The 461,373-nt window shown below is 43.1% G+C and carries 399 protein-coding genes, 8 pseudogenes, 2 riboswitches and 1 other annotated feature (2 of these 410 cut by a window edge); of the genes and pseudogenes, 62 read left to right on the top strand and 345 right to left on the bottom strand.

Annotated features, from left to right (window positions below; translation table 11 throughout):
* The 8 genes from NSU05_RS09455 to NSU05_RS09420 all read right to left on the bottom strand — a co-directional run.
* On the bottom strand, positions 1–1,599 hold the 5' portion of the coding sequence (locus NSU05_RS09455; protein ID WP_038429036.1) for a YndJ family protein. The gene continues 42 nt to the left of window position 1, outside the view; 1,599 of the gene's 1,641 nt are visible here — the first part of the coding sequence; the start codon lies at positions 1,597–1,599; its stop codon lies off the left edge, out of view.
* Positions 1,596–2,213 (bottom strand): DUF4166 domain-containing protein, encoded by a 618-nt coding sequence (locus tag NSU05_RS09450; protein WP_038429035.1) that lies wholly within the window; start codon positions 2,211–2,213, stop codon positions 1,596–1,598. Before NSU05_RS09450 ends, NSU05_RS09455 begins: the two co-directional genes overlap by 4 nt.
* Before the next feature lie 4 nt (positions 2,214–2,217).
* Positions 2,218–3,024, bottom strand: coding sequence for a hypothetical protein (locus NSU05_RS09445; protein WP_038429034.1), 807 nt, complete (start codon positions 3,022–3,024; stop codon positions 2,218–2,220).
* Between the two features lie 152 nt (positions 3,025–3,176).
* Positions 3,177–4,391 carry a Ger(x)C family spore germination protein gene (locus NSU05_RS09440; RefSeq protein ID WP_038429033.1) on the bottom strand — a complete coding sequence of 405 codons (1,215 nt, stop codon included), beginning with the start codon at positions 4,389–4,391 and terminating at the stop codon, positions 3,177–3,179.
* Positions 4,381–5,472, bottom strand: coding sequence for a spore germination protein (locus NSU05_RS09435; protein ID WP_038429032.1), 1,092 nt, complete (start codon positions 5,470–5,472; stop codon positions 4,381–4,383). The genes NSU05_RS09440 and NSU05_RS09435 overlap by 11 nt, the downstream gene beginning before the upstream one ends.
* Before the next feature lie 29 nt (positions 5,473–5,501).
* Complete coding sequence (locus NSU05_RS09430) at positions 5,502–7,061, bottom strand: spore germination protein (RefSeq protein ID WP_082200950.1); 1,560 nt, start codon at positions 7,059–7,061, stop codon at positions 5,502–5,504.
* Between the two features lie 295 nt (positions 7,062–7,356).
* The gene (locus tag NSU05_RS09425; protein ID WP_003231626.1) at positions 7,357–7,545 is read right to left on the bottom strand and encodes a hypothetical protein; all 189 of its coding nucleotides are present in this window, start codon (positions 7,543–7,545) and stop codon (positions 7,357–7,359) included.
* A gap of 37 nt (positions 7,546–7,582) precedes the next feature.
* Entirely contained in the window at positions 7,583–7,768 is a 186-nt protein-coding gene (locus NSU05_RS09420) for a hypothetical protein (RefSeq protein ID WP_082200949.1), read from the bottom strand.
* A gap of 84 nt (positions 7,769–7,852) precedes the next feature.
* Here NSU05_RS09420 and NSU05_RS09415 point away from each other — a divergent pair, with 84 nt between their 5' ends.
* Positions 7,853–8,287, top strand: a complete 435-nt coding sequence (locus tag NSU05_RS09415; RefSeq protein WP_038429030.1) for an SRPBCC domain-containing protein — start codon at positions 7,853–7,855, stop codon at positions 8,285–8,287.
* Between the two features lie 64 nt (positions 8,288–8,351).
* On the opposite strand, the gene NSU05_RS09410 is transcribed toward NSU05_RS09415, so the two are convergent.
* Entirely contained in the window at positions 8,352–8,750 is a 399-nt protein-coding gene (locus NSU05_RS09410) for a hypothetical protein (RefSeq protein WP_009967329.1), read from the bottom strand.
* A 16-nt stretch (positions 8,751–8,766) separates the two neighbouring features.
* Positions 8,767–8,932, bottom strand: a pseudogene (locus NSU05_RS09405) (hypothetical protein).
* Between the two features lie 71 nt (positions 8,933–9,003).
* On the opposite strand from NSU05_RS09405, the gene tatAC reads away from it, so the two are divergent.
* From tatAC to NSU05_RS09380, 5 genes and pseudogenes are all read left to right on the top strand, one after another.
* Positions 9,004–9,192 carry a twin-arginine translocase TatAC gene (tatAC, locus tag NSU05_RS09400; RefSeq protein WP_003231634.1) on the top strand — a complete coding sequence of 63 codons (189 nt, stop codon included), beginning with the start codon at positions 9,004–9,006 and terminating at the stop codon, positions 9,190–9,192.
* Between the two features lie 174 nt (positions 9,193–9,366).
* The gene (locus NSU05_RS09395) at positions 9,367–9,591 is read left to right on the top strand and encodes a hypothetical protein (protein WP_038429029.1); all 225 of its coding nucleotides are present in this window, start codon (positions 9,367–9,369) and stop codon (positions 9,589–9,591) included.
* A gap of 245 nt (positions 9,592–9,836) precedes the next feature.
* Complete coding sequence (locus NSU05_RS09390) at positions 9,837–10,193, top strand: YoqO family protein (RefSeq protein WP_038429028.1); 357 nt, start codon at positions 9,837–9,839, stop codon at positions 10,191–10,193.
* A 159-nt stretch (positions 10,194–10,352) separates the two neighbouring features.
* Positions 10,353–11,075: a YrpD family protein gene (locus NSU05_RS09385; protein WP_128474266.1), complete on the top strand. Its 723-nt coding sequence runs from the start codon at positions 10,353–10,355 to the stop codon at positions 11,073–11,075.
* Between the two features lie 463 nt (positions 11,076–11,538).
* Positions 11,539–11,730: pseudogene (locus NSU05_RS09380) on the top strand (hypothetical protein); the annotation flags it as partial.
* Between the two features lie 29 nt (positions 11,731–11,759).
* Here NSU05_RS09380 and NSU05_RS09375 read toward each other — a convergent pair.
* From NSU05_RS09375 to NSU05_RS09365, 3 genes are all read right to left on the bottom strand, one after another.
* Positions 11,760–12,344: a hypothetical protein gene (locus tag NSU05_RS09375; RefSeq protein ID WP_038429025.1), complete on the bottom strand. Its 585-nt coding sequence runs from the start codon at positions 12,342–12,344 to the stop codon at positions 11,760–11,762.
* Positions 12,345–13,173: 829 nt separating this feature from the next.
* Positions 13,174–14,013, bottom strand: coding sequence for a thymidylate synthase (locus NSU05_RS09370; RefSeq protein WP_038429023.1), 840 nt, complete (start codon positions 14,011–14,013; stop codon positions 13,174–13,176).
* A gap of 274 nt (positions 14,014–14,287) precedes the next feature.
* Positions 14,288–14,452: a hypothetical protein gene (locus NSU05_RS09365; RefSeq protein WP_003231643.1), complete on the bottom strand. Its 165-nt coding sequence runs from the start codon at positions 14,450–14,452 to the stop codon at positions 14,288–14,290.
* 401 nt (positions 14,453–14,853) lie between these two features.
* Between NSU05_RS09365 and cotU the strand changes: the two genes are divergently transcribed.
* Positions 14,854–15,117, top strand: coding sequence for a spore coat protein CotU (gene cotU, locus NSU05_RS09360; protein WP_038429022.1), 264 nt, complete (start codon positions 14,854–14,856; stop codon positions 15,115–15,117).
* A gap of 641 nt (positions 15,118–15,758) precedes the next feature.
* On the opposite strand, the gene dutA is transcribed toward cotU, so the two are convergent.
* Both dutA and NSU05_RS09350 read right to left on the bottom strand, forming a co-directional pair.
* Positions 15,759–16,193, bottom strand: coding sequence for a dUTP diphosphatase DutA (gene dutA / locus NSU05_RS09355; protein ID WP_003245820.1), 435 nt, complete (start codon positions 16,191–16,193; stop codon positions 15,759–15,761).
* A gap of 29 nt (positions 16,194–16,222) precedes the next feature.
* Entirely contained in the window at positions 16,223–16,684 is a 462-nt protein-coding gene (locus NSU05_RS09350) for a DUF2691 family protein (RefSeq protein ID WP_038429021.1), read from the bottom strand.
* A gap of 461 nt (positions 16,685–17,145) precedes the next feature.
* Between NSU05_RS09350 and alr the strand changes: the two genes are divergently transcribed.
* Entirely contained in the window at positions 17,146–18,330 is a 1,185-nt protein-coding gene (gene alr / locus NSU05_RS09345) for an alanine racemase (RefSeq protein WP_021479223.1), read from the top strand.
* Between the two features lie 101 nt (positions 18,331–18,431).
* Here the strand turns inward: alr and NSU05_RS09340 are convergent, their stop codons facing one another.
* Positions 18,432–19,847 (bottom strand): sugar porter family MFS transporter, encoded by a 1,416-nt coding sequence (locus NSU05_RS09340; RefSeq protein ID WP_038429020.1) that lies wholly within the window; start codon positions 19,845–19,847, stop codon positions 18,432–18,434.
* A 413-nt stretch (positions 19,848–20,260) separates the two neighbouring features.
* Between NSU05_RS09340 and yncB the strand changes: the two genes are divergently transcribed.
* Entirely contained in the window at positions 20,261–20,896 is a 636-nt protein-coding gene (yncB, locus tag NSU05_RS09335; RefSeq protein ID WP_015252020.1) for an endonuclease YncB, read from the top strand.
* 213 nt (positions 20,897–21,109) lie between these two features.
* Here yncB and NSU05_RS09330 read toward each other — a convergent pair.
* The 3 genes and pseudogenes from NSU05_RS09330 to xylA all read right to left on the bottom strand — a co-directional run.
* Positions 21,110–21,275, bottom strand: a pseudogene (locus tag NSU05_RS09330) (glycoside hydrolase family 11 protein); the annotation flags it as partial.
* 101 nt (positions 21,276–21,376) lie between these two features.
* Complete coding sequence (xylB, locus tag NSU05_RS09325) at positions 21,377–22,876, bottom strand: xylulokinase (protein ID WP_038429019.1); 1,500 nt, start codon at positions 22,874–22,876, stop codon at positions 21,377–21,379.
* A gap of 150 nt (positions 22,877–23,026) precedes the next feature.
* The gene (gene xylA, locus NSU05_RS09320) at positions 23,027–24,364 is read right to left on the bottom strand and encodes a xylose isomerase (RefSeq protein WP_038429018.1); all 1,338 of its coding nucleotides are present in this window, start codon (positions 24,362–24,364) and stop codon (positions 23,027–23,029) included.
* 248 nt (positions 24,365–24,612) lie between these two features.
* Between xylA and NSU05_RS09315 the strand changes: the two genes are divergently transcribed.
* Positions 24,613–25,767 carry a xylose repressor gene (locus NSU05_RS09315; RefSeq protein ID WP_038429017.1) on the top strand — a complete coding sequence of 385 codons (1,155 nt, stop codon included), beginning with the start codon at positions 24,613–24,615 and terminating at the stop codon, positions 25,765–25,767.
* Between the two features lie 136 nt (positions 25,768–25,903).
* On the opposite strand, the gene xynB is transcribed toward NSU05_RS09315, so the two are convergent.
* A complete protein-coding gene (xynB, locus tag NSU05_RS09310; protein ID WP_106074189.1) occupies positions 25,904–27,505 on the bottom strand; it encodes a xylan 1,4-beta-xylosidase in 1,602 nt (533 codons plus the stop codon).
* A 30-nt stretch (positions 27,506–27,535) separates the two neighbouring features.
* Positions 27,536–28,927, bottom strand: coding sequence for an MFS transporter (locus NSU05_RS09305; RefSeq protein WP_038429015.1), 1,392 nt, complete (start codon positions 28,925–28,927; stop codon positions 27,536–27,538).
* 501 nt (positions 28,928–29,428) lie between these two features.
* Between NSU05_RS09305 and NSU05_RS09300 the strand changes: the two are divergent.
* Positions 29,429–29,799, top strand: a pseudogene (locus tag NSU05_RS09300) (thermonuclease family protein); the annotation flags it as partial.
* Between the two features lie 130 nt (positions 29,800–29,929).
* Here NSU05_RS09300 and NSU05_RS09295 read toward each other — a convergent pair.
* The 10 genes and pseudogenes from NSU05_RS09295 to NSU05_RS09250 all read right to left on the bottom strand — a co-directional run.
* Positions 29,930–30,460, bottom strand: a complete 531-nt coding sequence (locus NSU05_RS09295; protein ID WP_029726898.1) for an N-acetyltransferase — start codon at positions 30,458–30,460, stop codon at positions 29,930–29,932.
* A gap of 527 nt (positions 30,461–30,987) precedes the next feature.
* Positions 30,988–31,458: a hypothetical protein gene (locus NSU05_RS09290; protein ID WP_038429014.1), complete on the bottom strand. Its 471-nt coding sequence runs from the start codon at positions 31,456–31,458 to the stop codon at positions 30,988–30,990.
* A 129-nt stretch (positions 31,459–31,587) separates the two neighbouring features.
* Positions 31,588–31,752 (bottom strand): hypothetical protein, encoded by a 165-nt coding sequence (locus tag NSU05_RS09285; protein ID WP_003231681.1) that lies wholly within the window; start codon positions 31,750–31,752, stop codon positions 31,588–31,590.
* A 268-nt stretch (positions 31,753–32,020) separates the two neighbouring features.
* Positions 32,021–32,659, bottom strand: coding sequence for a DUF3885 domain-containing protein (locus NSU05_RS09280; RefSeq protein ID WP_038429013.1), 639 nt, complete (start codon positions 32,657–32,659; stop codon positions 32,021–32,023).
* Entirely contained in the window at positions 32,656–32,886 is a 231-nt protein-coding gene (locus NSU05_RS09275) for a helix-turn-helix transcriptional regulator (protein WP_339204661.1), read from the bottom strand. The genes NSU05_RS09280 and NSU05_RS09275 overlap by 4 nt, the downstream gene beginning before the upstream one ends.
* 75 nt (positions 32,887–32,961) lie before the next feature.
* Positions 32,962–33,126, bottom strand: coding sequence for a hypothetical protein (locus tag NSU05_RS09270; protein ID WP_017697686.1), 165 nt, complete (start codon positions 33,124–33,126; stop codon positions 32,962–32,964).
* A 337-nt stretch (positions 33,127–33,463) separates the two neighbouring features.
* The gene (locus tag NSU05_RS09265) at positions 33,464–33,844 is read right to left on the bottom strand and encodes a UPF0715 family protein (protein ID WP_029726895.1); all 381 of its coding nucleotides are present in this window, start codon (positions 33,842–33,844) and stop codon (positions 33,464–33,466) included.
* A gap of 77 nt (positions 33,845–33,921) precedes the next feature.
* Entirely contained in the window at positions 33,922–34,824 is a 903-nt protein-coding gene (locus tag NSU05_RS09260) for a CPBP family intramembrane glutamic endopeptidase (protein WP_038429011.1), read from the bottom strand.
* 78 nt (positions 34,825–34,902) lie between these two features.
* Positions 34,903–35,439, bottom strand: a complete 537-nt coding sequence (locus NSU05_RS09255) for a GNAT family protein (protein ID WP_038429010.1) — start codon at positions 35,437–35,439, stop codon at positions 34,903–34,905.
* A 327-nt stretch (positions 35,440–35,766) separates the two neighbouring features.
* Positions 35,767–35,883: pseudogene (locus NSU05_RS09250) on the bottom strand (YolD-like family protein); the annotation flags it as partial.
* Positions 35,884–36,429: 546 nt separating this feature from the next.
* On the opposite strand from NSU05_RS09250, the gene NSU05_RS09245 reads away from it, so the two are divergent.
* Genes NSU05_RS09245 through NSU05_RS09230 form a run of 4 tightly spaced genes read left to right on the top strand, consistent with a single transcriptional unit; the run spans position 36,430 to position 40,271 of the window.
* Positions 36,430–37,806 (top strand): glycosyltransferase, encoded by a 1,377-nt coding sequence (locus NSU05_RS09245; RefSeq protein ID WP_052124613.1) that lies wholly within the window; start codon positions 36,430–36,432, stop codon positions 37,804–37,806.
* On the top strand, positions 37,803–38,909 hold the full coding sequence (locus NSU05_RS09240; RefSeq protein ID WP_038429008.1) for a glycosyltransferase: 1,107 nt from the start codon (positions 37,803–37,805) through the stop codon (positions 38,907–38,909). The genes NSU05_RS09245 and NSU05_RS09240 overlap by 4 nt, the downstream gene beginning before the upstream one ends.
* On the top strand, positions 38,896–39,603 hold the full coding sequence (locus NSU05_RS09235; protein WP_029726888.1) for a class I SAM-dependent methyltransferase: 708 nt from the start codon (positions 38,896–38,898) through the stop codon (positions 39,601–39,603). The genes NSU05_RS09240 and NSU05_RS09235 overlap by 14 nt, the downstream gene beginning before the upstream one ends.
* A complete protein-coding gene (locus NSU05_RS09230) occupies positions 39,600–40,271 on the top strand; it encodes a glycosyltransferase family protein (protein WP_038429007.1) in 672 nt (223 codons plus the stop codon). The genes NSU05_RS09235 and NSU05_RS09230 overlap by 4 nt, the downstream gene beginning before the upstream one ends.
* A 103-nt stretch (positions 40,272–40,374) precedes the next feature.
* On the opposite strand, the gene NSU05_RS09225 is transcribed toward NSU05_RS09230, so the two are convergent.
* The 9 genes and pseudogenes from NSU05_RS09225 to spoVK form a co-directional block, all read right to left on the bottom strand.
* Positions 40,375–44,748 carry an NTTRR-F1 domain gene (locus NSU05_RS09225; protein ID WP_339204657.1) on the bottom strand — a complete coding sequence of 1,458 codons (4,374 nt, stop codon included), beginning with the start codon at positions 44,746–44,748 and terminating at the stop codon, positions 40,375–40,377.
* Positions 44,749–45,459: 711 nt separating this feature from the next.
* Positions 45,460–45,763: pseudogene (locus NSU05_RS09220) on the bottom strand (T7SS effector LXG polymorphic toxin); the annotation flags it as partial.
* Positions 45,764–46,203: 440 nt separating this feature from the next.
* Positions 46,204–46,290 (bottom strand): annotated as a pseudogene (locus NSU05_RS09215) (hypothetical protein); the annotation flags it as partial.
* Positions 46,291–46,519: 229 nt separating this feature from the next.
* A pseudogene (locus NSU05_RS09210) lies at positions 46,520–46,818 on the bottom strand (hypothetical protein).
* 327 nt (positions 46,819–47,145) lie between these two features.
* Positions 47,146–48,480, bottom strand: coding sequence for a type I glutamate--ammonia ligase (glnA, locus tag NSU05_RS09205; protein WP_003231737.1), 1,335 nt, complete (start codon positions 48,478–48,480; stop codon positions 47,146–47,148).
* Between the two features lie 58 nt (positions 48,481–48,538).
* A complete protein-coding gene (gene glnR / locus NSU05_RS09200; RefSeq protein WP_038429005.1) occupies positions 48,539–48,946 on the bottom strand; it encodes a transcriptional repressor GlnR in 408 nt (135 codons plus the stop codon).
* Positions 48,947–49,055: 109 nt separating this feature from the next.
* A complete protein-coding gene (locus tag NSU05_RS09195; RefSeq protein WP_029317829.1) occupies positions 49,056–50,321 on the bottom strand; it encodes an aminotransferase class I/II-fold pyridoxal phosphate-dependent enzyme in 1,266 nt (421 codons plus the stop codon).
* Between the two features lie 17 nt (positions 50,322–50,338).
* A complete protein-coding gene (gene hflX / locus NSU05_RS09190) occupies positions 50,339–51,601 on the bottom strand; it encodes a GTPase HflX (RefSeq protein ID WP_029317828.1) in 1,263 nt (420 codons plus the stop codon).
* Between the two features lie 132 nt (positions 51,602–51,733).
* Positions 51,734–52,702, bottom strand: coding sequence for a stage V sporulation protein K (gene spoVK, locus NSU05_RS09185; protein ID WP_003231746.1), 969 nt, complete (start codon positions 52,700–52,702; stop codon positions 51,734–51,736).
* 640 nt (positions 52,703–53,342) lie between these two features.
* On the opposite strand from spoVK, the gene cwlC reads away from it, so the two are divergent.
* Positions 53,343–54,110 (top strand): sporulation-specific N-acetylmuramoyl-L-alanine amidase, encoded by a 768-nt coding sequence (gene cwlC, locus NSU05_RS09180; protein WP_038429004.1) that lies wholly within the window; start codon positions 53,343–53,345, stop codon positions 54,108–54,110.
* Positions 54,111–54,173: 63 nt separating this feature from the next.
* Here the strand turns inward: cwlC and NSU05_RS09175 are convergent, their stop codons facing one another.
* The 9 genes from NSU05_RS09175 to NSU05_RS09135 all read right to left on the bottom strand — a co-directional run bounded on the left by NSU05_RS09175 (position 54,174) and on the right by NSU05_RS09135 (position 61,046).
* Complete coding sequence (locus tag NSU05_RS09175; RefSeq protein WP_003245105.1) at positions 54,174–54,794, bottom strand: hypothetical protein; 621 nt, start codon at positions 54,792–54,794, stop codon at positions 54,174–54,176.
* A gap of 49 nt (positions 54,795–54,843) precedes the next feature.
* A complete protein-coding gene (gene nrdF / locus NSU05_RS09170) occupies positions 54,844–55,833 on the bottom strand; it encodes a class 1b ribonucleoside-diphosphate reductase subunit beta (protein WP_003231754.1) in 990 nt (329 codons plus the stop codon).
* Positions 55,834–55,850: 17 nt separating this feature from the next.
* The gene (gene nrdE / locus NSU05_RS09165; protein ID WP_014479842.1) at positions 55,851–57,953 is read right to left on the bottom strand and encodes a class 1b ribonucleoside-diphosphate reductase subunit alpha; all 2,103 of its coding nucleotides are present in this window, start codon (positions 57,951–57,953) and stop codon (positions 55,851–55,853) included.
* Positions 57,913–58,305 (bottom strand): class Ib ribonucleoside-diphosphate reductase assembly flavoprotein NrdI, encoded by a 393-nt coding sequence (nrdI, locus tag NSU05_RS09160; protein ID WP_003231758.1) that lies wholly within the window; start codon positions 58,303–58,305, stop codon positions 57,913–57,915. Before nrdI ends, nrdE begins: the two co-directional genes overlap by 41 nt.
* A gap of 242 nt (positions 58,306–58,547) precedes the next feature.
* A complete protein-coding gene (locus tag NSU05_RS09155; RefSeq protein WP_003245262.1) occupies positions 58,548–58,778 on the bottom strand; it encodes a hypothetical protein in 231 nt (76 codons plus the stop codon).
* A gap of 81 nt (positions 58,779–58,859) precedes the next feature.
* Positions 58,860–59,132, bottom strand: a complete 273-nt coding sequence (locus NSU05_RS09150) for a YmzC family protein (RefSeq protein WP_014479841.1) — start codon at positions 59,130–59,132, stop codon at positions 58,860–58,862.
* A gap of 195 nt (positions 59,133–59,327) precedes the next feature.
* Positions 59,328–59,549: an RNA chaperone Hfq gene (gene hfq, locus NSU05_RS09145; protein ID WP_003221097.1), complete on the bottom strand. Its 222-nt coding sequence runs from the start codon at positions 59,547–59,549 to the stop codon at positions 59,328–59,330.
* Positions 59,550–59,588: 39 nt separating this feature from the next.
* Positions 59,589–60,533, bottom strand: a complete 945-nt coding sequence (miaA, locus tag NSU05_RS09140) for a tRNA (adenosine(37)-N6)-dimethylallyltransferase MiaA (protein ID WP_038429003.1) — start codon at positions 60,531–60,533, stop codon at positions 59,589–59,591.
* A 99-nt stretch (positions 60,534–60,632) separates the two neighbouring features.
* On the bottom strand, positions 60,633–61,046 hold the full coding sequence (locus tag NSU05_RS09135; RefSeq protein WP_003231769.1) for a YmaF family protein: 414 nt from the start codon (positions 61,044–61,046) through the stop codon (positions 60,633–60,635).
* Between the two features lie 88 nt (positions 61,047–61,134).
* Here NSU05_RS09135 and NSU05_RS09130 point away from each other — a divergent pair, with 88 nt between their 5' ends.
* The 3 genes from NSU05_RS09130 (at position 61,135) to ebrB (ending at position 62,230) form a co-directional block, all read left to right on the top strand.
* On the top strand, positions 61,135–61,410 hold the full coding sequence (locus NSU05_RS09130; protein ID WP_029317825.1) for a hypothetical protein: 276 nt from the start codon (positions 61,135–61,137) through the stop codon (positions 61,408–61,410).
* 135 nt (positions 61,411–61,545) lie between these two features.
* Positions 61,546–61,863, top strand: coding sequence for a multidrug efflux SMR transporter subunit EbrA (ebrA, locus tag NSU05_RS09125; RefSeq protein WP_009967307.1), 318 nt, complete (start codon positions 61,546–61,548; stop codon positions 61,861–61,863).
* 13 nt (positions 61,864–61,876) lie between these two features.
* A complete protein-coding gene (ebrB, locus tag NSU05_RS09120) occupies positions 61,877–62,230 on the top strand; it encodes a multidrug efflux SMR transporter subunit EbrB (protein ID WP_003245163.1) in 354 nt (117 codons plus the stop codon).
* Positions 62,231–62,243: 13 nt separating this feature from the next.
* On the opposite strand, the gene NSU05_RS09115 is transcribed toward ebrB, so the two are convergent.
* The 3 genes from NSU05_RS09115 to NSU05_RS09105 form a co-directional block, all read right to left on the bottom strand.
* Positions 62,244–62,696: an OsmC family protein gene (locus NSU05_RS09115; RefSeq protein WP_003245175.1), complete on the bottom strand. Its 453-nt coding sequence runs from the start codon at positions 62,694–62,696 to the stop codon at positions 62,244–62,246.
* 69 nt (positions 62,697–62,765) lie between these two features.
* A complete protein-coding gene (locus NSU05_RS09110; protein ID WP_003245758.1) occupies positions 62,766–63,473 on the bottom strand; it encodes a poly-gamma-glutamate hydrolase family protein in 708 nt (235 codons plus the stop codon).
* A gap of 279 nt (positions 63,474–63,752) precedes the next feature.
* Positions 63,753–63,986 carry a hypothetical protein gene (locus tag NSU05_RS09105; RefSeq protein WP_014476869.1) on the bottom strand — a complete coding sequence of 78 codons (234 nt, stop codon included), beginning with the start codon at positions 63,984–63,986 and terminating at the stop codon, positions 63,753–63,755.
* 224 nt (positions 63,987–64,210) lie between these two features.
* On the opposite strand from NSU05_RS09105, the gene aprX reads away from it, so the two are divergent.
* From aprX to NSU05_RS09085, 4 genes are all read left to right on the top strand, one after another.
* Positions 64,211–65,539, top strand: coding sequence for a serine protease AprX (aprX, locus tag NSU05_RS09100; protein WP_029726462.1), 1,329 nt, complete (start codon positions 64,211–64,213; stop codon positions 65,537–65,539).
* A 110-nt stretch (positions 65,540–65,649) separates the two neighbouring features.
* On the top strand, positions 65,650–66,474 hold the full coding sequence (locus NSU05_RS09095; protein WP_029726463.1) for an MBL fold metallo-hydrolase: 825 nt from the start codon (positions 65,650–65,652) through the stop codon (positions 66,472–66,474).
* A 78-nt stretch (positions 66,475–66,552) separates the two neighbouring features.
* Positions 66,553–66,909 (top strand): hypothetical protein, encoded by a 357-nt coding sequence (locus tag NSU05_RS09090; RefSeq protein WP_029726464.1) that lies wholly within the window; start codon positions 66,553–66,555, stop codon positions 66,907–66,909.
* Positions 66,910–67,139: 230 nt separating this feature from the next.
* Positions 67,140–68,357 carry a cytochrome P450 gene (locus tag NSU05_RS09085; RefSeq protein ID WP_029726465.1) on the top strand — a complete coding sequence of 406 codons (1,218 nt, stop codon included), beginning with the start codon at positions 67,140–67,142 and terminating at the stop codon, positions 68,355–68,357.
* A gap of 44 nt (positions 68,358–68,401) precedes the next feature.
* Here NSU05_RS09085 and NSU05_RS09080 read toward each other — a convergent pair whose 3' ends face one another.
* The 16 genes from NSU05_RS09080 to NSU05_RS09005 all read right to left on the bottom strand — a co-directional run bounded on the left by NSU05_RS09080 (position 68,402) and on the right by NSU05_RS09005 (position 145,022).
* Positions 68,402–76,036: a beta-ketoacyl synthase N-terminal-like domain-containing protein gene (locus tag NSU05_RS09080; protein WP_038429001.1), complete on the bottom strand. Its 7,635-nt coding sequence runs from the start codon at positions 76,034–76,036 to the stop codon at positions 68,402–68,404.
* Positions 76,037–76,050: 14 nt separating this feature from the next.
* Positions 76,051–92,517 carry a non-ribosomal peptide synthetase gene (locus tag NSU05_RS09075; protein WP_082201007.1) on the bottom strand — a complete coding sequence of 5,489 codons (16,467 nt, stop codon included), beginning with the start codon at positions 92,515–92,517 and terminating at the stop codon, positions 76,051–76,053.
* A 67-nt stretch (positions 92,518–92,584) separates the two neighbouring features.
* Positions 92,585–105,379 carry a polyketide synthase PksM gene (gene pksM, locus NSU05_RS09070; protein WP_038428999.1) on the bottom strand — a complete coding sequence of 4,265 codons (12,795 nt, stop codon included), beginning with the start codon at positions 105,377–105,379 and terminating at the stop codon, positions 92,585–92,587.
* A 15-nt stretch (positions 105,380–105,394) separates the two neighbouring features.
* Positions 105,395–119,011: a polyketide synthase PksL gene (gene pksL / locus NSU05_RS09065; RefSeq protein ID WP_339204651.1), complete on the bottom strand. Its 13,617-nt coding sequence runs from the start codon at positions 119,009–119,011 to the stop codon at positions 105,395–105,397.
* A complete protein-coding gene (gene pksJ / locus NSU05_RS09060; RefSeq protein ID WP_339204649.1) occupies positions 118,995–134,123 on the bottom strand; it encodes a polyketide synthase PksJ in 15,129 nt (5,042 codons plus the stop codon). The genes pksL and pksJ overlap by 17 nt, the downstream gene beginning before the upstream one ends.
* 43 nt (positions 134,124–134,166) lie before the next feature.
* Positions 134,167–134,916 carry a polyketide synthase gene (locus tag NSU05_RS09055; protein ID WP_015383709.1) on the bottom strand — a complete coding sequence of 250 codons (750 nt, stop codon included), beginning with the start codon at positions 134,914–134,916 and terminating at the stop codon, positions 134,167–134,169.
* Positions 134,917–134,955: 39 nt separating this feature from the next.
* Entirely contained in the window at positions 134,956–135,735 is a 780-nt protein-coding gene (locus tag NSU05_RS09050) for an enoyl-CoA hydratase/isomerase (RefSeq protein WP_082200946.1), read from the bottom strand.
* The gene (pksG, locus tag NSU05_RS09045; RefSeq protein WP_015383707.1) at positions 135,723–136,985 is read right to left on the bottom strand and encodes a polyketide biosynthesis 3-hydroxy-3-methylglutaryl-ACP synthase PksG; all 1,263 of its coding nucleotides are present in this window, start codon (positions 136,983–136,985) and stop codon (positions 135,723–135,725) included. The genes NSU05_RS09050 and pksG overlap by 13 nt, the downstream gene beginning before the upstream one ends.
* On the bottom strand, positions 136,986–138,233 hold the full coding sequence (gene pksF / locus NSU05_RS09040; protein WP_029726473.1) for a polyketide biosynthesis malonyl-ACP decarboxylase PksF: 1,248 nt from the start codon (positions 138,231–138,233) through the stop codon (positions 136,986–136,988).
* Positions 138,211–138,459 (bottom strand): acyl carrier protein, encoded by a 249-nt coding sequence (locus NSU05_RS09035; RefSeq protein WP_038428993.1) that lies wholly within the window; start codon positions 138,457–138,459, stop codon positions 138,211–138,213. The genes pksF and NSU05_RS09035 overlap by 23 nt, the downstream gene beginning before the upstream one ends.
* 61 nt (positions 138,460–138,520) lie before the next feature.
* On the bottom strand, positions 138,521–140,824 hold the full coding sequence (fabD, locus tag NSU05_RS09030; RefSeq protein WP_038428991.1) for an ACP S-malonyltransferase: 2,304 nt from the start codon (positions 140,822–140,824) through the stop codon (positions 138,521–138,523).
* Positions 140,821–141,795, bottom strand: a complete 975-nt coding sequence (locus NSU05_RS09025) for an acyltransferase domain-containing protein (protein WP_038428989.1) — start codon at positions 141,793–141,795, stop codon at positions 140,821–140,823. Before NSU05_RS09025 ends, fabD (NSU05_RS09030) begins: the two co-directional genes overlap by 4 nt.
* Positions 141,796–142,298: 503 nt before the next feature.
* Positions 142,299–143,165, bottom strand: a complete 867-nt coding sequence (fabD, locus tag NSU05_RS09020; protein ID WP_038428987.1) for an ACP S-malonyltransferase — start codon at positions 143,163–143,165, stop codon at positions 142,299–142,301.
* Positions 143,162–143,428, bottom strand: a complete 267-nt coding sequence (locus tag NSU05_RS09015; protein ID WP_120028100.1) for a hypothetical protein — start codon at positions 143,426–143,428, stop codon at positions 143,162–143,164. The genes fabD (NSU05_RS09020) and NSU05_RS09015 overlap by 4 nt, the downstream gene beginning before the upstream one ends.
* Before the next feature lie 109 nt (positions 143,429–143,537).
* Positions 143,538–144,215: an MBL fold metallo-hydrolase gene (locus NSU05_RS09010; protein ID WP_003231824.1), complete on the bottom strand. Its 678-nt coding sequence runs from the start codon at positions 144,213–144,215 to the stop codon at positions 143,538–143,540.
* Between the two features lie 189 nt (positions 144,216–144,404).
* Positions 144,405–145,022 carry a TetR/AcrR family transcriptional regulator gene (locus NSU05_RS09005; protein WP_029317807.1) on the bottom strand — a complete coding sequence of 206 codons (618 nt, stop codon included), beginning with the start codon at positions 145,020–145,022 and terminating at the stop codon, positions 144,405–144,407.
* A gap of 120 nt (positions 145,023–145,142) precedes the next feature.
* On the opposite strand from NSU05_RS09005, the gene NSU05_RS09000 reads away from it, so the two are divergent.
* Complete coding sequence (locus tag NSU05_RS09000; protein WP_038428985.1) at positions 145,143–145,700, top strand: hypothetical protein; 558 nt, start codon at positions 145,143–145,145, stop codon at positions 145,698–145,700.
* Between the two features lie 127 nt (positions 145,701–145,827).
* Positions 145,828–146,283: a regulatory YrvL family protein gene (locus NSU05_RS08995; protein WP_015252068.1), complete on the top strand. Its 456-nt coding sequence runs from the start codon at positions 145,828–145,830 to the stop codon at positions 146,281–146,283.
* Between the two features lie 399 nt (positions 146,284–146,682).
* Here the strand turns inward: NSU05_RS08995 and mutL are convergent, their stop codons facing one another.
* The 108 genes from mutL to NSU05_RS08455 form a co-directional block, all read right to left on the bottom strand.
* On the bottom strand, positions 146,683–148,566 hold the full coding sequence (mutL, locus tag NSU05_RS08990) for a DNA mismatch repair endonuclease MutL (protein WP_038428984.1): 1,884 nt from the start codon (positions 148,564–148,566) through the stop codon (positions 146,683–146,685).
* A gap of 15 nt (positions 148,567–148,581) precedes the next feature.
* The gene (gene mutS / locus NSU05_RS08985; protein WP_003231832.1) at positions 148,582–151,158 is read right to left on the bottom strand and encodes a DNA mismatch repair protein MutS; all 2,577 of its coding nucleotides are present in this window, start codon (positions 151,156–151,158) and stop codon (positions 148,582–148,584) included.
* 132 nt (positions 151,159–151,290) lie between these two features.
* Entirely contained in the window at positions 151,291–151,836 is a 546-nt protein-coding gene (gene cotE, locus NSU05_RS08980; RefSeq protein WP_003231833.1) for an outer spore coat protein CotE, read from the bottom strand.
* A 261-nt stretch (positions 151,837–152,097) separates the two neighbouring features.
* Positions 152,098–152,529, bottom strand: a complete 432-nt coding sequence (ricA, locus tag NSU05_RS08975; protein ID WP_003231834.1) for a regulatory iron-sulfur-containing complex subunit RicA — start codon at positions 152,527–152,529, stop codon at positions 152,098–152,100.
* A gap of 1 nt (position 152,530) precedes the next feature.
* A complete protein-coding gene (miaB, locus tag NSU05_RS08970) occupies positions 152,531–154,060 on the bottom strand; it encodes a tRNA (N6-isopentenyl adenosine(37)-C2)-methylthiotransferase MiaB (protein WP_003244831.1) in 1,530 nt (509 codons plus the stop codon).
* Between the two features lie 147 nt (positions 154,061–154,207).
* Positions 154,208–155,386, bottom strand: a complete 1,179-nt coding sequence (locus NSU05_RS08965; RefSeq protein ID WP_014664025.1) for a glycine C-acetyltransferase — start codon at positions 155,384–155,386, stop codon at positions 154,208–154,210.
* Between the two features lie 12 nt (positions 155,387–155,398).
* Entirely contained in the window at positions 155,399–156,442 is a 1,044-nt protein-coding gene (tdh, locus tag NSU05_RS08960) for an L-threonine 3-dehydrogenase (RefSeq protein WP_038428982.1), read from the bottom strand.
* Between the two features lie 265 nt (positions 156,443–156,707).
* A complete protein-coding gene (spoVS, locus tag NSU05_RS08955; protein WP_003154135.1) occupies positions 156,708–156,968 on the bottom strand; it encodes a stage V sporulation protein SpoVS in 261 nt (86 codons plus the stop codon).
* A 199-nt stretch (positions 156,969–157,167) separates the two neighbouring features.
* Entirely contained in the window at positions 157,168–157,962 is a 795-nt protein-coding gene (ymdB, locus tag NSU05_RS08950) for a 2',3'-cyclic-nucleotide 2'-phosphodiesterase (protein ID WP_003245138.1), read from the bottom strand.
* Between the two features lie 68 nt (positions 157,963–158,030).
* On the bottom strand, positions 158,031–159,593 hold the full coding sequence (gene rny / locus NSU05_RS08945) for a ribonuclease Y (RefSeq protein ID WP_003221010.1): 1,563 nt from the start codon (positions 159,591–159,593) through the stop codon (positions 158,031–158,033).
* A gap of 275 nt (positions 159,594–159,868) precedes the next feature.
* A complete protein-coding gene (locus NSU05_RS08940) occupies positions 159,869–161,044 on the bottom strand; it encodes a serine hydrolase domain-containing protein (protein ID WP_038428981.1) in 1,176 nt (391 codons plus the stop codon).
* Between the two features lie 167 nt (positions 161,045–161,211).
* Positions 161,212–162,258 carry a recombinase RecA gene (recA, locus tag NSU05_RS08935; protein ID WP_003245789.1) on the bottom strand — a complete coding sequence of 349 codons (1,047 nt, stop codon included), beginning with the start codon at positions 162,256–162,258 and terminating at the stop codon, positions 161,212–161,214.
* A 172-nt stretch (positions 162,259–162,430) separates the two neighbouring features.
* Positions 162,431–163,681: a competence/damage-inducible protein A gene (locus NSU05_RS08930; protein ID WP_038428978.1), complete on the bottom strand. Its 1,251-nt coding sequence runs from the start codon at positions 163,679–163,681 to the stop codon at positions 162,431–162,433.
* A gap of 17 nt (positions 163,682–163,698) precedes the next feature.
* Positions 163,699–164,280 carry a CDP-diacylglycerol--glycerol-3-phosphate 3-phosphatidyltransferase gene (pgsA, locus tag NSU05_RS08925; RefSeq protein WP_003244753.1) on the bottom strand — a complete coding sequence of 194 codons (582 nt, stop codon included), beginning with the start codon at positions 164,278–164,280 and terminating at the stop codon, positions 163,699–163,701.
* Between the two features lie 49 nt (positions 164,281–164,329).
* Positions 164,330–165,196, bottom strand: a complete 867-nt coding sequence (rodZ, locus tag NSU05_RS08920) for a cell shape determination protein RodZ (RefSeq protein ID WP_010886511.1) — start codon at positions 165,194–165,196, stop codon at positions 164,330–164,332.
* A gap of 66 nt (positions 165,197–165,262) precedes the next feature.
* Positions 165,263–166,054 (bottom strand): YmfK family protein, encoded by a 792-nt coding sequence (locus tag NSU05_RS08915; RefSeq protein WP_003220998.1) that lies wholly within the window; start codon positions 166,052–166,054, stop codon positions 165,263–165,265.
* Positions 166,055–166,183: 129 nt separating this feature from the next.
* Complete coding sequence (locus NSU05_RS08910) at positions 166,184–166,441, bottom strand: DUF3243 domain-containing protein (RefSeq protein WP_003245199.1); 258 nt, start codon at positions 166,439–166,441, stop codon at positions 166,184–166,186.
* Between the two features lie 80 nt (positions 166,442–166,521).
* A complete protein-coding gene (gene efpI, locus NSU05_RS08905; protein WP_038428977.1) occupies positions 166,522–167,250 on the bottom strand; it encodes an EF-P-5 aminopentanone reductase in 729 nt (242 codons plus the stop codon).
* Between the two features lie 54 nt (positions 167,251–167,304).
* Entirely contained in the window at positions 167,305–168,591 is a 1,287-nt protein-coding gene (locus NSU05_RS08900) for a pitrilysin family protein (protein WP_003244823.1), read from the bottom strand.
* Positions 168,588–169,868, bottom strand: coding sequence for a pitrilysin family protein (locus tag NSU05_RS08895; protein WP_038428976.1), 1,281 nt, complete (start codon positions 169,866–169,868; stop codon positions 168,588–168,590). The genes NSU05_RS08900 and NSU05_RS08895 overlap by 4 nt, the downstream gene beginning before the upstream one ends.
* A 179-nt stretch (positions 169,869–170,047) precedes the next feature.
* Entirely contained in the window at positions 170,048–171,259 is a 1,212-nt protein-coding gene (bcbE, locus tag NSU05_RS08890) for a bacillibactin exporter BcbE (protein ID WP_031600514.1), read from the bottom strand.
* Positions 171,260–171,397: 138 nt separating this feature from the next.
* Positions 171,398–172,123 (bottom strand): GntR family transcriptional regulator, encoded by a 726-nt coding sequence (locus NSU05_RS08885; protein ID WP_003245732.1) that lies wholly within the window; start codon positions 172,121–172,123, stop codon positions 171,398–171,400.
* 143 nt (positions 172,124–172,266) lie between these two features.
* Positions 172,267–174,630: a DNA translocase SpoIIIE gene (spoIIIE, locus tag NSU05_RS08880; RefSeq protein ID WP_038428974.1), complete on the bottom strand. Its 2,364-nt coding sequence runs from the start codon at positions 174,628–174,630 to the stop codon at positions 172,267–172,269.
* A gap of 130 nt (positions 174,631–174,760) precedes the next feature.
* A complete protein-coding gene (gene tepJ, locus NSU05_RS08875; RefSeq protein ID WP_003231871.1) occupies positions 174,761–174,973 on the bottom strand; it encodes a TepA modulator TepJ in 213 nt (70 codons plus the stop codon).
* Entirely contained in the window at positions 174,970–175,707 is a 738-nt protein-coding gene (gene tepA / locus NSU05_RS08870) for a translocation-enhancing protein TepA (protein ID WP_003245712.1), read from the bottom strand. The genes tepJ and tepA overlap by 4 nt, the downstream gene beginning before the upstream one ends.
* A gap of 115 nt (positions 175,708–175,822) precedes the next feature.
* A complete protein-coding gene (gene rnjB / locus NSU05_RS08865; protein WP_038428971.1) occupies positions 175,823–177,490 on the bottom strand; it encodes a ribonuclease J2 in 1,668 nt (555 codons plus the stop codon).
* Positions 177,491–177,667: 177 nt separating this feature from the next.
* Positions 177,668–178,540 carry a 4-hydroxy-tetrahydrodipicolinate synthase gene (dapA, locus tag NSU05_RS08860; RefSeq protein WP_003245816.1) on the bottom strand — a complete coding sequence of 291 codons (873 nt, stop codon included), beginning with the start codon at positions 178,538–178,540 and terminating at the stop codon, positions 177,668–177,670.
* Between the two features lie 30 nt (positions 178,541–178,570).
* Positions 178,571–179,785 carry an aspartate kinase gene (dapG, locus tag NSU05_RS08855; protein ID WP_014479808.1) on the bottom strand — a complete coding sequence of 405 codons (1,215 nt, stop codon included), beginning with the start codon at positions 179,783–179,785 and terminating at the stop codon, positions 178,571–178,573.
* Between the two features lie 91 nt (positions 179,786–179,876).
* Positions 179,877–180,917 (bottom strand): aspartate-semialdehyde dehydrogenase, encoded by a 1,041-nt coding sequence (gene asd / locus NSU05_RS08850; RefSeq protein WP_003244674.1) that lies wholly within the window; start codon positions 180,915–180,917, stop codon positions 179,877–179,879.
* Positions 180,918–181,042: 125 nt separating this feature from the next.
* The gene (dpaB, locus tag NSU05_RS08845; RefSeq protein ID WP_003231884.1) at positions 181,043–181,645 is read right to left on the bottom strand and encodes a dipicolinate synthase subunit B; all 603 of its coding nucleotides are present in this window, start codon (positions 181,643–181,645) and stop codon (positions 181,043–181,045) included.
* 2 nt (positions 181,646–181,647) lie between these two features.
* Positions 181,648–182,541, bottom strand: a complete 894-nt coding sequence (dpaA, locus tag NSU05_RS08840) for a dipicolinic acid synthetase subunit A (RefSeq protein WP_003231888.1) — start codon at positions 182,539–182,541, stop codon at positions 181,648–181,650.
* Positions 182,542–182,726: 185 nt separating this feature from the next.
* Entirely contained in the window at positions 182,727–182,984 is a 258-nt protein-coding gene (locus tag NSU05_RS08835) for a YlmC/YmxH family sporulation protein (RefSeq protein ID WP_003231890.1), read from the bottom strand.
* Positions 182,985–183,061: 77 nt separating this feature from the next.
* Positions 183,062–184,291 (bottom strand): pitrilysin family protein, encoded by a 1,230-nt coding sequence (locus NSU05_RS08830; protein ID WP_038428970.1) that lies wholly within the window; start codon positions 184,289–184,291, stop codon positions 183,062–183,064.
* 39 nt (positions 184,292–184,330) lie between these two features.
* Positions 184,331–185,290 carry a polysaccharide deacetylase family protein gene (locus tag NSU05_RS08825; RefSeq protein WP_038428968.1) on the bottom strand — a complete coding sequence of 320 codons (960 nt, stop codon included), beginning with the start codon at positions 185,288–185,290 and terminating at the stop codon, positions 184,331–184,333.
* A 116-nt stretch (positions 185,291–185,406) separates the two neighbouring features.
* Positions 185,407–187,524, bottom strand: a complete 2,118-nt coding sequence (gene pnp, locus NSU05_RS08820; protein WP_003231897.1) for a polyribonucleotide nucleotidyltransferase — start codon at positions 187,522–187,524, stop codon at positions 185,407–185,409.
* A 172-nt stretch (positions 187,525–187,696) separates the two neighbouring features.
* Positions 187,697–187,966, bottom strand: a complete 270-nt coding sequence (rpsO, locus tag NSU05_RS08815; protein ID WP_003220957.1) for a 30S ribosomal protein S15 — start codon at positions 187,964–187,966, stop codon at positions 187,697–187,699.
* A 156-nt stretch (positions 187,967–188,122) separates the two neighbouring features.
* On the bottom strand, positions 188,123–189,073 hold the full coding sequence (gene ribF / locus NSU05_RS08810) for a bifunctional riboflavin kinase/FAD synthetase (RefSeq protein WP_015252082.1): 951 nt from the start codon (positions 189,071–189,073) through the stop codon (positions 188,123–188,125).
* Between the two features lie 18 nt (positions 189,074–189,091).
* Positions 189,092–190,021 (bottom strand): tRNA pseudouridine(55) synthase TruB, encoded by a 930-nt coding sequence (truB, locus tag NSU05_RS08805; protein ID WP_015252083.1) that lies wholly within the window; start codon positions 190,019–190,021, stop codon positions 189,092–189,094.
* An 82-nt stretch (positions 190,022–190,103) separates the two neighbouring features.
* The gene (rbfA, locus tag NSU05_RS08800; protein ID WP_009967251.1) at positions 190,104–190,457 is read right to left on the bottom strand and encodes a 30S ribosome-binding factor RbfA; all 354 of its coding nucleotides are present in this window, start codon (positions 190,455–190,457) and stop codon (positions 190,104–190,106) included.
* Between the two features lie 16 nt (positions 190,458–190,473).
* Entirely contained in the window at positions 190,474–190,752 is a 279-nt protein-coding gene (locus NSU05_RS08795) for a DUF503 domain-containing protein (RefSeq protein ID WP_003220950.1), read from the bottom strand.
* Complete coding sequence (gene infB / locus NSU05_RS08790) at positions 190,749–192,899, bottom strand: translation initiation factor IF-2 (RefSeq protein ID WP_014479801.1); 2,151 nt, start codon at positions 192,897–192,899, stop codon at positions 190,749–190,751. Before infB ends, NSU05_RS08795 begins: the two co-directional genes overlap by 4 nt.
* Before the next feature lie 19 nt (positions 192,900–192,918).
* Complete coding sequence (locus NSU05_RS08785; protein WP_003220946.1) at positions 192,919–193,221, bottom strand: YlxQ family RNA-binding protein; 303 nt, start codon at positions 193,219–193,221, stop codon at positions 192,919–192,921.
* Position 193,222: 1 nt separating this feature from the next.
* A complete protein-coding gene (gene rulR, locus NSU05_RS08780) occupies positions 193,223–193,498 on the bottom strand; it encodes a glucose-induced regulator RulR (protein WP_009967250.1) in 276 nt (91 codons plus the stop codon).
* Between the two features lie 13 nt (positions 193,499–193,511).
* On the bottom strand, positions 193,512–194,627 hold the full coding sequence (gene nusA / locus NSU05_RS08775; protein WP_003231912.1) for a transcription termination factor NusA: 1,116 nt from the start codon (positions 194,625–194,627) through the stop codon (positions 193,512–193,514).
* A gap of 34 nt (positions 194,628–194,661) precedes the next feature.
* Positions 194,662–195,132, bottom strand: a complete 471-nt coding sequence (gene rimP / locus NSU05_RS08770; RefSeq protein WP_003231915.1) for a ribosome maturation factor RimP — start codon at positions 195,130–195,132, stop codon at positions 194,662–194,664.
* A 329-nt stretch (positions 195,133–195,461) separates the two neighbouring features.
* Positions 195,462–199,775, bottom strand: a complete 4,314-nt coding sequence (locus NSU05_RS08765) for a PolC-type DNA polymerase III (protein ID WP_038428967.1) — start codon at positions 199,773–199,775, stop codon at positions 195,462–195,464.
* 108 nt (positions 199,776–199,883) lie between these two features.
* Positions 199,884–201,578: a proline--tRNA ligase gene (gene proS / locus NSU05_RS08760; RefSeq protein ID WP_003231918.1), complete on the bottom strand. Its 1,695-nt coding sequence runs from the start codon at positions 201,576–201,578 to the stop codon at positions 199,884–199,886.
* A gap of 32 nt (positions 201,579–201,610) precedes the next feature.
* Positions 201,611–202,879 (bottom strand): RIP metalloprotease RseP, encoded by a 1,269-nt coding sequence (gene rseP, locus NSU05_RS08755; protein ID WP_010886508.1) that lies wholly within the window; start codon positions 202,877–202,879, stop codon positions 201,611–201,613.
* A 6-nt stretch (positions 202,880–202,885) separates the two neighbouring features.
* On the bottom strand, positions 202,886–204,037 hold the full coding sequence (dxr, locus tag NSU05_RS08750) for a 1-deoxy-D-xylulose-5-phosphate reductoisomerase (RefSeq protein WP_038428965.1): 1,152 nt from the start codon (positions 204,035–204,037) through the stop codon (positions 202,886–202,888).
* Between the two features lie 61 nt (positions 204,038–204,098).
* On the bottom strand, positions 204,099–204,908 hold the full coding sequence (cdsA, locus tag NSU05_RS08745; RefSeq protein WP_015252087.1) for a phosphatidate cytidylyltransferase: 810 nt from the start codon (positions 204,906–204,908) through the stop codon (positions 204,099–204,101).
* A gap of 3 nt (positions 204,909–204,911) precedes the next feature.
* Positions 204,912–205,694, bottom strand: coding sequence for an isoprenyl transferase (locus NSU05_RS08740; RefSeq protein ID WP_003231925.1), 783 nt, complete (start codon positions 205,692–205,694; stop codon positions 204,912–204,914).
* Between the two features lie 130 nt (positions 205,695–205,824).
* Entirely contained in the window at positions 205,825–206,382 is a 558-nt protein-coding gene (gene frr / locus NSU05_RS08735) for a ribosome recycling factor (protein WP_003231927.1), read from the bottom strand.
* A gap of 1 nt (position 206,383) precedes the next feature.
* Positions 206,384–207,106, bottom strand: a complete 723-nt coding sequence (gene pyrH / locus NSU05_RS08730) for a UMP kinase (RefSeq protein WP_003220923.1) — start codon at positions 207,104–207,106, stop codon at positions 206,384–206,386.
* 145 nt (positions 207,107–207,251) lie between these two features.
* Positions 207,252–208,133 (bottom strand): translation elongation factor Ts, encoded by an 882-nt coding sequence (gene tsf, locus NSU05_RS08725; RefSeq protein WP_003231929.1) that lies wholly within the window; start codon positions 208,131–208,133, stop codon positions 207,252–207,254.
* Positions 208,134–208,234: 101 nt separating this feature from the next.
* Entirely contained in the window at positions 208,235–208,975 is a 741-nt protein-coding gene (gene rpsB, locus NSU05_RS08720; protein ID WP_003220918.1) for a 30S ribosomal protein S2, read from the bottom strand.
* A gap of 143 nt (positions 208,976–209,118) precedes the next feature.
* Positions 209,119–209,622, bottom strand: coding sequence for a swarming motility protein SwrB (swrB, locus tag NSU05_RS08715; RefSeq protein ID WP_015252089.1), 504 nt, complete (start codon positions 209,620–209,622; stop codon positions 209,119–209,121).
* 28 nt (positions 209,623–209,650) lie between these two features.
* On the bottom strand, positions 209,651–210,415 hold the full coding sequence (gene sigD, locus NSU05_RS08710) for an RNA polymerase sigma-28 factor SigD (RefSeq protein ID WP_003220911.1): 765 nt from the start codon (positions 210,413–210,415) through the stop codon (positions 209,651–209,653).
* Between the two features lie 22 nt (positions 210,416–210,437).
* On the bottom strand, positions 210,438–210,938 hold the full coding sequence (gene cheD / locus NSU05_RS08705) for a chemoreceptor glutamine deamidase CheD (protein ID WP_003244852.1): 501 nt from the start codon (positions 210,936–210,938) through the stop codon (positions 210,438–210,440).
* Positions 210,935–211,564 carry a CheY-P phosphatase CheC gene (gene cheC, locus NSU05_RS08700; RefSeq protein ID WP_003231935.1) on the bottom strand — a complete coding sequence of 210 codons (630 nt, stop codon included), beginning with the start codon at positions 211,562–211,564 and terminating at the stop codon, positions 210,935–210,937. The genes cheD and cheC overlap by 4 nt, the downstream gene beginning before the upstream one ends.
* 18 nt (positions 211,565–211,582) lie before the next feature.
* Positions 211,583–212,053, bottom strand: coding sequence for a chemotaxis protein CheW (gene cheW, locus NSU05_RS08695; RefSeq protein WP_003231938.1), 471 nt, complete (start codon positions 212,051–212,053; stop codon positions 211,583–211,585).
* A gap of 21 nt (positions 212,054–212,074) precedes the next feature.
* Positions 212,075–214,093: a chemotaxis protein CheA gene (cheA, locus tag NSU05_RS08690; RefSeq protein WP_015483230.1), complete on the bottom strand. Its 2,019-nt coding sequence runs from the start codon at positions 214,091–214,093 to the stop codon at positions 212,075–212,077.
* A 5-nt stretch (positions 214,094–214,098) separates the two neighbouring features.
* Positions 214,099–215,172 carry a protein-glutamate O-methylesterase CheB gene (gene cheB / locus NSU05_RS08685; RefSeq protein WP_038428963.1) on the bottom strand — a complete coding sequence of 358 codons (1,074 nt, stop codon included), beginning with the start codon at positions 215,170–215,172 and terminating at the stop codon, positions 214,099–214,101.
* A 1-nt stretch (position 215,173) separates the two neighbouring features.
* On the bottom strand, positions 215,174–216,070 hold the full coding sequence (gene flhG / locus NSU05_RS08680) for a flagellum location/number ATPase FlhG (RefSeq protein WP_082098077.1): 897 nt from the start codon (positions 216,068–216,070) through the stop codon (positions 215,174–215,176).
* Positions 216,061–217,161, bottom strand: coding sequence for a flagellar biosynthesis protein FlhF (gene flhF, locus NSU05_RS08675; protein WP_038428960.1), 1,101 nt, complete (start codon positions 217,159–217,161; stop codon positions 216,061–216,063). The genes flhG and flhF overlap by 10 nt, the downstream gene beginning before the upstream one ends.
* Positions 217,161–219,194, bottom strand: coding sequence for a flagellar biosynthesis protein FlhA (gene flhA, locus NSU05_RS08670; protein ID WP_003231947.1), 2,034 nt, complete (start codon positions 219,192–219,194; stop codon positions 217,161–217,163). The genes flhF and flhA overlap by 1 nt, the downstream gene beginning before the upstream one ends.
* A gap of 32 nt (positions 219,195–219,226) precedes the next feature.
* Complete coding sequence (gene flhB, locus NSU05_RS08665) at positions 219,227–220,309, bottom strand: flagellar biosynthesis protein FlhB (protein ID WP_003231949.1); 1,083 nt, start codon at positions 220,307–220,309, stop codon at positions 219,227–219,229.
* Positions 220,309–221,088, bottom strand: coding sequence for a flagellar biosynthetic protein FliR (fliR, locus tag NSU05_RS08660; RefSeq protein WP_038428958.1), 780 nt, complete (start codon positions 221,086–221,088; stop codon positions 220,309–220,311). The genes flhB and fliR overlap by 1 nt, the downstream gene beginning before the upstream one ends.
* A gap of 7 nt (positions 221,089–221,095) precedes the next feature.
* Entirely contained in the window at positions 221,096–221,365 is a 270-nt protein-coding gene (fliQ, locus tag NSU05_RS08655; protein ID WP_003220888.1) for a flagellar biosynthesis protein FliQ, read from the bottom strand.
* A gap of 14 nt (positions 221,366–221,379) precedes the next feature.
* A complete protein-coding gene (gene fliP, locus NSU05_RS08650) occupies positions 221,380–222,045 on the bottom strand; it encodes a flagellar type III secretion system pore protein FliP (RefSeq protein ID WP_003245692.1) in 666 nt (221 codons plus the stop codon).
* Entirely contained in the window at positions 222,038–222,697 is a 660-nt protein-coding gene (fliZ, locus tag NSU05_RS08645; protein WP_003231958.1) for a flagella biosynthesis regulatory protein FliZ, read from the bottom strand. Before fliZ ends, fliP begins: the two co-directional genes overlap by 8 nt.
* A 14-nt stretch (positions 222,698–222,711) precedes the next feature.
* Positions 222,712–223,074 (bottom strand): chemotaxis protein CheY, encoded by a 363-nt coding sequence (gene cheY / locus NSU05_RS08640; RefSeq protein WP_014476812.1) that lies wholly within the window; start codon positions 223,072–223,074, stop codon positions 222,712–222,714.
* Between the two features lie 25 nt (positions 223,075–223,099).
* On the bottom strand, positions 223,100–224,236 hold the full coding sequence (gene fliY, locus NSU05_RS08635; RefSeq protein ID WP_014479788.1) for a flagellar motor switch phosphatase FliY: 1,137 nt from the start codon (positions 224,234–224,236) through the stop codon (positions 223,100–223,102).
* Positions 224,226–225,224 (bottom strand): flagellar motor switch protein FliM, encoded by a 999-nt coding sequence (gene fliM / locus NSU05_RS08630; RefSeq protein WP_003220879.1) that lies wholly within the window; start codon positions 225,222–225,224, stop codon positions 224,226–224,228. The genes fliY and fliM overlap by 11 nt, the downstream gene beginning before the upstream one ends.
* 33 nt (positions 225,225–225,257) lie before the next feature.
* Positions 225,258–225,680: a flagellar basal body-associated protein FliL gene (gene fliL, locus NSU05_RS08625; RefSeq protein WP_003231964.1), complete on the bottom strand. Its 423-nt coding sequence runs from the start codon at positions 225,678–225,680 to the stop codon at positions 225,258–225,260.
* Entirely contained in the window at positions 225,677–225,892 is a 216-nt protein-coding gene (swrD, locus tag NSU05_RS08620) for a swarming motility protein SwrD (RefSeq protein WP_038428957.1), read from the bottom strand. The genes fliL and swrD overlap by 4 nt, the downstream gene beginning before the upstream one ends.
* Before the next feature lie 39 nt (positions 225,893–225,931).
* Positions 225,932–226,726 carry a flagellar basal body rod protein FlgG gene (gene flgG / locus NSU05_RS08615; RefSeq protein ID WP_014476809.1) on the bottom strand — a complete coding sequence of 265 codons (795 nt, stop codon included), beginning with the start codon at positions 226,724–226,726 and terminating at the stop codon, positions 225,932–225,934.
* A gap of 21 nt (positions 226,727–226,747) precedes the next feature.
* On the bottom strand, positions 226,748–227,170 hold the full coding sequence (flgD, locus tag NSU05_RS08610) for a flagellar hook assembly protein FlgD (RefSeq protein ID WP_014479786.1): 423 nt from the start codon (positions 227,168–227,170) through the stop codon (positions 226,748–226,750).
* Entirely contained in the window at positions 227,167–228,630 is a 1,464-nt protein-coding gene (locus NSU05_RS08605; protein ID WP_038428955.1) for a flagellar hook-length control protein FliK, read from the bottom strand. The genes flgD and NSU05_RS08605 overlap by 4 nt, the downstream gene beginning before the upstream one ends.
* A gap of 12 nt (positions 228,631–228,642) precedes the next feature.
* Positions 228,643–229,257 (bottom strand): MotE family protein, encoded by a 615-nt coding sequence (locus tag NSU05_RS08600; RefSeq protein ID WP_003231975.1) that lies wholly within the window; start codon positions 229,255–229,257, stop codon positions 228,643–228,645.
* An 11-nt stretch (positions 229,258–229,268) separates the two neighbouring features.
* Positions 229,269–229,712, bottom strand: coding sequence for a flagellar export protein FliJ (gene fliJ / locus NSU05_RS08595; protein WP_003231977.1), 444 nt, complete (start codon positions 229,710–229,712; stop codon positions 229,269–229,271).
* 2 nt (positions 229,713–229,714) lie between these two features.
* Positions 229,715–231,031, bottom strand: coding sequence for a flagellar protein export ATPase FliI (fliI, locus tag NSU05_RS08590; RefSeq protein WP_015715886.1), 1,317 nt, complete (start codon positions 231,029–231,031; stop codon positions 229,715–229,717).
* A complete protein-coding gene (gene fliH / locus NSU05_RS08585) occupies positions 231,028–231,780 on the bottom strand; it encodes a flagellar assembly protein FliH (RefSeq protein ID WP_038430009.1) in 753 nt (250 codons plus the stop codon). Before fliH ends, fliI begins: the two co-directional genes overlap by 4 nt.
* Positions 231,773–232,789 (bottom strand): flagellar motor switch protein FliG, encoded by a 1,017-nt coding sequence (fliG, locus tag NSU05_RS08580; protein ID WP_003231981.1) that lies wholly within the window; start codon positions 232,787–232,789, stop codon positions 231,773–231,775. The genes fliH and fliG overlap by 8 nt, the downstream gene beginning before the upstream one ends.
* 12 nt (positions 232,790–232,801) lie before the next feature.
* Positions 232,802–234,412 (bottom strand): flagellar basal-body MS-ring/collar protein FliF, encoded by a 1,611-nt coding sequence (gene fliF / locus NSU05_RS08575; protein ID WP_052124600.1) that lies wholly within the window; start codon positions 234,410–234,412, stop codon positions 232,802–232,804.
* A gap of 45 nt (positions 234,413–234,457) precedes the next feature.
* The gene (gene fliE / locus NSU05_RS08570) at positions 234,458–234,778 is read right to left on the bottom strand and encodes a flagellar hook-basal body complex protein FliE (protein ID WP_003238544.1); all 321 of its coding nucleotides are present in this window, start codon (positions 234,776–234,778) and stop codon (positions 234,458–234,460) included.
* A gap of 10 nt (positions 234,779–234,788) precedes the next feature.
* Positions 234,789–235,241, bottom strand: a complete 453-nt coding sequence (flgC, locus tag NSU05_RS08565) for a flagellar basal body rod protein FlgC (RefSeq protein ID WP_003245521.1) — start codon at positions 235,239–235,241, stop codon at positions 234,789–234,791.
* A complete protein-coding gene (gene flgB / locus NSU05_RS08560; protein ID WP_003245656.1) occupies positions 235,241–235,630 on the bottom strand; it encodes a flagellar basal body rod protein FlgB in 390 nt (129 codons plus the stop codon). The genes flgC and flgB overlap by 1 nt, the downstream gene beginning before the upstream one ends.
* Positions 235,631–236,009: 379 nt before the next feature.
* A complete protein-coding gene (gene codY, locus NSU05_RS08555; protein WP_003220850.1) occupies positions 236,010–236,789 on the bottom strand; it encodes a GTP-sensing pleiotropic transcriptional regulator CodY in 780 nt (259 codons plus the stop codon).
* 39 nt (positions 236,790–236,828) lie between these two features.
* Positions 236,829–238,232 carry an HslU--HslV peptidase ATPase subunit gene (gene hslU / locus NSU05_RS08550; protein ID WP_038428952.1) on the bottom strand — a complete coding sequence of 468 codons (1,404 nt, stop codon included), beginning with the start codon at positions 238,230–238,232 and terminating at the stop codon, positions 236,829–236,831.
* Between the two features lie 16 nt (positions 238,233–238,248).
* Positions 238,249–238,794 (bottom strand): ATP-dependent protease subunit ClpQ, encoded by a 546-nt coding sequence (clpQ, locus tag NSU05_RS08545; RefSeq protein ID WP_003238555.1) that lies wholly within the window; start codon positions 238,792–238,794, stop codon positions 238,249–238,251.
* Positions 238,795–238,806: 12 nt separating this feature from the next.
* Positions 238,807–239,721 carry a tyrosine recombinase XerC gene (gene xerC, locus NSU05_RS08540; RefSeq protein WP_003231988.1) on the bottom strand — a complete coding sequence of 305 codons (915 nt, stop codon included), beginning with the start codon at positions 239,719–239,721 and terminating at the stop codon, positions 238,807–238,809.
* Positions 239,722–239,788: 67 nt separating this feature from the next.
* Entirely contained in the window at positions 239,789–241,096 is a 1,308-nt protein-coding gene (gene trmFO / locus NSU05_RS08535) for an FADH(2)-oxidizing methylenetetrahydrofolate--tRNA-(uracil(54)-C(5))-methyltransferase TrmFO (RefSeq protein WP_038428951.1), read from the bottom strand.
* Positions 241,097–241,171: 75 nt separating this feature from the next.
* Entirely contained in the window at positions 241,172–243,247 is a 2,076-nt protein-coding gene (topA, locus tag NSU05_RS08530; RefSeq protein WP_038428950.1) for a type I DNA topoisomerase, read from the bottom strand.
* Between the two features lie 187 nt (positions 243,248–243,434).
* A complete protein-coding gene (dprA, locus tag NSU05_RS08525) occupies positions 243,435–244,328 on the bottom strand; it encodes a DNA-processing protein DprA (RefSeq protein ID WP_038428949.1) in 894 nt (297 codons plus the stop codon).
* 60 nt (positions 244,329–244,388) lie between these two features.
* Positions 244,389–245,291 (bottom strand): succinate--CoA ligase subunit alpha, encoded by a 903-nt coding sequence (sucD, locus tag NSU05_RS08520; RefSeq protein WP_003238566.1) that lies wholly within the window; start codon positions 245,289–245,291, stop codon positions 244,389–244,391.
* Between the two features lie 28 nt (positions 245,292–245,319).
* Positions 245,320–246,477 (bottom strand): ADP-forming succinate--CoA ligase subunit beta, encoded by a 1,158-nt coding sequence (gene sucC, locus NSU05_RS08515; RefSeq protein ID WP_003244732.1) that lies wholly within the window; start codon positions 246,475–246,477, stop codon positions 245,320–245,322.
* Between the two features lie 172 nt (positions 246,478–246,649).
* Entirely contained in the window at positions 246,650–246,931 is a 282-nt protein-coding gene (locus NSU05_RS08510; protein ID WP_003232001.1) for a FlhB-like flagellar biosynthesis protein, read from the bottom strand.
* The gene (locus NSU05_RS08505; RefSeq protein ID WP_038428947.1) at positions 246,928–248,658 is read right to left on the bottom strand and encodes a hypothetical protein; all 1,731 of its coding nucleotides are present in this window, start codon (positions 248,656–248,658) and stop codon (positions 246,928–246,930) included. The genes NSU05_RS08510 and NSU05_RS08505 overlap by 4 nt, the downstream gene beginning before the upstream one ends.
* Positions 248,659–248,689: 31 nt before the next feature.
* Positions 248,690–249,457 carry a ribonuclease HII gene (gene rnhB / locus NSU05_RS08500; protein WP_038428946.1) on the bottom strand — a complete coding sequence of 256 codons (768 nt, stop codon included), beginning with the start codon at positions 249,455–249,457 and terminating at the stop codon, positions 248,690–248,692.
* A gap of 70 nt (positions 249,458–249,527) precedes the next feature.
* Positions 249,528–250,376, bottom strand: a complete 849-nt coding sequence (gene ylqF / locus NSU05_RS08495; protein ID WP_021479300.1) for a ribosome biogenesis GTPase YlqF — start codon at positions 250,374–250,376, stop codon at positions 249,528–249,530.
* A 142-nt stretch (positions 250,377–250,518) separates the two neighbouring features.
* Positions 250,519–250,866: a 50S ribosomal protein L19 gene (rplS, locus tag NSU05_RS08490; RefSeq protein ID WP_003220825.1), complete on the bottom strand. Its 348-nt coding sequence runs from the start codon at positions 250,864–250,866 to the stop codon at positions 250,519–250,521.
* 139 nt (positions 250,867–251,005) lie between these two features.
* Positions 251,006–251,737, bottom strand: a complete 732-nt coding sequence (gene trmD, locus NSU05_RS08485) for a tRNA (guanosine(37)-N1)-methyltransferase TrmD (RefSeq protein ID WP_003232011.1) — start codon at positions 251,735–251,737, stop codon at positions 251,006–251,008.
* A complete protein-coding gene (rimM, locus tag NSU05_RS08480) occupies positions 251,734–252,258 on the bottom strand; it encodes a ribosome maturation factor RimM (protein WP_024572420.1) in 525 nt (174 codons plus the stop codon). Before rimM ends, trmD begins: the two co-directional genes overlap by 4 nt.
* A gap of 4 nt (positions 252,259–252,262) precedes the next feature.
* Positions 252,263–252,649 carry a YlqD family protein gene (locus NSU05_RS08475; protein ID WP_015715875.1) on the bottom strand — a complete coding sequence of 129 codons (387 nt, stop codon included), beginning with the start codon at positions 252,647–252,649 and terminating at the stop codon, positions 252,263–252,265.
* Between the two features lie 121 nt (positions 252,650–252,770).
* A complete protein-coding gene (locus tag NSU05_RS08470) occupies positions 252,771–253,016 on the bottom strand; it encodes a KH domain-containing protein (protein WP_014476792.1) in 246 nt (81 codons plus the stop codon).
* Positions 253,016–253,288, bottom strand: a complete 273-nt coding sequence (gene rpsP, locus NSU05_RS08465) for a 30S ribosomal protein S16 (RefSeq protein ID WP_003220815.1) — start codon at positions 253,286–253,288, stop codon at positions 253,016–253,018. The genes NSU05_RS08470 and rpsP overlap by 1 nt, the downstream gene beginning before the upstream one ends.
* A 105-nt stretch (positions 253,289–253,393) precedes the next feature.
* Positions 253,394–254,734, bottom strand: a complete 1,341-nt coding sequence (gene ffh, locus NSU05_RS08460; RefSeq protein ID WP_038428945.1) for a signal recognition particle protein — start codon at positions 254,732–254,734, stop codon at positions 253,394–253,396.
* Between the two features lie 13 nt (positions 254,735–254,747).
* Positions 254,748–255,080, bottom strand: coding sequence for a putative DNA-binding protein (locus NSU05_RS08455; protein ID WP_003238590.1), 333 nt, complete (start codon positions 255,078–255,080; stop codon positions 254,748–254,750).
* 177 nt (positions 255,081–255,257) lie between these two features.
* On the opposite strand from NSU05_RS08455, the gene NSU05_RS08450 reads away from it, so the two are divergent.
* Entirely contained in the window at positions 255,258–255,743 is a 486-nt protein-coding gene (locus NSU05_RS08450; protein WP_003245834.1) for an Ig-like domain-containing protein, read from the top strand.
* 35 nt (positions 255,744–255,778) lie between these two features.
* On the opposite strand, the gene ftsY is transcribed toward NSU05_RS08450, so the two are convergent.
* The 13 genes from ftsY to NSU05_RS08385 all read right to left on the bottom strand — a co-directional run bounded on the left by ftsY (position 255,779) and on the right by NSU05_RS08385 (position 270,844).
* Positions 255,779–256,768 (bottom strand): signal recognition particle-docking protein FtsY, encoded by a 990-nt coding sequence (gene ftsY, locus NSU05_RS08445; protein WP_003232026.1) that lies wholly within the window; start codon positions 256,766–256,768, stop codon positions 255,779–255,781.
* Between the two features lie 19 nt (positions 256,769–256,787).
* Positions 256,788–260,348, bottom strand: coding sequence for a chromosome segregation protein SMC (smc, locus tag NSU05_RS08440; RefSeq protein ID WP_038428944.1), 3,561 nt, complete (start codon positions 260,346–260,348; stop codon positions 256,788–256,790).
* 100 nt (positions 260,349–260,448) lie between these two features.
* Positions 260,449–261,198 carry a ribonuclease III gene (gene rncS, locus NSU05_RS08435; protein ID WP_003232030.1) on the bottom strand — a complete coding sequence of 250 codons (750 nt, stop codon included), beginning with the start codon at positions 261,196–261,198 and terminating at the stop codon, positions 260,449–260,451.
* A gap of 139 nt (positions 261,199–261,337) precedes the next feature.
* The gene (gene acpP / locus NSU05_RS08430; RefSeq protein ID WP_003154310.1) at positions 261,338–261,571 is read right to left on the bottom strand and encodes an acyl carrier protein; all 234 of its coding nucleotides are present in this window, start codon (positions 261,569–261,571) and stop codon (positions 261,338–261,340) included.
* Between the two features lie 83 nt (positions 261,572–261,654).
* Positions 261,655–262,395 (bottom strand): 3-oxoacyl-[acyl-carrier-protein] reductase, encoded by a 741-nt coding sequence (fabG, locus tag NSU05_RS08425; RefSeq protein WP_014476789.1) that lies wholly within the window; start codon positions 262,393–262,395, stop codon positions 261,655–261,657.
* Positions 262,388–263,341, bottom strand: a complete 954-nt coding sequence (gene fabD / locus NSU05_RS08420; RefSeq protein ID WP_003245314.1) for an ACP S-malonyltransferase — start codon at positions 263,339–263,341, stop codon at positions 262,388–262,390. The genes fabG and fabD (NSU05_RS08420) overlap by 8 nt, the downstream gene beginning before the upstream one ends.
* Positions 263,342–263,359: 18 nt before the next feature.
* Positions 263,360–264,361, bottom strand: coding sequence for a phosphate acyltransferase PlsX (plsX, locus tag NSU05_RS08415; protein ID WP_003232041.1), 1,002 nt, complete (start codon positions 264,359–264,361; stop codon positions 263,360–263,362).
* 13 nt (positions 264,362–264,374) lie between these two features.
* Entirely contained in the window at positions 264,375–264,941 is a 567-nt protein-coding gene (gene fapR, locus NSU05_RS08410; RefSeq protein WP_003232044.1) for a transcription factor FapR, read from the bottom strand.
* A gap of 108 nt (positions 264,942–265,049) precedes the next feature.
* Positions 265,050–267,098, bottom strand: a complete 2,049-nt coding sequence (recG, locus tag NSU05_RS08405) for an ATP-dependent DNA helicase RecG (protein WP_038428943.1) — start codon at positions 267,096–267,098, stop codon at positions 265,050–265,052.
* Positions 267,076–267,978, bottom strand: a complete 903-nt coding sequence (sdaAA, locus tag NSU05_RS08400; RefSeq protein WP_003232049.1) for an L-serine ammonia-lyase, iron-sulfur-dependent, subunit alpha — start codon at positions 267,976–267,978, stop codon at positions 267,076–267,078. Before sdaAA ends, recG begins: the two co-directional genes overlap by 23 nt.
* Positions 267,979–268,003: 25 nt before the next feature.
* Positions 268,004–268,666: an L-serine ammonia-lyase, iron-sulfur-dependent subunit beta gene (sdaAB, locus tag NSU05_RS08395; protein ID WP_003232050.1), complete on the bottom strand. Its 663-nt coding sequence runs from the start codon at positions 268,664–268,666 to the stop codon at positions 268,004–268,006.
* Positions 268,667–268,804: 138 nt separating this feature from the next.
* Positions 268,805–270,466: a DAK2 domain-containing protein gene (locus tag NSU05_RS08390; RefSeq protein WP_015715872.1), complete on the bottom strand. Its 1,662-nt coding sequence runs from the start codon at positions 270,464–270,466 to the stop codon at positions 268,805–268,807.
* 15 nt (positions 270,467–270,481) lie between these two features.
* On the bottom strand, positions 270,482–270,844 hold the full coding sequence (locus NSU05_RS08385; RefSeq protein ID WP_003232054.1) for an Asp23/Gls24 family envelope stress response protein: 363 nt from the start codon (positions 270,842–270,844) through the stop codon (positions 270,482–270,484).
* A 276-nt stretch (positions 270,845–271,120) separates the two neighbouring features.
* On the opposite strand from NSU05_RS08385, the gene rpmB reads away from it, so the two are divergent.
* Positions 271,121–271,309, top strand: a complete 189-nt coding sequence (gene rpmB / locus NSU05_RS08380; RefSeq protein ID WP_003221548.1) for a 50S ribosomal protein L28 — start codon at positions 271,121–271,123, stop codon at positions 271,307–271,309.
* A 72-nt stretch (positions 271,310–271,381) separates the two neighbouring features.
* On the opposite strand, the gene spoVM is transcribed toward rpmB, so the two are convergent.
* The 17 genes from spoVM to NSU05_RS08295 all read right to left on the bottom strand — a co-directional run bounded on the left by spoVM (position 271,382) and on the right by NSU05_RS08295 (position 288,945).
* Positions 271,382–271,462, bottom strand: coding sequence for a stage V sporulation protein SpoVM (gene spoVM, locus NSU05_RS08375; protein ID WP_003221545.1), 81 nt, complete (start codon positions 271,460–271,462; stop codon positions 271,382–271,384).
* Between the two features lie 71 nt (positions 271,463–271,533).
* Positions 271,534–272,178 (bottom strand): thiamine diphosphokinase, encoded by a 645-nt coding sequence (locus NSU05_RS08370; protein WP_003245470.1) that lies wholly within the window; start codon positions 272,176–272,178, stop codon positions 271,534–271,536.
* Between the two features lie 72 nt (positions 272,179–272,250).
* The gene (gene rpe / locus NSU05_RS08365) at positions 272,251–272,904 is read right to left on the bottom strand and encodes a ribulose-phosphate 3-epimerase (RefSeq protein ID WP_029726492.1); all 654 of its coding nucleotides are present in this window, start codon (positions 272,902–272,904) and stop codon (positions 272,251–272,253) included.
* A gap of 4 nt (positions 272,905–272,908) precedes the next feature.
* Positions 272,909–273,805, bottom strand: a complete 897-nt coding sequence (gene rsgA / locus NSU05_RS08360; RefSeq protein ID WP_014476783.1) for a ribosome small subunit-dependent GTPase A — start codon at positions 273,803–273,805, stop codon at positions 272,909–272,911.
* A gap of 14 nt (positions 273,806–273,819) precedes the next feature.
* Complete coding sequence (prkC, locus tag NSU05_RS08355) at positions 273,820–275,766, bottom strand: serine/threonine protein kinase PrkC (RefSeq protein WP_015252109.1); 1,947 nt, start codon at positions 275,764–275,766, stop codon at positions 273,820–273,822.
* Positions 275,760–276,524 (bottom strand): protein-serine/threonine phosphatase PrpC, encoded by a 765-nt coding sequence (gene prpC / locus NSU05_RS08350; protein WP_014479762.1) that lies wholly within the window; start codon positions 276,522–276,524, stop codon positions 275,760–275,762. The genes prkC and prpC overlap by 7 nt, the downstream gene beginning before the upstream one ends.
* 6 nt (positions 276,525–276,530) lie before the next feature.
* Positions 276,531–277,622 (bottom strand): 23S rRNA (adenine(2503)-C(2))-methyltransferase RlmN, encoded by a 1,092-nt coding sequence (gene rlmN / locus NSU05_RS08345; RefSeq protein ID WP_021479310.1) that lies wholly within the window; start codon positions 277,620–277,622, stop codon positions 276,531–276,533.
* A gap of 3 nt (positions 277,623–277,625) precedes the next feature.
* Positions 277,626–278,969 carry a 16S rRNA (cytosine(967)-C(5))-methyltransferase RsmB gene (gene rsmB, locus NSU05_RS08340; RefSeq protein WP_021479311.1) on the bottom strand — a complete coding sequence of 448 codons (1,344 nt, stop codon included), beginning with the start codon at positions 278,967–278,969 and terminating at the stop codon, positions 277,626–277,628.
* A complete protein-coding gene (gene fmt, locus NSU05_RS08335) occupies positions 278,956–279,909 on the bottom strand; it encodes a methionyl-tRNA formyltransferase (RefSeq protein ID WP_038428942.1) in 954 nt (317 codons plus the stop codon). Before fmt ends, rsmB begins: the two co-directional genes overlap by 14 nt.
* 4 nt (positions 279,910–279,913) lie before the next feature.
* A complete protein-coding gene (gene def, locus NSU05_RS08330; protein ID WP_038428941.1) occupies positions 279,914–280,396 on the bottom strand; it encodes a peptide deformylase in 483 nt (160 codons plus the stop codon).
* A 26-nt stretch (positions 280,397–280,422) separates the two neighbouring features.
* Positions 280,423–282,840 (bottom strand): primosomal protein N', encoded by a 2,418-nt coding sequence (gene priA / locus NSU05_RS08325; protein ID WP_046381013.1) that lies wholly within the window; start codon positions 282,838–282,840, stop codon positions 280,423–280,425.
* Positions 282,837–284,057, bottom strand: coding sequence for a bifunctional phosphopantothenoylcysteine decarboxylase/phosphopantothenate--cysteine ligase CoaBC (gene coaBC / locus NSU05_RS08320; protein ID WP_017694849.1), 1,221 nt, complete (start codon positions 284,055–284,057; stop codon positions 282,837–282,839). Before coaBC ends, priA begins: the two co-directional genes overlap by 4 nt.
* 82 nt (positions 284,058–284,139) lie before the next feature.
* On the bottom strand, positions 284,140–284,343 hold the full coding sequence (gene rpoZ, locus NSU05_RS08315) for a DNA-directed RNA polymerase subunit omega (RefSeq protein WP_003221520.1): 204 nt from the start codon (positions 284,341–284,343) through the stop codon (positions 284,140–284,142).
* 3 nt (positions 284,344–284,346) lie between these two features.
* Complete coding sequence (gene gmk, locus NSU05_RS08310; RefSeq protein ID WP_003232083.1) at positions 284,347–284,961, bottom strand: guanylate kinase; 615 nt, start codon at positions 284,959–284,961, stop codon at positions 284,347–284,349.
* Between the two features lie 7 nt (positions 284,962–284,968).
* Positions 284,969–285,238, bottom strand: a complete 270-nt coding sequence (gene remA, locus NSU05_RS08305; protein ID WP_003154355.1) for an extracellular matrix/biofilm regulator RemA — start codon at positions 285,236–285,238, stop codon at positions 284,969–284,971.
* A 76-nt stretch (positions 285,239–285,314) separates the two neighbouring features.
* The gene (locus NSU05_RS08300; protein ID WP_015252115.1) at positions 285,315–286,190 is read right to left on the bottom strand and encodes a YicC/YloC family endoribonuclease; all 876 of its coding nucleotides are present in this window, start codon (positions 286,188–286,190) and stop codon (positions 285,315–285,317) included.
* A gap of 82 nt (positions 286,191–286,272) precedes the next feature.
* Positions 286,273–288,945 (bottom strand): calcium-translocating P-type ATPase, SERCA-type, encoded by a 2,673-nt coding sequence (locus NSU05_RS08295; protein WP_046381012.1) that lies wholly within the window; start codon positions 288,943–288,945, stop codon positions 286,273–286,275.
* Between the two features lie 121 nt (positions 288,946–289,066).
* Between NSU05_RS08295 and rqcH the strand changes: the two genes are divergently transcribed.
* Positions 289,067–290,779, top strand: a complete 1,713-nt coding sequence (gene rqcH / locus NSU05_RS08290) for a tRNA modification protein RqcH (protein WP_046381011.1) — start codon at positions 289,067–289,069, stop codon at positions 290,777–290,779.
* A gap of 39 nt (positions 290,780–290,818) precedes the next feature.
* Here the strand turns inward: rqcH and sirC are convergent, their stop codons facing one another.
* The 53 genes from sirC to NSU05_RS08025 form a co-directional block, all read right to left on the bottom strand.
* Complete coding sequence (sirC, locus tag NSU05_RS08285) at positions 290,819–291,307, bottom strand: precorrin-2 dehydrogenase (RefSeq protein WP_046381010.1); 489 nt, start codon at positions 291,305–291,307, stop codon at positions 290,819–290,821.
* Positions 291,288–292,073 (bottom strand): sirohydrochlorin chelatase, encoded by a 786-nt coding sequence (gene sirB / locus NSU05_RS08280; protein WP_015252119.1) that lies wholly within the window; start codon positions 292,071–292,073, stop codon positions 291,288–291,290. The genes sirC and sirB overlap by 20 nt, the downstream gene beginning before the upstream one ends.
* A gap of 2 nt (positions 292,074–292,075) precedes the next feature.
* Complete coding sequence (gene cobA, locus NSU05_RS08275; RefSeq protein ID WP_128471777.1) at positions 292,076–292,849, bottom strand: uroporphyrinogen-III C-methyltransferase; 774 nt, start codon at positions 292,847–292,849, stop codon at positions 292,076–292,078.
* 98 nt (positions 292,850–292,947) lie between these two features.
* On the bottom strand, positions 292,948–293,541 hold the full coding sequence (cysC, locus tag NSU05_RS08270) for an adenylyl-sulfate kinase (protein WP_015252120.1): 594 nt from the start codon (positions 293,539–293,541) through the stop codon (positions 292,948–292,950).
* Between the two features lie 12 nt (positions 293,542–293,553).
* Positions 293,554–294,702 carry a sulfate adenylyltransferase gene (sat, locus tag NSU05_RS08265; RefSeq protein WP_038428937.1) on the bottom strand — a complete coding sequence of 383 codons (1,149 nt, stop codon included), beginning with the start codon at positions 294,700–294,702 and terminating at the stop codon, positions 293,554–293,556.
* 48 nt (positions 294,703–294,750) lie between these two features.
* Positions 294,751–295,815, bottom strand: coding sequence for a sulfate permease (gene cysP, locus NSU05_RS08260; protein WP_029317784.1), 1,065 nt, complete (start codon positions 295,813–295,815; stop codon positions 294,751–294,753).
* Positions 295,816–295,826: 11 nt separating this feature from the next.
* Complete coding sequence (locus tag NSU05_RS08255; RefSeq protein ID WP_003238646.1) at positions 295,827–296,528, bottom strand: phosphoadenylyl-sulfate reductase; 702 nt, start codon at positions 296,526–296,528, stop codon at positions 295,827–295,829.
* Between the two features lie 161 nt (positions 296,529–296,689).
* Positions 296,690–296,795: riboswitch (SAM riboswitch) on the bottom strand.
* A gap of 144 nt (positions 296,796–296,939) precedes the next feature.
* Positions 296,940–297,572: an orotate phosphoribosyltransferase gene (gene pyrE / locus NSU05_RS08250; RefSeq protein ID WP_038428935.1), complete on the bottom strand. Its 633-nt coding sequence runs from the start codon at positions 297,570–297,572 to the stop codon at positions 296,940–296,942.
* Positions 297,569–298,288 carry an orotidine-5'-phosphate decarboxylase gene (gene pyrF / locus NSU05_RS08245; RefSeq protein ID WP_038428934.1) on the bottom strand — a complete coding sequence of 240 codons (720 nt, stop codon included), beginning with the start codon at positions 298,286–298,288 and terminating at the stop codon, positions 297,569–297,571. Before pyrF ends, pyrE begins: the two co-directional genes overlap by 4 nt.
* On the bottom strand, positions 298,257–299,192 hold the full coding sequence (locus NSU05_RS08240; RefSeq protein WP_038428933.1) for a dihydroorotate dehydrogenase: 936 nt from the start codon (positions 299,190–299,192) through the stop codon (positions 298,257–298,259). Before NSU05_RS08240 ends, pyrF begins: the two co-directional genes overlap by 32 nt.
* Complete coding sequence (gene pyrK / locus NSU05_RS08235; RefSeq protein WP_038428932.1) at positions 299,192–299,962, bottom strand: dihydroorotate oxidase B electron transfer subunit; 771 nt, start codon at positions 299,960–299,962, stop codon at positions 299,192–299,194. Before pyrK ends, NSU05_RS08240 begins: the two co-directional genes overlap by 1 nt.
* Positions 299,959–303,174 (bottom strand): carbamoyl-phosphate synthase (glutamine-hydrolyzing) large subunit, encoded by a 3,216-nt coding sequence (gene carB, locus NSU05_RS08230; protein ID WP_038428931.1) that lies wholly within the window; start codon positions 303,172–303,174, stop codon positions 299,959–299,961. The genes pyrK and carB overlap by 4 nt, the downstream gene beginning before the upstream one ends.
* On the bottom strand, positions 303,159–304,253 hold the full coding sequence (locus NSU05_RS08225; protein WP_003232115.1) for a carbamoyl phosphate synthase small subunit: 1,095 nt from the start codon (positions 304,251–304,253) through the stop codon (positions 303,159–303,161). The genes carB and NSU05_RS08225 overlap by 16 nt, the downstream gene beginning before the upstream one ends.
* Positions 304,250–305,536 carry a dihydroorotase gene (locus tag NSU05_RS08220; protein WP_038428930.1) on the bottom strand — a complete coding sequence of 429 codons (1,287 nt, stop codon included), beginning with the start codon at positions 305,534–305,536 and terminating at the stop codon, positions 304,250–304,252. The genes NSU05_RS08225 and NSU05_RS08220 overlap by 4 nt, the downstream gene beginning before the upstream one ends.
* On the bottom strand, positions 305,520–306,434 hold the full coding sequence (locus NSU05_RS08215; protein WP_038428929.1) for an aspartate carbamoyltransferase catalytic subunit: 915 nt from the start codon (positions 306,432–306,434) through the stop codon (positions 305,520–305,522). Before NSU05_RS08215 ends, NSU05_RS08220 begins: the two co-directional genes overlap by 17 nt.
* A gap of 144 nt (positions 306,435–306,578) precedes the next feature.
* Positions 306,579–307,886, bottom strand: coding sequence for a uracil permease PyrP (pyrP, locus tag NSU05_RS08210; protein ID WP_038428928.1), 1,308 nt, complete (start codon positions 307,884–307,886; stop codon positions 306,579–306,581).
* Between the two features lie 172 nt (positions 307,887–308,058).
* Positions 308,059–308,604: a bifunctional pyrimidine operon transcriptional regulator/uracil phosphoribosyltransferase gene (gene pyrR, locus NSU05_RS08205; RefSeq protein WP_003232127.1), complete on the bottom strand. Its 546-nt coding sequence runs from the start codon at positions 308,602–308,604 to the stop codon at positions 308,059–308,061.
* Between the two features lie 180 nt (positions 308,605–308,784).
* Positions 308,785–309,696: an RluA family pseudouridine synthase gene (locus NSU05_RS08200; protein ID WP_038428927.1), complete on the bottom strand. Its 912-nt coding sequence runs from the start codon at positions 309,694–309,696 to the stop codon at positions 308,785–308,787.
* A gap of 1 nt (position 309,697) precedes the next feature.
* Positions 309,698–310,162 carry a signal peptidase II gene (gene lspA / locus NSU05_RS08195; RefSeq protein ID WP_003245047.1) on the bottom strand — a complete coding sequence of 155 codons (465 nt, stop codon included), beginning with the start codon at positions 310,160–310,162 and terminating at the stop codon, positions 309,698–309,700.
* A 102-nt stretch (positions 310,163–310,264) separates the two neighbouring features.
* Entirely contained in the window at positions 310,265–310,639 is a 375-nt protein-coding gene (gene ylyA, locus NSU05_RS08190; RefSeq protein ID WP_014476755.1) for a sporulation-related RNA polymerase-binding protein YlyA, read from the bottom strand.
* A 144-nt stretch (positions 310,640–310,783) separates the two neighbouring features.
* Positions 310,784–313,549, bottom strand: coding sequence for an isoleucine--tRNA ligase (gene ileS, locus NSU05_RS08185; protein WP_038428926.1), 2,766 nt, complete (start codon positions 313,547–313,549; stop codon positions 310,784–310,786).
* A gap of 52 nt (positions 313,550–313,601) precedes the next feature.
* Positions 313,602–313,828, bottom strand: a binding site (T-box leader).
* A 62-nt stretch (positions 313,829–313,890) separates the two neighbouring features.
* Positions 313,891–314,385: a septum site-determining protein DivIVA gene (divIVA, locus tag NSU05_RS08180; RefSeq protein ID WP_003221468.1), complete on the bottom strand. Its 495-nt coding sequence runs from the start codon at positions 314,383–314,385 to the stop codon at positions 313,891–313,893.
* A 93-nt stretch (positions 314,386–314,478) separates the two neighbouring features.
* On the bottom strand, positions 314,479–315,252 hold the full coding sequence (locus NSU05_RS08175; protein ID WP_038428925.1) for an RNA-binding protein: 774 nt from the start codon (positions 315,250–315,252) through the stop codon (positions 314,479–314,481).
* A gap of 60 nt (positions 315,253–315,312) precedes the next feature.
* Positions 315,313–315,585, bottom strand: a complete 273-nt coding sequence (locus NSU05_RS08170) for a YggT family protein (protein ID WP_003221463.1) — start codon at positions 315,583–315,585, stop codon at positions 315,313–315,315.
* Positions 315,586–315,591: 6 nt separating this feature from the next.
* Positions 315,592–316,047: a cell division protein SepF gene (gene sepF / locus NSU05_RS08165; RefSeq protein WP_014479735.1), complete on the bottom strand. Its 456-nt coding sequence runs from the start codon at positions 316,045–316,047 to the stop codon at positions 315,592–315,594.
* On the bottom strand, positions 316,044–316,736 hold the full coding sequence (locus NSU05_RS08160) for a YggS family pyridoxal phosphate-dependent enzyme (RefSeq protein ID WP_014479734.1): 693 nt from the start codon (positions 316,734–316,736) through the stop codon (positions 316,044–316,046). The genes sepF and NSU05_RS08160 overlap by 4 nt, the downstream gene beginning before the upstream one ends.
* 6 nt (positions 316,737–316,742) lie before the next feature.
* On the bottom strand, positions 316,743–317,579 hold the full coding sequence (gene pgeF, locus NSU05_RS08155; protein ID WP_038428924.1) for a peptidoglycan editing factor PgeF: 837 nt from the start codon (positions 317,577–317,579) through the stop codon (positions 316,743–316,745).
* A 162-nt stretch (positions 317,580–317,741) separates the two neighbouring features.
* Complete coding sequence (locus NSU05_RS08150) at positions 317,742–317,987, bottom strand: YlmC/YmxH family sporulation protein (protein ID WP_003232153.1); 246 nt, start codon at positions 317,985–317,987, stop codon at positions 317,742–317,744.
* 82 nt (positions 317,988–318,069) lie between these two features.
* Positions 318,070–319,350, bottom strand: coding sequence for an N-formyl-4-amino-5-aminomethyl-2-methylpyrimidine deformylase (gene ylmB / locus NSU05_RS08145; protein WP_038430008.1), 1,281 nt, complete (start codon positions 319,348–319,350; stop codon positions 318,070–318,072).
* Between the two features lie 87 nt (positions 319,351–319,437).
* A riboswitch (TPP riboswitch) is annotated at positions 319,438–319,539 on the bottom strand.
* 12 nt (positions 319,540–319,551) lie between these two features.
* Positions 319,552–320,346, bottom strand: coding sequence for an ABC transporter ATP-binding protein (locus NSU05_RS08140; RefSeq protein WP_038428923.1), 795 nt, complete (start codon positions 320,344–320,346; stop codon positions 319,552–319,554).
* A gap of 147 nt (positions 320,347–320,493) precedes the next feature.
* Complete coding sequence (sigG, locus tag NSU05_RS08135; protein WP_009967190.1) at positions 320,494–321,276, bottom strand: RNA polymerase sporulation sigma factor SigG; 783 nt, start codon at positions 321,274–321,276, stop codon at positions 320,494–320,496.
* A gap of 139 nt (positions 321,277–321,415) precedes the next feature.
* Complete coding sequence (gene sigE, locus NSU05_RS08130; protein WP_003221446.1) at positions 321,416–322,135, bottom strand: RNA polymerase sporulation sigma factor SigE; 720 nt, start codon at positions 322,133–322,135, stop codon at positions 321,416–321,418.
* A gap of 62 nt (positions 322,136–322,197) precedes the next feature.
* Positions 322,198–323,127 carry a sigma-E processing peptidase SpoIIGA gene (spoIIGA, locus tag NSU05_RS08125; protein WP_038430007.1) on the bottom strand — a complete coding sequence of 310 codons (930 nt, stop codon included), beginning with the start codon at positions 323,125–323,127 and terminating at the stop codon, positions 322,198–322,200.
* A 193-nt stretch (positions 323,128–323,320) separates the two neighbouring features.
* The gene (locus NSU05_RS08120) at positions 323,321–327,622 is read right to left on the bottom strand and encodes a bacillopeptidase F (RefSeq protein WP_038428922.1); all 4,302 of its coding nucleotides are present in this window, start codon (positions 327,620–327,622) and stop codon (positions 323,321–323,323) included.
* Between the two features lie 302 nt (positions 327,623–327,924).
* Positions 327,925–329,073, bottom strand: a complete 1,149-nt coding sequence (gene ftsZ, locus NSU05_RS08115; RefSeq protein ID WP_003232167.1) for a cell division protein FtsZ — start codon at positions 329,071–329,073, stop codon at positions 327,925–327,927.
* Between the two features lie 35 nt (positions 329,074–329,108).
* On the bottom strand, positions 329,109–330,431 hold the full coding sequence (gene ftsA, locus NSU05_RS08110) for a cell division protein FtsA (RefSeq protein WP_038428921.1): 1,323 nt from the start codon (positions 330,429–330,431) through the stop codon (positions 329,109–329,111).
* 173 nt (positions 330,432–330,604) lie between these two features.
* Positions 330,605–330,970: a small basic family protein gene (locus tag NSU05_RS08105; RefSeq protein ID WP_003238683.1), complete on the bottom strand. Its 366-nt coding sequence runs from the start codon at positions 330,968–330,970 to the stop codon at positions 330,605–330,607.
* Positions 330,971–330,987: 17 nt separating this feature from the next.
* Entirely contained in the window at positions 330,988–331,695 is a 708-nt protein-coding gene (locus NSU05_RS08100; protein WP_015252136.1) for a DUF881 domain-containing protein, read from the bottom strand.
* Between the two features lie 22 nt (positions 331,696–331,717).
* On the bottom strand, positions 331,718–332,413 hold the full coding sequence (locus NSU05_RS08095) for a DUF881 domain-containing protein (RefSeq protein WP_038428920.1): 696 nt from the start codon (positions 332,411–332,413) through the stop codon (positions 331,718–331,720).
* Positions 332,410–333,201 (bottom strand): cell division protein DivIB, encoded by a 792-nt coding sequence (gene divIB / locus NSU05_RS08090; RefSeq protein WP_003232178.1) that lies wholly within the window; start codon positions 333,199–333,201, stop codon positions 332,410–332,412. Before divIB ends, NSU05_RS08095 begins: the two co-directional genes overlap by 4 nt.
* A gap of 129 nt (positions 333,202–333,330) precedes the next feature.
* On the bottom strand, positions 333,331–334,242 hold the full coding sequence (murB, locus tag NSU05_RS08085; RefSeq protein WP_003232182.1) for a UDP-N-acetylmuramate dehydrogenase: 912 nt from the start codon (positions 334,240–334,242) through the stop codon (positions 333,331–333,333).
* Positions 334,243–334,273: 31 nt separating this feature from the next.
* Positions 334,274–335,365: an undecaprenyldiphospho-muramoylpentapeptide beta-N-acetylglucosaminyltransferase gene (gene murG, locus NSU05_RS08080; protein ID WP_038428919.1), complete on the bottom strand. Its 1,092-nt coding sequence runs from the start codon at positions 335,363–335,365 to the stop codon at positions 334,274–334,276.
* A gap of 120 nt (positions 335,366–335,485) precedes the next feature.
* Positions 335,486–336,586, bottom strand: coding sequence for a stage V sporulation protein E (gene spoVE / locus NSU05_RS08075; protein ID WP_003244810.1), 1,101 nt, complete (start codon positions 336,584–336,586; stop codon positions 335,486–335,488).
* A gap of 60 nt (positions 336,587–336,646) precedes the next feature.
* On the bottom strand, positions 336,647–338,002 hold the full coding sequence (gene murD, locus NSU05_RS08070) for a UDP-N-acetylmuramoyl-L-alanine--D-glutamate ligase (RefSeq protein ID WP_015715846.1): 1,356 nt from the start codon (positions 338,000–338,002) through the stop codon (positions 336,647–336,649).
* Positions 338,003–338,977, bottom strand: coding sequence for a phospho-N-acetylmuramoyl-pentapeptide-transferase (gene mraY / locus NSU05_RS08065; RefSeq protein ID WP_038428918.1), 975 nt, complete (start codon positions 338,975–338,977; stop codon positions 338,003–338,005).
* Positions 338,978–339,088: 111 nt separating this feature from the next.
* Complete coding sequence (locus NSU05_RS08060; protein ID WP_003245326.1) at positions 339,089–340,573, bottom strand: UDP-N-acetylmuramoyl-L-alanyl-D-glutamate--2,6-diaminopimelate ligase; 1,485 nt, start codon at positions 340,571–340,573, stop codon at positions 339,089–339,091.
* A 175-nt stretch (positions 340,574–340,748) separates the two neighbouring features.
* A complete protein-coding gene (locus tag NSU05_RS08055; protein ID WP_003245048.1) occupies positions 340,749–342,689 on the bottom strand; it encodes a stage V sporulation protein D in 1,941 nt (646 codons plus the stop codon).
* A gap of 116 nt (positions 342,690–342,805) precedes the next feature.
* Complete coding sequence (gene pbpB, locus NSU05_RS08050; RefSeq protein ID WP_080265349.1) at positions 342,806–344,956, bottom strand: penicillin-binding protein 2B; 2,151 nt, start codon at positions 344,954–344,956, stop codon at positions 342,806–342,808.
* Positions 344,953–345,306, bottom strand: a complete 354-nt coding sequence (ftsL, locus tag NSU05_RS08045; RefSeq protein ID WP_003232200.1) for a cell division protein FtsL — start codon at positions 345,304–345,306, stop codon at positions 344,953–344,955. Before ftsL ends, pbpB begins: the two co-directional genes overlap by 4 nt.
* A gap of 39 nt (positions 345,307–345,345) precedes the next feature.
* Positions 345,346–346,281, bottom strand: coding sequence for a 16S rRNA (cytosine(1402)-N(4))-methyltransferase RsmH (gene rsmH / locus NSU05_RS08040; RefSeq protein WP_014479723.1), 936 nt, complete (start codon positions 346,279–346,281; stop codon positions 345,346–345,348).
* Positions 346,282–346,350: 69 nt separating this feature from the next.
* A complete protein-coding gene (gene mraZ, locus NSU05_RS08035) occupies positions 346,351–346,782 on the bottom strand; it encodes a division/cell wall cluster transcriptional repressor MraZ (protein ID WP_003221402.1) in 432 nt (143 codons plus the stop codon).
* Positions 346,783–346,907: 125 nt separating this feature from the next.
* A complete protein-coding gene (bshC, locus tag NSU05_RS08030) occupies positions 346,908–348,527 on the bottom strand; it encodes a bacillithiol biosynthesis cysteine-adding enzyme BshC (protein ID WP_038428917.1) in 1,620 nt (539 codons plus the stop codon).
* Between the two features lie 70 nt (positions 348,528–348,597).
* A complete protein-coding gene (locus NSU05_RS08025) occupies positions 348,598–349,494 on the bottom strand; it encodes a 2-dehydropantoate 2-reductase (protein ID WP_015252144.1) in 897 nt (298 codons plus the stop codon).
* Between the two features lie 159 nt (positions 349,495–349,653).
* Between NSU05_RS08025 and NSU05_RS08020 the strand changes: the two genes are divergently transcribed.
* Positions 349,654–350,136, top strand: coding sequence for an N-acetyltransferase (locus NSU05_RS08020; RefSeq protein WP_339204617.1), 483 nt, complete (start codon positions 349,654–349,656; stop codon positions 350,134–350,136).
* Between the two features lie 56 nt (positions 350,137–350,192).
* Here NSU05_RS08020 and gerR read toward each other — a convergent pair whose 3' ends face one another.
* The 3 genes from gerR to NSU05_RS08005 form a co-directional block, all read right to left on the bottom strand.
* Positions 350,193–350,774, bottom strand: a complete 582-nt coding sequence (gerR, locus tag NSU05_RS08015; RefSeq protein ID WP_015383592.1) for a sporulation specific transcriptional regulator GerR — start codon at positions 350,772–350,774, stop codon at positions 350,193–350,195.
* Positions 350,775–350,919: 145 nt separating this feature from the next.
* On the bottom strand, positions 350,920–351,099 hold the full coding sequence (gene rpmF, locus NSU05_RS08010; RefSeq protein ID WP_003154457.1) for a 50S ribosomal protein L32: 180 nt from the start codon (positions 351,097–351,099) through the stop codon (positions 350,920–350,922).
* Positions 351,100–351,120: 21 nt separating this feature from the next.
* Complete coding sequence (locus NSU05_RS08005) at positions 351,121–351,639, bottom strand: DUF177 domain-containing protein (protein WP_014479718.1); 519 nt, start codon at positions 351,637–351,639, stop codon at positions 351,121–351,123.
* A gap of 27 nt (positions 351,640–351,666) precedes the next feature.
* Here NSU05_RS08005 and NSU05_RS08000 point away from each other — a divergent pair, with 27 nt between their 5' ends.
* Complete coding sequence (locus NSU05_RS08000; RefSeq protein WP_003232215.1) at positions 351,667–351,852, top strand: hypothetical protein; 186 nt, start codon at positions 351,667–351,669, stop codon at positions 351,850–351,852.
* On the top strand, positions 351,849–353,096 hold the full coding sequence (locus NSU05_RS07995; RefSeq protein WP_038428916.1) for a nucleotidyltransferase: 1,248 nt from the start codon (positions 351,849–351,851) through the stop codon (positions 353,094–353,096). The genes NSU05_RS08000 and NSU05_RS07995 overlap by 4 nt, the downstream gene beginning before the upstream one ends.
* 16 nt (positions 353,097–353,112) lie before the next feature.
* Here NSU05_RS07995 and ddcP read toward each other — a convergent pair whose 3' ends face one another.
* Both ddcP and NSU05_RS07985 read right to left on the bottom strand, forming a co-directional pair.
* Positions 353,113–354,138: a protease DdcP gene (gene ddcP, locus NSU05_RS07990; RefSeq protein ID WP_003245451.1), complete on the bottom strand. Its 1,026-nt coding sequence runs from the start codon at positions 354,136–354,138 to the stop codon at positions 353,113–353,115.
* Position 354,139: 1 nt separating this feature from the next.
* Complete coding sequence (locus tag NSU05_RS07985; RefSeq protein WP_003232221.1) at positions 354,140–354,922, bottom strand: patatin family protein; 783 nt, start codon at positions 354,920–354,922, stop codon at positions 354,140–354,142.
* A 180-nt stretch (positions 354,923–355,102) separates the two neighbouring features.
* Between NSU05_RS07985 and spoVV the strand changes: the two genes are divergently transcribed.
* The gene (gene spoVV, locus NSU05_RS07980; RefSeq protein ID WP_015252149.1) at positions 355,103–356,329 is read left to right on the top strand and encodes a dipicolinic acid transporter SpoVV; all 1,227 of its coding nucleotides are present in this window, start codon (positions 355,103–355,105) and stop codon (positions 356,327–356,329) included.
* 10 nt (positions 356,330–356,339) lie between these two features.
* Here the strand turns inward: spoVV and coaD are convergent, their stop codons facing one another.
* The 8 genes from coaD to NSU05_RS07940 all read right to left on the bottom strand — a co-directional run bounded on the left by coaD (position 356,340) and on the right by NSU05_RS07940 (position 361,054).
* On the bottom strand, positions 356,340–356,825 hold the full coding sequence (coaD, locus tag NSU05_RS07975; protein ID WP_003245283.1) for a pantetheine-phosphate adenylyltransferase: 486 nt from the start codon (positions 356,823–356,825) through the stop codon (positions 356,340–356,342).
* Between the two features lie 4 nt (positions 356,826–356,829).
* Positions 356,830–357,384 (bottom strand): 16S rRNA (guanine(966)-N(2))-methyltransferase RsmD, encoded by a 555-nt coding sequence (gene rsmD, locus NSU05_RS07970; RefSeq protein WP_015252150.1) that lies wholly within the window; start codon positions 357,382–357,384, stop codon positions 356,830–356,832.
* A 322-nt stretch (positions 357,385–357,706) separates the two neighbouring features.
* Entirely contained in the window at positions 357,707–357,979 is a 273-nt protein-coding gene (locus NSU05_RS07965) for a YlbG family protein (protein WP_015715839.1), read from the bottom strand.
* A gap of 54 nt (positions 357,980–358,033) precedes the next feature.
* Entirely contained in the window at positions 358,034–358,483 is a 450-nt protein-coding gene (ricF, locus tag NSU05_RS07960; RefSeq protein WP_003221370.1) for a regulatory iron-sulfur-containing complex subunit RicF, read from the bottom strand.
* A gap of 115 nt (positions 358,484–358,598) precedes the next feature.
* Positions 358,599–358,838, bottom strand: a complete 240-nt coding sequence (locus NSU05_RS07955; protein ID WP_003232231.1) for a YlbE-like family protein — start codon at positions 358,836–358,838, stop codon at positions 358,599–358,601.
* Positions 358,839–358,853: 15 nt separating this feature from the next.
* Positions 358,854–359,252 (bottom strand): YlbD family protein, encoded by a 399-nt coding sequence (locus NSU05_RS07950; protein WP_003232233.1) that lies wholly within the window; start codon positions 359,250–359,252, stop codon positions 358,854–358,856.
* Positions 359,253–359,483: 231 nt separating this feature from the next.
* Entirely contained in the window at positions 359,484–360,524 is a 1,041-nt protein-coding gene (locus NSU05_RS07945) for a CAP domain-containing protein (protein WP_003245434.1), read from the bottom strand.
* Between the two features lie 83 nt (positions 360,525–360,607).
* On the bottom strand, positions 360,608–361,054 hold the full coding sequence (locus NSU05_RS07940) for a CBS domain-containing protein (RefSeq protein ID WP_003221362.1): 447 nt from the start codon (positions 361,052–361,054) through the stop codon (positions 360,608–360,610).
* A gap of 139 nt (positions 361,055–361,193) precedes the next feature.
* Here NSU05_RS07940 and NSU05_RS07935 point away from each other — a divergent pair, with 139 nt between their 5' ends.
* Positions 361,194–361,556, top strand: a complete 363-nt coding sequence (locus tag NSU05_RS07935) for a YugN family protein (protein WP_003232238.1) — start codon at positions 361,194–361,196, stop codon at positions 361,554–361,556.
* A 31-nt stretch (positions 361,557–361,587) separates the two neighbouring features.
* On the opposite strand, the gene ctaG is transcribed toward NSU05_RS07935, so the two are convergent.
* From ctaG to cyoE, 6 genes are all read right to left on the bottom strand, one after another.
* Positions 361,588–362,481 carry a cytochrome c oxidase assembly factor CtaG gene (gene ctaG, locus NSU05_RS07930; protein WP_038428915.1) on the bottom strand — a complete coding sequence of 298 codons (894 nt, stop codon included), beginning with the start codon at positions 362,479–362,481 and terminating at the stop codon, positions 361,588–361,590.
* Positions 362,482–362,508: 27 nt separating this feature from the next.
* Entirely contained in the window at positions 362,509–362,841 is a 333-nt protein-coding gene (gene ctaF, locus NSU05_RS07925; protein ID WP_003232242.1) for a cytochrome c oxidase subunit IVB, read from the bottom strand.
* 2 nt (positions 362,842–362,843) lie between these two features.
* Positions 362,844–363,467 (bottom strand): cytochrome c oxidase subunit III, encoded by a 624-nt coding sequence (gene ctaE / locus NSU05_RS07920; protein WP_003232244.1) that lies wholly within the window; start codon positions 363,465–363,467, stop codon positions 362,844–362,846.
* Positions 363,467–365,335 (bottom strand): cytochrome c oxidase subunit I, encoded by a 1,869-nt coding sequence (gene ctaD, locus NSU05_RS07915; protein WP_003232245.1) that lies wholly within the window; start codon positions 365,333–365,335, stop codon positions 363,467–363,469. Before ctaD ends, ctaE begins: the two co-directional genes overlap by 1 nt.
* Positions 365,336–365,367: 32 nt before the next feature.
* On the bottom strand, positions 365,368–366,438 hold the full coding sequence (coxB, locus tag NSU05_RS07910) for a cytochrome c oxidase subunit II (RefSeq protein ID WP_014663859.1): 1,071 nt from the start codon (positions 366,436–366,438) through the stop codon (positions 365,368–365,370).
* 239 nt (positions 366,439–366,677) lie between these two features.
* Positions 366,678–367,595 (bottom strand): heme o synthase, encoded by a 918-nt coding sequence (cyoE, locus tag NSU05_RS07905; protein WP_003232250.1) that lies wholly within the window; start codon positions 367,593–367,595, stop codon positions 366,678–366,680.
* 354 nt (positions 367,596–367,949) lie between these two features.
* Here cyoE and ctaA point away from each other — a divergent pair, with 354 nt between their 5' ends.
* The gene (gene ctaA, locus NSU05_RS07900; RefSeq protein WP_038428914.1) at positions 367,950–368,870 is read left to right on the top strand and encodes a heme A synthase CtaA; all 921 of its coding nucleotides are present in this window, start codon (positions 367,950–367,952) and stop codon (positions 368,868–368,870) included.
* A gap of 406 nt (positions 368,871–369,276) precedes the next feature.
* Here ctaA and pyc read toward each other — a convergent pair whose 3' ends face one another.
* From pyc to glsA, 4 genes are all read right to left on the bottom strand, one after another.
* A complete protein-coding gene (gene pyc / locus NSU05_RS07895; protein WP_038428913.1) occupies positions 369,277–372,723 on the bottom strand; it encodes a pyruvate carboxylase in 3,447 nt (1,148 codons plus the stop codon).
* Positions 372,724–372,797: 74 nt separating this feature from the next.
* A complete protein-coding gene (gene ftsW / locus NSU05_RS07890; protein ID WP_029317758.1) occupies positions 372,798–374,009 on the bottom strand; it encodes a cell division protein FtsW in 1,212 nt (403 codons plus the stop codon).
* Positions 374,010–374,214: 205 nt separating this feature from the next.
* Positions 374,215–374,496, bottom strand: coding sequence for a YlaN family protein (locus tag NSU05_RS07885; protein WP_003245286.1), 282 nt, complete (start codon positions 374,494–374,496; stop codon positions 374,215–374,217).
* A 97-nt stretch (positions 374,497–374,593) separates the two neighbouring features.
* On the bottom strand, positions 374,594–375,523 hold the full coding sequence (gene glsA, locus NSU05_RS07880; RefSeq protein WP_003232263.1) for a glutaminase A: 930 nt from the start codon (positions 375,521–375,523) through the stop codon (positions 374,594–374,596).
* A 102-nt stretch (positions 375,524–375,625) separates the two neighbouring features.
* Between glsA and NSU05_RS07875 the strand changes: the two genes are divergently transcribed.
* The gene (locus NSU05_RS07875; protein ID WP_033883818.1) at positions 375,626–376,111 is read left to right on the top strand and encodes a hypothetical protein; all 486 of its coding nucleotides are present in this window, start codon (positions 375,626–375,628) and stop codon (positions 376,109–376,111) included.
* A 3-nt stretch (positions 376,112–376,114) separates the two neighbouring features.
* On the opposite strand, the gene NSU05_RS07870 is transcribed toward NSU05_RS07875, so the two are convergent.
* Complete coding sequence (locus tag NSU05_RS07870) at positions 376,115–377,443, bottom strand: PhoH family protein (RefSeq protein ID WP_003245272.1); 1,329 nt, start codon at positions 377,441–377,443, stop codon at positions 376,115–376,117.
* Positions 377,444–377,597: 154 nt separating this feature from the next.
* Between NSU05_RS07870 and NSU05_RS07865 the strand changes: the two genes are divergently transcribed.
* Together NSU05_RS07865 and NSU05_RS07860 are read left to right on the top strand one after the other, a co-directional pair.
* Complete coding sequence (locus NSU05_RS07865) at positions 377,598–378,227, top strand: YhcN/YlaJ family sporulation lipoprotein (RefSeq protein ID WP_038428912.1); 630 nt, start codon at positions 377,598–377,600, stop codon at positions 378,225–378,227.
* An 82-nt stretch (positions 378,228–378,309) separates the two neighbouring features.
* A complete protein-coding gene (locus NSU05_RS07860; protein ID WP_003232271.1) occupies positions 378,310–378,519 on the top strand; it encodes a YlaI family protein in 210 nt (69 codons plus the stop codon).
* A 55-nt stretch (positions 378,520–378,574) separates the two neighbouring features.
* Here NSU05_RS07860 and NSU05_RS07855 read toward each other — a convergent pair whose 3' ends face one another.
* Both NSU05_RS07855 and typA read right to left on the bottom strand, forming a co-directional pair.
* Positions 378,575–378,892 carry a YlaH-like family protein gene (locus NSU05_RS07855; RefSeq protein ID WP_038428911.1) on the bottom strand — a complete coding sequence of 106 codons (318 nt, stop codon included), beginning with the start codon at positions 378,890–378,892 and terminating at the stop codon, positions 378,575–378,577.
* A 56-nt stretch (positions 378,893–378,948) separates the two neighbouring features.
* Positions 378,949–380,787: a translational GTPase TypA gene (typA, locus tag NSU05_RS07850; protein ID WP_003232278.1), complete on the bottom strand. Its 1,839-nt coding sequence runs from the start codon at positions 380,785–380,787 to the stop codon at positions 378,949–378,951.
* Between the two features lie 112 nt (positions 380,788–380,899).
* On the opposite strand from typA, the gene NSU05_RS07845 reads away from it, so the two are divergent.
* Together NSU05_RS07845 and NSU05_RS07840 are read left to right on the top strand one after the other, a co-directional pair.
* Positions 380,900–381,088, top strand: coding sequence for a YlaF family protein (locus tag NSU05_RS07845; RefSeq protein WP_014476712.1), 189 nt, complete (start codon positions 380,900–380,902; stop codon positions 381,086–381,088).
* A gap of 272 nt (positions 381,089–381,360) precedes the next feature.
* On the top strand, positions 381,361–381,972 hold the full coding sequence (locus NSU05_RS07840; protein ID WP_015383573.1) for a hypothetical protein: 612 nt from the start codon (positions 381,361–381,363) through the stop codon (positions 381,970–381,972).
* A 39-nt stretch (positions 381,973–382,011) separates the two neighbouring features.
* On the opposite strand, the gene sigQ is transcribed toward NSU05_RS07840, so the two are convergent.
* The 4 genes from sigQ to NSU05_RS07820 are packed head-to-tail and all read right to left on the bottom strand — an operon-like array spanning position 382,012 to position 385,022.
* Positions 382,012–382,305, bottom strand: a complete 294-nt coding sequence (gene sigQ, locus NSU05_RS07835) for an anti-SigP sigma factor SigQ (protein ID WP_003232283.1) — start codon at positions 382,303–382,305, stop codon at positions 382,012–382,014.
* Entirely contained in the window at positions 382,302–382,823 is a 522-nt protein-coding gene (gene ylaC, locus NSU05_RS07830; protein WP_038430006.1) for an RNA polymerase sigma factor YlaC, read from the bottom strand. The genes sigQ and ylaC overlap by 4 nt, the downstream gene beginning before the upstream one ends.
* Positions 382,823–383,092 carry a hypothetical protein gene (locus NSU05_RS07825; RefSeq protein ID WP_003232287.1) on the bottom strand — a complete coding sequence of 90 codons (270 nt, stop codon included), beginning with the start codon at positions 383,090–383,092 and terminating at the stop codon, positions 382,823–382,825. The genes ylaC and NSU05_RS07825 overlap by 1 nt, the downstream gene beginning before the upstream one ends.
* Positions 383,082–385,022 carry a hypothetical protein gene (locus NSU05_RS07820; RefSeq protein ID WP_082200942.1) on the bottom strand — a complete coding sequence of 647 codons (1,941 nt, stop codon included), beginning with the start codon at positions 385,020–385,022 and terminating at the stop codon, positions 383,082–383,084. The genes NSU05_RS07825 and NSU05_RS07820 overlap by 11 nt, the downstream gene beginning before the upstream one ends.
* A 285-nt stretch (positions 385,023–385,307) precedes the next feature.
* Between NSU05_RS07820 and nprE the strand changes: the two genes are divergently transcribed.
* Positions 385,308–386,873 carry a neutral metalloprotease NprE gene (gene nprE / locus NSU05_RS07815; RefSeq protein ID WP_003245026.1) on the top strand — a complete coding sequence of 522 codons (1,566 nt, stop codon included), beginning with the start codon at positions 385,308–385,310 and terminating at the stop codon, positions 386,871–386,873.
* A gap of 351 nt (positions 386,874–387,224) precedes the next feature.
* The gene (locus NSU05_RS07810; RefSeq protein ID WP_015715830.1) at positions 387,225–388,139 is read left to right on the top strand and encodes a class I SAM-dependent methyltransferase; all 915 of its coding nucleotides are present in this window, start codon (positions 387,225–387,227) and stop codon (positions 388,137–388,139) included.
* A gap of 77 nt (positions 388,140–388,216) precedes the next feature.
* Here NSU05_RS07810 and NSU05_RS07805 read toward each other — a convergent pair whose 3' ends face one another.
* The 3 genes from NSU05_RS07805 to NSU05_RS07795 form a co-directional block, all read right to left on the bottom strand.
* Positions 388,217–388,645, bottom strand: coding sequence for a GNAT family N-acetyltransferase (locus NSU05_RS07805; protein WP_080031034.1), 429 nt, complete (start codon positions 388,643–388,645; stop codon positions 388,217–388,219).
* A gap of 25 nt (positions 388,646–388,670) precedes the next feature.
* Complete coding sequence (gene suhB, locus NSU05_RS07800) at positions 388,671–389,468, bottom strand: inositol-1-monophosphatase (protein WP_014476703.1); 798 nt, start codon at positions 389,466–389,468, stop codon at positions 388,671–388,673.
* Between the two features lie 139 nt (positions 389,469–389,607).
* On the bottom strand, positions 389,608–389,796 hold the full coding sequence (locus NSU05_RS07795) for a hypothetical protein (RefSeq protein ID WP_009967148.1): 189 nt from the start codon (positions 389,794–389,796) through the stop codon (positions 389,608–389,610).
* A gap of 239 nt (positions 389,797–390,035) precedes the next feature.
* Here NSU05_RS07795 and NSU05_RS07790 point away from each other — a divergent pair, with 239 nt between their 5' ends.
* Entirely contained in the window at positions 390,036–390,674 is a 639-nt protein-coding gene (locus NSU05_RS07790; protein WP_015252167.1) for a YktB family protein, read from the top strand.
* Between the two features lie 32 nt (positions 390,675–390,706).
* On the opposite strand, the gene NSU05_RS07785 is transcribed toward NSU05_RS07790, so the two are convergent.
* Positions 390,707–390,973 (bottom strand): UPF0223 family protein, encoded by a 267-nt coding sequence (locus NSU05_RS07785; protein WP_014476700.1) that lies wholly within the window; start codon positions 390,971–390,973, stop codon positions 390,707–390,709.
* A 184-nt stretch (positions 390,974–391,157) separates the two neighbouring features.
* Here NSU05_RS07785 and speA point away from each other — a divergent pair, with 184 nt between their 5' ends.
* Positions 391,158–392,630, top strand: a complete 1,473-nt coding sequence (speA, locus tag NSU05_RS07780) for an arginine decarboxylase (RefSeq protein WP_017694801.1) — start codon at positions 391,158–391,160, stop codon at positions 392,628–392,630.
* Between the two features lie 38 nt (positions 392,631–392,668).
* Here the strand turns inward: speA and NSU05_RS07775 are convergent, their stop codons facing one another.
* On the bottom strand, positions 392,669–392,788 hold the full coding sequence (locus tag NSU05_RS07775) for a GapA-binding peptide SR1P (protein ID WP_003232305.1): 120 nt from the start codon (positions 392,786–392,788) through the stop codon (positions 392,669–392,671).
* Positions 392,789–393,206: 418 nt separating this feature from the next.
* On the opposite strand from NSU05_RS07775, the gene slp reads away from it, so the two are divergent.
* Positions 393,207–393,581, top strand: coding sequence for a peptidoglycan-associated lipoprotein Slp (slp, locus tag NSU05_RS07770; RefSeq protein WP_003245672.1), 375 nt, complete (start codon positions 393,207–393,209; stop codon positions 393,579–393,581).
* A 44-nt stretch (positions 393,582–393,625) separates the two neighbouring features.
* Here slp and lpdA read toward each other — a convergent pair whose 3' ends face one another.
* From lpdA to NSU05_RS07745, 5 genes are all read right to left on the bottom strand, one after another.
* Complete coding sequence (lpdA, locus tag NSU05_RS07765) at positions 393,626–395,038, bottom strand: dihydrolipoyl dehydrogenase (RefSeq protein WP_003232309.1); 1,413 nt, start codon at positions 395,036–395,038, stop codon at positions 393,626–393,628.
* Positions 395,039–395,042: 4 nt separating this feature from the next.
* A complete protein-coding gene (pdhC, locus tag NSU05_RS07760) occupies positions 395,043–396,371 on the bottom strand; it encodes a pyruvate dehydrogenase complex dihydrolipoyllysine-residue acetyltransferase (RefSeq protein ID WP_003232311.1) in 1,329 nt (442 codons plus the stop codon).
* Between the two features lie 114 nt (positions 396,372–396,485).
* Positions 396,486–397,463 carry a pyruvate dehydrogenase complex E1 component subunit beta gene (pdhB, locus tag NSU05_RS07755; RefSeq protein ID WP_003232313.1) on the bottom strand — a complete coding sequence of 326 codons (978 nt, stop codon included), beginning with the start codon at positions 397,461–397,463 and terminating at the stop codon, positions 396,486–396,488.
* A 3-nt stretch (positions 397,464–397,466) separates the two neighbouring features.
* Positions 397,467–398,582, bottom strand: a complete 1,116-nt coding sequence (gene pdhA, locus NSU05_RS07750; RefSeq protein WP_003222294.1) for a pyruvate dehydrogenase (acetyl-transferring) E1 component subunit alpha — start codon at positions 398,580–398,582, stop codon at positions 397,467–397,469.
* Between the two features lie 422 nt (positions 398,583–399,004).
* Entirely contained in the window at positions 399,005–399,676 is a 672-nt protein-coding gene (locus tag NSU05_RS07745) for a YkyA family protein (RefSeq protein ID WP_038428909.1), read from the bottom strand.
* A 213-nt stretch (positions 399,677–399,889) separates the two neighbouring features.
* Between NSU05_RS07745 and NSU05_RS07740 the strand changes: the two genes are divergently transcribed.
* Both NSU05_RS07740 and def (NSU05_RS07735) read left to right on the top strand, forming a co-directional pair.
* The gene (locus NSU05_RS07740; protein WP_003232317.1) at positions 399,890–400,048 is read left to right on the top strand and encodes a YjcZ family sporulation protein; all 159 of its coding nucleotides are present in this window, start codon (positions 399,890–399,892) and stop codon (positions 400,046–400,048) included.
* Positions 400,049–400,157: 109 nt separating this feature from the next.
* Entirely contained in the window at positions 400,158–400,712 is a 555-nt protein-coding gene (def, locus tag NSU05_RS07735) for a peptide deformylase (protein WP_029726528.1), read from the top strand.
* A 35-nt stretch (positions 400,713–400,747) separates the two neighbouring features.
* Here the strand turns inward: def (NSU05_RS07735) and NSU05_RS07730 are convergent, their stop codons facing one another.
* Entirely contained in the window at positions 400,748–401,521 is a 774-nt protein-coding gene (locus tag NSU05_RS07730) for a Cof-type HAD-IIB family hydrolase (RefSeq protein WP_015715823.1), read from the bottom strand.
* A 385-nt stretch (positions 401,522–401,906) separates the two neighbouring features.
* On the opposite strand from NSU05_RS07730, the gene rnpZA reads away from it, so the two are divergent.
* Positions 401,907–402,116 carry an RNA polymerase subunit omega 1 gene (rnpZA, locus tag NSU05_RS07725; protein WP_003222303.1) on the top strand — a complete coding sequence of 70 codons (210 nt, stop codon included), beginning with the start codon at positions 401,907–401,909 and terminating at the stop codon, positions 402,114–402,116.
* A 5-nt stretch (positions 402,117–402,121) separates the two neighbouring features.
* Positions 402,122–403,789: a ribonuclease J1 gene (rnjA, locus tag NSU05_RS07720; protein ID WP_003245660.1), complete on the top strand. Its 1,668-nt coding sequence runs from the start codon at positions 402,122–402,124 to the stop codon at positions 403,787–403,789.
* A 33-nt stretch (positions 403,790–403,822) separates the two neighbouring features.
* Here rnjA and ade read toward each other — a convergent pair whose 3' ends face one another.
* The 5 genes from ade to abhA all read right to left on the bottom strand — a co-directional run bounded on the left by ade (position 403,823) and on the right by abhA (position 409,037).
* A complete protein-coding gene (gene ade, locus NSU05_RS07715) occupies positions 403,823–405,556 on the bottom strand; it encodes an adenine deaminase (protein ID WP_032721495.1) in 1,734 nt (577 codons plus the stop codon).
* Between the two features lie 155 nt (positions 405,557–405,711).
* On the bottom strand, positions 405,712–406,377 hold the full coding sequence (gene ktrC, locus NSU05_RS07710; protein ID WP_003222311.1) for a Ktr system potassium transporter KtrC: 666 nt from the start codon (positions 406,375–406,377) through the stop codon (positions 405,712–405,714).
* Between the two features lie 62 nt (positions 406,378–406,439).
* Positions 406,440–407,267, bottom strand: coding sequence for a gamma-glutamylcyclotransferase (locus tag NSU05_RS07705; protein ID WP_003232330.1), 828 nt, complete (start codon positions 407,265–407,267; stop codon positions 406,440–406,442).
* Between the two features lie 15 nt (positions 407,268–407,282).
* The gene (kinC, locus tag NSU05_RS07700; RefSeq protein WP_003232333.1) at positions 407,283–408,569 is read right to left on the bottom strand and encodes a two-component sensor histidine kinase KinC; all 1,287 of its coding nucleotides are present in this window, start codon (positions 408,567–408,569) and stop codon (positions 407,283–407,285) included.
* A 189-nt stretch (positions 408,570–408,758) separates the two neighbouring features.
* The gene (abhA, locus tag NSU05_RS07695) at positions 408,759–409,037 is read right to left on the bottom strand and encodes a transcriptional regulator AbhA (protein WP_003244728.1); all 279 of its coding nucleotides are present in this window, start codon (positions 409,035–409,037) and stop codon (positions 408,759–408,761) included.
* Positions 409,038–409,320: 283 nt separating this feature from the next.
* Here abhA and mreBH point away from each other — a divergent pair, with 283 nt between their 5' ends.
* From mreBH to NSU05_RS07680, 3 genes are all read left to right on the top strand, one after another.
* Positions 409,321–410,328 carry a cell shape-determining protein MreBH gene (mreBH, locus tag NSU05_RS07690; protein ID WP_029727190.1) on the top strand — a complete coding sequence of 336 codons (1,008 nt, stop codon included), beginning with the start codon at positions 409,321–409,323 and terminating at the stop codon, positions 410,326–410,328.
* A gap of 100 nt (positions 410,329–410,428) precedes the next feature.
* Complete coding sequence (locus tag NSU05_RS07685) at positions 410,429–410,563, top strand: protein YkpC (protein WP_003238865.1); 135 nt, start codon at positions 410,429–410,431, stop codon at positions 410,561–410,563.
* A gap of 108 nt (positions 410,564–410,671) precedes the next feature.
* Positions 410,672–411,904 (top strand): aminopeptidase, encoded by a 1,233-nt coding sequence (locus NSU05_RS07680; RefSeq protein ID WP_003232341.1) that lies wholly within the window; start codon positions 410,672–410,674, stop codon positions 411,902–411,904.
* Between the two features lie 33 nt (positions 411,905–411,937).
* Here the strand turns inward: NSU05_RS07680 and NSU05_RS07675 are convergent, their stop codons facing one another.
* Both NSU05_RS07675 and NSU05_RS07670 read right to left on the bottom strand, forming a co-directional pair.
* Positions 411,938–412,849 (bottom strand): ketopantoate reductase family protein, encoded by a 912-nt coding sequence (locus NSU05_RS07675; RefSeq protein ID WP_038427635.1) that lies wholly within the window; start codon positions 412,847–412,849, stop codon positions 411,938–411,940.
* 56 nt (positions 412,850–412,905) lie between these two features.
* Positions 412,906–414,528 (bottom strand): ATP-binding cassette domain-containing protein, encoded by a 1,623-nt coding sequence (locus tag NSU05_RS07670; RefSeq protein ID WP_029725931.1) that lies wholly within the window; start codon positions 414,526–414,528, stop codon positions 412,906–412,908.
* A 180-nt stretch (positions 414,529–414,708) separates the two neighbouring features.
* Between NSU05_RS07670 and NSU05_RS07665 the strand changes: the two genes are divergently transcribed.
* The gene (locus NSU05_RS07665; RefSeq protein ID WP_003232345.1) at positions 414,709–414,978 is read left to right on the top strand and encodes a hypothetical protein; all 270 of its coding nucleotides are present in this window, start codon (positions 414,709–414,711) and stop codon (positions 414,976–414,978) included.
* A gap of 33 nt (positions 414,979–415,011) precedes the next feature.
* On the opposite strand, the gene lepB is transcribed toward NSU05_RS07665, so the two are convergent.
* The 16 genes from lepB to NSU05_RS07585 all read right to left on the bottom strand — a co-directional run bounded on the left by lepB (position 415,012) and on the right by NSU05_RS07585 (position 431,399).
* Positions 415,012–415,593, bottom strand: a complete 582-nt coding sequence (gene lepB / locus NSU05_RS07660) for a signal peptidase I (RefSeq protein WP_003232348.1) — start codon at positions 415,591–415,593, stop codon at positions 415,012–415,014.
* Positions 415,594–415,737: 144 nt separating this feature from the next.
* A complete protein-coding gene (locus NSU05_RS07655; protein WP_038427634.1) occupies positions 415,738–417,648 on the bottom strand; it encodes a PTS fructose transporter subunit IIABC in 1,911 nt (636 codons plus the stop codon).
* Between the two features lie 14 nt (positions 417,649–417,662).
* A complete protein-coding gene (gene pfkB / locus NSU05_RS07650; protein WP_003244923.1) occupies positions 417,663–418,574 on the bottom strand; it encodes a 1-phosphofructokinase in 912 nt (303 codons plus the stop codon).
* Complete coding sequence (locus tag NSU05_RS07645) at positions 418,571–419,326, bottom strand: DeoR/GlpR family DNA-binding transcription regulator (protein WP_014476685.1); 756 nt, start codon at positions 419,324–419,326, stop codon at positions 418,571–418,573. Before NSU05_RS07645 ends, pfkB begins: the two co-directional genes overlap by 4 nt.
* A gap of 279 nt (positions 419,327–419,605) precedes the next feature.
* Positions 419,606–420,799 (bottom strand): sporulation-delaying-protein transporter subunit SkiZ, encoded by a 1,194-nt coding sequence (gene skiZ, locus NSU05_RS07640; RefSeq protein ID WP_015252177.1) that lies wholly within the window; start codon positions 420,797–420,799, stop codon positions 419,606–419,608.
* Positions 420,796–421,488, bottom strand: coding sequence for an ABC transporter ATP-binding protein YknY (yknY, locus tag NSU05_RS07635; RefSeq protein ID WP_029725930.1), 693 nt, complete (start codon positions 421,486–421,488; stop codon positions 420,796–420,798). Before yknY ends, skiZ begins: the two co-directional genes overlap by 4 nt.
* Positions 421,489–422,622, bottom strand: coding sequence for an efflux RND transporter periplasmic adaptor subunit (locus NSU05_RS07630; protein ID WP_015715815.1), 1,134 nt, complete (start codon positions 422,620–422,622; stop codon positions 421,489–421,491).
* A 4-nt stretch (positions 422,623–422,626) separates the two neighbouring features.
* Positions 422,627–423,322 (bottom strand): toxin SDP protection protein YknW, encoded by a 696-nt coding sequence (gene yknW / locus NSU05_RS07625; protein WP_015715814.1) that lies wholly within the window; start codon positions 423,320–423,322, stop codon positions 422,627–422,629.
* A gap of 109 nt (positions 423,323–423,431) precedes the next feature.
* Positions 423,432–425,246 carry an ABC transporter ATP-binding protein gene (locus tag NSU05_RS07620; RefSeq protein WP_015715813.1) on the bottom strand — a complete coding sequence of 605 codons (1,815 nt, stop codon included), beginning with the start codon at positions 425,244–425,246 and terminating at the stop codon, positions 423,432–423,434.
* 11 nt (positions 425,247–425,257) lie between these two features.
* Complete coding sequence (locus NSU05_RS07615; protein WP_038428906.1) at positions 425,258–427,015, bottom strand: ABC transporter ATP-binding protein; 1,758 nt, start codon at positions 427,013–427,015, stop codon at positions 425,258–425,260.
* Positions 427,016–427,238: 223 nt separating this feature from the next.
* The gene (gene moaD / locus NSU05_RS07610; RefSeq protein ID WP_014476678.1) at positions 427,239–427,472 is read right to left on the bottom strand and encodes a molybdopterin converting factor subunit 1; all 234 of its coding nucleotides are present in this window, start codon (positions 427,470–427,472) and stop codon (positions 427,239–427,241) included.
* Complete coding sequence (locus NSU05_RS07605; RefSeq protein WP_038428905.1) at positions 427,465–427,938, bottom strand: molybdenum cofactor biosynthesis protein MoaE; 474 nt, start codon at positions 427,936–427,938, stop codon at positions 427,465–427,467. The genes moaD and NSU05_RS07605 overlap by 8 nt, the downstream gene beginning before the upstream one ends.
* Positions 427,938–428,459 (bottom strand): molybdopterin-guanine dinucleotide biosynthesis protein B, encoded by a 522-nt coding sequence (gene mobB, locus NSU05_RS07600; RefSeq protein ID WP_046160345.1) that lies wholly within the window; start codon positions 428,457–428,459, stop codon positions 427,938–427,940. Before mobB ends, NSU05_RS07605 begins: the two co-directional genes overlap by 1 nt.
* Positions 428,420–429,712, bottom strand: coding sequence for a gephyrin-like molybdotransferase Glp (glp, locus tag NSU05_RS07595; RefSeq protein WP_038428903.1), 1,293 nt, complete (start codon positions 429,710–429,712; stop codon positions 428,420–428,422). Before glp ends, mobB begins: the two co-directional genes overlap by 40 nt.
* Before the next feature lie 17 nt (positions 429,713–429,729).
* Positions 429,730–430,749, bottom strand: coding sequence for a molybdopterin-synthase adenylyltransferase MoeB (locus NSU05_RS07590; RefSeq protein ID WP_017696813.1), 1,020 nt, complete (start codon positions 430,747–430,749; stop codon positions 429,730–429,732).
* A 50-nt stretch (positions 430,750–430,799) separates the two neighbouring features.
* On the bottom strand, positions 430,800–431,399 hold the full coding sequence (locus tag NSU05_RS07585) for a molybdenum cofactor guanylyltransferase (protein WP_038428902.1): 600 nt from the start codon (positions 431,397–431,399) through the stop codon (positions 430,800–430,802).
* Between the two features lie 136 nt (positions 431,400–431,535).
* Here NSU05_RS07585 and cse15 point away from each other — a divergent pair, with 136 nt between their 5' ends.
* Positions 431,536–432,501, top strand: a complete 966-nt coding sequence (cse15, locus tag NSU05_RS07580) for a spore protein Cse15 (protein ID WP_029317734.1) — start codon at positions 431,536–431,538, stop codon at positions 432,499–432,501.
* A 40-nt stretch (positions 432,502–432,541) separates the two neighbouring features.
* On the opposite strand, the gene rok is transcribed toward cse15, so the two are convergent.
* The 3 genes from rok to ahpA form a co-directional block, all read right to left on the bottom strand.
* On the bottom strand, positions 432,542–433,117 hold the full coding sequence (gene rok, locus NSU05_RS07575; protein ID WP_003232378.1) for a transcriptional regulator Rok: 576 nt from the start codon (positions 433,115–433,117) through the stop codon (positions 432,542–432,544).
* Positions 433,118–433,582: 465 nt separating this feature from the next.
* Positions 433,583–434,029, bottom strand: a complete 447-nt coding sequence (gene ykuV / locus NSU05_RS07570; RefSeq protein WP_038428900.1) for a thiol-disulfide oxidoreductase YkuV — start codon at positions 434,027–434,029, stop codon at positions 433,583–433,585.
* Between the two features lie 70 nt (positions 434,030–434,099).
* A complete protein-coding gene (ahpA, locus tag NSU05_RS07565) occupies positions 434,100–434,642 on the bottom strand; it encodes a biofilm-specific peroxidase AhpA (RefSeq protein WP_003245371.1) in 543 nt (180 codons plus the stop codon).
* 236 nt (positions 434,643–434,878) lie between these two features.
* Between ahpA and mscT the strand changes: the two genes are divergently transcribed.
* Positions 434,879–435,682, top strand: coding sequence for a small-conductance mechanosensitive channel protein MscT (gene mscT / locus NSU05_RS07560; RefSeq protein WP_003244994.1), 804 nt, complete (start codon positions 434,879–434,881; stop codon positions 435,680–435,682).
* A 36-nt stretch (positions 435,683–435,718) separates the two neighbouring features.
* Here the strand turns inward: mscT and NSU05_RS07555 are convergent, their stop codons facing one another.
* From NSU05_RS07555 to fadH, 13 genes are all read right to left on the bottom strand, one after another.
* Positions 435,719–435,964, bottom strand: a complete 246-nt coding sequence (locus tag NSU05_RS07555) for a YkuS family protein (RefSeq protein ID WP_003232382.1) — start codon at positions 435,962–435,964, stop codon at positions 435,719–435,721.
* Positions 435,965–436,025: 61 nt separating this feature from the next.
* A complete protein-coding gene (locus NSU05_RS07550; protein ID WP_038428899.1) occupies positions 436,026–437,150 on the bottom strand; it encodes an N-acetyldiaminopimelate deacetylase in 1,125 nt (374 codons plus the stop codon).
* A 69-nt stretch (positions 437,151–437,219) separates the two neighbouring features.
* Positions 437,220–437,930 carry a 2,3,4,5-tetrahydropyridine-2,6-dicarboxylate N-acetyltransferase gene (gene dapD, locus NSU05_RS07545; protein WP_003218680.1) on the bottom strand — a complete coding sequence of 237 codons (711 nt, stop codon included), beginning with the start codon at positions 437,928–437,930 and terminating at the stop codon, positions 437,220–437,222.
* A gap of 104 nt (positions 437,931–438,034) precedes the next feature.
* Complete coding sequence (locus NSU05_RS07540) at positions 438,035–438,490, bottom strand: flavodoxin (protein ID WP_038428898.1); 456 nt, start codon at positions 438,488–438,490, stop codon at positions 438,035–438,037.
* Between the two features lie 15 nt (positions 438,491–438,505).
* Complete coding sequence (locus tag NSU05_RS07535; protein WP_038428897.1) at positions 438,506–439,399, bottom strand: hypothetical protein; 894 nt, start codon at positions 439,397–439,399, stop codon at positions 438,506–438,508.
* Positions 439,389–439,865 (bottom strand): flavodoxin, encoded by a 477-nt coding sequence (locus NSU05_RS07530; protein ID WP_038428896.1) that lies wholly within the window; start codon positions 439,863–439,865, stop codon positions 439,389–439,391. The genes NSU05_RS07535 and NSU05_RS07530 overlap by 11 nt, the downstream gene beginning before the upstream one ends.
* A gap of 111 nt (positions 439,866–439,976) precedes the next feature.
* Positions 439,977–440,858 (bottom strand): transcriptional regulator CcpC, encoded by an 882-nt coding sequence (gene ccpC / locus NSU05_RS07525; protein WP_003232387.1) that lies wholly within the window; start codon positions 440,856–440,858, stop codon positions 439,977–439,979.
* A 147-nt stretch (positions 440,859–441,005) separates the two neighbouring features.
* Positions 441,006–441,449 (bottom strand): cyclic-di-AMP-binding protein CbpB, encoded by a 444-nt coding sequence (gene cbpB / locus NSU05_RS07520; RefSeq protein ID WP_003218674.1) that lies wholly within the window; start codon positions 441,447–441,449, stop codon positions 441,006–441,008.
* Between the two features lie 137 nt (positions 441,450–441,586).
* Positions 441,587–441,784 carry an AbrB antirepressor AbbA gene (gene abbA, locus NSU05_RS07515; protein ID WP_010886502.1) on the bottom strand — a complete coding sequence of 66 codons (198 nt, stop codon included), beginning with the start codon at positions 441,782–441,784 and terminating at the stop codon, positions 441,587–441,589.
* Positions 441,785–441,917: 133 nt separating this feature from the next.
* On the bottom strand, positions 441,918–442,436 hold the full coding sequence (locus tag NSU05_RS07510) for a ribonuclease H-like YkuK family protein (RefSeq protein WP_038428894.1): 519 nt from the start codon (positions 442,434–442,436) through the stop codon (positions 441,918–441,920).
* Between the two features lie 110 nt (positions 442,437–442,546).
* Positions 442,547–442,786 (bottom strand): DUF1797 family protein, encoded by a 240-nt coding sequence (locus NSU05_RS07505; RefSeq protein ID WP_003218671.1) that lies wholly within the window; start codon positions 442,784–442,786, stop codon positions 442,547–442,549.
* Between the two features lie 646 nt (positions 442,787–443,432).
* A complete protein-coding gene (locus NSU05_RS07500; protein WP_003232391.1) occupies positions 443,433–444,656 on the bottom strand; it encodes an EAL-associated domain-containing protein in 1,224 nt (407 codons plus the stop codon).
* Between the two features lie 63 nt (positions 444,657–444,719).
* The gene (fadH, locus tag NSU05_RS07495) at positions 444,720–445,484 is read right to left on the bottom strand and encodes a 2,4-dienoyl-CoA reductase (protein ID WP_003232398.1); all 765 of its coding nucleotides are present in this window, start codon (positions 445,482–445,484) and stop codon (positions 444,720–444,722) included.
* A gap of 142 nt (positions 445,485–445,626) precedes the next feature.
* Here fadH and NSU05_RS07490 point away from each other — a divergent pair, with 142 nt between their 5' ends.
* From NSU05_RS07490 to NSU05_RS07475, 4 genes are all read left to right on the top strand, one after another.
* Complete coding sequence (locus NSU05_RS07490; RefSeq protein ID WP_003232400.1) at positions 445,627–446,487, top strand: metallophosphoesterase; 861 nt, start codon at positions 445,627–445,629, stop codon at positions 446,485–446,487.
* Between the two features lie 56 nt (positions 446,488–446,543).
* Entirely contained in the window at positions 446,544–447,038 is a 495-nt protein-coding gene (locus NSU05_RS07485) for a L,D-transpeptidase family protein (protein WP_072174092.1), read from the top strand.
* A gap of 75 nt (positions 447,039–447,113) precedes the next feature.
* Positions 447,114–448,406 carry an MFS transporter gene (locus tag NSU05_RS07480; RefSeq protein ID WP_015252195.1) on the top strand — a complete coding sequence of 431 codons (1,293 nt, stop codon included), beginning with the start codon at positions 447,114–447,116 and terminating at the stop codon, positions 448,404–448,406.
* Positions 448,407–448,531: 125 nt separating this feature from the next.
* On the top strand, positions 448,532–448,996 hold the full coding sequence (locus tag NSU05_RS07475; protein ID WP_003232406.1) for a YkyB family protein: 465 nt from the start codon (positions 448,532–448,534) through the stop codon (positions 448,994–448,996).
* Between the two features lie 43 nt (positions 448,997–449,039).
* On the opposite strand, the gene cheV is transcribed toward NSU05_RS07475, so the two are convergent.
* Complete coding sequence (gene cheV, locus NSU05_RS07470) at positions 449,040–449,951, bottom strand: chemotaxis protein CheV (RefSeq protein WP_014476655.1); 912 nt, start codon at positions 449,949–449,951, stop codon at positions 449,040–449,042.
* A 203-nt stretch (positions 449,952–450,154) separates the two neighbouring features.
* On the opposite strand from cheV, the gene NSU05_RS07465 reads away from it, so the two are divergent.
* Together NSU05_RS07465 and NSU05_RS07460 are read left to right on the top strand one after the other, a co-directional pair.
* Entirely contained in the window at positions 450,155–450,316 is a 162-nt protein-coding gene (locus NSU05_RS07465; RefSeq protein ID WP_003245246.1) for a hypothetical protein, read from the top strand.
* Positions 450,317–450,517: 201 nt separating this feature from the next.
* On the top strand, positions 450,518–451,699 hold the full coding sequence (locus NSU05_RS07460) for an aminotransferase A (RefSeq protein WP_038428893.1): 1,182 nt from the start codon (positions 450,518–450,520) through the stop codon (positions 451,697–451,699).
* A 9-nt stretch (positions 451,700–451,708) separates the two neighbouring features.
* On the opposite strand, the gene kinA is transcribed toward NSU05_RS07460, so the two are convergent.
* Both kinA and NSU05_RS07450 read right to left on the bottom strand, forming a co-directional pair.
* Positions 451,709–453,529, bottom strand: a complete 1,821-nt coding sequence (gene kinA, locus NSU05_RS07455) for a sporulation histidine kinase KinA (protein WP_015252197.1) — start codon at positions 453,527–453,529, stop codon at positions 451,709–451,711.
* A gap of 163 nt (positions 453,530–453,692) precedes the next feature.
* Positions 453,693–455,816 (bottom strand): penicillin-binding protein 2, encoded by a 2,124-nt coding sequence (locus tag NSU05_RS07450; protein ID WP_038428892.1) that lies wholly within the window; start codon positions 455,814–455,816, stop codon positions 453,693–453,695.
* 336 nt (positions 455,817–456,152) lie between these two features.
* On the opposite strand from NSU05_RS07450, the gene NSU05_RS07445 reads away from it, so the two are divergent.
* The gene (locus NSU05_RS07445) at positions 456,153–456,926 is read left to right on the top strand and encodes a CAP domain-containing protein (RefSeq protein WP_003244693.1); all 774 of its coding nucleotides are present in this window, start codon (positions 456,153–456,155) and stop codon (positions 456,924–456,926) included.
* A gap of 38 nt (positions 456,927–456,964) precedes the next feature.
* Here NSU05_RS07445 and NSU05_RS07440 read toward each other — a convergent pair whose 3' ends face one another.
* Positions 456,965–457,831: an NAD(P)-dependent oxidoreductase gene (locus NSU05_RS07440; protein ID WP_038428891.1), complete on the bottom strand. Its 867-nt coding sequence runs from the start codon at positions 457,829–457,831 to the stop codon at positions 456,965–456,967.
* Positions 457,832–457,979: 148 nt separating this feature from the next.
* The gene (gene mcpC, locus NSU05_RS07435) at positions 457,980–459,947 is read right to left on the bottom strand and encodes a methyl-accepting chemotaxis protein McpC (protein ID WP_038428890.1); all 1,968 of its coding nucleotides are present in this window, start codon (positions 459,945–459,947) and stop codon (positions 457,980–457,982) included.
* Between the two features lie 134 nt (positions 459,948–460,081).
* On the opposite strand from mcpC, the gene NSU05_RS07430 reads away from it, so the two are divergent.
* Positions 460,082–460,783: a GNAT family N-acetyltransferase gene (locus tag NSU05_RS07430; RefSeq protein ID WP_038428889.1), complete on the top strand. Its 702-nt coding sequence runs from the start codon at positions 460,082–460,084 to the stop codon at positions 460,781–460,783.
* On the opposite strand, the gene splB is transcribed toward NSU05_RS07430, so the two are convergent.
* Positions 460,776–461,373, bottom strand: partial view of a spore photoproduct lyase gene (splB, locus tag NSU05_RS07425; protein ID WP_021479398.1) — the 3' portion only. 431 nt of this gene lie beyond the right edge of the window; 598 of the gene's 1,029 nt are visible here — the last part of the coding sequence; its start codon lies off the right edge, out of view — the gene reads right to left on this strand; the stop codon is at positions 460,776–460,778. The two genes, NSU05_RS07430 and splB, sit on opposite strands and share 8 nt — an antisense overlap.

Below are 461,373 nucleotides of genomic sequence, written 5' to 3'. Positions count from 1 at the left end.
ATGAACAGTTAGAAATTTTAATCCAAACAGCCACATATGATGAACAGCGGTTAATTTGTTGTCATGTGCAGCTTCTATCAGAAAGGTTTCAGATAAAGGAAGCGGACAAGTTCCCGCTCTTGTTTGCAGATAAATCCCCTCATCCCCCGCTCTGCTTTTTCTCCGGCTGCTTGTTAAAACCAGCTTCTCCTGATGATGATATGGTTTTAAAACACCTGTCATGCTGCTGAATGGAAGCGGTAAAGAAATATTCATATACCCCTCTCCATTTGAACGATACACTGAATAAAGAGCGGTAAAAATGGTTTCGTTTTTTTCATTTGTTCTAATCCAGGCACGTACTCTTTCCCTTCCGTCTTTTTTAGAATGAACACCTCTTATCTTGCTGTACATCCTATACCAGTCAGGGTTCGTCGAAAGATGTATTTGACCGATTCTTCTGCTGAACCATTCGTAAATAATTGCAAGCGGCCGAAACCACGTGCTCCATGTTACTTTTGCTTTAATATTGTATTCGATGGTTTGTTCATAAAACGAAAGAATGAGCGGCGCCAGTTTTTCTGGTGAAAAATCTTTTGAACGCAGGCTGCCCATATCATCCACAAGTCCGCTGTACCGAGCGTTATTTTCAGCTTGAATACTAGCTAAAAATTCTTCTCCAATCTTTCTTTTTCCGTAGATACGGCTGAATGTCTTTACACTGTCTGCATCAAAAGGTTTCGCATCCTCTATTCTCCACCCTATGAGAGCGGGCAAGATAACACCAAACGCATTGACAAAACCGTGAATCCAAATCATCTGATTGATGGTCAATGTAACTTCTTGCCGAAATACACCAAATGAATAAATCATCGAGAAAGCAATCGTTATCATTAAAACAGCGGAAGAAAGCCGAATAAGAAATGTCCCCGTCTTGGTGCGAAAAGCTGCCGTGAACACCAAAAATGCATGAAGATAAATCGCCGCCATATAAATGCTAACCGCAATGACATCAAGTGTTTTTGAATATGTGATGCCCAGTGCGATAAGAAGGGGCGAAAGCAAAATCACCCATGTTATCCAACTGTACAACATCCGATGTTTTCTAATGGTTCTGCCGAGTAAACCGTTGAAGATCGGGATCAGAAAAGCAGAATAGTGAAAGTGGACAGCAGTCAGCAAAATGATGAGAGGGCCAAATTGCATGATCTGCAAATGGGCAGCATAAGCAAAAAACCAAAATCCTCCTCCCGCCAAATAAATAAGGCCGAACAAAACTGATGTCTCTTCGATTCTATGTATCTTTGTTTCCCAAAGGCGGAGGATCGCATACAATGCAATAAAAACTGTGTACATCCACCAGATAAGTGCGAAACCCCCAACCTCCGTCACTAGAGCCAGCACCGCAAAGAATGCGGCTGCCGGATACCACTGGATTAGCCCATATTCCATAAACTGAGCAGCACGAACCGGAGATTGACGAAAAACAAAAGGAAAAATTCCCGGCACGAAAAATAGAATGGATAACAAAACGAGTGCCTCTGCCACTGAAATATCCGGTGCTTCTGCTGCAAGAAATCCAATAAAACAAAGCGCACTGACTATGCCATTTCGTTTCATGATTCTCTCTCTTCCTCCTGAAACGTTCCTTTATAAAAGAAAAGAGTGCCAAGAATTGTATTTTGCACATGCACTTCAATGGTGAAACAATTCTTTTTTTCATCAAACGTTTCGCAAACTACGGATGTACCGGTCAGCCATTTCGGCAGCGGGATTCTTTTTCCGCATATTAATAGCCATTGCTTTCCCGATGTGATCGTAAGAGAGCCGTCATGAGATGCCTCGAACGTCAAAACAGACAGCAGCAGATGAGGTTTGCCGAAGAAATCAAGTATTCTATTTTCTTTCTCGTCATATATCATTAACGCATCAAAGAAACGTTTTTTGCCTTTAAAGAAAAATGTACGATTCCATTCTATTCCTGTATGTTGCGATTTCAAAAGACAAGTTCTATTTTGTATTGTAAATGGAATGTCTTTGCCTCTTTCTGAAAAGAAGCATCTGAAAAAAACACCCAGCTTTAACAGCATTCTAACCAGAAAAGAGCCTCCGCTTATTTCTGACATCGTTCCCGTCCCGCTGAATGTATGAGACCCGTCTAATTGGTACCGTTTCTGCAGCTTGGGATGCAGCAAATGATAGTTAATAATTGATTTTTCATAAATCGAACTCACAATGTCACTTCTTTCTCTTTCGTTTTGTGCGCCTGGCACTGGGGAGCTGCAGGCTAAGAGCGCCGCTTGCAGCGGAAAACACACTCAATAGAACCCACATGAATATTTCGGAACCTAGACAAGCAAACCCAGCAAAAATACAAGCCTGGACACCATGAATGATCCATTTTCTTTTTAAAGGAATCAGCCACAAAATAGCTAAGCCTATCTCCGCTGTTCCTGCCAATATGCTTGTCTCAACACCTGCAAAGCCTTGATAGAACCAAAACAGGCTGAAAAACAGACACATGAACACATAGATGATAGCGGATCGAATAAAGCGCTTCGGATGTTTATTTTGCTCTACCCAAAGCCTTAATGCATCAAAGCTCCAGGCAGTCGCCCAGCCAAGCAGCGGTCGAAATAATAAACGATCGATCCATCTTCCCGGCAGTCCGTAGGCTGTTTTGTATTGGTACTTTGTTAAAAACGTCATTTTCCCATTTTCTCTCTGTATATACTTCCAGTAGCCGCTTCCATGCCGAATCAGAGATAACGGATGATTAGAGCCAAAAGCCAGTGAAGAAGACCTTTCAGATGAACATTTGTTGAAAACACCGACGGTTTCTCCTGTACCTGACACCTTTAATCCAAAGCCTACCCTTGTTTCGTAAAGAAACTTCTGTTTTTCGCATGGCTGACTATTCAAATACGTAATATTTGAAAACCGGAGATCCCATTCCTTATGCAGTGATGGGTTTTGTGTATATTCCCAGAGTGTATCCAGATCAGATTTCATTTCGATTTCTACATAAATCGGTTTCTGCCTCACAGCCCCTTCTCCCTTCTATTTCAAGCAATTCCTATATTAGCATATTGGTCGATTCGAAAAGGAAAAGTGTATATCTCTCCAAAAAAAGTATCTTTATCCTAAAAAATGCATAAAAAAGAGAAGAGAGGTTTCCTTCTCTTCCTTGGGATTCATTACTGAGTTTTAACCGTGCCGAAATGAGTAATTGTGACGTTCACACTGTATGTGATGTCGGCTTTACTGAAGGTGTCATCCCAGTTATTTTTCACCCTTTTCCATAAGTGAGGATATGTAAGTCTAAAAGATTCATCAAAACCCGCAACATCTGCTTTATAATCATGCTGAATTTTTTTTAATACCTGACCAACTATTTTCTTTACCTCGTTTTCAATAGTCGTTTCGAGACGATCTATAAACTGGGTGTCCAACGCCTCTTTTGTGTTCCAGTTTTCAACCAAATCGCCTTCTGATTCAATATCGACATGGAATGAAATATCTTTCCCTTTTACGATTGGCTGAATTTTGCTTTTGATTTTATTGATATCGTACGCTAACGTCTGTTGGCTCTTTTTATCATGACTTTTGACAACTCCGCCTTTCCCTTCTCCTCTAATCCATGTAATCCCCTCAGTTTCATATTCATTTAAAGTGCCGATCATTTTTTTCGATTTTCCGTTGATTACAGCTGCTCCGGAATACTTGACCGCTCCATTGGCCGCAACCACATTTTGCAGTAAAAAACTGCTGCCAGAATGCAGTTTTCCAATTAGTTTCGCGAGTGTCATAGGGGGAAGTATTCTGGAAACTTTATGTTCATTTTCACCTAATCCAATCAGCCGAAAAGCCGGGATTTCTCCGTTCTCTTTCAGCTGGAGAGCGTCTCTTGCTTCCCTTTTAGCAGATAAAACAAGACAGCTCAGCCTGATTTCATTATCACGAAAAAATTGATCCAGCATTTCGTCGATAGGAAATGTGTGCAGCACATCTTCACTCATGACAACAACTTTTAAATGCGGGCTAAACACTTCTCGGTCCCGTCTTAATGCAACCTCACTTCCGATCTGCTGTAATGAATCCCCTGTTTCACTTATATTAATGTACGCTTTTTGCGCTCCTTGTCCGCTACCGCCTCCCCCGCTTGTGCCCGCGCCTGCCGCTTTTTCATTAACAAATTGATAGGTCAGCGTAATGTTGTCTTTTTTCGGATAGCTCCCGCCCTCTTCTTTTAACTCTTTTTCAGTGTTCGTTTCTTTTCCTTTATCAATTGCGATAGCGAATGTGAGACCCAGATCTTCTATTTCCCGACTGCTCCAGCATCCTGTTACGCAAATCATCAGCAGACATACTATGACCATAGCAGGCAATTGACGTTTTAGTTTACTTTTCACCTCTTTTCCTCCATTTCGAAATGACTAACAGCAAAATCGGCAAAGCGCCAAATATATACAAAGCGATATGACTGACCGTATCGCCTAATATAAAGACGTCATTTTCATTTTTCGGCATGCAAGAGAGGATATATATAACAGGAAGCAGCCCAAACATACATGAAAGGGGTTTCTTTTTAAAAACTTGTGAGACTCCCAGGGAAGCTGCATAAAAAGTGATAATAAACGTGGCAAAAAGCTGCATAATCCAAATCACAAGCAGAAATGATTCAAACCGTTCAAATATTAAACCAGGTATTTCAAAACTTCTCATCAGGTCAAGCCCCGGCCATGTTCTCGTCACAACTCCCTCAACTGATAGTGCACCGATGACCATAATCATCGTAATCATATAAAAACTGGTCACAACGCTTGTCCCGATCACAACTGCTTTCACCGCATTTTTCGGCTTTTTCATAAATGCTACTAAAATGAACATAATTTCTGAACATGTAAATGAAAGGTTCGTTGTCTTTACACCTCTAAGAACCGGCATGATTCCATCACCTAATACAGGGCGCAAATTGTTGATCTCAAATATGCCTAAACTCATGAGGGCTATCGTTAAAAAGATGATGACCGTAATCGGAAAAATCATTTCAAAAAGCCGTGCAATCGGATCTAGGCCTTGTGTAATTGAATAAAGCCCAATCCAAAGAACTGTCATAATGATGGCCCAAGACGGTGTCCCTTCGAGGAGAAAAAAATCCACGATTTCGGACATGACTCTGACTTCAAATGCACCGAGTGCCAGAAAATAAGTAATAAAAACAATACTGATCAGATGCCCGAGCCATTTTCCTACAATATGTCGGGAGTATTCATAAAAGGTCTCCTTAGGATACTGCTGGCTTAATTTAACTATCATCATCCCGGCTATTACCGCTAGGACCCCGCCTAATAAAACTGAAATCCATCCATCAGGAGATTGTGTTTGTTCTGTTACTGTCCGAGGGAGCGTAAGAACTCCGGCAGCAAGCATATAATTAATGATGATAATCGTTGCCTGAGCGGTTGTGATTTTACTGGTTGGGCTGAACATGAGACTTTATCACCATCCTGTCGAGTTCATCACTTCACCCGTTTTGTATTATCTGTATTCATCATTTTAGGCCGGCGCTTCATGACTAAAAGAGGCATTCTGATAACAAAGTCTTTCCAATCTTTTAAGTGATAGGGCACTGCCGGACTTGCGTATGGCACACCAAAGCTCTTTAGCTTTACGACATGGCTGCTTAGCAGCAGATAATACATAATGACTCCAAACAATCCAAACACCGCCGCACAAAACATCGCGCCAAACCGAAGCATCCGAAGTGCTATACCTGTGCTATAATGCGGGATGGCAAATGAAGAAATTGCTGTGAGCGCAACAACAATGACCATGATTGGACTGACAATCCCCGCCTGCACAGCTGCTTCCCCGATGATTAATCCGCCCACTATGCCTATTGCGGGTCCAATCGGTTTTGGCAAACGAAGCCCCGCCTCTCTTAAAATTTCAATCGCGACTTCCATAAATAAGGCTTCAATCAGAGATGGGAACGGAACACCTTGGCGCGTCCCGGAAATTGAAATCGCCAGCTTGGTCGGAATTAACCCAGGATGAAAAGAAATAAATGATATATATAAAGCGGGTGCGAATAACGTTATCATTGCTGCGATGAACCTCAGCAATCTGATGAGCGAGCTCGGGAACCACCGTTCATAATAATCTTCAGGCGATTGAAGCATCATGCTGAAAGTGACTGGAACAATCAAAGCAAACGGAGTGCCGTCAAGCAGAATGGCTACTCTTCCTTCCATTAATCCGCTTATGACGCGATCAGGACGTTCTGTACTCTGTACTTGCGGGAACGGGCTCAAATAATTATCCTCAATTAACTGTTCAACGTAGCCTGACTCCGGCAAATGATCGATCTCAATCCCTCTCACTCTTTTTCTTACTTCCTCGACTACTTTTGGATCTGCAATGTCATTCATATAAGCGATAATTAAATCCTTTTTTAATCGTGTTCCTACTTCAAATCTCTGCAATGTTAATTGATCATTTTTTCCTTGCTGTCTCAAAAGAGCTGTATTCGTACTCAACTCTTCTGTAAAGCCTGTGCGCGGCCCTCTGACAAGCGCTTCTGAAAGCGGCTCCTCGATACTTCGATTTTGTTTTTTTACAGTTCCCAGAAGAAACGCCTGCGGTATTCCATCAATGAGAAGCGCTGTCGAACCCATGAAAACATTCAACACGATATCACTGATTTTCTCTGATTCTATGACATCACCGATTGATACGATTTGATTTTTTATCTGTTTCGAAGTTAAAATACCTTTGCCGGATTGAGAAATTTCATCGTTTACCTGATTAGGTTGATTCATGACTAACACTGATAATCCTTTATTAATCAAATCCTGATCAGACAGTCCTTCAACAAAGATCAATGCCGCTTTCACATGTAAATGAGTGATTTCAAGCTCACGGAAATGAACGTCCCCGTTATGTCCTATTTTTCTTTTTACATGTTCTAAATCGTATCCGATGTTACCGGTTAACACATCCTGATCCTTTTCAGCTGTTGAATGATCTGATTTATGCTGCTTCTGTGTTTTGTACTGATTGCTCCGCCACCTCATCATTGCACCTTCTTATACATGAATCCAAGTAAACACTTTATAGATTACATATGGAACGAGAAATACTACTAACGCTTGAAACCACACATTCCAATCAGTAAGTGTTGATATCATGTTATCCATCTGTCATTTCCCCTCTCTCTAATAGGATTATTTTTCCCGTATACCTATTTTTTATGTTCGTCTTTTTTCTCAATAAAAAAAGCATGATGAACAGTTCATCATGCTTTTAAAGAAATCAACCTGACCATTTTGCATTATTAAACACAAAATGAGCCTTTTAGCAGTCTGGGATAAACTAAAATTCCAGCTTGAAGCTTTCTGCCTGATCTGAAACTTCCACAGGAATCCCCATTATCGTTTTCGGTTTGGAAACGTAAACAAAGCGCATTTCTTCCTCTAATTGCTGAAACGCTTTTTCACTAACTAAAATTCTGGCCGGCTTCCCTGGACTGTTATCAATGGCTGCTTTGATTTTTCCAAGCATAAAAAACCTCCTGTTTTAGAAAATGGCTCATTTACTATTAAATCAAAAATCGCAAAATAAATTGGCTGAACAGGAATCCCAGTTTAAACATAACAGTTGCGGCTGAGCAAACAAGCATGAACGAAATGACAACATACACATCTCTCTTTCTCGTGCATGCAGAATTCTCCCATTCACAGATCAGATTGGCAACTGACACGCTGTTCAACAGCAGCTCTAGCATAAATAATGCACGCTATGGACATGATCTTATTAGTTATTATATGATTGAATTGAAAAAAACATCATATGTCAAGAGGTAAACGAAATGGCTCAAAACAACGAAAATGCATTACCGGATATTACAAAAAGCATTACCCTGGAGGCTCCCATTCAGAAAGTCTGGGAGACAGTCTCTACTTCAGAAGGCATTGCCAAGTGGTTTATGCCCAATGACTTTCAGCTCAAAGAAGGACAAGAATTTCACTTACAATCGCCGTTTGGGCCGTCCCCGTGTAAAGTTTTGGCTGTTCAAGCTCCAACTGAACTTTCTTTTGAATGGGATACAGAAGGATGGGTCGTTACCTTTCAATTAGAAGACTTGGGGAAAAAGACAGGGTTTACCCTTATTCACAGCGGCTGGAAAGAGCCGAATGAAGTGATCGGCAAAGCAAACGAGAAAAGCTCCGTCGTTCGCGGTAAGATGGATGGCGGCTGGACTGGCATTGTAAATGAACGGCTTCGTAAGGCTGTCGAAGAATAAAAAAGAGAGAGGTATCTCTCTTTTTTGTTCTTTCCCAAGGGTTATACTTCACAATTTGAGTCCATCAATCATAAAACGTAACAGTTTTAGATTTACCAGAGTAATCGGTAACAAAGAACTCGGCCTTGTTATTGCTCCCATCTACAAATTTTCCAATACTGCCAAAGGTATGGCATTCTCCGGGTGAAAAATAGTTTGCCCCTACATAATCATCAGGATTGTCACCGGGATCATCCTCATATAAGTGCAGTGAAACAGAAAAAGGAGTGCTTCCTGAAAGGCACACTCTAAAATCTCCTCCGGTCGAGTATACCGTCGGACTTGAGTAAGTATATGTGTAAGTCCCCAACTTATCCCACTCTCCAGCCCCCGCAGTTCCGGCTTTTTCTGCTTGTGCCGTTAATGGAAAAACCGCAGCCAACCCTAAAACAGACAAAAATCCAACTACCTTAGTGAATCTCATCAGCTACACCACTCCTCTATTTCAATGATAGCCGCAGATACGTTTGTATCATTTCCGGCAGAGCTACATAATTGATCCAGCCTGCCTCCCTGCTTCTTAGGCAGGTGGCATTGGACATTATATTCAGCAGCAGCCGTTTTATGAATCCGTCTTTGTCTGGTTTTAAAATGTTCAAAATAAATGCATTCCCATTTGTACTGCTATCTCTTATAATTTGTTTAAAAGGTTGTACTTCAATCAGGGGGAAAAGGATATGGAATTAAGCTTCACAAAAATACTCGTTATTTTGTTTGTGGGTTTTTTAGTATTTGGGCCTGATAAACTGCCGGCGCTTGGCCGTGCAGCAGGAAAAGCCTTATCAGAATTTAAACAAGCAACAAGCGGACTGACTCAGGATATCAGAAAAAATGACTCAGAAAACAAAGAAGATAAACAAATGTAGGATAAATCGTTTGAGCCGATGAAAAATCGGCTCTTTATTTTGATTTGTTTCTGTGTCATCTGTCTTTTTTTATCATTTGGACAGCCCTTTTTTCCTTCTATGATTTTAACTGTCCAAGCCGCAAAATCTACTCGCCGTATAATAAAGCGTAGTAAAAATAAAGGAGGAGTATATATGGGTTATTACAAAAAATACAAAGAAGAGTATTATACGGTCAAAAAAACGTATTATAAGAAGTATTACGAATATGATAAAAAAGACTATGACCATTATGATAAAAAATATTATGACTGTGATTACGACAAAAAATATGATGACTATGATAAAAAATATTATGATCACGATAAAAAAGACTATGATTATGTTGTAGAGTATAAAAAGCATAAAAAACACTACTAAACGCCATTAACATCTCCTCGTTTTTACTTTCCCCCGGCTATTGCCGGGTCTTTTTTGTTTATGCACTATATGTATATTTTTGAAGCTTCCCTTTCTATGAAAACCTTGGTAACTGAGTCTAAAAAAGAATAATGAATATTTAGTACATAGTTTAGTTAGTTCATAAGTGAGCGCATTCAGTTTATTGCAGTTACAAAGAAACTTTTATAAACTCTTTGAGGATCATACATAAAAGGAGAGGTTTTTTGTATAGAAACATCGTATTTTATCTCATTTTACTTTGTCTATTTATATCAATTGTCATGAAAAGCTTTGAGGTGATAAGAACAATAGCCAATGTTATCTGCTTTGTTTTCGTATTGCTGTATTTTAAAGATGAAATGAAAACATACTCACGTAAAGCGTTAGCAATCCTAAGTATTTGTTTTCTTTTCTTAGTCGGTATCTGTGCTTTTGTCATTTTACAAGGACAGACATTGATGAAACGTCACCTCTTTTTTACAGGCTGGGAAACGATAGCGGGCATTCTTTTAATAATCGTTTCTTTAAGCATTTGTACTTTTATTTTGAGGAAAATTTCAAATCGGTTAAAACAAATGTGATCTCATTCTTTCCTCTGATAAAGGTATATAGCTTTCAGATTGGCGAAGCGTTTCGACCTTACATCATTCAAAATGAAATATTTTGTCGATTTATATACGTAAATCCAGTTCCAAAATAAGGTATAATAAATGGCGAAACCACTATCAAAAGGGGGAATTTTGGTGAAAAAAGTATTGATTGCAGGTGCAGTAGGAACAGCAGTTCTTTTCGGAACCCTTTCATCAGGTATACCAGGTTTACCCGCGGCAGACGCTCAAGTCGCAAAAGCAGCATCCCAGCTGCCTAACGGAATCGGCGGCCGTGTCTACCTGAACAGTACGGGCGCCATTTTTACAGCTAAAATCACGCTTCCTGAAACTGTCAAAAACAACGACTCGGTCTCTACTCCCTATATTTATTCTGGCTTTAGGGCAACAAGCGGAACTGAAGCCGATATCGGGCTTCAGTACAGCAAACAATACAACGTCTGGAAGCCCCTCATGAAGGTTGGGTCCAAAAATGAAGAAACGTACATCGAAGGAAAAGACAAATTCACATACAATAAAGGCTTCCGCCCTGGAAGCACAGTCCAAATGACAATCTATAAAAATTTAAGCGGCAATACGCGCATGACCCTTTGGGGAACGAACAATGACGGCTACACCGGACGGATTATCACAGAAATTCAAGGAACCAACATCGGCACGATTTCAAAATGGAAAACCCTTGCTACCGCGGCTGTTTCGTATGAAAGCCAGCGTGATGCGATCAAAGCAACCTTTTCGACATCTTTTAACAACATCACAATCGACAATAAAGCCGTCACTCCTGTGGTAGATACACAGGATTTCGCAAAGGTTTCAGTTGCAGGAAATAACGTTACGATCTCTGTTAATAAATAAACGAAGCAGCAAAAAGCCGCCAGCATTGTCTGGCGGTTTTATAATTAATTTTCCATCTCCATAAAAAACCGTGTCGGAATCCACTCCCTATATAGATTTACGAATAGTAGTACTTCCTTTTTATATGAAACTTTATTTGAACAGCGTTAGAATTAAGACATTTTTGTTTCGATGATAAAAACATCATAAGCAAAAGTTGAAATTTTGAAATAACTTTGGTATGATTAATTCAATTACTATAGAACTACATAAATTAAAAGCCCCTTATTTATGGGGCTTTCAATTATTTTTTAATTACAAAAATAACTAACTTGAAGCTTAAGTTGACAATTACACCAACAGAGGTTCAATGTTGGTCATTGCTTGATGATTGTAAAGTGAATTATCGAAATCTTCAGCTCCTTTGGTTATTTATCATATTTTAATATAGGGTGGAATTTGTATGAAATACGGAAAAATAGGTCTTTTTGGAATTATTTTAGTTATTATTGCTCTTCTGGTATCAATGTATTTTATGTTTAATACAAAAGCTTTGATACCTGCTGGATATGATTTGGCTATTCATGGAATTGTTATATCGAGAACATTAATGATTGCTTTCACTTTGTATCTCGTTTCAAAATTAGGATATTTTCTTCTTAATAAAAAAGATTAGCTTTTATAGCTAATCTTTTTTATATAAAATTAATAGTTTTTCAGTGCATATTCTCCATACATAGGTTTTTTAACTACGTATTTTTTCTTTGATACACATTTACCAGTAACTATATCCTTACGACAATTGTACCCTTCTTCTACATTATACCTAACTCTATATGCCATATAGACTCTTTTATTCGCTCCAACATTTAGAGTGTATCCTTTAGAACTAGCTACAGAGCCTGCAGTGGATATTCCTAAACCACTTATAGATCCGCTGACAGTTGTTGTAAAAGTAACTGTTTTGTTTGCAGTAATAGATCCTCCTTTACTCCCCGTTGCTATATTATCAGAAACTCTTTTAAAGCTAGACCAGCTTTTATATGTTTTTACATTCATCTTAACATTACGAAAATCATTCACAAATTGCGCAGTAAACTCCCCTCCTCCTAAGTTGCTTTTTACCCCAGTTGTCTCGTTTGCAAATACAGTATGCACTTGTGACTCAACGCCTTTAATTGAGACAGGTTTTTCTTCCCCTTTTTCAGCAGCTAATACATTGCCATTAGGAAGAGATAGGGTAAATAGAGCTATAGAACTAATGGCTAACTTACAAAAAACTTTTTTCATCGACAACAGTCCTTTCTATGTATTCATTTAGTACCATATAAGTATACAATTTCTAGAAATATATTTAAATGGTTATTTTAAAATATTATGAATTTTTCTAATAGAAATTCATTGGTATAGTATTATTTAATATAGTGCTTGTTCATCCCTACCAAATTTTAAGGCAATCCATCGCAGAAACACAATCATGGATAATTTCAATCTTTTCATTTTTAAGTTGAATTTTAGCCAGGGACCAAAAAGTTTCATAATAAAAACAAATAACCTAGAACTGCACAAAGTAATTGTATTCATTGCACGATGCTGGTCTTTTAAGGTGAAATATGTATATGTTAGTATTAGGTTTACAATTAAGCTATTCAAGTGTTTAAAAAACCTAGAAAGGTTGATGAAAATGAACCTTTATTTAATTATAGCTCTTGTTATTTCAGTTTTTTTTAATGTGATCTTATGTATCCAGTTAATAAAATACAAAACCAATCGATCCACTAATATAAATTGGAAAGAAAGGATGGGACTCAACAATCCTTTTACAGCTATAGTATGGGCTTTTCTTTTCATTACAATTTTCTTGAGCCTTATGATATTAATAGGAGGAATTAACACCTTATAAAACCAATGGCCTTTTCATATCGTTCGTTTAATTTTTCAGACCACGCAATCGTTGTTCACTTGTACTAAGAGAACCCAACGCTTCTAACAATCCTTTTGTTTCGCGTTGGGCTCCAATTTTGTTTACTATTTGTTTATAGAAATATGAAGAAGAAATTTCTTCATTTTTAGCCTAATGCCAGCTTATATTCTGAAAAATAACAATAAAAAGGCAGCATTAAACCGCTACCTCAAATAAAAGCTTGTCCCCATGTTTATAGTTGATTAACTTGAAATCATCGATGGTAAAGTCATAAAAATCTTTCACTTCAGGATTGATCCATAGTTCAGGTGCTTCAAACTGTTCTCTTTCCATTTGGATTTTCAAATTGTCTATATGACGTGTGTACACATGGCAATCCCCAATGTTAAAGATATATTCACCAAGCTCATAACCAGTCACTTGAGCAATCATGCGCTGCAACACATTATACTGGAATACATTGAATGGATTTCCCAATGCCATATCATTGCTCCGTGCTCTTACCTCAAGGTGGAGTTTCCCATGTTTAACGTACCATTGTGTCTCGTATACACATGGCGTTAAGGCCATTGCGTCTAATTCATCAGGATTCCACAGCATTGTAATGTGTCTGCGTGAAGATGGATTGTTCTTCAATTGATGAAGAAGATAGTCTACCTGATCCACTTTTTCTCCATTTAGACTTCTGTTTTTCTTCCCCAACTGAAATCCATATGCATGTCCGATGGTGCCGTCTTCTTGTTTCCATTGATCCCAAATATGTACGCTCATCTTGTTTAAATCATTAACATCATTAGATTTCAGCTGCCAAATCCAGAGCAACTCTTTAATGGCTGTTTTCCAGGCAAGCTTTTTTGTCGTTAAAATCGGAACCTCTGAGTTGTCGAATCTCATTTGCTTACTGATTACACTTAGAGTATGTGCCGGTGTTCCATCTGAGTCCCACTTGGTTCTTACATCAAACTCTTCGTCTGAGATTCCATTATTGATAATATCCTTTATAATTGAATTGTATTGTTTATCGAATTGCGTCATGACTATTCATATCCTTCTTTCATTTTCAGTTGCTAAGCATAATTTATTACGAATGCAATATTATCGCAAATACTAAGCACTTGCAGATAAAGTGAGGATCTTATTCCACTCACTGTGTGTTTAAAGAGGAGTTAATCCCCCCTCTTTTACACCTGTATTTCTCCATAACATAGTCTGTCACATAGCTCATAGTTACCGCCAGTTTGGTACATACACCGTTGATAACATTGTTGAGGATTATACGAAATGGTTTGATATTGCGGTACATAAAAATTCAAATAGTCAGGTGTTTGTGTATACCAAATTGGAAATTGTCTAAACACATTAAATCCTCCAATAGCTTTTTCTGATTTAATGCATTGTATTTTACCTCAATATCAATTGTCATTTGTCCATGTGCAATTGGGCTTTCTTTAAAATAAATTCTCTCTAATTTCATTCATTTGATCATTAACAACTTTTTTATGATATTTGGCAGCGTTTCATTCCTTATATGATCTGTTTCTGACCGATTTTGCTGCTTTTTGACGTCTAACTTTAAATCCTTCAGAAGCAGTGTGAAAAATCACATTATAGAGCTCTTGAATCTTAACCATAACGTTCAAATATTCTTCAATGAGAAAGTCCCTTTTTACGTTTACTAATCTTCTCTATACACTTTACTATTATTTTACAGTGATTGAGTGCTCTCTCTCGCTCTTATTTTCATAAACAGCTATCCGTTTTGTTTTTCAGAAAGTGTTTTAAACAGCCTCTTTTTACTATTCTTATTTCATTTGACCATACCATATCATTTAAACTTCATAAATTAAATTCGAATAACATAAAGGAGGAATTTAATTGGGTTATTATAAAAAATATAAAGAAGAGTATTACACTTGGAAAAAAACATATTACAAAAAGTATTACGACAATGATAAGAAGCATTATGATTGCGACAAGTATTATGATCATGATAAACAACATTATGATTACGACAAAAAGTATGATGACCATGATAAAAAGTATTACGATGATCACGATTATCATTACGAAAAAAAGTATTATGATGACGATGATCATTATTATTATGATTTTGTCGAATCATATAAAAAACATCACTAAATCTCTTAAACGTCTATTTATTCCCTGGCGACATACCGGGGGCTTTTTTATGATATTTATCGACGATACTCAGATTTTTTTGTGAAGTCTTATGTCTCATTTCATATTATATTTTGAACTTGTCTCATAGCTGCTGTAAATTCAATTATTAATGAACACATGTCATTTAACTTGGCTTATTATTAGTGGCATTACTAGTTTTTAGTTGCCTTCCCATACTTATAAAAATTTAGATAAAAGTATTTATTTATAGAGATGCTTGTTTCATCGACATCTCAATCCAAAATGTGGTAAAATCGATAAAAATGTAAAAACTGTAAATATAATAAAAGGAGCATCTTTATGTATATAAGTATTATAATTTTAGCATCCATGCTTTTATGGGGGGCAGTTATCCACGAGCTAAGTAAACCTTCAAAAAAGCAAAGCACCAGAAAAATTGTTTCTTTGACATCTTTAGGTTCTTTATCGACTTTAGTTATTACTATTTCACTTTTTCAAAACTTCCCTTTTTAAACTTTGTTTTTAATTAAATCCTTCGTATTAAAATATTCATTTTATACATAATATTTATATGTACCTTGGCTGAAACCTCCATTGATCAATCACACAGCATGAAGACAGCCAAGGATTTATTTTGTTTACTTCGTACCTGTTGAACCGAGTCCTCCTCTATCCTCGTTTCCCAAATGCTCGACTTCAACCAATTCAACCGCCGGCATTTTCTTCATGATTCTAAACTGGCAGATACGATCACCCTTCTTAATTTCAGTATCACGCAATGCATAAGCAGGAAAGAACCAGAAATCGTTGTCTCCCTTATATGACTCATCGATAACACCCATTGAATTTGTTTGAATAACGCCAAAGTTCTTATATGTACTTGAACGAGGGACGACATGTGCTTCGTAACCTTCAGGCAGCTCCATTGCAACACCTAATGGGACAAGCTTAAATTCATCTTTTTTGATTGTTACATCTTCAGCTGCCCGAAGATCAATCCAGTCTCCCTGCTCAATTTTGCTGATTCTTGTTTGTGTTTCATCTAGATACTTGATTTTAATTTGCATTGTCATGTACTAGCTCCTTTAATTTTTATTGAGTATCATACAGTAAGGCTTGTTCTTGTGTCATTTTCATCAGTTATAAATTGAACGTCTTCAAAATCATTCTGTAAAGCATTGAAGTAAAGTTTTTCAATGATATTTTTGTTTATACAGTAAATCGAAACGTAGCTATTATCTGCTATCAAAAGGACAAGTTCGCAATTACTGTCAGCAAACTCTTCATATGTATTGACTTGATTAACCATTTTTCCATATGGAAATGCTTTCAGTTCAACGAAAATGGTATAGTACTGATTCGTTTTTAATTGTTGCTCAAAAACTGCCCCTTCAACAATTGCGTAGTCATGAAAAAGCTCCTCATCATCGAGCTCTCCTTCTACAACAAAATAAGATTCCCCACTCGTTTGCCACCTATAATTAGCTATTTCTACCGGCTGCAGTATTCTCCATAGAAAATTTCCATATTCATTCGGTATTTGAAAACTAACTCCCCTATTCATGTATTCCCCTTACTTAAACGATTTTTGTGCATACGAGTTTAATTATATACTCTGATGTTAGGTTTATGGAACAAGGAATCGACTGCCTTTTCAACCGATTATCTTTTACAGAATTTCCTCAGCCCTTCTCATTTAAAAGGTTCTTCCAATGTTCATAACAACGGTAAGTATTTCCTGATTAGATTTCTCGTTATCATCCACCCTTAGAAAAAAATGTCCCAAAACAAATAATCATTTTTGTAATCCTCAGTTGCCGTACCCATTAACACCCCACTTACAAGCCTCATGTATCCCGTACTTGCTATTCGAACATTGATAAGCACCTTCTCGTATCACATGGATTTGCTGTTGAATGATTTCAAATAAAGTTGAATAAAATAAGATCGAATCATCCAACAATTAACATTTATTCTTGCGGCAATAGGTGGTATTTATAATCCATAAGAAGGAAGGAAGCGTTGATGATAAAGCTTTGCCGAGAAGTTTGGATCGAAGTCAATCTTGATGCCGTTAAAAAGAATTTGCGAGCGATCCGCCGTCATATTCCACATAAGAGCAAAATTATGGCTGTTGTAAAAGCGAACGGTTATGGCCACGGGTCTATAGAAGTGGCACGCCATGCACTGGAACACGGGGCGAGTGAGCTTGCTGTTGCCAGTGTGGAGGAAGGAATCGTTTTACGTAAAGCTGGGATTACAGCACCTATCCTTGTGCTTGGTTTTACATCCCTTAGTTGTGTAAAGAAGTCAGCAGCTTGGAATATAACATTATCAGCATTTCAGGTTGATTGGATGAAAGAAGCAAACGAGATATTGGAAAAAGAAGCGAGTGCTAACCGGCTGGCCATTCATATTAACGTGGATACCGGCATGGGACGATTAGGTGTACGCACAAAGGAAGAACTTTTAGAAGTAGTGAAAGCCTTAAAGGCAAGTAAATTCCTCAGATGGACAGGGATTTTCACACATTTTTCGACAGCTGATGAACCGGACACCACACTCACAAAGCTGCAGCATGAAAAATTCATCAGTTTTCTCAGCTTTTTAAAAAAACAGGGGATTGAGCTGCCCACCGTGCATATGTGCAACACGGCTGCAGCTATCGCATTTCCGGAATTTAGCGCTGATATGATCCGTTTAGGTATCGGCTTATATGGTTTATATCCTTCAGCCTATATTAAACAACTAAATCTCGTTAAGCTTGAACCTGCGTTAAGTTTAAAGGCGCGCATCGCTTATGTGAAAACCATGCGTACAGAACCCCGAACCGTTAGCTATGGTGCTACATACGTCGCAGAACCTAATGAAGTAATTGCTACACTCCCGATTGGCTATGCTGACGGCTATTCTCGGGCCCTTTCCAATCGCGGGTTTGTTCTTCATCGCGGAAAACGAGTGCCAGTGGCGGGAAGAGTAACAATGGATATGATCATGGTCAGTTTAGGAGAAAACGGTGAAGGTAAACAAGGAGAAGAAGTCGTGATTTACGGTAAGCAAAAAGGAGCCGAGATTTCCGTTGATGAAGTGGCTGAAATGCTCAATACGATTAACTATGAAGTCGTGTCTACATTAAGCCGCCGCATCCCTCGTTTTTATATAAGAGATGGCGAGATTTTTAAAGTATCAACTCCAGTATTATACGTGTAGAACATCTTAAAATGCTGAATCAAAATCCCTCTACCAGAGGGATTTTGTTTTTTCTGAAACTAAAAAAATCCTTCCTATAAGAAGAGAGATTTTCAACATATTTATAACTCAATAACTGATTGTTCAGGAGTATTATGATCGTGTCGAGAACGAAAATGCTCTTCTAATTCTTCAAGTGTACGCCCTTTTGTTTCCGGCATGAATTTGTACACAAAACCGATTGCCAATACACCTAAAGCCACAAATATAAAGAATGTAAAAGACAAACCTACAGAGCTAAGCAAGATCGGGAAAGCAAAACCGATCACAAAGTTTAATATCCAAAGGAAAAAAACACTTATCCCAGAACCAAGTCCTCTTAACCTTTGAGGGAATATTTCCGCTATGACAAGCCAAGTCACAGGTCCTACACACCCTTGCATAAAGGCAAGAAATAAAACGGTCAAAGAAAGCACTACATAAGGAAGTGCCATAGATCCATCAAGCACAATTGAGAAAATCGCAATCAATAGGAGAGCTGTAGTCGTCCCCGCCAAACCAATCAATAATATTGGACGCCGTCTCACTTTTCCGACCAGCCAAATCCCAAATATAACTGCAATAACTGATATCAGCCCATTTCCAATATTAGCGATTAAAGCCGCTTTTGTACCAAAACCAGATTCTTTAAGGATTTGTGTGCCATAATACATAATCGAATTCACACCTGTAATTTGATTCACGATGGCAACACCAATTCCAATCCATAAAAGACGGCGCAGCCATGGTGTAGAAAAGTCCTTGAGTGATGCCTTTTCTAGTGCTGTATCTTTTTCTACCGCTTCTTGAATTTTTCTACATTCAGCTTCTGCACGTTTATCTTCTCGAATTTGTTTAAGAACTCGCAGCGCCTCACTGTTTTTGCCTTTGGTGATTAGCCATCGGGGGCTTTCTGGGACCTTAAGCATACTGGCAAATAACATGATAGCCGGAACAGCACAAATGACTAGCATGTATCTCCAAACATGTCCCGTATTTGCCATTGTTACACCGAGGATCGCATTAAAAACATATGCTAAAAATTGCCCGCCAACAATCATTAGTTCATTTTGGGTTACCATACGCCCTCTCTTTTCATGCGGTGCCATTTCTGCTAAAAAGGCCGGCACCATCGCCGAGGCTCCTCCAACAGCCAGCCCCAGTAAAAAACGAAAGGCCGCCATGATGAAAACATTAGGTGCTAACGCTGTTCCCAGTGATGCCAGGAAAAATAAAAAGGAAAGATTAAGGATCATTTTACGTCGGCCATATCGATCAGCCAATCTTCCGCATAACAACGCTCCAAATGCGGCACCTAATAAAAGAATACTCGTAACAAGCCCTTCTGTAACCGGTGTTAAATCAAGCTGATCTGGCCTTGCCATAAAAGGTAAAGCTCCATTTATAACTCCGGTGTCATATCCAAAGAGAAGCCCTCCAAAAGTTGCTGAAATCATTATTAATTTCAACCTTCGATTTCGATGTTCATTCATATCCATTTCCCCTGCCTTTATTAAGAATACTTAATAAGCTCTTTCAGTGTGGATATTGAGTCAAAACTAAAGTCATCTCTATCTTAGATTTTCGCCTCTGGATTTGTAACCGTTTACATTTTTAGCCAATAGAATAAACCTAAGCTATCAGTTGTTATGTTGTAGTAATGTTTTTGTTACATTATTGTCATTTCTCATATTATCATAATTCCAAAAGCATTTTCAGTCAATATTATTTTCAGGATTATTTATTTCCGCTATGTGATGGTGATGTTTTGATCATCTCGTTGTAAAGTTAACTATTGGCAATTTGGAGTGTTATAAGTTCCCTTGAAGTTTTCCATTCACAAAAAATGTCCATATCGTTATAATGATGATGTTTAAACGCAAAAAGAGAAAATGATAAAGAGGGAATCAATATGAAGAAGATTTTGATCAGTATGATCGCAATCGTTTTAAGTATTACTTTGGCAGCTTGCGGATCAAATCACGCAGCCAAAAACCATTCAGATTCTAATGGGACGGAGCAAGTCTCTCAAGATACTCAATCTAATAAATATAATCAGACAGAACAAAAGGCCGGCACGCCTCATTCAAAAAATCAGAAGAAATTGGTCGATGTTACATTAGATAGAGCAATAGATGGAGATACGATTAAGGTTATTTACAACGGAAAGGAAGACACAGTGCGCTACTTGCTCGTTGATACACCTGAGACGAAGAAACCAAATTCTTGTGTTCAACCATACGGTGAGGATGCGTCGAAACGAAATAAAGAATTGGTCAACAGCGGTAAGCTACAGCTGGAATTTGATAAAGGCGATCGCAGAGATAAGTATGGAAGACTGTTAGCATACGTTTATGTTGACGGCAAATCTGTTCAAGAGACATTATTGAAAGAGGGATTGGCCAGAGTAGCATATGTATATGAGCCTAACACAAAATACATAGACCAATTCAGACTAGATGAGCAAGAAGCAAAATCAGATAAACTGTCAATTTGGAGTAAGAGCGGTTATGTGACGAACAGAGGATTTAATGGCTGTGTGAAATAGAAAAACACTGTTTGTTAAAAAAAGCAGCAAACCTAGCAGAATGCAGTTTCCAAAGAATGAGAAAGAGATGATGGAGAGTCTAGTTCCATTCTGCTTATCAAGCTAAAATCATGCAACTAGCCTGTAAAATTTCCGCTGTATAGTAACAATAAAAAACACCCCTTCACGTCAATGTGAGGGGGTTATTTGTGTGTAAACATCCTTCCTATTTCATCATAAATCAAGAGATCCCTCTACCGTCGTTAGCGCGGTTTCATACATCTTACCCATTGGCATTCCTAAGCTTTCTCACTTCTTGAAGTGTTCGCTGACAGAATACGGTTCCGCTCGTTCGTTTTGTCTGCTGGACACTCCAATACTGTTTAAAGGTTGCGATACCTTATTCTCACCATCTTTTCAAAAGAAGGCAGCCATGTCATCAAAGGCCTTTGATGATTAATCGTTAATTGTTCTTTCGTTGATCTCCGGACAATAACATCATTAGTTTTTTCGAAAGCTCTTCAAAGCTTGATTGAGATCCTTTGTGTGAGTATAAATGTTCTTATACAAATCAAATAGTGTTTTATATTTTTGAACATTTTGTGCCTTTGGATAAAATGCAGCAGCCTCACGAATGAACTGCTCTGCACATTCTTCAAGGGATTCAAACCATCCGCTTCCAAAGGCAGCCAGCATTGCAGCCCCCATAGCTGGCCCTTGTTCATTTTCTAACTTAATTACCCTCGTATTGAAAATATCAGCTTGCATTTGCAGCCACGTATCATTTTTAGCTCCCCCACCAATAGAAACAACAGTATGAACTGATTTTCCCGCTTTGCGGAATAGCTCAATTGATTCATGTAAAGAGAATGTGATACCTTCCATTATTGCCCTCAAAAAATGCTTTCTATTATGGGCTCCATCCATTCCGATCAAGCTTCCCCGAATAGAAGAATCAGCATGCGGCGTTCTTTCACCAACCAAATAAGGAGTGTATAGCAGTCCATTGGCTCCTATCGGAATAGCTTCCACCCCCTGCAATAATTGCTCAAACGATTCGTTTGGTGCAAACGTTCTTTTAAACCAGTCCAAGCTGTATCCTGCAGCGAGCGTGACGCCCATCGTATAAAAAGAATCCTTTTTTCCATGATTAAAAAAGTGGACTTTCCCTTTAAAGTCTCTTTCTTTTTCTTCTTCGTAGGAAAGTATGACCCCTGACGTCCCAATACTGCATAATGTTTTTCCGGAAGAAAGGATACCTGCTCCAATAGCGCCGCAAGCATTATCTGCTCCCCCAGCGTACACTTTTGTTTTTTCTAATAGCCCGGTCTTGGCGGCAACGTGCGGAAGCAGCGACCCTACACAATCATGAGATTCAACAAGCGGAGGACAAATATCTGCAGAAATACCAATTTGATTGCAAATATCATTGCTCCACTTCTTGCGAGTAATATGTAAAAGTAAAGTTCCTGCTGCATCGGAGTATTCGGTGTGAATGGCACCGGTCATACGGAATCGCACGTAGTCTTTCGGAAGCAAAAACACAGCAGTTTTTTTAAAAAGTTCAGGTTCATGTTCCTTTACCCATAACATTTTAGGTAATGTAAACCCTTCTAAAACACGGTTTTTTGTGATGTCAAGAAGATGATCGCCAAATTTCTCGGTCATCCTTATACATTGAGGCGTTGTTCTGGTATCATTCCAAAGAATTGCATTACGTAACACCTGACGATCTTGGTCAAGCAGTACTAATCCATGCATTTGTCCCGAATAGCTTATCCCGTCAATATCCTTGGCTTGAACATTGGATATAGAAACCAATTCAGCCAATGCTTCAATTGTTTGCTGTACCCAGTCTTCAGGATTTTGCTCACTATATCCCGCCCTCTCTTGGATGAGCGGGTACCTTTTGGACGTTTCTGCACAAACCTTGCCGTTTTGATTAACTAAAATGGTTTTAACAGCACTCGTTCCAAGATCTATTCCAATGACATACTTCATTTTTTCACTCCTTGCCCTTTTAAAAAACCATTCACTCTAAATAAATCCTAATTATAGAAGTTACCCGTCATAACAACAAGCAATAGGAAAGGAATCATGACGGGTAATTCAGTGACTTGGTATTGATAGCAGGATCTGGAGCTTATCCTGTTATACTTCTAAAATGTATTGGTTCAATATCGCTTTTAATTTCTCCTGTCTTCCAGATTCGTTTTTAATTGATTTATGATTTAGCGCATATTGCTCAAGTGTGTGGAAATTAGCTCTTCCTTCTATAATTTCAAGACCAATCCCTTCAGTAAAGCTGCGGTAACGATGTTGAATCACATCTTCAAACACACGATCTTCGATTAATTTGTGGGCAACTTTCAATCCTCTTGCAAATGCATCCATCCCTGCAATATGGGCATATATTAGATCATCAGGCTCAAAAGAAGATCTTCTGACCTTCGCGTCAAAGTTTAATCCGCCGCTTCCTAAGCCGCCATTTTGCAGGATTTCGTACATTGCTAATGTCGTAGAATATAAATCCGTCGGAAATTCATCCGTATCCCAGCCTAAAAGAGGATGACCCTGGTTTGCGTCAACAGAGCCAAGCAGACCATGTACTCTTGTCATGCGCAATTCATGTTCGAATGTATGCCCGGCTAATGTGGCATGATTGGCTTCAAGATTTAATTTAAAATGATTGTCTAAGCCATATTGCTTCAAAAAGGCAATGGTTGTTGCTGCATCTGTATCGTATTGATGGGTGGTCGGCTCTTTTGGTTTTGGCTCAATCAAAAACTGCCCTGTGTACCCGATTTCCTTCGCATAATCCACTGCCATATGCATAAATCTAGCCAAATTATCAAGCTCAAATTTTAAATCGGTATTTAACAATGTTTCATATCCTTCACGGCCGCCCCAAAATACATAGTTCTCAGCGCCAAGCTCTTTTGCTGTTTCTAACCCTTTTTTCACTTGTGCTGCAGCATACGCAAACACATCTGCATTGCAAGAAGTCGCGGCACCATGGACGAAACGGGGATTCGTAAACATGTTTGCGGTATTCCATAATAGCTTAACGCCGCTATTTCTCATGTAATCTTTAATCATGCCCACGATCATATCTAAATTTTGGTTTGTCTCTTTTAGCGTACTGCCTTCTGGTGCAATATCCCGGTCATGAAAAGCAAAGAATGGTGCATCTAGTTTTTCAAACATCTCAAATGCTGCTTCTACTCTCATCTTCGCTAGATCCATGCCTTTATAGTGATCCCATGGTCTTTGCATCGTAGCTGCTCCAAAAACGTCTGTACCATCAGCAGTAAATGTATGCCAATAGGCAATAGAAAATCGCAAATGCTCTTTCATCGTTTTTCCGCCGATTACTTCTTGAGGATTATAATATTTAAATGCTAAAGGATTAGTCGAATCTTTCCCTTCGTAAACCACTTTGTTTGCGCTTCCAAAATAGTTGGTTGAACTGGAATGAGATTGAGCCATGTAATTTCCCCCTTAAAAATAAATTCAAAACATGATCATTCAAATACAAATGCATTTTATTTAATCTTGTAAGTTACCTATTAGTTTGTTGTTTAAACAAACTAACTTATTTTCATCTTATATAACCTCATCAGTATTTTCAATATTTTTTTTAGTTTTTTATGAACACATTAGATATAATAAAGGAAAGATTCGCTATGTACTATGTTTATACTTAATTTAAAGATTAAACAAATGGAGTGGATGAAGTGGATATCGCTGATCAAACCTTTGTCAAAAAAGTAAATCAAAAGTTATTATTAAAAGAAATCCTTAAAAATTCACCTATTTCAAGAGCAAAATTATCTGAAATGACTGGATTAAATAAATCAACTGTTTCATCACAGGTAAACACGTTAATGAAAGAAAATCTGGTATTTGAAATAGGTCAAGGACAATCAAGTGGCGGAAGAAGACCTGTCATGCTTGTTTTTAATAAAAAGGCAGGATACTCCGTAGGAATAGATGTTGGTGTGGATTATATCAATGGCATTTTAACAGACCTTGAAGGAACGATCGTTCTTGATCAATACTGCCATTTGGAATCCAATTCTCCAGAAATAACGAAAGACATTTTGATTGATATGATTCATCACTTTATTACTGATATGCCCCAATCTCCGTACGGGCTTATTGGTATAGGTATTTGCGTGCCTGGACTCATTGATAAAGATCAAAAAATTGTTTTCACTCCGAACTCCAACTGGAGAGATATTGACTTAAAATCTTCGATACAAGAGAAGTACAATGTGCCTGTTTTTATTGAAAATGAGGCAAATGCTGGCGCATATGGAGAGAAAGTATTTGGAGCTGCAAAAAATCACGATAACATTATTTACGTAAGTATCAGCACAGGGATAGGGATCGGTGTTATTATCAACAATCATTTATATAGAGGAGTAAGCGGCTTCTCTGGAGAAATGGGACATATGACAATAGACTTTAATGGTCCTAAATGCAGTTGCGGAAACCGAGGCTGCTGGGAATTGTATGCTTCAGAGAAGGCTTTATTAAAATCTCTTCAGACTAAAGCGAAAAAACTGTCCTATCAAGATATCATAGACCTCGCCCATCTGAATGATATCGGAACCTTAAACGCATTACAGAATTTTGGATTCTATTTAGGAATAGGCCTTACCAATATTTTGAATACTTTCAACCCACAGGCCGTAATTTTAAGAAATAGCATAATTGAATCGCATCCTATGGTTTTAAATTCAATGAGAAGTGAAGTATCGTCAAGGGTTTATTCCCAATTAGGCAATAGCTATGAATTATTGCCATCTTCCTTAGGACAGAATGCGTCGGCATTAGGAATGTCCTCCATTGTGATTGATCATTTTCTGGACATGGTTACAATGTAATTTTTATGGAATGTACAGCTCATCTTTAAAGATGAGCTTTTTTATTCTAGGGGTATTTCTGAAGCAATATTGACATAGGCACCTTCTCATATGAAAAAAGAGTTCTAAAATAGAAATCTCCTTTTTCATGTGCAAATTATTTTTCTTTATAACGAAAATATCTAAAGTCGGCCGGAATATGATTACCACTGGTATCTTGGCATTGCATCCCTACAAAGGCCCCTGTGAAGAATCCTCCCCCACGGATGTAATCATCTGATAATTTTTTCGATTCCAGTGCAATGTCAATTTTGTGCCAATCTTCTTTGTTAAAAGAATAAAAATAATAATATTTGTCTTTTTCAATATTTACTCTTAAATATACATACTTTACTTCACGAGGAATAACAATTTTATTATTTAATGGCTGTGAAAAAGAAAAGTTGTCACATATTGTTAATTCAAGAATGCGGCCAAGTTCTTCATCATGCGTGACTTGAAGAGCCGTCCAGTTCTCTGTATTGTAGTAATTCACCAATCCAGCGGCTTGTTGAAAATTTTCCGGATAAAACTCAACAGCAGTTTCGGCTTCAAAATGGAGACTTTGCCAGCGTCTGGCTACAAATGCCTGAGTAAATGTCGAGGTCAATGATTCATGACCGAATAATCGTAAATGATTTGGCGCTTGAGTCAATGAACCTAATTCATTCGTAAATGGAATCCTTAAAGTTTGAAAATTTATATTTAATGTTGAATCCTCAAATTCATCAACTTCCGGGTACGTTGCTTCAAATATTGTTTCAGGTATAGAAGGTGCATCTACCTCCAAGCTTCCTTCTTTTCCACCTACTACATAGGGCCATTCATCTTTCCAGTAAAGTTTTTGAATAGCTGTTTCTCTGCCCAAAGGACAGTATCCTCTCTGCTGAAAAATTGAATCATCGTCAGGATGAATAGGACGTCCCGTTAAATGAGCTAAATACCACTCATCTGTATGTGTTTGAACAATGGATGCATGACCACATTTTTGCAATGGATTTCCTGGGTCATGCCATGACGTTAAGATTGGATTATCGGGATGAACTTCATATGGCCCCTCAATATTTGCAGAACGGGCAATTGTAGCAGCATGTTCGTACCGTGTTCCTCCTTCTGCAGTTAATAAATAATAATAGTTCCCGATATGATAAAGGTGCGGAGCTTCTGTCAGTTTTCTATCCGTTCCTTCAAATATAACTTTTGGTTTACCGATTAATTTTTGCTCTTTATCAGAATATTCCTGTATAACAATTCCTCCAAATGAGTGCCGATCAATACGGTGATCCCATAACATATTTAATAAATACTTTTTTCCATCCTTATCATGGAACAAAGAAGCATCAAATCCCGAGCTATTTAATGTAATCGGCTCACTCCAATCACCATTAATCGTTTCACAAGTAACTAAATAATTGTGACAATCTTTCCATGCACCATCTACTACCTTAACATCCGTATAGATAAGCCAAAACTTCCCATCACTATAGCTTAAACATGGTGCCCAAACCCCACCTGAATTTGGATTTCCTTTCATGTCTAATTGTGAAACTCTCTGTAATGGATGTGCAACTAAGTGCCAATTTACTAAATCTTTTGAGTGGTGTATCTGGACTCCCGGAAACCACTCAAATGTAGATACAGCGATATAATAATCCTCTCCTACCCTACAAATACTTGGATCGGGATTGAATCCTTTAAGTACTGGATTGGTAATCTTCATTTGGGACTCCTCCTCAGTTTATTTTCTTTTTTAAGCTTTGAAATCATCAATATGATCCAAATAAACTTTGTCTCTATTCTCTAATTCTCGAACCATGTTTTTATATTTTTTCTCATCTAAGTTATAGAAATTAATATCAATTAAAGCTAGAACCAGCAAGAACACGGGAATAATGGTTGTTGTAATTAGAATCCCCATTAATGCCGTTGGGGTTTGTGCCTGATTTGCTACATATCCAAACTTATCAAGAACCAGACCCGGAACAACTCCTCCTAAGGCCATACCAAACTTAAAGAAAAATCCGATTATAGCGTAAATGAGCCCACCCATTCTTTTCCCAGTCCTGTACTCTCCATATTCTATTGTTTCAGGAATAAGCGCCCACATATATCCCCCGGCAGTGAGACTTCCAGCAGCAGCGATTAATCGACAGAAAAGTATGAGGTAAACATTACTTGGCGGAACAAACAGTAAAGCTAAAAGGCCGATAATATTCAGTAATAATGCATAGTTTAGTAATTTCTTTTTCCCCAAAAATTGATGAAGCCTTGGAATAAACGGTAAAATGACCAAAGCGGGCAAACTTCCTATCAAACCGTACCACTTCACCAAATCCTCTCTTTCTACGTTATACGTTACGTAATAAATGCCAACCGAATTACTGATGGAATTCACTCCAAAAATAATAATAAAGAAAATACTTAATACAACAAGTGGACGATTAACACGAAACTGCTCAAATATATCCGTAAATTTAATTTTTTCTTCGGATTTTTGAAGAGTGACCCGCTCTTTTGTGCTTTTAAAACAAAAGATTAAAAGGCACCCGCCTATCATGCCCAAAATACCCATGGTTAGTTGCCAGCCAAGAGACTCGTTGCCGGAAGTATCGCTTAAATAAGCAGCCAGTAAGGGAACAAAAAATGCAACGACAAGTCCCCCAAGATTCGCAAATAACATGCGAACAGAAGTTATACTAACCACTTCTTGATTATTTCTAGTCATTGCAGAAGTTAACGCGCCATATGGAACGTTTATCGTTGTGTATGTAAGCGACAAGCCAACATAGGTTATATAGGCATATATTAATTTCCCCATATCCGTAAAGTCTGGTGTTGTAAAACAGAGTATTGCCAGTATGACAAATGGAAAAGCTCCGAATAAAAGATACGGTCTAAAGCGTCCAAATCTGCTGTTCGTTCTGTCAACTATTGTTCCGATAAAAGGATCAGCGAGAGCGTCGATTATTCTAACCACTAAAAACATAGTACCGGCTGCTGCTGCCGATAAACCAAAAACATCTGTATAGAAGAACAAAAGATACGTAGACACTGTTGCATAAATTAAATTACAAGCAAAATCTCCAGACGCATATCCAACTTTTTCAACCATGCTAATCTTCTTTACATTTTCACTGAGCATGATTTCTCCCCTTTTCGATCCTTTAATATGGAACAGTGTGAAATGATATAATGATTTCTCGATTTATGGGCAGCAAACGTTTGTAAAGCGCTTTCAAAAGAGCGTAAAAAAATTATAGTGATCTACTTTCCCAAAGCATTTTCATCATCTAAATGGTGATCAGTAAACAGGAAATTCATCTTTTTTCTATACCCGCAAAGGATAAAAACCTCATTCTTTATATTGTTTAGTAGCTCCATTAAATCGATCCTCTTATCCCCCTTCCATCCATATATAGCAAGAACCATATCTTATGGACAATTAAAGTTCAGCTGATTAGTTTGTTGATCAAACAAACTAACTTGAGTTAATATTATAAAATACTGTCGGCTTTTTCAACATTTTTTTCAGAAAATTCAACCTGATCTGAGATAAATATTGGTTTTATCTTCTTTTTGTATATTCAGTTTTTAACTATTTAAGTAATGTCGCGTATCAATTAATGACGCTGGGTCCTTTTTTGATACAGTTCGCTACTTACTGTAAACACTCCAAAAGCTAAAAAACAGATCTCCTATGTAACCATGTGACGAAAATGCATCTAATCGAAATAAAGAATGGGTTAAAAGCGGTAAGCTTCAATTAGAGTTTGATACAGGTGATTGCAGAGATCAGTATGGAAGGCGCTGTTAGCTTAGGTTTATGTTGATGGCAAGTCTGTTCATGAAACACTTTTGAAAGACGGATTGGCCAGAGTAGCTTATATGTCCGCAACTTTAAAAATTGAGTAATACTTCTACCGCGCGTTAACTGGAAAAACAGAACCGTTTGCAAATTGCTTTGAGTGAAACCCGAATGGAGTACCTAGTTCCCACCCTGCTTACCAACCTTAAATGGACAGAGATCATGACAACTTTGCCTGTGAAAGATAATTGAAAGCTTGCGGCTTTCTTTTATTCTTTAAACCAAAGAGACGCTCAGTAAGAATTTCGGGGATAGCCTCTTTAAACAACCATCTAGATTTTACACTGAAAAAGCTTTTGAATAATGAACGACACCTTTTACATTTTCGAGAGAATCCTTTGATAACTCTATAGCCATAAACACTTCGTAAGGCACCTCAAATGGGGCTTTGATATTCCATAAACTAGCTGGCTTAAAACCAAACTTTGGATAATAATCTTTATGCCCTAACACAATGGCTGAACGATAACCAAGCTCTTTTGCTTTTTTTAAAGCAACATGAATTAATTGACTCCCGATTCCTTTTCTCTGATACTCAGGTGCAACAGAAACCGGAGCAAGCGCTAAAGAATCGACTGCGTTATCACCATCCACGATTTTTATTCTAGATAAAAGAATATGCCCGACGATCTCTTTTCCGTTTAAAGCGACTAATGAAAGCTCAGGAATAAATGCATCTGATTTTCTAATCTTATTTACAAGGAAATGCTCCTTCTTGTCGCTATATTTTTCATTTAAAAAAGCTTTTTTAACAATGTCTTCAGTCGTATTATATTCATGCGTGAGTTCTTGTCTAATGAAAAATTCCATTTTTTAGTCTCCTGTTCTTTTTGTTAGTTTACTTTATTCTATAATAGGCACTTCCCTAACGAATAGTTATCCTACTTTAATTAACCTTCAGATTATTAACTTAAGCCCCTGTCAAATTATCCTGCTGTTTCATAGACATTACCATTCATTTTAATATATTAGTAACATACTCAGAAGCAAGCTTACTCATATAAACCCTTTCGATCAACCCATATGAGATAAGGGATCCCGCGCGCATCAAAATCCGGTTAAAATCATTTCATTTCACCTTATAAAGATTACAAAGAAACCTTTTTACAACGCTAATAAGTTCTAAACAAAATTCTTCAGTAATAATTGTTATTTGGGAACGGTATTCTTTTTCCAAACATCTCTCAGCTGTTAAATCACTTAACACATCTCCATCTATGTCTCTACGTATTTTAATATTAAGGTATTGTACTTTGATCAAATGTCTCTTCACTACTGCCACATTGGTATAAACTTATATTTGTTATTAAAATTGAAACAAAAGAGAATAATAGAAATTAATTCTGTATCAGCTTATTTAATATGTTAATTTTCTTTTGGTCTTTATTATTCTTCTTTGTTCTTCTATAGCTATCTAATAAAGACCTATTATAAACCTTGAGGTAATCATCAATAGTTAGCAAATAATATTTTGCCCCGTCATCTTCAAATATCTCTAAATTATTATAGTCTACATCTGCAAATGGTTTTAAATCCTCAATGTAAGCAATGCCTATTTTTGTATTAGTTTTCTTAAATTCATGCTCATGTAAATCAACCATTTTGTATCCATGCAGTTCCATCACTTTTTTTAGTTTTTCCCACTTTTCCTCTAAAAAAATTAAAGGAATAAGGAGATCAATATCTTCTGGAGAAAAGTCTAACCCAGTTACCTTTTCAAGATCTAAAGAGCCATATAATAATGGAATGATGTCTAGCTCTTTATTAAAAACTTTAGCTATATTGATAAATTCATTATACAATTTCATTTTCCATCCCCGATATTTGGTAATTAATTATTTAAGATTCAACTGCCTCTTGAATTTTCATAAGTCCTTCAATACTAATACCTCAAAGGGTTATTTTTTCAATAATCCTGAAAGTCATCTGTACAATATCTAAAAAGCCTTAAATACTGAATTAAAGAAAAACATCAATATGATAATGGCTAGCACAACAACAATTTCAAAAGTATGTGAACTGCCATCTTCTTTTTCTCGTTCTTTCTTCTCCCTCATTTGCTCCCTATACTTTCTTTGTATTTCATCCTTTTTTTTATCCATCTTACTCGACCCCTTTCATCATAAAGTAAAGTCAAGCAATTCTGAAATTTCCCATCCCTTTCTGTTGACACTTAATTTAATCCAATCCTCATCATCAGCATATGGTTTTTTGAAATGGACAACTAATTGAATCATTCATTTCTCAGCCCGACCTTTAGAATCCTTCCCTAATTACGTAAAACCATTTTAGCTGTTGTCCCATGGCTTGTCGAACTGAACTAGAGCCATATAAAACTTAGATTTTTTCAGTTTCTATTAAAAAAGAGTATTACATGCACTTATACTCTTCTACCCAGTCGTGATATTTTTCATAAAGTGGACGTATTCGTTTGAAATCAAGAGCTATGACTTCACATCCACGATCATCATAGATAAAGAAAATAATGTCTTTTGTAATGTTCACAAAGAAAACATCAGGGTAATCAATAGAGTAACCTCCGAATTTCGGTTTTAATGGAAAATCCTCGTTACTGGCTGCTTTAAGTAATTCAGTTACACGTAAGTCTCGAGGTTTGCATAACAAGGAAAATTGTTGCATCTCGTATTCTTCAGCTTTATTGATTTCGAAAGGGTAGGGATATGTCTTCACCAGAATTTGATTCAAATGATTTTTACACTTTAGAAACGGTTGATAGACCTTTAATTTTCTTATACATTTCTCTTTCTTGTGCTTATACATATTCGTCACGAGGAATATGTCATCGTTTTGTTCAAATAATTCATTAAAAAGGATTGTTATTTGCTCATATACAACTTGGAACCTCTTAAGATTCAATTCTTCATTTTCTTTGAGTTGATAGATATTTTTCCCAAGACAAAAATGGATTCCTATGCCCCATTGATTATAGATGCTAGGAATGAATTCGAGGTTTTGAAACCTTTCCTCCATATACTCCATTATCTTCATTTAGACATTCGCACTTTAGGAATATGATCTTTTTGGAATATCAACAACTCATGCAGTTCGATGTTTTGATAGGGACAGACTTTATCAAACAGCTCTCTCGGATACCGCTCCATTTCGTCATTATATAGCTTTCTGACAGTTGGATACTCATGAGCAATATCTCTGGAAAGTTTCCGGATACTGATCTTTCTTTGGTCTATAATCGTTTTTAACTTTGATTTAATCATATTCTCACCTTTTAGTTATTTTTGATCACTTAAAATGATCATTAAGTTTATAATGGATCTTTGACCTCGCTGAATTTAATAATCCCGCTCTTCATGTTCAAATCCATAAATACCTTTTATCCACACATCGCCGCAGCCTGAACTTTTTGTTATTTCCAACTGATCACCTTCTACTCGATCTGCTGCACTGTAGTCCAAATAACTTCCTGGAATTCTTTCTCGCTCCTTGAAAATATCCATCAGTTAGAGCTATTCTGCTAAGTTTCATATTTAGAGTACAGTCTTTATTATTGTGTATTGTGAATTTATAACCAAGTGCGGTCAAAATTCCGGTCGAAATTATCTGCCATGAAGACAATTGTTGATTCCTCGCTCAAAACAAAGTCTACATTTGTTTAATCCACCGTTAGCTTTGCTTCAGCATTCGGAAGAGTAAAACTTGAGACTAAGCCTAAGCAAACCAAAGTTAAACGATTAACCCTTTTCATCCCTCTCTCCCTTACCCATTTATGGAATAATTCGGTAAATAAAAGGGTTTTTTGACCGTGCATAAGGAAAAGGATTGTGATGATTTAAGCTACGCTGCTACCCTCCCAATGTTTTGCAGAAAAACCGAGTCCCAGATCCAAAATATTACAGCAAATGAGACACTAAACAAGTATATTTCATATCCCATCAGAAAGTTTAAGGTGTTTTTTGGATCAGTAATGAAAGCGAAGAATAACCATACTAAGAAGGAAAAGAATATGTATATGAGTAAATATTTCGCGTTAAACCTTTTTGGATTGCGATTTAAGAAATATTGAACAGGTGCAGCAAAGATTAAATAAAAGATAAAGAGAAGAACACTTATTAGGAAGTATGGTATGTAGCCGTCATAACCAATGCCAAAAACATAAACAACAGCAGCTGATAACGCGGACAAGACATGAACAAATATGATCCTTAAAACTTGCATGTTTATAACCTCTTTCTTAATGAATGCTTCTTCAACAATGTCTAGATCCTCCTTAAAACTACTGTTCTACTTAGAAATTAAACATCTTGGTCGCATTTCTCATTCTTCCGCCATTGAATAGTATTTCGGCGAGTTATCGCAACAGGTATTAAGAGTAGAGTACCGACAATAAGCAACATAAAAAAGATCACAAACAGCGCACCTGTTCCCGGAACAATTTCTTCATAGGTAATAAAGCGCTCCTCCCCCTGCAGGACGAAGAACCGAGAATTTTCAAGAAAGGCTAGATGAAAAGCGATAGACGTCCATAAGCTTCCTGTTACAATACGCAGGAGTTGAAGGATGAATCCAAAACCCAACAATAAAACAATGTAATCTAATGTGATAGCAGATGATTCAATTCCAACTATATATTGCAAGCCACTTACAGTTATTGGTGCAAGCACAAACAGGATCGGCTGTAGGAGTAAGGCCATAAAACAGTTCCAACGCTTATTTAGAGCATAGTACACCGTCCCCCGAAAAGTTAATTCCTCTGGAAAAGCTTCATAAAAGAAAGCGATAATCATATTTAAGAGCAATGCTGTCACTAAATGGACAGAGAAGTGAAATTGTGTAACTTTGATCCAGCCTAATAAATGGGCGATAGCGAAACCAGACCCGGATAGTACAATCACATATATTGCTCCTATTATGGCTTTCGGAATGGCTTGCCGCCACCCAGACAGTCCTATAGAATAAAAGGGTCTACTAGACATCCGTTTAAGAAGAATGTAGAGCAACGGGACAGTTATTAATGTGACTAAACCTGCTTGGATGCCTTGCTTCAAAAGCTTGGAAGCTCCTGCTTGGCTAGCCATTGAACCGACTAAAGTAGCAAAAAACAAAGCAAATACGAATGTTCCCCAACTGAGCAAGACAGTTCCTAACCATTTATGATGATTGTCTTGTTTTCCGCTTTTGGTGAGATGAATTTGCATTTGGATACCCCTCTCACATCATTCATATTAAGCACTATAAGCCCTACTATCACTATACGTTCTATAGCTGTTATGGTTTCAAATTCCTGCATTCCCCCTCTTACAATTCCACTCTTCCTCTAAAATAGCGTAATAATATTCATCCCACCATTCATTGCCTTTCGGAATACATTTTTTAAAAAATCCTTCTCTTCTCATTCCGATCTTCTCCATAACTCGGTATGAAGGAATATTCTCAGGTTGACACGTAGCTATAATCCTATGTAAGTTCATTTCTTTAAATCCATATTCCAAGATAGCTTGGGCTGCCTCAGAAGCATACCCTTTATTTTGATAATTGGGATTAAACACCCACCCAATTTCGTATGTATGTTCACCAAAATACTTATAAAAAACAATATGGCCTATAAGAAAGTCTTCATCTATTAGTATGACAGGGAATTTTTCAGCGTTATCACCTTTGTTTTTATTTACAAATGCCTTTGCATCTTCTTCAGTAAAAACCCCTTCAGGTATATACTTCATTACATTACTATCAGATGTATACTCATATACAGCCTGCCAATCTGTGAATTCAAATTCACGTATCAATAACCTTTTTGTTGTGATATGCATTAAAGTAACTCCCCTCTAATATACTTAGTCTTTATTTCAATATGAAGACAACAATAACCTCTTTAAAACTATCCTTATTCAACAATATTGCCTCTTACTAGAACAACTCAAGGATTTCTGACTGTGAACAAGCAATGGAATATGATTCTCAAAAATAATTCCCTTACCCTTCTCTTAATTTAACAGGAGGCTTTTTTGTTTTTTAAGATAACATTAATCTTCCTTATTCATTTAAATATGATAAAATATCACATATTTAATATAGGAGGGCTTGTGTTGGAGCAAATGATCTCTTCTTCTAAAGTTTGTGGATTTACGGCGCATCTCAAATAGTCTCGATAGCAATTCTTTGTTAAATTCAAGTGCCTCATAGACTAGAAGATCCATCTCTTCAATATGTTGCTCATCTAAGGACGTTTTTTCAATTTCTGATACTTCAATCAAATCTTATTTAAACTACGTTAAATGTTCTGGAAACACCATTGATGTCCATTTCATTAAATTATCATTGTTTATATTTACACGATGATTCTTTCTAAAGTAGTACTCAACTAGTTTGAGTTACAAAAAACATTCTATAAATCATAATTGATCCCTTTAAAGTCACGAAACCTATATAAAAATTTCTATCTGACCGATATTTCGTCCTTCTCCCCTGCTATAAACGTATTAAATAAAATAATGCCCTCATCGGTATTCTCCTTTAAATATATAACTCCTAATTCACCATTTAATACAGAAAGAATTAAATATAACTTTCATACAAACTGGTTAAGGCAACTTATCATCCCTATTTCCCTGAATTCCCCAACCTTGTTGATCCCCTTAAGGGAAAACTAAATGTAAAACAAATTCATCGACTTTTTCTTTAAAAAACCATTCACATTTTTACGTTTAAGCAGCATTCTCCTTTTTACAGGAAAGAATCATTCCGTCTGAACATTACGATATACATATAGTATCCGAATGATATGGCGAAGGGCGGAGGTTATAGTGAAAACGAGTATTATTGTTCTGACTTATAATCAATTAGCTTTAACAAAACAATGCTTGGAGAGCATATGGAAGCATACGAATAATGACTGTATAGAAGTAATTGTTATAGATAACGGCTCTCATGACGGTACACGTGACTACCTCAAACAGATAACTTCAATTAAGGCGATTTTTAATAAGACGAACGAAGGCTTCGCAAAAGCCTGTAATCAGGGTCTTGAAGTTGCCTCAGGGGACAATATTCTTTTTTTAAACAATGATACTGTTGTAACAAATCAATGGCTGGAGCCAATGATCAAGCTGCTTTATCAGGATGATAAAATCGGCATGGTCGGGCCTGTAAGCAATTATGTCAGCGGTCCGCAGCAAGTTCCCGTTAACTATACAAACGTTGAAGAAATTGAAGATTTTTCTCGTCTTTACTGTTTGCAGCAGCGAGGCAGGTCAAAAGCTGTATTGAGACTGGTCGGATTTTGCCTGCTTGTCAAAAAGAAGGTGTTGGATCAAGTTGGCGGTTTTGATGAACGTTTTGTAGGCGGTTCATTTGAAGATGATGATTTAAGCCTCCGCGTACTGCAAGCGGGGTATCAGCTAAAAATCGCTCTTGATTCGTTTGTCCACCATCACGGTCATGCCACGTTTACAGGCAATCCAGATTTAAGCATCAGTCAATCATATGAAGAAAACCGGCAACGCTTCATCGATAAATGGAAGGTGGATGTAACAACATTCTTTGACTCCCAGCCCCAGCTGACAGCACTTGTGCCAGCGGAAGCCGACTCTATCTTACATATCGGTTGCGGCACGGGAGCTGCGGGGACAGAACTTTTGAACCGGCAATCCTGTTTATTGTATGGGATTGAAAAGGATGAGTTATTACAGACCATTGCAAGCCCCTATTACGAACAAGTCATTTCGGCAGATGTGGAAACATGCGACCTCCCTTACCCTGAGTCCTTTTTCGATGTAATTTTGATCGGTGACCTTTTAAACTGCTCAAAAAATCCCAGACATACAATTGAGACTCTTGCCGTTTATCTAAAGCCTTCTGGCTCGCTGATTTGCAGCATCCCAAATACTGCCTATGCAGATACATTTTTCTCTTTATTATGTGGTGCATCGACGTACACACATTTCATCACACCTCGCAACGTAAATACCCTATTTCCTGAATATCTTTATGACATAAAATCCATCACCTCCCATTCCTCCGATACTGGATCAAACATACAGCTCTTTTTACAAGAACTTCAATTCCTTGCCGGGCAATTTGGTTTGTCTTTGGATCACTTGTCAAAACATGCCCATATTGATTACATGTTTGTCCATGCCATAAAGAAAAAACAGAATAAAACGGAGGTGGCGATGTGATTTCAATCAGTTTATGCATGATTGTAAAAAATGAAGAGGCTGTTATTGGCCGATGCTTAGATTCTGTGCAGGAGATAGCTGATGAGATCAATATTGTGGATACCGGGTCAGTTGACAAGACGAAAGACATTGCTGCTCGCTATACAGACCGAATCTTTGATTTTAAATGGATTGACGATTTTGCGGCAGCCCGAAATTTTTCGTTTCAGCAGGCGACATCCGACTATATCTTATGGCTTGACGCCGACGACGTGTTTACCAAGAAAGATCAAGAGCTGTTATTGGATTTAAAAAGAACGCTTGACCCGGATATAGACGCGGTCTCAATGAAATACCATTTGGCTTTTGATGAAGAAAATAACGTCACATCCAGCTTAAGGAGATACCGGCTCGTAAAACGAGAAAAGAGCTTTAAATGGATCGGCGCGGTTCATGAATACCTAGAAGTATATGGGAAACTCCACCACAGTGATGCAGCGGTTTCTCACCTGCCACTTAGTCATGACGCAGATCGCAACCTCCGAATTTATGAAAAAATGGCCTCGTCAGGAAAGGATTTTTCTCCAAGAGATTTATTTTACTATGCGAACGAGTTGTGTGATCACGGAAAAATGGAGCAAGCGATTATGTACTATTTACGTTTTTTACAAACGAAGCAGGGATGGGTCGAGGATAATATCAGAGCGTGCAATAAATTAGCAGACTGCTACCATTCACTGGGGCTGAAGGAAAAAGAATTAAGCTGGGTGCTCCACACGCTCGTCTATGGACCGCCTAGAGCAGAAACCTGCTGCAGGCTGGGATACTCTTTTTTAGAAAAAAACGATTTTCAGAGTGCGGTCTATTGGTATGAAAAAGCAATAGAAAACAAAGGAGCAGAAAACCTGGCTTTTCAAAACCGCGCCTGCGCGACCTGGCTTCCCCACCTGCAATTAGCCGTCTGCTACGATAAACTCGGCCAGCATCAGCTTGCCTATCAGCATAATGAATCGGCATTGCAATACCGTCCCCATGATTCAAGAATGCTAGCCAACAAAAAATATTTTGAAGATATTCTAAAGATGCAGACCGGCTCCGGGGGTGAACATCATGGAAATCAATAAAAATTCACTTGCTGATTCTATGAAAGAGTATGAGCTAAAAGATAAAGAGTATTACAAAGGCATCAACTGGCAGCTATTTGATCTGATAGAACCGCATGCGAAAACCATTCTTGAAGTCGGATGTGCTGAAGGCTTGTTTGGCGCAGCTGTGAAGGAAAAAACGAATTGCTCCTATTATGGGATCGAGTCTTATCCACCAGCTGCCGAAAAAGCAACACATTATATTGACGAAGTAATAACGGGAGACATTGAAACACTGAAGCTGCCTTTTCAAAAAAACACATTTGATCACATTATCTTCGGTGATGTTCTGGAGCACTTAATAGACCCGTGGGCAGTTTTAGGTAACATCAAGCCTTATGTAAAAGAAACAGGGAGTATCTTGGCAAGCATCCCGAATATCGGACATATCTCGATTTTCGAAAGTCTGCTGTCCGGCAAATGGACGTATATACAGGCAGGGCTGCTCGATAAAACACACTTCCGTTTTTTCACCTTGGAGGAAATGAAAAAGATGTTTCATGAAACAGGCTACAAGATCATCCAAATCGAGCCTATTGTTTTTACGACTCATTATTATGAAAAAATGATCAGCAAACTTGCTTATGTCAGATCATGCATGGGAATTCACCATGCAGATCTTGAGGAGGAGGCCAGAGCCTATCAATATGTCATAAAGGCAGAGAAAAGATGAATCAGCATACAAACGAAAATTCAATTAGCTTTATTACATGTGTGAATGACGATACCCTTTATGATCTCTGTCTAAGACATCTTCAGTCTCTTTCTGTACCGCCGCATATGAAGGTAGAATTAATCAATATCCGAGACGCAGACAGTATGGCGTCCGGCTACCAGGCGGCAATGGAGGACTCTGACTCAAAATATAAAGTGTATTTACATCAGGACACATTTATCATCAATCGTTCCTTTATTTATGATATTCTCCATGTCTTTCAGCAGAATGATCAGCTTGGCATGATAGGCGTTATAGGAGCTGAAGAAGTGCCGCAAAGCGGGATTTGGTGGGAGGCTTCTAAAAAAGCCGGAAAAGTCATTGAATACCGCAGCACGTACAACTATTTATTATTTGATGAAATTGATGAAACTGTGAAAGCAGTTCAAGCATTAGACGGTTTATTACTGGCGACTCAGTACGATGTTCCATGGCGAAAAGATATTTTTAACGGATGGCATTTATATGATACTTCTCAATGTTTTGAGTTCAGAAAAAAAGGATATATAGTGGGCATCCCTCATCAGAAAGAGCCTTGGGTCTTACATGCATGCGGCAACGAGTTTGATACAGACCAGTATTCTTATTACCTTAAAAAATTTTTGGAGGGATATTCCGAGACATGATAAGGTTTCAATACCACGACAAAGAAACCTACTGTTTAAAAGTAGGTTTCTTGTTTCATATGCTTGAATTTTTTTAAAAAAGTGATTTTTTAATTCTCTATTATTAAGGGAACCTAATAGCATTTATATCTAGGTTTAGTGCGTTGCTGCCACTCACATTACTTACTGTTGTGAAGATTATCCTAATCTCATAAGAAGTCGTGCCTGTGACCGTGGTAGCATCTACATACGTTGTAGCAATTGGAAATCTTGACGTAATTGCAGCGCTGATATTTCTTTGGACGGAGCGTGTATCTACTAATACTCCGTTTCTATAAATTCTGGTTTGAAAAGTAAAGTTTGAGTTAGCTGTCGTTGTAACATCTACAGAAATGGCAAGGTCTAATTTTATTAATTGTCCTGCGACTGTTGGCACACTTAAAGTACCAATCGACGTTTCAGTACCGTTAATAGCAAGCGGAACGGGGCCTGCTATTTCACTGTAAAACAGCTGTGGATTTGCCCCGGTTGAACCGGTTGGTCCTGTTGGTCCTGTTGGTCCTGTTGCACCTGTTACTCCGGTTACTCCGGTTGATCCGGTTGGACCGGTTGCTCCGGTTGATCCTGTTGCACCAGTGGCTCCAGTTACTCCCGTTGCTCCCGTTGCACCAGTTGCTCCGGTTGATCCGGTTGATCCGGTTGATCCGGTTGGACCGGTTACTCCTGTTGCGCCAGTTTCTCCTGTTACTCCTGTAGCTCCGGTTGCACCTGTTACTCCAGTAGCTCCCGTTGATCCGGTTTCTCCTGTTACTCCTGTAGCTCCGGTTGCACCTGTTACTCCAGTTGCTCCTGTTTCTCCTGTTGCTCCAGTAGCTCCCGTTGATCCTGTTGATCCAGTGGCTCCTGTTGATCCAGTTAATCCGGTTACTCCAGTGGCTCCGGTTACTCCCGTTGATCCGGTTGGTCCGGTTGCTCCAGTTTCACCGGTTGGTCCGGTTGCTCCAGTTTCACCGGTTGGTCCTGTTGGACCTGTTGATCCTGTTACTCCTGTTGGACCGGTTGGTCCTGTATCTCCAGTTGCTCCTGTTGATCCTGTTGGACCGGTTACTCCTGTTGCGCCAGTTTCTCCAGTTGGACCGGTTACTCCTGTTGCGCCAGTTTCTCCTGTTACTCCGGTTACTCCTGTTGATCCGGTTGGACCGGTTACTCCGGTTACTCCTGTTGCGCCAGTTTCTCCTGTTGCACCAGTTTCTCCGGTTACTCCGGTTGCTCCGGTTTCTCCTGTTACTCCTGTAGCTCCGGTTGCACCTGTTACTCCAGTAGCTCCCGTTGATCCGGTTGCTCCGGTTACTCCCGTTGCACCAGTTGCTCCTGTTGATCCTGTTGATCCTGTTGGACCGGTTACTCCTGTTGCGCCAGTTTCTCCTGTTACACCAGTTGCTCCGGTTACTCCTGTTGCTCCGGTTGCACCTGTTACTCCAGTTGATCCGGTTTCTCCTGTTGCTCCAGTAGCTCCCGTTGATCCGGTTGCTCCAGTAGCTCCCGTTGATCCGGTTGCTCCAGGGGCTCCTGTTGATCCGGTTGGACCGGTTACTCCTGTTGATCCTGTTTCTCCAGTTGGACCGGTTACTCCTGTTGCGCCAGTTTCTCCTGTTACTCCGGTTACTCCTGTTGATCCGGTTGCACCTGTTACTCCCGTTGCTCCTGTTGATCCGGTTGATCCTGTTACTCCTGTGGCTCCTGTGGCTCCGGTTACTCCCGTTGCTCCGGTTTCTCCTGTTACTCCTGTAGCTCCGGTTGCACCTGTTACTCCAGTAGCTCCCGTTGATCCGGTTGCTCCAGGGGCTCCGGTTACTCCCGTTGATCCGGTTACTCCTGTTACTCCTGTTGATCCCGTTGATCCGGTTGCACCTGTTACTCCTGTTGCTCCTGTTACTCCTGTTGCTCCCGTTGATCCTGTTGATCCTGTTACTCCTGTTACTCCTGTTGCGCCTGTTGATCCTGTTGGACCGGTTACTCCTGTTGATCCTGTTTCTCCAGTTGGACCGGTTACTCCTGTTGCGCCAGTTTCTCCGGTTGCACCAGTTTCTCCGGTTACTCCGGTTGCTCCTGTTGCTCCTGTTGCTCCTGTTGTGCCAGTTGTGCCAGTGGCTCCGGTTACTCCCGTTGATCCTGTTGGTCCGGTTGATCCTGTTGGTCCGGTTGATCCTGTTGCACCAGTTGCTCCGGTTGATCCAGTTGCTCCGGTTGATCCGGTTGATCCGGTTGATCCGGTTGATCCGGTTGATCCTGTTTCTCCAGTTGGACCGGTTACTCCTGTTGCGCCAGTTTCTCCGGTTGCACCAGTTTCTCCGGTTGCACCTGTTGCTCCTGTTGCTCCTGTTGTGCCAGTTGTGCCAGTGGCTCCGGTTACTCCCGTTGATCCTGTTGGTCCGGTTGATCCTGTTACTCCGGTTGATCCTGTTGATCCTGTTACTCCTGTTGATCCCGTTGATCCGGTTGCACCTGTTACTCCCGTTGCTCCTGTTGGACCGGTTGGTCCTGTATCTCCAGTTGCACCTGTTACTCCAGTTTCTCCAGTTGATCCGGTTGATCCAGTTAATCCTGTTACTCCAGTGGCTCCGGTTACTCCCGTTGCACCAGTTGCTCCGGTTGCACCAGTGGCTCCAGTTACTCCCGTTGCACCAGTTGCTCCGGTTGATCCTGTTGATCCAGTTGATCCTGTTGATCCTGTTGTGCCAGTTGCTCCTGTATCTCCAGTTGCTCCTGTTGATCCTGTTGGACCGGTTACTCCTGTTGCGCCAGTTTCTCCAGTTGGACCGGTTACTCCTGTTGCGCCAGTTTCTCCTGTTACTCCGGTTACTCCTGTTGATCCTGTTGGACCGGTTACTCCGGTTACTCCTGTTGCGCCAGTTTCTCCAGTTGCACCAGTTTCTCCGGTTACTCCGGTTGCTCCGGTTTCTCCTGTTACTCCTGTAGCTCCGGTTGCACCTGTTACTCCAGTAGCTCCCGTTGATCCGGTTGCTCCGGTTACTCCCGTTGCACCAGTTGCTCCTGTTGATCCTGTTGATCCTGTTGGACCGGTTACTCCGGTTGCGCCAGTTTCTCCTGTTACACCAGTTGCTCCGGTTACTCCGGTTGCTCCGGTTGATCCTGTTACTCCAGTTGATCCGGTTTCTCCTGTTGCTCCAGTTGCCCCTGTTACTCCCGTTACTCCGGTTGCGCCAGTTGCTCCGGTTGATCCTGTTACTCCCGTTGCTCCCGTTGCACCAGTTGCCCCTGTTACTCCTGTGGCTCCTGTTGATCCTGTTGCTCCGGTTGGCCCAGTTACGCCAGTTTCTCCCGTTACTCCTGTTGGACCGGTTACTCCCGTTACTCCTGTTACTCCTGTTTCTCCCGTTACTCCGGTTGCGCCAGTTGCTCCGGTTGATCCTGTTACTCCCGTTGCTCCCGTTGCACCAGTTGCCCCTGTTACTCCTGTGGCTCCTGTTGATCCTGTTGCTCCGGTTGGCCCAGTTACGCCAGTTTCTCCCGTTACTCCTGTTGGACCGGTTACTCCCGTTACTCCTGTTACTCCTGTTTCTCCCGTTGCACCAGTTTCTCCTGTTGTTCCTGTGGCTCCTGTTGATCCGGTTGATCCAGTTTCTCCTGTTGGACCGGTTGGTCCTGTTTCTCCAGTTACTCCGGTTGGCCCAGTTGCTCCGGTTGCTCCGGTTGATCCTGTTGCACCAGTTACTCCAGTTTCTCCTGTTGATCCTGTTGATCCTGTTTCTCCGGTCGCGCCAGTGGCTCCAGTGGATCCTGTTGCACCTGTTGCTCCCGTTGCACCTGTTGCTCCTGTTGATCCCGTTGCACCTGTTGCTCCGGTTGCTCCTGTTGATCCCGTTGCACCTGTTGCTCCCGTTGCTCCCGTTGCACCTGTTGCTCCCGTTGCTCCCGTTGCACCTGTTGCTCCCGTTGCTCCCGTTGCTCCTGTTGCTCCCGTTGCTCCCGTTGCACCTGTTGCTCCCGTTGCTCCTGTTGGTCCAGTCGGTCCAATTCCCCCAGCAGACTCTATTAAAGAAACATCATCAATTAGAACAGACCCAAAAGTAGTTTTGCTTATTACCACTACTGCGTTTACTGCTTCAGCGGGGGTTTCAATTGTTCTATATATTTCATTCCATGTATTAAATGAGACATTTGGCAAATTTCCGGAAGCAATGATAATTTCCTGTCCGCCTTCAATCTCTTCGCCTTCACTGTTAACAAATAAAATTTGTATAGTTACTTGGGGACTTGAATTGTTTCCAATTCTCCCAAGCGAAACGATGAATATCAGAGATTGTCCAGAAACGACAGGCACGATCTGCCCTAAAAAAGCATACGGCTGGCTACTGATAAACTGTGTGGAATATCTTCCAGAATGGGCAAAAGTATTAATAACGGATGTATTTGCAGAAGCCCAGCCCGTCAGATTGCCTGTTTCAAAACCTCCATTTACAATCACATCATTCACTCAACTTCATTCCCTGCCTTTTTGAATAGTTCCAGCTATTATATGCAGGAAAAATGCCATCGGTCTTTCACTTCGCTAGCTGAAATAAAAAAAGATGAATGCCCCGAATCACTTTTTCTCCCAGACACTGTAAAGACCGGTACATGGAACCTGAAAAGAAGAAGCAGTAAATTAGCTTCTTAGACGGCCGAGAGAATGAAGTTTGGACTTGATTTAAAGACAGAAAAAGCTTTTCGGGAATTTGCAATGCGATTGAGGATTTCACATATCCTAGATTGAGAAGCGGACGCTAATGAAGAAGTTTTATCAGACTAAGAAAGAGCAACTCGAAGTCAAAAAAACGTTTTATAAAAGCTGCTGGCAAGGGTACCAACAGCTTAGCTACTATTATCACAAGATTGCTATTTTATTTATTTAATTAAAGTTGCGCCTAACAAATCTTTGCTTGTCCCATTTCTTATATATTGGTGACTAGGAGATATCATAGTTCTTTCCCCTATTAAACGGGACATTAAGGTTTTCTCTCTGGATTATCAAATGGATATAATTTTAAGTATAGACATAGTTATCACTAAACCTGAAAACAAATACTTAAACATTCATTTGGATTTTTAAATCTTTTGCAAGCGTTTTGGAGCCTAATAGCCCTTTTAAATATTTCAATTCCTTTGACCAATTCACTTTTTTATCCTCTTAAGATATTTATTCAATGATGTTATTCAGAATGTCTTTCATCGTTTTCTTTTGTTCAGACATAATGAATTTTGATTTTGTGTAATCGTTAGCCAGCTCATGTTTTAAAAAGGACTCTTCTATGTAAGCATCTTCACATCTTTGCACTTACAAGTTTTGCAGAAATGATGCTTAAGAAAGCAATTTCCATGTCAATCCGATCGATACATTGATCTGTAATGCCGGCATGATCAAGATCAAATGCTTTAATGTTGTCTGCACCCTTCCCGGAAAACTCGCTGTCACCCAAGTCAGCTAATTCTTAAAAGCTTTTCTTAGCTTCATCAGTTGATTGAAAGCGCTTTGCGGCTTTCTTTTTTATTTCTCGAATTGTTTGTCATTGAGTAAAAATATTAGCGCCTCTTCAATTTCTTTTTCTAAGTCATTATTATTTAAATCGAATAAAGTTCCACAACCCGTCCCTTTATATCCACCGTAGTAATACCACAAATCCATTGTGAAACAGTCTAATTCTTCATCATCACAGACTATTGCAGGTTGATAGTAATTAATTGCTATTTGTGAACGGTATTCTTTTTCAAAACATCTCTCAGCTGTAAAATCATTTAGCACATCTCCATCTATATCTCTACAAACTTTGATGCTGAGATTTGGTTTATCCTGAGCTTCAAAAACACCTGCATACTTATTCTGCAGCTTTTTCGATACTACTTCCCCCAGGCTCTCCAACTCAAATATCACTTGCTTTAATTCTTGATTTATATCCTTTTCTGGAATCTGTATATAACCCTCATCGAGTGGACTTTGATTTTTCTGTTTCTTGAGTAATTGACTTAAAGCTTTCCACACAGTATTGTCCTCCTATGATAGCTTCTTTAGACGTGCCTCTATGAAAATGGTCATTTGGTGATCAGCTTCACGAAATGTCTCAGCAAATGTTTCAATTCCGGTATCCTAGAAACATGGCGTTCGATAATCATGCCCACGGAAGCCCCAGCTGTGTGGACCAGTTGCAAGCATAAACATTCTGCGATTCATCACCGACCTTGTCAAAGGGATGTTAAATAAAAAAAGAACCTTAATTTTTCCATTGGCTTACTTTTGAAAATTTATAAATTATTATTATATTGAACAGTGTTGGTATGATGTATACAAGACCCGTTCCAAGTAGACCTATTACTGAACTAGCAATTAATAATATGCTGAAGACTGGTTTATTATTTGTCTGGATTGAAGCAAGCATGGTTATAATTCCCGCCAAAGCACCTAAAAACATAAATTCCCCAAAGTGTAAGAATCATCTATAACAGCAAACAGTTGAGCCAGTACAGAAAAAACCGCTCCTAATCCCCCGGAGAAGATAGTCAATTTTTTTATAGAAATCTCCTTTTTGAAAATTGATTTAGATTTCAACGTAATTATGGATTTATTTGGTGATTGTGTCAATGATAAACATCCACCTCACTCATCTTATTATTGCTGGTAGAAGTATTGAACAATGGAATTATCACAGAATTTGTCGAATTATTTATGCGTATTGCTTCCTTAAGCGTGGAATTATTTCCCTAATTGAAAATTTAGTACATAGAATTATTAGTGACATAGACTAAAAGTGACCCTGCTTTTTAGCAGTGCCGCTCCATAATTTATTACCTATTAACATAAAAAATCCCCTGACACCTTTAGTGCCAAGGGATTGAGAGATTAATACTGAGACATATACTGTTCGCGTTCCCAAGGATGTACTTGCGTGCGGAACATATCCCATTCGATTTCTTTTGCTTCGATGAAGTGTTCGAATAGGTGCTCGCCCAGCGCTTTTACCATGACTTCGTTTGATTTGAATTCTTCTAGCGCTTCCGCAAGTGTTGCTGGAAGGTCAACGATTCCGTTTTCCATGCGCTCTTCTTTGCTCATCACATAGATGTTGCGGTCGATTGGAGCCGGCGCTTCCAGTTTGTTTTTGATTCCGTCTAATCCTGCAGCAAGCAATACGCTAAGTGCAAGGTACGGGTTAGCAGCTGGGTCTACGCTGCGTACTTCAACACGTGTGCTGATGCCGCGGGAAGCCGGGATACGGATAAGCGGGCTTCTGTTTTGCGCGCTCCATGCTACATAGCAAGGTGCTTCATAGCCAGGAACAAGGCGTTTGTAAGAGTTTACTGTCGGGTTTGTTACTGCTGTAAAGCTTGTTGCGTGCTTCACGATACCTGCAATGAAGTGTTTCGCTGTTTCACTTAACTGAAGATCTGCGTTTTCGTCAAAGAATGCGTTAACACCATTTTTGAAGAGTGATAGATTGCAGTGCATACCTGAACCGTTCACACCGAACAATGGTTTTGGCATAAATGTCGCATGCAGACCGTGTTTGCGGGCAATTGTTTTGACAACTAGTTTAAATGTTTGGATGTCATCACAAGAGCGGACTGCTCCAGCATATTTAAAGTCGATTTCGTGCTGACCAGGTGCTACTTCGTGGTGAGACGCTTCGATTTCAAAGCCCATCTCTTCAAGCTCAAGTACGATATCGCGGCGGCAGTTTTCTCCTAAATCAGTTGGAGCTAAGTCGAAATATCCGCCTTTGTCGTTTAGTTCAAGCGTCGGCTCGCCTTTTTCGTCCAATTTGAATAAGAAGAATTCAGGCTCAGGCCCAAGGTTAAAATCACTGAAGCCGAGGTCTTCCATTTCTTTCAGAATCCGTTTTAAGTTGTTTCGCGGGTCACCTTCAAAAGGTGTGCCATCCGGATTATAAATATCACAGATGAAACGTGCTACTTTACCTTTTTCAGCTGTCCATGGGAAGATAACAAATGTATTTAGATCTGGATACAGGTACATGTCTGACTCTTCGATACGAACGAATCCCTCAATAGAAGAACCGTCAAACATGACTTTATTATCAAGCGCTTTTCCAAGCTGGCTTACAGGAATCTCAACATTCTTGATTGTTCCAAGAATGTCAGTAAATTGAAGGCGGATATACTTCACGTTTTCTTCTTTTACTAATTTTTCGATATCTTCTCTAGTGTACTTTGCCATTTGGTAAAATTCCTCCTCTTAAAAGGTAAATGTATATAGCAAAACAGTTGCTAACGGATTAATGAAAGAAGCGGGACATGTCGCCTTGACGGAATGTATTCCCTCTTTGAAAACGGCCGGCTTGCATGAGCTCGTTTTTCAGGAGCTGTCTCAGTTCGTCATCGGACAGATCATGTTTCATTGATTTTTTCGTCTTCTCGCTTTGTTTTTGCTCTGGCTCGGCTTCGGCTTTCGCCAGAATCTGTTTAATTCCTGCCATGTTTACACCTTGTTCTATCAGGTGCTTGATTTCTAACAGTTTATCTACATCATGAAATGAAAATAATCGTCTATTCCCTTCACTTCTGGCTGGAAATATCAGTCCATTTTCCTCATAATATCGAATTTGTCTTGCTGATAACTCAGTTAACTGCATGACAATTCCTATTGGAAATAAAGGCATTGAGCGGCGAATATTATCACTCATCTCAATTTCCTCCTTTTCTTAACTTAGTTTCATTATAGGTGATGTTATATTATGTGTCAATACGATGTAAGGATTCTTAACATCAAATCCAGAGAAATTTTTAAAAAATTTAAATTAATTGCTTTTCCATCAATGAATCCACTGCACTGCATATGGCATTCTTCACATGCGAATAGGTTAATCCTCCCTGAACATACGCTACATACGGCGGGCGGATAGGGCCATCAGCTGATAATTCGATGCTTGCTCCTTGAATAAACGTGCCTGCTGCCATAATGACATCATCTTCGTATCCCGGCATGTAGGCTGGATAAGGCGTCACATGAGCATTGATTGGCGATGCAAATTGAATAGCCTGGCAAAAAGCAATCATCTTTTCTCTGTCAGAAAACTCAACGGATTGTATCAAATCCGTTCTTTTCGCATCCCATTTCGGGTTTGAAGTGAAGCCCAGTTTTTCAAGGAATCTCGCTGTAAACACCGCTCCCTTTAAACTTTGAGACACAACGTGAGGCGCCAAAAAGAAGCCTTGGTACATTTCTTGGAGCGAGTAAAGAGATGCCCCCGCTTCTCTGCCGATGCCGGGTGACGTCATACGGTATGAGCAAGCTTCAATCCATTTCGCTTTTCCGACGAGGTAGCCGCCTGTTTTCGCAAGGCCGCCGCCGGGATTTTTAATGAGAGATCCCGCCATCAGATCGGCTCCGACATGGCAAGGCTCAAGCTCTTCCACAAATTCTCCGTAACAGTTGTCCACAAAGACGATCAGGTTTTCATTGATTTCTTTTACAAAACGGATCATTTCTTTTATTTCACTAATTAAGAAAGAAGGGCGATTCGCATATCCTTTTGAGCGCTGAATGCCGATTACTTTTGTCTTCGGATTGATCGCAGCGGCGACTGCATCATAGTCTATCTTTCCGTCTTTCGTCAGATCAACCGCATTATAGCCGATTTGAAAATCCTTTAACGAACCAGCGTTTTCTCCACCCCTGACGCCCACAATTTCCTCGAGTGTATCATACGGCTTGCCCGTGATATAAAGGAGCTCGTCCCCCGGTCTGAGGACACCAAACAAAGCAATCGAGATGGCATGTGTGCCTGAAATGATTTGCGGCCTTACAAGCCCCGCTTCTCCGCCAAACACATCCGCATATATGCTTTCAAGCGTGTCTCTTCCGATATCATCATAGCCGTATCCAGTAGACGGCGTGAAATGAGTGTCGCTTACTTTGTGTTTTCTATAGCTTTGAAGCACTCTCCACTCATTTCGCTCGCTGATTTCTTCTATTTGTTTATGAATGCCGGCAATGTCCGCTTCCACTTCCATTGCCGTTTTCTTCAATAATTCTCCGTGTGTTAATGTGTCAAACATGTCTTTATATTTCCTTCCTACATATACTTCTTTAATTCACCGATGATACTTTGCTCTTCTTGGACATAGCCGGATATGTCATACTGTTCATTTTCTTCATTAAAATAGAAGCGGTCTACCATCGTTTCCGATTTGATTCTGGAAAGGAGCTTCCCTTCACTTGCCGGCACATGTGCTTCAAAAGACGTTAACAGTTCTTGGCGCAAATAGCGCTGAATCGCTTCTTTAAAGGCTGCAGCGTCGTCCTCAAATTTCGCACTGACCATAATGTGATCCCTTCCGGCGGACGGTATAAAATCAGGCAGTTTTTGATCACGTTTATTGTAAGCCGTCAGCATCGGGATATCATCTGCTTCAAGCTCCTCGAGAAGCCCAAGCACTGTTTTTTCATGTCCCGCATAATCCTCATTTGAAGAATCAATTAAATGCAGGATCAAATCCGCTTCTTTTACTTCCTCAAGCGTTGAGCGGAATGCAGCAATCAATGTCGTCGGAAGATCCTGAATAAATCCTACTGTATCTGAAAGAAGAACACTGTAGCCGCTTGGCAGGACCATTTTTCTGGTCATTGGATCGAGCGTGGCAAACAGGAGGTCTTCTTCATAGCTGTCAGCACTCGTCAGGCGGTTGAACCATGTTGATTTCCCTGCGTTTGTATAGCCGACAAGCGCAATTTGAAGCACACCGTTTTTCTTTCTTCTTTCACGGTATCGGCTTCTATGGCGAATGACAGTGGAAAGCTGTGTGTTGATTTCATGAATGCGATTTCTGATATGGCGGCGGTCGGTTTCCAGTTTCGTTTCCCCGGGACCTCTTGCCCCAATTCCTCCGCCTTGCCGGGAAAGGTTGATCCCTTGTCCCGTCAGACGCGGCAGTGCATATTGCAGCTGAGCCAGCTCAATTTGAAGTTTGCCTTCTCTCGTTCTCGCCCGCTTTGCAAAAATATCTAATATCAATTGCGTGCGGTCAATCATCTTCACTTCAATTGCTGTTGCCAATGACTTCAGCTGACTTGGCGACAGTTCATCATTAAAGATGAGGAGATCAGCTTCAAGCTCTTCCACCAGTGCCTTCAGCTCTTCTACCTTCCCTTTTCCTATATATGTAGCGGCGTCAGCCCTGTTCCGTTTTTGTGTGACGCTGGTCAGTACTTTTCCGTCTGCTGTTTTCGTCAGAGATGCTAGCTCTTCCATAGAATTTTCAAAATGCTCATCCGTGATATGCGGCAGCTGACATCCGACTAAAATGGCTTTCTCCTGAATCGTTTCTTGTTCGTTCAAATGGATGTTCCTTTCTTTTGCATATTGGGCAGTAGTATTATCATACCAAACCCTGCATGTGTATACCACAAATCGATTGCTTTGAAAAGCGGAAATACGAGCAAAAAACAGACCTCTCAAAAACTGAGAGGTCTATGCAGATCCAGATGCTTCTTCTTTAATGGAAAGATCTTGGCTTTTGATGGTCATCAAGTCGCTTTTTAAGTATTGGTCTCCCATTAAAAGCCTCATGGCTTGTGCTCTGATCGATTTTTCGATCACATTTCTGACAAAACGTCCATTGCTGAATTTAATGGGGCTTGTCGTGCTTTTCACTGTCATTAAGTAATCTTTCAATTTCCATTCCGCTTCTTGACTGAGCTGGTATTCCCTTTCATCGATCATTCGTTTCGCAATCTCCATGAGCTGGGTCACAGAGTAATCCGGAAAATCAATGGAGATGGGAAATCTTGATTGGAGACCGGGATTTAACGAGAGAAAATGATCCATTTCCCGTGAATATCCAGCGAGTATCAAAATAAACTCATGCTGTTTGTCTTCCATATGCTTTACAAGTGTGTCGATCGCTTCTTTCCCAAAGTCCTTTTCGCCGCCTCTTGCCAGCGAGTAGGCTTCGTCTATAAACAAAATGCCACCTAATGACTTTTTGATTAAATCTCTCGTCTTTTGGGCGGTGTGTCCGATATACTCCCCGACCAGGTCAGCCCGCTCCGCTTCTATTAAGTGGCCTTTTGACAGGACATTCATTTCAAAGAACAGCTTGCCGATGAGCCGTGCAACCGTCGTTTTTCCCGTTCCCGGATTTCCTTTAAACATCATGTGCAGCGCTTGCTTTCCAACCTTCAAGCCTTGCTCCGCGCGTTTTTGGTTCACAAAAATCCAGGCGTATATTTCCTTGATGTTGCGTTTCATTTCCTCCATCCCAACTAATGCGCTCATCTCTTTTTCGATTTCCTTCAAAATGCCGTGCTTTGCTTCGTTTTTTTGCAATGCAGCCTGATATTCCGCCTCTGCCTCAGCATTCGTCAGCACCTGCTTTTGCCCGTTCAGAATAATGTTGATCTGTCCGTTGTTTTTATAAGTCACAGCGCGCTCCAACATCTTCACCTCTCTGTTCTCTCTATATGATATTCAAGCGGATGCCGATTGTGACAAACGCCTATCATGTGTCGAAACAATTGCTTTTTTCGGGAACAATAAGGAATCCTGCGCTTTCCCGAGAAATACTTTATTTCTTATTGTATTCACGGACATGGGGTGGACAAACCATGAGATTTTGTTTTTAATCATTTTGTCAAAGTATTATAGTGAGCTTCTTTCTCATTATTTTCTCCATTCGCCAATCCTTTTTTCATGCAACGGGCTGTTTTTTGCACGAAGCGTATTACCCGCCGTAAGATACCTGAAGTGTTTTTCTTTTTTTCGATTTATAAAGTGGTGTCTTTAATGAAAGGAGCTTTTCTCATCAATTTACGTTTCAAATGCTTGATTTAATATGAACGCAAAGCTTAAAACCAACAGGAATCAGTGCAGGTTAACCGAACTCAAAGTACATACAAACATATGGCGTATGCACAGATTTCATGTCGGACCGTATCTGTTGTCGCTTCATGTTGAATTGTGCGCTTTCCCGAGAAATAATTTCTGGATGTGAAAGGGTTATTTCCTCATTTTTCAGTTGAATGATAATCGTACAAGCAGAAGCCGTGTTTTTTCATATCCTGTAATGAGGTGATGAAAAATGGTTAAAATTTTTATTGATCCTGGCCATGGCGGGTCTGATCCAGGCGCAACAGGTAATGGCCTTCAGGAAAAAACGTTAACCCTGCAAATCGCTTTAGCCTTACGTACGATATTAACTAATGAATATGAAGGCGTTTCTCTGCTGCTGAGCCGGACAAGCGACCAATATGTCAGCTTAAACGACCGGACAAATGCCGCAAATAACTGGGGAGCAGATTTCTTTTTGTCCATTCACGTTAATTCCGGGGGAGGCACAGGTTTTGAAAGCTATATTTATCCAGATGTAGGAGCCCCGACGACGACTTATCAATCGGCAATTCACTCTGAAGTGATACAAGCTGTCGACTTTGCCGATCGCGGCAAAAAAACAGCGAACTTCCACGTCCTAAGGGAGTCGGCAATGCCTGCCCTCTTGACCGAGAACGGCTTCATTGATACCGTTTCCGATGCAAATAAGCTGAAAACGAGCAGTTTTATTCAAAGCTTAGCGAGAGGACATGCAAACGGGCTGGAGCAAGCCTTTAACCTTAAAAAGACTTCCAGCTCAGGGTTATATAAGGTTCAAATCGGCGCATTTAAAGTCAAAGCGAATGCCGACTCGCTCGCAAGTAATGCCGAAGCCAAAGGTTTTGACTCGATTGTCCTTTTAAAGGACGGATTTTACAAAGTGCAGATTGGCGCATTTTCATCCAATGACAATGCAGACACTCTCGCTGCCAGAGCGAAAAATGCCGGCTTTGACGCTATTGTGATCCTAGAATCATAGCCGAGACGGGGACGAGCGTCTCATAAAAAAACCCGGCTCCTCATCGCGAGAAACCGGGTTTTTTTATTCAAGAATATCAACAACAAACTGTGACCATGTTTCCAGACGGTTGTAGATGTCATCCTGTTTTAATTCAGAAACTTTCATCCATTTACCCGCAATTTGTTCTTTCTCCTTCACTTCCACTTGTGCGCCAGGCTTTAATTGAAGCGCAGAAAGAATACCGATATGCACTTTGCCAACACTGTTTTCATCATCATTGATCAATCCCAGTGTGACAATCGCCTGTTTATCTTCTTCATTTATTTGCAGTTCTTCCTCAAGCTCACGGTCTGTGTTCAGCTTTAAGACTTCAGCAAATGAAGCTGCCCCTTCGATGGCGTTCATATGGCCGCCAAAACCGAGAGAAAGCTTGTTGTGCAGACGTGATTCACCGCCGCCAGCCAGCCGCTCGTAAAGAAAAACTTCATCTTCACGCTTAATGACGACATAAGGTATCGGCTGCTTGAAACGCGGATCTTCTTCTGCGTCCCCTCTTCTCATTTCACGATAGGCCGCTTCAATCTGAGCCATGATTTCTGCTACTCTGCTATCTTCACTGTACACGCCCTGGAAGGTTAAGCTTTCTTTTTTAAACACATCATCGCGCGGGGCAACTAAAATCATTTCGTCCATTTTTCCCATGGGTACTGCGTCCTCCTCATTTGAACCTTCAAGCCGAAAAGAGCAGATATTATATCTGCTCTTTTTCATCTTCAAAATAAAAGTCATCATCTTTGAGCGGCTCAACTGTCGCTTTTTTATAGCCATTCCCCTTCATAGAGAAGAAGTCATGCGATTTTGTTTTTGTGTTTAATCCGTTTAAAACGATCGGATTAATGTCTTCCTCTTCGAAGTATGGATCAAATCCAAGGTTCATCAGCGCTTTATTCGCATTATAGCGGATGAATTTCTTTACATCATGTGAGAGCCCGACTTGATCGTACAAGTCCTCTGTATACTCAAGCTCATTTTCATATAACTGATTCAGAAGGTCAATCGCAAATTCACGAAGCTCTGCTTTTTTCTCTTCTGTCTGTTTATTATAAATTTCCTGAGCAAGGAGACCGACATACACGCCGTGAATCGCTTCGTCACGAAGGATCAGGTTAATGATCTCACCGCTTTGCATCAGTTTTCCTTGTCCGTAGAAATATAACGGATAATAGAAACCGCTGTAGAAAAGGAAGCTTTCCAGATAGACGGAAGCAACCATCGCTTTGAACAGTGAAATTTCATCATCTTTTTGAATGGCTTTGTAAAGCCCGACAATCATTTGCGCTTTTTTCTGCAAATATTTATTTTGTTTAACCCATTCAAATACTTCATTGATCGTTTCAGTCGGTGCAAGGGTCATGAAAATATTAGAGTACGACTTCGCATGGACAGCGTTCTCCATCATCGCCATAAAGTTCAGCACCGCTTTCCGCTGGTGGCCGTCTACGTGTTCAGCCACGATCGGCATCCCCGTATTCCCCTGCTCTGTATCAAGAAGCGTAAGTCCGGCCAGTACCTTCATATAAGTATCCTGCTCATTTTTTCCGAGGTACTTCCATGTGAGGAGATCGCCGTTTAAAGCAATCTCTTCCGGAAGCCAGAACTGTTTCACGTTTTGGTTATAGAACATTTGGGTAAAATCATCTTCATGCTTTGACCAGTTTGCTGCGTCATAAATTTTTGTCACTATAAACTCTCCTTTAATCAAACAACACAAGAAAGGCAGCTGTCTTGCCCAGTATCTTTCGTTCTTGCATAGTAAATGGTTTTAATTCCTCTATGATGTGCATACAGATCGATTCGGTTTAAATCACGGGTCGTCATTGTGTCTTTTAAGAACAATGTAAAGCTGATTCCCTGATCAATGTGCTGCTGGATAGTGGCGATCATATCCACAACCTTGAACATGTCCATATCGTAGGCTTCTTTATAGAAGAACCAGTTATTAGATGCAAGCCCAGGCATTGGGTAGTACGTTTTTGAGTTGCCGTATGTTCGTTCTTCAATGCGTTCCATAATCGGCATAACAGACGCCGTACTTGATTGAACGTATGAGATAGAGCCTGTCGGCGCAATGCATAATCTGTAGCTGTGATACATACCGTGTTCAGCCACAAATGCTTTTAGCTTTTTCCAGTCCTCTGTCGTCGGGATATGCATACCCTCAAACAGGTTGGCGATTTTTTCATATTTCGGTGAGAAATCAGTAGAAACGTATTTGTCAAAGTATTCACCTGTCGCATAGGTTGAGCCTTCATATTGATCAAACGTTTCGCCCTTCTCTTTTGCGATTTCCGCAGAACGCTGGATGGAGTAGAAGTTCACCATCATAAAGAACGTGTTTGCAAAATCACGCGCTTCCGGACTTTCATACGCAATGCCGTTTTGCGCAAGGTAGCCGTGAAGGTTCATAGCACCGAGGCCGATTGATTTCATCGCTTTGTTTGCCCGTCTCACAGCAGGCGCATTACGGATGTCAGTTGTTTCAGACACGTGTGTTAAAGAGTCTGTCGCAAGCTTGACTGTCTTTTCGATTGATTTATGCTCCATGACATTGAGAATGTTAAGCGAGCCCAGATTGCAGGAAATATCCAGACCGATTTCATCTTCTTCATCATAGTCTGTGTATGAAGAAACTTGAGATGCCTGCAGCACTTCAGAGCAAAGATTAGAAAATTTGACCTTGGAAATATGGTTATTCGCATGCACTTTATTGACGTTATCTTGGAACATGATGTATGGATAGCCTGATTCAGAACGAAGCATCGCTAATTTTTCAAGCAGTTTCCGCGGGTTGATTTTTTCCTTTTTCACCCGAGGGTTGTCGACAAACTTGTCGTACATTTCGTTCATGTCCATCTCATCCATGTGCTGGCCGTACTCTTTATAAATCGTGTGCGGGTAGAATACATAAGCCGCTTTGTCCTCGCGTGCAAGCTCAACGAACTTATCCGGGATGACAACACCGATCGAAAGCGTTTTGACACGTACATCTTCATCCGCAGAAATCTTTTTCGTATCAAGAAAATCATTGATATCGCGGTGGAAAATGTTTAAATACGCCGCGCCGGACCCTTGTCTTTGTCCCATTTGGTCAGCGTAACGGAACGCGTTATCAAGAAGCTTCATGACGCCTACAACGCCTTTTGTCGCATTCTCAACATCTTTAATGGCTTCACCTTTCGCGCGAAGCTTGGACAGGTTAAGAGAAACCCCGCCGCCAAGCTTAGAAAGCTGCATGGAGATATCGATCGCTCTTGAAATGTCATTTAAGGAATCATTGACTTCCAGCAAGAAGCAGCTCACAAGTTCACCGCGGCGTTTTCTGCCGGCGTTCAGAAATGTCGGTGTGCTCGGCTGATATTCTTGATTGATCATCAGGTTTACATATTCTTTTGCTTTCTCAGTGTCGCCGTTAGCGAAGAACAGCGCAACAATTGAGATCCGGTCCTCATAACGCTCGAGGATTTTTTTCTTGTCATTCGTTTTCAAAGCATAGTCATTATAGAATTTAAACGCACTCATGAAGGAAGGAAAACGAAACTTCTTAGCGTAAGCTGTCTTAAACACTTCTTTAATGTCTTCAAAAGAATAAAGGCTTAAGAATTCCTCTTCGTAGTATTGGTTTTCAACCAAATAATCCAGCTTCTCTTTTAAATCGTGAAAGAAGACTGTGTTTTGATTGATATAATCTACAAAATAGCTATGTACAGCCTCTTTATCCTTATCAAACTGGAATTTTCCATCTTTTTGGATCATGATTTCGTTATTTAACTGGATCCATTTTGGCACTTGATTTTGTGACAACTCTTTCTACCTCCTGAGTAAACAATTCAACGTCTTTAGATGTGCCGCTGAGTTCAAATTTGTGCAAGATCGGCACCTGATATTGTCTTGAAATGGTATCGGCGCTTTTTGCAAAGTTATCGCCCCATACTTTGTTGCCGCTCGCAGCGACTCCTAATAAGAGATGGGCGTATTTTTCGAGAAATGATTGTGTTGATGCCGGTACCTGGCCGAAGTTTGTCGTGTAGGTGACCAAAACAAACGGAGTGTCCACGTGGTCCATTTCGTCCACCTTGCGTATCTGCTGAAAGCCTGTTTTATTCACAAACCGCTGAACATTCCCTGTTTTCGAATCAAATATGATTTGTACCACGTTTTATCACGACCTATCAAAAAATATGAATCTCTCATCACTAACACTATATATAGTATACTACCCTCTAGCAAAAACACAATATATAGATTCGTTTTTATGAAAAATTCATATTTTGATCAAATCAGGCAAATGGACAGACTCATTAGGGCCCAAAAAAGAGAGCAGAACGAGAATCATCTCTCGTCCTACTCGGGGTGTCGTTTTTAGCCGATGTATATCATAACATGAAAAAAAACTGCTTAGTAGTCTAGATTTTTTTTTCTTAAGCTATCACAGCATTTTTCGCTCTCTACTGTTTCTTCTATTTCAACATCCGCGCCGATCTCTTCTAAAACCGCCTTCAAAGCAGTGATAATTGACGCTTCTCTGATTAATTCTTTTCCGTTCACAATGATACTTGTTCCGTATTCATAGCAAGAATCATCTTCGCAAATTTCTTCCCAATGATTCACGATCACTTTATGCTTCATGTTTTCACCCTCTGTTTGATCTGTGTCTGTATTTAGTTTAGCGGCTGGCATCCGCTTTGTAAATTCGAATGCTTGTGAATTTTATTCAAGCTCATCATCCGCGTATTCTTTCTTCAGCTTTACCTCATTGCGGGACTCATTATACTCATAAATTTTGATATAGCCGTCCTCCATCACGCCAAAATGGTTATGTTCAAGTGGAAACGAGGTGGGCTGAGGCGTTTCATAGTCTGAATTGCCGCTGTCTGTTTCAATAATGGTATCTTGATTCCCGCACGCCCCGAACAGTAAAAAGACAGCTATCCATACAAGTGCAATCCTGATTCGTCTCAGTTCTGCTTCACTTTCAAACAAGGTCGATCACCCCCAAATTCATTTTATACATAATATACCATTTTTACTTCCGTATGTTGTTCTCATAAAAAAAGACCGTGCCTTGGCATGGTCAGCTTACACAAAAAGCTTGGAGCAAAAGTGGATTCATGTTAAAAATGGCCGCCGGGAACCCCCGGCAGCCTTTCCTCATGTCTTGACATGGCATTTTTTGATCTATTCGAGTTCAAGCTGGACGTTTTTTTGCGGCGCAAACGTTGAGATCGCATGTTTATATATAAGCTGCTGCTTACCTTCCGATTCCAACAATACGGTAAAGTTATCAAAGCCTTTCACCTGGCCCCGCAACTGAAAGCCGTTCAGCAAAAAAACAGTGACATACGTATTTTCTTTCCGGATTTGATTCAAAAACTGATCCTGAATATTAATCGGTTTCATGTTTCGTCCTCCTTGATTCTCTATATCATACAGTTTCGATTAAAGTTCGAGTTTTCCTGCTATATGTGTGAAAATTTCCTTTTTTTTCAGCTCCATATCAACAGGCGGTGTCATATCGAACCATGTGACCTGCATTTTGTTGCGAAACCACGTCAGCTGGCGTTTCGCATACCGCCTCGAGTTCTGCTTTAGCTGTTCGACAGCATCGGAAAGTGTCACAAAACCGTCAAAATATGCATACAGCTCTTTATAGCCTATCGCCTGTATTGATTGACAGTCTCTCACGTTCTTGTCGTATAAACGTTTCACTTCCGGAAGAAGGCCTGACTCCATCATCAAATCGACCCGCTGATTAATTCTTTCGTAAAGCGTGTCTCTATCCATTGTCAGGCCAATTAACACTGCATTGTACAGAAGTTCTCGTTTTTGTTCCTTCAAATGCTGGGACATCGTTTTTCCGGACGTATGTAAAATTTCCAGTGCGCGAATGACTCTTCTTGTATTATTCGGATGAATCGCAGCTGCTGCCTCGGGATCTGCTGCAGCAAGTTTGGCATGAAGAAAGTCAGCGCCTTCCCGCTCAGCGGCCATTTGCATGCTCTCTCGAAACACGGGATCATTTGCCTCTTCCGTAAATGTATAATCGTAAAGCACAGATTGTATATAAAGCCCTGTACCGCCGACAATCATCGGAAGCTTTCCTCTATTTGCAATCTCGCTGATTTTATTTCTTACTAAGCTTTGATAATCGGCAGTAGAGAAAGAGTCTTGGGGATCTAAAATGTCAATCAGATGATGGGGCACTCCCTCCATCTCCTGTTCGGTAATTTTAGCTGTTCCAATATCCATCCCTTTATAAATCTGCATCGAATCTCCGCTGATAATTTCCGCGTTTAAGGATTTGGCTAGCTGAATACTTAAATTGGTTTTCCCCACTGCCGTCGGTCCGACTAAAATGACAACGGGCTGCTTCGTATTATTCAATATGTATCACTCTCTTTTATAAATCTCCCCCCATTATAGCATTCAACATGGACAACCACCTATCCATTTTGCCCTTTTTTTGCATCGGTAAACATCCTTCTACCAGCCGAGCGGCTCATTGCCGACAATTTCCCTTGTCTTTCCTTTCAGGGTATGACGATGCGTTTTTCTTCTATCATCTCCGGGATCGTACACAACCCCTCCGTACTGGATCTCAATCGGCTCGTTATAGGCCAGATATGTCGTTTCTTCGATTTCATGATAATGTGTGCCATCTGCTAAGGGAATCGCCGGCCCTGAGATTCCGTAATACCGATGAAAATGGCCGTTTTCAAATGAAGTGATCCCTGTATAGTAATGTGTATGCTGATCGGTATTTGATCCGTTTGCCGGCTGAGTAAACCCTTCAATGAGATGATAATGGCCCTGTTCTCTCGTTGTTTTGACATGATAGGCATGTGCGTGGGGCGGTGCTTTTGACCAGTCAGACTGATACAGGCCCAATGTGTTCACATCCTCCTTTTTCTCGATTCGCCCAATCAAATCCGGGCAGGGTGAATACACTGCATCATCTACACTTTATTACAGGAGGAAAGAAAACATGAACGAGTTAGAGCATTTCAGCCCTGAAGATACAAGAATATTTGGAAGACCGTTCGGATTCGGGAGACCATTTGGGTTTGGAAGACCGTTCGGGTTCGGTTACGGGTTTGGAAGACCCGGATTTGGTTATGGGTTTGGCCGGCCATTCGGATTTTTTGGAGGACCGTTTATCGGCGGCCTTGCAGGCGGGCTTATAGGAAGCGCTTTATTTAATCCTTATTTTTATGGCGGATACCCCTATTATCCGTATGCCCCGTTCCCTTATTATTATTAAACGCAAAAGGCCCCTTAAAAAGGGGTCTTTTTAAGTGTGTGAAAATGAATCTCTTGACTCATACATAGGCATACACTAATATTTTTCTAGCTGAAGTTTTTTTCTAATCTAAAAATATAGTGAGGAGAATTCATGATGTTGATAGGATATATATTCCTCACGATTGCCATATGTTCGGAATCGATAGGAGCAGCCATGCTGAAAGTATCTGATGGCTTCAAAAAGTGGAAGCCAAGTGCTTTGGTCGTTATTGGCTATTCCCTCGCCTTTTATATGCTGTCCCTGACTTTAAACCATATTCCCCTGAGCCTCTCCTATGCGACTTGGAGCGGGGCAGGCACGGTGCTGACGACAGTGATCGGAGTAAAATGGTTCAAGGAAGATCTGAATGCCAAAGGGCTTATCGGGATTCTTTTATTACTATCAGGGGTCGTGTTACTTAATTGGCCGTAAAGGAGTGATGAAGATGAGAGGATTGCTTTATTTGGCTCTCGCCATTGTATCTGAAGTGTTTGGGAGCACGATGTTGAAGCTTTCAGAAGGATTTACACAAGCCTGGCCCATTGCCGGAGTCATAGTCGGATTTCTTTCTGCTTTTACGTTTCTAAGCTTTTCTTTAAAAACAATTGACTTATCAAGCGCGTATGCAACATGGTCGGGCGTTGGTACCGCGCTTACAGCAATTGTCGGGTTTTTGCTTTTTGGCGAAACCATCAGTTTAAAAGGTGTATTCGGTCTCACGCTTGTCATTGCAGGCGTGGTCGTGCTAAATCAATCGAAAGCCCACGCTGAAGATAAAAAACAGACGGCCTGTGAGTGACCGTCTGTTTTCTTTATTCTCCACCCAGTTTCACAGAGGCTTCAAGCTGCAGCTCGACATTTCCTTGAATTGCACGCGAAATCATGCATGACGACTCCGCTTTTTTACAAAGTTTGTGCGCCAATGCGACGTCGTCTTGTGAAGCATCATGTTTAAGCACGACAGAGGGACGGTGAATGATCTTTTTGTATGTAAAGACTCCTTTTGTAACGTTGACAATGCCTTCTGACTCCATCTGTAAGTCTTCTTTTTCCAGCCCGCTTCTCTCCATCATCGCTGCAAGTGTAATAATGTAACAGGTCGCTGCCGCCCCGAGAAGCATTTCATCTGGGTTGGTCCCTTCTCCCGGACCATCCATTTCTTTAGGAATGGAAATCGATGTGATCAGGTTTCCGCTTTCGATCGTACCGACATCATTACGGTTACCCGGCCAGTTCGCTTTTAAATAAAAATGATGATCTGCCATTGTTTTGCCTCCTTTTTTATCCTATTTCAGTCTACTGATCTTCTCTTATTTTGTCTTCTGATCTGCTTGTTACGAATACTCTTTTTCCAGGACACCTTTGATCGCACTGACATAAGCATAAAATTCACTGTTCTTTGTGTATTTTCTATTTTTATAATAAAAATCATCAAAAAATGCTTCTCTCTGCTCACGGCTGATTTCCAGCTGGATACTTAGCCCCGTTTCCCCTTGGTTATTAATGTTTTCGGCATTCAATCCAGCAAGACCGCTTTTAGACGACGCTAACTCAGCGGAAAACCCTCTCCGCTCAAGGGCTCTCACAATCATTTTCGCCCGCTTTCGGTCTGTTCCCCCTACAAGGGTATTCTTGTTCTCTCCTTTATATCCGTGAAAAGCCACCACATATTGATGCTCCTTGATTTTCTTTTTTGCCAATGGCTCATCAAAGTTGGTGCTTGTAATGTGCAGTGTTTGGTTATCATGGGACTTCAACCCTTCAAATAGGTATGTAGAGTATTCATTATTGAAATAACGCACAAGCTCACTTACTCCGCCTTCAATTCTTCCGCCATGCGGAGACATAATTAAGACTTTGCTTCCTTTTTTCTCATTATATGAAATATCGTAATCGGCTGGGCTCTCATTCTCTGCCAAGCTGCTGAAATTTGAATATGTATCTGGCTGATTTGATGGTTCTGGTTCCAATGAGTAATGAACATATCTCAAGAACAAGACAATGGCTAAGACTAATATGACATTTAGTAAAAATCTTCTCATGTTTAACTCCTTTCATAAGAATGGCGCGGTTCATTATATGAGGTTTAGCCAATAGGTTTTATCTTACCATTGTATACACAATATCATCAGTGAAAAAGTTCCCGGTTTCAAAAAATCAATTGATTGTCACGGTTATTAGCGGTTCATTTCAAATAAGAGTGAAAAAAGGTTGAGAGGAAAGACAAAAAAGGTAGGAACAACCTCACTTGGCAAATAAATGTATATAGGTTTAAGGAGGGTTTTAGTAACAGGCTGCCCGGTTGCTGAGACGGACAGCTGTTACCGGCCTGCAGAATAGAGATTTTGCTTATTTGTTCTCACAAAATCACAGGAGAGGATAGAGTCCAATAAAAATGTTCTGATCTGTTGTTTCGAAAAACAAAATGCTTTGATTTTCGTTTTGCTTTTCTGTCTCACAATAATCGTTCTTTTACTAATCGTTCCGTCTTTCTTCATATATATAATGCTGATTGGCATTTGGCTTTCCAAAGATCGGTGCAAGTAGAAATTCATACGGTTGCTCTCCCCTTCCCAGTTTGATATGACCACATTATAGTACGAACAAACGTTCTTTTTCAATCCCCAATGATTTCCTCAACTTCTGAATCTATCGTATCTAATGCGAAAGATTCAGAAAAACAAACTCTTGTCTGTCTCTTACAGAGGACAAACAAACTTACCAAACCTATCATCTGTTCATAGAGTATACAGAGAACCTTATAATAGGAGGAAAATACATGTTTGGGTACTCTATGGTACAAATGGTGAGAGCAAATGCTCACAAGCTAGATTGGCCGTTACGGGAAACCGTATTGCAGCTTTACAAGCCCTTCAAATGGACTCCTTGCTTCTTGCATAAATTTTTCGAAACCAAATTGCAAAACAGAAAAAAAATGTCAGTCATTATCGAATTTGAGGAAGGCTGTCACGAGACCGGCCTTCAAATGGCTGGAGAGGTGCTGCAAAAAGAAAAACGCAGCAAGCTAAAAAGCCGCTTCAACAAAATCAACTGCTGCAGCGCCGAGGTTACTCCTTCAGCATTACATTCCCTTCTCTCTGAATGCAGCAATATCCGTAAAGTGTATTTAAACCGCGAAGTCAAAGCGCTTTTAGACACGGCAACCGAAGCAAGCCATGCGAAGGAAGTCGTCAGAAACGGGCAAACCCTGACAGGAAAAGGTGTTACTGTCGCTGTTGTCGATACAGGAATCTACCCGCATCCTGATCTAGAAGGAAGAATTATCGGATTCGCGGACATGGTCAATCAAAAAACAGAGCCGTACGATGATAATGGTCATGGCACACACTGTGCAGGTGATGTCGCAAGCAGCGGTGCATCCTCTTCCGGTCAATACCGCGGACCTGCACCGGAAGTCAATCTCATCGGCGTAAAGGTATTAAACAAGCAGGGTTCAGGAACGTTAGCAGATATTATAGAGGGTGTTGAGTGGTGTATTCAATACAATGAGGACAACCCCGATGAACCGATTGATATTATTAGTATGTCGCTCGGGGGCGATGCCCTTAGATATGATCATGAACAGGAAGATCCGTTAGTCAGAGCGGTTGAAGAAGCGTGGAGCGCAGGGATTGTCGTCTGTGTCGCTGCCGGAAACTCAGGCCCTGATTCGCAGACCATTGCAAGCCCGGGCGTGAGCGAAAAGGTGATTACAGTAGGTGCGCTTGACGATAACAATACTGCAAGCAGCGATGATGATACTGTCGCTTCCTTCTCAAGCCGCGGCCCGACAGTATATGGGAAAGAAAAGCCCGATATTTTAGCGCCGGGTGTTAATATTATTTCCCTTCGCTCTCCGAATTCTTATATTGATAAGCTCCAAAAGTCAAGCCGTGTAGGGTCTCAGTACTTTACAATGTCAGGAACCTCGATGGCAACACCGATTTGCGCAGGAATCGCAGCTTTAATTCTTCAGCAAAACCCGGATCTTACCCCTGATGAAGTAAAAGAGCTTTTGAAAAACGGCACGGACAAATGGAAAGATGAAGATCCGAATATCTACGGAGCGGGCGCTGTCAACGCAGAAAATTCCGTCCCCGGCCAATAGAAAGCACCAAAAAGCCGGCAATTCTCTCTCAGCAGAACTGCCGGTTTTGTGTTTGAATATTCATAATCATAAGGTAAAATAATGGAAAATAGATGAGGGAAGTGAAGAAAGTGCCATATTATATCTGCAATACATGCGGTGTGCAACATGCACATACTGTAGATCCGCCCAACTCGTGTCTGATTTGCGAGGATGAAAGACAGTATATTCATCCCGATGGACAAACTTGGACAACCCTTGAAGACATGCGTGAGAAAGGAAACCTTCAAAACATCCTCCAAAAGGAAGAAGAGCATCTTTACAGCATCAAAACTGAACCAGAGTTTGCGATCGGACAAACAGCCCATCTTATCCAGCATAAAGGCTTCAATGTGCTGTGGGATTGCATGACATATCTTGACCAAAAGACAATTGACCAAATCAACGAATTAGGCGGTATTCAAGCCATCGCCTTGTCTCATCCACATTATTACTCTACTCAGGTTGAGTGGGCTGAAGCGTTTCAGGCGCCGATCTATATCCATGAGGATGATAAAGAATGGGTGACAAGGCCAAGCAATCACATTCACTTCTGGTCAGGGGAAACGCTCAACGTGAAGCCGGGACTGGACCTTTACCGACTGGGCGGACATTTTAAAGGCGGTGCTGTTTTGCATTGGAGCAAGGGAAATGAAGGGAAAGGCTGTCTATTGACCGGAGATATCATTACGGTTGCGGCGGACCGAAACTGGGTCAGCTTTATGTACAGCTACCCAAACCTCATTCCCCTTCCCGCCTTCAAAGTAGAAGAAATAGCAGCCAAAGTAAAACCGCTTCAATTCAACCGGCTTTACAATGCTTTTTCTAAAGTTGTCAAAGAAAATGCCGGCGAAGCGGTCCAGCGTTCTGCCGTACGCTATATCAAGGCTCTCAACAGGGAATTGTTTCATACATAAAGAGTGAGGCGGCTCTTTTCCGTGTAAAAGATGCAGCAATTGGGAATAGTATCGTGTAGATCAAAAGGAGGAATATTGATGGCACACACGAATACACAGCTTTCTCAATGGCTGGAATCAAAAGTCGGCCAGACGCTTGATATTAGAAAAGGTGAATTGACCCATGATGAAGAGATATCAGACTTGGATCAGATTGTTCTCCACCTTCAAAAAGTGGCTATACGCAGTACGAATCATCCTGATGATTATGTTGCGAAAGAAGAGCTTGTTTTAGAAGGCGAAGGAACAACATTCACTGAGGACGGAAACGTACCGCTTCCGCAAAATGCCTATGAGATTCCTTTATTAGGTGAAATTCATATTCACCAAGAAAACGAAGGATTGAAGGTCGTAACAGATCGTGCAGTATATACAATTGATATCCAGCACAGCTGACAGCCACTTTCATCAAAATAATACAGCGTAGCGCCTTTGAGCTTTCGTTCAAAGGCGCTGCTTTATATCGAGCCGTTTTTTCACTTTTTTCGTTCTTCTCCCTATTGAATGACGCCTAAGATAGATATATAGTTTTAGAGACAGGATTACATTTCAAATCATTCTGTTTTTTGTAAACTAATTCAGCAATTTGATTCATCTATTTACCCTATTAGGCGAGGAGAATGCAAATGGAAAAATTGATGTTTCATCCGCATGGTAAAGAGTTTCATCACAATCCTTTTTCAGTTTTAGGACGATTTAGAGAGGAAGAGCCCATTCACCGATTTGAATTAAAACGGTTCGGAGCCACATATCCGGCCTGGTTAATTACCCGATACGATGATTGTATGGCCTTTTTAAAAGACAATCGAATTACAAGAGACGTAAAAAATGTGATGAACCAAGAACAAATCAAAATGCTCAACGTTAGTGAAGATATCGATTTTGTATCCGATCATATGCTGGCAAAAGACACACCTGACCATACCCGCCTGAGATCACTTGTTCATCAAGCATTTACTCCCCGAACCATTGAAAATCTGCGCGGCAGCATTGAACAAATTGCTGAACAGCTTTTAGATGAAATGGAAAAAGAAAATAAAGCGGATATCATGAAATCCTTCGCTTCCCCTTTGCCTTTTATTGTTATATCTGAATTGATGGGAATCCCAAAAGAAGATCGGTCACAGTTTCAAATCTGGACCAATGCGATGGTTGATACCTCTGAAGGTAATAGAGAGCTGACAAATCAGGCCCTTCGTGAATTTAAAGATTATATCGCTAAGCTGATCCATGACAGAAGAATAAAGCCAAAAGACGATTTAATCAGCAAACTTGTGCATGCTGAGGAAAACGGCAGCAAGTTAAGCGAAAAAGAGCTCTATTCGATGCTGTTCTTGCTCGTTGTAGCCGGCCTTGAGACGACTGTTAACTTACTCGGCTCAGGCACACTCGCATTGCTGCAGCACAAGAAGGAATGTGAGAAGCTCAAGCAGTATCCTGAAATGATCGCTACAGCGGTTGAAGAATTGCTGCGATACACCTCACCTGTCGTTATGATGGCAAATCGGTGGGCCATCGAAGACTTTACATATAAGGGGCATTCGATCAAAAGAGGAGACATGATTTTTATAGGCATCGTATCTGCCAATCGCGACCCGAATTTTTTCGAGAACCCCGAAATATTAAATATAAACCGGTCGCCTAACAGACATATTTCTTTCGGTTTTGGCATTCATTTCTGCTTAGGAGCGCCTCTTGCCAGGCTGGAAGGCCACATTGCATTTAACGCACTTTTGAAGAGATTTCCTGATATTCAACTTGCGGTTGCACCTGATGACATTCAATGGAGAAAAAATGTCTTTTTAAGAGGATTAGAAAGTCTCCCTGTTTCACTTTCAAAATAACATTCAAAACGCCCCCTTTTAAAAGAGGGGGCGTTTGTGTTTTCTCAGCGCTTCACCAATTCATCTGTTTCTTTTTCTTCCCTCGCTTCATGTTTCTTCCGGAAAGCCTTAAGGAAATTCGCATTCACTACTCCCCTGTTTGAATAGAGCTTTTCGCAAAATTCTAACATGGCTGTTGACGCTTTCGGTTCGGTTAATATCATGAAGTGGTTGCTTGAATCGACATCCACCAGGTGGAAATGAGGAATTTGCCGCTCCCATTCCTCCCAATAGGCAGCTTGATCAAACGGTTCTTTTTCATTTGATAAAGTGAAATAAGTGTCTAAATCACCAAAGAAAGACCTGCTTTTGTTGCGGAAATAATAACATTTTACCGTCTCAGGATCAGGGAGAGGCTTAACAGTGTACGACTCCAAATCATAGGCGCGCTGTGTTTTCATCATTTGCTGAGCCTGCGCACGTATTTGCTTATCTGGTTTGTTTAGCCCTCGTTCTTTTGCCAAGTCAATCAACTCAGACAGGAATTCTTCATCCTCTAAGCTTATGTCCACCTCTTCACGGCTGATGAGAACATCCGTAAGCTTTTCCCGTTTCGCAATCGATGCCAGCATCGTATTAATTGTTTGCAGCATTGACGTTTTCATAGATGCCTCATTCTCTTTTGTCTCAGAACGATATGGGGAGTCAATCATCACCATGCTTTTGACAGCAAGGCCTTGGCTTTGCAGCTGGCGTGTGACTTCATATGCAATCATCCCGCCTAAGGAATATCCGCCTACATCATAAGGACCTTCAGGCTGTATGGATCGAATGATCTCTATATAATAGGAAGCCATTTGTTCAATTCCGTGCAAAGGAGCATAATCAGTCATGAATCCTCTGGCTTGAATGCCGTAAAAAGGGCGCTGGCTCTTTTGTGCAAATTGCTGATAGATTTCAACTCCTCCTACTCCGCCATGGAACCAAAAGACAGGGCGCCCCCGCTTGCCGTCATTTAACGGTATTAATTCCGGAAACGTGCGAGCTTGATCATTTTGTAAGGATGTATCCTCCTTTTTCTTTGCGATCAAGTCCATCATGTCCTGAACAGTATGGCATGCTTGAAGCTCCGTTAAGGCAATGAGAGGGTCCACCTTTGATTGCAATTGCTGTAATAACTGTATGCAAGAAATTGAATCAAATCCATACTGCTGCAATGGCTTATGAGGCTGCAGTTCACCCGGAACCATCCCTAGTACATTTGCTAATATGTGATGATCGCTGCTGTTGTTGATACGCTCATCCTGTGAAACAGAAGGCGTATTCTCTACTGCTTGAAAGCCGTTCCAGCAGCTTCTCTTTTCAAATGGATAGGTTGGCAACGGTATTCTGCGGGCACCTTTTCCTTGATAAAGCTTCTCCCATGGGATTTGCACCCCTTTTGTCCAGCAAAACGCGATCTTTTCAAGGTTGTTTTCAGACAACAAAGTCTCGATCACCATTTCTCTTAATGGACCATCCAGCAAGGCTTCGAGATCTGACGAGCCATTTTCTGCATTTCCGCTAAAGACAGGTACAGAACTCTTCGGCTTATCGCCTTTTTCCGCAGCTAAGCAGGCTTGCAAGCCGATTACCAGTTCTTCTTTACTGCGGACGACGAGCGCCAGGCGGTCTTCCATTTCCTCTCGGCCGGTTTGGAGTGTATAAGCATAATCTTGTAATGACAGTTCTTGTTGTTTATTCAGATAGTCAAGCTGCTGTTGAACAATTGCTTTTAGCCTGTCTTGATTCTTTGCAGAAAGAACTACAATGTGGGCACCATTCTCACTCATACTAACCGGTGGTTTTGGTAAAGGAATATATTCTTCTAAAATGACGTGCGCATTTACGCCTCCAAAGCTATAGCTGTTGATACTCGCTCTGCGCGGAATTTTTTTGCCTGCATCGTCACTTAAATCCCTCCATTGCTGATTCTCGGCAGTCACTCGGAAACGGGTGCCCTTTAATGACACCTGGTCATTCAAAGACGAAAATCCGGATATGCCTGGTATTGTTTGATGCTTCATCGCCATGCTGACCTTCATAAGAGCAGCCATGCCTGAGACGAGTTCACCGTGTCCGATGCTCGGCTTTAAGCTGCTGATATAACATGGCGCTTCCTCCCGTACTTCCTGTGGAAGTTCCAATTCGAGCTGACTGCAGCCTGACTTTAACGCCTCTATTTCTATCGCGTCTGCCAATGGAGAGGCGATCCCATGCGCTTCTATATAGGTCACCGTTTTGGGATCAATTTGCGCTCCTTGATAAGCCTTCAGCATTGCATCCTTCATGCCGGCCGGATTTGGCGCGTGAAGTGACATTCCCCTGCCGCCATGCGATACACCTGAACCTTTAATAACCGAATAAATATAATCAGAATCTTCAATGGCTTTTTGCAATGGTTTAATGATGAGAACTCCTGCTCCTTCACTTCTGACAAAGCCATTTGCATCTGCTTGAAAGGATTTGGCCTGTCCTTTCTCACTCAAATAGCCCATTGAATCGAAGCCAATAAAGCCTTTTGGTGAAAGCAGCAAATTCACAGCCCCGACAATGGCTTGCTCACATTCGCCGTTTCGAATGGATTGTATAGCTCTGTGCAAAGCCACTAGAGCTGAGGAACAGGCAGCTTCATAATATTCACTTGGCCCTTTTACATCAAGTGCATAGGATATACGGTTTGGAATTAGGGAAGGAACCACAGCTGTATCCGTATTGCCGGCTGCGACAAATACTCCTGTCGGGCGGCTGGATAAAACCTGCCCTGTTAAGCCTGCATCTTCCATCGCCTTCCATGCATGTATCAAGAGCAGAAACTCCTGTGGGTCCATATTCGCCGCTTCTTTAGGCGATATGCCAAAAAACAGGGGATCAAACTCACCTATTCCTTCTATAAAACCGCCCCATTGAAGGCTTGATTGCCCTTCCTTATCGGCTGCGGCATATTTGCGCCAGTCCCAGCGTTCTTTCGGCACTTCAGAGACACAGTTCTTTCCTTGGATAAGGTTATCCCAAAATTCCGTTACGCTGTTTGCTTTCGGAAACTGTCCCGACATGCCGATAATGGCTATGCCGTCTGCCGCGTGTTCGATTGTTTTATCCGTGTTCGTCTCGTATGCCGGAATCTGTTTCATTTGGTTTTCGATTTGAGCTGGGCGTTCTTCCTGCTGATGAGCTTCACCAAACAGCTGAGCAAATGATGCTTCATGTTTGTCCGCAAAAAAGTCGATTAGCTCTTGAATAGTCGGATACTCAAAAAACAGAGTCGGATTTAATTCGATCTTTGTCTCTGCTTCCATCTCCCTTGTCAGTGCAACCAATTGAGAAGAATCGATTCCAAAATCCATGATATGCGCTTTTGCAAGAGACAATTTTGACGGATCGGCCATGTTTACTGCCAGTTTATCTGTTACATAGCTTCTGATACGATCTTTCAGATTGCTGGCTTTGATGGCCTTATTTTGATTTCCTCTTTGATTCGAAATACGAAGCTGTTTAAGCGAGTAGCCCGAGTAGTGCAGCACTGTTTCTGACGACTCATTGATCACATCTACATCAAACAGCAGCATGTCACCTGTATTCTTAACCAATGTAATCAAAAGCCAGCAATCCCCTTTTATCGTTTGCTTTGTAAACTGGATATCATTGATTCCAAACGGCAGGAAGCCGCCTGTCATGTCAAACTGCTCTAAGAAACTGAGGATAGCCAAGTACGCGCTGTTTGTCATCAATGGGCTTACAGTGTAATGGTGCCCGTTTGCCAGCCCGCTTTGGGGCAGGCGAATTTTTGCCAGTATAGACTTGTGATCTCTGTAGAGATGAGTAATTGTCTTAAATAACTCTCCCCATTCAGGACCGTTTCCGGTTTTATACATCTGATCGATGTGATGAAGCTTAGTTAATGAATGCTTAACGTTCTCGATATTGACTTTTTTCGGCTCAAAAGAACCGATTCCGCATTGTCCGATTGCGGCAGGCTTCCACAAACCAGAGGACGGCTCGCGATACATGATTTGCAGTTCTATGACTTGATCTTTTTGCAGCGGCTTTGCCTGAAGTTCAATGGTCTCGCCTTGTTTGATGACAATTGGACTGATATAACTTAATTTGCTGATACGGCCGCTGTTTTCCTCAGGGAACAGGTTAAAAAATGCTTCAATGGCCAGACTGCCATATGTGGCACCGACAAGCACCCGTTCATTGTTGAAGACGTGTCCTTGAACGTAAGGCTCATCATAAGTGAATTGATCTTGAATGACCGGCTGATTGATATTGTCTTCAACATCTGACGATTTCTCATTGATAGACGATACATCGAAATGAAATGATGTATTATGGTCAAATGCATAGTGAGGCAGATGAATCCAGCCTGATCGGTTCCCTATATCAGCTTCTTTAAAAGTAATCGATGCCCCTCGTGCCCATTGCTCTGCTGCGTTTATTTCTCTATCCTTAGATGCTGATTCCGGACATGGCTGTAAATCGAATGATGTATAGATGCCTTGCTGGAGTGAGCTTTCTCTTGATGTGTTGAATATCTTTAGTTTTTCGATCAGCTCTTGAGTTGATGTCACTGTAAATGCAGCCCTATGCTCTAAATTATGGTTTCTCCTGTGTAAAGCCTGTACAACGGGTTCAATATCTAGAGAAGCTTCCTTCTCTAAAAACAATTGCATATTTTCTAGATAGCTAAGCAGGCTCCATTTTGTTTTGGCTGAAAAAACGGCAGTGAATTCCTGCTGGCGGAGAGCGATATGTTCTTTCTCAGGGGCCGTCTCCATATATTCTTCTATAATAAGATTGGCATAGGCTCCCCCCGCTCCGAAGGAATTGATCATGCTTCTGCGAGGCAATTGTTTTCCAGTTTCAGGATCATTCAAGCGATGCCATGGCTCTGTTTGTTCCTGAAGATAGAAAGCCGTGTGCTCCAGCTTAATATTTGGATTGACAGGCAGCGCGTTAATTGTCGGCACCAGCGTCCCTTTCTTCATCTGCAGCAGCACTTTTGTCAGCTGAGAAATACCGGAAGCCGCCTCTAAATGCCCCAGATTGGATTTGACAGAGCCTATCGCACAAAACTGTTTCTTGTTTGTATATTGTTGAAACGCGTTTGTTAAGGCAATTACTTCAATAGGATCGCCCAGCGCCGAACCATTTGCCGCCGATTCAATATAGCCGATAGTCTCTGGATCAATGCCCGACCGCTGAATCGACTTGACAATTAACTTTGCTTGCTGCTTCGGGTCCGGAGCTGTATACATCTGTCTTCCGCCGCTATGGTTGGCAAAACTGCTTTTGATCACAGCGTAAATATGATCCTGATCTTCCATCGCCTTCGAAAGTGGTTTTAACAGGACAGCTCCGATGCCTTCCCCGGGAATAAGCCCGTTTCCTGTGCCAAAACTTTTGCTTTGATTGCCGCTTCCCAGCAGATTGGCACGCTCCAAAGAATCATATTTAGAGAGATCGAGTGTTAAATTGACACCCCCAGCAATCGCCATTGAGCAGTTTTTCAATTTCAGGCTTTCACACGCAAGATGTATGGCGTTTAATGAACTAGAGCATGCTGAGCTGACAGCGATACTCGGTCCGGTCAGGTTAAAAAAGTGGGAAACGCGATTTGCAATGTGCCAGTCTCCCCCATTTGAGCTGAGGACTGCCTGCTCTAAAGATGGGATATTCCAAAAATACTGGTTATACATATTCCCTATAAAAACACCTACTCCGTCATCATCCCGCAATTTATCCAGCCGGGTTCGCGTATAGCCGCCGTCCTCAAACGTTTCCCAGACGGTTTCTAAACATAAACGGAGTTCAGGTGTCATTTCCATCACCCGGTTTTGCTCCACCTCAAAAAGCTGATGGTCAAATGCCTCTATATCTTGTAAAAATCCGCCATAGCGTTTCTTATTTGCCGGCTTTTTTGGATCTTTTGATAATGTTTTCAATAAAGATGTGCGCCATCTGGATTCCGGTGCCTCTGTAATACAATTGTCTCCGGCGATTAAATGCCCCCAAAGCTCTTCTAAACTGTTAGACATCGGATAGCGCCCGCTCACCCCGATTATTGCGATATCTTCTGTACTAGAATCATTAAAATGTGTTCCTTGCAAATTACTTGTCTTTTCTTTTTTTGATGGTTCGGTATTTGCTAGCTGAGTTTCAGTGACTTCCTGCTCTGTAACAAAGCGGCGTGTATGAAAAGTAAATGGCTTATTAGGATCTGTACGCTCTGTTTGAAGAGGAGCTTCATTTTTTGCAGGCTTCTTTTTTTCCTTTAACAATGCTGTCCGGAGCTTATTTTCATGCCCCTTTACTAAATATTCGACGAGTTCTTTTGTGTTGTTATGTTCAAATAAAATGGTTTTTGGAAGCTCTCCCGTCACTTTTTCTAATTCACGAATGAAATTCACCTGCAAAATCGAATCAATTCCATACTTCTCAAATGTCGTATCTTCGTGAATACGTTCTGGTGATAGTTTGATTGATTTTGCCAGCGTATGCTTCACAAATTGTGCCGTTTGTTCGATGAGAGAATCGCTTTCCTGTGAATGATCGATTTCAACATTCATTTGTATATGGCTTGGATCTTCTTCTGCCCCCGTTCTCTTCTTTTGACGGACGACTCCGTTACTTTCAGCGGCAATGATCTGCTGGCCGAGCTGATGCGATTGTTCAGCCATAAAGGAAACATAGCGAAATCCTTCACTCTCAAGCACCGTTTTCCAAGTATCCGGATACAGGCCCGGACAGCCCGGTATGCGAAGATCAGGGTCCCCATACAGCCACCAGCCTTCCAAAAGGCCGAATGTCAAATGCGAGTATATATTATGATCACTTATTTCATTTAAAAGGAGCAGCCCGTTTTTTTTCAAAACTGCTTTTGCATTTCGCAATGTCTGCCGGATATTTTTTGTGGCATGAAGCACATTTGCCGCGATGACCGCGTCGTAGCCTCCCGCATCAATATGCTGTTCAGACGCCGGCTCCTCGACATTAAATCGTTTATATGTCAAATATGGATTGTCAGGACCATACTTATTTTCTGCATGCATTAAAAAAGCTTTAGACAGATCTGTATAACAATATTCTTTTATATGTGTCTGCCATGCTTTCAATTTTTGAAAAACAGCCGCGCTTGTCCCGCCGGTCCCAGCTCCGATTTCTAATATTCGAATCTTCGCCTCAGGCTCTTGCTTCAGACGTTCTTGCAGATAGGCTGTTAACGTATCTGCAAGCACATCATTAAAATAGTCTGCGACTTGATTGTTTTTATAGACCCCTTCTACTAAATCCATAGATGAATTCGGAAACAGGATATCGGTGGCTGACGCCTTGCCGGTCAGAATCTCCGGCAAGGCTTTAAGTGCTGTCTCCACCAATGTCACCATGGCTTTCATATTATTGTCTTGAAGCAGGTCAGATTTTTGTTCATTCCATTCTTTCCACAGCTCGCTCATGGTGCCTATTGAGCGTGTTGGAACATATCCGTTCTCCGTTCGCTTGAGAAATTGATGCCGTTCTAAAATTGATTGGCTTTCTTCGAACCATCTGCCATAGAAATTCTCCAATACCGGCTGGGATTTACTTTCTGTGAAAAACCCTATGGACTGTAATTGTGCGAAAAGCATTTTACAGAGAATGTCTTCTGTGTTCAGCATTGGCGCTTCCCCTCCTATAACAGTTGTTGAATCTTTGTGCTGTCACCCGGGTGATAGCTTCGCAGCTTTTGAATGGCGGAGCCGTGAGTTTCCGGGTACACTTCAATCGTTTCGTCTGCCTGTTCCGTTTCATCATTCGTTTCGTTTGCCATTTTCATCATTACTAGCTGCTTCAGCGGTCCCCCGAGCAGCAATTCCAAAGCTTCCATTGCTTCAGGGGATTCAATTGAGCCTATGCCTGCCTGAGCCATTCTCTTCTGGTAATCCGGTGATGAAACAACACCAATGCTTCCCCAATAACTCCAATTCATCACGGCTACTGTACAAGGCCATACTTGAGAAAGCCGCTGTGCAAAAGCATCCTTAAAACTGCAGCCCGCAGCGTAATTGCTTTGTCCGGAAGCTCTTGCAAACGATTGTACGGAAGAGAAAAACAAAACAAAATCCAGTGGTTCATGCCGGAAAACTTGGGCCATTCGCACGCTTACATCAACCTTTGCAGCAAGAACGTTTCTGAAACATTCCTCACTCATATTCATCAGGCTTCGATCTTGTAAGACAATCGCAGAATGGATGATGCCGTTGATTTCACGATGCGTTTGTTTCATTGTTTCATACGCGCGTTCAAATTCCTCTCGGTTAGCCGCATCTGCTTGAATGTAATACGGGGCTGGCCCTAGACGTGCAAGTCTGTCCAGCTTGCTTTGAATGGCTGCATCCTTTTTCCTTCTGCCAATCCAAACGATCTGCGCCTGATATGTTCTGATCATATATTCACTCCACGCCTCACCAATACCGCCAGCTCCGCCTATGACAACATAAACACCTCCGTGCTTATACTTCGTGTGCACCGGTTGATTGTTGTGTACTGGAATTAGACGAAGCTTATGCCAAATCTTGTTTCGATAGGCCCACGTATTCCCTTCTTGATCGGCAGGCAAGGAAAGGAGTTGAGATAACGGCAGGTCTTCGTATTTTTTAACATCGATCAGCTTTGTCTGCCAATTTGGATATTCTTTTGTCATTGAACCAATCAGGCCGTGCACCCCGGCATCGACCGGGTCGACAATATCATGCTGATCAACATATTGTGTGTTCACCGTCACGACCGTCCAGCTTATCTCCTTCTGTCCATAGCCTAAAGAAAGCATTGCCTTAATGAGCCTATACATTTGAATGACGCCTTGATCTTGGGCTTCAATCATTTCATCGCCGACTTCGCACTCTGTCACACGAGAAGGAGACATCCACACGATGTGGTCAAACGATCCAAGTGCTTCAAGCTGGCCTGTAATTCTATGAATTGATGCGTTCGGCTCAATGTACAGCTCCTTGGCAAACGGAAACTCCCTTTGAACAGCTTTTCTGCTGATGTCATCCCCTCCGAGGATGACAACACGCTCATCAGCAGGCGAAATGATCCTCTTCTCCAGCTGCACTCGATCCCATATCGGCGCCATAAGAAGCGCTCCGTTAAGAGTTGCTTTGGAGTTTCCTAGTGATGTCGGCCCGTCTGGCGGTTGTATGCCTTCTTCCAGCAGCCTTGAGGTAATCCCCTTGATTCTTACACACACTCGGCCTTGTTCATCACACAAATCAATATCCAGTCTCTGTATTTTGTCCTCATTAGGACGAGATGTCACAGACACCCACATTTTATTTGTACACGGGCTGAATATTTCTAGCTCTTGCAGCGCAAAAGGCAGAGAAAGCTGCTCGTCACCGGAATTCAGCTTTAGCCCGATCGACGCTTGTAAAGCAGAATCGGCCATACTTGGATGAAGAACGAATTCATTCAGTGTGTGAGTTACACCAGCAGGCAGAGAAAGCTCTGCCAAGGCTTGATTGCGGCCGATGTAAAGCCGATCTATCCCTTGAAAACCAGGTCCGTAGTCAATGCCGATCGCCTTAAACAGTTCATAACATTGGTCGTGTGAGAGTGTGCTTAAACTGCATTGGTCTTGAAGCACGCTGATATCCTGGACCGGAATGTCTCCTGCCCCGCGGATTGAAGCACTGCCTTGACAATGTATCTTTCGATCATTGTGTGCAGCCTCTGTATAGACGTTAAAAGCAATCTCGCCGTCCTGCTGGGGATTTAGACTGATATCCACTTGAACAGGCTGGCCGTCCGCCACAATCGGCTGCACCCACACAACATTTTTGATGTGAATAACAGATTGTTGATCTTCGGTTCTTCTCACTGCTCTTATAACGGCAGCATGAACCATCTCAAGATATGCCACGCCCGGCATAACCGGTTTTCCCTTCACCTTATGATCGGCGAAAAAGAACTCAGCACCTGTAAAGGCCGAGCTGAAACGCTGCTCTGACAAATCAGATGTGTTGACATGTATCAATGGATGCAAAGCTGCTGATTCGACTGTTTTTAAAGCTGTTTGATGGGCGGCTGCCTCCTCTTTCGTATCCGTTATCCAGTAGCGTTCTTTCGCAAATGGATAGGTAGGGAGGCTGATGCGTTTCGGCTGTTTGCCGTCATACAGTTTGCTCCAGCCTATTTCCATGCCTTTTACCCATAAATCAAGAAGTCTTTCATATATGTGAGGCTCCCAGCTATTGTTGAGCGTTTTCTGTACTTCGTCATCTGATCTCAATGTTTGTGCGATACCTTTTTCTGCTCTGCCTCTGTACATGTACTTCGCATTGGTGCCCCCTTCTATAAAGAGGTTCAGTTTTTCCAGCAAGTCCCCAGTCGAGACAGCGATAATCCCTAATCTCTCCTCCATAGCATCACGCCCCTCTTGGAGTGTATAAGCAATATCAGTGAGGTCACGAGCAGTGATAGATCGCTTGCTGATAAAGTCTGCTAATTGCCGGGCTTGGTCTTTCAGACGATCTTCATCCTTTGCCGACAAAATAAAGATGCCCGGGTGCTGTGCTGTCACAGCTGGTGCTGTTGCAGGATGGGTTGTTTCTTTCGGAATATATTCCTCAATGACCACGTGGGCATTGACGCCGCCTATCCCGAACGAACTGATGCCTGCGCGGCGCGGCAGCTCTCGGCCAGCTTCATCCCGAAGCGCCTGCCACTCTCTCGATTCCTGCACAATATAAAACGGGCTGTCATCCAGTTTGATATATGGATTAACAGTTTCACTGTACAGACTTTTGACAAGCGTTTTATGCTTAAGCTGCAATAACACTTTAATGACACCCGCCACACCGGCCGCCAGTGATAAGTGACCGATGTTTGTTTTCGCTGACCCAAGTCCGCAATGGCTGCCATGAACAGCCGGGTCCCCCGTTTTTTCATACAGCTCTTTAAATGCCGCTTTTAAGCCGTTGATTTCTACTGGATCGCCCAGCTCGGTTCCAGTCCCATGCGCTTCAATATAAGTTACGGTTCTTGGATCAATTCCCGCTTTTTCATATGCTGTTTTTACGACATCCGCCTGAGCTTTCGGATTAGGAGTCGTTAGAGAATTTGCGCGGCCACCGTGGTTTACCGCACTTCCTTTAATGACACCGTAAATATGATCACCGTCTCGTTCAGCCGCTGTCAGCTTTTTCAGAAAGAGAATGCCGGCACCTTCACTGACTGCGAATCCATCGGCTTTGTCAGAAAATGTTTTGCATCTTCCTTCTTTGCTCAGCGCCCCGGCTTTATCATAGGCGATATGGCCTTGCGGAGTTACGACCGTGTTGACCCCTCCCGCAATCGCCATTTCACAGTTTCCATTTTCAATGGCGCAAACCGCATGATGAATGGCGACCAAAGAGCTTGAGCACGCAGTGTCGATCGGTTCACTCGGTCCATGAATGTTCAGGAAATAACTGACTCTATTCGGTCCTGCAGAAGGACTCATATTCGCAGCCGCTGAGCCTTCGATGTCTACATTTGACAGAAGTGAACTGTACCCTGTGTTTCCTGTCCCGATGAAGATGCCCGTTTTGGTTCCTGCCAGGCTTCTCGCTGAGTGTCCCGCTTCTTCTACCGCCTTCCACGCATAGGTCATTAACAGGCGCTGCTGAGGCTCCATCTGCTCAGCCTCCAGCGGAGATATACCGAAGAACAATGGATCAAAGTCAGCTACTTCATCAATAAAACCGCCCCATTTGACGTTTGTTTTATTCGCTTCTTTCAGAGGGTCTCCGTAATACTCCTGCCAATCCCAGCGGTCTTTTGGAACCTCTGTAATACAATCTGCGCCCGATGACAGGTTCTTCCAATATTCCTCAACGTCTTTTGCCTTTGGGAAAACGCCGCTCATCCCAACAATCGCAATAGGCTCAGGCTTGTGATCAGCTTCCTTTTGCATTGGTGTTACCGAAGGTTTTACAAAGCGGTTTTCAGTCGAAAACGTCATATTTTTTATATTCTGTTCGACAGGCTGCATCAGCACCCCAGCTTTGGCAGGCGTTTGAGCTGTAAAAGCATTTGGATATTCTTCTGACAGATACCCTGCAAATGCATAAACAGTTGCGTGCTCAAAGAAGATCGTAGGCGTAAGATCCAGCTTGTACTTCTCATTCAGTGTATTTGCGAATTCAGTTAACGTAATCGAATCAAATCCATATTGATTAAACTCCATGTCCGGGTCAATCTCTTCAGGTTTGATTTTGAGCAATTGAGAGATTGTTTGCTTTAAAACTTCTTGAATGTGATCGAACATATTCCCTTGATCCATTCTTGCTTCAGATGTCACCGGTACTTGCACTGTTTTCATTGGTACATCATCAGAAGACGGCTTTTGAGTCAGCTTTTCCCTCATCATGTCTTTGAATCCTTCCATGACGATGACTTGATCTTTGCCAAATGCCAAACCTTTATACAGCGCTTGAATGCCGGTCTCGGTCCGCATTGGAGTCACACCTGTGTTTTTCAACGTCATGTTTTCAATTTCTTTATTCGCGCGCATGCCGCCTTCTTTCCAGAGCGGCCAATTGATTGACAACGTTTGTCCGTGCCTGTACATGGCGGTTACAAGCGCATTTCGATAAGCAGCATAACTGTCCATAAATGCATTAGCCATTGCATAATCGGCCTGTCCCGCGCTGCCGGCAACACTTGATATTGAAGAAAAGAGGATAAAGAAATCTAACGCAAGATGCTCGGTTGCCTCATCCACATTCACAAGCCCTTTCACCTTAGGAGCGAGAACTTGTGTCAGCTCTTCATTGGTTTTGCTCATAAGATAGTTATCTTTAATCAGCCCAGCGCTGTGAATGACACCATTCAAGTCTTCGTAATCAGACGTAATGCTTGTGATAAGCTCGGAGGCTGCTTCCGTTTGTGTCACGTCAACCTGCCTGTATTCTGCGCGAGCCCCTAATTGCTGAAGTTCGTTAAGCTCCGCCTGCTGATCCGCATTCAACTCGGATCTGCCTGTCAGAATGAGCACAGGCTGTTCGGCTTGACGAGCAATTTCTTTTGCAAAAATAAACCCAAGTCCTCCTGCGCCACCCGTGATGAGGTAAACACCTTTATCTCTCCACGGCATGCTTATTTCCCGATCATCTATTTGCATTTCATCCAGATCATTGATGTACCGTTTGCCTTTTTCATATTTGATGTGCTGATCTTCTGTGTGCCTTTTATTCTCTTTCAGTTTTTCTATTACACTTTCAATATTTTCATGTGAATCGATTTCAATCGTCTGGCCGATTAGTTTTTTATTCTCCAGGCCGGCGGTTTTAAGGAGCGCCGATAGCCCTGAGAATGAGTACTGCTTTCTTTGTGCAGAGGTAAGTAGCTGGATCAGAACATTGCCCTGAGGTCTGCTTTTGAGAAGACCCTGGACCGTCTCAAGCGCTTGTTCGGCATAATCTTGGAACCTCTCTGCAAGTCCTTCGCGGAATGACTCCAAAACGATGCATTCCGCTCCTGTCATTCTTGATTCAATGCGATCTTTTGAGAGGCCATTCATGTCGCAAAGCATGACAATGTGCCGTTCGTAATGAGGCTCAGGACTATCTTTTTTAAAATCCTTAGGCACCCATTTTTCTTCAAACATCAGGGTTGCCAGCGTTTGATCAGATTCCGCCGATCCAGAGCCGCCTTCTGCTGCTCTGAAAGATAATCCTTTCATCCGTACGCAAACATTGCCGCTCTCATCTAAAATATCAATATCGCGCTTTTGCACCTTATCAGTTGCCTTGCTGCCTTGGCTGTATCTTGCGTATACCCACATTTCTGACGAACATGCTCCGAAGACTTCAAGCTCCTGGACCGCAAAAGGCAGTGTCAGCTGGTTATCCCCGGCGCCTGTCAAAATGCTTGACGCCTGCAAAGCAGAATCCATCAGCCCAGGGTGCATTTTGTATTGGCTGAGCGTATCTGCAGCTGACGGATGCAATGACAATTTTGCCAAAACAAATTGTTCAGCTGTATAGATTTTTTTCACTCCGCGATAAGCAGGACCATATTCAAATCCAATCATTCGATAGGTGTCGTATACTTCGTTTACGCTGAAATGGCTTTCCTGACACTTCTCCCGCAGAGATTGCAAATCAACCGCCGGCAGATTTTCAGCAGGATTCAATACCGCGCTGCCTTGACTGTAGACGATTGACTGTTCGCCAGTAACGTCTGAATGACCATAGATTTCATAAGATATCTCACCATTTTCTCCCGGTAAAAGCCTAATGTGTACTTGCTGCGGCTGATCCTCTACAACAATAGGCCGCACCCACACCGCATTCTTTAGCTTCATGATGCGTGGTACACCTTGTACCTCTGCGGCCTGCTCAACAGCTGCCCGCGCCAATTCAAGATGAGCCACTCCCGGCAAAATCCGTTGGCCTTTCACAACATGATCAGCGAGGAAAAACTCTTCTCCCGTATAAATAGAGCTAAACCTTTGTTCCGAGAGATTCGATGTGTTTTGATGCATTAATGGATGCAGCACGGCTCCGCCAAGGCGGGAGGCTGCTTGATTTGCATCAATGCTGCTGCTTTTTTCAATATGATCAGAAATCCAATAACGGTCTTTTGCGAAAGGATACGTCGGCAAGCTGATGCGCTTTGGCAGATTCTCGCCATACAATTTCCTCCAGTCTACATCAAGCCCCTTTACCCATAATTCAAGCAATTTTGCATACTTTCCCCGTTCCATCCATTTCTCGACGGCTTCTTGAATCTCTTCGTCCTCTGTCAGCATTTGGAGTGTGCCTTTATCAATCCTGCCTTTAAATACATCCTCCACACCGCTTTTCTCCGCTGCAAAGTCTTTTAACTTTTTCTGTAAATCCTCAATGGAACCGGAAATAATCCCGAGACGTTCTTCCATCGCATCCCGTCCGGCTTGCAGTGTATAAGCGATTCGGGCGAGATTTACGTCACTATATGTTTGCTTATCAAGCGCATCTGCCAGCTGCTGTGCATGTTCTTTTAGCCTCGCTTCATTTTTAGCCGATAAAACGAAGATACCCGGATGTTCCGGCGCGATGGATGGTATATTCTCATCGGATGCTTCCGGAATATATTCCTCGATAATCACGTGGGCGTTTACTCCGCCGATTCCAAATGAACTGACACCTGCCCGTCGAGGAAGCTCTTCTCCCCGTTCATTTTTCAGCGCTTTCCATTCTTCCGTTTCCCGTACGATATAGAACGGACTGTTTTTCAGCTGAATGTATGGATTCACGGTTTCGCAATGCAGACTTTTCACTAAGGTTTTATGCTTAAGCTGCAATAATATTTTAATAACTCCTGCTGCACCGGCTGCCAGCGATAAGTGGCCGATGTTTGTCTTTACAGACCCTAATCCGCAGTAAGGATTGGCTGATGTGTCTCCTTCATTTACACCCAATGCTTTAAAAGCTGATTTCAAACCGTTAATTTCAACCGGGTCTCCAAGCTCCGTTCCGGTTCCGTGGGCTTCAATGTAGGTCACGGTTTTCGGGTCGATTCCCGCTTTTTGATATGCCGACTGAATAACATCTGCCTGCGCCTTCGGATTGGGAGTCGTTAAAGAGGCTGCACGGCCGCCGTGATTGATTGCACTGCCTTTTATGACTCCGTAAATGTGGTCTCCCGCTTCTTCAGCCGCTTTTAATTTTTTCAGGAACAGTATGCCGGCACCTTCCCCATGTGCAAAACCATCGGCTTGATTTGAAAACGTCTTGCATTTTCCTTCTTTGCTCAGTGCTCCCGCCTTATCAAAGCTGATATACACCTCAGGAAGGATAATCGTATTTACACCGCCGGCTAATGCCATGTCACAAGTGCCTTCCTCAATTGAAGAGATGGCATGGTGGATCGCCACTAGTGAACTAGAGCACGCTGTATCAATCGGTTCGCTCGGCCCGTGCAGATTAAGGAAATAACTGACACGGTTCGGACCGACCGATGGGCTCGTATTGGCTGCCGCTGATCCTTCTATTGCCGAGTTCGCTTTAGATAGAAGAGAGCTGTATCCTGTATTTCCCGTTCCGATGAAGACGCCGGTTTTTGTGCCTGACAACCTTTTCGCCGAATATCCTGCATCTTCGATCGCTTTCCAGGCGTAAGTCAGCAGTAAGCGCTGCTGAGGTTCCATTTGTTCAGCTTCACGCGGGGAAATGCCAAAGAATAATGGATCAAAATCTGCAATACCGTCAATAAAACCGCCCCATTTCACGTTCGTTTTATTGACGTCCTTCGCCGGATCACCTTCATATTCACGCCAATCCCAGCGATCTTTCGGGATTTCCGTCATGCAGTCTTTGCCCTCTTTTAAGATGTTCCAGTACGCCTCAACGTCTTTCGCCATAGGGAAAATCCCGCTTATGCCCACAATGGCAATTGGCTCAGGCCCAGCATCACTCTGTATGGCGTTTGGCAGCATGACTTGCTGCTTTCTGCGTCTTTTAGCTTTGGCACGCACGGCTTGTTCCTGTTTCGCGGCAGGCTGAATCTGAGCCGATACAGCGCGCACAGCAAATGTCTTCGCAAATACCGATTGATATTCTTCTGACAAATGCTTGCCAAACGCATGAATCGTCGGGTGGTCAAAAAATACGGTTGGCGTCAGCTCTAACTGATAGGCGCGATTGATATGGTTGGTGAATTCAGTCATGGAGATAGAATCAAAACCATACACCGTCATCTCGGCATGATCATCAATCGTTTCAAGCTTGACCTTTAACAGCTTGGCGATCTCTCGCTTTAACATCGCCTTTACTTTATCCAGCAAACTGTCTGCATCAATGCTATTTATTTGTTCAGTCATGTGTTCTGCTTCCTTCTTTTCCATAGGTGCTGAGGCGTTTTTGGCCAGCATGTTTTGTTTTAATTTCTGCACATCGCCTTCGATCACCATTACTTGGTTTGCCTCTGAATGAAGTGCTTGATATAATGCCTGAATTCCTTTTTCCGCCCTCATAGGAACAATACCGGCAAGTTGCACAAGCCTTTTCTCAGTTTCTTGATCGACCTGCATGCCTCCATCTCTCCATAAAGGCCAGTTTACAGAAAGCGTCTGCCCATGCCGCTGGCTGAGGTCGGCAAGCCTATTTCGATAGCCTGCATACATATCCATAAATACATTGGCTGCCGCATAGTCAGACTGACCAATGCTCCCTAAACTTCCTGAAAGAGATGAAAAGAGAATAAAGAAGTCTAAAGGCAAATCCTTACTCGCTTCGTCTAGATAAACAAGCCCTTTTACTTTAGGCGCCAGTACATCGTGCAGATCTTTTGCCTGTTTATTAACCAGGTAGCTGTCCTTGATGATTCCGGCACTATGAAGAATACCGTTCAGACGGCCATATCTTTTTTGAATGTCGTCAATGAGCTGATAGACTTCAATTTTATTGGTAACATCTGTTTGCCGGTAGGTGATGTCAGCCCCCTTGCTATGAAGCTCTTTCAGCTTTTTGCTTTTGCTTTCGCTAAGAGGTGAGCGGCCCGCCAGAATGACTGTCGCATTTTTCGTTTGTTCCGCAATTTCCTTTGCAAAAATATGACCTAGTCCGCCGGCACCTCCTGTAATGAGATAAACGCCATTGTCTTTCCACGGTTTGCTGCCGTCTCCTTTTGCCTGTTTGATTTCACGCCAATCAGCAATATACCGTGTCCCGTTTTGATATTTGACATATGAATCGCTGCTCATTTGATTTTCTAACAGTTTGCCAGCAATGCTTTCTCCACTTTCTTCACTGCTGACTTCAATCATTTGGCCGGTTAGTTTGGCATTTTCCTGACAAGCTGTTTTCAGCAGTCCTGTCAACCCTGAAAACAATTGCTGTTCTCCCTCGGCAGAGGTCACGATCTGAACGAGAATGCCGTCTTTCGGTTTCGTACGAATGATCTCTTGTACCTTTTTAAACACTTGTTCTGTATAAGAATGGAAACGCCCATCTACTGAAGAAGGCCTTGCTTCCAGGCTGTATACATGGACATCCTCGATGGCTGCTTCAATTTGTTTTCTCGTCTCATGATCATATTCACATAGGAATACGAGATGCTCTGCATATTTTTTTGCAGCTAAGCTGTTAGCAGCCTTTTGTTCTTGCCAAACGGGCTGAAGCAATAAAGTTTCAGCGTTGATTTTTGATGGTTCGGTTTGTATATCTGCCTCCATCACTCTCGTCGAAAATCCTTTCAGCCGCACACAGATCATGCCATGCTCATCACATAGGTGAATATCGACTTTCTGTATCAAATCTCCTGGTTTGTTTTTCGAGTTGAATTGAACATAAACCCACATGTCAGAAACGCACTGACGAAAAACCTCAAGTTCCTCCAGTGCAAATGGCAGTGCTGCCTTAAAGTCTTCAGTGTCTGAAAGTTCCGCTCTGACGACATTTTGCAAATATTCAGCCGCCTGTAACGCCCCGTCCATTACACTTGGATGAAGAACATAATCGCCCAACGTATGTGCAACAGATTCTGGCAGTGATAATTTGGCAAGCAGCTGGCCGTCGCCTTTATATACGGCCTCTACACTCTTGTATCCTGGACCGTAATCGGCGCCGATCATCCCTTCATAAAACGAGGCAGCATCCATTTTGCTTTGATCACATTGTTTCTTGATCTTAGAAAGATCCAGTGCTTTTTCTCGCTTTAACTGAATCAATTCCGCTTTACCTTGGTTATATACAACTGGTTCTGCATCAGCGGATTCCGGATCACCATACATCCGATAAGCAATATGTCCGCCATCTTCATCGTAAAGTCCGATATTTACCTGAACCGGCTCACTTCCTGCTACAACCGGGCGAACCCACACGACATTTTTCAGCCTGATTCCAGTTTCATGATCCTCCAATCCGCCAATTCCTTGTTCTATAGCGGCTCTTGCCATTTCAAGCGTGACCGCCGCCGGCAAAATCGCCATGCCTTTAATGATATGCTCGGCAATAAAATACTCTTGTCCTGTGAAAATGGAGCTGAAACGCTGCTCTGACAGAACCGATGTATTATGGTGCACCAAAGGATGCAAACGAGATGGTTCAATTGTTGTGATAGCGCCGGTGCTGCTTTCAGGCCAGTATCGTTCTTCGGCAAAAGGGTATGTCGGCAAGCTGATGCGGCGTGGCTTTATATTTGGATAGAGCCTGCGCCATTCAACGTGAAAGCCATTTGCCCACATCTCGGCAAGCTTTCTCAATTCTTCTTTTGATATCCGCGATGAAGCCATATCATCTGCTTCAGCATTTCCAAGCAGCTGTTCAGCGGATGTCATTCTCGTTTTTTCTCCTTGAATACAGCCTTCTGCGAGCGGCTTTCCAGTCACAAAAGCTTCCAGCTGATGTTTCCACTCTTCCAGATCGTTCACTATAAAAACGATCCTGTTATCCATTGCTTCACGGCCGACTTGGAAGGTATATGCAATATCTCTTAAAGAGAAATGCCTTTGCTCGTCTTGACTGATATAGGACAGCATTTCCTTCGCGTATACTTGGAGCCGTTCACTATTTTTTGCTGATATAGGAATGATGTAAGGCTGATTGCCTTCGTTTTCGGTACCTGCATCAGAAATGTTTTCATATTGCTCAAATATTGCATGGGCGTTAGTTCCGCCAAGGCCGAATGAGCTCAGAGCCGCCCGATGGACACCTGCGTGTTTCTCTAACGATTTTCGTTCACGGACAACATAAAAAGGAGAGCTTTCAAACTTTATATCCGGATTCGGCTCCGTACAGTTGATGGTCGGTGCAAGTTCATTATGGTATAAACTCATCGCAACTTTAATACATCCGGCTAACCCCGCAGCTGTATCCAAATGGCCAATATTCGTTTTCACTGAACCAATTCCGCAAAATTGTGTTTTGTCTGTGTATTGCTTGTACACTTTATTTAGCGCAGACATTTCAATAGGATCGCCTAATTTCGTTCCCGTCCCGTGCGCTTCAATATAACTGACCGTTTCAGGATGGATCTTGGTTGTATCCAATACATGCTGTATCACTTCTGTTTGGCCTTTTACACTAGGCGCATAGAAGCCTGCCTTCTCTGCCCCATCATTATTGATGCCTATTCCGCGCATAATGGCATAAATATGGTCTCCGTCTTTTACGGCATCCACAGCTTTTTTCAGCAGGATGACTGCTACGCCTTCACCTCCGGCCATTCCGTCCGCCGAAGCATCGAACGCCTTCACATGCCCGTCGCTTGAAAAATTCAACCCGTTTTGGTGCACGTAGCCGATCGCTGATTGTGCGTGCAATGTTGCGCCTCCGACAAGCGCATATTGTGATTCGCCCGATGTCAGGCTTTTGTATGCTTGATATAAACCGACTAGTGATGAAGAACAGTTAGAATGAACAAAATAGCTTGGCCCTTTTAATCCGAGCTTATGTGAGATCATTGTGGGAATGGTTCCGCTTTGGGCTAAAACCCATGAGACATAGCCATCCGGTGATTCATGTCCTTCTGTTGTCTCCTTCGGCAATAACGTTCTATATGAATTGCTGCTTGCAGACATATATACACTTGTTGCCGGAATCTCCTTAGCCACATATCCTGCATCTTCAATCGCTTTCCAGGAGTGCAGCAATAAGAGGCGGAGCTGAGGGTCCATATACTCAGCATCTTTTGGCGAGATTTGAAAGAAACCGGGATCGAATAAGTCTTTCCCTTCGATCACAGATTGCACAGGCACATAGTCAGGATGCTGTATCAATTCTTCGGGAACTCCATTTGCGCGAAGCTCTTCTTCAGAAAAGAATCGTATGCTTTCTTTGCCTTCTTTGATGTGGTTCCAGAAGTCATGATGATTTTTCGCACCCGGGAACTGGCAAGATATCCCTACAATCGCAACACTGTCATCAAAATAAGGGGGAATCTTCTGTTCTAGGTGTTTTCTATCTTTTTTGATATCATAATGATCTTCATTTTGTGTCCCGGCTAGATCTGAGTTTTTCATCTCCAAAATATATTCACTGATTGCACGGATCGTGGAAAACTCAAACAGCTCAGTAACATGAAACTCACAATCGAATTCTTTTTTGATTCGTTCAGCCACAGCTACAGCCAGAAGCGAATCGCCGCCCGCATCGAAAAATCCGTCTTCCGGCCCAAATCCGCTGACCTTGAGCGTTTCCTCCCAAATACGCAGCACCTGATCCTCTATTTCCGTTAATTGCAAGTGATTTGGTTTCCTTCTGTTGAACACGATCTCGCGTTTTTCTAATTCTTTACGGTTCACTTTTCCGCTGGGCGATAATGGAAGCTCATCTAAGCGGATAAAGTGTGAAGGTATCATATATTCGGGCAGACTCGATTTTAGATGAAGGCGCAAATCTTTTGGATTGGCAGAGGCATGTCCGCTTTCCTCTGTATAATAAGCAGCGAGCTGTTGATGGCCCTCAAGCTGCTTCACCACTACCGCCTGATCTAAAATGCCCGGAAATTCACCCAGCTTTGTTTCTATTGCGCCCAGCTCGACGCGAAAACCGCGTATTTTGACTTGGCTGTCAATCCGTCCCAAGTATTCTATGTTGCCGTCAGGAAGCCACCTTGCTGAATCACCCGATTTATATAGCTTCGTCCCTGATTCAAAGGGATTATCAATAAATTTTTCAGCCGTAAGCCCCGGCTTTTTAAAGTAGCCTCTTGCTAAGCCGGCTCCAGCGATGCAAAGCTCACCTGGCTTTCCGATCGGGACAGGCTTCAAATGCTGGTCCACAATATAAATTTTCGTGTTGGAAACAGGCTTTCCAATCGGTGTATGGTGACTTGCGATATCTCCTTTTCCGCATCCGAAATACGCAGCGTAAATGGAGGCTTCCGTCGGTCCGTATATATTTTCAACACGGCAGTTTGTAAAGAGCGATACCGCCTTTTTCACTAATTCTTTAGGGAAGGCTTCACCTGCAACCATCATATACTTCAGCGGACCGTCCTCTGTGAATCGCTTGTTGTCTTTCGCCATTTCTAAAAAAACATGCAGCATGGCCGGCACAAAATTAATGTGAGTCACTTTATATGTTTCAATATAATCCATGCAAAGCTGCGGTGATTTCTCCCCATTAGGCGGAAGAATCACTAGACGGCCGTCTCCAATAAACCATCCGAATAATTCTGAGATCGATACATCAAACACATAGTTCGTCTTCAATAAATATGCATCCTCAGCCGTTACAGGATAGTGAGATTCAAGAAAATTCAGGGTATTCATAATGCTCCGATGCTCTACCATAACCCCTTTAGGCTCTCCGGTGCTTCCCGATGTATAAATAATATAAGCGAGGTGTTCCGGTTTTACTTCCCGCTTTAAACCGCTGCTTTGCTGGTCTGTATAACCGTTTCGGCAAGCTAACTCGATATTGATCGCTTTTACATGACTGCCAGTTAATCCGCTGATCCTATCATGAACGTTAGGTTGGGTGAGGACAATGGATGCCTGACTGTCTTTGAGCATGTACTCTAATCGTTCTTGCGGAAAACTTGGATCTAACGGCACATACGCTCCGCCAGCTTTCAGTATTCCTAAAATTCCGATGATCATATCAAACGAACGCTCTGCACAAATGCCAACGGGCTGTTCAGGTCTAACACCCTGATGTTGAAGGTAGACTGCCACAGATGTGCTTTTTTCATCTACTTCTTTATATGTAAGTGATCTGTCTTCAAACATCACAGCAACCGCATCGGGGGTTTGTTTCGCTTTTTCCTCAAACACCTCATGTATACACTTGTCATTTGCGATGTTTGTCCCTGTCGCATTCCATTGTTCCAGCAAACTAGTTTGTTCTTGATTTAATTGCAAAGAGTAGGCTTCAAGCGGCAAAGACGGGTCCTCCATCATGTGCTGCGCGAGCTTCATATAGTTCTCCATCATGCTTTCAATGGAGGACAGTTCGTACAAATCAGGGTTGTACAGAAGATGAAGCACTGTTTCATTTTCTTGCTCATATATTTCGAGCGCCAGCTCAAATTCACCCTCTTGCCGAATGTCTTCAATATATTCGATGCCAAGCGTTTGATACGGTTCAAGCACTTTTTGCAAGCCTGTTGCCTGAAAAAAGTTTTGGTACAGAAAAGCTGTTTGAAAAACCGGAGAATCCGCGGCCGAGCGGTCTACATTCAGCTCTCTTACCAATGCAGGGAACGGAAACGCCGCATGATCCAGGCCGTCAGCCACTGTCAGCTGCAGTTCCCGAATAAATGCTGTTAATGGCTGAGATCCGATATTCTTGCTCCGAACAGCCATCATATTGATAAAATAACCGATTAGGGTTTCAAATCTGTCTTCTTGCCGACCCATTGTCGGAACGCCAACAATGATATCCTTTTGTTTTGTATAATGATGCAGCAGCACTTTGTAAATGGAGAGAAACACAACCGATTCATTCACATGATTGGTGCGGGCAAACGATTTAATTTGATTTCTCAGGTGATGAGGGAGCAAGCTTTTATAAGCTTGCCCCTTAAATTTTCGTGCTGAAGACCGCGGACGGTCAGCAGGCAAATCAAGAACTGGCAGACTCCCAGACAACTGTTCTTTCCAGTAAGCGAGATGCTCTTCCCCTTCTCTGCCAGTCAGCATTCGATTTTCCCAATCGACAAAATCGTAATAATCAGCTGTTGATGGCTGCTGCAAGGGTTCAATCCCATTCAGCAATTGTTGATACGCTTCGAATAGCGCCGATATCAATGTCAGCATCGACACACCATCAAATATGATATGGTGAATTGTTATAAGAACAATGCATTCTTCTAACCGATGAAAAAGGTGTGTGCGCCATAACGGACCAGCTTCCAACTGGAAAGGTTCTTTTGCTTTTTCTTTTAGAAAAGGCAAAATATCTGCTGATTTCATTGCTGATATATCCTCTTCCACAAAATAAAGATCCTTTGATAACTGAACCGATTGAAATGGAATGCCATTTTCTTCTTGAATCACACTGGCTAAGACCGGATATTGTCTCTGTACAAACAGAAGGGCTTTCCTGAACGTCTCTGCATGTATTGGTTTGCTGAAGCGAAAGCATAAAGGAATGTTATATGCACTCATCCCAGGAGACATTTTTTGAAGCATCCACAGCCCTTTTTGCCCTTCTGAAAGCGGGCTTTTCAACTGCTGCTTCATGCCTTTAAGATGTTCTTCCACCTCAGAAATGGTTAATTCTCCTGATCTGAAGGCATCGAGAATTTCTTTATGATTCATACGATTTACTCCCTTCTATGATGTTTTGCACACTCTTAAAATCCAATTTCCCTAGCGCCACCTCTTGCATCAATCCGATGATTTGCTCGTCTGTATACGTGCCCTTTATGTGATGTGCTGCTGCGCTATAATTTTGTTTTTCCGCTTTTAAGGCCAAATGGTCAGATAGAGTTTGGACTGTCTGACATTCAAGGATTTCCCGGCCGGCCATCTTCAGCTGCGTGGTTTTTTCGATATGCCGCATCAATTTTCGGCCAAGAATTGAATCCATCCCATAATCCAGGAAGTTTCTTTTGAAATTGATTCGATCCTCAGATATGCCCAATTCTCGTGCTAAAAATTGAACAATGATCTTTTGAATATGGGTTTTGCCATTCGGCTCGTCAATCTCTGTTTTCATATCTTGTGAATGCTGTTTAACGGCCTCTGATTGCTGAGTGCCTGACGAAATCCAATACCGTTCCCTTGCAAATGGATAACCAGGTAAAGAAACCATCCGAACGTGATCGCCATCATGAAGGAGTTCCCAAGGAATCTGATATCCTTTCACCCAGCATTCCGCGATGTTTTCCAAATTTCTTTCTTTTGCGAGAGCTTGCAGAACTGCTTCATCTTGTTCTTCTAATATCCCTTCTGTATATCCTGTATAAAGGGATCTCTGTTGGCCCGATATCCCACCATTCTTCATTGCTTCCACATATTCCTTCAATTTTCGCACCAATTGCTCCTGATTGTTTGCAACGATCGCGAGCCTTGCCTCCATGGCTTTTCTCCCAACCTGAAGCGTATATGCCACATCAGGTAAAGAAAGGTTATGATTCTGCTCCAGATACGCAATCATGTGGCAGGCAGCATCCTGAAGCCGATCGTCATTTTGGGCTGAAAGCACGATGACCTGCGGTGACCCTTGATGCCGCTGTGTGGACAGCTGATCATCCGGAATGTATTCTTCAATGACTGCATGTGCATTGGTGCCGCTGATTCCAGTCGTGCTGATCGTTCCCATCCTCGGCTTCTGATTTTTCCTGATCCACGAACGGTTTTCTTTGCAAAGCACAAATGGGCTTTCTTTAAACGGAATATACGGGTTTTCCGATTCACAGTGATGAGTGGCCGGAATGATCTGGTTTTTCATAGCCATCAGCATACTGATTAAAGCAACCGTTCCTGACGCTGCAAATGTATGTCCGATTAAAGGTTTAATTGAGCTGATCATACAGAATTGCTTCTGCTTCGTATATTTGCTGAACACGCTCGTTAACGCTTGGACCTCAAGCGGATCACCAAGATTCGAGCCGGTACTGTGCGCCATCACATATTGAATATCGAGCGGATTGATTTCATTTTTTTCATAAATGTTTTCGATCAATTCTGCCTGGCTAAAAGGATTTGGCGCAGTAATGCCGTTGGTTTTGCCATCGTAATTCACGCCGCTGGCCTTGATGCAGCCATAAATATGATCTTTATCTTCAATTGCCTTTGATAATGGTTTCAAGAGAACAGCAGCCACCGCTTCACCTGGCACAAGACCATTGGCATCCTGGTCAAACACTTTGCATTGTCCGTTCGGAGACAGCATTTCGGCCCTTGTCAGCGCCTCAAAAGACATGTGAGAAATATTTAAGCTGACGCCGCCGGCTAAAGCCATTTCACAATCCCCCTGACGCAGAGCTGAACATGCCTGGTGAATCGCCACCAGTCCAGATGAACACGCTGCTGTCAAAGCCATATTAGGCCCTTTTAAATCCAATGCGTATGCGATTCTCGCAGACAATGTGGCGTTTTGTGTTCCGTTAATGTAATCCGTATCTCCGGTTAGATGCGCATATTCCCCTTCTTCCACACCTACATAAACACCGCAGGATTTTCCTTTTATCCGATCTCCCATATAGCCGGCGTCTTCAAACGTGTGCCATGCTTCCTCTAGAAAAATGCGCTGGCGCGGGTCCATGCTTTCGGCTTCTTTAGGCGATATTTGAAAAAACAGCGGATCAAACCGGTCTATGTCCTTCAAAAATGCACCCCACCTTGGCACTGCTTTTTCTGGATCTCTGTTAGCTCTCCCCCAGTCCCGGCGTTCGCCCGGAATGTCAGAGATACACGATTTACCGTTTTTCAGATTATCCCACAGCTCATGGACCGAATCAGCTTGAGGGAACCTGCCGCTCATGCCGATAATGGCAATAGGCTCATCGTGAACCTGCCGAATGCTTTGTTTACTGGTTTCCGGTTCTGGAGCTACAGGAATTACTGCATAAGCTTCAGGGGGCTTTTGCGCCTCTGATGCATCATCCCGGTAAAATGCTTCAATCAGCTCTTTATGATCGGTTAAGAAAAAGCTGATCAATTCTTGTAAAGTTGAATAGCCGAAAAATAAAGCCGGTGTCACTTCGATGTTGAAATGCTTTGATAACACGTTCGAGAATTTAGCCAAATAGATCGAATCAAATCCGAAGTCGGCCCAATTTTTGTTCAAATTCAGCTTGTCCTTTGAAATCTTAAGCAATGTGTGAATATGCTCTTTCAAGTCGTGTTCTAAACGCTTTTCAATGCTTAGTGTTTTTACCTCATCCTTGTTTTCTTGTGCTAGAGGGGCTTGAGTGGCCGGTTCTGGAATAGCTGGTTCAGTCATTCCTAAAAATCTGCTGACACGGCTGGGCTGACCGGCTATCACGAGATGCTGAGCATCCTGCTGAGCTAGAATGTGCTCAAACATACGGATACCTTCCTCGGCTTCTAGGAAGCGTTGGCCGCTTGATTTCAGGTACATATCCGTTGTTTCCTCATCACCGATCTTCATTCCGCCATCCTTCCACACAGGCCAGTTGATGACAAACGTTTTACCGTTATGCAGCTCATTTCTGTATTGTGCGTAAGCCATCTGAAACCTATTGCCAATCGCATAATCACAACATCCAAAATCCCCTAAAACCGCAGAAGAAGAAGAAAAATAACACATAAAATCAAGGTCTTCATTTTTAAGCCATTCATCAAGCGCTATCGTGCCGTTGATTTTCGGTTCAATGATGCGCTGGAAGCTTTCGATCTTTTTGTCAAAAATAGCAGAGTCGCTCTCGATTCCGGCTGCATGAATAACACCGTTGATGGCACCGAATCGGTCTTTCCCTCTTTTTACGCAGTCTCCCATTGCGATAGGATCAGACACATCTGCTTCTGCATACATCGCTTCGCCGCCTAGATCCTTTAATTCTTTTATTTGCTTTTGCTTCTCATCATTAAAAGGCGACCTCCCTGTCAAAATCAGGTTTGCGGCATAGTTTTTGGCCAAATGCTTGGCAAATAAATAACCAAGCCCTCCTACACCGCCTGTAATCAGGTAAGTACCGCCAGACTTCAATTTGCTGTTGTCCGGTTGTATCGTTGTCTGTTCAATGTGATTTACATATCGTTTCAGATTCTGATACAAAACCGTTTGTTCAGTTGAAGCCTGTAATTCTGCCCAGACTTTACGTGTCCAATCATCCATCGATCCTTGTTCCGCGGGCTGAAAGATTCCAGTCACTTTTGTGTGCGGAAGGACAAGCCCGAGTGAACGTTCGAAGCCAATCCATGATTCCAGATAACTTCGGTCAAGACTATCTTCAAAACATCCTGCCAGCAGCAGCCGTGAAGGATGAAGCTTTGCTGCGGACATACCTTGTAATAGGTAAACAATACAGGAATGGTCCTTTATACAGCGCTTGTCTTCCATAGGCCACATATAGAGGATTGCATCTGGCTCTCCAAGTTCTTCTTTAATGCTCTGGAAGGCCTTTTCAAAAGTAACGGGTTCTTGCCGCACAATCTGGTAGCTATATTCAGACTGTTTGCTGTACACTTCGCCCTGTGATATAAAAATGACCTTGGTGTCTTGATCAACGTTTTTCAGGGCTGAAGCAAATGCGTTTTGCTTTTCTCTTTCAGTCAGAAAACAGATGAGCGTTTTGATACGTTTCGATGTGAGAGTCGCCGGCTCTTCTTTCCACACTTCTTGAAACGTCATAACCTTGAAAGGTTCTTCTGTTTGCTGATCATGATCCTGTTCTATAGACACCGGGGCCTTTGCCGCGCCTGGTGCCCAGTAACGTTCTTTTGCAAATGGATATGCCGGAAGACTGATCCGGACAGGCGTTTGGGTGCCGTACAGCATGCCCCAGTCGAAAGACAAGCCTTTCACCCAAAGATCCAGCAGTTTCGTGTATTTCCCTTTGCTCATCCATGCTTCTATGATTTTTTCCGTATCCTCATCCGCTGATAAGACTGCTAACGCTTTTTTGTTATCATCGATGCGATCCAGATACAGGCTGTCTGCTTTGTTTTCGATAAAATCGTTCAGCTTTCTCTCAAGATCCTCTAGTGATTCCGCTATAAAGGCCAGCCGTTCCTCCATTGCTTCACGGCCTGTTTGCAAGGTATAGGCGATCCTGATCAGGTCTGTTTCGCAGTACCTTTTTTGTTTGATGGCTGTAAGCAGCTGTTCCGCTTTTTCTTGCAAACGTTCCATGTTTTTGGCCGACAGCACAATCAGCGCTGGAGGATGGTCTTTCGGCGTTTGCGCCCCCGTTCTTGGAATATATTCTTCCAGGATGATATGGGCATTGGACCCTCCGGCGCCAAAACTGCTCAAGCCAGCGCGCCTAGGCACCTCTTGCCCGCCAATCACCGGGCGTTTCCATTCACCAAGTTGCTGCTGAACGACAAATGGCGTATGGCTGAACTCGATGTTCGGATTCAACCGCTGAGCATGCAATGATGGTGCAATTTGGCCATATTTAAACTGAAAAAGTATTTTTGTCAGCCCTGCAATTCCGGCTGCACTTTCACAATGACCGATATTTGATTTGCTGGAGCCGATCGCACAAAACTGTTTCTCCTGCGTATCTTTCTCGAATGCTTTTGTTAACCCCGCTATCTCAATCGGATCTCCTAATGCAGTGCCTGTTCCATGCGCCTCTAAATAACTGATGGTTCGGGCAGGAATGTCGGCGCGCTCCATTGCTTCTTTAATTACCTGTGCCTGTGCATGAGGATTTGGAACCGTGTATCCATTTGTTTTTCCTCCGCTATTAATGGCACTTGCCTTTATCACACCGTAAATATGGTCACCGTCCGCTATTGCTTGCTGCAGCGGCTTTAACACAATGGCGCCTACGCCTTCACCGTCGACAAATCCATCTGCATCATCGCCGAATGATTTACATGTATCACTAGCAGAGAGCATATTCATGACAGATAAATTCTGATAGTGAACCGGGTCGACAACTAAATTGACACCGCCGGCAATGGCACAATCACTCGATCCGCTATAAATGCTTTCCAGCGCTAAATGAATCGCTGTCAGGGAGGATGAGCAGGCTGTATCGACTGCAAGACTCGGGCCTTGGAAATTCAGTAAATAGGATATTCTGTTGGCGATAGACCAATAGCCGTATCCGGTCGGATAATTTTTGTTCATGACTCCGGCAAAGACGCCGATTTTTCTGCTTGAACAGAGCGAGTCAGGCGTGTATCCCGCATCTTCAATACTTGCATAAGCGGTTTGCAGAAATAATCGCTCCTGAGGGTCCATTCTTTCTGCCTCAAGCGGAGAAATCTGAAAGAATAATGGGTCAAACTTGTCCATATCCTTGATAAATCCGCCCCATTTCGTATAAATTGATCCTTCTTTTCCTTTTTCTTTATCGTAATAAACTTTCCAATCCCAGCGTTCTTTCGGAATTTCCTCAATACAATTTCTTCCTTCTTTTAGGTTGTTCCAAAAGTCTTCTGCGGTTTCCGCCTGAGGATAGCGTCCAGAAATGCCGATAATGGCAACGTCACGACTTGCAAGAGTGTTAGTCGGTGTTTCTTTCTCCCCGCTGAAGCCAAGCTTGCGATAGCGCCGTGTTCTTTTAGCGGCCTGATCAGGTTTCTGTGAGGATTGGGTTCTGCTTTCGGCCGGTGTCTGTTGTTGAACTTGACGGTCAAGACCTGTTAATTTCATCAGCGCTTCTGTTTTTGTTTTGATGAAATGCTCCACTAATGCGTCAATGGTCTGGTACTCGAAAAATAAAGTGCTGCTTACATGGTCAAATTCTTTACGCAATGTATTTGTCAGCTGGACAACGACGATAGAATCAATCCCGTACTTTTCAAGCGGTTCAGATGACTCAATTTTGCTTGCAGGAATTTTCAACGTTTCCCCGATTAGTTTTTTCATATATTCTGTGCTTTTTTCTCTTAGGAGAGCATGTTTTGATTGTCCAGCTTCCTCTGAATCTATGGTATGAATGTAGGCTGGCTCCTGATTAGACGCTTGTGAAACAACCTTCTCCGGCAAGATCACATTTTTCATCATACGGCGAACCAGCCCGTTGCTTGAGGCTGCGACGATTTGGTGACTCAGATCATGTGCCGCCTCGGCCGGGAAAAAGACAGATTCAAAGCCTTCGCTTTCAAGTGCCGCTTTCCAGCTGTCAGGATGTAAGCCTGGACAGCCGGGAATCCGCACTGCAGGATCTTCATACAGCCACCAGCCTTCCAAAAGACCAAAGGTGATGTGAGGGAACAGGCTGTTTCCCGCCATTTCATTCAGCAGCAGCATTCCGTTGTTTTTCATTACCGCTTTTGTATGCCGCAGTGTTTGACGGATATTTTTTGTTGCGTGAAGGACATTAGCGGCAATGACGACATCATAGCCTCCCGCTTCAAATTCCTGCTGATCAATCGGTTTTTCCACATCAAAAAGCTGATATGTCAGGTACGGATTTTCCGCCCCATATTCCTTTTCTGCATGCAGCAAAAATGCTTTAGACAGATCTGTATAGCAATATTCTTTGATATGCTTTTGATATGGTTTCAGTTTTTCAAAGATTCCGGCACTCGTGCCGCCTGTGCCTGCGCCTATTTCCATAATGCGAATCGATGCCTCAGGGTCGTGCTTCAGACGTTCATCCAGATAAGCTAATAATGTATCGGCAAGCACTTTATTAAAATAATCTGCCACTTTGTTATGCTTATAAATGCCTTCCACCAGTTCCATCGAGGAATGCGGGAACATGATATCTGTTGCAGGGACTTTCCCTGTCAAAATATCCGGTAATGCTTTCAGCATGGCCTCTGCTAATACAACCATCGCCTTTGTCTCGCTGTCTTTAAGCCACTTTTCTTTTTTCGCATTCCATTCTTGCCAAAGCAGCTCGATATCCTCTGCTTGGTCCTTCCTCACCAATGAATCTCCAACTTTCTTAAGATAGCCATGCTGCAAGAGAAATTCGCTGCTTTGCCGAATCCATTTTCCATAAAATTCACGAGTCTTATATTGTTGAAGACGTTCAACCGATAATGTATAACCATCAAACAGCCCGGCTGTTTGAAGCTGTCCTAACAACAGCCTGTAAAGAAGATCATCAAGCTCTTCATGTGTCACTCTTTGAAATCGTGCCGTAGTCGGCAGACGCTCCATCAGGCTCTCTGCATCTGCTGAAGGTTGCTCTGGATAAAGAGCGATGAATTCATTCTGATTCACGCCTTCGACTGCTACAGGCTTTGTCGTATGAATGAAAGCTGTTTGGCTGACTGGCCCAGAAAGCAGGGCTTCCAGCGCCTTCATAGCCTCCGCAGGCTCAATTAAACCTAAGCCGATTTGATTCATGAGCTGTACATAATGTTCATCCTCAGCCGCTTCACTATTCCCCCAATATCCCCAGTTCATGACTTTTACAGGGCATGCCCAGCTCTGAGAAAGCCGGTGAGCAAAAGCATCTGCAAATGTACAGCCAGAGGCATAATGGCTTTGCTTCACATTTTTGATATGGGCTACAAGCGAAGAGAAGAATAAAACAAAATCTACATTCTCCTGGCGGAACACTTGGGCCATCCGAATACTGACATCGATCTTCGCCGCCAGTCCAGCGGTGAATTCTTCCGGCTTCATTTTTTCCAGGCTTTGCTCAAATAAAACCATCGCAGAGTGAACAATCCCGTGAATATGAGGATGGCGTTTTTTCACTTGATCATAAGCCTGCTGCAATGAATGCTTATCGGCTGCATCGGCTGCAATGTAGAAAGGCTCAGGGCCAAGCGCCGAAAGTCGGTCTATTTTTGACTGGATGGCAGCATTAAGTTGACTTCGCCCAATCCAAACGATTTGCGCTTGGTAGCGGCGGATCATGTACTCACTCCACGCCTCTCCGATATACCCGGCTCCTCCGATGACCACATAGACTCCGCCTTTCCGATAGAGCGTGTCGCCTGACAGTGAGTGCCGATATGGGATCAATTGCTGCTGATGCCATTGCTGATTACGATAGGCCCAAGCATGGCCAAGGCGGTCAGCTGGGAGTGCAAACATGTGATTTACCGGCCATGTGCAGCCTTTTTCAAGATCGAGAAGACGGATTTTCCAGTGTGGATATTCCTTTGCCATTGTGCCGGCAAGTCCATGAATGCTTGCATGAGCGGGTTGTACTGCCTCATGTTGCGTAACCGGCTGCGCTTGGATTGTCACAAGAGACCATTCAAGTTGTTTCTCGCCATAGCCTAATTGCAGGCAAGCTTTCACGAACTTAAATAAGTTAAGAACAGCTTCTCCTTGTCTATCACTATTCTCCAGGTCTGACGGGGCAATCCACAAGACATGGTCAATGCTTCCGTACGCTTGCAGTTTGTCCGCTATTGCCTCAATGTCATCTGCAGGCCGGATATCGATAAAGGATACTTGCGGATAATGATGCTTTATTAATGCCCGATCAGCTTCAGCAGCACCGCATAAAACAACTCGTGTACCAGCAAACGAAGCATTATCCTCCGTATCTGAAGAGACTGGTTCCCAGACAGGGATCATCATCGTATGCCCGGTCAGCTGAGAATCAGTTAATAGTTGCGGCTTTGAATGCTGCTCTCCATCAAGTGCCCGCATCGAAGCACCCTTCATTCGCACACAAACATGTCCGTTCTCATCACATAAATCAATATCATACTTTCTGACTTTGTCCTCCGCTTTACTGTCTGAACTGTATCGAATATAAGACCATATCTTCTCTGGACATGGGCTGAAAATATCAACCTCCTGTAACGCAAATGGAAGAGACAGCGTCTGAGCTTGTCCAGCGGCATTGACTGAGCTAACGATAAAACCGACTGTGGCATGGAACGCGGAATCCATCAAACTCGGGTGGAGCGCAAAATGCTGCTTGTCGTTTTTTAGAAAAGCGGGTAACGAGATTTTTGCAAGCAATTGATCTTTGCCGACATAGACTTTTTCAATCCCTTGATAGCCCTCTCCATAGTCAAGCCCAATCTTTCGAAACGCTGCATAGCATTGTTCTGACGTCACTGTGTCCAGGCTGCATTCTGTCTGTATTGATGAAAGGTTTAAAATGGAAGTGTCCGCTTCATCTGAAATGACAGCGCGGCCTTGGCAGTGTATCGTCAGGGCTTCTTCTTTATGTTCAGAGCTGCTATAAATGTCAAAGGAAATGTCCCCGTTATCCTCAGGAAAAAGGCCAATATGTATTTCTTTTGGTTCACTTTCTATCGTGATAGGACGCACCCACACAATGTCTTTAAGCGACACCACTCTTTGTTCGCCGTCCAGATCGCCTGCAGCTTTTTCCGCTGCTTCCCTTGCCATTTCTAAATAGGCAACGCCCGGCAAAATCTTCTGTCCCTGTACAACATGATCTGACAGGAAAAATTCCGTGCCTGTAAATACAGAGCTAAAGCGCTGCTCAGTAAAGTCTGATGTATTGCGGTGCACCAGCGGATGTAAGATATGATTCACAGTGCTGGTTTTCATTTCAGGAACCGGGATCCAGTAGCGCTCCCTTGCAAACGGATAGGTCGGAACACTGATCTTAAGCGGCTTGCGATCGCCGTATAGGTCGTCCCAGGTGACCCGCTTTCCTTGAACCCATGCTTTCGCCATTTCCATCATTTCACTGTCTGTTATCAAATTGTTATTCAGCGCATTTACCGATGCTAGCCCAGCCGCCTCCTGATTCTCCTTGGCTCGTCCGGTCCAGCAGCCCTCGATCTCTTCTTCTCCATTGGCAAACGCCCGAAGTTTAGCCGTTAAATCTTTTATGTCTTTTACAATGAAGGCCGCACGCTCCTCCATTTCAACCCGTCCTGCCTGCATGGTATAAGCTAACGCTAAAAGATTGACGTCCTCGCTAAGAAAATCAAGAAGTTTAAGAGCGTAAGCCTGCAGACGATCTTTGTTTCTCGCAGACAAAGGTATCACTATTTCTTCATTTTTCGTTAAAATCGTCTCTGAATGGCTCTCTGCTGGAATATATTCTTCCAAAATAAGATGCGCATTTGATCCTGAAGCGCCAAACGAACTTAAACCGGCACGGCGGGGATATGTGACGTCCACCCCGTTTTCTGTAAAAGATGGCTGCTCCCATTCCTTTGTTTCATGCTGGACAAAAAATGGGGTTTGATCAAGCTTCAAATAAGGATTCAGCTCTTCTGAATGTAATGACGGCACCAAGGTTTTATGATGCAGCTGCAGGACAGTCTTCGTTAAGCCGCTAATGCCGGCTGCAGCTTCAGCATGGCCAATATTTGATTTCACAGAACCGATTGAACAGAATTGCTTGTCCTGCGTATTGCGGCTGAAAGCTTTTACTAACCCCTGTACTTCAATCGGATCTCCCAATGAGGTGCCAGTGCCATGGGCTTCAACATAGCTGATGGTGCGCGGATCAATTCCTGTTTTTTCTAGACATGCTTCGATTACATCAGCTTGAGCTACCGGGCTCGGTACTGTAATTCCGCTTACTTTTCCTACATGATTTATCGCACTGCCTTTGATGACAGCATAGATTCGGTCACCGTCCTGTTCAGCTTTTCGCAGCGGTTTTAGCAATACTGTGCCGACACCTTCTCCAGATACGTAGCCATCCCCGCCTTTGCCGAAAGTATGGCAATAGCCGTCACTTGAGTGCATCCCTACACTGCCATAGCTGATATATTTAGCCGGATGCAGTGACAAATTGACGCCTCCGGCAAGCGCGGCCTCGCATTCTCCATTCCGGATGCTCTCTATTGCCAGATGAACCGCAGTTAATGAGGAAGAGCAGACCGTGTCCACCGCCATGCTTGGGCCGTGGAAATTACAATAGTAAGAGACCCTGTTGGCGATTTGCGCATAATTCAGCGATAAAGGAAATGGATTGTGTTCTGATAGAGCTTCAGCCCCTATAAGGGAATAGTCCTTATGCATTACGCCGGCAAACACACCGACATGCTGTCTTTTATTTTCTCCCTGCGGTGCAGCAATTGTCTCTGGTGTATAACCCGCATCTTCAATAGCTTCCCAGCATGTCTCTAAAAATAACCGTTCCTGAGGGTCCATCATTTCCGCTTCACGCGGAGAGATTCTGAAAAATTGAGGATCAAAGCAATCAGCCTCCTCGATAAACCCGCCCCATTTCGAGAGTGGCTTGCCTGCAGGTGAATCCAGTCCATTGTTTTCTTTCCATTCCCAGCGTGAGTTTGGAATCTCTGTGATGCAGTCGGTACCCGCTTTAAGATGTTCCCAAAATTCCTGTATGTTTTTTGCCTTAGGATAGCGTCCCGCCATTCCGATAATGGCAATGTCCTCACCGATCTCTGGTGAAGAGGTAACACCATCAGGAGAATCCTTCATTGGTGAAGGAGATTGGCGGACAGCATCGTCCGCCTCTCCAATTGAATATTGATCAGCAAGATGAGCAGCTAGTTCTGCAATTGTTGTAAATTCAAACAGCAGTGTCGGAGCAAGATCCGCTCCAACCTTATCTCCAATTTCCTGAACCACGGTAAGCAATGACGGAGAATCCAAGCCTAGCTCATAGTACCCAGCGTGGATATCCATTTGTTCTGCCGGCCTTTCAAGCTGCTTAGCAAGCAGCTGACGCAAATACATTTCAAATGCGGGATAGTCCCGACTGATGTTCTGAGAGACAGCAGCTCTTTTTTCTTGAATTTCTTTTGGAGAATGAAAGGCTGACATATTCCGTACAGACTTGCCTGCAAATTGTTTCAGCTCGGCCACTTTTTGTCCTGATGAATTAAAATATTCAATCGTCATATAAGTGAGTTCTTTCTTTTGGCGCACAGATGAGGAGAGGATCCGTGCTGTACATCCTTTTTGCAATCGTTCTGAAGCAGAAAACGATTCATAATACAATGGCAGGTACATCGTTTGATCTGAGATCAGGCAGCTTGAACCTATGCCGCTGCCGTCAATAAGCGTCGGATGAAACAGAAAAGCATCAGAATGACGCAACGCTTCCTGTCCGACTGCTAAATCAATTAAAGCCCCCTCTTTGGCTTCATAAATCTGTCCTTCCGCCTTCATCATGCCGGTATGCACTAACTCTTGAGATCGGCATTGTTCATAGATTTCATCTAAATTCAGAATCCTGTCAGCTGTATTTTTCCACTGATTAAGGTCTATTGATTCGGCAAAAGCGGTTTGCTCTTTACGATGCATGTCAGCAGTCACATATTGTCTCTTGTCAGATAGTGATTCTCCATGCTGTTTTTGTCCGTCGATGATGATGGACCATGTCCCTTCCTTTCTTTCAGACACGTGAATGGTCAGGGCAATGTCATATGACTCATCTGCGATCAAAGGGTAAAAAATGGTCAGGTTTTTTAATTCAAGCTCTTGGTATGCATAACCATGTTCCTGGAATACTTGGTAGATTAAATCTATATAAGCAAGGCCGGGTAATAACGCTTGTCCATATACCTTGTGGTTGGACATGATTGGATTATTTAATGAAATGTGCAGTTGTTCAGTTATCATTTTCCCACTCCTCTCTTATTTGAAAGTTTTCCAAAACATATCTTTAGAAGCCCCTGTGTCTGAATGCACTTTTTCCTGCACGTTTTGAGCTGATGGTTTGATTAAAACGGGCTGCCTATTTAATTCCGGCAAAGGCAGAGGTTTTCTTCTAATTGGACGAGCAACCGATTCATTCCAGGCTTCTATAATGAGATGGGCGTTCGTTCCGCCATCTGCAAAACAATTAATTGCCGCAGCCGGCGTTGTCTCCTTCCACTCGGCTTGCGATCTGCTGAAATACAAATCTGTTTTTTCTATATCAAAATACGGCATATTTTCATTACCTGACAGGAACGGAACCAATTGTCTATGCTTCAGCATTAAAGCTACTTTAATCAGGCTCGCAATCCCCTCTGCACATAATGGATGGCCGATGTTAGGTTTCACCGATCCCAGCCCTAACGGAGCCTTTGATTCAGAACGGTAAATGGACTGGATTGCCTTTAATTCAAGTAAATCTGTTACTGCCGACCCCGATCCGTTCGCTTCGAGATAGCTGATCTCTTCAGTCTTTTTGCCGCTTTTTTCAAGCGCTGACAGCATGACGTCCTTTTGTGCCTCGAGATTCGGAGATGATGGGCCTGCCGTTCTTCCGTCATTATTAATCGCAGCGGCTTTAATGACTGCATATATGGAATCTCCGTCTTCAACCGCTTGGCTGACGGTTTTGACGAGAACCATGCCCACGCCTTCTCCTAAAATGACACCGTCTGCCCGCTTATCAAAAATATGGAATGACGGTTTGTCACATAAAAGTCCGCGCTCATGAAACATTCGATGCGCATCAGCATCAAGCAAACTGACGCCGCCTACAACCGCTGCCTCAATATCTCCGCTTCGCAGAGCCTGAATGGCCATATTCAGCCCCACCAGTGCAGAGGAACAAGCGGTATCCAGGACAATACTCGGTCCCTTCAAGTCAAAAAATTGTGAGATGTTAGCCGCTAAATAGTTTTGTCCACCAGCGACTATCGGATTTTTTGCTTTTGAAAGACTGGCCGGATCAGGCTTGTGCTGGCTGCGGCCTCCTATATAAACACCAGCCCTCATGCCTTTCACTTCTTTCTCTGTATAACCCGCGTGATACCATAGCTTCAGGCTTTCCTCCAATACAGCCAAAGCTTGAGGGTCCATCGCTCTGACATCGCTTTCGGACATCATGAAGAAATCATGATCAAATCGGTTCATTTCATCAATGAGGCCCGCGTAATTCGAGCTGGAGTTCCCGAATCGTTCAGGCGGAACAGGCGCAATCGCAGACCGTCCATCACGTATTAAATCCCAGTATTCCTCTGGGGTTTCTGCTCCCGGGAACCTGCAACTAAGACCGATGATAGCGATGTCCTCAGCAAGAAGTGCCGTTTTTTCATGGCTTATCTGTTGCGGCCGCTGTTCTGGCACCAGCTTCTGTTTCATTGCTGATTGCGGCTTGAGAGGTGTCTGTTTCTCAGGAACAGATGGCTGTAAAACAGCTGATATGTCATATTTCGAAATGAGCCAGTGTGCAAAGGATTCTATTGTCGGGTATTCAAACAAGATTGACGGATCAATATCTCCATTTAATTGTTGGTTCATCTGCTGTACCAGCTGGGCCAATATAATCGAGTCGATTCCGTATTCTTGGAAAGGTTCATCCGTTTCAAAGTCTTCTGCAGCTATTTTCAGTTCATCTGAAAAAAGAGTTACGAGCCAGTCGACTGTTTCAGGGAACAGGTTGCGAGTGCTGGTTTGCTCTTTCGTCTCAGGATGCGAGAGAGCTTCGACAGGCAATGACGGCTGCATCAGCTTATCCGGCTTCCAAACGTTTGTATCTGGTACTGCCGGCAGCACGACAGCATACTGTCTGTCTGATAGAATCTGGTCAAGCAGCTGTAATCCCTCGTCGTTTGTCAAACTGATCAATCCAGTTTGTTCTAAAGCTTTGCTTCGAACCTCGCCTAAACCGGTCTCCTTCCAGTTAGGCCACTGAATGCTTACAATGGGACATTTATCTTGATGAGCCTCCGCAAAATAATCCATAAAAGCATTTGCCATCGCGTAATCAGCTTGTCCTGCTGCTAGTGCAGGGATGGCCGCTGATACTGATGAAAACAAGGTGAAAAACGCCAATGGTTCATCTTGAAGCAGGTCAAACAACGTTTGCAGACCTTCGACTTTCGGTTCAAAAACCTGTCCGATCTCTTCTAGTGATTTTCTGATAAAAGCCGGGTTTTGTTTGTTCACCATCCCGGCACAATGGATGACTCCGCCAATCGCCCCCATTGTTTCGTGTATTGTCTTCAGGCTCTGTTCGACAGCAACCCTGTCTGTGAGATCCAGAGACAGCACCTGAACTTGCGCACCCATGTCTTCTAGCTCTTGAACGGCTTTTATTTTCTCGGCAAGCGAGGAAATTTTTACCAAATTCCACTGGTCACGCGGTGGAAGCTCTTCACGGCCGATAAGGACCAGCCGCTTAACGCCGTATGTTTTCACAAAATGCCGCGCACACAGCAAGCCGAGACCTCTTGTCCCGCCTGTAATGAGCAGGACTTTGTCTGTTGAAAACGATACTTGCTTATGACTTAGAGCGGCTTCTGCTGGCTGCTCTGTCAAATATGCGCGATATCGCTGTCCGTTTCGATAACAGACTTCTGATTCTGTGCTCTTGGCATAATATTCAACTGCAATCAGTCTGGCCAGCTCCTCATGAGAGGCTTCGCATTCCATATCTGCATGTCTTGAAGTAAGATGGCTGTACTCACTTTGAAGCATGCGGTATAAACCGGCCCGTGAAGCACCAGACAAAATAACACCCTCATTTGCGTAGGCCTCCAGCCCCTTTGTTACACCCAAGACCGTCAAATGATGCTTGCTTGCACGTCCTTGCTCGATCAGCTTTTGGAGCCAGTTTATCCAGTCCATAGAATGCTCATGGCTCGTTCCGCACCCGATCAGATCGATTGCTCCAGCAACGTGTTCATAGTCAGCAGCAGATACCCGATCCAGCTCTTGGCTGTCAAATATACGGTATGTCGAGAAATACGTCGAAAGCTCTTCCGCTAATGCCATTGTCTCCTCATTTGCCAAAATGGCGACGGTTTGATTCGTCATTTCTGCCGGTTCAATCGGACAAGGCTGCCACTGTTTACGCAGAAAGCAGCGCTTTGGCATCAGTTCGAATTGAGGCATTGCTGTAGCAATGGTTTCGGGTTCGCCTTCTTGAGTTGGCAGCCAGTAATACTCTTCCGCGAACGGATAAGCAGGCAGGCTGATTCGGCGAGGCGTGTATTCCCCATAAAGCTTGTTCCAATCTATCTGCAGCCCTTTCACCCATAGCTCTGCTACTTTCTCCAGCCTTTTTTTCTCTATCCATGTTTGCAGCAATGCTTTGGCATCATGATCCGTTTCAAACAGCTTGATTTCGCTCTTCTTCGTTTTCACGTGAGCAGCAAATATGCTGCCGTTCGGCATTTCAGCCAAATAATCATCTAAAGCTTTGATCAGCATTTCTCTCGAATCCGCCAAAAACGCCATGCGATAATCCATTGCTTCCCGGCCCGTCTGAAGTGTGTATGCCATATCCTCCAGATCGATATCTTCATTGGAAGTTACGAAATCTTTCATTGCTTCCGCATAGGCCTTCAATTGCTTCTCTTTTTTCGCTGAAAGTACAAATAATGCTGAGCGGTGCTGCTTTGTTAATGGATCGCTCCTCTTTTCAGGCTGATATTCCTCTATCACGATATGGGCATTCGTTCCGCTATATCCGAAAGAGCTCACACATGCTCTCCGCGGTTTTCCATCACCCGTTTCCCAAGGCTTAAGCTCCGTATTTACGTATAAAGGAGAATGCTCAAATTCAAAATGCTCATTCGGTGTCGTGAAGTTCAATGTCGGCACAAGTGTTTTATGATTCATGCACAATAACACTTTTTGAACCCCGGCTACTCCTGCCGCCGCGGATGTATGACCAATATTGCTTTTGACGGAACCGATTGCGCAAAACTGCTTTTTGTCTGTTTTTTCTTGAAATACGGTGGACAGAGCTTCTAATTCAATTGGATCGCCTTGTTTTGTTCCTGTGCCGTGCATCTCGACATAACTGATACTCTCAGGATGTATGCCGTATGTTTCATATATGTCTCTTTCCAGATCCATTTGGCTTTTTGCACTCGGTGCCGTGATTCCGTTTGTTTTCCCGTCCTGATTAATACCCGAGCCAATGATAATGCCATAAATATGGTCACGGTCCGCTTCCGCATCTTTCAGCCTTTTCAGAACCAGCGCACCCGCACCCTCGCCGGGCACAAAACCATTCGCGCTATTGTCAAATGCTTTACATTGTCCATCAGGTGAAAGCATGCCGGCCTCACACATACTCATGTAAGATTCCGGCGTCAGGTATAAGCTGACCCCGCCGACCAGCGCCATATCAATTTCTTTGTTTATAAGTGCCTGGCGCGCTAAATGTGTGCCGACCAATGAAGATGAACATGCGGTATCAATAGGAATCGCTGGCCCTTTTAAATTAAGAAAATACGGAATACGCGCCGCAGCGATCGCAAAGCTGTTCCCGGTGGCATTTGCTCTTGCCTGCCGGTTCAGCATGACCCCGTATTCATTGCTCATAATGCCGAGATATACACCGCATTTTTTCTCATTTAAAGTTCGGGCGTTGTACCCAGCGTCCTCAAAGGCTTTATAGCCTTCCTGCAAAAAGATTCGATGCTGCGGGTCCATCAGTTCCGCTTCTGATGGCGGAATATTAAAAAACAATGGATCAAAATGTTCAATATCATCCAGCATCCCCATTGATTTGCAGTAGACTTTCCCTTTTTTGTTGAGGACAGGATCATAGTATTTGTCTACATCCCACCGTGATGTTGGAATGTCCCGAATGGCATTTCTCGCATGAACCAGGTTATCCCAGTACTCTCTTACATTACGAGCGCCAGGGTATCTTCCCGACATCCCGACAATCGCTATCGCATCCTCCGGGCGGTCTTGAAGAACAGGAACCGTTTTCGTCACATGTTCTTTCTTTATTGGATGTTGAACAGGCTGTAGGGGCCGTTCTGCCGGCTTTGGATGAGATGGTGCTGCTGGCTTTTGCTGGGCTACTTCGAAAGAGTCAGTATGCTCTATCTTTCTATCAAGATGAGTTCCAAGCTCGGACTTTAGCATTTCGGCAAAAGCACGTATCGTTGGATAATCATATACTCTGGTTACCGTAAAAGACGTTCCGTATTGCTTGTTCACCGCTTTTATCCATTCGAGTCCGGTAATCGAGTCCATTCCGATATCTATGAACGCTTCGTCAATATCCACCTCGTATGGCTCCATGTATAACACGTCTGCTATGCTTTCCCTCAAGTTTTCATGCAGCGTTTCAATTGCTACAGTATATTGTCTTGATGCAGATATTTCTGCCGCTGCATATTGAATCGTTTCTTCAGCTTCCTCTTGCACTGGCTGATGATGTTCTAACGGCTGCAGAGATATATTAGCCGGTTTAGCAGCAGGTACCGCTGTTTTTTGTCTGATCGGCGTGTACGTCTCCGTTTGTTTTTTCTCCCCAGCTTGTGTGCTTAACTCGTGTGCTAAGTAAACAGCGAAATCACGTGTTGTCGGATAATCATATACCTTTGTGACATTTAGTGATGTGCCATACTGTTTATTTATTGCTTTTATCCATTCGAGCCCGGTAATCGAGTCCATACCGATATCTATGAATGCTTCGTCTGGATCAATCTCGTTTTGGTCCATGTACAGCACTTCCGCTAAGCCCGCTGTCAGTTCATCGCACAAGGCTTCCGCCGTGATCGTCTCTGTTTCTGTATCTGATGGAACACGCTCTAAACGATCCTGATTGGTCATTAAAGGCTGTAACGTAATATTGGCAGGCTTGCCACTGGCTTCTCTGTCTACAGACGGCTTCGGAATAACGGGCTGTACTGGAGCGAATGGCTCCTCCGTTCTTTTTTCCTCAGCCTTTGCATTTACGTCTATCCAATAGCGATCTCTTGAGAAAGGATAGGCAGGTAAACTGATGCGCCGCGGTTTTTGATCCTGATATAGCGTGCTCCAGTCGATTCGCAAACCTCTTACCCACAGGTCTAAAACCTTCGCATATTTTCCTTTTTGCAGCCATGCCTCAATTGTTTTTGACATATCCTCATCAGCAGCAAAAGCAGCAATGGCTTCTTTGTTGCTCTTTACTTGTCCGCGATAGACATATTCACGATTTTCTGTTCCGGAGATACATTCATACAGCTTTTCTTCAAGCTCTTGCATCGTTTCCGCAACGAACGCCAGCCGTTCGTTCATCGCTTCCCGGCCGACTTGCAGCGTATAGGCAATTCGGTGTAAATCTGCTTCAACATATGTTTGTTCACGAATGGCATGCAGCAATCGCTCCGCGCGTTTCTGAAGTCTTTCCTCATTTTTTGCTGAGAGCACAATGACAGCCGGCTGTTTCCTCGTTGGTAAACGTTCCTCCACAGGTTCCGAAGCATACTCTTCTATTAAAATATGGGCGTTCACACCCCCGGCACCAAATGAAGAGACTCCTGCGATTCTCGGTAATTCGATGTCTTTGCCATTAACACTGATGATCGGCCTCTTCCACTCTTCTAGCTCTTGCTGTACTTTAAACGGCGAGTTAAGGAAATCAATATTCGGGTTCAGCACGTTTGAATGCAGGGAAGGCGCAAGCTGCCTGTATTTCATTTGGAGCAATACCTTCGTTACTCCTGCGATACCTGCCGCACTCTCACAGTGCCCGATATTTGATTTGGCTGACCCTATTGCACAAAATTGTTTGTCATCGGTTTCTTGCGTAAACACTTTGGACAGCCCTGTGATTTCAATAGGATCACCGAGAGAGGTTCCCGTGCCGTGGGCTTCGATGTAACTGACTGTCCGCGGATCAACCTTCGCTTCCACAAACGCCTTTTTGATGACATCTGCTTGGGCATTCGGATTGGGCACTGAGTACCCGTTTGTTTTTCCCCCGTGGTTGATGGCTGTCCCCTTAATGATTCCATAAATGTGATCACCATCTTCAACTGCTTTAGACAATGGCTTCAAAAGCACTGCTCCAACGCCTTCCCCCGGCACATAGCCGTCTCCGCCCTGTCCGAAGCTTTCACATCGGCCTTTGCTGGACATAAATTTGTTCTGCCCGAGCATCAAATATTTATTTGGATGGATTGACACATTCACGCCGCCCGCGAATGCCGCCTCACACTCTCCGCGCTGCAGGCTTTGGCAGGCCAAGTGGATAGCCGTTAATGAAGAAGAACACATGGTGTCTAATGCAATACTCGGTCCGTGAAAATCAAAATAATAAGATACCCGGTTCGCGATGGATGATGGATTTCCCGTTAAAGCCAGAGACCTTCCCCGCACCTGCTCTTGTGCCCCGTACAGCTGATATTCTTCGTACATGACACCGACGTAAACACCGACGCTTCCGCCAAGCTCCGAATCACGCTTACGGCCGAGATGCTCCCTTGTATAGCCTGCGTCTTCCATCGTTTCATACACACACTGCAAAAATAAACGCTCTTGAGGGTCCATTAATTTTGCCTCACGCGGCGAAATATGGAAAAACTGAGGATCAAACTTGTCTACATCCTTCAAGAAGCCTCCCCACTTGCTGTAGGTTTTTCCAGGCTTGTCCTTATCTTCATCATAATAGAGACTATGATCCCAGCGGTCTTCAGGAATTTCCGTAATACAGTCTCGCCCGTCTCTCAGGTTCTCCCACAATTCATTAATGTTGTCTGCCAGTGGATAGCGACCTGAGATACCGATGATTGCGATTTCTTCCGTTTCCTTCTCTCTTAACTGCTTCTGCTCTTTATCTTGCAAAGGAAGAAACCCAGACTTTCTTGGGGTAACTGGGATTTCTTGTTTTTCAGCTTCTGATTTTCTTCCAACAGAAGGTTTTCCTGTTTCAATTCCCAAGATGTCCAGCAATTTTTCTCTGTGGGAATCAATAAAATACCGTGTTAATGAGCGAATATCCTGATATTCAAAGAACAACGTCTTGGACAAAGAACCGAATCCTTTTTCTAATTGACCCGTTACATGCATGATCATGATAGAATCGATCCCGTAATCCTCGAGAGGAGCTTCAGCATCAATCTGGCCAGCTGGCAGCTTAATCACCGAAGAAAGCACCTGTTTAAAATAGTTCTCCGCTTTTTCTCTTAGTATCTCTTCATCAATTTCCCCGATCATGTCTGCTTTTTCTGCCTCCTGATTGAGACTGCTTTTTTTGATATTGTGAGATTGGCCTTTGCCATGTCCCGTTTCATGTAAAAATGCACGAATCCGATCAGTAACACCGGAAGCAACTAACACTTGCGGCTTTCCTGACGTCCAGCCATGATATAGCGCCTGAATCCCACGATCTGTTTCCATGGCCACCATGCCTGTTTCTCTTTTCAGCATCCTTGCAGTTTCCGCATCAATTTGCATGCCCCCGTCTTTCCACAGCGGCCAGCACACTGAAAGAGTTTTTCCGTAACGCTTGTGCAGCTCTGCTTGGCCATTTCGATATTCGCTGAATGCATTCATAAATGCATTGGCCATTGCGTAATCAGCCTGTCCCGCGCTTCCTACTGCACCGGCACCTGAGGAAAAAAGGATAAAGAAATCGAGCGGAATATCTTTCGTTGCTTCGTCAAGGTGAATCAGTCCTGCTACCTTTGGAGCAAGAACGGTTTGAACCTCTTCTTTCTTTTTCTTCATAATGAAATTATCTTTTATTAAACCGGCGCTGTGAATGATGCCATCTAAGTTTCCATAAACGTTTTGGGTTTCTTTTAATAAGGCATCAACCGTTTGTTTGTCAGCCAGATCAGCTTGTCTGTAAATCGCTTGGATGCCAAGTTTCTGTAAGGCTTTAAGCTTCTTCTTCTTCCTTTCATCAAGCGGAGAGCGTCCTGTCAGGATCACAACCGCGTCAGTCGTTTGGTTTGCGATTTCAGTTGCAAAGATGAATCCCAGACCGCCTGCACCGCCTGTGATCAGATACACGCCTTTATCCTTCCATGGCATGTCAGCTCTTCGGTGCTCACCAGACACTTCTTTCCACTTGCTTACAAATCGCTTCCCTTGCCAGTGGCGGATATGCGTGTCACGCGGATAGCGTCTGTTTTCCTCCAATATTTCGAATAGGTCACCAGCTGACATCCCGGTTTCTATTTCGATCAACTGTCCTGTCAGGTTTGGATTTTCCAGTTCAGCCGTTTTGAGCAATCCAGTTAAGCCGCTTAATAGCTGAGGCTCGTCCAACGCAGGCACCGCCACTTGAATGAATGTTTGTCCCCCTGTTTTTGAGTGCATTAGCTGTTTGATTTCTTCAAATAACTGTATGGCATAACCTTCAAACCGTTCATCAATTGTCTCTGGCTGCAGAACTGTACAGTCAAGATGATTTTGGAGGCTTTCCATTTGTTCTCCAACATCACAGACAACGACTTTATGTGTGTCGTACTCTATGAGCTCTTGCCTCTCTGCAGCACGTTCTTCCCAAATATGTTCGAACAGTAGCGTGTCAGTCGCTTCAGAAGGACCTTCTTGATCTGTTTCTAACACTCTTGCAGAATAGCCCGTCAATCGCACGCAAACCTGCCCCTCTTCATTGCATAAATCGATATCAAGCTTCTGCATACGATCCCCAGCTGTACTGCCCTCGCTATATGTGATCCGCGCCCACATAGATGCCTCGCAGCCTTTGAAGATTTGGACATCCTGTATGGCAAAAGGCAGCATTGCCTTTCTGTCTTCTAAACTCGCAGCTCCTCCCAGCCTCAAACCGATAGATGCTTGAAATGCCGAATCTATCATGCTCGGATGCAGAATATAACAGTCTTTTGTATCAGAGATTACAGGAGGCATCGTCAATTTCACTAGAACTCCGTTTTCGCCGGCATATAGGCTGTCGATCGCTCTGTGGCTGTCACCATAATGAATACCCATTTCTGTATAAGCCTCGTAGCAATCAAAAGGTGACAGCGTCCGGCCATTATAGCTTGCCTTCAGTTCTTCAATGTTGATGACCGGATTCTCACCAGCCTCACAAAGCACTGCACTCCCTTGTCCATATACAATCGGCGACTCCTCTGCGCTTTCAGGGTCCCGACAGATTTCAAATGTAATCTCACCATTCTCCTCAGGATATAGACGTACATCTATATCTTTCTGCTGTTCCGTGACGGCGAACGGCCGGACCCAGACGATATTCCGGAGCCGGAATCCTGTCGGGAACTGATCCGCAGCTGCCCTTTCCACAGCTGCCCGAACCATCTCCAATAAAGCTGCGCCAGGTAAAACGTGTTTGCCCTTTATGACATGATCCTTCAAGAAAAATTCACGTCCTGTAAACGCTGAACGGAAGCGGACACCCGATATGTCGGACACATTTTGATGCAGAAGAGGATGCAGGATGTGTCGCTCCTCCTTTAAACGATCAGTCTTTTTCTCCGCTTTCGGCACCCAATAACGCACCCTCTCAAATGGGTAAGTCGGCAGGCTGATCCGCTTTGGTTTGTTTCCGTCGTAAAGCAGCTTCCAGTCAACACCAGATCCGTTCGCCCACTGCTCCGCAATTTGATCGAGTTTTCTTTGCTCCAGCAATTTATGTACCGATTCGGCGGGACGCGATGGTTCGCTTCCTCTTGACACGCGGCCCTTCCAGCAATGCTGAATGGTTTTTTGTCCTTCTATAAAAGCCTTCAATTGGTCGCTTAATTCTTGAATTCCGGATGCTAAGAAAGAAACCCGTTCTTCCATTGGTTCACGGCCTACCTGCAATGTATACGCCAAATCTTTAATCTGAATCCCATCATGAAGAAAATCCAAGAGACGTTTTGCATATACACGGAGACGTTCTTGATTACGGGCAGAAAGCGGAATAACTGCGGATATGTCAGAATCTGAGGACAAAGAAACGTCCTGCTCCGCTGCTTGAGGAATATATTCCTCAAGGATAATATGTGCGTTTGAACCAGTTGCTCCGAAGGAACTGATACCAGCCCGCCGCGGATAAGGGACCTCTTCCCCATTCTCCTTGATAACAGGCTGCTTCCACGTTTCTGTTTTATGCTGTACATAAAATGGAGACTTTTCAAAATCAACGTACGGATTCAGTTCTTCCGAATGCAAAGAAGGCACAAGTTTTTGATGGTGAAGCTGAAGGACAACCTTGCTTAAACCGCTGATCCCCGCGGCGGATTCGGCGTGCCCAATGTTTGACTTTACAGAACCGATTGAACAGAACTGCCGATCCTGCGTATATTGGCGGAACGCTTTGACTAATCCCTGTATTTCGATAGGGTCTCCTAAGGACGTGCCGGTACCATGGGCTTCCACATAACTGATCGTCCGCGGGTCGATTCCCGTTTTCTCCAAGCATGTCTCAATCAGATCAGCTTGAGAAACAGGGCTCGGCACTGAAATGCCGCTTACAGTGCCCACATGATTCACAGCACTTCCTTTAATAACCGCATAAATGCGATCTCCGTCTTCCTCCGCCTGGCGCAAAGGCTTTAATAAAACCGCGCCTATACCCTCGGCAGGCACATAACCGTCCCCATCCTTTCCAAACGTACGGCAGTGCCCGTCAGTGGAAAACATATCCCAGACCCCGTATGTCAAATATTTATTCGGGTGCAAAGACAGGTTCACTCCGCCTGCTAACGCAACATCGCACTCACCGTGACGTATGCTTTCCAACGCCAAGTGCACTGCGGTCAAAGAGGATGAACATACCGTATCGACAGCCATACTCGGACCGTGGAAATTACAAAAGTAAGAAACACGGTTGGCGATTTGCGCATAGTTGAGCGAGAGAGGAAACACGTTTTCTGCTGATGCTTCTTCAGCTCCGACTAATGTATAATCCTTGTGCATGACACCGGCAAAAACTCCTACATGCTGCCTTTTATTTCGTCCTTTAGGCTTCGCCAACGTCTTTGGCGTATAGCCCGCATCCTCAATCGTTTCCCAGCATGTTTCTAAAAACAGCCGCTCTTGAGGGTCCATTGTCTCCGCTTCTCTTGGCGTGATTCTGAAAAATTGAGGATCGAAGCAGTCGGGGTCATCAATAAATCCTCCCCATTTGGAAATGTCCTTACCCGAAGGAGATGTGATTCCTTCAAGTCGCTGCCAATCCCAGCGCGACTCAGGAATCTCGCTAACACAGTCCTTTCCCTCTTTCAGATTGTTCCAAAATTCATGAATATTGGCTGCCTTCGGATACCTGCCCGCCAAGCCGATAATCGCAATATCGCCTGCTGCCTCAATAGGTGCAGGACGAGAAGCTTCAACAGTCTTACGATCGTTTATTGTGTCGGAAACGCGTGCTCTTTCATTCTGGCCAAGGCCAAGGGAACCAGCGGCACTAAAATGCTCAGCATATTCCTCGGCAAGAAACGCTGACAGCTCCGCTATGGTGGTATGCTCAAACAGAAGAGTCGGCGAAAGGCTCTCACCGATCTTATCACTGATCGTTTCTACCACCTCAAGCAAGCCCGATGAATTCAGTCCCATTTGGTAATAACCGACCTGTTTTTCAACTTGTTCTACCGGCTTATTGATTTTCTCTGCGATTAATTGACTTACGAACTGTTCAGCCCCGCTATAGGAATTAACGGGAGAAGATACCATGTCAGCAGGTTTCTCACGCTCAGCAGTGTCCGCTCTTGTCATCTGTGTCTCCTGTGCATCTTGATGTTTTCCGCTAATCAGCTCCGCTTCTCGCACCAATTTGCTTGTAAAGTTTTTCAACTCAGCCACTTTTTCTCCCGACGCATTAAAAAATTCAAGTGTTACATAAATCAGCTCTTTTTCCCGCCGGACGGAGGAGCGCTTAATTCTCGTCATGCAATCCGACTGCAAAAGTCCAGAAGCTGAAAAGGATTCATAGAACAGAGGCAAATACAGCCTCTGTTCTCCTTTAAGCAAAGATGTGAGCAAATGATTGGCACCCACCCCGCTCCCGTCTATGAGAGTCGGGTGAAACATAAAGCCTTCTGCGTGAAGCATGGCCTCCGAACCGAGAGAAAGCTCAAGAAGGACGCCGTCTTCCTCTTCATAGATGCAGCCTTTTGCTTTCATATATTCGCTGTGCACCAATTCCTGACGTCTGCATTGTTCATATACATCATCAAGCTGAACAACGTTCTGTGCAGATGCTTTGATTTGACTGAAATCCAGTGTTTCTTCAAATATGGCTGGGGAGTCTGCGTGCATGTCAGCCTTCATATAGAGCTTTTCTTCTGAAGCTTCTTTCCCGGCACGTTTTTCAATTCCCTTGGCTGTGATTTGCCACTGTCCTTCTTTTTTCTCCGCGCATTGGATATTCAGAACAATTACTGCATCCTGTTCCGCCGTCAATGGCTGATAGATAGATAAATTCCGCAGCTGAAGCTCTGAGCAGGAGAAGCCGTGTTCTCTGAATATCTGGTAGATTATATCGATATAAGCCAATCCCGGCAGGACATTTTGTCCGTAAACCACATGGTGATAAATAAACGGATTTTTTAACGATAATGTGAGTTGTTTCGTTATCTTTTTCACGTTAGACCTCCACCTCATAAGTATCCCATATGTTTGCCGCAGTCATTTTCGAAGTCTCCGCTTCCAGCTTTGTCTCGCCTGGCGAAAGCATTCGTTTCTTTAATTGAGGAGGCGATATTGGACTGCGCTTGATGGCGTGTTTTTCATCTTTTTCCCACGCCTCTACGATGACATGGGCATTCGTCCCCCCATCGGCAAAGCAGTTAATAGCCGCAGTAGGCTGCGAATCTGTCCATTTTTCCAGGGCTCGGCTGAACGTGATGTTCGCTTTCTGTTGATCGAAATGCGTCATCTCTTTTTCACCTGATAAAAATGGGACAAAGCGGCGCTCTTTCAGCATCAGCACAACCTTAATGAAGCTGGCGATCCCTTCAGCACATAGCGGATGCCCGATGTTTGGCTTGATTGAGCCAAGAGAAAGAGGCGATGAGTGCCCAGAACGGTACACTGATTGGATCGCTTTTAGCTCAAGGAGATCGGTTACGATTGAACCTGACCCGTTTGCCTCAAGGTAGCTGATGTCCTCTGGTTTTTTTCCGCTTTTGAAAAGCGCATCTTTCATGACTTCCTTTTGCGCCTCAAGATTAGGTGTTGCAGGCCCCGCCGTTCTTCCGTCGTTATTGACCGAGGCCGCTTTGACGACAGCATATATGGTATCTCCGTCTTCCAGTGCCTGTTTTACGGTTTTTAGCATGACCATTCCGACGCCTTCACCTAACACAACTCCGTCAGCACGCTCATCAAACACATGGAAGGATGAATGCTTGCTTAAAATGCCGCGCCGGTCAAACAGCCTGTGAGAGGCATCTGAGCTCAGCAAGCTGACACCGCCGACTATGGCGGATTGAATATCTCCGCCACGCAGCGCCTGAATGGCCATATTCATGCCGACCAAAGCTGACGAGCATGCAGTGTCAACTACAACACTTGGGCCGCGGACATCAAAAAATTGTGAAAGATTAGCGGCTAAATAATTTTGGCCGACTGTCACGATCGGATTCTTGGCATGATCAAGGCTGTGTTCATCAGGTTTGTGCTGGCTTCTGCCTCCGATATAAACACCGACGGGCTTGCCCTTTATTTCCTCAGGCGTATAACCGGCGTGATACAAGAGTTTCAGACACTCTTCCAACACGAGCAGTGCTTGCGGATCCATCGCCCTTACGTCTTCTTCGTGAAGCAAAAAGAAATCAGGATCAAAATAGCTGACGCCATCAATCACGCCGGCATAATATGGCGTCTTACAGCCCCAACGCTCTGCCGGAATCGGGCCGATTGACGAACGCCCCTCGGATAGTAACGACCAATATGACTCCAATGTATCTGCCCCAGGGAATCGGCAAGAGAGTCCGACAACGGCAATACCTTCTGCATGAGAGTCCGGTGACAAAATCGCTGGCGCCTGAATCTGAGGTGTAAGAGCTCGATCCTCCGCAGGAACAGATGCCTCCGCCTCTATTTTGTTCTCCAAAGGTGCTGATGCATCAGATATCCTGCCTCCGAATAAAGCGGACAGCCTTTCGGAATAAGAACCGATCAGCCAATCTGCGAACCTTTGAATTGTCGGGTATTCATATAGAATCGATGGATCGAGCGCTGCCTCTAATTTGCGGTTTATACGCTGGAGCACCTGTGCCAAAATGATCGAATCCACGCCATAATCCTGAAACAACCCGTCAATCTCGAAGTCTTCACGATCTATTCTCAGCTCTTCGGTAAACAGATCAACAAGCCAGGACTGTGTTTCAGATAATAATCCATCACTTTTGGAAACTTCATCGGCCTCTTCAGTGTCTCTGGCTGGCGGGCTCTGTAAAGCAGCTTCCTGCAAACCGCCCTCATGCGGTTTCCTCCTCTTCATCAGCAGTTCCGGCTCCCAGTTTGTTTGATTCGCCATTGCAGGGAGAACAACCGCTCCGAACATTTTCGATAAAATTTGATCTAGAAAACGTAAGCCTTCTGAATTCGTAATGCTCAACAAGCCGCTGTCCCGATACGCTTGATTTGTCACTTCACCCATACCGGTTTCTTTCCAGTTCGGCCACTGAACACTGATGATCGGCACATGTTTCTGATGTGCTTCTGCAAAATAATCCATATAGCTATTGGCCATCGCATAGTCAGCTTGTCCCGCCGAAAGCTCCGGAATAATGGCTGAAACAGAAGAAAATAAGACAAAAAACTGTAAAGGCTCGTTACACACATGGCGATATAACGTTGTAAGACCTGACACCTTAGGTTCCAGCACCCGCTGAATATCATCTGAAGTTTTTCGGATAAATGCCAGCGTATCCATATCCGTCAGACCTGCACAATGAATGACACCGCCAATCGGTCCTAATGTTCGCTTGATATGTTGCAGCGTTTGCTCAACCTGAGCATCATCAGATAACGTCAGTGACAGCATCTCCACCTGTACACCCTTCGCTTCCAGCTCCCGCACTGCCTGGATTTTCTGGGCAACTGATGTGTTCGAGGTGTCAAAACGAGTCCATTCCTCTCGCGGAGGAAGCTGTTCTCGTCCGGTCAGCACCAGTTTTTTCACTCCATAGCACTCTGCAAAATGACGGGCGCATAATAGTCCGATGCCTCGTGTGCCGCCTGTAATGAGAAGCACATGATCTTTCGGGAAGACCGTGCTTTGTTCCGTGGCCTTACCTGTTTCCGGATGAGCTTTTAGAAAAGCTTGGTACCGTAAACCATCTCTGTAGCAAACCTCGGCATCATGAGAATCGGAATAAAACTCATCAGCGATCAACTTCGCGAGACGGCGATGATCAGTAACCTCCTCAGCATCCATATGCCTTGATATAAGATGGCTGTACTCGCATTGGAGCATTCGATACAACCCAGCCCGTGAGGCGCCAGCCATCCGGACAGATGTGTTTTGAAACGATTCGAGCCCCTTCGTCACACAAAGCAGCCTGAGCCCCTCTTTATGCCCGAATTCAACCAGTCTTTGCACCCATTCAATCCAATCCAGCCGGCCCTCATCATCCCTACCGCATCCGATGACATCCACTAGGCCGTCAAACTCTTTCCAATCAATGTCTGACTGATCATTTTCTATCCGGCTCACATCTAATAAGAGATGATTCGGAAAATACGAAGACAATTCTGCTGCTAAATCTGCTGTCTCTTGATTGCACAGGATGGCAACGGTTCTTGTCCCCGGCACTGCTGAGCCAATTGGACTCAAACTCCATTGTTTCGTCAAAAAGCATGCAGCCCGATCTTCAATTGCATTAACCAGTTCTTTTTTGTCTCTTTCTGAATGTTCCTTTGCCGGCACCCAATAGTGATCCTTCGCAAACGGATATGAAGGGAGGCTGATCAGGCGCGGTTTGGTCTCTCCGTATAATGTGTTCCACTGGATTGAGACCCCTTTGACCCATAAATCAGCAAGTTTGGCGTATTTTCTTTTTCTGATCCAAGCATCAAGTGCCAACGCCATATCTTCATCCGCTGTAAAAATAGTCTGGGTCTCTTTATTTCGATGAGACTGTCCCCGGAAAAATTCGTCTGTTTCTTCCTTACCGTCAACAAACGCCTGCAGTTTCTCTTCAAGTTCCTGCATCGTCCCCGCAACACACGCCAGACGCTCATCCATTTCCTCGCGCCCGACCTGCAGGGTGTAAGCGATGCGGTGCAACTCCTGATCTGTATATTTTTTATTGCGAATCGCCTGAAGCAATTGCGAAGCACGATCCATCAGCCTGCTTTTATTTTTAGCCGACAGCACAATCACGTTTGGCTGTTCTGTAGCCGTGTGTTCTGAATTGGCTTTTGGCATATATTCTTCAATCACAATATGCGCGTTTACTCCGCCAATCCCAAACGAACTGATTCCGGCACGGCGCGGAAGCTCGTTTCCGTCACGATCTGTGACAGACTTCCATTCCTGTTTTTCCTGAACGATGTAAAACGGACTGTCAGTCAGCTGAAGATAAGGATTAAGCGTCTCGCAATGCAGGCTTTTCACTAACGTTTTATGCTTCATTTGCAAAAGCACTTTGATCAAACCGGAAATACCGGCTGCTAGCTCTAAATGACCGATATTGCTTTTAACTGAGCCGATGCCGCAACGGTGATCCGGAACATCCGGCTGGCTCTCGCCTCTCATATTGGATAGTTCCTTAAACGCAGCTTTCAGCCCATTTATTTCAATCGGATCGCCCAATTCCGTCCCTGTTCCATGTGCTTCGATATATGTGACAGTGCTTGGATCTATGCCTGCTTGGCGATATGCACGCACCAACAAATCAGCTTGTGCTTTCGGATTAGGCGATGTCAGGGTATTGGCTCTTCCGCCGTGATTTTCCGCCGTCCCCCGAATAACGCCGTAAATATGATTTCCGTCGCGCTCGGCATCTTCCAGCTTTTTCAACATGACCATTCCGACCCCTTCGCCTCTGACATAGCCATTCGCATCGGCAGAGAAGGTTTTACACCTGCCGTCTTTGCTGAGCATCCCCGCCTTGCTGTAGCTAATATGCGCCTCCTCGGTTAAGATCGTATTCACGCCTCCAGCGATCGCCATCTCACAATCACCGTTTTGCATCGCAGTCACAGCACGGTGAATGGCTACAAGAGAACTGGAACAAGCCGTCTCTACTGGCTCGCTCGGACCATGAATATTTAAAAAATAACTCATTCTATTCGGGCCTACCGAAGGAATCATATGACCTGTAGCAGCATGGCCTTCAATTGGAAGATTCGCTCTATGGAATAGATCTTTATAACCGGTGTTTCCCGTACCGATAAAGATACCAGTCCCTGTACCCGAAAGGCTTTGCGGCAAGCAACCCGCATCTTCCAATGCCTTCCACACGTATGTCATTAACAAGCGCTGCTGAGGGTCTACATAATCAGCTTCTCGCGGCGAAATACCAAAAAACAACGGATCAAACTCTGCGACACCATCAATAAACCCACCCCATTTGATGTTGGTTTTATTGACGTCAGTGTCTGGGTTTCCATAATGCTCCCGCCAATCCCATCGATCTTTTGGAACTTCTGTGATGCTGTCTTTTCCTTCTTCTAGGTTTTTCCAAAATTCGTCTATATCCATAGCGCCAGGGAACCGGCCGCTGATGCCGACAATTGCAACCGGCTCAAAATCGGCAGCCTGCTTTTTGTTTCTTTCTGCTTTTGCAATAATAGGCTGTGTAAAGCGGCGCTTTCTACGTGATGTGATTTTCGGCGCTTCAGATGATTTTGTCTGTAACTCTTCCTGCCCCTCTGGTTTTTCTCGCTCCTGAACCAGGGTGTCACCATGTTCAACGGTCAAATACTCAGCCAGGCTGTGGATGCTTCCATATTCAAAGAAAATGGTCGGCGTTAGCTCCAACTGAAATTCTTCGTTAATCTTGTTTGTAAAGACCGTAAATGTAACGGAATCAAATCCGTATTCACTCAGCTCTGTATTGACATCAATATCTTCACTATTTACTTTTAAAATTGCACTGACCATGTTGCTTAATGATGCCTCCAGGCTGCTTAAACTGTGCACTAAGTTTGTTCTTTCATCTTTGCCTTTAGCAGTAGCATCTTGATTCCATTCGCCCTGATACGCAGCAACTACATATTCAGCCAGGCTTTGGACGCTACCATATTCAAAGAAAATGGTCGGTGTTAGCTCCAACTGAAATTTTTCGTTGATCTTGTTTGTAAAGACAGTGAATGTAACTGAGTCGAATCCGTACTCACTCAGCTCTGTGTTGACATCGATATCGTCAGTGTTTACTTTCAAAATTGCGCCAATCATTTGGATTAAGGCTGCTTCCAATTTTCTAGTTTGTCCTTGATCCTGATCCGCCTTTCTCTGATCGTTCCGCTTGGCTTTCGATCCTGCGGAAAGCAGTTTTTGCTTCATTTTCTGAAGCTGTCCTTCCATCACAAAAACTTGCGGCTTATCAGATACTATCCCTTGATAAAATGCTTTCAAGCCACTATCTGTCGGCATCGGGACCATTCCCGTCGTTTTCAGCATTCTCTTTTCATCTTCAGCGCCGACTTGCATACCGCCTTCTTCCCATAACGGCCAATTGAAGGAAATGGTGGAGCCGAATCTCTTTTTTGATGCCGCAAGAGAACGGCGGTATTCAGCAAATGCATCCATAAACGAATTGGCTGCCGCATAATCGGCTTGTCCAGCGTTTCCTAAACATCCCGAAAGAGAAGAGAAGAAAATGAAAAAGTCCAATGGGAAATCCTTGCTGCATTCGTCTACATGTAACAACCCGCTCACTTTTGGCTGCAACACTTCTTGAAACTCTTCATTCGTTTTATGAATGATGAAGCGATCTTTAATGCTGCCTGCACCGTGAATAATTCCATTGAGAGTGCCATATCTTTCTTTGATTTCCTCCAAAAGATGACGAACCGCATGCTGATCACTTACATCAGCCTCCCGATAGACAACCTCCGCTCCGATGCTTCGAAGAGCCTCCAGCTCGTTTTCCTTATCCTCACTTAAAACAGATCGTCCCGTCAGCACAATAGTAGACCGGCCAGTTCGATTGGCAATTTCCTTTGCAAACAGAAGGCCTAAGCTTCCTGCTCCGCCTGTGATTAGATAAACGCCTTCGTCTCTCCACGGCATGTGAAGCATATCAGCTGAAGGAAGCACCATTTCCCTCCAGCCTTTCACAAAACGGTGTCCAGCCTCATATCGAATCTGTTTGTCAAATGGTCTCTGGCTGTCGTCTTTCAGCTTGAGGTGAAGGTCTATCATCTCTTCAGGTTTCTCAATTTCGATGACCTGAGCAGTCAGTTTGCTGAACTCTATTTCTGCTGTTTTAAACAGACCGGAAACGCCGGCAAACAATTGCTTCTCTTTTTCCAGCGGAACAATCGCTTGAATGATGATACGGCCTGCAGAAAGTTCACGGACCTTGCTTTGCAGGAGTTCAAAAATGTTCTGCATGTAACATTGATAACGTTCAGCAATATGTCCTTCAGCTTCGTTTAGAGTAATCACACGGACATCTTTCATGTGGGAGGCAATGCTGTCTGTGACACTTCGTTCAGTTTCGAAGAGAACAATGATATGCTCCGTGTACGAAGGATCTTCGTCCTCTCGTTCTTCATTCTGTTTTTCCCACACCGGTTCAAGCATTAAGCGTTCGTACCGTGTTGAAGGCTTTGAAGTATGAACCTCCCCTTCTAATACTCTCGTTGAGAATCCTTTGATCCTGACACATACGCTTCCACTCTCGTCAATGACATCGATATCCGCTTTCTGAACAACCCCTCCGGAGTGATCGCTGTCACTTAAGCGAGCATAAGCCCACATAGAAGAAGAACACCCTTTGATCACCTCAAGCTCCTCAAGCGCAAATGGCAAAATCAGCTTTTGATCCGTCAATTCCTGCATGATGCATATTGTTGCTGTCTGCAAGGCGGAGTCCATGATACTTGGGTGCAGCACAAACTGTTCATTCGTTCCAGAAACGATTTCCGGAAGCTGCAGCTGCGCCAAAACCTCTCTGTTTCCTATATTCACATTCTTAATTCCTTGAAAGGCCGGACCATGGAACATTCCTCTGCTTCTGCCTTCTTCGTAAAATTGATCAGGCGACATCTTTCCTTTGCCGCAGCGGCGTGACATTTCAGTGAGGTCTGCGACTGGCGTTTCGGCGGCAGATGCCAGCTCCGCACTGCCTTGACTATGAATAACAGGGTCGTCCCCGTCTTCCTGTGTACTGTAAATGTCAAAGGTGATTTTTCCATCTTCTTCAGGGAAGAGACTGATATCCACTTGAGCTGAATGTCTGTCAACCACAACAGGCTGAACCCAGACTGTATGATTCAATCTGATTCTGACATCTTGGCCAATTTCACTTCCTGCCGCCTGGTTTATAGCCGCGTACGCCATTTCAAGGTACGCAACACCAGGAAGCACAGGCTTTCCTCTTACCACATGGTCTCTCAGGAAAAATTCGTCACCAGTGAAAACCGAACTGAATTTCTGTTCAGAAAAATCAGATGTATTCTGATGAAGCAATGGATGAATAGAGCCGATCCCTGTCTGATTTCCGGATATCTGCGCCACCGGTTTGCGGTCATCCTGCGACGGCCAGTATCGTTCCTTTGCAAATGGATAAGTCGGCAGACTCATTCTGTTTGGGCGCTCACCCTTGTAAAGCTGCATCCAATCTATATTCGCTCCCTTGCTCCACATTTCTGCAAGCTTGTTTACTTTTCCTTTGGCCATCCACTTACGTATGAGTTCAGCGCTGTCCTCATCCTCCGTCAGCCATGAAACCTCTCTTGCATTGTGCTTACTTCCTTGAAAACAGCCTTCAATCGCTGTTTTACCATTGATAAAATCTGTGAGCCTCTGTTTTAACTCATTTACATGATCGGCAATAAAGACAACGCGATGCTCCATCGCTTCGCGCCCCACCTGAAGGGTATACGCAAAATCAGGCAGCTGGCTGTTCTCAAGCCCTCTTCTTTCTAAATAGGCCAGAATGTCTTCTGCATACTCTTGCAGCCTCTCTTTATTTTTCGCCGAGATCGGGACGATGCAGGTTCCGTCTATCTTTCCCTTATCTGAATCCCTTTTGAATTGTTCAAAAATGGCATGGGTATTTGTCCCGCCAAGCCCGAACGAGCTAAGTGCAGCCCTGTGCGTTTTGATCTCACGGCTTAACGTTTTCTTTTGATCGACGACGTAAAAAGGAGAGCTGGCTAAGTCTGTATTTGGATTCGGCTCCTTATAATTGATACTCGGTGCAAGCTCTTGATGATAAAGACTCATCACAACCTTAATGCAGCCCGCAAGACCGGCGGCTGTATCTAAATGTCCGATATTGGTTTTCACCGACCCAATGCCGCAAAATTGCGTTTTATTTGTATATTGCCTGTAAACGTTTGTTAAAGCCGCCAGCTCGATCGGGTCCCCCAGCTTCGTTCCGGTCCCGTGTGCTTCTACATAGCAGATGGATTCAGGCTGTATCTTCGTTTGATTCATGACCTGTTGGACCACGTCAGCCTGGCCTTTAACGCTTGGAGCATAAAAGCCGACTTTGTCAGCGCCGTCGTTATTTACACCAATGCCTCTCAGCAAGGCATAGATATGATCCCCGTCCTTTACAGCATCAGCTGCTTTTTTCAGCAATACAACAGCAACGCCCTCACCGCCTATCATTCCGTCAGCTGAAGCGTCAAAAGCTTTAATATGTCCATCACTCGAAAAGTTCAGCCCAGGCTGATGCACATATCCGATATTTGACTCGGTATGCAGCGTTGCACCGCCAACTAAAGCATAATCAGATTCACCCGACAGGAGGCTTTTATAGGCAGAATGCAATCCAATCAGAGATGATGAGCAGTTGGCATGAACGAAATAGCTTGGCCCTCTCAGCCCGAGCTTATGAGAAATCATTGTCGGGATCGTCCCACTCTGTGCAAGCACCCACGAAACATAGCCGTCCGGCGTCTCTAGGCTCTCTGTTGTATCTGACGGCAGCAGCGCGCGATAAGAATTATTGCTTGCCGACATAAAAACACTGGTTTGCGGAATCTGTCTCGCAGCATAACCGGCATCTTCTATTGCTTTCCATGAATGAGTCAGCAGCATCCGAAGCTGAGGGTCCATAAATTCAGCGTCTTTAGGAGAGATTTGAAAGAAGCTTGGATCAAATCTGTCTTTCCCCTCAATTGAAGCTTTAGCCGGGACATAGTCGGCATTCTCCGCTATCTCCTTTGAAATGCCAAAGCGCTGAAGCTCTTCTTTATTGAAAAACGCTATGCTTTCCTTGCCGTCTCTGAGGTTCTCCCAAAATTCATCATGATTTTTTGCCCCTGGAAATTCACACGATATGCCAATAATCGCTACACTATCGTCATAATAGTCTGGGAGATCACTCATCTCGGTAGACTGATCTTCTATATGAGCTGCCGGGTCTGTCGGCATATGGTCACTTGCATCGCCCATTCGCTGTTCAGTGATGTACTGGCTGATATTTTTAATGGTTGAATACTCAAACAGGTCTGTGACAGAAAACTCACAGGATAGTTCATGTTTGATGCGATCAGCCACAGTGACCGCGAGAAGCGAATCCCCGCCCACATCGAAAAATCCGTCATCCCATTCAATGTCACTCGTTTTCAGCACTTCCTGCCAAATGGTAAAAACAGTATCCTGAATGTTCTTAGGAGAGGTCTGCCTTTGCTTTAGCTGCTCCCCTGATAAATCGATATTCTTAAGGCTGTTTCTATCTATCTTTCCGTTCGGAGTTAACGGCATATGATCAAGCTGAATAAAATAAGAAGGCACCATATAGGCAGGCAAAGCGTTTTTCACAAAATGACGCAGCTCTCTCGCTGTGAGAGAAGCATTTGCATGTTTAGCTGTATAATAGGCAGCTAGGTTATCCATATCTGCGACCACAACGCATTCCAGAATGCCGGGATGCTCACTAAGCCTGCTTTCAATATCACCAAGTTCAATACGGAATCCGCGGATTTTTACTTGATTATCGATGCGGCCTATATATTCAATTCGCCCTCCCGGAAGCCAGCGGGCCATGTCTCCCGTTCTATAAAGCTTAGACCCAGGCTCAAAAGGGTTGTCAATGAATCTCGAATCCGTTAATTCTTCCTTTTTGTAGTAGCCCTTCGCCACACCGTCTCCTGCAATGCACAGCTCACCCGGGACACCTGCCGGCACTGGCGCGAGCTGAGAATCCGTAATATAGATTTGTGTATTGGCGATTGGCCTTCCTATCGTGGCATGAGAGCATTCATCGCTAATGCGCTGAACCGCTGACCAGATAGTTGTTTCGGTTGGCCCGAACATATTCCAGGCTTCACTGCCCGTATCTAAGAAATATCGTTTTAATGTCTCAGGAAATGCTTCGCCACCGCATAAAATTTTCACGCTCTCTTCATTTTCCCAGCCTGAATAAAAGAGCATCTTCCACGTAGCGGGGGTTGCCTGCATCACTGTCGGTTTGATCGCGCGGATGTCCCGTTTCAGTTTTTCAACGTCTTTTGTATGCTCCGTTTGACAAATATAGCAGTGTGCGCCCTTTATTAAAGGCAAAAATAATTCCAGAGCTGCGATATCAAAACAGTAGGTTGTGACAGCAAGCATTTTATCCTCTGCCGTAAGACCTGGTGTTTCCCCCATCGAAACGAGAAAGTTTGTCAAAGCTTTATGCGGTATCATGACACCTTTTGGCTTTCCTGTGCTGCCGGATGTATAAATGACATATGCCAAGTTCTCCGGCGTGACAGTGCGTGTAAGCACTTTTCGATCAGAGGCTGTTTGAGCAATTTCATCCCAATCTTGATCTAAAAGAGCTGTTGTGACACCGTTCCAACTCAACGTATTTACTAATTCTGATGTCGTCAGTGTAATGAAAACTTCACTGTCCTCAAGCATGTATTCTAATCGTTCAGCCGGATAGGACGGGTCTAGTGGCACATACGCTCCCCCAGCCTTGAGGATCGCTAATAAACCCACTAGCATGTCCAGCGATCGATCCACATAGATCCCCGCCAGACGGTCAGGACCCACTCCATGCGCCTGCAAATAAATGGCCAGCTGTGTGCTTCTTTCATCAAGCTCCCGATACGTCAATGTTTGACCTTCATAGCTGACAGCCCCTCTATCAGGCGTCTTTTTCGCCTGCTGCTCAAACAACTCATGAAAAGTTATATATGGATACGTTTTTCCTGTGGCGTTCCATGTTTTGAGAATCATCTGCTTCTCTGCCTCAGGTAATAAAGAATACTCTTTTAAAGGCTGAAAAGGATTCAACATCGCCTGCTCTGTTACATAAACAAAATGGTCGAACATGGCGGATATAGAAGCCGCATCAAACAGCCCAGTATTGTACTTGATGTTCAGCTCCATTTTTTCTTCTGTTTCCCACAGTTCAAATACTAATTCGTATTCGCCCTCTTGGTGAATACACTCAACGAAATCGACAGAAAAGAAGTCAGCATAGCGGCTCAGCAAGCTTTGATAGCTTCCGGATTGAAGAAAATTCTGATAGAAAAAAGCGGTTTGAAATACCGGTGAACCTGCTTGACTGCGAGGAATATTCAGATCCCTCACCATTTTTAGAAAAGGATATGCTGCATGATCAAGTCCATCCAATATCGTTAATTGCAATTTTGAAATAAAGCTAGAAAAAGTGTCTGCCGGGTTCAGCTCACTCCGAATCGGGAGCATATTGAGAAAATGTCCAATGGCATCATCAAATCTTTCTTCCGGCCTCACCATGGCCGGCATGCCGACGATCTGTTCTTTTTGGCCTGTGTAACGGCCAAGCAGCATCATATAGCAGCTTAAGAATACCGTCGTGACATTTACAGAATGCACTTTCGCAAACGTTCTGATCTGATTCATGAAGCCGCTGGACAGCCGCCTGGTGTATGTATCCTCTCTAAACTCAGAGACTGAACTTGCGCTGACCTTAGGCAGCTGAAGATTCGGCAAAGTTCCCGATAGCTGTTTCTGCCAATATGTACGATGCTTCACACCGTCTTTGCCGGCAAGCATGTTTTTCTCCCATGCCGCAAAATCATGATAAATGGCAGGAGAAACAGCTATTTCCGGCTGCTGTCCTTTTAAAAGAAGCTGATAGGTATCAAACAGACTGCGTATAAATGTGACAGACGAAACTCCGTCAAAAATCAAATGGTGAATGACAACTAATAAAAAATGCTCTTGTTCAGATCTGAAAAAGCTCATGACACGCACTAACGGGCTGTTTTCCTTTACATACGGTTCCTTTACTTTCTTTCTAAGAAAAGCAGGAATATCAGACTCTTTCAAACTTGAGATATTTTCTGTCTTGATTTCAATTGAAAGTGCTGGCTCATTTTTAAGAAATGGCACTCCATCTTTCTCTTGGATGACGTGCTTTAAGATTGGGTACTGATTCAATACAAGGCCAAAAGCCTGCTGGAATGTTTCATGGTGAAGCCCTGACGAAAATTTAAAACAGAGAGGTACGTGATATGCACTTTTTTCGGGTGACATTTTTTGCAATGTCCATAATCCTTTTTGAACCTCAGAGAGAGGCTGAAAAGTTGCCTGACTCCTTTCCGGTTCGGTTTTATATGTGTCCGTGCCCTTTTTGTCAGCAGACAAACTGCTGAGGTCATCATGTTCTGATAGATAGCTGGCTAAGCGTTCAATTGTAGGATATTGATGTATCTCTCTGGCTGTTAGTTTGATATGGTAGTTTTTCTCGATCGATCGAATGAGCTTCATCATCTTGATAGAATTCACACCAAGACTTTGGATATTTGCATTTGGCTCCACCCAATCGCGGGAAACATGCAGCTCCTCAGTCAAACAGGTGAGCAGATGCTTCTGTATTTCTTCCCTTACTCTTTTCACATGGTCTGCTTGCTGTATCTCCTCATCCTGGACCGCATCGTTCATCCGATTGGGTTTATGTAGCAAGTGGTCGAACTCTCCATTTTCAAATGAAGTTTTTAGCTGGGTGCGCTGGATCTTTCCGATAGCCGTTTTTGGAATCTCTTCTTTTTGTACAGGCAGCAAATATTCCGGGGTGACTCCGATCACCTGTGAGACATGGGATTGTATGTTTCTAAGAAGCTGAGACATCTGCTCATCATTTAATTTTGCGGAAGTAACAAAGAAGATAGCCAGCTGATCTGTTGAATTCTGGCCCAGACGGACAGCGCAAGCAGCAGTATAAGAAGTTTCAATTTCAGATAATTCTTCAACTGCAGACTCAATTGCATGACTGTAATAATTAATGCCGTTAATGATAATTGCATCTTTCGTACGGCCTGTTATGGTTAAGCGCCCGTTTCGCAAAAAGCCAAGATCTCCGGTTTCAAACCAGCCGTCTTCTGTAAACACACTCTCATTCAAATCAGGCCGCTGGTAATAACCGCTAGTAACAGAAAGACCCGAGACTTGAAAACGGCCGATCTCACCCTCTTCAACCAATTCATTATGGTCATTCACAATTCTCATAGAGAAGCCGGGGATTGGAGAGCCTATTTCAACAAAATGATCATCATCACTTGTTCCAGCCCGGGTAAATTCATGAGAAAAAATAACGCCCGATGAAGTTTCGGACATTCCCCAGGCAGGTCGGATGGCGTCAGCAGGCAGTCCATGTGGTTCTAAAAGCTCAAGTATTCTGCGCCCTACCTTGGCTACCATTGCTTCACCGCCATTGAGCATGTATCGCATTGAAGACAGATCCCATTTCCTATCTTTTATTTCTTCTGCAAAATCAGTAACCAGACCAAACGCAAAATTCGGCGCCCACGTAACAGAAGCTCGGTAATGATCAATCCAATCCAGCCATTTCAACGGCTCCATTAAGATCGTTTCGCTTGAGACGTTAATTTCCTGACAGCCAAGATAAACATCCCGCAAATGCAGCATTCCGATCCCTCCGACATGGTCAAACGGCATCCAGTTAAACGTAATATCCTCTCTGGTGAAGCCTTGCATTTGAATAATCCCTTTCACCATGCTCATAATGTTACGATGATTAAGCATAACTGCTTTGGGCGTTCCCGTACTGCCTGAAGTCAGCAATAAAAGCGCTAAGTCTTCAGGACTGGATTGATGCCAATCTGTGTCCGCTTCAGCGCTGAGCAGATCCTCTACAATAATTGCCCTGAACCCTTCAAGCCCTTGTTCTTTTGCCCAATCGAGCATTTCCTGATGCATCCCCCGGTCCGTAATCACCGCTGGCTTATCAAGAAGCGTCCATGCGTCTTTCAGCTTTTGAGTGCCGCTGCTCGATTCAGCATACGTTGGCGGAACGGCTAATGGAGCCGGAACAACCCCTGTTAACACACACCCCCAGAACGCAGGGAGAAGCTGTGAATTGTCACCAAGCTGCAAAATCACGTTTTGTTTTGCTTTCAGGCCTGATTGGCGAAGCCCTTTTGCAATGCGCAGTCCATCATCCCATAATCGTCTGTATGATTGGTAAACTTCAGTTCCATCCGGCTGCAAATAAATGATTCCCTTTGTATCCCCAAGCTCCGCCGCCGTTCTGTATAAAACTTCAGGTATTGTTGCCGGCTGCTTTTCAGATATATGTAAAGGCTCACCATGACTGACAGAAGGATTAGCTAAAATGCGGATATTATCATTATTTCTCATCACGCTGCCTCCATTTCACCTGCAAAATTTTATATATTTTCAGTTAATTACCATATAAACCTTTGATTCTACTTTTGACTTCTTCATGATGAAATGTTTTCTCATGCATCATCAATTCCTGTTCAATGACGCGCGGCAGCTGATCGCGAAGCGGGGCAACCAAATGATCTTTCAGTGTAACCAGTGAGTTTCTCGGCTTTTCCGCCAGTTCTTGCGCCAGCTCCACTGCATAATCTAACACTTCTGCACGGGGCAGCACCTTAAAAGGAACCCCTCTTTTTTCAAGATCAGCTCCGCGGTAGCTGCCCGCATTCAATAATATTTCCTGGGACAGGCTGAAACCCAGTTTTTTAGGAACGATAAAGGTAGCGCCCATTCCAGGCGTAAATCCGTATTTCATAAAATTAGCCGTATACACGCTTTCTCTGCTCAGAATGACTATGTCAGCAAAGAGCCCCATGACAAAGCCGCCTCCAATTCCATGGCCCTGCATTGCCGCAATAACTGGAATCTCACAATCCAGCGCCAGAGAATAAAGATTGTCATCAGTGAACTTGGTCAATCCCTGTTGAATTCGAAGCAGTCCTTCTTGCGTTCCTCCTGAAGCAAAATAATTATCATATCCTGTCAAAATGACCGCTTTGTATTTGGGGTTCTGCCGTATGTATTCAAACGCTTGAATTAAACCGTCTGTAAGTTCTTGTGAAAACGCGTTTTTATGAGTGCGATCTTGCATCTTTACCTGAATAATGGCGGATTCAATTTCGATAAGCTCTACAACAGAATGCGTCATGATGTCCTCCTAACGGTTCTGATTGTCATTTTTAAACGGTTACTGATCCTCCCATGGGAATTGTCCTGTTTCAACATACCTGATGATTCCCATTTGGTTTTGAGGATCAGAAAACATGTCTTGATTTGCAGTTAAAGCGGTGGCTTTCGCTCGACTGACTTGATGATCAAGTGAGCTCACAAACTGTTTATAATGTGCGATTCCTTTTTTATTCAGCCTCCGCAAACGCAATAAATGCTTTCTCAGCAGCACGTCACTTTCAGCATCAAAAGCATCTATTAACCCCCATTCACTGGCTTCCTGAACGGAAATCGGCTTTGTCATAAGCGTCATATAATGCGCTTTCTGCCGGCCGATACGGCGGATCAGAAACGGTAAAACACAAGCAGGGTACAGGCCGAATAGCAGCTCAGAGAGACTGAATGACGCCGTCTGATCAGCAATGGCAATATCTGTGGCAGATACAAATCCAAGACCGCCGGCATTCACTTTTCCCCTGACATGCGAAATCGTGACATAAGGGCCGGTCTGCAATTTCATCCACAAATCATAGAGAGGCTCTTGGGAGCTTGCCTGTTTTCTGCCCCTTTTCATTTCCTGATAGATTTCTTGAAAATCCGCTCCGAAACAAAACACCTCGGGAAGCCCCTCTAAAACGACAACCGTCACCGTTGATGTTTCACATTGGTTTAACACTTGCAAGCATTCTTCTATCAGCGTGTCATTAATCGTATTATTCGCTTCAGGACGGTGAAAGGTAATATAGCAAACCGACGCTTGAAAGCGGACCTTTATCGTTTGATAGGTCACGAGATCCACCTGTACTTCCGATGAAACTCAGAAATTTCTTCTAAAAACAAGCGCGGCTTCTCTTGAGTGGACTGCATGATGCCCGGTATCATCTCAAAGTCCAGCTTTACATTGCGCGTCCCAAACCGCACCATCCCGCTCCCCTTAAACAATAGCTCATACTCTTCCATGGAGAGCTGATACCGGCGATCCAAATGCTTCTCAATACCAAATGTTCGCTGACGCTCCTGGCCTTGCGGAGTTGTAATTCCGCTGTAAAATTCAGAACAGCAGCCGGATCCGTAGGAAAAACAGCCAATTCGTTTAGGCGTATCAAATCTCCCTTGGTCTATCGTGCTGGCCAATGCCAGAAACAAGGCTGCCCCCATAATATTTCCAACCCGTTGACAGTAGTTTAAACCTGGTTTTACCCGAGTTAAAAAATCCGGCTCAATCCCGGATGTTTTCACCTTCGCCACCTTACGCATCATTGTCCGGTGCGCACCTTTCACCATCCCGCCAAAGGGCGTATGGTAAGCAAGATATTGAAACGTGTCCTGATAATTGGCACCCGGTACACGCTTTTGATATTCCAGAAAGGTCTGTTCGCAGCAATCCAAATATGACATTAAAGACAGATCAGAATCTCCCGCTTCACTGTCGGGAATGGGGCGGCACGTGTCCATCACTTCATAGCCGTAATAACCATTTGCTCCGGGATCTATTTGAAACACCTCGGGATTTTCGCCAACTAAAACGGCCACCGCTCCCGCTCCGGCGCTCGGTTCCGCATAAGACCAATCTTCGCTTAAAGCGTCTCCGCCCTCAGCGATTAAAAAACGTGAAATATCACTGGCGATAACCAGTGCTTTGGCACCCGGAGAAGTCTGGGATAATATAAAATTCACCGCCATCTGAAATCCCGCTGTCCCTGAATAACACGCCTGTTTAACCTCAAACAAACGGCAGTTGCGGTTGAGACCTAAATATTCATGGATATATGTACTTAACGATTTCCCAAAGTCGATCCCGGATTCAGAGCAAGTGATCAGCAATTCAATCCGGTCCTTCTCTGCTTCAGATAAAGCATCAATAATCGGCTTAGCTGCATTGACTCCGAAGGTCACGGGATCTTCATAAGGCAGTGCTACCGCTTTTTCTTTCATTAATAAGTTTTCAAATCTCGCAGTATCTAAGTGTCTGTATTTGGCCAGCTCCATGACATCAAGGTATGCCGTTCCGCCAAAGACATTCATCGCTTCTATTCCGGCTGAAACCATTTATGATTCGCCTCCACATTTCTCAATGTTTTGTATACAAACCGCGGTGTTCATTCCGCCAAACCCCATGCTTAAACTCAGCGCATTTTTGATGCGGTATGAAATCGATTTCTCATTTACCCAATGAAAGGAATCATCGATTGGATGATCCAAATTCCTGCTCGGATGCAGGGCAGATTTTTTCATTTGCAGCAAAACAGAAATAATCTCTACGATGCCCGCCGCACTAAGCCCGTGTCCGGTTATCGATTTTGTTGCATTGATATAAGCATGGGAAAGCCGGCATGCACGGAGCGCCTTTAATTCTATTTCATCTCCAATAAAAGAGCCTGTTCCATGAGGATTAATATAATCAATATCTTCTGGTAAAAGCCTGGCACGCTCCAGTGCCTTCTGGATGACATGAATCTCTCCTTCTAATGAAGGATCAGGATTCCGGTTTCCGTCCAGTTTGATTGACCAGCCAGACAATGCTGCATAAGGTTTGAGACCTCTTCGTAAAGCCGTCTCCTTTCGTTCTATTACCAATGCACCGCACGATTCTCCATAGATAAACCCGTCTCTGTTTTGATCGAAGGGACGGCACGCTTTTTCAGGTTCATCAGCATATTTGTCCGTCCCCATAGCGCCTAAAGCCCTTAGCGCCTCGCATTCCATATAAGAAAGATCCATTAAAGCACCAAGTGCTATGCAAGTATCAACTTCGCCTGACAGGACTTGCTGAATCGCATGAATGACTGCTAACTGGCCGCTGGCCGAGGCTCCTCCCACCGTATATGCTAATCCCGTGATGCCAAACTGATCTGTACATATCCCGCAAAGATCGCTGTCCATGAAAGACAGGCCATACGCCGGAGAAATAAAACCGGAGCGGTCTTGATACCTTTCATAAACTTCAAAGTTTTCTCTCTGCTGAAAATTTGACCCGCCAACAACCAGTCCGATACGTGAGGAATCTGCATCGTCCAATTCAGCCTCCTCCCAAGCCTCTGTGAGAGTTACCAATGCAGCGCGGCTGGAGAATGATGCTTTTCGCAACATTTTTTTAGAGAGTCGGTCAGGATAAGACAATGACGCAATTTCGGCTCCGATAAACCGGCTGTCTTTTTGTCTGCCTGAACGCTTCATGACATCAAAGGCATGTCTGCCGGACAGCAGCGAGGAAGCAAAGTCCTCTTTCCCTTGACCGATAGAGGCCGTGACGCCTACACCGGTCACCACTACCTCAGGCAGATTGCACTTTGTCATAAAGCACCTCAGCTAATTCACCGATGTTTTTCACCCCGGATAGCTCAATGCGAGGGATTTTTAGCGATAAATCCTCTAGCACCAACGTGATAATTTCAGCTCTGTCTACAGAGTCAGCTCCTAGCTCAACTAGCTGATCTTCAGGCTCAAATCTGTGTCCGTCTAATTCAGGAAGCACCTCGCAAATATTGGTGATTAGTACTTCAAAGATTCTCTGTTTATCCATAATACGCTCTCTCCTTCGAGGGATTATTTTAATGATTTTTATAGGTATTTTTTCATAATATTCAAACTTTCATTTTTATGTTGTCTGTTTCATGCGACGGCTGATACATCGATTGCATCCGTTCATGAAGCAATACTGCCGTTTCTGTCATTATTTTTTTCCCAATTTCATCCACATGGCGGTTTCGCCAATTTTCTAATTGCGATCCTTTAACCCATTGATTAAAGGCTCCCAGCGCGGGACCGCAGTGAATTTGATAATCGACCTTCGAATGTTCGCTTCCGCTGATTGCCAATTTTGAGCTGTATCTGAAGTACCATCGGAAAATCAAAGCCATTTTATGCTTCGGGTTTTGTTCAGCCTTCTCAATGTCTGCCGCGGGATAATGCAATGCAATATCTTTATATATGTCTTCTATACTGCGTTTAAAGTATTTCTCCTCAAGCTGGGCCAGCATCTTTGCATCCAGCTCACGTATAGACCCATACCGCTGGTACAGTTCATATAACTTGTTTGCCCGTGCGGGAAAGAACACGCCTTTCTTTAGCACCTGCACTTTACTGCCCGATTCAAACATATCACCTGCAGGCGCATAGGCTGTATCTTGTACATTCATCTGCTGAAGCAAATCCTTTACTTTATCACTTGTTGCCGCCTCAACCGTACATTGATTGATTGAGCCTGTTAGAATAAAATCAGCCCCTAGCATAAAAGCCGCCATCGCTGCCTCAGGTGTTCCAATTCCTCCAGCTGCACCAACTCTTATTTTTTTCCGGTATTGATATTTTTTCATCATTTCATCTCTTAAAGATGTCATCGCCGGCATCAGGCTGTATGCTACACCGCCATCTGTATGACCGCCTGAATCAGCTTCTACACAAATATCGTCAGCCATCGGAATGCACCGCAACAACTCAGCTTCGTTCATAGTGATTTTATTTTCTCCTAAAAGCTTTTGCAGCATATTCTCAGGCGCAGGACTCAGAAATGATTCTGCAACTTCCGGCCGTGATATTTTTGCTATGAGACGATTTGAGCATATAACGTCACCATTTTGATTTCGTTTCACTCCTTTTGCGCGGTACCTTACTAATGCAGGAGTGACACTTAAAAATGCTGAAGCCTCCACAATGCTCACTTGATTCCTCAATAAAAGATCGATCATTTTTTCTTCTGATTCAGTATGTTTCATATTGTGGACCAGATTGATGCCATAGGCTTGTCCTTTCCCTAATTCACCTTGTATAGCATGGATCGCATCTTCAACCTCTTTCAGGCTCAGACCTCCTGTGCCAAAGAACCCCATCATTCCCGCTCTTGACAGCTTTACTACCATTTCTTTCGAAGCAATGCCGCGGTACATTCCTCCTGCAAGATAAGCATATGTAAGATGATAATCTTGTTTAAATTCAGCACTTCCTAAAGATTCTGCCGTAATCCCGGCTTGAACATTGCGTTGCTCCTTTAGATGCGCACTGATCGCGGGGTTCTTTTTCGGTATATATGTCAATGGTTCAGCTTCATTTTTAATCCGATGAATGAGACCGGTTAAAACAGTTCCAGGCCCAATCTCTGCAAACTCCATTTCTCCTCTTCCCATCAGGAAACGAATGCTGTCCGTCCATTTCACTGTGTTGTCCATTTGTTCAGATAATGTATCTTTTAATCTGTCTTGATGGTATGGCTCTGCGTAGACATTGGAGATAACCGGGATGGCCAAAGATGCAAACTGGAATGAGTCAATATATTGCTTAAATACCTGTTTGGCTTCATTCATATATCTGGAATGAAAAGCTCCGCTCACATTTAATGGATGAAACAGCTTTACATCCTTGGTGTTTTCAAAAACAGCCCGAGCTTTTTCAATCTCTTTTTTCGGGCCAGAAATCACAATTTGCCGGGGCGTATTTTCATTTGCCACATCAATGTCATAAAGACGGTGCTCTTCTAAAACGGCTGTAACTTGTTCCTTACTCAGGCCGATCACAGCAGCCATTCCGCCCCCTGTAATTCGTCCCATCAATTCTCCTCTTTTTTTGACGAGCCTTAATCCGGTTTCAAAATCAAAGGCACCGGCTGCCATCAGCGCATTGTATTCTCCTAAGCTGTGTCCTGCCGCAAAATCAGGTTTTCTGCCGGTCTCCTCCACTCTCTTCAAGTAACTGAGTGCATTAACAACGTACAAAGCCGGCTGCGTGTATTCAGTATGATTTACATCCAGATATGATTTTTCGGTACATAGCTTCTCTATTGAATAGCCCAATATTTGATCTGCTTGATCAGTCAAATGCTGATATTGTTCAAATAGGCCTTGTCCCATCCCCTTTTGCTGGGAGCCTTGCCCTGGAAAGACATATGTAATCATCTTGTAAACTTCCTTTCTGGTGTACGGAAATACTCAACCGTATTCAGATTTTTCAGCTCCTGATGAAATGGTGTTATGATTGAGCAGCAACGGTCAGCTGAATCACCCGGAATCAGCTGTTTCACAAAAGCAGCTAAGGTGCCGGATGGCCCTAAATCGATAAACTTGCATGTATGCTGGCTTTCCAAATATCGAATCGCTTCACGAAACATCATTGGCTTTCTGACCGCATTCCAAAAGAAATTCTCGTCCATTACGTGAAGGCAGCTTCCCGTTAAGCTCGATACAATCGGTATTGACGGTTTTTGAAAAGATTTTGATCTTAAAAATTCTGCATAGGCACTCTCTGCCGGATCAATAAGCGAAGAATGAAAGGCATAGGACACAGGAAGCAGCTGGCAAAGAATCTGCTTCTCCTTTAAATCCTCCATAATCTTCCTTATATGATCTTCTTCACCAGAAATGACGAAGTGCGAATCATAATTGATAGAAATGAGTTCACTATTTCCAAACAGTTGCGGATAATCATTCAGCAATTGCGGTTTGTCCAGAATGGCCATCATTTTTCCTTTATCGCAGGAATTTTGGATGATAATAGCCTGTTCAAGTATGCAATCCAGTATATCCTCTGCGTCTGACACACCAGAAACTGCCGCTGCTGCGAATTCTCCCAGACTTGATCCCAATACGTAATCAGGATAAATTCCCCTGTCTTCCAAAACCTTATATAAGGAATACTCAATCATAAAAATGGCGGGGTGGGAAAAAAGAATACTGTCAAACGGATCTGACACACGTTTACCTGGATGGTAGATTTCTTCAACAATGGATGTGCCGATTCGCCGTGCTGCAATGGCATCCATTTCAAGCATTGATTGACGAAACACGGTATTTTCCTTAAATAGTTCTTTCCCCATGTGATAGTATTGGGAACCTTGCCCGGAAAACATAAAAACAAGCGGTTCATTCATGTGTATAACCTTCTTTTTTTATATTTATGACGGCTATTGGATTTCTCATTTCCATGCATGTTGTTAAAGCACATAGCAGCGATTGAAATGAAATTAATAAACGGAAAAGACATATGTGAAAAAGTAAAGGAGATTCAACTTGGAAGGATTGCTATTGGTGCTCTGGATGCGGTTCATTTATGACGTGATCGTAGATGTATGTTGATATCTCAAAATTGATGTAACATGATAACAGGATCAGCAAAGAACATCGACTCTATGATTGGTGGGTGCGGTTAAAAAATGGACCATCTAGATGTGGGAGCGATGGTTTGACAGACCGGCTGACATAGTTCAAATGTCTAACTTAATTTATCAGCCTCTTTATGTAACAGTATATAAAGTTATTCAATTAGAAACAGTGTCAATCGAACGATTGAATCTTTAAAACTTTATACCTTAAATGAAAGGAAATCTGTGTTTAGACCTGATTGATGAGGTGCACGGCCATAGGGGCAAATGCTTTAGCTGGGCATTGCTTCCGCATCTTTCTTTATGCGATGAATTAACCCAGTTAAAACATTTCCAGGCCCTACCTCCTCAAACTCCATATGGCCTTTTTTCATTAAGTAGCTTATACTGTCAGTCCATTTCACTGAATGATTAATTTGATCAGCCAGCGTCTGTTTCATGAATTCGTATGTATACGGTTTGGCATACACATTAGAAATAACTGGGATAGACGGAGGCGAAAAATAAAAGGCATGAAGGAACTCCTCAAATTCTTCTTTTGCCTTATTCATGTATCTGGAATGAAACGCGCCGCTTACGTTTAAGGGGAGTACCATTGTAACTTCAGTCATCGTTTCAAAAAGAGATGCGGCTTTTTCAATCTCATCTTTTTTTCCTGAAATTACAATTTGATATGGGGCATTCACATTAGCGATATCAACATCATGTAAATGATATTCTTTCAGAGCCTTTGCAACCTGCTCTTCATTTAGTCCCATAACAGCTGCCATACCGCCGTTGCTTATCAGACTCATCAGCTCGCCTCTTTTTCTGACAAGCTGTAAACCTGTCTCAAAATCAAAGGCTTCAGCTGCAAATAACGCATTGTATTCACCCAAGCTGTGCCCGGCGACAAAGTCAGGTTTAACTTCTTCATCCTTGATTTTTTTCAGATAGCTTAGTGCGTTTACCACATATAATGCCGGCTGAGTAAATTGCGTTTTGTTTAAATTGGAATAAGGATTTTCCAGGCAAAGACGTTTGATAGAATATCCTAAGATCTCATCTGCCTGATCCGTCAGTTCTTTAAATTCATCGAATAGGCCGCTGCCCATTCCCTGTTTTTGTGAACCCTGACCTGGAAAAACATATGTGATCATTCTCTCAAAGCCACCCTTCCGATTAGTAGATGTATTTCACTTCTGTATGATTTTATAATAGTGATGACCGGATAAATAGTAGCATGTTCATGTTGATGGTAACCTCTGTAAATATTATCCGTCAAGTTAATTTTTCCTACAGTTTGCTCGATTGTTTTTCTGCTTTTTTCCATTGAGGAATAAAGGATCAGGAGATATAACAGAACATAAGAAAAAAGACCCAGATCACGTATAGGGCGCCATATCATGATAATGCGCTTCATTTTCTTTCAAATGAGTTTTCAAAATAAATAACACCTTCTATGTAATCATTTTTGAAAATAAAAATCATTTAGATATTCGAAGAAAAATAGGATAATAGATTCAGAAGGATTATTTAAAATCAAAAATACCTTTTTGGTTTTTACGAGTGCGAAATTTCACAAAATATTCTTTTTTATCAATTTGAAAGTAAATATTATGCTGATAAAGATCCTTTATCGAATGACCGGGCGATTTGCCAAATGAGTGACCAGGATACACCCGTACATGAGGTGAAACCTCCGACTTTATTCTTTGAATACTATCAAACATCTCTTCCGCAGAGCTGCCATCATCCTCACATATGCCGCACCCTTCTGTAAACACCGTATCTCCGGTAAAAATACTCTCAGAAAACAAATAACACATTCCGCCGGCTGTATGCCCCGGTGTGAGAAGACATTGTGCTCTTGTGTTTCCTATGCTGATTGTCTGATGATCATCTAGGCTAATTAAATTTCTGCATCGGAATTGATAATAATCAATTTCTTTTTTTGACATATAAACTTGAGCGTTAAACATCTTCGTCAGCGGGTCTACCAGATTTACATGATCATAATGAGAGTGTGTCAATGCGACTGCCTTTAATTCCGCTTCGAGTTCAGAAAGTGTAGTGGTTATCTTACTCAATTCCCATGAGGGATCAACAACAATTGCAGATCTGCTTACAATATCTTCAATGATATAGCAATAATTCGTCCAGCCCTGATACCTTGTTTTAATTGGATGCACTTTGTAAGTAAGATTCATTTATACCATCCCTATCATGTAAAGTTCTTAAACGATGGACCAGTGTTCACTCCTCAGTCCGTCTTTCATTCCACTTTACCAAACAGCATGATCGTTTTCCATTTTTTTCAGAGATCCTTGTTCTTTGAATATAAAAAAGCGACTCTTTTGGACGCATGCCCAACAAGAATCGCTTTTCGCACTAGTGCCTTAAGGATGACGTTTTTGTGTCTCACGTGTATCTTCCACGCAAATTGACTCTACATGCTGCATAATGACCCGCTTGATTCGGTCTTTATTCACTCGCACAGGGTCAAGCATGGCATGTAAAGCCAAGCCGTCAACAAGCGCGTAAAGTCTCTCAGCTTCAATGTCTTTATCAGCATTCGGCTTCAGTAAATCGGATTCATCTAAATAGGCAATCAGATTCCGCATGCCGCTGAAAATCCCGTCATGATTCGCATCAAACATATCCTTTTTATGTCTGGCGTAAGCAGTAAAAGCAAACCAAACCTCCATCTCTCTAATCGTTTCTTCATTCGTCGGGACCATTTCAAGCAAAATTTGCAACACTTTTTCCTTAGGGAGCAAATCCCTCACTGCAATGTCCTTAATTCGGTCCGTCACCTTTTCTTGGACAAGTTTCATTGCAAAAGCAAGCAATTCATCCTGTGTAGAGAAATAATGGCGCAGCGCACCTAATGACAATCCTGCTTCCTTTGCAATATTTCTGGCTGATGCTCCCTCCATCCCTCGTTCTAAAATGACGCGCCACGTTGCTTCTGCAATTTGTTTTCTTCTTTTCTCATGGTCAATTTGTTTTGGCATAGCTTTATTGTAACAAGAAAAAAATGAGAGGGCAATTTTTATAATACAGTTGTGTTACAAAAACAAAGATGGTAACATATTATTTAAATAATACAACTGTATTGAAAAGAGGGGAATGGATTGAACGGTATCGCATGGATGATTGTTTTCTGTGAAATTGCGTTTTGGGTTGTCATTGTTTTGGGGCTTGCTGTACGCTACGTATTCAAACGACATACATTAGGACTGCTATTCCTTGCCTTAACTCCAGTTATCGATTTGATCTTGTTAGCGGCAACTGGTGTGGACCTTTACCGCGGAGCCTCAGCGACCGCAGCCCATGGGATTGCAGCTGTTTACATCGGTATATCGATCGCTTATGGGAAACAAATGATTCAATGGGCAGATGAAAAATTTCAATATTATGTGACAAAAAAAGGCGCAAAACCGCTGAAACGTTTTGGAATGGATCATGCCAAACACGGTGCGAAAGGCTGGCTAAGACATGTGCTGGCCTACTTAATTGGTGCGGGACTATTGGCAGGGATGATCTATTTTATCAATGACTCTGCCCGAACCGAAGCATTGAGCGGCATTCTTAAACTGTGGACTGTCATTATAGGCATTGACTTTCTCATTACAGCCAGCTATTTTATTTGGCCAAAAAAAGAGAAAGCTTCGGCGAATCTCAGGAGTTAACATGATGAAAAAGGCCTTTCCCTAGTGGAAAGGCCTTTTTTGGTTTTGTTAAAATAGACTTATAGATATTTTGGGCTGATTCAAGGGTGCTGTTTGTATGAGTAAGCAGGTGAAGGGAGTGTCATACTTGAACCAAAAAGAACAGAACGAGCACTCTAAAGATTTTAACCTGAGATCAAAATTAATCGGAATTGTATCTATCACTTTTATCGCGGCCATTGCGCTTGCAGTCATCTTCGGCGGCTTTTTCTTCGGGATGAAAGGCTTATTCTCCATACTTGGCATCACATACGCTTCCAATCAAACATTAGCTTTATTTATTTTAGCCTGCTTTGCTGTAGGATTAATCATAGACCCACTCACAAAGATTATCTCTATCATTTTGGCAAAATCACTTTCATTGAAAAAGACTGCACTTTTTGCTTTTATACTGTATTTTATCAGCAATCTTATAACGATCTGTTTTGCAGATTACTTTATGCAGTCTATTTATATTCCAGATGTCTTGCTTGTTGTGATATCAGCTTTCATGGCTTTCATTGAACTTGCTTTTGATAACCAGCCTAATAGAGAAGCAGCTTAAAATGCCGATGGCAGATATGGAGAATTCATAACACCTTATATTTGGACACCACCAGTTATATAAACGAAAAAAACTCCCTGTTCACACGAACAGGGAGCAAAACACAATGTTGTAATTTAAATTCTGCATTCTAAAATGATTCTCACATTTGGATCATCAAGTTCATCCAAAAAGATAATGATCTTCGGACCACATGCCATGTGCTTCCACCCCCTCACCCAAAATATACATTAATCCTAATTTCCTGTAAATGTAAATTTCGTTATACAGAGGAACCATGAAGTATAATGCGTTAACACTGCTCACACGTTTACAACCGTTTCTTATAATCTGACACTCGAAGGAGTACAAAAAAAGCATTGATCCATTCAGAGAATGGATCAATGCCTACCACCCCCGCTACATCACGCGTTTGAACATCTTTTCCATCTCATAAGTGGAATGGTGTATGATGATCGGGCGGCCGTGCGGGCATGTAAATGGGTCTGATGTGCTTCGGAGGTCGTCCAGAAGCGCTTTGATTTCGTCGTTTCTGAGGTGGCGATTTGCTTTGATGGAGCCTTTGCAGCTCATCATAATCGCCGCTTCCTCGCGAAGTTTTTTAATATCTATATTTTTGGAGTCGATCACCTGCTGAATGATTTCTTCTATGAGCTCTGCTTCTTCTCCCTTTGGAAACCAGGCCGGGTGGCAGCGGACGATGTAACTGTTAGAGCCGAATGACTCTAAAAAGACACCGACGCTTTCGAGCTCTTGTTTGTGCTGTTCAATAATCAAAGCCTCATTTGTGGAGTAGTGGAACGTCAGCGGTACAATCATATCCTGCACCTCAGGCTCAACCTCCCCCACCTTTTCACGAAAGTACTCATATTTAATACGTTCTTGGGCGGCGTGCTGGTCGATAATATACAGGCCGTTTTCGTTTTGTGCCAATATATAAGTCCCGTGCATCTGGCCGATCGGGTACATAATCGGAACCCGCTCAGACGCTGGCTGCTGCTGTTCCTCATGGCATTCCTGCTCAAATGTTTCAGGCAGTTCTTCTGAAACATCGGACACCTCAAGGGTTTGTTCCTGATCAACGATAGGAGGAGCATCAAATTGGAGAGGAGGCAATTCTTCCTCCGCATCAATCGGCTCTTTCACGACTGAGCTGAGCTTCATTGGTGAATAAGATGGCGCATGCGCTTTTTCCGGTACTTTTCTTTCCGGAGGCTTTTCATCAAAGGTTATGAACTGCTGCTCATTTTTGATAACAGGTGCCGATTTTTTCGGAAGCTGGGCACTCGGAATCAGCTGCTGCTGTTTAAATACATCTTTAATTCCGTCACGAATTAAGTCATGAAGCTCTGTTTCCTTGCTGAGCCGGACCTCAAGCTTCGATGGATGCACGTTGACATCGACTAAAATCGGGTCCATCGTAATTTCTATAAAAGTAATCGGATGGCGTCCGATCGGCAGAAGCGTATGATAGCCTTCATGAACCGCTTTGACGAGCGGGAAATTTTTAATGTAACGGCCATTGACCACAGACGACATATAGTTCCTCGACGCCCGTGTAATCTCTGGGAGGGCGATATATCCCTTTACTTCAAAATCCAAGGAGCTCACATGCAGCGGAAGCATTTTTTTGGCGACAGCCGTGCCGTAAATCGCTGCCAGTACATGGCGCACATCTCCGTTTCCGTTCGTTTGAAGCAGGTTTTTCCCATGATGGCGCAGGCGGATCGATACCTCTGGATGCGCCAGAGCAATACGGTTAACCACATCCGTAATGTTTCCAAGCTCTGTATGAACGGTTTTCATATATTTCAAACGGGCCGGTGTGTTAAAAAACAGGTTGGAAACGACAATTTCAGTTCCCTTCCTGCTTGAGGAACGCGATTCGGAAATGATGTTTCCTCCTTGGAGGACGAGCTTCGTCCCAGCTCCTTCACCAGTGCTTGTTTTAATCTCCAGATGAGAGACTGACGCGATACTCGGCAGGGCTTCTCCCCTGAAACCGAGCGTTCTCACCCTGAATAAATCATTTTCATCTTTTATTTTACTCGTTGCGTGGCGGCGGAAAGCTCGCTTGCAATCTTCATTCTCCATTCCTTCGCCGTTATCCAAGACCCGAATGGATGCAAGGCCTGCTTCCTCAATATCGATTTCAATGACTGTGCTGTCAGCGTCGATCGCATTTTCCACCAATTCTTTGACGACTGAGGCGGGCCGTTCCACAACCTCGCCCGCCGCTATTTTATTTGAAAGCTCATCTGACAGCTGGATGACTTTTGCCACATTCATCACCCCGTTTTAATGTAATTTCTTTTGCAGCTTGTACATTTCATTCATCGCTTCAAGCGGTGTCATATCAAGTATATTAAGTGATTTGAAAGCATCGATCACTTGCTTTTCTTTTTTTGAAAGCTTTGGTGTTTCAGCCGGCTTTTCCGCTTCGTCAAAAAAGGACAGCTGTGCCGGCTCTTCTTTCACCTGAGGTTTCTGCACCGGCACTTCCGGTTTGTTTCCTGAATGTTCAAGCTCTTTTAAAATATCTTGAGCGCGCGCAATCAGATCTCCCGGCAGTTCGGCAAGCTGAGCTACATGGATACCATAGCTTTTATCAGCGGCACCTTCTTTAATTTGATGAAGAAAGACAACCGTTCCGTTATATTCTTCAGCGCGAACATGAACGTTTTTCAGCTGGGGCAGCTTGTCCTCAAGAACGGTCAGCTCGTGATAGTGTGTGCTGAACAGCGTCTTGGCGCCGATATGATCGTGAACATATTCAATAATCGCCTGTGCCAGCGCCATGCCGTCATAAGTGGACGTTCCCCGCCCGATTTCATCAAACAGAATGAGGCTGTTTTTCGTCGCATTGACAATCGCATTTTTCGCTTCAAGCATTTCTACCATAAATGTACTTTGTCCGGAAATCAAATCATCTGCAGCGCCGATTCGCGTAAAAATTTGATCGAAAATCGGAAGCACCGCTTTTTTCGCGGGTACAAAGCAGCCGATTTGCGCCATAATGGAAATGAGCGCGATTTGTCTCATATACGTGCTTTTCCCTGACATGTTTGGACCTGTAATGAGAAGCATTTGTCTGTTATCGCCCATCATACAGTTGTTCGGGACATATTCCTGGCTGTCCATGACTTTTTCAACAACCGGGTGTCTGCCTTCAATCACTTCGACTTCATCTTTAGAGAACTCCGGTTTCGTGTAGTGGCGATTTTCACTGATTGTCGCAAAGCATTGCAGTGCGTCCAGCTCGCTCATCTGTTTTGCAAGCTGCTGTAGCCGTGGAATATACTGCTTCACTTTCTCGCGCAGCTCGGTAAACAGCTCGTACTCCAGCTCGCAGATGTTATTTTCCGCCTCTAAAATGAGCGCTTCTTTTTCTTTTAATTCAGGGGTAATGTAGCGCTCTGCATTGGTTAACGTCTGCTTCCGCTCATAACGCCCTTCCTCAAGCAAGTGCAAATTTGCTTTTGTCACTTCAATGTAATAACCGAAAACTTTATTAAAGCCAACCTTTAAAGAACGAATGCCTGTGTATTCCCGCTCCTGCTGTTCCAGGCGGGCAATCCAGTCTTTTCCGTTTCTGCTTGCATCACGATATTCATCAAGCTTTTGATTATAACCATCTTTAATCAGGTTCCCTTCTTTTACCGATAAAGGAGGGTTTTCGTACAGCGCTTCTTCCAGCAGTTCAAGTACATCCCCGCAAGGGTCAATGCGCTCTGCACGTTCCTTGGCCTTGTCATGAGCCAGTGAAGCAACCAGCTGTTTGATGCCAGGAACTTGCTTTAACGATTCCTTCAGCTGAATCAAATCCCGGGCATTGACATTTCCGAATGCAACGCGTCCGGCAAGGCGTTCTAAGTCATATACTTCTTTTAAACGTTCACGCAGATCTTCCCGTTCAAAGAAATGGGACATCAATGTTTCCACCATTTCTTGGCGCTCTTCGATTTGATTGACTCTGATAAGCGGCCGGTCAATCCACTGTTTAAGCAGCCGGCCTCCCATTGCCGTTTTTGTTTCATCCAGCAGCCACAAAAGGGAGCCTTTTTTATTTTTCGAACGAATCGTTTCGGTCAGCTCCAGATTACGCTTTGAGTACAAGTCAATTTTCATCGCTTCCTCAAGCTCATACACCTGCACGGGCTGAAGATGATCAAGGCTGCGCTTTTGGGTTCTTTTCAAATACGTATATAAGCGCAGAAATGTTTTTGTTATATCTTCATTATTTAAGTGCTCAATGATCGTTACGTGTTCGTCTGTTTCTCCGTCTTCAATTGAAATTGTTGCACCGCACCGCTCTCTCAGCTGTGCCACTGTATCGGCATCCAAGCTTCCTGAAACCACGATTTCCCGTGCGCCGACTGAATAAATTTCTGATATGACGTCTTCAAGCCGTTCAATCAAAACAGCCAAATTTTCTCCCGTTGTTAAATCAGACAGCGCAAGTCCGTATCCGTTCGAGCAGGCTGAAACAGATGCGATAAAATTATTTTCCGATTCATGGATGCCTTTGCCGTCCATTACAGTTCCGGGCGTAATCAGCTGAACCACTTCTCTTTTCACAACGCCCTTTGCGGCTTTCGGATCTTCCGTCTGTTCACAGATCGCCACTTTGTATCCTTTTTTAATAAGCTGTTCGATATACGCGGAAGCAGAATGATACGGCACACCGCACATCGGTATTTTTTCAGCCGCACCGCCGTCTCTGCTCGTTAACGTAATTTCCAGCTCCTGTGACGCTTTTTTGGCGTCCTCAAAAAACATTTCGTAAAAATCACCCAGGCGAAAAAATAAAAAGGCATCCTGGTGCTCTGCCTTTATTTTTAAATATTGCTGTATCATAGGCGTATAACCGGCCATTGTTTAATCCCTCACTATGTATCAACGTTTCTATTTTCCAACCTTCATTATAACATAAACAAAAAGTGATAAAAGAATGATATATCAATATAAAAAAGAGACTTGGGGGTACTGTCTCCCCTAGTCCCTTTTTTATTCTTCAGGATCTCCCACTAAAAACTCCGGGTTGATGTCTTCAAGCTCTTCATCAAGCTCATCTTCCCAATCTTCCTCGTCATCCTCTTCCCAGTCAGGATTGACCTCAACAACTACCTTTGTTTCCCCTACCACTTCCGCCAAAAATTCTCTTTCTGCCTGCACAACGATTTTATTTCCATTCGGCGAAATGGTCACTTCAAGGCAGTTTGGCTGCTGAAGCACTTTGGCAATCACTTCATGCTCATCATCTAAGTAATTATTGTCTCTGTATCTGAGTTTAATGACATCTACATATTTTACCCGTTCTGTGACAACCTCTGTCTTTGTGTTGTCCGCGTAAGAGTACCATACGTTTATATCATAATACCCTTCAATTTCTACCGTTTTTCCAATTTTTTCAGCGTCATACTTGTGGTTAATAATCCAACCACCCAAAATGCTGCTCGGTTTTTTCTCAGGCGAGATGGTGTTGGTGCATTGGGTGAATTTTCGGCCTTTCGCTACTACTGCCTTCGTAATAATTTCCCTGTATTCAGACATTCCGGCATGCCTCCTTGTTCTTCTTCGTGTTATCTTATGCTGGGCATTTGTCTAGTGTGCATTTTTATAAATAAAATATAAAAATACAAAGTTTCTGTTCCATTGTATGCAGGGGTGCCTAGAAACTTTACTTATAAGTGCGATAAAGTTTATACGCGGCTGAGCACAGAAAAACCAATTGAACATTTGGTACATAGATTATTTAGTTCATTTTTAACCGCACAAATGATAAAAAAACACGGGCCTGTAAAGGCACCGTGTTTAGAGAGAACAGCTGTTATTTGAATGCTTCACCTTTGAACCGGTTTCCCCTTTCAGCAGGTCGCCTCCGGTTGATGTGATGATTTCATTTGTGACTTGGTTGGAAATGGTGTGTGCAACGAGCTGCAATAGGTCATTTACTTCCATCTGCGAGTCTCTGAATTCCTGGATAACAGGAATCTCTTCAAGCTCTTCTTGCAGCGCGTCAATTTTTGCTTCTACTTGTTTGAGCGCTTCATGCTTTTCATAATGCTTCAGATTGACAGCCTGCTTTTGCAGGGCTTTAATCTGATTAACGATTGTGGACACTTTGTCATTCTCATTGATTTGCGCTTCAGCCCGTTTGAAAAAATCAACCTCTTCTGTTTCAGAAATCATTTTTGCAAGGTTTCGAGCCTGCTGCACAATGTCTTTTTTTGAGTAGAGCGTCATCTCATTTCACCTCGATTGCTTCTCCTACCATTTCTCCGTCAAGCGACCATGTTTTCGCTTGCTGGATTTTCACGCGGACAATTTTGCCGATGGCTTCCTTCGGCCCTTTGAAATTGACGAGCTTGCTTTTTTCAGTATAGCCGGCAAGAATATCAGGGTTATTTTTGCTTTCACCTTCAACTAATACTTCGACAACCTTGCCTTCGTATTCCTTCATTTTTTTAGCAGAAATTTCATTCACCAGTGCGTTTAGACGCTGCAGGCGTTCTTTTTTCACACGCATCGGTACATTATCTTTCATCTTAGCAGCCGGAGTGCCTTCACGAGGAGAGTAAATGAACGTATAGGCGCTGTCAAACTCCACTTCACGGTATAGAGAAAGCGTTTCTTCAAACTGTTCGTCCGTTTCATTTGGAAATCCGACGATAATGTCCGTTGTCAAAGAAGCGTTTGGCATTGCTTCTTTAATTTTTCGCACCAGCTCCATGTAACGCTCTCTGTCATATTTGCGGGCCATCAGCTTCAGAACTTCTGAGCTTCCTGATTGAACCGGAAGATGAATGTGATCAAGCAGATTTCCGCCTTTTGCCAGCACTTCAATGAGGCGATCGTCAAAGTCGCGCGGATGACTCGTTGTAAAACGGATTCTCGGGATATCGATTTTTCTCAGTTCATCCATCAAATCACCAAGTCCGTACGTCATATCCTCAAAGTCTTTTCCATACGCGTTTACGTTTTGGCCTAACAGTGTAATTTCCTTATAGCCTTCACTTGCGAGCCTTCTCACTTCCTGAATGATATCCTCAGGGCGGCGGCTTCTTTCTTTCCCGCGTGTGTAAGGCACAATGCAATACGTACAGAATTTGTCACAGCCGTACATGATATTGACCCAGCCCTTAATTTTTCCATTTCGGACTTTCGGAAGGTTTTCAATAACGTCCCCTTCCTTAGACCAAACTTCTACAACCATTTCTTTTGAAAGGTATGCTTCTGACAAAAGCTCCGGCAGGCGATGAATGTTATGCGTTCCGAAAATCATATCGACAAACGGATGTTTTTTCAAAATACGGTTCACGACTGATTCCTCTTGGGACATACAGCCGCACACGCCTAAAATCAGATCGGGATTGTTTTTTTTCAGTGCTTTTAAGTGCCCGAGCTCACCAAACACCTTGTTTTCAGCATTTTCACGGATTGCACATGTATTTAACAAAATGACATTGGCGTCGTCAACAGAGTTTGTCGCTTCGTAACCGAGCGCCATAAAGATCCCTGCCATAACCTCTGTATCGTGTTCATTCATTTGGCAGCCGTACGTACGGATATAGAACTTTCTTCCGTCTCCCAATCCTTTAAATTGTTCAGAAATTTTAAAGTCATTATGATAAGTAACGGCTTCCTTGCCTCGTTTTTTCGCGTCTTTTAAAGAAGGCGGAATGTAAACAGCTTCAAAGTACTTGCTGTAATCCTTCTCGGATTTTTTGTCCGATGGATGAACTTGTCCGCTCTCTAATTTTTGTTTTTCATTCATGTCATATTTTCTCCTTTCAAACCAAACTTCCACCCTTCAGTATAAAGGTTATTGAAGCTCTGCACAACTGGCAACCTATCATTGTACACTCATTGAGAATAATAATCAATAAGGAATCAAAAGAGGAAGAGTAAACTCTTCCTCTTGTTACAATAGCTGGAGCTCCTTTGCCGTCTTTTCGATGACATCAAGCGCCTGATCCAGTTCATCTTTAGTGTGCTCTGCTGTTATAATCGTGCGAATTCTGGCTTTTCCCTTTGCTACAGTCGGGAAAACGATACTTTGGGCAAAAACACCGTGAGAAAGGAGCTGATCTGAAAATTGCTTTGCCACACCTTCATCACCTATTAAAATAGGAAGAATCGGCGTTTCACTCTTCGTGAGAGTCAGGCCCATTTTCACAAGCATTGCTTTAAAATAGGCAGTATTCTCCCACAAGCGCTCCATATGCTCCGGCTCTTCAAGCAAGACATCAATCGCTTCCATACAAGCTGCAGTGACAGCCGGCGGATGAGATGTGCTGAATAAAAATGGACGGCCTTTATGGCGCAAATAATCGATCAGCACCTTTGAACCTGCAGCGTAGCCGCCGAGCACTCCGATTGCCTTGCTTAATGTTCCGACCTGAATATGCACTCTGCCGTCAAGACCGAAGTGATTCACCGTTCCCCTGCCGTTTTCGCCAAGTACTCCGGATGCATGGGCGTCATCCACCATCACAAATGCGTCATATTTCTCAGCGAGCTCTACAATATCAGGCAGAGGAGCTATGTTGCCATCCATGGAAAATACGCCGTCTGTCACAATCAGACGCATCCGATAATTCATTGACTTTCTCAGCACCCGCTCTAAATCACTCATATTGACGTGCTGATACACCTTTTTATCCGCCTTTGTCAGTCGAATTCCGTCAATAATAGAGGCATGGTTCAATTCATCTGAGATGACAATGTCCTCTTTTGATAGAATACTTGAAAGTACGCCTTGGTTTGTTGTGAAGCCTGATTGGAATACAAGTGCCGCCTCCGTTTTTTTAAAGGCTGCCAGCTTTTTCTCAAGCTCTTGATGCATTGTAAATGTACCCGCAATCGTTCTCACTGATCCGGTGCCGGCTCCATACTGCTGAACGGCCTCCTGTGCGGCGTTGATGAGTCTAGGATGTGAAGTGAATCCGAGGTAATTATTAGAAGATAGCTGAATGACTTTTTGGTGATTCACTGTGACAGATGGGCCCTGCATAGATTCAAGCTGTTTTATGTCTTGCCATGTATGGTTTTCTTTCATACTATCAAGCTCTGCTTTTAAAAACTCAAATTCCTTCGTCATGTTTATCCCCCTTTATGGAATTAAAATTACTTTTCCGCACTGCCCGCTTCTCATCAGTTCGAAACCTTTTTCAAACTCCTCTAACGGAAACTGATGGGTAATAACAGGTTCAAGATCGATCACTTTTGAACTGATCAACTGAGACACCTGGCGCCATGTTGAAAACATTTTTCTTCCTGTGATTCCTTGGATGGTAAGCCCTTTAAATACCACTTTATTCGTCAAATCAATTGTCACCGGATGTTCCGGCAAGCTGAGAATATGAAATCTTCCGCCATTCGCAGCCATCGCAAGACCTTGGGCAATCGCTGAGGGATGGCCCGACATCTCACAAACAAGATCTGCTCCTTCCCCACTCGTTAAAGCGCTTACAATTTTGAGCGGGTCTTCTTTTTCAATAGAAACAGTACCAGTCGCTCCCATTTGTTTTGCAAGCCTCAGCCTGTATTCATTCTTATCAATCGCTATCACCTGAGAAGCTCCTGCTGCTTTTGCAACCGCAACAGCCATAAGACCAATCGGCCCGCATCCAATGACTGCAGTCGTTCCTCCTGCAGGCTGGCTCTCGAGTACGGTATGAACTGCATTTCCTAAAGGCTCTTGAATGGAAGCAATTGACGGGTCCATATCAGCGGGATTTCTCCAAATGTTATCAGCTGGAACTTTTACATACTCCGCAAAACAGCCTGCCGTGTCCACTCCGATTATAGCAGTATTGGTACACACATGAGATTTTCCTGTTAGGCAAGGGACACATTCACCACAAACAATGTGTGTTTCCGCAGACACATACTCTCCCACTTTTACACTGCTGACATTCTCTCCCACGTCCTCTACGATGCCGCTGAACTCATGGCCGAAAACATAGGGTGTTTTGATTCTCTGACGTGCCCATTGATCCCAATTATAAATGTGGACATCCGTGCCGCATATGGAAGCGGCTTTCACTTTTATGAGGACTTCATGTTTATCAATCTCAGGAATGGGAACTTCAGTCAGCACAGCACCGAACGCCCCGTCCTTTTTCATTAGAGCTTTCATCTTTCCACTCTGCATGTACAATCCTCCTTGAAAAATTCTTGTTATATTCGGATTGTACCATGATATGGAATAAGCGTAAACAGCACTGTCTTTTCCAGAAGGACAAAAGTATCTGTCTTGAAAAATGGGCGGAAATTTTTTTAAAAACGTTTTAGCTCATTTCTGATTTTGTATATTCGCTCATTTATGTGCTAAAAATACTATCGGGAGAAAATATCACAATAAATGAAAAACAACCTGTTTGCATTACGCAAACAGGTTGAGAATGCTTTATTTGTTTTTAGCGAGGCTCCACGATTAATTTAATCGCTGTTCTTTCTTCCCCATCGATTTGAATATCTGTAAAAGCCGGAATACAAATCAAATCAACGCCGCTTGGCGCCACAAATCCCCTGGCAATCGCCACAGCTTTTACAGCCTGGTTTAATGCACCCGCTCCGATCGCTTGAATCTCGGCGGCTCCTCGCTCTCTCAACACGCCTGCAAGCGCACCTGCCACTGAATTTGGACTCGATTTTGCTGAAACTTTTAAGATTTCCATTTCTGCTCCCCCTTAGTTTTACAATGGATAAGTGAGTGTTCATTAGAACAATCATTATTAGATGTTGCTATCCAAAAAGCCATCCCCACAATGCTTTTCAAAAATAGCGGGCTACCTTCCATTTTTACTATATTCACTAAGGAGTTGCTATATTCCTGCTTTTCTTTTTAATATTTTTATAAAATAACCATATGTTCAACTATTCAAAGAACATGTGATCATCGTTGATTAAAATACGCTCAATTTTCACGGCTTTTTTCGTTTGATCGTCAATGTCAATGACAACTCCGCTGAGCGTTGTTTTTCCTTCAGCGACAGTAAACCGGACTGGAAGGTTCGTTTTGAATCGCTTAATAATCGTCTCTCTGTCCATCCCCAGTATACCGTCATACGGGCCAGTCATTCCCACATCAGTAATATATGCCGTTCCCTTCGGCAAAATGCGGTTATCCGCTGTTTGCACGTGTGTATGAGTTCCTACTACAGCCGATGCCCGTCCATCCGTGTACCAGCCAAGTGCGAGCTTTTCACTTGTCGCTTCGGCATGAAAGTCAATAAAAATGTACGGTGTTCTTTTCGCAGCTTCTGCGATCAATTCATCCGCTTTTAAAAACGGGTCATCAAGCGGCGGCAAAAACGTACGTCCCTGCAAATTAATGACTGCTAGTTCTTTGCCGTTTGCTTTCACATATGTGATCCCTTTCCCCGGTGTTCCTTCAGGAAAGTTTGCCGGGCGAACCAAGTTCGGAACGTCATCTATAAAATCAAATATTTCTTTTTTGTCCCATGTGTGGTTCCCCATTGTGATTGCATCTGCGCCGGACTGGATTAAGCTGTGATAAATTTTTTCCGTCAGGCCTTTTCCATGTGCGGCGTTTTCACCATTAATAATGGTAAAGTGAGGCTTATATTTTGTTTTTAGCTTTGGTACATATTCTTTGACCATGTCACGGCCCGGTGAACCGACAACATCTCCGATAAATAAAATTCTCATTTTGTAAATCCTTTCTTCTTGAAAATTCCTTGCCGTCAAAAAAATAAAGTGATGCTTAGCGCATCACTTTATTTTGCATACTCTACGGCTCGAGTCTCTCTGATTACTGTCACCTTAATATGACCTGGATAATCGAGCTCGTCCTCAATTCGCTTGCGGATATCTCGCGCCAGTCGATGAGCCTCAAGATCATTAATTGAATCCGGCTTCACCATAATTCGCACTTCGCGTCCAGCCTGAATGGCAAATGATTTTTCAACACCTTCGTAGGACTCAGAAATTTCTTCGAGTTTTTCAAGTCTTCGAATATAATTCTCGAGCGTCTCACTTCTTGCGCCAGGTCTTGCAGCGGAAAGCGCATCTGCTGCAGCTACCAGTACAGCAATAATGGAAGTCGGCTCCTCGTCCCCGTGGTGTGATGCAATACTGTTAATCACGACTGGGTGCTCTTTATATTTGGTCGCAAGCTCTACCCCGATCTCAACGTGGCTTCCTTCTACTTCATGGTCAATTGCTTTCCCGATGTCGTGAAGAAGACCCGCACGTTTAGCAAGCTTTGCGTCTTCACCAAGCTCCGATGCCATTAGACCGGCCAAGAATGCGACTTCCATGGAATGCTTAAGCACATTTTGACCGTAGCTTGTACGGAACTTTAAGCGGCCGAGAATCTTGATGAGATCTGGGTGGAGGCCGTGAACGCCAACCTCAAATGTCGTTTGCTCACCCATCTCACGAATATAGTCATCGACCTCGCGGCGAGATTTTTCAACCATTTCTTCAATCCGTGCCGGATGAATACGGCCATCCTGAACGAGTTTATCAAGAGCAATTCTGGCTGTCTCACGTCTGATCGGATCAAATCCGGAAAGAATGACAGCTTCAGGCGTATCATCAATAATCAGGTCAATTCCTGTCAGCGTTTCAAGCGTACGAATGTTACGCCCTTCCCGTCCGATGATACGTCCTTTCATCTCATCATTTGGAAGATTGACAACTGATACCGTTGTTTCGGCAACGTGGTCCGCTGCGCAGCGCTGTAAGGCGAGTGAAAGAATGTTTTTCGCTTTCTTATCCGCCTCTTCTTTCGCACGGTTTTCAGTTTCTTTTGTCATGATGGCGATGTCATGTGAAAGCTCGTTTTCAACCCGCTCAAGAATGATTTGTTTCGCTTCATCACGAGTCAGACTCGAAATTCGTTCCAACTCAGACTGCTGCATACGAATCATCTCATCCACTTTGCTTTCCATCTCTTCAATATGTTGTTGTCGTTCATTCAGAGAATGATCTTTCTTCTCCAACATCGCTTCCCGTTTATCAATTCCCTCATGTTTGCGATCAAGGTTTTCCTCCTTTTGGAGTAAACGGTTTTCTTGTTTTTGAAGCTCATTTCGTCTTTCACGAACTTCCTGTTCAGCATCTATTCGAAGTTTGTGGATTTCATCCTTTGCTTCAAGCAGAGCTTCTTTTTTCAGTGCTTCAGCATCACGCTTCGCATCTTCAAGAATTTGCTCGGCTGCACCGCGTGCGCCCGCAATTTTCGCTTCGGCAATGGTTTTACGAACAAAGTAGCCAACAACTAAACCGAGTAGAATCAGCAAAATGGAGATGAGAACCATCATAATTGGGGTCATACTTTCACCTCCTCTTGCTATGAACTTGGTTGTTGCTTAAAAAGTGTCGGCATGTACATTGTCTAGTTTTCTCAACATACAGAACCTTCACAGGGAATGAGAGTGTTCATCGCCCTTGTCAAGTTTAAATGGTTTAACAATCATGTTAAAAAAACAAATGTTACAACTTCATTGTAAATGTGTCGGAAATACTTGTCAAGCTTGCCATCTTAACGTTTGCAGGCCATTCGTCTTTTCACGTGCCGAATGCAATTCATCCAAAAGAAGATCGCCAATCATTCTTGATTTAGAAGCTGGTATATTTTATTGTTCACTTGGCCCAATTTAGCATTATTTTGAATGTTTGAGAACAAAATAACAATGGTTTGCCCAGATTTGCTAAAGCTGTTCAAGATATTGAAGCCCGGCATAACACCATGGTTTGAATAGCTTCCGGGAGCAACATAAAATCCCATGCCGTATGTGGAGCTGCTCCCTGGCGTAAACATCTTTTCATAGCTTTTTTGCGAATACAGTTTTCCGTCTATCAGCGCTTGGTCAAATTTGTACATATCTATAGCGCTCATATAAATATCACCGGCTCCATACAGCTGGGATAGATCAGGTATATACGGTGTAACTGTTTTGCTGCCCTCCATCTTATACCCGACAGCAGGATAAGGTTCTTTTTCATATGTTTTGTAAAAGCCTGCATGCTTCATTCCCGCAGGTTTAAAAATATGATTCTTTATGTACTGTTCATAGGGCTCACCGCTTACTTCAGCAATAATATAAGCGAGAACAGAATAGTTGGAATCCTTGTAGTCCCATACGCCCGGCTGACGTTTGATTCCCTGAAGTTCTATGTCTTTTATTAAATCGTCCGGAGTAATGGCGCCGTTTCCTTCAATATGTCCGTTTATCCCCGATGTATGTGTAAGCAGATTCTTCAAAGTAATCGTTTGTCCGTTAGGAAAATGAGGTAAATACGTGCTTACCGGATCACTTGTCTGAAGTTTCCCCTTTTCCTCAAGCTGCAAAATAGCAGTTGCAATCAGCGCTTTTTGTGATGAACCGACATAAAAAGATGTCAATGGATTATTTTGAATGTAGTGTTTACGGTCAGCATAGCCAAAACCTTTATTTGTTACGATTTCTCCATTTCTGACAATCATGGCTGTTCCGCTGAAACCGATCTCTTCTAAATAATTGCTGATTTTTTGATTTCGATCCACTGTTTTGATTTGTTCCTCTGATTTTTTGGCAGTTTTCTTTTTGACCTCTTTTTTCTGATCGGTATTTGAAACCGCTGCAGTTTCTTGAGATGGCTCGTTTTCTTCACTATTTCGATGAAGAGCATTCCAAATCGTAATGCAAACCATCACTGCTAAAAGACCAAGCAACAGTTTTCCTCTTTTATTTAGTTTTCTCCGTCTGCGTTTCGCAGTTCTTCTGCGGGTTGGGCTTGTCATTCATTTTTTCCTCCCAAAATAAATTCCATTTTGCACACGTTTTGTTAGACGAATAAAGCCCTAAAAAAGTTGTCAAAAAAAGCAATATTTTTATCATTTTTTTGCAAAATACAAAAAAGCTGAGTTTTTCACTCAGCCTTTTGTATCATTTGAAACTTATTTTATTTTTATTCTTCAAATTCGAGTTCTTCTTGTGTCTCTTCAGCTTGCTGCTGCACTACTCCGTTATTATCCAAGCCATAATGTTCGCGAATTTGCTCCTGGATCATCAGCATGATATCTTTATTTTCTTTCAGGAATTGTTTTGCATTTTCACGGCCTTGGCCAAGACGCTCTTCTTCATAAGAGTACCATGAACCGCTTTTTTGCACGATATCAAGTTCAGTTCCTAGATCAATGATTTCGCCTTCTTTTGAAATGCCTTCTCCGTACATAATGTCAACCTCGGCTGTACGGAACGGCGGAGCCACCTTGTTTTTCACGACTTTGATTTTCGTTTTGTTCCCCATTACGTCGTTGCCTTGTTTCAGCTGTTCAGCACGGCGCACTTCAAGACGCACGGAAGAGTAGAATTTCAACGCACGGCCGCCAGGAGTTGTTTCCGGGTTCCCGAACATAACACCGACTTTTTCACGAATTTGGTTAATGAAAATCGCGATTGTCTTCGATTTGTTAATGGCTCCTGAAAGCTTACGAAGCGCTTGAGACATTAAGCGTGCTTGTAAACCGACATGAGAATCTCCCATGTCACCTTCAATTTCCGCTTTCGGAACGAGAGCGGCTACAGAGTCGACAACGACAATGTCAACTGCCCCGCTTCGAACCAATGCTTCCGCAATTTCAAGTGCCTGCTCGCCTGTGTCAGGCTGAGACAGTAAAAGCTCTTCGATGTTAACACCGAGCTTTTGCGCGTATACCGGATCTAACGCATGCTCCGCATCGATAAACGCGGCTTGTCCGCCCTGCTGCTGAACTTCAGCAATCGCATGAAGCGCCACAGTTGTTTTACCTGAGCTTTCAGGACCGTATACTTCAATAATCCGTCCGCGAGGATATCCGCCAATTCCCAGTGCTGTATCAAGAGCTAGGGAGCCGCTTGGGACAGTAGAAATTCTTGTATCTGTCTTTTCTCCCAGTTTCATAATGGAACCTTTGCCGAACTGTTTTTCTATTTGTTTAAGAGCCATATCTAAGGCTGCCTGACGATCACTCATTCTATTTTTTCCTCCTTTATGTTACCACTACATATACTATACCCTGTTTGAAGGGATTTGCCAAGAAAAAAGCGAACGCATATTCGGATTTTTTCTTGGCGTGATTCCTATCAAAATATCATAATGTATCAGAGAAATCATGTTTTCTTAGGAGGATAATGTGCTGAAAATATTATTTTTGCTCTAAAAGCTTTAAGATTAAATGGCAGCCGTATTTAGCGCCGCGTTTTCTGATCCCCGTTCTGGAGCCCGCAAAGTGAAACTCGTGAACCTCTTCTTTACCGTTTGCGGAAATGCCGATAAACACATGCCCAGGCTCATGCCCTTCTTGAGCATCAGGTCCTGCTACACCAGTAAAGCTAATGCCGATATCGCTGCCAGTGAGTTTTTGAACACCCTTAGCCAGTTCGGATGCGCACTCCTTGCTGACCGCCCCAAAACGATCTACTGTTTCCTTCTTGACACCAAGCACATTCTGCTTCACGTCGTTTGTATAGCAAACAACGCCCCCGGCAAATAATTTTGAGGCACCGCTATGATCCGTCAGCCATTCAGAAAACAGCCCTCCGGTAAAGCTTTCTGCCGCAGAAATTGTAATGCCTTTTTCCTTGCACGCTATAGATAGCTCTTTTACAAGAGAAGTATCATCGTAACCATAGAAAAATTCACCGACACGCTCTAAGATAACGGCCTCTGTTTCTTTTAACAGACGCTCTGTTTCCTTTTCATCGGCGTGTTTGGCTGTCAGACGCAGCGTCACCTCTCCATCAGCCGCCAAAGGCGCAATTGTCGGATTGGTTTGCGCATCAATAATATCTTCCAAATCGGCTTCAAGCTGAGATTCACCGATACCGAAAAAGCGAAGAACGGTTGACACAATTTTTTCATTTGAACCCATCTTTTTCAGCAGAAGAGGCTTTGCCTCGTTTTCAAACATTGGACGCAATTCGCTCGGCGGTCCAGGAAGAAGCATATAATAGCGCGATTCATGCTCTGTGAGCATTCCCGGGGCCATTCCAAAGTGATTCGCCAGCACGTCAGAGCCTTCGATCACAAGCGCCTGTTTTCGGTTATTAGGTGACATCGTGCGTTTTGTTCGTTTGAAATAGTCCTCAATGGATTGGAATGCCTCATCATTTAACACAAGCGGACGTCCCAGCGTATTTGCAATCGTTTCTTTCGTCAGATCATCTTTTGTGGGTCCAAGCCCTCCTGAAAAAATAATGAAGTCAGAGCGTTCTTCAGCAATGCGGATGACCTGCTTCAGCCGCTCCGGGTTATCTCCGACCGCTGTATGATAAAATACGTTGACCCCGATTTCAGCGAGCTGTTTGCTGATAAATTGAGCATTTGTATTGGCGATTTGGCCAAGCAGCAGCTCTGAACCGACTGCAATTATTTCTGCTTTTTTTGGAAATTCCATGACGAAGTCCTTCTTTCTTAGTTAGATGTTTTTAACGCTTCCCAGTTTTTAGAGAAATATTCCCAGCCTGAAACGACAGTAAAGAAGACGGCTACCCACAGCGCCAAGTCCGCAAACGGGAATGACACAAGTTCAAATGGAAGATTATGAAGAAGCAATGCGGATACCGCAATAATCTGTGCCCAGGTTTTGATTTTACCAAGCATGTTAGCAGCTACGACTTCTCCTGTTCCGGCCAAAACAAGCCTTAAACCTGTCACGGCAAACTCCCTGCTGATAATCACAATGACCATCCAAGCTGGAGCGAGATCAAATTGAACAAGGATAATTAACGCTGCGGATACGAGCAGTTTGTCCGCAAGCGGATCAAGAAATTTCCCGAAGTTTGTTACGAGATTCAATTTTCGGGCATAATACCCGTCCACCCAGTCTGTTGTAGATGCAATAATAAATAGAATGGCCCCCGCCAAATGTGCGACCGGGATTGATTCGTCTCCAACTTCGAGCCTGCCCCAGTCAAACGGCGCCAGCATGATAATCATGAAGATTGGGATTAATGCGATTCTAGCTAGTGTGATTTTATTTGGTAAGTTAAACATAAAGCCCCTCCAATTTCATACTCGGACGTGAAGAAAAGTCATCTGATAATTAAGATGACTTTTCTTCCTTTTTATTTACAATCTTTATGGTTTGTGCCATCACTTTTTTCGGATCAAGTTCATATGAAAGAACCTTACCGTTGATTTTTATTTTCAGATTAGGTGCATATCCGGTGCGGATATCAACTTGTTTCTGATCAGTTATGTCTTTTTTATAGGTTTCGTCTTTTTTCAGCGTTCCTTCTTTTAAAGAGCTGCTGTTTTCATCGCGCACTCGAATCCACGAGCTGTCTGATGCCTTCAGTTCCAGCTCGATTTTATCAGCGCCGGACACTTCATAAGTCGTTAACGATCCTTCAGTGCCAGCAGCTTTAATCTCCAGCTTCTCACTGTCATTTTCTTTTTTCTTATCTTCGTTTTCTTTCGTTTCTTTTTTAGTGTCTGTCTCTTTTTCAGAGCTGTTATTTTGATTCTCTTTCAGCGTTGAATCTTTAGGGATTTCGTATTTGCTCTCACTTTGCGTAATTGCTTTTTCTGATGCCGCATTGTGATCATCACTGTTTTTGTGATTGGCAAATTGAATGATCGCGTACACAATGGCAATCACAACAATCACGCCGAGAATAACAAGTATCGTTGGCAGCAGCTCCAGCGCCTTAGATGCTGGCTTTGGCATTTCCTTTTGAAGATTCATGCCGGAGATCTTTTCAGACACATCGTCATGATACGTATTAGGGATATCTTTTTTATGCTCCTCAAACAGCTGATCCGCATCAAGCCCAACGGCTTCTGCATATTGCTTGATGAATGCCCGAACATAAAACTTCCCCGGAATAATGTCATAGTTTCCTTCCTCCAAGGCGGTTAAATACCTTTTTTGAATCTTTGTTGCCGCTTGGAGATCATCCAATGACATTGCTTTTTCCTCTCTGGCTTCTTTGAGCCGGATTCCTAGTTCAGTCACAACAAACACCTTCCAATTTTAAAAATCAAAGCTTGAAAACCCGGATTGATCAAACATTTGGGGTTCCTCGGCATGTTCATATGTAATAACCTCATCAGGGTCATTTCTCAGTTCAATAATATAATCAAAGTCATCTAGTGTATACTCTGTATTTTGAACGAATATGTCCGGATGCTCCACCACTTTTGTTGCCGGAAGCCGCATGATTTCTCTGACCAGCTGGAGATGGCGTTCCGATCCTCTTCGTGTTGACACAATTCCGTCAACGATAAAGACATTTTCAGTGCTGTATTCATCGGCAATCAGCTGGCTTCTTATCGTCTGCTTCAGCAAGGTTGATGACACAAACAGCCACCTTTTGCTTGCACACACACTAGAGGCTACAATCGATTCCGTTTTCCCGACACGCGGCATACCTCTGATTCCGATTAATTTATGGCCTTCTTTTTTGAACAATTCGGCCATAAAATCGACTAATAAGCCAAGCTCGTCCCGTTCAAAGCGGAACGTTTTCTTGTCATCGGCATCCCGTTGAATATAACGGCCGTGGCGTACGGCAAGTCGGTCGCGAAGCCTCGGTTCTCTAAGCTTCGTTACTTTAATTGTTTCCATCGTTTTTAAGATTGATTCTAATCGTTTAATTTGATCTATATGGCGGCACCTGAGGAGCATTCCCCTTCTGGAAAGATCGACGCCGTTTATCGTTACGATGTTGATAGAAAGCATCCCAAGAAGAGATGAAATATCCCCGAGCAGTCCGGGGCGGTTCACTTGAATTTCATATTCAAAATACCATTCGAGCTTTGCCAAATGATATACCCCCTTCATTGTGGCAAAATTTTACCTTCCTTTATCATAAAGCATTTTTCTCTAATTAGAAAGAAGAATGTTGCTGTGATGAGGAAAACATAAAAAAGAGAGGAAAAATCCCCTCTCTTCCTAGTGAGTGCTGTTATTTTCAACAAGCTTAACCATCATATTGGCAATGGCGTGCTGTTCATCTTTTGATGCTACACTCCAAAGATCTGCCAGCACTTTTTCCTGCTCGTTCTTAGATTCCACTTCATTAGCCAAGTAGCTGCCGATTTCTGTCGCAAGATCTGTAATCGTATCCTGGCTCATACCTTTATCTTGCGCATAGTTTAGACGGTCGCCAAGGAAGTTTTTCCAGCTATCCCAGTTTTCTAATACTGACATGCTTGTTTCCTCCATTTCATGTGAAGTTACAAGATTATTGTGTCCTTCACAAAAGAAACTATACACCGAATATTTTCGGATCAGCAGTGCCAGCCGCCATTCACCGACAGAATTTGGCCGGTGATATATGACGCTTTTTTAGACAGGAGAAAAGCTGTTGCATCCGCAATTTCTTGCGGCCGGGCCAGCCGGCCGATCGGAATCTCATCAGCGATCTCTTCTTTTTCAGCCGGGGTAAATTGATTCATCATATTTGTATCAACTGCGCCCGGCGCTACGGCGTTTACTCTGATTCCGCTTGGCGCCAGCTCCTTAGCCAATCCTTTTACAAACGAATGCTGAGCTCCTTTTGCCATGCTGTACAGCACTTCACAGGATGCTCCAGTCTCTCCCCAAATCGAGCTGACAGCCACAATCGCTCCCGATTTATTCCGAATCATGCCTGGCAGAAGGTTTCTCGTCAGCATATACGGACTCGCCACATGAAGCTGAACCATTTCCTGGACTGTTGCGTTATCTACATCCGTAATCAGCCCAAAATGGCTTCTTCCACTGTTTAAAACAATCGCATCAATAGGCTGAACAATTGAACTTGTCAGCTTATCTGCTCCATCTTGCGCGGACAGATCAGCTTGTAATATCTCCGCATTTACGCCAAACATCTGACTTAGTTTTTCAGCAAGCTCCGCTGCCGCATTTTGATTTGTATTGTAATGCAGCAGCAGATTGTATCCTCTAGCTGCAAGGGTTTCGCTGATGCTTTTGCCAATGCCGCCGCTTGCTCCGGTGATTAGTGCTGTTTTGTTCATCCTCTTTCCTTCTTTCCGCAGAAAAACACCCCTCACACTGGAGGGATGTTTTGTTTATGATTTAGGAACAACCTTGCAGACAGTCAGTCTGTCTGCAGCAATTTCCTCTTGTATTACGTTCTGGACATCCTCGAGGGTAATCTGCTCGAGTACCGTTACAACGTCAAACAGACTCATATCCAAGAACGCATAACGGGTAAATTGATTGGCGATGTATTCAGGGGAATTCAGCGCTTTTAAGAATGTGCCAATCTTTTTCTTTCTGGCAAGTTCAATCTTTTCAGCAGTAATCAGTTCACCGGCGCGCAAAAGCATGCTTGAAATGTCTTCAGCCAATTGATCAGGCTCAGGCGTATCTCCGCCGATCGCCGCAAAACCGAACCCATATTCAGCAGTAAAATCAAAGCTAAACGTTTCGTCAATATATCCTTTTTCATAAAGTGATTCATACTGGGCAGAGCTTTTGCCAAAAAGAGCTTCAAGCAATAAGTTCATTGAAAGTTCATGCTTTAAGAGCTCTTTGCCTAATTTAAACGGATTTTTGGATTTCAGCCCAACAAGGCATTTCGGTCCCTGCACGTTCATTTTGATCTCTTTTTCTTTTCGGAAAACCGCTTCTTGCTCTTTCACTTCTTCCCGTTTGATCTCCGGCTGATCAGTATACGGCTTTTTCCCCTGGTTTTCTCTTACCTGAGAAATAATCGCTTCAGGATCTACAGGGCCGACAATGAAAAGGAGCATGTTACTCGGGTGATAAAACGTTTCATAGCATTCATAAAGAAGGTCTTTTGTAATATGTGAAATGCTTTCCACTGTTCCCGCTATGTCAATTCTGACAGGATGCTCTTTGTACATGTTTTCAATGACCCCGAAGTAAAGCCTCCAATCAGGGTTATCGTCGTACATATTAATCTCCTGCCCGATAATCCCTTTTTCCTTTTCAACCGTTTTTTCAGTAAAATATGGGTCCTGTACAAAATCGATAAGCGTCTCTAAATTGCGTTCAACATTTGATGTGCTTGAGAAAAGGTAAGCCGTTCTTGTAAATGACGTAAACGCATTGGCAGAAGCCCCCTGTTTGCTGAAATCTTGAAAAACGTCTCCGTCCGCTTTCTCAAACAGCTTGTGCTCAAGAAAGTGCGCAATCCCGTCCGGCACGTGAACCATCTCGTTTTTACCTAAAGGGACAAACCGGTTATCTATCGAGCCGTACTTTGTTGTAAAGACCGCATATGTCTTGTTGAAGCCTTTTTTCGGCAAAACGTAAACATCGAGGCCGTTGGACATTTTTTCATGATACAGCGTCTCCTGAAGCTGTTCATATTCGATTGGTTTGATCAAGATGCACCCTCCGTCCCTTTTAAGAAATAAGTCGTATCAAGCTGAATCTTTTCGCCGGCTTTAATGACATCCTCTTTTGTGACATTCTCAATATTGGCAAGAAAGTCTTCGATAGGAATCTCGACTTGAGCAGCGGCCTGCTGATATAAAAACTCAGATAAACCGTATGCTGTATCAATCGTTTCCAGCACTTGATTTCGAATGACGGCCTTTGTCTGTGCTATATCCTGCTCACTGAAATCGCCATTTTTCATTGCCTGGAATTGCTCAGCAATAATCGAAACCGCCTGTTCATAATTTTTCACTTCAATGCCTGACATCACCATTAACAAGCCTTTAAAACTTTCTATACGCGAAGCCGCGTAGTAAGCAAGACTGGCTTTTTCCCGAACATTAATGAAAAGTTTAGAATGAGAGAATCCGCCGAACAATCCGTTAAACACTTGTAAAGCAGGATAATCCTGATCTGTATAAGTGATGCTGGTGCGGTAGCCGATATTCAGTTTTCCTTGCTTGACATCCTCTTCATCAATTACTTCTTTTGGCTGAACTTTTTCATCAGCGTGATTGTTTTCAATCGTGCCAAGAGTTCGCTCTTCTATTTTGAAATACTTATCAATTGCCGAATGTACCTGGTTACTGTCCACATCGCCAACTACATATAAATCAAGCTGGTCTTTTTGGATAGCGCTTTGGTATGTTTCGTATAATTGCTCTGCCGTAATGTCATCGACATCGTCGATTTCACCATTGACATGAAGCGCGTAAGGCTCATTTTTGCACATTTCCTGTATCAGCCTTAAATTCGAATAGCGCATTTTATCATTATAGACGGCTTGGATTCTTTGCTTAAGCGTCCGTTTTTCTTGAGCCACATATTGTGACTGAAAAGCGTCTCCCTCCAAAGCAGGTGAAAAGACGATTTCTGCAAGAAGCTGGAGCCCTTTCTCAAGTAGCGGCGTTTGGTCTTTTAAATATTTTTCATTCGGGATTTCAAGCCTGAACGTAATGACGTGCCGCTCTCCTTTTTTCGTAAGATCAGCCGATACTGACGTGCCGTACAGCTCATCCAGGTATGAACGCAATTCTGCGGTTTTCGGATGGCTTTTCGTTCCGCGAAGAAGCACATGCGGAAGCAGCGCTCTTTTGGTGACTTGATCCTTTGTCAGCGGCGCAAGCATCTTAAAAATAAGCGAGACGGTTTTGAATTTTTCTGTTTTTACAATATGTGCGGTTAAACCGCCGTGCTTTGATTTGAGTTCATTAACATATGACATATGGAACCTCCTTCGTTCATTTCTTAATTAGTATGTATTATGACCAATTTTCAGCATTCGCAGAAACACTCTTTCATGTAATTATAGCAACTGTAGGATTTATAAGGAAACAATAACCTCCGCATGCTGTATAGGTACAGTTGTAAACTGTGCAAGGAAGCGCAAAAAAAGACGGCTGGCTAGACCGTCCCTAAGTTTTTTTCTTCTTCTTCACTTTTTTTAGCATCTACAGTAAAGAGCACTAAAAATAAAGAAACGATGCTGCAAAACGCCGAGAGTATGAAAATAATCCAGTTTGCATTAGACATTAATGCAGCAAAAACAGGTGGACCGAGAGCTACTCCTATAAAGCGCATGCTATTGTAGAAGGAGGAAATGGTTCCGCATTGTTCACTTTCAATCCCTTCGGTTATCAATGCATCTAAAGCAGGAAGAGCCATTCCAATCCCAATCCCGCCAAAGCTTAAAAAGACAAATAAAAAATAAAAACTGTGGTTCCACCACAAGGCAATAAACGAAAGGGTTAACAGAATCATTCCTGTAACAACGCAAAATTTCATTCGGCCTTTATCTTTACCGATCTTTTTGCCAGCTATAAAAGAACTGGTTGACAAAAACAAAAGTGGGATTGCCAGTAATCCGCCTTTAGCTACTCCGTCAATAGCATACTTGTTCTCCAGCGTATCTGATAAATAAAATAATACGCCAAATAACAAAAACATAATGACACACCCGATAATGAAGACCGTATAAAGCCAGCGACCATCCTGTTTAAAAATTTTCTTCACACTCTTAATAAACTCAGAAACAGCAGGCGCATCTTCATCTTCTTCAGGCTTGGCCACCAAAAACAATACGAGCAAAAAGCTGATCAAACAGAAAAACGGAATAAACCAAAACGGTACAAACCAATACCAAGAAGCCAGTAAGGCTCCAAGTATGGGACTCAGTACCTTCCCTGACGTGTTGGCGGTTTCAATATCGCCAAGACCCGCGCTGACCTTTTCATCGTCTCCTTTAAACAGGTCGCCGATAAACGGCATGACAATCGGAGCGGCACCTGCAGAACCAATGCCTTGAAGAACCCGCCCCGCCAAGATCATAGCATAAGGATTTTTCATATAGGTCGAGGCAAAAGCAGCTACGGCTCCCCCCAATCCTGCAATGAGGAGGCATGGAAGCAATATTTTTTTTCTCCCGAAACGATCCGACAAATATCCGGCAATCGGAATGCAAATAATTGCTACTACTGAATATACAGTAATGATTAAAGATACTTGAAATGAAGTCACAGACAGCTTTTTCTCCATCATCGGAAGAACAGGAATCAGCATGGAGTTCCCGAGTGTCATCACAAGCGGGACAGAAGACAATGCAATAATATTTTTCATTCCATTTTTCTCTCTCAACATTTTCACCCATTCACTTTCTTGTCATCCCTTATATATTGCGTTAACCGGAATGAAAGTATGTACAAAGAAACATGAATCAGTGCAAATAAAAAAACAGACACATACAGGCGTCCGTTTTTAGAATCGTTTACGCAAAACATGAAATCTGAATTTATCCGCTCTAAAATAATTTAAAGAATAAAGCACCGGTTTATCGTGCTGATCGTAATGGGTTTGTTTTAACAGCAAAAGGGCTGTTTCAGGATCGCATTCAAGCACTGGAGAAATGGTATCGTGATAGCCGATCGGTTCTATATCAGTTACTGCATAGCTGATTACGGAGCCTGAATTTTTCTCAAGAAGGTCAAACATAGATTCTTGCTGATGAGAAAAAGAATTCGGCAAAATATTCATCGGAATTTTGTCTATACAATACACAATCGGCTGTCCGTCAGCTGTCCTGACTCGTTCAAGGTAAAAAAGTTCTTGCCCTTCTGCCAAATGAAATCTCTTCGTATCATCTTCAGACGGCATAAGCACTTGTGATGATAGAAAAATCGTGCCAGGGGTCATATTCGCCTGTTCTATCATCTTGGTTACACTGTTCAGCTGTTCAATGCCCGAAAGAAATAACGGCTTAGAATGGACAAAAGTGCCTACACCATGCCTTCTGATAATCACATGCTCTTCTTCCAGTATCCGCAAGGCTTCTCTTAGCGTCGCTCTGCTGACACCAAGCTTTTTGGAAAGCTCAAATTCAGAAGGCAGCTTTTCCTTCTCAGTGTAGATCCCATTTTTTATATCCTCTTTAATTCGTTCAATTACTTTCAAATACAAGTGCCGATTATCAGCTTTTGTAGACATGTTTCCCCTCCGTAAACCACTTTCGATAAAAATTATTGAACAATTGGGACAACTATATCATGTTTTGTCGAAAAAATAAATAGAAAGGTGATCAGTTTACATAATGTTATTATTGACAACTATAGAGAGCGGAACTCCCTTCATTAAGAAGAGAGCTCATCATATTTCTCTTTTGATAATAATACTTCCCTAGGTTTGCTGCCTTCATACGGTCCGACAACACCGCGTTCCTCCATTGCGTCAATCAGGCGCGCCGCTCTCGTATAGCCGATTCTGAATCTTCTTTGCAGCATTGAAACAGATGCCGTCTGCATGCCGACGATTAATTCAACAGCTTCATCATAAAGTTCATCAGTAACCTCGGAATGAGTTTCTGTTGTCTCCTCAGGAATCATTTCTTCTTGATATTGCGCTTTCTGCTGCGTAATCACATGGTCGACGACCTTCTCCACTTCGTCATCCGACAAAAATGCTCCCTGCACACGGACAGGTTTGTTAGCCCCTACAGGTAAAAACAGCATATCGCCGCGGCCAAGAAGCTTCTCAGCGCCACCCATGTCAAGAATGGTCCTTGAATCCGTCTGTGAAGATACGCTGAACGCGATTCGTGACGGAATGTTCGCTTTGATCACCCCTGTGATAACATCCACCGATGGCCGCTGTGTCGCAATAATAAGATGGATGCCGGCAGCCCGCGCCATTTGGGACAATCTCGTAATCGAATCTTCCACATCAGATGAAGCGACCATCATGAGATCGGCTAGCTCGTCCACAATGACAACAATATAAGGCAGCTCTGGCTGTTTCGCTCCTTCTTCATTGTTGGCGCGTTTTATATAATCATTGTATCCTTCAATATTTCTTGTACCCGTATGAGAAAATAATTCGTACCGCCGCTCCATTTCATTGACAACCTTTTTCAAAGCCTGCGACGCTTTTTTCGGATCGGTTACAACAGGAGCAAGCAAATGCGGAATCCCGTTGTAGACATTTAGCTCTACCATTTTAGGATCGATCATCATCATTTTCACTTCATGCGGTTTCGCCCGCATTAAAATACTTGTAATAATGCCGTTGACACAGACACTTTTCCCGCTACCGGTTGCGCCTGCGACCAAAAGGTGGGGCATCTTGTTTAACTCAGCCAATACAGCTTCACCTGAAATATTGCGGCCGAGTCCAATTAACAGCTTCGCATCCGGTCTGTCATTCAATTTAGACTCCAGCACTTCTTTCAGCGAAACCATTGCCACTTCTGCGTTTGGAACTTCAATTCCGATTGCTGATTTGCCTGGTATAGGCGCTTCGATCCTGATATCCTTCGCAGCAAGCGCAAGCGCTAAATCATCGCTTAAATTGACAATTTTGCTAACCTTCACTCCGACATCAGGATATACTTCATATTTTGTTACGGCCGGTCCGAGATGAACCTGTGTGACTTTCGCCTTTACGCCAAAGCTTTGGAATGTGCGTTCAAGCTTTCTGGCATTTTCATAAATATTCTTTTTATCAGCCTGCTGGCCGGTATGCTTCGGATCTGCCAGCAAATCCAGTGACGGCATCTCGTAATCCTTATTTTCGAGCTCTGTAAAGGTCATAGGAGGAGCAGAAACAGTTTCCTGATCACCTGTCTCCGGTTGGATGTCCTGAAGCGGCTTCGACACAGGTACGGGGCGCTTTTCTATAACTGGAGACTCTTCCTCTTCATTACGATCAGAAAAGCTTGAGATAATCGGCTCTGAATGAATAAGAGGCGATACTGTTTCATAATCCCCCTCTTCATCAGGAGGCTCCGGTTCCATTTGCTGTTTTTTGCGGGCCGGTTTTTGTTTTTTGCTCGGCGCTTTCGTTTTTTTCGATGACTGCATATTTGATTTGAAGGATTTCATATCATCAATAAATGCTAACCATTGTTCTTTTATAAAACGTCCAATCGGGCTCATCCACTTTTTTAGCGTTTCTTGTAGCGAGCGTCCTGTTACTAAAATCATTCCGATCAAAATCATGACAATCGCCATGATCTGAGAACCAGTCGACGCAAACAAAAAGTGTGAAGCCGCAAACAGCAGCGCACCGATCATCCCTCCGCCTAAATCAGGTGAAGCAGAGCTGCCATTCATGTCCATTAAAAACAATTCCCACGTATTGCGCACCACGCTTGCAGACTCAATAGACCCTTTGTGCGTCAAATTTTTAAATAGCTGCACGTGAGAAAGCAGCAATATGCTTGCGATGATACAGTACAACCCGGCCTTTCGTCTCGTTAAAAGGCTTGGGGTTTTTTTCTTCCAAAACAGTGAGACTCCTAACACCAATAAACCTAACAAGCATAAAATAAACCACTCTCCAGCAAAAAAGCGGAACAAATAGATAAACGTTTGCCCGACTACCCCCAGCTGCAAGATTGCGATAATTGAAATGGCTATACACAGCAATCCGTTGAGCTCGTATTTTATATTTAGCTGTTTCGCCTGTTTTTTTCTTGATTTTCGTTTTTTCTTTGCCACACTCATCACCTTACTGCGTTAAAAAATGTAAGTTCATACATAATGAAGAAAGCAGCCGTTTACAGGCTGCGTTTTTTCTGTAGGATTCCCCTATTATAGCATATTTTGCCCTTAAAAAAGGGTTGGATTCTTATACGTTTAATTTCAGCTTTTGTCCGGGTGAAATGTCCGGATGCAGAAAATGCATTGGATTGGTGCTCATGATTTGAATGACTTCCGCTTCATTCCCTTTCATTTCGACTAGAAGCGGTACACCTTTATATTCAATTTGCTCATGTGCGCTTGTCTCTTGGTTCTGTTCTGCAAACACAATTTCCTGCGGCATCACGGTATAAAGAATCATTGAATCATCCGTCCTTCTTCTTTCCTTGCTTCGTCGATGAGCTCATTCAGTTTATTGATTGCCTGTCCGACACCGCCTGCGTGATCGATCAATCCGTATTTAACTGCATCCTTACCGACTACATTTGTTCCGATATCGCGTGTTAAGTTTCCTTTTGAAAACATTAGCTCTTTAAATTTCTCTTCGGTTATATTGGAATGGCTTGTCACAAATTTAACAACTCTTTCTTGCATCTTATCCAGGTATTCAAACGTTTGCGGCACCCCGATGACCAGCCCGGTGAGCCTAACTGGATGAATCGTCATCGTTGCTGTTTCGGCGATATAGCTGTAATCACAGGATACAGCAATCGGAACGCCGATGGAATGCCCCCCGCCAAGCACGATAGAAACGGTCGGTTTCGATAAAGATGCAAGCATTTCCGCTATGGCAAGACCAGCTTCAACATCTCCTCCGACAGTATTTAATATGATCAGCAAGCCTTCAATTTTGGGATTTTGTTCAATTGCCACAATCTGCGGGATGACATGTTCATATTTTGTTGTTTTGTTTTGCGGAGGAAGCTGAACATGGCCTTCAATTTGTCCGATAATGGTCAGACAATGAATATTTGTATCTTGGGGCAGCTGCGGAAGCGTCGTTTCACCAAGCTGCTGTATTTTATTCATAATGCTGTCCTTCGCATCATTTTTTTCAGGACGCTCTTCTTCTGTGTTTTCCATACGATGATCCATCTCGCTTTCATCCTTTCCGAGTTTCTCTTTGTATTATGAACAAAGATACTTCATTCAATCCCGGCTTGAAGGACAAAAAATAAAGACCGGAGCAACTCCGGTCTTTAGTCAGTCATTATACTTCCATAATAATTGGGATGATCATCGGTTTACGTTTCGTTTTTTCATAAAGGAATTGGTTCAAAGCATCCCGCATTGCCTGCTTCAGCGTTGACCATTCGACATTTGATGTTTCAGTCGCTTCTGTCACGATGGACCGGACGAGCTCAGTAGCCTGTACGATTAGACCTTCAGACTCTCTTACATAAACAAAGCCGCGAGTGATAATTTCTGGTCCTGATACAAGATTTTTCTTTTGTTTATCAAGTGTAATGACAACGATTAAAATTCCGTCCTGTGAAAGCAAGCGGCGGTCTCTCAATACGATATTGCCGATATCACCGACACCTAAACCATCAATTAAAATATTGCCGTAAGGAACTTTATCCCCAATTTTTACGTTTTGGCCGCGGAATTCAACGACGTCGCCTTTTTCAATTAAGAAGATGTCGCTGCGCTTCATGCCGGTTTCTTCAGCGATTTTTGAATGAGCTTTTTGCATTCTGTATTCGCCGTTTACAGGAATCAAATATTTTGGTTTAAGCAGGTTGATCATTAGCTTTAACTCTTCTTGTGAGCCGTGGCCTGATACATGAACACGCTTTTGGGCAAAGATGACTTGTGCACCGGCTCTCGCAAGAAGATCTACTGTTTTAGAGTAAATGAGTTCCTGCCCGGGAATCGGAGTTGACGCAATGACCACCGTATCCCCTTCTTCAATGTTCAGCTGTTTGTGAGCTTTGTTTGCCATTCTTGTCAAAGCAGCTAATGGTTCACCTTGGCTTCCGGCTGTAATAATGGCCACTTCGCGCTTCGGATATTTTTTGACATCCTGTACAGAAATAAACAATTCATCATCTGCTTCAATGTATCCTAACTTTCTCGCCAGCTGCAGGACAGATTGAAGATTTTTTCCGGCTACGGCAATCTTTCTGCCATTTTGAGCCGCTGCATGAATGACTTGCTGAATCCGGTTAATATTGGATGCGAAAACAGCAATAATCACCCGGTTCTGTGAATTATACAGCGCATCCGAAATTTCTCCGCTGACAGCCGCTTCCGAAGGGGTGTAACCCGGCCGTTCCGCATTTGCACTGTCAGAAAGCAGAGCGAGCACGCCGCTATTGCCGATCTTGGCGATCTCGCCAATGTCGCACGTCTGATTAAGTGCAGGTGTTTGGTCAAATTTGAAGTCTCCCGTGCATACAATAGATCCAAGTGATGTTTTAAAGCTCACACCTACAGAATCAGGAATGCTGTGAATCGTTCTAAAGAACGATACTTTTGTTGATTCAAATGTAATGACAGATTTTGAGTGAATTTCTCTTAAATCAGTTTTTCGGTTATGTCCGTATTGTTTTAATTTCTCTCTTAACAGTGCAAGCGTCAGTTTTGTTCCGTACACTGGAACGGACAGCTTGTTTAATAAGTAAAAAACGCCGCCGATATTTTCATCGTGCCCGTGCGTTAAAAAGATTGCCTTGACGCGGTCAGCCCGTTCAATCAAATATGATATGTCAGGAATCACTACATCAATACCGAGCATTTCGTTTTCTGGATGCATAAGGCCGGCATCAACGACAAATATGTCTGAGTCAATTTCAATGACATAAAGGTTCTTCCCAATCTCTCCGACACCGCCAAGGGCGATAATTCTAACGTTTTCTGTATTTTTCTTTTTCAAAATCTATATCCTCCTAGTCTCATACCCGTCCATCATCACTTGTTCCTATTATAACTGAAAGTAAATTTAGAAAACAAGATAAAGCAGAAGGTTTAGGGAAAACCAATATGTAAAAGAAACGGTCAAACTCAGCTGAATGTGAGAATGACCGCGTTTGTTTCACTGTATGAAATTTTCTTACAGTTCGCTGATCGTGCTGCTTAAGCTCAGACGTTCATCCTCAGTTAACGGGACTAGAGGCAGACGCACAGAACCGACATCAAGACCTCTCAGCTGAAGCGCTGTTTTGACTGGAGCAGGATTAGGCGCTTTAAACAGTTCCTTCATAATCGGCAGCAGTTTCTGATGAATCAGTGCCGCATTAGCTGTTTGCCCATTCGTATAATTTTTGATCATTTGCTGCATATCAGTGCCTGCAATATGGCTCGCCACTGACACAACTCCTCTTCCTCCAACTGAAAGAATTGGAAGCGTCAGAGCATCATCCCCTGAATAGACATAGAAGTCTTCAGGTGTTTCAGCAATAATTTTTGTAATCGCTTCGAGGTCTCCGCTCGCTTCTTTAATCGCAACCACATTCGGAATGTCTGCCGCCAAACGGATCGTCGTTTCAGGAGCAAGAGAAGCAACCGTACGGCCAGGAACATTATAGAGCATAACCGGAAGAGATGTCTCTGCCGCAATTGCTTTAAAATGCTGGTACATTCCTTCTTGAGAAGGTTTATTGTAATACGGGGTAACAAGCATAACAGCGTCCACGCCCGCTTCCTCAGCTTTTTTTGTCAGCTTAATGGAATCTTTCGTGTTGTTGCTTCCAGTACCAGCGATAACGGGCACCCGTCCGTTTACTTCTTTTACTGTATATTCAAAAAGCGCAATTTTTTCTTCAGTTGAAAGGGTCGGAGATTCTCCAGTTGTTCCCGCTACTACTAAAGAATCCGTTCCGTTTTTCAACAAGTAATCAATCAGTGTAGACAGTTTTTGAAAGTCTACGTTCCCTTTATTGTCAAAGGGTGTAATCATCGCTGTAGACACATTTCCGAAATTCATTTTATTCACCTCATCATGATTCAATCACATTTACTTCGAAAGTTCAAACACTTCATGCAAAGCGTTTACAGCAGGAACCATATCCGCTTCATGGACGAGCACCCATATCGTCGTATGGCTGTCAGCCGACTGAAGGATCGGAATTTCTTTTTCTGAAAGAGCCGATACAATTTTGGACGTAACACCGGGAACACCCATAATGCCCGCGCCGACCGCCGATACCTTCGCGCAGTTTCTCGTCACCATTGGATCATAGCCCATATCCATTAAAATACGCTGAGCTGTTTCTGTTTTATTTCCGGCTACCGTATAGACGATTTCACTAGGTGTAATGTTAAAGAAATCGACACTGATTCCAGCGTTTGCCATAGCCTTGAACACTTCAGTCTGAACGTTATACTGGCCGATTTTCGCAGGCACTTTGAACTGCGTGACATCTTTGACATGGGCGATTCCCGTAATCAGCCTTTCAAAAACATCACTGCCGACCTTGGAAGAGTGATGTGATGTCACCAATGTACCTTTATCATTCGAATAAGTCGAACGGACGCGGATCGGAACCTTGGCCTGCATTGCGATTTCCACAGCACGCGGATGAATGACCTTGGCCCCCTGATACGCCAGGTTGCAGATTTCCGTATACGTCACAACAGGAAGCGGTTTTGCATTTTCCACCACTCTTGGGTCAGCAGTCATCACGCCTTCTACATCGGTGAAAATATCGATGTATTCCGCATCAACAGCTGCTCCGAGTGCGGCTGCAGACGTATCGCTGCCCCCTCTGCCGATTGTTGTTGTATCACCCTTTTCAGTTGCGCCCTGGAAGCCTGCGACGACTACCGCATCATGATTGGCGAGCACACTGAATAAACGCTCCGGTTTCATTTCAATGATTTTTGCATTGGTATGCTGATCATTCGTTAAAAAGCCAGCCTGAGCCCCTGTCAGCGCAGCTGCTTTCACACCGTTATCAAGCAGCATACTTGTAAAGACGACAGAGGAAATAGTCTCTCCGCAAGATAAAAGCAAATCCTGCTCCCTAGGAGAAATCGCTGACTGATTGCCGTAAAGCAGCCCAAGCAAAGAATCTGTTGCATACGGGTCTCCTTTTCGGCCCATCGCTGAAACGACAACGACAACCTTATATCCTTCACTGATTGCTTCTTTAATATGCCCTAAAGCCAGTTTGCGGCCTTTATCATCTTTTACTGATGTTCCGCCGAACTTTTGAACAATTATCTTCACTGTTTTCACTCCAAATTATTCGGACGTAACAGAAGAGAGCAGGCTGATAGCGCCTTACTCTCTTCTATTCGTCTTTAGAAAATTCTCTCTTTTATACGAGGTTTAGTTTTTTCAGGCTTTCTGCAATTTGAACAGAGTTCCATGCCGCGCCTTTTAATAGGTTATCAGAAACAACCCATAAATGAAAACCGTTTGCTCTGTCCAAGTCTTTGCGGATGCGGCCCACAAACACATCGTTTTTGCCGACAGCATCAGCAGGCATCGGATAAAGCTGCTGGCTTGGATCATCCTGAAGTGTCACGCCCGGAGCTTCTTTCAATAGATTTTTAATATCTTCAACTGTAGCGTCATCACGGTCTATTTCGATGTAGACGGACTCTGAGTGCCCAGTTTGGATTGGCAGTCTCACACATGTAGCCGCTACTTGAAGGTCAGGCATGTGCATGATTTTTTTCGTTTCATTTATCATTTTCATTTCCTCAAACGTATAGCCGTTATCTTGGAATTTATCGATTTGCGGAATCGCGTTGAAGGCGATTTGATAGTGTTTTTTGTCACCTTTTACAGGCATGATCTCAGGCTCTATTTCTTCTTTATTTAAAATCGCCTGTGTTTGGCTGTAAAGCTCTTTTACAGCTTCATTACCCGCTCCTGATACTGCCTGGTAAGTTGATACGATGACCTTGTTTAAGCCATATGCTTTGCGGATCGGTTCAAGTGCCGCAACCATTTGGATTGTAGAGCAGTTTGGATTGGCAATAATGCCGTTGTGTTCATGCAAGTCTGCCTCATTCACTTCTGGCACAACAAGCGGTGTATTTTCATCCATGCGGAACGCGCTCGTATTATCTATAACAATAGCGCCGCGTTTTACAGCTTCTGGTGCCAATGCTTGTGATACGCTTCCGCCGGCGCTGAACAAAGCAATATTTACCCCTTCAAAGCTCTCAGGAGAAGCTTCCTGAACAGTCAGCTCTTGGCCTTTAAACGTGACTTTTGTCCCCGCAGAGCGTTTTGAAGATAGCAATGTAAGTGTGTCCATTTCAAAGTTTCTGTCTTCAAGTGTTTTAAGCATTTGTTGTCCCACAGCCCCTGTCGCTCCGACAACAGCTACGTGTAAACCTCTTCCCATCTGTAAAACTCCTTCCGCCAATCAGCTTCATTGAATTGATTTGACTATGATTTTACGTTTTATTTTACCATAGAATATGCGGGTGATGACCGAATTTTTTAGTTTGGGAAAGATTTTCTGTAAATTTAGTCATTTCCCTGATAATTCTCAACTAGAATCGGCTGAAGCTGCTGGTGCATGAGTGCCTTTTCAATCGTTTGCGGTAGCAGATCCATTTTGGCTACCATTGAATTCGGTTTTTTAAAGGGATCGTCTTGCCCGAATGGAATAAAAAAGATATTTTTTGTTGACATGAGCCTCATTAAATTTGTTCCGTTTAAACCAAGAGCATCATTTGTCGAGATACCCAGAACGACAGGCCGATTGTTTCGGATTGTCGCTTTTGCCGCCATCAGCACCGGGCTGTCCGTCATGGCATTTGCCAGCTTGCTCATTGAATTGCCTGTTAAAGGCGCAATGACCATGCAGTCAAGGGGCAGCTTCGGCCCAAGAGGTTCTGCCTTTACAATCGAATCAATGGCCTCATATCCAGTCAGGTCTTCAATTTTTTTAACCCATTCTGCGCCCTCTCCAAATCGGGTATTTGTGGATTTCACATTAAATGTGACAACCGGACGGACTTCAGCTCCTTCGTTGACCAACGCCTCAATTTGCGGGAAAACCGCTTCATATGTGCAATGCGACCCGGTCAGCCCAAACCCGATTCTTTTTCCTTTTAATGACGACATCTTTATTTCCCCTCCTCAGCTTGTATTTCAGCCAAAAGCTTGCTCAAGACGTTTGCAAGGATTTGCCCAGCTGTTTTAGGAGCGACAATCCCTGGAAGCCCGGGAGCAAGAAGTGCTTTAATCCCTTGTTTCTCGGCATATTTAAAATCCGTTCCCCCGGGACGTGAGGCCAGATCCAATATTAAGGTTTTTGGTGTCATGCTAGAAAGTACCGTTTGATTTAAAATCATACTCGGTATGGTATTAATGCAAATATCTATATCTTTTACATGCTCTTTCAGCTCATCGGTATGAAAAGGAACGAGCCCCATTTCAGTGATACGTGCCAGATGCGCTGAACTTCTTGCCCCCACTTTTACATTCGCTCCGAGCGCGGCAAATGTACGGGCAATCGTCATCCCGGTGCGCCCCAGACCGAGAACGGCCACCTGTGATCCGTGTATCGTATAATCCGTGTGCTGAATAGCCAGCATGATCGTTCCTTCTACTGTCGGAATAGAGTTGTATATCGCAATGTCATCCCGCTCAAACAGTTTTACAAGTTTTCTTTTTGCCTGAGCTGCAATGTTTTCTAAATAGGCGTTAGAAATTCCTGAGAAAATGACACAATGTGCAGGCGTTCTGTCGAGATGGTCCTGTTTTAACACAACTTCTTCATTAGAAAATACAGTTGATACGACACCTTCTCCTGTTGTCGCGGATACTGGAAGAATGATGCTGTCTATTTGCTGAAAAGGAATTTCATCAATATTGCATTTTACTGCCCCGGTAAAACCGTGATCCAATTGGTCAAAACCGACAAGATAGATGTCAGCCTGCTGTTCAGTGAGCTTTCTTATAATTTCGAGCTGTCTTGCGTCACCGCCGATAACTGCAATTTTCAATCCGGTTAACATTCTAAACGTTCACCTTCTTTGTATATACTGGATCTCTAGTTGTTAAGCTCCCCTTCATCTTATGATCAAAAGGAAATACCGGTGAATATAAAAGATGCGCTTTTTCCATATAAAAAAACATCGGCTCCGGCAGCCGATGTTTCAGATGTTTTCTTTAGAGCCCGCTTCACAGTCAATTGGGCTATTTACTCTTGTCGAGGAGGCATTTCCTCAGGTACATCTAATATAATCATATCTGAACCGATCTTTTGAATATGGTGCCATGGGACACGAATGTCATGACCTTGCTTTCTCAAACCAAACCACTTAACTGTGGGAATGAGGAGTGCTGTAATCTGTCCATCCTGTTCATTGATTTCCAAATCGGTTTGGCCGAGCACTCCGAGCCGTTCAGCTCTTTTGATGTCTACAATTTCCTTTCCTGATAATTCACTGAGCCGCATGTCTGTCACCCCCTTGTACTATGTATGATGAAAGGGATTAAAAAATGCCTGCTCCATTATGGAGCAGGCTTTCCTTTTTAAGACGGCATATTGCCGGAAGGGCTGATAAGTGCTAATGCATAGTCTTCAGTAAACAATTGTCTGGCAAGGCCGTTAACACGCTCTAAGTTCACGGCGTTTAATTCATTGATGATTTCATCTAATGTTTTATGTTTGCCGAGCAGCAGTTCATTTTTTCCGTTTCGGCTCATTTTGCTGTTTGTGCTTTCTAAGCTCAGCATTAAGCTTCCCTTCATTTGCTCTTTGCTGTTTTCCAGTTCTCTCGAGGTAATGCCGTCACGTTTTAATGTGGCAAGGGTTTCTTGAATTGTTTCCGACAGCTGCTGAAGCTGATTTGCACCCGTTCCGCCGTAAATAGTGAGCATTCCGCTGTCCTCATATGAGCTGTGATAGCTGTAAACAGAATAAGCAAGTCCTTTATCTTCACGCACATCTTGGAACAGCCGGCTGCTCATGCTGCCTCCGAGCACATTGTTGAGGACGATTAAATCATAAATACGTTCATGGCCAACCTCTAAGCCTTTAAATCCAAGGCACAAATGAGCCTGCTCTGTTTCTTTTTTTCTCGTCAGTTTTTCCGTGTGGAACTCAGGCTTCTCAAGGCCTGTCGCTTTACTTTTCGCCTCGTATGACCCGAACCATTTTTCTACATCTTTGATAAAACTGTCAGATATATTGCCCGCTACCGAAATCACCACTCGGTCCGGCGTATAATAATCATGCATGTATTGTCTGAGAGAGTCACCGTTAAAGGAAGCAAGCGTTTCTTCCGTGCCTAGAATTGGGTAGCCTAAAGAATGATTGCCGTAAGTGGCTTTGCTCAGTAAATCATGTACAATGTCGTCCGGCGCATCTTCGTACATTTTAATTTCTTCATATACTACATTCTTCTCTTTTTTCAGCTCGTTTTCATCAAACGTTGAATGAAAGAACATATCTGCTAATACGTCCAGCGCGTAATTCGCATGCTCGTCAAGCACCTTTGCATAGTAGCAGGTATATTCCTTTGAAGTAAACGCATTGACCTGGCCGCCAATACGATCAAAAGATTCTGCTATCTCGCGTGCAGATTTTGTGCTCGTCCCTTTAAAGAACATGTGCTCTAAAAAGTGAGAAATTCCGTTTATCTCCGGCGTTTCATGTCTCGAACCTGTGCCGATCCATACGCCGATCGCAACAGAACGGACTGTCGGGTTATTTTCCAGCACAATTCTTACACCATTTTGACACGTATATCGTTTAATCAAATTTGTTCCTCCTATTCAAAGACAAGCTGCCTTCATCTGTTACTTCAATAGTCTTGTTTCATCCATTAGTTCAGTGACTGTTCCAAGCACATATCCTTTGTCTTTTATCTGTGTAATCAGCGCTTCAAGACTTTCCGCCGTAGGGTCAGTCGGATGCATTAAAATCATGGCACCATTATGTATCTTGCTTAACACTCTCCTCTGAAGTACAGACGGAGCCGGCTTTTGCCAATCGATTGTATCAACTGTCCACATGACTGTTCCCATCTGTTTCTCTGCTGCAATGTCGATAACCGCTTTTCTGAAACTTCCGCTTGGCGGAGCGAACCACTTTGGCTTAACACCGATCGTTTGTTCTATTTGTTCATTAGTCTTGTCGAGCTGCTCGGAAATTCTTCCTGTAGTCAGTTTGCTCATATCCGGATGATTGTATGAATGATTTCCGATTTCATGTCCGTCTTTTGCAATCTTCTTAGCGAGCTGTACATTGTTTCTCACCCAATTGCCTTCTAAAAAGAACGTAGCTTTAACCTGGTGCTTTTGCAGAATAGGGAGCATTTTTTCCAAATACTCATTTCCCCATGCCACATTGATTAAAAAAGCCACCATCGGTTTGTCAGGATTTCCTTTATAAATAGGCTCAGGCTGAAGTGACTCAAGATGAACACTTGGTTTTACTTGACTGTACACCAAATCTTTTTCCCGAAACTCACCATGCTTTTTCATTTTTTTATATGATTGTTCAATATTGACCTTTAATCCATTATAGCCTGGAATGCTTTTCCACACTTTATCAATTCTTGCATTCTGGGGCTTAACATCGTACTCCGGCGCTTTTTGAAGCAATTCTTCATATAATGGGTCTTTTGACGCCGTGACAGTCACCGTATCTTTTTTCATTGCTCCTATATAATCAAGTGCATGCGGATTTTCCATCATCTCAAATGAGACAAAAAAAAGAAATAAAAAAACGGCAAACGGTACAAATTTTTTGTGCATGTTCTGTCCCCCCTCACCTCACATTATGAAGGGGAAGGACAAGGTAGAACCCGCCTGCTTTTGAAAAGCTTCAAAATAAAGAAGCCGGGTCTCCCAGGCTCCTTTTATGTTTTCATTTAAGATTGTTGTTCTTCTTTTTCTTTCTCTTCACGGAGCACCGCTTTGCGGGATAAATTCACTCGTCCTTGTTTATCAATTTCAGTGACTTTGACAAGAATCTCGTCTCCGATTTTCACAACATCTTCAACTTTCCCTACGCGTTCAAGCGCAAGCTCTGAAATGTGCACCAAACCGTCTTTTCCGCTGAAAATTTCAACGAAAGCCCCGAATTTTTCAATCCGTTTCACTTTACCTAGGTAAAGTTGGCCGACTTCAACCTCTCTAACAAGGTCTTCGATGATTTTTTTCGCTTTTTGGTTGCCGCTTTCATCTGTAGAGGAAATAAAGATTGTGCCGTCCTGCTCAATATCAATTTTAACACCGGTTTCTTCGATGATCTTATTGATTTGTTTTCCGCTTGGTCCGATGACATCGCGGATTTTATCAGGATTAATGGTCATTGTTAAGATCTTAGGCGCATATCGAGAAAGCTCTTTTCTTGATTCGCTTAATGTTGCAAGCATGCTGTTGAGGATTTCCATTCTGCCCTTTTTCGCCTGCTGAAGCGCTTCTTCAAGAATCTCTCTGGAAAGGCCTTCAATTTTAATGTCCATTTGCAGGGCCGTTACGCCTTTTTCAGTTCCCGCTACTTTAAAGTCCATATCTCCGAGCGCGTCTTCCATGCCTTGGATGTCAGTCAAGACAGTGTAATGTTCGCCTGATTTGACAAGACCCATCGCAATACCAGCAACTGGCGCTTTAATCGGTACACCGGCATCCATCATTGCAAGTGTGCTTGCGCAAATGCTTGCTTGAGATGTAGAACCGTTTGATTCAAGCACTTCTGAAACAAGACGGACAGTATAAGGGAAGTCTTTTTCAGACGGAATAACTGGCTCAAGCGCACGCTCACCCAGTGCTCCGTGTCCGATTTCACGACGTCCCGGTCCGCGCATCGGTCCTGTTTCCCCAACGCTGAATTGCGGGAAGTTGTAATGATGCATAAACCGTTTCGACTCTTCGACACCTAAGCCGTCAAGGATTTGCACATCTCCCAGAGCACCTAGCGTACATACGCTGAGGGCCTGAGTTTGTCCCCTTGTAAATAGACCTGAACCGTGCGTTCTTGGCAAGAGGCCAACCTCTGAAGAGAGCGGGCGGATTTGATCGACACCGCGGCCATCCGGTCTTACTTTCTCTTCAGTAATCAGGCGGCGAACTTCATTTTTCACCAGCTTGGATAAAATCTGCTTCACTTGCTTGATTGTGTCTTCATCATGTTCTTCATCCTCGAATTTTGCCACAACTGCGTTCTTCACTTCGTTAATGGCATCTTCACGGGCATGCTTTTCATGAACTTGGATGGCTTTCAGCAGATCCTCTTCTGCCAAAGCTTTTACTTTTTCATTAAGCTCTTCATCAATTTCAAAGAGCTTAATTTCAGATTTCTCTTTGCCGACTGCTGCAACAATTTCTTCTTGGAATGCAATCAGGCGTTTAATCTCTTCATGGCCGAACATAATGGCCTCAAGCATGATTTCCTCAGGAACTTCGTCCGCTCCCGCTTCTACCATGTTAATCGCATCTTTCGTGCCGGCAACGACAAGATTGATATCGCTTTTTTCAAGCTGATCGACTGTCGGGTTAATGATAAATTGATCATCAATGCGTCCGACAGTAACCCCTGCAATCGGTCCTTCAAACGGAATATCCGATACAGAAAGTGCAAGAGATGAACCGAACATGGCAGCCATTTCTGAAGAGCAGTTTTGGTCAACACTCATGACAATGCTGATGACTTGAACTTCATTACGGAATCCATCGGCAAACAAAGGACGGATCGGACGGTCAATTAAACGGCTGGCAAGAACCGCTTTTTCACTTGGACGTCCTTCTCTTTTAATAAATCCGCCCGGAATTTTCCCTACCGCATATAATCTTTCTTCATAGTTTACAGTAAGAGGGAAGAAATCAAGCGGTTTAGGTTCTTTTGAAGCGGTTGCTGTACTAAGTACTGCTGTATCACCGTAGCGGATCATCACAGCACCATTTGCCTGTTTGGCAAGCTGGCCGGTTTCAACAGTTAGCGTTCTTCCGGCCCAATCTATGGTAAAGACATGTTTTTCTTGTCCCATACAATTACGAACTCCTCTCTTCGTTGTGTGAAATAATCAATTACTCCTATTATGAACGAAATGAATTGAACATATCAATGTCAAAGTAGTATGTAAAAGGATTTCAATGATTTGTTATAAGAAATTTCGCTTTAATACGATAAAAAAGCGGGAATCCTCCCGCTTTTTACGATTATCGACGTAAGCCTAGTTTGTTAATTAACTCACGGTAACGAGTTACGTCTTTATTACGCAGATACGTAAGAAGATTACGACGCTTACCTACCATTTTAAGAAGACCGCGACGTGAGTGGTGGTCTTTCTTGTGAGTACGTAAATGCTCGTTCAAGTTGTTAATTGAGTCAGTTAGGATAGCGATCTGAACTTCTGGAGATCCAGTATCAGATTCGTGTGTTTTGAACTCATTGATGAGTTGGTTTTTACGCTCTTGAGTAATTGCCATCCTGTTTCACCTCCAAATCATATTTAGCCCCAGTTACCTAGCAACCGTCGGTGACTTCGGATTGCCAAGCAATGGTTTTAAGACTACGAAAACTATCATACTAAAAATCGCGCCTATATGCAAATATTTTAGAATAAAATTTGTGTGCGTTGCAAGTTATTTCCGCAAATTGCTGAAATAACGGATGGCTTCCTGCTTATCTTTCTCAATTTGCTCTGTTAATTCTTTGATGCCATTGAATTTCCGCTCGCTCCGAATCCGTTTGTACCATTCGATTTTTATAGCGGCTCCATATACCTCTTGATCGAAATCAAACAGATTGACCTCGATGGAAGGCTGTTCAGGGCGCTTTTCATAAAACGTTGGCTTATAGCCAATATTGCAAACGCCATTGTAAACTTCGCCGTTCACTTCCGCTTTTACGGCATATACACCTGTGGGCGGAACGATATAGCTGTTATTTAAACCGACATTCGCTGTCGGAAACCCGATGGTCCGCCCTCTTTTATCACCATGAATGACAATTCCTTTAATAAAATAAGGTTGTCCAAGCAAGACATTCGCCAATTCAACATCTCCGTTTTGAAGCGCGGTACGGATATACGAAGAACTGATTTTTTTATCCTGCTCCGTTAATTTTTCTACCATTGTGCACCCAGCTTTTCCGTCTAAATCATCCGGCATGGTCTTCATTGTTCCCTTGCCGTATTTGCCGTACGTAAAGTCAAAGCCTGCCACTGCGTGCTGCACATTAAGGCCGATAATATACTGGTCTATAAACTGCTTAGGAGAAAGAGAAGCAAACACTTCATTAAATTTAACGACATACAGAACTTCTGTGCCTAATTGTTCAATTTGGTTTATTTTGTCTTCAAGAGGCGTAATCAGATCCTTTGGTTCCTTATCTCTGCCCAACACGTGAGAAGGATGGGGATGAAAGGTCATCACAGCTAATGTCAGACCTTTTTCTTCGGCTATTTGCTTCGCTGTGCCGATTACCTTTTGATGCCCGAGATGAACGCCGTCAAAATAACCTAACGCCATCACTGATTTTGCCTGCTCCTCTTTTATTAAATGATGAGGATGTGTAATATGTATCGTCTTCACAGAACGGTCACCTTTTTTCTATTGTTCGCTTTTTTGCATCAATACTTTTGCCGGCTTTAACAACCCTTTTTTTGCAGGATGAGGGAAATAGATCGCCAAGCAGGTTCCGGATTCAGTAAAGACGGCAATACGGTCTTCACTTGTCATTTCAGAAAACTGCTCGGGCGTCTCAAGCAAAGCCCCATTTTCTACTTTCTTAGCTAATGTATCACTTATGATCCATTTCGGCAAATGATTGAGCGCACGTTCAATAGGAACTGTATGCTCTTCCACGGTTCCGGATTGGGCCTGTGCTTCGAGTTCATCAAAAGTAAAGCATTCGTCGAGAGAAAAATCTCCGGATGCCGTACGGATTAAATGAGACATATGGGCCGGATATCCGAGCTTTTCTCCGATCATGACCGCCAGCGTCCTTACATAGGTCCCTTTGGAGCAAGTCACTGTAAACCGGAAGCTTGCGGTTTCTCCATGATGTTTAATCTCTGTTGTCAGGGCAATGTCTTCAATGGTTATCATACGTTTCGGACGTTCTACTTCAATCCCTGCTCTTGCGTATTCGTATAATTTTTTGCCGTTTACTTTTACAGCGGAATACATGGGCGGAATTTGTTCTTGTTTCCCCTTTAAACTGTTTAAAACCTTTTCTACATCCGCTTTATCAATGTCGTGATTGACAGGCTTTGTTTCCACCGTTTCTCCGGTTTGATCCTCTGTTGTGGTTGAAAAGCCAAGCGTTATTTCTGCATCATACGTTTTAGATTTTTCAGTTAAGTATTCGACTATTTTTGTCGCTCTTCCTACACAAATCGGAAGCACGCCTGACACTTCCGGATCGAGCGTTCCTGTATGTCCTACTTTTTTTGTTTTTAACAGCTTTCGGATCTTCATGACACAGTCGTGCGATGTCATGCCAACAGGTTTATGTAAAAGGAGAACTCCGTTAACCATTTGCCTTTCACTCCTTCTTTTTTAACTTTTTTCTTTTAAACGAAGAAAGAGGACAGACGATATACGCCTATCCTCTCATTTTTTATTCAGATGGTTTCTCTGAATGTAATTCGTGAATCAGTGTTTCGATCCGATTCCCGTAATCGATTGATTCATCGAACTCAAATTCAATTTCAGGCGTTTTTCGAAGTCTGATGCGGCTGCCGATTTCGGATCGGATAAATCCTTTCGCTTTTGCCAGTCCTTTCAGCGCTTCTTCCCGTTTTTTCTCGTCACCGAGAACCGAGATATACACCTTTGCAATTTGCAAATCACCTGATACACGTACATCCGTTACTGTCAGAAAACCAATTCTCGGGTCTTTCAGCTTGCGGCTGATAATATCACCGAGTTCTTTTTTCATCTGCTCGCCGACACGGTTTGCTCTCATACTCAATTCAATCACCTCTAAGTTAAAACCACTCTGTCCTAGTGATCGTCCGTTCAATTTCAGGAAAAGAATCGATAAACGCTAGGACGCGCTGCAGTTCTTTTTCTGTTTGAACGCGAGAGGAAGAAACAGCGGCGATTCCGAAGCTGGTTCTTTGCCAGGTGTCCTGATAGCCAATCTCCGAAATCGAAACATTGAACTTGTTTTGAACCCTGGTTAAAATCCGCTTCAGAACGGCACGCTTTTCTTTTAGCGATCCTGCATCATAAATGATGCATTCACACTCCGCAAATCCGATCACGTTCTTTCAATTTCTTGCATGACAAACGCTTCTAGGATGTCACCTTCACGAATGTCATTGTATTTCTTAATTGTAATACCACATTCATAGCCTTGTGAAACTTCTTTCACATCGTCTTTAAAGCGTTTCAGAACATCTACTTCGCCTTCAAAGATGACGACGCCATCACGAATTAAACGGAGGCCGCTGTCGCGCGTAATGGTTCCTTCAGTAACATATCCGCCGGCAATTGTACCGATTTTAGATACTTTGAATGTTTGGCGTACTTCTACTTGACCAATTACTTTTTCTTCATATTCAGGATCAAGCATACCTTTCATGGCAGCTTCAATCTCGTCGATTACTTTGTAAATGATACGGTGAAGTCGAATATCTACATTTTCAGCTTCAGCCGTACTCTTAGCATTTCCGTCCGGTCTCACATTAAACCCGATAACAATTGCATTGGAAGCAGATGCCAAGATAATGTCAGATTCAGTAATCGCACCAACGCCTGTATGGATGATTTTCACTTTAACGCCTTCTACTTCAATTTTTTGAAGCGCAGCCGTTAAAGCTTCAGCAGATCCTTGAACGTCAGCTTTTACGATGAGGTTGATGTCTTTTACATCACCTTGCTTAATTTGCTCGAATAAATCATCAAGACTGAGCTTCGCTTTATCGCTGCGCTGCTCTTCAAGCTGTTTCGAAGCACGGGCTTCACCGACAGAACGAGCTGTTTTTTCATCCTTAAAGACAAGGAATTGGTCTCCCGCTTGAGGGACATCATTCAAACCGGTAATTTCAACCGGAGTTGACGGGCCGGCAGTTTTCACACGGCGGCCAATGTCGTTGACCATTGCACGGACACGGCCAAATGTATTGCCGACTACGATCGGATCACCGACATGCAGTGTTCCAGTCTGTACGAGCAACGTCGCAACTGACCCTCTGCCTTTATCGAGTTCAGCTTCAATAACCGTTCCTTTTGCCTGACGGTTCGGATTCGCTTTCAGTTCCTCTACCTCACTGACAAGCAAAATCATTTCAACGAGCTCATCAATGCCTTTTCCAGTTAAAGCGGAAAGCGGCACAAAAATGGTTTCTCCGCCCCAAGCTTCAGGGACAAGTCCGTATTCCGTCAGTTCTTGCATTACACGGTCAGGGTTTGCAGATTCTTTATCTATTTTATTCACAGCAACGATGATTGGAACCTCTGCTGCTTTTGCATGGTTAATCGCTTCAACTGTTTGCGGCATGACACCGTCATCGGCAGCTACGACAAGAATCGTAATATCAGTTACTTCTGCACCGCGTGCACGCATTGTTGTAAATGCGGCGTGGCCCGGTGTATCCAAGAACGTGATTTTCTTGCCGTTCTCTTCAATTTGATAAGCGCCGATATGCTGAGTGATTCCGCCTGCTTCTCCTTCAACAACCTTTGTTTTACGGATGCTGTCAAGAAGCGTTGTTTTCCCATGGTCAACGTGGCCCATGATTGTCACGACAGGAGGACGAATTTCAAGATCCTCTTCATTATCAGGCTCTTCGTATTTTTCCAGCTCTGTTTCTTCAAGCACAATGACCTCTTCTGTTTCAACACCATATTCTGATGCAATGAGTTCGATTGTGTCTTTATCAAGCTCTTGGTTAATGGTTGCCATTACGCCAAGAAGCATCAGCTTTTTAATGATTTCTGAAGGCTCTTTGCCAAGCTCTTCAGCAAGTGCGCCAACTGTTAAAGTGCCAGAGAATGTAATTTTCTCAGGAAGCTCTTTTTTCGGCTTTACAGGCTTTTGCTGATGTTGGTTTTTATTATTGTTGTTGTTGCGTTTATTTTTTTTGTTGTTGTTATTCTTCTTGTTTTTGTTAAATTGATTATTCTGCACGTCATTCTTCTTTCCGTCTCGAATTTTATTTGGTTGATTTCCAGCTGATTGCTGATTAACCCCTTGTGGCTGTTTGTTTTTGTTCGTTTCTGCTGGCTTTTGAGATTTAGCAGCTGCGCCGCCTTTTTTATATTTGGCATCTAGCTTTTTAATGGCCTTTTCTTCAAGCATGGCCATGTGATTATTCACTTCTAAATCCATGTTCTTCAGTGCGGTCAAAATTTCCTTACTTGAAACATTTAACGCTTTTGCATATTCGTATACTCTCATTTTAGCCATTCGTTCACCCCCAAAAATATTAATCGAGCAAGCTGATCAGCTTATTCGCAAAACCTTGGTCAGTGACGGCGACAACGACACGGGCTTCTTTACCGATAGAGCGTCCAAGAACCGCGCGACTCTCGACTTTTTTATAAGGGACTTTATAATAATTGCACTTGTCAGTTACTTTTTTTGCTGTGTTAGATGATGCATCCTCTGTAAGCAGGACAAGCTTTGCACGCGCATTCCTGATTTCTTTTATTACCAAGTCTTCGCCTGACACGACCTTACGAGCTCGATTGGCCAGACCCAGCAAGGGAAACCATTCCATTCCAGACATTTTATTTTTTCACCTTTTCCGCCAGTTCCAGCAATTCATCGAAAATCTGGTCATCGATTTGTGATTGAAATTGATTTTGCAAAGTGTTTTTCTTTTTTGCTGCTAAGATGCACTCTTTATCCAGCGTTAAATAAGCACCCCGCCCATTCTTTTTTCCGGTCGGGTCTACTGAGATTTCGCCTTCTTTCGACCGTACAACTCGGATCAGTTCCTTTTTAGGCTTCATTTCACCAGTCACTACACATTTGCGTAATGGGATCTTTTTGTGTTTATTCACCTAAAGTCACCTCTTATTCATCCGATTCAGCAGTTTCAGGCTCCGTAAAGAGCGGCTCATCATCTTCTTCAAGTTCTCTCGGATAGATTCCAAGTTCTCTTGCGTCCGTTTCGCTCTTAATATCAATCTTCCAGCCTGTCAGTTTAGCAGCTAAGCGTGCGTTTTGTCCTCTTTTGCCAATTGCCAGAGACAGCTGGTAATCAGGAACAATAACAGTTGTCGCTTTTTCTTCTTCATTAACGATGACATCAAGCACTTTGGAAGGGCTGAGCGCATTCGCGACAAATTCTACAGGATCACTGGACCAGTTGACAATATCAATTTTTTCACCTTTTAATTCATTGACGATTGCTTGCACACGCTGGCCTTTAGGCCCTACGCATGAACCGACAGGATCAACGTCAGGATCATCTGTGCGAACAGAAATTTTTGAACGGTCGCCGGCTTCTCTGGCAACAGATTTTAGCTCGACAGTTCCATCATAAATTTCAGGCACTTCAATTTCAAACAAACGCTTTAACAGGCCTGGATGTGTTCTTGACACATAAATCTGCGGGCCCTTCGTTGTTTTTTCTACTTTTGTGATATATACCTTAATGCGGTCATGGGGCTTGTAGCTTTCATTCGGCATTTGCTCATTAACCGGCAGCAAGGCTTCTATTTTGCCTAAAGACACGTAGATAAATTTATTGTCCAGACGCTGGACGATCCCTGTCATGATGTCTTCTTCACGGTCGATAAATTCAGAATAAATCACACCGCGCTCAGCTTCGCGCACACGCTGTGTGACGACCTGCTTCGCTGTTTGAGCAGCTATGCGCCCGAAATCCTTAGGTGTAACTTCGATTTCGACGACATCGCCGACCATATATTCCGGATGGATGCCCTGTGCCTCTTCAATTGAGATTTCTAATCTCTGGTCGTATACTTCGTCAACGACATCTTTTCTTGCAAATACACGGATGGAGCCAGTTTCACGGTTTAGATCCACCCGTACATTTTGCGCTTGATTAAAATTCCGCTTATAAGCAGAAATTAACGCAGCTTCGATTGCTTCGATGATAATTTCTTTACTGATGCCTTTTTCTTTTTCAAGAATCGTGAGAGCATCTAATAATTCACTGCTCATTTAACGGTCTCCCCCCTTAAAACATTTGTATTCATTAGAATGTAACAGCTAATCTTGCATTAGCTATCTTTTCATACGGAATATTGATCCGTTTCTTTCTTGTTTTGATCGTGATCTCAACTGTCACTGTTTGTCCATCAAATTCAGCCAGTTCACCTTCAAACACTTTTACGCCGTCAATAGGCTCATACGTCTTAATGTATACGTTTTTTCCTAGTGATTTTTCGAAATCGGCTTTTTTCTTTAGCGGACGCTCAGCTCCTGGAGATGAGACTTCAAGAAAGTAATTTTGGCTGATTGGGTCTGCTTCATCAAGCTTTTCGCTTAAAGCTTCGCTTACTTTGGCACATTCCTCAATATCCACACCGTCATCGGAATCAATAAACACGCGAAGGAACCAGCTTTGGCCCTCTTTGACAAATTCAATGTCAACGAGTTCCAGCTGAAGGCTGTCTACGATTGGCTGAGCCATTTCTTGAACGGTGTCAGTCACTTTTTTGCTCATGTTCTTCCTCCTTGTGCTGTCGATCTCATATTCGTCTCGTCACTCTGCATAAAAACCCTGCTTCAAAAGAGCAGGGGCTAAAAAGTAAACGATGAACATGTCGAGACAAAATTCTCCTGTTCAATACAAAAGAGCGGGTTTCCCCACTCTTTGCCTCGGTAATCGTTAGCATTTCCAATAAAACTATACCATAACCATATTTTTATTGCAAATGGATATACGCTTACCTTCATACCTAAGCAAGTGACAGAAACTCTAATATTACGATGGCACTTTTTGCGCTTATGTATGCATAGAAGCAGAATTTCTGAGAAATTCTGCTTTCTATATTAGAACAGTGACAATTGGTTTTGATCAGGCAGTGACTCCAGACAGCCATGGCGATCTAAGTACTCTAAAATCGTTTTTGATACTTTCCCTCTCTTTTGCAAATCTTCTTTTGAGAGGAATTCGCCTTCTTCGCGAGCTTTTACAATGTTCAAAGCAGCGTTCGTCCCTAACCCTGGAATAGAGTTAAACGGCGGAATAAGACTGTTGCCGTCAATAATAAACTCTGTGGCGCTGGAGCGATATAAATCGACTTTTTGGAATGAATAGCCTCTCTCACACATCTCAAGCGCTAATTCTAAAACAGTCAGAAGGTTCTTTTCCTTCGGTGAAGCATCAAGTCCTTTAGAGTTTATATCCTCCATTACCGCTCTGATTGCTGTAGAGCCCTTGATCATTGTATCAATATCAAAGTCATCTGCACGAACGGTAAAATAAGCCGCATAATACAAAAGAGCATGATGCACTTTAAAGTAAGCAATGCGGACTGCCATTAAGACATATGCCGCGGCGTGGGCTTTCGGGAACATGTATTTAATCTTTTTACAGGAATCAATATACCAGTCTGGGACATTGTTATTTTTCATTTCTTCTTCCCATTCAGGCGTTAATCCTTTTCCTTTACGCACGAATTCCATGATTTTAAAGGCAAGGGACGGCTCAAGGCCTTGATAGATTAAATAAACCATAATGTCATCACGGCAGCCGATAACCTCACTCAGCTCACAAATATTATTGTGGATGAGCTCCTGTGCATTGCCAAGCCATACATCAGTTCCGTGAGACAAGCCTGAAATCTGAACGAGCTCAGAAAAAGTGGTCGGCTTTGTATCTTCAAGCATCTGCCGGACAAATCGGGTTCCGAATTCAGGAATTCCAAGAGTGCCCGTTTTACAGCCAATCTGTTCTTCAGTCACACCGAGTGATTCGGTTCCCTGGAAGATCTTCATCACTTCAGGATCATCCGTCGGAATTGTTTTCGGATCTATTCCGCTTAAGTCTTGAAGCATCCGAATAACAGTCGGGTCATCGTGTCCGAGAATATCAAGTTTTAACAGGTTGTCATGGATGGAGTGGAAATCAAAATGAGTCGTTTTCCACTCTGAACCTGTGGCATCTGCCGGAAACTGAATCGGTGAAAAATCATAAATATCCATATAATCCGGAACTACGATAATACCGCCAGGGTGCTGTCCAGTTGTACGTTTTACACCCGTGCATCCCTGCACGAGCCGATCTATTTCGGCACCGCGCATATGAAGATTGTTGTCTCCGGCATAGCCTTTTACATAACCGTAGGCTGTTTTTTCTGCCACCGTGCCTATTGTTCCCGCACGATATACATTGTCTTCTCCGAACAATACTTTTGTGTAATTATGTGCTTGCGGCTGATATTCCCCTGAGAAGTTCAAATCGATATCAGGTACTTTGTCCCCTTTAAATCCTAAGAACGTTTCAAATGGAATATCATGGCCGTCTTTTTTCAAAGGCGTTCCGCAATGAGGACATGTCTTGTCAGGCAGGTCAAAACCAGAACCGACAGAACCGTCATTAAAGAACTCAGAATACTGACACTCAGGACAAACATAGTGCGGCGGCAGCGGGTTTACCTCAGTAATCTCAGTAAGTGTCGCAACTAATGAAGATCCTACGGAACCACGGGAACCAACGAGATACCCGTCATCTAGTGAACGTTTTACAAGTTTGTGAGAGATCAAGTAAATAACAGCAAATCCGTGGCCAATAATACTCTTTAACTCTTTTTCAATCCGCGCTTCGACAATTTCAGGCAGCTCTTCCCCGTAAATGCTTCTTGCACGCTGATAGCTCATTTCTCTGATCTCTTCATCAGCGCCTTCGATTTTCGGCGTATATAAATCATCTTTAATCGGCTTGATGTCATCAACTAAAGAAGCAACCTTTTGGGTATTGGTGACTACGATCTCCTTCGCTTTTTCTTCACCTAAGAAAGAAAAAGCTTCAAGCATTTCGTCTGTCGTTCTGAAATGCACTTTCGGCAGTTCATGCCTGTTCAGCGGATTTGCCCCGCCTTGTGAGGATATTAAAATCTTTCTGTAGATTTTATCCTCATCATTCAAGTAATGGACATTTCCCGTCGCAACAACCGGTTTATTAAGCTTTTCCCCCAGCTTCGTGATATTCGCAATAATTTCTTTCAGCGCTTTTTCATCACGGACCAGTTCAAGCTCCAGCAAGTGACGATACACTTCAGGCGGCTGAACCTCAAGGTAATCATAAAATGACGCGATATCTTCCACCTCTTCAGGCGATTTTTGCATCATTCCCTCAAAAACCTCTCCCCTGTCACAGGCAGAACCGATCAGCAACCCTTCCCTGTATTTCTCAAGCTGAGATCTCGGAATACGCGGCACTCTGTAAAAATAATGAATATGAGAAAGTGACACAAGCTTAAATAAATTTTTAAGTCCCGTGCTGTTCACGGCAAGTAATGTTGCATGATACGGTCTTGATCTTTGATAAGCATTGGACTGACCCATATTTTCATTCAACTCATCATGGTACTGAATGCCTTTTTCAGCTGCGTCTTTCAGCATTTTCAGAAGCAAATAAGCGGTTGCCTCAGTATCATAGATCGCACGGTGATGCTGTGTGAGTTCGATATCAAACTTTTTACAAAGTGTGTTCAACCGGTGGTTCTTAAATTCCGGATAGAGAAAACGTCCAAGTTCAAGCGTATCAATGACTGGGTTTTTAGCTTTATCGACTTCAAGAAGCTTTTTATAGGCTACATTTAAGAATCCCATATCAAAGCTTGCATTATGAGCGACAAGGATATCATCGCCAATCCATTCTCTGAAATCTCTTATTACATCTACGACATCCGGAGCGTCTTGTAGCATATCATCAGTGATCCCTGTCAGCTCTATGATTGTGGCGGAAAGCGGACGATGCGGGTTCGCAAACGCCTCAAATTTATCAATAATTTCTCCGCCTTTTACTTTTACTGCAGCCAGTTCAATAATGGTATCGTATACAGCAGACAATCCTGTCGTCTCAACGTCAAAAACAACATATGTTTCTTCTTCGAGCAGACGATGTGCGGCATTATAAGCAATTGGCACGCCATCATCCACGAGATTCGCTTCCATCCCGTAAATCATTTTAATTCCATGCTTTTTTGCCGCAGAATACGCATCAGGGAAGGATTGAACGACAGCATGGTCAGTCAAAGCGATGGCCTCATGCCCCCATTTTTTCGCCTGTTCGACAAGCTTTCCGATACCCGTAACAGCATCCATTTGGCTCATTGGGGAATGAAGATGCAATTCCACTCTTTTTTCTCCTTCAGGTGCTGAATCTTCACGGGTTTTTGCTTTTATTTCGTTTACGTCATTTGCGATCATGACAAGGTCTCTGACAAATGTATCATTTTGAATGCTTCCGCGTGCTTTTACCCACATTCCTTTTTTCAGAGACTTCATCAGTGCCGCATCTTCTTTTTCACGTGCAAACATTTTGATCAAAATACTATTTGTATAGTCTGTAATTTTGAAGATACACAGCGTGCGCCCGCTCTTCAGCTCGCGCGTCTCCACATCAAACACATAACCTTGGACCGTAATTCTCCGTTCTTCGTCCATGATGCTGTCAAGTGTCCGGATTTCCTCGTTATCTTTAATTTGATAACCGATAACAAGAGGACCAGATGGTGCTTGGTCTTCATCACTTTCTTTATCTTTCTTCTCCATTTCAATCAAGGCCTGCATCGCCCGCTCTTGGTCTTCCGCAAGCTTTTGTTCCCGAAACTTTTGAACTTCCTGCTCGGATACAAATATTTCAGCATCAAGCTGAAGATCCGGAAAGCCAAATTGACGGTAGCCTGCTTGAATCATGGAACTGTATTTGTTTTTTAGCGCAGCCGCTTCTGTATCCGTTTTGGTTTTGACAATCAGTTTATTGCCCTTCAGCTTCGGTTTTTGCTGGTTTAAAAGACTGATAATCGGCGGCGAAATGCCCTGCAGTTCTTCAATGCAGCGTGACCAGTAGTCTTGAACGATACTTTCACTGACCTCGGCATCCTGAACTTCAATTGAAGATGTCACTTTTGCTATGTGGGCAAACGATTGCGTCAGCCTCGTTGTTAATGTGTCATATATTTGAAAAGGCAGCAAAGATTTAAATTGAAAATGAAAATGCCAAGACTTAGAAGCTTTGTGAATTGTCAGCTTTTTAATCTCGCCATGTTCAAAGTATGTCATGAAGGTATCATCTGTCATATTAATCTGCTGCAGAAGAATTTGAAACTGCCTTCTGTTTACTGATAACTGTTCCATTAAGACAGTATCCCTCCCTAAAAACATCATAAGTGAAGGTACCTCAGGCAATGAGGTACCTTCTATTATTTCTATTTTAACATGTTTTTTGATAAATCGTTATGGTGATTACTGCTTGCTGATAAACGCAGATAATTCGTCTACTGAAATCTCAGTTGACTCACCAGTTTGACGAATTTTCACTTCGACGATTCCTTCGTCAGCTCGTTTTCCGACAGTGATGCGGATTGGAAGGCCGATTAAATCTGAATCAGCGAATTTTACGCCGGCACGCTCAGCACGGTCATCATAGAGCACTTCATAGCCTTCCGCTTTTAAATCGGCATACAGCTTTTCAGCAAGCTCTCTTTGCCCATCGTTTTTCATGTTCAAAGCAAGAATATGAAGATCGTACGGCGCAACGCTTTTTGGCCATATTAAGCCTTTTTCGTCGTGATGCTGTTCAGCAATAGCAGAAAGCGTTCTTGACACACCGATTCCGTAACAGCCCATCAGCATTGGCTGCGCGCGTCCGTTTTCATCTAAATATGTCGCATTCATCGCTTCTGAATAGCGTGTTCCGAGCTTAAAGACTTGTCCGACTTCGATTCCCTCAGCAAAACGGATCGTTCCCTTGCCGTCTGGTGAAGGATCACCTTCTTTAATAAAACGAAGATCAGCAAATTCTTTAATTTGCGCGTCACGATTCACATTGACATTTTTATAATGATGATCTCCTTCATTTGCCCCGGCAACAGCATTAACCATTGCTTTCACAGCTTGATCGGCATATACTTCCACATCCTGATGAATACCGACAGGGCCTACAAAGCCTGGCTCTGTTCCGAGCTGCTGAATGACCTCTTCATGTGTAGCAAGCTCTACAACTTCTGCATGAAGCAAGTTTTTCACTTTAATATCGTTAACTTCATGATCCCCTCTTACAAGCACTAAGACAAAACGGTCATCAGCTTTAAACAATACTGACTTAATGCACGCTTCAGCCGAAACCTGTAAGAACGCAGTCAGTTCTTCGATTGTTTTCACGTTAGGCGTATGAACCTTCTCTAGAGCTTTAGGCTCTTCATCTGAAGGAACTTCCTGGTGAAGAACTTCAGCCATCTCGATATTAGCCGCGTACTGTGATTCATCAGAATACGCAATCGTATCCTCTCCGATCGCAGAAAGTGCCATAAATTCGTGCGTATCCTTTCCTCCCATTGCGCCTGAATCAGCGATAACAGGTCTTACATTAATGCCGCAGCGGGCAAAAATATTAGAATAGGCCTCGTACATTTTTTGATACGTTTCATCCAGGCTCTCTGCAGATGCATGGAAAGAGTACGCATCCTTCATAATAAATTCGCGGCCTCTTAACAAACCGAAGCGAGGACGTTTTTCATCTCTGAACTTAGACTGAATTTGATAAAGAGTCAGAGGGAGACGCTTATAAGATTTAACCTCATCGCGAACAAGCGAAGTGATAACCTCTTCATGCGTTGCCCCTAAAGCAAATTCACGGCCATGACGGTCTTTTAGTCTCATCAGTTCGGGACCATACGTATACCATCTGCCTGATTCCTGCCATGTCTCTGCCTGCTGCAATGCGGGCATGAGCATTTCTACGGCATCAATTTTCTCCATTTCCTCTCGAACAATCTGCTGAATGTTTTGAATCACCTTATACGCAAGAGGCATATAGCTGTATACCCCGCTCGTATTCTGTCTGATAAATCCTGCTCTCAGAAGAAGCTGATGACTTTTTGCTTCGGCATCAGCTGGAACTTCACGGAGCGTAGGAATAAGCGTCAAGCTTTGTCTCATTTCTTCGCACCTCTGATTGATTTACTTTTCGTTTACAAAAACAGCCGCTGGATATCGTTCCATGTGACAACCAGCATAAGAAGCATTAAGAAAGCTACGCCGATAAACACAACAAATGCTTCTTTTTCCCTGTTAATCGGTTTGCCCCGAATCGCTTCAATAAATAGAAACAACAGTCTTCCTCCGTCAAGTGCCGGAATCGGAAGCAGGTTGACAATCCCAAGGTTAATGCTTAAAAACGCCGCAAACTGAAATAAGTTCACTATCCCTGTTTTCGCCACTTGGTCTGTCATGTCATATATGCCGACAGGACCTGACAGCATATCGAGTTTAAATTGGCCTGTTACTAATTTGCTCAGATTGGTTAAAATGGCTTTGGTGACATCAACTGTTGATGTCGCGCCGTAAGCAACCGCTGAGAGTACGCCTTTTTCAGTCGGCGCATAGGAACCGAAACGTCCGATTGTTTTTTTGTTCTCATCTTTAACAGCTTCCGGAGTCACCGAAATATGAAGCGTTTTGTTATCTCTTTTTACTGCAACGTCCATTTCTTTCTCCGGGTTTTCTTTTACAGCGGAGACAATGTCAGTCCAAGACCTCATTTTCTCTCCGTTAATGCTTTGGATATAATCCCCTTCTTTTAGCCCTGCTTCAGCCGCCCGTCCATTGTCTGTCAGCTGCCCGAGCATAGGTTCATTTGACGGTACGCCTTGAATCAGCCCAAGCATCACTAAAATGACGTAAGCTAAAATAAAGTTCATAATCGGCCCTGCAGCAATTGCTTTAATCCGCTGCCATACAGGTTTGGAACCAAATTGGCGATTATACGGCGCAATCTGCACTTCTTCTCCGTCTACAATAAAAAAGGATGTTTCGCTGACAGTAAAGCTGGAAAGTTCGTCCTCTTTCCCCTGTTCATAACCGGTGATCTTCATGTCATGCTCTAGATCCGCTGTTTCCACTTCAATGACTAATGCATCCGGATATTTTTCCTTTTGATTGATGATGACTTTCTCAACTTGATCTTCCTTATTAAACAGAAGCCCGACCGTGTATCCGGGTTTCACCTCAATCATTTCCGGATCTTCGCCGGCCATACGAACAAATCCGCCGACCGGAAGCAGCCTGATCGTATAAACTGTTTCATTTTTTTTGAAAGAAAAAATCTTTGGACCGAAGCCGATCGCAAATTCACGGCAGAGAATTCCCGCTCTTTGGGCTAGCAATAAATGGCCCAGTTCATGGAAGAAAACGAGCGTTCCGAAAATAATGATAAACGCTATAACTGTATTCACGAACATACCACCTTATGTGAGTATTGAATTGACGTATCCCCGGGTATCTTTGTCCACTTCTTGAATGTCCGCCAGGCTCGGTTTTTTCAGTAATTGATGGCGGGTTAGTGCCTTTTCGATACAGCCTTCAATAGCCAAAAACGGTATCTTGCCAGCTAAAAAGGCAGCGACAGCTACTTCGTTTGCCGCATTTAGCACTGTCGGCATTGTTCCTCCTATTTTACCTGATTCAAAAGCAAATTGTAAGCATCGGAACCTGTCAAAATCAGCTTTCTCAAAATGAAGGCTGCCGATTTCCCATAATTCAAGCCTTTTCGCATCTGGTAATGGCAATCGGTCAGGATAAGTGAGCGCATATTGAATGGGGACTCTCATATCCGGAGTTCCGAGCTGTGCGATCACACTTTTATCATGGAACTCAACCATTGAATGGATGATGCTCTCCTTATGTAAAACCACATCAATTTGTTCATAAGGTATATCGAAAAGCCAGTGTGCCTCGATCACCTCTAATCCCTTATTCATCATTGTAGCCGAATCAATTGTAATTTTTGCACCCATTGACCAGTTTGGATGTTTTAATGCATCTTCAACTGTTACTGATTCGAGCTCCTCCCGCGTCTTGTCCCGAAAACTTCCGCCGGATGCCGTAATGATGAGGCGTTCAATGTTTTTAGCCTGTTCGCCTTGAAGAGCTTGAAAAATGGCTGAATGCTCACTGTCAACAGGCAGCAGCGGAACATCATATTTCTTAGCATGTTCTTTTACTATATGCCCTGCAGTGACAAGAGTTTCCTTATTTGCAAGCGCAATTGTTTTTTTCTGTTCAATTGCCTTTAATGTCGGGATAAGACCGACGCTTCCAAGCAAAGCGTTGACAACAATGTCAACCTCCTCCATCACTACTGCTTCTATCAGTCCTTCTTCTCCCAGCCCGATTTGGCATTCAAAAGAAAAAGACATTTGTTTTAATTTATGATATGTATCCAGATCACCGACAGAGACAAACTTCGGCTGAAAGACCTCAATCATTGGAACGGCCTTATCAATATTTCTGCCAAACGACATAGATACCAGCTGAAATTGGTCTTGATGTGCACGCAGTACATCAAGAGTCTGTTCGCCGATTGATCCTGTTGCTCCTAAAAGACAAATATTTTTCAAAGTTGCCACTACTCCTATTCTTATTGCTGCATGATCAGTCTCATATTCATATTAGACTTTTTTATGAAAAAAGGGCAAGCAGAAAGTACAAGAAAGGCATGACAAACAAGAAACTGTCAAAACGGTCTAATATACCGCCATGCCCGGGAAGAATATTCCCAGAATCCTTTACATCGTAATGTCTTTTCAAGGCGGATTCCACTAAATCTCCCAGTTGTCCAAAAACAGACAAAAACAGCGTGATCAACAGCAGATAGATATACGGGATCGGAAGTTGTGCAACAAGCTGAAAAATCGTCGCCAATACAAGTGCGATGACAATTCCGCCTGCAAACCCTTCCACTGTTTTATTCGGACTGATTTCAGGCCACAGTTTCCGCTTCCCAAGCGATTTACCGACAAAATAGGCACCGGAATCGGTGGACCAAATGACAACACACGCATAAAAAATGTATGTTAATCCGTATTGGTCAAGATTTCTGATTTCGATAAAATAATGAAAACACATTCCGATGTAAATTGCTGCAAGCGTAATAAACCCGACTTCATCAAAAGTAAAGGTGTTCTTGACCAACACTGTGTAAGTCAGCAATAGCAGTACCGCAAATAAAGCTATTTCCATTTTGGAAATCCCGTCCGCTTCAAAAAACGAATACTGGCTTGGCAATAAGAACATCCACAATAATAAAAGACCGATCAAACCAGGCAGTGAAACCAGCTTCAGCTTTTTCATCCGTAAAAGTTCAAAAAGCGCCACACTGCTCATAGCATAAATTAATATGGTGAACGGCAATTTCCCGACAATAACCAAAAATAAAAATACAATTGCTGCCAGAACACCTGTCAAAATTCTTTGTTTCATGTCCACCATCCTCTAAATTCCGCCAAACCTCCGGCCTCTCTGCTGAAACTCTCCTAACGCCTGCAAGAAGTGATCTTCTTTAAAGTCAGGCCACAAGACGTCAGTAAAGACAAATTCACTGTAGGCAACCTGCCATAGCATAAAATTACTCAGCCTTATCTCGCCGCTCGTTCGAATTAAAAGTTCAGGATCCTGCAAAGATTCAGTCATCAAATAAGTAGAAAAAAGCGATTCATCAATGTCTTCAATATTCAAAGAGCCTTCCTTCACTTTTTCCGCGAGTGATTTTGCAGCACTGACAATTTCAGTACGGCCTCCATAGTTAAGAGCAAAATTAAGGATCATTCCGTCGTTTTGCGCCGTGTCCTGTACAGCTTTTTCAATCGCACGTAATGTGTGCGCCGGCAAAGCCGTTTCATCCCCAATGATCCGAACCTGTACATTTTCCTCAACAAGCTCTGGAAGATACGTATTCAAAAATTCTTCCGGAAGCTTCATTAAAAAATCGACCTCCATTTTCGGTCTTTTCCAGTTTTCTGTTGAAAATGCATACAATGTCAGTACTTTGACACCTAATTCGTTTGCGAGCTTCGTGGTCCTTTTTACCACCTTCATCCCTTCATGGTGGCCTGCAATTCTGGGAAGAGAGCGTTTTTTAGCCCAACGGCCATTTCCATCCATGATAATGGCGATGTGTTCGGGAATTTCTCCCTTAAGTATGTCTTCTTTTGTATAACGTTCTAAGTTGGAAGCCGCAGTTTGCTGATTCTTCCAATTTTTGAGTATGTTGAGCATGAGATTCCTCCGTCACCCAAAAAGGTTACATTCCCTGCTGATAATCAATGTAATCAACAGTATTAACAAAAAAACCCCCTGTAAACATGAGAGGGTCTTTTCACTATTATCTATTGTACATAGTTTTTCATTAAACTTCCATGATTTCTTTTTCTTTGTCTTTTGTGACACTGTCAATTTTTGACACATATTCATCTGTCAGTTTTTGAACGTCTTCAGTGGAAGCACGCAGTTCATCCTCAGTAATGTCTCCGTTTTTCTCAAGTTTTTTGAGATCATCGTTAGCATCACGGCGAACGTTACGAACAGCTACTTTTGCTTCTTCAGCATATTTTTTTACAACTTTCACTAATTCTTTCCGTCTCTCTTCTGTTAGTGCCGGAATTGCAATTCGAATCATATTGCCGTCACTTGTTGGTGTAAGACCTAAATCAGCTTTTAAAATCGCTTTTTCGATATCGCCGATTGCTGTTTTATCGTATGGTGTGATAACGAGCATACGAGCTTCAGGCACGTTAATAGAAGACAACTGATTTAAAGGTGTCTGCGCTCCGTAATATTCAACCGTTACTTTATCTAATAATGATGGATTTGCACGGCCTGCGCGTACAGTAGCCAATTCGCGCTGATAAGCAGCAATTGCTTTTTCCATTTTTTCTTTTGTTTGAGTTAATACTTCTTTTGACACGTTATTTCCCCCTCACGATCGTTCCGATTGATTCACCGATAACGGCACGTTTGATATTTCCTTCTTCCATAATAGAAAAGACGATAAGCGGAATGTCATTGTCCATGCATAAAGAGGAAGCTGTTGAATCCATGACTTCCAGGCCGTCTTTAAGAACGTCAAGATAAGAAAGTGATTCATACTTAACAGCTGATTCATCTTTTCTAGGATCAGCATTATACACACCGTCAACGTTATTTTTAGCCATTAAAATAACGTCTGCCTCAATTTCAGCAGCCCGCAGTGCAGCTGTCGTATCAGTTGAGAAATATGGGTTTCCTGTGCCCGCAGCGAAAATAACGACACGTTTTTTCTCTAAGTGGCGTATCGCTTTTCTTCTTATGTACGGTTCAGCAACTTGTCTCATTTCAATGGATGTTTGCACTCTGGACTGGATTCCGAGTGTTTCCAAGCTGTCTTGAAGAGCAAGCGAATTCATTACTGTCGCCAGCATTCCCATATAGTCAGCAGTCGCGCGGTCCATGCCCAGGTCACTTCCTGTTTTTCCGCGCCATAAGTTGCCGCCGCCTACAACAACAGCCACTTCGACTTCAAGCTCAGCGATTTCCTTCACTTGCTTTGCAATGGATTGAATGACAGTCGGGTTAATTCCATTTCCCTGTTCTCCTGCCAATGCTTCCCCGCTAAGCTTTAATACGATACGTTTGTATTTTGGTTTTTCCATGATAACCTCCAAGTGTAAACATTGCCGTTTTCTATTATGCAAGAGAAAAAAAGGTTTGTAAATATAGTTTTAAAAATAGGGAACACAAAATGTGTCCCCTATACTGCCTGAAAAGACGCGACTTAGCCGCGAAATCTTTTCACCATTATTTTTTCACTTGGTTCATTACTTCTTCAGCAAAGTTTTCTTGACGTTTTTCGATGCCTTCTCCAACTTCATAGCGGACAAAAGTTTGAACAGTAGCGTTTTTCGCTGCAATAACTTGTTTCACTTTTTCATCTGGGTTTTTAACGAACGCTTGGTCTAATAGACAAATTTCTTCGAAGAATTTGTTCAGACGGCCTTCAACCATTTTCGCTACGATGTTTTCAGGTTTGCCTTCTTGGAGGGCTTGCTGAGTTAAGATTTGACGCTCATGATTTGTTTCTTCTTCAGATACTTGATCACGAGAAATGTAACGAGGGTTAACTGCAGCAACGTGCATTGCGATATCTTTCGCAGTTTCTTCATCAGTTGTACCGTTGAGAACAGTTAATACACCGATGCGGCCGCCCATGTGAAGGTACGCACCGAATGCAGAGCTGTCGTCTTTTGTAAGAACTGTAAAGCGGCGAAGAGTGATTTTCTCACCGATTTTAGCAACTGCGCTTGTGATGTACTCTTCAACAGTTGAGCCATTTTCCATTTTTTGGCCCATTGCTTCTTCAACATCAGCTGGCGTGTTTGCAAGAAGGTGGTCAGCTAAAGTGTTAAGAAGCTCTTTAAAACCTTCGTTTTTCGCAACGAAATCAGTTTCAGAGTTTACTTCTAGGATAACGCCTTTGTTGCCGTCAGTTTTAATAAGAGTAGAACCTTCTGCTGCGATACGGTCAGCTTTTTTCGCTGCTTTTGCAATTCCTTTTTCTCTTAAAAGGTCAATTGCTTTGTCCATATCTCCGTCAGTTTCAGTTAACGCTTTTTTACAATCCATCATGCCCGCGCCAGTTTTTTCACGCAGTTCTTTTACTTGCTGTGCAGTAATTGCCATTTGTATTCCTCCTTATATGTTTAAACAAGAGTATGTATATTACACATTTTTCTTGAAAAAAGGTGATAAAAGGCAGTCCCTCTTATCACCTTTTGAATAGGTTACGCAGTTGTTGTTTCTGTTTCTGGTGCAGTTTCTTCAGCAACTTCCGCTTCTTCTTCGCCTTGCTTCGCTTCTAAGATTGCATCTGCCATTTTAGAAGTTAGAAGTTTAACAGCACGGATAGCGTCATCGTTCGCTGGGATAACAACATCGATTTCATCTGGATCACAGTTAGTATCTACGATACCGATGATAGGGATGTTTAATTTGCGAGCTTCCGCAACAGCGATGCGCTCTTTGCGAGGATCGATGATGAATAATGCATCAGGAAGATCCTTCATATCTTTAATTCCGCCTAGGAATTTTTCAAGACGCTCTAATTCTTTTTTCAATTGAACGACTTCTTTTTTAGGAAGTACATCAAACGTACCGTTTTCTTGCATTTTTTCAATGTCTTTAAGACGTTTAATACGTTTTTGGATTGTTTCAAAGTTTGTTAATGTACCGCCCAACCAGCGTTGGTTGACATAGTACATGCCAGAGCGTTGAGCTTCTTCTTTAACAGAATCTTGAGCTTGTTTTTTTGTTCCGACGAAAAGGATTTTTCCGCCTTCAGCAGCAAGATTTTTAGTGAAGTTGTAAGCTTCCTCTACTTTTTTGACTGTTTTTTGAAGGTCAATGATGTAGATTCCGTTACGCTCCGTGAAAATGTAACGCTTCATTTTGGGGTTCCAACGGCGTGTTTGGTGACCGAAGTGAACACCAGCTTCAAGCAATTGCTTCATAGAAATGACTGACATGTTATTTCCTCCTAATATAATGGTTTTTTTCCTCCGCTTAGGTCATTTTTGTGCAGAACTGCCGCCTGCAGCACCCTCTGCATAAATCGTTAAGCGTGTGTATTTAACACCAAGACATAATATAACACAGCTTTATCCGACAATCAAGAATCCTTTACACCTTTGGAGCGAAATTTTAAAAATAGCTCGATTTCTGTCTTTCCGCTCTTCATTTTCTGGGCAATTTGACTTGCCGAATATCCCTGTTCATATAATTCTATGACCTGGTCTTCAAATGATTGGACCTCACTGTTTACGATCTCTTCCCGACGGTCAACCTCTGTAATCAGACCTTCAATATGTTCAGGAAGATTCTCTGCCTCTTGAACTGGATCCCGCTCTTGATATGTTTCAGAGTGCTGAAGGCCTGGCTTTTGGGATTCTTCATCTGATTGACTTGCAGATGAAGCTTTATTTTCTATCAGTTTCTCATTTTCTTCTTTTAATTCAAGCAGAAATGCCGCCAAGGTGTTTTCCGTCTCTTCAAGTATCTGTTTTTGCTGTTTTTCTGTTTCTTTCACTGCAGCGAGCCTCGTATACAGGATAATGACAGCGTACAGAAGAACGCCGTGGAGCGTAAAGCTTAAAAGCCATAATAGTGTTGACATGTTTTTCACTCGCTAACCATGAAATTCATTATTGTATCACTTTTTCCAGCAGATTCTTTAATTTAAATAATGCCTTTGAATGGATCTGAGATATGCGGGACGTAGAAAGATTTAATACTTGTCCGATTTCTGTCAGTGTCAACTCCTCTTTGTAGAACAAACTCACAACCAGCTGTTCTTTTTCAGAGAGTTCGTGAATTTTTTCCGCAAGCTGTGCAATCAGTTCATCCTTCATAATCTTTTCTTCAGGCGGAACATTTTTGTCATCTCTGATCATGACTTGAATGTTTTCCCCATCATCTTGATCATGGAGCTTTTCATCAATTGACAGCAGATTTGCAAAAAAACCTTCATTCATTGTTGACACGACATCCTGTACCGTCATTCCGAGTTCCTCTGCAATTTCCGCGGGCGATACATTCCGAAGATACCGCTGTTCAAGCTTTTCAATTGCTGCTTCAACCTTTTTTGTTTTTTCGCGCGAGGTTCTGGGCAGCCAATCTTCTTTACGAAGCCCGTCTATGATTGCGCCGCGAATTCTAAACGAGGCGTAGGTATCAAATTTTAAGTCCCGGCTGGGGTCAAATTTTTCAAGGGCATCATATAAACCAAGCATACCAAGGCTCATAAGATCGTCTTTATGCACTGATTTCGGCAGTCCGACAGAAATTCTGCCTACATGATATGTGACAAGCGGCATGTAACGGCGCATTAAGTCGTCACCGGCTTTAGGATCTTTCCACTCTTTCCAGCGCGTCCAAAGCACCTGATCTTCATAATTCAAGGATTGCATTGTTATCCCCCTAATACCTTAATTAAATCGTTTTTTCACCTTGTTTAACAGTTCGAATATGCAGCATGCAGGACTTCGGTTCAAATTCTATCGTCCGGCCGCTTGAGCCGCCCGTATCTTCACTAATAATAGGAATATTAAATAAAGACAGCTGTTCTTTTATCGCTAATACATTTCTCGGTCCGATCTTCATCAAATCATTTGTCGATTTAAATTTAAACATCTCTGATCCGCCGGCCAGCTTTGCTTTTAATGCAAATTTCCGGCATCCCGCTTCTATCAGCATATCAATCGTGGTCTGTACGGCGGTGTCAGCGTACTTAGCCCGGTTGAGCTCGGCAGTTTTCGATAACGTCGAATCCGGAAGCATGACATGAACAAGACCCGCCGTTTGCTTTTCTTTATCATAAAGCACCAGCCCCACACATGAGCCCAAACCAGAGGTCCGGATGGTATCCGGGAAGCGGGCGATCTTCACGTCAGCAATCCCAACCTTTATAACAACAGCCTCAGTTGTACTCATAATGATGCACCTAAGGCGACAAAGAGCTTTTCAAATGAATCATAGTCCGGCAGCATAAACATATGCGCTTTCAGCTCCTGCTGATGGCTTTGGTCAAAAATTGACGTGTCGACAACAATGGCGTGTTCTCCAACCTGACTGAGCTCCATCAGCCCTTCGCTGATCACTGCTCCGAACATGTCCAAAGAGACTTCAGGAACACTTGGATAGAGCTGGAGTTTCGTCAAATCCGCCAAAGCTGTTAAATATGACCCCGCTAAAATATTGCCCAGTTCATGCAAAGCGGATGAGCTCATGTGGTCTTCACCTAAGTCCTCTATGTCAAAATCGGGGTTTCCAATCAGCTCTCTGATAAACTGCTCCGCCTGAAAAAAAGGCATTATAAAGAACATTGAACCCGTTAAATCGCCTTCCATTCTTAAAAAGATGCTGGCAACCGGGACATCGGCGCCGCCGAAAAAATCAACAAGCTCATCAAAAGACAGCAGCTTTGCAAATGGGACTTCCATATCTATCTTTCTATTTAACAGCTGGGCCATTGCAGAGGCGGAGTGGCCGGCGCCTATATTGCCGACTTCCCGCAAAATGTCCATCTGCTCTTCTTTGATTCCATTAAAAATACTCATGTCATAACCCCTTTAAGATTAAGCTTGATCGGGCACAGCGGACTGAGATGATTCTTTATCCAAAACCGCGTTCGCATCAATAATATTTAAGAGTCTGTTCTCTTGTTTCACAATCTGTTCGATCGACACATCCGTATCTTTCTGAACGCCTTCTGGAGCAGATTCTATTTCACTTTCGTGTACGGTAATCACATCATTCGCTTCATCCACAATCCAGCCGACTTCAATATCACGATAAGCAATAATGATAATTCGTGTTTCATCTGTAATTTCATACTCTGGCAAATTCAGGCGTTTTCTTAAATCAATAACCGGAGTCACCACCCCGCGTAAATTGATTACCCCGCAAATATATGGTTCGACGCCAGGTACCCTCGTTGGCTTTTGCCATTTTTCAATTGATTTCACCTGAGTGACGGAAATGGCATATTCTTTGCCATTTACCATAAAGACTATCATTTTTTCGCCTGTTTTAATTTCTGCAGTCATGTGAGACACCTCCTCGAATGGTTAAATAATCAGTGCATTACAATCAATAATGAGCGCTACTTCTCCGTCTCCTAAAATAGTAGCTCCGGAAATTGCAAAGACGTTTGTTAAATAATCTCCGAGTGATTTCAGCACAACTTCCTGCTGGCCAATAAAGGAGTCCACCACAAATGCAGTAGGTTTGTCGCCTTTTTTCACGACAATGATATGGAGCTGTTCCGCATCTTTTCTTGTATCTTCTATTTTAAACTCTTCTTTTAAATAAACGACAGGGACAATATGCCCTCTAAAGTCAATCACTTCACGGTCATGCGTTTGCAAAATGTCTTTTCTGTCAATAACTGCTGTCTCAATGATTGAAGAAATCGGAATGGCAAATGTCTCTTCTTCCAACTTAATCAGCAGAACTGAAATAATAGACAAGGTAAGCGGCAGCTGGATGCTGAATAGAGAGCCTTGACCCTCGGCTGATTTCACACTGACTGAACCGCCAAGAGACTCCAGTTTGTTTTTTACAACGTCAAGTCCTACACCGCGGCCGGAAATATCAGAAATTTGGTCAGCAGTTGAGAACCCCGGAGCAAAAATCAATTCGTAAATTTGGTTGTCTTCTAAGGTTTCAGCTTCTTTTTCCGTTATGACCCCGCGCTCAAGCGCTTTTTCCAGAATTTTTTTTCGATTAAGGCCTGCGCCGTCATCCTCTACTTCGATAAAGACATGGTTGCCGCTGTGATAAGCTTTAAGCACAACTTTTCCTGATTCCGGTTTTCCCTTTTGCAAACGTGTTTCCGGCGCCTCGATACCATGGTCAATACTGTTTCTGATCAAGTGAACGAGTGGATCTCCGATTTCATCAATTACTGTACGATCCAGTTCAGTTTCCGCACCGATGATCGAGAGTTCAATTTTTTTATTCAGCTCTTTCTGAAGCTGGCGAATCATTCTCGGGAATCTGTTAAAAACAGTTTCAACCGGGACCATTCTCATATTCAGAATAATCGATTGCAAATCTCCGGAAATTCTCGTCATTCGTTCAACCGTTTCAGTCAGTTCATTATGCTCAAGCTCTTTCGCAATCTGCTCGAGACGCCCGCGGTCAATGACAAGCTCTTCAAATAAGTTCATTAAAGAATCAAGCCTGTCAATGTTGACACGAATTGTTTTAGATCCGCCGGCTGAATGCTTCGCCTGTTCATCGTTTTTAGCAGGCTGTTTTTGTTTCTCCTGCTTCGCAGGTACAGCTGCTGCTGGTGAATCTTCTTGCTTAGATTCTTCAGGCTTTTCAGCTGATGTTAAAGGAGCCCCTTGAATGACTTCAACATGCTCAATTTCCGACACGCCATTGATTAATTGTTCAATGTCTTCCGCTGATTGATGTGTTAAGAAACAAACTTGAAAGTCAGTTCCAAAATCTTCTGTTTCAAGCACTTCAGCACTTGGAATTGTTTTGGCTACTTCTCCGACTTCATTTAGTTTTTCAAACACCATATAGACACGAACTGCTTTTAACATACAGTTTTCGTTCAGAGAAATCTTGATTTCATATCGTTTGAAGCCTTGCTCCTCCGCTTCTTGTATAACTGTACGTTCAAATTCATCATATTCCCAATCAGATGCTGAACTCTGGGCTTCTGCAGGTTCCGCGGAGGCAGCGGATTCAGCGTGCGCACCATTCACATCAAGCTTGGCACTCACTTCTGAGATATCTCTTTTACCATCCCCGCCATCAATAATAGACTGAACCATTGCTTCCAGGTGATCCAGAGCTTCAAACAAAATATCCAGCCAGTCTGAGGTGACTGCCATGTCTCCGTTTCGGATTGCATCCAGCACGTTTTCAAGCAGATGGGTAAGATGTGCTAAATCCGTGTAGCCCATCGTTGCGCTCATTCCTTTTAATGTATGGGCAGCCCTGAATATATCATGTACGAGCTGAAGATCAGTCGGGTCTTTCTCTAAAAGAAGAAGCTTTTCATTACATGTTTGTAAATGTTCTTTACTCTCATCAATAAAGACATCTAAATACTGATTCATATCCATTTGAATCACACCCTCTCTTTTTTCACACAGCTTGTGATGGATGCTGCGATATCTTCCACATGTTTAATCTCATGAATGAGACCCGCTTTAACAGCAGCTTTTGGCATCCCGTATACGACACAAGATTCTTCAGACTCCGCAATGGCTTTCACATTGCCGGCTGTTAGCATGTCCTTTAGCCCAGCAGTGCCGTCACTGCCCATTCCGGTCATGATAACCGCTACTTTTTCATAATCTGTCAGTTTCCCGACAGAACGGAATAAATAATCAGCAGATGGTTTATGACGGCTTGGTGTGTCATGGTTATCAAGCACAATCTGAAGTCCTTCGCTGTTTTTAATAACGGATATGTTTTTTCCGCCCGGTGCTATGTAAACACAGCCGTTAAGAGCTGCTTCACCATCTTTTGCTTCTTTTACCTGAATGTCAGATAAATGATTCAGCCGATCAGCCAAAGAAGCAGTAAACCCTTCAGGCATGTGCTGAACGACAACCACTGGTGCGTTCAAATCCTTAGGGAGCTTCGGTATCACCTTTTGTAACGCCCGTGGACCGCCTGTTGATGTGCCGATACACACAATTTGTCTGCCCGTGCCAGGTTTCGGTTTGCTTAATTCAGGCTTAACGACAGCACGCACAATAGGTTCGGGCCGAACTGTCTGGGAAACAGGACGTATCCGCTTGCCGGAAAGTCCTGCCGCGACGACACGCTCAACTAATTGTTCTTTAATTTTGTATAAATCCAGAGATATTGAGCCTGATGGCTTTGTGATAAAATCAAAGGCACCGATCTCCAAACAATTAATTGTGCATTCTTTACCTTTCTCGGTCTGGCTCGACACCATAATGACCGGCAAGTTATAAATCTCAATAATTTTGCGGAGCGTATCTGTCCCATTCATGACCGGCATTTCAACATCAAGAGTAATAACATCCGGTTTTAATAATTCAATCTTCTTAAGCGCTTCTTCTCCGTTTCTCGCAGTTCCGATTACTTCTATCTGCTTTTCCTCGGTCAGAAAATCACTTATCATTTTTCTCATAAAAGCTGAATCATCAACTACAAGCACACGAATCAAATTAAGCCCTCCTCATTAAAAAAGAAGATAATTTCTCAATAAATGTCTGTTTGTCTTCTTTGTGTCTCGTTTCTTCTCTTTCAAACAAGGCGTCCGCTAAAATACGGACTGACCGGCTGGCTTTTGCCTGAGGGCTTTTTATGAAAAAAGGAACCTGCTCGACAACCGCTTTGCTCACGATCACATCGTCAGAAACGGAGCCGGCAAACTGAACCTGAACATCTAAAAACATATGAATTGTACGGGAGAGGCGGGCAAAAGCGTCAAGCCCTTCCTTTTGGTCACGGCACCGATTGACAGCCACCTTCATTGAAAGCTTATTTTCTGTCAAAACCAAGTGCTTGACAGCGCTGTATGCGTCCATAATGGCCGTCGGCTCGGGAGTTGTTATAATCAAAATATCTTCTGCTGATAAAATAAAAGGCAGTTGATCTTTTGATAAGCCCGCTCCCATATCAAACAGCACATAATCGAACTGGCTTAATGCATGAGAAAGTTCATTGGCAAAAAACGTCCATTTTCTCTGATCGAGCTGAAACATCACATCAAGACCGGTTCCCCCTGATATATACCGCAAACCCTTTGGGCCAATGGATAATGACTGGAGCAAAGGCTTACGATCGGTTAAAACATCAATTATCGTGGCAGACGATGAATTTCCCATTAATATATCAATGTTTCCCATCCCGATATCAAGGTCGATGAGCAGCACCTTCTTACCTTTATCCTGCAGCGCAAGTGCCATATTTAAGGTAATATTGGATTTTCCGACACCGCCCTTGCCGCTAATGACAGCAAGTGTCTTCGCTTTTTGTGAATAAACCATTGGCAGAACGCGCTCACGTTTTTCCATTTTCGCCCGTAAAGTTGCTGCTTGGTCATATCTGTTCATCTGCACAGCATCCTCACAAAACCAAGTGGAGATACAGTCTGTATATCCTCAGGCACATTCTGTCCGTTTGTCATAAACCCGACACCTATTTTTGATTCTGCCAGTATATTAAATACAGAACCTAAGGAAGTCGTTTCATCTATTTTCGTAAAAATATACTGATTGACAGGGACGGATGAAAACCGTTTGACAATATGCTTCATATCTTCATATTTTGCAGTCGCGGATAAAACAAGAAATGACTGAATGCTACTCTCAAAAGGAATCGTTTCTTTCAGTTCATCAATGTATTGCGGGTCCTTGAAGTTTCTTCCAGCTGTATCAACAAACACATGATCATACTCAGAAAATAGCTCCTTCGCCTGCTGAAATTCTTCTTTTGTATAGCAAACTTCCAGAGGAGCCTGCAGCAGTTCAGCGTATGTTTTCAACTGTTCAACAGCTGCAATACGATACGTATCTGTTGTAATAAAAGCGATTTTTTTATGTTTTTCAAGCATAGATATGGCTGCGAGTTTAGCCAGTGTAGTTGTTTTACCAGCCCCTGTTGAACCAAAGAGAACGATATATTTTGAATGAATTGGCTCCTGCCACTTGTCTGCTGAGGGCAGCATATCGCATAGTATTTCCTGAAGTTTGCCGACAACATTTTCTTCAGTCAAGCCGCCTGCTTCAACAGAGAAGCGAAGCAATTTTTTCAGAGTGTTCGTTTTCGTAGACTCTTTGATCCCTGTTTCGTGCAAAAGCTTTTCTGCTTTTCGCAGCGGCTCAGGAAGTACAGATTGATATGCTGAAAAATCACCTAGCTCCTGTTGCGCCGGAATTTGAGGGGGATATGTTCTCTCCTCTATTTTCGGACTGCTGACCGGAGTTTTTAATGTTTGTTTCGGTTCAGCTGCCTTCTGAGGCGTTTTTTTCTCAAGAAAGTCCTGATCCAATACGGCGATTACTTCAACAGCAGGCTTGTTGACGAGGCCAAACCATTTTCGCTTTTTAATTTTTTTCGAATTTAATATGACCGCTTCATTACCTAACTCTTTTCTGATGAGAAGTGCCGCTTCTTGCATTGAAGCAGCAGTAAATTTTTTTATTTTCATTAAATATCCACCACTCCAATGCTTTGTACCTCAACATTCGCCTCAAGTTCGTTATAAGAGAGTACCGGAAGATCAGGGAAGTACCGTTCCAGAAGCTGCTTCACATACATTCTGACAGGCGGCGAACAAAGAAGAATCGCGGTTTCCTGACGTAATGAGAGCTGTTCAGCTTCTTTAGCGACAGAGCGCACTATACTTTCTGAAATATCTGGTTCAAGTGATAAATAGTTCCCGTGTTCCGTCTGCTGCACACCGTCTGCTATTGCTTTTTCTACACGGCCGGAACAAGTAACAACCTTCAACACTTCATTTTCTTTGGCAAACTGGGCTGTAATTTGTTTAGCAAGCGCTTGTCTTGTATACTCTGTCAAGAGATCAGAATCTGTTGTTAATTTCCCATAGTCAGCAAGTGTTTCAAAAATCGTTACTAAGTTTCGAATTGAAACTTTTTCTTTTAAAAGCTTAGCAAGCACTTTCTGAATATCACCGACAGACAATGGATTCGGCGTAACCTCTTCAACCAGGACTGGATACGATTCTTTCAAGTGATCGATCAGCTGTTTTGTCTCCTGCCTTCCGATCAATTCGTGGGCATGCTGCTTAATTTTCTCCGTAATATGCGTTGAAACGACTGATGCAGGATCAACTACTGTATAACCAAGCATGTCGGCTTCATCCTTTACCGCTTCGCTAATCCATTTAGCCGGCAGTCCGAATGAAGGCTCCACTGTTTCAATCCCTTCAATGAGATCGTCCTCAGGAGTAGGCGACATCGCTAAATAATGATCAAGCAACAGCTCGCCTTTTGCTACTTCGTTTCCTTTAATTTTCAATCGGTATTCATTAGGCTGCAACGCTATATTATCTCTGATTCGCACGACAGGAATGACAAGCCCGAGTTCCAAAGCCAACTGACGGCGTATCATAACAATTCGGTCTAATAAATCACCGCCTTGATTGGCATCAGCAAGCGGTATCAGGCCATATCCAAACTCAAATTCTATCGGATCTATATGCAGAAGCTGAACAACACTTTCAGGGCTTTTAAGCTCGTCCACCTCAGCCTCTTCCTCAAGAATCTCATCCACTTCTTCTTTTTCCTTACCTGATTTAGATAGTGTATATGCGCCAAAAGCAAGCAATCCCGCAAGCGGCCCCGTCAGAAGGATGCCGATCGGAGTGAAAATACCTAAAAGCATGATCGTAGCTGCTGCGACGTATAAAAGCTTTGGATACGCAAACAGCTGGCCTGTAATGTCATGCCCTAAGTTTCCTTCAGAGGCAGCTCTTGTGACCACAATACCCGTAGCCGTAGAAATTAACAGTGCCGGGATTTGCGAAACAATTCCATCCCCTACAGTCAGCATCGTAAAGTGTGAAGCAGCCTCTTGAATGGACATGCCCTGCTGAAGCATCCCGATCACGATTCCGAAAATAATATTGATCATCACAATGATGATTCCGGCAATGGCGTCACCTTTTACAAATTTACTGGCACCGTCCATTGCTCCATAAAAGTCTGCTTCTCTTGCCACTTTTTCGCGGCGATGCTTCGCTTCCTGTTCGGTAATCATCCCTGCGTTTAAATCAGCATCAATACTCATCTGCTTCCCAGGCATTGCGTCCAGCGTAAACCTTGCTGCAACCTCGGAAACACGTTCAGCACCTTTTGTAATGACGATAAACTGAATAATAATAAGGATGATAAATACAACGAGTCCAACTAATACATTTCCGCCGACAACGAAATTTCCGAAAGTCTCGACGACTTTACCTCCTTCACCGTGTGAAAGAATTGAACGGGTAGTTGAGACGTTCAAGCCCAAACGAAATAGGGTCAAAAGCAGCAACAGTGACGGAAAAATCGAAAACTGAAGCGCTTCCTGCATATTCATTGTGGTGAGAAGCACGATCAACGCAAGAGAAATATTAATAATGATCAAAATACTTAACAGCCATGGAGGAAATGGAATCACCAGCATCGCCACAATGAGGACAACACTTATTAAAACGGATAAATCTCTTGTTGACATGCTGTTTTTTCTCTCCTTTTAAATCGAAAAATTCAATATACTTTTTGTTTTGTTTTATATACGTAAGCCAGAATTTCTGCTAAAACTTTAAAAAATTCTTCCGGCACTGCCTGGTCAATTTCCACTTGATCATATAACGCACGGGCAAGCGGTCTGTTTTCTACCATCATGACATCATGCTCTTTAGCAATTTTCCTGATTTTTAACGCAAGGTGGTCGACGCCTTTTGCAACAATATAAGGTGCGTCCATTTTTTCTTCATCATATTTCAAAGCAATCGCATAGTGAGTCGGGTTTGTGATAATGACATCTGCTTTTGGAACTTCCTGCATCATCCGCCTCATCGCCATTTCCCGCTGTCTTTGTTTAATTTTAGACTTGATAATCGGGTCCCCTTCAGATTTTTTGTACTCATCTTTTATATCTTGTTTTGACATTTTGATATTTTTCTCATAGTCAAACCTCTGATATAAATAGTCGAGACCCGCAAGAATCAACAATGCACCTGCACCGCTCAGTCCCATCCACAAAGTGAGTTTTGAAACAAAAGAAAGTGCCTCTTCGGGTGTCAGGAGAGGAAGCCGGAGAATTTCTCCATAATGCAGCCAAAGCACAGCAAAAGCCGCAAAACCAACGACTACGATTTTCAAAATTGATTTAATCAGCTCCACAATCGCCCTCATACTGTATATTCGTTTAAAGCCTTTGATCGGATCCAGTTTTTCAAGCTTAGGCTGTATCACTTCAGCAGAAAATAAGAACCCAACCTGCATATAGTTGCTTACGACTCCTGCAACAAGAGCAACAAGCAAGATCGGTGCGAGTATCATGCCCATATCCTTTAATAAGCTGACAAACAATGTATGCACATTTGATTCTGAGAGCTTCATTGTGAGCGATTCGGTATAAAATGTTTCTATGAATGACAGCAGCCTGTCTCTCATATACGGACCAATTGCAATAAGCGAAAGGAATATTACCAGTAAAGAAACGGCAGTATTGACATCCGAGCTTTTGGCTACCTGCCCCTTTTTTCGCGTATCCTTCCGTTTTTTCGGAGTGGCTTTTTCTGTCTTCTCTCCCGCAAAAAACTGCAGGTCAACTCTAAGCTTCATTAAGAAACACCGACCAATGCTAAAAGATTCCGCATCGTTTCAATCGTTAAGCTGAAAACATTCCGGACAACGACGAAGATAACGGACATACATACAATGAGCATGATGAAACTGACAGCGACCTTTAAAGGCAGACCGACCACAAATACATTTAACTGCGGAACAGTTCGAGCCACGATACCTAATGCTAAATCAACTAGAAACAAGCTGGCCACAACCGGCGCTGACATTTGAAAAGCGATAATAAACATTGCATTAAAGCTTTTCGCAATAAAATAGGCAAACTTTTCATCGCCGAAATTCGGAAATGCCTGATCAACTGAAATATACTGAAAGCTGTAGTAAATACCATCCAGCAACAAATGGTGGGCATTGACACTCAGCATAAACAAAAGTGCCATCGTATAGATAAACTGGCCAATCAACGGACTTTGTGCACCGGTTTGCGGATCAATAACGTTTGCTATTGAAAATCCCATTTGAAAATCAATAAACGAGCCGGCAATCTGCACTGCGGCAATCATCATATAAGCAATTAAACCCAGACATAGGCCGACCAAAGCTTCTTTAAACGCCAAAAGCATATAGTGCTCATCTATCTCCAAAGAGGGCGGTTTATCAATGGTGCTGAAACAAATGACCGCAAGAAAAAAAGCAAAACCTATGCGATGAACAGCTGGCACATTTCGATGTCCAAATAGCGGAATCGTTACAAAAAAAGCAGAGATTCTAATAAAAACCAATAAAAAAGCAGGAAATAAGTCAATAATTGAATTCATCTCTACATTACCCTGCAAAACGATTTAAATTAGAAAACAGCTCTGTTGTAAATGAAAGAATCGTCGACAGCATCCACGGACCAAAAAAAATGAGAGCCAGGAGAACCGCCACGATTTTCGGAATAAACGCCAAAGTCTGTTCCTGGATTTGAGTTGTCGCCTGAAATATGCTGACAATTAAACCGACCAGTAAAGCAATAGCCAATAATGGCCCGCTGATCATCAGCGTTACGTATACGGCTTTTTCCGCCATAGAAATTACAAATTCTGAACTCACGTTTAGCACCTACCCTAAAAGCTCTGAAGCAAAGATTTCACAATTAAATACCAGCCGTCTACCAAAACAAAAAGTAATATTTTAAAGGGCAGAGAAATCATAACTGGAGGCAGCATCATCATTCCCATTGACATCAAGACGCTCGCCACTACCATATCTATAATTAAAAAAGGGATAAAAATCATAAAACCTATTTGAAATGCTGTTTTAAGCTCCGATATGGCAAAAGCCGGAACCATTGTTGTTAACGGAATATCCTTTAATGATTCAGGTTTATCCATTTTCGCGTAATTCATAAACAGCGCCAGATCCTTCTGCCTCGTGTGTTTACTCATAAATTCTTTTATCGGTTCCTCAGCTTTCGTATACGCTTCATCCAAGCTGATTTTGTTGTCCATTAATGGGGTCAGCGCTTCTTTATTAATTTCTGAAAAAGTGGGAGCCATAATAAAAAATGTTAAAAACAGCGCAAGCCCGATTAGAACCTGGTTTGGGGGCATAGATTGCGTCGCAAGTGAAGTTCTGACAAATGACAGAACAATGACGATGCGAGTAAAACAAGTCATAAGAATCAATATTCCAGGCGCCACTGAAAATACAGTTAACAATAATAGTAATTTAACAGTTGAACTTACGTTTTCCGGATCGCTTGAACTGAAAATATTTATAAACTCATTCATGATGACGTGGGCCTTTCTTCTTTCCTTCAGAACGGTTTTGTTTTAACTCTTCAAGTTGCTCTTTTAATGCTTTTGAAAATGAAGGCAGTTTTTGCTGCGGCTGATGTTCAGAACTCTTAAGCGGCTTCACAAACTTTTGCCACTCTATTTTGCTTGACATTGCCTCTTCATGCTGACTGAGAATGACTTCAATCTCTTTTTCATCCTCAATTTCTTTCAGCAACTGGATCGTCTCTCCTACTCCGACGACGAGCACACTTTTCCCGACCTTGATCAATTGTATGGATCTGTTCTGGCCGACCGATGTGCCGCCAATATTTTCAACATATTGAAAAGGCTTTAGGAGCCGATTTCTTTTGTTCATGAGCTTAACCAGCCCGTAAATCAGCACGATAACAAACAGTAAAGCGAAAATCATCTTTACAAAATCAAAAGCTGAGACAGAAGGAGCAGCCGCTCCCTCCGTCTCATCAGCAGTTTTTGTTGTTTTCTCTTTCTTTTGCTCTGATTGATCTGCAGTTTTTTCATCTTTCTTTTGAAACCATTCGTTTACAGTTGAATTATCAGAGTCTGCCGCGGCAGCAGCAATCGGATGTACACTGAATAAAACGAAAAAACAAATAAAAACGATAAAATATTGACTCTTTTTCAACAGTCGTACACCCTTTAACTTAATGTTTTGTTGATTGCTTCAAGCACCCGGTCAGCTTGGAAAGGTTTCACAATGAAATCCTTAGCGCCAGCCTGAATGGCATCAATAACCATTGATTGCTGTCCCATAGCAGAACACATGATGATTCTTGCCTGCGCATCAATTTGTTTAATTTCTTTTAATGCTGTAATACCATCCATTTCTGGCATCGTGATATCCATAGTAACAAGGTCAGGTGAATGCTCTTTATATTTCTCTACCGCTTGTGCTCCATTTTCAGCTTCCGCCACAACTTCAAAACCATTTTTAACCAAAATATCTTTAATCATCATTCGCATAAATGCTGCGTCATCTACAATTAAAATTCTATGTGCCATAATCTATCTCTCTCCTTGTGTTTCGTTATTTTAAATTATTAATGCGCTCTGCCTGGCTTAAAATGTCAGTGACTCTCACTCCGAAGTTTTCTTCAATGACAACGACCTCGCCTTTGGCAACGATACGCTGATTAACTAAAATATCTACAGGCTCACCGGCTAATTTATCAAGCTCGATAATACTTCCGGCAGAAAGCTCTAAAATCTCTTTTACGCTTCTCTTCGTTCTGCCAAGCTCAACAGTAATCGAAAGCGGGATATCCAAAAGCATATCCAGATTATGAATAGGGGCTTGTACAGCTTCGTTTGGATCAAACGCTGAAAATTCCACCGGTGAAACCTGAACTGGCGCTGCTTTTTTTGCTGTTCCCTGCCTTTTTGGCGGCTGCTGCTGTTGCTTCGGTTCAATACGCGGCTCTGGCGTCACAGGCTCTTTCGGCTGTTCGTATGTAACTTCAGGCTGCACCGTTTCTTCTTCCTCTGCACTTTCTGAGTTCATAAGGCTTGAAATTAAATCTTTCGCAAATGTCAATGGGTAAAGCTGCATAATGCTGGAGTCTATTAATTCTCCCACCTTTAAGTTGAAAGAAACTTTCACCAACATTTCATCATCAGGTATACGGTCTGTACCCTTTTCTTCAGTAACATCCAGCAATTCAACCCGAGGAGGTGAAATATCAATTTTTTTACTGAATACAGTAGACATTGATGTAGCAGCCGATCCCATCATTTGGTTCATTGCTTCTTGAACAGCACTTAAATGGATTTCACCCAGTGAAGGGTCCGCACCTTTTCCGTCTCCCCCGATCATTAAGTCAGCAATGATCGCCGCGTCACTTTGTTCCACGACTAACAGGTTGCTTCCGCTGAAGCCCTCCGTATAATTCACTTCAATCGCTACATACGGTTCAGGAAACGCATCGCTGATTTTACTTCTTGGAATGACCGTTACGCTTGGAGTCGTAATATCGACCTTTTGATTTAAAAGCGTTGACAGTGCTGTCGCAGAACTGCCGAATGAAATATTACCGATTTCACCGATCGCATCACGCTCCATTTCCGATAAGTCATCTACTTCCGGAACCTCTGGCTCATCAAGCGTGCTGCCAGTACCGTTAAGAAGCGCGTCAATCTCATCTTGAGATAATCTATTATTCTCCATCTTGTTCACCTCTTATGTCGTGATCTAAAATTTGCACTGCCTGTTTTCGATTCACCCGGCCGGCTTGTCCTAAAAATTTCGGCTTATCTCCGACCAATACAGTAAGAGGATCCGTGACTGATTTGTCCAAAGTTATGCAGTCTCCGACTTCTAAACTTAAAAACTCTTCTATCGTCAGTTCAGATGTGCCGAGCTCGGCCACGACAGGTATTTGTGCTGTCATAATACGTTTTTCAAGCGACTTTGTTTCCTCAGGCTTTGGCTCATTTCGGTCTGATTGCATCCAATAGTGGACTGAAAGCTTCGGTATGAGCGGCTCGAGTACGATATGCGGGATACAGAGATTAATGACACCGCTGATTTCACCAATTTGAGTATTGAGCGAGATCACCACGACTGTTTCATTAGGAGATACCATCTGAACAAATTGCGGATTCACTTCAAACTCAGTCATTTCCGGTTCAATATCAGCAATTGACTGCCAAGCTTCTTTATAATTACCCAGTGCATTTTCAAATAAATTAGAAATGATTTTTGTTTCAATTTCTGTCAAACTGTCAACCTTGTTATGACTGATTCCAATCCCGCCCATGACTCGATCCATCATCGTATAAGCTATCGTGGGGTTGACCTCCATCATAATTCTTCCTTCCATCGGATGAACATCAAATAGATTTAGAATCGTCATGTTTGGAATCGATCTGATAAATTCCTCATACGGAACCTGATCAACAGAACTGACAGATATGTGAATATAGGTTCTGAGCTGAGCAGAAAAATGAGTGGTAAGAAGTCTTGCAAAATTGTCATGAATTCTCGTTAAACTGCGGATCTGATCCTTAGAAAACCGCAGCGCACGTTTGAAATCATAAACCTTGACTTTCTTCTCTTTTTCTTCTTTTTTCAGCTCTTCAGCGTCCATTTCACCTGTTGATATTGCAGAAAGCAGTGCATCTATTTCATTTTGGGAGAGAACTTCTCCTGACATTTTCCTCACCTCCGTATTCTGTCAAATTATGCTTTATTGCAGATTAAAGGAGGTAATATACACTTTTTCTACTTTTCCTTCTTGGAGGTAGCTATTTATTTTATCTTTTAGTTCCTTCTTAAAGGTTTCTTTTCCCTTGTCTCCCTCAATCTGATCAGCATTCGTATCAGCCAGCAGTGATATAACAGCGTCTTTCACTTGGAAATCACGTTTCTCAAGTTCTTCTTTTGATTTATCAGAATCAGTTTCAAGTTTAATAGCAAGACGGATAATGTTATCAGACTTTAAATTTGTTGTGATCTCTTCTACATCAACAGAAGACGCAACGATTTCATCAATACTTTTTTTCGCTTCACTTTTTTCGGACTTTCCGCCTAAAACAAAATAAGCCGCCGCCCCGAGAGCACCAATTACGATAAGAATAATTAGTAATATGATCATTAACTTTTTCTTCATTCCGGTTCCTCTATTCCTTGATCCATTGCAAATATTTTTATTTTTCGGTAGAAAGCTGCGATCTTTTCCAGAACAGCTTCTTCATCTTCTTTTACTACAAACTTCTTACCATTTGACAGAGTAATTGTAGTATCCGGAAAACATTCAATCTGTTCAATAAATAGCGCATTCAGTGTAAAGGGCTGCCCGTTCAAACGGGTTACTTTAATCATAAAACAGCGGAGAAGCGATTACTCGCCTCCCCTCCCTCCTTAACGTTTAAGGTTAACCAGTTCTTGAAGGATTTCATCAGATGTTGTAATAATTTTTGAGTTTGATTGGAATCCGCGCTGGGCTACGATCATTTCAGTAAATTCGTCAGTTAAATCGACGTTAGACATTTCGAGAAATCCTACTTTAAGGGAACCTGTTCCGCCATCACCGGGCTGGTTCGCTGCACTGGCCGTACCAGAGTTTAAAGATTCACGGTATAAGTTGCTTCCGATTTTATCTAAGCCGTCACTGTTGGCAAAAGTCACAATCCCGATTTGTCCGCCGTCTTGTGATTGACCACCGGCATCAACGATCGATACCTTACCATCAGAACCGATAGTGAAGCTTTGTGCATCAGTAGGAATTTTAATTGTTCCGCCATTCATATTTAGTACATGGTAGCCATCACCTGTAACCAATGTTCCGGTGTTATCTAAATAGAAGTTTCCAGCTCTTGTATAAGCTGTTCCGGCGCCTGTATCAATTCGAAAATAGCCATCGCCATCGATTGCTAAATCAAGTGTTCTTCCTGTGCTTTGTGTCGCGCTTGTTGAATGAATTGTATCAATTGTGCCAGATGATGAACCTAAACCGATTTGCTTAGAGTTTGTTCCGCCGATTGTTGCACCAGCAGCAGAACCGCCGGCAATGGTTTGACTCACCATATCTTTAAAGGTAACCCGACTCTTTTTGAATCCCACTGTATTTACGTTGGCAATGTTATTGCCGATAACATCAAGCTTTGTTTGAAAGTTTTTCATACCGCTGATTCCAGAATAAAGTGAACGTAACATAATATATTCCCCCAGATGTTTTTATTTAGATGATTGTCCCACAGACATGACATTCGCAGGACTGATCTCGGTCCCATCATCAAGAACGAGATAATAATTTCCTTTAAAATGTTTAACAGAGCTTACTGTGCCTGTTTTATCTGTTGCACTTTTACCATCAGTCCAAGATACTTCTTTTCCCATCCAATCAACATACGTTGTAAACGGATCTTGGTTTTCAACGAATTGAGTCATTGTCGTATTCAGATTCATCATTTGCTCCAAGCTTGAAAAAGTCGCCATCTGGCTGATAAATTCTTTATCGTCAACCGGGTTAAGCGGATCTTGGTTTTGAACTTGAGTCATTAATATTTTTAAAAACTCGTCTTTCCCCAAGCTGCTGTTGTTCGTCGACACAGTGTTCGTTTTTTCAGGCAGTTTATATTCTGAACTTATAGAAGTCATTCTTCTTCCTCCATTTCAACCATCGACACTTCATCGAGCAGATCGCCAAAATCATTTGATTGCTTTTTCTGTCTTTGCTGTCTCTGCCCCTCTTGCTGCTGTTTCTGTTCATCAGCAAGCTGGCCGTATATCGGCTGATCCCCGCTTTGGACCGGAAGAGTAAAACGGTCAATTTGGACGGCCATATTCGGCAATGATTGCTTCAGCTGAGGAAGATGCTGTTCAAGCAATTCTTTTGCTGATTGGCTAGATGCTATGATTTTACTCTGAAACATTCCATTTTCATTTGTCAGCTTGATTGTGACAAAACCTAAATGTTCAGGGTTCAGCCGAATAGTGAAACTTCCCGTCGATCTGCCGAAAGGCGTATATTTCATCTGCTTCCACGCATTAATCACTTGATCAGCCACCGTTTTTGTTTCGGCATTTGGTATATCAGATGACATCTGCTGCAGATCAAGTGTTTGAACCCCTCCTATGCCCCGATACCCCGAAAACAGCATTTGGAGTCCTGATTTACTATCTACAGGCTGAATACTTCCAGAAACATCCGATGCATTTTTGCTGGATGAACTCTGCGAGAGCGGTGTGAGAACACGCTTCCCAAAGTCTTGTGATGATTCGGATGATTTCGATAACAAGAAGGCTTTCAGCTGGCTTTCAGCTAAACTCCATTCTTTGGTCCCTTTTTGAGGAAGCATAGACATTTGATCCATTAAGCTTTGAAAACTTTTCAGCTCTGACGCTGTCATCGAGTAAAGTTTTGAACTTGACTCAGCTTTAGTGAATATTTGCTGTTTAAGATCCTGAATTAGTTGTTGAGATACACCCTTCTTTTCTAATGCAGAAAGGAATTGATCTCCATTTTGGTAAATGGCATGAGCTTCATTGCCATTCCCGCGATCAGTCAGCTTATTCCCTTCTACGAGCTGGCTAATGAACATCTGGATATAGATAAGCTCTTTAGCAGGCTCGGATACTTCATTTTCCTGATTTGATTGCTCTTTATCAGACTTCAGTGCTCCATTAATGTCAGAAGCAGAATCATTGGCACTCAGAGCCGTTTTAGCTTCTGAAAAGATTTTCTCCGTTTCTGTGAGCAATTGATCCGTCCCGCCTGACATTTTTGATTCAACTGCTTGCAAAAGATTTTGCAACATTTGCAGAGCATTCGCATCCAATTGCTTCCCTGTCAGTTTGCTTAATGTTTGCAAAAGATCCGCATTTTGTTTGTCTTGATCTTCAGGACTTGCATTTAGCCATTCACCGATCTTTTTAAGCGCATCTGCTAAAAGCTGATCTTCAGAATTAGGAGTTCCCTTTCCTTGTTCTGAAAGTTCCTTCAATCCAGCCTCAGACATAAGCCAGTTTTGAAAAACTCCCTGGCTACTTTTCATGTTTTTAGCGGCAGAACCCGTTGTGGTTTGCAGCAAAGGTCCGGCTAATTCAAGCAGCTTCACCTTTCATTCCCCCTATTCTTGGCTGGCAGCAATTTTTTCTGTATAGGTTGCTGCTTGCTCAGGAGTCATTTTCGCCAATATGTCAGCAAGCTGCTTTTTGCTTAGGCCATTCAATATTTTCAGTGCTTCTTGCTCCTTTAATTGGGCAATAATTTTAGCAGCCTTTCCGCTGTCCATACTTTTGTACACACTGATCACTTTGTCATTTTCAGAAGAAGCTTTCGAGTCTGCTGATCCTTCAGTATGATCTTCTGATGACTTTTTTTGATCCTCAGCCGTCTTTTCAAGTGAACGGATCTTTTGATTGAGCCTATCGATTTCTGATTTACTTGTTTCTAGATCTTTATTCAATATACTGATTTCACTTTTTTGATCCTTAATGGTCTTTTCCAGAGCTGCCGTATTACTGCTATCCTTACTTGATGCTGCGCCTTTTTTATTTTCGGTTTCAGGGACCAATTCTTTAAGAACCGGCGTTTTTGCCGCAGCATCCTGTATCGGCTTTAAGACATTGATACCAGCAGCCCAAAGAACAATCCCCCCTGCGATTAATAGAAACATCAGCGGGAGGATAATGATAAGCAAAACCGAACGGAACTTACCTGATTCTTTCTTTTTGCCGGACATTACATTCGCTCCTAATGGCCTTGAATCATAAACTGCTTAATCGAAATATCGTCCATTTCTTTCATTTCTGCAGCTTTATCTTCAAGAGCAAACATTTTAAACTGTTTTTCACGCATTTTTTCAAACTTTTTCACTTCAATGTTTTTCTCTGTCAAAATTTCTTGTTTTTGATTCATTTGATTTCTTTTCATAATGACAAGCTTTTGATAGTGATAGATCGTATTATCAAGATTTGAGACAAATTGTTGGTAGTGCCTCATTTCTTGTACACTCATGCCGCTTTTTAATTTCTTTTCCTTATTTTGTTCCAGCAATTCCTTTTTGCTCATATTCTCATATAATTTTTCAGCAACGTTTTCAAATTCAGAAACTGATTGCTGATATTCGGATAAGGATTGGTCTTTTTCATTTTCTTTTAGTTCCAGCAGCTTTTGGAATCTAAATTGATAAGCCACGTTTATTCCTCATTTCCTGTCAAACTAGTTAATGCAGCAATGCTTTCTTCCAATAAAGCCGGTTCGTCTGTTCCCTGCTTTAAAAATTGAATAAGCTGCGGATAAAATTGTATCGCTTCATCAATTTCTCTGGATGATCCTCTTTTGTAAGCTCCGATATTAATGAGATCTTCCGAATTTTGATATGTCGATAAAAGTTCACGGAATTTATTTGCCGCATCCAGATGCTGTTTTGTTGAAATGTTTGACATCACCCTGCTGATGCTTTTTAGTACGTTAACTGCAGGAAACTGGCCTTTATTGGCAAGCGCCCTGTCCAACACAATATGTCCGTCTAAAATTCCGCGTACGGTATCGGCAATCGGCTCATTCATGTCATCCCCATCTACCAACACTGTATAAAATGCCGTAATGGTTCCATGCTCGTTTGCACCTGTTCGTTCTAGTAAACGAGGTAAAATAGCGAACACTGAAGGTGTATAACCTTTTGTCGTCGGAGGCTCTCCTGCAGCCAGTCCAATCTCTCGCTGCGCCATTGCCACCCTTGTAACAGAATCCATCATAAACATGACGTTTTGGCCTTTATCTCGGAAATACTCGGCAATTGCAGTCGCTGTATATGCCGCTTTCAATCTCATTAATGCTGGCTGGTCTGAGGTGGCAACGACTACAATCGATCGTTTCAGCCCCTCTTTCCCCAGATCTTTTTCAATAAACTCCCGAACCTCTCGTCCGCGTTCTCCGACAAGTGCAATGACGTTTAAGTCAGCCTCTGTCTGCTTGGCGATCATCCCCATTAAGGTGCTTTTTCCGACACCGCTTCCTGCAAAAATTCCAATCCGCTGGCCTTTACCGACTGTCAGCAAGCTGTCAATTGATCTGACTCCAACACCCATCTTTTCACGGATAGGCGGCCGTTTCATCGGGTTGGGCGGTGATTGCTCCGTTGATACAGGCGAAAGCCCTTTAGGCAGAAGTTTTCCGTCAAGCGGTTCTCCAAAAGCATCGATGACTTGTCCGATCAGTCCGGTCCCAACTTTAACCCGAAGTGATTCCCCAGTAGCTTCTACAATGCTGCCAGGTGCAATGCTCGCAGCCTCTAAATAAGGCATAAGCAAAATATTTTCTTCCTGGAAGCCGACTACCTCAGCTTTAATGACTTTCCCAGATTGTCCTTTTGCATAAATCAGGCACACGTCGCCAATTGAGCTTGCTGGCCCTTTTGATTCAATCATCAGGCCGATTACCCGCTTGACTTTTCCGTACCGTTTATACGAGTCTGTCATTTCTATACAATCTATCAGACTCTGTGTCTTCATTCAGCTGCACCTGCTTCCAGCGCTGTCAGAAGTTTATCTTTCAATTGCATCAATTGTGTGTCAACACTCGCATCTACCCTGCCAAAAGGAGTTTCAATATAACAGGTTCCTTTTTGAGCTTTTTCATCAGCATATATGCCAAGCCGGCATTCTTTATAAAGAAGCTGCTGGATTTCATCTTTTTGCTGAAAGATTGTCTCATAGTAATATGGATCAACATAAATTGATATATCGTCATATTCCTTCACTTCGTTTATAACCTGTTGTACAAGCAGGAGGAAAGCCTCTTTATCATCAGACTTTTGCTGCCAAACTTTTTTTGCTAGGGCAACGGCAAGCTCAACGATTTCTTCATTAGCGTCTTCAAGCTTGTCCTCAACAGCTTTTCTGGACATTTCAGTTATACTGTTTGCTTGGCCGATTAGTTCTGCATACTGTTTCATTGCCTCAGCTTTGCCCAGCGCTACTCCTTGTTCAAAGCCCTCGGCTTTTACTTCTTCAATAAGCTTCTGTTTTTCAGCCGCCCAATCGTTTTTCTCCTGTTCAATTTGACGGCGAATATTTTCTATATGACTGTTTGCCTGCTCAGAAATCCGATCAGCTTCCTCTTTCACTCGGGCCATAAGCGCCTCCGGGTTCTCTTCAGCCTGCAAAAGGTGAGAATGATCAATACGCACCTCTTGTATAGAAAGTTTTCTTTTTTCCTTTTGTGGAGAAATAGATGATTCTTGTTTAATGATATTAGACAATAATATCATCCCCTCCGCCTCTTGCTATCACAATTTCACCGGCTTCTTCAAGCTTTCTGACGATGCTTACAATTCTCGATTGAGCTTCTTCTACATCTTTCAAGCGTACAGGGCCCATAAATTCCATTTCTTCTTTGAAGGTTTCAACCATACGCTGTGACATATTGTTGAATACAATTTCTTTGACTTCCTCGCTTGCAACCTTTAATGAAAGGAGCAAATCGTCGTTCTCAACATCGCGAATGACTCTCTGAATGGCACGGTTATCAAGTGTGACAATATCTTCGAAGACAAACATCCGCTTTTTAATCTCTTCAGCAAGATCGGGATCCTGAATTTCCAATGAATCCAAGATCGTCTTCTCTGTCCCTCTGTCTACCCCGTTTAACACTTCCACAACAGCTTCAATTCCGCCTGTTTGTGTATAATCCTGAGTAAATGCAGAAGATAATTTTTGTTCCAGAATCCGTTCTACCTCATTAATTATTTCTGGAGACGTTCTATCCATGACCGCGATTCTTCTCGCAACCTCAGCCTGTACTTCAGGATTCAGCTCGGATAAAATTTGCCCGGCCTGCACTGGATCTAAATAAGACAAGATTAACGCCATCGTCTGCGGATGCTCTTGCTGGATAAAATTCAAAATTTGTTCAGGCTCCGCTTTTCTGGCAAAATCAAATGGTTTAACCTGCAAAGAAGAAGTCAGCCTGTTTAGAATGTTCTCCGCCTTATCCTCTCCAAGCGCCTTTTCCAGAACTTGTCTTGCATAGCTTAAACCGCCTTGAGAAATATAATCTTGCGCAATGGCTATATTATGAAATTCTTCTATGATTTCATCCTTTTTTTGATGATCGACGCTTCGAACACCTGATATTTCCAGAGTAAGCCTTTCAATTTCTTCATCGGTTAAGTGCTTATAGACAGAAGCTGACACATCTAACCCCAAGGAAATCATGAGAATGGCTGCTTTTTGTTTTCCTGTAAGCTTATCTTGATCACGTCTCGCCATTTCTAATTCCTCCTAATCCTCGGCCAGCCAGCTTCTCAGCAGTTTTGCAAAATCTTCCGGCTTGTCTTTCGCCATCTTTTCAAGCTGTTTTCGTCTGACTGATTCCGCTGTTTCATTTTCCTCTTCATTGATATCAGGCAAATTGATTGGTTCTTGAGGAACCTCATACTCATATTCCTCAAATTCATCCTCTTGCGCCCGTTTCTTTCTGATAAGCATAATGATCAGAATAATGATCGCTGCGATTAAAACACCGCCTACAATATATGCCCACAGCGGGATACCTGAGGATTCTTCCGTATTTGTATCCAAATTGACTTTTCCGTCGAATGGCTGAACGGAAACAACAATCTTATTATTGATATCAGCATCAGATAAATTCTGATTTTGCGTTTCATCTTTATCCAAAGATGTTCTGACTACAGTTGAAAGGATTTTTTGTATATCATCCTGTCTTTCAGTTGATAGCGACGCTGTGTTTTTGGCATCAGGCGGCTCTACCATTACTTGAATCCCTAAATCTCTGACCTTATAAGGACTTTCAGCGATTTCTTTATGAATTCGGTTAACCTCGTAATTGATTTTGTTGCTGTTTTTTTCGTAGTTCCCGCTTTCGGTATTTTCACCGTCAGCCTTATAATTTGTAACATCTTCCTCGCCGGTTCCGGCAGTTCCGCCGTTGGCTGCACCGTCGCCCTGATATGTTTCAGATACCTTTTCAGCGCTGACTGCAATGCCTTCCATGTTTTCTTTATCCACAGGTTCGACAATGTCTTCTGTCCGATTTTCTTTTGTGAAATCAATGTCTGCTGTAACGGAGACAACGACTTTATCTTGGCCCATCATCGTACCCAGCAGTGACTGTACATGTTTTTGAATGTCTTTTTCAACTTGAGACTTAATTCCTTGCTGAGAAGAATAACTATCCGCGTAGGACCCTGCATCGCTGTCTGATTTGTCGTAGTATGTAGAATTTTGGTCCATGATGACGATGTTATCTTCTTTTAGGTTTGGCACGCTTTTAGATACCAGATGATATAATCCGTTGATTTGGCTTTGATCAAGTGTATAACCCGGTTGAATCTGCAAAACGATTGATGCAGATGCTGCAGATTGCTCTTCACCGACAAACACAGCGTCTTTCGGGAGATTAATCATTACTTTTGAATTTTTAATACCGTCCATTTCATTGATCAAGTTTGACAGTTCTGTCTGTGTAGCTTTCACTTTCACCATATCAAACTCATTGTCTGTCAAACCAAAGCCGGCATTCTGTCCAAAAAACGAATAATCAATTGATCCCGTTTTAGGAAGTCCTTCTGCAGCCATCTGCACTTTCAAAGAATCAACCTGATCCTCCGGAACACTAATCACTGTACCGCCATTCGAAAGTTCGTTTGGCACTTTTTTTGCATCCAATTCTTCTTTGATTTGTCCTGCTTCTTCGGCAGACAAATCTTTGTACAGCGGCGCCATTTTAGAATTTGAAGCAAAAACACTAATAATAATTCCAATAATAATAATTGCCGCTAAAGCACTAACCATTAAAATCTTTTGTAATTTAGATCTATTTTTCCAAAACTCACTCGTTTTGTTTTTCATTTGCATTAGAGTACGATTCATGTTAACCCCCGGTCATTCCACTCTTTCTCTAAATCGTCAGACCCCCTACATTTGCATTCTCATAATCTCCTGATAAGCTTCCACAGCTTTATTGCGGAACTCTGTTGCTGCAGTTAGAGAGATGCTGGCTTTTTGAGCAGCGATCATGACCTCATCAAGATTTACATCTTTTCCTGCAGCCAAGGCATTAGTCATGTTGTCAGAAGCTACTTGGGACTCATTTAACGAACTAATAGAGTTTTTTAAAAGCTCCGAAAAGCTTGTTTGATTTGAAGAATCTGTTTTTTGGCTATTGTTTACTTGATTTGTTGCATTTTGAGTGTTTTGAGTATTTTGAACCTGAAAAGGAGAAATTGCATTAATCACATTCATTCACCTACTTTCCGATTTCTAACGCCTTCATCAGCATTCCCTTTGTGGCATTCATCGCCGTGACATTCGCCTCGTATGATCTGGTGCTGCTGACAAGATCAACCATTTCCTTTAATGGATCAACATTAGGCTTTTGTACATATCCTTCAGCGTTTGCATCAGGGTCTGTCGGATCATAGACAAGATTAAAATCTGAATCATCCTCCGTAATTTTTGAAACCTTCACACCGTTTCCAGCATTCCCGCTTCCGCTCATTTGAGAATTGAGAATAGAAGAGAACGATTCACCTTTTGACTGAAGGGAAACCATTTTTCTTCTGTAAGGCACCCACTCTCCATTCACCTGCTTAGCTCTTGTCGTATCCATATTTGCTAAGTTAGATGATACAACGTCCATTCTGACTCGCTGAGCTGTTAAAGCCGATGCTGAAACATTTAAGCTATGAAAAGCTGTCATCATTTTCCTCCTGTTAATACGGTCTTCAGCGAATTAAATTTACCGTTCATTCTTTCAACCAAAGCTTGATAGTTGATTTGATTTTGCGCCAATTCTGTCATCTCTTTGTCAACATCAACATTGTTTCCGTTTTGCTGATACGATGTATCTCCGCTCGCAACAATTGAATAATTCGAATCAGTATCAGAAAAATCAACATGACGATAGTCTGTTTTTATCGCTTCAAGACGCGAGGATTCTTGATCTAATAAATTTTGGAAAGAGACTTTTTTTGCCTTATAGTTCGGTGTATCTATATTGGCGATATTATTAGTTATGACTTTTTGCTTAATATCCGCTCTACTCAAGGCATTTTCAAGATTTTGTATCGTTCCAGAAAATAAGCTCAAATCCACTTACCTCCATTTCAGTTTTTTTCACCCTCAATATCCTTGTCGAGAATTGTAAAACTATATGCTTATTGTAAGAAATAACAGGCATAAAGTCTATGAAGTTCGTGTAAAAAAATGTCCTCACAATTATCTATTTTGCAACTAGGTATAAAGTCCTAGATTGTTAGAACTACATTTCTCGCCTTGATATAAGCCTGAAAATAGCAGAATTTCTGTTTTTTCTCCTTTCTTTTCGGCATTTTTGAAACTTTTTGAAGAAAAATGCAAAATTTATTAAAATTATTACATAGAAAGACTTTCAACCCAGGAAATAAAGCTTATTGATTTCCTTTATTTGAAATAAAAAAAGAACCCTCAAAAAGGGTTCTTTTTGTGATTAATGAGATTTTAGATTTTCTAATTCAATTAGGAATTTGTTGTTTAGTACCTTGATATAAGTACCTTTCATTCCTAATGATCTAGACTCGATAACACCGGCGCTCTCCAGCTTTCTGAGTGCGTTCACAATAACAGAACGGGTAATGCCGACACGGTCAGCAATTTTACTTGCAACAAGAAGACCTTCGTTTCCGTCAAGCTCCTCAAAAATGTGCTCAATTGCTTCAAGTTCACTGTAAGAAAGCGAGCTGATAGCCATTTGTACGACAGCTTTGCTTCTTGCTTCCTCTTCAATTTCTTCTGCTTTTTCTCTTAGGATTTCCATTCCGACAACTGTTGCGCCGTATTCAGCTAGAATTAAGTCATCGTCATTGAATTGATCTTGTAAACGTGAAAGAATAAGTGTTCCTAATCTTTCCCCGCCTCCGATGATCGGCACAATTGTTGTTAAACCAGCTTGAAACAGGTCTCTGTTCTCAACAGGGAAAGCAGTATATTCACTATTAATATCCAAGTTAGAAGATGTTTCAGGGACATTAAACAGATTTTTCGTATATTCTTCAGGGAATTGACGATCCTCAAGCATTTTTTTCATACGATCATTTTCAATTTGCTGGTTAATAGAATACCCAAGGAGTTTCCCTCTGCGGCTTACAACGAAAATATTGGAATCAATTACATCCCGCAGCGTCTCCGCCATTTCCTTGAAGTTTACCGGTTTCCCTGCCGCAGCTTGCAGCATGGAGTTAATAATTCTTGTTTTTTGTAATAAAGCCATGATAAATAATCCTCCTAAACATTCCTCATATTAAATTTTTCACAATATAAATTGACTTAAATCTTTGTTTTTGGCTATCGTTCCGAGCTTTTCTTCGACATACTGTGGTGTAATCGTTATTTTCTCCATCGTTACATCTGGAGCTTCAAACGACAAATCTTCTAATAGGCGTTCAAGTATTGTATGAAGGCGTCTCGCACCGATATTATCTGTGTCCTGGTTCACATGATAAGCAACTTCAGCAATCTTATGAATAGCTTCGTCAGAAAATTCAAGAGATATACCTTCTGTCTGCAATAATGCCTGATATTGTTTCAGCAGCGCATTATCCGGCTCAACCAAAATTCTCACGAAGTCGTCTACCGTGAGTTTGTTCAGTTCTACACGAATCGGGAAACGCCCCTGCAGCTCAGGAATCAAATCAGACGGTTTGGCCATATGAAACGCTCCTGCTGCAATAAATAATACATGGTCTGTTTTTACAGAACCATATTTTGTGACAACGGTAGAACCTTCAACAATCGGAAGGATATCCCGCTGAACGCCTTCTCTTGAAACATCGGCAGAAGAAGATGCACCGCCGTTCTTTGCGATTTTATCAATCTCATCGATAAAGATAATCCCGCTCTCTTCTGCTCTCTGAACAGCTTCCTGGCCGACTTCATCCATATCGATGAGTTTGCTTGCTTCTTCATTCGTCAGGACTTTTCTGGCTTCTCTGACTGTCATTTTGCGCCGTTTCTTTTTCTTTGGCATTAATCCGCTCAGCGCATCCTGCATGTTCATACCCATCTGCTCCATACCCGAGCCCTGCAGCATGTCAAACATAGAAGGCTGCTGCTCTTCGACTTCTACTGTTACATAGTAGTCTTCGAGCTCTCCTAAAGCCAGCTGATGTGCCATTCGTTTTCTTTTTTCTTCGATGTTTGCTTCTTCCTGGCTCTCCGCCTCATCTTCACCATTCGGCTGGCTGCCTCCAAAAAACATTTCAAACGGATTTTTAACGCCAGATTGTTTTTTCTTCCCAGGAACTAACAGACGAACAATGCGTTTGTTTGCATTTTCTTCTGCCTGTTCCTTTACTTCATTCATTTTCTCTTCTTTTATAAGCCGAACAGAAGTCTCCACAAGATCTCTGACCATTGATTCAACATCTCTGCCTACATAGCCGACTTCGGTAAATTTAGTAGCTTCAATTTTGATAAATGGCGCACCTGAAAGCTTAGCGATTCGTCTGGCAATTTCAGTTTTCCCGACGCCGGTAGGACCCATCATTAAAATGTTTTTCGGAACGACCTCGTCCTTCAGCTTTTCATCCAGAAGACTTCTTCTATAGCGGTTTCTTAATGCCACGGCGACAGCTTTTTTCGCATTTTGCTGACCGACAATATATAGGTCTAACCGATCTACAATCTGTCTAGGAGTTAACGGTTTTTTTTCCATGCGCCTCAAGTCCTTTCTATTCAAGCTCTTCCAGTATGATTTGATCGTTCGTGTAAACACAAATTTCGCCTGCTGTTTCTAACGCGGCTCTGGCAATCTCACTTGCAGACATGCTTTCCCCGGCATGCTTTTTCAGTGCTCTTCCCGCTGCCAAAGCGTAATTGCCTCCTGATCCAATCGCGAGAATGCCGTCATCTGGTTCGATCACCTCGCCTGTTCCCGATACGAGAAGCAAAGTATCCTGATTCATAACAATCAGCATGGCTTCGAGCTTTCTTAGCACTTTATCACTGCGCCATTCCTTCGCAAGCTCAACAGCCGCCCGTTTTAAGTTGCCGTTATATTCTTCAAGCTTAGCTTCAAACTTTTCGAATAAAGTGAAAGCGTCTGCAACAGATCCCGCAAAGCCAGCAAGAACTTTGCCGTTAAACAGTTTTCTCACTTTCCGTGCCGTGTGTTTCATGACAACAGCCTGACCAAATGTTACTTGGCCGTCTCCGGACATAGCGCTTCGTCCTTTATGCTGTACGGCAAATATTGTGGTCGCATGAAAAGATGACATAAAGGGCCTCCTTTAATTTTTCTTAAATGCTCTTGGATGGTGAGACATATATGTGTTTCTCAACATTTCCTTCGAAACGTGCGTGTATATCTGTGTAGAAGACAGATTGGAATGCCCGAGCAGTTCTTGAACGCTTCTCAAATCCGCTCCTTCATTTAACAGATGCGTGGCGAACGTATGTCGAAGCATATGCGGATGGATATGTAAAGTGCTTGACGCTTTTTGAACAAGCCCGCTTAAAATATGTCTGATGCCACGGGCTGTAAGCGGTCCGCCTCTTTGATTTACGAATAATAGATCATGAGGTTCTTTTGCCTTCATCAGCAAGCACTGTCTTCCGCTATTCATGTATACCTTCAACGCTTCGCGGGCATAAGACCCAAAGGGGATATAGCGCTGCTTCTTGCCTTTACCGTGAACAAGCACAGTGTCCATAAATAAATCAACGTCGTTAATAGTTATGGAACAGCATTCACTGACCCTCATTCCGGTGGCATAGAGCAGCTCTAACAGCGCTTGATCCCTCATTCCGGCCGGCTGGCTTATATCTGAAACTTCAAACAGCTCCTCAAGCTCTTTTTGATATAGAAACTTCGGTATCCGTTTCTCCTGTTTTGGCAGATGAACAAGCTGAAACGGATTTTCTTCAATAAGCTTTTCCCGCATCAGAAACTTATAAAAGCTTCTTAATGCAGATATCTTTTTGCTTATTGTTCTTCTCGATAAACCTTTTTCATAGGCTTCTGTCAAAAAAATCCTAGTATCTTGATATGCAGCTTCTTCAAATCCATTTATACCTTGAACGCGCAGGAAAGTCTCGAATTCTTCAATTGAATCCACATAATTCACAATAGTATATTGTGAATAATTTTTTTCAATTTGTAAATATTCAACGAATAATTTTACGAAATTCTTAACATTCTCCATGCCTAATACCTCCCCAGGAAGGGCTTTTAAATGGTATCACAAATCGCGCTCAGGTTGCAATCAATACCTATATTGTTTTCGAAATTGTTTGAATTGTTTCAATCGCACGGTTCGCGTATTGTTCATTTCGTTCTTTTTTATTTTTAATTTTAACTGACAATTCTTTTAAAAGCCCAAAGTTTGCATTCATCGGCTGGAAGTTCTTCTGGTTTGTTGTTGTAATATAATGTGCCATACTGCCAATTGCGGTTTCCTGAGGGAAGATCACAAGCTCTTCTCCCAATACAAGCTTCGCCGCATTAATGCCTGCTACAAGTCCTGAGGCAGCTGATTCCACATATCCTTCTACTCCCGTCATTTGGCCTGCAAAGAACAGATCACTGCGGTTTTTAAATTGATAAGTCGGCTTTAACAGGCTTGGAGAGTTAATAAATGTGTTTCTGTGCATCACGCCATATCTGACGATTTCTACATTTTCAAGTCCTGGAATCAACTTGAGAACTTCCTTTTGGTCTCCCCATTTTAAATGAGTCTGGAATCCTACAATATTATAAAGTGTTCCCGCAGCATCATCCTGTCTGAGCTGAACGACGGCATAAGGGCGTTTTCCTGTAACAGGATGCTCTAGACCAACCGGTTTCATCGGACCGAAAAGCATTGTTTTCTTACCCCGTTTTGCCATAACTTCAATCGGCATGCAGCCTTCAAAGAAAATCTCTTTTTCAAATTCTTTTAACGGCACTGTTTCTGCTGATGTTAATGCTTCATGAAAACGGTCAAACTCTTCTTCTGTCATCGGGCAGTTCAAATATGCTGCTTCACCTTTATCATAACGGGATTTCAGGTACACTTTATCCATATCAAGGCTGTCTTTTTCTACAATTGGCGCCGCTGCGTCATAAAAATATAAATAGTCCTCTCCAGTCAGCTCCTTCAGCTGGGCAGACAGCGATTCAGATGTTAACGGACCCGTTGCGATGATAGTAGGGCCTTCAGGAATTTCAGTCACTTCTTCATTAATAACGGTTACGTTTGGATGATTTTTCACCCGATTTGTCACACTTGCGGCAAATTCATGACGGTCTACTGCAAGAGCGCCCCCGGCAGGCACCGAACATTCGTCAGCCGCAGCGATAATGGCTGAATCAAGCGCACGCATTTCTTCCTTTAATACACCGACAGCGTTAGCAAGCGTATTAGAGCGAAGAGAGTTGCTGCAGACAAGCTCAGCAAATTTATCTGTATGGTGCGCAGGCGTTTGTTTAACTGGCCGCATTTCATACAATTTGACTTGAATCCCACGTTTGGCAAGCTGCCATGCTGCTTCACTTCCTGCGAGTCCGGCTCCGATTACATTCACTGTTTGTTGGTTCATCTTTCACATCTCCTAGTTTATTATTCAAGGCCTTCTTTTAACACACAAAGAAGGTGAGCAAGACCCTGCTCACCGCTACTTCTGTGGTTCTTCCTTATAATCGCATTCCACGCATTGGACTTGTATGCCTTTTTTGAGTTTTTTCTCGACGAGCATTTTTTCACATTTCGGGCATTTTCGTTCAATTGGTTTGTCCCATGATACGAATTCACAGTCCGGATAACGGTCACAGCCGTAAAATACCCGTTTCTTTTTCGATTTTCGCTCAACAATGTTTCCTTCTCCGCAGCTCGGGCACTTCACACCGATTTGTTTCACAATCGGTTTCGTGTTCCGGCAGTCAGGGAAGTTGGAGCAAGCTAAGAATTTACCGTACCGTCCCATTTTATATACCATTGGAGAACTGCACAATTCACAATCTTCTCCAGCATACTCTGGTTCAATCTCAACTTCCTTCATTTCCGATTCGGCTTTTTTCACGCGTTTTTCAAAATCGGTGTAGAAATTATCGATAATCTTGACCCATTCGGTATTTCCTTCTTCAACATGATCAAGATCTCTCTCCATTTTAGCTGTAAACTCAACGTTAATGATCTCAGGGAAAAACTCCATGATCAAGTCAAGAACGATCTGACCTAATTCAGTCGGAACGAAACGTTTATTATCCAATGCCACGTAGCCGCGCCGCTGAATAGTATCAAGTGTCGGAGCATATGTGGATGGACGGCCGATACCGCGTTCTTCAAGGGTTTTAACAAGCCGGGCCTCAGTATATCGCGGAGGCGGCTGGGTAAAATGCTGCTCAGGTTCTATATCTTTTGATAATACCGTGTCGCCTTCTTGTAAGTCAGGCAGCATCCGGTCTTTTTCTTCCATTTGGTCGTCTTTTCCTTCAACATACACCTTCATAAACCCGGAAAACTTGACTTTACTTCCATTTGCACGAAATGTCAAACCGTTGTTTGTCAGGTCGACACTCATTGTATCGAGAACAGCCGGTGCCATTTGGCTGGCAACAAAACGCTCCCAAATTAATTTATACAGTCTCATTTGGTCTCTGCCGAGGACTGCTTTTAATTCACTTGGTTTTCTAAGAACTGATGTCGGCCGAATTGCTTCGTGGGCATCCTGGGCATTTTCATTCTTTTTCGCAGGCTTCCGTTTTCCGCCTAGGAACTCTTTTCCATAAGTCTGATCAATAAATGCAGCTGCTTCATCAACAGCCGTATTTGAAATACGGGTTGAATCCGTTCTCATATACGTGATCAGACCAACCGTTCCTTCTCTTCCTAAATCAATTCCTTCATATAATTGCTGTGCAATCATCATCGTTTTCTTCGCTCTGAAATTGAGCTTGCGAGCCGCTTCCTGCTGCAGGGTAGAAGTGGTAAAAGGCAAAGCGGGATTACGTTTGCGTTCCTTTTTGGTTACTTTTTCAACTGTATATTGATTCCCTTTGAGCTGAGAAAGAATCTCTTTTACATCAGCTTCACTATTTAAAGGAAGTTTTTTGCCGTTTTTCCCGAAAAAGCTCGCTTCAAAGGTTTCTTGACCTTTTAAGAACGTACCGTCAATTGTCCAATATTCCTCAGGCTTAAAGTCGTTAATCTCTTTTTCACGGTCAATAATCAAACGGAGGGCAACGGATTGCACGCGTCCTGCGCTAAGCCCTTTTTTGACTTTTTTCCATAAGATTGGACTGATTTTATATCCGACAAGCCTGTCTAAAATACGTCTCGCTTGCTGTGCATCCACTAAATCCATATTGATCATGCGGGGATGCTTAAACGATTCCTTAATAGCGTCTTTTGTAATTTCGTTAAACACCACACGGCAGTCTGAGTTGAGATCTAAATCAAGACTGTGTGCCAAATGCCATGCAATCGCTTCCCCTTCTCTGTCGGGGTCGGCTGCGAGATACACTTTTTTGGCTTTTTTCGCAGCCGTTTTCAGCTCTTTTAATACCGGGCCTTTACCTCGAATGGTAATATATTTCGGTTCAAAATTCTGTTCTATGTCAACTCCCATTTGACTTTTTGGAAGATCCCGGACATGTCCCATTGATGCTTTTACTTTATATTTTTTACCTAAGTAACGTTCAATCGTTTTCGCCTTAGCGGGCGATTCCACGATGACTAGATAATCAGACATTTTCATCCCCCTCAAGAGGTGTTCTCTCTCTTTTCAAGATATTTCAATTTTATTTTTGCAGCTGTCTTTATTTGGCTTTCAACATTTCATTCTTTATCATGAACGTCATTAATTAAATAGAAAACAATATGCAACTTTAAATCCTCACTATTATTAAATATTACAATACCGTTTGTCAAACGATAATTCAAAAGGGTTCCGTATATTGAACGTTTCTCTCAGGAAGTTCCTCGAAAATATCCTCTGCTGACCATATGGCTTTAGCCCCCTGCTGGATCAGTTTTATAGGACCTCCGGCGTAAGGGTCAAACAATGAACCGGGTACGGCAAATACCTCTCTCCCTTGTTCCAATGCTTGATAGGCAGTAATCAGCGAACCGCTTTTTTCTTTGCCCTGAACGACAATAACGCCTTCACTTAGTCCGCTGATAATACGGTTTCTCATAGGGAAATGCCATTTTTGGGGTTTAGTTTCAGGTGGGTGCTCTGACAGCAGGATATGGTGTTTAGCCATGTGATCTGCTAACTGAAGGTTTTCTCGGGGATAAATGTGTTGAAATCCGCCTGCAATGACGCCAATTGTCCGCCCCTTCGCCTTAATACTTGCAGCATGGGACATTCCGTCTATCCCAGACGCCAGTCCGCTGACAATCACCCAACCTTTACGACAGATCTCTTTTGTAAGATGATTGACAACTTGTTTCCCATAAGCTGTTGGATTTCTTGTCCCTACAATTCCAATTTTTCTCCCTTTCGAAAGAAGAGTCATATCACCTTTTGCAAACAGTACGGCGGGGGGATCATAAATGCTTTTAAGCCAGAAAGGATATTGCTTTGAAGAAATAGGGATGGTGTTAATGCCTTGCTCACGATAAGCAGCAAGTACACGCGGGAGCTTTGGATAAAATTGTTCTATTTCGTTTTTTAATGCAGCTGCTTTTATTTGATCACGAGTAACCGTTTGTAACACGGGTGATGTCAGCGACATAGACGGCTCGGCTTTCCACCATTTTAATAGAAGGGATGGGGATAATAATTGATTGATTCTGCAAATCGTTAGGCAGGCAGCGGCCTGATCCAATATATTGACCTCCTTTTGTTAGAAAAAGCAGGAACAGCCTTGACGGCTGTCCCTTTTTTATTAATGCGTTTTACAAGTTTCGAACAAGTTCTTCTCTTTCAGCACCTTGATTAAGGTTTCACCCATGACAGAAGGTGTCTCTGCAACTTCGATTCCGCATGCATTAAGGGTTTTGATTTTTTCATCAGCTGTCCCTTTTCCGCCGGAAATAATGGCGCCTGCATGCCCCATGCGCTTCCCAGGAGGTGCTGTTTTACCGCCGATAAAACCGACTACCGGTTTTGTCATGTTGGCTTTTACCCACTCTGCCGCTTCCTCTTCGGCCGTACCGCCGATTTCGCCAATCATGATGACTGCGTGTGTGTCAGGATCTTCGTTAAACGCTTTTAAAACGTCAATAAAGTTTGTTCCATTTACAGGGTCGCCGCCGATTCCAACAGCTGTAGATTGCCCTACACCCGCTTCTGAGAGCTGGTGCACCGCTTCGTATGTTAATGTTCCTGAACGTGATACAACGCCTACATGACCCTTTTTATGGATGTATCCGGGCATAATGCCGATTTTACATTCTTCAGGCGTAATGACACCAGGACAGTTCGGCCCTATCAGTCTCGTTTTCTTGCCTTCCATGAAGCGTTTGACCTTCACCATATCCAAAACCGGGATATGTTCTGTGATACAAATCACGAGATCAAGCTCCGCATCTACCGCTTCCATAATCGCATCAGCTGCAAACGGTGCGGGCACATATATAACAGACGCGTTAGCGCCGGTCGTTTGAACTGCTTCAGCCACTGTATTAAATACAGGAACACCTTCCGCTTCTGTTCCGCCTTTTCCAGGTGTTACACCGCCAACGATATTTGTGCCGTATTCAAGCATCTGCTTCGTATGAAATAAAGCGGTAGAACCTGTAATCCCTTGCACAATAACTCTTGTATCTTTATTAATGAAAACACTCATTATTTGGTCCCCTGCCTTTCATTCTTTCTTAAACTAAGGATACGATTTTCTGCGCGCCGTCAGCCATTGATTCCGCAGATGTAATGTTTAATCCTGATTCACTAAGGATTTTCTTCCCTAGATCCACGTTTGTGCCTTCAAGACGGACGACAAGCGGCAATGTCAAACCAACTTGTCTAGTCGCTTCAACAACCCCTTCTGCGATGACATCACATTTCATAATGCCGCCGAAAATGTTGACAAAAATCCCTTTAACGTTTTGATCAGAAAGAATGATTTTAAATGCTTCCGTGACTTTTTCCGCGGTTGCACCGCCGCCCACATCAAGGAAGTTGGCCGGTTCTCCTCCATAATGCTTGATAATATCCATCGTAGACATTGCAAGCCCCGCGCCGTTTACCATACAGCCGATATTTCCATCAAGGGAAATGTAGCTTAGATCATATTTGGACGCTTCAATTTCTTTCGGATCTTCTTCATCCAAATCTCTGTATTCCATAATGTCCTTTTGTCGGTACAACGCATTGCTGTCAAAATTCAATTTTGCATCAAGCGCCATCACATTTCCGTCGCCGGTAACAACAAGCGGATTGATTTCGGCGATTGAGCAGTCTTTCTCAACAAACGCTTTATATAGTCCAAGCATAAATTTAGCAGCTTTTCCCACGAGCTCTTTTGGAATATTAATAGCGAATGCAATTTCTCTGGCTTGATAGCCTTGAAGGCCAACAGCCGGATCAATGACAGCTTTTTTGATTTTTTCCGGTGTTTTCTCCGCAACCTCTTCAATTTCCGTTCCGCCTTCTTCAGAAGCCATCAAAACGATTCTTGAAGTGGCGCGGTCAAGCACTAGACCGATGTAATATTCTTTTTTAATATCGCAGCCTTCTTCAATAAGTAAGCGTTTTATTACTTGGCCGTCCGGACCCGTCTGATGTGTAACTAGGGTCTTCCCTAATAGTTCTTCGGCATACGCTTTTACTTCGTCTAATGATTTTGCTATTTTTACCCCACCAGCTTTGCCTCGACCGCCAGCATGAATTTGAGCCTTTACGACATAAACCGAGCTGGATAAGCTCTTTGCACTCTCAACTGCTTCTTCTGCTGTAAAAGCCACTTTACCTTCAGGAACAGATACCCCATATTTTCTGAGGACTTCTTTTCCCTGGTACTCATGGATATTCATTTCCCATCCTCCTAACTTATGTAACAAAACTAAAATAGACTGCGCTTTCATTCTATAATATTACTGGAAGAATTGTCTACAGTTCGATGCAAAATCTTTTAATCCTTCTAAACATTCAAACTTTTACTTTATTAAAAACATAAATTTCAAAGGAGGATGGGGAATATTTTAGCTATTTTTTGTTTTTTACGCTTTCGTCCAATTTGTAAATGAATGAAAAAATCTCGGCTACCGTTTCATAAAGAGCTTCAGGAATTTGATCATCTACCGTCAAATGGCGCATTAATTCGACAAGAGTCCGATCTTCTTGAATCGGGACCCCTGCTTTTTTTGCTTCTTTGATAATGTTGTCAGCTACATGGCCCTTTCCTGTGGCAATCACTCTCGGCGCCTTGTCTTTTTGTTCGTCATAATGGAGAGCAACAGCTTTTCTGATCGGTGTCTGCTCTTTCATATTTTCACATCCACTTCCTGATCACTGATACTTGTTATATATTGATCGATTGAAGCCTTTTCTTCGGTGTGAACCCTTTTTTTAGCGTTTACCCCTGAAAGGCTGTACCCCATTTCCTTTAGCCCCTGTTTAAGCGCGGGCACCATCGGATCGATCGCAGCCTGCAGCTCGAAATCAGTCTCTATTGTAATGGTCATGACTTTTTGCTGTACCAAGCAATCAACGACGGTTTCTTTTAGTGTATCAAGCTGCAGCAAAAACAAAAGGCGGCAATGGGAAGGATCAAGCTTTCCATCCGCTTCTTTCTTTCCTTTAAACAGAACAGTCATGTCCTGAACCCCTGACTTCGAAAACATCGGAAATGACATTACAATTTGGCTGTATGATGGATGCTCCTGCTGCATGAAAAGCTGGCCATTTAATTTATGAAAAAGCTGATTGGCTTCTTGTTTGACTGGTTCGGCTACCTCATGCGATGCTCTTAAGGCAGAAAGAGCCAGCTTGATGGATTGCATTTCGCCAGATGTGACTGCGCTTCCTTGTTCAAACGCTTTAATGAACGCAACTTCGTCCCTTGCGCCGATTGCCGTTTTCACTTTGGATAAGAAAGAAAGAACATCTGCCTTATCCGCCAAATGGGGTGCTGTCTGCTGAACAGCCTTTAAAAAGACTTCGGCTTCCTGGTCTGTGACTTGTGCCGCTTGTAAAACAGCTGAAGCTGCAAGTGACTTACTATCACCCGATGAAGCAGCCGCTTTAATCCAATTTGCTGCTTCTTTCACAATTTGGAGACTGTTTTTTTCAGCAGATTCCGTCAGCTTCACCAGCAGCTGGCGGGCTTCTTTAATTGGAATGTCTGCTGCTGTTTTAACAGGCTCTTCTTGTATGCTTCCCTGTTCTGCTGTGTGATTTGCAATCGGCAGGCTGGCTTTTCCGGGGGAGCCAGCTGGTGTGCTAAGCTCCCTGCTTCCAGCTGTATTCGTCGGAGAAGGTGCTTTCGTATTGTCGGTTAAAGAAATAAGCTTATCAATCAGCCGTTCTGCATGGACATCGATTTCACTATTTAAAAGCACCGTAATTGCTTCCTTTAGCTTTGACATCATTTGGCTCTGCTGAGGGTTTTGGTCGATTGCCTGTAGCAGCTGGGATACGTGCTGATGCAACGGAACAGGCGATTTCACAGCGTGAACACCATTCAAAATCTCGGAGTGAATGGGAAGATCACGCTTTAAAGCGAAGAGAACCGTTTCAACTGCTTTTTTTGTGTCTTGCGAAGGCAGCGTGTCCATCCAGCGGACAGCTGTTTTGATATCATTTTCTGTTACGGGTGTTTTGCTCTTCAGCATCGCTCCTGTCATCATGAGAGCTGCGTTTGACGTCTTCACTGACATGGCATTTAAAAGCTTGCCAGCTGCATCCTGAATGGTTTTAGGATTTTGATCAAAGCTTTGAACGACCTGAAGACGGCCTGTTTGCTCTGCCGTTTTTTTTTCGTAGGAAAACCAATAGTATGCCTGAGGACGAAGCTGGGTTTCAAGTTTTCCCTGAACAGTTTGATTGCCGACTTGGATCAGGGCATGCTGATCTCCTAGTAAACGAAGCACTTTTCCTAAGAGGAGACGCTTCTCCCCGTTTAGCGCTTCGTTTACTTTTGATGTTTCCTGCGGGACGGCTGTACGCCCGAAAAGGTGCCGCAGCGCCTTTTGCACATCATTTCGTATGTTCATTTTAAAAAGGTGCCTCCTTGTCCATGGTGATTTATCTGAAAGATTGAACAGGAGCGAAAGTTTTGCGGTGCAATTCAGTTGGGCCGTATGCAGCGAGAGCTTCCAAATGTTCTTTTGTCCCATAGCCTTTATTTTTTTCAAAGCCGTACATGGGATACGTTTCGGCATAAGCGCTCATCATTCGGTCCCTCGTCACTTTTGCGATACACGCACCTGCCGCAATAGACACGCTTTTGGCATCGCCTTTTATAATTGACGCCTGAGCCGTGTCGAGCGGAAGTGTCATTGCGTCAACAAGCAAATAATCAGGTGTATCCGACAAATCCTGTATCGCTCTCACCATTGCCATTTTTGAAGCTTCATATATATTGATCTCATCAATCACAGTAGCTTCTACAATTCCTATCCCGACCGCCAGTGCTTCCTTCATAATAAGCTCGTAATATTCCTCGCGTTTTTTCTCTGAAAGCTTTTTGGAGTCTGTCAGCCCAAGTATTTCACATTCCTCTGGAAGGATGACTGCGCTGGCGACAACTGGTCCTGCCAATGGCCCCCGGCCGACCTCGTCAACACCTGCAATCAAGCGAAATCCTTTGTTTCTTGCCAGCCTTTCATAGGAAGTCATATTCACCCATTGTTCTTTCAGCGCTTTTTCTTTCGCTTGCTTTTTAAGCCATTGCTCTACAAGCGTTTGAACGCTTTTTCTCGGGTCGTTTACGCATTGGGCAATAAATGGGTCTTGTGCATCCTTCACTTCCTGCAAACGGTCTTTAATGTCCTTTACGGTTAATGTATTCACTTTCTCTTCTCCCTTACTGTATGTATCGGTTCAGCCAAGAAAAAATAAAGACCCGCATTTCTGCGCGCCTTTACATCGTCGGCTGTTCAAATGACAGCCTGCCGAACTTTTCAGTGCGAATATCGCGAATGATGACTTCAGTCGTCTTATCATAGTTAATGAGCCCACCGCTCATGAGACAGCCCCGCTTTTCACCTATTGCATCAAACAGCTCGGCAATGTCCTCTGGGATCTCCTCAAGGCCATAACGCTCCTTGAGCCGTTCTGGGTAATGTTCTTCGAGAAAACGAAGACCAAACACGGCCACGTCCTGCAAATTGATAATCGAGTCTTTAATAGCCCCGGTGACTGCCAGTCTCAAACCGACAAGCTCATCCTCAAATTTAGGCCACAAAATTCCCGGTGTATCTAATAGCTCTAATTCTTTCCCAACTTTGACCCACTGTTGAGAGGTTGTAATACCAGGTCTGTCTCCCGTTTTTGCTATGTTTTTCTTTGCAAGCCGGTTGATGAGTGTTGATTTTCCGACGTTTGGAATACCGATAATCAAAGCACGAATCGCTCTCGGCTTCACACCTTTCGCACGCATCCGGTCAAATTTTTCTTGGAGGATCTCTTTTGATGCAGGCACAATTTGATTTAACCCTTGTCCATTTACAGAATTAATAGACAGAGAGCGGATCCCCTGCTTCTCAAAGTGCTCTTTCCACTGCTGTGTAACTGCCGCATCTGCTTTGTCAGCCTTGTTTAACAGCATAATTCGCGGCTTGTTTTTTAGAATATCTTCAATCATTGGGTTTCTTGATGACATTGGAATTCTGGCATCTACCAATTCATATACGATATCGATTAATTTTAATTTTTCGGTTACTTCCCTTCTTGCTTTTGCCATATGGCCCGGGAACCATTGAATTGTCATGTGACACGAACACCGCCTTTATCTTCAGTATGCATGATTCATTGTTGTCCTTTATGTATTTTACGATGCCTGTCCGGCATTTTCAAATTCTGTATAAAAAAAGAGCTTGTTACAGGTAACAAGCTCTTTTCGTTCGTTATCATTATCGTCTGATCTCTTTAATACGAGCCGCTTTTCCGCGAAGTTCACGCAGGTAGTAAAGTTTAGCACGGCGTACTTTACCGTAACGTACAACTTCGATTTTCGCGATTTTTGGTGTGTGTACTGGGAAAGTACGTTCAACGCCAACACCGTAAGAAATCTTACGAACTGTGAACGTTTCGCTGATTCCACCACCACGACGCTTAATCACAACACCTTCAAAGATCTGGATACGCTCACGGTTACCCTCAACAACTTTAACGTGTACACGTAAAGTGTCACCAGGACGGAACGCAGGAAGATCAGTACGAAGCTGTTCTTTTGTGATATCTTCAATTAGTTTTTGCATCGTTTTCAACTCCTTCCAACAGATGCTCTTGGCCACAAAAACCGGCACAGCGGAACATCGTTTTCAAGCTTGCAGCGGATAAGCCCGCTTAAGCCACAAGTAGTATCTTATCACAATTTCATAGCCTATGCAATAAAATCTATTCTTTTTCCCATTCAGAAATCCACTTTCTTTGCTGCTCTGTAAGCGGGTAGTCTTTCAACAGATCCGGACGTCTTAGGTAGGTCCTTCTGATCGATTCTTTATTCCGCCATTCTTCAATTTTTGCATGGTTTCCTGACAAGAGTGTTTCAGGCACTTTTAAACCTTTGTAATCTGCCGGTCTTGTATAATGCGGGTGCTCTAAAAGTCCGGTGCTGAAGGAATCCTCAATATGGGAAGCCTCTTTACCCAGTACACCCGGAAGCAGTCTGACCACACTGTCTGCGATCATCATTGCAGGGAGCTCACCGCCCGTCAGAACAAAGTCGCCAATTGATATTTCATCCGTTACCAAGTGCTCGCGAATGCGTTCATCATAGCCTTCATAATGGCCGCAAATGAACAGCAAATGCTCTTCCTTTGCTAATTGCTCGGCTTTTTTTTGGGTAAAACGCTCACCTTGCGGGCATACGAGGATAATACGCGGAGCAGCGGCTGCCTTTGATGTCAGGTCCTCGACCGCGTCAAAAACAGGCTGGGGCTTGAGAACCATGCCTGCCCCGCCGCCATAAGGATAATCATCAACAGTATTGTGCTTGTTATCAGAGTACTCTCGGAAATTTACGACTTGAAACTGCACCGCATCTTTTTCCTGGGCTTTTTGAAGAATCGATGAGCCGAGCACGCCTTCAAACATTTCGGGAAACAGCGTCAAAAAGTCGATTTTCATTCGTCTATTAACCCTTCCATGAGTTCAATCTCAATTTTCTTTTCCTTGACATCGATATGTTTGACCACTGATTCAATGTAAGGAATGAGTGCGTCTTTTTTTCCTTTTCGTCCGATGACCCAAACGTCATTGGCTCCAGGCGTCAAAATTTCTTTGACCTTTCCGATGAGTTCGCCTTCTTCAGTAAATACTTCACACCCAATAATTTCGTGGAAATAAAATTCACCCTCATTCAGCTCTCCTAATTCTTCTTCAGGAACTTTAATGATTGCGTTTTTCAGCTCTTCTACTTCATTTAGATTTTGTCTTTCTTTAAACTGCAGGAGATGAAATTGCTTATGCAGTCTATGTGTGTTTACCGTTACCTCCACTGGTTCGTTACGGCCGTCCATAAACAAATACAGCGTGTTTCCCGGCTTGTATCGTTCTTCGGCAAAATCTGTTTTTGAAATCACCCGCACTTCGCCTTTGATTCCGTGGGTATTTACGATTTTGCCTACATTAAACCATCGCTTTGTCATATGATCACCTCTGGCGAATTTCAATTACTTTTCCGTCTTTTATGACGATGGTGTTCGCTGCTGTTTTCTCATGCCAGTCATCCCCGGCTTCAATCGTCAGCAGCGCATCGACTTCCTTTTCTTTCAACTCACTGCCAAGCGGCAATGTATGTACTTGAGCAATTTGAAAATCGATGATTTTCATATCATCTTTTCGCTTTTCTATTGCCTTTTTAAATTGTTCAATCATATCAGGGTTTTGCTGTTCTTTCTCATGTTTTCTAAGCTGAAAATAGAGCTGGCTGCATTCTCGTTCAAGCATTTGTTTCTTCTCGGCAAAAGAAGCTAAAAGCTTTTCTTTACTGCGCTCGGTTAAGACTTGCATAACGGCTACACGGTGAATAATTTGCATCGCACCAAGCTCCCCGCTTTTAAAACTTTTACTCGCCCAGGCTTTTCTATTTTGCCTAAGCTTCTATCAGTTTACCCTTTTTTTGCGTGTAAAAAAAGGGGAGGTGCCGGCCCTCTCCCTTTTAGTCAAATATTTCAAATTGAACTTTCTTAGAAGACTGTGCGCCAGCTGCAAATACAGCTGTTCGAATCGCTTTTGCAGTCCGGCCTTGCTTTCCGATAACTTTACCGGTATCTGACTTATGGACAGATAAGCGCAGCGCAATCTTTTGATCGGTTTCTTCTCTTATGACGCGAATGTCATCTGGATGATCAACAAGCGGCGTCACAATGTGGACAATCAAATCTTCCAAGTGTTGATCAGTCATTACTTGCCTTGTTTAGCGTTGTGGAATTTTTCCATGATTCCTTGGCTAGAGAACAAGTTGCGAACTGTATCAGATGGTTTCGCTCCAGTTTGAAGCCATTTAAGAGCAAGCTCTTCGTCAATTTTTACTTCCGCTGGTTTTGCAACCGGGTTGTAAGTTCCGACTGTTTCGATGAAACGGCCGTCACGTGGTGAACGAGAATCTGCTACAACAATACGATAGAAAGGAGATTTTTTTGCTCCCATACGTTTTAAACGAATTTTTACTGCCATTTTACTAGCACCTCCGAAAATATTTCAACAAGATAGTATATTAACAATGATAAAAGTGTTTGTAAAGTGTTTTTTCTTAACAACGGTTTTATCATGTATAACCGATTACATAAAAGGTAGCTTAAACCCTTTTTTCTTGCCTTTTGACATGTTTGTCATCTGCTTCATCATTTTTTTCATTTCATCAAACTGCTTAAGCAGACGGTTGACTTCCTGTACGGATGTCCCGCTTCCTTTTGCAATCCGCTTCCGCCGGCTGGCATTGATAATATCCGGCTGTTCTTTTTCAAGAACAGTCATTGATTTGATGATTGCTTCCACATGATTCAGCTGTTTTTCATCAACTTGGATGTTTTTCAGGCCTTTCATTTTACCTGCACCCGGCATCATTTGCAGAAGCTCATCAAGCGGCCCCATGTTTCTGACTTGCCCGAGCTGCTCCAGAAAATCGTCCAATGTGAAGCTCATCGTTCTCATTTTTTGTTCCAGCTCTTTGGCTTTGTCTTCATCAACGCTGGCCTGTGCTTTTTCAATCAATGTCAGCACGTCGCCCATGCCGAGAATCCTTGATGCCATGCGTTCAGGGTGGAACGGCTCTAACGCATCAAGCTTTTCGCCCAAACCTGCGAACTTAATTGGCGTGTTTGTGACAGCGCGAATAGAAAGCGCAGCCCCACCGCGTGTGTCTCCATCCAGCTTAGTTAACACAACACCGGTTAAACCGAGCTGTTCATTAAAGCTTTTGGCAACATTCACAGCGTCCTGACCGGTCATTGAATCGACAACCAGGAAAATTTCTTCCGGATCCGCGATTTCTTTGACGTTGGTCAGTTCATCCATCAGTTCATGGTCGATATGCAAGCGGCCTGCCGTATCCAAAATGACATAGTCATAATGTTCTTCCTTGGCTTTCTCAATAGCCTGTTTAGCTATTTCTACAGGACTGACCTGATCGCCAAGAGAGAAAACAGGCATATCCAGCTGTTTGCCGAGTGTTTCCAGCTGCTTAATTGCGGCTGGGCGGTAAATATCGGCAGCAACCAGCATCGGTTTGCGATTATGCTTTTTGCGCAGCAGATTCGCAAGCTTACCGCTTGTTGTCGTTTTACCGGCACCTTGGAGACCGACCATCATAATAACAGTCGGCGGCCTTTTTGCGACGGCGATTTTGCTCTCTTCGCCGCCCATCAGCTCAGTCAGTTCCTCTTTAACAACTTTAATGACCTGCTGGCCGGGCGTCAGACTTTTCATGACGTCTTGGCCTACAGCGCGTTCACTTACTTTTTTGACAAAATCTTTGACTACTTTAAAGTTAACGTCAGCCTCAAGCAGCGCAAGACGAACCTCACGCATCATATCTTTTACATCTTGTTCGCTGACTTTCCCTTTTCCGCGGATTTTAGAAATCGTCTGCTGCAGTCGGTCGGCTAATCCTTCAAATGCCATAGTTTGCCGCCTCCTAATCTAATTTCTCAAGCGCTTCAATCAGAGCTGTAATTTCTTCCTCTTCTTTTGAACCGGAAGCAAGCTCCTTCAGCTTATTAAACATCTCTTTACGCTCCTGAAACTTTTTCAAAAGGAGCAGCTTTTCTTCATATTGTTCAAGCATCGCTTCTGTTCGTTTGATGTTATCATAAACAGCTTGTCTTGAAACCTCATATTCTTCGGCTATTTCGCCTAGGGAGAAATCGTCCAAATAATAAAGCGACATATAGCTCTTCTGTTTTGACGTCAACAACGACTGATAAAAATCAAACAGATAATTCATTCTCGTTGTCTTTTCGAGTGACATTTGAGCTCTCCCCTTTGTTAAGTCAAATCCCTTTACGATAACTTAGTTTACACGGTTTTATTGACACTGTCAAGTTTTTATCTTGTCAAAGCGACGATTAACCTTTTCCAAAATAAGCTAAATATCATCCAATTTATTCCGATATTGTATATGAACCCTATTTTAAGGAGGATTTTTATGAAAAAAATCGGTTTATTGTTTATGTTGTGTCTGGCAGCCCTGTTTACAATAGGTTTCCCGGCACAGCAAGCAGACGCTGCTGAGGCACCTTATAAGGCCTCAATCACAAATATCAGCACAGATGGAGGGGTATACGGTAAAATCAATTACGGACAAGGTCAATATTGGCGAGTCAAGTACAATATTACAGTAAGCGGCAAATTACTCGACCAAAACGGACAGCCAGTGCCAAACGCGCCCGTAAGATTTGAAGCAGACACGAAGGTCGGAAACACAACACAAACTGCTTCAGGAACGACTGATGCAAACGGAACATTTGAAGTTCCAATGTATTTGGGGCCAGCTGCTGGTTACTATACGTATTACACATCTGTTTCCGTTCATTACTATGACATCATCCCATTCAGAGTTTTTTCTGGTGAGTCAAGACTGGTTTCCACTGATAACAGCCTTTATCATTTCGCCTATCAAGTAAGAAGATAAAAAAGAAAAGGCCCCAAGATGTTGGGGCCTTTTTCTTAATCGTCGGCTTTTTCCACTAAATCTGAAAAGAGTCCGTACACATAGGATTCTGGATCAAATTCCTGAAGATCATCAACTTTTTCTCCTAAACCGACTAGTTTAACCGGGATGTGAAGCTCGTTGCGAATCGCAAGGACGATACCGCCCTTTGCCGTACCGTCAAGCTTCGTTAAGGCAATGCCGGTAACATTTGTTGCTTTAGAGAACTCTTTTGCCTGAGCCATTGCATTTTGGCCGGTCGTGGCATCAAGGGCAAGCAGCACCTCATGCGGAGCTTCAGGAACTTCTCTTTCGATAACACGTTTTACTTTTTCAAGCTCTTTCATGAGATTTACTTTGTTTTGGAGACGACCTGCCGTATCACAAATTAATACATCGGCATTTCTTGCTTTCGCAGCATGAACAGCATCGTAGATGACAGCTGCCGGATCGCTTCCGGCCGTCTGCTTAATGACAGGCACTCCTGTACGCTCTCCCCATACTTCCAGCTGTTCAATGGCTCCCGCTCTGAAAGTGTCTCCGGCGGCAAGTACGACAGATTTTCCTTCTTGTTTCATTTTATGAGCAAGCTTTCCGATCGTTGTTGTTTTCCCGACACCGTTTACACCTACCAGAAGGATTACGTTTAAACGCCCATCCTGGATGTTCAGTTCTGAAATTTGCTCATCTCCGCTGTTATAAATCTCGACCAGTTTCTCAGAAATCACTGACTGGACTTCCTTTGGATCTTGAATATTTCTGCGTTTGACTTCTTTTTTCAGCTCATCTATTAATTCCATAACGGTTGTAAAACCGACATCCGCGCTGATAAGAACCTCTTCAAGCTCTTCGAAGAAATCCTCATCCACTTTACGGTAACGGGATACAAGATCATTCACTTTGTTTTGAAAGGAGTTTCTTGTTTTTTCAAGGCCATCCTTAAACTTTTCAGATACGGAATCTGTCTGTTTTGTGATTTTCTCTTTTAATTTTTTAAAAAAGCTCATCTTTTAACCTCTTTCCTCGTTACTGAACGAATTCTTTTGTTTCTTCCAGCTTAACGGAGATTACCTTGGAAACACCGGATTCCTGCATGGTTACGCCATAAAGCACATCCGCTTCCTCCATCGTTCCTTTTCTGTGGGTAATCACAATAAACTGGGTATCACTGCTGTATTTTTTTAAATACTGCGCAAATCGGAACACATTCGCTTCGTCGAGCGCAGCCTCAACTTCGTCAAGGACGCAAAACGGCACTGGACGAACCTTTAGGATTGAGAATAAGAGCGCTATAGCAGTAAGCGCACGCTCTCCGCCTGACAGGAGATTTAAGTTTTGCAGCTTTTTCCCCGGCGGCTGAGCGATAATCTCGACTCCTGAATGAAGCAGATCGTTAGGATCGGTGAGCCTCAGTTCAGCTCGCCCTCCTCCGAATAAGGAGCGGAAAACTTGATCAAAGTGTGAGCGGATTTGGACGAATGTGTCGTTAAAGCGCTTCGTCATTTCTTCATCCATTTCTTCAATCACTTGAAACAAGGTATTTTTCGCTTCTGTTAAATCTTCTTTTTGTTCCGACAGAAACTTGTACCGTTCGTTGACCCTCTCAAACTCATCTATGCTTCCGAGGTTCACGGTACCCAGCTCTTCAATTGCGAGTTTAATCAGCTTCACGCGCTTTCTGGCTTCCTCTGGATCAGTTTCAAGCTGATATTTCTCTTTTGCCCCCTCAAAGGACAAGCTGTATTCCTCCCGTAAGTATTGGAGTAAATTATCAAGCTCGACTTCCATTCGTCCAAGTTTGACTTCTTCGTCTTTTAAGAGCGTTGTTTTTTGTTTATACAGGCGTTTCATTTCTTTCAGCTCACGCTCATACGTATCAAGCCCATGCTGAAGCTTGATGCGCTGATCGCGCCTTAATGCAATCAGTTCGATCGTTTTCGTTTTGTCATTCAATTTATGTTTTGCTGCTTCTTCCAGCTTTTCTTCGCCGCTGGTGCTAGATGACATCTCTGACGTTAAGAAGCTTAAGTCTTCTTTTGCTTCTTTTAACGCAAGCTCTGTTTCAGTGAGCTCTTTCTTTAATCTGGCAAGGTTGTCCTCTTCCCCCTTGCATGCCTGCTCTTTTTTGGCCGCAGCGATCTTCAGCTCAGTCAGCTCGTTGGAGAGAGACTCTTTCGTTGAGGATTGCGTTTGTTTTTGTTTTGTCAGTTTGTCTATGTCCTCTTCAAGCTGTTTCATCTTTTCAGATACGGCAGAGAGCTCTTCTTCAAGCTTGCGTTTGCGCACTTTTCTCTCTTCATCGCTTTCTGACAGAGCAGATTTTTCTTGGTCATAGAGCTCTAAATGGGTATTGATATTTTTCTCGGCAACTTGAAGTTCGTACAGCTGGCCTTTCACATCCTGCTGCTTTAACCTTAAGCCTTCCCCGGTTTCTCTTAAGTCAGCCAGTTTTTTCTCCATATCCTGAATGGAGTGCTTAAGGGTTTTGACCTCTTGTTCAAGCAGAGCTGTTTTCTCTTCCATTTCAGCGAGCCGTTTCGTCACATCTTCTAGCTCCCGGCTTCTTCCGAGGAGGGAGTTATTTTTCTTTTTAACCGCGCCGCCCGTCATTGAACCACCGGGGTTCACAACATCTCCCTCAAGGGTTACGATGCGGTACCGGTGCCCGAGAAGCTTCGCAAGCTCGTTTGCGCTCTTTAAGTCCTCTGTGATCAGAACGGTTCCAAGAAGATTCTGGATGACGCTTCGATACGCAGGATCAAATGTGACAAGTTCACTGGCAACCCCGAGAAATGATGAATGCCGGGCGGCTGTTTCCGCATCACGGCTTTGAAGCTGGCGGTCTCTAATAACAGAAAGAGGCAGAAACGTCGCCCGGCCGAAGGAATTCTGCTTTAAATATTTAATCGCTTTTCGGGCAGATTGTTCATCGTCGGTCACGACATGCTGAGCAGAAGCGCCGAGCGCTATTTCAATGGCCGTTTCATACTTTTGTTCTGTAGAAATCAGCTCAAGAACCGCTCCGCGAATTCCACCAAGGCGCTCTTTCGCTTTTAGCACTTCTTTAACACCTTGATAAAAGCCGGAGAAATCTCCCTGCATCGTCTCAAGCATGTCCTTTTTTGATCTCGCTTGCTGAACGTATTGGTATGCCTGATACAGAGCGGATTCATTTTTTTCGTATTGGCGCTTTTTCTGCTCATATTTTGTCTGCATATCACGATATGCACCGACTTGACTGTGAATCTCCTGCTCAATTCGGGCAAATTCCGTTTCACATGCGGCTTTACGCGCAGAAATATCACGCCGTTCCTGCAGGTGCTTTTCATTGTTGTCCGCAAGTCTCTGCAATGTGACAGCGGATTGGGACATCTGGTCATCAAGAAGCTGGAGTTCGTTGCGTATCGAAGCCTGGCTGTTTAACAGCTCAAAATAATCACTTTTCAGCTGCTCGATTTTCTCTTCGACATTTTCATTGTGAAGACTGAGAGCCTGCTGTTTTTCTTTTACTTGCGCCCTTAACTGCTTCACCTCAGCCTGAAGCGTTTCGAAGACAGCTTCCTGCTTCGAAAGCTCTTCTTTCAGAACCGTTTCTTTTTGCTGGAACTGAACGATGGCTTCTTCAAGCTGTTCTTGGTTTTGCACAGCGTTTTTCTTTCGTTCTTTCAGGACTTCTTTACGGCCTTCAAGCTTTTCCAGCTCTTCACTAGTTACCAGTAAAACTTGCTGGAGCTCATCTACTGACTCATCAAGCGCTTGTATTTTGTCCCTTGTATCCTCAATCTTTGCTTCTTTCGCAGAAATAGCAGACGATTCAGCAAGCTCTTCTTCTTTTGCCATCTGCACTTTCTCTTTAAGAGTCGACCATTTACCATGCAGCTCTTCGATATCATAGGCAGTCAGCGCAATTTCAACATGCTCCAGCTCTTTCTTTTTCTCAAGGTAGTCTTTCGCTATTGAAGCTTGAATTTTAAGAGGTTCAACCTGTCCTTCAAGCTCATGTAATATATCTTCTACCCGATTTAGATTGTCCTGTGTCTCAAACAGTTTATTTTCTGCTTTTTTCTTTCTCGTTTTATATTTAAGCACCCCGGCCGCTTCTTCAAAGATACTGCGGCGATCCTCCGCTTTGCTGCTCAGGATCTCTTCCACTTTCCCTTGGCTGATAATAGAAAATGCTTCTTTACCAAGGCCAGAGTCCATAAATAAATCAATAATATCCTTCAAGCGGCACGGCTGATTGTTAATCAGAAACTCACTCTCACCTGATCTGTACACACGTCTTGTGACACTCACCTCGTGGAAGTCAATTGGCAAGAAATGATCATCATTATCAAGAGTGAGCGTAACTTCAGCTAGATTTAATCGCTTTCTTGAATCACTCCCGGCAAAAATGATGTCTTCCATTTTTCCGCCGCGAAGAGAGCGTGCCGATTGTTCGCCGAGAACCCAGCGAATGGCATCCGTGATGTTGCTTTTTCCGCTTCCGTTCGGCCCGACAACCGCTGTCACGCCTTTAACGAAGTCTACGGAAATCCGTTCTGCAAATGATTTAAATCCTATAACGTCTAAACGTTTGAGGAACATAGCGATCCTCCTTATGTAATAAGTATTTCAATTCTATCATAAACATTGGTCAAATAAGACGGCATACATATTGAAATCCCCCTGAGTCATAAGGGGGATTTTATTGTTTCGTATGGTGTTTTTGCAATTTAGCTAAAGCTTCCTGAGCAGCGTGCTGTTCGGCTTCTTTCTTTGAACGGCCGTTTCCGACTCCGAGTGGTTCACCTTTTAGAGATACGATGGCTTCAAATTCACGGTTGTGCGCAGGTCCTTTTTCGTTGGAGATTTTATACTCCAGAGAGCCTTTGCCGTCCCGCTGCACGTATTCCTGCAGCTGGCTTTTGAAATCCATCACATGAGAAAAAGCACCATCGTTAATTTTAGGGAACACATAAACTTTTAAGAAACTTTCGACCGGCTCTAATCCTTGGTCAAGGTACAAGGCTCCGATAAATGCCTCAAAAACATCCGCCAATAGAGCAGGACGCTTTCTTCCGCCTGTCATTTCCTCGCCTTTACCCAACAGGACAAGATCGCCGAATGACAGCTCGTGAGCCAATGAAACGAGAGACGGTTCGCAAACAATTGCGGCTCTCAATTTCGTCAAATCTCCTTCACTCATAGCCGGGTATTTGGCAAATAAGAATCTGGAGATCGTCAGTTCCAAAACAGCGTCACCTAAAAATTCAAGCCTTTCATTATCTTCATACGGCTTTTTCCGATGCTCATTCACATAAGATGAATGTGTAAATGCTTGATACAAAAGCTTTTCATTTTGAAAGTGAACCGAAATCCGTTCTTGAAACTCTTTAAATTGTTCTACTTTTTTATAGAACTTTTTTTTATCTTTATAATGTGAGTGTTTTGACATAGTAACCTCCATAGGCACATCAGGTTCACCGCGCTTCTCTGACTAAACCGGATACAGCGCGCGTAAAAGCGGCATGCTGTAATAACTGCACGAATAAAGGGCTAAAGCCCCGCGTTTCGGCGGGACTTTTAGCATCAGCTTATTGCTGGTTTTGTATGTAGTTCACAGCGTCGCCGACTGTTGCAATCTTTTCAGCATCTTCGTCAGAAATCTCCATATCAAACTCGTCTTCAAGTTCCATAACAAGCTCAACTACATCTAGGGAATCAGCACCTAAGTCTTCCTTGAAAGAAGCTTCAAGTTTGACGTCTGCTTCATCAACGCCAAGGCGATCTACGATGATTTTCGTTACACGCTCTAATGTGTCTGCCATAGCAATTCACCTCCCCTCAAGTATTATAGTGGATTCGTTTTTAAAAAACTAGAGAAACTACGATGAAATTTTCGAGAAAAAACTTACATCACCATTCCGCCGTCAATATGAAGCGTTTGGCCTGTCATATAACGGGCTCCCTCTGAAGCTAGGAACGTGACAACACTGCTGACATCGCTAGGTTCACCAAAGCGCGCGAGCGGAATTTGTTTCAGCATTTCGTCTTGAACGTCTTTTGCAAGTTTATCTGTCATATCAGTTGAGATAAATCCTGGCGCTATTGCGTTTACCGTAATATTTCGGCTGGCGAGCTCTTTAGCAGAAGACTTGGTTAAACCGATGACGCCGGCTTTTGCAGCCACATAGTTGGCTTGTCCAGGGTTTCCGCTGACGCCGACGATAGACGATACGTTAATAATGCGGCCTGAACGCTGTTTCATCATTTGTCTTGTAACAGCTTTCGTGCAGTTGAAAACACCCTTCAGGTTAATGTTAATAACGTCATCCCATTCGTCTTCTTTCATTCTCATGATGAGATTGTCTCTTGTAATCCCGGCATTATTAACCAGAATGTCAATCGTAGAAAAAACTGATAGCGTTTCTTTTATCATGTTTTGTACATCTTCGGGATTTGATACATCCGCTTTGACAGCAATTGCGTTTCTGCCCATAGATTTGATTTCATCTACCACTTCATTTGCTTTCGCTTCATTGCCAGAGTAGTTCACGACAACATTTGCTCCGCTTTTTGCCAGATCAAGGGCGATTGAGCGGCCGATTCCGCGGGATGCGCCAGTGACAATAGCCGTTTTATCATTAAGCATTATCATTCTCCTCCTTAAGCGTTTGAATTGCCAGCTCGATCGTTTCCGGATCTGATACAGCAATTGTTTTTAACCGTCTATTTACTTTTTTCACAAGGCCTGAAAGCACTTTTCCGGGACCGATTTCAATAAAAGTCGTAACACCCTCTGCGATCAGCTTGTTAATGCTTTCCTCAAAACGAACCGGAGAGTAAAGCTGCTCAATAAGTTTTTCTTTGATATCTGCTTTTTCAGTCATCACGTCAGCAGAAACATTTGAGATGACCGGAACGTCAGCGTCTTTTATGTCACAGGCGTCCAATACCTCTTTCAGCTTTTCAGCAGCCGGTTTCATCAGTTCAGAATGGAACGGACCGCTTACTTCAAGCGGAATTGCGCGTTTTGCGCCGTTCTCTTTTGCCAGTTCAGATGCAAGCTCGACCCCTTTAGCTGTTCCGGAAATGACGATTTGGCCAGGACAGTTGAGATTCGCAAGCTGTACAAGGTTGCCTTCCTCTGTGACTTTATCGGTTACTTGCTTTAATGCTTCAGCATCCATGCCGAGAATCGCAGCCATTGCTCCTTCGCCAGCCGGCACCGCTTCATTCATAAACTCTCCGCGCTTTCTGACGGTATAAACAGCATCTTTGAAAGACAGAGCGCCAGCCGCAACCAGTGCAGAATATTCACCAAGGCTGTGTCCTGCTGTGAAATCAGGTGTAATGCCAGATTCTTTAAATTTCTCAAGAACAGCGATGCTTGTCGTAAGCAAAGCAGGCTGCGCATTGTATGTAAGTGTTAATTCTTCAGCATCCCCCTCAAAAATAAGCGAGCTGAGTTTTGTTTCCAACGTTTCATCGGCTTCATCAAACAGACGCTTTGCAGCAGGCACCTGCTCATAAAGCTCTTTTCCCATGCCGATAAATTGTGATCCCTGACCCGGGAATAAAAATGCAATCTTACTCATGATGTAAAAACCTCCAGACTACTCATCTGTTTTTTCTTCTTTCACTTCTTCCTGAATGAGCGCAGCCACATTTTGGCTGACCATCTCTCTTGCTTGCCGAATCGCATGGAATACAGCATTTGAATCTGAAGAGCCGTGCGCCTTGATCACAGGCGCTTTTAAGCCAAAAAGACTTGCTCCGCCATAATTCGAATACTCCATTTTCATTTTCATTTCTTTCAATTTTGGTTTCAGCACAGCTGCTGCAAGCTTGGATGTCAAAGTAGACGTCATTACGTCTCTCATCATTTTAAAAATTGACAACGCAGAGCCTTCCAGCGTTTTGAGTGTAACATTCCCGGTAAAGCCGTCTGTTACTACAACATCCGCCACATCATCTAAAAGGTCTCGCGCTTCCACGTTTCCGATAAAATTGATGTTTGCTGTTTCTTTTAAAATTTGAAACGTCTGCTTCGTCAGTTCGTTTCCTTTTTTATCTTCTGTTCCGACATTTAAAAGTCCGACTCTCGGTGAAGTGACACCGCGCACTTGCTGAGAATAAACAGAACCCATGATGGCGTATTGAACGAGGTGCTCCGGTTTGGCATCGACATTGGCGCCGACATCAAGGAGAAGAAATCCGTCTCCCGAAACAGTCGGAAGTGTCGGGGCAAGCGCCGGACGGTCAATTCCTTTAATTCTTCCGACAATAAAGAGACCGGCTGTCATTAATGCACCGGTATTTCCTGCTGAAATGCAGGCGTCAGCTCTGTTTTCCGCAACCTCCTGCGCCATAAGAACCATAGATGAGTTCTTTTTTCTTCGCACGGCACGGACCGGTTCATCCGTAGGCTCAATCACTTCATCTGCGTGCAGCACCGTGATGCGATCTGATGTAGTTGTTAAATGTGATTCTATCGTTGTTTTGTCACCGACAAGTGTGATATGGAGATCATCAAATGCCTCTATACCTTTTATAACTCCGTCAATAACAGCTTTGGGAGCGTGGTCTCCTCCCATTGCATCTACAGCTATTCTCATGCATGCTCCACCTTTATGAATGTTTTGAACGATACATGTCAAAGCGTCCAGAAAAAACAATTTCTTCGCCAACGTAGCTGTTCACTTCGACAACCGTTCTTCCTTTTTCTTTTTCGACAGCCGTCACTTTCGCTTTTGCTACGACACGTTCACCCTGCTTTACCTGTCTTGTAAAGCGGATGTCTGCACTTGCAGTCAGCGCCAGCTCGTCATCAATGACTGCAACGGCCAAAGAATTCGCCTGTGCAAATAAATGGTGTCCTCTCGCAATCTGATTCCGGCTGAACACGTGCTCCTGTTTTATTTCTAAAATGGATATCGCCTGATCATCCAGCTCAAGGTCAATAATTTCTCCGATAACTTCATCAAGTGACAGGGACTTCACTTCGTCCTCAAGTGTTTTCTCTGCCACGTTCTTAATTCTTTCTCTCAGTTCAGGTATGGAAAGCTCTAAGCGGTCCAAACGTATCGTCTGGATGCTCACCCCAAATTTACCCGCTAATTCTTCATCTGTAATAAAGGGGGTTGCTTGAATCGTCTGCTGAAGTAATTCCTGGCGTTCTCTCTTATTTCTTCTCATATCTAAACACCATCCGGACAATTAAGACTAGGTACTAATAGTAGTATATAATTTCATAGATTGGAATGCAACGATTGTTTCTGGCTGAACACCAAAAACTTCTGATACTCAGCTTAATTTTTCCCCGTCCATTACTCCGCTCTTCAGCAATTCATCTCTTAACACAGCGTATTCCGGCTCCTTCCAGAACGCGTCAGAAGCCACAAGATTCGCAGCATCCTGCCTTGCCGTTTCAAGCGCTCTGTAATCATGAACCATGTCCGCCACTTTAAATTCCGGCATTCCGCTTTGTTTTTTCCCGAAGAAATCACCGGGACCTCTCAGTTCCAGATCCTTTTCAGACAGCTCGAAACCGTCATTGGTTTCCGACATGATCCTCATCCGTTCTTTCCCTGTTTCTGATTTTGGATCAGCCATCAGAATACAGAAAGATTGATGCTCACCCCGTCCAACACGGCCGCGCAGCTGGTGAAGCTGTGATAGCCCAAAACGGTCGGCGTCATAAATCACCATAATCGTTGCATTCGGAACATTCACGCCAACCTCCACAACAGTGGTTGATACGAGAATTTGACAGTGATTTGCGCTGAATTCTCTCATGACCTGGTCTTTTTCATCGGAATGCAGCTTTCCATGCATAAGGCCGACATTCCATTTTCCCCGAAAAATATCAGAAAGCATATTGTACACGTCAATGGCGTTTTGCACATCAAGCTTGTCTGATTCTTCAATCAGCGGACAGATGATATAAGCCTGCCTGCCTTGCTTTAATTCTTTTTCGACAAATGCCAATATACGATCCAGCATGTCATGTTTTACCCAATAGGTTTCGATTTGCTTTCGTCCAGCCGGCATCTCATCAATGACAGATACATCCATTTCACCGAACACTGTGATCGCTAATGTTCTTGGGATTGGAGTGGCTGTCATAAAGAGAACATCGGGATCCTGCCCTTTGTTCCGAAGCTTTTTGCGCTGCTCAACTCCAAATCTGTGCTGTTCATCTGTAATAACGAGACTCAGCGCCTTAAACTCCACCTCGTCTTGGATTAAAGCGTGGGTTCCTACAAGAATATCAATCTCACCCGCCGCAAGACGCTCAAGCAGTTCTTTTCGCCGCTTCCCTTTAACAGAGCTTGTCAAAAGAGCAACGCTGACGTCCCATTTTTCAAATAGCGAAACGAGCGAATCAGCATGCTGCTCGGCCAGAATTTCTGTCGGCACCATGAGCGCTCCTTGGTATCCGGATAGGATCGCGGCATACAGTGCAATGGCGGCGACTGCCGTTTTTCCTGATCCAACGTCCCCTTGAAGAAGGCGGTTCATTCTGTATGGAGAAGACATGTCTGCTGTTATTTCGCGAAGAACGCGTGACTGGGCGTTTGTGAGGGGAAACGGGAGGCTTTTGATAAATCTCATGAGTTCTTCGTTTGAAAAACGCTGCCGTATCCCTTGTGTCTGCTCTCTTTCCGCCTTTCGGAACGCCTGCATTTTCAACTGAAACAACAAAAATTCTTCATAAACAAACCGCCGTCTGGCAAGCTTTAATGCTTCCCTTGTTTCAGGCTGGTGCATTGCTTTTAACGCTTGATAATAGTCAGGCAGTTTATAGCTTTTTCTTAGCTTTTCCGGAAGAGGATCAGGAAGTGAGTCTGCATATTGGGTCAGCGCCTGCTGAATAAACCGCCTCATCATTTTGACGGTAACATTTTCTTTCACAGAATACACTGGTTCAATGCTTTTGTCTTCTTGATGCGGCCCGTTTTTCAACTCCTGAACAGAGATGGTTTGGCGGTGCTTGTCCCATTTACCTGAAACCGTCACCACAGAGCCGAGCGAAAGCTGCTTCTTCAAATAAGGCCGGTTAAAACATACGGCTGTAATTAAATAGTGGCCGACCAGAAGCCTGAATGTCAGCCTGTTTCGTTTTTTTCCGTAATAGGTAAGAGAAGGCTCTGAATGAACCTTCCCTTCGACGGTAACTCTTTCATCATGCTTCACTTCTTCTAAATCCCTCAGCTCGTAGTCATCATAGCGATAAGGGAAATAATTCAGAAGATCAGAAATGTCATAAATACCGAGTTCGTGTAATGTTTTTTCTGTTTCCGGCCCAATACCCTTAATGTTAGCTATACTAGTTTGCTGATGTTGTTTCACGTGAACCTAGCGCTCCTCCGAAAATTTTTTTCTCTAATTCTCTTCCTGTCGGTGTTGCCGCTAAACCGCCCTGGCCTGTTTCTCTAAGTGCAGTCGGCATCGTTTGGCCTATTTTATACATGGCATCGATAACCTCATCACATGGAATACGGCTTGTAATGCCCGCCAATGCCATATCAGCGGCAATCATCGCATTTGACGCGCCCATCGCATTCCGTTTCACGCAAGGCACCTCAACAAGCCCTGCAACAGGGTCGCACACGAGGCCTAGCATATTTTTTAATGTAATGGCCATGGCCTCCGCGCTTTGTTCGGGTGTTCCTCCTGCCATTTCAACAATAGCCGCAGCCGCCATGCCTGAAGCTGATCCAACCTCTGCCTGACATCCTCCGGCGGCGCCGGAAATGCTTGCGTTATTGGCCACGACAAATCCGAAAGCCCCGGCTGTAAACAAAAAGCGGATCATTTGTTCTCTTGTTGGATTCAGCTTTTCTTTTACAGCAAATAACGTACCGGGCACCACACCGGCAGAACCTGCAGTCGGTGTCGCACAGATGGTTCCCATGGCTGCATTTACTTCATTTGTTGCAACGGCTTTCGATACAGCATCTAAAATCAGCGGGCCAGACAGGCTTTTTCCTGATCGAATATAGGCCTGCAATTTAACGGCATCTCCGCCTGTTAAGCCCGTTTGGCTCGTAACTCCCTCGAGTCCTTTCTGAACCGCCGCTTCCATAACAGACAGGTTATGATCCATCTGCTGAAAAATGTCCTCTTTTGTTTTTTCTGTTACTTCCATCTCTTGAGCTATCATCACATCAGAGATCAATATTTGTTTTTCTTTAGTAATCTCAATTAATTCTTTTACATTACGAAACATAACTGGCTCCTCCTGACCCTTTTCGCTAGTCAGCAATCTTTGTCACTTGAATAATATTCGGCAGTTTCGACAGCTCGTCGAGAATGTGGTCGTCAATATTTTGGTCGACCTCTATTGTCATCAGCGCAAGCTGGCCGATATCTTTCCGGGCTACTTCCATATGTCCTACGTTGATTGAAAATTTCGCCAGAACATTGGCAACACCGGCAATTGTGCCAAACTTGTCATTATGAACAACTAATATGGCCGGATGATTTCCTGACAGCCGGAGCTCAAAACCATTCAATTCTGTGATTTCAATCTTTCCTCCGCCAATCGAAATACCCGTCAGTTCAAGCTCACCCTTTTCATCAGAAATGGTGATTTTTGCTGTGTTCGGATGGACCGGGACTGCGTCTTCTACCCGAAACTCTATATCAATTCCTTTAGCTTCTGCAATTTGTATAGCGGTTTTAATCCGTTCATCGAATGTATCAAAATCAAGCAATCCGCCGATAATCGCGACATCTGTGCCGTGGCCCTTATACGTTTCCGCAAACGAGCCGTAAAAAGATACAATGATGCGCTCAGGCTCTCTGCCAAATAAACTTCTGGCCACTCTCCCGATTCTAGCAGCTCCCGCTGTATGAGAGCTGGACGGACCGATCATAACCGGGCCGATAATATCAAAAACGCTTCTGTATTTCATGCTATTCCTCCTTATGAACCAGAGCTTATTAGCGCTTTGCTTCTAGACTAATTGATCAGATATAAAATGGCAAGCGGGCGCGTTACAGCGCTGCCGCACTTAAAAGCAGACATAAGAATAGAAGGGCAAATTGCCCTTCTATTCTGCAGAAACTATATACGAATACAGAGGCTGTTTCCCATTGTGGATCTCAACCTCAATCTCCTCGTACTTTTCACTGAGAAACGCTTCAAGCTGCTCAGCTTCTTCCTGAGACGCATCCTCACCATATAGAATGGTCACGATTTCATCATCTTCTCCGATCATTTCTGACAGCAGCATTTTCGCGGCTGACAGCTGATTTTCAGAAGTGCCGATAATCGTTCCATTCAGAATGCCCATAAAGTCGCCTTTTTTAATATCTTTACCGTCAATATGAGTATCTCTGACTGAGAACGTCACCTGTCCGCTTTTTACTTGCTGAATGGCGCTTAGCATATTGGCCTCGTTCGCTTCAGCTTCTTGATCCGGGTTAAAAGCCAGCAGGGCTGACATCCCTTGCGGAACCGTTTTAGCAGGAATGACAAAAACCTGTTCATCCACTACGCTGGCCGCTTGGTTAGCAGCCATGATAATGTTGGAGTTGTTAGGCAGGATAAATACCGTATCTGCATTTACAGACTTCACGGCATCAACAATATCCTCAGTGCTTGGGTTCATGGTCTGGCCGCCTTCAATCACAACAGAAGCGCCAATGCTTTTGAATAGGTCTGAAATTCCTTCTCCCATCGCCACAGTCACAATGCCATACGGCTGCTTTGCCGGCGGTATTTCGTTGTCTGCAGGTTTGCTTTCTTGACTGATGATAGAGGTATGCTGTTCTCTCATATTTTCTATTTTTATTTTGATCAATTCACCGTAATGCTGGGCGTAGTTTAACACGTTTCCCGGCTCTTCAGCATGAATATGAACCTTCGCCAGCGATTCATCCGCAATCACAAGCAGAGAATCTCCGAACTGGCTGAGGTCTTGCCTGAACGTGCCTTCGTCGAACTCTCTTTTTGTCTGATCAAGCCTAACCATCACTTCGGTACAGAATCCAAATTCAATATCTTCGGTATTCATCATGCTTTGCGCGCTCTTGTGATGCTCTGCGCTGACCATGTCGTCAAGTGACGGAAGAACTGCTTTCTGAGGTACAGTTTCACCTTTTAATGAAGCAAGGAAACCTTCATACACACAGAGCAGGCCTTTGCCCCCGCTATCGACAACTCCTACTTCCTTTAGGACAGGTAGCAATTCAGGGGTGCGGTTTAAAGACGCCTCTGCTTCTTCTGTCACTGCAATCATCAGCGCAGTGATATCGGTTTCTTTTTCTGCTAAGATCATCGCTTTTTTTGCAGCGTCTTTTGCAACTGTTAAAATGGTGCCCTCTACAGGTTTCATGACAGCTTTATACGCCATGTCTACACCTGCTTGCAGCGCAGCGGCAAACTCAAGTGCATTAATTTCTTTTTTCGTTTCAATGCTTTTGCTAAATCCGCGGAACAATTGGGATAGGATAACTCCTGAATTTCCGCGTGCTCCCATGAGCAGCCCTTTAGATAACGCGGAGCCCACCTTCCCGATATCATCCGTATCCATTTGTTCAACTTCTCTTGCTCCGGAAGTCATCGACAGGTTCATATTTGTTCCCGTATCACCGTCCGGCACCGGAAACACGTTCAGTGCATCAACTGCACTGGCGTTTTGAGACAGATTCTGCGCTCCCGCAAGAATCATCTCGGCAAAGGTTCTGCCGTCTAATGTTCTGATAGACAATCCTACTCCTCCTAACTACGGGTTCGTCACTCGTACGCCTTGGACATAAATATTGACAGAATCCACTGCCAGTCCGATGGTTTGATTTACTGTGTACTTTACTTTTGTTTGGACATTATGTGCCACTTCAGAAATTTTCGTGCCGTAGCTGACAATGATATACATGTCGATATGTATCTGTTCTCCTTCTTGGCGAACTTGGACACCCCTGCTGAAATTCTCTTTCCGAAGGATTTCAGTCAGTCCGTCTTTAATCTGGTTTTTAGAGGCCATACCGACAATGCCGTAACAGTCAACCGCCGCGCCTCCTGCAACCATCGCGATGACTTCATTAGATATATCAATCTGTCCGTACTTCGTTCTTAATTCAATGGACACACTAGTTCCTCCTTCGAATGCATAGAGTTACAGCTATTCTACTATATGGTTTCCATTATGAAAAGACCAGGCAATAATCGCTGGCCGTACCTCTACATATACTATAGCGCTGCTGTTTCCGCAAGATGTCAAGTGAATTTTCTTGAAAGATGATGAAACAATAGTTGCAAACGTTTTTTAGCTGTGGTAAATTATTTAAAGTATCCATATCGAAAGCATCTAAGATTATATGAATGTTAAAAAGTAGATGTTTTGTGCAAGTGAGGAGGGAAACAAATGGCACGTAAATGCGTTATCACAGGTAAAAAAACAACAGCTGGGAATAACCGTTCTCACGCAATGAACGCTTCTAAGCGCACTTGGGGCGCGAATCTTCAAAAGGTTCGTATCCTTGTGAACGGAAAACCTAAAAAAGTATATGTATCTGCTCGAGCTTTGAAATCCGGTAAAGTTGAGCGTGTATAACAAAATGAACGCCTGCCCCGATATGTGGCAGGCGTTTTTATGTGGTGAAAGAGGGCTTTGAACCCCTGGGCATTAATCTTTTCTAAATGAGCCCAGCATCGCCCGGACAATTCCTCCTAAAAACTTCGGCAATTTAATGGTGTAAAATTTCATTTTTGTCCCCTCCTATAACGTCCCGTAACCGCCTTGTTCATTGTTTTCAGCAATTGAATGAAAGCACATGCTTAATCCGTGCTTCTTATCATTATTAATATGCCTTTTGCAAACGAAAAAGTACCTCGTGAATGAATGAGTTCGTTACTAATACATAGTGTTGAACCGAGCGTAATATGACAATTATTTAGAGGATATTTAAAACCGGTCAGGGTCAGCTCATGTATGTCTTCGGAAAACGGTATGAAGGAGATATATCGCTTATTTTCATCCTTCTCAATATCATATTCACCAGGAGGGAACATTTGAATATGATTTTGTTTGTCTATCAGCCTAATTTTTATGTTCGTTTTTACACCTTTATACAGAAGCTGAATGTTTCCTAAAAAATGATCAGCTCTGCCGCCTGTAATGCCGAAAATCTGAATAATATCCGGCTGCTTTTCCAGCGCCCAATCAAGGGCGAGGTCTAAATCTGTTTGATCTTTTTCTGCTTGATACACATGAAGGGCGGGAGCGGCTTTTTCTATTCGCCGGCGTTCTTGCTCCGTTATGCTGTCAAAATCTCCGAAGGCTTCAACAGGAATGATCCCGGCATCTAAGAGAGTGACGGTGCCTTTGTCAACACCGATCCAAAGCGTGTGTTCATCCGTATAGCCGGTTAGATCGGGAATGAGATTTTTCGGGCCTCCCGCAACGATATTAATTGTTTTCATCTCTGATTCCTTTCTCTGCATACAGGAAAAAGAGCTTAGGCTATTGTATGCCCAGCTCTTTTCTAAAGCTGCTTATTTACTTCCTCTGATTTCAGAAATTGCTTTTTTGCGGTCAGACTGGCCATAAACAGCTGAACCGGCAACGAGTAAATTTGCGCCCGCTTCAATGACGAGCGGAGCGGTTTCTTTGTTGACGCCGCCGTCTACTTCAATGAACAGATCTTTTTTTCCTTTTTCATCCGCCATTCGCTTAACCTCTTTTATTTTAGGAAGGACTGAATGAATAAATTTCTGCCCGCCGAAGCCCGGGTTCACCGTCATTAAAAGAACAAGATCAAGATCGTCGAAAACATGTTCGATGACTTGTACAGGGGTATGCGGGTTTAGAACTACTCCGGCCTTCACTCCTTGCTCTTTAATGAGCTGGATGGTACGGTGCAGGTGCGGACATGCCTCAGCATGCACAGACAGGATATCTGCGCCTGCTTTCGCAAAAGCCGGGATATAACGATCCGGCTCTTCTATCATTAAATGGACATCAAGCGGCAGATCCGTTACCGGCCGGACCGCTTCTACAATCAGCGGACCGATTGTGATATTCGGGACAAAACGGCCGTCCATAACATCAATATGAATACAATCGGCTCCGCCTTTTTCTACATCTTTAATCTCATTGCCTAAAGCGGCAAAATCAGCGGAAAGAATAGATGGTGCAACCTTTATCATTATGCTAATACCTCGGCTTTCTGTCTTTAATCTCCGTCATAAATTCAACATAATGGTCATAGCGATACTGCTTTAATTCCCCGTCTTCAACAGCTTGTTTCACCGCACATTTCGGCTCTTTCAGATGTAAACAGCCTCTAAATTTGCATGAAGCGCTTTTTTCTCTGATATCAGGGAAGGTATAGCCCAGCTCTTCTTCCTCAATGTCTGTAAATTCAAGCGAGCTGAATCCCGGTGTATCTGCAACCAAACCTCCGGACGTGTGAATCAGCTCCACGTGGCGGGTTGTGTGTTTCCCGCGGCCCAAATGCTCGGAAATCTCGTTTGTTCTTAATCCGAGCTCCGGACTGATCGCGTTGAGAAGCGAGGATTTCCCAACACCGGACTGACCGGCAAATACCGTTGTTTTATCCTGAAAATGCGGGATGATGTCCGCTAAACTATCTTGGTCCTTAGAGGAGGTAAGGTATACGTCATAACCAATATTCCGATAGTCCTCTGCATAGGCTTGTATCGTATCTTCTGTATCTTGATCTTCAATCAGATCCATTTTAGTAATGCATATAATCGGCTGAATATCATTGGCCTCAACGAGAACCAGGAAGCGGTCGAGCAATGCCGTGCTGAAAGAAGGCTGAACCGCTGAGAAAACCAGGACCGCTTGATCAACGTTGCAAATTGGCGGCCTGATAAGCTCGTTGGTTCTTTCTTTAATTTCCATTAGATATCCTTCTTTGTCATTTTCAGCTTGATACACAACGTAATCACCGACAAGAGGGGTAATTTTGTTTTTTCTGAAAATGCCTCTTCCTCTGCATTGTATTACTTTATCTGAATCCTCTGATTCATCCAGTACATAGTAAAAGCCGCTTAGCGCCTTAATAATTTTGCCCTCAGGCATATTTTCCCTCCTTGTTATTCATCTTTCGGATACTCAATGGTTTTGTAGCTGACAACTTTATTGTTTACCATTACTTGATAGTACCCTTTTTGGCCGGGTTCAATCTTTAGTTCGATCGTTCGTTCAGTCGGCTCTTTTATCTTAAATTCTTCGTAAGTGTCAGAGATGCTGTGATCCGCATCGTCAACTGCGATTTGCACTTGAAGCTCGTCCCCTTCATTTTCTGGTTCGTAGGGGATCTTGACCTTTTCTTTCACTGTTTTCGCAGGTTTTTTCTCTGGTCCGAGAGAGAATGTCACTTCAACTTCGTTTCCCGGCTTTACTGCCGTACCTGCTGCTGGTTTTTGTTTGACAACCTGTCCTTCTGGAACATCATCTGAATAAGCTTCTTTTTCTACAAGCTTCAATCCGTTGTCTTCCAGATATCCAGACGCTGCTTCTTTACTGTAGGTTTTCAAGTCTCTAAGCGTAATATCTTCGGGTCCGATACTGACTGTAAGTTTGACTTGATCTTCACTCGGGACAAGCTCAGTCCCTGCTGAAGGATTTTGGTCAATGACAGTGCCCGCATTTTTCTCGTCATTCACTTCATTTACTGTTACATGTTTAAACCCTTGGTCCTTCAACGCTTTTTTTGCCTGGTCGACCGTTTGGCCTGTCACATCACCGATCTCCGTTTTTGCTTTTCCGGTGCTCTTATAAAGGGTGACCGTGGCGCCTTCTTTGACCGTGGTATCCGCTTTAGGATCCGTTTTTACCATCAGGCCCTCTTCAATTTTTTCATCTGAGATTTCCAACACCTCGGAATCAACCTGTAAACCTTCTTTTTCCAAGAGCCCTGCGGCTTTTTCGTATTCCATTCCGGAGACATCAGGTATTTTGACATCCTTAGGCATGAAAAGCGACGGAAAAACAGTGACAGCAAGAATTCCAGCTGTGATAAAAACGAGGCATATCGTGAGCAAAACCCACGGCCACTTTTTTCTTTTGCCGTTTTTCTTTGTTTTGTTTTCTTGTGCGGTTGTCACTTCAGCTTCTTTTTCGCCAGCAGCTTTAGCGAGTTCTTCATCTTTAATGATAGGTATCGCTTTTGTCATTTCTTCATCTTCTTGAATCGTAAATCTCTTTTCATTGAGTCTGTCGGCATCAAAAGCTGTTTTTATGTCTGCTTCCATGTCTTCAGCCGTTTCGTAGCGATGAAAAGGATCTTTGGCAGTTGCCTTGAGTATGATGTTTTCAACGCTTTGGGGGACCGATGGATTCCACCTTTTTGCCGAAGGAGTTTCCGCTTGAAGATGCTTCAAGGCGATGCTGACTGCTGACTCTCCATCAAACGGAATACGGCCGGTTAAAAGCTCAAATAGAACGATTCCAAGCGCATAAATATCCGATTTCTTTGTGGCTAAGCCGCCTCGGGCCTGTTCAGGTGATAAGTAATGGACCGAGCCCAGAACTGAATTGGTATGGGTGATTGTGGTCGAACTTAGTGCCGTCGCAATTCCAAAATCCGTTACTTTGATATTTCCCATATGATCAATCAAAATGTTATGCGGCTTGATGTCTCTGTGAACAATCTGGTTTTGATGGGCATGAGCGATGGCTGAGACAATTTGCTCCATGATGTTCAGCGCTTCTTTAGGGTGAAGCGGCCCATTTGCTGTTATGTATTCTTTAAGCGTCATGCCTTCAACGTATTCCATGACAATATAATAAATATCATCTTCCTCGCCCAAATCGTAAATGCTGACAATATTCGGGTGATCGAGGCTTGATGCGGATTGGGCTTCTCTGCGGAAACGTCTGATAAATTCATTGTCATTTGCATAGTCAAACCGCAGGATTTTAATTGCGACTTCACGGTCTAGAATGATATCCTCAGCTAAATACACGTTGGCCATTCCCCCGCCACCTATAACGCGGAGAATTTGGTAACGCCCGCTGATCCGCTTGCCGATTAGCACTGATCTTCACCCTCTTCAACTTGTAAAGCAAGCTCAAGCAAAACTGCTGTTATGTTGTCTTCTCCGCCATTCTGATTGGCTTTGTCCACAAGCAGGTTTACTTTTTCCTGAGGAGCTGAATCGCTTTGCAGGATGTCTTTTAACTCAGTGCCTTCCACTTTATTCGTCAGTCCGTCAGAACATAGAAGCAGTTTGTCTCCGGGTTCTATATCAAAGGAACGGGTGTCAATGCTGACTGACTGGTCTGTTCCAAGCGCCTTCGTCAACACATTTTTTCGCGGATGATGTTCAGCGTCTTCTCTGGAAATCTCTCCAGTGCGAACCAGTTCATTTACAAGCGAATGGTCTTCTGTCACTTGAACGAAATCATCGTCCTGAAGCAAATAGCATCTGCTGTCTCCGATATGGGCAACAGAAACCGTTTTCCCCGTAAAAAGCGCACATACAATCGTCGTCCCCATGCCTTGGCATTCTTCGTGGGCTTGAGCGTGATCGTATATTTTGCTGTTTACCGAAAGAATCTGTTCAATGAGCCATTTTTCACATTCCGAGGGCGCAGTTGGAATCGTCTCTGCTTCATTCCATTTCTCCCCCATGGCTTTCACAGCCATCTTGCTCGCAACATCTCCAGCAAGATGGCCGCCCATGCCATCAGCGACAACCGCTAATATAAATTCATCTTTCCCCTTGAATATCCCCGCATCATCTTCATTATGCTGGCGGATTTTTCCTGTATCTGTTTTTAAGGCTGTTAACAACCCTCATCACCTCGTCTCGTCTTGACGCTCCTTCGCGCGAAGCTGACCGCAGGCTGCGTCAATGTCATGTCCTTGCTCTCTTCGGATTGTGACATTTACTCCGCGGGATTTCAGCGTTTTTTCAAAAGCAAAAATCTGATCACGCGGTGTGCGCACATAGTCCCGTTCAGGCACGTAGTTTACCGGAATCAAGTTCACGTGGCATTTGACTCCTTCCAGCAAGTCGGCAAGCTCTTCGGCGTGTTCCACCTGGTCGTTTACGCCTCCGAACAGCCCGTATTCAAAGCTGATGCGGCGTCCTGTTTTATTAATATAATATTTAACGGCTTCCATTAGATCAGGCAGTTTATATGCTCTGTTAATCGGCATCAAACGGCTTCTGATTTCTGTGTTCGGCGCGTGCAGAGAAATTGCAAAGTTAATCTGCATTTGCTGATCAGCAAATTCGTAAATTTTCGGGATGATTCCACTCGTAGAGACCGTAATATGGCGAGCACCGATATTCAGGCCCTTGTCATGGTTAATGATTTTCAAGAAAGCGAGCATTTCGTTAAAGTTATCAAAAGGTTCGCCGATTCCCATGATCACGACAGAGCTGACGCGTTCATCCGTTTCATCAAGAGCTTTTTGCACTTTAACTACTTGAGCGACAATTTCCCCCGCTTCAAGGTTTCGTTTTAAGCCTCCAAGCGTTGACGCGCAAAATGTGCAGCCAATACGGCAGCCGACTTGTGTCGTTACACATACAGAATTGCCATACTCGTGTCTCATTAAAACGGTTTCGATGGTATAACCGTCATGAAGCTCAAACAAAAACTTCATCGTACCGTCTTGAGAGGTTTGTTTAACAGCCGTTTTCAGCGTTGTTAACACAAAGTGAGTGTTTAATTTCTCACGCAGATCCTTTGAGAGGTTTGTCATTTCTTCAAAAGAAGATACGCGTTTTTCATATAGCCATTCAAAAATCTGAGCCGCACGGAACGGTTTCTCTCCGTTGTCTGTCAGCCATTGTTTAATTTCGTCTAATTCAAAAGAATAAATCGACGGACGATCTGTCCGCAATTCTTTTCTTACTTTTGTTTTATTAAGTTCTGCCATTGCTTATCCCTTCTTTCTCATGCTGCAAATAAAGAAACCATCTGTTCCGAAATAATGAGGAAGGATTTGAAGCCTTCCATCCCGAACAAAGGGTCTCACCTTTTCAGGCAGCCGCTTTTCAAGAGACAAATCGGGTTCAAAATCAGGATGTTCTTGTATAAACGCATGTATTACTTCATCATTTTCTGTCCGGTCCATTGTACACGTACTGTAGACAAGAGTGCCACCTTTTTTTACTAATGGTGCGATTTCCCTCAGGATCGACAGCTGGATTTCAGCTAGACGCGCGCTGTCGTCAGGCTTTTTCGTGTATTTCATGTCCGGCTTTCTTCTGATAACACCGAAACCTGAGCACGGAGCATCAACCAATATCCGGTCAAACTGTTCGTTTTCAAACGTTTCCCCCGCTTTTCTCGCATCCATTGTCTCCGCATGAATGATTGTCAGGCCAAGACGGTTTGCCGCTTCTTTGATCAGCTTCACTTTATGTTTGTGAAGATCAAGCGACGTAACGCTCCCCTTGTTCTTCATTAATTCTGCGATATGAGCTGACTTGCCGCCAGGCGCCGCACACGCGTCAAGCACTGTTTCATCAGGCTTAGGATCAAGGGCGCGGGCGACGAGCATGGAGCTCTCATCCTGGATGGATACTTCGCCGTTTTGGAAGAAATGAGTTCCGGCAATTGATCCCTTTAAGAGCTTCACAGCATCTTCAGCGAGATCGCCTTTTTCAACTTCGATTCCCTCAGCAGCCATTTGGTCAAGCAGCTCAGCTCTGTCTGCTTTCATTTGATTGACACGCAGCGTCTGCTTCGGCGGAATGAGGTGGATACGGCAAATCTTTTCGGCCGCGTCAAACCCATACGCATCCGCCCACTCTTTCACAAGCCATTCCGGATGGCTTGTTTCTGTCGCCAGCCTGCGTACAGGATCTTCGATGGCGTCAAAGGATGGAACACCTTCGCGCTGGATAGAACGAAGCACGCCATTGACAAAAGAAGCAATGCCTTTGTGTCCGCGGATTTTAGCAATCTCAACCGCTTCATGGATGGCTGCCCTGTCTGGAATCTTCTCTAAATACTCCATTTGATATAAGGATAGGCGAAGAAGCTGAATCACCCACGGCTTTACCTTTTGAGGCTTATTGATAAACGGTTTAAGCATATAATCAAGCGCGATCTTATTTTGTAATGTACCATAGACAAGTTCAGTCAAAAGCCCTCTGTCCTGATCACTCAGTTCATTTGATTTAATGACCGATTTCAGCAGCAGGTTGCTGTATGCCTGGTTTTGTTCTAATTTGATCAGCGCCTCAAGGGCGATGTCACGAACACTAGTTTTTTTCATTGTTTACTCCTAACACATCACCGACTTCAACATGAGCGCCTCGCACAAAGTCTTCGCCTTTCATTCGTTTTTTGCCTGCCGGCTGGAGTTCGGTTAATAACAGAGCCGTCTCGTTACCTGTGGCAACGATAATCCCTTCCTTTTCAACCGCAACGACTGTGCCTGGCTCAGCTTTGGTTGGTGCGGGTGTTTTTTTGGATTCCCACACTTTCAAGTTTTGTCCATTAAGCGTCGTATAGGCAACAGGCCATGGATTTAAGCCGCGGATCTGGTTGTAAAGCTCTTCGCCCGTTCTGGACCAGTCGAGCAGCTCTTGCTCTCTTTTAATGTTAGGCGCGTATGTCGCTTTCTCTTCATCCTGCTTTTCAGGTGAAATGCTGCCGGCAATAACGTTTGGAACCGTTTCTGACAATAGCTTCGCGCCAGCAACGCTTAATTTATCGTGCAGTGTTCCGACATTGTCGGTTTCTTCAATGTCCACTTCCACTTTTGAGATCATGTCCCCGGCATCCAATTTTTCTACCATATACATAATGGTAACCCCGGTTTTTTTCTTTCCCTGCAGAATGGAATAATGGATCGGAGCACCGCCGCGCAGTTCCGGCAAAAGGGATGCGTGAACGTTAATGCAGCCGTATTTTGGACTGTCGAGAAGCTCTTTAGGCAAAATTTGTCCGAATGCCGCCGTTACAATCAGGTCAGGCTTTAATGCCAGCACTTTCTCAATTTCTTCTGTCAATCTGACTTTTTCCGGCTGAAGAACCGGGATGCCGTGACGCAATGCCTCTTCCTTGACCGGAGGAGGTGTCATGACTTTTTTTCTGCCCTTCGGACGGTCCGGCTGTGTGACGACCCCCACTACTTCATATCCGTCCTCAATCAGGGTTCTTAAAACAGGAACTGAAAAATCTGGCGTTCCCATAAATACGATTCTCGTCATCAAATCATCCTTCCATATCCGCTAGTTCATCTTCTGTATAGTATTTACTTATTTTAGATGTAAACAACACACCGTCTAAGTGGTCCATTTCATGCTGCACGGCTCTTGCTAAAAAGCCTCGCGCTTCCAGAATGAACGGTTTTCCCTGACGGTTAAACGCACGCACTTTGACATAATCGGCACGTGTGACATCACCATAGACGCCAGGAAAGCTCAAGCATCCTTCAATTCCGGTTTGCTCGCCGCTTTTTTCTAAAATTTCAGGATTAACGAGATCAATTCTCCCTCTGTCATCCCCGATGTCTACAACGGCCGCTCTTTTTAAAATGCCGATCTGGGGCGCTGCCAGTCCGACTCCATCCATTTCAAGCATGGTGTCGTACATATCGTCAAGCAGTTTTTTTAATTTTTTATCAAAAACAGTCACGGTTTCCGCAGGTGTTTCCAAAACCTCCGCAGGATGTGTGACGACCTTTTTTGCTGCCAATTTGTTACCCTCCAAGACGTGAGATCTTACATCATCATATAAGGATTCATATCAATTGAAATCATTACATGTTTTTGTTCAATTTCGCGTTTATAATGTTCCAGTATCTTCTTCAATAAAGCAGATAACTGGGTTTCCTGTTTGTATTTTATCACGCATTGATAGCGATATCTATCTTTGATCCTGGCTATCGGCGACGCGCTTGGTCCGAGAATTTTCGTGTCAGCTCCGCAGTTTGCTTTCAAAAAATGAGCGATCTTTTCAGCTGTAACCGCTGCTTTCGCCACTTCCTCATGAGAAACAGTCACAAGAGCCAAATAGTAGTATGGCGGATAGGATTGCTCTCTCCTGTGCGCCATTTCATGCTGATAGAACGTTTCATAATCGTGTGTTTTCGTCAGCTGGATACTGTAATGAGACGGTGTATACGTTTGAATGATGACATGGCCGGGCTTTTCATGCCTGCCTGCCCGGCCGCTGACTTGCGTTAACAGCTGAAATGTTTTTTCAGCCGATCTGAAATCAGGAATATGAAGTGTTGTATCAGCACTTAACACTCCGACAAGCGTGACATTCGGAAAATCAAGCCCTTTCGCGATCATTTGCGTTCCGAGAAGAATATCCGCTTTTCCTTCTCCGAAAGCTGACAGTAATTTTTCATGGGCGCCTTTCCGTGATGTCGTGTCAACATCCATCCGAATCACTCTCGCACTTGGCAGCACTTTTGTCAGCTCTTCCTCCACTCGCTGTGTTCCCGTTCCGAAAAAGCGGATATGCTCGCTTGCGCATTCAGGACAAGTGTGCGGAACAGGCTCTTCATGTCCGCAATAATGGCATTTCAGCCTTTGGCCGTAACGATGATACGTCATGGAAATGTCGCAGTGCGGGCATTGCGGGACATAGCCGCAATCCCTGCACATCACAAAGGAAGAATAGCCCCTCTTATTTAAAAACAGCACCGCCTGCTCACCCTTGGCAATCGTTTCTTCAAGCTTTTCCATCAATTCAACTGAAAACATCGAGCGATTGCCGTTTCTAAGCTCCTCTCTCATATCGACAAGCGAAACCTCGGGCATCACCCGATGGTTAACACGGTGCTTCAGTGAAAGAAGCTCGTATACGCCCTTTTGCGCTCTAGCATATGATTCTAATGTCGGCGTAGCACTCCCTAATACAACCGGGCAGCTGTGATGCTCAGCCCGCTTGATTGCCACCTCTTTCGCATGATAGCGCGGCATTTCTTCCTGTTTATAGGAAGACTCGTGCTCTTCATCGATGATTATCATTCCGAGATTTTCAAACGGAGCAAAAATGGCGGATCTGGCACCGACGACAAGCCGTACTTCCTTCCGGTGGATTTTACGCCACTCGTCATATTTTTCTCCTGTGGATAAACCGCTGTGCATGACTGCCACCTGGGAGCCGAAGCGGCCCTTGAAGCGGTTGACCATTTGCGGCGTCAGCGATATTTCCGGTACGAGGACGATGGCTTCTTTTCCTTTCGCCAGTACTTTTTCAATTGATTGCAGATAAATTTCGGTTTTTCCGCTTCCTGTCACGCCGTGAAGGAGGAACACTTTATGCTCATCGCTGTCCAATGTCTCGCGTATGGGCTCGAAGGCAGCCCTCTGTTCGTCTGTCAGCGGCAGGGGCTCTGTTTTTTTGAACATTTTGTCCTGATAGGGATCTCTGTAAACCTCTTCATAGCTTTCCTTCAAAAGCCCTTTTTGGATAAGGGTTTTGATGGTTGCAGAGCTCGTGTCCGTTTTTTTGCACAATTCCGCCGCAGGAATTTTCACACCTTCCGGCTCAGAGATGAGAAAGTGAAGAATCGCCTGCTGTTTTGCTGCTTGGCGGGACAATCCCTCAGCCTGCTTAGCAAGCTCTTCTTTACTCGCATTTGCCTGAATATGCCTGACCATTTTTTTATTGGTTTTTTGCGCGACTTTATACGTCACGTCAATGTCCCCTTTTTGAACATGCCTTTGAATCAGTTTCAGCGTCTCATGATCGGGTATATCTGAATACAGCAGCGTCTTTGTTTCAGAAAACAGCCGTTCCACTTGCGGCGGAAGATCGGCTTCGTGTGCAATTTTTAATTCTTTTTCATATTTCGCCTTTAAGGCGGCAGGCAGCATTGCTTGAAGCGCCGTTATTTTAAAAGACAGCGTTTTGTCTGACAGCCATGATGACAGAATCATAAGCTCCTCTGTCAGAACAGGTGTAAGATCTAATAAATCCTCTACTTCCTTGACAGATTTTCCCGATAGGTCAGATGCTTCTTTGACTGCTGTCACAAACCCTTGAATCTTACGGGGGCCAAACGGAACAATGACCCGCATCCCCGTTTTGATCATGCCCTTCAGATGGTCTGGGATTTTATAATCAAAAGGCCTGTCTATATTTTTGGTGCTGACATCAACGATGACTTCTGCAAAATTCATGAGCGCTCTCCGGTTTGTTTTGAGAGGGCTGCGATCTCCTGAAGGATTTCAAAAGAAACATCGAGCTTAGACATAATCGGGAGTTCGCGTTTATGCCCGTCTTTGAAAAAGATTGTCACGATATTCGTATCAGCACCAAAACCGGCCCCATTTGCTTTCACATCATTTGCCACAATCAAATCAAGGTTTTTAGCGGCGAGCTTTTTACGTGCATAGTGTTCAATGTCTTGTGTTTCGGCGGCAAATCCGACCAAAATCTGCTCTTTCTTTTTCTCGCCCAATTCTTTCAAAATATCGACTGTTCTTTTCAGTTCTAAGGTCATGCCGCCGTCTTGTTTTTTCATTTTATGGTCAAATACTGTTTTCGGCGTAAAATCGGCTACCGCAGCTGTTTTAATGACTATATCGCTTGCGTCATACACAGAGAGCACAGCTTCGCGCATATCCGCAGCCGATTGAACAGGGATAAACTCAGCAAGGCCTTTAGGCTGATCAAGTGAAACAGGCCCAGAAATTAAGGTTACCCGTGCGCCGAGCTGAACAGCAGCCTCCGCTAGTGCGTAGCCCATTTTGCCCGTCGATTTATTGGTAAAAAACCGGACAGGATCAACCGCTTCCCGCGTTGGGCCGGCTGTAATGACCACATGCTTGCCTTCTAAAGGAGCGGATGTTTCTTCAGCAAAATGTTTTTCGGCCAGCTTTACGATGTTTTCCGGCTCTTCCAATCTGCCTTTTCCTACGTAACCGCATGCTAAATAGCCCTCACTTGGCTCAATAAAACGATAACCGTCCTGATAAAGAACAGAAATGTTTCGTTTGACTGCCGGGTGGTCATACATATGAACGTTCATCGCCGGCGCGATCCAAACGGGAGCCGTTGCTGCCAACAATGTTGTCGTCAGCATATCATCAGCGATGCCGTTTGCCAGTTTTCCAATCACATTAGCCGTAGCCGGCGCTACAATAATCAAGTCGGCCCAGTCTGCGGCATCAATATGAGAAATGACGCTTGGATTTTGTTCTTTAAATGTATCTGTATAGACTTCGTGGCGGCTCAATGCCTGAAATGTCAGCGGTGAAACGAATCGGCAAGCGGATTCAGTCATAATCACTTTGACATTTGCTCCTGCCTGAACCAGCTTGCTCGTTAACGCACAGGCTTTATAAACAGCGATGCCTCCGCTCACGCAAAGTAACACATTTCGATTGTTTAGCAATGAATTCTCCCCCTCTGCACTTTACAAAACCGCACGGAAAAAAATAACAACCTACATGTGATATAGGTTGCTACTTGTGCTACTATTCGCGGTCTTCCTTTTCAAACGAAAGCAGGCCTGCATCAATTTCTTCTAAAGCTTTGCCTACATATTTGTGTGAAATCGTATGTTCAATCATTTGGTCTTTTTTGATTTGCATTTCACGTGCGCGTCTCGCAGAAACAGTCACCAGCGTATATTTTGAATCTAATTTATTCATTAAAGAATCAATTGACGGATCTAACATTGATTATTCAACCTCCAGCATTTTCTTATATCTTGGTGCAACGCGTTCACGCTTCAAATGTTCAGCAAGAACGATTGCTTTGATTTTATCGCAAGCCGTTTCGACATTATCGTTTTCAACGACATAGTCATAAGCATCCATCATTTCGATCTCAGCTTTTGCGGCTTTCATTCGATTTTCAATCAGAGCGTCTGTTTCTGTGCCTCGTGTCACGATTCTGTTTTTCAGTTCAGAAAGGCTTGGAGGCGCAAGGAAAATAAATAGGCCTTCCGGGAAAGCATTTCTCACTTGAAGAGCCCCTTGAACTTCAATTTCTAAAAAGACGTCTTTTCCATCTTGAAGCGTCTGTTCAACATAATCGACTGGCGTGCCGTAATAATTGCCGACATACTCTGCCCATTCAAGCAGCTTGTTGTCCGCAATCATTTGTTCGAATTCGTCTCTTGTTTTGAAAAAATAATCGACTCCGTTCACTTCGCCCTCTCTTGGACTTCTTGTGGTTACTGAAATCGAATATTCAAATTTTGTGTCTTCCTGCGAAAAGATCGCTTGTCGAACCGTTCCTTTACCAACTCCTGAGGGACCTGAGAGAACGATTAATAACCCTCTTTCTTTCATGCGGCAATTACCCCTGCCCTTCATCCATAATTTCTTCTTTAACAGAAAGTCTGTGTGCAACTGTCTCAGGCTGGACGGCAGATAAGATAATGTGATCACTATCCATGACGACAACTGCACGGGTTCTTCGTCCGTATGTAGCGTCAATTAGCATTCCGCGGTCTCTTGCATCCTGAATCATCCGTTTGATTGGCGCAGACTCCGGGCTGACAATCGAAATCATCCGATTGGCGGAGATGATATTGCCAAATCCGATATTAATCAGTTTAATCGTCATCTTCTACGTTCCCCCTGTAAAATAGACGTCTCTAGTTTAGCCTAGTAAGACCGTCTGTAAACAATACGCACAGTCACTATTCTATATTTTGCACTTGTTCTTTTATTTTTTCAATAGAACTTTTCATTTCAACGACAAGCTTTGTGATCTGATGATCATTTGCTTTTGAGCCGATCGTATTTGCTTCCCGATTGAGCTCCTGAACAAGAAAGTCGAGTTTGCGCCCGACAGCTCCGCCACTAGCTAATATATCACGAAACTGGGCGAAGTGGCTCTTCAGCCTTGTAATCTCTTCAGTGATATCAGAGCGGTCTGCAAAAATAGCGCATTCTGTTACAAGCCGGCTCTCGTCTAATACGTCTTCAGTCCATTCTTTGATTCTGGCGTACAGCCGTTCCCGGTAACGAGATACGACATCTGCAGCCAGCAATTCAGTTTCTCTCACCAGCTCTTCAAGCTGATCAATATGCATCAGGCAGTCTTTCGCTAAGAGCAGCCCCTCTTTTTCACGCATTTCACAGAGACCTTTTACCGCTTCTTCTGCAGCATCGATGATCAACGCCTCCAGCTTGTCATTTTGCGTCTGTTCTTCATGAATCTGGACGACATGATCAAGCTTAAAGAAATCCATTACATCGGGCTCTGCAGACAATTGATACCGCTTCTTCATATCTCTCGCGGCTGCGACAAACTCATCGAGCAGCGGCCAATCAATTTCAAGCCTTTTCTCAACAAGCATATCGCTGTCAACAGATACGAAAAGCTCAATTCTTCCGCGCTGAATATGCTGCAGAATGGTCTGTTTCAGCTTATCTTCAAAATATAGCAAAGGCCTTGGCAAACGAGCGTTCACTTCTTTAAATCTGTAGTTCACAGATTTAAGTTCAACGCTTACAGAGAGATCGTCTTGTGTTTTGCTTGCACTGCCGAAGCCTGTCATACTTCGTATCATTTTAAAACACCCAATTCTTCCCTGTTCTCATAATAAAAGGGCAATAGACACGCTATTACCCCTAAGATTATATCATATGAATTTATTTTTTTCTTGTTAAAAGTGACCCCGCCAGCAAAAAAGTAGGGATCGCGGACATACCGATGACGAGCATCCAGTCCCCCGGCGTGATGGCTACAGTATGGAAAATCGGCTGAAGCGGCGGATAGTAGATTACTACAAGCATCAGCAAAATGGATGACAATACCGCGCCGATTAAATACAGGTTTTGAAACGGATTTCTAGAGAAAACAGAAGTTTCGCTGCGGCAGTCAAACACGTGAATAAGCTGAGCGAGCACCAATGTGGCAAACGCGATCGTCTGGGCATAAGCCAAGTTTTCCGGATTGCGGTGGTACACAATGATAAACGCTAAAATAGTGGCAACTCCGATTAAAAATCCTCTGGAAACGACCTTCCATCCTAGCTTGCGGGCAAATACCCCTTCTTTCGGATGACGGGGCTTGCGCTTCATGACATCTCCTTCCGGCTGATCCATGCCGAGCGCCATTGCCGGCAATCCGTCCGTCACCAAGTTGACCCACAAAATCTGAATCGGAACGAGCGGTAAAGGAAGGGCGAGCAGCATCGCAAACAGCATGACAAGGATTTCTCCGACGTTAGACGCCAACAGGTATCTGATAAACTTCCTGATATTTTCGTAGATGTTCCTGCCTTCTTTTATCGCCGATTTAATCGTCGCAAAATTATCATCCACGAGAACAAGAGATGATGCTTCTTTGGCCACATCTGTCCCGGTAATGCCCATAGAGACGCCGATATCAGCTTGTTTAATGGCAGGAGCATCATTGACGCCGTCTCCCGTCATCGCCACAATATGCCCGTTCTCCTGATAGGCTTTTACGATTTTTAGTTTATGTTCAGGGGAAACGCGGGCAAATACATACACATCCTCCACCACATGAGAAAGCTCTTCTTCAGAAAGTTCATTCAGCATCTTGCCGTCCATGATTTTGCCGCTTTTCGGAAGGAGGCGCAAGTCTTTCGCTATCGCTTTAGCGGTTTCTACATGATCACCTGTAATCATAACGGTCTTAATTCCTGCTTCACGGCATTCTTTTATCGCCTGCCTGACTTCCGGCCGCGGGGGATCAATGATACCTGAAAGGCCAAGCATGGTCAGATCTTTTTCCGCCTGCTCCATTGACGGTGTTTCGCCTGCTTTTATCGGCCTGTAGGCGACCGCTATCGTTCTGAGTGCCTGTGATGCCAAATGTCTTAATACCGCCTCTGTTTCTGCTTTTCTTTCATTTGAAAAAAGAGCCGCTGAGCCGTCATAATAAATACGGGAAGATCGCTGCATCAGTACATCCGGTGCACCTTTTGTAATGATATAGCGCTTTCTGTCTTGATCCTCTACGATGACAGTCATCATTTTCCGTGCAGAATCAAACGGAAATTCTTCGATCACCCGGTAGTTTGATTCAACAAACTCCTTTGAAAAACCGCCTTTTCTTGCCGCGGTGAGCAGCGCTCCCTCTGTCGGATCTCCGTCAAGCACATATTCGCCGTCTCTTTTCTCAATATTGGAGTTGTTACAAAGCGCTCCGAACAGAAGCATCTGCTGAAGCGGCTTATGTTCATTGACACTGATCTCTTTTTCGTTTAGTGTGAAGCTTCCTTTCGGTTCATAGCCGGCCCCTGCCACTCTCCATGTTTTCCCTCCGGACCAGACATGTGTCACCGTCATTTTGTTTTGGGTCATTGTCCCTGTTTTATCTGAACAAATGATAGACGCACACCCAAGCGTTTCAACAGCAGGAAGCTTTCTAACAATGGATTTTTGTTTAATCATCCGCTGTACACCAAGCGAAAGCGCCACTGTCACAATCGCCGGCAGCCCCTCCGGAATAGCGGCTACCGCTAACGAGACACCTGCTAAAAACATACTGTACAGATCATGACCCTGAATAACACCGACAGCAACGACAAGTACGGTCAGAAGCAATGCAACAACAATCAAAATCTTCCCGAGCTGCTCCAGTCTTCTTTGCAGCGGGGTTGACAATGTCCCTGCCGATTCAAGCATGTCGGCAATTTTCCCCATAGCCGTATTCATTCCTGTCCCGACGACAACCCCCACACCGCTGCCGCGGGTCACAATCGTACCCATAAATGCCATATTGGTAATATCGCCAAGTGAAACATCCGGTTTTTTCAATTTATCAGCATGCTTCACAACCGGGATTGATTCCCCGGTCAGCGCTGATTCTTCTATTTCAAGGCTTCTCGCTTCAACAATTCGAACGTCTGCGCCAATTCTGTCCCCGCTCGTAAATTTCACAATATCCCCCGGCACAAGTTCCTTAGAAGGAATCTTTGTCCAGCTTCCTTCCCTGAGTGCCATGACATGCGGTGTTGAAAGCTCTTTTAAAGCCTGAAGAGATTGCTCAGCACGCCTTTCTTGAAAGAAACCGAGTATGCCATTCACAAACACAATCGCAATAATCGCAACCGCATCTACATATTCACCAAGAAAACCTGAGATTAACGTTGCCGCCAGAAGAACAAGCACCATAAAATCTTTGAACTGCGCGAAAAACAAGAGAAGCGCTGAAGTTTTTTTCCCTTCTTGCAGCTCGTTTGGTCCATGCTTGTCAAGACGTTTTTTTACCTCTTTTTCAGTTAATCCTTGTTTCATGGACGTATTGGTTGCCTCTAGTAAATCTGTTTGTCCCATTTCATGAAACTTCATTCCGCTCGTCCACTCCCCTGCTCTCTTATAGAGATATCACTCTATAAGCATGCTTATTCTGACTCGTCCCATTTCATGCTATAATTATCGAATGCAGGAAGAATGAGAGGGTGTATTGCATATGTCGTTTGATGGCATGTTTACATACGGAATGACACACGAACTTAACGAGAAAATAATGGGCGGACGAATTACAAAAATCCATCAGCCATATAAGCACGATGTGATTTTCCACATCCGTGCCAAGGGAAAAAACCAAAAACTATTATTATCGGCACATCCGAGCTATTCACGGGTGCATATCACGACACAAGCTTATGAAAATCCAAGCGAACCGCCAATGTTTTGCATGTTGCTGAGAAAGCATATCGAAGGCGGATTCATTGAGAAAATTGAACAAGCGGACTTAGACCGCATTATGATTTTTCATATCAAAAGCCGAAACGAAATTGGCGATGAAACCGTACGAAAGCTTTATGTAGAAATTATGGGCCGCCACAGCAATATCATTTTGACTGACGCAGCAGAAAATGTGATCATCGACGGACTTAAGCATTTATCACCGTCAATGAACAGCTACCGTACAGTACTGCCCGGCCAAGATTATAAGCTTCCGCCTGCTCAGGACAAAATATCGCCTCTTGAGGTGTCAGAAGATGATATTTTGCGTCACCTCAGCTTTCAAGAAGGAAGGCTTGATAAACAAATTGTCGACCACTTTTCAGGCGTGTCTCCGCTTTTCGCCAAAGAAGCGGTTCACAGAGCAGGCCTTGCCAACAAAGTCACACTGCCAAAAGCGTTGCTGGCACTGTTTGCCGAAGTGAAAGAGCACCGTTTCATTCCCAACATTACGACTGTAAACGGAAAGGAATATTTTTATTTACTGGAGCTGACTCATCTAAAGGGCGAAGCACGCCGTTTTGATTCATTAAGCGAACTGCTCGACCGTTTTTATTTCGGAAAAGCTGAACGAGACCGGGTCAAGCAACAGGCTCAGGATCTTGAGCGTTTTGTTGTGAACGAACGGAAGAAGAATGCCAACAAAATCAAAAAATTAGAGAAAACCCTGGAGTATTCGGAAAACGCGAAGGAATTTCAGCTTTACGGAGAGCTTTTAACCGCTAATTTATATATGCTAAAAAAAGGTGATAAACAGGCTGAGGTCATCAATTATTATGATGAAGAAAGCCCGACAATCACGATTCCTTTAAACCCGAACAAAACGCCTTCTGAAAACGCACAGGCCTATTTCACGAAGTATCAGAAAGCGAAAAATTCGGTCGCAGTTGTCGAGGAGCAAATCAGGCTGGCACAGGCAGAGATCGAATATTTTGATCAGCTGATTCAGCAGCTTTCGTCCGCTTCTCCCCGGGATATCAGCGAAATCAGGGAAGAGCTTGTTGAGGGCAAATATTTACGCCCTAAGCAGCAAAAAGGCCAGAAAAAGCAAAAACCGCACAATCCGGTGTTAGAAACATATGAATCCACCTCAGGCCTGACTATTTTAGTGGGTAAGAACAATCGTCAAAATGAATATTTAACGACCAGAGCGGCGGCCAGAGACGATATCTGGCTTCACACGAAGGACATTCCCGGCTCCCACGTTGTGATCAGAAGCAGCGAACCGGATGAGCAAACAATCATGGAAGCCGCGACAATTGCAGCTTATTTTTCAAAAGCTAAAGATTCAAGTTCAGTGCCTGTAGATTATACAAAAATCAGACATGTCAAAAAACCAAACGGCGCGAAACCCGGTTTCGTCACCTATGACAGCCAGCATACCGTCTTTGTCACGCCTGATGCTGATACTGTCATCAAGCTCAAAAAAAGCTGAGCCGCATAAAGAAAAGCCAGAGCATTTGTATGCTCTGGCTTATTTCTTTCTTCTCACCTGATAAAGCCTGTTCACTTCAGCAATAAAATCGCCGTCAATCAGCTTATCCACGTTTTCAGCAAGCTCTTTCGTGTGCTTTGGACTGGCTCCGCTTGTAGAAACAGACACAGTGACATGCCCTCTTTTTACGATTTTCGGCATATATACATTGCCAAGCTCAGCGTCACTGACACAATTGACAAGCTGAAAAGGCGAAGCGGATTGGGCAATTTCTTTATTCACTGCCGCATTATCCGTCGCAGCAATAATGAAGAAAGCATTGAGATAATCTTCTTTTGCAATTGTCCGTTTTTCCCATTTGATACGCCGCTCTTCTGCCATTTGCTTGATTTCCGGTTCAACATCCGGACTGACGAGCGTTATATCAGCTCCCTCAGAAATCACCGTTTTCAGCCTTCTGAGAGCGATGCTGCCGCCTCCCGCAATCACAACCTTCTTCTTTTCCAGGCTAATGTGCAGCGGAAGCATATGAACCTCCATCAAAATCAAATTGTCCCTCAGAATTTGCCGCAGTTTCTCTCACACGGTTCAAAAATGCGTTTTTCACATGAGGATGAAAACCGATATAGGAAGAGAGGTAGACGTTCGGATTATGGGCTTTTAATTTCTGAACCTCTCGTTCGATTTCATTCATCAGCATACCCGTAAAAAGCAAATATGGAACGATAAAGGTTGTTGTGCCGTCATCTTTTTTAAGTTCTGAAAAAACCTCTTTGTAATTAGGGCCGCATGCTGTCAAAAAGCACGGAATGACTTCCTTGACTGGAACCATTTCCTGAAGAAGATTAGCAATTCCGGTTACGTCTCTTTTGACATCTGGATCTGAACTTCCCCTTCCGATGAGCACCACTCTGGCATTTTCATACGGAACACCTATGTCTTTCATTCGGTGATATACAGCCTTGACTACTTCTTCGTCAATCCCGATCGGCTTTCCGTATGAAATGCGGACTGATGGATATCGAGATGCAACACGGACAATTTCTTCCGGAATATCATGTTTTGCATGCGCAGCTGTTAAAAGAAGCAGAGGCACCACTGCGATATGAGTGGCGCCTTGCTTCACACATGCTTCAAATCCTGTCTCAATTGTCGGCTCCTGAAGCTCTAAAAAGCTGATTTCTTGTACTGGCACAGAGATGTGGGCCTTGCATCCTTCCAAAAAGGCTGCGGCTTCTTGCTGCGCTTTTTTGACCCGGCTGCCGTGGCCGACATATAAAATTGCTTGTTTCATTTTTACAACGCCTCGCTTAAATCTTGTTTTTTCAGTTCAGATTCAAACCATTCCAGCTTATAGTGATAATTTACAACATTTCCAATGACAATTAAACTCGGATTTGTAATGTTTTCTTTTACCACTGTTTCTGAAAGGGTGTCAACTGTACAAAAAACAGATTTTTGCTTGTCCGTTGTTCCCCAATGAATAAAGGCTGCCGGCGTAGAACCGTCCCGGCCGTTTTCAAGGAGTTTTCTTTCAATCTGCTGCACGTTTTTGATACCCATATAGATGACAAGTGTATCAATTCCTGTAGCCAGCGCTTTCCACTTTTCCTCAAAATCTTCTTCTTTTTTATAATGACCCGTTACAAAAGCGACGTTAGAGCCCGCCTCCCGATGAGTAACAGGAATCCCGGCATAAGCGGCTGCCGCGATTCCAGACGTAATGCCGGGGATGATTTCAAACGGAATTCCGTTTTCAGAGAGACATTCCGCTTCTTCTCCCCCCCTGCCGAACACAAAAGGGTCTCCGCCTTTCAGCCTGACAACGGTTTTCCCTTTTTGCGCATACTTTACAAGAAACCGATTGATGGTTTCTTGCTTCATCGTATGAAAATCTGGAAGCTTCCCGCAGTAGATCAGGTCTGCTTGCTCTTTGGCATATTGTAAAATCTCTTTATTTACTAATCTGTCATATAAGATGACATCAGCTTTTTCAATGGCTTTCAGCGCTTTAATTGTCAGCAGATCAGGGTCACCGGGACCCGCTCCTACAATATATACTTTCCCCATCGTATTTCCCCCGATCTATTCGAGTTCTTCCAGAGCATTCGCTGTGATGATGTTCTCGCTTGCATTCCGGCATCTGAGAAGAACGCAGCAGATCATATTCAGCTCAATTTTTGTTTAACAAACTCGATCAGCTGATTTTTACACGCTTCACGGTCATGCTGTCCTGAATCAAGAACGAGCTCTGGAGCTTCCGGTTCTTCATAAGGAGAATCAATTCCTGTAAAGAACGGAATCTCGCCGTTTCTTGCTTTTTTGTAAAGCCCTTTCGGATCTCTTTGTTCACAAATATCAAGGTCGCATTTAATGTAGACTTCATTAAATTCGCCCGCTTCCACAAGCTCGCGAACCTGTTGCCTGTCCTCGCGGAAAGGAGAGATAAAAGCAGTAATCACAATGGTTCCCTGCTGAACAAAAAGCTTTGCCACCTCTCCGATTCGGCGGATGTTTTCTTTTCGGTCTTCATCAGAAAAACCAAGATCCTTATTTAAACCGTGACGGATATTATCCCCGTCAAGCACAATCACTTGGTAGCCTTGCTCAAACAATTCTCTCGCAGCGGCGTTGGCAATCGTTGATTTGCCTGAGCCGCTTAACCCTGTCAGCCAGAGAATGGAGCTTTTATGCTTGTTTTTTTGCTGGTACTCTTCTTTTGTGATAGAGGCTTCATGCCATACAATATCGCGATTTGTCACTGCCAGTCCTCCTTAAGATACGCCTACTTCTTCTTTTTTCTTCATCCCTTTGATTAACACTTCTACGACTTCTTTTCGACTGAATTCAGCAGGCGGCAGCACACCGTCTCTCAGCATACCTCTTACCTTAGTGCCTGATAAAATGACGTGATGCTCTCTGCCATGAGGGCATGTTTTCGCTGTTCCCATATTTCCGCATTTTTTACAGAAGAAGCTGTGCTCAAATTTCAGCGGTGTAATTCCGAGTTCTTCAGGTTTAAATGTGTCAAACAGCTCCTGTGCTTCGTATGTTCCGTAATAGTCGCCTACACCTGCATGATCACGGCCGACGATGAAATGTGTGCAGCCGTAGTTCTTTCTGACAAGCGCGTGGAAAATTGCTTCTCTCGGGCCTGCATAACGCATCGCCGCTAAAAAGACACCAAGGAAAACGCGATCTTTCGGGTAATAATGATCAAGAAGCACTTGGTAGCTTTCCATCCGTACATCAGCTGGAATGTCATCAGATTTTGTTTCACCTACTAACGGATTCAAGAACAAGCCGTCTACTGTTTCAAGAGCCGTTTTTTGAATGTATTCATGCGCTCTGTGAACAGGGTTTCTTGTTTGGAAACCGACAATGGTTTCCCAGCCTTTTTCCGCAAACTGGCGTCTCGTTTCTAACGGTTCAAATGTAAATTCAGGGAACTGTTTTGAAGCTTTTTTAATCAACGTAATCGGCCCGCCGACATATGTATTGCCGCGGCTGAACAGCTTTTTAACACCAGGATGCCCCTGTTCATCTGTTTTGTACACATTGACAGCTTCTTTTTGTTTGTCAGGCACGTACAGGTCTTCGATTTGGATAACGCCGTATGTTTCTCCTTCATACGCTAATTTTACCGTTTCACCAACTGACAGTTCCGCTGCTTTTTGCGCATCGACCGGAAGCGTGATTGGAAGAGACCAGACAACGCCGGAAGAAAGACGCATGTTTTCGACAACAGATACGTAATCTTTTTCATTAAAGAAACCTTCAATCGGGCTGTATGCACCGATACCGATCAATTCCAAATCCGCGAAAGAAATTAAATCAAGTTCAATTTCTTTTTGAATGCCGCTCACATCATATGATTCATCTACTCTGTTTACTAATGTTCCTCCGTGTGGTGCTAAGCTCATAATATCCATCTCCTCCTAGTTAACTAATAAATTTACTCAGATTAATGATCAGATTCCCCCGCCTTGTTCGTGGACTGAGCGTCTCTCTTTACGAATGGCCTTTGTCAGGCTGACGGCACCGCCCGCCGCTAAAAGCACACTTACCATGATAAAGATCGAATAATAATCTGCTTTTAAAAACAAGGATACAAGCAGATAAGAAATCGATAAAGATAAAAACGGCGATACGATCCATACCTTCAGCATCGTTTGAACAACTTGTTTATGGAACACGTTCGGACCGTTTTTTGCCATGCCTATTCCGATAATAGACGATGACGTGACTTGCGCCAAGGGCACCGGCATCCCAAATACAGAACTGATGATCACCAGTCCCGCTCCTGTACCGGATAAGAGAATGCCTTCCCCTTTGGAGAATCTCGTAATTTTCTTCCCGTTTGTTTCTAGCACTCGCCGGCCTAATAACAGTGCGCCAAGAGCAACAAAAGCTCCTCCATACAAGGTTCCTTTTCCGACATCAAGCACACCGGCAGCTACTAACGGGCCAACAGCATTCGCCACGTTATTCATGCCGGCAGAGAATGCTTCGAAAAATCCGGCAACTAACAAAACAATGCCGAGGATTTTTTGCTTTTTAGAAGATTTTACTTCAATCTTAAAATAACGAAACAGCTTAGATACGAAATAGGTGAAGCCGAAAGCGAACAGCGGGACAAAAACCCAAAATGACACAATGATCAGAAGATTGTTCACAAACAATACTTTATAAGCCACTCCCACGCCGACAACCGCGCCGACTGTTACTTCACTTGTCGACAAAGGAATGCCGAGCAGATTAGCAGTAAAGAGCGACAGGGCAGCAGCTCCAATAATGATGCAAACAATCGTCAGTGTAATCGTCTGCTCAGGAATAATGCCGGAGCTGATTGTTTTTACAACCTCGCCTCCGCCAATGACCGCCCCGGCAAAGACACCGACTGCGCATAGGATCAAAGCGTAGGTTTTCTTTTTGATGGCTCCGGAGCCGTAAGCAACCCCCATCGAAGCTGCAGCGCCGCTTGCACCAATATTCATCGCGAAAAACAAGCTAAATAAAATAGCGGCTAATTCCATTTTGCAGCTCCTTATTCATGCAGTCCGCATTCTGTTTTCGCCATACCATTCCATCTGCCTGAGCGCAAATCCTCTGCTGTAAAAGCGGGAGCAGTGCAAGGCGCACATCCAATACTTGGATATCCTTGGTCATGAAGCGGATTGTAGTCCAGTTCATTCCGGGATGTGTATCTCCAAATGTCTTTCCAAGTCCAATGGATAAGCGGGCAAACTTTTACTGACTTGAATTTTTCATCTTTGTTTAAGAAATTCGTATTGGCACGGCTTGGCCCTTGATCACGGCGCAGGCCGGAAAGCCAGGCTGGATGTCCTGAAAGCGCCTCTCTTAAAGGAACGACCTTTCTAAGATAGCAGCACTGATTCGGCTCTCTTTCCCACAGTTTGTCACCATATTCTTCGGCTTGTTCCTCAAGGGTGAGATCTGGTTTTTTCAGGATGATATTAAGACCCGGATAACGCTCTTTCACTCGTTCAATTGTTTCATAGGTTTCTTTAAAATGAAGTCCTGTATCAAGAAACACAATCTCTGCGTCTTTTTTCACTTTATAAATTAAGTCAATCAGAACGATTCCCTCAATTCCGAAACTGCAGGCATAAACAAGTTGATTGCCATAATGGCCGTATGCCCATTTTAAAACTGACAGCGCTCCTTTATAAGGATCGTCTTCCGGAAATGTAATCGTTGGTTCTTCCCAATTATCATACGTTAACATTTCTTCTTTCCTCCTTTCGGAGACAAACAAACAGTAGCTTTCTGCCGGTTGTCTTTTCCCATGTAATGTGATTCGCGGCTGCTGATATACAGATAGCCTTTTTACCTCTTAAAATAAAAAACTTTCAATCCGGCGGAAAGAAAGACAGGAACAGCATGCAGCCCTTATCTTTCAAAATGGAATTCATTTTGCTGGAAGTAGCACCTTACAAACTATGCAGGTTGCCGGGCTTCATAGGTCCAGTCCCTCAGCCGCTCTTGATAAGTTTTTAGATTTGTAGTAAATTTTAGCACAATTCTAACATAAGTCAACCCGACTTTTTTTATAGGATTAATAAAAAAACAGGCCTCATAGCCTGTTTTCAAGTACATCAAGGCTTTGAAGCCTCTTTACATCATTTGAATTTATTTTTTATTTTTTAAACCAATCTTTTGACTCGGGATTTCGTTTCCATGTTTGCAGCTTTTTTAGATCATCTGAATGAATATTTCCGTTTTCAAGCGCGACCTCTGTGAGCGTATCATAATCAGTTAATGAGTAGTATGGCAGTTCTGCCTTTGCGAAGGTTTCCTCCGCTTTAGGAAGTCCGTACGTAAAGATTGAGACGACACCAAGCACCTCACAGCCGGCCGCTTGTAAAGCTGCACAAGCTTCAAGCACGCTGCCTCCTGTGGAGATTAAGTCTTCAATGACGACTGTTTTTTGCCCTTCTTGCACAGCTCCCTCAATCTGATTGCCTTTTCCGTGCGCCTTCGGCTTGCTCCTCACATAACACATCGGAAGATTCAAACGGTCAGCCGCAAGAGCAGCATGAGGAATACCGGCAGTTGCTGTTCCCGCAATCATTTCAGCTTCAGGAAAATGCTCTTTGACAAGCTTGCTGATACCTGAGGCGACATCGTTTCTGACCTCTGGGAAAGATAGCGTAAGGCGGTTGTCACAGTAGATTGGTGATAAAATGCCGCTTGCCCATGTGAACGGCTCGTTCGGGCGTAAAAATACAGCTTGGATGTCTAATAGATGTTTTGCGATGATTTGTTTCAAGATTTGATTCCCTCCCATTCAAGTCTGACAGCCTTATAGGCTTTTACCGGGTCTTCCGCTTTTGTAATCGAGCGTCCTACTACAATCGCTGATGAACCTTTCTCTCTTGCAATAGCAGGCGTCGCCACGCGGACTTGGTCATTCGCAGCGTCCTCTGACATTCTGATCCCTGGAGTGACAGTCAGAAATGAAGGCGACACCGCTTGGTAAATGGCTTTTGCTTCATGAACAGAGCAGACCACTCCATCCAGTCCGCTTTCTTCCGCCTTTTTGCTGTAGTGCACAACCGTATCAATCAGAGACTTTTCGATCAGCAGTTCATCTTTCATGATTTGTTCAGATGTGCTTGTCAGCTGGGTTACCGCGATAAGTAACGGACGTTTTTTTCCGGCCGGCGTACCTTCTTCTAAGCCTTCGAGAGCTGCCTGCATCATTTTTTTGCCCCCGGCAGCATGAACATTGACGAGGTCTACTCCAAGACTGGCAAGGCGCTTCATCGCTTTGTTTACAGTAGTCGGGATGTCATGGAGCTTGAGATCTAAAAACAGCTCGCAGTTTCTTTCTTTTAATTGTTTCACGATCGATGGCCCTTCTTGATAAAAAAGCTCCATTCCAACCTTTACAAATAATGGTTCTTGCTGAAAAGGCGCTAAGAACGCAAGTGTTTCTTCAGCTGATGCAAAATCAAGCGCTATGATGGGCAGGTTGTTTTTCATGATTCCAGCTCCTTCCGATGCATTCTTCAATTGATTGATAGCCGTATTGGCGCAAAACAGATGGGAGCTGTTCAATAATCTCTGGACAGGCAAAAGGATTCACAAAGTTTGCTGTTCCGACAGCGACTGCGCTTGCTCCCGCGAGAAGAAATTCCAGGGCATCTTCAGCAGTCTGCACGCCTCCCATTCCGATAATCGGGATGTTGACCGCCTGGCTGACTTCATACACCATGCGAATGGCAACTGGCTTCACAGCAGGGCCTGAAAGTCCCCCTGTTTTATTCGCTAATATCGGTTTGCCGGTTTTTAAATCGAGTCTCATGCCGATTAGTGTGTTGATCATCGTAAGACCGTCCGCTCCGGCTTCCTCGATCGCTAAGGCAATTTCTGTGATATTAGCCACGTTCGGAGAAAGCTTCACATAAACGGGTACATCCGAAACCTCTTTCACCGCTTTTGTCAAATCGGCAGCCATCTCAGGATTCGTCCCAAAAGCGATTCCGCCTGTTTTCACATTCGGGCAGGAAATATTCAATTCAAGAGCATGGACATTAGGCGCTTTGCTGATATGCTCTGCGACTTCAACATAATCCTCGACTTGAGAACCTGCGACATTGGCAATGATCGGTGTATCAAACTGCTCAAGCCACGGCAGCTCATGATGCAACACACTATCCAGCCCCGGATTTTGGAGACCGATCGCATTGAGCATTCCAGCACCAGTCTCAGCTACCCTCGGCGTCGGATTCCCAAAGCGCGGCTCCTTTGTCGTAGCCTTAATCATGATGGCTCCAAGACAAGACAAATCATAAAAACGTGAAAATTCTTTTCCAAAACCGAAGCAGCCTGATGCAGGAATGATTGGGTTTTTCAAATTAAGTCCCGGCAATTTCACCTCTAGCATTACAGCGCCACCTCCTGAGCTTTAAATACAGGCCCGTCGAGACATACTTTTACATAGGATGTCTCACTTTCGTTTGTATGGCACACACACGCGAAGCATGCGCCGATTCCGCAGCCCATTCGTTCCTCCATGGACAGATATACTTCTTTATGGGCATATTCCTGTTTTAACGCCTTGAGCATCGGTGTCGGCCCGCAGCTGAGGAGGATATCAAACTCTAGATTTTTCCGTTTAATCACATCTGTGACAAATCCGGTTTCCCCGTAGCTTCCGTCAGCTGTTGCCACATACGTGTCTCCGTACTGCCGGCATTCTTCCTCGTAAAAAACATCCTTTGCCGATTGGAATCCTAAAACGTGGATGACATTTACCCCTTTTTCAATCAAGCGTTTCGACAGCTCTTGGAGAGGCGGCACACCTACTCCGCCTCCTACCAGCAAAGCCGTCTTTCCGGGTTGAACTTCATTAACAGGAAAGCCATTTCCCAAAGGCCCGAGGACATCCACAAGTTCTCCCTGCTGCTTCAGTGACAAGAGTCTTGTCCCTTCCCCATCTACCCGATAAATGATGGTGACTTCATTTTTTTCAAAGTTGACGTCTGCGATGCTGATCGGCCTTCTCAAAAGAGGCGTAACCGCTTCGCTCACTTTAAGATGAAGGAACTGTCCAGGGGTTGTAAACCCTTGGACAAGCTCCCCTTTCAGAACCATTTGATACACCCGGTCTGCAATTTGCTGGTTAGAACATACTGTCAAATACGCTTTTTTCATATAGTGACTGCCGCCTCCTGATTTGTGTTGACTGCCGGCATTTGATCAGCACGGAATGTCATGCTTTCCAGCACTCGCAATATCGCCTCTGCCGTATCTAACGATGTTAGGCAGGCAACACCATTTTCTACTGATTCACGTCTGATTCTAAAACCGTCTCTTGCCGGCTGCTTTCCTTTTGTCAGCGTATTGATGACAAACTGCGCTTCTCCGTTTCTGATGACGTCAAGCAAGTTCGGGCCATCCTGACCGATTTTTCCGACGACCTTTGCTGGAATGGAAGCTTCTTTCAGGTAGCCTGCCGTTCCTTCCGTCGCTAAAATGTTGTAGCCGATCGCGTGGAACCGCTTAGCAATGGCAAGCCCTTCTTCTTTGTCCTTATCAGCTACTGTTAAAAGCACGGAACCGTAGTTCGGGATTTGAATACCTGAAGCAATCAAGGCTTTGTAGAGCGCCTTTTCAAGTGTCGAATCTTTCCCCATGACTTCACCTGTTGATTTCATTTCAGGCCCTAACGTAATGTCCACTCTTCTCAGCTTGGCAAAGGAGAAGACCGGCGCTTTTACAAATACACCTTGCTGTTCAGGCTGAAGGCCCTCTGTATAGCCAAACGCAGCCAGCTTTTGACCAAGAATGATTTTTGTTGCGAGATTCGCCATTGGGATACCCGTAATTTTGCTTAAAAACGGGACGGTTCTGCTTGATCTCGGATTCACTTCTAGCACGTACACCTCACCTTGCGACAAGACGAATTGAATATTGAGCAAACCGACAATATTCAGCCCTTTAGCCAAAGCGATCGTGTATTGTTCAATTTTTTTCTTAATGTCCTCTGTGAGAGACTGAGGCGGATAAACAGCGATCGAGTCTCCGGAGTGAACGCCCGCACGTTCAATGTGCTCCATAATTCCCGGAATGACGACTGTTTCACCGTCGGATACTGCATCGACTTCAATTTCTTTTCCTGTCAAGTATCTGTCAATTAATACAGGGTGCTGCGGATTGATTTTGACTGCATTTTTCATGTAATGAAGCAGTTCCTCTTCATGGTAAACAATCTCCATCGCCCGGCCGCCAAGTACATAGGAAGGGCGCACCAGTACCGGATAACCGATATCACTCGCGATGCTTACCGCCTGATCAACTGATGTCGCTGTTTTGCCAAGCGGCTGAGGAACACCAAGTTCTCCAAGCGCTTGTTCAAATTTATCCCGGTCTTCTGCACGGTCTAAATCTTCTAATGAAGTTCCAAGGATTTTCACTCCGCGTGCAGAAAGCTCGTCAGCAAGGTTAATCGCAGTTTGTCCGCCAAATTGTACGACAACGCCCATTGGCTGTTCGAGGTCAATGATGTGCATAACATCTTCAATCGTAAGCGGTTCAAAATACAGCTTGTCTGAGATGCTGAAGTCTGTTGAAACGGTTTCCGGGTTGTTATTGACAATAATGGCTTCATAGCCTGCTTGTTTAATTGCCCATACAGAGTGAACCGTCGCATAGTCGAACTCGACACCCTGACCGATTCGAATCGGACCCGAACCAAGCACCATCACACTTTTCTTATCTGTAACGACAGATTCATTTTCTTCTTCATATGTGCTATAGAAGTATGGCGTTTCTGACTCAAATTCCGCGGCACACGTATCTACCATTTTGAATACCGGAGCAATCCCCTCTTGTTTTCTCAAGCTGTAAAGCTCGGATTCTTTCATTTTCCACTCGCGGCTAATGTACTGATCAGAGAAGCCGAGTTCTTTTGCCCGTCTCAGCACATCTGTATCGCCCGCATTGGCCTTCAATTCTTTTTCAAACTGTACGATTCCGAACAGCTTATGCAAGAAGAAGACATCGATAGCGGAAAATTCATGGAGGTCTTCTACCGTGTAGCCTCTTCTGTACGCTTCAGCTAAGTAGAATAAGCGTTCATCACCGGCCTTTTTAATTCGCTTTTCAAGAAGCTCATCTGAAATGTCGGCGGCATCCTTCAATTCAAGATGATACACATCCGCTTCCAGTGAACGCACAGCCTTCAGCAATGACTCTTCAAGCGTGCGGCCGATCGCCATGACCTCACCAGTCGCTTTCATTTGCGTGCCGAGCTTTCTGTTTGCTGATTCAAACTTATCAAACGGCCAGCGCGGAATTTTGGATACGACATAGTCAAGAGCAGGTTCAAATGCTGCATATGTTTTTCCTGTCACCGGGTTCATCATTTCATCTAATGAAAGTCCGACTGCAATTTTAGCAGCGAGCTTTGCAATCGGGTACCCCGTTGCTTTTGATGCAAGGGCAGATGAACGGCTGACACGCGGATTTACTTCAATAATGTAATATTGGAAGCTGTCTGGATCTAAGGCGAGCTGGACATTACATCCGCCTTCGATCCCAAGCGCGCGAATCAGTTTTAACGATACATTCCGCAAGAGCTGATATTCGCGATCGCTGAGCGTTTGGCTCGGCGCAACAACAATACTGTCTCCAGTATGGATTCCAACTGGATCAATGTTTTCCATGTTACAAACGACAATGGCGTGATCCTGGCTATCTCTCATGACTTCATACTCGATTTCTTTATAGCCGGCGATGCTTTTTTCAAGCAGACATTGGTGTACCGGGCTTAATTTCAAGCCGTTCTCAACGATTTCTTTTAGCTCTGTTTCATTCGAGCAGATACCTCCGCCTGTTCCGCCTAATGTATATGCCGGGCGGACAATGACAGGGAATCCAATTTGACTGACGAATTTTTCTGCTTCTTCAAGGGAGTGGATAATCTCACTTTCAGGCACCGGTTCATTCAGTTCATTCATTAATGTTCTGAACAAGTCACGGTCTTCAGCTTGCTGAATCGCAGACAGTTTCGTGCCAAGCACTTCGACGCCGCATTCTGCCAAAACGCCTCTTTCAGAAAGCTCAACCGCAAGATTCAAACCAGTTTGGCCTCCGAGTGTAGGAAGAATGGCATCCGGGCGCTCTTTTCTGATGATTCGTGTCAGGAATTCAGGTGTGAGCGGTTCGATGTAAACCCGGTCAGCCATTTCTGTATCTGTCATGATCGTTGCAGGGTTTGAGTTGACAAGGATGACTTCATAGCCTTCTTCTTTCAAAGCAAGACAGGCTTGTGTTCCCGCATAGTCAAATTCTGCTGCTTGGCCAATGATGATCGGTCCAGATCCGATTACTAAAATTTTGTTAATGTCTACGCGTTTTGGCATACCGCTTCCCCTTCTTTCTCTGTTGTTTCGATCATTTCGATGAATCTGTCAAATAGATGGTTGGCATCCTCAGGACCAGGTGAGGCTTCGGGATGATATTGAACCGTAAATGCCGGCAATGTTTTATGCTTCAGCCCTTCAATCGTATCGTCGTTAATTGCGATATGCGTCACTTCCAGTTCTGTTTTACTGATAGACGAAACTGTATATCCATGGTTTTGAGATGTTAAGGCAACTTTTCCTGTAGCCAGCTCTTTTACCGGGTGGTTTGAGCCCCTGTGGCCGAATTTCATTTTTTCAGTATTCGCCCCGCACGCCAGCGCGAATAATTGGTGGCCGAGACATATTCCGAATAATGGCACTTTTCCAAGAACACCTTTAATCATTTCAATCGCTTCAGGCACATCCTTCGGGTCTCCAGGTCCGTTAGAAAGCATGATACCGTCCGGTTTCAGCTGAAGCACCTCTTCCGCTGTAATGTTGTAAGGCACAACGATGACGTCACATTTCCGTTTGTTCAGCTCTCTTAGAATCCCGTGTTTCATGCCGAAGTCAACCAAGACAATGCGTTTGCCTCTTCCCGGGCTCGGATATGCTGTTTTTGCTGATACTTGGGATACTTGATTTCTTGGCAATTCCGTTTCGTTCAGTCTTTTCAGCACTGCTTCGATATCTTCATCAGATGAAGCGAATGTTCCTTTTAGCGCGCCTGCCGTGCGGATCATTCTTGTCAGCTTCCTTGTATCAATCCCCTGGAGTCCGGGAATGTTTTTCATTTTTAAATACTCGTCTAAGGTGTATGCTGAACGCCAGTTGGAAGGCAGCTCACATAATTCTTTGATGATCAGCCCTTTTACAAAAGGGGTAATGGATTCAAAATCATCACGGTTAATGCCGTAATTTCCGATAAGCGGGTATGTTAATGTTACGATCTGTCCGCAGTAAGAAGGGTCAGATAAAATTTCCTGATAGCCTGTCATCCCAGTATTAAAAACGACTTCTCCCATGTTGTGTTCTAAGCTTCCGAAGGCTTCTCCCTCGAATACCGCTCCGTTTTCCAGTACTAATCGTCTCTTCATTTGACAAGTCTCCCCTCTTCATAAGCAAGCTTCCCTGCCGCAATTGTAGCGACCGGCCAGCCGGTGCAGCTGATGCCGTTGAATGGTGTATTTTTTCCTTTTGATAAAAATGTCTCTTTGTCTATAACTGCTTCTTTTTCTAAATCGATTAACGTAATGTCCGCAGCTTGCCCCGTTTGTAATGTTCCATATGGGAGACCGAACGCTTCGCATGGCTTGATTGTCATGTAGTCAATCAACTGCTTCAGCGACCAGCTGCCATTTTTGACAAAGTGTGTGTAAAGAAGCGGGAATGCTGTTTCTAAGCCGACAATTCCGAATGGCGCCAGTTTCATTTCTGTGTTTTTCTCTTCTTTCGTATGCGGTGCATGGTCTGTTGCGATAAAATCAATTGTTCCGTCTAAAAGACCTTCAATTAAAGCAGCTCTGTCTTCTGCACTGCGGAGCGGCGGATTCATTTTATAGTTTGTGTCCAGCCCCGGGATGTCCTCATCACAAAGCAGCAAATGATGCGGCGACACTTCTGCTGTCACTCTGATTCCCGCTTTTTTCGCATCGCGTACAACTCTGACAGATTCTTTCGTGCTGATATGGCATACATGATAATGGCAGTTTGCCGCCTCAGCCAGCAGCACATCGCGGGCAATATGAACCGATTCACACACAGAAGGAATGCCGTTTAGCCCGTTCGCTTTGGAGAATGTCCCCTCATGTACGCTTCCTCCGTAAATTAAGGAGTTGTCCTCGCAATGTGCAACAATCGCTTTGTCAATTGCAGCTGCCCGTTTCATCGCTTCATACATCATACCTGCTGTCTGTATACCAACACCGTCATCTGTAAAAGCAAATGCCCCGGCTTCTTTTAATGCTTCAAAGTTTGTCATTTCATCGCCGATTTGCCTGATCGTAATGGATGCATATGGAAGAACTCTGACGCATGATGTTTCTTTAATTCTGTTTTGCACCCATTCCATCTGCTCCTTTGTATCAGGAACCGGCCGCGTATTCGGCATTGCTGCTACTGTAGTATAGCCGCCGCGTGCCGCCGCTTTGGCCCCGGTTTCAATAGTTTCTTTTTTCTCTCCGCCCGGCTCTCTGAAATGCACGTGGAGATCAACAAACCCAGGTGAAACGAGCAAACCTTTTGCATCAATTACCGTTTCATTATCCCTTGCATCAAGCTTGCCGATTGCGGTGATGGTTTCTCCAGTCACTCGGATATCCGCTTCTGTTTTTTCACCATTTTCGTTTAGTATCCAGCCGTTTTTAATGAGATATGACATACGCTGCTTCTCCTCTTTTCACATTGGTTTGTAAGGCACGCTGTATCACTGCCATTCTGATAAATACGCCATTTTGCATTTGCTTGAAGATTCTTGATTTTTCGCTTTCTACTAAGCTGTCATCAATCTCCACTCCTCTGTTTACCGGAGCAGGATGCATGATGATCGCATGCCGCTTCATACGCTCAGCCCGTTCTACGGTCAAGCCGTATTTGTTTAAATAGCCTTCCTGGCTGACAGCGGACTGATGTCGTTCATTTTGAATGCGCAGCAGCATGACAACATCGGAAGACTCAACTGCTTCATCCATTGAGACATACGTGCCGAATGTATTTTCTTCATCCTGCCATTCCGAAGGGCCGGAAAATAGGACCCGGGCACCCAATCTTGTCAACACTTCCGCATTTGACCTTGCCACTCTGCTATGCTTGATGTCACCGTGAATGGAGACGGTAAGCCCTTTGAACGTATTGAACTCTTCATAAATCGTCATTAAATCAAGCAGTGATTGTGTCGGATGCTGGCCGCATCCGTCTCCCGCATTCAGAATCGGAATGTTCACCTGGCTGACAAGCTCTTCATAATACTCATCCTCACTGTGCCTGATGACGCAGACGTCCACACCGATTGATTCGAGCGTCCGGATCGTGTCATATAAGGTTTCGCCTTTTTGCACGCTTGTGCTTGTTCCATCAAGGTTTAGCACATTCATGCCCAGCTTTTTTTCTGCGACCTCAAAGCTGAACCGCGTTCTCGTGCTCGGTTCGAAAAACAGGTTTGCGGCAAACTTTCCTGTAAGCTGATTGTCTGTTTTTCCGCTTTTGAGATCTTGTGCTGTTTGAAGCAAATCTTTGATTTCCTCAGTGCTGAGTTCACTCATCGTCGTTAAATGCTTCATGTTCTTTCCCCTCTCTTTTCAACTTAAGGCTGAAAAAAACCCCGGTCTAAGATAGACTCGGGGTACGGTTAAATAGAGGGCAGCATTGAAGCTTCCTTCTCTTCATAACCCTTCCAAGCCTCTCTGGACTTTCATTAAAAGGTTTTAGATATGATGTTGTTCAGATGTGTCTGCCTGCTCTTCCTTCGCCTGCGGAAGAATCAGGTTTAAGATGACACCGACAATTGCGGCAAGCGCCATTCCTGACACTTGGAATCCGCCTTGAGACACTTGGATAAAAGCGCCTCCTACACCGATGACAAGGATAACTGATGTAATAATGAGGTTTCTGTTGTTTTCATAATCAATTTTGTTGTCAATCAGCATTCTCAGGCCGCTTGAAGCAATGATTCCGAACAGCAGGAAGGAGACGCCTCCCATGACCGCTGACGGCACTGAACTGATCAGCGCTGAAATTTTGCCGATAAAGCCGAAGCAAAGGGCAATCACTGCCGCGCCTCCTATGACAAAGACGCTGAATACTCTTGTGATGGCCAGCACGCCAATGTTTTCTCCGTAAGTAGTCGTCGGAGGGCCGCCGATCAGAGAAGCAAGAATTGTCGCCACGCTGTCACCCATAATGGAGCGATGCAGTCCCGGCTTTTTAATGAAATCTTGTCCAACAACCTTACTCAGCACCATTTGGTGGCCGATATGCTCTGACATTGTGACAAATGCGACAGGAACCATTGCGGCTGCGATGCCGAGTGTAACTGACGGTGAATAATCTTTGAACGGAATGATAAATTCAGGCACTGCGAACCATTTCGCGTCAAGCACCGGCTGGAAGTTGACAATCCCTTGAGTAAGGGCGAACAGGTATCCGCCGATGATTCCGATCAGAACCGGAATCAGGCTTAAAAATCCTCGTAAGAAAATTGCACAAATAATCGTGATTGCCAGCGTAACTCCTGCGACACTAAAGTGCTTTAAGCTGTAGACTAACTCACTCGCGTTCGGATCAGCATACATCGCCATATTTACTGCAGTGCTTGCAAGTCCGAGCCCGATGACGATAATAACAGGCCCTACGACTACAGGCGGGAGAATCTTCATCAGCCATCCTGTTCCAAGCTGCCTAATCAATAAGGCAATAAGCCCGTACACCAGCCCTGCAAGAAACGCCCCAACCATTGCCGCTCCCGGCCCGTCGGTCGCTTTTACCAGAATGATCGGAGAAATAAAGGCGAAGGACGAACCGAGATACGCCGGAATTTGCCCTTTCGTAATAAGAAGGTACGCCAGTGTTCCGATGCCGCTTGTCACCAACGCCACAGCAGGACTCATTCCGACGAGCTTCGGAACCAAAATGGTTGAGCCAAACATGGCAAACAAATGCTGAAGGCTGAATGAAACCCAAGAGAAAGGTGTCGGGACATCCCTGACCCCTAAATTTACTTTTTTCTTACTCATGATGATTTCCCCCTGATTGTTGACTTTCATTTTAGGATGACTCAATACTGTATAAAAAAACCTCTTTGCTTTTTTACGCAAAGAGGCATACAAAGACCTGCCGAATGCTTTTTGGGCCTTTGTTGTGCACCTCTTTGCAACCTCTCTGGATTGCCCTTAAAAAGGTGATCTATTATTCGTTTTCATAAATGGCGACGAGATCGTTTTGGTCTACCTCATCAAGCTGAACCATAACCTTTTCTGACTTTGATGTCGGGATGTTTTTCCCGATATAATCCGCTCGGATCGGCAGCTCCCGGTGTCCTCTGTCCACAAGCACTGCAAGCTGAATGGAGGAAGGTCTGCCTACATCAACAAGCGCATCCATTCCTGCTCTGACTGTTCTTCCGGTATACAGAACATCATCAACGAGAATGACTTTTTGATCTGTAATATCTACCGGAATATCTGCACCTTTTACAAGCGGTTCATCGTTGCTCGTTTTTTTAGAAAGATCGTCTCTGTAAAGAGTAATATCAATTTCACCGACTGTAACAGGATTTCCCTCAATCTGTTCAATGCGTTCCGCAAGGCGTTTTGCCAGGTAAATCCCCCTTGTCTTAATACCGACAAGAATGCAGTTATTCATTCCTTTATTGCGTTCGATCATTTCGTGAGCAATCCTGGTCAGCGCCCGTCTGATTGCCTGTTCGTCGAGAATGACAGCTTTTTGATTCAATGTGTGACACCTCACAGTTCATATAGAAGAAAAACCCCTCCTGCCAGAGCATAGAGGGGTTTTAGGACAAGGTGCGCACTATACACGCATCCCGTCTATCCGTTATCCTTCTCAGCCTCTCTGGACTGTTTTAAAGAATCTATTCAGCTTCGTTTATTATTTCAGAAAAGAAACACGCTGTCAACCGTTTTTTCTGAGGTTTTCGATTAATTCTGCCATATCCTCAGGAAGCGGCGCTTCAAATTCGACATATTCTCCTGTTCGTGGATGGTCAAAACCTAAAACTCCCGCGTGAAGCGCTTGGCCATTAAAGTCGATTGTTTTTCTTGGGCCGTATTTCGGATCGCCTGCTAATGGGAATCCGATATATTTCATATGAACACGAATTTGATGGGTTCTCCCTGTTTCAAGCTGGCATTCCACTAACGTAAAATCCTGAAAACGCTCAAGCACATGAAAATGAGTGACAGCGCTTTTGCCATCACGTGTCACAGTCATGCTTTGACGGTCTTTCTTATCTCGTCCGATCGGCGCGTCAATTGTGCCGTCATCGTGAGAAATAAGCCCGTGGACAACGGCCGTATATTTTCGGGTGACCGTTTTGTTGACCAATTGGTTTACGAGTGACTCGTGTGCCATATCATTTTTCGCCACCATTAATAAACCGGACGTGTCCTTATCGATTCTGTGAACAATACCCGGACGCATCACGCCATTTATTCCGGAAAGGTCTGTGCAATGAGCCATAAGGCCGTTTACAAGTGTGCCCGTAAGATGCCCGGGTGCTGGGTGAACAACCAATCCGCGAGGTTTGTTGACGACCAGCACATCCTGGTCCTCATAATAAATATCGAGATCCATAGGCTCTGCCAGAACGTCGAGCGCTTCCGGTTCGGGTACAGTGACGGTCACCTGATCACCCGGCTGAATTTTATAATTCGCTTTCACCGCGCTTCCGTTCACGACAACCTGTCCGTCTTTTACCCATTGCTGAACCTGGGTTCTTGACCAATCATTCTCAGTCGATGCCAAAAATTTATCAATCCGCTCACTTTTTTGTTCTTCTGAAGCGGTTATATCAATTTGATTCATGCTATTGCTCCTTTTTCTTTTTCCCGCTGTCCAACAGCATTTGTATAAATAAAAGCATTACGCCGACACATAATGAAGAGTCCGCGATGTTAAATATCGGGTAATTGTAATTGACAATAATAACATGGATAAAATCCACAACTTCCTGTCTGACAGCCCGATCGATAAAGTTGCCGATGGCACCGCCAAGCATAAGTCCGAGGGCAACGCCAAGAAGCCTTTGTCCTTTTGTATAACGCTGTATGTAATAAACAATACCAATAATAACAGCGGTTGTTATGAGGTAGAAAAACCACATCTGACCCGCTAATATCCCCCATGCAGCACCCGTATTGCGATGGGAGGTGATATAGAATACCTGATCAATGATCGGAATGCTTTGGCCAAGTTCCATGTTCTTAACAACTAGCCATTTTGTCAATTGATCGGCTGCAATAATAAGTAGTGCAATCATATAATACAGCACAAACGTTCCTCCAGTTTACGGTTACTTTAATCCATTATGCATTTTATCAATAAAAAGCACTGGAGTAAAGAAATATCAGGCATATTAACCGGCCAGACACTGTTATTCATACAGTGCCTGACCATATTCGATATCCGTTGATTTCCATATCGGAAGCGTTTTTTTCTCAAATTGGACAGAATAAAGAAAATCGTTTGCTGTTCGGGCCGTCGGCAGCACTGCCAGCTTTGAAAGAGGAATGGGAGCCCCGGTTTCTTCACAGTATCCGAATGTGCCGTTTTCGATTTTGGACAATGCAAGGAGAACGTCTTGAAGCTCTTCTTTAATATGATAGATCAGAGTTGCTTTTTGTTTATGATTGATTGCTGCTTGCGGGCTTGTAGAAACCTGAAAGCAAGAATACTCAAATAATCTCGACTGTAATTCTTCTTTCATCAGAAGAAGTTCCGTATAAATTGCGGTCAGTTGATCATTCATTCTTCACAACTCCTGCTCTTAACGTAGTACCTTTATTGTTGCCTATGAATGATGATCTAAAGCCCATAAGATTTTTCCTGCCGTTCTAAAGGATGTCACTCTTGGCACAAAAAAAGCCCGGCTTTTACGCCGGGCTTTTTTGCATTATTTTTGATAGTATTTTTCAACGATTTCAGCGTTGCGTAATGAAAGTGTAGGATATTTCGGATTTGCCCCTACATCTTTTGAAATCACACGAGATCTCTCACACATTTCGCCTTCCGCTTTCTCGACAGCGATTTTACCCGTCGCAAAGCTTTGCGCATCGTTCGGCGCTTCATTTTCTTCGCTGATTGTCAGTTCAGACACAATAAACAGCTGAGAAAGGTTTTCTTTTATGGAAGCCAAGAGCTCCTTGTTTTCTTTGTTTGGATACAATTTCAGGTTTGCTTCCAAAGATTTACCGATAATTTTTTCATTTCGCGCAGTTTCTAATGCTTTCAACACGTCATCACGAAGAGCCATAAAGCGGTCAAATTTTTCTTCAGTCGCTTCACTGTTTGGAACCGCGATTGTTTCTGGCATATCGGTCAGCTGAACGCTCTGCTCTTCAACAAATGTTAAATGAGACCACAATTCGTCTGCCGTATGTGGAAGGATAGGCGCTGAAAGCTTCACTAATGCAAGAAGCGTTTCGTAGAATACTGTCTGCATGCTGCGTCTATCCGGATGATCCGCATGCTCGATGTAGACAATATCTTTTGCAAAATCAAGGTAGAATGAGCTCAATTCGATTGTGCAGAAATTATGAATGCTGTGATACACAACCGCAAATTCGTACTCATCATACGCTTTTTTCACTTTATCAATCAGCTTGTTCAGCTTAATCAGCATATACTGATCCACTTCGCGAAGATCTTCGACAGCCACCGCATTTGTTTTTGGATCAAAATCGAAAAGGTTGCCGTGAAGGAAACGGAACGTGTTGCGGATTTTACGATATACTTCCGCAACCTGCTTCAGAATGGCGTCAGACACGCGAACGTCCGCCTGATAATCCACTGAAGATACCCATAATCTTAAGATGTCGGCACCAAGCTGTTTCATGACTTTAGCCGGAACAACAACGTTACCGATTGATTTACTCATCTTGCGTCCTTCTCCATCCAGTGCGAACCCATGGCTGAGCACACCTTTATACGGCGCTTTCCCTGTTACGGCTACTGCTGTAGAAAGAGAAGAGTTAAACCAGCCGCGATATTGGTCAGATCCCTCTAGGTATAGATCAGCCGGGCGAACGAGGTCATCACGTTCTTCAAGCACTGCTTGATGTGAAGAGCCTGAATCAAACCAAACATCCATGATATCCTGTTCTTTTGTAAATGTGCCGTTCGGGCTGCCAGGATGCGTAAAGCCTTCCGGAAGAAGATCCTTTGCTTCTTTTTCAAACCAAATGTTTGATCCGTGCTGTCTGAACAATTCAGAAACATGTTCAATGGTTTCATCTGTAATAATCGGTTCTCCGTTTTCAGCGTAAAATACCGGAATCGGCACACCCCACGCACGCTGTCTGGAAATACACCAGTCTCCGCGGTCCCGAACCATGTTGTGCAAACGCTGCTCGCCCCATTCAGGAACCCATTTGGTTTCTTTAATGGCATCCAGCAGGTCTGATCTGAAATCTTTAATAGACGCAAACCATTGCGCTGTCGCTCTGAAAATGGTTGGTTTTTTCGTTCTCCAATCATGCGGATAAGAATGAGTAATGAATTCAAGCTTCACAAGTGCGCCTTTTTCATCAAGCTGCTGTGTGATCGCTTTGTTTGCATCATCATAGAACATGCCTTCAAAGCCAGGAGCTTCGCTTGTCATAACACCTTTTTCATCGACCGGGCAAAGCACATCTAAACCGTATTTTTGGCCGATGATAAAGTCATCTTCCCCATGTCCTGGCGCTGTATGAACACAGCCTGTTCCGGCATCAGTTGTTACGTGTTCACCAAGCATAACGAGAGAGTCTCTGCCATATAGCGGGTGTTCAGCGATAATGTTCTCAAGGTCTTTCCCTTTGACCGTTCTTGTCACTTCATACTGATCAAATCCGCATGCCGATGCAACATTTTCGACTAAGGCACTTGCTACGACAAAGCGGTTATCACCTACTGCAATCACGCTGTACTCAAGATCAGGGTGCACTGAGATTCCGAGGTTCGCCGGAATTGTCCAAGGCGTTGTTGTCCAAATGATGATGCGCTCACCGTTTTCAAGAACGCCTTTTCCGTCTTTTACACCAAAAGCGACGTAAATAGATGCTGAACGTTTGTCTTGATATTCGATCTCGGCTTCAGCCAGAGCAGACTCACTTGAAGGTGACCAGTTAACCGGTTTAAGGCCTTTGTAAATGTAGCCTCGTTTTGCCATTTCACCAAATACGCGGATTTGCTGCGCTTCGTATTCCGGTTTTAATGTCACATATGGGTTTTCCCAGTCACCGCGGACACCAAGACGTTTGAATTGCTCACGCTGTCCCTCGATTTGCTTCCAAGCGTACTCTTCGCATAGTTTGCGGAATTCCGCTACTGACATTTCTTTGCGGTTGACCTTTTTGTTTTTTGTCAGAGCTGTTTCAATTGGCAATCCGTGTGTATCCCAGCCCGGCACATACGGTGCGTTGTAGCCGCTCATTGATTTATAGCGGACAATGAAGTCTTTCAAAATCTTGTTAAGTGCATGGCCCATATGGATGTCGCCGTTTGCATACGGAGGTCCGTCATGTAAAACAAATTTCGGGCGGTCTTTCGTCCGTTCCTGAACAAGACGGTAGATATCCTCTTCCTCCCATTTTTTTTGAATGTCAGGCTCACGGTTTGGCAAATTTCCACGCATCGGGAAATCTGTTTTCGGCATTAAGAGCGTATCTTTAAAATCCATTTTCATTCCTCCACTGCATTTTTTCAGAAAATAAAAAAAGCCCTCTCATCCCATAAGGGACGAGAAAGCTTATCTCGCGGTACCACCCTTTTAGAAAAAGCCACCATACGCTTTTTCCTCTCGAGCATCGTAACGTGATGAACGTCCTAACCTACTGTGAGTTCAGAAAGGAAACTAAAGGGCTGATCTACATGATTCCGGCCATCCCGGACTTTCACCATCTCCGGGTCGCTATGAAGGCCTGAATGAAACATGACTGTCCCTTTCAACCGTTTTTTCATCTGAATTTATGAACGTATTATATTCGACAAGCTAAGAAAATGTCAAGATAATCAGAGAATTTATTCCTTTTCCTCAAATACTGCGTCGACTTCATACTCAAGCAGATGATCCCAATCGTCATTTTTCAGAAGATCAAGCTGCGCTTCAATCAGCATTTGGAAACGTGTTCTGAACACTTTAGACTGTTTTTTCAGCTCTTCAATTTCCATAGCGATTTTTCTGGATTTTGATAAAGACTCGTTGATAATGCGATCAGCATTTTTCTCCGCTTCCCGAACGATCAGCTTTGCTTCTTTTTGAGAATTGCGTTTTACGTCTTCAGCCGCTTCTTGGGCAACTAAAATTGATTTATTCAACGTTTCCTCAATATTGGCAAAGTGTCCGATTCTTTCATCAAGTTCATTGACTTTCGCTTCAAGCTCAGTTTTCTTGCGGAGAACAATTTCGTAATCTTTTCTGACTTGCGCTAGGAATTCATTTACTTCATCTTCATCATATCCGCGAAAACTTTTTGTAAACGTCTTGTTGTGAATATCATTTGGCGTTAATGGCATGATGCCACCTCCATTTTTACATTTCAGTACGGTTATCTAGTTCACATTATAAAACAAATTTCGCACAGATGGAGAAAAAAACTGAAAAACCGACTATTTTTGTCGTTCAAACGTCACTCTCCATTTGTCTTTTTTGGTTTTTCCTTCGATTTTTGTTAAGCTGCACCGGCCAAAACCTCTGATAGACAGCATGTCCCCTTCTGCCACCATATAGGAAGGATCTTCAACTACCTTCCAGTTCACTTTTACGAGCCCGTTTTTCACGAGCGTCTGCGATTTCTGGCGGGATTGCCTGCTCATAGAGGCGCAGACGGCGTCAAGCCTCAAAGAAGAAACCGTGTCATCCCTTATTTCGACATCAACTGCCGGAATGTTAAGGTCTGACAAGTCAATTTTCTCTAAGCTGACCGCCGCTTTGCCTGCTTGGGTCAGCTGCGCAGCCACAAAATCAGCGGTATCGGCTGAGACAATCAATTGCACTGCTGTCTCAGAAAAAACAATATCACCAAACTTTTGCCGCTTTAAGCCTATGCCCATTAATGCACCAAGCAGAGAACGGTGATCTACTGAGACAAACTTTTCTGCATAGCGGACGTGAAAAGCCTGCAGTTCAAAATCCGCCTCTTCCGGCGTCATGTACTCCGGATAGAGAATCGCCCGTTTTCGCTCCGCTCTGTCATAGCCGCCGGAAAAAGCAAGCCCGACATCGGCCTGTCCCGTAACAGCAGAGAGGATGACCTGCTCTCGGGGGTCTAAAAAGTCGGTCAGCTTCATCCGGTACTGCTCCTGGACAATTCTTTTCCATTCGAGCGCCTGATCAATAAAGGCCCGCTCGTCTTTTCTGAAGTGCTGATATATATCGCTCATCGTCTTTCCCTTCTATGTAAAGAGGCTTGGCTGCTGCCAAGCCCCTATCAAACTGTCACATTAAAACGCAATCATGCGATAAAGTCCCCACAAGCCGGTTGTCGCAAACCGAAGCACAAGTATTGCTACGATTGGTGAAATATCCAGCATTGCAATCGGAGGAATGATTTTTCTGAATGGTTCGAGATATGGTTCACAAATCGAAGCCAAAAAACGCCCGACTGCTGTTTCCCTCGTACTCGGCACCCATGACATAAAAATATATATGATCAGGGCAAATGAGTATATTGTGATTAATAAGCTTAAAACCGAAAAAACTTGATAAAGGATCATCTCGCTTTACCACCTCTGATGTTCGTCTTCAGATATGAGCTCAGAAATTGTGCCTGATACATCTACGTTGTCAGGCGTGCAGAGGAAAATATCTGAGCCGATTCTTTGAATATCGCCGCCAATGGCATAAACGGTTCCGCTTAAAAAGTCAACAATCCGCTTCGCCTGGTCATGCTGTATCCGCTGAAGATTGACGACAACTGCCCGCCGGTTCTTCAAATGGTCGGCTATTTCCTGCGCCTCCGCATAAACGCGCGGCTCACTCAACACCACTTTAGAGGATTTCTGAACACTTTGCAAGCTCACTACATTCTGTTTGCCCGAAGGTTTATTCCCCGTATAAGCCGGCTTTTCTTTTTGCTCATGCTCCTCATGAGATTCCCGCTCTGTCTCAATATATTCATATTCGTATTCTTCATCTTCCATTGAGAAAAAGTTTTTCAGTTTATTTTTCATACTCATTGCTGTACACCCCCTGTTTCATTTCCGACTAACGATGAGCCGATTCTAATATAAGTAGCTCCTTCTTCAATTGCAATTTCAAAATCATTTGACATGCCCATCGACAGTTCAGTACACGGAGCGTTCGGCTGGTTCAGCTTCTGAACCTGGTCACGGAGTTCTCTCAGCGACCTGAAACAGCTTCTGATCTGATCTTGATCATCAGTCAGCGGAGCCATTGTCATCAGTCCGGCAACAAGGATATGTTCGAAACCGGAAAGCTCCTGTATGAATGGAATGACTTCTTCTTTTTTCATGCCATGTTTAGAAGGCTCAAGAGAGGTATTGACCTGCACAAAGCATCGTACAGTACCTTCAGCCCGTTTTTCAATTTCTTTCGCTAATGAGAGCCGGTCTAGGGAATGGATATAGGAAACCGCATTGACGACAGATTTTGCTTTTCTTGATTGCAGACTGCCGATAAAATGCCATTCCGGATTCCCTTTCATCAATTCCTGTTTGCGGAGCAGTTCCGCATCCCGATTCTCTCCTAGGCAGGTGATGCCAGCATCTACTGCCTCCTGTGCTCTTTCAGGTGATACATATTTTGTGACTGCAATAACCGTAACTTCGTCGGAGCTGCGGCCCGATCTGTTACATGCTTCGTTTATTCGTTCGTTTATATGTCGTAAATTATCAACAACACGCAAGATCTTTTATGCCTCCTTCATTCCGATAAAGGACATCATCCGTCCAGTTTTCCCCTGATCGCGGCGGTGAGAATAGAAAAGAGACGGCTCGCTTTCCGTGCATAAACCGCTGACAGAAATTTGTTCACTTGCCAAACCGCTGTCCATCAGTATAAGACGGTTCAGCTCTTTCAGATCAAGCTGATATTGTGCCTTTGCCGTCTGATTAACGGCAAGGTCTGCTGAAACCGGCAATGCGCGGACAGCATCCATGACGCGGTCGTCTACCGTATAGCATGCTCCGCTGATAGACGGGCCAATAACAGCGTAAATATCTGAGGGATTTGAACCTTCCTTCTCAGTCCATTGCTTCACCATTTCTCTGCCAATCTGTTTGACGGTGCCTTTCCACCCGGCATGGGCGACTCCGACAAGCGACTTAACCGGATCATAAAAGAAAAGAGGCACACAATCAGCAAAGCATAATGCTAAAAATACATTTTTTTCATTTGTATATAGCCCGTCCGTTGCTTTTAGAGCCGTGTGATACTCACGGGCGCCTTTTCCCCTATCCCTCTGCGTCACTTTCTGAACGCGATTATCATGTGTCTGATCAGCGAATACCCAAGACTGCAAATCAGTATTAAACATATCGGCAATATATTCACGATTTTTAACTACATCTGCATCTTTGTCATGAACGTGCAATCCTGTATTTAACGATTCAAAAGGCTTTTGGCTGACACCGCCGTTTTTTGTCGTAAATCCGGCAATGACTTTTTTGTTGTTTTGATTCGTTTGAACCCAGTCTTGTATCATGAGTGTCGAGGGTGTGGTAAGACTGAATGGGTGATATGTATTCATGATGATCCAACCTTTCGACAAACATTTAAAAAAGCGGAATTTCCCACTTATTTTACCACATCTTACTGCATTCGTTGAGCGCCGATTTGCATATTTCTAAATGAAATGTGCCGGAAGAATCGAGACTTCCGGCATTTGCCAATCTGCGGCAGACAAGCAGGTTTATGCATGTGGTTCACTTAATCGGACTAAGATTACATCTTCCCCGATTTTTACTATATTTCGCCATGGAATGACCAATTCCTCTTCTTTTCCAAAAAATCCGAGAACTTTCCCATTTCCTCCGAGTATGATCGCCTGAATTTTTCCAGTTGTCACATTGATATCAATATCACCAATACTCCCCAGCTTTTTTCCGTTTGAGACATTGACGACATCCTTTACCTGAAATTCTGAAATGCTGATCATTCCATCACGTCCTTTTTCCGTCCTTTTGTTCAAGTATATGAACGGGCAGGCTGAACCTTGTCAGCAAGAAGAAATTTTCATGTCATTGTTCTTTTTTCCGGCTGCACCAGCTGATGATAAAATCGAGTATAATTTTTGTATACTCTACTAGCTGCTCAATCGATACCTTCTCGTTCACAGAGTGTGCATTGTGCAGATCTCCAGGACCGTATATTACGCATGGAATACCGGCATCATACAGCCATCCGCCATCTGTAACTGATTGAGAAACGTCAATAATTGGACACTCCCGTTTCACTTTCTGATGAGAGGCAGTTAGCGCTAAGACGCCTGGGTGGCCAGAGTCAACTTCCAATGCCGGAAAAATTTCTCCTCTGTCTTCTATCATAGATGAGCCTCCCCACTTGAATACAGGGCGGTTTTCCCTAAGCCAAATATCACTGTCACTCAGCCGATTGACGTAATCTTCTATTTCCGCTGCCACTTGGTCATGGGTTTCATTCGGATAAAAATGGACTGTGATCCACAACCGGCATTCGTCCGCTATAAAAGCCGCATGTCTGCCGCCTTCTATAACTGCCGGGTTAATCGTATTTGTGCCTGGTTTAAAACCGGGATAACTTTTCATAATAGACCAGTGGCGCTCAAGTTCACCGAGCCCCCCAATGATTTTTGCCATTTTTTCAATTGCGCTTGCTCCGAATGTTCCTCCGCCTGCGTGAATCATATTCCGTCTCGTTCCATCATGAAATGTTTGACTGCTTTTGATTTCGATCCAGCCTGTAATGACACCCCCTTGGCCTTGAATATGCATATCGCTCGTATCCGCGACAATTGCAAAATCAGCGTGGTAGCCCCTCTTGCAGCATTCAAGTGTGCCGGCTTCTCCAACTTCCTCCCCAATAACCGATTGCAGAATCAGATCACCGGGAAGTTCAATGCCTGCTTCACGAATCAATTTGACAGCAAACAGCACACACGCCATTCCGCCCTTCATATCGGAAGCGCCCCGCCCGATTAAGAGACCGTTTTTTTCAATTGGATGAAATGGATCATGCTCCCATTCTTCATCCTCTTTTACCTCTGCCACATCTACATGGCCATTGATAATCAGGCTATAATAATCTGCTGAATCTGTTCCTTTTAGCTTCCCTACAACATTGGGATCTCCAGGGTACACATCCCATTTGTCGATCGAGAATCCCAATTCATTTAAATATCCCGCAATCCAAGACTGAATGCCCTCTGTATTTCTTGCAGGCGGAGCGGGTGTTTGATAAGAAATCAGCGTTTTCGCAAGCTGAATAAGCTCCTCCTTATGTTCTTCCACTTTTTTTTGCAAAGAGTCTATTTGTTGATCCAATGTAAATCCGCTCCTATTCTTTAAAATCAAAAAAGCCGTTTCAAATGTGATGAAACGGCTTAATAAAAACAAACGGAGTCCGATGTACTCCGCTTTTCACCGCTTCCCTCCGCTGGCATGATCCAGATCAGGTCAAAAGGGTTGAGACAAAGTCTCTCTCAGCTTCGCAAAGCACCCCTAGGATGAATCTATATATATTTGTCAGGCATTCGTTATCGGCTCAGCTCTTGTTAAATACGGCCGATCCTGATTCCATAATACATGGATTGGCGTATCAAAAAAAGCGGAAAGTATTTGATCAGTAAGCATTTCCTTTATTTCTCCGGATCCAAAAACCTCTCCCTGTTTTAATAAAAGGGCTTTATCAAAGACAGGCAAAATTTCTTCAGCATGATGAGTCACATAAAGGATAGATGGTGCATTTTCTTTGTTTGCAATGTATGTAATCGTATCTAACAGCTTTTCCCGGGCAATAAAATCCAGTCCTGTGACTGGTTCATCCAGTATCAGCAGCTCCGGATCGGCCATTAGTGCTCTAGCAATCAATGCTCTTTGTTTTTCCCCTTGAGAAAGGGTTTCATAGCGGCGATCGGCATATTCAATTGCTCCCAAGTCCTCTAACAAACCTATCGCTTTTTCCCTGGTTTCCTTACTTGGCGTTTCATATAACCCAATCGAAGCGTAAGCTCCGCTCAAAGCAATTTCAAAAGCTGAATCTGCCGGATACAATTTTTGCTGAAGAGCTGCTGAGACGAGGCCAATTTTACGTCTGAGCTTTTCCCCAAGCTCTGTTTTGCCAAATTCATGGCCGAGCACCTGCATCTCGCCTGATGTTGGAAAATAATATGAGCAAAGCATATTTAACAGCGCTGTCTTCCCGGCGCCATTTAGGCCGTAAAGCACCCAATTTTCCTTTTCTTCCACCTTCCAATGAATATCTTTCAGTATCCATTTCCCATTCCGTTTTAGTGAGACATTGTCAAGCTGCAAAATCATCGTGGTCCTCCTCTTTATTGCCTTTTATAATTGTTTTAATTTTCATAAAACTTTGTACGAACTAGGATACCTTACTTTTTCCAAAACGTAAACCATCCATAATCAATAGAAAAGCCTTTAAAACAACATCGTTTTAAAGGCTTTTCATTATTGATGAATATTTTTATTCATTTGTTTGATAGCCGCTTTTTCAAGTCTGGACACCTGCGCTTGAGAAATTCCGATTTCCTCGGCGACTTCCATTTGGGTTTTCCCTTGGAAGAATCGCTTTCTCAAAATCATTTTTTCCCTATCGTTCAGCCTTCTCATGCCCTCTTTTAAAGCCAGCTCTTCAATCCATTGTGAATCTGTATTACGCTCATCACTGATTTGGTCCATCACATAGATCGGGTCTCCGCCGTCGTTATAGATCGGTTCAAATAGAGAAACCGGATCCTGGATGGCATCAAGCGCAAATACAATTTCCTCATGCGGTACTTCAAGAACTTTTGCGATGTCTTCTGCAGTCGGCTCCTTGCTTGTCTCACTGATTAACCGCTCTCTTACCTGAAGCGCCTTGTAAGCGATGTCCCGGAGTGATCTTGAGACACGGATCGGGTTATTATCGCGTAAATACCTGCGGATCTCTCCGATAATCATAGGTACAGCGTATGTTGAAAACTTAACATTATGGCTTAGGTCAAAATTATCAATGGATTTCATTAGTCCGATGCAGCCGACTTGAAATAAGTCATCAACATACTCCCCTCTGTTATTAAATCGTTGAATGACACTTAAGACAAGACGCAAGTTCCCGTTTACAAGCTTTTCTCTTGCTGAATCATCGCCTTCATCCTGCAGCTGCCTAAACAGCTTTCTCATCTCTTCATTCTTGAGTACTGGTAATTTGGAGGTATCCACCCCGCAGATTTCAACTTTATTTCTCGACACTTTTTTCCCTCCCTACAGGAGCTGCTGTACAACGTTAAGTATCTCCTTGGGTGGGAAAAATATGCACTGCACTCAGACCGAAAAACTGTCGAAACCAGGAAATCCCTGTAAAATCAAGGGGTTCTAACCATAAAATTTTTTACACCATTTTGTTGAACTCTTTTCTCAATCTTTTTATAATTCTTTTCTCAAGCCGCGAAATATAAGACTGAGAAATCCCCATCATATCCGCTACATCCTTTTGGGTTTTTTCTTCTTCACCGACAAGCCCAAACCGCAGCTCCATGATTTGCTTTTCTCTCTCATTAAGCTGTTCAAGCGCTTTTTTCAAAAGCTTTTTATCGACGTTAGCTTCTATGTCTTTAGTGATGATGTCATCGTCAGTGCCGAGCACATCAGAAAGCAAAAGCTCATTGCCGTCCCAATCAATATTAAGCGGTTCATCAAAGGAAACCTCTGAACGGATTTTGTTATTTCTTCTTAAATACATCAGGATTTCATTTTCTATACACCGGGAGGCATAGGTAGCAAGCTTGATTTTCTTTTCTGGATTGAATGTATTCACAGCTTTGATTAGACCGATGGTACCGATGCTGATTAAATCCTCTATATTAATTCCCGTATTTTCAAATTTACGGGCGATATATACGACCAGACGCAAATTGCGTTCAATTAGAATGGCGCGCGCCGCCTGATCACCGTTTGGGAGCTTCATTAACAAAACCTGCTCCTCATCTTTAGATAATGGAGGCGGCAGGGCTTCACTCCCGCCTATGTAATAGACTTCATCACTTTTCAGCCCAAGTTTCATCAGCAGCTTATACCAGAGGTGCGTCAACCGTAATTTCAGTTTTTTCATCTTCCTCTCCCTTCTAAATGTCACGCCGTTTGAGTATGATAAGTAACGGACATTTGCGAACATTATGAAACGTGTTTGACAGCCTTGCCCGAAAGCATTTTCGGATGAATAATCGCGTCAAACTCTCCATCTGCCGACAGCTTTGTTGTGCTGATACCGATTAAACATTTATCTACAGAAATCATTTCTTCTTTTGTCATAATCGTTACGTGATCCGGTTTAACGCATAATAAAAATTGATTTTGCTGACCAACTCCCCTGTATGGAATCAACCTCATTTTATCTAAAAAGCGAAAGGAATCATCGAGCTGTTCGATGGCTTCCAATGGGTCTGTGTTTCGAATGATCATCGTTTCGGCTGTTCCGAAAATCGGCTCCAGTTTATCAATGTAAATGATCATTACCGGTGTTTTTGTAAGAGGATCGTACAGCTGATTACCGGAATCAATCAGGCCTCTGACATGAAGTGTTTGGCTGCCCAAATCTGCCTGCACGCTGACTCGTTCCTCATATTGAATGTTTTTTGTTTCAATATCTTCAATTCTTCTTTTAGAAAAAAACCATAATGCTGGAAAGCCACCAACAATAAACAACCAGCTGATCGGGTCTCCAAACCCTGTTTGATTGGTCATCATGACACCGTTTTGAACAATAGAATTTGACTGCAGCAAAGAATGGGCTCCGATAATTCCTCCCCCCATTAAAAAAGTGGCAAAATAAAAGGAAAACAAATTTTGAAAGAAAAACCGAAATCTTTTAAAGCCAAATGTCACCACCACAATCACAACTGAAAAAGCTAGCTTCCCAGCCGGATGTTCAACAATCGGCGAAAAAGGAGTAAACATCAAAAGGACAATACTGGAACCGATGAACGCTCCGCCTACCAGTCTTCTTTTTTTTACATGCCGTTTTAAAATAAATGCCGTGAGCAAAAGCAAAAGTGCATCAAAACAAAAGTTTAACAGCCAAATGACATCTAAATAGATTTTCACATCTGACTCCTTTCTTTCTTGCCTCACGCTGTTCCCCTTCTTGCTTCATAAGTATAAAGCAAGCTCTGTGGGAAAGTCTGTCAATTAATGTTGAGAGGAAAATACAATTTTTCAGGGAAATCTGCTTAATTTGTCGAGGAAGTATAATGAGAGGATATAAAAAAAGCTGCCAATGACGGCAGCTTTTTTCCACTTAATTTTCTGTGTTGATATTAAGTTTTCCATTCGCAGTTTTTCTTGTTTCATTTCCATAATCATCTCGGACGATCACTTCTACTTTTGCTCCTTTTGCTTTAATAGAAGAAGCGGCTGTCCAATAGCCTTCATATCTTCCCGGAGAAATTTCTCTTAACGGGAGTTCGGTGGCATTTTGCACACTCGCTCTTGCATTGGTCAGCGGCATACGAATGATAAACGTTGCATCTAAATCCTCAGCGCTTGAGAAAGCGATTTTCACAGATTCACCGGCTTTTAAGTTTTTATCCTCTCCCGGAATTAAGCCGGAAATGACAGGCTTATCAAAATTGACATCAATGACAGCCTTTTTCGTCGTTTTGTTGCCTGCTAAGTCTGTAGCAATCACTTTGATTTCATTGCTTCCATTCTCCAAAAGAATCCGGGCTGAGTATGAACCATCGGTTATTGTTGCTTTTTTGCCATTCACCTTGACGTCTTTCAGATTGTCATCGGATACAACCCCTTTGACAGTCAGCGTTTCTTTATTTGTTTTCCCGCCATCCTTTGGAGTGTCCAGCGTTAACTCAGGCTTTTCTTGATCAAGCGTGACCGTGATTGGGCTGGAGGCATCTGTTGTTCCGTTGTCAGTTGATGCAGTTGCCGTCAGCTCATTTTCACCTTTGTTGAGTGTGATGCCTGTCTGGAACGTGCCGTTCGCGGCAGCTTTCGTTTCTCCTGCTTCTTTCTCTCCATTATAAATGTGTACCGTTGTACCAGGAGAAGCGTTTCCTTTTACAGTGACGCTATCCTTATTTGTGTATGATTTGTCTGTCGGTGAAGTAATCTCAGGTACAGCAGCTTCATAATCAATTAATGCGCGAATCATATAGTTGCCGTCTGCTTCGTCACCCGGCTCCCATTGTCCATCTATATACTGCCAGTTGCGGCCGGAATTCTGGCCGGTTTCATCCATTGCCAATCCAGGTGAATACGGATCAGGTTTCGACTGGATATACACGAGATAAAAGTCTCTATCGACCATAATCCCTTTTGAACTGAGATCTACTTTAGTCCACTCGCCATTGCGAAGAGCTTCAGCGTTAAATGGCCCGGCAATTTTCTTGCCCGGTGCTCCGTCTTTTCCTGTAGCATCGTATACCTCAACCTTAAACTCTGTGCCGCCCGGATCAGGGAACTCTGTATCCCAGAATCTGAACAGCCCTCCTGTAAGCATGCCTTTGTCCTTGCCGTCAGCGAGCGTCATTTTTACCGCCCAACCGTTACCGGCAGCAAAATAGGAATTGGCATTCTCCGCTGTTCCGTCATCATATGCAATTTCACCCGGATAACCGACGAAAGGCTTCAATGCAGTTTCTTTTGTAACATCACCTTTTAACTCAACGGAAAATTCATCACTGTAATAACCCGGTGCAGCGACTTTAATCGTATAAGCGCCTTCATAGGCCTCCAGCGTATATTCACCTTTGTCGTTTGTCATAGCCGGTTCCACCGCAGCATCCTCTACAACATAAACGGAAGCGCCTTTTACCGGCTCTCCTGACGTTTTATTGATGACCGTGCCTTTTAATGTGCCCTTCTTCATCTCTTCTAACGTAAAATTAGCTTGTGTCGTCTGATCCGTCTTTAAAGACACTTTTTGTGTTTTCGACTGATAACCATATGCTTCTGCCATAAGCGTATAGTCTCCCGCTTTGTGCTTCAGCGTGTACTGCCCTGTGGATTGATCTGAATATGTTGATTTTCCTGTTTCCACTACACTGACTTGTGCCCTAAGCGGCAAAACTTGAGGCTGTATAGCCTTGTTCTGATGTTTTACCGCTGTGTTTGCAGATGGCTTAGCCTTTTTCGGATTTACTGGCTTTTTCTTTTGCTTTCCAGACGGCTTTTCGACGCCCAGCTTATTCTTTTTGACTGTTTTTCCGGCTGATTTGTCAGAAAGCACTACATCATCAATGTACCAGCCCTCTTTTGCAATGCTTTCATCTGATTGAAGGTTAAACATCACTTGAATGTTTTGACCTTTATAAGCCGATAAATCAATTTCTTCGTCCGTCCAGCTTGATGTCTTTCCGTTATAGACACCAGCCTGCTCCCAATTCTTTTCACCTTCCGGAAGAACAAAAACGTAGCCGTAATCAAAATCATCCTCTAAATTGTGCCAGCTTTTAAATTGAAGGAACAAACTTCCTGAATCAGGTACTTTAACAGGAGGCATAACAAGGTTCATGTTTGCTGAGTTGGCATAATTTCCTGTCAAATTCGTTCCATATACTTTTTCTCCGGATGCTGCTGTATTTGGGCCAGTTGACGGAACTCCCCATTCCCAGTTATTATTTGTTCCGCTCGCAACCCAGCCGCCGGGTGCAGTTTCAAAGTCCTGCTTATATCCCGCCGTGATGCTTGGTTTCACTGTTACATCGTATATGTCAGACGAAACGACATGACCGCCAAAATCGTGAATCATCCACTTATAGCTTAGTTTAGTTCCTTTTATATCTGGGATCTCTGCCTGATACGTTCCTTTTAGATGATCACCGCTGATTCGTTTAGCCGTTATTTCTGTCCATTCACCTTGATCAAGCTTGTAGGACAGCTTTACAGATGTCACACTCACATTGTCTTCAGCTGTCAAAGTCAATGGCAGGCTGCCACCTTCATAGGCTTCAGTTACTTTCTCATGCTGATAGACAGGAGGCTCTTGGTCATCCCCCTCTACAGAAACTTGTCCTTCCGCTTTCCCTAAACCATCTGTAACAGCGGATACAGCATCAAAAGCATTCACCAGACCATGGCCATATCCGTTATTCGGTGAATCAGGAAATGTTGAATCCGTGAGCGGTTCAGCCGTGCTGGTTAATATATCCTCCATCTCATCAACAGAAAGTGAGGCATTCGCCTGTTTCAGCAGTGCAGCAACAGCGGATACATGCGGCCCTGCCATTGATGTGCCGTCCCAACCATCCTCATATGTCTGACCGGGAACGGATGAACGAATATTAACGCCCGGTGCAGATATTTCCGGCTTTATCTCATCATATGGAGATGGCCCTTGAAGAGAAAAGTCAGCGAGCTTTTTATTGATATCAGTCGCTCCAGTTGCAAACGATTCTGGATAGTTTGCCGGATTTGCGATAGAACCAGGCCCGCCGGGAATAAAGAGATCCGTATTCCCCGCTGAAAACTCAGGGAAAATATCGGCCGCACGCCAGGCGTTGACCATGTCTCTGTACCATTCATCAAGTCCAGAGCCCCCTCCCCATGAGTTATTGACAACATCAGGAGCCATTTCCGGGTGGGGATTTCCTTCCGCGTCCTTTGGTGCTAAAACCCATTCACCAGCTTCCAAAATGTCAGCATCAGTGCCGCCATCTTCAGAGAACGCTTTAACAGCAATCCATTTTGCGCCAGGCGCTACACCGATTTGATTTGTTCCATCAGGTTCAGAGCCCACCATCGTGCCTGTCACATGGGTTCCATGAGCCAAATCATCATAAGGGCTTGCCTCGCCTGCTACGGCATCATACCAGTTCATTTCATTTTCAGGCTCATTAGGATTTTCCGGATTATATCCGCGATATTTCTCTTTTAATGCCGGATGATTCCATTCCACCCCGGTATCAATGGACGCAACAACCGTGCCAGTTCCATCATATCCAAGTGCCCAAGCTTTTGGAGCATCGATTTGGTCTACATTCCATTCCACACCGTCAGTTGCTTTAATAGCTTTCTGTGCTTTTTTCATATTAAATGGGGAGGATGACTTAAAAAGCTGCCGTTTCTCATTAGGAAGCACCTTTTCCACTTCGGGAAACTGCGCCACTTTTTCCATAACCTCTTTTGAGGCATGAACAGCAATCCCGTTCACCACATAATAAGAATGAATTTGGTCTGCATTTCCTTTATCTTTCTGGGCGTTCAAATATTTTAGGACATCTTGCTGGGATTCATCGGCTGTGACTTTTAAAGATGACACAACAGCAGAACGCTTTTGATATTCCGTCTTAGCGGCAGACAGCTTCTTCGATTTCGCTTTTTTAACAGCCGCTTTTGCCGCTTTTTCTGTGTTAGCCTGATCTTTAAATTTAATCAGAAAAGTCGTTTTTTCTTTCTTTTTAAAGCTTTTCTTTAATGAACTCGAAATCTTGTTTTGAATGGATTCCGCAGATTGAAGCTCCTTTTTAACAGAAGGTGAGGTGACTTTACTGCTTGCCCCGGCTGCTCCCGGAAACAGCAGTGAACTGATGACAACTGTACTTAAAACAGAGCTGATGAGTCTGTTTTTCGTTTTTTTCTTCATTTTCATCCCCCTTTTTCAACATGCTTTTTAAAAAAAGTGTCGTCCCTCCTTTTAATAATGAATGGTTTGTCAGAACATCGCTGTATATTAACTGTAGACAATCTGAATTACAGATATTGTCGTTTCATGTCATTCATTTTCCATATATATGAAAATGATAGAAATGTCACAAAAATAAATAGGTCTAATTATCTGTTTTGTTACTAAGCGAAGGAAGCAATAGGGAAAAAGACTTTATAAGAAGGAAAGTGTGAAGAGAAAAACAAAAAAGGACAAAATCGAAAACGATTTTGTCCTTTACATTAGCCGCGTTTATTACGGTTTCTTAAGAATGTCGGGATGTCAAGCGTATCATCAGCCGGCTGTGAAGTATGACGGCTTACTGTATTCTGCTGCTGAGGCTCCTCACGTTTTGGCTCACGCTTCGGAACACTTTGGTTGTGTGTTTTGATGCTTTGATTTAAGCTTGGACGCTGAGGCTTCGTCACGTCCTTCTCTTGTTCGATAAAGCCGGTTGCAATCACTGTCACCACAATCTCATCTTTTAGATTTTCATTAATAACAGAACCGAAAATCATGTTTACGTCTTGATCAGACGCCGAAGCAACAATGTCTGCTGCTTCCTGAACCTCATATAGGCTGAGGTTAGTTCCCCCAGTGATGTTCATGAGGACACCTTGCGCACCGTCAATGGCCGCTTCAAGAAGCGGGCTGGAAATTGCTTTTTTTGCTGCCTCTGCCGCGCGATTTTCCCCAGTAGCAATACCGATACCCATCAAAGCAGATCCTTTGTTTGACATGATTGTTTTCACATCAGCAAAGTCAAGGTTGATAAGACCAGGTGTAGCAATCAAGTCAGAAATACCTTGAACCCCTTGGCGAAGTACGTTATCCGCTTCACGGAATGCTTCAAGCATCGGTGTGTTTTTATCAACAATTTCAAGGATACGGTCGTTCGGGATCACGATCAGTGTGTCCACCGCTTCTTTCATTGCCGAGATTCCGCCTGCAGCCTGAAGCTGTCTTTTGCGTCCTTCGAAGGTAAACGGTCTTGTCACAACGCCGACAGTTAATGCGCCTAAGTCTTTCGCGATTTGTGCGATAACCGGTGCGGCACCTGTTCCTGTTCCGCCGCCCATACCAGCTGTCACGAATACCATGTCAGCACCTTTAAGTGCTTCTTCAATCTGCTCTTTGCTTTCTTCAGCGGCTTTTTTCCCAACTTCCGGATTCGCACCTGCTCCCAATCCTCTAGTCAGCTTTGCGCCGATTTGCATTTTCACTTCTGCTTTTGACAGGTTAAGAGCTTGAGCGTCCGTGTTTACCGCGATATACTCTACTCCTTGCACTTCATTTTCAATCATTCGGTTAACGGCGTTGTTACCACCGCCTCCTACTCCGATTACTTTAATTGATGCTAAGCCGTCTATGTTTGTTTCGAACTCCAACATGCTAAATCCTCCTAATCTGCCGAATGACTATCTATCTATTCCCAAAACATGCTTAATAGTTTTTTCATTTTGCTCTGTTTATTATGTTCGGCTTGTGTTTTTTGTTTTCCTTTTGGCCGCTGCTGCACCTCATTTTGGTGATGATGCTGCTCTTGTTCCTCAGATGATGAGACTGCGATTTCCTGTATCGCTTCTTCAGGCATCTTAAAGCCTATTTTTCTGCCTTGGATTCTTGCATTCCGGCAGGCGAATTGGATCAGGCCCACTCCCGTCATATATTGAGGATCTCTTACACCGATATAATTCGGGCTTGCCACTCTGACATTGTTTTGCAGCACATCCTGCGCCAAAGACATGACACCCGGCATAGCTGCTTGTCCTCCTGTCAGCACGAAGCCTCCCGGCAGATCGGTAATACCCATACTGCGAAGCTCTTCTGAAACAATTTCAAGAATTTCTTCTACTCTCGCTTCAATGATATTCGCTGCTTCTTGCTGTGTAAATGTTTGTTTTTGATTGGTGCCTATAACGGTTACCTCAAATATTTCATCTTCCGAGGCTTCGTCATAGCAGGCATGTCCAAATTGCTTTTTCACGCGTTCTGCTTCTTCTGTTGACGTTCTCAATCCGATGGAGATATCTTTGGTGATATTTTCGCCTCCGAGAGGAATGACACGGGTAGAAGTGAGATGTCCGTTCTGGAATACGGCAATGGTTGTTGACCCTCCCCCTATATCAATGAGAGCCACACCAAGGTTTTTCTCGTCCTTTGATAATGCAGCAGAACCGGCTGCCAGCGGCTGAAGGCAAATATCAGTTATTTCAATACCAGCTCTTTCAACGCAGCGGAGTAAGTTATGTAAGATTGTTTTTGAACCGGTGATCAAGGTGCCCTCTACTTCTAAACGCACACCCAGCATTTTTTTCGGGTCGGTGATTTCATCTCTTCCATCTACGATAAACTGTTTAGGAATGACGTCAACAATCAGCTGTTCGTGCGGTACTGAAACAACCTGTGCCGCCTCCATGACACGGCGTACATCTTCAACCTGAATTTCTTTATTTTCACTGGAAACTGCTACAACACCGTTTGTATCTTGAATATTGATATAATTTCCATTAACGCCGACAATAGCTTTTCTAAGCGGAAAACCTACCATTCTTTCAGCTTGGTCAAACGCTTTTCTTATAGAATGAACGGTCTCATCTATATCAACGATTGAGCCTTTTTTCAACCCTTCAGACGGTACATTTCCCACACCGATAATATTAAGGGAATCATCTGTCATTTCTCCGACGATCACTTTTGTATTGGACGTACCGATGTCAAGACTGACGTAAAGTTCATTGTTGTTCATTCTATGGCACCTCCTCACATTTCGATCATTTCTATTCTATTATTTGCGGAACAACAATACAATGAATGTGGCTTTACAAGTGTGTAACAAAAAATAACAACAGAATATTTTTATGTGTTTTTCACATTTTATGTTTATTGAAAATATTCGTTATATCCTATGTATATCCTCTTTTATATCACATTTTTTTTATTTTTTTTAGAAAGAGTCCACTTTGTTAGTAGATTTCTTCTGATAACGGCTATATTCTGAAATAATCTGACTCCAAATGCGAATATACCTGCTAAATACAAGTCTACACCAAGATGGACTCCCAGAAAAGCTAAACTTATTGCCAATATAATATTAAAAAAGAAACCGGAAACAAATACCATTTCATCATATGTACCTTGTAAATGCGCCCTGATTCCGCCGATTAATGTATCAAGTGCGGCAAGCACCGCAAGCGATAAATAGTTTGAGTATTCACTCGGTATCGTTAAGTTTGTCATTAGTCCAATCGCTATTCCGAGCACCAGTCCCAACACGGGCAGCCACATGACAATTCTCCTCCTTTTCAGTCTTTAAGCAGTTTCAGCTGTTGTACGTCCAGTGGTCTGTCATATGCTTTTAATGTTAGTTTGCTTTCAGATTTACCGGCTTTTAATGCTAAATTTTCAGATGCAAAAAGATCCTCAAGGCCTGACCCCTTCACTCTGCTGTGTAACATGTCCGGATCTTTGGCAAGCACTTTTACTGTTAAAGGATAATCGTCAAGGGCGTATCCGTCTATTTTTGTAGTGCCGTTTATATCTCTGATGACTGTATGATTCACAACTCTTCGCTCGTTAATCGAGATATGCTCTGCACCGTATGAGTTGAGTTCATTAATCAGCTTTTTCAGCAAATCCGGAGGCGGATTTTCGACCGGCTCTCCTGTTAAGCTTTCAGAAAAAAGCGGGGAAATCGTAATGACAATTCCGCTACCTGTTATATCGGTCATGCCGGCTGTTTTTTTTAAGGATTGCAAGGTATTATTTAGCGCGGTTTCTTTTGTCATTTCTTTCGTTTGCGAATAGCTATTCAGAAGTTTGTCATATTTGTTTATTTCAGACAGCAGCTTTTCCTGCTTCTTCTGCTCTGATGTCAGCTCTTCCCTAATATCCCACATATCTCTTGTATCCCGGACTTTGGGGTGCTTTAACGAATTAAACTGAACAGATATCATCAGGCCGAAGATGACCATAAGCACACTGATGCTTATGAAGGAACGCTTTATTTTCAATCTATTTCACCCGCTTTTTCAGTCATTCCTTCGTTTTCAGAATCGGTTTCATTTGTACGTTTTTCTCTTTTTCTGCCGACACAGAAATATGATCCATTGACAGCTGATCAATTAGGCCTCCTGCGATATTTAACGAGGGCAGCAGGACATCTGGATCTCCAATAGCGGATACCGTAAACGGAGCGGGATGCTGCACCCCGTCTACCGTTACCACAGGACCATTGCATTTGATATACGAATCATGCGTCAAACGCTGCCCATTAACGGCGACAGCCGCCGCTCCTGAGATATACAGTTCGTTTACTACTTGGAAGATATGGCTTTCGTGAACGATGTAACTATTCACATTCTCCCCTTCCGGTATGTATGACGCATCTTCCAATTTCACCTCAACGCCTTCTCCCTGCACACCGACTTCCCCAATATACATCCTGTATTTTTCTGTATCTTCGAGGACATTATAGTATTCCGACTTCTCTTTCTTCAGCTTATTTTCCGCCTGGCGGACTTTGTTTTGCTTTTGATATAATTCTTTTTCAAGCTTCTTATTTTCTTTCTCTTGTTTCAGAAGTTCATCTCTCAGCGCATATTCTTTTTTCCACTCTTCCGTCTCAGCCGCGCTTTTGTTGTTTTCTTTTGTCATTTGAAAAGAAAATGAAATCAAAAAGCCTGCGATAAGCATAATCAAGGAAAGAAGGACTGCTGATTTGCCCCTCAATTTTCATCTTCCTTTTTAGCAGCTTTATCGTTTTTCCCAAACTCTTCAAAATAGGTGGCAACTTCTAAATGAATGATTCCTTTTTTATTGCTGCTTAGCTGAGAAATGATAGAAGGGTACGTCTTCATTCGGTCTGCAAACGTTTTAATAGATGCAGTGACAACATAACCGTCGTTCATGTACAACTTAATACGGTTTTCATCCATTTTTACAGGCGTATAATAAATTTCTGAAATCGACTGTTTTAACGAATTTGACAACGCATCGAGCTGCTTGGCCATTTGAGACCGCTTCTTCGCGTTTGTCCAATTCACTAAAATCGGTCCGGCATCATCCGGCGTTACTTCGTTTGGCAGAACTGAGCCGTTTTCAAGCACTTCATAGTACACATCGTCTTTTTCTAAATAAGCAATCGCTTTATATTCTTCGATTGCAATGTTGATTTTATTAGGAAGCGATTTGCTGATCTCCGCTTTTTTCACTAATTTATTTTGCTGAATCTTCTTTTCTGTTTTTTGCTTGTCCAAACTCCAAAACTCAGTATCTCCGCTGTTAATATCGGAAAGGTCGATAATTTCCTTTTTTGATACATTTTCATTCCCTGTAACAGAGATTGTTGATACTTTACTGATTGGTGTTTGCAGGTACACAATGATCAGCACCATAATAAAAAAGAGCATAATAAATGAAATGAGACGGCGGTTTGCCTTTTGTTTCCTCTGCTCTTTAATTTTAGGGATCCGCTCTTCAATGTTAACGATTTTTTCTCGGTCTTGACCCGGGTTCATTGCCTGTTCACCTCATTCAAATGAAACAGCTGTTAAAAGTCTGTCTATTCCAAAACAAACGGCATACTATGATGCCGTTTGTCGTTTGCTTACAGTATATCATATGAACAGCTTCAGTCAGAACTTGAATCAGCGATTTCCGCCGATGATTTCAACCTCTGTGTGCATATCAATCTCGTATTTTTCACGGATTGTCTTTTTCACATGGTCAATGAGATCAAGCACATCTTTTGCTGATGCTCCTCCCGCATTGACGATGAAGTTTCCGTGCATCTCCGATATCTTTGCACCGCCGATTTGATATCCTTTCAAGCCTGCTTTTTCTACAAGGTTCCCGGCATGATTCGGAAGCGGATTTCTGAATATACTTCCCGCACAAGGGCTTGAATACGGCTGTGTATTTTTTCTATAGTCTTTATTGCTTTGCATTTGCTGAACGATTGATTCCTTATCCTTCTGCTCAAGCTGCAAAACAGCTTCAAGGCAAACGCCCGGGCGTTTCTTTTGCAGTACAGATGTCCTGTAGCTGAAATCCATCTGCTCATTTGTCAGCCACTCAATCGTTCCGTCTTCAAATAAAATATGCGCTTTGACGAGGATCTCGCTCATATCAGAACCGTGTGCGCCGGCATTCATATAAACCGCTCCGCCGACTGATCCTGGAATGCCGGCAGCAAATTCCAAACCGGACAGGCCTTTTTTGCTCAATGATGTAGCAAGGCGGACCACCGAATAACCGCCTCCGACTGTTACTTGTTCCCCTTCAAGCTCCAAATGGTCAAGACCCGCCCCCAGCTTGATCACTACGCCTCTAATTCCTTCATCTAAAACAAGAAGATTTGATCCGCGGCCGATGACTGTCCACTTCACATCATATTTTTTAATCACGTCCATGATGTCTTTAACAGCATCTACACTGCTTGGAATGACCAATACATCCGCAGGTCCGCCGATTTTCATCGTTGTATGATTCGCGAGCGGTTCATTTGCAAGAACCTTGCCGACTTCGCGTTCTTTTAATTCCTGTATCACTTTCTCCATCGTAAACCTCCGCATTCCATTTGCTTTTCTACTATTTTTTTAATTCCTCGAGTACGCTGTATAAACGGGCAGCCGCGTCAGGAACACCGAGTGACTTTGTTCGTTCGCTCATTTCCTTTAACGTTTGCTCATTCAGTACAATCCGGTCTAGCGCTTTAATCAGCTTCTCCCCGCTGAGCTCTGTTTCTTTCAGTACAATCGCCGCATTATGCTGGCCAAGAGATCTCGCATTGACCTCCTGGTGATTCGCTGTCACATATGGACTTGGGATCAGAACACTTGGGATTCCGAGAGCAGTAATTTCGGCAATCGTTGTCGCACCGGCTCTGGCCACAATGACATCAATGGCCTTTAAATACTCAGGCATTTGATGAAGAAACGGCTTTGTGACCATATTATCAGCGGCACCCTTGCTTTTCAGCTCATTCATTACTTTTTCATAGTGAACTTCACCGGTGATATACAGCACTTGATAGTCTCTTGTTTTCAGCGCATCCTGCATGTCAATGACAGCGCGGTTAATCGGTGCAGCGCCTCGGCTTCCGCCGAAAATTAAGACCGTTTTTTTGTCTTCAGAAAGCCCAAATTCAGCCATTGATCGTCCCGTCTTTATTGAGACGACTTCAGAGGCTCTCGGGTTTCCCGTAAATACAACTTTCTCGCTAGGAAAATGTGATTTCGCTTCTTCAAAACAAATCGCTACTTTATTAACATATTTTGAAAGAAACTTATTCGTGATGCCCGGCAGGCTGTTTTGTTCATGGACAATAGTCGGAATTCCCATTTTCGCAGCGGCATAGACAACCGGCCCGCATACATAACCGCCCGTTCCAATTACGGCATCGGGCTTAAATTCCGCTAAATACGATTTACTCTTTTTGACGCCCTTCAGAAAACGCATCACAGTCTTGACATTTTCAAATGACAATTTTCTTTTAAATCCTGTAATTTCAATTGAACGAAACGGTATATTCTCCCGCTCAACAATTTTTTTCTCCAGCCCGTTTTCTGTTCCGATATATAAAAATTCCACATTAGGATGACGTCTTTGTACTTCTTTAATAAAAGCAAGCGCAGGATAAATATGTCCCCCTGTACCGCCTCCGCTTATTGCAATTCGCATTTCTTTTCCCCCAGTCTAAGTTTCTCTATAACATAACGATAACCCTGTTTTGTTGGACAGGGTTATCGCATCAATTGTTTCCAAGCTTCATGTTAGACAGGAAGCTTGGACATACATTCGTTAATACCTCGAGTAGCGGCTTACATTCAGCAGCACACCAACTGCCATCAGCATTAGAGTCAATGAAGAGCCTCCGTAGCTCAGAAACGGGAGCGTGATGCCTGTTACAGGAATCAGGCCCGTGACTACGCCGATATTGATCATGACTTGAATGGCAATCATTGAAATAATGCCGACTGCGACAAAGCTTCCGTACAGATCAGGGGCACCAAGCGCAATTCTGATTCCTCTCCACAGCAGGACGCTGAAGAGGAGCAAAATAAGTGTTCCCCCGATAAAGCCCAGCTCCTCTGACAAGATGGCGAAAATAAAGTCTGTTTGCGGCTCAGGCAGATAAAAGAATTTCTGTCTGCTTTGTCCGAGCCCCATTCCGAACAACCCGCCGGGCCCCACTGCATAAAGCGATTGAATGATCTGAAATCCGCTTCCGAGCGGGTCTTCCCATGGATTTAAGTATGAGGTAATCCGCTTAATCCGATATGGAGCCGATAGTACGAGCCCGACAAATCCGCTGAGGCCGATCAGTCCGAGAAAGACGAAATGGGCGATCCGCGCGCCGGCTACAAAAATCATGACAATACAAGTTCCGACCATTACTGTCCCCGTTCCGAGGTCAGGCTGGCACATGATAATCAAAAATGCTGAAAACACGATGCCAAGTGCAGGGACGAACCCCCGTCTGAACGATGTGATGTTTTTTTGTTTTTCAGAGAGAAATTTAGCAAGGAATGCAATCATCGCAAGCTTCATAAACTCTGAAGGCTGTATGCTGAATGCTCCGACTCCGATCCAGCTTCTTGAACCGTTCCGCACCATTCCGACGCCCGGTATCAAAACAAGCACCAGAAGGAAAAAGCAGATAACCATCAGCAATTTGGACCATGTCCTCCAAGTCCAATAATCGACATTCATGATAAAAAACATAGCAATGACGCCGATTCCCGCAAACAAAAGCTGCCGTTTCGCGAAAAAGAATGAGTCGTCAAATTTATAATCCGCCCATACCGCACTCGCACTGTACACCATAATTAATCCGATTGTTAATAATAATAACGTAATGATGACCAATAACAAATCAGGCGATGTTTTTTTAGTAGTCAAAGCAATCGACACCCCAAGCTTAAAGTCATTAGGGCTGCCGATTTACTTCAAGACAAGCCCTTACTTAAGCATATGCACGGCATCTATAAACATGTCACCGCGTTCTTCAAATGTTTTGAATTGATCCCAGCTCGCACACGCGGGTGACAGCAGGATGACATCTCCTTCATTTGAGAGCGCAAACGCCGCAGATACTGCTTGTTCAACATTATCGACACGTTTGACATGTTGTATTCCCAGTTCATTGCCGAGTTTCTCGAGTTTTGGCGCCGTCTGGCCAAATGTAAGCACTGCTTTGACATGCTTCATATAAGGTTTCAAGTCATCAAAACCATTTCCGCGATCCAGTCCGCCCGCAAGCAGAATGACCGGCTTATCAAAAGCTGAAAGCGCCTTGCTTGTCGCCAGAATGTTTGTTGCTTTACTGTCGTTATAAAATTTGCGGCCATTCACAGTTGTGACATATTGGAGGCGGTGCTTCACACCAGTAAAGCTTGTCAGCACCTTTTTAACCGCCTCATTGGATGCTCCTGCCGTTTTCACAACTGCAATAGCTGCTAAAATGTTCTCCAGGTTATGAGCACCGGGCAGCACAACCTCTTCCAGAGGAAGAATGGCTTCGCCGTTAAACATAATCATACTGTCTTTTACATATGCGCCCTGTTCAAGCGTTTTGCTGACTGAAAATGGGACGATTTCGGCTTTTCCGGCTTCAGCAAGACGCACGACGGTTTCATCATCCTGGTTGACAATGGCTTTATCTGAAGCAGTCTGATGAAGGTATACTTTCTGTTTCGCTTTTTCATAGTTTTCGCGCGTATGGTGATAATCCAGATGGGCGTCAAATACATTTAAAATCAGGCTGATTTCCGGTCTGAAAGCGTGTGTTCCCATCAGCTGAAACGAAGACAGTTCAGTAACGATCCATTCATCTCCATCAGCATGATAGGCAACCTCACTTGCGACTGTGCCGATGTTTCCGGCAATCAGTGCTTTTTGCGAGCCAGCTTTGAGCATTTCGTAAATTAGCGTTGTCGTGGTCGTTTTACCGTTCGATCCGGTAATCCCGATAAACTTGGCGCTGGTCAGGTAGTAAGCGAGCTCAATTTCCGTCCAAACCGGAATGCCTCTTTTCTCCGCTTCCTGAACCATAATATTTTCATAAGGAATTCCCGGGTTTTTGATCAGAATCGTGATTTGATGCTGATCGAACAGAGAAACTGGATGCTCTCCGCAAACAACTTCGATTCCTTTTTCAGAAAGCTTTTGTGCCGGTTCATTTTCTTCAAAAGGCTTTTGGTCATTGACTGCAACATAAATGCCTTTTTCATGAAGAATGGAGGCCGCCGCATATCCGCTTTTCGCAAGCCCAAGGATTAAAAAATGCTGTTTCTGTAAAAATTGATCATTTCCCACTTATAACCACACCTCGATGTAAATTCCTAAAACGGCAAGCAAAAGTCCCGCAGCCCAAAACGTCACGACTACTCTCCATTCAGACCAGCCGACAAGCTCATAATGGTGATGAAGCGGACTCATTTTAAAGATTCGTTTACCTGTCGTTTTAAAGCTGATGACCTGCAAAATAACGGATAATGTCTCGATAACGAATACACCGCCGATGATAACCAGCAGGATCTCTAATTTCGTTAAAATGGCAATGGTAACGATTGCTCCTCCCAATGCAAGCGATCCCGTATCTCCCATAAAAACTTTGGCCGGATGAGCATTAAATACAAGGAAGCCCAGAACTGCACCGACAACGGCAACTGAGAAAATCGCTACGTCATATTGAGACTGATTCCATGCCAGAATGGCAAAGGCGCCAAAGGCAATCGCCGCAGTACCGGATAATAACCCGTCAAGGCCGTCAGTCAGGTTAACTGCGTTTGATCCGCCGACAAGCATAAAGAGCACAAGGATAAAGTAAGCCCAGCCAAGATCAAATGATAAGTCAGTTCCAGGAATGCGAATATCCGTCGCAAAATTGTAGTAATGATACACGGCATAAAATACAACTGCAATAATAATTTGTCCGATCAGTTTTTGCTTTGACGTCAATCCAAGATTGCGCTTCATTACAACCTTGATGTAATCATCTAAAAAGCCAAGCAAACCGTAGCCTAGCGTAACAAACAGAAGCAGCACCATTTCGGGGCTTATTTCTGAAAACTTCTGTGTCATAACAATTGTTGTCACTACGATAGAAAGTATGATCATGACCCCGCCCATTGTCGGTGTCCCTGATTTTTTCTGATGTGATTTCGGTCCTTCTTCTCTAATACTCTGGCCGAATTTTAATCTTCTTAAAAACGGAATAAGAATCGGAGAGAGCAGAACACTAATTAAAAACCCCATTAAAATTGTAAACAGAATGACTTGCTCAAGCATTGTCCTTTTCTCCTCCTGTTTCTTTCAAACGACATACGTAGTTATCATATTCATGATTTTTTTCCATATGAAAAATCTTTTCAAGCTCCATTATTCAGTAACATCTCTTTCCTATGAATTCGTCTTATTCTTATTGAGTTCAACAATGGCTCTCGCCGCTACTTCAGCATCATCAAAATCGAAAGTTTCATTTCCGATCTGCTGATAGGTTTCATGTCCTTTTCCGGCAATGAGGACAACGTCGCCTTTTTTGGCATTGGCAATTGCGAAAAAGATCGCCTGCTCGCGGTTTGCAATACTGTGATAGTATGCGTTCTCTACTCCGGCTTCCATATCTCTTAAAATCGCGCGAGGATCTTCGCTTCTCGGGTTATCTGACGTGAAAATCGGCTCGTCAGCCAGCTCCACAGCAATTTTAGCCATTTTCGGGCGCTTCGTCTTATCTCTGTCTCCTCCGCAGCCGACAACGACAAATAGCTTTCCTTCCGTCATGTCTCTGCATGTCTCCAGCACATTTTCAAGGCTGTCCGGTGTGTGCGCGTAGTCTACAATGACTGGAAACTCCTGCTGCTGATTGACCAATTCAAAACGTCCTCTTACACCATGCAATTCTTCAACAGCTTCAGTGATGATTTCAAACGGTATGCCTGCTGCAATACATGTCGCAACAGCGGCCAGCACGTTATACACATTAAATTGTCCGACGAGAGACATCGTGATGTGCTTCGTGCCTTTGTTTGTCACGAGATCAAAGCTTGTGCCCTGTGCAGTGATACTGATGTTCTTCGCCATCACATCAGCATCGTTTTTAATTCCGTATGTAGAGATATGCGCAGCTGTTACCTTTTCAAAATAAGCGCTCGCCTCATCGTCAGCATTCAGGACGGCACGCTTTGGATGTTCATGGTTGAAAGCCCCGCCAAGTTGGGAAAAGAGCAAGCTTTTTGCATGCCGGTACTCATCCATCGTTTTATGATAGTCCAGATGGTCCTGTGTTAAATTCGTAAACACGGCAATATCATAATCACAGCCATGGACGCGTCCTAAAGACAAAGCGTGGGAAGAAACCTCCATGATTGCAGTGTCAACGTGCTTGTCATTCATTTTCTTAAACGTTTTCTGCAGCGTGACGCTTTCCGGAGTCGTGTTTTTAACAGGAAGTGTTTCGTCTCCGATTTTCATGTACATTGTACCGATCAAGCCTGTGCGTTTTCCCGCTTTTTTCAGAATCTCATCGACCATGTGGGTCGTTGATGTTTTGCCGTTTGTCCCTGTTATCCCAATCAGCTGAAGCTTCTTCGTCGGCTGTCCGTAAAACGCATCAGACAAAACGCTGAGCGCGCGAAGTGACTGCCGGACAATAATAACAGGAACATTCACATCGACCTCTCTTTCTGCCACAATAGCCGCTGCACCGTTTTCTACTGCTTTTTGCGCAAAATCGTGGCCATCCACCGTATACCCTTTTACACATACAAAAAGACTCCCTTTCTTTACTTCCCTGGAGTCCATCTCAATTGAAGTTATTTCAGGGTCTTGTGAGTCGTTTACAGAAGGTTCGGTTGTTAAGTATGTAAGCAGCTTTGTAAGTTTCATCGTATCAAACCTCTCAACATTCTAATTCGTTCTTTTTATCATTGAAGTCACATCAAATGATGTGGTAATGATTTTAAGCATACAGTTCATATTTTAGCGTAAATAAAAGGATACATCCAGCTAATCTTGAAAGATATCAGCATTTTTTCTGCAATAAAAGAATAGGCAGCCCGAATCAATCGGCTGCCTCCTTTTCATCTTCTTCAGTCAAATACACGCGTATCTTTGAGCCTTCTTTTACTTTCGTTCCGGCAGCTGGCGATTGTTTAACGATTTTGCTCCCTTTCCCGGAAGCATCCACATTGAGATTCACCAATAGTGACTCAAGATCTGAGACAGACATCCCTACAACATTCGGAACTTCTATTGTTTTTGTGTCGTTCCATTGGTATTTTTTCTCGATTTGATTTTTCCGGGGCTTCACACCAAGTTCCGGCAGACTGTCTCTCATAATATTTCCGACAATAGGCGCTGCCACCGTTCCGCCAAACTGAATCGTGCCTTTCGGGTTATCCACCGCAACGTAGACGACTAGACTCGGATCATCAGCTGGCGCGAAACCGATAAATGATACAATATGGTTGTTTTCAAGATATTTTCCATCTTTAACCTTTTGTGCAGTTCCCGTTTTTCCTCCGACACGATATCCTTCTACAAATGCATTGCGGCCGGTTCCTTCTGCGACGACGCTTTCTAGAGCATAGCGGATTTGTTTGGATGTTTCCTCAGAAATGACTTGTTTCTTTGCGATTGGTGATTGTTTTTTGACCGTTTTCTTCGTAACAGGATCGATCCATTCCTTTGCAATATAAGGTGTATAGAGCGTTCCTCCGTTTACAGCGGCGGATACTGCTGCAACCTGCTGAATCGGCGTGACGGATACTCCCTGTCCGAAAGCCGTAGTTGCTTGCTCCACCGGGCCCACTCTCTCAAGCGGGAATAAGATGCCTGTTCCCTCGCCTTGGAGATCAATCCCCGTTTTTTGTCCAAAACCAAAGTCTTTGATATATTTGAAAAGCTTTTCCTTTCCTAAGCGCTCGCCTAATTCAACAAACCCCGGGTTGCAGGAGTTCTGCACAACTTCCAAATACGTCTGCAGCCCGTGCCCGCCTCTTTTCCAGCACCGCAGTCTCGCTCCGTCCACTTCAGCATGCCCTTTATCATAAAATTGATCCCGTTTCAAATTTACTTTTTGCTCTTCAAGGGCTGCTGCAAGTGTAATAATTTTAAAGGTAGATCCCGGTTCATACGTGCTCCATACTGGCAGATTTCGATTGTAGACGGACGGATCAACAGATTGGTAATCAGCAGGGTCGAAGTCAGGCCTGCTAGACATCCCCAAAATTTCTCCGTTTTTCGGATTCATGGCTACGGCAATCATGCCGTCCGGATGATATTTAGCCTCAGCGTTATCAAGCTCTCTTTCCATTATCGTCTGGACCTTTGAATCAACCGTCAGCTTCATATCAAGCCCATCCTTAGGCGGCGTATAGTCATCCGCTTCATCAGGCATCTTCTTCCCCTTGGCATCTGTATAAAACTTAACAGAACCTTTTTCCCCTTTTAAATCATCGTCGTAATAGGCTTCCAATCCAAGGAGTCCTTGGTTGTCAATTCCTGCAAATCCAAGCACATGAGATAAAAAGCTGCCGAACGGGTAATGACGGATACTGTCCTCCGCAACATACACACCTTTTAAATCAAGCGCTTTGATTTCCTTCGCCTTCTCATTTGAAATTTTTCTCCCTTCAGGAGTGATCTTTTCGATTGACGCTTTTTTTGTCACATGTTTATATACTTTTTCTTCTGACATATTGAGCACCGCCGCAAGCTGCTTGCTCGTTTTCATCGGATTCTGAACTTGGCGCGGCACGACGAATACGGTCGGCGCACTTTTATTTGTTGCGAGCTTCACACCGTTCCGATCCAGAATCTCGCCTCTCTCCGGCTCAAACGGCAAGTTACGGCTCCAGGAATCTTTCGCCAGCGAAGTCAGTTTTTCGCCCATCACAAACTGAACATACCCCAGCCTTGTATCAATGATCAGAAACACGATCACGCCAAAAAGCAAAACAAATAATAAACGTTTTCTAACCGTTACATTCGAGACGCGCAAGAGACCGTTCACTCCTTATTTAGGCTTGTTTCATTTTATGCCTGAAATTGGACAGGTAGAACGATGCTCCTCTGAAGGCATAAAAAAAGAAAGCCTGCATAACGCAAGCTTTCTTTTTAATCAGGATTTTTAAACTTAACCTTGATTACGGTTTTGTCTTTGATTTCTTTGTCTTTCTTAACACTTTGGCTGACAGCGTAGCCTTGCCCGTTTACTTCAATATGAATTCCCGCGAGCTCGCCGTATTGAAGAACCTCTCTTCTCGACCACCCTGTCATATCAGGCATTTTGATTTTGCCGCCCGTTTTCAGGAAGACCTTTTGATTGGTGAGAACTTCCTCATCCGCTTTCGGATACTGTTCTTTTACAGCGACATCACTGCCGATGACAATTGGTGTGAGATTCTCCTCTTTTGCTTTCTTTTGAGCAGCAGCTACCGTTTGATCTGTTAAATCAGGCATTGTCTGCGCTTTTGTTTCTTCCTTATCTGAGTCAGATTTTTCAGTTGGTTCAATGTTCAGGTAGTGCAGGCTGTTTTTCATTGTCGGGTTGAAGATTTCTGATACCGGATCTGAACTGCTTTGTCCTGCTTTGAGTTGCGGCTGCTGTACAGCAACATAAATTAAAAGCTCAGGATCATCTTTTGGTGCCATACCCATAAACGAAAAGATATAGTCATCTGTTCCGTCTAGATATCCGCCTTTACCGGCTATTTGCGCAGTACCTGTTTTCCCGGCAACATCAAATCCTTCGATTTTATAGGCTTGCCCTGTTCCGATTTTCGACGTAACAACTTCTCCCAATATATCCCGCACCTTTTTCGCTGTGCTTGCAGAAATTGGGGTTCCGGCTGATTCTGGCTTATTTTGATAGATGGTTTTATCTTTATCGGGATCAACGATATGGTCAATCACATAAGGTTTCATCATTTTGCCGTCATTCGCAATTGCCGTTGCGGCCTGAAGCTGCTGAATTGGTGTGACTGCAGACGCTTGTCCGTATGCGGTTGACGCCTTATCAAATTCATATTTAAAGTTGATTTTGCTAGAGACTTCTCCTGGCAAATCAATACCTGTTTTTTGATAAAAATTGAATTTGTGTAAATATTGATTAAGACGGTCATATCCCAGCTTTTCTTTCGCCAGTTTCGCAAATGCAACATTTGACGATCTAAGGACGCCGTCATGATAGGTTGTCGGCCCCCAGCCTATACCTCTATTATGGTCCCTGACAGGTTCCCCGCCAACTTCAAACGTACCTGATTTATATTTTTCGTTCGCATTAAACACGTTTTCCTGCATCGCAGCAGCGAGTGTAAATATCTTCATCGTTGATCCGGGTTCATACGCATATGAAATCAAATCATTATAGTAGTTTGTCACATCCCGCTTGTTCGGATCAAAGCTTGGTCGCTGTCCCATGGCAAGGACTTTGCCTGTTTTCGGATCGACAACTGCGGCCATGATTTTTTTCGGATTATACTTTTGCGCTACTTTTGTCATGCTGTCTTCTAAAAAGGTTTGAATTTTCTGGTCAATGGTTAAATATACATTGTCACCATTTTTTGGCGCTGTAATTTTATTTTTGCTGTTCGGGAGCTCCCAGCCGGATTTGTCGCTTTCATATGTCACATATCCGTCGCGCTCCTTCAAATACTTATCCAGCACTTTTTCTAATCCCATCGCGCCGGAAATTTCATTTGTTTCTTCATCAACCTCGGCATAGCCGATTAAATTGGATGCGAAAATACCATTTGGATAGTAGCGTTTTGTATCCCGCAAAAATGAAATGCCCGGGAGTTTCAGCTTTTCGATTTTTTGCTTTTGTGAATACGTAATATCCCGGCCAGCTGATCCAAACTCGACTTGTTTTGCATCTTTATTTAAGATATCAAGGATGTCGGCCTTGTCCAAGTTTATCACTTTAGACAATGCTTCTGCCGTTTTTTCTTTGTTTACAACATGCTGAGGATGCTTGACATCAGTGGTCATTTTTTTATCGAGAATCGCAATCAGTTTATACGTCGCTGTGTCCTCTGCAATGACTTTTCCTTTTCGGTCTAAAATCGAGCCGCGGCTCGCTTCGATGGTCCGTTTCTTTTCATGCTGCTCTGTCGCTTTTGTCGCAAGCACTTCGCCATTCGCTTTTCCGGTTATTTGAATATATGCCATTCTCCCCAGGATGACAAAGAAAAAGAGAGCGAAACAAATACTTAGAATCGCTGCTCCTCTATTCATAAATTTATTCTTTTTTGGCATTTGAATCATTCCTGTATGTTTTTCACTTTTTTATCTTTTAAATTCAAGCCGTTCTTTTTCGCAATGTCCATAATGCGCTGCGGTTTGCTTAAATCAGCAACGCTTTTTTCGAGGTCACCAATTTGCTTATTTTCGGATGAAATTTGCTCCTCAAGCTTTTGCACCTCAATATTGGTTTGATATGCCGCATACGCCTTCGATACGATCAAAAGCGATACGCTGAGCACCGCCGCAGCAAAGAGGACAAGAAGCACTTTTTCTCCGAGAGTAATGGAAGCCCTTTTCTTGACAATCACTTTTTTCTCAGGACTGATCGCATGCCGCTGCTGTTTCTCTGGTTGGTAAGCTAAATTGCTCATAGGCTGATGACCTCCTTTTAATTTTGCGTTCGCGTTTCGTTATTTTCTTTTTTCAGCAATCCGAAGCTTGGCAGAACGAGCCCGGTTGTTCTCTTCAAGCTCTTCTTGAGATGCCGTAATCGGTTTTCGTGTGATGAGCTTCAGCTCCGGTTCAAACTCTTCCGGTATAACAGGAAGCCCCGGAGGAAGTTCCGGAAGCGACGACTTTTCTTTAAAAGTGGTTTTGCAAATTCTGTCTTCTAGCGAGTGGAAGGTAATGACCGATACCCTGCCCCCTGGCTTCAGAACCTCAATTGCCTGCTCCAAAGCTTCTTCAAACACCCTAAGTTCATCGTTTACGGCAATTCTGATTGCCTGAAACACGCGTTTAGCGGGATGTCCGCCGCTCCTTCTCGCTGGAGCGGGAATCGCGTCTTTTATTAGATCGACCAGTTGGCCCGTAGTTTGAATAGGAGACTTCATTCTTGCCTCCTCAATTTTTCTGGCGATCTGTTTACTGAACTTCTCTTCTCCGTATTTAAAGAAAATACGGACGAGATCCTCATAGCGCCACTCATTAACGACTTCTTTCGCCGAAAGCGTAGCCGACTGGTCCATCCTCATGTCCAACGGTGCGTCATGATGGTAACTGAATCCGCGCTCCGGTGTATCCAGCTGCGGAGAGGACACCCCTAAATCAAATAAAATGCCGTCTACTTCTGTAATGCCTTGTTCATTCAAACATTCTTTTAAATACCTGAAATTGCTTTTAATCAGAATGAGCTGTCCTTTATAATCGGACAACACTTCTTTAGCATGCTGTAATGCCGTATCATCTTGGTCAAAAGCGATTAAACGCCCCTTCTCGGATAACTGCTGCAATAAGTATGTACTATGCCCAGCTCCGCCGAGTGTGCAGTCTACATATGTACCGTCTGGTTTAATATTAAGTCCGTCTACGGTTTCACGAAGAAGTACTGTCTTGTGTTGAAACATATTGTGTTGGTCCCACCTTTTATCAGGATGAATTGAAATTGTTTTTAGAGTGTTATACACGAAGAATCATTATATATCAAACCCAATCATGTTTTCAGCAATTTCAGCAAATGAATCTTCTTGCTCTTCTGTGTATTGTTCCCAAATTACTTTACTCCACAATTCAATTCGATTAGAAACCCCGATAACAACACATTCTTTTTCCAGTTTGGCGTAATTCAATAGAGATGATGCGATATTTACCCTGCCTTGCTTGTCCAGTTCGCATTCAGTCGCCCCTGAAAAGAAGAAACGGGTAAACGCGCGGGCATCTTTCTTTGTGAGAGGAAGAGCTTTTAGTTTTTCTTCAATTTGTTTCCATTCGTGCATAGGGTAGCCGAAGAGACATTGGTCAAGTCCTCTAGTCAGCACAAATTGCTCACCTAGGCCTTCTCTGAATTTAGCGGGTACGATCATGCGGCCTTTCGCATCGATGGTATGCTGATATTCACCCATAAACATGATCTCTTGCCCCACTTTCTCTCCTTAACTCACCACTATTCACCACTTCGCTCCACAACTTCATTTTACACTGTTTACCCATAAAAAAAAACCCTGAACTAGTCAGGGTTCTTTAAAACTTTATTTCAAAGTTTGACAACTTGATGTTGATTTTGAAAAGAAAATGGCAGATTCTTGAATGTCGTGAAGAATTTTGGACCGTACCTGTTCAAATAATACATGATATTCCAAATCCGTTCTTGCGGCGCAAGAAGCGGCTTAATGCTATTTTGAATTCTTTCATAATCCTTCAAGACGTAGCCTTCTTTTTCTTCAATTCGCTTCGTCACCGTGCGCTCTAAGAATTGAAGCTGATCCTGAATAAAAGCGGCATTTTTCAGGAGTAAAGGTTCCATGCTTTGATCAACCTTTAACGCCTCCTGCCGGACCGTTTTGTGAATCGCTTCAATTTGGCTTTTCGCCTGATCCATCACCGCCGTAAACTCTTCCGGAATCTGGCGCTCGAAGTATGTCTCTCTTTGATTCTCCGTTCCGCGCTCAATCGCGTCTTGTAACGAGATATTCCGTTCAGCCAGTTTTTTCTCAATATGCCGCTCAAGTATCGTAATGTTCAGCCTTGGCATGACAGGAGGCATTTTGAAGCCCATCACCGCAAAAGCCTGTTTGAGCTCGCCCCAATAATTGATTTCTCCAGGCCCTGCAATAAATGCTAAAGTCGGAATGAGAAATTCCTGCATTAACGGTCTCGTTACAACATTGTTGCTGAAACGCTCTGGATGTTCTTCCATATGTGTATGAAGTTCATCCATCGTCCATCCTAGATCAAGCTCTTTGATGACAAATCGGCCGTTATCTTTTTCAATTAAAAAACGCTCATCTTCGTATTCATAAAACAGATTCGCCTGCTCTTTTCCGGACTCGATAATCGGTTTGTAGCCTGCTTGACGCATGAAGGCCTGCTGATCTGATACAGCGCGGGCGAGTTCATCATTTTCTCGAAGAATCTTTTGGAACATGGCCGTTTCCAGCTTTTTAATCCCCGGATCTCCAGAATTTAATAAAACTAAGCCCTCTTCTTGGAACAAATCCGCGATCAGCAGCTCAAAGAAGTCAGTAAACGTAACAGATTCCCTTAAACATCGTTTCACATTGTCGAGAAGTGTATTCGTATGGTCTGTTTCTTCAAAAGCGGCAAAAACATCATCTATCCACGCGGCACACTTTTCCTGATCAAGCGATGTACTCGCTGCTGATGATTTCTTCCAATAAGACTGAGGCAGCTTTTTTTTCACAGGCCCATTCTCTTCAGATGTGTGAACAAAATTAATCTCATCCAAATCGTGGTCTTCTCCAGCCACCCAGAAGATTGGTATGACAGGCACTTGCAGTTCCTTTTCTTGTTGCTTTGCCAAAACAATGATTGAAATGATTTTATGTATGGTGTAAAGCGGTCCTGTTAAAAGTCCTGCCTGCTGTCCGCCGACTACAGCGGCACTTGACGGGTCCTTCAGCTTCTCAATAGCAGACTGCATCGCACTTGAACCGAATTTATTATGGTAAGAGGTTAAGTACGTTGCCAATTCCTCTCTTGCGAAAAACCGGGAAGATAAGTCTTCCAGTCTTTCTCGCCACATGTCCTTATGATGAATACTGTAATCAAAAAAAGAAGACATTTCTTCTTTGCCATCTATATAGTGCTGTACAAACACATTCTGATTTTTGATGGAAAGTTCAGTTAGCTGCATCTTCTAGAACTTCCTTTCTCCAATAAATAGTTAGTGATCCGAAATGAGTATAGCATGTTACCGAAAAAGCTCAAAAGACTTTGTTTGTATTTCGCTCCAATGCTTTGATGCTGCCATATAAAAACTCTAGGTGGACTGCATCAAGACCTTGAAGACTTGCTTCCTTCAATAAGTATCCGATAATGGCGTCAGCTTCCGTCTGCCGGCCTCCAATGACGTCAACCAGCATGGATGAACGATTCTCTTTCGTTTGCCCACAAACGGCCTGAACCCGCTCCCAAGCCTTTTCTTCGTTTTCAAGTTTTAAAATGCGGCATGCCTCCTGAAATACCAGCTTCATAAAAGCCAGATAAGCTGGCGTTGTCAGCAGTTCTCCATTTTTTACCTGCAATAACGCAGTTAAAGGATTAATACACGCATTTACAATCAGCTTGCCCGTCAGCAGACGGTACCAATCCGTCTCATAATAAATCGGAAAATCCGAATGGTTATGCTGAAACAAGATGTTCAGCCAGTCTGGTTCAGCATCGTCGAACGCGCTCCATTTTATCGCACCTAGGCCTGTATGATCAACAGCTGTATCCGATTTTCTTACAGCTCCGTGCTCAACGATTCCAACATAAATGGAATGGCCAACGTGCCAGTCTTTTAGGTCGTGGATATGCCCCATGCCGTTTTGCAAAAATAATATATGCGTTTTCCCGATCCGTTCAAGCGACGAAAAAACAGATTGAAGCTGATGCTGCTTCACTGTCACGACAAGCAGGTCAAAGTCCGAATTGATACTCGTGTCCGCACTGCAATCAGCCCTGAATTCCTCCCCGCCTTTATAAAGCCGGATTCCTTCAGACTGAATGGCCGCAGCCTGTTCTTGCCGCCTCGTCACAACAGTCACGTCGTGATAAAGTGACAAATAATAGGCGCATAAAAGACCGACGGAGCCTCCGCCGATAATTCCAATTTTCATGATGTCACACCCAATTTAGCATTTACGTATTATCATAGCAGAAGTAAGAAGAAATTACTTCTCAAAGATCCCATGTGCTTAAAATTAAAGTTTAAATATTTGGATTTTTTAAATAAAGCGTTTACAATATATGTAGAAACACCAAAGGGGGAGATTTGTTTGACAAAGGTAGAACGTCTGCTTATCAACTATAAAACGCTGGAAGAATTCAAGAAATTCAAAGAATACGGCATTCAGGAGCTTTCAATGCTTGAAGAACTTCAGGATAATATTATTGAAAATGACAGCACCTCGCCTTTTTACGGGATTTATTTTGGCGATAAACTTGTAGCACGAATGAGTCTGTATCAAGTTAACGGCAAATCGAATCCCTATTTTGACAACCGCCAGGATTATTTGGAGCTGTGGAAGCTTGAGGTTCTTCCGGGCTACCAGAACAGGGGATACGGGAGAGCCTTGGTTGAATTTGCAAAATCATTCAGAATGCCGATCCGGACAAATCCGAGAATGAAATCAGCGGAATTTTGGAACAAAATGAACTTTAAAACTGTTAAGTATGATATGGCGAGGGACAAAGGGGAAAACCCGCTCATCTGGCATCCTGATATGGATCACGAAATGACACCAGGAGAGTCTGCATAGAAATCAAAACAACCGGCCTATTCTTACTATTGGGCCGGTTCATTTCAGGCGTTTCTTTACGTTTCTTGAGCCGCTTTTTTCATTCTTCCGTCTTCCTTCGAAACAACCATTTTTCTGGCCCGATCCATGATATCGATCAGTGCCTTGTAATCCTCTTCTGTCATCTCTAGCTGATTCCGCAATGTCTGATTTTCACTCCGCAAATCCTCAAGCTCTTTTTGCAGCGATTGGATTTGCTCCTTCAATTTTTCCCTTTCAAGCTGAAATTCTTGTGCAGACGGCGCTTCTTTGAATTGTTCGAGAAATTGGATGACATCCTGAATGGACAAATCTCGTTTTCCTTCCGACGATGCCGAGGCAGTCTGCTTCATGGAATTCGGCATATTGACCGAATGAACGCCGATTTGCTTTCTCAGTTCTTTCCTTTGCTTTTTTGCAAGCTCTATACCTGACTGGTATTGTTTTCTCACATACGAGTTCCACCTGAAACCACAGGCTGCCGCGGTTCTGGTCAGCGCCCTTCCAACCTCCTCAAAGGCTGAAAGCTGTGTTCCTCCCTCTCGAATATGACGAAGCACCACTTCTGCCAGCAGCAAATCCTCATCCTGAGTCCAAGCATCTTGTCTTGTAATGGTCAAATTCAATCTCCCTCCATGTCAGCTTATTTATCTCATACATATGCCGGTAATAGATTAGATAGACTATTTGCACTCACAAATTTTCCGCAAGCTGACAGGAAGAGAAAAAGAAAAAGCGCAGGGCTTTCACCCCGCGCTTTTCTTATTAGTTACTTTTTACATTTATGTCTTTGCCGTTGTATGATCCGCATGCTTTGCATACACGGTGAGACAACTTCATCTCTCCGCATGACGGACATTCTGTCATACCAGGTACATTAAGTTTGAAATGTGTACGGCGCAATCTTTTCTTCATTTTAGAAGTTCTTCTAAAAGGTACAGCCATTATTCCCACCTCCTTAAAGAGTTAAGATTCATCATCTTGTTTTAAGAGCTTTTCGAGGGCTGCAAGTCTCGGATCAACTTGATTCTTCTTGTCTTCTTCCGAAATGACTTGCCAATCCTTTCCTTCTTGAGGAGCAGCTCCTTTTTCTTGTTCAGATTCACAAAAGATTTGCATAGGGATTTCTAAAAGAATTTCTTCTTTCACGATCGGAGTTAAGTCGATAGTATCGTCCTCAACAATGTGAACGTCATCATCTTCTATATCATCCGTGTGATGAAATATAAACAGTTCTTTTGTTGAAATTTCAAATGGATACGGGACATCAACGAGTGTTCTTGAGCATGGCAAAATCATTTCGCCTGAAATTGTAAAATCAAACGAAACCTGTTTGGATTTGATATCCGCTCTGCCCTTCACCCGGACGGGAGAAATGCGGCGAATGTCAGAATTCAGCTTTGTCAGCTCATTTAACTCAACTGTTTCATCAAACTCAAAACTTTGTTTTGGCATTTGATGCAGCTGATAAATCGTCCATTTCATTTGTATCACCTCAGGAAAGCAACAAACATGATTATAGCTTTTAAGATTGTTTTTGTCAATATTTTTTCTTTACAGCATAATGCTGCCATTGAAGTATCGTTGACAGCGGAATATGCTATGCATACACTTAAAACAAAAATAAGGCGTAAGAGTTTTCATTTGCAAATGTACCATACGTTTTTAAACATAGCAAGAAAGGCGGAAAAAATATGAAAGCTGTCGGATTGGTGGTTGAATATAATCCCTTTCATAACGGTCACCTTTATCATGCCCAAACAGCAAAGCTGCAAACCGGATGTGACACGGCTGTCGCGGTCATGAGCGGACATTTTTTACAGCGCGGGGAACCCGCTGTTGTATCAAAATGGGCCCGAACAAAGATGGCGCTGCAAAGCGGAGTTGATCTTGTCATTGAGCTGCCTTATCTTTATGCCGTGCAAAAAGCAGACATTTTTGCACGCGGCAGTGTTTCCATCCTGAACGAACTTGAATGTGAGGCGCTGTTTTTCGGGAGTGAAAATGGGGATATCAAGCCTTTTTTAGAAACAGCACAGCTTATTGATGAGCATAAACATATATTGAATGACCGAATTAAAGAAGAACTTAAAAAGGGGGCCAGTTACCCAGCAGCGGCGGCTAGCGCCTTCAGCTCCATTTTGCATACTGAAAGTGCACTTGACTTGTCAAAACCAAATAACATTTTGGGATACCAGTATGTGAACTCGATTCTAACCGGGGGATATCCTATGAAACCTTATACTACGGCACGGATCTCTTCGGACTATCATGATGCCGATCTCCCTGAAGGCGAAAACCACATCGCAAGCGCCACAAGCATCAGAAAAGCGATGACTGGCCAGAATCTCGAAGCCTGCCTTCGTTTTCTCCCTGCTGCATCTGCACGTGAATTAGCAGCTTACCGCAAATCTTTCGGATTGTGGCATACACCTGAAAGCTACTTTTCTTACTTAAAATACAGCCTTTCAACTGTAACGGCACAGGAATTACAGCAAGTATACGAGGTGGAGGAAGGTTTAGAGCACAGAATTATTCGTTCGATCAGAAAATCCAGCTCCTATCAGGAATTTATGGAACTGCTGAAAACAAAACGCTATACGTGGACAAGGCTCCAGCGGATGAATACACACATTTTAACCAGAACAAAAAAACAGGATATGCAAAAGCTGCTTGACAACGATAAGGCGCCGTATATCAGGCTTCTCGGCATGACGAAAAAAGGACAGGCTTATTTATCCGAAAAGAAAAAAGCACTGTCTGTTCCGCTTGTCAGCAAACTGTCCTCTTTCTCCCATCCAGCTCTCGATCTGGACGTAAAAGCAAGCAGGATTTACAGCCTGCCGATAGAAGAGCCGCTGAGAACTGAGTTTGACCTGCAGGAATACGGACATGCACCGATTCGATATGACGAAGATGAACAACACTTTTTAAATGTATAGAAAAAGCACCTGAGAATCAGGTGCTTTTCGCTTTCAGCTTATTCAAATAATCAATCGCATCCTGCATGGTATCAACAGGCACAATCTTCATATTTGAATCAATATCTTTTGCTGTTTTTACTGCGTTCTTATAATCGGAATTGCTGGCGCCGTTTTGATTTGGCGCGAAGAAAATGTCTTTTCCGGCTTTGTCTGCGGCGACGACTTTTTGATCAATGCCGCCGATCGGGCCTACTTTTCCGTCAACATCAATGGTACCTGTTCCCGCAATATCGTAGCCTTTTGTTTCGTCTGGTTTTGTCAGCTGATTATAGATTTCAAGGGACATCATTAACCCTGCTGACGGGCCGCCAATATTTTCGATTTCAAAATCAATATCAGGCTCTACCTTCACGTTTCTGTCTGTATAAAGCGAAACTCCGATTCCTGCCCGATCCGGCTCATCAGGAAATTGTTTTAACGTAAGGGTGACACGCTTTTCTTTTTCTTCTCTTTCGATCTTTAACGTGACTTTATCTCCCGCTTTTTTGCTGCTGATATAATCAATCAGCTTTTCAGCAGACTGATAGTTTTTGCCGTCTGCGCTGATGATTTTATCACCGACTTCTATTTTCCCTTTTGCCGGCATGTTTTCTACAACTGAGCTTGCGTATATGCCGTTAAAGGAATAGCTGACTTTTTTTCCTGCCTTTTGATAGGCGGCTATAACCGCATTTTCTTGCGAGCTTTTCATCATTTGGAGCTGTCTTTTCATATACTCCTTATCTGACTCGCCTTCCTCCTTAATGCTCTCATCAGGAACAATTTCATAATAAGGGTGCATCTTTGCCCACACATATGTAAATGGATTAGCCGGTCCCACTTTAACAGTCATTAAGGACAGGCTTCCTTTTTCCGGGTAGCCTCCCTCCACTTTTATCAATGAAGCAAGCTCTGTCGCTTCTCCCGGTTTTGTAATATAGTATGGAAGTTTTATAAATGATAAAACGGCGATCAGTATGAGGATGACGAGCATCCAGCTAAAATGTTTTTTACGTAGCAAATTATGAGCCCTCCCAATTCTCTATTTCTTTTCTTATCTTGCTGATCATTCGGTTTGTCGCCTCTTCGCCTGCCGATATCATTTCTTCAATATTGGCAAACGAGCTTGAGCTGTATGTTTCAAGGGAAGGGCGAATCATGATATCTGCGGCAATTGTTTGATGCCGCACTAATTCATTTTGCAGTATATCCATACTTTGCATAATCACATCAAAAATATGCACTGCTGTTTCAGTTTTTCGAACCCTGGAAACATCCGAAGCGATGATAATATCAGCTCCCATGTCTTTCACAACAGAAACCGGAATTCGATCGACGACCGCGCCGTCTACAAGAAGGCGTCCGTCCAGCCGCTGCGGAATAAAGATACCCGGGATGCTGATGCTGGCCCTCACTGCATCTGACACTGATCCTTTTCGGAACACAATCTTTTCTCCCGTCTGTAGATCACACGCAACAATGCCCAGCGGGATTTGGAGCTCTTCAATCGGTTTTCCGAATGTATAAGCATGCACAAGCTGTCTGACGCGGTCACCTTTTAAAAAACCGAGTTTCGGAACCGTATAATCAGCATAAAGCCTTCGTTTAAAGGCTTTGGCTACTTTTTTCATCGTTGCCACGTCATGTCCGGCGGCGTAAAAACTGCCCACCAAAGCGCCCATGCTGCTTCCTGCAATCATATCCACTTCAATTTGGTGCTTATGTAAACTGGAAAGCACACCGAGATGAGCAAGCCCTCTGGCCCCTCCCGATCCTAACGCTAACCCGATTTTAGGTTTGGCCAAAGCGTTAACCTCCTGCCTGAATTCCCTGTATACCGAATTCTATGGTCTAAACTGAACCCCTATGCTCGTATATTAGTACAAAGAATCAAGAGGACAGGTACTGCTTGGCCGTTTTACATCATACATTATTTTATCATGATATACATGTCATTGGGCATTTTTAGCATCGGGGAGGTAAGAATGAACTTGTCGAAGATTAATACACTTTTGATTGCCTCGTTTTTTCTTTTTTTAACTGCGACTGTCATCTCACATCCACAGGCCTCATTCGAAGCCTCTAAAACCGGGCTGTCTATGTGGTGGGAGGTTGTGTTTCCGTCATTGCTGCCATTTTTTATTCTGTCTGAACTCTTAATCGGCTTTGGCATTGTGCGGTTTGTCGGTGTTTTGCTTGAGCCTTTTATGCGGCCGATCTTTCGCGTGCCGGGTGTCGGCGGCTTCGTTCTTGCTATGGGAATGGCATCAGGAAACCCAGCGGGCGCAAAACTCACTGCCCGTCTGCGGCAGGAAAATCAGATTTCAAGAGTAGAAGCAGAACGGCTCGCGTCGTTTACCAATTCTTCAAACCCGCTCTTTATTTTCGGCGCTGTTGCCGTCGGTTTCTTTCAAAACGCATCACTAGGCATTTTATTAGCTTCTGCACACTATTTAGGGAATCTGGCTGTCGGTTTAACAATGCGTTCCTATGGCCGCAAGGAAGAGCAGCATCTCAGAAGAAAGAAAACGATACCTTTCCCTTCAGTCAAAGATGCTTTACACGCTCTTCATACCGCCAGACTTGCAGAAAAACGGCCCTTGGGTAAAATTTTAGGCGACGCCGTGACGTCTTCTGTTCAAACGCTTCTTATGGTAGGCGGCTTTATTATTTTATTTTCTGTCTTCAATCGGCTGTTGTCAGTGGTCCAGCTGACTGATGTTTTGTCTGTTTTCACAAAAGGAGCACTGACTTTGTTTCAGCTTCCGACTCAATTGGACATTCCGCTTTTATCAGGGATGTTTGAAATTACATTAGGCAGCAAGCTTGTCAGCGAGACAGATGTTTCTCTTCTGCAAAAAGCCATTATCGTCAGCTTTATTCTCGGGTTTAGCGGCTTTTCCGTACAAGCTCAGGTGGCAGGTATTTTATCGGAAACCGACATTAGATTTAAACCATTCTTTATCGCACGTTTGCTGCAGGGCGTTTATGCCGCTGTCTTCGTCATGCTTTTATGGAAACCTCTTTACACGGCATGGCATGATCCGTATCAGTATGTATTTAAATCTCTTAACAGCAGTGACATGCCAACTGCCTTTATAAACGGCTGGAATCTGCTTGTGCAGATCGGACCTGCTGTCACACTATGCGCGCTGTTTACGTACATTATCATTTTTTCTTACAGACTGACAAACGGAACAAAAAAAGGATGAGTCAAAACCCTCATCCTTGTCTGAATTTTTGCTGAAGCGCCAGCTCTACTTCCGGCGGTACAAACTCTGATACCGAGCCGTTGTATCTTGCCACTTCTTTTACGATGCTTGAACTTAGAAACGAATATTGATTGTTTGTCATCATAAAAAATGTCTCAATAGATTCATCAAGCACACGGTTTACTGATGTCCCCTGCATCTCGTATTCAAAATCAGATACAGCTCTCAAGCCTCTTAAAATCGCTTTCGCATTTTTTCTTTTTGCATAATCAATTAACAGGCCTTGCGATGTTTCAACTGTTATGTTCGGAATGTCTTTTGTCACTTCTCTCAGAAGCTCACACCGTTCTTCCACACTGAACAAAGGCTTTTTTGAAGAATTATTCAGCACACATACATACACTTGTTCAAAAATATGCGCCCCGCGTTTGATGATGTCCAGATGCCCGTAGGTCACCGGATCAAAACTGCCGGGACAGACAGCTATACTCGCCACCTCACTACCCCCTCTTTTTATAAATCGCCACACCTGTAAGCCCATAGGTTTCTTTTCTTGTCATCACAAGATCTCCTACGGTTTCGGGAAGCTCGACCTCTCTGTCATGCTCAGCGACGATAAAGCCGTTTTCTTCCAGCACTTGATATTCGTCAATCAGCGTTAAAAGTGCTTTCAGCTTTTGTTCCTTATACGGCGGATCGAGAAAAATGCCGCGAAAGCCGGTTTCTCTTTTAGCAGCAGCGTGCAAAGCACGTTCCGCATCATTGCGGTATACCTGTGCATGTTTTGTAAGCTCCAGCGTTTTCAAATTAGATTTTACCGTTTGAATCGCTTTAAAATCACGGTCAACGAATATACAATGCTCAAACCCGCGTGAAAGCGCTTCGATTCCAAGACCTCCGCTCCCTGCGAATAAGTCAAGTCCCCTGCCCCCGTCAAAATAAGGGCCGATCATATTGAAAATGGATTCCTTCACTTTGTCGGTTGTCGGTCTTGTTGATGTTCCGGGTACAGCCTTTAGTGAACGGCCTTTTTTTGATCCAGAAATTACTCTCATGTTCCACACCACTTTTTCTAAAAGCTATTTTGTTTCTTTATTCGGCCGGACGCCGCTATGTACATAGAAAAAAATCAATCCTATCTTAACATAAAGCATTCTTCCAAACAATGAACGCTAATCTTGATAAACAGGTGTATAGGCAGCATGATCCTTGTCCATACTATAAGCAACAGCATCTAGAGGATGTTGTTGCCAACCGCGGAGAAGACTTACGTTTCCCCATAAGTTCTTCCTCCGGTTTCTCCTCTCCCTTTGCCTTCTCCTTAACATATTAAGGAATAGAAGGACCCCGCAGATGCCTGCGGGGATTTTTTTATAGCTATATGCCGATTTTATAATCGTATTCTTTTGCCTTATCAAGCTTTGACTCGAATTCCAATTTTAAAAACGGTTTATAAGAAGGCTCCACTTTTTTCACAAATGAGTAAGACGCAATCTTGTCCATTGTTTTTTCAATTTGGTTCATATCACAGTACAGTACGACATATTTTAATCGTTTTGATACATAGTGCACATTCCCGAACTTCCTCAGCATTTTGCTCTGCTTTAGGGAGTGCAGATACACAACCATGCCCTGGCGCCTATTCTCCAATACAATCACCTGCCTGTTTTCTCTTATATGTAAAAGACGAGACGGCCAGTCTCGTCAGGACACTTTACATCCGCAGCTTCCGCCTGAACCGCAGCCGCCTCCGCATGAAGACAAACCGTCAAAATAAGGGTTCCCAGTCGGAACTTTCACATGCTCCGAAACAGCTGTCCCAATCTCAACGCTGACCTCATCAAGAATGGACTGGAGCTCATTTTCAGCTCTCTTGAAGTCAGCCACCTTATCGTTCAGGTCCAGCTCACGTTTGATCTCCCTCATTTTCCGGGATATTTCTCTATAGTCAGGATGATATTTGCCAAAACGCTGTACATCCTCATACTGCTCTTTTATTTTAATAAAAGAACGAATAATCCGCCCTGCCTCTTCATCTTCCTGGAGACGCTTGTAACAATTGCGGTAGTTCTCAGCCGTCTCCGACTGCAGAATCATCTCGGCAAGCTGCTGAGCTTCACTTTGAAGCCGCACGGATTCCATCGTCGCATACATAACATGCACCTCCAATTGTTAGTTTACCATGAAACCAGCCAATTGGAAAATGCTTAACCGCAGCCGTATACAAAACCTTATGTCCGCATGAAAAAAGACCCTTTTTCGGGGCCTTTTAATCTTTTGTCCGCATCGCTTGAAACATTTGCATCATCATTTGCGCCATTTGAATCCCGTTCGTAAACTGATTCACCCGATGCGGAATGGTTTTTTCATAAAAATTCATCATTTCAAGCTGAAAGGAGGACAGATCATCCGGTTTTCTTGAAAGCCTGCGGTACCATATCGGCTGTTCTCTGATGAATCGTTTCCGTTCTTCGTTTGCTAAAATATATTCCTGAACCTCTTTGCGCATATGAGCTCCCCTTTTTTAATCCTTTCGAAAAGAAAAAGGATGCTGTCCAGAGCCTGGCTGAGAATGCTTCTGTCCGCTTCCGGAAAATGTATTAAGAAGGCTTTGCAACGATGAGATCGACTGGCTCATTTTATTGATTTGTTCGTTCATTTGATTGACATCCATCTTTTTCACCGCTGTCACCATTTTCGAGACAAAATCATTTTTTTGCGGTGTTTCAGGCACAGCTTCAGAAGCTTCTTCCGGTTCCCGATATGGATCCCAAATCGGGTCGCTCTCCCCGAAGAGGACCCAATTTTCATATACGTCCTGCCAGCTTCTTTGTTCTTTGCGCACTTCTTTTATCAGCTTGGGATGCTTTTTGACGAATTGTTTAAAGTCATTGATTGAATGATTGGCATGTTGATTCGCCACAATCCTCACCCCCTCCGAAAATCGTTACCTACTACAATGTATCGTTTTGTCGGGCATTGTGTTCGCCTATATTCATTCCCAAATGAATTTTTAGCGATAGCCCTATACACTGGTGAAAAAGCCTGACTGAAGGGATGGGAAACGGCCTTATCTGTAAGCTATCAGCACATTCATTCAGACCAGCTTGTATGGTAATAGAAAAAGCCGGGAACCATTCGTCCGCGGCTTTCATTACCATCGCTTAATAAAATTTTGGGTGTAATATTTCCGGTCTACTCCGACACCAAGATGCGTATAATCTGAATTCAGAAGCGCTTTTCGATGGCCTTCGCTATTCAGCCAGCCTTCTACGGCAGCCGGACCGTCCACATAATTGTATGCGATATTTTCTCCCGCTTGCTGAAAGTCAACATGCCCTTCTTCTAAGCGGTCTTTCAGCGAGCCGTATTTTTTAGAGACATGGGAGAAATAATTATTTTCCTTCATATCCTCACTATGCCCAAATGCCACTTCCGCCGTTGGCTGATCCCACTCAAGCTTCGCAAGTCCATGTTTAACGCGTATGACATTCGTCAAATCAAGGATTTGCTTTTCGCTCGTTGTTTGGATCTTTTTCCATTTCTCATCTGAAACGGCTTTCGGTTTAATTAATTCCCCGCGGTACACTACCTCATAAGGTCTTTGCTTTACAAAGGTCTGCGCATCAAACGCCCTGATGCTGGATAGCTTCCCCTCAAATTTGTCCATATACAGCTGGACATACATCTTTCCTACCTTTACAGTCGGTCTTGTATTGATATCTTCTTCAGAAAATTCAAACCGATAGGAATTTCCTTTATACTCTACATTCACAAATGGTGCCACCTGGGTGGTCTTGAATACTTCGCCAGTTGATTCTCCAATTTTGAAAGGCTTGGCGTTAATATCATTACCCGACGCAAATAATGTGACCACTTTATTGTTTAATACCCCGATTTGGATATATTGATCCTTACCTTGATTGTATACCCACCAATCGTAATCATAAGCCGAAGGGTCAATACGTTCAGGTTCCCCAAGCTTTTTCGTTACTTCATCGGCGTGCTTGCCCATGAAGGACAATAACCCTGAAGTCGGCATATGTATTCGTTTGCCGCTTTGCGCTTCCTCATTCGACACCTGAGGCTCGCTGTCATTTGATTTCTTTTCAGGAACAGATCCATATTGAATAAACAGAACGTAAGTTCCGCAGATAATCAAAAGGATAACCATTGCTCTCAATATATTTTTCAATCTATCACCCCCGTGGCGATTCACAATCTTTTGCTTACATCCCATTACAATACAGCCTATTTAACATGTCAAAGATTTATGTGTTAATGAAAAAAGCCTTCTTCTCTATTATCACCTTCGGAAATATCCGATAAGGCGCTGCCGGCACGTTCATTCGTTTGCTCAGATAAAGAAAGATCACCAAGCGTGACAATTCCAGTCAGTTTTTTATTTTTTGTAACTGGTATCCTTCTGAGCTGATGCGATGCCATCAAATGAAGAACCTCATCGACTGAAGCATCTTCCTCCACACTGACAGGTTTTTCGGTCATCGCGTCAGTGATTTTTTGCGAGTTCGGTTTTTTGATGGCGATTCCTCTTAATACGAGATCGCGGTCGGTTACGATGCCGACCAATGTTTCCCCGTCCTCATCAACTACCGGAATCGCTCCTACATTTGCGTCCTTCATCTTTACTGCAGCTTCATATACATTATCTAATACCGTGCAATATTGCAAGTCGGCTGTCATCAGATCTTTTATTTTTGTCATCCGTTTAACCTCCTTTAGTCTAGTGCTATTGTCGTCAAAATTTAATTTTTACATACTTTCAAAAGAAGAAGATTCATTGAAAGTTTAACGCTTTCATACTATGATTGTCAGGAAAGGTAATTTTTATAAGGAGGGGTCAGTGTTGAAGTTTACTGAAAGCGGACTTGAAGGGGTTAAGGCTGAGCTCAGCTGGCTAGACGACTTAATGGAAAGCAAAGGTCTCATTAGAGCGGGTCAATGGGATTACGAGAGAGTCACCTATGACAAGAAGTTTTCGACGATTGAGGGTACGTTTTACCTGCGGATACAAGGTATTGCGGCAGAAGGCGATGTCGGAAGCGGGCGCGCCGTGATTCAATTAATGTCCCCTCTCCTAGGAAAGCATTACTACCCTCATGGAGTAGAATATGGAGAAACGGAAGAGTTTCCCGTACAGGTTGTGACAAAAAGCAAGGCACTGATTCAGGACATAGCCAACATGTTAAAAACAGTTCAAATGTAACGAAAAGGTACAGCATATTTCGCTGTACCTTTTATGATATCGTCTGCTGAATATACGGCGGCTCCTCCTGCCCGTCCTTTTCCCTTTCTTTCTTCACCCATTGGAAAAAAATAATGGCCAAAAAAGTACCGTACACAATTTCCTGAATGATTTTCATCATGACTGCTCCGAGCTGCTGATCCTCTAACAAAGGCAGTGTATTCAACATCTCTGGCCCTGTTAATGGGACCTGCCCCATCATATCCGCTGGCACACAAAGCCTCATTGCCTCAGCCCATAAAGCCGGATCTGTATAGGTGGCGTATAACGGTGCACCGCTGAACATGATCAAGGCGCAAGCAGGTGTGAGCAGCATACCGTCCGCCATAATATAACCCAGCTTCATCAAACCGCTGAGCTGCCGTAGACGCTCAACCTTATGAACAAGCGGCCACCACATGAAGAACGCAAGCACAAAGATAAGCCAAGTGATTAATGTATGGTAAAACGGATCCGTTTTGACAGTATCAAATATAAGCGGTACATGATATAAAGAAAAAATGCCGTTAAACAAAAGCAAAGCAATTAAAGGCGTCGTAAAAAAGGAAAAAAACGGTTTGATTGAAGGCCTGAAAATGATTTTTTCCCAGAGCCATGCAGGAATTCCCGCGATTAACAGCGGCGGGACAACCAAATACAGGACGGCCATCTGCACCATATGTGCGCTGAACATAATATGTCCGAGCAGATCAACCGGGCTTCCCTCGGCTGCATATAAAAACAGCATCGCCGACAGAAAGCATACCATCTCTTTACCAGTTATTCGATTTAGCTTTGAAGACATTCGCCTGTAAAAATAGAGATAAAGCGCCGTAATGCCTAACAGGATACAAAAAAGATAAGGGCTCCACATCGCGCGAAACCCGAATATCTCCAACTGATTCATTTCTTCACCTCCGGCGGCTGTTTCAAATTACCACCATATAATTGTCACAAACGCAAGCACAGTGATAAACGCGACAAACACCCCTGAATACAAAAACAGTGCCGGCGCCTCATGCCCTTTCTGATTCATATGCATGAAATAATACAGCTGAAAAATGACTTGAATTGCAGCTAGCAAAATAATGAAAGGAATCGTAAACCAGCTGCCGACACCGTCCGTGGCCACAGTCAGAAATGCAACAATCGTAAGACCGATCATTAAACCAAAAGACAGGACTTGATATTTCATCTCCCGGGCATGCTTTTTTTTCTTAAATTCAAGGTCGCTATTAATATGCCCTCTGCTTTTTTTATCGACCATGTTTATCCCACCATCCCCATTAAATATACAACGGTAAAGATGAAGACCCACACGACATCAATAAAGTGCCAATAAAGGCTGGCAACGTAAAACTTAGGCGCCGTATACAGATTCAGCCCTCTCTTGGCATTGCGGATCATAAGCGTGCTGATCCACATAAGCCCAAATGCCACGTGGGCGCCGTGTGTACCGACAAGCGTGTAAAACGCAGAACCAAGGGCAGAGCTTGTGATGGTAAAGCCAAATTCATGGGTGTAATGCTTGAACTCATAGATTTCCAGTCCTAAAAAGCCCGCCCCCAATAAAATCGTAATTCCCAGCCAAAGCTGCATCTTGCCGAAGGAAAAGTTCTTCATGTGGTACATCGCGTACACACTCGTTAAACTGCTCGTTAATAGAAGCATTGTGGCAATGAATACAAGTGTCACATCGAACATTTCCGTCGTAGGCGGATCACCGGCATTTGAATTCCGAAGCGCAAGAAACGTGGCGAAGAGAGACGCAAACAGAACAGTCTCTCCGCCAAGAAAAAGCCAAAAGCCTAAAAATTTATTTTTCCCTTCCAGGGTTACTTTTTCGGGAGAAGCTGGAAAGGTTTCTGCGGTGAATTTTTCTTGAACTTGCATTATGCCTTCACCCCTTTATCATCGTTCGGCAGTTCCTCTTTATGAATATGATAGCCGTGATCATCAATTACTGAACGAAGCAGCATCGTAATAAATGTGATGCCGAGCCCGATAAAGATCACCGGCAGGCCCCAAGCGTAATCACTTCTGTACAGCAGCCCGAACGCTGCAACAAAAAGGCCGAAGGAAATGATGAGCGGCAGGATTGAGCCGTTTGGCATATGAATATCATCAACCGGTTCCGCCGGCGTCATTGATTTGTGCCCTGCCTGCTTCTCGATCCAAAGCGGATCAAGTCCTCTGACAAAAGGAAGCTGTTTAAAGTTATACTCCGGCGGCGGTGAAGAAACGGTCCATTCCAGCGTACGTCCGTCATGCCATGGATCAGCACCTACATATTCACCTTTTACCGATGTCCATATGACATTGACCAGCAGAAGAATAACAGCTGCCGCCATAAAAAACGCCCCGATTGTACTGATCAAGTTGCCGGTTTCCAGACCCTGTCCTGGCAAAAACGTATAAACCCGGCGCGGCATCCCCATTAAGCCGACAAAATGCTGAATGAAAAACGTGAGGTGAAAGCCGATAAAAAACAATACAAATGAAATTTTCCCCATCGTTTCATGCAGAATTTTACCGAACATTTTCGGCCACCAGAAATGAACACCGGCTAAAAGGCCGAATACAACGCCGCCAATAATGACGTAGTGGAAGTGCGCAACCACAAAATACGTATCATGAAACTGATAATCAGCCGCAGCAGCTGCCAGCATGACTCCCGTCACACCGCCGAGCACAAAGGATGGAATAAATGAGACAGCATACAGCATAGCGGTTGTATACTTCACATTTCCTCCCCAAATCGTCAACAGCCAGTTAAAAATCTTAATCCCGGTCGGAATCGCGATAGCCATTGTTGCAACCGCAAAAATCGCATTTGCAATCGGGCCGAGACCAGTCGTGAACATGTGGTGCACCCAAACCATAAAGCCCAGAAAGCCAATGAGCACGATTGCAAAAACCATTGAAGAATAGCCAAACAAACGCTTTCTGGCGAACACAGGGATGACCTCAGAAAAAATACCGAATGCAGGCAAAATTAGGATATAAACCTCCGGGTGGCCGAAGATCCAAAATAAATGTTCCCAAATGACCGTATTTCCGCCAAGCTCCGGATTAAAGAAATTGGTTCCGAACAGCCGATCCAGCATCATGAGAGCCAATCCAACCGTAAGCGGCGGAAACGCGAACAAAATCAATGCCGAAGCCACAAATGTCGTCCATGTAAACAAAGGCAGCCTCATATACGTCATGCCCGGAGCCCTCATGTTGATAATCGTGGCCAAAAAGTTAATCCCGGCTATCAGCGTCCCGAGCCCCGATATTTGGAGTCCGAGGACGAAAAAGTCTATGCCGTGCCCTTTAGAATGAAGCGAAAGTGAGGCATATGACGTCCAGCCCGCATCTGGCGCTCCGCCCAAAAACCAGCTTAGATTTAAGAAAATGCCCCCGAAAAAGAAGAGCCAAAAACCAAGCGCGTTTAAAAATGGAAACGAAACGTCCCGAGCCCCGATCTGCAAAGGCACAACCGCATTCATCAAGGCAAATAAGAGCGGCATCGCAGCCAGAAAGATCATCGTCGTTCCGTGCATAGTCATTACTTCATTGTACGCTTGAGCACTGAGAAACGCATTTTCCGGCTTTGCAAGCTGAATTCTGATAAACATCGCTTCAATTCCCCCGACAAGAAAGAAGAAGCCCCCTGCCACTAAATAAAGAATCGCGATTTTTTTATGGTCCACCGTCGTCAAATAATCCCAAAGCATAGATCCGCGCGTCCGCTTTTCTGTAAGCGCATTCAACATATGTGACCTCCCCCAATATCTCCCTTTCTTCCCTACTTGCTTTCCGCTTTTAAGCCTTTTAAGTATTCATAAAGCGCATCTGTTTCGCTGTCTGAGAGCTTTGGATATGTGCCTGTCATTTTGTTCCCCGGCTTTATGCTGTCAGGGTCCTTCAGCCAAGCCTTCACATTTTCTTTGTTGGCCTCTTTCACCCCTGCCACTTTTGTCCTTTCACCGAAGGTCGCCAAGTTAGGTGCCGTTCTAGCGGCTTCTGCACGCTTATCATTCGGCTCTACCGCATGGCAGCTCAGGCAGTTTTTCTCTTTAAACAGTTCTTCACCCTGCTTAGCCAAATCGCTCTCTGCTGTAGACTTATAGTTCTTCATTTCTTTTGTCCAGCCCTGAAATTCTTTTGCAGACATCGTCTTCACCTTAAAATCCATCAGCGCATGTGAAGGGCCGCAAAGCTCTGCACACTTCCCAAAAAACATATCTCCTGCCTCTTTGCTTCGTTTTGAATCAAATGTCAGGAAGAACTTATTTTCATTATCCGTATTCGTATCAAGTTTTCCTCCAACTGAAGGAATCCAGAAGGAATGTTTTACATCAGAGGCTTTTAAATTAAAATATACACGCTGATCTGTCGGTACAATCAGCTCCTGGCTTGTGATAATGCCGTAATCAGGGTACTCAAACTCCCACCAGTATAAATTTGCCCTAACATTGACTACAAGAGCATCCTCAGCTTTGCGGCCTTTTTTATCCATTGGTGATGTGTCCGCTAGCTCCAGCGTATATAATACAACAGGAATCACAAGAATAATGAGCAGCAAAATCGGGATCACGGTCCATGTGATTTCTAAAAATTTATTCCCCTCTACCTGTTTCGGTATCGTGTTCTCACCGACCCGTGATCTTCTGAATCTCACAATCACATAAAAGAAGATAACAGATACTACTGCAACAACAACCACCATAATCAATGTGCTGAGCACTGTCAGGTCATACTGTTTATCAGCCACCTCGCCAGCAGGCTTGAGCGTGGATAAAAAAGGTTTTCCACATCCGCTTAATAGAAGCGGCACTAAGGCTAATAATAAAATAAGACGCCAATGCTTTACCATTTCACCCAACCCCTTTTCTGGTCAATACAAAGGCGGAAAGCGGATCGAAATCTATCGCCATCCAACCTATCACCAATAAAGCACTTACATTTCCTCTTCTCTTAAATTATGAGTTTTTTTACTCAAAATGCCATCTATGTATAAAAGTAAAGCCGCCTGATTAAACAAGAGGTCAAGGCGGCATTTACTAGTTGTCATCGTTTATTTTGAAGCGATAAAACAAGCATCATATCTATTTTTTAGAAAAGCGTCAAGACAACCATGGCAACGAAATAGATTGTCATGTAGTTAAGCGAGTAAACGAACATCTGCGTTGCCCACTTCATGATATTCTTGGAGCGGAATCCCATTAAGCCAAGAATCAGCCAGCCGATATTTAACAGCAAGCCGAGAATGACAATCGGAAGACCCAGGCTACCAAGGAAAAACGGAAGCGGCATCAGGCACGCAACCCACACAATAATTTGTCTTTTTGTCACTTCAAATCCGTATACGACAGGAAGCATCGGAATATTTGCAGCTCTGTAATCCTCAGTTTTCTTAATAGCCAATGCTAAGAAGTGAGGAATCTGCCAAATAAATAAAATCATGAATAACACCCATGCTACGACACCGATATTCCCTTCCACTGCCGTCCATCCAATAAGCGGCGGCACTGCACCGGAAACGCTTCCTACTACTGTGTTAATCGTATAGCGGCGTTTCGTCCACATTGTGTACAATACAACATACGTAAAGACTCCGATAAAACCGATAACAGCAGCCATGACAGTTGTCATCAGCAGCATGATCAATCCTAAAGCAACCAGCAAAATTCCAGACCATAACGCCTGACTCGGCTGAATTTTACCCGTAACCGTCGGTCTTACTTTCGTACGCTCCATAAGATGGTCAATGTCCCGGTCATACCAGTTATTGATCGCGCAGGAGCCCGCAATAATCAGTGAAGACCCGATTAACGTAAGAAGAACGGTGTTTATATTGCCTAAAAAACTTAAACCGGATATATGCAGTGCAAGCCACATTCCAGTGAAAGTCGTGATGAGGTTAGAATTGACGATCCCTATTTTAATAAGGGACAGAAAATCTTTCCATGCCGTTGTTTCTTCAATTTGTCCGTCTATAGCTGTATCATTTAAGATTCTGGAGTTAGCCATAACGTAAACCTCCCTTACAAACCTAACGCAGGAGAATAAAATAACCTGCAACTCTATCATACAAGATAACATCTTGTAAAAAAACATCCTATTAAATATTAAACGACAAACAGGAATTTATTTGTGAACTTTTTATGAATTTTACCAAAGATGAAGGCAATCTCCAAATCGGCATTGCGTTTACCTTATTTCTATCAGACCCGGCATGAATAATCAAGTGTACATTTTCCAGAAGCCGTCATTCTATTATATTTTTGTGAACAAAAGGCTCTGGGAATTGCCACAAAACACATATTCGCTTACACTTGGAACGTATATAAAATTGCAGCAGTATGTTGAGAAGGTGAATATTGTATGAATAAAGCATTAAAAGCTCTCGGTGTTCTGACGACATTTGTCATGCTAATTGTTTTAATCGGGGGTGCCCTCGTTACAAAAACAGGTTCCGGCCAAGGATGCGGCAGACAGTGGCCGCTGTGTCACGGCCGTTTTTTCCCTGAACTGAATCCGGCTTCAATTATTGAATGGAGCCACCGATTCGCAAGCGGAATCTCTATTATCCTTGTGCTAAGCCTTGCGTTTTGGTCATGGAGAAAAATCACGCCGATTTTTCGTGATACAACGTTTCTCGCGATCATGTCAATTATCTTTTTATTTCTTCAGGCATTGCTTGGCGCATTGGCTGTCGTATTCGGTTCGAACGCGCTGATTATGGCGCTTCACTTCGGCATCTCATTAATTTCTTTTGCTTCAGTGCTTATTTTAACATTGCTCATATTTGAAGCTGATAAATCAGTCAGAACACTGGTTAAGCCGCTTCAAATCGGCAAAAAGATGCAATTTCACATGATAGGAATTTTGATATATTCCTATATCGTTGTGTATACAGGCGCATATGTAAGACACACTGAATCAAGTCTGGCATGTCCTGATGTGCCGCTGTGCAGCCCGCTGAACAATGGACTTCCGACCCAATTCCATGAATGGGTGCAAATGGGCCACAGAGCAGCAGCCTTACTGTTATTTGTATGGATTATTGTTGCCGCTGTTCATGCTATTACTTCCTATAAAGATCAAAAACAAATCTTTTGGGGTTGGATCTCATGTCTTATTTTTATTACATTACAGGCACTGTCCGGTATTATGATCGTATACACTGAACTCGCTCTGGGTTTTGCACTTGCCCACTCGTTCTTTATTGCCTGTCTGTTTGGCGTTCTATGCTACTTCTTATTATTGATTGCTCGTTTCCGTTATGAATCCAGGCAATCATAAGGACTCAAGACCAAAGCCTTAGACGGCTTTGGTCTTTTTCATGTCTTGTTTTGGTGCTTTATTGTTTCAATGGCCAGCCTTCACTGAACTTGATGATCAGTGAGCGGCTCACTTCGGTCTGTCCCCTTCCTCATCGTGATTATAGAAATTTCATATGCATCTATAGTCCGCGAACATAAGTATTAAAGCCTTTTGGCCATTGGAAAATCAGATAGTGCTTAAAGAAATATGCATGGACTACTACAAAGCATCTAAAAAATTGGTGGTATACCTCTTTTTATTTTGGGCTTGTGACAGTACTCTATAATCTCTGAAGTCCCCTTATATCTCTTCTAACCATCTGTTTCACTCCACATTTTCTATAAAAAAACAAGAGTGTATATCATTGATATACACTCTTGTTTTTTTATGCTTTTTCAATTTCGAGAAGCAGATCTCCCGTTTGGATCGGCTCACCATTTTTCACATGAACCTGCTTGATTGTTCCTGAGAAAGGCGCCTGAACCGTTGTTTCCATTTTCATCGCTTCATTAATCATCAAATGATCACCTTTATTGACTTTTGTGCCTGCTTCAGCCAATACCTTAATAACTGTTCCAGGCATAGAAGCTGCGATGTGGCTTGGATTTGTCCGGTCTGCTTTCAGCCTTTCCTGAACGGAAGACTTAATGCTTTCATCTTTAATGACTACTTCACGCGGCTGCCCGTTGAGTTCGAAATAAACGACGCGGGTGGCATCAGGCTGAGGCTCACCGATTGAAATCAGCTTAACGATCAGCGTTTTGCCGCGCTCAATTTCAACTTCTATCTCTTCACCTAATGTCATACCGTAGAAGAATGTCGGTGTATCTAATACCGAGATGTCTCCATAGCTTTCTGTCGTTTTCACATAATCAGTGAAGACTTTAGGATAAAGGGCATATGCCACAGCATCCTGATCTGAAATTTCCAAGTTATGCTGCTCTTTAAATTCCTGTTTGATCGCTTCAAATGACACCGGCTCAAGCAGTTCGCCCGGTCTGACTGTAATCGGCTCCTGTCCTTTTAAGATCAGCTTTTGCAGTTTTTCCGGGAATCCGCCATGAGGCTGGCCGATATTTCCTTTGAAAAGCTCCACGACAGAATCAGGGAAATCTAAAGATTCACCTTTTTCGTAAACGTCTTTTTCAGTCAGATTGTTTTGCACCATGTAAAGTGCCATATCTCCGACAACTTTTGAGGAAGGCGTTACCTTGACGATGTCACCGAACATATCGTTCACGCGTCTGTACATTTCCTTGACTTCGTTCCATCGGTCGCCAAGGCCTACTCCCTTGGCCTGCTGCTGCAGGTTGCTGTATTGGCCCCCTGGCATTTCGTGTTCATAAATTTCAGTATGCGGAGACTTCATTCCGCTTTCAAATTCACTATAATATTTACGCACCGACTCCCAATATTGGGACAGCAATTCAACGCCTTGGACATTCATTTCCGGACGGCGGTCGTTGCCTTCCATCGCATGATAAAATCCGCTCGCGCTAGGCTGTGACGTTAATCCCGCCATTGAGCTGACCGCCACGTCTATGATATCAACGCCGGCTTCAACAGCTTTCGCATACATATAAATACCGTTTCCGCTCGTATCATGCGTATGAAGGTGAACCGGAATGTCGATCGTTTCTTTCAACGCAGAAACGAGTTCATATGCAGCCTGCGGTTTTAACAGCCCTGCCATATCTTTAATCCCGAGAATATGGGCTCCGGCCGCCTCAAGCTCCTTCGCCATCGATGTATAATATGCAAGGTCGTACTTCGTCCGGTTCTTGTCAAGGATATCTCCCGTATAACAAATCGCAGCTTCTGCCACTTTGCCGGTATCCCTAACAGCATCAATGGCTAACGTCATCCCTTTTACCCAGTTTAAGCTGTCGAAAATACGAAACACATCAATACCGGATTGAGCTGATTGCTTCACAAATTCTTTAATCACATTGTCCGGATAATTCGTATAGCCGACCGCATTTGATGAGCGAAGCAGCATCTGGAATAAGGTATTCGGCACTTCTTTGCGAAGATCTTCCAAACGCTTCCACGGATCTTCTTTCAGGAATCGGTAGGCTACATCGAAGGTCGCGCCTCCCCACATTTCCATACTGAATAGTTCAGGCCATAACGCAGCCGTCGGATTTGCGATTTTTTTCAAATCATGCGATCTGATTCTAGTTGCCAATAACGATTGGTGGGCATCTCTGAATGTCGTATCAGTTAAAAGGACAGATTTCTGCTCCTTAACCCAATTTGCAAGCCCTTCTGCACCTTTTTCATCAAGAATTTGCTTTGTTCCTCTGGCAGGCTGCTGATCAACGTCTACCTTTACGCTTAACGGTTTGTCAAACGCCGGTTTTTCTTTTTTCCCGATTCCAGGGAAGCCGTTCACTGTCACATTGCCGATGTAAGTGAGCATTTTCGTTCCGCGGTCTTTTTGTTTAGGGAATTTAAATAATTCAGGCGTTGTATCAATGAAAGACGTATCATATTGCCCTGTCAGGAACTTCTCATGTTTTGCAACGTTCTCAAGGAACGGAATGTTCGTTTTTATGCCTCTGATTCTAAACTCCTGAAGGTTTCGTACCATTTTGGCAGCTGCCTGTTCAAACGTTAAAGCCCAAGTTGAAAGCTTAACGAGAAGTGAATCATAGTATGGTGTGATCACGGCGCCCTGGAAGCTGTTTCCGGTATCAAGACGGACACCAAAACCGCCGCCTGAGCGGTAAGCCATGATTTTTCCTGTATCAGGCATGAAGTCATTTTGCGGATCCTCAGTCGTAACCCGTGACTGAATGGCATAGCCGATTGTAAAAATGTCCTTTTGCTCAGGAATATTTACTTTTTTGCTGTGAAGGCTGTGCCCTTGGGCAACAAGGATCTGAGTTTGAACAATATCGACACCAGTAATCATTTCTGTTATCGTGTGTTCAACTTGTACGCGAGGATTTACTTCAATAAAGTAGAACTCGTTGTTTGCAACAAGGAATTCGACCGTCCCCGCATTTATATAGTTTACATTTTTAGCAAGCGCAACTGCCGCCTCACAAATTTGATCCCTTAATTCAGGTGACAGCGAGACACTCGGCGCCACTTCAATGACCTTTTGATGGCGTCTTTGAACGGAACAATCCCTCTCAAAAAGATGGACGACATTTCCCTGCTTGTCTCCAATGACCTGAACCTCAATATGTTTCGGTTTCTCAATTAATTTTTCTACATAAACTTCATCATTGCCAAAGGCTGCTTTCGCCTCTGATTTAGCACGCTCATATGCTTCTTTGACTTCACTTTCAGATCTGACAATCCGCATACCGCGGCCGCCGCCGCCAAGCGAGGCTTTAATGATGATCGGATAACCGTTAGCTTGTCCAAATTGTTCGACGGCTTCAAGCGTTTCGGCAGGACCGTCGCTTCCCGGAATCACGGGGATTCCCGCTTTTTCTGCCTGCTCACGCGCTTTTACCTTGTCACCAAACATATCGAGATGCTCGGATTTTGGCCCTATGAATACGATGCCTTCTTCTTCACATCGTCTCGCAAAATGAATATTTTCAGATAAGAAACCGTATCCCGGATGAATTGCATCGACTTTGTTTCTTTTCGCAATATCAATGATACCTTCAATATCCAGGTAAGCATCAATCGGTTTTTTCCCTTCACCGACCAAGTATGCTTCATCCGCTTTGTACCGATGGTAGGAACCGGAATCTTCTTTTGAATAGACCGCAACTGTACGAATATTCAACTCGGTACACGCCCGGAATATTCGGATTGCAATTTCTCCCCTGTTTGCTACTAATACTTTTTGTATCGATTGCTGAGACAAACTTTTCTCCCCCTTACCCGAATGGAATATAATCTATCATAGCGGAATATCCTTCCCCTGTACACACTTGTTTTTTACTGATAAACAGTTTTTTTGAGCTGTTTCTTTTTCATTCCCTTCGGAGCCAAGGGCTCTTTCTTTTTCTTATTCTCTGAATATTTCACAAACATGCTGATATTCGCTAATATCCCCATACTCCCCAGCAGCAGCACCAAAGAAGAGCCCCCGTAACTGATAAATGGCAGCGTAACCCCTGTAATCGGAATTAATCCGCTGACACCGCCAAGGTTAATAAACGACTGGATGGCAATCATGCTTGAAATGCCGATCGCCAGAAGACTTCCAAACGGGTCCTCGCATTTTCTGGCAATATAAAAACCTTTTATGACGACAAAACCCAATAAGAAAATCACAAACAATACCCCAAAAATGCCGAGCTCTTCAGCAATGACAGCCATAATAAAGTCAGTGTGTGATTCAGGCAGATATCCGTATTTTTGGATACTTTCACCGAGCCCCAGGCCGAAAATGCCGCCTGAGCTGATCGCATAATAAGAATTGATCACTTGCAAACCTGATGAATTTGCATACTTAAATGGGTCTTCAAGACTCTCAAAACGCGCCAAACGGCCTTTAGTTAAAATTTGATCCTGATTTAAATAGAGAATCGGGCTGACTAAAATTAAAACAATTCCGCCGAGCAAAAGCAGCCTCACCAGCGTCTTTCCGCTGAAACCGGAGCACAAGATCATGCACGTCGCAATTAACCCTATAATCATGGCTGTACCGAAATCTGGCTGCATGGCAATTAACCCGCAAATTATAAGCGTCATGACTACCGGAGGAGCTACACCAGTTAATAGATGGTCAATATAGCTTTGTTTTTTGGCATATACGGCTGCGAGGTATAAAATCACGACCAGTTTCACAAACTCCCCCGGCTGAATACTCATTCCGCCGATTTTAAACCAGCTCTGCGCGTTTCCGGCAACATGCCCGAATACAAACAGTGAGATAAGCGCAAGAACAGATACAAGCAGTATTCCCTTCTGAAACTTTTGATGGGCCAGTGCTTTGTAAGGAAACAACGCCATGAGAATAAATAGAGCGCCACCCGCAATTAAAGCAAACAGCTGCCGCATGAAGAAAAAATTACTGCTTACTCCATACCGGGAGACAGCCGTAATCATGCTTGAGCTGTATACCATCACTAAACCGAATCCGCATAATAAAACGATTGCGAATATCAGTGAGTAATCATAAGATTTTAGCATTTTTTTTAACATAACATCCTCTTCCCTGCTTCTAACTTCCATTATCTATGGTTTTTATGTATTTATCTTTTTTATTTTACTACAATTTATCAAACGAGACGAAGAATCTCTATACGATTCGGAAGGAATGTGTAAAAAAAGACCGTCTTTTATGAGATGAGAGAAAAATAGCGGTTATAAAAAAACCCAAACTGTTAATAAGTTTGAGTTTTATCATTTATTTAGCTGTAAACGCGTCATGCAAAGCAGACAATTCGCGCTCCAATGTGTATAAAAGGTCTTTACCGTCTTTTTCATCAACCAATCCCAGGCGGACAGCAAAATCGATTTCCCTCGAAAGCCCGAACATTTGAGTATCTAAAACCTCTTCATATAGAGGACATTGAGGCATCGTTAAGTTATCCATTTGTACTCGGATCAGCTTCAAAATCTTCTCAGCGTCCACTTTTAAGAGTTCAAAAGCTTTTTGCCGATGGTCAACTATCATCTCTGAAGCCAAAAGTATCCCTCCGTTCCCCAGGCGAGTACCTAATTCTTCTATTTATCATAAAGGGTATCAACAGAAAATGCAAGAGGATTTAAGCATATGACATAAATTAAAAAATACTCAGCCTGTACATCTCAGACATTATTTCCAAAAGCTTTACACCTGCAATGCTGTTCCCTTTTTCGTCTAATGCGGGGCCGAATATGCCGATCCCGAAATCGTAAGGCGAAATGCCCATAATCCCGCCGGATACGCCGCTTTTCGCAGGAATTCCGACCTTAATTGCGAATTCCCCGCTTGCATTGTACATTCCGCACGTCACCATAAATGTTTTGCAAATTCTAGCGACATCTTTTGAGATGACTTGCTCCCCAGTCTCTGGATGTCTGCCGTTCAATGCAAATACAGATCCGATTTTCGCTAAATCCAAGCTGTTCATTTCAATCGCGCATTGCTTCGTGTATAAATCCATTACTGCCTCTACATCATCTTCAAAAATGCCGTACTGCTTCATATAATAACACATCGCCCGATTAATCATTGAAGTGCTGTATTCAGATTCAGCCACTTCCCGGCAGTATGTAATCTCTTGGTTGTTTGTCAGCCTTCTGATAAAAGAAAGCAAATAATCAAGTCTCTCTTTCACCGTTCTTCCTCTTATCAGACTTGTCACTACCAATGCCCCGGCATTAATCATAGGGTTTAACGGCTTGCTCGGATTCACTGTTTCGAGCTTGATAATTGAATTAAACGGATCACCGGTCGGCTCCTGTCCAACATAACTGAAGACCTTATCCTTGCCGTATTCCATTAACACCAAAGCAAGGGAAAGGACTTTCGATATACTTTGAAGCGTAAATGTTTTTTCTACGTCACCTGCTGACAGACAAACATTATTGGAATAATAAATCGCCACTGACAGGTCGTGTTTATCAGCTTTTGCCAAGGCGGGAATATAGCTGGCTACCTCCCCCTTGTCCGTTACTTTTTTCGCCTTTTTCACTAAGGCTTCAAGCTCATCATTATGCCGGCATACCATGCAAACACCCTCGTTCCCTCAGCATTTCAATACACATAATTTGTACACAAAGTGACAATTCATGCGAAAACTTTTATAATTTTGAGAGAAGGGGGTCATATCATGAGCGTTATCCAAGTAAAAGGCAATGTTACATATCCAATTACCATTGATCCAAGCGTATGGATTTTTGATGATCGCAAATTTTCGTTTGACCGCAAAGGGGACAGTCAAGACACATATTTACAATCAGCCGGGGATGAATCAGACCTTGATCCGGAACGCGTCATCAGAGAGGGGCGAATCGCGCCGCCTACATTAAAGACGGAAAAGCAATATGAGAAGCAAAAACTGATGAACGGCAGTTTCGCAATGAGACTTGGGACTGTCCTGAAAAATGCTGAGCCGAACAGCTCTGCGACACAATGTGTATTTGTCACAAGTTCGGGAAAGGCCGCCGTTTCTCTGGAAACCGCTCTGAACAGTATTGTCCATTTCAGTGAGGCAGGCAAGCCGATTCAAGAAGGCGGCCCCGTGCATATTTACTTTGAAGACCCGGTTCATCACAAACAGCCGATTACCGATTTAAAAGAGATCGAAATCATTTAAATGTTACAGCAAATCAGCTGCGAGCTGAGCGAGACCTGATCTCTCACCTTTTAACAGCTTCACGCTGCCTGAGATGGGTTGTCCTTTAAACCGCTCAACCACATAGGCCAAACCATTGTTCAGACTGTCTAAATATGGGTGATCAATTTGTTCAGGGTCACCCATTAAGACAATTTTACTGCCTTCACCGACTCTCGTCAGCAAAGTTTTCACCTCATGCCTGGTCAAATTTTGCGCTTCATCAATGATAATAAATTGATCTGGAATGCTTCTCCCTCTGATATAAGTCAGCGCCTCTACCTGAATTGAGCCAATTCCCGCCAAAATAGCATCAAGCTCCCCTGGTTTTTTCGCATTAAACAGAAACTCTAAGTTGTCAAAAATCGGCTGCATCCAAGGCTTTAGCTTTTCCTCTTTTTCGCCTGGCAAATACCCGATGTCCTTGCCAACAGGAACAATCGGCCTTGCGACGACCAGCTTTTTGTATATTCCCAAGTCTTCTGTCTGTAATAGCCCTGCCGCCAAAGCTAAGAGCGTTTTGCCGGTTCCCGCTTTGCCGATCAGGGTGACAAGCGGAATATCTTCCCGCAGCAAAAGCTCTAATGCCATTGTCTGCTGTACATTTTTCGGCCTGATTCCCCATATATGTTCATCATCAAATACGAGTCTTTTTAATACCGTTCCGGTTTTGTCTGCAATTCCGACTGCCGAGGAGGACCCTCCTAGCTCATCCTTCATTAAAGCAAACTGATTCGGATAAAACGCATGCTGTTTCACATCGTTTACTGAAATTTGATTTTTCCCGTAAAAAGAGCTGAACAGCTGCTGGCTGATATATAAATCTTTATAGCCGCTGTACATTTCATCATTGTCCACAACACGGTCATTCAAGAAATCTTCAGCAAGCAGTCCGATTGCGTCGGCTTTAACCCTGACCAGTACATCCTTACTGACAAGGATAACCGGCCTGCCATTTTCCTTGGTTTCTTCCTCGAGGCTTAAGTTTTTCGCAACGGCTAATATGCGATTATCGTTCGTCTTTTCAATAAAGATCTCTTGCAGCTGGTGAAACGAACGATGATTCAGTTCAATTCTCAGTGTGCCGCCGGTGTCAAGCGGTACATGCTCATGCAGCCTGCCCTTTTGTCTTAGCGCATCGATTAGCTTAGATACGTGCCTTGCATTCCTCCCAACTTCGTCCATATACCGTTTTTTTGAATCAACCTCTTCTAAAACGACAGCAGGGATGACAACCTCATTTTCTTCAAAAGAAAATATCGCGTTAGGATCCTGTAATAACACATTCGTATCTAACACATAAATTTTACTCAAGTCTCAGCCTCCTGATATAAGGGTCAAAGTTCTTCCTGCTTCTCTTTTGATGAAAAAGGTGAATGCCTGCTAAAATATATGTTTTTGTGCATAAAGATAGAAGGTTAATTCAACAATAAAATTAATAAAAGCATTTTAAGGAGGGAACCCGCAAGTGCGAATTCTTTTCATTATCATACAGCTGACACTTATCCTGTCCGCTTGTGCCTATCAACAAGGAAAACAGGGCCAGAATGTTGAAAAAGAATCAACAAGACAGCAGGAGACTAAACCGATTCACGTAAAGGACACAACTCAAGAAACAAAAGACAATGGAACAAGAACGGATATTGCCAAGCATCTTGTCAGCGTTGCTGAAAAAAACCCCGACGTCAAGGATGCAACAGCCGTTGTGCTGGGAGGCTATGCTGTTGTTGGGATTGATGTCGATGATACTTTGGACAGAAGCAAAGTGGAAACCATTAAATATTCTGTAGCTCAGGCGCTAAAGAATGATCGATATGGCACCAACGCAGTAGTCATTGCTGATCCCGATACGGTCAGCCGCCTTCGCGAAATGAGCAGAGAAATCAGCGAGGGCCATCCGGTAACAGGTATACTGGATGAATTAGCCGCAATTGTCGGCCGAGTGCTTCCCGAAGTGCCTAACGATGTGATTGACAATGAAGACGAACCGCAAACAAAGCAGCAAAATGACCAATTAAATAGAAAACAGCAACAGGAAATGGAGAAGGAGCAAAACGATCAATCTGATCATCATATGAAAAAGAACAACAATGACTAAGCTATAGCCTTGCGCTTTAGCTTTTTCTTATTTTGGACAGCTTCTGATCCGTGCTATAATACATGTTAGTGAAAGAGGTGATATGATGAGGGTCAAATGTTCTATTTGCGATAAAATTGAAACAATTGATGATGATACCCTGATCGCGAAACGGCTTCGAAACCGCCCGATCCATACATATATGTGCCAGGAATGCCACGATCGGATTGCCAAAAAAACAGAGGAACGGCTGAAAACGGGAAAATTTACTTTTCACCCGGGACAGCAGAAAAAAGAAAAAGTCAAAAAATAAAGCGGCCGCTTAACCATACAGAACACAAAAAAGACTCAGCTTTCAGCTGAGTCTTTTATGATTTTTCAGACTGTCCTTTTTTCGACTGATACAGCCGGATTTTGTAAATGATTAAAATCAGCGCAGCGACGACCAATCCTTCTGCCACGGGCAAAAACACCCCTAAAAAAGTCAAAACAGTGCAGCCCAACGCCAAAAATACATACACCACTGCAGATTTTAATACAGGAAGCCGTTTAGCAAATCCAAGCTTAAATACAATAACGGCCAACACAAAAATCGTGCCGTACAGCAGCCACATGCCTGCCGCAGGCTGCCGGTCTACTTGATATAGAGCGGCGAAGAACGACAGACGTTCGCTTACGTCATTCAAAAAGATTCCCTCCCCTGTAAACGTACGGGTTCTATCTTTTCAAATTCTGCACGAGATTAAGACAATCCTGCTGTTTTTTTCTTTTTAGCTGCTTTTTCACGTTCGTTCTTATTGAGGATCTTCTTTCTTAAACGGATGGATTCAGGTGTTACTTCACAATATTCATCTTCGTTTAAGTACTCTAGAGACTCCTCAAGAGACATGATGCGTGCTTTTTTAATTGTAGTTGTCTGATCCTTTGTCGCAGAACGGACGTTTGTTTGCTGTTTCATTTTGCTGACGTTAACAACAAGGTCATTGTCACGGTTATGCTCTCCAACGATCATTCCTTCGTATACTTCAGTACCCGGCTCAACGAAGATGACACCGCGGTCTTCAATTCCTTGAATACCGTATGATGTTGCTTTTCCGTTTTCCATTGACACAAGTACACCTTGACGGCGTCCGCCGACTTGGCCCGCCTGCATCGGCTGGTAGCTGTCAAACGTATGGTTCAAAATACCGAATCCGCGTGTTAATGATAGGAATTCTGTAGAGTAACCGATCAATCCGCGGGAAGGAACTGTAAAGATGAGACGGACTTGGCCGTTTCCGTTGTTGATCATATCAACCATTTCGCCTTTGCGGGCACCCATTGATTCCATGACAGAGCCAGTATGCTCTTCAGGAACATCAATTTGCACACGTTCAACAGGCTCACAGCGTACGCCGTCGATTTCTTTGATAATAACTTCAGGTTTTGACACTTGAAGCTCATAGCCCTCACGACGCATATTTTCAATTAAAATTGACAAGTGCAGCTCACCGCGTCCTGAAACAACCCAAGCATCAGGAGAAGCTGTTGGCTCAACACGCAAGCTCACATCCGTCTGAAGCTGTGATTGAAGACGCTCTTCGATTTTGCGGGCCGTTACATATTTGCCTTCACGGCCTGCAAACGGACTGTTATTCACGACAAATGTCATTTGAAGTGTCGGCTCATCAATGCGAAGCACCGGAAGCGGATCTTGATGGTCTACAGGACATACCGTTTCACCAACGTTGATATCTTCCATCCCGGAAACCGCAACGAGGTCTCCCGCTTTTGCTTCTTCAATTTCCACACGCTTTAAGCCTTGGAAACCAAAAATCTTTGTAACACGGAATGACTTTGCCGTTCCGTCAAGCTTCATAAGAGAAACCTGCTGTCCGACTTTCATTGTGCCGCGGAATACGCGTCCGATTCCGATACGGCCTACATAGTCGTTGTAGTCAAGAAGGGCAACTTGGAATTGAAGCGGCTCCTCTGCATTATCAACAGGTGCCGGAACATGCTTAATAATGGTTTCATATAAAGCTTCCATGTTTTCATCCTGTTGTTTCGGATCAAGACTCGCTGTTCCATTAATCGCGGAAGCATATACCACTGGGAACTCGAGCTGCTCTTCATTGGCATCAAGCTCAATGAACAGATCCAGAACTTCATCGATAACTTCCTCTGGACGAGCAAAGTCACGGTCAATTTTGTTTACAACAACAACAGGGTTCAGGTTTTGCTCAAGAGCTTTTTTCAGAACAAAACGAGTTTGAGGCATACAGCCTTCATATGCGTCAACGACAAGCACTACGCCGTCAACCATTTTCATAATCCGTTCTACTTCTCCCCCAAAGTCTGCGTGTCCAGGGGTGTCCAAAATATTGATACGTGTATCTTTATAGTTAATCGCAGTATTTTTCGCCAATATTGTAATGCCGCGTTCGCGTTCAAGATCATTAGAGTCCATTGCGCGTTCAGCAACCTGTTCGTTGGCACGGAACGTACCAGCCTGATGTAAAAGCTGATCGACTAAAGTCGTTTTCCCATGGTCAACGTGGGCAATAATCGCGATGTTGCGAAGATCATTTCGAAGTTTCACTTTTTCATCTCCTAAAAAAATTAGATAACTTTCATATTATACCACACATCCTCTTTAAAAGCGTCACGTTTTTCAGTAAACTTAATATAAGACGTAAAAGGGGATGGAAAATATGAAAAAAATGAATTGGCTTTTACTATTATTTGCATTTGCAGCGGTTTTCAGCATTATGCTGATCGGCGTCTTTATCGCTGAAAAAAGCGCTATTGGCATCATCGCCAGCATTGTACTTGTTTGCGCTGTCATGGGCGGCGGATTTACATTAAAAAAGAAAATGCGCGAACAAGGCTTGCTTGATTAAAAGCATTGCCCCGCCGGCGACATTGTAATCAAAAAACACCGCAAAGATAGCGGTGTTTTCCATTTCTTTAAGCCTTATCTCCCCTGTTTCTTAGTCAGGAAGATGCAAATCATCCTTCATACATAGACAAACGTTCTAACGATCACACGTGCAGCCTTCAAAAAGTAGTTCGGCAACGATACACATAAAATACCATAGCGCCTATTCCTCCACCGGAAACTACTCCCTATAATGGAATTTGTAGCACAATTCATAAAAGGGAGAGAAGAAACATGAAGAAAACATTTGTAAAAAAAGCTATGTTAACGACTGCCGCAATGACATCAGCTGCTCTATTAACGTTCGGTCCTGATGCAGCCAGCGCAAAAACACTGGTTGATAACACTGCTGTTCAACTCCAGCATCAGGCGAGCACTAACGAAGATCTCAATACATTCATTGATATATTAAATCAATGTATATACGAACAAGACGGTGTATATTATTTTGACAGCGAAAAAGCTGTCGAGTTAGGAATGACAAAAGAAGAGGCTCAGGTAATTGCTACACTCTGGGAATCGACATCAGAATTTTTCAGCATTGTTTCACAATGTGTGTATCTCGAGGATGGAAATTACAAATTTGATACAGAAAAAGCAGTTGAACTTGGCTTCACAGAAAAAGAAGCACTTGCACTTGAACAATTTTTCTCCGCTGTTTCTCTCAAGATTCACATTCTTCAAGCAGCCATTGTGCTACAAGATGATGTGTACAGCTATGATAAAGACGCAGCGCTACAAGCAGGTGCAACGCCACTGCAAGCTGACGTTTATGAAAAACTCTTCAGTGCCCTGTCACAAGAACAGCTTGCCGCTATTTACGATATGATTCATCCCCAGGCTTAATGTAAAAAAGCGCTTGCCGGAATCGGACAAGCGCTTTTTTTATATCAGCAGTTTGATGATCAGCATCATGGCAACCGCCGCTCCAAACCAGCAGGCAGCTTTCATGATCAGTAATCCATAGTACCTCTGTTTAAAACGCAGTTCTTCTTCCGGCAGATAAGCCTCCTCAACGGCCTGTTCGCTTTCCAATTCAAATGGCTCAGCCATCGTGTCATACATGTCTCTGCAGCTGCTGCACATTTTTAAATGCTCTTCTATAACGTGTTCCGTTTCTCTTTTACAATCACCTTCAAGATACAGAGGAAGCAGGTCTCTTACTAGAAAGCAGGTCATATCCGCTCCTCCTCTCTACTTTTCGTCATGTTTTTCTTTAGCTCTAATCTAGCCCGGTGCAATGTGGTTTTCACCTTAGAAAGACTCCATCCTAATATCTCAGCGATTTCTTCATAAGAAAGCTCTTGGAATTCTCTTAAAATCAAAACGGATTGATGCTGATCTTTTAACTTCAGGAGCTCCTGCCGCAGTGTTTCGCTTTTCACCGTCCGTGACAGATACTGTTCAGGCTGGTCATAAGTTGTTTGCGTTAACCCTTCATTTTTGCTGATTTCAGTAAATTGGTATTTGACATCCCTTCGGTACCAATTGATAAAGGTATGATGCGCAATGGTGTAGAGCCATGTTCTGATGGAAGAATGCCCCCTAAACGAAGCCAGACCGTTAAGAGCTTTTACAAACGTGTCCTGCGCTAAGTCCTTGGCTGTTTCAAGATGATGAGTCCTTCTGAATAAATAATTTAAAATTTCTTGATAATACTGCCGATACAAGTCCTCAATGGAATCCCTATGCTTCATTAAAAGTAAAACCACACCGTCATCCAAATGGCCAATAAAATGAAACAGATATACATGGAAGACAGGTATACTTTCATATATCTGATTTGGCTTTCTTCTTCAGCACCGGGACTTCTCTTTAAACAAGTTTTACTCTTTAAGTCTTCCGCATTCTTTTGAAATAGGGATTCATGCTGTTTCATCCATTCCATTGATTCATCCTCTAGCTCTCCTTCTTTATACAGGTCGTATAAGTCTACAAAAACAGACTCTTTTTCTTTATGATTCATAAAGACTTTTCACCTCTTGTGTTTCTCCATCCACTACATAGGCATCATGGCGATTTGAACCAAACGGCTGAATAATGATCAGCCATGCATAATGCCGTTCATCCCCTCTTTGAACGATAATCGGACGCATACGCTTTTTGTAAATAACACCCTGATATAGAGAAGCTACCTTTTCGTATGCCAATGTTCCATTACGATACGTATAAGGGAATGACTGATCAGGTGTATCGCTGTATACATAAACGTTTAGCTGACCTTGATCTTCAAAAAACTCATATGTTTTAGAAGAATCAGTATACATCACCATGTCACCCTGACTGCTTTTTTTCTTCTTTTCTGATCCACGAGCATCGAAGATCGATAATATCTGATGCTGCATCCGGCTGTTAGCCATTGAGATATTCTTTTTCATCGGAAGCGAAAGACTATGTAAACAACCTGATTCGCCCTCAAATTCCAAAACAATTCCACCTTTTGTTTCCACTCTCACCATGCTTCCGAGCAGGCTATTGCTTTCAATATCAGTGATCTGATAAGGCTGTTTTGAGATGTTCAGCGCTGTAAACATTTGTTCCACTTTGTCTTGAATGTCTTGTTCCGTTATATGAACATGCAGAAGAGAGTCAAGCTGGTAAATCGATGGATCTTCACTAAAACCCATTAAGGTTTCCTTTTCCCAATAAAATACCGCGCCATCATCAGCATGATCTTTTTTATGAAGCTGGTTTTTCAGGTATATACGTACGACTGTCTGGCCGTCCTCATTTGATACCTTTGTTTCGATATGATCCTTATGTAACACACGTCCGTGTCGCTCAAGGAAAGCGATGGACTTCCGCTTGTACTCCTGATTCGTTAGCTTTTTCCCATGTGCTTTTTGTAAGTATTCATAATTACGAATCAGCTGCGATACTTCATCTACCTCAGCTTTGTAACCTTTGCTTTCAAATGAGTAGAAATAATGCACATCCATGTTTGTATCATGCAAATAAAGTGTTTCATCCGTAGGAAAAAATGACTTTAGTATCTGTTCCGCTTTTTCTGATGAAATGTGCTCCCCGACAAAATTGAATGAATCATGGACATTTGCTGGCTTTGATACAGCGAAAGCAGCCGTTCCTATGTTATATATCGGATTTAACAGCAGGACAAAAAACACCAGGACAGCCATCGTCACCCACTTATTCACACGCACATAAACCTTTCCTGACTTTTGGAACAGATGATAGCTCATCAAAAATCCCGCCATTGCCAAATAAATCGTATATGGCATTACTGCACCATAATCTTTTGAGATTTGATTGGGATATGGCGCAAGCAGCAAGACAAGCAGTCCGATAATCAGCGTATAAAATAAGCCTAGTAAGATCTTATCCGTTCTCCAATACAGCTTGAAAAACACTACATTCAACGCAATGGGAAGAGTGATGATGAAAAACAGAAACACGAATGCAATCGGCTCCATCCCATCCGGGTATTCCTTCCAATACGAAAAGAAACTAAAAATCATTTGTACGATCGGCAAACTGACAACGGCAAGGTCGAACGTATAAAACTTACCCTTTCCGCCATGATCACGCGGCATCAGCATATAGTGAAAAGCCGTCAGCAGCACATATCCGTATAACAAAAAATGCAGCAGCGGCAGCAGTTCTTTTCCGTCCTCTCTTAAGTAAGCGCTGGTGAAGTTTGTTGATTGCACCTGGTGAATAAGTTCAACAGACACTCCCGCCAGCAGCACAATCCGCAATATAACACCCGCCAAGAACATTGTGCGCTGCCGGTTTATTTTGGGATGATGCACCAAAAGATATAAGCCCGCCAGAACAACAATTGACCATTGAATCAGCAGGGTGCTTTGTCTGCTTAATATAAAATAACGTTCGAAATGCAATACATAATGACTGAATAACTCCAACACGAACAACAATCCTTTACTTCTTATTAAGGCCTCATTCGGTTAGACAGCGGACTTTTCAAAAAGTTTCAAGTTGAAACAAAAAATATCTCATCTTCCCCTTGATATGTAAAAAACATAACTCTTGAGTGAACCGTCACATGACACTTGACTCATCTTGATATTATTCAACAAAAACAAACACAGGACAATACTATCAATTTTGTCTAGTTATGTTAGTTTTTGTTGAGTATTCCAGAATGCTAGTTTAATATAACAATATAAAGTTTTCAGTATTTTCAAAAAGGGGGATTTATTGTGGGTTTAGGTAAGAAATTGTCTGTTGCTGTCGCTGCTTCGTTTATGAGTTTATCAATCAGCCTGCCAGGTGTTCAGGCTGCTGAAGGTCATCAGCTTAAAGAGAATCAAACAAATTTCCTCTCCAAAAACGCGATTGCGCAATCAGAACTCTCTGCACCAAATGACAAGGCTGTCAAGCAGTTTTTGAAAAAGAACAGCAACATTTTTAAAGGTGACCCTTCCAAAAGGCTGAAGCTTGTTGAAAGCACGACTGATGCCCTTGGATACAAGCACTTTCGATATGCGCCTGTCGTTAACGGAGTGCCAATTAAAGATTCGCAAGTGATCGTTCACGTCGATAAATCCGATAATGTCTATGCGGTCAATGGTGAATTACACAATCAATCTGCTGCAAAAACAGATAACAGCCAAAAAGTCTCTTCCGAAAAAGCGCTGGCACTCGCTTTCAAAGCTATCGGCAAATCACCAGACGCTGTTTCTAACGGAGCGGCCAAAAACAGCAATAAAGCCGAATTAAAAGCGATAGAAACAAAAGACGGCAGCTATCGTCTTGCTTACGACGTGACGATTCGCTATGTCGAGCCTGAACCTGCAAACTGGGAAGTCTTAGTTGACGCCGAAACAGGCAGCATTTTAAAACAGCAAAATAAAGTAGAACATGCCGCCGCCACTGGAAGCGGAACAACTCTAAAGGGCGCAACTGTTCCTTTGAACATCTCTTATGAAGGCGGAAAATATGTTCTAAGAGATCTTTCAAAACCAACAGGCACCCAAATCATCACATATGATTTACAAAACAGACAAAGCCGCCTTCCGGGCACGCTTGTCTCAAGCACAACGAAAACATTTACATCTTCATCACAGCGGGCAGCCGTTGACGCACACTATAACCTCGGTAAAGTGTACGATTATTTTTATTCAAACTTTAAACGAAACAGCTATGATAACAAAGGCAGTAAAATCGTTTCTTCCGTTCACTACGGCACTCAATACAATAACGCTGCATGGACAGGAGACCAGATGATTTACGGTGATGGCGACGGTTCATTCTTCTCTCCGCTTTCCGGCTCATTAGATGTGACAGCGCATGAAATGACACATGGCGTCACCCAAGAAACAGCCAACTTGATTTATGAAAATCAGCCAGGTGCATTAAACGAGTCTTTCTCTGACGTATTCGGGTATTTTAACGATACAGAAGACTGGGACATCGGTGAAGACATTACGGTCAGCCAGCCTGCTCTTCGCAGCCTGTCCAACCCTACAAAATACAACCAGCCTGACAATTACGCCAATTACAGAAACCTTCCAAACACAGATGAAGGCGATTATGGCGGTGTACACACAAACAGCGGAATTCCAAACAAAGCCGCTTACAACACCATCACAAAACTTGGTGTATCTAAATCACAGCAAATCTATTACCGTGCGTTAACTACGTACCTCACGCCTTCTTCCACATTCAAAGATGCCAAGGCAGCTCTCATTCAGTCTGCCCGTGACCTCTACGGCTCAACTGATGCCGCTAAAGTTGAAGCAGCCTGGAATGCTGTTGGATTGTAATATTAGAAAAAGCCTGAGATCCCTCAGGCTTTTATTGTTACATATCTTGATTTCTCTCTCAGCTGAAACGACGAAAAGATGCTGCCATGAGACAGCAAACCGCTCCTGATTTGCAAAAAGAGGGATGCAGCCGCAAGTACGCATTTTATAAAAGCTAATGATTCAGTCCACATAATTGATAGACGAATTCTGCTACAGGTCACGTGGCTATGTGAAGGATCGCGCGTCCAGTTAAGAGCAAAAACATTGACAAAAAAATTTATTTATGCTAAAATTTACCATTAATATATTTGTATGTATAATAAGATTCTCCTGGCCAGGAGAATCTTATTTTTTGTGGAGGATCATTTCATGAGGAAAAATGAGTCCAGCTTAACGTCTTTGATTTCAGCGTTTGCCCGTGCTTATCACAGCAAATATGACACACCTCTTATTTTTGATGATTTTATCGCAAAAGATCTCATTAACGAAAAAGAGTTTATCGACATCAGTAAAAATATGATTCAAGGAATATCGTTTTTCAACAAAGAGATCGCCGAACGTCTTCAAAATGATCCTGAAAAAATATTAAAATGGGTTGCACAAATCCAGCTGTCTCCCACGCCACTAGCACGTGCTTCTTATTGTGAAAAAGTCTTGCACAACGAATTAATCCTGGGGGCAAAACAGTATGTCATTCTTGGAGCGGGGCTGGATACCTTCTGCTTTCGGCATCCAGAATTAGAAAACAGCTTACAGGTTTTCGAGGTTGACCATCCGGCTACACAGCAATTCAAAAAAAATAAGCTGAAGGATGCAAATCTGACAATTCCGGGTCATCTTCATTTTGTTCCTATGGATTTCACCAAAACGTTTTCGTATGATCCTCTCTTAGATGAAGGATTTAAAAACACAAAAACATTCTTCAGCCTTCTCGGAGTGTCTTATTATGTAACACGGGAAGAAAATGCAAGCTTGATCAGCAATTTATTTTCTCATGTCCCGCCTGGAAGCTCTATTGTTTTTGATTATGCGGACGAAACACTTTTTACAGCAAAAGGGACGTCGAATCGAGTTGAACATATGGTGAAGATGGCTGCCGCAAGCGGGGAACCGATGAAATCATGTTTCACTTATCAAGAGATTGAACATCTGTTAGAGTCATCTGGTTTACTGATCTATGAACATCTATCACCAGACGACATTAATGACCTTTTGTTTAGTAATCGAAAAGACAATTTGTCAGCGTTTGAAACGATTCATTATATTCATGCAGTAAAAAAATAATTTTCAAATTATCAGAAGCCTCTCAATGTTTGAGAGGCTTTTTATTGAACCCGCATGCAACAAATAAGCTGCCATTATCATATGGCAGCTTCTGCTAAAGGCTTCACCAGGATCATAAATGATTTGCCTTTCTCATCTTTTTCCGTTTTCAGCTGTTCAAAGCCGCATTGGCTTAAAAACAGTATCCATTCCCTGCGCTCAATGGGAACTCCCGCAAACATCGCTTTATGTTTCGCTCTAAGCAATTTGCTGATCTGTTCAATGATCATCTTCGCATGTCCCTTTTTTTCTTCAGCCGGGTCAATCAGAACCGTTCCGAGCCACGGCTTACCGTTTGAAGGAGACCACTCGAGATGGTAGCTGACGGCAACAGGCATACCGTCTTTTTCCCATACAAGCCATGAACCGTTGTACATGGAGTAGGAAATGATATAGTCTTCTGCATCTTTATCTCCAAACTCCTCCTCTTTCCATACAGGATGAGCCTCCGCGAGCTTTTCTAACAAGCTGAGATCATCCTGCTCAAATGGCCTACTTCCCAGCATGAAGATACTCTTCAAATATCGTTTTATGTATAGATGGATTTCCGGCTAGCACACTGTGGTTTTCTAAAAAGGTAAACGGCTCTCCTTCAATGGTCGTATAGATGCCTCCTACTTCATTTAACAGCACACAGCCGGCTGCGTAGTCCCATGGCGCAAGCCGCATCGTGATGTAAGCATCTATTCTTCCTGCCGCGACATTTGCCAGCTCTAAAGCGGCAGAACCGTAGGAGCGTGTGCCTCTGACTCTTTTCACAAGTGGCGCTAACACACTTTGATCAATTCTTCTGTTTTCCGTTACCCATGTTGCATTAATGGCAAGTATCGCTTCTTCAATGACGGTTTCTTTTAATGGAGCCAGCTTCGTTTCATTCATATAAGCTCCTCTGCCGCTAAATGCGTGATACAACTCATCGTGCACCACATCATAAATTAAACCGATTTTCCCTTCACCGTTTTCAAAAATCCCAATGGAAATCGCAAAATTTCTTTGCTGGTGCACAAAATTCATCGTCCCATCAATCGGATCAATAATCCATACGACTCCCTCAAGTGAGTGGATTTTGTCTCCTTGCCCCTCTTCACCGAGTATCCGATGTCCCGGAAATGTTTCTTGAATTCGATCAATGAAAAACTTTTCGGTTTCTTTGTCAATATTGGTGACTAAATCATTCGGATTTGATTTCGTTTCAATTGTCAGGCTTTCATGCATGGATTGTTTAATTCTCGCGCCTGCCTCTCTTATCCATTTCTTTGCAATCTCATCGATTTCCGTCCAATTTGTCATTCGTTCGTACCTCTCTTCTATGTAGACCTTTTATTTTATAGGATACTGATAACGGCAATGAAAAAGCAAGGAAAATGAAAAATATCCCTTCTCACGTAAAAACGAACCATTCATGCGGTTCGTTTTCACTATCGCTTTTTTACCCGTTAAGACGAATCCATTCTTTTCTAAGTCGCTCAAGTTTGTTTTTGCTTTGTTCAATCTGCTCTTCATTTTCTTTCTGCATTGCTTCATATAGGGTTGCCAATTCATAATCAACCTCTAGTCTCCAGACAGCAACACGATTGTTTTTCTCTTCCTTAAATCCCTCTTTTACAACTTGCCTCATTGTCTTTCGCCCCTTCCAGAGATCATTTGTTTGTAAAAAAGCATCCCATTTTGCCATTCAACAATGATTACTTCTTATATCGTATGATTGTTCTATTTACGCGCAACATGATTCTGAAAATTGTGTGTTTACCTACTCGTTTATTACCACATTTCCCCTTACTTCAAACGCGCTCAATCTTTTTGAAGCTCGTATGAACTGTGATAAAATATGTATACTTAGCATGAAGGAGGAAAATCATGACACAAATGCGTTTCACTGAAGAAGACTTTAACACATTTACAATAGAAGGCTTAGACGCGCGCATGGAAGTATTAAAAGAGACGGTCCGTCCGAAGCTTACAGCTCTAGGCGAACATTTTGCCCCAACTTTATCAGCTTTAACCGGAGATGAAATGTTTCCGCATGTGGCGAAGCACGCAAGAAGATCCGTCAATCCCCCGGCTGACAGCTGGGTGGCGTTCGCAAACAGCAAAAGAGGCTATAAAAAACTGCCGCATTTCCAAATTGGTTTATGGGAAAGCCACGTCTTTGTGTGGTTCGCGATTATTTATGAATCCCCTATCAAAGAAGAATACGGCAAATTGCTTGAAGTGAACCAAGAAACCATTACGAAAAATATCCCTGACAGCTTCGTTTGGTCTGCAGATCACACAAAACCGGGCGTACATAAACAGTCTGAAATGGACAAGGAACAACTGAAGACACTGTTTGAGCGTTTGCAGACTGTAAAGAAAGCTGAGCTGTTATGCGGCATCCAGCTCCAAAAAGAAGAAGTGCTGAATATGAATAACCAGGAATTCCTTCAGCGTATCGATGATGCCTTTAAGCAGCTTGCTTTTCTGTACCGTCTCACCCAAAAAGTATCACAAGCATAAAAAAGAGCCGGGATATCCCCCGGCTCTTTTTCTTACATCTTAATCTTCGCGTGATCAGATTCTCTCGCCTGTTTGACCGTGCGATAAGGAGAATATGTACTTTGTTCCTCAAACTCGCCGCATATCTTTTTTTCTTCGGCCTTCCCCGGTACAATTTCCTTGAAACGGCGGTAAGCTTTAAGCAGTTCTTCACGATCCGCCCCTTTTTCATATGCAAGCTCAACCTGCTGGAAAAATGCAATCACATCCACTGCTTCTTCGGTTGTCCAATCTTCATTCATCGGATATTGATACTCCATTTTCTTCACTCCTTATAGATTTACTTCCCTTAAGAGAAAGCATCTTCATTTGATCATAAATTGTTCTTTACATTCTTTCAAGTTCATAATATAATTCATTTGTTTTACGTCTAAAAAACGGTTGAGAAACTGATTTTAATACACACTATTATGCATAGGTATGATTACAAAGGTGGGAAAACAATTGTCGCAACATGAAACACCCTTATACACAGGACTGAAAAAGCATGCAAGCAGACAGCCTGTTCAATTCCACATTCCCGGCCATAAAAAAGGGGCAGGAATGGACCCAGAATTCAGACAATTTATCGGTGAAAACGCGTTAAGCATAGATTTGATTAATATTGAACCATTAGACGATCTGCACGCGCCAAAAGGCATTATTAAACAAGCACAAGATCTGGCTGCTGAAGCATTTGGAGCGGATCATACATTTTTTTCTGTTCAAGGAACAAGCGGCGCCATTATGACAATGGTAATGGCTGTTTGCGGACCTGGTGATAAAATTATTATTCCAAGAAATGTTCATAAATCAATTATGACAGCTATTGTATTTTCCGGAGCGATTCCAATTTTTATTCATCCTGAAATTGACAATGAATTGGGCATCTCCCACGGAATTACACTTGAATCTGCTAAACGGGCGCTTACCGAACATCCGGATGCAAAAGGGCTTCTCGTCATCAACCCGACATATTTCGGTGTTGCAGCCGACTTAAAAAGCATCGTAGAACTCGCTCATTCGTTTGATGTGCCAGTGCTTGTGGATGAAGCACACGGCGTTCACATTCATTTTCACGACGAATTGCCGCTATCGGCTATGCAGGCAGGAGCGGACATAGCAGCGACAAGTGTACACAAGCTGGGCGGATCACTCACGCAAAGTTCGATTTTAAACATGAGAGAGGGCCTTGTATCAAAAGACAGAGTGCAATCCATACTGAGCATGCTGACAACTACGTCAACTTCTTACTTGCTTCTCGCTTCTTTGGATGTTGCCAGAAAACGCCTTGCAACAGAAGGCCACCAGCTTGCTGAGGAAACACTAAAGCTTGCCAATCAGACGAGAGATCGCCTCAACCAGATTGAAGGCATTTATTGTGTCGGTTCTGAGATTCTTGGTTCGAAAGCAGCTTACAGCTATGATCCGACAAAATTGATTATCTCTGTGAAAAGTCTTGGCCTGACAGGGCATGACGTGGAAAAATGGCTTCGTGAATCCTTTAATATTGAGGTTGAGCTTTCTGATCTGTACAATATTTTGTGTATTTTCACTCCTGGTGACAGCCAAAATGATGCAGACCGGCTTGTAGAGGCTTTAACTGAGATCGCACAGCAAATGTCAGAACAAGATGTAACACATCAGCAAACTGAGGTTCTGCTTCCAGAAATACCTTTATTGGCAATGACTCCGCGTGATGCTTTCTATGCAAACACGGAAGTCATCCCATTAAAAGAAGCATCCGGACGGATTATTGCTGAATTTGTCATGGTATATCCGCCTGGTATTCCAATCTTCATCCCAGGAGAAATTATTACAGAAGAAAACATCAGCTACATTTTTAAAAACCTTGACGCAGGCCTCCCTGTTCAAGGACCTGAGGACTCGACTTTACATATGATCCGGGTCATCAAAGAACAAAAAGCAATTCAATAAAAAATAAAAAGCATGCGGCTTAAAGCCGCATGCTTTTTTTACTCTTCATCAACAGGACATTGACATTGTCCGCAGCATGTTCCGTATAATGTTGTCACTTTCTCATCTTCAAAGTAATGAATGGCTTCGTTGCAATCTTGGCAAACAATCGTACCCATCTCTTATTCCCCATTTCTTTGAAATTTGAAAACGCTTAATTTCTTTTGTTGTTATTATATTAATATGTCACATTTAAAATGTCAACAATAAACTGTATAACACATTTAATTTTAGATCATCATATAGACCGTGCTTTTCCATTTTCCCTCATACAATATCTTCTTCATACAGAAGCTTTACTCGATATATATGCCACAGCACATAATGTAATTTCACGTTTTCTTGAACTTTCATCCAAGAATGCAGCAAAAAATTCAATATACCCCAGGTTGCTATTTTAAACGATTGATATAATATGTAATCTCACTTTAAAAACGGTTTCAATTATATAACAATTAGGTAACAAGAAGCAGATTAAGCCGCCTCTCGTGATAAACTAAAGCTAGTTAACTACTGTTTATACAGAGGAGAAGATAGATGCGATATCGCGCGGTATTCCCTATGCTGATAATAGTATTTGCTTTATCGGGCTGTACGCTTTCCACCATCAATCCGATGAAAAAAAGCCGGATTGACAACATTCATCATACACAAATCCTGTTTTTTTCTGATGAGAACCAAATAGACCAGGAAGCGCCTTATTACGATGCACTGCTTGATTTAGAAAAAGATTATCCCGAGCAAATAGATAAAATGAAGGTCTATGATAAAAAAGAAGGCTGGGAAGATGAGATTGAAACTGTCCCTACCCTTATGGTTGTTGATCAGCGCCATGTCGTGGTGAAAATCGAGGGATGTGTGAAAAAGAAAGAAGACATCATTAAACCATTACAGCATGTGCTGTCAAAATAAAAAAACAGCCCCGCTTTGAGCGAGGGCTGTTTTTGATATGAAAATTATTTTACGATGTGAATCGGACTTCCGATTGCCACTTCAGCAGCTTCCATTGTGATTTCGCCCAATGTTGGGTGAGCGTGAATTGTCATCGCGATATCTTCAGCAGTCATGCCGCCTTCAATCGCTAAGCTTAATTCAGAAATCATATCAGAAGCACTTGCTCCGGCGATTTGTGCACCGATCACAAGACCGTCCTCTTTACGAGTGATCAGCTTCATGAAGCCGTCTGTTTCGTTAAGAGAAAGCGCGCGGCCGTTTGCTGCAAATGGGAATTTAGCAGCAACAATGTCAAGACCTTCTTCTTTCGCCTGTGCTTCAGTGTAACCAACTGATGCAAGTTCAGGCTCAGAGAAAACAACCGCAGGAATACCAAGGTAATCGATTTCTGCAGGCTCTCCAGCGATAGCTTCTGCTGCGATTTTACCTTCGTAAGATGCTTTATGAGCAAGAGGCGGTCCTTCGATGATATCACCGATTGCATAAATGTTAGGTACGTTTGTGCGGCACTGTTTGTCAGTTTTCACGATACCGCGGTCCGTCATTTCGATACCGACTTGCTCAAGACCAAGCTCATCAGTGTTTGGACGGCGTCCTACTGTAATCAATACGTAATCAGCATCAACCGTTTTTTCTTCGCCTTTTACTTCGAAAGTAACTGTTACGCCGTCTGGTCTTTCTTCAACGCCTTTAGCCATCGCGTTTGTATGGATTTCAACGTTGCCTTTTTTCTTCAGTCTGCGTGTAACGAGAGAACTCATTTGTTTTTCGAAGCCAGGAAGAATTTCATCTCCGCCTTCAAGAATAACAAGTTCAGTACCGAAGTTAGCATACGCAGTTCCAAGTTCAGTTCCGATGTATCCGCCGCCGATAACAACGAGCTTTTTAGGAATTTCTTTAAGAGCCAAAGCGCCAGTTGAATTCAGCACACGCTCACTATATTTGAAGTTTGGCAATTCGATAGGACGAGATCCAGTAGCAATGATTGCGTTTTTGAACGTGTATGTTTGAGCAGAGTTCTCATCCATCACACGAACTGAATTGCTGTCTACAAAGTAAGCTTCACCTTTTACAACATCTACTTTGTTACCTTTAAGAAGACCTGCTACACCGCCAGTAAGCTTGTTGACAACAGAAGCTTTCCATTCTTGAACTTTTGTGAAATCAACTGTTACATTCTCAGCAGTGATTCCCATGTCATCAGAATGTTTTGCATTCTCATAACGGTGACCTGCATTGATCAGCGCTTTTGAAGGGATACATCCAACGTTCAGACAAACGCCTCCAAGAGTTGCTTTTTCAACGACTGTTACTTTTTGTCCAAGCTGTGCAGCGCGGATGGCAGCTACATAGCCGCCAGGTCCCGCACCAATTACAAGAGTATCTGTTTCAATAGGGAAATCTCCTACTACCATAACATTACGCCTCCATTAAAATTAATTGTGGATCGTTCAGTAAACGCTTGATGTGATTTAATGCATTTTGCGCAGTTGCTCCGTCGATCATACGGTGGTCGAAGCTGAGAGAAAGAGCTAAGACTGGAGCTGCTACGATTTCGCCATCACGAACAATCGCTTTTTCTGCAATGCGTCCGATACCAAGAATCGCAACTTCTGGATGGTTGATAACCGGAGTGAACCATTGTCCGCCGGCAGAACCGATGTTTGTAATTGTGCAAGATGCGCCTTTCATTTCAGCTGGAGCAAGCTTGCCTTCACGAGCTTTTGTTGCAAGGCCATTGATCTCATCAGAAATTTCAAAGACAGATTTACGATCTGCATTTTTCACAACCGGTACAAGCAAGCCTTTTTCAGTGTCAGCAGCGATACCGATGTTGAAGTAATGTTTTTGGATGACTTCATCTGTTTTATCGTCAATTGACGTGTTTAAAACAGGGAATTTTTTCAGTGCAGATGTAAGAGCTTTTACAACGTAAGGCAAGTAAGTCAGCTTGATTCCTTGATCAGCAGCAACCTGTTTGAACTGTTTACGATGTGCAACAAGGTTTGTTACGTCCACTTCGTCCATTAACGTTACGTGAGGAGCAGTGTGTTTAGAGTTAACCATCGCTTTTGCAATTGCTTTACGGATACCGCTCATTTTTTCGCGTGTTTCTGGGAATTCGCCCTCTGGAGCTGGTGCAGCAGCCGGTTTAGCAGCTGTTTCTTGTGGTGCAGCTGTTTCTTGCGGTGCAGCTTCTTGCGCTCCTCCGTTTACAAAGCTGTCGATATCTTCTTTTACAACACGTCCGTTGTTGCCTGAACCAGTAACCTTACGGATGTCTACGCCTTTTTCACGAGCATATTTACGTACGGAAGGCATAGCGATCACGCGTTTGTTCGGGTCAACTTCAGCTTGATCCTGCTGTCCTGCGCCAGTAGCTTTTGCAGGCTCTTGAGCTTGCTCTTCTTTCGCAACGTCTTGTCCAGCTTCTGCAGTTGACTGAACTTGTGCTTCAGTTTTCGCATCGTCAGACTCGTCGCTGCCTTTAAATTGAAGATCTTCGTAACCAGGTGCATCAAACGTAATAATCGTTTGTCCAACCGTTGCAACCGTTCCCTCTTCAACTTTTAATTCTAATACTTTTCCTTTAACAGGTGAAGGAATTTCTACTACTGCTTTATCATTTTGGACTTCAGCCAGTACATCATCTTCGTCTACCTCGTCGTTAGGCTTGACAAACCATTTTACGATTTCGCCTTCGTGGATACCTTCCCCGATATCTGGAAGTTTAAATTCAAATGCCACAGTTCTCGACCTCCTAGTTTGATTAAGCAATTTTAAAGTTTACATCGTAAGCATTGAAAACAGATATATAATAGAGGGAAAACGTTCATCTTCCCTCTCGATTATTCAGTTTGATTAAAATTCAAGCACTTTTCTTGCTGTTTCAAGAACGTCTTTATGGTTTGGAAGCCATACGCTCTCCGCTTGAGAGAAAGGAAATACTGTATCTGGCGCTGCAACGCGAAGTACAGGTGCTTCCAAGCTCAGGATCGCACGGTCATTAATTTCTGCTACTACGTTTGCAGCAATACCGGCTTGTTTTTGTGCCTCTTGAACGACAATCGCGCGTCCTGTTTTTTCTACAGAGGCGATAATTGTATCGATATCAAGTGGGCTTACTGTACGAAGGTCGACAACTTCAGCAGAAATGCCGTCTTTTTCAAGCTCATCAGCAGCTTTTAATGATTCATGAACCATTGCGCCGTAAGTGATGATTGAAAGATCAGTACCTTCACGTTTCACGTCAGCTTTTCCAAGCTCAATTGTGTATTCTTCTTCAGGAACTTCCTGACGGAAAGAACGGTAAAGCTTCATATGCTCTAAGAAGACAACAGGATCATTGTCTCTGATCGCAGAAATTAAAAGTCCTTTGGCATCGTAAGGAGTTGATGGAATCACAACTTTGATACCAGGCTGTTGTGCAACAAGACCTTCCAAGCTGTCAGCGTGAAGTTCAGGAGTATGAACACCGCCGCCGAATGGAGAACGAATTGTTACAGGTGAAGTCCAGCGTCCGCCAGAACGGTAGCGCATACGAGCCATTTGGCCAGAAACTGAATCCATTACTTCATAAACAAATCCGAAGAATTGGATTTCCATTACCGGACGGAAGCCGTTTAAGCCTAAACCAAGGGCAAGACCGCCGATACCAGATTCAGCAAGTGGCGTGTCAAACACACGGTCTTCACCGAATTCTTTTTGCAATCCTTCTGTCGCACGGAATACGCCGCCGTTTACACCAACGTCTTCTCCGAAAACTAAGACATTTTCGTCATTTTTCAGTTCTGTGCGTAACGCATCCGTGATTGCTTGAATCATTGTCATTTGCGCCATGGCTTACTTCGACTCCTTCTGTGTATAAATTTCAAATTGCTCCTCAAGGTTGTGAGGCATTTTTTCGTACATGATTTTCATTAAATCAGTTACTTTTTGCTTCGGTTCAGCATCAGCTTTTTTGATCGCTTGCTTAATTTCTTCTTTCGCATCCTCAATCACTTTTGCTTCTTCTTCTTCAGACCATAAGCCTTTGTTTTCAAGGAACGCACGGAAGCGTACAAGCGGATCTTTTTGTTCCCACTCATTTTCGATTTCTTTTGTACGATATTTAGTAGGATCGTCACCAGCCATTGTGTGCGGGCCATAACGGAATGTAAGTGTTTCAATTAGTGTTGGACCTTCGCCGTTGATTGCACGCTCGCGTGCTTCAGCAGTTGCTGCGTATACAGCAAGCGGATCCATTCCGTCTACTTGTACGCCGACAATACCGGCAGCTACAGCTTTTTGTGCAATTGTTTCAGCTGCAGATTGTTTTTCAACAGGAGTTGAAATCGCATAACGGTTGTTTTGCACCACGAAGATTGCAGGTGCTTTATAAGCTCCGGCAAAGTTAATTCCTTCGTAGAAGTCCCCTTGAGAAGCTCCGCCGTCACCAGTGTAAGTGATTGCGACAGCTTTCTTACCGCGTTTTTTAAGACCTAGCGCAACACCGGCAGTTTGAATGTATTGAGCACCGATAATGATTTGTGGAGAAAGGGCATTCACATCATCAGGCATTTGGTTTCCTCTGAAATGTCCGCGAGAGAAAAGAAACGCTTGATATAATGGAAGGCCGTGCCAAATTAACTGAGGCACATCACGGTATCCAGGAAGAACAAAGTCTTCTTTTTCAAGCGCGAAATGCGTTGCAATCTGAGAAGCTTCTTGACCCGCAGTAGGAGCGTAAAATCCGAGACGTCCTTGACGGTTTAATGAGATAGAGCGTTGGTCAAGCACACGCGTAAATACCATGCGGCGCATTAGCTCTTTTAATTGATCATCAGTTAAATCAGGCATCGCCGCTTCATTCACGACTTCTCCCTTTTCATTTAAAATTTGGAACGTTTCGAACTGCTTTTTAATGGCATCAAATTGCTTCTTACTGTCAACGATAGCTTTTTTCGTTTTTGCAGCCATACTAAGTCACCTCTTCCTTTCTTTTAAACAGTCATTAGACGTGCATTCCTTTTATACATACAAACTTAGGGTACCCTAAAGTATCAGCAGTAAGTCGTATTATATTTTAGCCGATCCCCAGTTTGCCAAAACCTTTTATGTAGGATAGTTACACTCTGCTTTGAACTGTATTATTTCGAAGTTGTAAAAAACTAATACAACACCGCTTAACATGGATTAGTTTACACCAAATAAAGAAGAACCGTCAATCGTTTTCATCGCTGATTTTCAATAAATGTATTCGCTTTACATTTTCAACAAAAAAACAGATGCCAACCGCGCCCAAAACTGTACTAGTATACCTTACTATGCTGTACTACAATAGAAATGAAAATTTTGAATGAAATCCGAATCGCATTTCATTCAAAAAAGAGCTGATCGAGTCAGCTCTTTTTCACACGATAGCCTGCAGCATCATATAAATCTTCCCGGGCTTTATTATATTTTTCGGTTTGTTCATTAAATTCTCCGCTATATTTAAGGATCTTTTCATAAGAAGCATTAACTTTATCGATCTGCTGATCCAGATCATCTCTTGTCAAGTCTTTGTCTTTCAGCTGCATATACAGTTTTTTATTAAGCTCAAGCGCTTTTTTATACTCTTTATACATAGTGCCATATGATGTATATCTTTTCTCCATATGGTTTGCTGCGGCATCGGCCTTTTCTTTTATGTCTTTTTCCTTAATATGTTCCGCTGACGTTTTTGCTTCCTCAAATTCTGTTTCCGATTTTTTCATGCTGTCATTTTCAAGCTTTAGGTGTTCTTCGCGCTTGCTGACATTTTCAAGCGCCTTATTAGATAAAGCAACAATTTTTTTATAATCATCCATATTGAGCTTCATAACACTATCGTAAAGCTGATTTTCTTTGGCCTCTAATTCTTTGAGTGTTTTTTGTTCTTCTTGAAACGGCTTTTCCGATTCCGCGGCTTTTTCTAACGAATGATGAAGTGAATCAACCGGGTCCTGTCCCATGCATCCTGTTAATATCAGTGCCATGGCACAAAAAGCTCCGATCTTCATTCTAGGCCGCCGTTTTATTGCGTCTTTCACGTTAAATCCCCCAATCTTGACAATTTCTACTATAGAATCCATGGGGACATTTGGCAATAGTCGTGCTGTATTAATGCAATACTGAAATTAAATCAAAAAAGTGAAAAATCAGGACAGATGACCATACAACTTTTTTGTTTTTACATAGGTTATATTAGACGCTATGCCTACTTATAAAGGCTCTGGCGTAATTAAAAGAGGAGGTTATGTAATATGTATGGATATGGTTACGGCGGAGGCTGCTGCAGTTATGGTGGTTACGGATATGGTGGCTGCGGATATGGCTACGGCCGCACCTTTGCGCTAATCGTTGTTTTATTCATTCTGTTAATCATTGTCGGAGCTGCTTATTTAGGCGGAGGCTGTTGCTAACCACACAGCATGAAATTGACCAGCCATATACGGCTGGTCATTCGTTTCGTTGCACCTTTGTGAAGAAATCCGATATAATTTACATATTAAGCTTTAGGAGTGAAGTTTCTTGATTACTATGGAAAACATCGTACGTGACGGCCATCCAGCCCTCAGAGAGACTGCCGAACCTGTTGAGCTGCCTCCAACTGATGCAGAAAAACAGCAGCTGGCCGACATGATCGAATTTGTTAAAAACAGCCAAAATCCTGAATTAGCCGAAAAATACAAGCTGCGCCCTGGCGTAGGACTCGCAGCTCCTCAAATTAATATCAAAAAACGAATGATCGCCGTTCATGCGGAAGATGCTTCCGGTAAATTATACAGCTATGCTCTGTTTAATCCTAAGATCGTCAGCCATTCAGTTGAAAAAAGCTACTTAACAAGCGGCGAGGGCTGCCTCTCTGTGGATGAAGCGATTCCCGGTTATGTTCCCCGCTATTCTCGTATCAGAGTAAAAGGAACAACACTAGAAGGCGAAAATATTGATATTCGTTTAAAAGGATTTCCGGCTATTGTGTTTCAGCATGAGATCGATCATTTGAACGGCGTTATGTTCTATGATCATATTGATAAGGAAAATCCTTTCAAAGAACCTGAAAATGCACTCGCAATTGAGCGCTAATAGAAAAAGCGGCTGGCACAATGCCAGCCGTTTCTTTATTTTAAAAGGCCCAATTCTTTGACAGCGTATGCAATTCCATCCTCGTCCACCGGTTTTGTTACAAAGTCCGCGATTTCTTTCAGTTCGGGAACAGCATTTCCCATAGCAACGCCTGTCCCAACATATTCAATCATTTGCAGATCATTTAATCCGTCGCCGAAAGCATATGTATCGCCGATATCAAACGGAAGACGCTCAATCACTTTTTTGATTCCTTCTGCCTTCGAACCTCCGTGCGGCAGAACATCAGTCGATAGCTCATGCCAGCGAACTAGATCAAACTCAGGAAAAGCGGCATAAGCTTTTTCTTCTTCATCCTGACAAAATAAAAGAAGCTGAAAAATTTCTTTTCCTTCATAAAAAAGGTCATCGGTCTCTGGGTAATCGGTTTTAAGGCTGCCGATTCCCTCGAGAACATGAGGGTGATCCGCAACAGTCGCTTTCATCGTGTCCTCAGCCATAAACACAACAGGATGCTTGCCTTCATCCGCCTGCTTTAATAATCGCCTGATTGCATCTTTAGGCAGCGGATTTTTATAAATCACTTGATTTTCAAAGACAACAAACTGTCCATTGTAGGAAATAAATGAGTGGATGCCCAGCTCCTCCAAAATCGGCTTAACCAAAAATGGAGACCGGCCGCTGGCAATAAACACATGATGCCCTTGGCGCTGCAGCTCCGCCACGGTTTTTCTCGTACTTTCCGGTATATTCTTATCATGATCATATATTGTGCCGTCAATATCAAAAAAGATTAATTTAGAATCCATCGCAACTTCCCCTTTATCGTCTTGGTCTGCAATTCCCACCCTCATCATACAAAAAGATTGTCATTCAGCAAACAATTTCGTTCAAAAATCATATTAAATTCCATTAATAACCACGAAAAGTCTTCCTCAATCTCCGTATACTATTTGTATAAAAGAACTCTGGGACAAATTTTTCATTAAAGGAGGGACTGGCTAATGCTGCGTAAATTAAGAAAGAAACTCAGAAGACAATGGAACGGAATGCTCCGTAAGAAAGCAATTGCCTGACAAGGGATCTTTCACTTTTTGAGAGATCCTTATTTTGCTCAAGGCTTTCCTTATATTCCGTTTTCGAATATAATAGAATGAGCGAGTCTAACATACGGCATTTAAGGAGAGATTTGGAATGATTTATAAGGTATTTTATCAAGAGAAGGCTGACGAAGTACCTGTTCGGGAAAAGACAGATTCACTTTATATTGAAGGCGTATCTGAGCGTGACGTCAGAACAAAGCTGAAAGAAAAGAAATTTAATATTGAGTTTATTACACCTGTTGATGGTGCATTCTTAGAATATGAACAACAGAGCGAAAATTTTAAAGTATTGGAGTTATGAGCGGTATGAAATTTGTAAAAAATGATCAGACTGCTGTTTTCGCCCTCGGAGGTTTGGGCGAAATCGGTAAAAATACGTACGCGGTGCAATTCCAGGATGAAATTGTACTGATTGATGCGGGGATCAAGTTTCCCGAGGACGAACTGCTCGGAATTGACTACGTCATCCCTGATTATACGTATTTAGTCAAAAACGAAGATAAAATTAAAGGGCTTTTTATCACCCACGGGCACGAAGACCACATCGGCGGTATTCCATACCTGCTCAGACAAGTGAATATTCCTGTATACGGCGGAAAACTCGCGATCGGCTTACTTCGGAATAAACTTGAAGAGCATGGATTATTGAGACAGACGAAACTGAACATTATCGGCGAGGATGATATTGTAAAGTTCCGCAAAACGGCTGTGTCATTCTTCAGAACAACACACAGTATTCCGGATTCCTACGGCATTGTTGTAAAAACGCCGCCCGGAAACATTGTACATACTGGGGATTTCAAATTCGACTTTACTCCAGTCGGCGAGCCGGCAAACTTAACGAAAATGGCCGAAATCGGTAAAGAAGGCGTTTTGTGCCTTCTTTCAGACAGCACAAACAGTGAAAATCCGGAGTTTACCATGTCTGAGCGTCGTGTAGGAGAAAGCATTCATGACATTTTCCGCAAGGTGGACGGCCGAATTATCTTTGCTACATTTGCGTCGAATATTCACCGCTTGCAGCAGGTAATTGAAGCTGCTGTACAAAATGGAAGAAAAGTTGCCGTATTTGGACGCAGTATGGAATCGGCTATCGAAATTGGACAGACACTCGGTTATATTAACTGTCCTAAAAATACGTTTATTGAGCATAACGAAATCAATCGTATGCCTGCTAATAAAGTAACAATTTTATGTACAGGAAGCCAAGGGGAACCAATGGCGGCGTTATCAAGAATTGCAAACGGCACACACCGCCAAATTTCAATCAATCCTGGGGATACGGTCGTATTTTCTTCATCCCCTATCCCAGGCAACACAATCAGCGTGAGTCGAACAATCAACCAGCTGTATCGTGCGGGTGCTGAGGTTATTCACGGCCCTCTTAACGATATCCATACATCCGGTCACGGCGGACAGGAAGAACAGAAGCTGATGCTTCGTTTAATCAAGCCTAAATTCTTCATGCCGATTCACGGTGAGTACAGAATGCAAAAGATGCATGTCAAGCTTGCAACAGATTGTGGCATCCCAGAGGAAAACTGCTTTATCATGGATAATGGTGAAGTATTAGCGCTTAAAGGCGATGAGGCTTCAGTTGCAGGAAAAATCCCGTCCGGTTCAGTGTACATTGACGGAAGCGGTATCGGTGATATTGGCAATATCGTACTTCGTGATCGCAGAATTCTCTCTGAAGAAGGACTTGTCATCGTTGTTGTCAGCATTGACATGGACGACTTCAAGATTTCAGCGGGTCCAGATTTGATTTCCAGAGGATTTGTGTACATGAGAGAATCTGGCGACTTGATCAACGACGCTCAAGAGCTCATTTCAAATCACTTACAAAAAGTAATGGAACGAAAAACGACTCAATGGTCTGAAATCAAAAACGAGATTACAGACACTCTTGCGCCTTTCTTGTACGAAAAAACAAAGCGCCGTCCAATGATCCTGCCGATCATTATGGAGGTTTAAAAAAAGAGGCACTCCCTAAGGGAGTGCCTCTTTTTATTGCAGTGATATGTGTTGAAATGATTTTACATCGAATAATCCCGTAGTCGTCATTTTAATATCAGGAATGACAGGCAAAGCTAAAAACGACAATGTCAAAAATGGATTAAATCCGCCTGTGAAACCGATTAACGGCAATTTATCATGAAGCGTCAGCAAGCTTTGATTCACTTGCTCTGCAGATTGGTCGGATAATAACCCTGCAATCGGCAACGGTACTGAATGGAGCTCTTCCCCATTTTTTATAATCGTTAATCCTCCGCCAATTTCCTGCAGCTTATTAACTGCCGCCGCGATATCCTCATCATTCGTTCCGACAGCAATAATATTATGGGAGTCGTGTGAAATGGTTGTGGCAATCGCTCCGCTCTTGAATCCAAAACCTTTCACAACACCAAGTCCGGTTTCTTTTAATCCTTTATGCCGCTCGACAACTGCAATCTTTAACAAATCAAACTCAGTGTCAGGCTCAAATTCGCGGGCAACAGGAGCCGGAACTTGTACTAATCGTGTTTCAAGCTGATTTGGTATGATTTGAATGACATTGATTTGCTGCTCTGAATCGATTGGCATATGAAAATCCTGTTTGTTAAGAGGAGCAGCAAGCTTAACAGAATCAAGCAGTGCCTGATCTGGTGCTGCAGTTGAAGCATGATCCTGATAGACCGCTTTGCTGTCTTCAGCAACAGTCTGCCCTTTTACCATCGTCATTGTGACAGTGACATTTTCCAGATCAGATACAAAGAGCAAATCAGCGTCAAAACCCGGGGCAATCGCTCCCTTTGTATCTAATCCGTAGCATTCGGCCGCATTGAGGCTTCCTAATTGATAGGCTAAAAACGGATCAAGTCCGGCTTGAATCGCCATTTTCACCTGATGGTTTACACTTCCCTCTGACAATAAATCATCCACATGCTTATCATCCGTACAGAAAAAGAACCGGCGTGCGTTCTTTTCATTTACCGCCGGCAGCACATTGAGCGTGTTTTTGGCGACTGATCCTTCACGCATCATGACATACATGCCTCTTCTGATACGATCAAGGGCTTCTTCCTTCGATGTTACTTCATGGTCGTTTAAGACAAAGGCGGTTCTGTAAATGTTAATGAGGTCTGTTGATAAACCAGCTAAATGACCGTCTATCCGTTTTCCTGCCACACGGGCATCGAGCAGTTTCTGAACCATGTCTTCTTCAGCCTGCTGAACCGACACATAATCCATAACTTCAGCCAGCCCTAATACTTCTTCTTCTTCATAAAAAGGCTTGAGATCGGCAGCTTTGAGAATTGCGCCTGATCGCTCAAAACTTGCGGCAGGCACACTGGAAGGAAGCATAAAATGGATATTCAGCGGTGTATGCTGAGCTTGTTCAAGCATAAACACAATCCCTTTTTCACCAGACACATTCGCGATCTCATGCGGATCTGTAACAACCGTCGTCACGCCATGAGGCAACACTGCTTTAGCGAACTCAATCGGTGTAACCATTGACGACTCAATATGTACATGTCCATCAATAAAACCCGGAACAATCATTTGTCCCTCTGCATCAATGGTATTTTCACCTTCATACTCACCGAGGCCTACAATAACTCCATCTGTAATCGCAATATCTTCATATATCCATTCTTGATTATATACGTCCATGATTTTTCCGTTCCTAATGACGATATCAGCTTTTTGTCTTTTGGCTGAAGCATTCAGCCTATTGACTAGCGCTTCTTTATTCAAATAGGCCCCTCCTCTTTTTTATTATATGGTACAATATGCTATCGGAACGCCTGTGCTTAGTCAATGAAATTTTAAGAAATTGGCGCTCAGTTCATTAAAGTTGTTATATTCTGATAATACGAAAAACCGCCCTTTGAGGACGGCTTATTTGACTGCTATTTAGTATGAAGAACTCTTTTTTCAAAACGGGAGATGTCTGTAACTGATCCAATAACAATGAGTATATCTTCTTGGTGGATGACTTCGGTTGCAAGCGGTGATACGATGACTTCCTTGCCCCTTTTTATGGCTACGATATTAATACCGTATTTTGCGCGAATATCTAAATCGAGAAGTGTATTTCCAGCCAGGCGGCTGTTAGCTACGATTTCAACAAGACTATGCTCTTCAGACAGCTCCAAATAGTCAAGTACATTGTTGGACACGATATTATGCGCAATTCGTTTTGCCATATCGCGTTCTGGGTGGACGATGTGATCCGCGCCAATTTTAGACAGCACTTTTTCGTGATAATCGTTCTGCGCTTTAACTGTAATCGTATGGACGCCAAGTTCTTTCAGAATGAGTGTCGTTAAAATACTCGCTTGAATATTTTCCCCGATTGCTACAATAACGTGGTCAAAATTTCGCAGGCCTAAATTTTTCAGGACAGATTCGTCTGTCGAATCACCGATAACTGCGTGAGATGCAATCTTGGCATACTCGTTGACTTTATCTTCATCGATATCCATTGCCATAACCTCGACGCCTTCTTCGCTTAATGCTTTGCAAATACTGCCACCAAAACGGCCCAGCCCAATTACCGCAAATTCTTTTTTCATCGTGGTGCTCCTTTATATGACATGATATTGATCAAATTTTATCATATTCTTTTGTTACAGTGTTATCCTTTTGGCAGCGAATTCATATGCCGCTTGAGCTTTTCAGTAAACTCAGGCGACAAATACAGCTCCGCTCCGCGTTCGATTTCAATCTGATAGTGCTGAGGCGGGGCAATTTCCGCTTCTTTTTGGAGGACGAGAAAGGTTAAGCAGTCTTTGTAGTGCCTTCCGCCAGCTTCAACGTCTACAAATGCCGGCCGATACGTAAGAGATTCGACACCCTCCCTTTTATATAGATAGGAGAGAGCAGAATAAGGAATACGGTATAAAACGCCTTCTGTTGTTCCTCCGTCTTCCAACATGTCCGCTCTTGAACCGTCATCCCTTTTTAGCGTGAAGCGAGTTGTGTATCCTTTTAAAACACCTCTTCCTACTGGATCTTGAAAATAGTGATCGACTCCCGCTTTTTGAAAGCGGGCATTATCCATGCATGATCCGTAGGCAAAATAATAAATGGGATTTTTCGATTTGCTGATCATCTGATGTTCTTTCCAGTCGCCGCTGCTTATTTTCGTAAAACCGGCACACCCGTCTTTGTTCATAAAATAAATAAGCGCATTTTTAATCCCGACATCCGTTTCTACAAACACCGTTTGTTTATGATATCCTTGAAAAAATTGATCGAGCTTATGTATACACAATTCATCTGCTTCATATACTTCGCCGTATATATAGCCTTCACTATTTAAAACAGCTGTGGGCTCCTCTTTTGCAGCAAACAAACTTCCCTTTGTTCTCGCCTGCTCATTGATACATGCCGATTGTGCCAGCAAATGATGGTTTTTTTCATGCTTTCTTAATGTCCCGTATACAAACAGAAGCGAGTTCACTTTATTTTTCTCCTCTCAGCTGTCTGATTTTAAAGGCAAAACCACTTGAAAGACGCTGCCTTTTCCAGCTTCACTTTCGATTTTCAATTCCCCGTCATGTTCCTTCAGGATTCTCAAACAAATGGGAAGTCCCAGTCCAGTGCCCTTTTCTTTTGTTGAATAAAAAGGTTTGCCAATCTGCTTCAGCTTTTCCTGCGGCATGCCGTTTCCTTCATCCTTTACGCTTATCACTGCATGAGAGGCGGTTTTAGCAGTTGAAATGGTGACGACACCGCCCTTTGGCATTGCCTCAATTCCGTTTTTAATGATGTTGATAAAGACCTGCTTCAGCTGATTTTCGTCTCCATTAATCATACAGCCATCTGTCTCTTTGAAATTTTTCTCTATGACGATATTGGACAGAATGGCATTGGTATCAAGCAATGTCGTGACTTGTTTCAAGATCTCATTAAGCTGGTGTGTTTTAAATGTGATTGCCTGCGGTTTTGCAAGCAGCAGCAGCTCGCTGAGCACTAAATCGATTCTTTTAATCTCTGAAAAGATGATGTCAAAATAGTCTTTTCTGTCCGGATATTGTGTTTTCATAATCTGGAGGAAACCGCTGACAGATGTTAAAGGGTTTCTGACCTCATGAGCAATACCTGCGGCAAGTTCACTTGTGATTGATAGTTTCTGGGATTCCCTCGCCAGCCGTTCATTAATCTCAATGAGCTCATCTTCAGCCTCTTTCCGCTCAGTGATATCTGACATTGTACCCAGGCTGCCTGTAAATTGGTCATCCCGGTCATAGTAAAGTTTATAATGAACTTCTCCCCAAAAAATCGTGCCGTTCTTTGTCACGTATTTTGCCGTAAACATGCCAGAAGACGCTTTGTTTTGGATTTGGGTGTTAATGTGGTCGGCTACGTGCTTTTCTTTTATGAAGTAATCGTTATACATTGTTCCCATACATTCACTGATTGAAAACCCGGTTATAGATGCCCACGCTTGGTTTAAATATGTAATTTCGCCTTTTGCATTTGTTTGAAATACGATTTCCTGCAAATTATCCATGATGCGGTTTTTTTCTTCAGAAAGCTGTTTATACTTCCATTCGTTATCCTTCATTTTCTTAACCAGCTGCTGTTTCTCATCAATATAATAAGCCAACATCCAGACACTTACCAGCGTGACTGCAGTATACACAATATCAACAGGCCAATTAATCGGGTTTTTGCCTATAAAATAAAATAAATAATCCCAAAACATTATAAAAATCATTGCCAAAATGATGGAAATGATACGAGCTTGATATTTTCTCATATGACCACCTGCCGCTTGTGTTTCTCTACTTATTGTACCATTCTTCGACAAATAATTGAGTAAAATATGTAAAGTATCCCAAATCATTCATTACCAAATATCTTGATGTCTTATCTTAGGCGGCGGTAATCAAAAATTGGCACGCAAAAAAGGCGGAGATGATATCACTCCGCCTTTTTTAGCATAATTTTATTCTTTTAAAGCGGCTTGAATTTCTTCGAGAAGCAGCTGTGCACCCTCAGGGCTTAGCGTAATTTTACCGTTGCCGTATTCTTTATTTTCTGAAGTGATTTCTCCAGTCATTAAACAAACGCCATGAGGTTTGTACTTTTTCAAGATAATTTTATCTCCGTCAACAAAAAACTCAATGCTGTCTTTTATGGCAATATCCAATGCCCGTCTCAACTCAATCGGCATGACAATGCGGCCTAATTCATCTACTTTTCTCACAACACCTATTGATTTCATAAAAACCCTTCTTCCTTTAAATGTTTCTTTTCTCATGTAATGTTTTAAGGATGTACCTCAATATATCGTAGACGAATGAAACTTTGAAAAAGTTTCCCGCTTTCTATAAGAATTACAAGATATTTTTTCCATAAAACCGAAAAATGTATTACTTCTGTTACACAGTTCCTTGATTTTTTACAAAAACATTTCTTTACCGACGCACACCCCCAAAAATCGCAGTATTTCTGAGAAACTTTAAATGTAGAATCATATTAAATTAGGATAGAGATTGGGTGAAAACATGTTTCAATCAACTGAAATCGGGATTGACTTAGGAACAGCTAATATACTTGTTTACAGCAAAAATAAAGGGATTATCCTAAATGAACCATCTGTTGTCGCAGTGGATACGACGACAAAAGCAGTGCTTGCAATCGGAGCTGACGCGAAAAACATGATCGGTAAAACACCGGGAAAAATTGTCGCTGTCAGACCGATGAAAGATGGCGTGATCGCAGACTATGATATGACAACTGACCTGCTAAAGCACATTATGAAAAAAGCAGCAAAAAGCATCGGCATGTCGTTCAGAAAACCGAACGTAGTCGTTTGCACACCATCAGGCTCAACAGCAGTAGAACGCCGCGCCATCAGTGATGCGGTGAAAAATTGCGGCGCGAAAAACGTTCATTTAATCGAAGAGCCAGTTGCAGCCGCCATCGGAGCGGATTTACCGGTTGATGAGCCGGTTGCCAATGTGGTAGTAGATATCGGCGGAGGGACGACAGAGGTCGCTATTATTTCCTTCGGTGGCGTTGTTTCCTGCCATTCTATCAGGATCGGCGGAGACCAGCTTGATGAGGATATCGTTTCTTTCGTCCGTAAAAAATACAATTTGCTGATCGGCGAACGCACAGCTGAGCAGGTAAAAATGGAAATTGGCCATGCTCTGATTGAACATATACCAGAGGCAATGGAAATTCGGGGACGCGACCTCGTGACAGGTCTTCCAAAAACCATTATGCTTCAATCCAACGAAATTCAAGATGCAATGCGTGAATCCCTCCTGCATATTCTTGAAGCCATCAGAGCGACACTTGAGGACTGTCCGCCTGAATTGAGCGGAGATATTGTTGATCGCGGCGTTATTTTAACAGGCGGCGGTGCGCTCCTTAATGGAATTAAAGAATGGCTCGCAGAAGAGATTGTCGTGCCTGTACACGTGGCGCAAAACCCGCTTGAATCTGTAGCAATCGGCACAGGCCGTTCTTTAGAAGTGATTGATAAGCTGCAAAAGGCAATTAAATAGTCTTTACCCGCAAAATTCTCACACGCGGCAAATTTCTTGCTTCTTTTTTCCTCACTTCCTTCATATTGTGGGAAATGGAGAAACGTTAAGGAGGAAACAGATGCTAAGAGATTTAGGAAGAAGAGTAGCGATCGCAGCCATTTTAAGCGGAATTATTCTTGGAGGCATGAGCATTTCTTTGGCAAATATGCCCCATTCGCCTGCAGGCGGCACTGTAAAACTGAATCATCCATAATATTGAAAAACCCAAGACGTGTCGTTTTGGGTTTTTCACTTTGGGCTCCTTCTTTCCTTTATAGGATCATATTTGATATGATGAGAAAAAAGCTTGGAGGAATGATTCATGGATTCATTTTCACAGAAATTAAATACATATGCACAGCTGGCGGTAGAAGTCGGCGTTAATGTCCAAAAAGGCCAGTATGTAGTCGTAAATGCTTCAACAGACGTTCGGGATTTTGTCCGTTTAATTGTAAAACACGCATATGAAAAGGGCGCAAAAAACGTCACCGTGAATTGGCAGGATGACGAAGTAGCCAAATTAAAATACGAACTTGCGCCGTTTGAAGCATTTGAAGAATATCCTGAATGGGAAGCAAAAGGCAGAGAAGAGCTTGCCAAAAATGGAGCTGCTTTCATTTCTGTTGTGTCGTCAAACCCAGACTTGCTAAAAGGTATAGATTCCAAACGGATTGCGGCATTCCAAAAAGCAGCAGGCAAAGCATTACATACATACAGACAATATATTCAATCAGACAAAGTCAGCTGGACTGTCGTAGGTGCGGCATCAGCAGGCTGGGCTCACAAGGTGTTTCCTGGCAAATCAGAGGAGGAAGCGATCCACCTTCTGTGGGAAGAAATTTTTAAAGCGACGCGCGTAAATGAAGACAACCCGGTTCAGGCGTGGATCAATCATGACCAGAATCTTCATGAAAAAGTTGACCATTTGAACGAGAGACATTACGCTGCCTTACATTATCAAGCTGAAGGAACTGATTTAACAATTAAGCTGCCTAGGAAGCATGTTTGGGCAGGTGCGGGAAGCGTGAATGAAAGCGGCCATGAGTTTATGGCCAATATGCCGACAGAAGAAGTGTTCACGCTGCCGCAAAAAGACGGGGTTGACGGAGTGGTATCAAGCACAAAACCATTAAGCTACGGCGGAAATATTATTGAAAATTTCACCCTGACGTTTGAAAATGGTCGTATAGTCGACATTAAAGCTGAAAAAGGTGAGGATATTTTAAAAGAACTGGTGGAAACAGATGAAGGTTCTCACTATTTAGGTGAAGTGGCACTTGTTCCTTACGATTCACCTATATCACAATCAAACATTCTTTTCTATAACACGCTGTTTGATGAAAACGCGTCAAATCATTTGGCGATCGGAAGCGCCTATGCCTTTAATATTGAAGGCGGAAAGCAGATGTCTCGTGAAGAGCTTGTCAAAGAAGGCCTAAATGAAAGCATTACACACGTGGACTTTATGATCGGTTCTAAGGATATGAATATTGACGGAATTACGGCAGACGGGAAAAGAGAGCCTATCTTCAGAAACGGAAATTGGGCTTTTTAAGTAAATAAAAGGAGGCTTTTTCGCCTCCTTTTTTTATTTTTCTGCTTCATACATTTGCAGATTCGCATAAACGGTTTCTAATACTGGTGCAGCGAGAGATAAACGTTTTGCTTTTTCAAGCAAAAATCCATGCAGGTGGTCTCCTTCAGTCGTTTGGCCGTTTTCCATATCCCGAAGCATGGAGGACTTCATATGGTAAGACATGCTGGTCATCGTACGAAAGCTCTCTTCCTCAAGATCCGGATCAGCCGGAACACCTTCTTTTCGTAAAACAGCGCAAATTTCCCCAATAAGAGTTTGGGCCGTGTGACGTCCGGCTTCTGTGGCGAGGATTGGGCCAAGCGGTCGTTGAAATAACGTTGTGATCCCCGCTTGCGCTGCAATAAAGAGATACTTTTTCCAAATGTCCTTCTCGATATGCCCGCTAATGATGACTTCAGCCTTCACACCTGAAAATGCCTCTTCAAGCGCTCTTATCCGCTCCGTACGCTCGCCGTTCCATTCTCCAAATACAAAACGATGCGATGCGCTCGTATGATGAATTTCTCCTTTGTTGTCTAAAGCACTTTCTATAAAACACAGGCCGCCCAGCACCTGTTCTTTTGAAAATGCCGCAAATAGCTGCTCATAGTGGCGGTACCCATTTAAAAAAGGGATAATGACAGATTCCTGATGGATAAATGGTTTGACATCCTCTATCACTTGACCAAGCGAGTATGCTTTAGAAGCAATGATAACGACATCAAATTGCCCTGTTTCTCCGGCACTGATTAGTTCGGGCTGAAATGATACATTCCCTTTTTCACTATGGATGACAAGCCCGGTTTTTTTAAGCTGCTCAGCTCGTTTTTGGCGCACGAGAAATGTCACATCATTTCCTTTCTCCGAAAGCCGTCCGCCAATATACCCACCTACTCCACCTGCTCCGACAACCAAAAATTTCATGTTGTGATCTCCTTTCATATTTAGGTATCAAAAAAAGCAGAGAAATCTCTGCTTTTTTATTCCGCGTATAGTTCAGTCAATTTTTTCTGCACATCAGCATTTTCAAGGAACTCGTCATAGCTCATTTGCTTATCGACGATGCCGTTAGGTGTAATTTCTATAATTCTGTTGGCAATGGTCTGCACAAACTGATGGTCATGGGAAGTAAACAGCATAGCGCCTTTAAAGCTGATTAAGCCGTTATTGAGCGCTGTAATGGACTCCAGGTCTAAATGGTTAGTCGGCTCATCCAAAATTAAAATATTGGCGCCAGAAAGCATCGCTTTCGACAGCATACAGCGGACCTTTTCTCCCCCGGAAAGTACATTTGCTTTTTTGTGGACTTCTTCTCCAGAGAACAGCATGCGTCCTAAGAAACCGCGTAAAAAGCTCTCACTTTGGTCGTGCGGAGAATATTGGCGAAGCCAGTCTACAAGGTTCAGATCACTGCCTTCGAAATATTCGCTGTTGTCTTTTGGAAAATACGCTTGAGATGTGGTAACACCCCATTTAAACGTTCCGCTGTCAGCTTCCATTTCCCCGGAAATGATTTTAAACAGCGTAGTAACAGCAAGTTCGTTTCGGCCAGTGAAAGCAATTTTATCTTCTCGACTCATAATAAAGCTGACATTGTCAAGCACTTTTACGCCATCGATTGTTTTTGTTAAGCCTTCCACGCGAAGAACATCATTTCCGATTTCCCGTTCCGGCGTGAAGTTAACATAAGGATAGCGGCGGGAAGACGGTTTAATATCATCCAGCGTGATTTTTTCGAGAAGTTTCTTTCTTGATGTAGCCTGCTTAGATTTAGACGCATTGGCGCTGAATCTAGCGACAAACTCTTGAAGCTGTTTAATCTGCTCTTCTTTTTTCTTGTTCGCTTCTTGAGAAAGCTTTAACGCCAGCTGGCTTGACTCGTACCAGAAATCATAGTTTCCTACATAGATTTGAATTTTGTTAAAATCAAGGTCGGCAATGTGCGTACATACTTTATTTAAGAAGTGACGGTCATGGGATACGACAATAACTGTGTTTTCAAAGTTAATCAGAAACTCTTCAAGCCACTGGATTGCCTGAAGGTCCAAGTGGTTCGTCGGCTCATCGAGCAGCAGAACATCCGGCTTGCCGAATAATGCCTGTGCCAAGAGAACTTTTACCTTCTCCGAACCGCCGAGGTCTGCCATCTTTTTTGTGTGCAGATCTTCTGAGATACCAAGGCCTTTTAACAGGATCGCAGCTTCACTTTCCGCTTCCCAACCGTTCAGTTCCGCGAATTCACCTTCTAGCTCAGCAGCACGAATCCCATCCTCATCTGAGAAATCAGGCTTCATGTAAATAGCGTCTTTCTCCTGCATGACTTCATACAGGCGTTTGTGGCCCATAATGACCACTTTCAGCACTTCATACTCTTCGTACTCAAAATGGTTCTGCTTCAAGACGGCAAGACGCTCACCAGGACTCATATGCACGTCGCCTGTCTGAGGCTCGATTTCGCCTGACAGCACCTTTAGAAACGTTGATTTACCGGCACCGTTTGCACCAATTAACCCATAGCAGTTGCCTGGGGTAAATTTAATATTAACATCTTCAAATAACTTGCGATCCGCAAACCGCAAGCTTACATTATTTACAGCAATCATTTATTATCCTCCATCATGTCTATCATCAATAAAAGTATACCATGAAAGCAGGGCAAGAGAAATGATTCCCTGATAAAACAGAGAGAAAACACTTATACACCCAAACCAGCCAGCTGTGTTACAATTAAAGAGAGAGAATGCATCCGCTCGGAAAATTACACACTCTCATGGAGGAACACGTTGAGGCTTTTAACACTTACTGAATATTGCTTACTGATCTTTTTTACGGGCTTTTACCTTGCCGTAACAGGCTTTACCGCCAAAGATATCGGCTTATATATAGGCATAGCCCTTATTTACATATTTTCGCACATTTTTTCTAAACGGCTTTTAGAAAAGCGCGGAAAAGAGAACAAACAGGTTCACCTTTTCTTCAGTGTGCTAGCTATTATCGGTTCAGTGTTCATCACGGTTTTATGCATTGCATTGGTCGCTTCTTTTTCAAAATAAAAACGCCTGCTGTCCTAGGCCAGCAAGGCGTTTTTATTTTGTTTGACGCATTTCGTTAAACGGGAAAAAGACAAACTTCGATGTGCCGACAATTCGATCTTCCGCGATCAGTCCCAGCCCGTTTCGGCTGTCCATAGAATTCAGCCGGTTATCTCCCATGACAAAGTATTTGCCTTTCGGAACCTTAACCGGTCCAAAGTCTCCTGTCAGACTGACACCAAGTTTTTCTGCTTCCTTCTTGTTTTTAGACAAGTAAGGCTCGGCTACTTTTTTACCGTTTATATAAAGCGTGTCATCCTTCATTTGAACGGTTTCTCCAGGCTTTCCGATCAATCTTTTTACATAATGGATTTTAGAAGTTTCACCGTTGATAATAACGATATCTCCGCGCTTCAGCTCGCCGATATAGTTGACTGTTTTATTCACAAACAGCCTTTCTCCGTCATGTAATGTGGGATACATAGATGAACCTTCAACTAAATACGGTTCAAACAAAAAGTGACGGATCAGGAGAGCCAGCAGAACAGCGATGACAATCGCTTTACCCCATTCCAGGTACGTATTGGTTTTTTTCTTCGCCGTTTTCTCAGTATTCGTATTTTTTTCCTCGGTCAAAGTGTTTCCTCCTAGACAATTGCTATGTCAGTTGTTTCTCTTCTTTTACTTTATCATAAAAAAGAATAAAATACATAACTTAACCGCGCTCCCTGCCGGCCGGATAAGAAAAAGCGTCCTTTCGAACCAAGGACGCTTTTTTTCTTATTTTTCTGTAACAGGTTTTTTGACGATACCGAGGATAATTGCCATCACGACAGCACCGATCACGATACTTAAAAGGTAAAGCATCGGATGGTTTGTAATGAAAGCTACGAATACTCCTCCATGAGGCGCCGGAAGCGTTACTCGGAAGAATTCAGTTAATCCGCCGGCAACAGCTGCACCGACTACAGCAGCTGGTATGACGCGAAGCGGATCAGCCGCAGCAAATGGGATCGCTCCCTCTGTTACGAAAGCAGCTCCCATGAAATAGCATGTAATACCAGCTTCACGGTCACGCTGAGTGAATTTGTTTCTGAAAATGGTTGTTGCAAGTGCGATACCAAGCGGAGGAACCATACCGCCGGCCATGATTGCTGCATGAGGCGCATAGTTGCCTGCATCGATCATGGCGATACCGAACGTAAAGGCTGCTTTATTAAGCGGGCCACCCATATCGATCGCCATCATGCCGCCCAAGATAATACCCATTAACACAAGGTTTCCAGTACCAAGGCTTTCAAGCCAGTTTGTTAAGAAATTCATAAAAGCTGCTACAGGTGTATTGACGACAAATTGCATTAATACACCAGTGATAAAAATACCGAACAGCGGGTAAATCAAAACAGGTTTTAATCCATCAAGTGACTGAGGGATAAACGTAAATACTTTTTTCAGTAAAATCACGACATAACCGGCAAGGAATCCGGCAATTAAGCCGCCTAAGAATCCAGCATTCGCTTGAGTTGCCATAAATCCGCCGACCATACCAGGCGCAAAACCAGGACGATCTGCAATACTCATCGCAATGAAACCGGCCAGAACTGCAACAATCAGTTTTAATGCATTGTCGCCGCCGATAAAGTTTAATGCTGCTGCAAACGTGTTGTAGCTAGGATCATTCGGATCAGCAGAGTGAATTCCCCAGAAGAATGAAATCGCAACGAGAATACCGCCGCCGACTACGAACGGAAGCATGTTGCTGACACCGCTCATCAGGTGCTTATAAAACGCGTTTCCGATACCGCTTCCAGACTTGCCTTTCGCTTCTTCATCGTCGTTTGAAGCTGCTGAACTGCCGCCACTGCCTTGATAAATCGGCGCATCTTGATTCATCGCTTTTTCGATAAGCTCTTGCGGACGTCTGATACCCGCCGTTACAGGAACTTGAAGTACGCGCTTGCCTTTAAAACGTTCCATTTCAACCTGCTTGTCCGCTGCGACAATGATTGCAGGTGCATCTTCGATTTCTTGGGCAGTGAGCTTGTGCTTAATGCCGCTTGACCCATTTGTTTCGACCTTAATTTCCACACCAAGCTCTTTCGCTTTTTCTTTAAGGGCATCAGCAGCCATGAATGTATGGGCAATACCTGTCGGGCATGCAGTAACCGCTAAAATTTTCCCTTTTCCGGCAGGTGCTGGTGCCGCTTCTTCTTCTTCCTCTTCCTCTTCGTCATCATCTTTATCGTGCTGATTAATAATGTCGATGATGGCATCTTCAGACTCAGCTTCAAGGAGCTGCTTACGGATTTCTTCACGCATTAACAGCGTTGAAAGTCTTGACAATGCTTCAAGGTGAGTGTTGTTTGCGCCTTCAGTCGCCGCGATCATGAACACTAAGTGAGCCGGCTGGCCGTCTAATGATTCATAATCGACGCCGTCTTTTGAACGTCCGAACGCGATCGCCGGGTTGATAACGCTTGCCGTTTTCGCATGGGGGATAGCGATTCCTTCACCGATACCCGTGGAGCTTTGGCTTTCGCGATTTAAAATGGCTTCTTTATAGGCTTGTCGGTCATTTAACTTTCCAGCCTTATCAAGAACAGTGACCATTTCGTCAATAACATTTTCTTTTTCTTTGCTCTCAATATTAAGCTTTATCGTATGCTTCGTTAAAAGCTCAGTTATTTTCACTTGTGTTTCCTCCTCTATAGACGTGTGACCTTAACTTCAGGAAGAAGCTGCTGGACAAATTCTTCTGTTCCAAGTTCTTCAGAGAACGCGGTAGCACTGCCTGAAGTAACTCCTAAGCGGAATGCTTCTTCAAGCGGCAGCTGTTTGGAAATTCCGGCAAGGAAACCTGCAACAACGGAATCCCCTGCTCCGACTGAGTTTACCAATTTCCCCTTTGGCACGTTAGCAAAATAAACAGCTTCGTTCGTAAACAGAAGCGCTCCGTCTCCGGCCATTGATACGATTACATGTTCAGCGCCTTGTTCTACAAGCTTTTTCCCATAAGGAACGGCTTCCTCAACAGATGTAATGGCCGTGCCGAACATTTCTCCAAGCTCATGATGATTTGGCTTCATCAAAAATGGTTTCATTTCTGTTGCTTTCAAAAGAGCCTCGCCTGAGATATCCAGAACAACTCGTGCGTTCTGCTGTTTGCAGGCCTCTGCGATTTTTTCATAAGTATCATGAGGGAGTGAAGATGGAATGCTTCCTGCAAGAACAACGATATCTCCCTCTTGCAAAGATTGGAACTGTTCTAAAAAGGCTTTGAAATCTTCATCCGAAATTGTCGGTCCCTGCCCGTTAATTTCAGTTTCATCACCCGTTTTCAGCTTTACATTGATACGGGTATCCCCTTTTACTTCAGAAAAAGCTGTTTCCAGGTTTTCTTCCCGTAAAAATGTTTTGATATATTCTCCGGTAAATCCGCCGACGAATCCGAGCGCTTTAGACGCCACATGGTGTCTTTTCAGCAGTCTCGATACGTTGATGCCTTTGCCCCCTGGATACTTGGTATCATACGAAGAACGGTTCAGGCCTCCTACAGTAAAATCTTCAACGTGAACTATATAATCGACAGATGGATTAAGTGTTACAGTGTAAATCATGGTTTCACTACCTTTACGACAGTTTTTTCTTGGTAATTATCGAATGTAAGCTCTTCAGCGTCAGTCGTAATGATTGTTGCGTCGCCTATTCCGGCGAATGCCGAAAATGAAATTTCTCCGAACTTCGAAGGGTCTGCTAAGACGTAAGCGTGTTTTGCCTGTTTGATCGCTTTCTGTTTTAAAAGGGCCTCATCAGGGTCCGGCGTTGTAAATCCAGCCTCTGTATGGACACCGTTTGTCCCCAGAAAACTCTTGTCAAATCTGTACTGGTCCATGGCAATCAATGAAGCGCCTCCAATAATCGCGCCCGTTCTGTGCTTTACGTATCCTCCAAGCAGATAAAAAGAAATTTCTTTCCTTATTAATGCATCGATATGCATTACCCCGTTTGTGACAACGACAATATCTTTGGTTTTATCCATAAAATCAATCATGTGCAATGTCGTCGTGCCTGCATCAAGGTAAATGCAATCCCCTTCTTCTAAAAGAGAAGCTGCTTTTTCAGCAATCTTCAGTTTATCGTGAAGGTTTTTGGATGATTTTTCAAGCATATCGGGTTCAAGTCTGATATCGGAAAGCTTGGCCGCTCCACCATGAACGCGCTTTAAAAAACCGCGTTCTTCAAGTGTCGATAAATCTCTTCTGATTGTTGATTCAGAAGCATTAGTCAGATTTATAAGCTCTTGAATCTTTACCACATCATGCTTTTCTATTTGATCAATAATCAATTGATGCCGTTCAGGAGTTAGCATGCTTCACCTCCTAATGAAAACGTATTCATTTTGAATACAATTTCATTGTAAACGCTATTTTCGGTTTAGGCAACTAAAATCATTCAAATTCATTCAATAACTATCAAAATCTTTCACGTTTCTCCATATTAACGTATGTCTATAGGGTTTGTAAACTGTAAATTCGACAAAAATAAGGACAATTGTACGACATTTTCTTCTTATTTTAATGAAAAAAGTCTTTTATATTCATAGTAGAAATCACTAAACATAAAAAAACCTCATGCATGTTGCATGAGGCTACTCATAACGCAGCGCTTCAATGGGATCAAGCTTTGCGGCTTTATTTGCAGGAAGCATGCCGAAAATAACACCAATGAGCATACTGAACAGCACGCCCCCGCATACAACCTGCCAGGATATGAGTGACGGCCAGCCCGCAATGGCTGAAACAAGCGCGGCCCCTCCGTATCCAATACCAATCCCGACCAGACCGCCAATCAGCGTCAATACGACTGATTCAATTAAAAACTGAGTCAGAATCTGTCCCCTCGTCGCACCAAGTGATTTTCTGATTCCGATTTCCCGCGTCCGTTCTGTGACTGATACGAGCATAATATTCATGACACCGATTCCGCCGACCAAAAGGGAAATACCTGCAATTGAGCCGATAATCGTCGTCATAATTGCAGTTACTTTGCCAATTCCGGCCGCAATCTCTTCCATGTTCATCACTTGATACGAATCCTCTGTGCCATGATTGTCATTTACCAGCTGTGCCGCTTCTTTTCCAGCCGATTTTATGTCGTCTGCTGATTCGACCTGCAATGATACGTTACTGAAATCACTTGTGCCAAAAGAGGATTTCATCATATTAAATGGCACATACATTTCACTTAAACCGAAAGAAAGCAAGCCTGTTTCTTTTTTCAGCACGCCGATAATTTCAACGGGCTGTCCGTTTATCCAGACAACTTCACCTAAAGGAGAGGTTTTATCGAACAGTTCTTCAGCCATCTTTTGAGAGATGATTCCGGCTCTATTCCCCGCAAGAAAGTCATTGTCGGTAAATGTTCTGCCGCTTTCGATTTCTAAAGAATTGACATTCATGTATCCATCATTTATTCCGTTAACCGTAGCATCGGTTTCTTCTTCGTGATAACGCGCTTTCATACTTTCAGAAGTCGAAGCAACGACTTGTTTAATGCCTTCTATTCCTTTTAAACCTTTAATATCGTTTTCTGTAAACGTAGATTCAGCTGCGGCGTTCGGGTTGCTTGCAAGCTCCTCGTCGCTAGGCATATAGTACAGCTCCACAGTATTTCCCGGGCCGCTGATCGACTGCTTCAGCATTTGCTCGCCGCCCTGTCCTACCGCAACGACAACAATGACAGAGCCTACACCAATGATAATGCCGAGCATCGTTAAGATCGAACGCATTTTATGGGCAAGGACAGAGCTTAGAGCCATTCTGATGTTTTCCAACAGGCTCATTCTCCCACACTCCTTTGTCCGGAGCTGGCAGGAACAATGTTTCCGTCACGCACCATGATTATCCGATTCGTGCAATCTGCTACTTCAGACTCGTGAGTAACCAGAACGATTGTCGTTCCCTCGGCATTTAATGCTGTAAACTGATCCATAATCGCCTCGCTTGTTTTCGTATCCAGGGCGCCGGTCGGTTCATCAGCTAAAATCAATTTCGGCTCATTCACGATCGCCCTCGCAATCGCCACCCGCTGCTTCTGCCCGCCCGACAGCTCGTTGGGCATGTGGAGCATTCGATCGGCTAACCCGACCTTTTCCAATGCTCTCTCAGCCCGCTCTTGACGTTCCTTTTTGCCTATCCCGGAATAAATCATCGGCAGCTCGACATTTTTTTTTGCGTTCAGCCGCGGAAGAAGCTGAAATTGCTGAAATACAAAACCGATGGACCGGTTACGGACTGCCGCCAGTTCTTTATCTTTATATGAAGAAATGTCTTCGCCGTCCAATTGATATGTACCGGAAGTCGGCCGATCAAGACAGCCGATAATATTCATGATCGTCGATTTTCCTGATCCTGACGGCCCCATAATCGAGACATATTCACCTTGATGAATGTCCAAATCAATAGAATGGAGAACATCAAACGTTTCCTTTCCGATCTGGTAGCTTTTTCGCACATTAGAAAGCTGAATCATTTAGGATTTCACTTCCATTCCGTCAGTCACCTGATCAGATGGATTCAAAATGACTTGATCATCTTGGGAAAGCCCCTCTTTAATTTCTGTCAGGTCATCTGTCACTTCGCCGATTTTGACATCAACTCGCTTTGCTTTTCCGTCTTTTACTGTATACACATAATATTGGTCATCTTCTTTTTTGACTGCCTTTGAAGGAAGCGTATTTGCTTTCCGTTTATCTGTTTCAATATTCATGATAAATTTAAAGCCTGGCTTTCCTTCTGGAAGATTTCCTTTTATTTTCACTTGAAGCGGGTATTGGACCGCCTGTTCTGTTCCTTGTGCCGCAGCGCTCTCCTGCTGATCCGGAACAAGCCCGACTGCGGAAACCGTGCCTTTCCATGTTTTACCCTGTATTACATCTGAAGTGAGTGTGACCTTCTGGCCTTTTTTGACTTTCAATGTATCGTATTCAGACAATTTCCCTGAGACGACAAGGTCTTTTGGGTTGCCGATATGTATGACAGGCTCTTGAATATCTGACTTTTTGGATGCCGCTTCTTGGTTGACAGAAATAACGGTGCCTTCAATTTCGCTTTTCACTTCAAGATCTGATACCCGGTTGGCAAGTGACTGTCGCTGAAGCTCGGTTTGTTTTAATTCGATCTCCGCTGTTTTTTTCTGCATTTGAAGCTCTGTCCGTTCTGATTCGATTTGTTTTTCTGCTTCTTTCTTTCCTACCTGTTTTTCCAGTTCTCTTTCTTTGCTGTCTAAGGCTTTTAACTTTTCTTGAATTTGGTCAATTTGAAGCCGATTGGATTCAGACGTTAACTGGTTCTGTTCTTTTTCCAGGCTCAGCTGCTCATTTGTATAGGTGACTAAAGGCGTGCCCTTTTTAACTTTATCGCCTTCCTTAACTTTAATGTCTTCTAATGTCCCTTTATCCGCTTCATAAAAGACATACTGTTCATTTGAAAATTTTAGCGTGCCAGGAACCATAACCGTTGATGAGATTTCATTTTCTTCAACGCTCCCCGTCTGTATCTCCTTGCCGGCGCTGCCGCTTGTTGGAGCGGCAGACCGGTATATATTGATTCCAACAAAAAGAGCGACTATAACTGCGATTCCAATTCCGATCCAGACTTTTTTCATGAGCTTATGCACCCGCCACAGAATTGATTAAACCTGAAAAGAGCGAAAATACAACTAAAATTCCGAATAGAATGATTGCTGAAATCCATCCGGCTTTTTTGGAGATGCCTCCCGTTTTGTGAAGTCCGATTGCTAATAATACAAAGCTCCAGATGCTGAAAATTTCAAAGGTATTTAACACGCTGGCAAGAGCCCCGTCAGATGGGATAATCCCTGCCAGTGACGTCGTGCTGTAAAGAGGATTCACGTCAGTCGTAAAAGCAACGATTCCATTAACCAATAATCCGAGACTGCTAATTAAAGAGACAAACAGACCGAGAGAAAGCATTTTTTTATATGTCGTAACACCGCCTGATATTTTTACACAGAGCCAATAAATAAGAGGGGCAATAAATAATGCTGCGATACCGCCGATAATAGCGCCTGCCATTCCGCCAAATTTGGTTATTGTTGCGACAGTTTCCATTTGTTCAGCAGATAGCCCTTGCGTATCTTGGCTTTTCAAAAGCTCACTATAATCCGTACCGAGTGATTGCAGCACGGCACCGACGATGATAATTGCTGCAACAATCAAAAGCGGTCCCCATACAGCCGGCCTTTCTCTTATTCTTTCAAATTGAACGGACGGACTTGTGATTACTCCGAAAAGTGAAGGCTTTTCAGTCGGTGTTCCGCTGTTTTTTTCTACATTCGTTTCCATTTCAAAACCTCCTTGAGAATATCTAACAAATAGTACGGGAAGGATATCAAAAAGTTTCATGTTTTTCTAATAAATTTCCAAAAGCCTTCAATATTGAAGGCTTTTCATATTATTCTATCGCTGTGCTGTATTGCGCTTTCACAAGCCCGGCATAAATGCCTCCTTTAGCGAGCAGCTGATCATGGTTCCCTTCTTCTATTTTCCTGCCGTGATCAAGAACAATGATGCGGTCGGCGTCGCGGATCGTAGACAATCTGTGAGCGATCATCACTGCTGTACGCCCTTTCAGAAGCGTTTTTAACGCTTGCTGAATTTTTACTTCTGTCTCTGTATCAATGCTTGCCGTTGCTTCGTCAAGGATGATAATAGCCGGATCGGCGAGCAATGCTCTTGCAAATGAAATGAGCTGACGCTGACCGGCAGACAGTACGCTGCCTCTTTCCTCCACCTCTGTTGCGTATCCTTCCGCTAAATCGGAAATAAACTCATCCGCTCCGACCGCTTGGGACGCTTTCATCACCTCTTCATCCGAAGCATTTGGCCTTCCAAAACGAATATTTTCCATGATGGTCCCAGAGAAAATAAATGTATCTTGCAGGACAATGCTGATTTGAGAGCGCAGACTGGCAAGGGAAAGATCCTTAATCGGTATACCGTCTATTTTAATGGTGCCTCCGGTCGCATCATAAAAACGGCTGATTAAATTGGCAATCGTCGTCTTCCCGCTCCCTGTATGCCCGACAAGCGCAAGCGTCGAGCCCGCCGGAATAGAGAAAGAAACGGCGTAAAGGGCTTTTCGTTTTTCATCATACGAAAATTCAACCTCTTCAAAACTGATCTCCCCATTTATCTTTTCATTATGAATGGCATTGGGCTTCTCCTTGACATTTGGCTGTTCGTCCAGAAACTCAAAAATCCGTTCTGATGATGCCATCCCCATTAACAGCTGATTATAGACCTGACCCAGTCTCGAAATAGGTTCCCAAAACATTCCCAGATAGAAAGCAAAAGAAACGAAGACGCCAATCGTAATGGTTTCATTCATGATGAGTGTGGCTCCATACCAAATCAAGACAGCCGTCCCAATCGCATTCGTCATTTCTACCAGCGGACGGAACATGGCATTTTTTCTAGTTGCTTCCCGCCATGATTCGTAGTTCTCCTGATTGACACCGTCAAAATACGCCATGTTTTCTTCTTCCTGCGTAAATGCCTGTGTGACCCGGATGCCCTGAATGCTTTCGTTTAGATGAGAGTTGAGCTTCGATTGCTTCAGCCGTACCGTTTGCCAGGATCGGCGTATTTTTTTTCTGAGACTTGTTGAAATAAAAAACATAATCGGCAATGTCACCATGATGGCTATAGTCAGCTCAGGGCTCAGCGTAAACAAGATGATAATCACGCCGGCCAGAAGCAACAAGTCGGTCAACAAATTGATGACTCCGCTTGTAAAGAGCTCCTGAAGAGAGTTAATATCATTCATGATCCTGACTAAGATCGATCCCGCCGACCGCTGATCAAAAAATCGATGGGATAAGCGCTGCACATGGGTAAATAAATGCTGTCGCAAATCGTAAATGACATGCTGGCCAAGCTGATTCATCCACCTGATTCTTAACACATTGGCGGCGTAATTGAGGACATATAAACCGCTAATAATAAAAATGAGCTGAATCAGCAGCTCCGAGTTTCTTCCTGTAATCGCTTGATCAAGAACATAAATGCCGATCAGAATGGGGATCACAAGCTTCACAGCAGTGCCAATCAATACGGTGAGAAAAGAAAGCGGCAAAATTGTTTTTCGATATGGTTTGACATAGCTCAGCAGCCGCCACATTTGAGCCCAGTTAAACGGCTTTTCAATGATTTCATCTGAAGAGTAATAAAAACGCTCTAAAATCCCCTGTTTTTTCGTTTGTTTCATTTGGCCCCTCCCTATCCGACCTCATGCGGCTCATTAATCATTTTGACATCACGGTATTGCAAATCGTAAATCTTTTTATAGTAGCCGCCTTTTTCAAGAAGCTCATGATGTGTTCCCCTTTCACGAATGCGTCCTTTATTAAAAACGAGAATTTCATCAGCGTGTTTCAGTGAAGAAATGCGGTGAGCGACGATAAAGGTTGTGCGGTTTTTCATGACTTCTTTTAAGGCAAGCTGTATGCTGTGCTCCGTTTGCATATCTACTGCGCTTGTGGCATCATCCAATATTAAAATGTTCGGGTTCAAGCAGATGGCTCTCGCAATGGCAATACGCTGTTTCTGCCCGCCGGAAAGCCCCATTCCCCTCTCTCCCAGCATGGTGTCATACCCATCAGGAAGCTCCATAATAAAGTTATGAGCCTGCGCCCTTTTTGCCGCTTCGATGACGTCTTCCATTGAGGCATCCGGCCGCCCATACGAAATATTTGATCTAATCGTAGATGAAAACAGGAAGGATTCTTGAAGTACGACCCCGATATTGGAGCGAAGGGTTTTTAACGAATAATCTGTGATGGGTTTGTGATCAATGGTAATCATTCCGCCAACAGGACTGTAAAATCTGGTGAGAAGCTGTGTCACTGAGCTTTTGCCTGAACCTGTCGGGCCCAACAGTCCGATTACCTTCCCGCTGTTTGCCTCAAAGCTTACATTGCACAGCGCGTTTGTTTGTTCTTTTCCGTATGCAAGAGAAACATTTTTGAAATGGACATCTCCGGTTAATTTTTGTTTATGCAAAGCATGAGGATGATCTGTAATGTCTTCTTCTTTTTCCAGAATGTCGAGCAGGCGTTCCCCTGACGCTTTTGCTTGAGAGAACATATTGATGACAAAACCTAAGTTCATAATGGGCCACATCATATAATTGACAAGGCTGAAGAAAGCAACAAGCTCGCCGGGATTGAGCTGATTTTGCATAACCAAGTAACCGCCGTATGAGAGAAGAGCTACAATACAAATGTTACCAATGAACTCCATTAAAGGGAAATACGCAGACCAAATGGATGATGTTTGTAAATACTGCGCCCTGTATTCTGCATTGGCTTTATTGAAAGTGCTGATCTGAAAATCTTCCCTGGAAAGAGATTTAACCGTATTAATGCCGCTGATATTTTCCTGAACTTTTGTATTGAGTTTCGCAAACGATTTGCGGATGCCTCTGAAGGCGGGATGGACTCTTTTGTCAAACCGGTATACCGCAACCGCGAGAAATGGCAGAACAGCTATTGTCACAAGCGTGAGAGGAACAGAATAGTAAAACATAACCGACAGGCTGATGGCTACCAGCAGGCCGAATCGAATGAGCTCAGCGAGACCGTATGATAAGAAAAAACGAAGCCCTTCAACATCAGCAGTCAGCCTGGACATCAAATCTCCTGTTTTCGCATTATCATAGTAAGAAAAAGAAAGCCGCTGCAGTTTTTCATACAGACCATTTCTCAGCCGATAAACGGATTTGATCCCGAACATATCACCTAAATACTGATGAAAAAAGGTAGCTATTCCTTTCAAAACCATTACCGCAATAAATCCTAAGCTGACCCACGCCGCAAGCTGATACTGCCGTCCCAGTACGATCTCATCAATCGTAATTTGCAGGATAATCGGATAAACGACAGTAATTGCAGTCATCAAAAGCATGGCTAGAAGCGACCACATAAACACTTTTCTGTACGGCCAATAATACATTTTTAATCTTTTAAATGTCTCCATATCCAGCACCTTTCCAACATTTATCATCTTCACTATATCGATACCCGAAATAAATTTCTATTATTTTTCAAAATTTCAGTCTAATTATGGAGTGAGTCTCTTACTTTATAGGGAGTAACATATGTAGAATAAACGCTTACAGAAAATCATTGTATGCTGGGGATACTTGGGGATATGCCAATGAAATACAGAAAAACCGGACGGCTGAAATGCCGTCCGGTTTTCATCCCCCGCTGACCGGCGGTATGATGGCTACCGTGTCACCCGAAGATACAGAGGTATTTTCTTTTACATAGCTTTCGTTAACGGCAATCATAGCCGTATCAATAGATTCAAGACCGTATTGTTCTTTTAGACTCGCTTTTATTTCATCTGTGGTTGCTTGTTCCACATCTATTTCTATTGCTTGTGTACCGGCCTGTTCAGCCAGTCCTGCAAATAAAAGAATTTTAATCATGCTGCTCTCCCTCGCTTAGGTCTGGTTTTCCGTTCGGATAAGCTGTTGTTTCTAGCTGGTCGCCGATCCATTGCTCACCGTCTTCCCAAATTTCTTTTTTCCAAATCGGCACAATCTGTTTAATGCGTTCAATCGCATACTCATTGGCTTCATATGCGGCTTTTCGATGGGGAGAAGATACAGCAATCACTACCGCTGCTTCACCGATATCGAGCACACCTATACGGTGCGTGATCGCAGCTGAGGCACCTTCCCATTTTTCTTCGATTTCAGCGCCGATTTGAGCAAGCATTTGCACGGCCATCGGTTCATATGCCTCATATTCAAGCCGAACCGTTCTTTTTCCGTTTGTCCATTCCCGAACCGTACCAATAAATGTCGTAATGGCCCCTGCTTCCCGTTTCTCCACTTTTTTGATCATGTCTTCAGTATTAATGGGTGTTTTCGTAATCTCAAACCGTTCCATTATGCAGATTCCCCCTTCAGCTGTGAAAGCACAAAATCCACGGCAACCGGATCATCCGCATGAAAAACGGGTAATCCCTGATGCTCTGTCATTTGCTCTTTTTTTCTATAGATGACGGCGATTATATTTACTGCTTGCAGCGCTTCCAGATCTTCCTTTTCACTTAGGATAACCACTTTAGGATAAGGGGCTTTTTTAAAGCCTTCAATCAGAAGACAGTCTGTTTCGAGAAATTGGTATAACTCGATCAGCCGTGCCAAATCCCAATTGCGGCGGGCAGTCAGCTGTAACACACCAGCACCTTCTACCGCTGTTACACCAGCACCTGCCGCCTTGTAACGGTCCGTGTCTTTTCCTTCCGTGAGCGTTTGCGGTTCACCGCCGTGACCATGATGCTTCAGGCAGCCCAAATGGACTCCCTGTTCAGAGGCTTTTTCAAGAATGCGCTCAATAAACGTTGTTTTCCCGCTGTTTTGAAATCCTACAACTTGGACGATCGGGAAAGGACGGACCAAGGCCATTCACTTCCATTCTCTTCTCTGATGAGCAGTACTTGAACCGTTCTGCCAGATTCGTAGCCTCGCGTGCCGCCCGGCAGGATAATAAATGCATTGGCATCTGCAAGTGATGTGACAGAGCTCGACTTATCTAAACCAACGGGTGTCGCCAACAGCTTCCCTTCCTGATGGTGCACGAGCGCACGAACAAATCGGGTAAATGGGTTCGGCTTCGGAAAATCCTTGGTCAAAACTGCTTCCGCACAAATTGAATGCGGTGTTTCATTGAGCAGCCATGTCTGGATTATCGGTTTGACAAACAGTTCAAAACCGACATAGCATGCCGACGGATTACCTGAAAGGCCAAACAGCAGCATATCGTTTGCATGCGCCACCGTTGTCACGCTGCCCGGGCGCATGGCAACTTTATTAAACAGCACGTCCGCTCCGAGTTTTTCATAGATCGCAGGCAAAAAGTCAAAGTCACCGACTGACACACCGCCAGTTGTGATCAGGAAATCCACTTTTTTCATCGCTTCTTTAACTGCAGCATAGCTTTTATCCAGTTCATCAGAGATTTTCCCTAAATAAAGCGGTGTTGCGCCTGCTTCTATCGCTTGCGCATATACCATACTCGCATTGCTGTTGCGGATTTTTCCCGGTTCCAGCGGATCACTGACATTCAGCAATTCGGTACCGGTTGCGATAATCCCGACTACAGGCTTTCTCACGACAGGCACAGATGCGTATCCGAATGTTGCCAAAAGAGCCGTCACTCCTGGTGTCACCCGGGTGCCCTTTGTCAGTAAAACACTCCCTTTTTGAGCGTCCTCACCTGTTTTTGAAATATTATCCCCCGTCTGAAAGCGGCGTTTTAAAGACATAAATGACTTCCCATTCTCCTCAAAGGTTTGAGTCAGTTCAATCATGACGACTGCATCTGCCCCTACAGGGATTTGCGCGCCAGTCATAATCCGCACGGCCTGAAACGGGCCAAGTTTTTTTTCAGATACTGCTCCCGCTCCAATATGGTCAATAACTTCAAACCGAACTGGGTTTTCACGTGATGCATATGCCGTATCGCACGCTCTGACAGCAAAACCATCGTATGGCGAACGGTCAAACGCAGGGACGTGGTGATCCGCAGTTATATCTTCGGCTAAAAACCGATGAAGGCTGTCTTCAAGCGCCACCCATTCTGTTTCACCTTGTTTTTGAAAATGGCAGACACGCCGAACTGCCTCGTCTACCGGTATCGGTGTTCTTTTCTCCAGCATTCTGACCCCTCCTGTTGTTACAGTCCAATCACTCTTGCCAACACGGAGTTGGCTTCTTTCACATCATTTGTTCCATGCACCAGTGCCCGTCCGTCATTGAAAATGACAATTCTGAAATCCTCGTAAAAAATATGCAGCAAAAACGCATTAGCCTCGACCTTGCCGATTGTTTTCAGCCGCTTAATGAGTTCCTGTTTCGGGATTCTTTTTAATGATTCTGACCTTACCTGCACTGTATCACGGCCGCATAATACAGCAGCTTTTGGTGTATTCCAATCCTGAAGATAAGGATATACCGCATTTGCTCCGCAAGATGGGCAATCCTCACGGCGTACATGATTAACGTTAATCTTCATATGCGAATTGTTCCAGACATCAAATGTCACAAAACCCCGCTGTATTGCTTCTATTTGGCCGGTTAACAGCTTAAATGCCTCAGCCTGCTGATATGCTGAAACGATATGCACAGCAGGCGGAATAATGCCGGCAGTATCACACGTCGCCCCGCCGACAGGAATTTGCTCAAACAAACAAGACAGACAAGGGGTTTCTCCGGGAATGACAGTCATGAACATTCCCTGGCTGCTTACACAGGCGCCATAGACCCAAGGTGTCTTTGTTTTCTGGGCAAGATCGTTTATCAGCATGCGGGTTTCAAAATTATCTGTCGCGTCGATCACGACATCTGCTTTTTCAATCAGCGGCTCAAGCGTTTCGGCTGTTCCTTCGGTAACATACGCCTCAATATGTATCTCGCTGTTAATCGCTGATAGATGCTCTTTGGCAGCCATGGCTTTCGGCATGCGGAGTTTGGCATCGCTTTCTGTATAAAGCTGCTGCCTTTGAAGATTGCTCCACTCCACATAGTCACGGTCAATAATGGTAATCGTACCGACTCCCGCTCTCGAAAGCCCTTCAGCTCCTGCAGTGCCGAGCGCTCCCGCTCCGACAATCAGCACATGGCTGTCTGCCAGTCTTTTCTGACCCTCTTCCCCAATTTGCTTAAATCTGATTTGCCGTGAATAACGTTCCTCCATCAAACCTGTTCTCCTTATCTTTTATGTCATCTTATCATGTTATTGCCCCGTCAGTCCCGCTTGAGGGAGTTCGATTTTTCTTCCAAACAGCTAAAATCATCACGTGTATTAATGTTGATAAACTCTGCCGGGTTTGCTCCGATATTTTCAGCCTGTACGTAACAAACCGAAATTCTGCCTAATAAATCTGATATTCTCAACCTCTTCTCAGAAAGCTGATCGTATAGAACTGGCATGATACGTTTGTGGTAAATCGCAATCAATGGCTGCACTTGTCCGTCTGAAATTGGGACTACCGCGTCAGCACCGGCAGTCATCAGACGTTTGAGCTCCAGTATCGTCCTTCTTTGTATCAGCGGTGTGTCACAGGAAAGAACAGTATAAAGATCACCGTCTGTCTTTTTAAAAGCGGTATATATACCAGCCAATGGCCCCATGCCTTGAAATGGCTCAGCATCTTGATACACTTCATTTTCACCGTTTTCTTGAAATCTATCAATAAATTCGGGACGGCTGATGATAACCGTTTGTTCTCCAAGTGCCTCTTTAGCGCATTGGTAAAGCATCCTGCCCTTCCATTTGACAAACGCCTTCGGTTCTCCAAAGCGACGTGAGGCTCCCCCTGCCAACAGTACGTTTACATGCTTCATATCATCTCACCTCTAGTTTCGTTAAAAGCATAGCAAAAGCAAAGGCTCAACGCTACTGCTTGTCTGTTTATTAAAGAGGAATAGCTGTTCAGTATTTGCATATTGTAGTGTTAACATCATGAGGGAGATGGTTCGAATGAAAAGATCAGGTCCTTTTTTCCACGACGTGTCTCAGGAGAACCTTTATTTAAAATCCGAGCTTTCAAGGTGCCATAAGCTGATTGCTGAACTTGAAGCAAGCTACTTTCATCAGAAAAATAACAAACTGCTCAAAGAAAATACCGATATGAAAGAAAAACTCCAGCAGCTGTCTGCCGAATTAACACATATGTCAACAAAAGAAAAACATGCCTCCCACACCAGCCAAACCCTGCACCAAATAAGAGCTGAACTGCTTGATAAAATCGTTGTTTTGCAGGAGCTTCTATCTGCTGAAACCTATAAACGCAGAGCCGAAATCGAAGAAAAACATAAACTTCATATTGCTAAAGTCAAAATCGAAGAAGAAAATAAAAATCTTCATAAACGGATCAGCGAACTTCAAGCCTCGATTGAGCAGGAACAAAATGCACTGCTTCAGGCAAAACAGCAAGCCGAATTGATAAAAGCCGAAAACGGGCGTCTAAAAGAGCAAATGGTAGAAAAAGAATATCAGCTAAAACATATTAAAATAGAAGTTGATCATATGAAAGATCGAATCATAGAAACGAAAGAAAGACTGCTAGACATAGAAAAAACGAAAGAAAAATTATTTCACGAAACTATTATATCGTATAAACGGCAGCTTGATGAAAGCGATGCCTGGATTGCTTCTCATTTTGCCGATATTGATGGCGGCACGAAACAAAAAGAAAAAACGGAAGAAGAAGCTCCAGCGGTCTACGCGCAGCCAAATCATGTAGAGACTATCCTTGAAGATGTCACCAAACAGATACATGTGCTTCAAAAACAGCTTGCCCGCGCCCAATCATCAGACCAGGCCAAGAGCCATACAATCGAAGAGCTGAAAAACAGAGCCGCTGAAGAAAAGCCTTATCAAAAGTGGGTGTATAAGCTTAATCTTGAAAAAGAAAACAAACCTTCACAGAAAAAACCTCAATAAAAAAACTGCTTGAGCGATGCCAAGCAGTTTTTCTTTATATTTATTCATTTGCTGATTCTGCAGATTCGATTTCACCCTCTAAAATGTACTGCCCGCGATATGGCTTTTTCACTTCCGGGTACATTTTAATTAAGCTTTGCATAAACGTTGTCATATTAGGGATTTCAAGACCGCTTTCTTTTTCAATCTCTTTTTGAAGCTCCGAGCTCTTAATCGCCGCGTTGTGGCGTTTTAATGTTTTAATAGCAGCTTCACGCAGCTTAGCTGCTTTTGATCCCGGTCTTGCCGTTCCTCTTCTTCTTCGTGTTGTTCCGTCTGGTATACCGGCAGGAAGAGAGGAAATAGATTGAAGCTGAGGCTGAACAGACTGCTGCTGTGATTGCGGCTGATAGCTTCTGATTTCCTGAGCCGCAAGCTCAGCGAGAACCGGCAGAGAGTCAGGTTTTTTTTCAGAACGGAAATCCTTTTTGATTTCGGAAGGGCTTCCATTTCTGTCCAGCTCTCTTAATTTTGCGTATATTTTATCACGTTCAATTTGATATTCACGAATGACTTTCACTTCAGCTTCATTTAATTGTTCTAACCGCAAGCGCAAAGCTTCTCTTTCATTAAACATTCCTCAATGTACCCCCTATCAAAATTAACATCTTTAATTAAGATATTAGATTACAAAAGTAATTTTATCAACTATTATTTTAGCATTTTACTATTATATTTACTCTATGAAAAATTCCTTATTTTCTGAAAATGTTTTATTTTTCAAAAGAGTCCTTTATTCTCAAGGGATTAAGGGGCTTTCTAGTTTATTTGGTATAATGTTGAAAATATATATTTTACTTACTTCTTTAAAGAAATTTAGTGTAATATCTACAATTTTCGAGTTATGAGATATGAGATTTATCTAAAATTGAGGAAAAACATCAAAAATTAGCTGTGTTTTCTAGCGTATCAATCAAACAAACCATCAATTCCTATACCCAAATTTGGAAAAATAAGCTTCTTACTCTTCTTCCATTGCTTTTTGCACAAATAAAAAACCTGATGTGATCAGGTTTTTAGGAAATACTATTTAGTCAGATACCTATTCCGTTTCAGCCAGAACGCGGTTCACACGTTTTTCAAGCATTTTCATACCGCTCCCGCCGGCTTGGAAGTGACGGAGCTGTCCTGTTTTATCAAACACATAATACGCAGGTACGTATTCATTTTCAAATGCATCGGTTAAAGCATGGTCACTGTCAACAAAAATCGGCTGAGTGATATCGTGTTCAGCAGCTGTTTCTTTAATTTTACCAAGATCAAGATCATCTTCGGAACGGGGCATGTGTACAGCTACAACATTCAGCTGATCTTGATATTTATCACGAAATTCATTCACTTGCGGCATCGCTTCTTTGCACAAGTGGCAGCTGATGGACCAGAAATGAATAAGCGTCGGCTTTTCCCCAATCAATTGCTCTCTCGTCACTTCACCATTTAACCAAGCTTTTTCTCCCGTCAATTCCGGCATGGACTGACGTAATTTCATTGCTTTTTCCCTCCTATTTAACAGAGTGGCCTAACGAATATGCTAGACCGCTTTTCGTTCTTGGAAAGAATTAAAGTGTTTTTTGGCCTGGTTTCCAGTTAGCCGGACAGAGTCCGCCAGTTTGCAGCGCCTGGAGAACACGAAGCGTTTCATCAACATCACGCCCAATGTTGTTATGGAAAACAGTTTGATATTGGAGCTCCCCTTCAGGATTAATAATAAACAATCCGCGCAAAGCCACACCTTCTTCTTCGATTAAAACGCCATATTCCCGGGATACCTCATGGTTTGTATCAGCAGCAAGCGGGTATTTCAGCTGGCCAAGACCGTTTTCTTTGCGGTCTGTATTGATCCAAGCTAAATGAGTATGGATGGTATCAGTTGAAACCCCGATGACTTCTGCATCAAGATCTTCGAACTCGTCATAGCGGTCAGACATTGCTGTAATTTCTGTCGGACAAACAAAAGTGAAATCCATTGGATAGAAGAATAGCACTGTCCATTTGTCGTTTTTCATGTTTTCCTCAAGACTTACTTTGCCGAATTCTTTGCTTGCAAGGACTGCTTCCATTTCAAAACGAGGAGCTTGTTTACCTACCATACGTTCTGCCATATGTATCCCTCCAATTTATTGTTTGGCTTAAAGGTCAAAATCGCATGAAAATAAAGGGTTATTAACCATTTTTAGTTATATTGCAATGCCATTATATAAAAGCAGATTTCCTGAGTCAATTTTTAACAAATCATGTATGTCTTTGGCTTCGACATTTTTGAATAAAACGTTTAACATGGTCATGTACAGGGTAACTAGTCTCAATGTGCAGCAATCAATTAGAAAAGGAGCTCAACATGGACTTTATTAAACAATATGATTGGGCGGGACTGATTACAAATGCCGGTGTTCTGCTCATTAAACTCGCCATTATGATATTGCTCTATTTTATCGTTCGATCATTAGGCATGAAAATCATTAAACATCTGTTTGCAAAATTCGAGGAGCAGAATAGCTTGTCTATCGGACGTGCACATACGCTCCGAAGCCTGACTCTTAACATATTTGCTTATACATTGATTTTCATATTTTTCGTCATGGTTCTAGATTTGTTTCATTATGATCCAAGCGCTCTTTTAGCGGGGGCAGGAATCGTCGGCCTGGCTGTCGGATTTGGCGCCCAAGGGCTTGTCAGTGATATCGTGACAGGTTTTTTTATTTTGCTTGAGAAACAATTGGATGTCGGAGATTATATTACCGTTTCCACCTTTGACGGAATTGTCGAGCAGGTTGGCTTAAGGACAACTCAAATCCGCAGCTTTGACGGAACACTGCATTACATCCCCAACAGAAACATCACAAACGTGAGCAATCATTCTCGTGGTACCATGCAGGCTCTTGTTGATATTAAAGTGCCGGCTGAAAGAAATATTGATGAAATGATTCATATTTTACAGCAGGTTTGTGATGAAACGGCAGCGGCTCTTCCACAAATAAAAGAAGGCCCAAATGTCATCGGCATTCAAGAACTGGGGACTTCTGAAATTGTAATCAGGGTCATTGCCAAAACAGAAAATATGGAACAGTGGCGAGTCGAACGAGTGTTGAGAAAAGAAATAAAGAACGCGTTCGACCGCGCTTTCCCTAAAGAAACAGAATAAATAAAAGAACCGAAGCTTTTTGCTTCGGTTTTTATATTACTGAATTCTGCTTTCAACTTCGCTGCAAATTTCTTCAGCCGTCATCCCGGAAGCTGTAATGACAGGTGCTTGTGTTACCGTATCGGCTATCCCTTGCACATTATTATCAAGACCTGTTACGACACAGCAGTCACAGCCTTGAGCATCAGCAGGGCTTTTCATCATTACAACGTCATACCCTTTTTCTTTTAAAGCAGCTTCTACATCTGATAATGATTGTTCAATTCCAATTTTTTTAGCCATTTTTGAACACCTCCGTTTACTAGAGTGCTCATTTTATGGAATTTTATTCTTTCATTTGTACTTAATTGGCATAAACAGAAAAATAACCTGTCATGACATGAACCGCTGTTTCTATCGCATTTTCATCGGGATTCAGCTTAGCATGATGAAGCCCATGTTCAGAATCAGCGCCGAGCCAGAACATGAAGCCGGGATATTTTTTCAGCATGTAGCCAAAATCCTCTCCAGTCATTGCTTCTTTTGCTTCAATTACTGTCGCCAGTTGATGTTCAGCAACAAAAGACATAAATTCTTCTGTTAATCCGCTCGTATTGTAAACTTGGTGATATACAGACGGATATGTCACTTTTCCTTTGCAGCGGAATCCGATTTCGATTCCTTTCACTACATCTTCAATCCGTTCCTTTACTTGTTTCATCGATTCTTCAGAGAGCGTGCGGATCGTGCCTTCCAGGTGGGCCGTTTCCGCAATGATATTTTGTGCCGAGCCTCCGGTAATGGTACCAACTGTAATAACAGCACTGTCTAGCGGATCTGTGTTTCTAGAGATAATCGTTTGCAGCTGGGTGACAAGTGTACTTGCCGCTACAACCATATCCTCAGCCAAATGCGGATATGCCGCATGTCCCCCTTTGCCTTCCAGATCGATGACTAGCTCTGATGTATTCGCAAATAGAAGGCCGCTTTTTGTCGCAATGGTGCCTACCGGAAGCTCTGGAGCAATATGAAGCGCAGTGATGAAATCAGGCTGCCACTTTTTTAATACATCGCTCTCAAGCATTGGTTCCGCACCGCCAGGCCCTTCCTCTGCCGGCTGAAACAGAAAAAGCAAGTCATGTTTGACTGGGTGGTGAACAAAATGATCAATAATGCCGAGTGCAATCGTCATATGCAAATCGTGACCGCAGGCGTGCATGTTGCCGTGATGCTCTGATGCGAATGGAAGACCAGTTTGCTCTTCTATAGAAAGCGCATCGATATCCGCTCTGTACGCCAGCATTTTTTCCGGCGCCGTCCCGTTCACTTTTACAAAAAGCCCTGTTCGCCATTTCTCAATTTCAATTCTGTCTTGCGGATATTGTTCCAAGACATTTAATAAATACTGCTGGGTTTTGAACTCCTGAAATCCAAGCTCCGGTATACGATGCAGATCTCTGCGAATTGCGATGAGCTCCTCTTTCTTCATTTCTATTCCTCCTGCCTATACGAATAAGGCGTGGATATATTATCCACGCCTTTTTTATCAAACTTTTCCTTACAGCTGGCGTAATTCCTGCTTGATTTCAGTTTTGCCTTTTGTTTTTTCATCAATGTCTTTGATTTTTTTAGCTGGTGTGCCTGCAACGACAGTGTATGGCTCAACGTCGTTTACCACGATCGCTCCCGCAGCAACAACAGCTCCTTTACCTACTGTTACACCTTCAAGCACAACAGCATTTGCGCCGATTACGACGTCGTCTTCAATCACAACCGGTTTAGCGGATGGCGGCTCAATAACGCCCGCAAGTACAGAACCCGCGCCGATATGGCAGTTTTTTCCGACAGTAGCTCGTCCGCCAAGCACAACGTTCATATCAATCATTGTGCCTTCGCCGATGACTGAACCGATATTAATAGAAGCACCCATCATGATGACTGCGTTATCACCGATTTCAACTTGGTCGCGGATGATCGCGCCCGGCTCGATACGCGCTTTGATGTTTTTAAGATCAAGCATTGGGATCGCAGAATTGCGGCGGTCATTTTCAACCACATAGTCTTCGATTTTGCTTTGGTTTTCTTCGATTGCTGTTTGGATTTCGCTCCATTCACCGAAAACGACACCAGTGTTTCCGTTGATAAAAGCTTTCGCAGATTCACCGAAATTGATTCCTTCCAGCTCACCTTTCACGTAAACCTTTACAGGTGTAGATTTTGTACTATTTTGAATAAATGAAATAATTTCATTTGCGTCCATCATTTTCATATGTATAGTCCTCCTCCTGATTTTCTACCTCATTACTGTATCAAAGGAAAGATACAAAGACAAGAAAAAAAGGAACAGCCGTTTTAGCAGTTCCCAGTGAGTGATCAGACAGCGCACCCGCTTTTCTTTGCGAATTGTCTCCCGAAGTTTATTAATTCTTCCTCTTCTTCACCTTCTGGATTATTTTCGATTTTTACCGAAGGCAGCACAATGTCTCCACCGCGTTCTTTTATTTTTGCCTCTAGCGTATCAACCGCTCCGCAGAAAAATTCATATGCTGTATCACCGGAACCAAATACAGCGCATGTTTTGCCGGAAAAATCAATCTCATCCATGTCTTCAGCCAGATCTAAAAATTCATCAGGCAGATCTCCGTCTCCCCACGTATAGGTTCCCATTATGATATGGTCATAATCGGTAAACAGCTGGGCATCATCAATATCCATTGCTTCGAAACGGTCTACTTCTGCTTCCGCCTCCTGTAGCCCCTTTTCAATCAAATCTGTCATTGCTTCAGTGTTGCCTGACATTGTTGCATAAACGAGCAAAATCTTCGCCAATTCCTTGTTCCTCCTCTAATGAATCATTGCTGAAACTTCGTACGGCTGGACAAATTTACATTCATACAAGCCTGCGCAAAAGAAATTCTCTTTCTGATTGGCCACTCTCCATCCATGCCCCTTAATGGTATCGAACCATTTTAACGATCGGGCTTCGAGATCAACCTGGTAAATTCTCGAAAAACCATTTTCATCTTGTGTTGTAGTGACATATATAATGCCATCATCCTCTGAAAGATCAAGAAATGATTCTTCATTTCTGATCATACTGGATTGTATGGTGAATTCTTCACCATTCAAAAGATTCCGTACAGTGACAGCACCGTGCTTTCCTTTCACAGAACCCATCGCCGCCACCAGCCAATTTTCATTGAACACGAGCATGGATGCCGTCATCCGTTTTTTTTCTTTTTTGACAATTTGGACAGTGTCACGCTTAATGTCGTAAGCCCAAATGCCGCCAAAATATGCGTGTATTTGCGTGCCAATAAAAAGATTGCCCCCGTGAAGGCATAGCGACCGGATAACAGGGGGATTATGAAATTCGGCAAAAGGTTTGGCTACGCGCCATGAGACACCAAAATCATCCGATACATAAATACAATGCTTACCGTGGGCGCAGACAAACCCGTTGTTTCTGCCGGTAATCGCCCACACTGTTGCATTTGTCGGAAAGCTCGACATCGTCCAGGTTTTCCCTTCATCAGCCGAACGAATGACTGTTCCCTTTTCACCAACACCAAATAAGTAAGGCCCTATGTAGCTGATACAGTGTATCTTACTTTTCAAACGAAAAAGCTTTCTCCAGCCCTGCTCCAAAGAATAATGAAAAATGCCTTCTCTTTGTACCGCCACAAAATATCCAGAAAACGCCGATGCCGTAACAGCAGTTGCTCCTTTATGAAACATGGCTTTTTTCCTTGTTCATATAATCTGCCCATGCAAGAAAACCTCTCGCAAACGCTCGGCAGCTTTCCACATCTTCATCCGTTTCAGGCGCTAATTCAATTTTTAGTGTTTCCTGGTAAACAGCAGCTCCCGCCTCTTGCAGCATGGCATTGAACAAATTCACCGCTTCGCAAAACTTTGGATAAGAATAATCGCCAGACCCGAAGCAGGCTGTTTTTAAACCATGAAGCTGAAGCTGTTTGACCTCTTCGAAAAAATCCTCCGCTTCGTAGGGCAAATCGCCGTCCCCCCATGTATAGGTGCCAATCAGTACATAATCATAGGAGGTTAAACAAGACGCATCCGCATCGTCTATCTCGACACAATCGATATCCAACTCATATTCCTGAAGCGTATCTTTTATTATGAAGGCAATGTCTTCTGTATTTCCTGACATGCTGGCATATGTAATCAAGGCTTTAGCCATGTTATCACCCCATTAATTGATAATGATTTTCAATATCATATGTATCACTTTAAATGATAATGATTTTCATTGTCAACAGATGAATAAAAAAAAGACAGCACCTCGCTGTCTTTAAAATGGATTTTCCTGATCCAGCATATCCTTTATCACTTGTACAAAAGCTTGAACTTGTTTCAGTTCAAAGGCAGGCTCATAGCCTAATAACCATGTATCTCGACCGATCGGATGCCCTTTCATGTCTAAAAGAGGCATTTTATTCACTTTATCTTCATTTTGAAGGGTAACAGACGGCAAAATGGCATAACCGATTCCGTGCAGCGCCATCTGTTTGCACGTTTCAATCTGATCAACCAATATCGTCTGTTTCGGCGACGTTTTAAATTTTTGATGCCACCAGTGCTGAATTTCCTGAAAATAAGTGCTATCACTTTTAAACTGGATAAACGGCCGTTCTGTATGGGCAATATCTTCGATGCAGGAAATTTCAGTATCCACTAAATACAGATGATCTGTCATTAAGTAATCTTTGCGCCCCTTCCACTCAGGGTTGCCTCTTATAATGCCGATATGAACCTGATCCTCATACAAGCTTTTCAGCATTTCGCTGCTCCACCCGGTTATGAGCGAGATCTTTGCATTCGGATACTTTTCCACATACGTCTTCAGGACTTTAGGGAGCCAATGCTGACCGATTATGGAGGCGACGGCAAGCTTCAATGTGCCGTGAATTTCACCTTCAAGCTCGTCAATATTTTCTCTTATTCTTTCCTGCTCTAATGTCACATCATTCGCAAACTGAATGATTTTCTCACCGGCGGGCGTTACCGTTAATCCTTTTTGGGATCTTAAAAAGATTTTTGTTCCCCACGCCTTTTCAATGGTTTGTAAGCGCTGAGATAAAGCCGGCTGAGATACAAAAAGCCGTTCTGCCGCCTTTCTCATATTTAATTCCTCAGCTAAAACTACGAGCATATGAAGCTCTTGAAGCTGCATGTCGTCCTCCTTTTTGTTATCAATAAGTTTTTCTTATCTCCCATTCTAATAAAATCTTAGTTTCTTATTCAAGCCCTATTCTCGTTTAAATTATGTATGCGCTTTCTTTTTTCGCTCTGGCTATATAATAAAAATAGGCCGTACAGCCTACTTATTCAACGAGCGTATATGCTTATTCAATTCCTTTAAAACGACTCTTCTCGTAAAAATCCCTTCAAATACCTGCTCGTCATTTTCAACACAGACAAATCCGTTATTAATGACCATACCGAATCCCTTCATAATCGGATCATTGATATGAAGGCGCGGAATGTCGGTCAGCATGACTTCCTCAACAGTGATTTGGTCAAGCTTTTCAAACTCAATTCGCTCAAGTCCAAAAATACTGTTCATGATCATATTTGTCCCGATTAAGCCATGTAAACGGTAGGAAGGATCCAGAACCGGGATGGCTGTGTATCCGGTTTTTGTCAATACTAATAATGCGTGCTCAAGGTTATTTCCGACTTGCACGTGCGCTACTTTGTCCGCCTCAATCATAAATTGTCCGACTGTTGCCTCAAGAAGTTGATCTGATTGTAAGCTTATCATGTTTTCGACCCCTTTTCATTTTCATCATCAATACATTCCCTATATTGCAATAATATAAACTTTATCAGTATTTGTCGAAAAGTTTCCTTTCAATAAAAAAGATACTCTTTGTGGAGTATCAATTATAGGGTGTCCCATTAATTTTCAAATCGAAATCGGTCGTATAGCGTTACAAGTTTTTTGTAGGTGGTTCCGTCAACGTTTTTGGTCCCTGTCTCTATATCGTTGATCTCACTGCTTAATAGCTCGATGGCATACTCATGGTTGATCAGGATATTCAGCAGAAGTTTTTGTTCTTCTTCTGTAAATCGTTCACCGATAAGACTCATTCGCAATCAGGCCCCCTGTTTTATACTGAATACCTCTGAAAGCAAGACAACTTACTTTCAGCTCTACCGCTAGAATAAGTAATCAGATAACAAACGTCAACCGCATAATTCGACATTTACCTTGGCTTTTTCAGCCAAATTATTTTGTGAAACGATTTGCATAGCTGAAGGCAGTGTATGAATCCGGCTTTATTTTGGCCTCAATCCCCATGGAGGTAATACGTCCAGTCATTTCTTGGATCAGTTCTTTTGTAAGCCCTTTTTTCCCAATATCCAAGTGAACTTCAAAGGTAAGATCCGCCCCCTCACCGGTAAAGGGCAGGAGCAGATCGGTAATATCCATTAAGTGTCCATCAAGAATATGAGCGGCCGTTTCTTGGCTGTACGCCGTTTCTAACGAAATCTTCTCCCGAAGGCTATGTATGGGTCTGTCGACTGTATGATTTTTCAAGCAGCCCCAAGCTCCCTTGCCTGTACGATGCAAATGCAATGCGGTAATAAACTTTGTGTAGTCGCGGTAAACCTGTGAATCGGTTCCGATCGATAACACATAAGAAGAACGGGGGTCCTTTTGAACAAAGGCTTTAAGCCGTTCCATCACATCTTGAAAGGTCATCTGTGCTTCTGAAAGATTATAAAACAGAAAAGAATCAGCCATCACGACACTCCTTTTCAAGGATTTACAACCATGAAACAAGTATGTTCCTTACCGTTTATTTCGATTACTTTTGCAAAGGCGGAAGCTTGTTCCCCCCTATTTCAGGAATCTTACTGAAGAAGTTCAAAGATTTCGATGGAAACCATGTCGATATTATCAAACGGATATGTGTTAGGTTTTTCACCTTTTTGGAAAACCGTCAGTTCAAACGTTTGATTTTTTTCGAAATATTTAACACTGCATATTTTCTCACCATTCACTTCGAAATAGCGCTGCATTGGCTCGTTAGCCGCTTCCGCTGTTTCTTGCAGACTTTGCAGCCGTGTGATGATACCCATTAATTGTGACATTCTAAAAAAAGACTCCTTTCAAAAAGCAACTTCAAATCAACAAGTATTTATTATAATACAAGTTCTATTGAGCATCATACCATAAAGTCGGACAGGATGGCATTTTCACTGCTGAATTTAAGTAAAGAAAAAAAGTGAAAAAAACTATTTTTCTTTAGTTTGAGGCTTTTTTTGAATGTCATGCACACAATTATAATTTTTTTCGAATCTTTGGCAACATTAAGAATGCCTTTTTGCAACGTTGTCAAAACCTTCTTTTGAATTTTCTGGTGAAGTCCCGCGTGGCCATAATCAATGGGAGTCATGCTGGATAGAGGTAAACAACAGAACTGAAATAAACATTTCAGAACGAATTTTCCTCCTCACCCGTGCAGCAGTGTCAGGGGTGTTCGGCACTGAATGTTTCTCCCCGTGTTAAACGTTTACCACTAGTTAGGTTTATTGTTTCATTGGATTGTCCTATGCTTTGACAAATAAAAAACTTGGCGGGGGTAGCGCCAAGTTTTTTCGGATCTTGATCTGATAGAGGGGTTGGGGAACAGAGAGTAGCTTCTCTCTATAATTAAATGATAATGATTCTCAGTATCAATGTCAATCGTTTTTTGATATTTTTTTCAATTCATAAAAAAAAACGGCCTTTCAGCCGTTAAATCAGTCCGTCCTGCTCATATAAATAAGAATAAGGCAAGTCTATAAATAAATACATCTGATCATCCATCGGATATGAAAACGTTCTGATCATTTCACCTGTTTCCAAATCACTGTACAGATCACTGAAAAAACCTTTTCTGAGATTTCTCATTCTCATAATGTTCTCCAGAAAATAAGGGCGCCAGCTCCAGTTCTTTTCCGCATATTCCGGCTGATAAATCCATTCTCCATCTTGCTTAAACACATTTCCCGTCAGCTGATCGCCTTCTTCATCACACATGTAAATCCTGAAGCTGCAATCTGTCAGCTCTTCCGCCAGCTTTTTAATAAAGTCATCATCAGAAGACAGATTGTTTTTTCTCAAAGAGGTCACAGCCTGATGCACTCGTTTGTAAAACTGTTCAGAGTGCTCATAGACGGTCTCCAGTTTCTTTTTCTCATGTGTGATAAATTGGTGAAATTCAGTTTTAAGTCTTTGTTTCAATACATCTCTCTCTAGAAACGTTTCAGATGGAGACACTAAGTAATAGCCCTGAAAATAGCGGCCTCCGTTTCTCCAGGCGTACTGTAGCTGGAAGTTCGCCTCAATGTCTTCATACAATAGCGCCGCACCGATTTTTCTTGCTAATAAAGATATGCTGTACAGCACATGCTCATATGACGGTGACGGCTGTGACACTTTCAGCGCCTGCAAATCGATTTTTAACAGATCTGGTGAGAGCAGCGCGATTCTGTCCAAGTTGCTGCTTTCTTTTCCGATGTTGTCAACTGCGATTTTAATTCCGTATGTACGATAGTATGCAAGCATATGGTAGAGCTGCTCAATATCCCCTTCAAAATTGTGCTCTGTAATTTCAAGAACAAAACGGTGGAGTTCGATTCCCTTCGCTTCATATTCTTTCAGAAGCTCCAGAAAGCTTTCACCATGATCCAGCATCAGCAGATTGGCATCCTGATTCATAAAAATCAGCAGATCAGAATCCGCCTCTAAAAAGCGGTCAAGAGCCTGGCGGATAATTCTGTTATCAACCTCTAGTTTATATTCTTCGGGTATCCCCGCATCTAAAAAGAAGGGCCCGAGACTTTGGATTTCTGAATCTGCCAAAATTCGTCCAAGCACCTCATATCCGACAACCTTCTGCTCCTCGGCACTAAAAATCGCCTGGTAATATGGAAGGACATCATCAATGTTCGTTAAAATATCAAGTGGATCCAACATGTTATCACCTGCTTCTCTATCTTTGTCTGATTATACCACATTGAATCCAAAGATTAATATTCTTTAAAACGGATAAGGATTCAGCCATTGCCCCCCGTCCATTGTGATACAATCCCCGTTTATATAGGATGCTTCATCAGAAAGCAAAAACGCTGCCAAAGCGGCGATTTCCTCCGGAGTGCCCAATCGGCCGAGCGGCACACTGTTCATCGTGCGGGCCATCGCTTTTTCCGATTCAAATAGCTTCTCCGCACCGCCTGTTCGTTCAATCGGTCCGGGGGCTATCGCGTTTGTACGAATGCCGTATTTGCTCCCCCATTCAACGGCCAGCGTTCTTGTCAATGACAATACCCCCGCTTTGGCTGCAGCGGAATGAACGACCCCCGCTCCCGCTCCCCAAGCGTACGTGGCTGCCATATTTAAAATGACACCCTGCTGCTTCTGGTCAATCCAATGCCTTGCCGCTGCTTGGCTGCAAAAAAATGTGCCGTTTAAAACAATCTCAATAACGGCTTTCCATCCATTGGGCGTCAGCTTTTCTGCCGGACAAATAAAGTTTCCGGCCGCGTTGTTAATCAGCGCGTCAAGCCGGCCAAAGGCTTTTACCGCTTCTTTAATCATGTCTGAAGCGGCGGAATCGGAACGGACATCCATTTGAAAACAAGCGACCTGTCCCTCAAAGGTCTGAATTTCTTTTTTTGTTTCCTCAAGTGCCTCATGGTTCCTCCCTGTCACCATAACGTGCCACCCTAATTCAGCCTGTTTTTTTGCCATCGCTTTTCCCATGCCGCTTGACCCGCCGGTAATAATTACCGCCTTTTTTTCCATGTTTATCCCTCCTATTATGAATGAGTATTCATTCAATAATATTCTATCATTATATCCCTGCCTCTGTCAGCACATGCTCATATGAGATTTTTATCAGATACAGATGATATAATAGAAAAACTCTATTAAAGGTTGGTTTGAAATGAAAAAGATGTCCAGAAGACAATTTCTAAAAGGAATGTTCGGCGCTCTTGCTGCCGGGGCTTTAACGGCCGGCGGGGGATATGGCTATGCCAGGTATCTCGAGCCGCATATGATCGAGACAACCGAACACACAATAAAAAGCTCTCTCATCCCGCACGGATTTGACGGTTTTAAAATCGTGCAGTTCAGCGATGCACACTTGAGTGATTACTTTACTCTCGAAGATTTAAAAACTGTCATTCTTACAATTAATGAATCTAAACCTGATCTCATTGTTTTTACAGGTGATATTATCGATAATCCTGATACGTACCAGCACCACCAGGCAGTCATTCCATTATTGAGAAAGCTTAATGCTCCCTTCGGCAAGCTTTGTATTTACGGCAATCATGATCACGGAGGCTATGGAACTGCCGTTTACAAAAGCCTGATGACGGCCGGAGGTTTCACGGTATATCGCAATGGCTATCAAACATTGTCACTCGCAGATGGCAGCAAAATCGAGATTGCTTCGCTTGATGACTTAATGCTGGGAAACCCAGATTATGAAGGCACCCTTTCAAGGCTGAGCGACAGACTTTTTTCCATTCTTCTCGTCCATGAACCTGATGCGGCCTTGAAAACAACAGATTATCCCGTGAACCTTCAGCTTTCCGGCCATACACACGGCGGCCAGATTCAGCTGCCTTTTTACGGACCGATTATTACGCCTCCATATGGAAAAGTCTACACAGAGGGAATGTATCAAACGGGCAGCACTCATATTTACGTAAACCGAGGCCTCGGGATGACCAGGCTGCCTTTGCGGTTTCTGGCCAAGCCTGAAATCACTGTCTTCACCTTAAAAAGCACAAATTAATGTAGCAGGATGGGCTCCTCATCAATACTTATAAGTAAAAAAGGAGGATGAGGAAACTGCTTACGTACCAGGTGAAGCAAGGTGATACACTGAACAGCATCGCGGCTGATTTCAGAATCAGCACGGCTGCATTACTCCAGGCTAATCCGTCACTGCAGGCAGGGCTCACCGCAGGACAGTCCATAGTCATCCCCGGACTGCCGGACCCTTATACAATTCCGTATCATATCGCAGTCTCAATCGGAGCGAAGACCCTTACGCTGTTCCTAAATAATCGGGTAATGAAAACCTATCCCATCGCCGTTGGTAAAATACTAACGCAAACGCCTACTGGCGAGTTTTACATTATTAACCGCCAGCGCAATCCCGGCGGCCCATTTGGCGCTTATTGGCTGAGCCTTTCAAAGCAGCACTACGGAATACATGGGACGAATAATCCCGCTTCGATTGGTAAGGCTGTTTCTAAAGGCTGCATTCGCATGCATAACAAAGACGTGATCGAACTTGCTTCAATTGTGCCAAACGGAACGAGAGTCACGATTAACCGGTAATGTTTTCTTATTTGTTTCAAAAACAGGCGGTTTATAATATGATAAAGTGGGACCTTTAGGGTAAGGAGCGTTTTTATGGATATATTTAAAAATCGTAATTTTGTTCGTCTATTTTTCGCAGCACTCGCTTCTCAAATGGGCACGACAGTAGGCAACATGGCCTTTGCTTTTTTTTTGCTGGACCGATTCAGTAGCCAGCCTTCATATACGACCTTGGCGGAGCTGATGTATTCTCTTCCGACCATATTTGTATTTCTGATCGTGGGAGTCGTCGCGGACCGGTTTGACAGAAAAAAGGTGGCAGAAAATTGTGATTGGATCAGAGCAGGCCTGACTGTCGTGCTTTTTTTCACTTTATTTACCGGCAATATTCCTCTTGTTTTTTGTATCTTATTTATCAGAAGCGCTGTAACAAAGTTTTTCTTTCCGGCAGAAAACAGTTTGGTACAAGCCATTCTGCCGAAGGAGCATTATGCGAAAGCGGCAGGGCTTAATCAGATGCTTTTTAGCATTTTTATGGTGTTTGGAGTCGGTATAGGCGCATTTATGTACAACACCATCGGTATTGAAGGCGCCATTATTCTTGATTTTGTCAGCTTTATCATTTCCGGGCTGCTCATCCGCAGCTGCCGGATTCCAAAAGAAGCCCGACAGCCAAACGGTGCATTCAGCTGGAGAAAGACTTCTGTTAAGGATTCAATAAATGACTTTAGAGAAGGCATCCTCTATATTTTAAAAAACAAATTGCTGGCATCTCTTATTTTTGGCTTCTTTATTTTTGGATTTGTCAATGGAGGATTCGCCGTATTGCCGATGTTTACAATGAAATATGGATTGGCGCCTGACCGTTATGAGTGGCATACGTCTGTATTTACGATCGCACTCGGGTTTGGGCTGCTGGCAGGCAGCGTAATCGGCACGATCATCTCTAAAAAAGTGAAGCCGCACTTTTTAATGTCGATACCGATTTTCATTGCAGGTTTGCTGATCTTCGTCCTCGGCTACACCAATATTTTATGGGTGTATTACGCGGCAGCTTTTGCACTGGGAATGTGCATCGGACCGATCAACATTGCAATCGGAGGCTGGATGCCCAAAATTGTTCATCCAAAACTGATGGGACGTGTAAGCGGCATGCAGGACCCTTTTATGATGTTTGCACAGTCTTTGACACTCGGCTTAGTTGCGCTGTTATTCCCTAAGTTCGTTTCAAACATTGATTATCTTTATTACGGCATGGGTGTTATCATCCTGATCGTTTTTATTTTTTATTTTATTGCACTGCCAAAATACAGTGCCCAGGCTGTGGAAGTGAATGTTCAGGAAGCATTTCAAGAACAGCCGAAAAAGAAGGCAAGATCTGTATAATGCAGGTTAAAAATGCGCTTTTTTTCTTAGAAAAAAGCGCATTTTTACATTCAATATTTGCATTTCAACTTTAAAAAAGTATAATCTAAACATATAGAAATTGATAAGAGCAAAGGAGAGAAATAATGGACGACCATGCATATACGAAAGATCTGCAGCCAACCGTAGAAAATCTTTCAAAAGCAGTTTACACTGTGAACCGCCATGCAAAAACCGCCCCCAACCCTAAATACCTATATCTGCTGAAAAAACGGGCTTTGCAAAAGCTTGTCAAAGAAGGTAAAGGAAAGAAAATAGGGCTTCATTTTTCAAAAAATCCAAGGTTCAGCCAACAGCAATCGGACGTGCTTATCTCAATCGGAGACTACTATTTTCACATGCCTCCAACTAAAGAAGACTTCGAACATCTTCCGCATTTAGGTACACTTAATCAATCGTACCGAAATCCTAAAGCTCAAATGTCTTTAACAAAAGCGAAACACCTATTGCAAGAATATGTCGGCATGAAAGAAAAGCCGCTAGTGCCAAATCGCCAGCAGCCAGCTTACCATAAACCGGTCTTTAAAAAACTTGGCGAGAGTTACTTTTAAAATAAAAACAGCCGTGCCTCTTTCTGGCAACGGCTGTTTTTATTTATTCAATAACATACGTATCCACTTTTTTAATCAAATCACTGATCTCAGGCTTGCTGATTTGCTCATCTGCGCCTACAACTTCGCCGCGGTGACGCAGATCATCCGTAATTAACGATGAGAAAATCATAACCGGCACATCTGAGCTTTTCGGATTTTCCTTCAGCAGCTTTGTGAGCCTGTGTCCGTCCATTTTTGGCATTTCAATATCAGTGATGATCATATCAATCTGTTCTGATAAATCAGTTTCGTTTTCAGCAAGGTTCATAATGTATTCATATGCCTCTTTTCCATTTTCAAACGAAGCGATATTATTGTACCCTGCTTCTTTTAGTTCATCCTGCAAGAGGCGCATCAAAAGCGGTGAGTCCTCTACAATGATTAGCTTTTTATCAGTTCTTCTTTCATCGAAGCCCTCGGTATGCATATTATACGTGTCAACACCTGAATCTGATTCAATGTCATAAATAATTTTTTCATAGTCAGGCAAAAAGATCATCAGGTCTTCGAGCTTAATAATCCCGGTAAGGTGCCGCTCCATTCCTTGATTTAACGATGTCGGCTTTTCAATCGCTTCCCAGGATACTCTGTGAATTTGAGAAACAGAGCCGACATGAAAAACAATTTTCCGTTTATTAAATTCAGTCACGATATATTTCTCATCTTTTGATCCTTCAGGCTCTACTCCAAAAAATGAGAAGAGACTGATCACAGGGAGGATTTCTCCTCTGAGTTTAATCATTCCTTCTACATGCTGATGGGAGTGAGGCACTGATGTCACCTCGACAGGCTGAATAATTTCTCTTACCTTCATGACGTTAATTCCGAAAGCATTTTCACCCACGCCAAACTTCACAATTTCTAATTCATTTGTACCAGAATCCAATAAAATTTCGTATTGTTGTAACGACAATTCAATCCCTCGCTATTCGCATTCAGTATTGTACTGTATATATCGGCGTAATTTGTAAAAAGTGAATGGCAGCTCTTCAAAATCGAATTCCGAAGGCAACAAGCCGCGTTCCTCAAAAAAGAAACTTTTTTCCTAATAACCATTGACTTTCCAACTAACAGTGATAAAATAGTCAAGGATTTTTCCAAAGAAGGGTGTAAATAATGGGTACCTTAGTAATATTTAAAGAAAACGAAATGACTGTTTTAGAGGATATCAGTGAAGAAACTTACCTGAATATGAAGAAAGAATCAGCTGACCTTCAAGAAGAGCATCCTCCGTATCTGATTTGGCACGAAGACCTTCATTTTGATTATGGCTATTAATGAAATTGGCACATATAAACAATAATAGAACATGATACAATAAAGACAATCAAATCGCTGGTTGTCTTCTTTTTTTCTGAAAAGAAAGGTATGTTTAGAAAAAAGGCGCATACAATCGAAATATATCAGTTAAAAAGGTGACAAATGATCAGCTAGTGGTAAAATAGGATAAACTCATTATATTTGTTAAGGTGATGAATTATGGAACATTTGCTGAATCCGAAAGCAAGAGAGATCGAAATTTCAGGAATACGCAAATTCTCGAATCTTGTAGCCCAACACGAAGACGTCATTTCACTTACAATCGGCCAGCCTGATTTTTTCACACCGCATCATGTGAAAGCTGCCGCAAAAAAAGCCATTGATGAAAACGTGACGTCATATACTCCGAATGCCGGCTACCTGGAGCTGAGACAAGCTGTGCAGCTTTATATGAAGAAAAAAGCGGATTTCAACTATGATGCTGAATCAGAAATTATCATCACAACAGGCGCAAGCCAAGCCCTTGATGCTGCATTCCGGACGATTTTATCTCCCGGTGATGAAGTCATTATGCCAGGGCCTATTTATCCGGGCTATGAACCTATTATCAATTTGTGCGGGGCCAAGCCTGTCATTGTTGATACTACGTCACACGGCTTTAAGCTTACCGCCCGGCTGATTGAAGATGCTCTGACACCCAACACCAAGTGTGTCGTGCTTCCTTATCCGTCAAACCCTACCGGCGTGACTTTATCTGAAGAAGAACTGAAAAGCATCGCAGCCCTTTTAAAAGGCAGAAATGTCTTCGTATTGTCCGATGAAATATACAGTGAATTAACATATGACAGACCGCATTACTCCATCGCAAACCATTTGCGGGATCAAACAATTGTCATTAACGGCTTGTCAAAGTCACACAGCATGACCGGTTGGAGAATTGGATTTTTATTTGCACCGAAAGACATTGCAAAGCACATTTTAAAGGTTCATCAATACAATGTGTCGTGCGCCTCATCCATTTCTCAAAAAGCCGCGCTTGAAGCTGTCACAAACGGCTTTGACGATGCATTGATTATGAGAGAACAATACAAAAAACGTCTGGACTATGTTTATGACCGTCTTGTTTCCATGGGACTTGACGTAGTTAAACCGTCCGGTGCGTTTTATATCTTCCCTTCTATTAAATCATTTGGAATGACTTCATTTGATTTTAGTATGGCTCTTTTGGAAGACGCTGGTGTGGCACTCGTGCCGGGCAGCTCGTTCTCAACATATGGTGAAGGATATGTAAGATTGTCTTTTGCGTACTCGCTGGACACGCTGAGAGAAGGCCTGGACCGTTTAGAATTATTTGTATTAAAAAAACGTGAAGCCATGCAGACGATAAACAACGGCGTTTAAGCCGTTGTTTTATTTTTTTGGAAATGAAATTTTAAACGCTGTGCCTTTTTCAGGATGGCTGTCCACATGTATAACTCCCTGATGGTTTTCAATGATATTAAATGTCACCATTAATCCAAGCCCCGTACCTTTTTCTTTTGTTGTTAAAAATGGTTCTCCAATCCGGTTTAGTACCTTTTCAGGTATACCTTCCCCTTCGTCTTTGACAGTAACATGAACAGAATGCTCATCTTCGGTTATGATAATGTCTACTGTTCCCCCATCAGGCATTGATTCAACTGCATTTTTGATTAAATTAATGAATACCTGCTTTAATTGGTTTTGATCCCCGTTTATATAAATGCTGTCTTTTTCATAACTTGTTCTGATAAAAATGCCATTTAAATTCGCCTGCGTTTCTAACAGGGCTGAAACCTCACCAATTAATTTTTTCAAGTTCAAATATTCTTTGACAGCATTTTGCTGAGGTTTCGCCAGCATGAGCAGTTCACTGAGTATTAATTCGATACGGCTGAGTTCAGAAAACACAATATCAAAGTAATGTTCGTTGCCTTCCATTGTCGGTTTCATCAGCTGTAAAAATCCTTTGATCGCTGTAAGAGGGTTGCGGATCTCATGGGCGATTCCCGCCGCGAGCTGCCCTGCGATTGATAATTTTTCCGATTTCAGCATCAATTCTTCTGTTTGTTTTCTCTCTGAGATGTCCCGAAGAATGACCTGGACGGCCGCTTCACCAAAAAAGGTCGTTGGAATGCAGACCATCTCCGTATAGATGACCCTGTTCTGAAAGGTGAACCAGGATTGCTTGACAATTTCAGATTCTGTTTTTTGCTCGGCAATGTTTTGGATTCTCTCTTTTACATCCTCGTGATCGCAAGGATGCAGCTGATCGTATATGTTTTTGCCAATTAAATCCTCATATGTAGCCGCTTCAAACAGGGAAATTCCAGACTCATTCATAAATACCCATTTTCCATTGTGAATCACCGCAATGGTATCAATGGAATTTTGAATCAGCAGCTGATATCGTTCACGGCTTTTTTGCAGGATGGTTTGGAATTTTTTCCTTGAAGAGATATCGATCAGCAGCAGCAGCTCAGCTTGCTGGTTTTTGTAGACGGTCGGGGATGCTTTCACTTCTAAATGAACAGGTGTGCCATCAAGCCTTTTCCACGTCTGTTCAATCATTCCGACTTCCATTCCTTTTTGCATTCGTATAATCCTGTTTTTCACGATATCATGATATTCTTCTTCAATAAATTCATAGGACCATTTACCAATAATAGCATCCTTGCTTTTGGCTCCCAGCATTGAGAGCATCGCGCTGTTTACATAGACGATCTTGCCTTTGACACTGATGCATAGCGGACTCGGGAGATTTTCAACCAACCGTTCATAATCATCCGTTATATATGTAGTCGATTCCGGGCTTGCAGGTTCGATTTCATGTTTTTCGCAGTTTAGGGATTGATGGCCTGTTTCTTCTTCAAGAACCTTCATTTTCAAAATGATTTCCCGTTCTGTCCGCTCAGCTCTTGTCGTAACAATTTCTACCGCAGCCTCCACCCACACAATCGTATGATCTTTTTTAATAAAACGAAAGGTGCACGGCATCAGATGATGTTCATTATAAAAATAGCTTTCAACCAAAAATTGGTCTTCCTCATGCAGAAACGTTTTGAGGAATGATCCGATCATCTCTCCTTGGAGATAGCCCAAATGCAGTTTGGAGTTGGCAGATATATAAATGATGCGTCCATTAGAGGCCAAGACTGCATGAATATCGGTTTTTGTTTGAAGTGGTTTAACATGCTGCGTATCCTGTTCCACAGAATCCCTCCTTTGCATGATCATCGTGTTTCGACATATACAGATTGACTTTTACCTAGTATGATTCGCTAGAAAATGAGTATTCTCCTTCTATTCTTATGGTGAACGTCAATTTTTGAATAAAAGAAAGGGCACACAATCTTTTAGTTGTGCACCCTGTTTTTTATTTTTTACTGTGTTTTTTTTCGAGCTCTGCGTAGGCGTGGATAGCTCTTTTGGCAATGAGTTTGTTGATCGGGTCGTGGTCGTTCGCTACAGAAGGAACAACAACACTGAAAGCCACTTTTGGATTTTTTGACGGATAATAGCCGACAAATGTTAGATTGTACGTGCTTTTTCCCCACCAATTACGATTTGTTCCGTAATAAAATGTTTGAGCAGTTCCTGTTTTTCCGGAAACATCCTCTGCAAATGTATTTCTAGCTGTTCCCGAAGTGGTAACTAGCTTCATTCCAGTCTTCACCTGCTGAATGTCACTTTCTGAGTTGTTAATTTTGTTGAGAATGTTTGGCTTTCTTTGTTCAATGGTCTTCCCAAGGCCTTCTTTTTTGCTGGGCTCATGAACACTTGTAACAATTCTTGGCTGAATGCGGTACCCCCCATTGGCAATTGATGAGATGTACTGAGCCATTTGAAGCGGTGTATATGTATCGTATTGTCCAATGGCCAAGTCTAAAATTAACCCTCCTACCGCATCAGGTGTAGTTTGCATACCGGCTGATTCCTGCGGCAGATCGATACCTGTCTTTACTCCCAGGCCAAATTGGCTGTAGTAATTTCTCATTTTGTTTAAATCCTTCTGGTCAGCAGGAAGAGGTCCATGCGGCTTGTATGTGACACCGGCAATGTGCATGGCGACATTAAACATGTATACGTTTGAGCTTTTTTGCAATGCCGTTAATTCATTAATAGTTCCCATATTCATATAGGACTTCTTAGGCTTATTACCGTTTCCTGCAAAATACAGTGGCATGTCAACAAAATATTTATAATGCGGGATCCCGTCCTGATAGCCGGCTAGCACGGTGGCCCCCTTTACTGCTGATCCCATTTCATATTGGGTGGTAAATGCCCCTATCGCATAATCTTCAATTTTGTTGGTTTTTAAATCTATCTTTTTCCCTGCCATTGATAAAATATCGCCGTTATTCGGGTCCATCATTACGGTAAAGGCTCTGTCAAGCATGTAATTTCCGCGTGCACGGCTGTTTCTTACTTCTTCTTCAATGATCTTTTCTACCTTTGCCTGAAGCTCCATGTCAAAAGAAAGCTGAAGATCGTATCCCCTGCTGCCCTTATCAATGGTTTTTTGGCTGACGACATTTCCTTTATTATCTTCTACGTATTCCACTTTTTCTTTATGCGAATTTAAATATTCTTCATATTGATACTCTAAATAACTTTTTCCCACCCTGTCATTATTCGCATAGCCTCTTGTTAAGTAGAAATCTTTCCGGTCGCTCAGCAGGCCCTGATCAGGTGTCGTGACGCCCCCGAAAACAGAATAAAGGGTTTTGTCATAAGGATATTTTCGTGTCCAATCGTTTACGATATCGATTCCCGGAAGTTCTTCTAAATGCTCAGAAACAATGGAAATTTCATCATATGTTAAGTCATTTTTTGGTCTTTGCGAGGAGTTTTTCTTCTCATCAAGCAGCGCTCCGTTTTTTCCATTGCTATTGCTCTTATTTGGATTCATTGCCTTTACGATTTGAGGTTCGTAAGCATTTCCGCTTGAAAACCTTGTATATATCGCAGCAGTTTCCATTTCTTCGTCATCTTGCTGAATAGCCTTTAATTCTTGATCCGGAACACGCTCTATTTGAAGCTTGTAAGCTTGGTCTCCTTTCAGATTGCTTTCTGATTCCTTAAGCAGAGCGGCGGCTTTTTTCGGATGAGCTGCGATCCAGTAATCACGAAGATCCCTTTCCTTCAAAAATTCGGTATCAATATGAATGAAAGAAGCAAGCCGCTTCGCTGTTTTGATTTTATCTTCTGTTTTTGTGCTAGATGTTGATACATACACAATTTCTGGAACGCTCTGGTTGTCGACAGCAACTTTCTGGTTTCTGTCGTACATCTTCCCGCGAGGCGCAGGATAGTAAGCTGTTTTTGCATTTGATTTCTCAGCGTCTTCTTCATGCTGTTCGCCTTCAACAATTTGAACAACCCCGAGCTTAAAAATTAATGCAGTGAATAGAACAAAGACAGCTAGGAAAAAAAGGTTCATTCTGATTGCTCTGTTTCCTTTGCTCTTTTTCTTTGGTTCACGTCCTATTTCAGTCACTTCTGGTTACCCCTCTCAAATCATTCAATATATTTACATATACTGAGATTAATTGTAACACCTTTGTAATAGTTGTTACAGCGAAAAGGAGTAAAAAAAGCTGTCAATATAAAAACACATTAAAATATAACTAATAGTTCAAAAAAAAGGAAGATATGTAACGGTACGATAAAATCATATATACCGCTGATTCCCTTATTCTTAGTGATTCAACGGATTTACTTTACGAAAATGACAATCTCTATTTGTCAAAGGAAAGCGCTGGAACCTTTATGACAAAAAAGCTATGTTATGATTTTTCTGTAGAAACAAACAACTCTAGGAGGTTACGAACTAATGAAGAAAGCATTTATTTTATCTGCTGCCGCTGCGGTTGGATTATTCACATTCGGGGGCGTACAGCAAGCATCAGCGAAAGAACTCTCCTGCCAGCCTGTGGTTACAGTAAAAACGGGGAACACAGTACAAAACATGTCACTTAACGATGCAGTGAAAAAACTGCATATTAACACAAATATCAAAACGTTAAACGCTGCAAACGAAAAAGAGATGAAGCAGCTTCTTCAAAAACATGCGAAGCAATCTAACGTGAAAGTTCAGGATGTTCAAAAGACAGAAACGGCAAAACCTGCACAAAAGACTACTGAAAAAGCAGCTGCTGATCAAAACACTGCTTCTAAAGCACCCGCAACTGCTGAAAAAACAAATACAACAACGTCTGCACCTTCATCTGTAAGTGCATATGAGAAAAAAGTTGTTGAACTTACAAATGCAGAAAGACAAAAACAAGGCTTAAAACCGCTTCAAATTGATGAAACGTTAAGCAAATCTGCACGCGCAAAATCTCAGGATATGAAAGACAAAAACTACTTTGATCACCAAAGCCCAACATACGGCTCACCGTTTGATATGATGAAATCTTTCGGAATCAGCTACAAAACAGCAGGTGAAAACATTGCGAAGGGCCAAAAGACACCAGAAGAAGTAGTAAAAGCTTGGATGAACAGTGAAGGACACAGAAAAAACATTCTAAACCCTAACTTTACTCACATCGGTGTTGGTTACGTTGAGTCTGGAAGCATCTGGACACAACAATTCATCGGAAAATAATAAAAAAAGATTGCCTGTTTCGTACAGGCAATCTTTTTTTATTTCACCCAAAGCTTATAGATACTCTGTGTTCCGCTGTTTTCTTCACCTTGAGCAGCTAGCTTGTCATATAAAGATTTTGCGAGCGACAAGCCTGGCATTTCTTCCCCCATTAATCCTGCTTCCTCTAGTGCAATTCCCATATCCTTAATAAAATGCTTCACATAAAATCCCGGTTCAAAGTTGCCTTGCAGCATACGGGGAGCAAGATTTGACAATGACCAGCTTCCGGCTGCGCCCGTTGTGATGCTTTTTAGAACATTTTCTGGCTCTAGGCCTGATTTTTGGGCATAAGCCATCGCTTCAGCAACACCGATCATACCGGCTGCAATTGCAATCTGATTGCACATCTTGGTATGCTGTCCGCTTCCAGCCGGTCCTTGATACTGAATATTCTCTCCCATTAAAGAGAAAATCGGCATGCAGGCTTCAAAAGCTTCTTTTTCTCCACCGACCATAATCGCGAGTGTTCCGTTTTGTGCACCGATGTCTCCACCGGAAACAGGAGCGTCTAAAGCGAACAATGCTTTTTCTTTGGCCGCTTCAGCAATCTTCTTCGCAAGCGAAGGCTTAGATGTCGTCATATCAATAAGATATGCGCCTTCTTTTGCGTTTTCAATAATTCCATTGCTTCCGAAATACACTTCTTCAACATCACTGGGATAGCCGACCATTGTGATGATAACATCCGCTTCTTTCGAAAGATCTTTGACCGTATCTTTCCAGATCGCGCCTTTTTGAAGTATGCTTTCTGCTTTTTCTTTTGTCCGGGTGTACACCAAAACAGGGTGGCCGTCATTCAGAATATGTGATGCCATGCTCTTTCCCATTACTCCAAGACCGATAAAACCAATTGTTTTTTTCAAGGTCATTCCTCCCAGATGTTTCGTTTAGATTTTAGCTAAAATTTATCATTTTTCCTTCATTTTCTAGACTACCATAACCATACATCATAGAATAGACTCTTAAAATAAAAAATCCCCAAAACAAATGATGTTTGGGGATGTAATTGGATTACAATGTGAATTTTGCAATTGTATTCATAAGCTCTTGGCTTGCATGTTTTAGTGTTTCCGTTGAGTGTTTGACTTTATCAAGGGTGACAAGCTGTTCATCGGTTGATGCGTTTACTTCCTCAGCAGCGGCAGCTGATTCCTGTGATATGGCTGAAATGCTTTGAATAGCTTCAGAAATCGCAAGCTGTTCTTCACTCATTCTTTGAATTTCCGCGTAAATGTGATCAATACCTTGTACCAGTGACTGCATTTCTGCAGTTATCGTATTTAATACCTCTCCAGTTTCGTGAATGGCACTGTTTTGTTCATCATTCATTCTGCTTGCCTCAACCATCGCGTGAGAGGCCTCTTTTGTCTCATGCTGGATAAGCTTCACAGTCTCGCTGATATGCTTTGTAGAAAGGGCTGATTGCTCAGCTAACTTCCGCACTTCATCGGCTACGACGGCAAAACCGCGCCCGCTTTCTCCGGCTCTGGCTGCCTCAATACTGGCATTTAAGGCAAGCAAGTTGGTTTGATCAGATATGTTTGAAATCGCTGTAACGACTTCTTCAATATTCTTAGTTTGATTTTCCAAATCCAGCAGCATCGTTTCAACCTTTTTCGTTTCCATATTGGCTTCGTTTGATTTCATCAGCAGCTGGCCGAGCGCGTCAAGTCCTTTATAGCTTGCATCCTCGGACGATTTTGAGCGTTCTTTAATTCCGCCTGCCTCCTCAGCGATTTGCCTGATTTTCGTTGACAGGCTTTCCGATTTTTCATTAATGGTTTCAACTTCAGAAGCCTGTTCCGATGCCCCTGCGGCTACTTCTTCAATCGCTTTTGCAATTTGTCCGCTTGTTTCATTAGTTTCGGCAGCGACAGCCGTTAGTTGTTCAGAGGTGTCAGATACTTTCCCTGAAGAGAGTCTCACTTGCTCAACCATTTCCTTCATATTTTCAACCATCAGATTGAAATCTCTTGTTAAAATACCGACTTCATCCTTAGATTTTGATTCCGCGCGCACTGTTAAATCGCCTGCGGAAACAGCTTTCGTTTTTACGATCAGCTGCTGTATCGGACCGGTTATCGTTTTGGCCAGGAAGTAGCTGAGAATAATTGTTATGATAAGCGCAATCAATGATATCCAAAGATTTGCCCGATTCATTTTATCTGAAATCCACATTAATTGATCGGTATCAAATTGCGTTCCGACCTTCCAGCCTGTCTCGCCAATCGTTTGGTACACAACCATTTTCCCATTCACATCTTGTATCCCTTTTTTCTCGGATGCGATGGTTTGCAGTGTTTGATCCTTTGATATATTTTTTCCTTGATTTGACGGATGGGCTAAAAGATTGCCGCTCGCATCAGCTAAAAAGGCAAATCCTTTGTAAGGCACCTTTTGTTTATTGACCATACTCTGGATAGCAGAGAGTTTCAAGTCATAGCTGGCAACCCCTATCACTTTTTGCCCGTCTAAGATCGCTTTCGATGCAGTAACAATCATGTCTCCTGTCACGACATCTTTATAAGGTTCCGTCCAAACAACTTGATCCGGGGTTTCAGCTGCAAGCTTATACCATGGTCTTGATGTTGGATCGTAATCCTCAGCGAAATCCGCTTTTGGATATGTAAACATTTCTTTTTTTGCGGTGCCTATGTAAGCCATCGCAACATAATCATCGTTATCTTTGATTTGCTTAATGTCATCGTGAAACAGCCGAGAAGCTTCTTTACTTGGTTTCGTTACAAATGTATGCGTTAATTCCCCATTAGCCAATCTTGATAACGAAATGGCATAACTCTTTAATTGCAATTCAATATTTTGTTCAAGTGACTGCGTCACGTTTTGAGTTGTATTTTTCCCATCCTCTGTAATCATCGGTTTTAGCGTCAAATAAGAAGACAGCATTAAAAGAACAACTGTGATGATTAACATAATCGAAACAAAAACAGCAATCTTTATGTGAAGTTTTTTAAACAAACCAATCCCCTCCTAATTTCTATATCGGCCCTTTCGTTTGAAAAATGAATAATCAAAAAATAAATTATAAGAAAATCGGAATATATTTACTGAAAATTCAATCTTCGTTATAATGAAACAACATAAGGAGAGTGATGATCATACTAAAACAAATGTATGTGCATGACGGCAGAAAATTTGAGGCTCTGACCATCAGAAACTACACTGAGACTGACATCGAGAGGCTGATTTCTCTTCAAGAAGAATGTTTCCCTCCTCCGTTTCCCCAGGAATTGCTGTGGTCAGAGGACCAGCTTGCCAGCCATATCAAAACCTTTCCGGAAGGCGCTTTATGCGCGCTCATCAATGGCAGAATTATCGGTTCCATGACTGCTCTTATTGTACAATTTGAGCCTGATTCTCCTGATCATACATGGGCACAAGCAACTGACAACGGATCGATTAAAAATCATGAACCTCATGGAAATACTTTATATGTAGTGGATATTTCTGTTTCTCCTCATTATCGAAAGCTTGGAATCGGAAAATGGCTGATGAATACGATGTATGAGCTGACTGTTGATAAAAGACTGGAACGCCTTCTCGGCGGCGGCCGCATTCCTTTATATCATAAATACGCACACGAGATCAGCGCTTTTCAGTACGTTGAAGATGTGATGGAAGGCAGGAAAAACGACCCTGTGCTGTCCTTTCTCCTCCGTTGCGGGCGTTCACCTATTCGTGTAGTCAGCAATTATTTGGAGGATAAAGCATCATTGAATTACGGCGTTTTGATGGAATGGAAAAATCCTTTTTATAAAAAGAGAGCTGTTGATCACAACAGCCCGTTTAAGTGAAATATTCAATTTTCGCGTTAGGGAAAAAGGTATCAATATAGGATTCAAGTGCTTCTCGAAGTGTATGCTCTTCATCTTTCTGGTAAATATATTTTCCGATCCCGTAACGGCCCCATTTATAACGGCGCTTTTCTTCATCTAATTCGAGCTTCGTCTTCGGATAATTTTTCTCTATCACTCGTTTGGCCGGTTTTGTAAAACGGTGTTGAATTAATTCAAACGTTATGTCATGTCTAACATCCTGCGGCAAAGCAGCATCAAGCTTTTCAAACAGATGTCTGTATCCTTCTTCCCAGCCTTCATGAATATAAATCGGAGCAACAATAAAGCCTAACGGGTAGCCTGCTTTTGCAACTTTTACTGCCGCTTCTATCCGCTTATCAAGAGGTGAAGTTCCCGGCTCAAAGTTTTTAATCACATAGTCGGCATTAATACTGAATCTGAATCTCGTTTTCCCGTTATGCTTTGCGTCTAATAGGTGATCGACATGATGAAATTTCGTTACAAATCGGAGCTTTCCGAGATCACTTTGGCCAAAATGTTCAATGGCGCGCTTCAGCGTGTGTGTCAGATGATCAATTCCTACAATG

The organism is Bacillus sp. EU52 (genome assembly GCF_037964975.1).
In the GTDB taxonomy this organism is placed as follows: Bacteria; Bacillota; Bacilli; order Bacillales; family Bacillaceae; genus Bacillus; species Bacillus subtilis.
This window is presented reverse-complemented; position numbering and strand designations above follow the sequence as displayed.

Coding starts and splice junctions, on each gene's coding strand:
- NSU05_RS09435 (WP_038429032.1), bottom strand. CDS start 5,472: ATGTTCAGCCCAACCAGTAAAATCACAACCGCTCAGGCAACGATTATC.
- NSU05_RS09430 (WP_082200950.1), bottom strand. CDS start 7,061: ATGATGAGGTGGCGGAGCAATCAGTACAAAACACAGAAGCAGCATAAA.
- NSU05_RS09425 (WP_003231626.1), bottom strand. CDS start 7,545: ATGCTTGGAAAAATCAAAGCAGCCATTGATAACAGTCCAGGGAAGCCG.
- NSU05_RS09420 (WP_082200949.1), bottom strand. CDS start 7,768: ATGCTAGAGCTGCTGTTGAACAGCGTGTCAGTTGCCAATCTGATCTGT.
- NSU05_RS09415 (WP_038429030.1), top strand. CDS start 7,853: ATGGCTCAAAACAACGAAAATGCATTACCGGATATTACAAAAAGCATT.
- NSU05_RS09410 (WP_009967329.1), bottom strand. CDS start 8,750: ATGAGATTCACTAAGGTAGTTGGATTTTTGTCTGTTTTAGGGTTGGCT.
- tatAC (WP_003231634.1), top strand. CDS start 9,004: ATGGAATTAAGCTTCACAAAAATACTCGTTATTTTGTTTGTGGGTTTT.
- NSU05_RS09395 (WP_038429029.1), top strand. CDS start 9,367: ATGGGTTATTACAAAAAATACAAAGAAGAGTATTATACGGTCAAAAAA.
- NSU05_RS09375 (WP_038429025.1), bottom strand. CDS start 12,344: ATGAAAAAAGTTTTTTGTAAGTTAGCCATTAGTTCTATAGCTCTATTT.
- NSU05_RS09370 (WP_038429023.1), bottom strand. CDS start 14,013: ATGACGCAATTCGATAAACAATACAATTCAATTATAAAGGATATTATC.
- NSU05_RS09365 (WP_003231643.1), bottom strand. CDS start 14,452: ATGAAATTAGAGAGAATTTATTTTAAAGAAAGCCCAATTGCACATGGA.
- dutA (WP_003245820.1), bottom strand. CDS start 16,193: ATGACAATGCAAATTAAAATCAAGTATCTAGATGAAACACAAACAAGA.
- NSU05_RS09350 (WP_038429021.1), bottom strand. CDS start 16,684: ATGAATAGGGGAGTTAGTTTTCAAATACCGAATGAATATGGAAATTTT.
- alr (WP_021479223.1), top strand. CDS start 17,146: ATGATAAAGCTTTGCCGAGAAGTTTGGATCGAAGTCAATCTTGATGCC.
- NSU05_RS09340 (WP_038429020.1), bottom strand. CDS start 19,847: ATGGATATGAATGAACATCGAAATCGAAGGTTGAAATTAATAATGATT.
- yncB (WP_015252020.1), top strand. CDS start 20,261: ATGAAGAAGATTTTGATCAGTATGATCGCAATCGTTTTAAGTATTACT.
- xylB (WP_038429019.1), bottom strand. CDS start 22,876: ATGAAGTATGTCATTGGAATAGATCTTGGAACGAGTGCTGTTAAAACC.
- xylA (WP_038429018.1), bottom strand. CDS start 24,364: ATGGCTCAATCTCATTCCAGTTCAACCAACTATTTTGGAAGCGCAAAC.
- xynB (WP_106074189.1), bottom strand. CDS start 27,505: ATGAAGATTACCAATCCAGTACTTAAAGGATTCAATCCCGATCCAAGT.
- NSU05_RS09305 (WP_038429015.1), bottom strand. CDS start 28,927: ATGCTCAGTGAAAATGTAAAGAAGATTAGCATGGTTGAAAAAGTTGGA.
- NSU05_RS09295 (WP_029726898.1), bottom strand. CDS start 30,460: ATGGAATTTTTCATTAGACAAGAACTCACGCATGAATATAATACGACT.
- NSU05_RS09290 (WP_038429014.1), bottom strand. CDS start 31,458: ATGAAATTGTATAATGAATTTATCAATATAGCTAAAGTTTTTAATAAA.
- NSU05_RS09285 (WP_003231681.1), bottom strand. CDS start 31,752: ATGGATAAAAAAAAGGATGAAATACAAAGAAAGTATAGGGAGCAAATG.
- NSU05_RS09280 (WP_038429013.1), bottom strand. CDS start 32,659: ATGAAGATAATGGAGTATATGGAGGAAAGGTTTCAAAACCTCGAATTC.
- NSU05_RS09275 (WP_339204661.1), bottom strand. CDS start 32,886: ATGATTAAATCAAAGTTAAAAACGATTATAGACCAAAGAAAGATCAGT.
- NSU05_RS09270 (WP_017697686.1), bottom strand. CDS start 33,126: ATGGATATTTTCAAGGAGCGAGAAAGAATTCCAGGAAGTTATTTGGAC.
- NSU05_RS09265 (WP_029726895.1), bottom strand. CDS start 33,844: ATGCAAGTTTTAAGGATCATATTTGTTCATGTCTTGTCCGCGTTATCA.
- NSU05_RS09260 (WP_038429011.1), bottom strand. CDS start 34,824: ATGCAAATTCATCTCACCAAAAGCGGAAAACAAGACAATCATCATAAA.
- NSU05_RS09255 (WP_038429010.1), bottom strand. CDS start 35,439: ATGCATATCACAACAAAAAGGTTATTGATACGTGAATTTGAATTCACA.
- NSU05_RS09235 (WP_029726888.1), top strand. CDS start 38,896: ATGGAAATCAATAAAAATTCACTTGCTGATTCTATGAAAGAGTATGAG.
- NSU05_RS09230 (WP_038429007.1), top strand. CDS start 39,600: ATGAATCAGCATACAAACGAAAATTCAATTAGCTTTATTACATGTGTG.
- glnA (WP_003231737.1), bottom strand. CDS start 48,480: ATGGCAAAGTACACTAGAGAAGATATCGAAAAATTAGTAAAAGAAGAA.
- glnR (WP_038429005.1), bottom strand. CDS start 48,946: ATGAGTGATAATATTCGCCGCTCAATGCCTTTATTTCCAATAGGAATT.
- NSU05_RS09195 (WP_029317829.1), bottom strand. CDS start 50,321: ATGTTTGACACATTAACACACGGAGAATTATTGAAGAAAACGGCAATG.
- spoVK (WP_003231746.1), bottom strand. CDS start 52,702: ATGTTGGAGCGCGCTGTGACTTATAAAAACAACGGACAGATCAACATT.
- cwlC (WP_038429004.1), top strand. CDS start 53,343: ATGGTTAAAATTTTTATTGATCCTGGCCATGGCGGGTCTGATCCAGGC.
- NSU05_RS09175 (WP_003245105.1), bottom strand. CDS start 54,794: ATGGGAAAAATGGACGAAATGATTTTAGTTGCCCCGCGCGATGATGTG.
- NSU05_RS09155 (WP_003245262.1), bottom strand. CDS start 58,778: ATGAAGCATAAAGTGATCGTGAATCATTGGGAAGAAATTTGCGAAGAT.
- hfq (WP_003221097.1), bottom strand. CDS start 59,549: ATGAAACCGATTAATATTCAGGATCAGTTTTTGAATCAAATCCGGAAA.
- NSU05_RS09130 (WP_029317825.1), top strand. CDS start 61,135: ATGAACGAGTTAGAGCATTTCAGCCCTGAAGATACAAGAATATTTGGA.
- ebrA (WP_009967307.1), top strand. CDS start 61,546: ATGTTGATAGGATATATATTCCTCACGATTGCCATATGTTCGGAATCG.
- ebrB (WP_003245163.1), top strand. CDS start 61,877: ATGAGAGGATTGCTTTATTTGGCTCTCGCCATTGTATCTGAAGTGTTT.
- NSU05_RS09115 (WP_003245175.1), bottom strand. CDS start 62,696: ATGGCAGATCATCATTTTTATTTAAAAGCGAACTGGCCGGGTAACCGT.
- NSU05_RS09110 (WP_003245758.1), bottom strand. CDS start 63,473: ATGAGAAGATTTTTACTAAATGTCATATTAGTCTTAGCCATTGTCTTG.
- NSU05_RS09105 (WP_014476869.1), bottom strand. CDS start 63,986: ATGAATTTCTACTTGCACCGATCTTTGGAAAGCCAAATGCCAATCAGC.
- aprX (WP_029726462.1), top strand. CDS start 64,211: ATGTTTGGGTACTCTATGGTACAAATGGTGAGAGCAAATGCTCACAAG.
- NSU05_RS09090 (WP_029726464.1), top strand. CDS start 66,553: ATGGCACACACGAATACACAGCTTTCTCAATGGCTGGAATCAAAAGTC.
- NSU05_RS09085 (WP_029726465.1), top strand. CDS start 67,140: ATGGAAAAATTGATGTTTCATCCGCATGGTAAAGAGTTTCATCACAAT.
- NSU05_RS09080 (WP_038429001.1), bottom strand. CDS start 76,036: ATGCTGAACACAGAAGACATTCTCTGTAAAATGCTTTTCGCACAATTA.
- NSU05_RS09075 (WP_082201007.1), bottom strand. CDS start 92,517: ATGAAGCAGCAGTTGAAAAGCCCGCTTTCAGAAGGGCAAAAAGGGCTG.
- pksM (WP_038428999.1), bottom strand. CDS start 105,379: ATGATAACTGAACAACTGCACATTTCATTAAATAATCCAATCATGTCC.
- pksL (WP_339204651.1), bottom strand. CDS start 119,011: ATGAGGTGGAGGTCTAACGTGAAAAAGATAACGAAACAACTCACATTA.
- pksJ (WP_339204649.1), bottom strand. CDS start 134,123: ATGAGAAATAATGATAATATCCGCATTTTAGCTAATCCTTCTGTCAGT.
- NSU05_RS09055 (WP_015383709.1), bottom strand. CDS start 134,916: ATGACGCATTCTGTTGTAGAGCTTATCGAAATTGAATCCGCCATTATT.
- pksG (WP_015383707.1), bottom strand. CDS start 136,985: ATGGTTTCAGCCGGAATAGAAGCGATGAATGTCTTTGGCGGAACGGCA.
- pksF (WP_029726473.1), bottom strand. CDS start 138,233: ATGACAAAGTGCAATCTGCCTGAGGTAGTGGTGACCGGTGTAGGCGTC.
- NSU05_RS09035 (WP_038428993.1), bottom strand. CDS start 138,459: ATGGATAAACAGAGAATCTTTGAAGTACTAATCACCAATATTTGCGAG.
- fabD (WP_038428991.1), bottom strand. CDS start 140,824: ATGATTACATATGTCTTTCCAGGGCAAGGCTCCCAGCAAAAGGGGATG.
- NSU05_RS09025 (WP_038428989.1), bottom strand. CDS start 141,795: ATGAATGAACCGCTTGTTTTTATGTTTTCCGGGCAAGGTTCCCAATAC.
- fabD (WP_038428987.1), bottom strand. CDS start 143,165: ATGATCACATATGTTTTTCCAGGTCAGGGTTCACAAAAACAGGGAATG.
- NSU05_RS09015 (WP_120028100.1), bottom strand. CDS start 143,428: ATGAAGCGCATTATCATGATATGGCGCCCTATACGTGATCTGGGTCTT.
- NSU05_RS09010 (WP_003231824.1), bottom strand. CDS start 144,215: ATGAATCTTACTTACAAAGTGCATCCAATTAAAACAAGGTATCAGGGC.
- NSU05_RS09005 (WP_029317807.1), bottom strand. CDS start 145,022: ATGCCAAAACAAATTGACCATGAGAAAAGAAGAAAACAAATTGCAGAA.
- mutS (WP_003231832.1), bottom strand. CDS start 151,158: ATGGCCGGTTATACGCCTATGATACAGCAATATTTAAAAATAAAGGCA.
- cotE (WP_003231833.1), bottom strand. CDS start 151,836: ATGTCTGAATACAGGGAAATTATTACGAAGGCAGTAGTAGCGAAAGGC.
- ricA (WP_003231834.1), bottom strand. CDS start 152,529: ATGACGCTCTACTCAAAAAAAGACATTGTGCAGCAGGCTCGAAACCTT.
- miaB (WP_003244831.1), bottom strand. CDS start 154,060: ATGAATGAAAAACAAAAATTAGAGAGCGGACAAGTTCATCCATCGGAC.
- NSU05_RS08965 (WP_014664025.1), bottom strand. CDS start 155,386: ATGACGAAGGAATTTGAGTTTTTAAAAGCAGAGCTTGATAGTATGAAA.
- tdh (WP_038428982.1), bottom strand. CDS start 156,442: ATGCAGAGTGGAAAGATGAAAGCTCTAATGAAAAAGGACGGGGCGTTC.
- spoVS (WP_003154135.1), bottom strand. CDS start 156,968: ATGGAAATCTTAAAAGTTTCAGCAAAATCGAGTCCAAATTCAGTGGCA.
- ymdB (WP_003245138.1), bottom strand. CDS start 157,962: ATGAGAATTTTATTTATCGGAGATGTTGTCGGTTCACCGGGCCGTGAC.
- rny (WP_003221010.1), bottom strand. CDS start 159,593: ATGACCCCAATTATGATGGTTCTCATCTCCATTTTGCTGATTCTACTC.
- NSU05_RS08940 (WP_038428981.1), bottom strand. CDS start 161,044: ATGACAAGCCCAACCCGCAGAAGAACTGCGAAACGCAGACGGAGAAAA.
- recA (WP_003245789.1), bottom strand. CDS start 162,258: ATGAGTGATCGTCAGGCAGCCTTAGATATGGCTCTTAAACAAATAGAA.
- NSU05_RS08930 (WP_038428978.1), bottom strand. CDS start 163,681: ATGGAATTTCCAAAAAAAGCAGAAATAATTGCAGTCGGTTCAGAGCTG.
- pgsA (WP_003244753.1), bottom strand. CDS start 164,280: ATGTTTAACTTACCAAATAAAATCACACTAGCTAGAATCGCATTAATC.
- rodZ (WP_010886511.1), bottom strand. CDS start 165,196: ATGTCATTGGATGATCTCCAAGCGGCAACAAAGATTCAAAAAAGGTAT.
- NSU05_RS08910 (WP_003245199.1), bottom strand. CDS start 166,441: ATGTCAGTATTAGAAAACTGGGATAGCTGGAAAAACTTCCTTGGCGAC.
- efpI (WP_038428977.1), bottom strand. CDS start 167,250: ATGAACAAAACAGCACTAATCACCGGAGCAAGCGGCGGCATTGGCAAA.
- NSU05_RS08895 (WP_038428976.1), bottom strand. CDS start 169,868: ATGTCATATGTTAATGAACTCAAATCAAAGCACGGCGGTTTAACCGCA.
- bcbE (WP_031600514.1), bottom strand. CDS start 171,259: ATGAAAAATATTATTGCATTGTCTTCTGTCCCGCTTGTGATGACACTC.
- NSU05_RS08885 (WP_003245732.1), bottom strand. CDS start 172,123: ATGTCTACAAAAGCTGATAATCGGCACTTGTATTTGAAAGTAATTGAA.
- tepJ (WP_003231871.1), bottom strand. CDS start 174,973: ATGATTCTTTATACCGTGATGCCGCAGGAAATTGTGTTTGCAGAACAG.
- tepA (WP_003245712.1), bottom strand. CDS start 175,707: ATGGATCATCGTATGGAAAACACAGAAGAAGAGCGTCCTGAAAAAAAT.
- dapA (WP_003245816.1), bottom strand. CDS start 178,540: ATGAATTTCGGAAATGTGTCTACAGCGATGATTACACCCTTTGACAAT.
- asd (WP_003244674.1), bottom strand. CDS start 180,917: ATGGGAAGAGGTTTACACGTAGCTGTTGTCGGAGCGACAGGGGCTGTG.
- dpaB (WP_003231884.1), bottom strand. CDS start 181,645: ATGTCGTCATTAAAAGGAAAAAGAATCGGGTTTGGGCTGACCGGGTCG.
- dpaA (WP_003231888.1), bottom strand. CDS start 182,541: ATGTTAACCGGATTGAAAATTGCAGTTATCGGCGGTGACGCAAGACAG.
- NSU05_RS08835 (WP_003231890.1), bottom strand. CDS start 182,984: ATGCGGCTCAGTGAATTATCAGGAAAGGAAATTGTAGACATCAAAAGA.
- NSU05_RS08825 (WP_038428968.1), bottom strand. CDS start 185,290: ATGCACAAAAAATTTGTACCGTTTGCCGTTTTTTTATTTCTTTTTTTT.
- pnp (WP_003231897.1), bottom strand. CDS start 187,524: ATGGGACAAGAAAAACATGTCTTTACCATAGATTGGGCCGGAAGAACG.
- rpsO (WP_003220957.1), bottom strand. CDS start 187,966: ATGGCAATTACTCAAGAGCGTAAAAACCAACTCATCAATGAGTTCAAA.
- truB (WP_015252083.1), bottom strand. CDS start 190,021: ATGGTTAACGGAGTTCTCCTTTTACATAAACCTGTTGGCATGACATCG.
- infB (WP_014479801.1), bottom strand. CDS start 192,899: ATGGCTAAAATGAGAGTATACGAATATGCAAAAGCGTTAAATGTTTCA.
- NSU05_RS08785 (WP_003220946.1), bottom strand. CDS start 193,221: ATGTCTGGAATGGAATGGTTTCCCTTGCTGGGTCTGGCCAATCGAGCT.
- nusA (WP_003231912.1), bottom strand. CDS start 194,627: ATGAGCAGTGAATTATTAGATGCTCTCACGATTCTTGAAAAAGAAAAA.
- rimP (WP_003231915.1), bottom strand. CDS start 195,132: ATGAGCAAAAAAGTGACTGACACCGTTCAAGAAATGGCTCAGCCAATC.
- NSU05_RS08765 (WP_038428967.1), bottom strand. CDS start 199,775: ATGGAACAGTTATCAGTAAACAGAAGGCAGTTTCAAATTCTTCTGCAG.
- proS (WP_003231918.1), bottom strand. CDS start 201,578: ATGAGACAAAGCTTGACGCTTATTCCTACGCTCCGTGAAGTTCCAGCT.
- rseP (WP_010886508.1), bottom strand. CDS start 202,879: ATGTTCGTGAATACAGTTATAGCGTTTATCATTATTTTCGGAACGCTC.
- cdsA (WP_015252087.1), bottom strand. CDS start 204,908: ATGGTGGACATGAAACAAAGAATTTTGACAGGTGTTCTGGCAGCAATT.
- NSU05_RS08740 (WP_003231925.1), bottom strand. CDS start 205,694: ATGCTCAACATACTCAAAAATTGGAAGAATCAGCAAACTGCGGCTTCC.
- pyrH (WP_003220923.1), bottom strand. CDS start 207,106: ATGGAAAAACCAAAATACAAACGTATCGTATTAAAGCTTAGCGGGGAA.
- tsf (WP_003231929.1), bottom strand. CDS start 208,133: ATGGCAATTACTGCACAGCAAGTAAAAGAACTGCGTGAAAAAACTGGC.
- rpsB (WP_003220918.1), bottom strand. CDS start 208,975: ATGTCAGTCATTTCTATGAAGCAATTGCTTGAAGCTGGTGTTCACTTC.
- swrB (WP_015252089.1), bottom strand. CDS start 209,622: ATGTCAACACTATTATGGCTTTTAAGCTTTACGCTCCACGGCGTTCTT.
- sigD (WP_003220911.1), bottom strand. CDS start 210,415: ATGCAATCCTTGAATTATGAAGATCAGGTGCTTTGGACGCGCTGGAAA.
- cheD (WP_003244852.1), bottom strand. CDS start 210,938: ATGAGTACAACTGAGGCTGTTGTTATAAAGGTTGGGATTGCTGACGTG.
- cheC (WP_003231935.1), bottom strand. CDS start 211,564: ATGAGTATTTTTAATGGAATCAAAGAAGAGCAGATGGACATTTTGCGG.
- cheW (WP_003231938.1), bottom strand. CDS start 212,053: ATGACTGCAGAAATTAAAACAGGCGAAAAAATGATAGTCTTTATGGTA.
- cheA (WP_015483230.1), bottom strand. CDS start 214,093: ATGGATATGAATCAGTATTTAGATGTCTTTATTGATGAGAGTAAAGAA.
- flhF (WP_038428960.1), bottom strand. CDS start 217,161: ATGAAAATAAAAAAATTTACTGCTGCTTCAATGCAAGAAGCGGCACTT.
- flhA (WP_003231947.1), bottom strand. CDS start 219,194: ATGTCAACAAGAGATTTATCCGTTTTAATAAGTGTTGTCCTCATTGTG.
- flhB (WP_003231949.1), bottom strand. CDS start 220,309: ATGAAGCTTAGAGTTGACCTGCAGTTTTTTGCGGGAGAGAAGACAGAA.
- fliR (WP_038428958.1), bottom strand. CDS start 221,088: ATGAATTCAATTATTGACTTATTTCCTGCTTTTTTATTGGTTTTTATT.
- fliP (WP_003245692.1), bottom strand. CDS start 222,045: ATGAATGAGTTTATAAATATTTTCAGTTCAAGCGATCCGGAAAACGTA.
- cheY (WP_014476812.1), bottom strand. CDS start 223,074: ATGGCACATAGAATTTTAATTGTAGATGACGCAGCATTTATGCGAATG.
- fliY (WP_014479788.1), bottom strand. CDS start 224,236: ATGGAGAATAATAGATTATCTCAAGATGAGATTGACGCGCTTCTTAAC.
- fliM (WP_003220879.1), bottom strand. CDS start 225,224: ATGTCAGGAGAAGTTCTCTCCCAAAATGAAATAGATGCACTGCTTTCT.
- fliL (WP_003231964.1), bottom strand. CDS start 225,680: ATGAAGAAAAAGTTAATGATCATATTACTAATTATTCTTATCGTAATT.
- swrD (WP_038428957.1), bottom strand. CDS start 225,892: ATGATTAAAGTAACCCGTTTGAACGGGCAGCCCTTTACACTGAATGCG.
- flgG (WP_014476809.1), bottom strand. CDS start 226,726: ATGTTACGTTCACTTTATTCTGGAATCAGCGGTATGAAAAACTTTCAA.
- flgD (WP_014479786.1), bottom strand. CDS start 227,170: ATGACTTCTATAAGTTCAGAATATAAACTGCCTGAAAAAACGAACACT.
- NSU05_RS08600 (WP_003231975.1), bottom strand. CDS start 229,257: ATGTCCGGCAAAAAGAAAGAATCAGGTAAGTTCCGTTCGGTTTTGCTT.
- fliI (WP_015715886.1), bottom strand. CDS start 231,031: ATGAAGACACAGAGTCTGATAGATTGTATAGAAATGACAGACTCGTAT.
- fliG (WP_003231981.1), bottom strand. CDS start 232,789: ATGGCGAGACGTGATCAAGATAAGCTTACAGGAAAACAAAAAGCAGCC.
- fliF (WP_052124600.1), bottom strand. CDS start 234,412: ATGAATCGTACTCTAATGCAAATGAAAAACAAAACGAGTGAGTTTTGG.
- flgC (WP_003245521.1), bottom strand. CDS start 235,241: ATGACAGCTTTTCATAGCTTAAATGTTTCAGCATCGGCTTTAACAGCT.
- codY (WP_003220850.1), bottom strand. CDS start 236,789: ATGGCTTTATTACAAAAAACAAGAATTATTAACTCCATGCTGCAAGCT.
- hslU (WP_038428952.1), bottom strand. CDS start 238,232: ATGGAAAAAAAACCGTTAACTCCTAGACAGATTGTAGATCGGTTAGAC.
- clpQ (WP_003238555.1), bottom strand. CDS start 238,794: ATGTCATCTTTTCATGCGACCACAATATTTGCCGTACAGCATAAAGGA.
- xerC (WP_003231988.1), bottom strand. CDS start 239,721: ATGGAGAATGTTAAGAATTTCGTAAAATTATTCGTTGAATATTTACAA.
- trmFO (WP_038428951.1), bottom strand. CDS start 241,096: ATGAACCAACAAACAGTGAATGTAATCGGAGCCGGACTCGCAGGAAGT.
- topA (WP_038428950.1), bottom strand. CDS start 243,247: ATGTCTGATTATCTAGTCATCGTGGAATCGCCCGCTAAGGCGAAAACG.
- sucD (WP_003238566.1), bottom strand. CDS start 245,291: ATGAGTGTTTTCATTAATAAAGATACAAGAGTTATTGTGCAAGGGATT.
- sucC (WP_003244732.1), bottom strand. CDS start 246,477: ATGAATATCCATGAGTACCAGGGAAAAGAAGTCCTCAGAAAATATGGG.
- NSU05_RS08510 (WP_003232001.1), bottom strand. CDS start 246,931: ATGAAAGAGCAGACACCGATCAGAAAAGCTGTTGCTCTCCATTATGAC.
- NSU05_RS08505 (WP_038428947.1), bottom strand. CDS start 248,658: ATGAACATACGAAATGATGTGCAAAAGGCGCTGCGGCACCTTTTCGGG.
- ylqF (WP_021479300.1), bottom strand. CDS start 250,376: ATGACAATTCAATGGTTCCCGGGCCATATGGCAAAAGCAAGAAGGGAA.
- rplS (WP_003220825.1), bottom strand. CDS start 250,866: ATGCAAAAACTAATTGAAGATATCACAAAAGAACAGCTTCGTACTGAT.
- trmD (WP_003232011.1), bottom strand. CDS start 251,737: ATGAAAATCGACTTTTTGACGCTGTTTCCCGAAATGTTTGAAGGCGTG.
- rimM (WP_024572420.1), bottom strand. CDS start 252,258: ATGACAAAGCGATGGTTTAATGTAGGCAAAATCGTAAATACCCACGGA.
- NSU05_RS08475 (WP_015715875.1), bottom strand. CDS start 252,649: ATGCAAATTATTCACCGTGTAGCCGTTATGCAAGTCTTAACCGAGCGC.
- NSU05_RS08470 (WP_014476792.1), bottom strand. CDS start 253,016: ATGACTGATCAACACTTGGAAGATTTGATTGTCCACATTGTGACGCCG.
- rpsP (WP_003220815.1), bottom strand. CDS start 253,288: ATGGCAGTAAAAATTCGTTTAAAACGTATGGGAGCAAAAAAATCTCCT.
- ffh (WP_038428945.1), bottom strand. CDS start 254,734: ATGGCATTTGAAGGATTAGCCGACCGACTGCAGCAGACGATTTCTAAA.
- NSU05_RS08455 (WP_003238590.1), bottom strand. CDS start 255,080: ATGTCACTCGAAAAGACAACGAGAATGAATTATCTGTTTGATTTTTAT.
- NSU05_RS08450 (WP_003245834.1), top strand. CDS start 255,258: ATGAAAAAAATCGGTTTATTGTTTATGTTGTGTCTGGCAGCCCTGTTT.
- ftsY (WP_003232026.1), bottom strand. CDS start 256,768: ATGAGCTTTTTTAAAAAATTAAAAGAGAAAATCACAAAACAGACAGAT.
- smc (WP_038428944.1), bottom strand. CDS start 260,348: ATGTTCCTCAAACGTTTAGACGTTATAGGATTTAAATCATTTGCAGAA.
- rncS (WP_003232030.1), bottom strand. CDS start 261,198: ATGTCAAAACACTCACATTATAAAGATAAAAAAAAGTTCTATAAAAAA.
- acpP (WP_003154310.1), bottom strand. CDS start 261,571: ATGGCAGACACATTAGAGCGTGTAACGAAAATCATCGTAGATCGCCTT.
- fabG (WP_014476789.1), bottom strand. CDS start 262,395: ATGCTTAATGATAAAACGGCTATTGTCACTGGCGCATCCCGCGGAATC.
- fabD (WP_003245314.1), bottom strand. CDS start 263,341: ATGAGTAAGATTGCATTTTTATTCCCGGGTCAGGGATCACAATTTATC.
- plsX (WP_003232041.1), bottom strand. CDS start 264,361: ATGAGAATAGCTGTAGATGCAATGGGAGGAGACCACGCTCCCAAAGCT.
- fapR (WP_003232044.1), bottom strand. CDS start 264,941: ATGAGAAGAAATAAGAGAGAACGCCAGGAATTACTTCAGCAGACGATT.
- sdaAA (WP_003232049.1), bottom strand. CDS start 267,978: ATGTTTCGTAATGTAAAAGAATTAATTGAGATTACTAAAGAAAAACAA.
- sdaAB (WP_003232050.1), bottom strand. CDS start 268,666: ATGAAATACAGAAGCGTTTTTGATATTATCGGCCCGGTTATGATCGGT.
- rpmB (WP_003221548.1), top strand. CDS start 271,121: ATGGCACGTAAATGCGTTATCACAGGTAAAAAAACAACAGCTGGGAAT.
- spoVM (WP_003221545.1), bottom strand. CDS start 271,462: ATGAAATTTTACACCATTAAATTGCCGAAGTTTTTAGGAGGAATTGTC.
- NSU05_RS08370 (WP_003245470.1), bottom strand. CDS start 272,178: ATGAAAACAATTAATATCGTTGCGGGAGGCCCGAAAAATCTCATTCCC.
- rpe (WP_029726492.1), bottom strand. CDS start 272,904: ATGATAAAGGTTGCACCATCTATTCTTTCCGCTGATTTTGCCGCTTTA.
- rsgA (WP_014476783.1), bottom strand. CDS start 273,805: ATGCCTGAGGGCAAAATTATTAAGGCGCTAAGCGGCTTTTACTATGTA.
- rlmN (WP_021479310.1), bottom strand. CDS start 277,622: ATGGCAGAACTTAATAAAACAAAAGTAAGAAAAGAATTGCGGACAGAT.
- rsmB (WP_021479311.1), bottom strand. CDS start 278,969: ATGAAAAAAACTAGTGTTCGTGACATCGCCCTTGAGGCGCTGATCAAA.
- fmt (WP_038428942.1), bottom strand. CDS start 279,909: ATGACGAGAATCGTATTTATGGGAACGCCAGATTTTTCAGTTCCTGTT.
- priA (WP_046381013.1), bottom strand. CDS start 282,840: ATGAATTTTGCAGAAGTCATCGTTGATGTCAGCACCAAAAATATAGAC.
- rpoZ (WP_003221520.1), bottom strand. CDS start 284,343: ATGTTAGATCCGTCAATTGATTCTTTAATGAATAAATTAGATTCAAAA.
- gmk (WP_003232083.1), bottom strand. CDS start 284,961: ATGAAAGAAAGAGGGTTATTAATCGTTCTCTCAGGTCCCTCAGGAGTT.
- remA (WP_003154355.1), bottom strand. CDS start 285,238: ATGACGATTAAACTGATTAATATCGGATTTGGCAATATCATCTCCGCC.
- NSU05_RS08300 (WP_015252115.1), bottom strand. CDS start 286,190: ATGATACGAAGTATGACAGGCTTCGGCAGTGCAAGCAAAACACAAGAC.
- NSU05_RS08295 (WP_046381012.1), bottom strand. CDS start 288,945: ATGAAGTTTCATGAAATGGGACAAACAGATTTACTAGAGGCAACCAAT.
- rqcH (WP_046381011.1), top strand. CDS start 289,067: ATGTCGTTTGATGGCATGTTTACATACGGAATGACACACGAACTTAAC.
- sirC (WP_046381010.1), bottom strand. CDS start 291,307: ATGCTTCCGCTGCACATTAGCCTGGAAAAGAAGAAGGTTGTGATTGCG.
- sirB (WP_015252119.1), bottom strand. CDS start 292,073: ATGAAACAAGCAATTTTATATGTCGGCCACGGCAGCCGGGTCAAAAAA.
- cobA (WP_128471777.1), bottom strand. CDS start 292,849: ATGGGGAAAGTATATATTGTAGGAGCGGGTCCCGGTGACCCTGATCTG.
- sat (WP_038428937.1), bottom strand. CDS start 294,702: ATGAGCTTAGCACCACACGGAGGAACATTAGTAAACAGAGTAGATGAA.
- cysP (WP_029317784.1), bottom strand. CDS start 295,815: ATGGAATTAGCCGCTATTTTATTTAGCTTGTTTTTCGCGATGAATATT.
- NSU05_RS08255 (WP_003238646.1), bottom strand. CDS start 296,528: ATGTTAACGTATGATAATTGGGAAGAACCAACGATTACATTTCCGGAA.
- pyrF (WP_038428934.1), bottom strand. CDS start 298,288: ATGAAAAACAACCTGCCCATCATAGCGCTTGATTTTGCATCAGCTGAA.
- NSU05_RS08240 (WP_038428933.1), bottom strand. CDS start 299,192: ATGCTAGAGGTGAAATTGCCGGGACTTAATTTGAAAAACCCAATCATT.
- pyrK (WP_038428932.1), bottom strand. CDS start 299,962: ATGAAAAAAGCGTATTTGACAGTATGTTCTAACCAGCAAATTGCAGAC.
- carB (WP_038428931.1), bottom strand. CDS start 303,174: ATGCCAAAACGCGTAGACATTAACAAAATTTTAGTAATCGGATCTGGA.
- NSU05_RS08225 (WP_003232115.1), bottom strand. CDS start 304,253: ATGAAGAGACGATTAGTACTGGAAAACGGAGCGGTATTCGAGGGAGAA.
- NSU05_RS08220 (WP_038428930.1), bottom strand. CDS start 305,536: ATGTCATATCTCATTAAAAACGGCTGGATACTAAACGAAAATGGTGAA.
- NSU05_RS08215 (WP_038428929.1), bottom strand. CDS start 306,434: ATGAAGCATTTAACGACGATGAGTGAACTCAGCACTGAGGAAATCAAA.
- pyrP (WP_038428928.1), bottom strand. CDS start 307,886: ATGAGTAAGAAAAAAGTAAATTTAGGGGTCAGGGATGTCCCGACACCT.
- NSU05_RS08200 (WP_038428927.1), bottom strand. CDS start 309,696: ATGAATCAAATTGATATAACCGCTTCAGAAGAACAAAAAAGTGAGCGG.
- ylyA (WP_014476755.1), bottom strand. CDS start 310,639: ATGAATGATCAACTGACCGCAATTTATACGGAACTTCTTCTGATGAAA.
- ileS (WP_038428926.1), bottom strand. CDS start 313,549: ATGGATTTTAAAGATACGCTCTTAATGCCGAAAACAGATTTCCCGATG.
- divIVA (WP_003221468.1), bottom strand. CDS start 314,385: ATGCCATTAACGCCAAATGATATTCACAACAAGACGTTTACAAAAAGT.
- NSU05_RS08175 (WP_038428925.1), bottom strand. CDS start 315,252: ATGAGCGATATATATCAGCACTTCAGAAAAGACGAGCGGGCCTTTATT.
- NSU05_RS08170 (WP_003221463.1), bottom strand. CDS start 315,585: ATGATCCTTTATCAAGTTTTTTCGGTTTTAAGCTTATTAATCACAATA.
- sepF (WP_014479735.1), bottom strand. CDS start 316,047: ATGAGTATGAAAAATAAACTGAAAAACTTTTTCTCAATGGAAGATGAA.
- pgeF (WP_038428924.1), bottom strand. CDS start 317,579: ATGAATACATATCACCCATTCAGTCTTACCACACCCTCGACACTCATG.
- NSU05_RS08150 (WP_003232153.1), bottom strand. CDS start 317,987: ATGATCAGCATTTCAGAATTTCAGGTAAAGGATGTCGTCAATGTCTCA.
- NSU05_RS08140 (WP_038428923.1), bottom strand. CDS start 320,346: ATGATTTTGCAGCTTGACAATGTCTCACTAAAACGGAATGGGAAATGG.
- sigE (WP_003221446.1), bottom strand. CDS start 322,135: ATGAAAAAACTGAAATTACGGTTGACGCACCTCTGGTATAAGCTGCTG.
- NSU05_RS08120 (WP_038428922.1), bottom strand. CDS start 327,622: ATGAAGAAAAAAACGAAAAACAGACTCATCAGCTCTGTTTTAAGTACA.
- ftsZ (WP_003232167.1), bottom strand. CDS start 329,073: ATGTTGGAGTTCGAAACAAACATAGACGGCTTAGCATCAATTAAAGTA.
- ftsA (WP_038428921.1), bottom strand. CDS start 330,431: ATGAACAACAATGAACTTTACGTCAGTCTTGACATCGGTACGTCCAAT.
- NSU05_RS08105 (WP_003238683.1), bottom strand. CDS start 330,970: ATGTGGCTGCCCGTGTTGGGACTGGTGCTCGGAATAGCGATTGGACTA.
- divIB (WP_003232178.1), bottom strand. CDS start 333,201: ATGAACCCGGGTCAAGACCGAGAAAAAATCGTTAACATTGAAGAGCGG.
- murB (WP_003232182.1), bottom strand. CDS start 334,242: ATGGAGAAAGTGATACAGGAATTAAAAGAACGCGAAGTCGGCAAGGTT.
- murG (WP_038428919.1), bottom strand. CDS start 335,365: ATGCGAATTGCAATAAGCGGAGGCGGTACAGGGGGACATATTTATCCT.
- mraY (WP_038428918.1), bottom strand. CDS start 338,977: ATGCTTGAGCAAGTCATTCTGTTTACAATTTTAATGGGGTTTTTAATT.
- NSU05_RS08060 (WP_003245326.1), bottom strand. CDS start 340,573: ATGAAACTTACAAAGCTGCTTACATACTTAACAACCGAACCTTCTGTA.
- pbpB (WP_080265349.1), bottom strand. CDS start 344,956: ATGATTCAAATGCCAAAAAAGAATAAATTTATGAATAGAGGAGCAGCG.
- ftsL (WP_003232200.1), bottom strand. CDS start 345,306: ATGAGCAATTTAGCTTACCAACCAGAGAAACAGCAGCGGCATGCGATC.
- rsmH (WP_014479723.1), bottom strand. CDS start 346,281: ATGTTTCAACACAAGACAGTACTTCTTCGTGAAACCGTAGACGGACTT.
- mraZ (WP_003221402.1), bottom strand. CDS start 346,782: ATGTTTATGGGTGAATATCAGCATACCATCGATGCGAAAGGCCGCATG.
- bshC (WP_038428917.1), bottom strand. CDS start 348,527: ATGCAGCTAACTGAACTTTCCATCAAAAATCAGAATGTGTTTGTACAG.
- NSU05_RS08025 (WP_015252144.1), bottom strand. CDS start 349,494: ATGAAAATTGGAATTATCGGCGGAGGCTCCGTCGGTCTTTTATGCGCC.
- rpmF (WP_003154457.1), bottom strand. CDS start 351,099: ATGGCTGTACCTTTTAGAAGAACTTCTAAAATGAAGAAAAGATTGCGC.
- NSU05_RS08005 (WP_014479718.1), bottom strand. CDS start 351,639: ATGAAATGGACGATTTATCAGCTGCATCAAATGCCAAAACAAAGTTTT.
- NSU05_RS08000 (WP_003232215.1), top strand. CDS start 351,667: ATGATTATAGCTTTTAAGATTGTTTTTGTCAATATTTTTTCTTTACAG.
- NSU05_RS07995 (WP_038428916.1), top strand. CDS start 351,849: ATGAAAGCTGTCGGATTGGTGGTTGAATATAATCCCTTTCATAACGGT.
- spoVV (WP_015252149.1), top strand. CDS start 355,103: ATGAACTTGTCGAAGATTAATACACTTTTGATTGCCTCGTTTTTTCTT.
- rsmD (WP_015252150.1), bottom strand. CDS start 357,384: ATGAGAGTAATTTCTGGATCAAAAAAAGGCCGTTCACTAAAGGCTGTA.
- ricF (WP_003221370.1), bottom strand. CDS start 358,483: ATGTATGCGACGATGGAATCCGTGCGGCTTCAAAGTGAAGCTCAGCAG.
- NSU05_RS07955 (WP_003232231.1), bottom strand. CDS start 358,838: ATGCGCAAAGAGGTTCAGGAATATATTTTAGCAAACGAAGAACGGAAA.
- NSU05_RS07940 (WP_003221362.1), bottom strand. CDS start 361,054: ATGACAAAAATAAAAGATCTGATGACAGCCGACTTGCAATATTGCACG.
- ctaG (WP_038428915.1), bottom strand. CDS start 362,481: ATGAATCAGTTGGAGATATTCGGGTTTCGCGCGATGTGGAGCCCTTAT.
- ctaF (WP_003232242.1), bottom strand. CDS start 362,841: ATGGTCGATAAAAAAAGCAGAGGGCATATTAATAGCGACCTTGAATTT.
- ctaE (WP_003232244.1), bottom strand. CDS start 363,467: ATGCAAGTTCAAGAAAAATTCACCGCAGAAACCTTTCCAGCTTCTCCC.
- ctaD (WP_003232245.1), bottom strand. CDS start 365,335: ATGTTGAATGCGCTTACAGAAAAGCGGACGCGCGGATCTATGCTTTGG.
- coxB (WP_014663859.1), bottom strand. CDS start 366,438: ATGGTAAAGCATTGGCGTCTTATTTTATTATTAGCCTTAGTGCCGCTT.
- cyoE (WP_003232250.1), bottom strand. CDS start 367,595: ATGGCTAACTCCAGAATCTTAAATGATACAGCTATAGACGGACAAATT.
- ctaA (WP_038428914.1), top strand. CDS start 367,950: ATGAATAAAGCATTAAAAGCTCTCGGTGTTCTGACGACATTTGTCATG.
- ftsW (WP_029317758.1), bottom strand. CDS start 374,009: ATGTTAAAAAAAATGCTAAAATCTTATGATTACTCACTGATATTCGCA.
- glsA (WP_003232263.1), bottom strand. CDS start 375,523: ATGGTATGCCGGCATAATGATGAGCTTGAAGCCTTAGTGAAAAAGGCG.
- NSU05_RS07875 (WP_033883818.1), top strand. CDS start 375,626: ATGAGCGTTATCCAAGTAAAAGGCAATGTTACATATCCAATTACCATT.
- NSU05_RS07860 (WP_003232271.1), top strand. CDS start 378,310: ATGATGAGGGTCAAATGTTCTATTTGCGATAAAATTGAAACAATTGAT.
- NSU05_RS07845 (WP_014476712.1), top strand. CDS start 380,900: ATGAAAAAAATGAATTGGCTTTTACTATTATTTGCATTTGCAGCGGTT.
- NSU05_RS07840 (WP_015383573.1), top strand. CDS start 381,361: ATGAAGAAAACATTTGTAAAAAAAGCTATGTTAACGACTGCCGCAATG.
- sigQ (WP_003232283.1), bottom strand. CDS start 382,305: ATGACCTGCTTTCTAGTAAGAGACCTGCTTCCTCTGTATCTTGAAGGT.
- ylaC (WP_038430006.1), bottom strand. CDS start 382,823: ATGAAGCATAGGGATTCCATTGAGGACTTGTATCGGCAGTATTATCAA.
- NSU05_RS07825 (WP_003232287.1), bottom strand. CDS start 383,092: ATGAATCATAAAGAAAAAGAGTCTGTTTTTGTAGACTTATACGACCTG.
- NSU05_RS07810 (WP_015715830.1), top strand. CDS start 387,225: ATGAGGAAAAATGAGTCCAGCTTAACGTCTTTGATTTCAGCGTTTGCC.
- suhB (WP_014476703.1), bottom strand. CDS start 389,468: ATGACAAATTGGACGGAAATCGATGAGATTGCAAAGAAATGGATAAGA.
- NSU05_RS07795 (WP_009967148.1), bottom strand. CDS start 389,796: ATGAGGCAAGTTGTAAAAGAGGGATTTAAGGAAGAGAAAAACAATCGT.
- NSU05_RS07790 (WP_015252167.1), top strand. CDS start 390,036: ATGACACAAATGCGTTTCACTGAAGAAGACTTTAACACATTTACAATA.
- NSU05_RS07785 (WP_014476700.1), bottom strand. CDS start 390,973: ATGGAGTATCAATATCCGATGAATGAAGATTGGACAACCGAAGAAGCA.
- NSU05_RS07775 (WP_003232305.1), bottom strand. CDS start 392,788: ATGGGTACGATTGTTTGCCAAGATTGCAACGAAGCCATTCATTACTTT.
- slp (WP_003245672.1), top strand. CDS start 393,207: ATGCGATATCGCGCGGTATTCCCTATGCTGATAATAGTATTTGCTTTA.
- lpdA (WP_003232309.1), bottom strand. CDS start 395,038: ATGGTAGTAGGAGATTTCCCTATTGAAACAGATACTCTTGTAATTGGT.
- pdhB (WP_003232313.1), bottom strand. CDS start 397,463: ATGGCGCAAATGACAATGATTCAAGCAATCACGGATGCGTTACGCACA.
- pdhA (WP_003222294.1), bottom strand. CDS start 398,582: ATGGCTGCAAAAACGAAAAAAGCTATCGTTGACAGTAAGAAGCAATTT.
- NSU05_RS07740 (WP_003232317.1), top strand. CDS start 399,890: ATGTATGGATATGGTTACGGCGGAGGCTGCTGCAGTTATGGTGGTTAC.
- NSU05_RS07730 (WP_015715823.1), bottom strand. CDS start 401,521: ATGGATTCTAAATTAATCTTTTTTGATATTGACGGCACAATATATGAT.
- rnpZA (WP_003222303.1), top strand. CDS start 401,907: ATGATTTATAAGGTATTTTATCAAGAGAAGGCTGACGAAGTACCTGTT.
- rnjA (WP_003245660.1), top strand. CDS start 402,122: ATGAAATTTGTAAAAAATGATCAGACTGCTGTTTTCGCCCTCGGAGGT.
- ktrC (WP_003222311.1), bottom strand. CDS start 406,377: ATGAAAAAAGAATTTGCGGTAATTGGGCTGGGCCGTTTTGGTGGCAGT.
- kinC (WP_003232333.1), bottom strand. CDS start 408,569: ATGAGAAAATATCAAGCTCGTATCATTTCCATCATTTTGGCAATGATT.
- abhA (WP_003244728.1), bottom strand. CDS start 409,037: ATGAAATCAATAGGTGTTGTGAGAAAAGTAGATGAATTAGGCCGCATT.
- mreBH (WP_029727190.1), top strand. CDS start 409,321: ATGTTTCAATCAACTGAAATCGGGATTGACTTAGGAACAGCTAATATA.
- NSU05_RS07685 (WP_003238865.1), top strand. CDS start 410,429: ATGCTAAGAGATTTAGGAAGAAGAGTAGCGATCGCAGCCATTTTAAGC.
- NSU05_RS07680 (WP_003232341.1), top strand. CDS start 410,672: ATGGATTCATTTTCACAGAAATTAAATACATATGCACAGCTGGCGGTA.
- NSU05_RS07675 (WP_038427635.1), bottom strand. CDS start 412,849: ATGAAATTTTTGGTTGTCGGAGCAGGTGGAGTAGGTGGGTATATTGGC.
- NSU05_RS07670 (WP_029725931.1), bottom strand. CDS start 414,528: ATGATTGCTGTAAATAATGTAAGCTTGCGGTTTGCGGATCGCAAGTTA.
- pfkB (WP_003244923.1), bottom strand. CDS start 418,574: ATGATTTACACTGTAACACTTAATCCATCTGTCGATTATATAGTTCAC.
- NSU05_RS07645 (WP_014476685.1), bottom strand. CDS start 419,326: ATGCTAACTCCTGAACGGCATCAATTGATTATTGATCAAATAGAAAAG.
- skiZ (WP_015252177.1), bottom strand. CDS start 420,799: ATGAGCCTGTTGGAAAACATCAGAATGGCTCTAAGCTCTGTCCTTGCC.
- yknY (WP_029725930.1), bottom strand. CDS start 421,488: ATGATTCAGCTTTCTAATGTGCGAAAAAGCTACCAGATCGGAAAGGAA.
- NSU05_RS07630 (WP_015715815.1), bottom strand. CDS start 422,622: ATGAAAAAAGTCTGGATCGGAATTGGAATCGCAGTTATAGTCGCTCTT.
- yknW (WP_015715814.1), bottom strand. CDS start 423,322: ATGGAAACGAATGTAGAAAAAAACAGCGGAACACCGACTGAAAAGCCT.
- NSU05_RS07620 (WP_015715813.1), bottom strand. CDS start 425,246: ATGAAACAAACGAAAAAACAGGGGATTTTAGAGCGTTTTTATTACTCT.
- NSU05_RS07615 (WP_038428906.1), bottom strand. CDS start 427,015: ATGGAGACATTTAAAAGATTAAAAATGTATTATTGGCCGTACAGAAAA.
- moaD (WP_014476678.1), bottom strand. CDS start 427,472: ATGATTAAAATTCTTTTATTTGCAGGACTGGCTGAACAGGCCGGTACA.
- NSU05_RS07605 (WP_038428905.1), bottom strand. CDS start 427,938: ATGGAACGGTTTGAGATTACGAAAACACCCATTAATACTGAAGACATG.
- mobB (WP_046160345.1), bottom strand. CDS start 428,459: ATGGCCTTGGTCCGTCCTTTCCCGATCGTCCAAGTTGTAGGATTTCAA.
- glp (WP_038428903.1), bottom strand. CDS start 429,712: ATGCTGGAGAAAAGAACACCGATACCGGTAGACGAGGCAGTTCGGCGT.
- NSU05_RS07590 (WP_017696813.1), bottom strand. CDS start 430,749: ATGGAGGAACGTTATTCACGGCAAATCAGATTTAAGCAAATTGGGGAA.
- NSU05_RS07585 (WP_038428902.1), bottom strand. CDS start 431,399: ATGAAGCATGTAAACGTACTGTTGGCAGGGGGAGCCTCACGTCGCTTT.
- cse15 (WP_029317734.1), top strand. CDS start 431,536: ATGAAAAGATCAGGTCCTTTTTTCCACGACGTGTCTCAGGAGAACCTT.
- rok (WP_003232378.1), bottom strand. CDS start 433,117: ATGTTTAATGAAAGAGAAGCTTTGCGCTTGCGGTTAGAACAATTAAAT.
- ykuV (WP_038428900.1), bottom strand. CDS start 434,029: ATGAAATTACGTCAGTCCATGCCGGAATTGACGGGAGAAAAAGCTTGG.
- ahpA (WP_003245371.1), bottom strand. CDS start 434,642: ATGGCAGAACGTATGGTAGGTAAACAAGCTCCTCGTTTTGAAATGGAA.
- mscT (WP_003244994.1), top strand. CDS start 434,879: ATGGACTTTATTAAACAATATGATTGGGCGGGACTGATTACAAATGCC.
- NSU05_RS07555 (WP_003232382.1), bottom strand. CDS start 435,964: ATGGCTAAAAAAATTGGAATTGAACAATCATTATCAGATGTAGAAGCT.
- NSU05_RS07550 (WP_038428899.1), bottom strand. CDS start 437,150: ATGAAGAAAGAGGAGCTCATCGCAATTCGCAGAGATCTGCATCGTATA.
- dapD (WP_003218680.1), bottom strand. CDS start 437,930: ATGAAAATGATGGACGCAAATGAAATTATTTCATTTATTCAAAATAGT.
- NSU05_RS07535 (WP_038428897.1), bottom strand. CDS start 439,399: ATGTTTCATAAAGGAGCAACTGCTGTTACGGCATCGGCGTTTTCTGGA.
- NSU05_RS07530 (WP_038428896.1), bottom strand. CDS start 439,865: ATGGCTAAAGCCTTGATTACATATGCCAGCATGTCAGGAAATACAGAA.
- ccpC (WP_003232387.1), bottom strand. CDS start 440,858: ATGCAGCTTCAAGAGCTTCATATGCTCGTAGTTTTAGCTGAGGAATTA.
- cbpB (WP_003218674.1), bottom strand. CDS start 441,449: ATGATAAGCTTACAATCAGATCAACTTCTTGAGGCAACAGTCGGACAA.
- NSU05_RS07510 (WP_038428894.1), bottom strand. CDS start 442,436: ATGGCTGATTCTTTTCTGTTTTATAATCTTTCAGAAGCACAGATGACC.
- NSU05_RS07505 (WP_003218671.1), bottom strand. CDS start 442,786: ATGTCACAATTAATGGGTATCATCACACGGCTGCAAAGTCTGCAAGAA.
- NSU05_RS07500 (WP_003232391.1), bottom strand. CDS start 444,656: ATGTTGGATCCACTTGATATTTTAACGAACATTGATGATGTCCTTCCA.
- fadH (WP_003232398.1), bottom strand. CDS start 445,484: ATGGAAAAAAAGGCGGTAATTATTACCGGCGGGTCAAGCGGCATGGGA.
- NSU05_RS07490 (WP_003232400.1), top strand. CDS start 445,627: ATGAAAAAGATGTCCAGAAGACAATTTCTAAAAGGAATGTTCGGCGCT.
- NSU05_RS07480 (WP_015252195.1), top strand. CDS start 447,114: ATGGATATATTTAAAAATCGTAATTTTGTTCGTCTATTTTTCGCAGCA.
- NSU05_RS07475 (WP_003232406.1), top strand. CDS start 448,532: ATGGACGACCATGCATATACGAAAGATCTGCAGCCAACCGTAGAAAAT.
- NSU05_RS07465 (WP_003245246.1), top strand. CDS start 450,155: ATGGGTACCTTAGTAATATTTAAAGAAAACGAAATGACTGTTTTAGAG.
- NSU05_RS07460 (WP_038428893.1), top strand. CDS start 450,518: ATGGAACATTTGCTGAATCCGAAAGCAAGAGAGATCGAAATTTCAGGA.
- NSU05_RS07445 (WP_003244693.1), top strand. CDS start 456,153: ATGAAGAAAGCATTTATTTTATCTGCTGCCGCTGCGGTTGGATTATTC.
- NSU05_RS07430 (WP_038428889.1), top strand. CDS start 460,082: ATGATCATACTAAAACAAATGTATGTGCATGACGGCAGAAAATTTGAG.